At 55.7% G+C, this 461,373-nt stretch carries 396 protein-coding genes, 4 tRNA genes, 5 pseudogenes and 3 riboswitches (2 of these 408 only partly in view); of the genes and pseudogenes, 191 read left to right on the top strand and 214 right to left on the bottom strand.

The features are described from left to right. The 6 genes from H6F59_RS11615 to H6F59_RS11590 form a co-directional block, all read right to left on the bottom strand. Positions 1-643, bottom strand: partial view of an ArsB/NhaD family transporter gene (locus H6F59_RS11615; protein ID WP_190699254.1) — the beginning only. The gene continues 695 nt to the left of window position 1, outside the view; the window shows 643 of its 1,338 coding nt (coding positions 1-643); the start codon lies at positions 641-643; its stop codon lies off the left edge, out of view. Between the two features lie 106 nt (positions 644-749). Next, a riboswitch (cyclic di-AMP (ydaO/yuaA leader) is annotated at positions 750-903 on the bottom strand. Positions 904-955: 52 nt separating this feature from the next. Continuing rightward, on the bottom strand, positions 956-2,002 hold the full coding sequence (locus tag H6F59_RS11610) for a glycosyltransferase family 2 protein (protein WP_190699249.1): 1,047 nt from the start codon (positions 2,000-2,002) through the stop codon (positions 956-958). A gap of 67 nt (positions 2,003-2,069) precedes the next feature. Next, positions 2,070-3,164: a UPF0104 family protein gene (locus H6F59_RS11605; RefSeq protein WP_190699246.1), complete on the bottom strand. Its 1,095-nt coding sequence runs from the start codon at positions 3,162-3,164 to the stop codon at positions 2,070-2,072. A gap of 33 nt (positions 3,165-3,197) precedes the next feature. After that, positions 3,198-3,914: a C40 family peptidase gene (locus H6F59_RS11600; protein ID WP_190699243.1), complete on the bottom strand. Its 717-nt coding sequence runs from the start codon at positions 3,912-3,914 to the stop codon at positions 3,198-3,200. Between the two features lie 47 nt (positions 3,915-3,961). Then, positions 3,962-5,431, bottom strand: a complete 1,470-nt coding sequence (locus H6F59_RS11595) for a hypothetical protein (RefSeq protein ID WP_190699240.1) — start codon at positions 5,429-5,431, stop codon at positions 3,962-3,964. Between the two features lie 268 nt (positions 5,432-5,699). Next, positions 5,700-6,104, bottom strand: a complete 405-nt coding sequence (locus tag H6F59_RS11590) for an AbrB family transcriptional regulator (protein WP_190523623.1) — start codon at positions 6,102-6,104, stop codon at positions 5,700-5,702. A gap of 234 nt (positions 6,105-6,338) precedes the next feature. On the opposite strand from H6F59_RS11590, the gene H6F59_RS11585 reads away from it, so the two are divergent. The 3 genes from H6F59_RS11585 to H6F59_RS11575 are packed head-to-tail and all read left to right on the top strand — an operon-like array spanning position 6,339 to position 9,549. After that, positions 6,339-6,782, top strand: coding sequence for an Rrf2 family transcriptional regulator (locus H6F59_RS11585; RefSeq protein ID WP_190699235.1), 444 nt, complete (start codon positions 6,339-6,341; stop codon positions 6,780-6,782). Continuing rightward, complete coding sequence (cbiB, locus tag H6F59_RS11580) at positions 6,760-7,761, top strand: adenosylcobinamide-phosphate synthase CbiB (protein ID WP_279308350.1); 1,002 nt, start codon at positions 6,760-6,762, stop codon at positions 7,759-7,761. Before H6F59_RS11585 ends, cbiB begins: the two co-directional genes overlap by 23 nt. A 30-nt stretch (positions 7,762-7,791) precedes the next feature. Further along, entirely contained in the window at positions 7,792-9,549 is a 1,758-nt protein-coding gene (locus H6F59_RS11575; protein ID WP_242021391.1) for a CHASE domain-containing protein, read from the top strand. A 116-nt stretch (positions 9,550-9,665) separates the two neighbouring features. Here the strand turns inward: H6F59_RS11575 and H6F59_RS11570 are convergent, their stop codons facing one another. The 6 genes from H6F59_RS11570 to H6F59_RS11545 all read right to left on the bottom strand — a co-directional run bounded on the left by H6F59_RS11570 (position 9,666) and on the right by H6F59_RS11545 (position 15,526). Then, positions 9,666-10,472 (bottom strand): ABC transporter permease, encoded by an 807-nt coding sequence (locus H6F59_RS11570; protein WP_190699232.1) that lies wholly within the window; start codon positions 10,470-10,472, stop codon positions 9,666-9,668. Continuing rightward, complete coding sequence (locus tag H6F59_RS11565) at positions 10,469-11,263, bottom strand: ABC transporter ATP-binding protein (protein WP_190699228.1); 795 nt, start codon at positions 11,261-11,263, stop codon at positions 10,469-10,471. The genes H6F59_RS11570 and H6F59_RS11565 overlap by 4 nt, the downstream gene beginning before the upstream one ends. A gap of 61 nt (positions 11,264-11,324) precedes the next feature. Beyond that, the gene (locus tag H6F59_RS11560) at positions 11,325-12,341 is read right to left on the bottom strand and encodes an ABC transporter substrate-binding protein (protein WP_190699882.1); all 1,017 of its coding nucleotides are present in this window, start codon (positions 12,339-12,341) and stop codon (positions 11,325-11,327) included. Between the two features lie 384 nt (positions 12,342-12,725). Continuing rightward, positions 12,726-13,403 carry a response regulator transcription factor gene (locus tag H6F59_RS11555; RefSeq protein WP_190699879.1) on the bottom strand — a complete coding sequence of 226 codons (678 nt, stop codon included), beginning with the start codon at positions 13,401-13,403 and terminating at the stop codon, positions 12,726-12,728. Positions 13,404-13,643: 240 nt separating this feature from the next. Beyond that, positions 13,644-14,729 carry a D-alanine--D-alanine ligase family protein gene (locus tag H6F59_RS11550; protein WP_190699225.1) on the bottom strand — a complete coding sequence of 362 codons (1,086 nt, stop codon included), beginning with the start codon at positions 14,727-14,729 and terminating at the stop codon, positions 13,644-13,646. Positions 14,730-15,139: 410 nt separating this feature from the next. Further along, complete coding sequence (locus H6F59_RS11545) at positions 15,140-15,526, bottom strand: VOC family protein (protein ID WP_348251252.1); 387 nt, start codon at positions 15,524-15,526, stop codon at positions 15,140-15,142. Positions 15,527-15,635: 109 nt separating this feature from the next. On the opposite strand from H6F59_RS11545, the gene H6F59_RS11540 reads away from it, so the two are divergent. Further along, positions 15,636-15,938, top strand: a complete 303-nt coding sequence (locus H6F59_RS11540) for a hypothetical protein (protein ID WP_190699219.1) — start codon at positions 15,636-15,638, stop codon at positions 15,936-15,938. Positions 15,939-16,115: 177 nt separating this feature from the next. Continuing rightward, a complete protein-coding gene (gene plsY / locus H6F59_RS11535; RefSeq protein ID WP_190699216.1) occupies positions 16,116-16,766 on the top strand; it encodes a glycerol-3-phosphate 1-O-acyltransferase PlsY in 651 nt (216 codons plus the stop codon). A gap of 126 nt (positions 16,767-16,892) precedes the next feature. On the opposite strand, the gene H6F59_RS11530 is transcribed toward plsY, so the two are convergent. Then, a complete protein-coding gene (locus tag H6F59_RS11530; RefSeq protein WP_190523612.1) occupies positions 16,893-17,507 on the bottom strand; it encodes a fasciclin domain-containing protein in 615 nt (204 codons plus the stop codon). A gap of 226 nt (positions 17,508-17,733) precedes the next feature. Further along, a complete protein-coding gene (locus tag H6F59_RS11525) occupies positions 17,734-19,161 on the bottom strand; it encodes an MFS transporter (protein ID WP_190699212.1) in 1,428 nt (475 codons plus the stop codon). Between the two features lie 133 nt (positions 19,162-19,294). Here H6F59_RS11525 and H6F59_RS11520 point away from each other — a divergent pair, with 133 nt between their 5' ends. The 4 genes from H6F59_RS11520 to H6F59_RS11505 all read left to right on the top strand — a co-directional run bounded on the left by H6F59_RS11520 (position 19,295) and on the right by H6F59_RS11505 (position 21,798). After that, on the top strand, positions 19,295-19,981 hold the full coding sequence (locus tag H6F59_RS11520; protein WP_190699209.1) for a hypothetical protein: 687 nt from the start codon (positions 19,295-19,297) through the stop codon (positions 19,979-19,981). 124 nt (positions 19,982-20,105) lie between these two features. Further along, entirely contained in the window at positions 20,106-20,441 is a 336-nt protein-coding gene (psb28, locus tag H6F59_RS11515) for a photosystem II reaction center protein Psb28 (RefSeq protein ID WP_190523606.1), read from the top strand. A 14-nt stretch (positions 20,442-20,455) separates the two neighbouring features. Then, positions 20,456-20,944, top strand: coding sequence for a molybdenum cofactor biosynthesis protein B (locus tag H6F59_RS11510; RefSeq protein ID WP_190699206.1), 489 nt, complete (start codon positions 20,456-20,458; stop codon positions 20,942-20,944). Between the two features lie 23 nt (positions 20,945-20,967). Beyond that, positions 20,968-21,798 carry a DUF3598 family protein gene (locus H6F59_RS11505; protein ID WP_190699203.1) on the top strand — a complete coding sequence of 277 codons (831 nt, stop codon included), beginning with the start codon at positions 20,968-20,970 and terminating at the stop codon, positions 21,796-21,798. A 197-nt stretch (positions 21,799-21,995) separates the two neighbouring features. On the opposite strand, the gene purD is transcribed toward H6F59_RS11505, so the two are convergent. From purD to H6F59_RS11470, 7 genes are all read right to left on the bottom strand, one after another. Beyond that, a complete protein-coding gene (purD, locus tag H6F59_RS11500; protein WP_190699199.1) occupies positions 21,996-23,279 on the bottom strand; it encodes a phosphoribosylamine--glycine ligase in 1,284 nt (427 codons plus the stop codon). 152 nt (positions 23,280-23,431) lie between these two features. Next, positions 23,432-24,769 carry an ATP-binding protein gene (locus tag H6F59_RS11495; RefSeq protein ID WP_313887190.1) on the bottom strand — a complete coding sequence of 446 codons (1,338 nt, stop codon included), beginning with the start codon at positions 24,767-24,769 and terminating at the stop codon, positions 23,432-23,434. Next, the gene (locus tag H6F59_RS11490; RefSeq protein WP_190699872.1) at positions 24,756-25,187 is read right to left on the bottom strand and encodes a response regulator; all 432 of its coding nucleotides are present in this window, start codon (positions 25,185-25,187) and stop codon (positions 24,756-24,758) included. Before H6F59_RS11490 ends, H6F59_RS11495 begins: the two co-directional genes overlap by 14 nt. A gap of 134 nt (positions 25,188-25,321) precedes the next feature. Further along, positions 25,322-26,467 carry a DUF3326 domain-containing protein gene (locus tag H6F59_RS11485; protein WP_242021390.1) on the bottom strand — a complete coding sequence of 382 codons (1,146 nt, stop codon included), beginning with the start codon at positions 26,465-26,467 and terminating at the stop codon, positions 25,322-25,324. Between the two features lie 11 nt (positions 26,468-26,478). Next, the gene (locus H6F59_RS11480; protein WP_206755209.1) at positions 26,479-26,661 is read right to left on the bottom strand and encodes a hypothetical protein; all 183 of its coding nucleotides are present in this window, start codon (positions 26,659-26,661) and stop codon (positions 26,479-26,481) included. Positions 26,662-26,809: 148 nt separating this feature from the next. Next, on the bottom strand, positions 26,810-27,127 hold the full coding sequence (locus tag H6F59_RS11475) for a 2Fe-2S iron-sulfur cluster-binding protein (RefSeq protein ID WP_190699196.1): 318 nt from the start codon (positions 27,125-27,127) through the stop codon (positions 26,810-26,812). A gap of 134 nt (positions 27,128-27,261) precedes the next feature. Next, complete coding sequence (locus H6F59_RS11470; protein ID WP_190629736.1) at positions 27,262-27,435, bottom strand: hypothetical protein; 174 nt, start codon at positions 27,433-27,435, stop codon at positions 27,262-27,264. Positions 27,436-27,691: 256 nt separating this feature from the next. Between H6F59_RS11470 and H6F59_RS11465 the strand changes: the two genes are divergently transcribed. The 12 genes from H6F59_RS11465 to H6F59_RS11410 all read left to right on the top strand — a co-directional run bounded on the left by H6F59_RS11465 (position 27,692) and on the right by H6F59_RS11410 (position 42,700). Beyond that, entirely contained in the window at positions 27,692-28,279 is a 588-nt protein-coding gene (locus H6F59_RS11465; RefSeq protein ID WP_190699192.1) for a DUF2854 domain-containing protein, read from the top strand. 108 nt (positions 28,280-28,387) lie between these two features. After that, positions 28,388-29,110: a methyltransferase domain-containing protein gene (locus tag H6F59_RS11460; RefSeq protein WP_190699869.1), complete on the top strand. Its 723-nt coding sequence runs from the start codon at positions 28,388-28,390 to the stop codon at positions 29,108-29,110. 58 nt (positions 29,111-29,168) lie between these two features. Beyond that, positions 29,169-29,711 carry a photosystem II reaction center PsbP gene (psbP, locus tag H6F59_RS11455; RefSeq protein ID WP_190699189.1) on the top strand — a complete coding sequence of 181 codons (543 nt, stop codon included), beginning with the start codon at positions 29,169-29,171 and terminating at the stop codon, positions 29,709-29,711. A gap of 242 nt (positions 29,712-29,953) precedes the next feature. Next, positions 29,954-30,550 carry a nucleoside triphosphate pyrophosphatase gene (locus tag H6F59_RS11450; RefSeq protein WP_190699186.1) on the top strand — a complete coding sequence of 199 codons (597 nt, stop codon included), beginning with the start codon at positions 29,954-29,956 and terminating at the stop codon, positions 30,548-30,550. Positions 30,551-30,786: 236 nt separating this feature from the next. Further along, positions 30,787-31,026, top strand: a complete 240-nt coding sequence (gene acpP, locus H6F59_RS11445; protein ID WP_073608383.1) for an acyl carrier protein — start codon at positions 30,787-30,789, stop codon at positions 31,024-31,026. A gap of 152 nt (positions 31,027-31,178) precedes the next feature. Beyond that, positions 31,179-32,432, top strand: coding sequence for a beta-ketoacyl-ACP synthase II (gene fabF, locus H6F59_RS11440; RefSeq protein ID WP_190523583.1), 1,254 nt, complete (start codon positions 31,179-31,181; stop codon positions 32,430-32,432). Between the two features lie 239 nt (positions 32,433-32,671). Continuing rightward, positions 32,672-34,678 (top strand): transketolase, encoded by a 2,007-nt coding sequence (gene tkt, locus H6F59_RS11435; RefSeq protein WP_190699183.1) that lies wholly within the window; start codon positions 32,672-32,674, stop codon positions 34,676-34,678. 143 nt (positions 34,679-34,821) lie between these two features. Beyond that, positions 34,822-38,481: a response regulator gene (locus tag H6F59_RS11430; protein WP_190699180.1), complete on the top strand. Its 3,660-nt coding sequence runs from the start codon at positions 34,822-34,824 to the stop codon at positions 38,479-38,481. Positions 38,482-38,652: 171 nt separating this feature from the next. Beyond that, entirely contained in the window at positions 38,653-39,468 is an 816-nt protein-coding gene (locus tag H6F59_RS11425; RefSeq protein ID WP_190699177.1) for a protein-glutamate O-methyltransferase CheR, read from the top strand. Beyond that, complete coding sequence (locus H6F59_RS11420; protein ID WP_190699174.1) at positions 39,468-40,040, top strand: chemotaxis protein CheB; 573 nt, start codon at positions 39,468-39,470, stop codon at positions 40,038-40,040. The genes H6F59_RS11425 and H6F59_RS11420 overlap by 1 nt, the downstream gene beginning before the upstream one ends. Before the next feature lie 2 nt (positions 40,041-40,042). Continuing rightward, positions 40,043-42,115 carry a response regulator gene (locus H6F59_RS11415; RefSeq protein WP_190699171.1) on the top strand — a complete coding sequence of 691 codons (2,073 nt, stop codon included), beginning with the start codon at positions 40,043-40,045 and terminating at the stop codon, positions 42,113-42,115. A gap of 57 nt (positions 42,116-42,172) precedes the next feature. Next, on the top strand, positions 42,173-42,700 hold the full coding sequence (locus H6F59_RS11410; protein ID WP_190699167.1) for a metal-binding protein: 528 nt from the start codon (positions 42,173-42,175) through the stop codon (positions 42,698-42,700). 125 nt (positions 42,701-42,825) lie between these two features. On the opposite strand, the gene nadB is transcribed toward H6F59_RS11410, so the two are convergent. The 3 genes from nadB to H6F59_RS11395 form a co-directional block, all read right to left on the bottom strand. After that, entirely contained in the window at positions 42,826-44,517 is a 1,692-nt protein-coding gene (gene nadB, locus H6F59_RS11405; RefSeq protein ID WP_190699164.1) for an L-aspartate oxidase, read from the bottom strand. Positions 44,518-44,650: 133 nt separating this feature from the next. Further along, a complete protein-coding gene (psbU, locus tag H6F59_RS11400; RefSeq protein WP_073608376.1) occupies positions 44,651-45,079 on the bottom strand; it encodes a photosystem II complex extrinsic protein PsbU in 429 nt (142 codons plus the stop codon). A gap of 113 nt (positions 45,080-45,192) precedes the next feature. Next, entirely contained in the window at positions 45,193-45,621 is a 429-nt protein-coding gene (locus H6F59_RS11395; RefSeq protein WP_190699161.1) for a hypothetical protein, read from the bottom strand. A gap of 152 nt (positions 45,622-45,773) precedes the next feature. Between H6F59_RS11395 and folD the strand changes: the two genes are divergently transcribed. The 3 genes from folD to H6F59_RS11380 are packed head-to-tail and all read left to right on the top strand — an operon-like array spanning position 45,774 to position 48,090. After that, positions 45,774-46,634: a bifunctional methylenetetrahydrofolate dehydrogenase/methenyltetrahydrofolate cyclohydrolase FolD gene (gene folD, locus H6F59_RS11390; RefSeq protein WP_190699158.1), complete on the top strand. Its 861-nt coding sequence runs from the start codon at positions 45,774-45,776 to the stop codon at positions 46,632-46,634. Between the two features lie 56 nt (positions 46,635-46,690). Continuing rightward, the gene (gene crtE, locus H6F59_RS11385) at positions 46,691-47,620 is read left to right on the top strand and encodes a geranylgeranyl diphosphate synthase CrtE (protein ID WP_190523565.1); all 930 of its coding nucleotides are present in this window, start codon (positions 46,691-46,693) and stop codon (positions 47,618-47,620) included. Positions 47,621-47,634: 14 nt separating this feature from the next. Next, on the top strand, positions 47,635-48,090 hold the full coding sequence (locus H6F59_RS11380) for a divergent PAP2 family protein (RefSeq protein ID WP_190523563.1): 456 nt from the start codon (positions 47,635-47,637) through the stop codon (positions 48,088-48,090). 85 nt (positions 48,091-48,175) lie between these two features. On the opposite strand, the gene H6F59_RS11375 is transcribed toward H6F59_RS11380, so the two are convergent. From H6F59_RS11375 to H6F59_RS11355, 5 genes are all read right to left on the bottom strand, one after another. Next, positions 48,176-48,880, bottom strand: coding sequence for a hypothetical protein (locus H6F59_RS11375; RefSeq protein WP_190523561.1), 705 nt, complete (start codon positions 48,878-48,880; stop codon positions 48,176-48,178). Positions 48,881-49,067: 187 nt separating this feature from the next. Beyond that, the gene (locus tag H6F59_RS11370; protein WP_190523560.1) at positions 49,068-49,400 is read right to left on the bottom strand and encodes an MgPME-cyclase complex family protein; all 333 of its coding nucleotides are present in this window, start codon (positions 49,398-49,400) and stop codon (positions 49,068-49,070) included. A 166-nt stretch (positions 49,401-49,566) separates the two neighbouring features. Next, complete coding sequence (locus H6F59_RS11365) at positions 49,567-50,277, bottom strand: pyridoxine 5'-phosphate synthase (RefSeq protein WP_190699155.1); 711 nt, start codon at positions 50,275-50,277, stop codon at positions 49,567-49,569. A gap of 76 nt (positions 50,278-50,353) precedes the next feature. After that, positions 50,354-52,531, bottom strand: coding sequence for a polysaccharide biosynthesis tyrosine autokinase (locus H6F59_RS11360; RefSeq protein ID WP_190699152.1), 2,178 nt, complete (start codon positions 52,529-52,531; stop codon positions 50,354-50,356). A 23-nt stretch (positions 52,532-52,554) separates the two neighbouring features. Further along, positions 52,555-53,703, bottom strand: coding sequence for a polysaccharide biosynthesis/export family protein (locus tag H6F59_RS11355; RefSeq protein WP_242021389.1), 1,149 nt, complete (start codon positions 53,701-53,703; stop codon positions 52,555-52,557). Between the two features lie 413 nt (positions 53,704-54,116). Here H6F59_RS11355 and H6F59_RS11350 point away from each other — a divergent pair, with 413 nt between their 5' ends. The 3 genes from H6F59_RS11350 (at position 54,117) to cofH (ending at position 57,584) form a co-directional block, all read left to right on the top strand. Next, positions 54,117-55,175 (top strand): Gfo/Idh/MocA family protein, encoded by a 1,059-nt coding sequence (locus tag H6F59_RS11350; RefSeq protein ID WP_190699148.1) that lies wholly within the window; start codon positions 54,117-54,119, stop codon positions 55,173-55,175. Beyond that, a complete protein-coding gene (locus H6F59_RS11345) occupies positions 55,172-56,230 on the top strand; it encodes an NAD(P)-dependent oxidoreductase (RefSeq protein ID WP_190699146.1) in 1,059 nt (352 codons plus the stop codon). The genes H6F59_RS11350 and H6F59_RS11345 overlap by 4 nt, the downstream gene beginning before the upstream one ends. 142 nt (positions 56,231-56,372) lie before the next feature. Beyond that, a complete protein-coding gene (gene cofH / locus H6F59_RS11340; protein ID WP_199325728.1) occupies positions 56,373-57,584 on the top strand; it encodes a 7,8-didemethyl-8-hydroxy-5-deazariboflavin synthase subunit CofH in 1,212 nt (403 codons plus the stop codon). On the opposite strand, the gene H6F59_RS11335 is transcribed toward cofH, so the two are convergent. The 4 genes from H6F59_RS11335 to efp form a co-directional block, all read right to left on the bottom strand. Then, positions 57,482-58,147, bottom strand: coding sequence for a hypothetical protein (locus H6F59_RS11335; protein ID WP_190699139.1), 666 nt, complete (start codon positions 58,145-58,147; stop codon positions 57,482-57,484). The two genes, cofH and H6F59_RS11335, sit on opposite strands and share 103 nt — an antisense overlap. Further along, positions 58,123-58,848, bottom strand: coding sequence for an orotidine-5'-phosphate decarboxylase (gene pyrF / locus H6F59_RS11330; RefSeq protein ID WP_190699861.1), 726 nt, complete (start codon positions 58,846-58,848; stop codon positions 58,123-58,125). Before pyrF ends, H6F59_RS11335 begins: the two co-directional genes overlap by 25 nt. A gap of 34 nt (positions 58,849-58,882) precedes the next feature. Then, positions 58,883-59,374 (bottom strand): acetyl-CoA carboxylase biotin carboxyl carrier protein, encoded by a 492-nt coding sequence (gene accB, locus H6F59_RS11325; protein WP_190699135.1) that lies wholly within the window; start codon positions 59,372-59,374, stop codon positions 58,883-58,885. A gap of 88 nt (positions 59,375-59,462) precedes the next feature. After that, positions 59,463-60,020, bottom strand: coding sequence for an elongation factor P (gene efp / locus H6F59_RS11320; protein WP_190524486.1), 558 nt, complete (start codon positions 60,018-60,020; stop codon positions 59,463-59,465). Positions 60,021-60,272: 252 nt separating this feature from the next. Between efp and H6F59_RS11315 the strand changes: the two genes are divergently transcribed. The 7 genes from H6F59_RS11315 to H6F59_RS11285 all read left to right on the top strand — a co-directional run bounded on the left by H6F59_RS11315 (position 60,273) and on the right by H6F59_RS11285 (position 67,419). Next, positions 60,273-61,394: a peptidylprolyl isomerase gene (locus H6F59_RS11315; protein ID WP_242021388.1), complete on the top strand. Its 1,122-nt coding sequence runs from the start codon at positions 60,273-60,275 to the stop codon at positions 61,392-61,394. 119 nt (positions 61,395-61,513) lie between these two features. Continuing rightward, a complete protein-coding gene (gene thiL / locus H6F59_RS11310) occupies positions 61,514-62,524 on the top strand; it encodes a thiamine-phosphate kinase (protein WP_190699130.1) in 1,011 nt (336 codons plus the stop codon). 85 nt (positions 62,525-62,609) lie between these two features. Next, a complete protein-coding gene (locus tag H6F59_RS11305) occupies positions 62,610-63,953 on the top strand; it encodes a HAMP domain-containing sensor histidine kinase (RefSeq protein ID WP_190699127.1) in 1,344 nt (447 codons plus the stop codon). A gap of 300 nt (positions 63,954-64,253) precedes the next feature. Beyond that, on the top strand, positions 64,254-64,571 hold the full coding sequence (gene clpS / locus H6F59_RS11300; protein WP_190523537.1) for an ATP-dependent Clp protease adapter ClpS: 318 nt from the start codon (positions 64,254-64,256) through the stop codon (positions 64,569-64,571). A gap of 39 nt (positions 64,572-64,610) precedes the next feature. Further along, entirely contained in the window at positions 64,611-64,910 is a 300-nt protein-coding gene (locus H6F59_RS11295; RefSeq protein WP_190523534.1) for a DUF2103 domain-containing protein, read from the top strand. Next, complete coding sequence (locus H6F59_RS11290) at positions 64,907-66,028, top strand: tRNA (guanine-N1)-methyltransferase (protein WP_190699124.1); 1,122 nt, start codon at positions 64,907-64,909, stop codon at positions 66,026-66,028. The genes H6F59_RS11295 and H6F59_RS11290 overlap by 4 nt, the downstream gene beginning before the upstream one ends. A 113-nt stretch (positions 66,029-66,141) precedes the next feature. Further along, positions 66,142-67,419, top strand: a complete 1,278-nt coding sequence (locus tag H6F59_RS11285) for a serpin family protein (RefSeq protein ID WP_199325727.1) — start codon at positions 66,142-66,144, stop codon at positions 67,417-67,419. 102 nt (positions 67,420-67,521) lie between these two features. Here H6F59_RS11285 and H6F59_RS11280 read toward each other — a convergent pair whose 3' ends face one another. Beyond that, positions 67,522-68,826: a hypothetical protein gene (locus tag H6F59_RS11280; RefSeq protein ID WP_190699119.1), complete on the bottom strand. Its 1,305-nt coding sequence runs from the start codon at positions 68,824-68,826 to the stop codon at positions 67,522-67,524. Between the two features lie 181 nt (positions 68,827-69,007). Further along, positions 69,008-69,448, bottom strand: coding sequence for a CAAD domain-containing protein (locus H6F59_RS11275; protein ID WP_190523529.1), 441 nt, complete (start codon positions 69,446-69,448; stop codon positions 69,008-69,010). Between the two features lie 777 nt (positions 69,449-70,225). Between H6F59_RS11275 and H6F59_RS11270 the strand changes: the two genes are divergently transcribed. From H6F59_RS11270 to H6F59_RS11255, 4 genes are all read left to right on the top strand, one after another. Beyond that, on the top strand, positions 70,226-70,426 hold the full coding sequence (locus H6F59_RS11270; RefSeq protein ID WP_190523527.1) for a chlorophyll a/b-binding protein: 201 nt from the start codon (positions 70,226-70,228) through the stop codon (positions 70,424-70,426). A gap of 416 nt (positions 70,427-70,842) precedes the next feature. Further along, a complete protein-coding gene (hflX, locus tag H6F59_RS11265) occupies positions 70,843-72,528 on the top strand; it encodes a GTPase HflX (RefSeq protein ID WP_190699854.1) in 1,686 nt (561 codons plus the stop codon). Between the two features lie 32 nt (positions 72,529-72,560). Next, positions 72,561-73,190: a Uma2 family endonuclease gene (locus H6F59_RS11260; protein WP_190699115.1), complete on the top strand. Its 630-nt coding sequence runs from the start codon at positions 72,561-72,563 to the stop codon at positions 73,188-73,190. A 152-nt stretch (positions 73,191-73,342) separates the two neighbouring features. Next, positions 73,343-74,350, top strand: coding sequence for a bestrophin family protein (locus tag H6F59_RS11255; protein WP_190699113.1), 1,008 nt, complete (start codon positions 73,343-73,345; stop codon positions 74,348-74,350). 174 nt (positions 74,351-74,524) lie between these two features. Here the strand turns inward: H6F59_RS11255 and H6F59_RS11250 are convergent, their stop codons facing one another. The 31 genes from H6F59_RS11250 to H6F59_RS11110 form a co-directional block, all read right to left on the bottom strand. Beyond that, positions 74,525-76,354, bottom strand: a complete 1,830-nt coding sequence (locus H6F59_RS11250) for an ABC transporter ATP-binding protein (protein ID WP_190699110.1) — start codon at positions 76,352-76,354, stop codon at positions 74,525-74,527. Positions 76,355-76,399: 45 nt separating this feature from the next. After that, positions 76,400-77,524, bottom strand: coding sequence for a 50S ribosomal protein L11 methyltransferase (locus tag H6F59_RS11245; protein WP_190699107.1), 1,125 nt, complete (start codon positions 77,522-77,524; stop codon positions 76,400-76,402). Between the two features lie 73 nt (positions 77,525-77,597). Continuing rightward, on the bottom strand, positions 77,598-78,485 hold the full coding sequence (locus tag H6F59_RS11240) for a hypothetical protein (RefSeq protein WP_190699103.1): 888 nt from the start codon (positions 78,483-78,485) through the stop codon (positions 77,598-77,600). A gap of 254 nt (positions 78,486-78,739) precedes the next feature. After that, positions 78,740-78,874 carry a hypothetical protein gene (locus H6F59_RS26740; RefSeq protein WP_277882412.1) on the bottom strand — a complete coding sequence of 45 codons (135 nt, stop codon included), beginning with the start codon at positions 78,872-78,874 and terminating at the stop codon, positions 78,740-78,742. Positions 78,875-78,960: 86 nt separating this feature from the next. Beyond that, positions 78,961-80,823: an asparagine synthase-related protein gene (locus H6F59_RS11235; protein ID WP_190699101.1), complete on the bottom strand. Its 1,863-nt coding sequence runs from the start codon at positions 80,821-80,823 to the stop codon at positions 78,961-78,963. A 12-nt stretch (positions 80,824-80,835) separates the two neighbouring features. Further along, complete coding sequence (locus tag H6F59_RS11230) at positions 80,836-81,150, bottom strand: PqqD family protein (protein WP_190699098.1); 315 nt, start codon at positions 81,148-81,150, stop codon at positions 80,836-80,838. A gap of 41 nt (positions 81,151-81,191) precedes the next feature. After that, the gene (locus tag H6F59_RS11225) at positions 81,192-81,608 is read right to left on the bottom strand and encodes a lasso peptide biosynthesis B2 protein (RefSeq protein WP_190699095.1); all 417 of its coding nucleotides are present in this window, start codon (positions 81,606-81,608) and stop codon (positions 81,192-81,194) included. Between the two features lie 196 nt (positions 81,609-81,804). Continuing rightward, complete coding sequence (locus tag H6F59_RS11220; protein ID WP_190699092.1) at positions 81,805-82,923, bottom strand: nucleotidyltransferase family protein; 1,119 nt, start codon at positions 82,921-82,923, stop codon at positions 81,805-81,807. A 211-nt stretch (positions 82,924-83,134) separates the two neighbouring features. Next, positions 83,135-83,770 (bottom strand): HpsJ family protein, encoded by a 636-nt coding sequence (locus tag H6F59_RS11215; protein ID WP_190699088.1) that lies wholly within the window; start codon positions 83,768-83,770, stop codon positions 83,135-83,137. Positions 83,771-83,983: 213 nt separating this feature from the next. Next, positions 83,984-86,557 carry a DUF4347 domain-containing protein gene (locus H6F59_RS11210; RefSeq protein ID WP_190699085.1) on the bottom strand — a complete coding sequence of 858 codons (2,574 nt, stop codon included), beginning with the start codon at positions 86,555-86,557 and terminating at the stop codon, positions 83,984-83,986. A gap of 509 nt (positions 86,558-87,066) precedes the next feature. Continuing rightward, a complete protein-coding gene (locus tag H6F59_RS11205; protein ID WP_190699082.1) occupies positions 87,067-87,849 on the bottom strand; it encodes a cistern family PEP-CTERM protein in 783 nt (260 codons plus the stop codon). A 367-nt stretch (positions 87,850-88,216) separates the two neighbouring features. Then, positions 88,217-89,179, bottom strand: coding sequence for a cyanoexosortase C (gene crtC / locus H6F59_RS11200; protein ID WP_242021387.1), 963 nt, complete (start codon positions 89,177-89,179; stop codon positions 88,217-88,219). A gap of 45 nt (positions 89,180-89,224) precedes the next feature. Then, positions 89,225-89,719 (bottom strand): hypothetical protein, encoded by a 495-nt coding sequence (locus H6F59_RS11195; RefSeq protein WP_190699078.1) that lies wholly within the window; start codon positions 89,717-89,719, stop codon positions 89,225-89,227. Between the two features lie 251 nt (positions 89,720-89,970). Continuing rightward, positions 89,971-91,389 carry a hypothetical protein gene (locus H6F59_RS11190; RefSeq protein WP_190699076.1) on the bottom strand — a complete coding sequence of 473 codons (1,419 nt, stop codon included), beginning with the start codon at positions 91,387-91,389 and terminating at the stop codon, positions 89,971-89,973. A gap of 38 nt (positions 91,390-91,427) precedes the next feature. Further along, positions 91,428-92,555 (bottom strand): glycosyltransferase family 1 protein, encoded by a 1,128-nt coding sequence (locus H6F59_RS11185; RefSeq protein ID WP_190699072.1) that lies wholly within the window; start codon positions 92,553-92,555, stop codon positions 91,428-91,430. A 4-nt stretch (positions 92,556-92,559) separates the two neighbouring features. After that, on the bottom strand, positions 92,560-93,801 hold the full coding sequence (locus H6F59_RS11180) for a glycosyltransferase family 4 protein (RefSeq protein ID WP_190699069.1): 1,242 nt from the start codon (positions 93,799-93,801) through the stop codon (positions 92,560-92,562). Between the two features lie 45 nt (positions 93,802-93,846). After that, positions 93,847-95,040 (bottom strand): glycosyltransferase, encoded by a 1,194-nt coding sequence (locus H6F59_RS11175; protein ID WP_190699065.1) that lies wholly within the window; start codon positions 95,038-95,040, stop codon positions 93,847-93,849. A gap of 26 nt (positions 95,041-95,066) precedes the next feature. After that, complete coding sequence (locus H6F59_RS11170) at positions 95,067-96,140, bottom strand: glycosyltransferase family 1 protein (RefSeq protein WP_242021386.1); 1,074 nt, start codon at positions 96,138-96,140, stop codon at positions 95,067-95,069. A gap of 61 nt (positions 96,141-96,201) precedes the next feature. After that, positions 96,202-97,296, bottom strand: a complete 1,095-nt coding sequence (locus H6F59_RS11165) for a glycosyltransferase (protein ID WP_190699058.1) — start codon at positions 97,294-97,296, stop codon at positions 96,202-96,204. 50 nt (positions 97,297-97,346) lie between these two features. Next, the gene (locus tag H6F59_RS11160) at positions 97,347-98,036 is read right to left on the bottom strand and encodes an acyltransferase (protein ID WP_190699055.1); all 690 of its coding nucleotides are present in this window, start codon (positions 98,034-98,036) and stop codon (positions 97,347-97,349) included. A gap of 740 nt (positions 98,037-98,776) precedes the next feature. Then, positions 98,777-98,857 (bottom strand): glycosyltransferase, encoded by an 81-nt coding sequence (locus tag H6F59_RS27615; RefSeq protein WP_397193545.1) that lies wholly within the window; start codon positions 98,855-98,857, stop codon positions 98,777-98,779. Positions 98,858-98,977: 120 nt separating this feature from the next. Beyond that, positions 98,978-99,865: a glycosyltransferase gene (locus tag H6F59_RS11155; protein WP_313887185.1), complete on the bottom strand. Its 888-nt coding sequence runs from the start codon at positions 99,863-99,865 to the stop codon at positions 98,978-98,980. 72 nt (positions 99,866-99,937) lie between these two features. Beyond that, positions 99,938-100,924: a glycosyltransferase family 2 protein gene (locus tag H6F59_RS11150; protein WP_206755201.1), complete on the bottom strand. Its 987-nt coding sequence runs from the start codon at positions 100,922-100,924 to the stop codon at positions 99,938-99,940. A gap of 43 nt (positions 100,925-100,967) precedes the next feature. Further along, positions 100,968-102,113, bottom strand: coding sequence for a polysaccharide pyruvyl transferase family protein (locus H6F59_RS11145; RefSeq protein WP_190699044.1), 1,146 nt, complete (start codon positions 102,111-102,113; stop codon positions 100,968-100,970). Between the two features lie 88 nt (positions 102,114-102,201). Beyond that, positions 102,202-103,242: a nitroreductase family protein gene (locus H6F59_RS11140; protein ID WP_190699041.1), complete on the bottom strand. Its 1,041-nt coding sequence runs from the start codon at positions 103,240-103,242 to the stop codon at positions 102,202-102,204. A 115-nt stretch (positions 103,243-103,357) separates the two neighbouring features. After that, complete coding sequence (locus H6F59_RS11135; protein ID WP_190699038.1) at positions 103,358-104,815, bottom strand: MOP flippase family protein; 1,458 nt, start codon at positions 104,813-104,815, stop codon at positions 103,358-103,360. Positions 104,816-105,089: 274 nt separating this feature from the next. Continuing rightward, the gene (locus tag H6F59_RS11130) at positions 105,090-105,392 is read right to left on the bottom strand and encodes a hypothetical protein (RefSeq protein WP_199325725.1); all 303 of its coding nucleotides are present in this window, start codon (positions 105,390-105,392) and stop codon (positions 105,090-105,092) included. 768 nt (positions 105,393-106,160) lie between these two features. Then, complete coding sequence (locus H6F59_RS11125; RefSeq protein WP_190699031.1) at positions 106,161-106,856, bottom strand: sugar transferase; 696 nt, start codon at positions 106,854-106,856, stop codon at positions 106,161-106,163. A 112-nt stretch (positions 106,857-106,968) separates the two neighbouring features. Continuing rightward, on the bottom strand, positions 106,969-108,048 hold the full coding sequence (gene gmd, locus H6F59_RS11120; RefSeq protein WP_190699028.1) for a GDP-mannose 4,6-dehydratase: 1,080 nt from the start codon (positions 108,046-108,048) through the stop codon (positions 106,969-106,971). 163 nt (positions 108,049-108,211) lie between these two features. Then, positions 108,212-108,640 (bottom strand): hypothetical protein, encoded by a 429-nt coding sequence (locus H6F59_RS11115; protein WP_190699024.1) that lies wholly within the window; start codon positions 108,638-108,640, stop codon positions 108,212-108,214. 203 nt (positions 108,641-108,843) lie between these two features. Beyond that, on the bottom strand, positions 108,844-109,554 hold the full coding sequence (locus tag H6F59_RS11110; RefSeq protein WP_242021385.1) for a WecB/TagA/CpsF family glycosyltransferase: 711 nt from the start codon (positions 109,552-109,554) through the stop codon (positions 108,844-108,846). Positions 109,555-110,315: 761 nt separating this feature from the next. Here H6F59_RS11110 and H6F59_RS11105 point away from each other — a divergent pair. The 3 genes from H6F59_RS11105 (at position 110,316) to H6F59_RS11095 (ending at position 115,104) form a co-directional block, all read left to right on the top strand. After that, positions 110,316-111,833 carry an SLBB domain-containing protein gene (locus H6F59_RS11105; RefSeq protein WP_190699017.1) on the top strand — a complete coding sequence of 506 codons (1,518 nt, stop codon included), beginning with the start codon at positions 110,316-110,318 and terminating at the stop codon, positions 111,831-111,833. Between the two features lie 108 nt (positions 111,834-111,941). Then, positions 111,942-114,125: a tyrosine-protein kinase domain-containing protein gene (locus tag H6F59_RS11100; protein WP_190699013.1), complete on the top strand. Its 2,184-nt coding sequence runs from the start codon at positions 111,942-111,944 to the stop codon at positions 114,123-114,125. 346 nt (positions 114,126-114,471) lie between these two features. Further along, complete coding sequence (locus H6F59_RS11095; RefSeq protein ID WP_190699008.1) at positions 114,472-115,104, top strand: PTPA-CTERM sorting domain-containing protein; 633 nt, start codon at positions 114,472-114,474, stop codon at positions 115,102-115,104. A gap of 194 nt (positions 115,105-115,298) precedes the next feature. Here H6F59_RS11095 and H6F59_RS11090 read toward each other — a convergent pair. From H6F59_RS11090 to H6F59_RS11055, 8 genes and pseudogenes are all read right to left on the bottom strand, one after another. Continuing rightward, a pseudogene (locus H6F59_RS11090) lies at positions 115,299-116,011 on the bottom strand (IS630 family transposase). Positions 116,012-116,269: 258 nt separating this feature from the next. Continuing rightward, entirely contained in the window at positions 116,270-116,902 is a 633-nt protein-coding gene (locus H6F59_RS11085; RefSeq protein WP_190699005.1) for a PTPA-CTERM sorting domain-containing protein, read from the bottom strand. 388 nt (positions 116,903-117,290) lie between these two features. Next, complete coding sequence (locus tag H6F59_RS11080) at positions 117,291-119,888, bottom strand: chloride channel protein (RefSeq protein WP_190699002.1); 2,598 nt, start codon at positions 119,886-119,888, stop codon at positions 117,291-117,293. 115 nt (positions 119,889-120,003) lie between these two features. Continuing rightward, a complete protein-coding gene (locus H6F59_RS11075; RefSeq protein ID WP_190523459.1) occupies positions 120,004-120,225 on the bottom strand; it encodes a hypothetical protein in 222 nt (73 codons plus the stop codon). A gap of 227 nt (positions 120,226-120,452) precedes the next feature. Next, on the bottom strand, positions 120,453-122,003 hold the full coding sequence (locus H6F59_RS11070) for a TolC family protein (RefSeq protein WP_190698998.1): 1,551 nt from the start codon (positions 122,001-122,003) through the stop codon (positions 120,453-120,455). A gap of 199 nt (positions 122,004-122,202) precedes the next feature. Next, on the bottom strand, positions 122,203-123,399 hold the full coding sequence (locus tag H6F59_RS11065) for an ABC transporter permease (RefSeq protein WP_190698995.1): 1,197 nt from the start codon (positions 123,397-123,399) through the stop codon (positions 122,203-122,205). A 42-nt stretch (positions 123,400-123,441) separates the two neighbouring features. Further along, entirely contained in the window at positions 123,442-124,836 is a 1,395-nt protein-coding gene (locus H6F59_RS11060; protein ID WP_190698991.1) for an efflux RND transporter periplasmic adaptor subunit, read from the bottom strand. A gap of 31 nt (positions 124,837-124,867) precedes the next feature. Continuing rightward, positions 124,868-125,605 (bottom strand): ABC transporter ATP-binding protein, encoded by a 738-nt coding sequence (locus H6F59_RS11055; RefSeq protein ID WP_190698988.1) that lies wholly within the window; start codon positions 125,603-125,605, stop codon positions 124,868-124,870. 193 nt (positions 125,606-125,798) lie between these two features. Here H6F59_RS11055 and H6F59_RS11050 point away from each other — a divergent pair, with 193 nt between their 5' ends. Further along, on the top strand, positions 125,799-126,056 hold the full coding sequence (locus H6F59_RS11050; protein ID WP_199325724.1) for a DUF2584 family protein: 258 nt from the start codon (positions 125,799-125,801) through the stop codon (positions 126,054-126,056). 17 nt (positions 126,057-126,073) lie between these two features. Here the strand turns inward: H6F59_RS11050 and H6F59_RS11045 are convergent, their stop codons facing one another. Then, complete coding sequence (locus H6F59_RS11045; protein WP_190698980.1) at positions 126,074-128,353, bottom strand: hypothetical protein; 2,280 nt, start codon at positions 128,351-128,353, stop codon at positions 126,074-126,076. A 316-nt stretch (positions 128,354-128,669) separates the two neighbouring features. On the opposite strand from H6F59_RS11045, the gene H6F59_RS11040 reads away from it, so the two are divergent. Together H6F59_RS11040 and ilvA are read left to right on the top strand one after the other, a co-directional pair. Next, complete coding sequence (locus tag H6F59_RS11040) at positions 128,670-130,181, top strand: methyl-accepting chemotaxis protein (RefSeq protein WP_190698975.1); 1,512 nt, start codon at positions 128,670-128,672, stop codon at positions 130,179-130,181. Between the two features lie 170 nt (positions 130,182-130,351). Then, positions 130,352-131,863, top strand: coding sequence for a threonine ammonia-lyase, biosynthetic (gene ilvA, locus H6F59_RS11035; protein ID WP_190698972.1), 1,512 nt, complete (start codon positions 130,352-130,354; stop codon positions 131,861-131,863). On the opposite strand, the gene moaA is transcribed toward ilvA, so the two are convergent. Continuing rightward, positions 131,860-132,846, bottom strand: a complete 987-nt coding sequence (gene moaA, locus H6F59_RS11030) for a GTP 3',8-cyclase MoaA (protein ID WP_190699849.1) — start codon at positions 132,844-132,846, stop codon at positions 131,860-131,862. The two genes, ilvA and moaA, sit on opposite strands and share 4 nt — an antisense overlap. A gap of 105 nt (positions 132,847-132,951) precedes the next feature. On the opposite strand from moaA, the gene H6F59_RS11025 reads away from it, so the two are divergent. After that, the gene (locus H6F59_RS11025) at positions 132,952-133,305 is read left to right on the top strand and encodes a hypothetical protein (protein WP_190698968.1); all 354 of its coding nucleotides are present in this window, start codon (positions 132,952-132,954) and stop codon (positions 133,303-133,305) included. Positions 133,306-133,480: 175 nt separating this feature from the next. Here H6F59_RS11025 and H6F59_RS11020 read toward each other — a convergent pair whose 3' ends face one another. The 3 genes from H6F59_RS11020 to modA form a co-directional block, all read right to left on the bottom strand. Further along, on the bottom strand, positions 133,481-136,183 hold the full coding sequence (locus H6F59_RS11020) for a bifunctional acetate--CoA ligase family protein/GNAT family N-acetyltransferase (RefSeq protein WP_190698965.1): 2,703 nt from the start codon (positions 136,181-136,183) through the stop codon (positions 133,481-133,483). A gap of 297 nt (positions 136,184-136,480) precedes the next feature. Continuing rightward, complete coding sequence (modB, locus tag H6F59_RS11015) at positions 136,481-138,322, bottom strand: molybdate ABC transporter permease subunit (RefSeq protein ID WP_190698960.1); 1,842 nt, start codon at positions 138,320-138,322, stop codon at positions 136,481-136,483. Positions 138,323-138,354: 32 nt separating this feature from the next. Then, positions 138,355-139,176 carry a molybdate ABC transporter substrate-binding protein gene (gene modA / locus H6F59_RS11010; RefSeq protein ID WP_190698949.1) on the bottom strand — a complete coding sequence of 274 codons (822 nt, stop codon included), beginning with the start codon at positions 139,174-139,176 and terminating at the stop codon, positions 138,355-138,357. Positions 139,177-139,421: 245 nt separating this feature from the next. On the opposite strand from modA, the gene H6F59_RS11005 reads away from it, so the two are divergent. Together H6F59_RS11005 and H6F59_RS11000 are read left to right on the top strand one after the other, a co-directional pair. Further along, positions 139,422-140,258, top strand: coding sequence for an SDR family oxidoreductase (locus H6F59_RS11005; protein ID WP_190698946.1), 837 nt, complete (start codon positions 139,422-139,424; stop codon positions 140,256-140,258). A gap of 230 nt (positions 140,259-140,488) precedes the next feature. Further along, entirely contained in the window at positions 140,489-141,238 is a 750-nt protein-coding gene (locus H6F59_RS11000; protein ID WP_190698943.1) for a Mut7-C RNAse domain-containing protein, read from the top strand. Positions 141,239-141,575: 337 nt separating this feature from the next. Here the strand turns inward: H6F59_RS11000 and H6F59_RS10995 are convergent, their stop codons facing one another. From H6F59_RS10995 to H6F59_RS10985, 3 genes are all read right to left on the bottom strand, one after another. Beyond that, positions 141,576-142,901: an LLM class flavin-dependent oxidoreductase gene (locus H6F59_RS10995; RefSeq protein WP_190698941.1), complete on the bottom strand. Its 1,326-nt coding sequence runs from the start codon at positions 142,899-142,901 to the stop codon at positions 141,576-141,578. Between the two features lie 280 nt (positions 142,902-143,181). Then, positions 143,182-143,640: a hypothetical protein gene (locus tag H6F59_RS10990; protein ID WP_190698938.1), complete on the bottom strand. Its 459-nt coding sequence runs from the start codon at positions 143,638-143,640 to the stop codon at positions 143,182-143,184. 49 nt (positions 143,641-143,689) lie between these two features. Continuing rightward, complete coding sequence (locus tag H6F59_RS10985) at positions 143,690-145,204, bottom strand: sodium:solute symporter family transporter (protein WP_190698935.1); 1,515 nt, start codon at positions 145,202-145,204, stop codon at positions 143,690-143,692. A 610-nt stretch (positions 145,205-145,814) separates the two neighbouring features. On the opposite strand from H6F59_RS10985, the gene H6F59_RS10980 reads away from it, so the two are divergent. Further along, positions 145,815-147,074, top strand: coding sequence for a tetratricopeptide repeat protein (locus H6F59_RS10980; protein WP_190698932.1), 1,260 nt, complete (start codon positions 145,815-145,817; stop codon positions 147,072-147,074). Between the two features lie 250 nt (positions 147,075-147,324). Then, entirely contained in the window at positions 147,325-147,519 is a 195-nt protein-coding gene (locus H6F59_RS10975) for a hypothetical protein (protein WP_199325723.1), read from the top strand. Positions 147,520-147,557: 38 nt separating this feature from the next. Here H6F59_RS10975 and H6F59_RS10970 read toward each other — a convergent pair whose 3' ends face one another. From H6F59_RS10970 to H6F59_RS10955, 4 genes are all read right to left on the bottom strand, one after another. Then, positions 147,558-148,346, bottom strand: coding sequence for a phosphate/phosphite/phosphonate ABC transporter substrate-binding protein (locus H6F59_RS10970; RefSeq protein ID WP_190698926.1), 789 nt, complete (start codon positions 148,344-148,346; stop codon positions 147,558-147,560). A 121-nt stretch (positions 148,347-148,467) separates the two neighbouring features. Continuing rightward, positions 148,468-149,178: a methionine ABC transporter permease gene (locus H6F59_RS10965; protein ID WP_190698923.1), complete on the bottom strand. Its 711-nt coding sequence runs from the start codon at positions 149,176-149,178 to the stop codon at positions 148,468-148,470. Next, positions 149,135-150,142 (bottom strand): methionine ABC transporter ATP-binding protein, encoded by a 1,008-nt coding sequence (locus H6F59_RS10960; protein WP_190698920.1) that lies wholly within the window; start codon positions 150,140-150,142, stop codon positions 149,135-149,137. Before H6F59_RS10960 ends, H6F59_RS10965 begins: the two co-directional genes overlap by 44 nt. A gap of 19 nt (positions 150,143-150,161) precedes the next feature. Further along, positions 150,162-150,986, bottom strand: a complete 825-nt coding sequence (locus tag H6F59_RS10955; RefSeq protein ID WP_190698906.1) for a MetQ/NlpA family ABC transporter substrate-binding protein — start codon at positions 150,984-150,986, stop codon at positions 150,162-150,164. Between the two features lie 365 nt (positions 150,987-151,351). On the opposite strand from H6F59_RS10955, the gene H6F59_RS27030 reads away from it, so the two are divergent. Both H6F59_RS27030 and H6F59_RS10945 read left to right on the top strand, forming a co-directional pair. Then, entirely contained in the window at positions 151,352-152,341 is a 990-nt protein-coding gene (locus tag H6F59_RS27030; RefSeq protein ID WP_190698904.1) for an isopenicillin N synthase family oxygenase, read from the top strand. Positions 152,342-152,462: 121 nt separating this feature from the next. After that, a complete protein-coding gene (locus tag H6F59_RS10945) occupies positions 152,463-152,936 on the top strand; it encodes an OsmC family protein (protein ID WP_190698901.1) in 474 nt (157 codons plus the stop codon). A 292-nt stretch (positions 152,937-153,228) separates the two neighbouring features. Here the strand turns inward: H6F59_RS10945 and H6F59_RS10940 are convergent, their stop codons facing one another. The 7 genes from H6F59_RS10940 to H6F59_RS10910 form a co-directional block, all read right to left on the bottom strand. Continuing rightward, on the bottom strand, positions 153,229-153,840 hold the full coding sequence (locus H6F59_RS10940) for a TetR/AcrR family transcriptional regulator (protein WP_190698898.1): 612 nt from the start codon (positions 153,838-153,840) through the stop codon (positions 153,229-153,231). A gap of 53 nt (positions 153,841-153,893) precedes the next feature. Then, a complete protein-coding gene (locus H6F59_RS10935; protein WP_190698895.1) occupies positions 153,894-154,673 on the bottom strand; it encodes an ABC transporter permease in 780 nt (259 codons plus the stop codon). Between the two features lie 81 nt (positions 154,674-154,754). Then, positions 154,755-156,035, bottom strand: coding sequence for an ABC transporter substrate-binding protein (locus H6F59_RS10930; RefSeq protein WP_190698893.1), 1,281 nt, complete (start codon positions 156,033-156,035; stop codon positions 154,755-154,757). Between the two features lie 29 nt (positions 156,036-156,064). After that, complete coding sequence (locus H6F59_RS10925) at positions 156,065-156,895, bottom strand: ABC transporter ATP-binding protein (RefSeq protein ID WP_190698890.1); 831 nt, start codon at positions 156,893-156,895, stop codon at positions 156,065-156,067. A gap of 19 nt (positions 156,896-156,914) precedes the next feature. After that, positions 156,915-158,144 (bottom strand): acyl-CoA dehydrogenase family protein, encoded by a 1,230-nt coding sequence (locus tag H6F59_RS10920; RefSeq protein ID WP_313887183.1) that lies wholly within the window; start codon positions 158,142-158,144, stop codon positions 156,915-156,917. 3 nt (positions 158,145-158,147) lie between these two features. Next, positions 158,148-158,684 carry an OsmC family protein gene (locus H6F59_RS10915; RefSeq protein ID WP_190523393.1) on the bottom strand — a complete coding sequence of 179 codons (537 nt, stop codon included), beginning with the start codon at positions 158,682-158,684 and terminating at the stop codon, positions 158,148-158,150. Positions 158,685-158,973: 289 nt separating this feature from the next. Further along, the gene (locus tag H6F59_RS10910; RefSeq protein ID WP_190698888.1) at positions 158,974-159,471 is read right to left on the bottom strand and encodes a beta-lactamase hydrolase domain-containing protein; all 498 of its coding nucleotides are present in this window, start codon (positions 159,469-159,471) and stop codon (positions 158,974-158,976) included. 908 nt (positions 159,472-160,379) lie between these two features. Here H6F59_RS10910 and H6F59_RS10905 point away from each other — a divergent pair. Next, a complete protein-coding gene (locus H6F59_RS10905; protein WP_190698885.1) occupies positions 160,380-161,342 on the top strand; it encodes a TauD/TfdA family dioxygenase in 963 nt (320 codons plus the stop codon). A 39-nt stretch (positions 161,343-161,381) separates the two neighbouring features. Here the strand turns inward: H6F59_RS10905 and H6F59_RS10900 are convergent, their stop codons facing one another. The 7 genes from H6F59_RS10900 to H6F59_RS10870 all read right to left on the bottom strand — a co-directional run bounded on the left by H6F59_RS10900 (position 161,382) and on the right by H6F59_RS10870 (position 167,505). Next, positions 161,382-162,071 (bottom strand): iron-siderophore ABC transporter substrate-binding protein, encoded by a 690-nt coding sequence (locus H6F59_RS10900; protein WP_313887182.1) that lies wholly within the window; start codon positions 162,069-162,071, stop codon positions 161,382-161,384. A gap of 77 nt (positions 162,072-162,148) precedes the next feature. Further along, a complete protein-coding gene (locus H6F59_RS10895) occupies positions 162,149-162,877 on the bottom strand; it encodes a penicillin acylase family protein (protein WP_199325722.1) in 729 nt (242 codons plus the stop codon). Positions 162,878-162,880: 3 nt separating this feature from the next. Further along, entirely contained in the window at positions 162,881-163,684 is an 804-nt protein-coding gene (locus H6F59_RS10890) for a 4'-phosphopantetheinyl transferase superfamily protein (protein WP_190698880.1), read from the bottom strand. 453 nt (positions 163,685-164,137) lie between these two features. Beyond that, positions 164,138-164,887, bottom strand: coding sequence for a response regulator (locus tag H6F59_RS10885; RefSeq protein ID WP_190698877.1), 750 nt, complete (start codon positions 164,885-164,887; stop codon positions 164,138-164,140). Beyond that, complete coding sequence (locus H6F59_RS10880; RefSeq protein ID WP_190698874.1) at positions 164,887-166,665, bottom strand: PAS domain S-box protein; 1,779 nt, start codon at positions 166,663-166,665, stop codon at positions 164,887-164,889. The genes H6F59_RS10885 and H6F59_RS10880 overlap by 1 nt, the downstream gene beginning before the upstream one ends. Positions 166,666-167,082: 417 nt before the next feature. After that, positions 167,083-167,155, bottom strand: a tRNA-Ala gene (locus H6F59_RS10875). Positions 167,156-167,223: 68 nt separating this feature from the next. Then, a complete protein-coding gene (locus H6F59_RS10870; protein WP_190523380.1) occupies positions 167,224-167,505 on the bottom strand; it encodes a Precorrin-3B methylase in 282 nt (93 codons plus the stop codon). A gap of 75 nt (positions 167,506-167,580) precedes the next feature. Between H6F59_RS10870 and xth the strand changes: the two genes are divergently transcribed. The 12 genes from xth (at position 167,581) to H6F59_RS10810 (ending at position 178,623) form a co-directional block, all read left to right on the top strand. Next, positions 167,581-168,369 carry an exodeoxyribonuclease III gene (xth, locus tag H6F59_RS10865; protein ID WP_190698871.1) on the top strand — a complete coding sequence of 263 codons (789 nt, stop codon included), beginning with the start codon at positions 167,581-167,583 and terminating at the stop codon, positions 168,367-168,369. A gap of 221 nt (positions 168,370-168,590) precedes the next feature. After that, the gene (locus tag H6F59_RS10860) at positions 168,591-171,884 is read left to right on the top strand and encodes a DEAD/DEAH box helicase (protein ID WP_190698867.1); all 3,294 of its coding nucleotides are present in this window, start codon (positions 168,591-168,593) and stop codon (positions 171,882-171,884) included. A gap of 214 nt (positions 171,885-172,098) precedes the next feature. Beyond that, positions 172,099-172,674: a DUF2808 domain-containing protein gene (locus tag H6F59_RS10855; RefSeq protein WP_190698862.1), complete on the top strand. Its 576-nt coding sequence runs from the start codon at positions 172,099-172,101 to the stop codon at positions 172,672-172,674. A gap of 62 nt (positions 172,675-172,736) precedes the next feature. Next, entirely contained in the window at positions 172,737-172,874 is a 138-nt protein-coding gene (gene rpmH, locus H6F59_RS10850) for a 50S ribosomal protein L34 (protein WP_190523372.1), read from the top strand. Between the two features lie 99 nt (positions 172,875-172,973). Then, positions 172,974-173,351 carry a ribonuclease P protein component gene (gene rnpA / locus H6F59_RS10845; protein ID WP_190698859.1) on the top strand — a complete coding sequence of 126 codons (378 nt, stop codon included), beginning with the start codon at positions 172,974-172,976 and terminating at the stop codon, positions 173,349-173,351. Continuing rightward, positions 173,338-173,733 carry a PH domain-containing protein gene (locus tag H6F59_RS10840; protein WP_190523368.1) on the top strand — a complete coding sequence of 132 codons (396 nt, stop codon included), beginning with the start codon at positions 173,338-173,340 and terminating at the stop codon, positions 173,731-173,733. Before rnpA ends, H6F59_RS10840 begins: the two co-directional genes overlap by 14 nt. Positions 173,734-173,840: 107 nt before the next feature. Next, positions 173,841-174,989, top strand: coding sequence for a membrane protein insertase YidC (gene yidC, locus H6F59_RS10835; RefSeq protein ID WP_190698856.1), 1,149 nt, complete (start codon positions 173,841-173,843; stop codon positions 174,987-174,989). Between the two features lie 3 nt (positions 174,990-174,992). Beyond that, positions 174,993-175,508 carry a R3H domain-containing nucleic acid-binding protein gene (locus H6F59_RS10830; RefSeq protein ID WP_190698853.1) on the top strand — a complete coding sequence of 172 codons (516 nt, stop codon included), beginning with the start codon at positions 174,993-174,995 and terminating at the stop codon, positions 175,506-175,508. A gap of 39 nt (positions 175,509-175,547) precedes the next feature. Beyond that, positions 175,548-176,063, top strand: a complete 516-nt coding sequence (locus tag H6F59_RS10825) for a DUF177 domain-containing protein (RefSeq protein WP_190698850.1) — start codon at positions 175,548-175,550, stop codon at positions 176,061-176,063. 108 nt (positions 176,064-176,171) lie between these two features. After that, on the top strand, positions 176,172-177,692 hold the full coding sequence (locus H6F59_RS10820; RefSeq protein ID WP_190698847.1) for an AAA family ATPase: 1,521 nt from the start codon (positions 176,172-176,174) through the stop codon (positions 177,690-177,692). Positions 177,693-177,766: 74 nt separating this feature from the next. Then, positions 177,767-178,228, top strand: a complete 462-nt coding sequence (locus tag H6F59_RS10815) for an SH3 domain-containing protein (RefSeq protein ID WP_190698845.1) — start codon at positions 177,767-177,769, stop codon at positions 178,226-178,228. A gap of 230 nt (positions 178,229-178,458) precedes the next feature. Continuing rightward, positions 178,459-178,623, top strand: a complete 165-nt coding sequence (locus tag H6F59_RS10810) for a hypothetical protein (RefSeq protein ID WP_190698842.1) — start codon at positions 178,459-178,461, stop codon at positions 178,621-178,623. 142 nt (positions 178,624-178,765) lie between these two features. On the opposite strand, the gene H6F59_RS10805 is transcribed toward H6F59_RS10810, so the two are convergent. After that, positions 178,766-179,416, bottom strand: coding sequence for a TraX family protein (locus H6F59_RS10805; RefSeq protein WP_242021384.1), 651 nt, complete (start codon positions 179,414-179,416; stop codon positions 178,766-178,768). Between the two features lie 119 nt (positions 179,417-179,535). Between H6F59_RS10805 and H6F59_RS10800 the strand changes: the two genes are divergently transcribed. After that, complete coding sequence (locus H6F59_RS10800; RefSeq protein WP_190524465.1) at positions 179,536-180,198, top strand: MarC family protein; 663 nt, start codon at positions 179,536-179,538, stop codon at positions 180,196-180,198. Between the two features lie 61 nt (positions 180,199-180,259). On the opposite strand, the gene H6F59_RS10795 is transcribed toward H6F59_RS10800, so the two are convergent. The 4 genes from H6F59_RS10795 to H6F59_RS10780 form a co-directional block, all read right to left on the bottom strand. Further along, complete coding sequence (locus H6F59_RS10795) at positions 180,260-181,393, bottom strand: S-layer homology domain-containing protein (protein ID WP_190698839.1); 1,134 nt, start codon at positions 181,391-181,393, stop codon at positions 180,260-180,262. A gap of 382 nt (positions 181,394-181,775) precedes the next feature. Beyond that, positions 181,776-182,858, bottom strand: a complete 1,083-nt coding sequence (locus H6F59_RS10790; RefSeq protein ID WP_190698835.1) for an anthranilate phosphoribosyltransferase family protein — start codon at positions 182,856-182,858, stop codon at positions 181,776-181,778. Between the two features lie 46 nt (positions 182,859-182,904). Next, complete coding sequence (locus H6F59_RS10785) at positions 182,905-183,831, bottom strand: LysR family transcriptional regulator (protein WP_190698832.1); 927 nt, start codon at positions 183,829-183,831, stop codon at positions 182,905-182,907. Between the two features lie 238 nt (positions 183,832-184,069). Then, positions 184,070-185,182 carry a HEAT repeat domain-containing protein gene (locus H6F59_RS10780; protein WP_190698829.1) on the bottom strand — a complete coding sequence of 371 codons (1,113 nt, stop codon included), beginning with the start codon at positions 185,180-185,182 and terminating at the stop codon, positions 184,070-184,072. A gap of 324 nt (positions 185,183-185,506) precedes the next feature. Here H6F59_RS10780 and H6F59_RS10775 point away from each other — a divergent pair, with 324 nt between their 5' ends. From H6F59_RS10775 to H6F59_RS10765, 3 genes are all read left to right on the top strand, one after another. Continuing rightward, the gene (locus tag H6F59_RS10775) at positions 185,507-187,102 is read left to right on the top strand and encodes a ferredoxin--nitrite reductase (protein ID WP_190698826.1); all 1,596 of its coding nucleotides are present in this window, start codon (positions 185,507-185,509) and stop codon (positions 187,100-187,102) included. Positions 187,103-187,393: 291 nt separating this feature from the next. Beyond that, positions 187,394-189,628, top strand: a complete 2,235-nt coding sequence (locus H6F59_RS10770) for a molybdopterin oxidoreductase family protein (protein ID WP_190698823.1) — start codon at positions 187,394-187,396, stop codon at positions 189,626-189,628. 13 nt (positions 189,629-189,641) lie between these two features. Further along, positions 189,642-190,091 (top strand): phosphate-starvation-inducible PsiE family protein, encoded by a 450-nt coding sequence (locus tag H6F59_RS10765; protein WP_190698820.1) that lies wholly within the window; start codon positions 189,642-189,644, stop codon positions 190,089-190,091. A gap of 69 nt (positions 190,092-190,160) precedes the next feature. On the opposite strand, the gene H6F59_RS10760 is transcribed toward H6F59_RS10765, so the two are convergent. From H6F59_RS10760 to H6F59_RS27610, 5 genes are all read right to left on the bottom strand, one after another. Then, positions 190,161-191,234, bottom strand: coding sequence for a glycosyltransferase family 1 protein (locus tag H6F59_RS10760; RefSeq protein WP_190698817.1), 1,074 nt, complete (start codon positions 191,232-191,234; stop codon positions 190,161-190,163). A gap of 49 nt (positions 191,235-191,283) precedes the next feature. Continuing rightward, entirely contained in the window at positions 191,284-192,246 is a 963-nt protein-coding gene (locus H6F59_RS10755; protein WP_190698814.1) for a GDP-mannose 4,6-dehydratase, read from the bottom strand. Between the two features lie 35 nt (positions 192,247-192,281). Further along, the gene (locus tag H6F59_RS10750) at positions 192,282-193,430 is read right to left on the bottom strand and encodes a glycosyltransferase family 1 protein (protein WP_190698810.1); all 1,149 of its coding nucleotides are present in this window, start codon (positions 193,428-193,430) and stop codon (positions 192,282-192,284) included. 2 nt (positions 193,431-193,432) lie between these two features. Continuing rightward, positions 193,433-194,347 (bottom strand): glycosyltransferase family 2 protein, encoded by a 915-nt coding sequence (locus tag H6F59_RS10745; protein ID WP_190698807.1) that lies wholly within the window; start codon positions 194,345-194,347, stop codon positions 193,433-193,435. 165 nt (positions 194,348-194,512) lie between these two features. Then, a complete protein-coding gene (locus H6F59_RS27610; RefSeq protein WP_397193542.1) occupies positions 194,513-194,737 on the bottom strand; it encodes a glycosyltransferase in 225 nt (74 codons plus the stop codon). A gap of 39 nt (positions 194,738-194,776) precedes the next feature. On the opposite strand from H6F59_RS27610, the gene H6F59_RS26405 reads away from it, so the two are divergent. The 6 genes and pseudogenes from H6F59_RS26405 (at position 194,777) to H6F59_RS10715 (ending at position 204,091) form a co-directional block, all read left to right on the top strand. Beyond that, positions 194,777-194,953, top strand: a complete 177-nt coding sequence (locus H6F59_RS26405; protein ID WP_242021383.1) for a hypothetical protein — start codon at positions 194,777-194,779, stop codon at positions 194,951-194,953. A gap of 704 nt (positions 194,954-195,657) precedes the next feature. Further along, a complete protein-coding gene (locus H6F59_RS26400; protein ID WP_242021382.1) occupies positions 195,658-197,415 on the top strand; it encodes a glycosyltransferase family 2 protein in 1,758 nt (585 codons plus the stop codon). A gap of 14 nt (positions 197,416-197,429) precedes the next feature. Continuing rightward, positions 197,430-198,767, top strand: coding sequence for a glycosyltransferase (locus tag H6F59_RS10730; RefSeq protein ID WP_190698801.1), 1,338 nt, complete (start codon positions 197,430-197,432; stop codon positions 198,765-198,767). Positions 198,768-198,823: 56 nt separating this feature from the next. Beyond that, positions 198,824-199,735 carry a class I SAM-dependent methyltransferase gene (locus H6F59_RS10725; RefSeq protein WP_190698798.1) on the top strand — a complete coding sequence of 304 codons (912 nt, stop codon included), beginning with the start codon at positions 198,824-198,826 and terminating at the stop codon, positions 199,733-199,735. Positions 199,736-201,019: 1,284 nt separating this feature from the next. Further along, positions 201,020-201,890 (top strand): annotated as a pseudogene (locus H6F59_RS10720) (IS630 family transposase). Positions 201,891-202,609: 719 nt separating this feature from the next. Further along, the gene (locus tag H6F59_RS10715; RefSeq protein ID WP_190698794.1) at positions 202,610-204,091 is read left to right on the top strand and encodes a VCBS repeat-containing protein; all 1,482 of its coding nucleotides are present in this window, start codon (positions 202,610-202,612) and stop codon (positions 204,089-204,091) included. Between the two features lie 135 nt (positions 204,092-204,226). On the opposite strand, the gene H6F59_RS10710 is transcribed toward H6F59_RS10715, so the two are convergent. The 7 genes from H6F59_RS10710 to H6F59_RS10680 all read right to left on the bottom strand — a co-directional run bounded on the left by H6F59_RS10710 (position 204,227) and on the right by H6F59_RS10680 (position 213,347). After that, positions 204,227-206,725, bottom strand: coding sequence for a glycosyltransferase (locus tag H6F59_RS10710; protein WP_190698791.1), 2,499 nt, complete (start codon positions 206,723-206,725; stop codon positions 204,227-204,229). After that, entirely contained in the window at positions 206,722-207,594 is an 873-nt protein-coding gene (locus tag H6F59_RS10705) for a methyltransferase domain-containing protein (RefSeq protein WP_190698788.1), read from the bottom strand. The genes H6F59_RS10710 and H6F59_RS10705 overlap by 4 nt, the downstream gene beginning before the upstream one ends. Positions 207,595-207,702: 108 nt before the next feature. Beyond that, positions 207,703-209,688, bottom strand: coding sequence for a TylF/MycF/NovP-related O-methyltransferase (locus H6F59_RS27320; protein WP_190698785.1), 1,986 nt, complete (start codon positions 209,686-209,688; stop codon positions 207,703-207,705). 259 nt (positions 209,689-209,947) lie between these two features. Then, positions 209,948-210,817, bottom strand: coding sequence for an ABC transporter permease (locus H6F59_RS10695; RefSeq protein WP_313887181.1), 870 nt, complete (start codon positions 210,815-210,817; stop codon positions 209,948-209,950). Between the two features lie 96 nt (positions 210,818-210,913). Continuing rightward, positions 210,914-211,771 carry a metal ABC transporter permease gene (locus H6F59_RS10690; RefSeq protein WP_190698783.1) on the bottom strand — a complete coding sequence of 286 codons (858 nt, stop codon included), beginning with the start codon at positions 211,769-211,771 and terminating at the stop codon, positions 210,914-210,916. Further along, positions 211,771-212,058 (bottom strand): YkvA family protein, encoded by a 288-nt coding sequence (locus H6F59_RS10685; protein WP_190523317.1) that lies wholly within the window; start codon positions 212,056-212,058, stop codon positions 211,771-211,773. Before H6F59_RS10685 ends, H6F59_RS10690 begins: the two co-directional genes overlap by 1 nt. A gap of 326 nt (positions 212,059-212,384) precedes the next feature. After that, on the bottom strand, positions 212,385-213,347 hold the full coding sequence (locus H6F59_RS10680) for an aldo/keto reductase (RefSeq protein WP_190698780.1): 963 nt from the start codon (positions 213,345-213,347) through the stop codon (positions 212,385-212,387). Between the two features lie 215 nt (positions 213,348-213,562). On the opposite strand from H6F59_RS10680, the gene H6F59_RS10675 reads away from it, so the two are divergent. After that, on the top strand, positions 213,563-215,137 hold the full coding sequence (locus tag H6F59_RS10675; protein ID WP_190698777.1) for a DEAD/DEAH box helicase: 1,575 nt from the start codon (positions 213,563-213,565) through the stop codon (positions 215,135-215,137). A 224-nt stretch (positions 215,138-215,361) separates the two neighbouring features. Here H6F59_RS10675 and H6F59_RS10670 read toward each other — a convergent pair whose 3' ends face one another. Further along, on the bottom strand, positions 215,362-216,510 hold the full coding sequence (locus H6F59_RS10670; RefSeq protein WP_190698774.1) for an alanine--glyoxylate aminotransferase family protein: 1,149 nt from the start codon (positions 216,508-216,510) through the stop codon (positions 215,362-215,364). Between the two features lie 225 nt (positions 216,511-216,735). On the opposite strand from H6F59_RS10670, the gene H6F59_RS26395 reads away from it, so the two are divergent. From H6F59_RS26395 to H6F59_RS10665, 3 genes are read left to right on the top strand one after another with little or no spacing between them, the layout of a single operon-like run. Next, positions 216,736-216,831, top strand: coding sequence for a toll/interleukin-1 receptor domain-containing protein (locus H6F59_RS26395; RefSeq protein WP_242021381.1), 96 nt, complete (start codon positions 216,736-216,738; stop codon positions 216,829-216,831). Next, entirely contained in the window at positions 216,832-216,948 is a 117-nt protein-coding gene (locus H6F59_RS26390) for a toll/interleukin-1 receptor domain-containing protein (protein ID WP_242021380.1), read from the top strand. It abuts the gene before it with no gap. Continuing rightward, positions 216,949-218,160 carry a hypothetical protein gene (locus H6F59_RS10665; RefSeq protein ID WP_190698771.1) on the top strand — a complete coding sequence of 404 codons (1,212 nt, stop codon included), beginning with the start codon at positions 216,949-216,951 and terminating at the stop codon, positions 218,158-218,160. A 165-nt stretch (positions 218,161-218,325) separates the two neighbouring features. On the opposite strand, the gene H6F59_RS10660 is transcribed toward H6F59_RS10665, so the two are convergent. Continuing rightward, the gene (locus H6F59_RS10660; RefSeq protein ID WP_190698768.1) at positions 218,326-218,649 is read right to left on the bottom strand and encodes a hypothetical protein; all 324 of its coding nucleotides are present in this window, start codon (positions 218,647-218,649) and stop codon (positions 218,326-218,328) included. A 172-nt stretch (positions 218,650-218,821) separates the two neighbouring features. On the opposite strand from H6F59_RS10660, the gene H6F59_RS10655 reads away from it, so the two are divergent. Continuing rightward, positions 218,822-219,322, top strand: a complete 501-nt coding sequence (locus H6F59_RS10655; RefSeq protein ID WP_190698765.1) for an ureidoglycolate lyase — start codon at positions 218,822-218,824, stop codon at positions 219,320-219,322. A gap of 21 nt (positions 219,323-219,343) precedes the next feature. On the opposite strand, the gene H6F59_RS10650 is transcribed toward H6F59_RS10655, so the two are convergent. The 3 genes from H6F59_RS10650 to H6F59_RS10640 form a co-directional block, all read right to left on the bottom strand. Continuing rightward, on the bottom strand, positions 219,344-219,772 hold the full coding sequence (locus tag H6F59_RS10650; protein WP_242021379.1) for a DUF1636 domain-containing protein: 429 nt from the start codon (positions 219,770-219,772) through the stop codon (positions 219,344-219,346). Between the two features lie 73 nt (positions 219,773-219,845). Further along, positions 219,846-220,304, bottom strand: a complete 459-nt coding sequence (locus H6F59_RS10645; protein WP_190698761.1) for a hypothetical protein — start codon at positions 220,302-220,304, stop codon at positions 219,846-219,848. A 118-nt stretch (positions 220,305-220,422) separates the two neighbouring features. Further along, positions 220,423-220,613, bottom strand: a riboswitch (cobalamin riboswitch). A gap of 78 nt (positions 220,614-220,691) precedes the next feature. Continuing rightward, on the bottom strand, positions 220,692-221,000 hold the full coding sequence (locus tag H6F59_RS10640; protein ID WP_190699933.1) for a hypothetical protein: 309 nt from the start codon (positions 220,998-221,000) through the stop codon (positions 220,692-220,694). A gap of 241 nt (positions 221,001-221,241) precedes the next feature. Between H6F59_RS10640 and H6F59_RS10635 the strand changes: the two genes are divergently transcribed. The 4 genes from H6F59_RS10635 (at position 221,242) to H6F59_RS10620 (ending at position 225,141) form a co-directional block, all read left to right on the top strand. After that, the gene (locus H6F59_RS10635) at positions 221,242-222,570 is read left to right on the top strand and encodes an aminopeptidase P family protein (protein ID WP_190698758.1); all 1,329 of its coding nucleotides are present in this window, start codon (positions 221,242-221,244) and stop codon (positions 222,568-222,570) included. Between the two features lie 113 nt (positions 222,571-222,683). Continuing rightward, the gene (locus H6F59_RS10630) at positions 222,684-223,445 is read left to right on the top strand and encodes a response regulator transcription factor (protein ID WP_190523301.1); all 762 of its coding nucleotides are present in this window, start codon (positions 222,684-222,686) and stop codon (positions 223,443-223,445) included. A 212-nt stretch (positions 223,446-223,657) separates the two neighbouring features. Next, positions 223,658-224,344 carry a response regulator transcription factor gene (locus H6F59_RS10625; RefSeq protein WP_190698755.1) on the top strand — a complete coding sequence of 229 codons (687 nt, stop codon included), beginning with the start codon at positions 223,658-223,660 and terminating at the stop codon, positions 224,342-224,344. A 110-nt stretch (positions 224,345-224,454) separates the two neighbouring features. Further along, the gene (locus tag H6F59_RS10620) at positions 224,455-225,141 is read left to right on the top strand and encodes a hypothetical protein (protein WP_190698752.1); all 687 of its coding nucleotides are present in this window, start codon (positions 224,455-224,457) and stop codon (positions 225,139-225,141) included. Here the strand turns inward: H6F59_RS10620 and H6F59_RS10615 are convergent. Both H6F59_RS10615 and H6F59_RS10610 read right to left on the bottom strand, forming a co-directional pair. Beyond that, positions 225,138-225,941: a peptidoglycan recognition family protein gene (locus H6F59_RS10615; protein ID WP_313887180.1), complete on the bottom strand. Its 804-nt coding sequence runs from the start codon at positions 225,939-225,941 to the stop codon at positions 225,138-225,140. The two genes, H6F59_RS10620 and H6F59_RS10615, sit on opposite strands and share 4 nt — an antisense overlap. Positions 225,942-226,038: 97 nt before the next feature. After that, positions 226,039-226,485, bottom strand: a complete 447-nt coding sequence (locus H6F59_RS10610) for a T3SS (YopN, CesT) and YbjN peptide-binding chaperone 1 (RefSeq protein WP_190523293.1) — start codon at positions 226,483-226,485, stop codon at positions 226,039-226,041. A 386-nt stretch (positions 226,486-226,871) separates the two neighbouring features. Between H6F59_RS10610 and H6F59_RS10605 the strand changes: the two genes are divergently transcribed. The 3 genes from H6F59_RS10605 (at position 226,872) to H6F59_RS10595 (ending at position 231,111) form a co-directional block, all read left to right on the top strand. Continuing rightward, positions 226,872-227,693: a mannosyl-3-phosphoglycerate phosphatase gene (locus tag H6F59_RS10605; RefSeq protein ID WP_190698749.1), complete on the top strand. Its 822-nt coding sequence runs from the start codon at positions 226,872-226,874 to the stop codon at positions 227,691-227,693. Between the two features lie 186 nt (positions 227,694-227,879). Next, positions 227,880-229,082: a glycosyltransferase family 2 protein gene (locus H6F59_RS10600; protein ID WP_190698746.1), complete on the top strand. Its 1,203-nt coding sequence runs from the start codon at positions 227,880-227,882 to the stop codon at positions 229,080-229,082. A 271-nt stretch (positions 229,083-229,353) separates the two neighbouring features. Continuing rightward, entirely contained in the window at positions 229,354-231,111 is a 1,758-nt protein-coding gene (locus H6F59_RS10595) for an adenylate/guanylate cyclase domain-containing protein (RefSeq protein ID WP_242021378.1), read from the top strand. 431 nt (positions 231,112-231,542) lie between these two features. Here the strand turns inward: H6F59_RS10595 and H6F59_RS10590 are convergent. The 3 genes from H6F59_RS10590 to psbZ all read right to left on the bottom strand — a co-directional run bounded on the left by H6F59_RS10590 (position 231,543) and on the right by psbZ (position 232,505). Further along, positions 231,543-231,614 (bottom strand) — tRNA-Gly (locus H6F59_RS10590). A 115-nt stretch (positions 231,615-231,729) separates the two neighbouring features. After that, the gene (ribH, locus tag H6F59_RS10585) at positions 231,730-232,305 is read right to left on the bottom strand and encodes a 6,7-dimethyl-8-ribityllumazine synthase (protein WP_190698742.1); all 576 of its coding nucleotides are present in this window, start codon (positions 232,303-232,305) and stop codon (positions 231,730-231,732) included. Between the two features lie 11 nt (positions 232,306-232,316). Next, on the bottom strand, positions 232,317-232,505 hold the full coding sequence (gene psbZ / locus H6F59_RS10580; RefSeq protein ID WP_017301429.1) for a photosystem II reaction center protein PsbZ: 189 nt from the start codon (positions 232,503-232,505) through the stop codon (positions 232,317-232,319). A 148-nt stretch (positions 232,506-232,653) separates the two neighbouring features. Between psbZ and H6F59_RS10575 the strand changes: the two genes are divergently transcribed. The 7 genes from H6F59_RS10575 to H6F59_RS10545 all read left to right on the top strand — a co-directional run bounded on the left by H6F59_RS10575 (position 232,654) and on the right by H6F59_RS10545 (position 242,453). Continuing rightward, positions 232,654-235,428, top strand: a complete 2,775-nt coding sequence (locus H6F59_RS10575) for a CBS domain-containing protein (RefSeq protein WP_190698738.1) — start codon at positions 232,654-232,656, stop codon at positions 235,426-235,428. Positions 235,429-235,511: 83 nt separating this feature from the next. Continuing rightward, on the top strand, positions 235,512-237,035 hold the full coding sequence (locus tag H6F59_RS10570; protein ID WP_190698722.1) for a hypothetical protein: 1,524 nt from the start codon (positions 235,512-235,514) through the stop codon (positions 237,033-237,035). Between the two features lie 124 nt (positions 237,036-237,159). Further along, positions 237,160-237,489, top strand: a complete 330-nt coding sequence (locus tag H6F59_RS10565; RefSeq protein WP_190523265.1) for a DUF6825 family protein — start codon at positions 237,160-237,162, stop codon at positions 237,487-237,489. 197 nt (positions 237,490-237,686) lie between these two features. Then, positions 237,687-239,483, top strand: a complete 1,797-nt coding sequence (locus tag H6F59_RS10560) for an AarF/ABC1/UbiB kinase family protein (protein ID WP_242021425.1) — start codon at positions 237,687-237,689, stop codon at positions 239,481-239,483. Between the two features lie 20 nt (positions 239,484-239,503). Beyond that, positions 239,504-240,256: a PP2C family serine/threonine-protein phosphatase gene (locus tag H6F59_RS10555; protein ID WP_190698719.1), complete on the top strand. Its 753-nt coding sequence runs from the start codon at positions 239,504-239,506 to the stop codon at positions 240,254-240,256. Between the two features lie 526 nt (positions 240,257-240,782). Further along, entirely contained in the window at positions 240,783-240,977 is a 195-nt protein-coding gene (locus H6F59_RS10550) for an NblA/ycf18 family protein (protein WP_190523260.1), read from the top strand. Between the two features lie 603 nt (positions 240,978-241,580). Continuing rightward, positions 241,581-242,453: a universal stress protein gene (locus H6F59_RS10545; protein ID WP_190523259.1), complete on the top strand. Its 873-nt coding sequence runs from the start codon at positions 241,581-241,583 to the stop codon at positions 242,451-242,453. A 137-nt stretch (positions 242,454-242,590) separates the two neighbouring features. Here the strand turns inward: H6F59_RS10545 and H6F59_RS10540 are convergent, their stop codons facing one another. The 4 genes from H6F59_RS10540 to H6F59_RS10525 all read right to left on the bottom strand — a co-directional run bounded on the left by H6F59_RS10540 (position 242,591) and on the right by H6F59_RS10525 (position 246,999). After that, positions 242,591-244,132 carry a serine/threonine-protein kinase gene (locus H6F59_RS10540; protein ID WP_190698716.1) on the bottom strand — a complete coding sequence of 514 codons (1,542 nt, stop codon included), beginning with the start codon at positions 244,130-244,132 and terminating at the stop codon, positions 242,591-242,593. A gap of 378 nt (positions 244,133-244,510) precedes the next feature. Beyond that, positions 244,511-244,972, bottom strand: a complete 462-nt coding sequence (locus tag H6F59_RS10535) for a hypothetical protein (RefSeq protein WP_190698713.1) — start codon at positions 244,970-244,972, stop codon at positions 244,511-244,513. Between the two features lie 146 nt (positions 244,973-245,118). After that, positions 245,119-246,291, bottom strand: a complete 1,173-nt coding sequence (locus H6F59_RS10530) for an anhydro-N-acetylmuramic acid kinase (RefSeq protein WP_190698710.1) — start codon at positions 246,289-246,291, stop codon at positions 245,119-245,121. 3 nt (positions 246,292-246,294) lie between these two features. Beyond that, positions 246,295-246,999, bottom strand: a complete 705-nt coding sequence (locus H6F59_RS10525; protein ID WP_190698707.1) for an NAD-binding protein — start codon at positions 246,997-246,999, stop codon at positions 246,295-246,297. Between the two features lie 168 nt (positions 247,000-247,167). Here H6F59_RS10525 and H6F59_RS10520 point away from each other — a divergent pair, with 168 nt between their 5' ends. Then, the gene (locus H6F59_RS10520; protein WP_190698702.1) at positions 247,168-248,331 is read left to right on the top strand and encodes a GuaB3 family IMP dehydrogenase-related protein; all 1,164 of its coding nucleotides are present in this window, start codon (positions 247,168-247,170) and stop codon (positions 248,329-248,331) included. 326 nt (positions 248,332-248,657) lie between these two features. On the opposite strand, the gene chlP is transcribed toward H6F59_RS10520, so the two are convergent. From chlP to def, 3 genes are all read right to left on the bottom strand, one after another. Next, positions 248,658-249,893, bottom strand: coding sequence for a geranylgeranyl reductase (gene chlP, locus H6F59_RS10515; RefSeq protein WP_190523245.1), 1,236 nt, complete (start codon positions 249,891-249,893; stop codon positions 248,658-248,660). 196 nt (positions 249,894-250,089) lie between these two features. After that, positions 250,090-250,470: a hypothetical protein gene (locus tag H6F59_RS10510; protein ID WP_313887178.1), complete on the bottom strand. Its 381-nt coding sequence runs from the start codon at positions 250,468-250,470 to the stop codon at positions 250,090-250,092. Positions 250,471-250,682: 212 nt separating this feature from the next. Further along, the gene (def, locus tag H6F59_RS10505; protein WP_190698699.1) at positions 250,683-251,234 is read right to left on the bottom strand and encodes a peptide deformylase; all 552 of its coding nucleotides are present in this window, start codon (positions 251,232-251,234) and stop codon (positions 250,683-250,685) included. A gap of 408 nt (positions 251,235-251,642) precedes the next feature. On the opposite strand from def, the gene dnaA reads away from it, so the two are divergent. Together dnaA and H6F59_RS10495 are read left to right on the top strand one after the other, a co-directional pair. Beyond that, positions 251,643-253,064, top strand: a complete 1,422-nt coding sequence (gene dnaA / locus H6F59_RS10500) for a chromosomal replication initiator protein DnaA (RefSeq protein ID WP_190698696.1) — start codon at positions 251,643-251,645, stop codon at positions 253,062-253,064. Between the two features lie 118 nt (positions 253,065-253,182). Then, on the top strand, positions 253,183-253,779 hold the full coding sequence (locus H6F59_RS10495; RefSeq protein WP_190698692.1) for a YdeI family protein: 597 nt from the start codon (positions 253,183-253,185) through the stop codon (positions 253,777-253,779). Between the two features lie 3 nt (positions 253,780-253,782). Here H6F59_RS10495 and H6F59_RS10490 read toward each other — a convergent pair whose 3' ends face one another. Both H6F59_RS10490 and H6F59_RS10485 read right to left on the bottom strand, forming a co-directional pair. Next, complete coding sequence (locus tag H6F59_RS10490; protein ID WP_190698689.1) at positions 253,783-255,987, bottom strand: EAL domain-containing protein; 2,205 nt, start codon at positions 255,985-255,987, stop codon at positions 253,783-253,785. Further along, a complete protein-coding gene (locus H6F59_RS10485) occupies positions 255,971-259,024 on the bottom strand; it encodes an ATP-binding protein (protein ID WP_190698685.1) in 3,054 nt (1,017 codons plus the stop codon). The genes H6F59_RS10490 and H6F59_RS10485 overlap by 17 nt, the downstream gene beginning before the upstream one ends. A gap of 1,090 nt (positions 259,025-260,114) precedes the next feature. Between H6F59_RS10485 and htpG the strand changes: the two genes are divergently transcribed. From htpG to H6F59_RS10465, 5 genes are all read left to right on the top strand, one after another. Beyond that, positions 260,115-262,088, top strand: a complete 1,974-nt coding sequence (htpG, locus tag H6F59_RS10480) for a molecular chaperone HtpG (RefSeq protein WP_190698682.1) — start codon at positions 260,115-260,117, stop codon at positions 262,086-262,088. 427 nt (positions 262,089-262,515) lie between these two features. Next, on the top strand, positions 262,516-262,809 hold the full coding sequence (locus H6F59_RS27605; RefSeq protein WP_348251233.1) for a transcriptional regulator: 294 nt from the start codon (positions 262,516-262,518) through the stop codon (positions 262,807-262,809). A gap of 222 nt (positions 262,810-263,031) precedes the next feature. Further along, positions 263,032-263,490 (top strand): hypothetical protein, encoded by a 459-nt coding sequence (locus H6F59_RS10475; RefSeq protein ID WP_190698678.1) that lies wholly within the window; start codon positions 263,032-263,034, stop codon positions 263,488-263,490. A 368-nt stretch (positions 263,491-263,858) separates the two neighbouring features. Further along, positions 263,859-264,317 (top strand): DUF4126 family protein, encoded by a 459-nt coding sequence (locus H6F59_RS10470; protein ID WP_190698675.1) that lies wholly within the window; start codon positions 263,859-263,861, stop codon positions 264,315-264,317. Then, complete coding sequence (locus H6F59_RS10465) at positions 264,317-265,702, top strand: FAD-containing oxidoreductase (RefSeq protein WP_190698671.1); 1,386 nt, start codon at positions 264,317-264,319, stop codon at positions 265,700-265,702. The genes H6F59_RS10470 and H6F59_RS10465 overlap by 1 nt, the downstream gene beginning before the upstream one ends. 15 nt (positions 265,703-265,717) lie before the next feature. On the opposite strand, the gene H6F59_RS10460 is transcribed toward H6F59_RS10465, so the two are convergent. The 3 genes from H6F59_RS10460 to H6F59_RS27600 form a co-directional block, all read right to left on the bottom strand. Continuing rightward, entirely contained in the window at positions 265,718-268,117 is a 2,400-nt protein-coding gene (locus H6F59_RS10460; RefSeq protein WP_190698668.1) for a phosphoketolase, read from the bottom strand. Positions 268,118-268,468: 351 nt separating this feature from the next. After that, entirely contained in the window at positions 268,469-268,996 is a 528-nt protein-coding gene (locus H6F59_RS10455) for a ComEA family DNA-binding protein (protein ID WP_313887177.1), read from the bottom strand. 10 nt (positions 268,997-269,006) lie between these two features. Further along, a complete protein-coding gene (locus H6F59_RS27600; RefSeq protein WP_190523220.1) occupies positions 269,007-269,378 on the bottom strand; it encodes an NINE protein in 372 nt (123 codons plus the stop codon). A 165-nt stretch (positions 269,379-269,543) separates the two neighbouring features. Between H6F59_RS27600 and H6F59_RS10445 the strand changes: the two genes are divergently transcribed. From H6F59_RS10445 to ileS, 5 genes are all read left to right on the top strand, one after another. Continuing rightward, positions 269,544-270,509, top strand: a complete 966-nt coding sequence (locus H6F59_RS10445) for a tetratricopeptide repeat protein (RefSeq protein WP_190698664.1) — start codon at positions 269,544-269,546, stop codon at positions 270,507-270,509. A gap of 151 nt (positions 270,510-270,660) precedes the next feature. Further along, entirely contained in the window at positions 270,661-273,342 is a 2,682-nt protein-coding gene (gene acnA / locus H6F59_RS10440; RefSeq protein ID WP_190698662.1) for an aconitate hydratase AcnA, read from the top strand. Between the two features lie 205 nt (positions 273,343-273,547). Then, positions 273,548-274,573 carry an anti-sigma factor antagonist gene (locus tag H6F59_RS10435; RefSeq protein WP_190698660.1) on the top strand — a complete coding sequence of 342 codons (1,026 nt, stop codon included), beginning with the start codon at positions 273,548-273,550 and terminating at the stop codon, positions 274,571-274,573. 190 nt (positions 274,574-274,763) lie between these two features. Further along, positions 274,764-275,891 (top strand): Ycf66 family protein, encoded by a 1,128-nt coding sequence (locus tag H6F59_RS10430; protein ID WP_190698648.1) that lies wholly within the window; start codon positions 274,764-274,766, stop codon positions 275,889-275,891. 162 nt (positions 275,892-276,053) lie between these two features. Continuing rightward, on the top strand, positions 276,054-278,936 hold the full coding sequence (gene ileS / locus H6F59_RS10425) for an isoleucine--tRNA ligase (protein ID WP_348251251.1): 2,883 nt from the start codon (positions 276,054-276,056) through the stop codon (positions 278,934-278,936). Between the two features lie 7 nt (positions 278,937-278,943). Here ileS and H6F59_RS26375 read toward each other — a convergent pair whose 3' ends face one another. The 7 genes from H6F59_RS26375 to H6F59_RS10395 form a co-directional block, all read right to left on the bottom strand. After that, positions 278,944-279,816 carry a response regulator gene (locus H6F59_RS26375; protein WP_242021377.1) on the bottom strand — a complete coding sequence of 291 codons (873 nt, stop codon included), beginning with the start codon at positions 279,814-279,816 and terminating at the stop codon, positions 278,944-278,946. Then, positions 279,792-280,982: a response regulator gene (locus H6F59_RS26370; RefSeq protein WP_242021376.1), complete on the bottom strand. Its 1,191-nt coding sequence runs from the start codon at positions 280,980-280,982 to the stop codon at positions 279,792-279,794. The genes H6F59_RS26375 and H6F59_RS26370 overlap by 25 nt, the downstream gene beginning before the upstream one ends. Continuing rightward, the gene (locus tag H6F59_RS10415; RefSeq protein ID WP_190523213.1) at positions 280,943-281,389 is read right to left on the bottom strand and encodes a response regulator; all 447 of its coding nucleotides are present in this window, start codon (positions 281,387-281,389) and stop codon (positions 280,943-280,945) included. The genes H6F59_RS26370 and H6F59_RS10415 overlap by 40 nt, the downstream gene beginning before the upstream one ends. After that, positions 281,343-283,652, bottom strand: a complete 2,310-nt coding sequence (locus H6F59_RS10410; RefSeq protein ID WP_190698636.1) for an ATP-binding protein — start codon at positions 283,650-283,652, stop codon at positions 281,343-281,345. The genes H6F59_RS10415 and H6F59_RS10410 overlap by 47 nt, the downstream gene beginning before the upstream one ends. A 591-nt stretch (positions 283,653-284,243) precedes the next feature. After that, positions 284,244-284,720, bottom strand: a complete 477-nt coding sequence (locus tag H6F59_RS10405; protein ID WP_190698609.1) for a response regulator — start codon at positions 284,718-284,720, stop codon at positions 284,244-284,246. Between the two features lie 200 nt (positions 284,721-284,920). Next, positions 284,921-285,994, bottom strand: coding sequence for an NAD-binding protein (locus H6F59_RS10400; protein WP_190698606.1), 1,074 nt, complete (start codon positions 285,992-285,994; stop codon positions 284,921-284,923). A 155-nt stretch (positions 285,995-286,149) separates the two neighbouring features. Next, positions 286,150-286,347 carry a hypothetical protein gene (locus H6F59_RS10395; RefSeq protein WP_190523206.1) on the bottom strand — a complete coding sequence of 66 codons (198 nt, stop codon included), beginning with the start codon at positions 286,345-286,347 and terminating at the stop codon, positions 286,150-286,152. A gap of 229 nt (positions 286,348-286,576) precedes the next feature. Between H6F59_RS10395 and gloB the strand changes: the two genes are divergently transcribed. Together gloB and H6F59_RS10385 are read left to right on the top strand one after the other, a co-directional pair. Next, positions 286,577-287,350 (top strand): hydroxyacylglutathione hydrolase, encoded by a 774-nt coding sequence (gene gloB / locus H6F59_RS10390; RefSeq protein ID WP_190698602.1) that lies wholly within the window; start codon positions 286,577-286,579, stop codon positions 287,348-287,350. 99 nt (positions 287,351-287,449) lie between these two features. Beyond that, complete coding sequence (locus H6F59_RS10385) at positions 287,450-287,797, top strand: NAD(P)H-quinone oxidoreductase subunit M (RefSeq protein WP_190523203.1); 348 nt, start codon at positions 287,450-287,452, stop codon at positions 287,795-287,797. Between the two features lie 1,055 nt (positions 287,798-288,852). Here H6F59_RS10385 and H6F59_RS27595 read toward each other — a convergent pair. Continuing rightward, positions 288,853-288,912: pseudogene (locus tag H6F59_RS27595) on the bottom strand (hypothetical protein); the annotation flags it as partial. Between H6F59_RS27595 and H6F59_RS27590 the strand changes: the two are divergent. From H6F59_RS27590 to H6F59_RS10365, 4 genes and pseudogenes are all read left to right on the top strand, one after another. After that, positions 288,890-290,347 (top strand): annotated as a pseudogene (locus H6F59_RS27590) (PP2C family protein-serine/threonine phosphatase); the annotation flags it as partial. The pseudogenes H6F59_RS27595 and H6F59_RS27590 overlap by 23 nt on opposite strands. Positions 290,348-290,389: 42 nt before the next feature. Beyond that, a complete protein-coding gene (locus H6F59_RS10375; protein ID WP_190698595.1) occupies positions 290,390-292,030 on the top strand; it encodes a CHAT domain-containing protein in 1,641 nt (546 codons plus the stop codon). A gap of 102 nt (positions 292,031-292,132) precedes the next feature. Continuing rightward, positions 292,133-292,753 (top strand): hypothetical protein, encoded by a 621-nt coding sequence (locus H6F59_RS10370; protein ID WP_190698591.1) that lies wholly within the window; start codon positions 292,133-292,135, stop codon positions 292,751-292,753. 186 nt (positions 292,754-292,939) lie between these two features. Then, positions 292,940-294,112 (top strand): tetratricopeptide repeat protein, encoded by a 1,173-nt coding sequence (locus H6F59_RS10365; protein WP_190698589.1) that lies wholly within the window; start codon positions 292,940-292,942, stop codon positions 294,110-294,112. Here H6F59_RS10365 and H6F59_RS10360 read toward each other — a convergent pair. Beyond that, a complete protein-coding gene (locus tag H6F59_RS10360) occupies positions 294,078-294,608 on the bottom strand; it encodes a phosphoribosyltransferase (RefSeq protein WP_190698586.1) in 531 nt (176 codons plus the stop codon). The genes H6F59_RS10365 and H6F59_RS10360 overlap by 35 nt on opposite strands. A gap of 237 nt (positions 294,609-294,845) precedes the next feature. Here H6F59_RS10360 and H6F59_RS10355 point away from each other — a divergent pair, with 237 nt between their 5' ends. Beyond that, positions 294,846-296,264 (top strand): MFS transporter, encoded by a 1,419-nt coding sequence (locus H6F59_RS10355; protein ID WP_190698583.1) that lies wholly within the window; start codon positions 294,846-294,848, stop codon positions 296,262-296,264. 233 nt (positions 296,265-296,497) lie between these two features. Here the strand turns inward: H6F59_RS10355 and H6F59_RS10350 are convergent, their stop codons facing one another. The 3 genes from H6F59_RS10350 to H6F59_RS10340 are packed head-to-tail and all read right to left on the bottom strand — an operon-like array spanning position 296,498 to position 301,100. After that, on the bottom strand, positions 296,498-297,634 hold the full coding sequence (locus H6F59_RS10350; RefSeq protein ID WP_190698580.1) for a CO2 hydration protein: 1,137 nt from the start codon (positions 297,632-297,634) through the stop codon (positions 296,498-296,500). Beyond that, positions 297,631-299,256: an NADH-quinone oxidoreductase subunit M gene (locus H6F59_RS10345; RefSeq protein ID WP_190698577.1), complete on the bottom strand. Its 1,626-nt coding sequence runs from the start codon at positions 299,254-299,256 to the stop codon at positions 297,631-297,633. Before H6F59_RS10345 ends, H6F59_RS10350 begins: the two co-directional genes overlap by 4 nt. An 8-nt stretch (positions 299,257-299,264) precedes the next feature. Beyond that, complete coding sequence (locus H6F59_RS10340; RefSeq protein WP_190699806.1) at positions 299,265-301,100, bottom strand: NAD(P)H-quinone oxidoreductase subunit F; 1,836 nt, start codon at positions 301,098-301,100, stop codon at positions 299,265-299,267. A gap of 857 nt (positions 301,101-301,957) precedes the next feature. Here H6F59_RS10340 and H6F59_RS10335 point away from each other — a divergent pair. The 6 genes from H6F59_RS10335 to H6F59_RS27585 all read left to right on the top strand — a co-directional run bounded on the left by H6F59_RS10335 (position 301,958) and on the right by H6F59_RS27585 (position 306,738). Then, complete coding sequence (locus H6F59_RS10335) at positions 301,958-302,266, top strand: carbon dioxide-concentrating mechanism protein CcmK (RefSeq protein WP_073608506.1); 309 nt, start codon at positions 301,958-301,960, stop codon at positions 302,264-302,266. 138 nt (positions 302,267-302,404) lie between these two features. Beyond that, the gene (locus H6F59_RS10330; RefSeq protein ID WP_017296879.1) at positions 302,405-302,743 is read left to right on the top strand and encodes a carbon dioxide-concentrating mechanism protein CcmK; all 339 of its coding nucleotides are present in this window, start codon (positions 302,405-302,407) and stop codon (positions 302,741-302,743) included. Between the two features lie 6 nt (positions 302,744-302,749). Then, positions 302,750-303,052 (top strand): EutN/CcmL family microcompartment protein, encoded by a 303-nt coding sequence (locus tag H6F59_RS10325; protein ID WP_073608507.1) that lies wholly within the window; start codon positions 302,750-302,752, stop codon positions 303,050-303,052. A 128-nt stretch (positions 303,053-303,180) separates the two neighbouring features. Beyond that, positions 303,181-305,139 (top strand): ribulose bisphosphate carboxylase small subunit, encoded by a 1,959-nt coding sequence (locus tag H6F59_RS10320; protein ID WP_199325718.1) that lies wholly within the window; start codon positions 303,181-303,183, stop codon positions 305,137-305,139. 24 nt (positions 305,140-305,163) lie between these two features. Then, on the top strand, positions 305,164-305,832 hold the full coding sequence (locus H6F59_RS10315) for a hypothetical protein (RefSeq protein WP_206755200.1): 669 nt from the start codon (positions 305,164-305,166) through the stop codon (positions 305,830-305,832). 36 nt (positions 305,833-305,868) lie between these two features. After that, positions 305,869-306,738, top strand: coding sequence for a BMC domain-containing protein (locus tag H6F59_RS27585; protein ID WP_190698571.1), 870 nt, complete (start codon positions 305,869-305,871; stop codon positions 306,736-306,738). Between the two features lie 76 nt (positions 306,739-306,814). Here the strand turns inward: H6F59_RS27585 and miaA are convergent, their stop codons facing one another. Beyond that, positions 306,815-307,801 (bottom strand): tRNA (adenosine(37)-N6)-dimethylallyltransferase MiaA, encoded by a 987-nt coding sequence (gene miaA, locus H6F59_RS10305; RefSeq protein WP_190698568.1) that lies wholly within the window; start codon positions 307,799-307,801, stop codon positions 306,815-306,817. Between the two features lie 125 nt (positions 307,802-307,926). Between miaA and gyrB the strand changes: the two genes are divergently transcribed. Both gyrB and H6F59_RS10295 read left to right on the top strand, forming a co-directional pair. Next, positions 307,927-309,867: a DNA topoisomerase (ATP-hydrolyzing) subunit B gene (gene gyrB / locus H6F59_RS10300; RefSeq protein WP_190698565.1), complete on the top strand. Its 1,941-nt coding sequence runs from the start codon at positions 307,927-307,929 to the stop codon at positions 309,865-309,867. A 199-nt stretch (positions 309,868-310,066) separates the two neighbouring features. Continuing rightward, positions 310,067-310,498 carry a CU044_2847 family protein gene (locus tag H6F59_RS10295; protein WP_190698562.1) on the top strand — a complete coding sequence of 144 codons (432 nt, stop codon included), beginning with the start codon at positions 310,067-310,069 and terminating at the stop codon, positions 310,496-310,498. Positions 310,499-310,732: 234 nt separating this feature from the next. Here the strand turns inward: H6F59_RS10295 and H6F59_RS10290 are convergent, their stop codons facing one another. Continuing rightward, positions 310,733-311,554, bottom strand: a complete 822-nt coding sequence (locus H6F59_RS10290; protein WP_190698558.1) for a fatty acid desaturase — start codon at positions 311,552-311,554, stop codon at positions 310,733-310,735. 139 nt (positions 311,555-311,693) lie between these two features. Between H6F59_RS10290 and H6F59_RS10285 the strand changes: the two genes are divergently transcribed. Then, on the top strand, positions 311,694-312,905 hold the full coding sequence (locus H6F59_RS10285; RefSeq protein ID WP_190698556.1) for a methionine gamma-lyase family protein: 1,212 nt from the start codon (positions 311,694-311,696) through the stop codon (positions 312,903-312,905). A gap of 207 nt (positions 312,906-313,112) precedes the next feature. On the opposite strand, the gene H6F59_RS10280 is transcribed toward H6F59_RS10285, so the two are convergent. The 3 genes from H6F59_RS10280 to H6F59_RS10270 form a co-directional block, all read right to left on the bottom strand. Beyond that, positions 313,113-313,595 carry a photosystem I reaction center subunit XI gene (locus tag H6F59_RS10280; protein ID WP_190523169.1) on the bottom strand — a complete coding sequence of 161 codons (483 nt, stop codon included), beginning with the start codon at positions 313,593-313,595 and terminating at the stop codon, positions 313,113-313,115. Between the two features lie 125 nt (positions 313,596-313,720). Next, the gene (gene psaJ / locus H6F59_RS10275) at positions 313,721-313,846 is read right to left on the bottom strand and encodes a photosystem I reaction center subunit IX (RefSeq protein ID WP_190523167.1); all 126 of its coding nucleotides are present in this window, start codon (positions 313,844-313,846) and stop codon (positions 313,721-313,723) included. Between the two features lie 63 nt (positions 313,847-313,909). Beyond that, entirely contained in the window at positions 313,910-314,410 is a 501-nt protein-coding gene (locus H6F59_RS10270) for a Photosystem I reaction center subunit III (protein ID WP_190698553.1), read from the bottom strand. A gap of 218 nt (positions 314,411-314,628) precedes the next feature. Here H6F59_RS10270 and tsaD point away from each other — a divergent pair, with 218 nt between their 5' ends. The 3 genes from tsaD (at position 314,629) to H6F59_RS10255 (ending at position 316,597) form a co-directional block, all read left to right on the top strand. After that, positions 314,629-315,687 (top strand): tRNA (adenosine(37)-N6)-threonylcarbamoyltransferase complex transferase subunit TsaD, encoded by a 1,059-nt coding sequence (gene tsaD / locus H6F59_RS10265; RefSeq protein WP_190698550.1) that lies wholly within the window; start codon positions 314,629-314,631, stop codon positions 315,685-315,687. A 72-nt stretch (positions 315,688-315,759) separates the two neighbouring features. Continuing rightward, the gene (locus H6F59_RS10260; protein ID WP_190698547.1) at positions 315,760-316,179 is read left to right on the top strand and encodes a hypothetical protein; all 420 of its coding nucleotides are present in this window, start codon (positions 315,760-315,762) and stop codon (positions 316,177-316,179) included. 103 nt (positions 316,180-316,282) lie between these two features. Beyond that, positions 316,283-316,597: a metal-sensitive transcriptional regulator gene (locus H6F59_RS10255; RefSeq protein WP_190524444.1), complete on the top strand. Its 315-nt coding sequence runs from the start codon at positions 316,283-316,285 to the stop codon at positions 316,595-316,597. 93 nt (positions 316,598-316,690) lie between these two features. Here the strand turns inward: H6F59_RS10255 and H6F59_RS10250 are convergent, their stop codons facing one another. Continuing rightward, entirely contained in the window at positions 316,691-317,104 is a 414-nt protein-coding gene (locus tag H6F59_RS10250; protein ID WP_242021375.1) for a hypothetical protein, read from the bottom strand. Positions 317,105-317,888: 784 nt separating this feature from the next. On the opposite strand from H6F59_RS10250, the gene H6F59_RS27295 reads away from it, so the two are divergent. The 6 genes from H6F59_RS27295 (at position 317,889) to H6F59_RS10220 (ending at position 325,073) form a co-directional block, all read left to right on the top strand. Next, a complete protein-coding gene (locus H6F59_RS27295; RefSeq protein ID WP_313887174.1) occupies positions 317,889-318,323 on the top strand; it encodes a L,D-transpeptidase in 435 nt (144 codons plus the stop codon). Between the two features lie 193 nt (positions 318,324-318,516). Further along, positions 318,517-319,278, top strand: a complete 762-nt coding sequence (locus tag H6F59_RS10240; RefSeq protein WP_242021374.1) for a ferritin-like domain-containing protein — start codon at positions 318,517-318,519, stop codon at positions 319,276-319,278. A 10-nt stretch (positions 319,279-319,288) separates the two neighbouring features. Then, positions 319,289-320,245 (top strand): ferritin-like domain-containing protein, encoded by a 957-nt coding sequence (locus tag H6F59_RS10235; protein WP_313887173.1) that lies wholly within the window; start codon positions 319,289-319,291, stop codon positions 320,243-320,245. Positions 320,246-320,568: 323 nt separating this feature from the next. After that, entirely contained in the window at positions 320,569-322,536 is a 1,968-nt protein-coding gene (gene acs / locus H6F59_RS10230) for an acetate--CoA ligase (protein ID WP_190698541.1), read from the top strand. Between the two features lie 1,269 nt (positions 322,537-323,805). Further along, positions 323,806-324,186 (top strand): AbrB family transcriptional regulator, encoded by a 381-nt coding sequence (locus tag H6F59_RS10225; RefSeq protein WP_190698537.1) that lies wholly within the window; start codon positions 323,806-323,808, stop codon positions 324,184-324,186. Positions 324,187-324,308: 122 nt separating this feature from the next. Continuing rightward, positions 324,309-325,073 (top strand): CPBP family intramembrane glutamic endopeptidase, encoded by a 765-nt coding sequence (locus H6F59_RS10220; protein WP_190698533.1) that lies wholly within the window; start codon positions 324,309-324,311, stop codon positions 325,071-325,073. A 29-nt stretch (positions 325,074-325,102) separates the two neighbouring features. Here H6F59_RS10220 and cbiE read toward each other — a convergent pair whose 3' ends face one another. Together cbiE and H6F59_RS10210 are read right to left on the bottom strand one after the other, a co-directional pair. Beyond that, the gene (gene cbiE, locus H6F59_RS10215) at positions 325,103-326,359 is read right to left on the bottom strand and encodes a precorrin-6y C5,15-methyltransferase (decarboxylating) subunit CbiE (protein ID WP_190698530.1); all 1,257 of its coding nucleotides are present in this window, start codon (positions 326,357-326,359) and stop codon (positions 325,103-325,105) included. After that, a complete protein-coding gene (locus tag H6F59_RS10210) occupies positions 326,356-326,973 on the bottom strand; it encodes a precorrin-8X methylmutase (protein ID WP_190698527.1) in 618 nt (205 codons plus the stop codon). Before H6F59_RS10210 ends, cbiE begins: the two co-directional genes overlap by 4 nt. Before the next feature lie 147 nt (positions 326,974-327,120). On the opposite strand from H6F59_RS10210, the gene holA reads away from it, so the two are divergent. The 6 genes from holA (at position 327,121) to H6F59_RS10180 (ending at position 332,999) form a co-directional block, all read left to right on the top strand. Further along, positions 327,121-328,107 carry a DNA polymerase III subunit delta gene (gene holA / locus H6F59_RS10205; protein WP_190698524.1) on the top strand — a complete coding sequence of 329 codons (987 nt, stop codon included), beginning with the start codon at positions 327,121-327,123 and terminating at the stop codon, positions 328,105-328,107. Between the two features lie 166 nt (positions 328,108-328,273). Continuing rightward, entirely contained in the window at positions 328,274-328,801 is a 528-nt protein-coding gene (locus H6F59_RS10200; protein ID WP_190698521.1) for a DUF4168 domain-containing protein, read from the top strand. Next, positions 328,801-329,844 carry a GTPase ObgE gene (gene obgE, locus H6F59_RS10195; RefSeq protein ID WP_190698518.1) on the top strand — a complete coding sequence of 348 codons (1,044 nt, stop codon included), beginning with the start codon at positions 328,801-328,803 and terminating at the stop codon, positions 329,842-329,844. The genes H6F59_RS10200 and obgE overlap by 1 nt, the downstream gene beginning before the upstream one ends. Further along, on the top strand, positions 329,780-331,381 hold the full coding sequence (locus H6F59_RS10190; protein ID WP_190698511.1) for a HAMP domain-containing sensor histidine kinase: 1,602 nt from the start codon (positions 329,780-329,782) through the stop codon (positions 331,379-331,381). Before obgE ends, H6F59_RS10190 begins: the two co-directional genes overlap by 65 nt. 223 nt (positions 331,382-331,604) lie before the next feature. Beyond that, complete coding sequence (locus H6F59_RS10185; protein ID WP_190523140.1) at positions 331,605-332,354, top strand: winged helix-turn-helix domain-containing protein; 750 nt, start codon at positions 331,605-331,607, stop codon at positions 332,352-332,354. Positions 332,355-332,438: 84 nt separating this feature from the next. After that, positions 332,439-332,999: an FKBP-type peptidyl-prolyl cis-trans isomerase gene (locus tag H6F59_RS10180; protein WP_190523138.1), complete on the top strand. Its 561-nt coding sequence runs from the start codon at positions 332,439-332,441 to the stop codon at positions 332,997-332,999. Positions 333,000-333,029: 30 nt separating this feature from the next. On the opposite strand, the gene H6F59_RS10175 is transcribed toward H6F59_RS10180, so the two are convergent. From H6F59_RS10175 to hemF, 6 genes are all read right to left on the bottom strand, one after another. Next, a complete protein-coding gene (locus H6F59_RS10175; protein WP_190698508.1) occupies positions 333,030-333,899 on the bottom strand; it encodes an arylamine N-acetyltransferase in 870 nt (289 codons plus the stop codon). A gap of 127 nt (positions 333,900-334,026) precedes the next feature. Beyond that, positions 334,027-334,509 (bottom strand): peptidoglycan-binding protein, encoded by a 483-nt coding sequence (locus H6F59_RS10170; protein ID WP_190698504.1) that lies wholly within the window; start codon positions 334,507-334,509, stop codon positions 334,027-334,029. 110 nt (positions 334,510-334,619) lie between these two features. Further along, entirely contained in the window at positions 334,620-336,164 is a 1,545-nt protein-coding gene (locus H6F59_RS10165) for an ABC transporter ATP-binding protein (protein ID WP_190698500.1), read from the bottom strand. A 94-nt stretch (positions 336,165-336,258) separates the two neighbouring features. Further along, entirely contained in the window at positions 336,259-337,374 is a 1,116-nt protein-coding gene (cobD, locus tag H6F59_RS10160; RefSeq protein WP_199325716.1) for a threonine-phosphate decarboxylase CobD, read from the bottom strand. Between the two features lie 8 nt (positions 337,375-337,382). After that, positions 337,383-337,673 (bottom strand): HU family DNA-binding protein, encoded by a 291-nt coding sequence (locus tag H6F59_RS10155; protein WP_073609394.1) that lies wholly within the window; start codon positions 337,671-337,673, stop codon positions 337,383-337,385. A gap of 298 nt (positions 337,674-337,971) precedes the next feature. Beyond that, positions 337,972-339,012, bottom strand: coding sequence for an oxygen-dependent coproporphyrinogen oxidase (hemF, locus tag H6F59_RS10150; RefSeq protein WP_190698497.1), 1,041 nt, complete (start codon positions 339,010-339,012; stop codon positions 337,972-337,974). Positions 339,013-339,339: 327 nt separating this feature from the next. Here hemF and H6F59_RS10145 point away from each other — a divergent pair, with 327 nt between their 5' ends. The 3 genes from H6F59_RS10145 to rodA all read left to right on the top strand — a co-directional run bounded on the left by H6F59_RS10145 (position 339,340) and on the right by rodA (position 342,570). After that, entirely contained in the window at positions 339,340-339,918 is a 579-nt protein-coding gene (locus tag H6F59_RS10145; RefSeq protein WP_242021373.1) for an SRPBCC family protein, read from the top strand. Between the two features lie 211 nt (positions 339,919-340,129). Continuing rightward, positions 340,130-341,194 carry an Mrp/NBP35 family ATP-binding protein gene (locus H6F59_RS10140; protein WP_190523129.1) on the top strand — a complete coding sequence of 355 codons (1,065 nt, stop codon included), beginning with the start codon at positions 340,130-340,132 and terminating at the stop codon, positions 341,192-341,194. A 116-nt stretch (positions 341,195-341,310) separates the two neighbouring features. Further along, a complete protein-coding gene (gene rodA / locus H6F59_RS10135; RefSeq protein WP_190698492.1) occupies positions 341,311-342,570 on the top strand; it encodes a rod shape-determining protein RodA in 1,260 nt (419 codons plus the stop codon). A 155-nt stretch (positions 342,571-342,725) separates the two neighbouring features. On the opposite strand, the gene H6F59_RS10130 is transcribed toward rodA, so the two are convergent. From H6F59_RS10130 to H6F59_RS10120, 3 genes are read right to left on the bottom strand one after another with little or no spacing between them, the layout of a single operon-like run. Then, positions 342,726-343,604, bottom strand: a complete 879-nt coding sequence (locus H6F59_RS10130; protein WP_190698489.1) for a hypothetical protein — start codon at positions 343,602-343,604, stop codon at positions 342,726-342,728. A 56-nt stretch (positions 343,605-343,660) separates the two neighbouring features. Beyond that, complete coding sequence (locus H6F59_RS10125; RefSeq protein ID WP_190698487.1) at positions 343,661-344,221, bottom strand: hypothetical protein; 561 nt, start codon at positions 344,219-344,221, stop codon at positions 343,661-343,663. Beyond that, entirely contained in the window at positions 344,221-345,303 is a 1,083-nt protein-coding gene (locus H6F59_RS10120) for a hypothetical protein (protein WP_190698484.1), read from the bottom strand. Before H6F59_RS10120 ends, H6F59_RS10125 begins: the two co-directional genes overlap by 1 nt. 335 nt (positions 345,304-345,638) lie before the next feature. Between H6F59_RS10120 and H6F59_RS27580 the strand changes: the two are divergent. Further along, positions 345,639-345,765 (top strand): annotated as a pseudogene (locus tag H6F59_RS27580) (FtsW/RodA/SpoVE family cell cycle protein); the annotation flags it as partial. On the opposite strand, the gene H6F59_RS10115 reads toward H6F59_RS27580, so the two are convergent. Next, complete coding sequence (locus tag H6F59_RS10115) at positions 345,762-346,034, bottom strand: acylphosphatase (protein ID WP_190698481.1); 273 nt, start codon at positions 346,032-346,034, stop codon at positions 345,762-345,764. The pseudogene H6F59_RS27580 and the gene H6F59_RS10115 sit on opposite strands and share 4 nt — an antisense overlap. A gap of 338 nt (positions 346,035-346,372) precedes the next feature. Here H6F59_RS10115 and alaS point away from each other — a divergent pair, with 338 nt between their 5' ends. Together alaS and ppk2 are read left to right on the top strand one after the other, a co-directional pair. Continuing rightward, the gene (gene alaS, locus H6F59_RS10110; RefSeq protein ID WP_190698479.1) at positions 346,373-349,024 is read left to right on the top strand and encodes an alanine--tRNA ligase; all 2,652 of its coding nucleotides are present in this window, start codon (positions 346,373-346,375) and stop codon (positions 349,022-349,024) included. A gap of 38 nt (positions 349,025-349,062) precedes the next feature. Then, entirely contained in the window at positions 349,063-350,007 is a 945-nt protein-coding gene (gene ppk2 / locus H6F59_RS10105) for a polyphosphate kinase 2 (RefSeq protein ID WP_190698476.1), read from the top strand. Positions 350,008-350,032: 25 nt separating this feature from the next. On the opposite strand, the gene H6F59_RS10100 is transcribed toward ppk2, so the two are convergent. Together H6F59_RS10100 and queG are read right to left on the bottom strand one after the other, a co-directional pair. Further along, positions 350,033-350,914: a tetratricopeptide repeat protein gene (locus tag H6F59_RS10100; RefSeq protein ID WP_313887172.1), complete on the bottom strand. Its 882-nt coding sequence runs from the start codon at positions 350,912-350,914 to the stop codon at positions 350,033-350,035. Between the two features lie 46 nt (positions 350,915-350,960). Further along, on the bottom strand, positions 350,961-351,941 hold the full coding sequence (gene queG / locus H6F59_RS10095) for a tRNA epoxyqueuosine(34) reductase QueG (protein ID WP_190698473.1): 981 nt from the start codon (positions 351,939-351,941) through the stop codon (positions 350,961-350,963). A 262-nt stretch (positions 351,942-352,203) separates the two neighbouring features. Here queG and H6F59_RS10090 point away from each other — a divergent pair, with 262 nt between their 5' ends. After that, on the top strand, positions 352,204-353,106 hold the full coding sequence (locus tag H6F59_RS10090) for an ABC transporter permease (protein ID WP_190698470.1): 903 nt from the start codon (positions 352,204-352,206) through the stop codon (positions 353,104-353,106). A 118-nt stretch (positions 353,107-353,224) separates the two neighbouring features. Next, positions 353,225-353,587 carry a response regulator transcription factor gene (locus tag H6F59_RS10085; protein ID WP_190698467.1) on the top strand — a complete coding sequence of 121 codons (363 nt, stop codon included), beginning with the start codon at positions 353,225-353,227 and terminating at the stop codon, positions 353,585-353,587. A 7-nt stretch (positions 353,588-353,594) separates the two neighbouring features. Here the strand turns inward: H6F59_RS10085 and H6F59_RS10080 are convergent, their stop codons facing one another. Then, positions 353,595-354,227, bottom strand: coding sequence for a DUF1003 domain-containing protein (locus tag H6F59_RS10080; RefSeq protein ID WP_190698464.1), 633 nt, complete (start codon positions 354,225-354,227; stop codon positions 353,595-353,597). 394 nt (positions 354,228-354,621) lie between these two features. Between H6F59_RS10080 and H6F59_RS10075 the strand changes: the two genes are divergently transcribed. After that, entirely contained in the window at positions 354,622-355,263 is a 642-nt protein-coding gene (locus H6F59_RS10075) for a ParA family protein (protein ID WP_190523108.1), read from the top strand. After that, positions 355,260-356,003: a hypothetical protein gene (locus tag H6F59_RS10070; protein WP_190698461.1), complete on the top strand. Its 744-nt coding sequence runs from the start codon at positions 355,260-355,262 to the stop codon at positions 356,001-356,003. The genes H6F59_RS10075 and H6F59_RS10070 overlap by 4 nt, the downstream gene beginning before the upstream one ends. 230 nt (positions 356,004-356,233) lie before the next feature. Here H6F59_RS10070 and H6F59_RS10065 read toward each other — a convergent pair whose 3' ends face one another. The 3 genes from H6F59_RS10065 to H6F59_RS10055 all read right to left on the bottom strand — a co-directional run bounded on the left by H6F59_RS10065 (position 356,234) and on the right by H6F59_RS10055 (position 357,677). Beyond that, on the bottom strand, positions 356,234-356,476 hold the full coding sequence (locus H6F59_RS10065) for a DUF2811 domain-containing protein (protein WP_190523104.1): 243 nt from the start codon (positions 356,474-356,476) through the stop codon (positions 356,234-356,236). Beyond that, the gene (locus tag H6F59_RS10060) at positions 356,473-356,610 is read right to left on the bottom strand and encodes a hypothetical protein (RefSeq protein ID WP_190698458.1); all 138 of its coding nucleotides are present in this window, start codon (positions 356,608-356,610) and stop codon (positions 356,473-356,475) included. The genes H6F59_RS10065 and H6F59_RS10060 overlap by 4 nt, the downstream gene beginning before the upstream one ends. 512 nt (positions 356,611-357,122) lie before the next feature. After that, a complete protein-coding gene (locus tag H6F59_RS10055; RefSeq protein ID WP_190698455.1) occupies positions 357,123-357,677 on the bottom strand; it encodes a hypothetical protein in 555 nt (184 codons plus the stop codon). 160 nt (positions 357,678-357,837) lie between these two features. Here H6F59_RS10055 and H6F59_RS10050 point away from each other — a divergent pair, with 160 nt between their 5' ends. Further along, complete coding sequence (locus tag H6F59_RS10050) at positions 357,838-358,521, top strand: SDR family oxidoreductase (RefSeq protein WP_190698452.1); 684 nt, start codon at positions 357,838-357,840, stop codon at positions 358,519-358,521. A 92-nt stretch (positions 358,522-358,613) separates the two neighbouring features. On the opposite strand, the gene H6F59_RS10045 is transcribed toward H6F59_RS10050, so the two are convergent. The 5 genes from H6F59_RS10045 to H6F59_RS10025 form a co-directional block, all read right to left on the bottom strand. Then, complete coding sequence (locus H6F59_RS10045; protein ID WP_190698449.1) at positions 358,614-360,575, bottom strand: response regulator; 1,962 nt, start codon at positions 360,573-360,575, stop codon at positions 358,614-358,616. A 3-nt stretch (positions 360,576-360,578) separates the two neighbouring features. Beyond that, complete coding sequence (locus tag H6F59_RS10040) at positions 360,579-361,028, bottom strand: response regulator (RefSeq protein ID WP_190699785.1); 450 nt, start codon at positions 361,026-361,028, stop codon at positions 360,579-360,581. Beyond that, positions 361,028-362,719, bottom strand: coding sequence for a response regulator (locus H6F59_RS10035; RefSeq protein ID WP_190698446.1), 1,692 nt, complete (start codon positions 362,717-362,719; stop codon positions 361,028-361,030). The genes H6F59_RS10040 and H6F59_RS10035 overlap by 1 nt, the downstream gene beginning before the upstream one ends. Then, positions 362,716-368,823: a hybrid sensor histidine kinase/response regulator gene (locus H6F59_RS10030; RefSeq protein ID WP_190698443.1), complete on the bottom strand. Its 6,108-nt coding sequence runs from the start codon at positions 368,821-368,823 to the stop codon at positions 362,716-362,718. The genes H6F59_RS10035 and H6F59_RS10030 overlap by 4 nt, the downstream gene beginning before the upstream one ends. Before the next feature lie 289 nt (positions 368,824-369,112). Beyond that, complete coding sequence (locus tag H6F59_RS10025; RefSeq protein ID WP_190698439.1) at positions 369,113-369,583, bottom strand: molybdenum cofactor biosynthesis protein MoaE; 471 nt, start codon at positions 369,581-369,583, stop codon at positions 369,113-369,115. Between the two features lie 207 nt (positions 369,584-369,790). On the opposite strand from H6F59_RS10025, the gene H6F59_RS10020 reads away from it, so the two are divergent. Next, positions 369,791-370,543: a YdcF family protein gene (locus tag H6F59_RS10020; RefSeq protein WP_190698436.1), complete on the top strand. Its 753-nt coding sequence runs from the start codon at positions 369,791-369,793 to the stop codon at positions 370,541-370,543. A 119-nt stretch (positions 370,544-370,662) separates the two neighbouring features. Here the strand turns inward: H6F59_RS10020 and H6F59_RS10015 are convergent, their stop codons facing one another. Then, positions 370,663-371,679: an aspartate carbamoyltransferase catalytic subunit gene (locus tag H6F59_RS10015; RefSeq protein WP_190698433.1), complete on the bottom strand. Its 1,017-nt coding sequence runs from the start codon at positions 371,677-371,679 to the stop codon at positions 370,663-370,665. Between H6F59_RS10015 and H6F59_RS10010 the strand changes: the two genes are divergently transcribed. After that, a complete protein-coding gene (locus tag H6F59_RS10010) occupies positions 371,678-372,334 on the top strand; it encodes a hypothetical protein (RefSeq protein WP_190698430.1) in 657 nt (218 codons plus the stop codon). The genes H6F59_RS10015 and H6F59_RS10010 overlap by 2 nt on opposite strands. Before the next feature lie 189 nt (positions 372,335-372,523). Here the strand turns inward: H6F59_RS10010 and H6F59_RS10005 are convergent, their stop codons facing one another. From H6F59_RS10005 to H6F59_RS09995, 3 genes are all read right to left on the bottom strand, one after another. Beyond that, positions 372,524-373,045, bottom strand: coding sequence for a universal stress protein (locus tag H6F59_RS10005; RefSeq protein ID WP_190698427.1), 522 nt, complete (start codon positions 373,043-373,045; stop codon positions 372,524-372,526). A 229-nt stretch (positions 373,046-373,274) separates the two neighbouring features. Next, complete coding sequence (locus tag H6F59_RS10000) at positions 373,275-373,850, bottom strand: universal stress protein (RefSeq protein WP_242021372.1); 576 nt, start codon at positions 373,848-373,850, stop codon at positions 373,275-373,277. Positions 373,851-373,948: 98 nt separating this feature from the next. Then, positions 373,949-374,108, bottom strand: a riboswitch (cyclic di-AMP (ydaO/yuaA leader). 325 nt (positions 374,109-374,433) lie between these two features. After that, positions 374,434-375,399: an aldo/keto reductase gene (locus H6F59_RS09995; RefSeq protein WP_190698424.1), complete on the bottom strand. Its 966-nt coding sequence runs from the start codon at positions 375,397-375,399 to the stop codon at positions 374,434-374,436. Positions 375,400-375,562: 163 nt separating this feature from the next. Between H6F59_RS09995 and H6F59_RS09990 the strand changes: the two genes are divergently transcribed. The 8 genes from H6F59_RS09990 (at position 375,563) to H6F59_RS09955 (ending at position 381,301) form a co-directional block, all read left to right on the top strand. Then, complete coding sequence (locus H6F59_RS09990; protein ID WP_190698421.1) at positions 375,563-376,114, top strand: peroxiredoxin; 552 nt, start codon at positions 375,563-375,565, stop codon at positions 376,112-376,114. 305 nt (positions 376,115-376,419) lie between these two features. After that, positions 376,420-377,703, top strand: a complete 1,284-nt coding sequence (speE, locus tag H6F59_RS09985) for a polyamine aminopropyltransferase (protein ID WP_190698418.1) — start codon at positions 376,420-376,422, stop codon at positions 377,701-377,703. Positions 377,704-377,798: 95 nt separating this feature from the next. Continuing rightward, positions 377,799-378,131, top strand: coding sequence for a nucleotidyltransferase family protein (locus H6F59_RS09980; protein WP_190698415.1), 333 nt, complete (start codon positions 377,799-377,801; stop codon positions 378,129-378,131). Beyond that, entirely contained in the window at positions 378,103-378,441 is a 339-nt protein-coding gene (locus H6F59_RS09975) for a DUF86 domain-containing protein (protein ID WP_190698412.1), read from the top strand. The genes H6F59_RS09980 and H6F59_RS09975 overlap by 29 nt, the downstream gene beginning before the upstream one ends. 16 nt (positions 378,442-378,457) lie before the next feature. Further along, the gene (locus H6F59_RS09970; RefSeq protein ID WP_190698409.1) at positions 378,458-379,495 is read left to right on the top strand and encodes an agmatinase family protein; all 1,038 of its coding nucleotides are present in this window, start codon (positions 378,458-378,460) and stop codon (positions 379,493-379,495) included. Between the two features lie 114 nt (positions 379,496-379,609). Next, a complete protein-coding gene (gene petN / locus H6F59_RS26725; RefSeq protein ID WP_190523072.1) occupies positions 379,610-379,699 on the top strand; it encodes a cytochrome b6-f complex subunit PetN in 90 nt (29 codons plus the stop codon). A 17-nt stretch (positions 379,700-379,716) separates the two neighbouring features. Next, on the top strand, positions 379,717-379,905 hold the full coding sequence (locus H6F59_RS09960; protein ID WP_190523070.1) for a hypothetical protein: 189 nt from the start codon (positions 379,717-379,719) through the stop codon (positions 379,903-379,905). Between the two features lie 13 nt (positions 379,906-379,918). Next, positions 379,919-381,301 (top strand): 16S rRNA (cytosine(967)-C(5))-methyltransferase, encoded by a 1,383-nt coding sequence (locus tag H6F59_RS09955; RefSeq protein WP_190698407.1) that lies wholly within the window; start codon positions 379,919-379,921, stop codon positions 381,299-381,301. A gap of 19 nt (positions 381,302-381,320) precedes the next feature. Here H6F59_RS09955 and H6F59_RS09950 read toward each other — a convergent pair whose 3' ends face one another. After that, positions 381,321-381,566, bottom strand: a complete 246-nt coding sequence (locus tag H6F59_RS09950; RefSeq protein ID WP_190523066.1) for a hypothetical protein — start codon at positions 381,564-381,566, stop codon at positions 381,321-381,323. 165 nt (positions 381,567-381,731) lie between these two features. Further along, positions 381,732-383,018: a D-Ala-D-Ala carboxypeptidase family metallohydrolase gene (locus H6F59_RS09945; protein ID WP_190698404.1), complete on the bottom strand. Its 1,287-nt coding sequence runs from the start codon at positions 383,016-383,018 to the stop codon at positions 381,732-381,734. Between the two features lie 316 nt (positions 383,019-383,334). Here H6F59_RS09945 and H6F59_RS09940 point away from each other — a divergent pair, with 316 nt between their 5' ends. After that, positions 383,335-384,204, top strand: a complete 870-nt coding sequence (locus H6F59_RS09940; protein ID WP_190698401.1) for a Tab2/Atab2 family RNA-binding protein — start codon at positions 383,335-383,337, stop codon at positions 384,202-384,204. A 5-nt stretch (positions 384,205-384,209) separates the two neighbouring features. After that, a complete protein-coding gene (locus H6F59_RS09935) occupies positions 384,210-385,091 on the top strand; it encodes an S-methyl-5'-thioadenosine phosphorylase (protein WP_190698398.1) in 882 nt (293 codons plus the stop codon). A 107-nt stretch (positions 385,092-385,198) separates the two neighbouring features. On the opposite strand, the gene H6F59_RS09930 is transcribed toward H6F59_RS09935, so the two are convergent. Further along, positions 385,199-386,911: an SUMF1/EgtB/PvdO family nonheme iron enzyme gene (locus tag H6F59_RS09930; RefSeq protein ID WP_190698395.1), complete on the bottom strand. Its 1,713-nt coding sequence runs from the start codon at positions 386,909-386,911 to the stop codon at positions 385,199-385,201. Between the two features lie 234 nt (positions 386,912-387,145). Next, entirely contained in the window at positions 387,146-387,592 is a 447-nt protein-coding gene (locus H6F59_RS09925; RefSeq protein WP_190698390.1) for a hypothetical protein, read from the bottom strand. Positions 387,593-387,789: 197 nt separating this feature from the next. Here H6F59_RS09925 and H6F59_RS09920 point away from each other — a divergent pair, with 197 nt between their 5' ends. Beyond that, positions 387,790-390,318, top strand: a complete 2,529-nt coding sequence (locus H6F59_RS09920) for a ligase-associated DNA damage response DEXH box helicase (protein WP_190698387.1) — start codon at positions 387,790-387,792, stop codon at positions 390,316-390,318. 105 nt (positions 390,319-390,423) lie between these two features. Here H6F59_RS09920 and H6F59_RS09915 read toward each other — a convergent pair whose 3' ends face one another. The 4 genes from H6F59_RS09915 to H6F59_RS09900 all read right to left on the bottom strand — a co-directional run bounded on the left by H6F59_RS09915 (position 390,424) and on the right by H6F59_RS09900 (position 394,526). Then, positions 390,424-390,942, bottom strand: coding sequence for an NADPH-dependent FMN reductase (locus H6F59_RS09915; RefSeq protein ID WP_190698384.1), 519 nt, complete (start codon positions 390,940-390,942; stop codon positions 390,424-390,426). A 97-nt stretch (positions 390,943-391,039) separates the two neighbouring features. Further along, on the bottom strand, positions 391,040-392,935 hold the full coding sequence (locus H6F59_RS09910; RefSeq protein WP_190698381.1) for a GTPase family protein: 1,896 nt from the start codon (positions 392,933-392,935) through the stop codon (positions 391,040-391,042). A gap of 166 nt (positions 392,936-393,101) precedes the next feature. Continuing rightward, the gene (locus H6F59_RS09905) at positions 393,102-393,635 is read right to left on the bottom strand and encodes a GNAT family N-acetyltransferase (protein WP_190698378.1); all 534 of its coding nucleotides are present in this window, start codon (positions 393,633-393,635) and stop codon (positions 393,102-393,104) included. Between the two features lie 21 nt (positions 393,636-393,656). Next, positions 393,657-394,526, bottom strand: a complete 870-nt coding sequence (locus tag H6F59_RS09900) for a class I SAM-dependent methyltransferase (RefSeq protein WP_190698376.1) — start codon at positions 394,524-394,526, stop codon at positions 393,657-393,659. 126 nt (positions 394,527-394,652) lie between these two features. Between H6F59_RS09900 and H6F59_RS09895 the strand changes: the two genes are divergently transcribed. After that, on the top strand, positions 394,653-395,159 hold the full coding sequence (locus tag H6F59_RS09895; protein WP_190698373.1) for an N-acetyltransferase: 507 nt from the start codon (positions 394,653-394,655) through the stop codon (positions 395,157-395,159). Between the two features lie 49 nt (positions 395,160-395,208). Here H6F59_RS09895 and ruvC read toward each other — a convergent pair whose 3' ends face one another. Then, positions 395,209-395,709 carry a crossover junction endodeoxyribonuclease RuvC gene (ruvC, locus tag H6F59_RS09890; protein ID WP_190698370.1) on the bottom strand — a complete coding sequence of 167 codons (501 nt, stop codon included), beginning with the start codon at positions 395,707-395,709 and terminating at the stop codon, positions 395,209-395,211. Positions 395,710-395,717: 8 nt separating this feature from the next. Continuing rightward, positions 395,718-396,824, bottom strand: coding sequence for a magnesium chelatase ATPase subunit I (gene bchI / locus H6F59_RS09885; RefSeq protein WP_190523043.1), 1,107 nt, complete (start codon positions 396,822-396,824; stop codon positions 395,718-395,720). A 359-nt stretch (positions 396,825-397,183) separates the two neighbouring features. On the opposite strand from bchI, the gene H6F59_RS09880 reads away from it, so the two are divergent. Further along, entirely contained in the window at positions 397,184-398,626 is a 1,443-nt protein-coding gene (locus H6F59_RS09880; protein ID WP_190698367.1) for an HNH endonuclease, read from the top strand. Positions 398,627-398,938: 312 nt separating this feature from the next. Here the strand turns inward: H6F59_RS09880 and H6F59_RS09875 are convergent, their stop codons facing one another. After that, complete coding sequence (locus H6F59_RS09875) at positions 398,939-399,277, bottom strand: hypothetical protein (protein ID WP_190698364.1); 339 nt, start codon at positions 399,275-399,277, stop codon at positions 398,939-398,941. After that, positions 399,259-400,317 (bottom strand): ParM/StbA family protein, encoded by a 1,059-nt coding sequence (locus tag H6F59_RS09870; RefSeq protein WP_190698361.1) that lies wholly within the window; start codon positions 400,315-400,317, stop codon positions 399,259-399,261. The genes H6F59_RS09875 and H6F59_RS09870 overlap by 19 nt, the downstream gene beginning before the upstream one ends. A gap of 246 nt (positions 400,318-400,563) precedes the next feature. Here H6F59_RS09870 and H6F59_RS09865 point away from each other — a divergent pair, with 246 nt between their 5' ends. The 13 genes from H6F59_RS09865 to cysC all read left to right on the top strand — a co-directional run bounded on the left by H6F59_RS09865 (position 400,564) and on the right by cysC (position 413,174). Further along, positions 400,564-400,950 (top strand): hypothetical protein, encoded by a 387-nt coding sequence (locus H6F59_RS09865; RefSeq protein WP_242021371.1) that lies wholly within the window; start codon positions 400,564-400,566, stop codon positions 400,948-400,950. 22 nt (positions 400,951-400,972) lie between these two features. Continuing rightward, positions 400,973-402,658, top strand: a complete 1,686-nt coding sequence (locus H6F59_RS09860; RefSeq protein ID WP_190698358.1) for a substrate-binding domain-containing protein — start codon at positions 400,973-400,975, stop codon at positions 402,656-402,658. A 276-nt stretch (positions 402,659-402,934) separates the two neighbouring features. Continuing rightward, positions 402,935-404,224: a glucose-1-phosphate adenylyltransferase gene (locus tag H6F59_RS09855; RefSeq protein ID WP_190523035.1), complete on the top strand. Its 1,290-nt coding sequence runs from the start codon at positions 402,935-402,937 to the stop codon at positions 404,222-404,224. Between the two features lie 13 nt (positions 404,225-404,237). After that, positions 404,238-404,777, top strand: coding sequence for an AAA family ATPase (locus H6F59_RS09850; RefSeq protein WP_313887170.1), 540 nt, complete (start codon positions 404,238-404,240; stop codon positions 404,775-404,777). A gap of 116 nt (positions 404,778-404,893) precedes the next feature. After that, positions 404,894-406,615 (top strand): peptide ABC transporter substrate-binding protein, encoded by a 1,722-nt coding sequence (locus tag H6F59_RS09845; protein ID WP_190698356.1) that lies wholly within the window; start codon positions 404,894-404,896, stop codon positions 406,613-406,615. Between the two features lie 182 nt (positions 406,616-406,797). Further along, the gene (locus H6F59_RS09840) at positions 406,798-407,085 is read left to right on the top strand and encodes an MSMEG_0570 family nitrogen starvation response protein (RefSeq protein WP_190698354.1); all 288 of its coding nucleotides are present in this window, start codon (positions 406,798-406,800) and stop codon (positions 407,083-407,085) included. 86 nt (positions 407,086-407,171) lie between these two features. After that, positions 407,172-407,245, top strand: a tRNA-Asp gene (locus tag H6F59_RS09835). Between the two features lie 163 nt (positions 407,246-407,408). Continuing rightward, positions 407,409-409,319, top strand: coding sequence for an ATP-dependent zinc metalloprotease FtsH (ftsH, locus tag H6F59_RS09830; protein ID WP_190523028.1), 1,911 nt, complete (start codon positions 407,409-407,411; stop codon positions 409,317-409,319). 195 nt (positions 409,320-409,514) lie between these two features. Beyond that, positions 409,515-409,862, top strand: a complete 348-nt coding sequence (locus H6F59_RS09825) for a hypothetical protein (protein ID WP_190698351.1) — start codon at positions 409,515-409,517, stop codon at positions 409,860-409,862. A 103-nt stretch (positions 409,863-409,965) separates the two neighbouring features. Beyond that, the gene (locus tag H6F59_RS09820; RefSeq protein ID WP_190698348.1) at positions 409,966-410,778 is read left to right on the top strand and encodes a Nif3-like dinuclear metal center hexameric protein; all 813 of its coding nucleotides are present in this window, start codon (positions 409,966-409,968) and stop codon (positions 410,776-410,778) included. A 214-nt stretch (positions 410,779-410,992) separates the two neighbouring features. After that, positions 410,993-411,220 (top strand): hypothetical protein, encoded by a 228-nt coding sequence (locus H6F59_RS09815; RefSeq protein WP_190698345.1) that lies wholly within the window; start codon positions 410,993-410,995, stop codon positions 411,218-411,220. A gap of 420 nt (positions 411,221-411,640) precedes the next feature. After that, positions 411,641-412,585 carry a YihY/virulence factor BrkB family protein gene (locus tag H6F59_RS09810; RefSeq protein ID WP_242021370.1) on the top strand — a complete coding sequence of 315 codons (945 nt, stop codon included), beginning with the start codon at positions 411,641-411,643 and terminating at the stop codon, positions 412,583-412,585. A 37-nt stretch (positions 412,586-412,622) separates the two neighbouring features. Then, positions 412,623-413,174, top strand: coding sequence for an adenylyl-sulfate kinase (cysC, locus tag H6F59_RS09805; protein ID WP_190523019.1), 552 nt, complete (start codon positions 412,623-412,625; stop codon positions 413,172-413,174). 201 nt (positions 413,175-413,375) lie between these two features. Here the strand turns inward: cysC and H6F59_RS09800 are convergent, their stop codons facing one another. The 4 genes from H6F59_RS09800 to H6F59_RS09785 all read right to left on the bottom strand — a co-directional run bounded on the left by H6F59_RS09800 (position 413,376) and on the right by H6F59_RS09785 (position 418,593). After that, the gene (locus tag H6F59_RS09800; protein ID WP_190698342.1) at positions 413,376-413,657 is read right to left on the bottom strand and encodes a hypothetical protein; all 282 of its coding nucleotides are present in this window, start codon (positions 413,655-413,657) and stop codon (positions 413,376-413,378) included. A 178-nt stretch (positions 413,658-413,835) separates the two neighbouring features. Beyond that, positions 413,836-416,568 (bottom strand): ATP-binding protein, encoded by a 2,733-nt coding sequence (locus tag H6F59_RS09795; protein WP_190698339.1) that lies wholly within the window; start codon positions 416,566-416,568, stop codon positions 413,836-413,838. Beyond that, a complete protein-coding gene (locus H6F59_RS09790; protein WP_190698336.1) occupies positions 416,565-417,872 on the bottom strand; it encodes an AAA family ATPase in 1,308 nt (435 codons plus the stop codon). Before H6F59_RS09790 ends, H6F59_RS09795 begins: the two co-directional genes overlap by 4 nt. Positions 417,873-417,963: 91 nt before the next feature. Continuing rightward, a complete protein-coding gene (locus tag H6F59_RS09785) occupies positions 417,964-418,593 on the bottom strand; it encodes a DUF1176 domain-containing protein (protein WP_190698333.1) in 630 nt (209 codons plus the stop codon). Between the two features lie 229 nt (positions 418,594-418,822). Here H6F59_RS09785 and H6F59_RS09780 point away from each other — a divergent pair, with 229 nt between their 5' ends. The 3 genes from H6F59_RS09780 to H6F59_RS09770 all read left to right on the top strand — a co-directional run bounded on the left by H6F59_RS09780 (position 418,823) and on the right by H6F59_RS09770 (position 424,572). Continuing rightward, entirely contained in the window at positions 418,823-418,987 is a 165-nt protein-coding gene (locus tag H6F59_RS09780) for a hypothetical protein (protein ID WP_190698330.1), read from the top strand. Further along, positions 418,987-423,000, top strand: a complete 4,014-nt coding sequence (locus H6F59_RS09775) for a PAS domain S-box protein (RefSeq protein WP_190698327.1) — start codon at positions 418,987-418,989, stop codon at positions 422,998-423,000. Before H6F59_RS09780 ends, H6F59_RS09775 begins: the two co-directional genes overlap by 1 nt. A gap of 177 nt (positions 423,001-423,177) precedes the next feature. Further along, positions 423,178-424,572 (top strand): Na+/H+ antiporter NhaC family protein, encoded by a 1,395-nt coding sequence (locus H6F59_RS09770; RefSeq protein WP_190698325.1) that lies wholly within the window; start codon positions 423,178-423,180, stop codon positions 424,570-424,572. A gap of 240 nt (positions 424,573-424,812) precedes the next feature. Here the strand turns inward: H6F59_RS09770 and H6F59_RS09765 are convergent, their stop codons facing one another. Continuing rightward, entirely contained in the window at positions 424,813-430,041 is a 5,229-nt protein-coding gene (locus H6F59_RS09765; protein ID WP_190698322.1) for a DUF4347 domain-containing protein, read from the bottom strand. An 18-nt stretch (positions 430,042-430,059) separates the two neighbouring features. On the opposite strand from H6F59_RS09765, the gene H6F59_RS09760 reads away from it, so the two are divergent. Next, positions 430,060-430,230: a hypothetical protein gene (locus tag H6F59_RS09760; protein WP_190698316.1), complete on the top strand. Its 171-nt coding sequence runs from the start codon at positions 430,060-430,062 to the stop codon at positions 430,228-430,230. A 1,047-nt stretch (positions 430,231-431,277) separates the two neighbouring features. On the opposite strand, the gene H6F59_RS09755 is transcribed toward H6F59_RS09760, so the two are convergent. From H6F59_RS09755 to H6F59_RS09725, 7 genes are all read right to left on the bottom strand, one after another. Next, positions 431,278-432,561: a flotillin family protein gene (locus tag H6F59_RS09755; RefSeq protein WP_190698313.1), complete on the bottom strand. Its 1,284-nt coding sequence runs from the start codon at positions 432,559-432,561 to the stop codon at positions 431,278-431,280. Beyond that, entirely contained in the window at positions 432,558-433,883 is a 1,326-nt protein-coding gene (locus H6F59_RS09750) for an SPFH domain-containing protein (RefSeq protein WP_190699770.1), read from the bottom strand. Before H6F59_RS09750 ends, H6F59_RS09755 begins: the two co-directional genes overlap by 4 nt. Positions 433,884-434,077: 194 nt before the next feature. Continuing rightward, positions 434,078-434,680 carry an NfeD family protein gene (locus tag H6F59_RS09745; RefSeq protein ID WP_190698310.1) on the bottom strand — a complete coding sequence of 201 codons (603 nt, stop codon included), beginning with the start codon at positions 434,678-434,680 and terminating at the stop codon, positions 434,078-434,080. A gap of 113 nt (positions 434,681-434,793) precedes the next feature. After that, positions 434,794-435,399: a cupredoxin domain-containing protein gene (locus H6F59_RS09740; RefSeq protein ID WP_190698307.1), complete on the bottom strand. Its 606-nt coding sequence runs from the start codon at positions 435,397-435,399 to the stop codon at positions 434,794-434,796. Positions 435,400-435,525: 126 nt separating this feature from the next. Next, complete coding sequence (locus H6F59_RS09735; protein ID WP_190698304.1) at positions 435,526-437,775, bottom strand: heavy metal translocating P-type ATPase; 2,250 nt, start codon at positions 437,773-437,775, stop codon at positions 435,526-435,528. 35 nt (positions 437,776-437,810) lie between these two features. After that, complete coding sequence (locus H6F59_RS09730; RefSeq protein WP_190698302.1) at positions 437,811-438,005, bottom strand: heavy-metal-associated domain-containing protein; 195 nt, start codon at positions 438,003-438,005, stop codon at positions 437,811-437,813. A 538-nt stretch (positions 438,006-438,543) separates the two neighbouring features. After that, a tRNA-Gly gene (locus H6F59_RS09725) sits at positions 438,544-438,614 on the bottom strand. A 320-nt stretch (positions 438,615-438,934) separates the two neighbouring features. On the opposite strand from H6F59_RS09725, the gene H6F59_RS09720 reads away from it, so the two are divergent. The 4 genes from H6F59_RS09720 to H6F59_RS09705 all read left to right on the top strand — a co-directional run bounded on the left by H6F59_RS09720 (position 438,935) and on the right by H6F59_RS09705 (position 444,305). After that, complete coding sequence (locus H6F59_RS09720; RefSeq protein WP_190698298.1) at positions 438,935-439,882, top strand: sirohydrochlorin chelatase; 948 nt, start codon at positions 438,935-438,937, stop codon at positions 439,880-439,882. Between the two features lie 100 nt (positions 439,883-439,982). Beyond that, positions 439,983-440,795, top strand: a complete 813-nt coding sequence (gene cobA / locus H6F59_RS09715) for a uroporphyrinogen-III C-methyltransferase (RefSeq protein ID WP_190698295.1) — start codon at positions 439,983-439,985, stop codon at positions 440,793-440,795. Positions 440,796-440,877: 82 nt separating this feature from the next. After that, the gene (locus tag H6F59_RS09710; protein ID WP_190698292.1) at positions 440,878-442,191 is read left to right on the top strand and encodes a peptidoglycan-binding protein; all 1,314 of its coding nucleotides are present in this window, start codon (positions 440,878-440,880) and stop codon (positions 442,189-442,191) included. 746 nt (positions 442,192-442,937) lie between these two features. After that, entirely contained in the window at positions 442,938-444,305 is a 1,368-nt protein-coding gene (locus H6F59_RS09705) for an SGNH/GDSL hydrolase family protein (protein ID WP_206755198.1), read from the top strand. A gap of 383 nt (positions 444,306-444,688) precedes the next feature. On the opposite strand, the gene H6F59_RS09700 is transcribed toward H6F59_RS09705, so the two are convergent. Then, positions 444,689-445,519 carry an alpha/beta fold hydrolase gene (locus H6F59_RS09700; protein ID WP_190698287.1) on the bottom strand — a complete coding sequence of 277 codons (831 nt, stop codon included), beginning with the start codon at positions 445,517-445,519 and terminating at the stop codon, positions 444,689-444,691. Between the two features lie 581 nt (positions 445,520-446,100). Between H6F59_RS09700 and H6F59_RS09695 the strand changes: the two genes are divergently transcribed. Further along, the gene (locus H6F59_RS09695; protein ID WP_190698284.1) at positions 446,101-446,880 is read left to right on the top strand and encodes a hypothetical protein; all 780 of its coding nucleotides are present in this window, start codon (positions 446,101-446,103) and stop codon (positions 446,878-446,880) included. 19 nt (positions 446,881-446,899) lie between these two features. On the opposite strand, the gene H6F59_RS09690 is transcribed toward H6F59_RS09695, so the two are convergent. Further along, the gene (locus H6F59_RS09690) at positions 446,900-450,304 is read right to left on the bottom strand and encodes a PAS domain S-box protein (RefSeq protein ID WP_190698281.1); all 3,405 of its coding nucleotides are present in this window, start codon (positions 450,302-450,304) and stop codon (positions 446,900-446,902) included. A gap of 211 nt (positions 450,305-450,515) precedes the next feature. Between H6F59_RS09690 and H6F59_RS09685 the strand changes: the two genes are divergently transcribed. Both H6F59_RS09685 and H6F59_RS09680 read left to right on the top strand, forming a co-directional pair. Further along, positions 450,516-451,157 carry a DUF2726 domain-containing protein gene (locus tag H6F59_RS09685; protein ID WP_190698278.1) on the top strand — a complete coding sequence of 214 codons (642 nt, stop codon included), beginning with the start codon at positions 450,516-450,518 and terminating at the stop codon, positions 451,155-451,157. Positions 451,158-451,286: 129 nt separating this feature from the next. After that, complete coding sequence (locus tag H6F59_RS09680; RefSeq protein WP_190698275.1) at positions 451,287-452,546, top strand: lipid-A-disaccharide synthase-related protein; 1,260 nt, start codon at positions 451,287-451,289, stop codon at positions 452,544-452,546. Here H6F59_RS09680 and H6F59_RS09675 read toward each other — a convergent pair. Then, entirely contained in the window at positions 452,516-453,862 is a 1,347-nt protein-coding gene (locus H6F59_RS09675; protein WP_313887169.1) for a D-alanyl-D-alanine carboxypeptidase, read from the bottom strand. The two genes, H6F59_RS09680 and H6F59_RS09675, sit on opposite strands and share 31 nt — an antisense overlap. A gap of 209 nt (positions 453,863-454,071) precedes the next feature. Here H6F59_RS09675 and H6F59_RS09670 point away from each other — a divergent pair, with 209 nt between their 5' ends. Further along, positions 454,072-454,737: a Fe2+-dependent dioxygenase gene (locus tag H6F59_RS09670; protein ID WP_190698271.1), complete on the top strand. Its 666-nt coding sequence runs from the start codon at positions 454,072-454,074 to the stop codon at positions 454,735-454,737. A gap of 21 nt (positions 454,738-454,758) precedes the next feature. Here the strand turns inward: H6F59_RS09670 and H6F59_RS09665 are convergent, their stop codons facing one another. Then, positions 454,759-455,493 carry a GAF domain-containing protein gene (locus H6F59_RS09665; RefSeq protein ID WP_190698268.1) on the bottom strand — a complete coding sequence of 245 codons (735 nt, stop codon included), beginning with the start codon at positions 455,491-455,493 and terminating at the stop codon, positions 454,759-454,761. 290 nt (positions 455,494-455,783) lie between these two features. Here H6F59_RS09665 and H6F59_RS09660 point away from each other — a divergent pair, with 290 nt between their 5' ends. Further along, positions 455,784-456,002, top strand: coding sequence for an NblA/ycf18 family protein (locus H6F59_RS09660; protein WP_190698265.1), 219 nt, complete (start codon positions 455,784-455,786; stop codon positions 456,000-456,002). A 240-nt stretch (positions 456,003-456,242) separates the two neighbouring features. On the opposite strand, the gene H6F59_RS09655 is transcribed toward H6F59_RS09660, so the two are convergent. After that, positions 456,243-457,022: a hypothetical protein gene (locus H6F59_RS09655; protein WP_190698262.1), complete on the bottom strand. Its 780-nt coding sequence runs from the start codon at positions 457,020-457,022 to the stop codon at positions 456,243-456,245. Between the two features lie 305 nt (positions 457,023-457,327). Between H6F59_RS09655 and H6F59_RS09650 the strand changes: the two genes are divergently transcribed. Next, positions 457,328-458,401, top strand: coding sequence for a Fe(3+) ABC transporter substrate-binding protein (locus tag H6F59_RS09650; RefSeq protein WP_190698259.1), 1,074 nt, complete (start codon positions 457,328-457,330; stop codon positions 458,399-458,401). A gap of 300 nt (positions 458,402-458,701) precedes the next feature. Here the strand turns inward: H6F59_RS09650 and H6F59_RS09645 are convergent, their stop codons facing one another. Beyond that, positions 458,702-460,363, bottom strand: coding sequence for an iron ABC transporter permease (locus tag H6F59_RS09645; RefSeq protein ID WP_190698256.1), 1,662 nt, complete (start codon positions 460,361-460,363; stop codon positions 458,702-458,704). Positions 460,364-460,626: 263 nt separating this feature from the next. Between H6F59_RS09645 and H6F59_RS09640 the strand changes: the two genes are divergently transcribed. Then, positions 460,627-461,373, top strand: partial view of a YdcF family protein gene (locus H6F59_RS09640; RefSeq protein WP_190698253.1) — the 5' portion only. 378 nt of this gene lie beyond the right edge of the window; the window shows 747 of its 1,125 coding nt (coding positions 1-747); the start codon lies at positions 460,627-460,629; its stop codon lies beyond the right edge, outside the window.

Here is a 461,373-nt window from a genome sequence, read left to right as displayed (position 1 = left end):
GATGAGGCAGGTGGTCGAGGTCATCGAGCTTTTTATTCCAGGTGTTGGGAAAGAGGATAGGCAGCATGAAGACGATAGTGGCGATCGCCACTACGCCCCCCAGACTGAGCTTGGTGAGATATTCCAAAAAGCTCATGTTAATCGCGTCGCCCACAATGAAGGTGGCCGGGTCGCCCACTAGGGTGAGCAGGCCGGCGCTGTTGGCCACAAATACCATCAAGATCAGCAGGGGTACGAAGTTGATGTTGAGCTCTGCCGCCATGGGTGGAATCAGCGGCGCCAGCAGCATGACGGTGGTGGCATTGGGCAGCATGGCGCAGATCGGAGTGGTAATAGCCACAATGCCCAGCAGCAGCCGCTTGCCCTCCCCGCGGGCCATAATCACCATTTGGGTAGCTAAATATTCAAAAATTTTGGTGGGTTCAAAGGCCCGCACCATCACCATCACCCCAAAAAACAGCGCCAGGGTGGCGTGGCTGTTGCCGATGTAGCCAATGGCTTGCTCAAGAGTCAGCACATGAAAAAATATCAGCAGCATTGCGCCCAAGAGGGCCGCAACGGTGAGGTGCATGCGCTCGGTGGCGATCAGGGCCAATACCCCAAAAAAGACCACCGATGCGGTGATCTCAGACCAGGTTTCCATAGCCTGTCTCCTGTTGTGGTGCTAAACGAAACCCTTAGACAAAACCTTTATCGAGGGTGTTAACTATCCTAGGAGAACTATGGATAGCGTTAGAAAAAGCTTCCAGATGTTCTCTCCCAAGGCCGACGGAGTTAGCTGACGGGCGAGAGGTGAGAGAGCCCCTTCTCTGGCGATGCGTTTCGCCCTGAGATAAGCCCCAAAAGTTGGTTCCTCCGCATCAGTCAACTCTCAACGAGCGCTGACTTAGGCCGCGTAACCATTGAATTGACTGCGAATTTGGCAAATCTGCCCGAAATCAACAATTTGTAAGGCTTAGGGGCCGCTAGTTCCAGGGTTGACGGGAAGGGCCAACCCCGGGGATGAAGCCTTGCTGACCACCTCACGCACCCGGTAAATGGGGCGCTGCTGCGATTCGTGGTAGGTGCGCATGAGCAGTTCGGCCAGCAGGCCAAAGCTAAACAGCTGAATGCCCGCCAGCACCAGCACGACAACGAGAACCAGCAGGGGGCGATCGCCAATATCCTGACCGGCCAAAATCTTCACCAGGGTGAGATAAATTCCCAAGGCAACGCCCAACGCCATCGACGCCAGCCCCAAGCTGCCAAAGACGTGCATGGGCCGGGTGAGAAACTTCTTCATAAAGTAGACGGTAAGCATGTCCATCACCACGCGCAGGGTGCGGCCCAGACCGTATTTGCTGGTGCCAAAGCGGCGGGCGTGGTGGGTGACGGGCATCTCGGTAATGCGGGCCCCTTCGATAAAGGCCAGAGCGGGCAAAAAGCGGTGCAGCTCGCCGTAGAGGTTGAGGTCGCGGATCAGCTCGGCTCGGTAGGCCTTGAGGGAGCAGCCGTAGTCGTGCAGCTCAACCCCGGTGACCCCAGCAATCAGCCAGTTGGCAATTTTGGAGGGAATTAGCCGGGTAAAGGTGTTGTCTTGGCGGTTTTTGCGCCAGCCGCTGACCAGGTCGTAGCCCTCGTTGAGGCGATCGAGCAGGCGGGGAATGTCGGCGGGGTCGTTTTGCAGATCGCCATCCATGGTGATGACGATTTGGCCACGGGAATGGTCAAACCCGGCAGCCATGGCGGCGGTTTGGCCGTAGTTGCGGCGCAAGATCACGGCGCGCAGCTGGGGATATTGCTGGGCCAACTCGCGTAGGCGATCGCTCGATCCGTCGCTGGAGCCGTCGTCTACCCCCAAAATTTCGTAGGTGTAGCCCAGCCCGTCAAGCGCTCCGGCGATCGCTGCCACTAAGGCAGGTAAGCTCTCGTACTCGTTGTAGACTGGCACCACCACCGAGATGTCGATGGGGGGCGTAAAGGTCGGCAGTGCAGAAAGCGAGGGGGAATGGGTAAATGTCATGGCAGCTTCAGCACAACGGGTGAGACCGGCAAAGTCGATAATCTGTGCCGTCTAGGCAGACAACAATTTATTTGAGTGTACTGGAAAGGCCCTGCCCAAAAGTGGCTAATGCAGCACCCAGAACCTCGGCCAGGGTGCTGACCACCCGATACAGCACCACAGCGCTGAGCACCACGGCAGCAGAGAATTGTCCTTGAAGCAGACTGAGGGCGATCGCCTCAAACACGCCCAGGCCACCCGGTGCGCCCGGCACCACTAGCCCCCCCAGCCAGGCCAAACTAAAGGCGCTGATGGTGCTGGGCCAGTCGCTCGCCGCCAACGGTGTCACGGCCCTGAGCACCAGGCAAAAGCCAAGGCCGCGTAGGGCTACGTAGCCGAGCTGGCCGAGCAGGGGTTTGAAAGGGTAGTGGCGAAGGCCGGGAGTGGAGGGAGATGAGGGAGAATTTTCGGCGTTGCTTAACGCAGGTATGATTTGCCCCCCCGCCCCCCCCAAATTAGGGGGAGGCAGAGTCTCAAAGTCCCCCAGAATTGGGGAATTTAGGGGGCCATGCAGAGTCTGGAGGTTTTGCCGGTTCATGCCTCGATTCAGCAACGCCGAATCTTCGGTAGGTGGGTGGGCAGCTTTGGAGCGGCTGAGGCGATTGACTAGAGAATTGAGCCAGCGGGGGGAAAGGGTGGCGAGGACAATGCCCAGGCCCAGAAGCTGAAAGGGCCAGTAGTGAGTGGGAGTGGCAATGCCCACGACTAAGGCGGCGGCGGCCATGAGGAGGGGTTCTAGAGCGGTGCCGATGATGGCGGGGCCGTTGTCGACCCCTGCATGGCGCAGGGCACGCACTCGGCCAAAGAAGTGCCAGACGTTGCCGGGCAAGTATTTCAGCAGGTTGGTTTGCAGGTAAACGAGAACGCTCCAGCTGCCGGTAATGGGCTGTTGCAGAGCTTGCAGGGTCCAGCTCCACACCCAGCCAGCCCAAATGTGGGCCAGCAGCGTCATGCCGAGGGCCACTAGCAACAAGCTCCAACCCTGGACGCCAATGCGCAGGGCGCTAATCTCAGCCCAGTGACGCACCAGGGTGTGGAGTAAGAAGGCGATCGCCGCACCCACCACTACCCAGCGAGCTAAGGGCTTTAGGCGCGTTAGCCAAGCAGCATGCAAAAACGACAAGGGCACCCCTCAAACAGGCAAACGCTGCTTGGACTATAGCGCGCCCCCTGGGCAGTAACTGGTCATCACCCGCCCCGCCCGGCGCAGCTGCCGATGGTAAGACGCGCTCACGGGGTGCGACAGATCGGTTAACGAGTCGATGCCAATGCCGTTGCGGCCCTGGTCAACCCCTGAACTGTGAATATAGTCGCCCTGACCCAGGTAGAGGGCCACATGCTTAGTGCGTTCTGGGGTGCCAAAAAAGATTAAGTCACCCGGCAGTAGCTCATCCCAGCCGATGGGCTGGGTAAAGGCCTCCTGCTGGTATGAGTCGCGGGGCAGACGAATGCCCACCGAGGCAAAGGCTGCCTGCATTAACCCTGAGCAATCGTAGTTGGGGCCAACAGTGCCGCCCCAGAGGTAAGTGTTGGGTGTGGCCATCGCCCGCTGCGTAAAAGCGATCGCCTCCGGCAGGCGAGGCTCAATGGCGCTGCGATCGAGGGAGACAGGTTGGTAGGACTGTTCAGCGGGCTTGAGCGCATCCCCATCAGCAGCGCTGATCCAACCGGGATAGTCGTCTTCGCAAAGGATCACCGCGTAAGCCTGGGGGGATGCTTGCATCAGCCGCAGATGCCGCCCCACGGCTGCCTGGGTCACCAACCCCTCCAACGCGTCAGTTTTGTAGAGGTTGAGGGCCTGATCACAGATATATTCCTGCCCAAAGGATGCAAATAACCCTTCTTGACTAGAGAATGCCGCACTCGAATCCATAGTCACCCCCACTTCCCCATCTCCCTCACCTTCCCTATCTCCCTCACCTACTTCCCCCTATCTCCCGTATTCCGTACATTCACCACCTTCTTCAGCACGTTAAACCAAAAGGTCGACCCCATAGAAATGGCGAAACCGCTGACCAGCCAGCCCAGCAAACGGCGCGGCACAAAGGGAACCGGCCACGACTGCTCGGCCACTAGCTGCTGCTGCACCACCACCTCGTTGTAGCCCAGCGGGAAAGGAATCTCGTCGAGGGCCTGGTTGACGGCGGTCTGCACCTGTTTAATGTCTTGGTCAAAATTGCCGGTCGATCCAGCTGCTAGCTGGTCGGCAGTTTGGGTAATCGAGTTGCGCAGAATCGGGTCTACGGCCAGGCGAGTGGCAATGTGAAACGAGTCGGCGTTGATAGAGACCGCTGTGGCAATGCCGATCAGCAGCGCGACCGCCTTAGCGTTGCGCTTGTAGACGCCGGTGGCCCGCTCCATGCCGCGATCGAACCACTTTTCAAGTTCGAGGCCAAACAGCTTTACGTCATCGCGGGCGGTGTCGGCGGTGACTTCGACCTTGTGGGCGATCGCTGCCAAACTGCTGCGCAAGGCCGGGGTGATGGGGGCCTGGGCTAAGCGATCGATTAAAGCTTGGGCATCGAGGTTACCGCCCTGAGCCAGACGTCTCAACTCGCTATAGGCAGGGCTGTTGTCATCAAAAATGTCGAGCAGCTGCGCCACATTGGGCCGCAGCTTGCTGAGCATCGCCGCCCGCTCGGTGGGGGTACTGGCCAGCCCGCGCTTGATGTACTCTAGGCGGCGCAAAAAGGTTTCGGTGAGGGGATGGCCGTCGGGTAGCACATCCGCCGCCATCAGCCCAAACTCATTTAGGCGGTTGACGACGCGATCGAGGCTCTCAGGCAGCGAGACAATGCCCGCTCGAAAGTCATCAATTATGGTGTGAATGCCCTGCTCCAGCTGCTGAAGCTCGGTGTTGAGCAAAAACTCGTTGCCGGTACTGGCCTTGAGGTCGCTGAGAATATTGGTTACAGGACCCAGCACGCGATCGCGGGCAAAACTGTGGATGCGATCGTTAGCCAACACCTGCCACAGATTGCCCAGCTGCATGCGCTCTAGCAGACTGTTTGCAAAAGCCTCGGGCGGAATGTAGCTAGGGCCGCTGGTTTTGCCTGCCCCAAACACATTGCGCTGGCCGGTAAGGGTGCGGTAGACGCGGCCAAGAAAGTGTGAAATGCGCCGGAACGATCGCGCGATCGACCCCTTTGCCTCCTGATTTAAACTGCGAATCCAAGGGCTTTCGTAAAGGGCATCGGCTAAGGCCTGGGCCGACGCTTCTCTATCTCTGTCATTACCCGCTAGCAGCACCTCAATGGACTGCTTTAGATGCTCGGCCCGCCACTGCAAAAGCGTGCCAATAATTTCTTGAACCTCGCTGGCCAGCAGGCTCAGCACAAAAAAGATAAAGACTAGCCCTAGGGCAATGTCTAAAACTATAGGAAAGTTCATGGACTAACCGTACAATTCTGCATCTCTAAACCTCAACCTACCCGATGCTGGCGACCTCTCATGTGCTAGACCTCAACAGCAAAAAATAGCCGTCCATGCTGTTTAAACTCTGCGAAAGAGAGCAAATAGTAAACTTGTTCGGTGGCTAGAGAGCACTAAAAAAGAGCGAACCAACCTATCGCAGACTTGGTTCGCCCATTGTACTCAAGCGACCTAAAAACGGATCACAATTGTTCGAAAGATGGGGGAGTACTTACCACCAGTACTTTTATTCGTCTTCGTCGTCAATCAGAAGACCGTTTTCCCCCAACTGCTTGAGACGAATGTGCTTGCGCCCTAAGGTAATTTCAAACTCGTCACCGGGTCTAAGCCCCATTTGCTTGGTGTAAGTTGAGCCAATTAGCAAGTTGCCGTTAGACTGGACCGTGATACGAAAACTGGCGCTTCGTCCGCCGCGCCCGTTGCCATTCTGAGCGCTGTCAAGCTGAATGCCCTCCGCCTCAATCAAGGCGTTGAGGAATTTCATCATGTTGACCCGAGGGTTGCCCGCCTTGGTCAATGTGTAATAGCCGCAGGCTTTAGCCTTCTCTTCTTTGCTGAGCTCATCAAGATCTTTGACCTTTTGCAGTAATTCTTTGCCGACCAGTGGTTCTATCTGAGTTGCTTTAACCATTAACTGTATTCTCGTTCACAACGGTTTGCTCCAGACATTGGGGCAGAAACAGCAAAACTGTTCTACCTGGCTCTACTTTAATGTCAACATGCAAAATGATACTACAGCGAAATAGTTTTTTGCATTCTCTTTTTTTGCCTCCCTAATTGTGTAGCACTACGGCACAAAAAAGCCGTATTTTTGTCCTCTGTGAACACCGTAAAATAGTAATAACCGACGGGTGATTTAACTTAGATGAAATTAACAACTCGCGGACATTACAGTGTTAAAGCACTGCTCGACCTGACGTTACATCCCTCCCGCCACCCGATCTCAGTGCACACTATTGCAACGCGCCAGGGGCTCCCACCGCCTTACTTAGAAAAGCTCTTGATTGAACTGCGGCGAGCGGGCATTGTGGAATCGGTGCGCGGTCCCCAGGGTGGTTACCGATTAGCTAAGCCCGCTGACCAAATTTTTTTGGGGCAAATATTAGCAGCCGTCGGCGAACAGGTTGACCCGTTACCTCGCCACAGCCCCCAAGCCGACCAAGCCGAAGATTGGGTTACCTTCGCCGTGTGGAACCGGCTATCCCAAAAGCTGAAGGAAGCCCTTTATAGTATTTCCCTGGAAGACTTGTATTTTGATGCCCGCAGTTGGCAGGCGGCCCAGGGGGATGATGTCAGCTTTATGGTTTAACTGGGCCGAGCAGGTAACGGTGGTGGTGCTGGCGGCTGCGCTCGATCGCATCGTTGGCGACCCCTGGGGCTGGCCTCACCCGGTGCAGGCGATCGGCCAGGCGATTACCTGGGGCTCGCAGAGCATTTTTCGCCTCAAGCTGCCGCCGGGTGGGGAGCGATCGCTGGGCGTCATGCTGGGGCTAAGCGTCATTCTCGGCAGTGGAGTGGTCGGGTGGAGCATAGTGCGACTGAGCGGGATGGTTCATCCTGTTGTTGGGATGGGCTGCGAAGTTGTGCTCTTGGCTAGCTGCTTTGCCGGACGCAGCCTGCGGCGGGCGGCGGAAGATGTGCTGGCCCCGCTGGAGTCGGGCGATATCTCCCTGGCGCGGGAGCGTCTCTCCCTCTATGTAGGCCGCGACACCGCAGATCTGGACGAGCCTGAAATATTGCGAGCCGTGCTGGAAACCGTGAGCGAAAACGCCACAGATGGGGTGATGGCGCCGCTGTTTTATGCCCTGGTGGGGGCCTTGCTGCCGCTGGGCAGCGTGTCCGTGGCCCTGGCCTATAAAGGGGCCAGCACGCTGGATTCGATGGTTGGCTACCGAGAAGCGCCCTACACCCACCTGGGCTGGTTTAGCGCCCGCTTTGAAGATGCTTTGACCTGGCTACCCTGCCGCCTGACGGTGTTCACCATTGCCCTGCTCTCGGGTCGGCCCCGGCAAGTTTGGGCGCTCTGCCGCCGCGATGCCCCAGCAGACCCCAGTCCCAACGCGGGGTGGAGCGAGTGCGCCTACGCTGCCGCCCTGGGGGTGCAGTTGGGCGGACGGAACGTGTATAGGGGGCAGGTGAAGGAGAAGCCGCTGCTGGGGGATACGGTGGTGCCGATTACAGGCGATCGCATCCTCTCTGCCCTTGCCCTCACCCGCTATGCCTTCCTGCTGTGGACTGGCCTAGGCGTATCCGTCGTAGCAGGCCTGGGAGGGCTCAGCCAGGGATAATGGGGCATTACCCTGCGGTTGAATGCAGCTTTGAAAGACGTTTTTCCTAATTCTTCGGTGCGCTACCCAGTGATGATGGGACTCACCCTAGGCCTGGGCATCGGGCTATCGGTGGGAGCGGCTTGGTTGGTCAGCCAATGGGAGGCCTCGCGGCGACAGGCGCAGTTTCAGCAGCAGATCGAGAATCTATCCACGGCGCTACAGCGCAGTCTCAACCGCTACACCGACGTACTGACCTTTTTGTACGACTACTACCAGGTGACCGAGGAACCCGTATCTCGCCAAGACTTCGCTAGGTTTGTGGCGCGATCGCTCTCCACCTACCCTGGCATTCAAGCGTTAGAGTGGGCTCCGCTCGTGCGCCAGGGCGATCGTGCCACCTTTGAGGCAAAGGTGCAGGCCGAGGGCTATCCCAACTTTGAAATTACTGAATTATCGACAGAAAATCGGCTACAGCGAGCAAAAGAGCGGGCAGAATACATTCCTGTCACCTACGTCGCGCCATTTCTCAACAATGAGGCGGCCCTGGGCTACGATCTCAGCTCCGGCGCTACGCGGGCCGCCGCCATTGCCCCGGCTCGGGCCAGCGGCAAAATCATGGCCACCGAGCGCATTCGCCTGGTGCAAGAGCCGCGCGACCAGTTTGGCTTTTTAGTGGTGCTGCCGCTCTACTCCAACGGGGTCGTGCCCCCCGATCAGCCAACTCGCGAGGCCGAGTTTGCCGGCATTTTGCTGGGGGTGTTTCGCGTGGCAGATGTGGTTGAGGAGGTGCTGCAGCCGCTGAGCTATGAGATTGATTTTGCCCTCTATGACCAAAATGCTTCATCAAAACGGCAGTTTTTGGGTCAGTACGAGGCGGCGGGCAAAAGCGTAGTAGCTGGGCCGACCAGTTTGGTGCAACCACACCCAGCGGTGTGCCCTCGCCCAGCCGACTGCACCCGCCTGCTGACCCTGGGCCAGCGCCAGTGGCAGGTGGTATTTGCCCCCGCTGCCGCCTACGGCTTGCGCCGCAGCTACGGCGCACCCCTTACTCTGCTGACCGGGCTATTGCTAACCGGCAGTTTGGCTCTATTTCTGCACAACCTGCAGGCCGAACTGGTTCGCACTCGGCAGCTTGGAGAGTTAAAACTGCGGTTCTTTTCCATGGCTTCCCATGAGCTGCGCACGCCCTTGAGCACCATTTTGCTGTCGGCAGAGTCGCTGCGAGAAGATATGGCGCGATCGCAGACCGGCCCAGCCCAGACCAAACTCGATCGCATTTTGCTCACGGCTCGGCACATGGGGCAGCAGATCGCCGACCTGCTCACCCTCACCCGAGCCGAGGCGGGCAAGCTGGAATTTAACCCGGTACTGCTAGACGCGGTCCAATTTTGCCAGCAGGTAATCGATGAGGTGCAGCCCCAGGTGAGTCAGCCCCTCAGCTTTAGCCACCCACCTGAGCCAATCAAAGCCTTTTGGGATCGACGGCTGGGGCGATCGCTGCTCACCAATCTGCTGCTCAACGCCGCCAACTATTCCTCTAGTGACAGTTCCATTCAAGTCTCGCTCAGCAGCGATAGAGAGGTAGCGACGCTGACGGTACAGGATTTTGGCAGAGGCATTCCCACCGCTGACCTCGCCTCCATTCGCGAGGCTTTTCAGCGGGGCAGCAACGTGGGCGACAGGCCTGGCAGCGGATTGGGATTGGCGATCGTTCACACGGCTGTCACCCTACACCGAGGCACCTGGCACATCGACAGCGTCGAGGGCGAGGGCACCGGCGTAACGGTGCAGCTACCCCTAGAGTAAATCCACAAAAAAAGGCCAGGGTTGTCCTGGCCTCTCAAACCTCTTTCCATGTCACCGCTAGTATCCCCAGATGGACCTGCTCACAAACACTAGCCGCGATCGCCCATCCAGTCTTTCTACTTGCCGCTCCAGTGAATCACGCGCTTTTCGCCTAGCAAAAACAGCACGTTCAGCGCGTAGCCCAGCAGCCCAGTAATCAAAATCGATGCGTACATATCCTGCACATTCAGCACTTGCTGAGCGTCGATAATCCGTTTACCCAACCCCAGTTCTGTACCGATAAACATCTCCGCCACGATCACAATCACCAGGGCGATGCTGATGCCGCTGCGCAGGCCGATAAAGGTCTGCGGCAGGCTCTCCATCACCAGCACGTCTTTGAATACCTGCCAACGGTTGGCCCCCATCACCTTGGCCGCCAAAATGCGCGACTGACGGGCATTGAGCACCCCGTAGGCACTGTTAAACACAATCAGCAGCAGGGCGCTAAAGGCAGCAATAATCACCTTCGAAAAATCGCTCACCCCAAAGAAGAGGATGAACATGGGAATTAAGGCGCTGGCCGGGGTCGAGCGAAAGAAGTCGATCAAAAATTCGACGCTGCGATAGAGCTTTTCCGAACTGCCCAGCAGCACCCCCAGGGGTACGCCCACTACCGCCGCCAGCGCAAAGGCGCTAAAGGTGCGCACCACGCTGGCAAAAAAGTCGGTGAACATATCCCCGGTGGTCATGGCGGTGACGAGGGTGCCGAGGGTGGCCCAGGGGGTGGGCAGCAGCACCGGGTTGACCCAGCCCGACACAGCGATTAGCCACCAGAGGCCAAACATCACCCCCACCCCCACCAGGGGCAACAATCGATCCAGGTTTTGCAGAAATGGGCGGCCCGCAGCACGGCGCTGGGGCTTTGAGAGGGTAGCAGTCATTTGCGCATCTCCTGGCGAAAGATATCTAAACAGTGGCGGCTGGTCTCAATGAACTCTGGCGACGATAGGGTGTCGAGGGTGCGGGGGCGCGGAGCGGTGAACGAGACCATTTCTACCAGACGGGTGGGGCGCTTGCTGAGCAGCAGCACCGTATCGGCTAAAAACACCGCCTCTTCTAGGTTGTGCACCACCATAAACATGGGAATTTTGGTGGTCTCAAAAATTTCCTGGAGTTTGTCGCGCACAAACAGCGTGGTTTCAAAATCCAGCGCCGAGAAGGGCTCGTCTAGAAACAACACCTCCGGGTCGGCGACTAGCGCCCGCATGATCGAAATTAGCTGTTGTTGCCCCCCCGAAAAGCTGTAGGGATAGCGCTTCAAATCGAGCTGAATGTTGAAGGTTTGAATCAGGGTTTCGACGCGATCGCGACATTCCGCCTCGGGCACCCCCTTCACCCGCAGCGGATAGGCAATGTTGTCAAAAGCGCTAAGCCAGGGCAGCATCGCCTCCCGGTAGTTCTGAAACACGTAGCCAATCCGGGCGCGGCGAATCGGCTTGTCGTGGATCAAAATTTCCCCTGAGTCGAAGGGGGTGAGGCCGCTGATCATGTTGATTAGCGTCGATTTGCCGCAGCCGTTGGGTCCAAAGACCGACACCAGCTGGTTGCTGGCCAGATCGAGATTAAAGTTGTCGTATAGAACGGCGTTGCCGAAGGATTTGCACAGCCCTTTGACTGAGACAAAGTGCTCGGGGGGTGCGATCGCTGGATTGGGTTGAGTATCGAGCATCATGGGTGGTCTTCCCGGTTGCTGAAGAGTTTGAGTTGCTCTAAATCTGCTGTAGGTTGTTGGCCTAAGCGGGTTTGTACATCAGCGCGGCCACATCAATGGGGCGCGAGAAGATCCCTTTATCAGTCATGAAGTCGAAGTATTTTTGGAAGTAGGCGATGTCTTCCGGAGTGAATTCGTCGTACATGGTGTAGCCCACCAGGGGCACCTTTTCTACCAGCTCGCCTTCAATGGCGGTGTAGCCCGTGAGGTATTGACGCACCTCAGTGGGGTTGTCGCGAATGTCTTGCACCGCGCGGCGGTAGGCCTCGGCATAGGCTGCCGTAGTCTCGGGATACTGCTCTACAAACTTACTGCTGAGGGCGGCGGAACCTCCAAACCAAGGTGCTTTGGCATCGCCAAGGATGTACTTCGACACGACGCCGTTTTCGAGCACGCGGGTAATGCCCTTGACGACCCCCACGGTGCCGGTAGGCTCTAGGGTGTAGGCGGCGTCAATTTGTCCCGATTCAATGGCCGCTACGTGCTGGCTGATTTCGAGCTGCTGCACCTTGGGATCGGCTACGCCAGCAGCGCTAAGGATGGCTTCTGCGATCGCCAAATTCTGCGCCCCTGGCCCGGTAGCAAAGGCTTTGCCGTTGAGATCTTGAATCGATTTAATATCGCTATTTTGCCCCACAATCACCTGATCGAGAACGTAATTAACGTTGCTAGGATTAGAGGTCAGAATCTTAAATAGCCCCGGCGAGGTAATTTCTGCCAAGCCTAATGCCCCACTGGCGACACCATTGCCCGTGCCCTGCAACCGTCCAGCAATTAGTGCCTCAGCCACCTGGTTGGGGTTAGCAAATTTGACTGCTTCCACCTCTAAGCCCGCCGCTTGAAAGTAGCCTTTTTCTACCGCTACAAACAGCGGCAAACCCGATGCCACTGGCCAAAATCCAACAGCAATTTTACCCGGAGATTCGCTGCCGTCCCCCTGGGCAATCTTTGACTGAGGCTGGCTACAGGCATGGGCGGCCACGGCCAACCCTGCCCCTACGCTAAGCTGAAGAAAATGCCGCCTGCGAATATTCACCATGGTTTTCAAAAATTCCCAAAATTGCGATAGGATTGCATCAATGGATACAGAATTAAGCAAAATTTCTTAGTTCGGAAAATAACTTGATGCCTAAACCGTTAGAACTTGGAAACTGAATTTACAGGCCTAATAGGGAGGTTTTAAGGATTAATTGGTGAAGGAATCGGGGAGAATATGATCGATTTCTTACAACAATAATTCTTGTTAAAAAACCTGGGGGTTTTGAAAACATTTGAGTCTAGCTATGGTGAATTCTTGAGTCGGGGCCAGTTCCCGCTGTGCACGCTATAGATCTGGCTTCGGGCGATCGCCGTTTGCTCCTACCAGAGATGCTTTGTAGGGGTGTTGGCGTAGCCAAGCCAAAAGCTTTATGGCGACCGCTCTCTACTCGATCGCCCTCAGTCGATACCCCAACCCGTGCACCGTTTCAATCACATCCTTAGGGGCTCCAGCGGCCCTGAGCTTGGCGCGTAGATTTTTGATGTAGGTCTTGATCGTGTCTTCGCTGGGAGCCTCTTGCCAGGTCCAAATGTGCTCCAAGATCGCACTGCGGCTCAGCACTCGTCGCCCGTAGCGCAGCAGCGCCTCCATCAGGGCAAATTCCTTGGGGGTCAGGTGAATGGGGGTGTAGCTGTAGCTGACTTCGTAGCTGCTGGGGTCGAGGCTGAGGGCACCCCAAATCAGCACTGGGGTAAAACTGGTCTGGCCCCGTCGCAGCAGGGCGCGCACCTGAGCCATCAGTTCCTCTAGGTGAAAAGGTTTGACCATGTAGGCATCGGCCCCGGCATCAAGGCCCATGACCTTGTCGGAGCTGGTGTCGCGGGCGGTGAGCATGAGCACAGGGGTGGTGAGGCCGCGATCGCGCATTCGCCGACACAGCCCCATGCCGTCGAGCTTCGGCAGGGTGACATCTAGCAAAATCAGGTCGTAGGCGATCGCGCTGATCTGGTTCCACCCAGCTTCGCCATCGCGGGCAAAGTCAACGATGTAGCGCTGGGCCAGCAAGATCTCGGCCAGGGAGTCGGCTAGGCGTCCGTCATCTTCTACCAGCAAAACACGCATGAGGTTAGCCCCGGTGCCCATTTTGAGCACCCCCAAGGGTATGCTGCCCCAGGCCTTCCCCCTTTATTGTTGTTTTTGATACAAAAATTTCTGCTGTCGGTATCACTCCTAGGGTGCAGGTCGCTCATCCTCGACCGCTGTGACGTTGCAGGGTTTAGGGTGCAAGGCCTGAGAGTACCTGAACCCTAAACCCTAAACCCTAAACCCTAAACCCTGAACGTTACCCCAAGCCGTAACCGCCTAGGTCTGAGCTGGGCTGCTGCCGGTGCGCTCAAACCCCAGCTGAATCAGGGTGTCTACCAACTCCTCGAAGTCTACGCCGCTGGCCTCCCACATCATGGGGTACATGCTGGTAGCGGTGAACCCAGGCAGGGTGTTGATCTCGTTGATCAGCACCTCCCCCGTGGCCTCTACGTAAAAGAAATCGACCCGCGAGATGCCGGCGGCATCCACCGCCTGAAACGCAGTAATTGCCATCTCCTGAATGCGGCGGGCGATCGCTTCGGGTACCTGGGCCGGAATGGTGTGCTGCGACTGGCCGCTGGTGTATTTAGTCTCGTAGTCGTAAAAATCGCTTTGAAAGGTGATCTCGCCCAGCACCGAGGCCCTGGGATTGTCGTTGCCCAGCACGGCGCACTCTACCTCGCGGGCGACCACGCCGGTTTCGACGATGATGCGGCGATCGTAGCTGGCGGCATTGTCGAGGGCGGCCTCTAGTTCCTTACGGCTGGTGGCCTTGGCAATACCCACCGACGAGCCCAGGTTGGCGGGTTTGACAAAGCAGGGGTAGCCCAGCTCGGCTTCGATGCGATCGCACAGCTTCGGAAACACGCAGGGGTTAGACCACACCTCCGCCCGATTCACCGCCAGGTACTTCACCTGGGGCAGCCCGGCCTGGGCAAAGGCCATTTTCATAGCAATCTTATCCATGCCCACTGCCGAGCCCAGCACCCCAGCGCCGACGTAGGGCTGCTGCATCAGGGTCAAGAGGCCCTGCACTGTGCCGTCTTCGCCGTTGGGACCGTGCAGCACCGGGAACCAAATATCAATGTCGGCGATCTGATCAAACTGAGGCAGGCGATCGCGGGCGGTGGCGGCTGGCGCATCGGACGTTTCCTGGGGGGGTACCCCAGCGGTCAAGACCGACTCAGCGGTGGCACCCGCCAGCCAAACGCCGTCTTTGCGAATGTAGACCGGCAGCACGGTGTACTTTTGGGCATTGCTGCCGCTGTCCAGGGCGCGGGCGATCGCCTGGGCCGAGCGAATCGATACCTCGTGCTCCCCTGAGCAGCCGCCAAATACAAGCCCTACCGTTACCGTTGCCATGGGGAGTTCCTCACTGTCGCGCCAATTGCGGATAGGGTATCACAGCAGCGAGGCCACATAACTTGCCTATGGTTTCAGGCAAAAATCAGGCAAAAAAAAGCCCTAGGATCCCTCCAGGTATCCCAGGGCTTAACAATCAGGGTGCATCTACCTTTCTCTAATACGAATGAGGTAGCCTCCATCCGGAAAATTGCCAAAAATTTTGGGCCAGTCGGACGAGCTGTCCACCTAGGACCTAGGCTCTGTAGATCACAAACACGCTTTGTTGCACGTAATCCAGCCCTCTCCCCCAGCCCCTCTCCCAGGGAGGAGAGGGGAGCTGGAGAACTTTCAAAGTCCCTCTCCCAGCTTGGGAGAGGGATTTAGGGCGAGGGCTGCGGGGACTTTATGATCTACTGAGGCTATTCTGACTAAGCATCTGCCAGCGCGCTCAGCTCAATTAAGTTGCCGTCAGGGTCGCGAATGTAGATCGACAGCAACATTCCTGCGGCCCCGGTACGCTGCACTGGCCCAGCGATAACAGGCACTCCGCAATTCCGGAGGTGGGCCAGGGCGGCGTCTAAGGAGCCGGTGATGAGAAAGCACAAATCTGCCGAGCCGGGCGTGGGTGACTGGGCGTGGGGGGCAAAGGCCGCACCCGCCTGGTGGAGATTGATTTTTTGTTGGCCATAGCGAAGAGCATGGCGATCGCGACCAAAAGTCACCGCCGCCATGCCCAGCACAGTCTGGTAAAACTCACGGGTGCGGGAAATATCAGCCACGGTGAGCACCAGGTGGTCGAGCGCTGCAATCTGAATCATGGGTCGGCCGATTTAACTATCATTGACGTTTAAATAGGCGAGGCCTGCGGCCAGTGGGTCGTCACGGTGCATAATGCCATTGATATATGGTGTGGCAGAGTGAGCGGTGAAATACTTTTTTCTTTCGGATGGTTGGGTAACAGGCCGGGTATGGGAGTTTGGTGGCCTGTGGAATGAGTTGGGTTGGCAGCGCAAGCCCCATATACGCCGCCTCAATTTGTCAATTCAAGAACAGGGGGAAACCCTGTGGCTTTACCAAGTTGAAGAGACAGTGCTGATGATCGAGGTCAAGCCCGAGGGCGTCACTAGCGAACCGATTGGGCAAGTGGTGCTGAAGCGATTAATTACGGCTGAGCAGGTGATCGAGCGCCTGTGCGCCCCCGCTGGCCAAGCACCGGACATTCCCTAGACGTTTGTCTGGCTGGCCGGGCTAGTCCTTAGACTTTTCTTGCCGTCCCCCAATGTCGTGCCCAATCCCCCTAGACTGGATTGGTGAACGGTATCAACGGCTTTTTGGGGCAGGCCCAAGGGCAGATGCTCCGAGTCACAGGTTTTAGACTACACCGCGTTTTAAGGACATAGGGCATTGGCGGTTCTAGCAATTGTGCTGCTGTTAGTGGCAGCGTATCTCTTAGGCTCGATTCCCACTGGCTACCTGGTGGCCAAGGGAGTCAAGGGCATTGATATTCGGCAGCATGGCTCGGGGGGGACTGGGGCCACCAACGTGCTGCGAACCGTGGGTAAAGGGGCTGCGATCGCCGTCCTAGCGATCGATCTGCTCAAGGGGCTGCTGGCGGTGCTGCTGGTGGCGGCGGTCTGGCCCCAAGTGGCGGCTCTGACGGCCCTAGATGCCCTCTGGCAGCCGTGGGTGGCGGTTGGGGCTGGGCTGTTGGCCCTGGTGGGCCACAGCAAGTCGGTGTGGATTAATTTTACCGGCGGCAAGTCGGTGGCTTCGGGGTTGGGCGTGCTAATTGGCCTGGCCTGGCCCGTGGCCCTGGGGGCAGCGATCGCCTTTGGCCTCTCCCTGGCCCTCAGCCGCATTGTGTCGCTAAGCTCGATAGTGGCGGCGATCGCTGCTGGCATTCTCATGGTTGTCACTGGCCAGCCCCTACCCTATGCAGTGCTAGGAGCGCTGGGAGCGTTCTACGTGATTTTGCGCCACCGCAGCAATATCGATCGCCTTCTAGCTGGTACCGAACCGCGGCTAGGGCAGCAGTCTCCCGACCAAGGCAGCTAGCCCAACAGAGAAAATCCCTAGGAGATAACTCGGTTAAAAGTTGCTCCTAGGGATTGTTTAGGGAGTCAGAGAGTTGACAAGGTTGGGTCAGACACTACGCGCTAGCATCTGACCAATAAATTGACTCTAGAGAGTCAGACCGGGGGGCAGAATGACCTGGTCGATGGCGTGGATGACGCCGTTGCTGGCCTGGATGTCGGGGGTAACCACCATGGCTTCGTTGACCATAACTTCGCCGGTAGTGTCATCCACCTGAATGGAAACCGGAGTACCAGCGGCGGTAGGAACTTCGCCCGTGGTAACTTCAGCAGCGGGGACTGCATCTTCCAGCACGTGGTAGGTCAAGACCTGACGCAGCACGTCCTGGTTTTCGGGCAGCAGCAGCTTGTCTAGGGTACCTTCGGGCAGAGCTTCAAAAGCTTCGTTGGTGGGGGCAAACACCGTCACAGGGCCAGAAGCACTGAGAGTCTCGGTGAGGTCAGCAGCCTCTATAGCTTCCGCAAGAATGCTGAAATCTTCGTCGCTGGCGGCTACGTCCACTACGGTGTCGCCTTCGGCAGTGGTGCTTTCAGCCGTGGGGTCGGTTGCAGTAGTGGGCTCTTCGGTGGTCGTGGGGGCTTGCCCAACTTCTGTCTCAGCTGTAGGCTCAGAAGCGCCACAGGCAGCTAGCAGAGCCGCAGCACCCACGCTGGCAAGACCAACCATCCACCGCTTTGTCTGAGAGGAACGCAAAATAGCCATCAAAAACAATCCTTACACTCAAAACTGCATGCACAAAAGTGCGAAATCGGGGGCGAGGGCAGCGCCTTCAAGCAGCGCCCAAAGCACTTTACATACCTTAACGGCGCCTCTAAGGCTCTCCCTCCCCCAATAGGTAGAAACGAACTCTGGCAGCGGCAGCCAACAATCTACCTTAGGGAAGATGACGTCATGCGAAAAATTCTTGGTTTTAGGGCCAGCGATGCGGTTAAGCTCCAGGGGCAGAGGGGTCTGAGCTAGGGTTAGCCTCGTTATCGAACCGCTGCTGGCGCTGCTGCTGTAGGGCCAATAAAATTTGCTGATGGCGATCGCGATTGATTGGGTAGCGGTAGCAAAACCATAGCCCCACTATCAGTAGCAGCGCCGGTAAAGGACCAATCAGCAGACGGATGGCGTTGAGAGCAGCGACGGGCTGGGTGTCGGTATTAGCCACGTAGCCGGTCAAGCTCAACAGCTGACCAGAGATAAACAGCGCCATGGCTAGCCCCAGCTTTTGCAGAAATACTAAGGCGCTGAAGTACAGCCCTTCCCGGCGTAGGCCGGTGTTGAGTTCATCGAGGTCAATCACGTCGGGTAGCATCGCAAAGGGCACCATGTAGAGAGTGGCCACCCCCATGCCCGCGATTACCCCCAAGGTATACATCCAAACCACCTGGCCAGGCTGCACCGTGGCCAGACCAGCAAGGGCGATCGCCGCCAGGGGTGCCCCCGTTAAAAACACCGTGCGCTTGCCCGTGCGTTTAGCCACCCAGTCCCACACCCAGAGCATAGCGATCGCGGTTCCCTGCACCGCCAGGGCCATTTGGGCAAAGTGAGTCGCAGGCAAGCCCATCCAGGCACCAACAAAGTAAGGCAGCATAGCGGCGGTTACCTGCACGCTCATCCAGCCGCAGAGGTAGAGACCTAACACTTCTCGAAAGGCCGCGTTACTAAACACGCTGCGCAACTGGGGCAGCAGCGCTGGAGAGTGGTGGCCCCCTGTTAGCGGCGGGCGACTTTGCTGCACCTGCCAATAGCGGCGGTAGGTGCCCGCTACGCATAGGCCAATAATCACCACCGCCAAACTGGCTGAGAGTAATCCCAAAATGAAGAACTGCCGAGCCGGGTCGGCCACCCGGGCAAACACCACCTGGGCCATGACCAAGGCTAAAATGCTGGCCCCAATGCTAAAGGCCGATTTCATACCGATCAAGTCGGTGCGTTCGTCGTAGTCGTCAGACAGTTCGGCAGCCAAAGCCGTGTAGGGCAACTGCACGGCGGTAAAAGCAGCAAAGGCAAAGAGCGACAGCACAATGTAATAGGCAAACACCCCCCACTGACTCGCAAAAGGGGGCACCATCCACAGCAGCACCGAACAGATTGCCATGGGAATTACCCCGCCCAGCATCCAGGGGTAGCGCCGGCCGGCTGGCGACACGGTGCGATCGCTCAGCCAACCGATCAGCGGGTCGTCAATGGCATCCCACGTGCGGCCAAACAGCAGCACCGAGCCTGCTAGAGCCGGGCTCAGCCCCGCCACGGTGGTAAAAAAATACAGCACAAAAAACGCTGACAGGCTGGCGGGCACCGATGCCGCTAACTCCCCCACGCCGTAGAACACTTTTACCGAAATAGGCAGGGGCGGTAGCTTAGCCAACGAGCAGGACTCCAGGTCAACAGGGGATTATCATGCCATAGGTTTAACTGGGATAGCGGTTTTTCGGTGGTTGGGGCGATCGGGCAACGCGATAAGATAGCGGCGACATTGTTTAGCGGGTGATAGAGCCACCATGACAACCCAAACAAAGGTTGCGACGGCGCTGCTGCTAGTCATGGGGCTGGTCAGTGCCTGCGATCGCCAACCTCCGACCGCCACCTCTGCCCCCCTCGCTACCCCTGTCGCTGAAGGGCCACCGCCGCCCCCCGAAGGCGCTTTTTTGGCCCAAATGTCGCCCACCCAAACCAGCCAGCTCACCAGTTTAGGGATTGAGGTAGTGGTGCCAGGGCAGGTGCCGCCATCCTTTGCGATCGTGGAAATGCGGGTTGACTCCAGCGACTCTGGCCCTGGGTACCTGGTGGTCTACCAAAGCAATGCCTCAGAAGCGGAGGCCTCTGGCCAAGGTAGTCAGTGCTTTGCCGTCGAGTTTGCCGCCCAGGGCATTGGCAGCTCCCCCGCCACCGAAAACCGCTTGCCTATTCAGCCGCCGTTGTTTGACGACCAGGGCTACGGCCTCAACTATGGCCCCTATACCGATGCCAATCTGCGGGCCGAGTTCCCTGACTCAAACCTGTTCACCGACTGGATGATAGGGCTTTCTGGCGCTTACCGACTGGTGGGGGCAACCTACATTGGCGATCTGTTTGAGTCGCTCCAGGCCTGCGAAGATGTCAGCCCCGAGGAAGCCGTGGCCCTGGCCGAATCGTTCACTGTGCTGACCGCCGATCCGATGGCTGAGCCCTCCGACAGCACCCCTTGAAGCTACTGGGTAGGGCGGCCTGATCCTGCGACTGCGGCAGAGTTGATCCCCGCGTCAGATCCAGTTCCGGTATCGTGCGAGAATGAATTTTTATAAATGGCAATCTTAGATTAGGACGTTTGGCATGGCCGAGATTCAATTTGCCCGTGGCGTTGCAGAACCAGTGATTCCTGATGTGCGGCTCACCCGCGCCAAGGATGGCTCCGACGGTACGGCCACCTTCTACTTTGACCATCCCCAGGCGCTCTCCCAGCAGGAAGGGGTAGAAATCACCGGTATGTACCTAGTCGACGAAGAGGGCGAACTGGTCAGCCGTGAGGTCAATGGCCGGTTTGTTAACGGCGAACCAGCCGGCATTGAAGCCACCTACATTATGAGAAGCGAAGCCGAGTGGGATCGCTTTATGCGGTTTATGAACCGCTACGCCGAGCAAAACGGGCTGGGCTTTACCAAAAGCTAGGTGCGACCCCTACCATGGCCCATCCCCCGACGTTAGGCAGACCGGTGCACTGCGCGGTTGTTACCGTGAGCGACACCCGCACCGTCGAGAGCGATCGCAGCGGGCAACTCCTGCAAACCCTGCTGGCCGAAGCGGGCCACCAGGTGAGCGACTATCGCATCGTCCCCGACGAGCCGCAGAAGATTCGCCCGCTGTGCCAGACCTTGGCCGCGCAGGTCGACTGCATCATTCTCACTGGGGGAACGGGGATTGCTCCCCGCGACACCACCTACGATGCGATCGCCGCCCTGCTAGAAAAAACCCTACCGGGGTTTGGGGAAATCTTTCGCCATCTCAGCTTTCGGGAGATTGGCTCCCGCGCCATGGCCTCTCGCGCTGTAGCTGGGGTTTATCAATCCACCTTGATTTTCTCGCTGCCGGGGTCTAGCAAAGCGGTAACCCTAGCTATGGAGACGCTGATTTTGCCGGAGTTGCCCCACCTAGTCAGCCTGATGCAAGCCTGACGCTACTGTTTATTCACCGCACTATGACCTCGGCTTCGACTCAGTGGGCGCGTTTACTCAAAAACCAGGGCACCTGGGTAGGGTCATTTACCCAAGTGTCGCCGACTGGGGAAATTTTGCAGGATACGCCCTCGGAGGTAGCGCTGATCCCCCTTAACGAGGGCAACACCATGCGCCAGGAGATTCGCAAGCGCCCTCCCGGCCAGCCTCCCAGCGAAACGGTGTTGGAATACAGTTCCCTAGGGCGGGGAGTGCTGTTTTGCGAGACCGGTGCTTTTTCCCAAGGGTCAATTCAGCGCAGCCCGGTGAGTGAGTTTGGGGCCGAGTTGGGCCTGATTCACGGCAGCGATCGCCTGCGTGTAGCCCAGGTGTTTCCTCGGCAGCCCACCCTCGGCAGCCTGACACTAATCCGAGAACATTTGGCCGGCACAGAGCCCACTCCGCGCCCCATGCTCACGGTGGATCAGCTAATCGGCACCTGGGTAGGAGAGGCAACCACGGTATTTCCTGACTGGCAGCCCCAGCGATCGATGGCGACTCGGCTAGAGATTCAGCCGGGGAGCGATCGCGCCATCACCCAAACCCTCACCTTTGGCAACAGCCCCAGCATCCAATCTCAGGGCCAGCTAGTAGGCTCAACGCTGAGGTTTGAGCAGGGCAGCCAGCCCGTTACCGTCTTACTGTTGCCAGGGGGAGCTTCGACTACCTTTCCCACCGAGATTCAGTCGGGACAGCCGCTGTTTTTAGAGGCCGGCTGGCTAATTACACCCACCCTGCGGCAGCGACTGATTCGCACCTACAACGCCCAGGGCACTTGGGAAAGCCTAACCCTGGTAACGGAGCAAAAAGTATAGTCTTCAGTCCTCCCCGCAGGGATTGCTCCTGGTAGCTTTCCATTCATAGATGCATGGAAAAGGTCCTGCTCAGCCGAAACCCTACAACAGCTAAAGTTCGGGTCAGGACAGTCCAAAATGCATGAACTCAAGCCTGGCGGAACTTTTTAGTTTTCGCTCTTCTATTTTCGCTCTTTTGCTATAGCCAAACCCGGCTTCTAGTCCGAAGAAAGCCCCTTTACACGGTAGCCGATGTCGCGGCGGTAATACATGCCCTCAAAGCAAATTTTATCGATCGCCTCGTAGGCATTGGCGATCGCTGCCTCAAAGGTTTCGCCCAGACCCGTCACTCCCAGCACGCGGCCGCCATCGGCGACAATGCTGTTGCCTCGGCGACGAGTACCGGCATGGAACACTAGCGCTCCGGTAGCAGCGGCTTCTTCAAAGCCAACGATTTCCATGCCCTTGGGATAGTTGTCGGGGTAGCCCTCAGCAGCCACCACCACGCAGGCGGCGGCTTCCGGCTTCCATTTCAACTCTAGGGTGTCGAGCCGTCCTTCAATACAAGCGAGCATCACCTGCTCTAGTGGGGTTTCGAGCAGGGGAAGCACCGCCTGGGTCTCGGGATCGCCTAGGCGACAGTTAAACTCCACCACTTTGGGCTCGCCCTCGGGGGTAATCATCAGCCCAGCGTAGAGAATGCCGCGATAGTCGATGCCGCGGCGGCGTAGGGTAGCGATCGCCGGCTCTAGCACCTCCTTTTGCACCCGCTCCATAATGGCAGGGGTGACTACCGGGGTTGGGGCATAGGCTCCCATACCGCCCGTGTTGGGGCCGGTGTCCCCCTCGCCAATGGCCTTGTGGTCTTGGGCAGGCACCAGGGGGCGAATGGTTTGCCCATCGGTGATGGCTAACACCGAAGCCTCTTGGCCGGTCATAAATTCTTCGATCACCACCTGGTGGCCGGCGGCCCCAAACTTGCCGCTAAACGCATCTTTGACGGCTTGAATAGCCTCGTCTAGGGTGTGGGCCACGGTGACGCCCTTGCCCGCCGCTAGCCCGTCAGCCTTCACCACGATCGGGGCACCCTGCTGCTCTAGGTAGGCCAGGGCGGCCGCTTCTTTTTCAAAAGCCTCGGCTTTGGCGGTGGGAATGCCCGCCTCAACCATCAGCGCCTTGGCCCAGGCCTTGCTGGCCTCAATCTGCGCCCCGGCCTGGCAGGGGCCAAATACCTTGAGCCCCTGCTCTTGCAGATAGTCGGTAATCCCCTCGGCCAGAGGCTGTTCGGGGCCAACCACAACCAGCTCTAGATTGTTGACCAGGGCAAAGCGAGCAATGCCCTCAAAGTCAGTGGCGGCCATGGCCAGGTTGCGGCAGTGGGGCAGGGTAGCGGTGCCGCCATTGCCCGGCACGCAGACCACCTCGGTGATTTTGGGCGATCGCAGCAGCGACCAGGCCAGGGTATGTTCACGGCCACCGCTGCCGACCACAAGAGCTTTCACAGGCAATTTTCCAAAAATGCAAACCTTATTTTCCCACGTTGCCACCGTAAATGGATGGCGGCTTTACTCAGGGTGGATAGATGCTCTAAATCCCAAACCGCTGGGGTGTTCGTCCATGCTTTGAACCCCTCTTTGGCAGACCTGGCCCCATCTTACTCCGTGTGTAAACTCAGGGTCAGCGGTTGAGCAGCTAGATCAGTATCCAGGCTAAAGGTTTCTGGCGGCAGTGAAATTTGCCGAGGCAGCGTGACAACAAAGGTCGTTCCCTGCCCCTGCTTGCTGCTGACGACAATGGTGCCGCCCATGATGCCGACTAACGACTGAACGATGGCCAATCCCAGCCCGGTGCCGGGGCGCTGGCGACGAATGGTCTGGTCAACCTGGCGAAACGCTTCAAAAATGTGGGGCAACTGCTCCTCGGCAATGCCAATGCCAGTGTCGGCCACGGTGAGAGAGATCTGATCAGAGGCTGTCTCTGTGAGGGTGATATGCACCTGGCCTCGATCGGTAAACTTGATAGCGTTGGATACCAGGTTGGTGAGCACCTGGCGCAGCCGGTGTTCGTCGTTCACCACCACGGGGTTGGTGAGCTGGAGGGTGCTTTTCAGGGTGAGGGCTTTGCCGTCAGCCAGCGATCGCAGATCTAACAACGTCGTCTGCACCAGGTTGTGGAGATTCACCTGGGTCAAGTTCAGCGTCAGCCGCTGGGCCTCTAGCCTAGACAGGTCAAGAATGTCGTTCACCAAGTTGAGCAAGTTCTTGCCGTTGGTGAAAATGCGCTTAATCATCTCGGCCTGGTGAGAGGTAAGAGGCCCCTTCGACTGGCTGTCGAGAATCTGCGAAAATCCCAAAATCGCGTTCAGCGGCGTGCGCAGTTCGTGGGACATAGTGGCCAAAAACTCAGACTTAACTCGGTAAGCCTCTAGCAGCTTGAGGTTTTGGTCTTCGATGTAGCGACGCTGGCGCTCTAACTCTTCGTTTTGCTGGGTGAGCAGCTTGTTGGTTTGCTGAAGCTGGGCCATGACTTTGGCCTCTCGCCGCTCCGCTTCGTACATGCGCAGGGCATTGCGCAACAGCAGGGCCAGGCGATCGGGCGACACGCGGGTCTTAACAAGGTAATCGCTAGCGCCAGCCTTCATGAGGTCGACGGCAATTTGCTCATCGCCCTGGCCAGTCAGCACCACCAGCGGAATGCTCACACCCTCGGCCCGCCACTGACGGATCAGCGACAAGCCGTCTTGCTCGGGCAGGCGGTAGTCTAGAAAAACGCAGTCGTAGGTACGGCTTTTGAGGTTGGCGATCGCCTGCTCAGCACTTGTTACCTCAGTGACCTCAACTGGTAAGTCGGCGCGAGCTAGAGCGCGGCAGATGGCCATGCGATCGACGGCATCGTCATCCACTAACAAAATTTCTAGCACTTCGCCCATCCGCTCAGTACCTGCTTCTGCTACCCACGGCGGATTCCAGTGGGTCTGGTTATGGAATCTCACACAACGCCCAGTACTGGTTGAGAGCCGCCACTACATCTGCAAAGGTAGCAAAAGTGACTGGCTTTAGAATATAGCCTGCTACGTTTAATCGGTAGGCCTCAAGCCGATCTTGGTCGGCATCAGAGGTAGTCAATACGACGACTGGCGTAGACTTCAGCGATTCATCCTGACGCAGCTCTTGCAGGAACTCTAGCCCGTTCATCTTGGGCATGTTGATATCGAGCAGCACCAGACGGCGATGCTCTGGCACCGACGGTGGATCAGAGTCGCTACCGCGCAGCATGTTGAGCGCTGCTAACCCGTTGTTGGCGACATACAGAGGATTCTCAATGCGGTTGCGCTTGAAGGCCCGCTGAACGTTCATTACATCCACCTCATCGTCTTCGACGAGTAGAACGTTGACGGTACGCTTTGTCATGACATGCTCCTGCGACGATAGCGGAGGCTCGATCGCATTAGCGGTGACACCAAGGCGCGCCCCTAGGGGGTTGTTACCATGGGCGATCGGCAGCCTTTTTTCCACAATAAGTTGACAGTAGGATGTTGGCCCGCTCAGCCTCCTCCAGGTGCAATTGTAGAAACTGGGGAGATGTTTTCTATCCGCCCAAAGGAAGAACCAGCTTGGGGAGAGCCCAAAGCTTGAATTCGCGGCACCTGGGCGGTCAGCGCTTGGGGATGTACGCCCGCCCGATGGGCCGCCAGTAGCCCCACCGCCTCTAGGTAAGACGACACCCGCACCGCCGGTATGCCGAGAGCTTCGGGGCTGACATCGAGGGCGGTGGAGTTGGCCTCGACGGCGATCGCCAGCGATCGCCGCCCCAGGCTCAGCAGGGCACTGCCCCCACAAGCGCTGGCAGGCACCACAATGGCGTCAACTTGGTCCGCCCAAAGGGTGGAGCCAGACTGTCTCAAGGTTGGCCCGGTCACGAATTGTGGCGCTCGGCTCAGCCCCGCCAGCACACACGGCAAAAACGTGTAGCCCAGTTCCTCGGCCGCAGACTTCGGCGAAATCGACGGATCTAGCGGCAGCGGGCTCAGGGCTGGGGCGTGGGCGCAAGGCACTTGCAGGGTGCGCACCACCAGATGGCTAATCACCGCCTCAGCTCCTGCCAAGGGGTCTACGCCGTGGCCCTGGCGATAGTCTTGCAGGGTCTCAGCATCGGTGTCTTCAGGGAAGCGGGCTACTACGGCGATCGCATTGGCTCCAGCGGCGATCGCTCGCTCTGCCGCCCGCAGCAAACTGTCGGGCCGCCCAATTGTGCCCCAGGTTGCCCCCGATGCCGCCCTTCGCAGCTCCACCCCCAAGGGTGCATGGGTAACAACATAATCGGTCAAATCTAAGCCCAGAGTGGCCCGAGCTGCATCCGCCGCTTGCAGATGTCGCCAGCGCAAGTCATCTTCAATCGCCGCATCTAGCACTAGGCCGATGCGGTTGCGATGCACCGGGCGCAACCCCCAGCGCCCGGAGGCGAACTGGTCTAGACCATAGCCCTCTACATAGCAGGCGTTGGGCAGCGGCCAGTAGAGCTGCGCCCCATTCATCACGTTGGGGTGGGTAATTAAGGTATCGACTACTGAGGCGATCGCCCGCGCCACCGGCAGCGCATCTCCTGCATAGCCGCCCACCGCTGCCCCAATACCAGTGGGCACCACCAGCACCGCAGTATACGGACGACGACTAGGATTGGGCGAGTTCATAGCAGCTCAGACTAGGCTTGCGTGGTGACTACCGCTTCCACCGTAGCGGTTTGAGTAGCTGGGTTTACCTGAGTGATTGCCCAGCGCAGGGGTTCACCCCGTTTAGCCAGGGCCGCTTCAATCATCCCCACTAGGTCTTCCTGAGCATCTCCCAGATGGATGTCCAGAGTAATAAAGTGAGTGGCCAACGCCATCATTTACCCAACAAAAAGAGCAATTTTGCCTTGTGTAGGGTGGATAGTGCCCACCGCTAAAACATTGCGAAGACAGGAGAATCCTAGGTAAGAGGGGATAGCTGCTTTCAGAAGTCAGCTTAATGGTGGGCAATGCCCACCCTACGGTCTAACCCTGGCCAAACTGCTTTTGGTAGACAATATCTTCCTTCTCGGTCTCTAGCTTGATGTCTGAGCGCGGGAAGGCTACGCACAACAGCGCGTAGCCATCGGCTTGCAGTTCGGTGCTCACCCCCATGCCTTCACTCTGATCGACCTCGCCCTCCAGCACTAGAGCAGCGCAGGTCGTGCACACCCCCGCCCCACAGGAGGTCGGCAGGTCTAGCCCCACCGCGTGGGCCGCCGCCAGAATAGTTTGGTCTTCCGGAACGGTAATGGTTTGAGTGGTGCCCTGGTGATGAATTTCGACAGAGTAGCTGGTGGCCATAGCAAGTTGACGGAAGTTTAGGTGAGTAGTTGAAAGAACAGTCGCCAGTCCAGGTCAGACCCTTGAGCTTTCCTACCAGCAAAACTCAGTCTCTAAACCGGGATAGGGCGAATTGCAATCCAAATCTCAACCTATCATCCCACCGGAAAGGTACGGTCAAATTCTTCTAGCAGATCGTCCATTTCCTCGATCGCCTGGTTGACATCGATGCGCAGGGTGCCGAGATCAGGCTGCTCCAGCAACTGAATTAGCGCCTCTCGCTTAGAGCGAATGGTGGCAATGCGATCGCGAATCATCTGCAGTTCCATAGCGTCCCCCTGAAGATTGTGGCCTAGGTTATCCTTCGACAGCATAAACAACTTTGTAGCGGGATGGGGATGGGTAGGTGGGTAGGCGGGTGAATGGGTAGGCGGGTGGATGGGTAGGTGCCCAACTCATCCACACATCCACCATCCACTCGCCCACTCGCCTACTTGCCCACCTGCCCACTCATCCACCCCTCCCTACCTTTCTCACCCACAAGGCGGCATGATAGTCAGAAGTAATCTTTCCACCGAGGGTTGTATGCTGGGGCGAATTAAGTTGGGGCGAATTAACCTGAGTCTGGTGCTGCTGGCAGTGGGCGGGGTGCTCACCATTGTCGGGTTTGTAGCCTACTTTCAAGACAACTCCACCCTCAACCTGGTCGGTTTCTTCTACGGCATTCCTGTATTGCTGGGCGGGTTAGCGCTGCGGGCCGCTGAGCTAGAGCCTGTGCCCTACACCCAGCCCACCTCGCCGGAGGTGACAAAGCTGCGCGAAGAGCAGGCCACCTCTACCCAAAATCAGGTGCGCCTTGACGTGACTCGCTACCGCTACGGCCAGGAAGCCCACCTCGATGTCGCGCTACAAAAGCTGGGGCTGAGCCCCTCAGGGCAGGAGTGTCCTGAACTCAGCGGGCTGCATGAGACCGAGATCGACGGCAACTATGCCCTGGTGCTGGAGTTTGACTCGTCCATGGTGCCCTTTTCCACCTGGGTGGAGAAGAAAGCCAAAATTGAGTCGTTCTTTGGCCCTAATATACGCGCCGAACTCAGCCAGCCTACTGAAGATCAGGTGAATTTGGCACTGGTGACTCTGCTAGAGCCGGCTCCCGCTCCAGTAGAGGCCTAGTCATTGATTGGTGAATGTTCGGGTGGGTAAGTTTTGTCGTTCAGTAGCTGTTTTGTGATGAGTCGCCTTTCTCTAGCCCAGCCCACCGGGCGTAAGCTTCTTAGCCAAATGGCATTCACCCTGCGCTGCCTGGTGCTGGTCGCTGTGCTGTGGGGGCTAACCGCCTGCGGAACGGCGACGCTCCAGGCTAGTACCGAGTATCAAACGGTGACTCCTAGTGCCGACGGTATTGGCCGGGTTTACCTAGGCCGAGAAATTGCCCAGACCATGGGCCACCAGGGGGCTGGCTGGCTCGATCGCCCTAGTCGAGTGCTGCAAGAACGACCCCAGGCAGCGATCGCCGCCCTAGATCTCTCCCCCACCGATATCGTGGCCGATGTGGGCGCGGGTACTGGCTATTTCGCCCGTCGCATTGCCCTCCTGGTACCCCAAGGGAAGGTGCTGGCCGTGGATATTCAGCCCGAAATGCTGGCCATGCTCCAGGTCGAGCTAGAGGCTAAGGGCATCGAAAATGTGGAGCCGGTGCTGGGCCAGTCCGACAATCCCAATCTGCCGCCTAGCTCTATTGACCTGGCGCTAATGGTTGATGCTTACCACGAGTTTGCCAGCCCTCGCGAGGTCATGGAGGGCGTTGTAAACGCCCTCAAGCCCGGCGGACGGGTCGTGCTAGCGGAGTACAAAGCCGAAAACCCCATGGTTATGATCAAGCGGCTACACAAGATGAGCGTTGCCCAGGTGCGCCGCGAAATGGCCGCCGTCGGTCTGAACTGGGTTAAGACCGATGACCGCCTACCCGAGCAGCACCTGCTGTTTTTTCAGAAGCCGGCTTAAGCAGCCCGTGTGAGACAATTAATTATTATTGATAATCAAGATCCGAGGATATTGACCCATGCTGAAGCGGCTGGCCACAGTGCTTTTGATTGTTTTTGCTGTCACCCTCCAGGGCTGTGTGGGTGGCGGCGGTGGTCTTCAGGCCTACGCCGACCAATATTCGGGCTACGAGTTTATGTACCCCACCGGCTGGGTTGAGGTCAAAGTGCCCGGTGCCGCCGAAATCGTCTTTCATGACATCATTCACGAAACCGAGAATATCAGCGTGGTGATCAGCGAAGTGCCCGAGGGCAAAGACCTCGATGCGCTCGGCACTCCCACCGAAGTGGGCTATAAACTCTCTAAAAGCTTCAGCGCCCTAGCAGGGGATGATAGCAACGTCGATTTGCTCAGCGCCCAGCGCATCGACACTGCCGATGACAAGACCTACTACATTCTGGAGTACCTGGCCGATCTGCCAGCTGGGCCGCGCCACAACCTGGCCAGCGCCATTGTGCGCCGAGGTAAACTTTATACCTTCAACGCCTCTACCGATGAAGGCCGCTGGGATAAAGTTCGCGACCTGATGAAGCAGTCGGTGGCCTCGTTTAAGGTGTCTTAGACCTATCCCCCTGTCAACTGGGCAGCAAGGGCGCGGTTGACAGGGGGATACTTCAATTGGTCGACACAGCAGATACACAGTGCGCCAACCTTTCCCACGCCCCTGCTGTAGAAGCTGTGCTTTTGTTTCCTCCCTTTGTTTGGCGGGTAGGAAAAATCTCAACGGCAAACGCTCTGTAGCATGAAAGCCCTGCGTGGTCTCTATCCTGAAATAACTCCCTTCAATCGCCGTCACAGTTAGCCATGCCTACTTCCCCTCGCCCCCAGTTTGTTCTTGCTTCAGCCTCAAAGGGCCGTCGCCTGCTGCTGGTCGGGGCGGGCATTCACCCCTTTGTCTGCCCCAGCAACTTTGACGAAGATCAAGTTGCTGTCACTGACCCGCCCAAATATGTGGCCACTCTGGCCCGGTGCAAGGCTGAATCGGTTGCGCCTCAGTTTCCCAGCGCCCTGGTGCTGGGGTGCGACTCGGTGATGGCCTTTCGGGGCAAAATCTACGGCAAGCCCAAAGATCGAGAGGATGCGATCGCCCGGTGGCAAGCGATGCGGGGCCAGTCCTGCGAGATTCACACGGGCCACGCCCTAATCGCCCCCGGTGGCTCAATTCTGGTGCGCAGCGCCGCCACCCGCGTTTACTTTTCTGAGGTTGACGATGCCACGATTGTAGCCTACGTCAATTCGGGGGAGCCCTTAGCCTGCGCTGGAGCCTTTTCCATCGACGGCAAAGGGGGGCTGCTAATCGAAAAAATTGAGGGCTGCCACACCAACGTCATTGGTCTCAGCCTGCCGCTGCTGCGCTCTATGCTAGAGGAACTCGGCTACCGGGCGACAGATTTTTGGTAGGGTTCTTTTTCCGATATTATGGAGGGATGCTCAAAATTGGTAACTGTAGCTGGCCAAGCACTGTCGAAGTCAGAAATTCTGTAACATTTCCCTTCCGGCTTTGCTCGAGGGACGATGGCCAAAATTGAGCGACCTTATGCTGGGGCTTGACGTCAGATATTCGTCTCGATGGGGTCGCAGGGTGATAAGGTTTTTTGTTGTCGATTAATTCCATACTTAACGAGGCGTTGGAGATCATGAGCGCAGAGACTTTTGAAAAGGTCAAAAAGATTGTCAGCGAGCAGCTAGGGGTTGAAGAGGCTGACGTGAAGCCCGAAGCTAGCTTCGCCAACGACCTGGGCGCCGATTCTCTCGATACCGTAGAGCTGGTGATGGCTCTGGAAGAAGAATTTGGCATCGAAATTCCTGACGAAGCGGCAGAGGGCATTGCTACTGTGCAAGATGCCGTCAATTTCATCGAAGACAAAGCCGCCTAGGCCATTCCCAATCCCAGTAGTTAGCCTGGGAATAGGGTAGTGCCTGTACTGATAGCCATTGGGGGGGCCGAGGGGTGCCCCCCATGCGATCGGTTTTACAGTTGTCCGGCCCGGCCCCCTTAACCTCGACCTGGTTTACCTGAAATTTGGCTATGGCAAACTCTGACTCAAAGCGCGTTGTAGTGACTGGCATGGATGCCATTACCCCCATTGGTAACAACCTGGAGGAGTACTGGGCTGGGCTAGTGGCTGGACGCAGCGGCACGGCGCGCATTACCCACTTCGACCCTTCTCAGCATGCGTCGCAAATTGCGGCGGAGGTTAAGGGGTTCGACCCTGGCGACTTTCTCGACAAGAAAGAAGTCAGGCGTATGGATCGCTTCTCCCAGTTTGCGGTGATTGCTGGTCAACGCGCCCTTGAGCACTCGGGGCTCACCATTACTGATCTCAATGCTGAACAGATTGGCACCTGTATTGGTTCTGGCATCGGTGGCCTCAAGGTCTTAGAAGACCAGCAGGAAATTTATCTCGACCGGGGCCCTAGCCGCTGTAGCCCTTTCATGATTCCGATGATGATCGCCAATATGGCGGCGGGGCTAACCGCCATCCATACCGGTGCCAAGGGGCCGAGTACCTGTGCTGTCACCGCCTGTGCCGCTGGGTCTAACGCCATTGGCGACGCCTTTCGGCTGATTCAGCACGGCTACGCCCAGGCAATGATCTGCGGTGGCACCGAGGCAGCGGTCACGCCCCTGTCGGTGGCAGGCTTTGCCTCGGCCCGCGCCCTCTCGACTCGCAATGACGACCCCACCACCGCGAGCCGCCCCTTCGATAAAACCCGCGACGGCTTTGTGATCGGCGAAGGCTGCGGCATTCTAATTCTCGAAGAGCTAGAGCACGCCCTGAGCCGGGGAGCGACTATTTATGGTGAAATCGTCGGCTATGGCATGACCTGCGACGCCTACCACATGACGTCGCCAGTACCTGGTGGGATAGGGGCAGCTCGCTGTATTCAGCTAGCCTTGAAGGACGCGGGCATTTCGCCAAGCGACATTAGCTATATCAACGCCCATGGCACCAGTACGGGGGCCAATGACCCCACCGAAACCCAGGCGATCAAAACTGCCCTGGGAGATGTGGCTTATAAGGTAGCGGTGAGCTCGACCAAGTCGATGACTGGGCACCTGCTGGGAGGCTCCGGGGGGATTGAGGCGGTGGCAACCTGTCTGGCGATCGCTAACGATATCGCCCCCCCCACCATCAACCTCCACGACCCCGACCCCGACTGCGACCTCGACTATATTCCCAATCAGAGTCGCCCCATGCCCATTGATGTGGCGATCTCCAACTCCTTTGGCTTTGGAGGCCATAACGTTACCCTAGTGTTTAAAAAATACCGTAGCTAGAGCTACGGATTGAATCAATTGATAGGTATAATGACCTAAAATCTGTGCCATTTGGCACTTGAGCTTTGTGCCTTGCCTAGCCAGAGGGTATTGACAATCGTCTGGTTGCGGGGTCTGCTGAAAGGCAAGGCTGTGTGTGGGGTCTTGATCGATTTAAGCCGATAACTTTGTTAGCCCTTGGGCTAGTCCTAGTGCTGCGTGCTGCTGCTCCAAAAAACCGTCGTTAAGCTGTTGAACCTATGGCTGTTGCAACCCAATCCCTGGAAGAACTCTGTATTAATTCCATTCGCTTCTTAGCGATTGATGCGGTGGAAAAGGCCAAGTCTGGTCACCCCGGTCTGCCCATGGGGGCTGCGCCCATGGCCTACGTGCTATGGGATAAGTTTCTGCGGGTCAACCCCAAGAACCCCCAATGGTTTAACCGCGATCGCTTTGTGCTGTCGGCGGGTCACGGCTGCATGCTGCAATATGCCCTGCTTTACCTGAGCGGCTTTGACAGTGTGACGCTGGATGACATTAAGCAGTTCCGCCAGTGGGGCGCTCGCACCCCCGGCCACCCCGAGAACTTTGAAACCCCTGGCATTGAAGTCACCACCGGTCCTCTGGGCCAGGGCATTGCCAACGCCGTGGGTTTGGCGATGGCCGAGGCTCACCTAGCTGCCAAGTTCAATAAGCCCGATGCCACCCTAGTGGATCACTACACCTATGTGATCTTGGGCGACGGCTGCAACATGGAAGGGGTTTCTGGCGAAGCTTGCTCCTTAGCGGGTCACCTGGGATTGGGCAAGCTGATCGCCCTCTATGATGACAACCACATCTCCATCGACGGCTCCACTGATATCTCCTTCACCGAAGACGTGGGCAAGCGCTTTGAGGCCTACGGCTGGCACGTGGTGCACGTGGAGAACGGCAACACCGATCTAGACGCCATCGCTAAGGCGATCGAAGAAGCTAAATTCGTTAGCGATCGCCCCTCGATGATCAAAGTCACCACCACCATCGGCTACGGTTCTCCCAACAAGCAAAACACCGCTGGGGTCCACGGTGCGGCCCTGGGCGGCGACGAGATCAAGCTCACCCGCGAAAACCTGGGCTGGAGCTACGGCGACTTTGAAGTGCCCGAAGATGCCCTCAACCACATGCGCAAAGCGGTTGAGCGCGGCGCTAGTCTGCAGGCCGAGTGGGAAGAAACCCTCGCCACCTACCGCACCAAGTACGCCGCCGAGGCCGCCGAGTTTGAGCGCATGCTCTCCGGCCAGCTGCCCGACGGCTGGGCTGACGCTCTGCCCACCTACACCCCCGAAGACAAGGCTCTGGCCACTCGGAAGAACTCCGAAGTTACCCTCAACGCCCTGGCTCCAGCCATCCCTGAGCTGATCGGGGGCTCCGCTGACCTCACCCACTCAAACCTGACCGAGCTGAAAATCTCCGGCAGCTTTCAGAAGGGGGCCTACGAAAACCGCAACTTGCGCTTCGGCGTGCGCGAGCACGGCATGGGTGCGATCTGCAACGGCATCGCCCTGCACAACTCGGGGCTGATTCCCTACTGCGCCACCTTCCTGGTGTTTGCCGACTACATGCGGGCGGCGATTCGCCTGTCGGCCCTCTCCCAGGCGGGGGTGATTTATGTCATGACCCACGACTCCATCGGTCTGGGCGAAGACGGCCCCACCCACCAGCCGGTGGAGACCATCGCCTCCCTGCGGGCCATTCCCAACCTGATCGTGATTCGCCCCGCCGATGGCACCGAAACCTCCGGAGCCTACAAGATCGCCGTGGAGCATCGTAAGACCCCAACGCTGATGGCCTTTAGCCGTCAAAACCTGCCCAACCTACCTGGTGCCTCCATCGAAGGCGTGGCTAAGGGAGCCTACGCTGTCGATGACTGCGATGGCACCCCCGACCTGATCCTGATTGGCACGGGCAGCGAGGTTAGCCTCTGCGTAGAGGCCGCTAAAGAACTGCGGACCGCGGGTACCAAGGTGCGTGTCGTGTCTATGCCCTCTTGGGAACTGTTTGACGCCCAGGATGCCGCCTACCAGGAGTCGGTACTGCCCAAGGCGGTTACTAAGCGCCTGGCAGTAGAAGCGGGCATCACCATGGGCTGGTGCCGCTACGTGGGTGCTGAAGGCGATGTGATTGGCGTCGATCGCTTTGGGGCCTCTGCTCCTGGCGACCTGGTGATGGAGAAGTTTGGCTTCACCGTCGAGAACGTAGTCAGCCGGGCCAAGGCGCTACTGGGTTAGACCTGCCTCTGCGATCGCTGTCAATGAACCACTCAAAGGCCCTGGGAGTTTAGCCAAAACCCTGGGGCCTTTGTTGTATATTCGCCAGATCGAACACCCCTCCCGCATCCTGAAACAACGCCTTCGCGCAGTGATGACGCACTATGGTAAACCGCTTCAAAATTGGCACACGCATTGGGGCCGGGTTTGCCCTAGGGTTGACGCTCTTGGCTGTGTTGGGTGCCGTTGCCTTCCGCACCACCACCAGCCTGATTCGCAATGCCGAGCGAGAAAAGCAGGCCTACCAGATTTTGGCCCATCTCAACGAGCTAGAAACCGAGCTGATCAACGCCGAAACCGGCCAGCGGGGCTACCTGATTACCGGCCAACCTCGGTATTTAGACCCCTACACCAGTGCTCTGACGGAGATTGACGATCAGTACGAGATCCTGCGTCAGCTCACCGCCGATGATCCGTTTCTCCAGAGTCGCCTAGCTAACCTTCAGCCCCTGATTGACGCCAGACTGGCGAGGCTGGCGGAGGGCATTGAACTGCGCAACACGGGAGGGTTCGCAGCAGCGCAAGCCTTTATCCTGACCGATCGCGGCAAGCAGATCATGGATCAGATCCGCGTCCTGATTGCAGAACTGATTCAGCAAGAGGAGAGCATGCTTGAGGAGCGGGCCACCCAGGCCCAGATCGCTTCGCAGCAGACACTCTACACGATCGCCCTTGGTATTCCGGTCTCATTTCTTATGCTGTCGCTGGTGGGATGGGCCCTGGCGCGCAATATCTCTGCTCCCCTGCGCAAACTGTCTGAGACCGCAGAACAGCTTGCCGACGGCGATCTATCCGTCACCCTGCCGGACAGCACCTCTCAGGATGAGACCGGCATTCTAACCCGCACCTTTCGTCAGATGGTGACCAATCTGCGGGAGACAATTCGCGCCAATGAAGAGCAGCGCTGGCTGAAGTCTAACTTGGCCGATCTGTCGCAGCAGTTGCAGGGGCAGCGCAGTCTCGAAACTCTAGCAGAGCTGATGTTGACCTACGTGGCTCCCCTGGTGGACGCGCAGCAGGGGGTGCTTTACTTAATGGACTCTACCAGCGAACCACATCGGCTCAAGCTGCTGAGCAGCTATGCCTACCAGGAGCGCAAGCACCTGTCGAACGAGTTTGCCTTGGGAGAGGGGTTGGTGGGGCAGTGCGCCTTAGAAAAGCGACGCATCGTGCTAACTCAGGTGCCAGAGAACTACATCCAGATTCGCTCGGGTCTAGGCTCTGCACCGCCCCTCACCATTGTGGTGCTGCCCCTGATGTTTGAGAACGCGGTGAAGGGGGTGCTAGAACTGGCGTCTTTTCACCGTTTTGATGACCTACAGCTGGCCTTTTTGGAGGAGGCTAGCGACTTGACGGGGGTGATGATCAACGCGATCGCCGCCTACATGCAAACCCAGGGACTGCTAGAGCGATCGCAGGTGCTGACCGAAGAACTGCGCCAGCAGCAGGAAGAGCTGTTACAGAGCAATCAGCTGCTCGAAGAGCGCACCCAGTCGCTGCAGGAGTCAGAGCTGGAGATGCAGCAGCAGCAGGAGGAATTGCAGCAGTCGAACGAAGAGCTGCAGCAGCTCAACGAGGAGCTGGAGGAAAAAGCAGAGCTGCTAGAAACCCAGAAGCAGCAGGTAGAGCGCAAAAACCAAGAAATCGAGCTGGCCCGCCAGGAGCTGGAGGATCAGGCCAGTCAGCTAGCCCAGTCGTCGCGCTACAAGTCAGAGTTTTTGGCCAACATGTCCCACGAGCTGCGGACACCCCTGAACAGTCTGCTGATTTTGGCCAAGATGCTCAGCGACAACAACGACGGCAACCTAACCGAGAAGCAGGTTGACTATAGCCGCACAATCCATTCTGCTGGCGCAGACCTGCTCTCGCTAATCAACGACATTCTCGACATGGCCAAAATTGAGTCGGGAACCATGGAGGTGGTGATTGAATCGCTGGCTTTTACGGCAATTCAGTTTGAGCTAGAGCGTACATTTCAGCCCACCGCCGCCAGCAAGGGGCTACGGTTTGAGGTTGTCGTGGATGAGAACTTACCCACTACCCTGGGCACCGACCCCCGGCGGCTACAGCAGGTGCTCAAGAACCTAATCTCCAACGCCATCAAGTTTACAGAACAGGGCCAGGTCACGGTGGATATCTTTCCAGTAGCCGAGGAGCGGGTGGCCTTTGCAGTTACCGATACCGGCATTGGCATTGCGCCCCAAAAGCAGTACACCGTTTTTGGGGCGTTTCAGCAGGCCGATGGCACCACCAGCCGCCGCTACGGCGGTACCGGGCTAGGGCTATCGATCAGCTTACAGCTAGCTCAGCTGCTGGGGGGTACTCTGGAGCTGCAAAGTGAGCCTGACCAGGGCAGCACCTTCACCCTATACCTGCCCCTACGCTACGTCGCCCCCTCGATCGATGGGGAAGTGCTTCAGATCAAAGCCCAGCCTGAGGGAACAGGACTAGCTTCCCGAGATCGCCGCTCTGCCACCCCTGAGCTAGTCCCGGCCGTAGCCCCGGCCCCAAGTGGGGACGCACTGCCGCCCCTACCGGCCAACCTAGAGGATGATCGATCGCGGCTATCCCCAGGGGGGCAAGACGCAGCCGAGCGAGTGCTGCTAGTGATTGAAGATGACCCCAACTTTGCCCGCATTCTATTAGATATGGCGCGGGGGCAGGGATTTAAAGTGTTGATTGCGCTCCAGGGCCAGACCGGCCTAGCCCTGGCCCAGCGGTTTGTGCCCAATGCTATCACCCTTGATCTGCACCTACCCGATATGGATGGTCTGACGGTGCTTGAACAGCTGAAGCACAATCCCACCACTCGCCACATTCCGGTCCACATTCTGACGATCAACGATGAGCAACAGCAGGAATTTCAGATGGGGGCGATCGCCCATATTCAAAAGCCTGTAGCCCCCGAAATTTTGACCCAGACCCTGATCGACATCAAACAGTTTGTGGAGCGCCGGGTGCGCTACCTGCTGGTGATTGAAGATGACCCGGTGCAGGCCCAGAGCATTATTGAGCTGATTGGCGGTGGCGATGTCACCAGCACCGCCGTGCACACCGGTGCCGCCGCCCTAGAGACCCTGCGCACCCAGCCCTGCGACTGCATCGTGCTCGACCTAGGCCTGCCCGACATGAACGGGTTTGACCTACTGGAGCAGATTAAGCAAGACCCGGCCCTGGTGAGGCTGCCGATTATTGTCTATACCGGCAAAGACCTAACTGAGGCAGAGGAGACCCAGTTGCGCCGCCTGGCCGAGACCATCATCGTCAAAGACGTGCGATCGCCCGAGCGGCTGCTCGATGAAACGGCCCTATTTCTGCACCGGGTACAGGCCAATCTGCCGCCGGGGCAGCAGCAAATGCTAGAGCGATTGCAGCACAGTGACCCAGCCCTGGCGGGCAAAAAAGTGCTGATCATCGACGATGACGTGCGCAACATTTTTGCTCTCACCAGCCTGCTGGAGCAGTACGAGATGGAAGTGGTGTTTGCCGAGAACGGGCGCGAAGGCATTGAGACCCTACGCGCCAATGCCGATGTCGCTCTCGTGCTGATGGATGTGATGATGCCAGAGCTAGACGGGTATGAAACCACCCGGCTGATTCGCAAACAGGAGCAGTTTAGATCGCTGCCGATCATTGCCCTGACCGCCAAGGCTATGCAGGGCGATCGCGAGAAGTGCATCGAAGCCGGAGCCTCCGACTACATCACCAAGCCCGTCGACACCGAGCAGCTGTTGACGCTGCTGCGCCTGTGGCTGTACCAGTAATGGCGAGCGCGGCCAAGATCTCCCCTTTGGCATAGCTTTTAGGGGAAAAATTGAGTGACAATAAGCAAGCTTTAGCCAGCCTAAAAGAGCGATTTGGGTTGAAATTGGCGCACTTTTGACAACGGCTTTGGTTAGGTGGTTTGAACGGGCGATGGGGTGCTGGCGACGATTTTGAAACCAGACGATTTGGACGTTCACTTGCTGATTGAAGGGCTATATCATCGGTATGGCTACGATTTTCGCAACTATGCTGCCGCCTCCCTCAAGCGCCGCATTCAAAGCTTTCTCAAAACTGAAAAAATCGCCACCGTAGCCGAGTTGCAGGCCCAGGTGCTGACCGATCGCGCCTGTGCCGAGCGGCTGCTGCTCGGTCTAACGGTGAACACCACGGCCATGTTTCGGGACCCAAGTTTCTACGTGGCTTTTCGGCAGCAGGTGGTGCCGCTACTGCGCACCTATCCCTTTCTTCGCATCTGGCACGCGGGCTGCTCCACTGGGCAGGAGGTCTACTCGATGGCAATTCTGCTGCAGGAGGAAGGGCTTTACCACCGCTGCCGCATCTACGCCACCGATGCCAATGACCGGGTTTTGCAAATTGCTCGGCAAGGCATCTATCCCTCCAAGCAAATGCAGGACTATACTCAGCTGTATTTAAAGGCCGGCGGCCTTCGCACTTTTTCGGAATACTATACGGCCAAATACAACAACGTTATTTTGCGGCCTGCCCTACGAGAGCGGGTGGTTTTTGGCGAGCACAATTTGGTAACCGATGGCTCGTTCAATGAGTTTAATGTGATCATCTGTCGCAATGTGTTGATTTACTTCAATCAAACCCTGCAAAACCAAGTTCATGGACTGTTTTATAACAGCCTGTGTAAGTTTGGCATTCTTGGTTTGGGCAAGCAGGAAACTATTCGATTCACTAAGTATGAAGCCGCCTACGATGATTTGGCAAAAGCCGAAAAACTGTATAGGAGACGCAATTAGTGGCCTATGAACTGATTGTAATTGGCACTTCCCTAGGCGGATTGTCGGCCTTAAAAACTCTGCTTGGTGCCCTTCCCCAAGATTTTTCTGCGGCGCTGGCCGTTGTGCAGCATCGCCACCGCGAGTCTGATCAAGGGTTAGGTAATTTTTTACAACAGTTTACGGTTCTGCCAGTGCACGAAGTTGAAGATAAAGAACGCATCCAGGCGGGGCAGGTTTATCTCGCCCCGGCCGACTATCATTTGCTGGTAGAATACGGATATTTTTCTCTGTCTGTTGATGAGCCGGTTTCCTATGCGCGTCCGTCAATTGATGTGCTGCTAGAGTCGGCCGCTGACAGCTATAACGAACGTGTGATTGGTGTGATTTTGACCGGAGCCAACCAGGATGGAGTAAAAGGGTTATCCACCCTGAAGGCGCGAGGCGGGGTCGCGATTGTGCAAGACCCAAACACGGCGGAGAGCCCAGTGCTACCGAAGGCGGCGATCGCCGCGATCGCCGTCGATGCCGTATTGCCCCTCTCGCAGATTGCGCCCCGCTTAATGCACCTCTGCGCGGCGAGAGGAGGTTAGGGATGCAAACCGAGGCAACCGTCAACATTCTCCTCGTCGATGATCAGCCCGAAAACCTAGTGGCCCTAGAGGCTATTTTGGGCGAACTGGGGGCCAACTTAGTTAAATCGACTTCGGGAGAGGAGGCGCTGCGCTGTTTACTGCAGGACGACTTTGCGGTGATTTTGCTGGATGTGCAAATGCCTCAGATGGACGGTTTTGAGGTGGCCACGCTCATTCGCCATCGCCAGCGATCGCGCGATACACCAATTATTTTTCTAACCGCCTTTAGCAGCAACGAACAGTTTATGTTTAAGGGCTATGCCCTGGGAGCGGTTGATTATTTAATCAAGCCAATTTCACCCAATATTTTGCTGTCAAAGGTAACCATTTTTATTGAGCTATTTAAAAAGACCGAAGCCCTGCGACAAAAGACCGAAATCTTGCAGCAGCAGGCCTCTCAATTAGAGGCAATTAATACTGAGCTACAGATGAGCGAAGAGCGGTTTCGTCTGCTCAGCACCTGTTCACCGCTGGGGGTGTTTGTCACCGATACTGAAGGTTGCTGCCTCTACACCAATCCCCGCTATCAATCTATTTGTGGCTCAGCCGACGCCGTCCCCGAGCAGAGCTGGTTGGGCTCTGTGCATCCCGACGACTCGGCGATCGCCCAATCGACCTGGCACGCTTTTATGGCCGACGGGCAGGAATATTCCCAGGAGTTCCGGGTTCAGGCTAGGGATGATGGCTCTCGCTGGGTTTCGGTGCGCTCGGCTCGCCTGGTGTCGGAGCAAAAGCAGTTTCTCGGTTACGTAGGCACCGTTGAGGACATTACCGAGCGCAAGCAGGCCGAAGCGGCCAACGCCCAGGTGATTCGCGAGCAGGCGGCCCGCCAAGAGGCGGAGACGGCCAACCGGATGAAGGACGAGTTTATCGCGGTCCTGTCCCACGAGCTGCGGACGCCGCTGAATTCGATTTTGGGCTGGTCGCACCTGCTGCGATCGCGCAACTTAGATCCGCAAAAGACGGAGTACGCGATCGCCACCATTGAGCGCAACGCCATTGCCCAAAAACAGCTGATTGAAGACATTCTCGACGTGTCCCAGATTGTGCGGGGCAAGCTACAGCTCCACTGCCGGCCGCTAGATCTGGCGGCGATCGCCCAGTCGGCGTTAGAAACGGTGCGGCCAGCGGCAGAGACCAAGGCGATCGCTTTGGTTGACAATGTTCAAGACACCGCCCGCCTAGAGATTGTGGGAGATGCTCTGCGGTTGCAGCAGGTAGTCTGGAATTTGCTCACCAACGCGATCAAATTTACCCCCCAGCAGGGGCGGGTAGAGGTGCATCTCTCAATGGTGACCGACCTGCCCAAAACCCTAGTAACTCCCCCAGATGCCTATACGCCGGGCTATGCTCAACTGCGCATCACCGATACCGGCATGGGCATCGACATTGACTTTTTGCCCCACATTTTTGACCGGTTTCGCCAGGCCGACAGCAGTACCACCCGCGCCCAGGGAGGGTTGGGGCTGGGGCTGGCGATCGTTTACTACCTAGTAGAGCAGCACCAGGGCTACGTCTGGGCCGAAAGCCCTGGTGTAAATCAAGGCACCACCTTTACCGTGGCCCTACCACTGGTGCCCTCCCCATTTGCCCCCACGCCCCCCACGCCGCCAGAAAACAAGCTTGCCGAGGCTGGTCCCCATGCCCTGGCGAATATGGCAATTTTGATCGTTGACGATGATACCGACACCCGCGATTATCTAACCTTTCTGCTAGCTTCTCAGGGGGCGGTTGTCACGGCGGCAGCCACCGCGCAGGAGGGCTTTCACCTGCTGAGTACAACCCAGCCGGCGCTGCTGCTGTGCGACATCAGCATGCCCGATATGGATGGCTACACCCTGATGCAGAAAATTAGAACGCAGCTGCCTGCATCCCAGGCACAGATTCCGGCGATCGCCATTACCGCCCACGCCCGCATTTCTGACCAGGCCCAAGCCCTATCCACCGGATTTCAGCAGCATTTGCCCAAGCCGGTGGAGGCAGAAGTGCTCATCCACACGATTCTCCAGGTAACTGGGGCAACCGCGTCCTAGCGAAGCGGCTGAGCTTTACCCCTTGCCAGAAGGGCCAAATCTTGGTACATCTGTGCCATGTCCTCAGGCCGCACTCACGATCGCATTACTCTCTGGGCCTTACCCTTGGTGGTGTTGGCTGCCTTTCGCGTCACCCTCAGCGGCCAGCTGACTGCAGTGGTCTGTCTAGGTTTTTTGCTGGGCGGCTGGATGCTGGGCCCCGATCTCGATATTCACTCGGTGCAATACAAACGCTGGGGCTGGCTGCGGTGGATCTGGCTTCCCTATCGGAGCCGCATTCGCCACCGATCGCACTGGTCCCACGGGCCGATTATCGGCACCGTGGTGCGGGTGCTCTACCTGTCGCTATGGGTGAGCATTGGGGGGCTGCTGATCGTCAATCTGCTGAACAGCGCCCAGCGCACCGCCCTTTCCTGGGAGGACCTGATCAACGGGCTAAGCTGGGGATTGGTCACCTACTGGCCCTGGTGGCTGGCCCTAGTGGTGGGGTTAGAACTGGGGGCTCTGAGCCACTATGTAGCCGACTGGATATCCTCAGCATATAAGGGCAAGCGGAAGCGATCCAAAAAGCGGAAGCGGCGGTAGTGGAGCGGTGGGTAAATGACAAAATACCCAGCTAGTTTTGAATTTTAAGTTTTGGGTTTTGAATGTTTTCCCTCCACCAGAAATTCAAAACTAAGCACTCAAAACTGGCTCCCCCACTTACCCATCTATTGCTCCACAGGGGAAGACGTATACCAGCGATCGCCCTCAACTACTGTATGCACCTGCCATTGAGGGCTAGGTTGAGGGTAGTCTTGGCGAAAGTGGCCGCCCCGGCTTTCAGTGCGGAAGGCGGCGCTGTTGAGGATCAGCCAGGCGATGTCGTAGAGGTTGCCCAGTTCGCCCCAGGCTCGCACCAACGGCCAGTCGATGTCAGGCAGGGGGTAAGTCTGGCCGGGCGACAGCTGGTGCAGAGACTGCCACGGGTGCTGTTGCCACTCGGTGCGCCACTGGCTCAGAGCGGCGATCGCCCCCTCCAGCCGTGTCTGCTCGCGGCTGATGGCGGCCGCATCCCACATTAGCTGAGTTAGCTGCTCGCGCTGTTGATGAAGCGTTGCCAGGGCGTCTTTGGCGGTGTTCTGGGACCATAGGGCGGCCTCATCCAGGGGTGATACTGCTGAGGCCACTTCTTTGGGATCGAAATCACTGTTCGCCTGCAGGGGCAGGTTGGCCAGTTCAGCGCCGTAGACTAGGCATTCCAGCAGAGAGTTGCTGGCTAGACGGTTGGCGCCGTGAACTCCGGTGCTGGCGTTTTCGCCCACGGCATAAAGGCCTGGAATAGTGGTTTGGCTGCGAAGATCCGTCGTGATGCCGCCCATCCAGTAGTGAGCAGCGGGAGAGACTGGCACCGGGTCGGTGAGGGGGTCGATGCCCCAAGTGCGGCACACCTGCAAAATGTTCGGAAAGCGGTACTGCAAGCGATCGCGGGGAATGGGCCGCATGTCGAGCCAGACGCGGCTGTCGCCGGTCTTTTGCAGGTGGTGAAAAATGGCGCGGCTGACCACATCGCGCGGAGCCAGCTCACCGTCGGGATGATAGTCGAAGACAAAGCGATAACCCTGACGATCAACTAAATGCGCGCCCTCTCCCCGCACCGCTTCGCTAATTAAAAAGGGCGGTGCCCCCGGTTCCGCTAAGGATGTGGGGTGAAACTGGACAAATTCTAAATCGCGCAGCTGGGCTCCAGCCCGCCAGGCCATAGCCACGCCATCCCCCGTACTGGCGGTAGGATTAGTCGTTTGGGCATAGACCTGGCCACCGCCGCCCGTGGCCAGCACCGTAGCTTGAGCCGACAGCCACTGAAGCTGTTGACTGTGGGCCACCAGTGCGCCACGGCAGCGGCCCTCGACCATCCATAGGTCGAGGGCGAAGGCACTTTCAAAGACTGTAATGTTGGGCCGCTGGAGCACCGCCTCGGCCAGAATCGATACGATCGCCCGCCCGGTAGTATCGGCGGCGTGAAGCACGCGGCGGCGCGAGTGGGCGGCCTCTAGGGTCATGGCCAGCTGACCTTCGGTGCGATCGAAGGCGACCCCCAGATCCACCAGGCGCTGAATACAGGGAGCAGCCTTACTGGCCAGGTGCTCTACAGATTGGGGATCGCACAGTCCGGCTCCGGCTACCAAGGTGTCAGCTACGTGAAGCGAGACGGCATCGTCTACGCCAATGGCGGCGGCAATGCCCCCCTGGGCCCAATCGCTGGCGGAAATTGACAGCGTATCCTTGGTCACCAGGCCAATGTGCCACTGGGGCGGAATCGATAGCGCCGAGTAAAGCCCGGCGGCACCTCCCCCAATCACCAGCACGTCGAAGTGGTGGCCCTGAGGCGGCGCAAGCGGCGATAAATCAGGCTGGGTCAAAGACGACTCCCAAGAATGATTCAAATAGTAAGGTGCTAAAAACCCTGGCTAACCAGCGTTGACCTTGGGCCAACCTGACCAACCAGGGCTACTAAGGGCGGCAGCTAAGCCAAACAGAGGGATGGCCCGCTGTCTACTTGTAAACGCCGTTGTTGAAGCGATCGCCACCTTCTACAAACGCAGAGTCAGGCACAGTAACCGTGAAGTTATCCAGGTTCTTGCGCAGAATCTCAAGCTGAGGCTCGCTCAGACCCGGCAAGTCGAGCACGTCATCAACGCTCTCGTAGGGAGCGTTGAGTAGAATCTTGCGCGCCAGGGTGGGGTACAGTCCAGGAAACTTTCTAAAGCCCTGTACGTTGGCGTTGTTGAGGTCTAATTTAGCCCCGTACTCTGTCTTAAGCTTGGCGTCTACCGCGTTTTGCGGTGATTCTGCCAGCCAGGCCGTGGCCTCAAAGGGGGCGCTCAGAAGGTCTGCCCCAGAGATGGGCTGCGCTACAGCGGGGCTGCTTACCCAACCAAACAGCACTGCCAGCGCAACGAGTAGGCCAACCAGTTGTTTCATTTACCCTAATCCTCTCCTACCAGTGTGAATGACTATACACAGCATTTCTAAGAGACTACCATTTTCCAGGCCCCACAACGGAGAAGAACGCTATCGGGCCGTTACTGTAGTTTTTATCGAGATTCCTGGGGTAGGCGCTCTAACTCTTCAGCGTAGTACTCGCCTATATCTTGCCCGCGCAGCAAAACTTGCTCATACCGAATGGTGGCCCTCAGGGTGACGGGCTCTCCCTGAGGCGGCGCTGCTGTAGCGCTGAGTACCCAAATGGAGCCCGAGTCATCCACCAGCTCGTACAGTCCCTGGCCCACCAGGGGCAGATGACGGCCGACGGTGCCAGCTAAATAAACCGTATCGCTTTGGCTCTGGCTGGCTTCGCCAATGGGGGTAACGGGGTCAAGCCAAGCGAGGCCGGGCCAGGTGCTGAGGCGATCGCGCAGGGAATAGCCCACCCCGGCATCGACGCTGGCCCCGCAGCTGGTGACGACCACCAGGGCCAACCCAATCGCTCCATAGTAGGTAAACTGACGCTTTAAGTAGTTCATAGAAGCTTTTTAAGGCGCTGAGCGGCGATCGCAGGCGTTTAGAGGATCAAAATCTGAGACACTGAGAAGGCGTCGAATCCTCAACCTGGGCAAAGTTTGCCTTAGGGTTTCAACTGCGATCGTTCCCGAGATACAGGTTAGCGCACCCGGCCATGACCCAACTGCTCGACGGCAAAGCCCTAGCGGCCCAAATTCAAACCGATCTGGCTGCCGATGTTCAGGCGTTCATCGCCCAGGGGCACCGTCCCCCAGGGCTAGCGGTGATTATGGTGGGTGACAATCCCGCCAGCGCCGCCTACGTGCGCAACAAAGAGCGGGCCTGTAGTCGGGTAGGCATTGCCTCCTACGGTAAGCATCTGCCCACCACCGTCTCCCAGCAGGAGGTGGCCGACCTGATTCAGCAGCTCAACGCCGACCCCAACGTAGACGGCATTTTGGTGCAGCTGCCCCTGCCTGACCACCTCGATGCCGTAGCTCTGCTCCACACCATCGACCCCGATAAAGATGCCGACGGGCTGCACCCCATCAATTTAGGACGGCTGGTGCGCGGCGAACCTGGCCTGCGCAGCTGCACTCCCTACGGCGTGATGCGACTGCTAGAGGCCGCTAAAATTGACCCCGCTGGGGCCACGGCCGTGGTAGTGGGACGCAGCATTCTCGTAGGTAAGCCCATGGCCCTGATGCTACTAGAGGCCAACGCCACCGTGACTATGGCTCACTCGCGCACCCCCGATTTAGCCGCGGTGATGCGGCAAGCTGATATTCTAGTGGCGGCGGTAGGCCGTCCCGGTATGATTACAGCGGCTGACGTTAAGCCCGGCGCCGTTGTCATCGACGTGGGCATTAACCGGGTTGAGCAGCCCGACGGCTCAGCTCGGCTGGTGGGAGATGTCGATTTTGCCTCGGTGGAGCCGGTGGCTTCGGCGATTACTCCGGTGCCGGGGGGCATTGGCCCAATGACGGTAGCCATGCTGCTTGAGAACACCGTAACTAGCTACCGCAACCGCCTGTAGACGCGGATTCATCCAGTTTCAAACTTGTTTTGTCGCCTTTCAACCTGCCTGCCGCCATGGTGCCAACCAACTCCCTCGATTCTAGACCCGCTGCTGCTGGCCCCTTTGACCTCGAAGCCTACCTAAAAGAGCGTCGCCCGCAGGTAGAAGCCGCCCTCGACCAGGCCCTGGCCTTGCGCTATCCCGAAACCCTCTACGAATCCATGCGCTATTCGCTGCTGGCTGGAGGTAAGCGCCTGCGCCCCATTCTTTGCCTGGCCACCTGTGAACTGGTGGGCGGCACTATAGCAATGGCCATGCCTACGGCCTGTGCCCTGGAGATGATCCACACCATGTCGCTGATCCATGACGACCTGCCGTCGATGGATAACGATGATTATCGTCGGGGCCGGCTCACCAACCACAAGGTCTACGGCGACGACGTGGCGATTCTAGCAGGCGATGCGCTGCTAACCTACGCCTTTGAACATGTGGCGACCCAAACCCAGGGGGCTTCTCCTGAGCGAGTGCTGCGGGTGGTTGCCGGGCTGGGTAAAGCGGTAGGGGGTGAAGGTCTGGTGGGCGGTCAAGTTGTGGATTTGGCCAGCGAGGGCAACCCCAACGTGACCTTGGAAACCCTCAATTACATTCACAATCACAAAACGGCGGCTCTGCTTGAAATTTCGGTGACCTCTGGGGCCATACTGGCAGGGGCTGACGAAGAGGCGATTGACAATCTGCGCCAGTACGCCCAGCGCATTGGTCTGGCCTTTCAAATCGTGGACGATATTCTTGATATCACCTCGACGTCTGAAACCCTGGGTAAGTCGGTCGGCAAAGACATTACTGCCCAGAAGGTGACCTACCCCAGCCTCTGGGGCATTGAAGAATCGCGTCGCCAGGCCAACCAGCTGATTGAGGCGGCGAAGGAGAGTTTGGCCGGCTTTGGGGAGCTGAACCGACCTCTGCTGGCGATCGCCGATTATATTGTTGCCCGTACCTACTAGGTTTGCCTGCGCCGATGGACAGTTTTAGCGACATCTTCAACAACCATGTGCTCGTGGTGGCGTTAATTGCCTGCTTTACAGCCCAGGGGCTCAAGGCTGTCATTGAGCTGGTGCGCCATCGCAAGCTCAATCTGCGGGTGATGGTAGAAACCGGTGGCATGCCCAGCGCCCACTCGGCTCTAGTTACGGCCCTAGCCGGCGGCATTGGCCAGACTCTGGGCTGGGCAAGCCCAATATTTGCTGCCACCGCCGTGTTTTCGGTGATTGTCATGTATGACGCGGCGGGAGTGCGTCAGGCGGCAGGCAAGCAGGCCAAAGTGCTCAATCAAATCATTGACGAGCTGTTTCAAGAAAAGCCCGAGATTAGAGAAGATCGGCTGAAGGAACTGCTAGGACACACGCCTTTTCAGGTGATTGCCGGGTCAATTTTGGGAGCGATGATCTCTTGTCTGGCCGCGCCTGCCTACTGATGCCGAATCTCATTCGGTTGCACCCGATCTGTAGGGGCATTGCAGTGCAATGCCCCTACAAGATTTCCGTCTTGAAAAGGAAGCCTCAAGGAGCGGTGAGAGCCACCGCTGGAGTCAGCATTACCACTTCCTGGCTATCGACGATAAAACCGGCGATGTTGAGACTGGTGAGCACGGACAGGGTAGAGGCGGCTCCGGCCACATCTGGGCTATGGGCGATGAGTAGATAGGAGCGCTGGCGATGCACCGCTAGGCCCACAGCCTGACCCACCTGACGCTGAATGGCGATCGCCGACTCAGGCTGGTATTGGTAGTCCACTAGCACCGCGAAGCCCGTTCCCAAGGGCTGAGGGGCGTAGGCGGTTGGCGCTGACTGCGTCGTCGCTGGAGGAGTAGCCGTGGCCGGAGTGCCACCGCTGGGTGGGGTATTGTTGGCGGGCGGAGTCTCACTGTTCGCAGGCGGAGTTGTGCCACCCGTGGGAGGTGCAGGCTGGGCCGCGGTGGTGGCCGGACGGGCTACAAAGGCCTGGAAGCCCTCTACCTCCGTCATGTACTGGGCCCACGCATTAGCATTTTCTAGGTTGGTAAACCCCCCGGCCCGCACAACGGTGTCGTTGAGGTAATCACAAACTAGGACGGTGCTGTTGGAGGGCAGCAGGTCTTGTACCCGCGTGCGCTCGGCCTCGGTGTTGCTGCGGACTAGCAGCAGATACTCGTTGGCAGACGGGGGCGGGCAGGGCGGAAACTGGGCCTGGGCAGCGGTCCACACTCCCGCAAGCGGTGCCAGCAATAACCCTAGGGCAATGCTTCCCGCTCGGGGCAGTGTTATCCAACTAAGCGATATCTGTGCGCTGCTCCGTTTCAAACCCTTTACCATTGCTCTTTGTTACCGCCGTAATCTGCCAGCGATTCTAGCCTAAAGCAGCGATCGCGGGCAGAGATTCTAGGTTTTGATCGCAATCGCGCCTGCCCTCAGCTTAAGACGCTATGGCATCTAGAGATGCAAGGGGATCGGGAATGGTAGCGGAGGGGGCCTCAAACTCACCAATGCCTACATAATCAAACCGCAGCTTGACCCAGGTAATGAACTGCTTGCTGGTGGAAACTAGAGCTACAGAGGGCTGGGGGCAGCGGGCTTTAATGCTGGCCAGTTCGGGAGCATCTAAAAAAGCGGGGGACTTGACCAGCCAAAAATTCACCTCCTGCTCTTGCTCCTGATAGTAGCGGCGGCGCTCCTTGAGAACTTCATCCAGGGGCTCTTCTTCGAGCAGAAACTTTTGGCTGGCAACGGCGTAGTAGTAGGTGGTCATGGGGAATCTCCTTTGTGAGTAGGTGGGTAAGGGGTGGGCGGGTAGGGGGTGGATGGGTAGGGGAGAGTTTTGAGTGTTTAATGTTGAGTTTTGAGTTGACGGTGAAGGCATAAACTCAGAATTCAAAACTCAACACTCAAAATTTTCCTTCAGCCTCCTTTCCACTCTAAATCAGCGCTTTCATCTCGCGGACGGCGCGCTCTAGGCCCACCAGTACAGCGCGGCTGACGATGCTGTGGCCGATATTGAGCTCTTCCATGCCGGGAATGCGGGCGACTGGGGTGGTGTTCCAGTAGGTGAGGCCATGGCCAGCGTTGACCCGCAGGCCTAGAGCGATCGCCTGGGCGGTGCCCTGGGCCAGAATGTCGAGTTCGCGGTGGCAGTCGGCTTCGGCCTTGACCTCGGCGTAGGGGCCGGTGTGCAGCTCGATGAACTGGGCACCGACCTGGGCTGAAGCCTCAATTTGGTCGCTGGCAGCGTCGATAAACAGGCTGACCGGAATGCCGGCGCTCTGAAGGGTGTTGACTACAGATTTCATCCGATCGGTTTGACCGGCAATATCTAGCCCGCCTTCAGTGGTGACTTCCTCGCGCCGCTCGGGCACCAGGGTGACGTAGTCGGGTTTGACATCGAGGGCGATCGCTACCATTTCGTCGGTGGCAGCCATCTCCAAATTCAGATGGGTGCGCACCATCTGCCGCAGCAGGCGCACGTCGCGGTCTTGCATGTGGCGACGGTCTTCGCGCAGGTGCACGGTGATGCCGTCGGCCCCGGCTAGCTCGGCCAGCACGGCTGCGGCCACAGGGTCGGGCTCAACGGTGCGGCGGGCCTGGCGAATCGTGGCAATGTGGTCGATGTTGACTCCCAGGGTAGGCAAGCGATCGCTCCTTAACGTTCCTAGACGCTACAGCCTACGATCCTACCCTATTGGCTTACCCTGCTAAAAGTCGCTGCTAAAAGTCGATGGAGCGAACCAGGGGCTGGGGGCCGGGGGTGACAGCGGCACTGTCGGCCGGAGGAGGGGTGGCAGAGGCGGCGGTGCGATCGGCGGCATTGACGATCGCACCCAGCAGCGGCAGGTCTTCGTTTTCTAACAGCTGTTCTAACAGAGCCTCTAGCACCGCTTTGTCGGTGTAGCCGGGGCGGGTCACCAGCAGTAGCCCATCGCTGGCGGCCCCAAGCAGCAGGGCGTCGTTGCTGTTGCCCAGAGGCGGCGCGTCAATCAGTACCAGGTCAAACCGAGCGCGAGCGTCGGTTAAAAATTGCCCCATCTCGCTCGACTCCAGGATGGCGGCCGGGTGGGGTTGGGGGCCGGGGCTGGGAGCTAGGTACAGGTTTTCGACCCAGGGCGCGAGCTGAATTGGCTCCTGCTGCCGCCCGGCGTAGTAGTGCAGCGGTGCAGAGATGGCAGCTGGGTTGAGCTTGACCCCTAGCCGGTGACCGCAGGAGGGCTGGCGCAGGTCGGCTTCAACAATTAGGGTTCGGCGTCCGGCGCGAGCAGCGGCAATGCCCAGGTTAAAGGCGCTGGTAGTTTTACCTTCTCCCGACCGGCTGCTGACGACTAGCACCACCCACGGGGGTGTCCCAGCCTCAGACAAGCTGCCCGCCCGCCGCAGGCTGCTGCGCAGTCGCTCATAAATCTCCAGGTCGGCAGTCTGGGGCTGGTAGAGAATCGGCCAACCTTGGGAAGACGTGGCAGCTAAAGCCGGGACTAGCCCCAACACCGGCACATCCTGATCGCTCAAAATGTTTTGGAGATCTTCGGGGGTGCGGGCAGTACTGTCGAGCAGATCGAGCAAAAAGACCACGGCCCCGGCGGCAACAATTCCCAGTAGTCCGCCGACGGCCATAACCACGACGGGGCTGGTGGGCGGGTCGGCCTGGAGGGTGGTGGTGGGCGGTTGAGCGACAGTGAGGCTGCTGGCGGTCTCGGCCTCAGCGGCTTGGGCATCAATGCGTTTGGCCTGAATTTGGTCGTAGAGAGCCTGGTTGAGGGCCACCTGCTGGGCGAGGCGGTTGCGCTCCAGCTGCTTGTTGGGCAGGCTGGAGTACTGCTGACGCAGTTGGCCATCGCTTTGGCGGAGCACCTGCTGCTGGCTGGCCAGGGCGGCCCGCTGGGCGCTGAGGGTGACCAGCTGGTTGGCCAGGGCGGCGCGGGCCGGGTCGAGGGTGCTGTTTTGGCGCACTTCGCTAACGCTGGGCAGGGCGGCTAGGTCTTGCCCCCCAATCACCTCCTGGGCACGCTCGGCCAGCAGGGCATTGTAGGCGGCCAGGTTTTGGCGCAGGTCTTGAATGGTGGGGTGCGACTCGCGCAGGGTGGCCGACAGCAGCTTGAGCTGGGTCTCGCTCTCTAAAATCTGCGATCGCAGCTGGGCAATAATCGGGTCAGCGCTCAAGGCCGAAGCGGTGAAGGCCTCCCCCGGCGTCAGCCCCAGCTGCTGCTGGAGGCTTTGAATCTGGGAATCTAGCCCCGCCAACGTGATTTGGTTCTGGCGCTGCTGCTGCTGCCCACCCGAGATCGCCCCTAGCAGGCTGCCGTCGAGGGCTGCTTGAATGGCCGGGCCTTCGGTGCGATCGTAGACTTCGAGGGCCTGCTCGGCGGCTCGCAGATCAGCTTCTACGGCTGGCAGACGCTCGTCTAACGCAGTCACAATGGCTCCAATTCTGGCCCGGTTGGTGACTCGGCTCAGCTCCACCATGGCCTCGAATAGCAGGCTGAGGGTGAGCTGGGTCTGCTCTTCGTCGGCCCCGCGAAAGGTGACTGTGACCCGCTGCACCACATTTTCTTCCCCCTCTAGCTTGACCGTGGTGCGGTATCGCAAGGTTTCAGGATCCATTGAAATCCCTCGCCGCTCTAGCTCCTGGGACACCTGCTGCAGCAGCACGTCAGCCAGCAGAAACTCCTCTGAAATAATGCCCTGACCCCGCTGCTGCACCTCGGTACCGGTGGTGGTCAGGGCAACGACTGGCGCATTTTGCACCAGCACCCCCTCGGCCCGGTATTGCGGGGGCGGCGGGGGCTGCACGGCCACCACTGCTGAAATGCCCAAAATGCCCAGCAGGGTTGCCAAGCTAGGCCACTTGTAGCGGTCTAGGGCCAGCAGATAGCGCTTAATAAAAGGAGAAACCATCGCCGTTCTCAGGGTCTAAAACCCTAGGGTCTAAATAACGAGTCTGCTGAATCGGTCAGGGAGTCAAAAAAGAGCAAAAAGCCCAACACATCGCGAAAGGGCTGAGTAAAGGTATTGAGAGCATAGCTGACCCGCGCCAGCAGGTTGCGGTCAACCACCAGGATGTCGTTTTCCTGAAGGGGAATGTTCTGGCTCAAGTCACCGTTTACCGCCGCCGTCGCATTCACCGTGATCGTGTCGGCCGAACCGGTTTCGGGGTTAAATCGCAGCACCGCAATGCGGTTATAGGCGGCCACATCGGGGTTGACCCCTGCCACGGCCAGGGCATCTAAAAAGCGGCTGCCGTTGCGCAGATTAATCGCTCCAAAGCGAGCTTCTCCGCCCCGCGCCCCGGCCGCTCGGTTAAGGATACGGATGGTAATTTCGGGCCGAGCCAGGGTTGAACTGGCCACTAGGGCGCGATCGTAGCTCTCTACATCCTCTGGAGATAGGCGGGGCACCGTGACCACATCGCCGTCCTGTAACCTCACCTGGGGAATGGGTTCACCCTGGAGGAGTGGGGTGAACAAATCTATGGTGCGCGACAGTATATCGCCGCTCTCCAGGGGCCGATCCACTTGCACCAGACGCAAATCCGCCAGGGTGGTAGAGCCTCCGGCTGTCAGCAGCGCCACCGATAGCTGCGGCGCCTGCAAGGGGTAAAACCCTGGACGGGGTACCTCGCCCACCACCGTCACTTCTACTGGGCGCTGGGTGGTGAGAATCACTGACACATCAGGATTGACCACGTACTGGTTGTAGCGGTCGAAAATTGTTTCGCGAGCCTCTTCTAGGGTGAGCCCAGTGAGGTTAAGGGTGCCGGCTAGGGGTAGCACCACGTTGCCTTGAATATCTAAAGTGGCCGGAAAGCTCAGGTCGGGAAACCGCTGCACTCCGACAAAAATGCCGTCTCCAGGCCCCAAACGGTAGTCATCAAAGACATCGTCCAGGCTCTCGGATTCTAGCCTCAAGCTAGAACCTGGGAGGCGATCGGGTAATGCCGCTGGGGGTGTTTGGGCGATCGCCGGGGCGATCGCAGTTACCAACCAAAGGCCCGTCAGACCACCCCAGCGCCCTAGCCTCTGAGCTGCCGCCCCAGACCTATAGCCTTTGGCCAAACCACAAAAAACCATAGCCTTAACCGTAGGGACGCGATCGCAGTGGAGAATACCCAATATTGACCCATTTTTCTAGCAGTGGGACAGAGTTCGGCGCAGCCTTGTGGGAAGAAAGTCGCTAATTTTGAATGTGCCTCTGCTGCACCTTCCAGAGCAGGTTGCCGATAACCAGATGCATCGCCAGTTTCTCTCTTGGGGGTGTGGCAACCGAGCTTCAGTTTGTATGTACGGCAGTTTGCAAAAACTTTACGGTGTAACTACAGATTTGAATTTCTTGGCAATATTTCTTGCTTTTCCCACGTTGTTGGTTCAGCCGTATAGCCTGTACACCAGTTAGGGGTGGGTAAAACTCAGCCTTACGTAGCTCAATTGTCCGTCTAGATACATCTCTATGATTAGTTTTAGCTGGCTTGCTACAGGTATCTTCAATGGGTAAATCTCTAAAGGCTGCGGTCATTGGTACCGGCGTTATTTCCAAACAACATTTGAGCTTTTTAGATAGTTCTGACCACAGCGAGCTAGTTGGGGTGTGCGATCTGTCTGCCGCCGCCGCTAAGTACGCCGCTGAGACATTTCATGCTGGCCAAGCCTTCACCGATTACCAGGCCATGCTGGCGGAAACCAAGCCCGACGTGGTTCACATCTTGACCCCGCCGAACACTCACCAAAAGTTGGTCACCGACTGCCTCAATGCCCAAGCTCACGTGATCTGCGAAAAGCCAATTACGCCCACCTATGAGGATTTCAAAACCCTCTGGCATTTGGCTCAAGAGAAAAACCTGCACCTGATCGAAAACCACAACTACCGGTTTAACGAAGCCATTCTCAAAATTGAAGAGATGGTCAAAGACGGCACTCTAGGCGAGGTGCAAGAGGTTGAAGTGCGTGTCGCCCTAGGCTACCGCGAGGCAGGTGGGCGCTTTGCCGATCGCAACTTGCCCAACCCTGTACACAAGCTGCCCGCTGGAGTCGTGCACGACGTCATTACCCACATGGCCTATCTGCTGCTGCGGTTTATGCCCGAGGTAGACCGGGTCGCAGCAGCTTGGAGCAACCACGGCGGCGGAGATCTATTTAAGTACGACGACCTTGATGCCATTTTGCTCAACGGCCAGCAGCACGCACGCCTGCGGTTTACCTGCTACACCAAACCTGAGTGTTTTACTCTATTTGTCAGAGGTAGCCGAGGCTACGCCGAAACCGACCTGTTTCAGCCCTACCTACGGACCGTGATTCCTCGGGCCGGGGGTGAGCAACTGTCACCGCTGATCAACCACTTCGTCAACGGATGGGACTTGATGGGTTCCAGCGTCAAAAACTTCCGCAACAAAGTCATGCAGCGCACCCCCTATGAAGGCCTGCACCGCTTGCTCGACCAGACCTATGCCGCCATTCTTCACAATCGGCCCATGCCGGTGAGCTTTGAAGATATGGACAAAACCAACCGACTAATCGAAACCCTACTTGCAGAGGAGAACCGCGTATGAAGCTGTTTATTACTGGAGCATCGGGATTTTTAGGCAAGTACGTGGTGGCTGAGGCGGTACGACAGGGCTACACCGTTAAGGCAGTGGTGCGCCCCGCCACCGATGCCTCAAGTCTGGCCTGGGCTGACCACCCTGCGGTGGAGCTGGTGCGCCTCGACCTGCGCCAGGGCCGGGGCATTGCCGAAGCCCTCGGCGACGTTGACTGCGTCATTCACATGGCGGCGGTGAAGGGTGGCGATTTCTACGATCGCTTTGCGGGCACCGTGCTCACCACCGAAAACCTGCTGGGTGCCATGTCCACCGCCGCCGTCAAGAAGCTGGTGGCCACCAGCACCTTCTCGGTGTACGACTACTTCAATCCCGCGGTCAATCGGGTGATTGACGAAGCCTTTCCCATCGAGTCTGAACCCGAGTACCGTGACGCCTACGCCCAAACTAAGCTGATTCAAGAAGACCTGATGCGCGAGTGGGGCGACGCCAATGGGGCTACCGTTACCCTAATTCGTCCCGGCATGATCTACGGTCGCGAAGCGCTATGGAACGCCTGTCACGGGGCCGATTTTGGCTCCAAATGGCTGCTCATTGGCCCTAATGCCCTGATTCCTGTCACCTATGTCGAAAACTGCGCCGAGGCCATTGTGCTGTCAGTGGGCAGTGCCGCTGCCGCTGGCGAAGTGATCAACGTGGTAGACGACAATTTGCCCACCCGCCGTCAATTCACTACGGCTCTGGTGAAGCGTACCGAGAACCCGCCCCAGGTCATTCCCATGCCCTGGGGTATGATGCGCAGCGTTTCCAGTTTGGCCTGGTTTGTGAATCAGCAATTGCTCAAGGGCAAGGCGCGCCTGCCGGGTCTACTGATTCCTGCCAGCCTAGATGCGCGGCTGAAGCCCTTTCGTTACAACAACGCTAAGGCCAAAAAAACGCTGAACTGGACTCCCCGCTACACCTTAGAGGCGGCTCTCGACCGCAGCGTCAGCGACCAGTGCCTACTGAGCGACATGCTGGCCAAGGCCCCTGCCACCCCCACCCTAGAGACTGTTGCCCAGGGTTAGTAGTTGTCAGGCTTAGGCAAAAAGCCCGTGTTTTCAGCTTTGAAAACACGGGCTTTTTGATGACGAAATAAATTTGCCTGCTAGAAACTCAGTCCATCGCCACAATAAAGAAGTGATTTTGTAACGGTGGATGCTGGCAGCTATGGAAATTGAGCAGATTCTCGCTAAGGCATTGGCTGGTGGCGATATTACCCCGACTGAGGGGGTAGCGCTTTTGCAGCCGCAGGATTCTGCGGCCCTGGCAGCGATTCGCGACACGGCTGACACCCTACGCCAGCAGCAGGTGGGAGAGACCGTCACCTATGTGGTCAACCGCAACATCAACTTCACCAATATCTGTGAGCAGCACTGTAGCTTCTGTGCCTTTCGTCGCGATGCCGAAGCGGAGGGGGCCTACTGGCTCGACGTTGCTCCCATGCTCGAAAAAACTACCGAAGCCGTTGCTGTAGGAGCTACAGAAATCTGCATGCAGGGAGGGTTGAACCCTGACGCCAAAATCAACGGCCGTTCCCTGAACTACTACCTGAAGCTGGTGGACACCATCAAGGGCTCGTTCCCGGCCCTGCACCTGCACGCCTTCTCGCCCCAGGAGGTGCAGTTCATCGCCCGGCAGGACGGGCTGAGCTATCGCGACGTGCTGCTGGCCTTTAGGGATGCTGGCGTAGGGTCACTGCCGGGAACGGCAGCGGAGGTGCTCGACGACGAGGTGCGGCGAGTACTGTGCCCTGAGAAAATCGACAGCGCCACGTGGCTGGAGATTGTGGGGCTGGCCCATGAGATTGGTTTGCCTACCACCAGCACCATGCTGTCGGGCCATATTGAAACGCCCGCTCAGCAAATTACCCACCTAGAAAAGCTGCGTCAGCTCCAGCGTCAGTCCCTAGAGGCCGGCCACTTGGCGGCGATAACTGAATTTATTGTGCTGCCCTTTGTTGGGCAGGAAGCACCCAAACCTCTGCGCCGCCGTGTGGGACGCGACCAGCCGGTGCTGGCCGATGCACTGCTGCTGATAGCAGTAGCCCGCATTTACCTAGGTAACTGGATTGTCAACCACCAGCCTAGCTGGGTGAAACTGGGGCTGAGCGGCGCTGCCGAGGCGCTGACCTGGGGCTGCAACGACATCGGCGGCACCCTGATGGAAGAGCACATTACCACCATGGCCGGAGCCCAGGGGGGAACCTGCATGACGGTGGCGGAACTGCGGGGGGCGATCGCCGCCTGTAACCGCCCCGCCCGCCAGCGCGACACCCTCTACGGATTTGTCGATGGGTCTGGAGAAACTCTTTCGACCTCAGCATCGGCTGGAAACACTGCCTCAAACCGACAGTCGCGCAGCCAAAGCCTCACCGCCTGACCCACAATACCGTCGCTGCTCTCCTGGGGTGGGGTGGGAGGGCGACTGCTAGAGCCTAAGGGCCCACTATTTGAATAGGGGCCTAGGCTAGAAAACAGCAGGGCCATGTGCCAACCGTCCTGAGTTGGGGCGAGAAACAGCCAGTGATAATGTTGCAGGGATGTCGGTCGCCCTTGCCAGTACTGCCGCTCTAGGGTGGTAAAAAACACCTGCTGCAGGTCTGTGTCAGCTTCACCTTCGCTCGTCGCCCCTGTGGGCAATAGCTGGGACAGATCTAGGGGGGTGAAGTCAGGGGCACTGGCCACCAAGATAGTGGTTACAGGTTGGATGGGGTTAGTAGATAGATCTAGGTTGCGGCTAGACACCCGGTTAGCGTAGCTGGGCAGGTCGGCCAAAAGTTGGGTGGCGAGCACTTGGGGGTCGCTTGGGCAGGGTTCAGCGGGTCGCAAATAGTTGGGCTCAGGCGGCTCCTGAGCTTGAAGATCTCCACCCAACACCAGCAGCATTACAGTGCCCGCCGCTAGAGCCGCTTGGCGGACTAGGGAGCGATCGCAGTGGAACATTCTTCGCAGATGCGCGCAAAGGCGGCGGCAGGGTCGGGATCGGCGGTAACCGGGCGGCCAATCACCAGGTAGGTAGCCCCGGCATTGAAAGCTTGCACTGGGGTCATGGTGCGGCGCTGGTCTTGGCTGCTGGCCCAGGTGGGGCGTACCCCAGGGCACACCAGGGCAAAGTCGGCGGGCAAAAACCGCCGCAGCTGGCTGGCCTCCTGGGGTGAGCAGACTACGCCTTTCAGGCCACTGTCTCTAGCGAGTAGAGCCATTTGTAGCGCATAGCTATTCGAGTCAAGGGGAATTTTTAGCTCAACGGCCAGAGTTTGAGGGTCAATGCTCGTCAGTAGGGTAACAGCCAGCACCAGAGGTGGCTCTACGCCGACGGCCTTGGCTCCAGCGATCGCGGCCTGCTGAGCGGCCTCCATCGCCTCCTGGCCCGCCGCCGCGTGAATGGTTAGCAGGTCAACCCCGTAGCGCCCCGCTGCCATACAGGCTCCGGCCATGGTGTTGGGAATATCGTGGAACTTGAGGTCGAGAAAAATACGCTTTTGCCGCGCCTTAAGCTCCTGAATCAGGCCCGGCCCGGTGCTGACAAACAGCTCCAGACCCACCTTCCAAAAGCTCACCTGGGGCAGGGCATCCACCAAGTCCAGGGCGGCTGAGGCTGAGGACACGTCCAGGGGCACAATGATGCGCTGGTCAACGGTCATAGACATAGAGGCCTGGGCTTAAGGGGGCAAAGATTTAGACAGGGCGTACCAGCATCAGGGTTTGACCAAATTCCACGGGCTGGGCATTTTCTACCAAAATCTCGACGATTTCGCCGCTGATCTCGGCCTCCAGCTCATTCATCAGCTTCATGGCTTCGATGATGCAGACGGTTTGCCCGCTGGTGATGCGATCGCCCACGCCTACAAAAGCTGGTTCCTCGGGGGCTGGCGATCGGTAGAAGGTACCCACCATGGGGGAACTGATAGGCAGCAGATCGCTGCCCTTGCCCGGTGGGGCAGCAGGGACGACGGCGGGCGCTGCCGACACCGGCTCGGTTACCGGGGGGGCAGCAGGGGCGACGGTGTCTACACGGGGAGCGACAGGGGCCGGTGCAACCGCCGACACCATGGCGCCCGGCTTGCGGAGGGTGAGCTCAAAATCTGAACTTTTGAGGGTGAGCTCCACGATGTCGCTCTGGCTCAGGGCGGTGACTAACTCTCTTAGATCGGTGACGCTTAGTTCCACGGCGTAAGTCTCATACGGTCTTATAGGGGTAATGGGCCAGGCTTAGTCAGCGGCATGGGCCGCAGGCGTCAAAGAGCCAGCAAAAACCTTACTCGCGACCCAGGTAGGCGTCGGTGCGGGTGTCTACTTTAATACGCTCGCCGATAGAAATAAACAGCGGCACCATCACCTGAGCGCCGGTTTCGAGAATAGCGGGCTTGGTACCCCCGGTGGCGGTATCGCCCTTGACGCCAGGGTCGGTTTGGGTGACCTCAAGCACGATGGAGTTGGGCAGCTCAACCTCTAAAATTTGCCCGTTCCAGCTGACGACGCTGACGCTCATCTCTTCCTTGAGGTACTTAACCTGAGGACCGATTTCATTGGTGGTGAGGCGGACCTCTTCGTAGGTCTCCATATCCATGAACACCAGGTCTTCGCCCTCCCGGTAGGTGTGCTGCATATCTCTCTTCTCGATTACTGCCTGGGGTACGGTTTCACCAGCCCGAAAGGTCTTGTCAACGGTGTTGCCGGTTTTGACGTTTTTAAGCTTGGTGCGCACGAAGGCAGAGCCCTTGCCGGGTTTGACGTGGAGAAACTCGACTACACGCCAGACGGAACCGTCTAGCTCAATGGAGGTACCGGTGCGAAAATCGTTGCTGGAGATCATGGCGCTGGCTACGGGGACAGTCGTTAAGTTTGGCAATTCATTTTACCCCCCTGCGGCCATTTCCCGAAGGATTTAGCCTTAACCAGCAAAGACTCAGCGTTGCTGCTGCGGCTGTTTGGACTGGGGAGTGGGGGCTTGAGTTGCAGCCTAGGGGCCGCCAGAGTATGACAAGATTGTTAGGGGCGCAGTGCGCTACGTGGTGAACGGCCGCCTGGGGCGGAGCAAGGAGTTATGGCCAAGGATATGCACGCAATGAATCAACAGCAGAGTTTAGGCTGGGCCACCTTGGTGCGGCTGGGATGGGGATTAGCTGTAGTGGTGGGGGTGTGGTTAGGCTCTCTGTCTCCAGCCCTGGCATTACCTGCCGGGCCACTGGTGGCCTACCTGCCGCCGGGCAATGCCATTACCGACGGTCGTGCCCTGCTGCGCTACTCACTGCCCATCGACAACTCTGACATTCGCACGGTGCAGGTTAACTTGGAGGGCCTGTCAGAGTGGCTGCGGAGCAAGCGTTGGGGGCCTATGGCCAAAGACCTGACCAAGCTAGAGCGGGTGTTGGTGCGCAGCCGCGAAGCGATGCTGGCGGCAGTGCCCGACGGCAAGCGGGCGGCGGCGATTTCCTACCTCGACGATATCCAGGCTCAGCTGGTGCCCCTCAAGGAGGCGGTGGAGCAGCGCGATCGCGCCACCGTGCAGGACAAGCGGTCGGCCATGCTCGACGACGTCAGCCGTATTGAAGAGCTGATGGTGAAAGCCTTTCCCTTTGAGGTGCCGGAGAAGTACAGCAACCTGCCCCAGCTCAAGGGGCGAGCCACGGTAGAAATCACCACCAACAAAGGCACCATGCAGGCGGTGATCGACGGCTACAGCGCTCCAGTGACCGGCGGCAACTTTGTCGATCTGGTGCAGCGGGGCTTCTATGACGGCATGGAGTTTACCCGTGCCGAAGATAACTATGTGCTGCAAACCGGCGATCCAGATGGCTCTGAGGATGGCTTTATTGACCCCAAAACCAAGGCCTACCGGGCAATCCCGCTAGAAATTTTGGTGAAGGGCGACGACGAGCCGATCTACGGCAACACCCTAGAAGAGCTGGGCCGCTTTCTAGACGCACCAGTACTGCCTTTCTCAGCCTTTGGCACCCTAGGTATGGCCCGCCCCAACGATGACCCCAACGGCGCGTCATCGCAGTTTTTCTTCTTTTTGTTTGAGCCGGAGATGACCCCAGCGGGCCTCAACCTGCTCGATGGTCGCTACTCGGTGTTTGGCTACGTGGTGGAGAACAAAGAGGCGCTTGACCAGATGACCCAAGGCGATCGCATTGAGTCGATTCGGGTGGTGTCTGGGGCAGAGAATCTAGTCCAGCCTTCCTAGGGTTTTTAGGGTTCAAGGTCCCAGGTTTATGGTCTAAAGCCAAACCCTTGAACCCTAAACCTCAAGCCCTATACCTTGAACCCTGGCTTTAATCTCGGTGGCAATGGTCTGGGCTCACTATGGAAAATCCGCAAACCATTGCTGAATTGGGAGAGCTGGGGCTGCTGAAGCGGCTATTTCGCTACTGCCCTGGGGACGTGATTGGCGATGACGGGGCGGTAGTGGCTCTGCCTGCGGGGCGGCACCTAGTGGTGACCACCGATGTGCTGGTGGAGGGGGTGCACTTTAGCGATCGCACCACCGCCCCCGCCGATGTAGGCTGGCGAGCCGTGGCCGCCAATCTGTCAGATCTGGCGGCGATGGGCGCAGACCCCGAGGGCATTACCGTGGGCCTCAGCCTGCCGGGGCATACGCCCCTAGCGTGGGTAGAAGGGCTTTATCAGGGGATGGCAGACTGCCTCAACCGCTGGGGTGGGGTGGTGCTCGGTGGCGATCTGTGCCGGGCCGACGCCGTCAGCGTGGCCATTACCGCCCTAGGCAGCGTTGCCCCCCAGCGGGCGCTGTACCGCAGCAAGGCCCGGCCAGGGCAGGCGATTGTGGTAACGGGCTACCACGGCCTGTCGCGGGCGGGGCTAGAGCTATTGCTGCATCCCGATCGGGGAACTGAGGTGGCTCAGGCCGATTGCGATCGCTGGATTGCCGCCCACCAAAGACCCCAGCCCCGACTGGATGCGATCGCCGCCCTCTGGCAAGTGTTGGGGGCAGACGCAGATGCCGGAGCGATCGCCGTCATGGACTCCAGCGATGGCTTGGCCAACGCGGTGCTGCACCTGTGTCAGAGCAGCGGGGTCGGGGCTATTCTGCGAGAGGGCGATCTTCCCTTGGATGGGACTCTGGTCGATTGGGTGGGGCGATCGCAGGCCCTTGACTGGTGCCTCTACGGCGGCGAAGACTTTGAGCTGGTGCTGTGTTTGCCCTGGCCCCAAGCTGAATCCTTGCAGGTAGCCCTAGGGAATAGCTGTGCGATCGTGGGTGAGACGACGGGAGCGGCTGAGGTTGAGCTGTGGCCCAGCGACGGGGCTACCCCAAAGGTGCTCAGCTTTAATCAGGGATTTCAGCACTTCGGCTAACTGCTTCTCCCCAGCTCTGCGCCCAACCTGTGGCGCTCTAAATAATGATTTCAGGCTGTTGTGGCCTCAGCCAGGTGGGGTTTAATTGGGAAGTATCTGGCTACAGGCCGGATTCACCGCCATCCACGCCTCTGCTTGCCTGCCCTACCATGACCCTATGACCGCTAACGACCTAGAAGACCTGCGGCCCTTTTGCCGAGATGACGCTGCCTTTGAGCAGCTGAAGCAGGTGCTAAAGCAGCGAGACACCAGCCGCGAGCAGGGCAGGCTCGATATGGCTCGCCAGACCCATCGCACTCAGGCCCTAGAGGCCCAGCGTCGAGCGGCAGAGGCTGCTAGCCAGGCTAAAAGCCGTTTTTTGGCGATGATTAGCCATGAGCTGCGCACTCCGCTCAATTCAATTTTAGGACTGTCGGCGCTGCTGTCTCGGCAAGTGGTGGGCTCGCTCAACCCTAAACAGTCGGAATACCTGGACTATATTCACGGCAGCGGCGAACACTTACTGGCAATCATCAGCGACATTCTCGATCTCTCTAAGGTGGAGGCCGGCCAAGAGCACCTGCGATTGTCGCAAGTATCGCTGACAGAACTCTGTCAAGCCTGCCTGGCAATGATGCAGCCTCGTGCTGCTGAAAAGGGGCTGGTGCTGACCTACCAGGTGGCGGATCTAGGGCCAACGACCTGCATTGCCGACGAGCGTCGCCTGCGGCAGATGCTGCTCAACCTGCTCACTAATGCCATTAAGTTTACGGCCCAGGGTCAGGTCACTCTGACGGTGCACAGCCGCGAGGCCCTAGTGGAATTTGAAGTTGAGGACACGGGCATTGGTATCCCGGCGGACCAGCTGGAGCAGATTTTTCAGCCGTTCACTCAGATCGATCGCGGCCTAGATCGGCAGTACGAGGGCGCTGGCCTGGGGCTAGCGCTAACTCGACAGCTGGCCCAGCTCCACGGTGGCCATCTGCGAGTGACATCATCGGTCGGTCAGGGCAGCTGCTTTGTGATCTCTCTGCCACTGCATGGGCCAGAGGGTAGTTCGCTTGCCGATGTGCGGGCGGTGAGACCAGTGCCGGTGGGCACGGGCGGCCAGCGCCTAGTGGTAGTAGACACTGACCTTGACCACCATCGGGCGTTGATGGCCTACGTTAGAGCCTGCGGCTGGCAGGTCAGCGGCTGTCGCAGTTGGGCTGAGGTACACCAGCACCTCAAAGAGCACCAGCCCCACCTGCTGCTCGTAGGCGATCGCGAAGCCTGCAACCCAGCCCTGGAAAATCACTTGCAGCAGTTGAAGCCGCCGCTAGTGCCCCAGCCGATCAAGGTGGTTATTCTGCTCCCAGAGGATGGGGCGGCTGGTGGCTTAGCCAGCGCCGATGCCTATATCGACCTGCCCTTAACTATTCCTAAACTCGAGCGCATGCTCTCGCTTTAGCGGTGAAACGAGGAGGCCACGACGGCTCTAGAACCGAGTTAAGGCGAGTCCGCGCCTGGAGCAATGGCTGGGCGCGGGTTGGGGCGACCAGAATTCGATACACTAAGGGGAGAAAATTTGCTTAGAAGTTGTTTGAGAACCCTGGACGGGCTCATGGCTGGTACCAGCTAGCTATGAGCTAGATTTTGGGATTGATTGGTCGTGCAAAGGCCAATCGCATCAGCGATCGCTGCTTTTAAACGGCCTTCTAGCAACTGTATGCAGGACAATTAGGTTTAGGTTCAGCTAGGTTCACTTCCTATGACTCCGGTTTTGCCCCAAGCAGTTTCCTCAGCCCCCGCCGCTGCCCCCGCAAAGACTCGCCAAACCACACGCGAGACGTATCCCAACTACAAAATCATCGTGCTCAACGACGATTTCAATACGTTTCAGCATGTGGCGGAGTGCTTAATGAAATATATTCCGGGCATAGATGGCGATCGCGCTTGGGAGCTGACTAACCAGGTGCACCACGACGGTCAGGCAGTTGTGTGGGTTGGCCCCCTAGAGCAAGCAGAGCTGTATCATACCCAGCTCACCCGCGCTGGCTTGACGATGGCCCCCCTCGAAAAAGCATAATCAAGTAGTCTTTCTTAAATCTTTCTTAAAACTACCCCAATGACACAAGCCTCGGACGGTCGCCTAGTCTGGAACCACTCCACCCACTTGCCCGGGCTGATTCCTATTCTCGAACGGCTTTTAGAGCAGCCTGGCATTGGCACCGTCACCCCGGGGGTAATTGCAAACGTTAGAGCCCACTCCCCAGAGATGCGGGTAAAAGTGTCGGTGCCTATCCGCGGTGGGTTCAAGCTAATTGCCCGCAAGGGTAAGACAGTACAAGAGGTGTTTGTGCTGACCGAACTGGAGAAGCTGGCGTTAGAGGGCGCGATCGCCAAGGCCGTTGAGGCGGCTCGGTGACCCTAGGGTTGCCCCCAGCCGTAGTGCAGGAAGGTAAAGCCACTTTTACTGTAGGGTCTGCTTTTTATCGACCCCAAAGCGCGATCGCCCGTGACCTGGCGGTGTTGGCGGCAGCTATTTATCGCCAGCACTACGGTCGTTTGCGGGTGCTGGATGCCATGACCGGCTGCGGGGTGCGGCCCCTGCGCTACGGGCTAGAGGCCGGAGCTGACTGGGTGTGGGCCAACGAGGGTAATCCTGAGCTGGCGGGCGTTTTGGAGCAAAACCTGGCGACTCTGCCCGCCGATGCCTGCCGCATCACCTATCAGGATGCCAATCAGGTATTTTTCACCTGCTACCAGCAGCGCGACTTTTACGACCTAGTGGATATCGACAACTTTGGTAGTCCCGCCCCCTACGTGAGCACGGGGTTGTGGGCCACACGCTTAGGAGGACTGCTGTATCTAACCAGCACCGATGGCCGAGCCACCAGCGGCCATGACCCAGAGCGATGTTTGAGAACCTACGGCGCCTGCGGGCGATCGCACCCTGCCGCCCATGAGCAAGGGTTGCGGCTGATTATCGGCCATGCGGCCCAGACCGCAGCGGCTCGGGGAATGGGCATAGAGCCAGTCTTTTCGCTGTTCACAGGCCAGGTGCATCGAGTCATGGTGCGCCTGGTTAGCAAACCAACGCTGGCGGGGGAAAACTATGGCTTCGTGGCCTACTGTCACCACTGTGGCCACTTTCAAACCGCAGATTGGCGACACCTGGGCCGGGTGAATTGCCTTTGCGGTGCGCAAGACACCCCCGTGGTGAGCGGGCCGATGTGGCTAGGACCGCTGCACGATGGGGCCATGCTAGCGGAGATGCAGGGTTTAGCAGATCGCTGGAACTGGCGCTCTCAGGCGAAGCTTTTGACCATCATGACCCAAGAAATTGACCTGCCCCCCTACTACTATCCCCTTGGCGAAATTGGCCGACGCGGACAAATGGATATTCCCAACCGCGATCACTTAATTGCGGCGTTACGGACAAAGGGCTACCAGGCGGCAATTCCGTCGATGGATTGGCAGGGGGTGAAAACCAGTGCGGCGTTTAGGGATTGTGTGGCGATCGCCAAAGCAATTCAGCCCTAGAATTTAGGTCGGGTAGGGCCTGAGCCTTTGACCATCAGTTTCCATTCCTGCAACCACTGCCCCTCTCCCCCTGTCGCCATGACAAGGTAAGAACGGCGTTAACTAATATTCCTATGGACCACCGATGGATTGGTCGGGCTGTGCTTTTAAGCGGGCTAGCCGCCCTAACTTTAGGCTGCGCTCAGCTACAGGCTCAGCCCCCTACTGCCCCCGCACCAACTCCCGACCACAACTCGGGTGCCCCCCGTTTAGCCCAGGCCCCTACTGTGGATAAAGAATTAACCCAGGCCCACTTAGACTTCGGCTTTGCTCTGTTTGAGCAGCTGCGCCAAGCAACACCCAATGAGAATGTGCTGGTGTCACCGACCAGCGTGGCTCTAGCCTTGGCCATGGCCTACAACGGTGCCAGCGGAGAAACTCAGGCGGCGATCGCCAACACGCTCAAGGTGCAGGGTCTAGACATCGAGCAGCTCAACGCAGGCAACCAGGCTCTAACCGAGTATTTGACGCAGCTCGACCCCGAGATAGCGCTCGAAATCGCCAATTCCCTATGGGTAAATGAAAGCCTGCCAGTGCGGCCCGACTACGTAGAGCGCATGCAAACGGCCTATGCCGCCGAAGTGGCAACCCTCGATTTTAGCCAGCCCGCCGCCACCGATCGCATCAACCGCTGGGTCAAAGAGCACACCCGCGATCGCATCCCCAACATCATCGATCAGTTGCCGCCCGACCAGCTTTTAGTGCTAGTCAACGCTGTCTACTTTAAAGGAGCCTGGAGCGAAGCTTTTGACCGCGCCCGCACAACGGAGCGCCCCTTCACCCTAGCCAGCGGCGAAACCATCCAGCACCCTCTGATGGCCCAGCAGGACGACTATTTATATTTGGAAACTGACCAGTTTCAGGCAGTGAGTCTGCCCTACGGCAATGGCTCGCTCAGCTTTGAGGTAATCTTGCCCACCCCCGGCACCGACCTGGCTACCCTATCAGCGCAGCTCACCCCCGCCACCTGGGAGAGCTGGATGAGCCAGATGCAATCGCGCCCCGGCGAAATTCAGCTACCCAAATTTCAGTTTGAGTACGAAGCCGACCTGATCCCCACCCTGCGAACCTTGGGCATGGGTATCGCCTTTGAGGCAGGCCAGGCCGACTTCTCGGGCCTCACCGAGCTGGACGCTTTCATTAACCAGGTGCGTCACAAAACCTTTATTGAAGTCAACGAATCCGGCACCGAAGCCGCCGCCAGCACCGCGATCGGCGTCGCGCCTACCTCTGCTGCCCTGCCGCCCGATTCGCCCTTTGAAATGGTGGTCGATCGGCCCTTCTTAGCCGCCATTCGCGATCGCAACACAGGCACGCTGCTGTTTCTCGGAGCGATCGTCGATCCGCGTTAGAAGGTAGATGAGTAGGCGGGTAGGCGGGTGGATGGGTAGGCGGGTAGGTGGATCAACTTTAACCCATCCACTCATACACTCATCCGCTCGCCCACTCCCTACCTACCCCTTTCCCCCTCGTTGCTCCAATAACCGCTGCCACTCGGAATCGATCTTGTCCTTCTGAGCAATTTCCTGCTCGGTCAGATCGCTCTCTGTGGTATAGGCCAGGTTGTCAGTTCCCACCACCGTTTGGATGGTGAGGGTTTGGGCAAAAGCCAGCTTTTCGCGCTGGTCGTCGGTGAGCTGGCTCAAGACTTCGGCCCGCTGCTCGCGCTCAGCATTGCGGGCGGCAATGCGGCTGTTTTGCTGCTGCACCCAGAAATAACGCACTAGGGGCAAGCCCAAAAAGGCCGTTCCATAGCCCAAAAGCAGCCAGTAGAGCGAGTTGACCAGAGCGACGACACCGCCAAGCTCAGCGACCAAACTTGAGTTGTCTTGCAGCATGCTGCCCAGGACCAGGGCTCCAATTAAGTTCGCACCGCCCAAAGCAATGGCCCCAATAATCTGCCCAGAGGTCGCCTGGCTAAACTTGCGAGGTGACTCTCGTAGGAATGGGGGTGGATTGATGGTGCGTTGCGCCTTGGCCGTCACCTGTAGCTCAGGGAACTGGTACACAATACCGCCCTGGGGGCTGACCTGGGGCAACCCGTTAAACCGGCTGAGCACGGGCACCATAAAGTCTTCCAAATCCTTGTCCCAGCCTTTGCCCAGGTCGCCTAGGAATGGGGTGATTTGCTCGGCCACCACAGCCCCACCGTTAGCCTGAATCACCTGGGCAACGCTTTGCCAGCGGCGCTCGTCAAGGTCAGCATTGGGGTTGCCGTCACCAAACAAAAAGGAGAACACCGCCTCAAGAAAGTTCATCTCTGACTTGGTACGGGGTCGCCGACGGCGATCGCTCCTAGGGTCAAACATCCAAAAAATGTCTGGTCCCAGCCAAATCCGGGGCAAAAACACCATGCCCCCACCGCCACCGCCGCTGTCGTTGTCCTCACGGCCGGCGCTACTCGCTGCGATCGCGATAATCGTAATCGCTATCACAATCAGCACCAGCGACAAGATCAGCACTACCCCAAAGGAAACGCGGATCAGGTAAAACAGCACCCGCCACACTTTTTCCCAAGCTGACTGCCACCGCAGCCGCCAGGATTTGCTCCAGAGGACCGCCTGAATATTTTTGGGAAAGACGTAAGCAATCTCGCCCGACTCAGCTACTTGGAGATGGGCTTGCACCTCAGAAGCCAAGGCCAACACCCCCTGCTGGGCCTCCATCAGGGGCAAACCGGCTTCAGCGGCCACATCCCCCACCGTGACTCGGTAGCCCAACCGCTCTACCGCCTGGGTAATTGTTTTTGTCTGCGTCATAAATAAAACGAACCCCTGGGTTTTAACGATCGCACAACCACCAGTTGCGTCTACAACCAGTATAGAAAGCGCGATCGCAAATCACAGGGGAAGTTAACCGAAAGGGGTTTGAGGATTACGAGGGTAAACCGTGGCCTTATATAGGTTTTTACTATATGAGCCGCTACCCCTTACTCCTTATTTATGACCGAGACCCATTACCGAGTACCTGGTCGCGAATGGCAGCAATATCGCCTAGCAGCTCTTGCCTGTTAGAAGCCTTGAGCAGGTAGCGGTAGAGAAACCAACCGCTGTAGATGAGGCCAACTAGCTCAAAGGTGGGGGCCAACAAAGGAACGTCGTTCACGGCTCCCAACAGCGCTAGCACCAGCTTGACTGCGATAAACGCCGCGACAATCAGGCCAACGGTGACAATCGGTCGCCGATATCGCTGAATGAACTCAGTCACATAGTCAGGGAGATTGCCCAACAGTGCAGAAACCTTATCCCACACCTGCTGAATTTGACGAGAGGCTTCGTCACCCAGCGCCGAGGCACTAGAGTCTGAATTGTCAATAATAACCGTGGGGTCTTCCGGTTCCGTAAACTCTGTGTAAGTGGTGTCTGACTGAAAATCGCTCATAGCTAATAGTCCCGGGGGCTTAGGTAGCAGTAGAAGTCAAGAATGACGAAACAAGAATACACTAATTCGCTTAACTTGCTTTGCTTCTTGAAAGTGTTATAAGCCGGATCCTGCCAATTTTCATGTTCCTTAGGGCGTAAGTGTCCCAACCACTTGATTGGACGCCCCAAAGGTCATAGCATCACTCCCCCGACAAGCCCTCGAGGGAATCTAAATAGCTGTAAAGCCGCCGCCGGTCAACGATCAGATCTAAATCGGACGACAGCCTAGAACGAGAATTTGAAGACTTGGATGTTGAAGGCCACCGAATAAAGCTCTGCCCATCCTCACGGTCTGCCCGATGTCGTCTGGCCATGTATGCCCTCAAAATCAGCCTTAGTACTATACCGAATCCTGTATATCCCAGAAGGTGAGGGAATCACGTAACCCAATTTCCGTGGTTAGGTGGGTTAAAGCTAGATTAGCAAGTCGGGCCTGCAGAGAGTGCTCGGTTGTGGGCTATAGCCCTCCTAAACCTTGCTACTAGAACCCTACATTGGTCTATTAACTACCGACAAACAGCCAAGCATGGTCGTGACAAACCAATAATTTACTAAGTCTTCTATCCAACTACAGATAGCCGGCTCCGGCCAGGATCGTTAAGTTGAGTAACAACACACCACAAGCTCGTGGTCAATGCAATAGATGCATCTGAGAGCGAGCCATTGGGTTTAACCCCTTGTGGTTTAGGTGTGGCAACTGCTCAGCTGTAACGTAATTATTTAGAGGCATTTCACGATGGCTAACCCCCAAGACAAAACTACCTACGACGGTCAATTTACCCGCAAGTATGGCGAATTCGGGACCAAGTTTGAATTTGGGTCTAACCCCAGTGCTGAACTGTGGAACGGTCGTCTCGCCATGATCGGTTTCCTTGGCGCTCTGCTAGTCGAACTGACCACTGGCCAAGGCTTCTTCCATTGGCTGGGTCTGTTCTAAGCAAAACGGTTCTACCGTATATTGCTGCTCAAAAGGCAAAGCTTAAAAGCGGACACTACGTTAGTGTCCGCTTTTGAGCTTTAGCTAGTTCTAGCTGGCAAGAGATGGCTGTATACCAGTTCAACATCCTAATTCTTGCCATTGATGGTTGTCCATGCCCCAATCTAGCCGATTGCGCCGCAAGGTTGAACAGCTACCTCAAAGGACTGTTGACTGAGCAACTAGCTACGACTTTTAAATTACATAAGGACAAGAAATTTTGAATCTCGCCACGCGTCCCTAAGTTAGAAGCCAAAGTTAAAAGCTATATAATTTATATCCTCAGCCTAGATGGGGAGAGGTTAGTTTCCTAGAGGCAAGACTGCACCTCCTCAGCAGGGCTGAAGATATCTTTGGCTTAGGAGCAGGTTGACCTTATCGAAACCATCTATGGCAATCTAAAGGGGCTCAAGCCCAGCCAGCTCAAGCAGCTGCAGCGCATCTACCACCAGCGACTGCCGGGGGATTGTGTGGTGACTCCTGAGTTTGCCCAGCGGCTAGCAGCAGTGAGCACCGACATCGATAGCCCCCTATGCGCTTACGTCAACCGTCGTGGTCAGGTAATTCGGGTGGGGGTGGGCACTCTGCGGCAGACCCAAATTCCACCTTCGGAGCTGCCCCGCTACGGTGCCGAGCGCCTCAGCGGTATTCGCTGTATTGCCACCCAGTTTGAACCCGGCTCACCCAGCGACGCCATTCTTACCACCATGGCCCTACAGCGGCTAGACGTGTTGGCGGTACTGGCGTTGACGGGCACTGGTTTTACCCGTCGCGGTGGCGGTGCTACGGGCTACATCCAGAGCACTTATTTGGCCCACCTGGTGCCTCATCCTGAGCAGCGCTGGCTGGTCTCGGCCCCCATCGATTTAGACGATCTGGCCCAGCAAGACTTTCTCGCCCTGGCCGAAGGGCTAGAGGCCGAGTTCAGCCACGCCTTTACTGCCCTGCAGGTAGAAGATGAGCGCGATCGCGTCCTAGTCGTCGGCCTGTTCACCAATAACCAAACCCCTGAGCACTTTGAGCAGCGTCTCGAAGAGCTAGAGCGCCTGGTCGACAGCGCTGGCGGCGAAGTGATGGAAACTATGTTTCAAAAGCGCCCTCGTCCCCACCCTCAGACCGTGCTAGGGGCTGGTAAGGTGCAGGAAGTAGCCCTGGCGGCCCAAACCGTGGGCGCTAATCTAATCGTGTTCGATCGCGACCTCTCCCCTATGCAGGTGCGCAACCTGGAAGACATGGTGGGCCTGCGCGTGGTCGATCGCACCGAGCTAATTCTCGATATCTTTGCCCAGCGGGCAAAGAGCGGCGCGGGCAAGCTCCAGGTCGAGCTGGCCCAGCTTGAGTACCAAATGCCCCGGCTGAAGGGGCGTGGTCAGTCCCTATCGCGGCAGGGAGGCGGCATCGGCACCCGAGGCCCAGGGGAAACGAAATTGGAGACTGAGCGCCGGGCAATCCAGCGGCGCATTCAGCGGCTCCAGCAGGAGGTGAACCAGCTTCAAGCCCACCGCGCCCGCCTGCGCCACCGCCGTCAGGATGACAACCTACCCTCGATCGCCGTAGTGGGCTACACCAACGCGGGCAAGTCGACCCTGGTTAACACTCTAACCAACTCAGAGGTCTACGCCGCCGATCAGCTGTTTGCTACCCTCGACCCCACTACCCGCCGTCTAGCAATCACCGACCCCGCCACCAACGACACCACTCAGCTGGTGGTCACCGATACGGTGGGCTTTATCGAAGAGCTGCCCGCCTCGCTGATGGATGCCTTTCGCGCCACCCTCGAAGAGGTCACCGAGGCCGACGCCCTGCTCCATGTGGTGGATGTGTCGCACCCCGCCTGGCAAGACCAGATTCACTGGGTAATGCGCATCCTCAAGGATATGCCGATTGTGCCGGGGCCGATGCTGCTGGTGTTTAACAAGGCCGACCGGGTAAGTAGCGAAGAGCTGGCGATTGCCCAGGAGGAGTACCCCCAGGCTCTGTTTATCTCTGCCACCGAGCGACTAGGACTGGAGACGCTGCGATCGCGTCTGCTGCAACTGATCGATTATGCTGTCACGGTATAGCGTAAAGAAAACCAGAAATCGGTGAGGCCACCATGGTTCAAGCTGCCTCTCAACCCCTCACATTTGAACAGTTTTTAGAGCGGTACCCTGAAGACGGTGGCCGCTACGAGCTGCGCCATGGAGTCATCTTAGAAATGCGCCCTATCGGTGCTCATGAAGAAGTAATTAGCCTAGTGCGGAGAAAGCTCGATTTCGAAATTGAGCGCTTGGGTTTGCCCTACTTCATTCCTCAGTCCTGTTTGGTCAAGCCGTTGCGGGAAGGAGAGGGCTACCTGCCCGACATCATTGTGCTCGATCAGGCCAAGGTCAAAACCGACCCCTACTGGAAGAGGCATTCCAGTATTTCGACCGAGGATTCTGTGCGGTTGGTGGTAGAAGTTGTGAGCACAAATTGGCAGGATGATTACCTGACGAAACTAGCCGAATATGAAAAGCTGGGCATTCCCGAGTACTGGATTGTGGACTACCGTGCCCTGGGCGGCGTGCGGTTTATTGGCTCTCCTAAGGTGCCAACGGTGTGGATGTATCGACGCCTAGGGGAGGAATATGAAGCGGGCCAGGCTTTTCGTCCCGGTCAGACGCTGACCTCTCCAACATTTTCAGAACTGGCGCTGACCGTAGATCAAATTGTTGAGGTGGGTCAAGCCGCAGACTTAGCCTAGACCGTCTCCGATGCCGGCAGCCTGCTACGCTAGCCAGATAGCCCAGAATATGGGAATTCAACAAAGCCAAAAACTGACACGCTATTTGGCTCGCCATCGCTACCCCAGAATTGCTATCTTCAGCTTGGCCTAATCACCGTGACGATGGCGGTATGGCTAGGCCAATTGAGATCGTGCAGGGGAATGAGCCGGTGCCAAACCAAACTATCAAACGCAGCATTCGCCGCTACGAATCCGAACAAGACTGGTTTAAGCTGCTGTTTCGCGTGCGGGGGTCGGTGATACCGGCGGTGATGCCCCGAGTGCTGCTGTGCGCAGCTTTTGCCCTGGGGATTTTGTTGCTATACAGCCGGGGCTGGCCGGTAGCATCGCCCATTCTGGGGTCGCTGGTGCCCAGCTTGGTGCTGGGTCTGCTGCTGGTGTTTCGCACTAACACCTCCTACGAGCGGTTTTGGGAGGGGCGCAAGCTCTGGGGCAGCGTGGTGAACCTCACCCGCAACCTGGCCCGGCAGCTGTGGGTGGCAATCGAGACGCCCCAGCCAGGAGATTACGAGGCCAAAATGGCCGCTGTGCGCCAGCTGCCTGCTTTTGCGATCGCCATGAAACTGCACCTGCGCAGCGAACTCCCCAATGCTGAGCTGGCTAACCTGCTCACCGCCGACCAGTTCGCCAAACTGCGGCAGATGAACAACCCGCCACTGGAGATCGCCTTTTGGATAGCCGACTACCTGCAAACTCAGCAGACCCGGGGCACCCTCAACACCCACCAGCTCACCCACTGCCTAGAAACCCTAGACGACCTGGTAGATGCCCTAGGAGGGTGTGAGCGCATTCTCAAGACGCCCATGCCGGTGGCCTACAGCATTCACCTGAAGCAGTTGCTAATGCTGTATTGCCTGGCTCTGCCCTTTCAAATGGTGGATTCGGTGGGCTGGGCTACACCTTTTTTAGTGGGGCTGATCAGCTTTGCAGTATTTGGTATTGAAGAAATTGGTATCGAAATTGAAAACCCCTTTGGCCACGACCCCAACGATCTACCCCTCGACACCATCTGCCACACCATGCAGCAAAATATCGAAGATCTGATATCGTTGGTGCCGGGAGCGGGGCGATCGCAAAGCGCCCGTGTTGAGGAATCGCCCACCAAGGCCGGTCTTTGACCATTGCAACGCGTCTCCTTGGGGAAGGCTCCCACTTAGACGTGCCCCATCAACCTAATTAGGATGCCTAACGTTGCTGGCACAATAAAAGACCGGCGAAGCAGTTATAGTGACGTCACTTGGTGAAGGTAGGCTAGCCAGCGCTATGACTTGAATGCTGCTAATTAGAATGCCTTAGACCTTAACTTTAAGTTCGCCCGTTTGGGCTAGCCACGACTGAGCATATAGACCCCGCTGACGCAGTAACTCATCATGGTTTCCCGACTCAACAATCTTTCCCGCTTTCATGACGTAGATTAAGTCAGCCTGGCGTGCCAGGGTAAAGCGGTGGGTAATGACTAGCGCTGTGCGCCTGTAGGCCATTTTGCGGAACCGCGATAGCCACTCGTGCTCAGCCCATGGATCCATGGCACTAGTGGGCTCATCTAGGATAATGAACTGAGCCTGACGGATAAACGCGCGCGCTAGGGAGAGTTTCTGCCACTCTCCACCGCTGAGATCAGTGCCGCCAGAAAACCATTTGCCCAGTTGCGACTCATACTCCTGAGGGAGTCCCATGATTTTCGGATGTATTCCAGCCCCTTGTGCTGCTTTAACCAACTCTTGTTGACTAAAAGTAGTGTTGCTGTCGCCCAAGGCAATGTTTTCTCCGGCGGTGACGTAGTAGGCCATAGGTGATTGAAATAAGACCGTAATAGCCCGCCGTAATTCTGATGTTGAAAACTGTCTTAAATCAATGCCATCCAGCTGAATGCTACCCTGGGTAGGATCGTAAAAGCGACATAAAAGCTTAATAAGAGTGCTTTTCCCCGCTCCATTATCGCCGACGATCGCCGTAATTTTTCCAGCTGGAATCATCAAACTAAAGTTACTCAAGGTTTTCTGATCGCTGCCGGGATATGCAAAACTAACCTGATTAAATTCAATGGCATGCTGCAGAGGTGATGGTAGCGCTTTAGGATTGGGCGGATCAATTACCTCGGGTTTTAGAGCCAAAAACTCGAGCAAATTGCTAATAAATAGACTATTTCTATAAATTTCTTCAAGATTACTGAGAAAGGATTTAATAATACTTTGCCCTCGACTAAAAGCTTGATAGAAAAGTGCTAGATCGCCAATGGTCAACAACCCGAGTAGCAGTTGCTGAGCCATCCACACCACGGCTAAACCAGAGAGGAGCAGAGCAATTGCACTAGCCAACAATCGGCTAAGAGTTTGCCTGCGAATCAGCTGCATATGCTCTCGGCGCAGTCTGCGGCGCAGCCGTTGGTAGGCGCTAGCAAAATGCTCGCCCCAGCTAAATAGCCGTAGTTCGGCGGCGGTCCAGTTGCTGGTGAGCAAATATTCGTAATAGGACAGGCGCCTTCGATCAGAGGTTGTGCGCTGCGACCATTGGTACTGCTCCATGTTTAGCTGTAAACCAATAGCTAGAGCAGGCAGGGCGCTGATTACCAAAAGTAAGGGTAGCCAAGGGCCATAGGTTAGTAAGATAGCTGCGATCGCTCCTAGGGTGATAGTGCTTTGCAGTAAGCTACCCAGACTTTCTAGCAGTGATAGCGACTGTCGACTAGCACCTTCCCTAGCCCGCTCTAGGCGATCGCTATACTCCGGTGACTCATAGCAGGCAAAATCGATTACGATCGACTGTTGGTGTACCAGACCACTAATGTAGTCTTGCACCAATTCGGCCTGAGACGTACGTACCCAAGTGGTAAGACTACCCAACAGTTCTCCAGCTAATAAGACGCCAACCATAGCAATACCGGGAATCATGACTGGGCGCAGAGATTCCCAGGCCATCCCTTGACCGGCAGCGCTGACTAAACTATCGACTAAAGCGCGAGACAAGAAAATGGAAGCCGCAGGCAGGAGGCCTTGGATAATGAGCAAAATGCACCAACCAGCCATCCAATAGTGGGCTGCTTGCCAAATCAGCTCTAAAACCTGGGGAATATAGATTAAATACTGCTTAAATCTTTTGAGCCTTTCTAAAAGAAATGCCATAGCTTCTGCCGAAATTTGCCAAGCTCAACCCTAAGTCAATTGTCTTCAGTGTGAAAAGGAGCCAATCAAACCCTGCACAAAGTTCATCGCCTTGCGCAGGTCGGGGAATTGTTGAGAATATGCTATTACTAGTTGTTCTGCCATCGCCTTGGTTGAAAGACTGCGATTGCTGTGGGACAGAACAAAAAGAGCCGCCGCACCTTTATCGTTAAGGCTGGGTTGATAGTCTGGCGACTGCTGCCTTAGGGTCTTCATAGTCATAGGCGTAGCGAAAAATGTAGATCGCTGCTGGCGCTGATCGTTAAGGGCTACTTGCCACGTCCAGTCTCCATAGGTAGGGCGGGTCAGCCTAAACGTTAAGTCGTCACCCTGGGTAACTTCCAGCGGTGGATCGAGAGGCAAATAGGCTACAGACCAGTGGAGTGGAGGCTCATGGGGAGCCGTTGACAGCCAGCTATCCCCCAGCTGCATCTTGAACCAGCCTGCAAAGCCGTGGCAACAACCAGCGTCTTTAATGGCATAGCTAATTTGGGTCTGGCAGTGAGTTTGAGTCGCGGTGTAAAAATCAAGCTCCATCAGAGGCTCGGGTATTGCCAGGTATTGAGCTTTTTTCAGTTCTTTGCCGTACCAGTAGATTTGTTGGTTTGCATAGGTTCGGGCCGGGCTCTGATCAATGCCCAGCTGTGGTGTCGACCAAACATCAATCACCTCTTTGAAAGTCTCTGGAGCACTAACCGGTGCAGCTTCCATAATCGCTGCATTTGGAATGAGAACGCCTCCTGGTTTTAGGTAGCGATCGCGGGCAAAGAATAGTGATGGTAACAAGTCTTCTCCCAGCAAAAAGTTGCCGGTAAAGACAGAGATAATGACATCTACAGGCTCTGGAATGTCAACTTTTTCAATTTTTCCTTGAAGACATACAACGCGATCGTCAAAGCCATTGACCTTGACGATCTCACGGGTGACGCTAATAACGTCTTCGGGCTCAACTAAGTAAACCCTTTTGGCCCCCAGCTTAGCAGCCTGAAGACCTAACATGCCTAGACCAGCACCGAGATCTAAAACTACGCTGTCTGGAGTAACTACTTGTTTTAGGGCCTTGAGATAGGCTGAGTTTCGACGTTCATCGAAGGTCATTGAGCGATGGGAACCGATAGAATAATAGCTCATATATTATTTGCTCCAAAAATAAGTTGCTTGTGCCCAAACAAACAGCGCTTGGATAAAAGAATTTATTGAATGGCTATGACTTTAGATCTTCAGTCAAAAAACGATAGACATTAGGCAGTCGATCAAAGTTATGGGGGTATATAAGGCGTTTGACTGGCACTTGGCGGATGAGCTGCTGGTAGCGATCCAGCAGCTTTCCATAAACTTCTGGAAACTCTTGAACAGCGTAGCTGTTTTTCAACAAATTGAATATGGCCTGTGTTGGTGGCACAGAGCTGGCTGTGATGGTATCAACCTCAGCCGCGTCAAGCAAATAAATAGCGTGCAACGGTGCTGGCTCAGTAGGAATGGGCGATCCTAGTGTTTCTGAACTGTAAAAGATCTTATAAAAATAATCGTCAGGTACTTCGAGGTTAAGCGCTGTGCCAGTGTGGGGAAACAGTTTAATGCGAGGATTACCCAGTAAGACTCGGTCACATTCATCGACAACAAGCACGTCGTCGGTGAGCAACTCCATACCCTGCTGTACACAATACATGCTCAGGGTAGACTTTCCTGCCCCTGAAGGACCAACAAAGGCGATCGCTCGACCGTTTAAGGCGACTGCGTTAGCATGAATAGCAACCTGTCCCTGGAGATTTAGGCAGGCCCCCATTAAAGCGCTAGTAAAGCCTAGAGTTAGATTGCTAAGGTTAGATTCTTTTTCACCCTCATGAACCAATAATTCAATTTCTTTGCCCGATGAGCTAATCCATGCTCCTACGGAATCTGACCATGACATCCAGTATTGATTCTCAGCTTGAGCAGCACGAAGAATTTCTGATACTTCTAACGCTGGCAAACAAGAAACATAAAAAGCAGTCAGCTGAGCAAACTTCGTTAGATCGACGATATCTTTGCAACCTGAAAAGTTTATTTTTTCGACGTATTTATCGACTTGCCTTATAACAGAATGAGACATTTTTGATGACGCTGCTATCTTTTGAGAAATCTCTGGTTATCAGCTTCTTTAAATCGCCCCTGCCTTCTCCATTCCATAAAACAAAGAAGGGAAATCTGCCTAGATGTACAGATCTAGTCTTTAGTCGCTGACTATTAATTAAAATATTTAGATAAGGGGAATGATTCCTATGACGATAAAAATCATTCCCCTCCCTGATGGCTTAGCTAGCTTCTAGCAGTGGCAATAGAGTTATTAACTCATTACCCTAAAAGCTAATCATTGCCCATATCAACTACCATTCCCATGCCGCTGTCGCCGTCATTATAAAGCGCAAACATCCCCTGAGTCAGGGAGGCAAGGCTACCCAGCTCTTGTACCTGCATGGGTTGGTAAGGTTTCAAATTCATGATCATATTCTCCAAAAAAAAGTGTTTTAAGTAGATACATCCATACATAATATTACATAGGAAATTTTGATTGAGAGACCTAAATGTCAAGGTTTACCGTATTTTCTTATATAGTTTAACCAATTTGAGAAAACCAATATTGCAAAAATATTACTTATTTCTCGATGTGGAAATTCTTTTTTGAATTTTTTTTGCCTATAGGCCTCCTGAAACTTGAGTAGCCATTCGTAGATTTTTTGATGATTGATTACGGCTGCCAATTCTGACAGTTCAGGGAGAATATCGATAAAGAATTTGTTCTCTTTGCCTAGCGCCACACCTGCATACATTAAAGGTGAAAAGTGATTTATCTTATGGCGCCACACAATTTTTTCAGGCATATGGGCCTGGACGGCACACCTGAGAAAAATTTTGTTGTAGTGAACATCATTTTGAAGAGTGGGATGCAGACCAATAGAAAAATCAATTAACCGCCTATCACCTAGGGGAGAGACTGACTCGACGCCACAAAAGGCTTGATAGAGCTTATAGGTTTGATTGGGGCCAACTATAGCCGTGCTTTCATTGAGTTGCGCCATCCACTGACTGCGACCTGATGACAGTTTGAACTCATGGTCTTGCTGGATAGCTGTTTTGTAATCAGGTTGCTGAAGATAGTCAGATTTAAACCAGGGGTACAGCAACGATCGCTTCTGTCTAATGTCTTTATATTGCAACCACCTTTGTCGCAATGGAGCAGCCAAGTGCGGCAGTACCCATTCATTCCAGAGAAAATTTGGCCAGTGGGGCTGCTGTTTAAGCTGGGCTACAGCGGCAGAAAAACATCGAGCTGCCATTAAATCATAGAAGTTGGCATCAAACAATTCATCACCCCAGGCTCCATCAAATACAGTGCCAAAACCTAATTGCTGTATCTGCTGCATTAGCTGTACATTCATAGGCATGGTGCAAGCAATTAGCGGATCGTCTGTTAGAGGAAGACTACTCCAACTAGACCCAAAGGGCCAGGCACTATCTCCATTAACGGGGTGCCAGTTAACTTGAGGATAAGCCGATAAAAAAGCTTGAATTGGCTGTCGTTCATCAAACTCCTTAAAGGTTGTAGTGATGTTAGAAAAAGCGTCGATTGTTGGCACTTGCTGAAGCAGGCCGACAGTGACCGTTGTAGAGTCAAGGCCACCGCTTAGGGTCGTACAAATAGGTCGATAGCTGCGCCGTCGGTCTTTGATAGCCAAATGTAACAGATGCCAAAACTTTTCCTGGGCTTCGGCCTGCGATCGCATTGGCTGTAGCTCAGAGGCGTGAGGAAACTGGGCGACTGGTTTAACCGTTAATTGTCCTTCCTTGAGCACTAAAGCCCAGCCTGGGCGGAGCCGCTTAATCTCGGCAAAGGCTGTTAGCCCAGGCGGATGTGCCCACCGATCGCATAGAGTATGAGCCAGGTATAGGTCGTCTAAGCGCCGACTCACCTGAGGGTGCCAAAGTAGCGACAGCACCCGAGATGAGATTGAGAGAGACTGCCCATTCCAGAAATAGGCTAGGCTGCGCCCCCCTACAGAGTCGCAACCTGCTACCAGCTGCTGATTAGGGATATCCCAAAGGATAAAGCTGTAGTCACCGATGAGGTGTTTGAGGCAGTTGAGCCCCCAGCGGCGGTAGCTTTCGATAATAAGTTGGGCATCCGTAACCTGAGACCGTCCTGCCAAAAGGGCATCGCGGTCGTCGAGCCTGCCGTCCCACACTAATACGCACGCTTCAGCCGCAAAAACAGGCGGCTCTAAGGCCGCTTCTGGGGTGTTGAAACGCTGGATGCGTCCCAGACTCAACCCCGCCTCGGCGTCGTGCCAGTCTCCTTGACCATCGCGCCCAAAGACTTCTGCCAGATCGGCCATCATAGCCTGCCAAGCGTTGGTGTCAGAATTGTTCCAGCTAGCTAGTATGCCGCTCATGGGTATACCCTGCTAGGCTATTTGGGTAATCAGGTTGTAACTCAGCAGATGTGTTAGAAACGTTTGCAGGTCGGCTAATACTTGATCTCGCTCAACCGCGTAGCTGTCGGTAATTTGATCAATGGCTGTAGTTAGGGGTTGCTGGTTTTGTAGGGCTTCCCAAAAGGGCAGGCTAGTCTCGTTGAGGCTGTAGTAGTTACCGTTAGTGACATGCAGTAAGACTGCCTCCTCTTCAATCTGTCGGAACAGCACCTCTTCTGTCGCCTGAAAAGCAACTGTGCTGAGGATGGTGTCGTTGAGGGTGAGTTGGGATTGATGGGTTGGCATAAATTACTCCGTATCTTTAAAGGCTAGAGTTTTACAGTGGGTTAAAAGTTAGGTTCAAACGGTTTTTCAAAGGCCGCAAACTGTTGGTGAATAGCGGGGTGATCGTTGATCACATGGCCGCCATACTTAACCCAGGCGTGGGCTTTGAACTGGCTTTGCTGCAGCTGCACGCCAATGCACAGGTCGCTCGCTACACCCTGACGCCGTAGTAAAAACCAGAGGGTGAGCGATCGCTTCAGGCAGTTTCCCCACAGCGGGCTATTGTCAGCGGCTCGGTTGACAGAGCGAGCCAGCCTCATAGCCTCTACGATCGGCATTTCGCTGGTAGCCTTTGCCCTTGAAGACAGGCGGGCGAGGTATTTCTGAGTGGTAGGTAAACCGACTAGCGCCAGAGATAGGGCGATCGCAGGCAGCAGCACCAGAGACTGGGCAACGACCCAGCGATCGCCCCAGGACATGCGCCAAACAGTGCATAACTTTCGAAGTAACCCCAGTAAAACCATGTGTACCTTTTGCAGACGCAGAAAGGCGAACTTTCATCAGTCTTCAGACAGCAACGGCTCAATCAGTACAAACTTGGGGGGCTTCACAAAAACCTCATAGAGATAAGTTTATGTATTAGTCAGTGTTATGGGGTCGTGCTATCGAGGGGGCTCATGTTCGAACTGACAAACGCCCTTTCAGTAGCCAGTACACAACAGATTCTAGGTACATAGCTTTATCCTGTAGGCGTTCTCTAACTTGAAGCTGATATTGCGTTGTAGTACCCATAGTGCGGTGCGAATGGGGTGCTAGCCCAAAAATTCGGTGATCAACTTGCGCAGCAAGCTTGGCAATAGTTGCATCCGCTTCAACTGTGTGAAGAATGACAGCTGGTAAGCTAGCTCCTAACCAGTGGTGAGCTAGGTAAAGACCCAGGTGCAGCATGCGTTTGCAGCCCCATCCCTCTGCCTGAACCAAAAGTTTGGGCCAATCAAGGTCAGGGCATCGATAGAGCAGCATGGCAATATCACACAGCCACGACAGCCTGCACCATAAATGTCGGGAGCCATGCATACAGAGCACTAATAAGTAATCGTCTATTGCGATGGTTGGTACAGACAGTCCGTTTAGGTTTAAAGATTCTCGACGGTGCCAGATCTCACTAGGGTTAATGGAGGAGAAATAAACTGGCCAGAACCGCCAGTGAATCTCTACCAAAATACCCTTGCCCTCATGATAGAAATCGTAGGTATGTTCAGCCTTGGCTTTCATATAGGTTTGTAGTTCGGCAGTTGTCTTCTCACCGAAGTAGGGACGATACCCCTGGGCGACGAGCAGTTTTTCTACCGCTGGCATATGTTGTGGCTGAATAATAATGTCTAAGTCGCCAAACTGCCTCAGATTCATGGTTCCGTAGAGGGGGTGAGCTAAGGCTGGTCCTTTGTAGGGCATAGCATCGATCCCCTGGTGGACCATGGCCTTGAGCAGGCTAATCATCTCTGCAGTGAGGAGCAAATTTTTCGCCACCAGCTGTTGATAGCGATGCCGCATCGTATTCAAGATGCGGGGAGGCACCTGGTGCTGGCAAACTTGGTTGAGTCGGCTGTAAAGGAGCGCTAGCACGTGGTGAATGTTGGCTAGTTCTATCAACTCGTCCCAGTCCACCTCGAGCCGCGCGGCTGATTGAATCTGCTGCTTTATCTCGTCATCTATTGAGGGCGAAAGACAAAGCAGCAACAGCTTAACTGTGGCAGCACTGTCAAAAGACCAGGAGGGAGCAGCAATTTGCAACTGCCTTTTCGTTGGGTACATTGAGGTTCTACGACCATAGAGTAAAGATGGATTGAGAAGAATCTGCGCCCACTTTGGCTGGGGGCCCTACTTAGGTGGCCCCACAATCTGCATTGACTCATGCCGCTGGGACGCCGTACCGGCGGGACACTTGCCCTACGGATTTTCACAATTCACGCAGGCTCGCTATGTGCCACTGTTGCAAAAAGCGCTACGCGGTTTTTCTCATCTTTTTGGTGCTGCGTCCCGCAATTCGACCCTTAGAGCCCATTGCCAAGCGACCTAGGCTGAGTAAACCAATGCCCACTACGGCAAAATTGCTCGTACTGGCTATACCGCTTTTGGTAATGGTAGTCTTTGCGTTTTGCTTTAAAGTTTCAGCTTGGGTATCGATCGCCCGCAGGGCATTGGCAAAGTCGTCTTCGGTGGCGTTGGCTATAACTTCAGGGTTAGAGCGACTGGCTTCTACCTGAGTTTGCAGTTGTGTAGCCTGGTTGCCAATGTTGTCAATTGCTTGGGAATGCAGCGAAAAACTGTCGCGCACCACCAGCATGCAAATTAGCAAAAAGAGCGTTCCAAGCCCCAAAGCCAGAAAGCCGAGAGGCTTGCGCAAATTTTGATTTTCCCAGGCGCTATAGATGAGCAGGGCAATACCAATTAGCAGCACAATGCTGCGATCGCCCATCTGTTGCATCAGCCCCACCCGCCAGGCTGTACCCGACCCCAATGGGAAGGTGAGGGCCGTCATGTCGACAATAAAACCAAACGCACAGGTTAGACCCACCACACGGGCGATCGCCTGTCCGCTGAGAGAGGGAGAAGAAAGCGGATTTGAAGCACCAACCATAGATAAAACTCCAGATCTATAAATGCTTAGTTCTAGGGTGGGGCGATCGCACACCACCACTAGGGCACGGGCTTACTCCAACCCTATTCAGGAGATGGCGACGGTTTCCGCTCAGGTTGATCTAACTTCACTGGATGTTTACAGGTAACCACAAACCGCCCAGCCCCGGCAAAATGACCAGGGCTGGGCGGTTTGTGGCTAAAGATCGTCGATCTATGCGAAGTAATTGGTTACCGTTAGTGTCCCGGCGGTAGCGTCACTGCCGGCCATCTTGATACCTGTAACTTCGGCCACCAGGTCGGTGTCTTTAGAAAAGGCAGCGGTACCATTATTGGCTGAGAGAAACGTGCGGGTTCCCCATCGGAAAAACACCGCTTCGTTCGCCGCCATAACTTGTGCTCCACTAGAGGCTTGATTTTTATCTTGGTAAGCTGCCAAAGCAGCCTGCTCCAAAGTTGTACCAGTCTTCAATCCAGCATTAAACAGACTCGATGGTTGCTCAGAGGTAAGCAGATTGTTGTTGTAGTCAAGCTGGATACGATCGCCCAGGGTGGCATCAAACCCCACAATACGATCAAGCGCCGCCAGGGTTGACTGGCCCAAGGCCTCGACCTGCGATCGCCCGGTGTAGACGATGCGATCGGCTCCAGTACCGCCAGTTAGACTGTCAGCTCCGCCTAGACCCAAAAGAGTGTCATTACCACTGCTGCCAGCAAAGCTATTGCTTGCCGCAGTACCCAACAAGGTGTCGTTGCCAGTGCCGCCAGTCGTCAGTAACCCGCCGCGCTCAAAGGCCCCGACATCGGGCAAAAAGTCACGGGTAAACTGGCGCTGATCTTGGGTGGGCACGCCCGTGACCTTCACGCCGGTATTGATAGCTGGGCTACCCGACAGCAGCGGATGCACCAAGTCATCGCCAATTTTCAGCAGCGGCCCCAGCAGTGGATCGACGATGCGACTGTTGGCAGCCACCCGCGGTCCAGAGTTTACCGGAGCCGGAAACTCAATATTGCCGCCGCCATCGCGGGGGGTGTAGCCCACCTGGTTCTGCCGCGTATCGACTGCCCTGTTAAAGGCGACAATCGAATTGCGCAGAGTAATTGAGTCTTTATTGCCGCTGTTCATCCATAGCGCACCATTGGCCCGCCCGGCATAGTTGTTAACAATGGTGGAGTTCACAATGTTGACTGGGGCTGTTGCGTCGGTATTGAGGAACATCGCACCACCCGCATCACGGGTTACTCGATTACTCGAAAAAGTCGAGTTGGTAATGTTGACGGGTAGCTTAGTTTGTACCCACAAACCACCTCCCTGGCCATCAGCCAGGTTATTCGCCACCGAAATGTTTTGCAGCGTAATACTACCGCCATTGGCTTCAATGCCTCCACCACGAGCCAAGTTTCTGGAGCTGAGGCTAACCGAATTATTGAGCAGGGTGCTATCTTTTACAATCAGCTTTTCGTTACCGTAGCTCCAGGCATAAATTGCCCCACCACCACCTTTAGCTTTGTTGGATTCAAAGAGGCTGTCTTGAATTAACAGCGGGGTTCCTTGGGTAGTACTGGTGCCACCGGGGCCAGTACCATCACCAAAGATAGCGCCTCCTCCATCGCCAATAGCTGTGTTGTTGAGGAAGGTAGATCTCGTAACGGTTGTAGGGCTAGAGAAGTTGTAAATAGCGCCGCCGTTAAAGCCCTTGTTATTGGTGAAGCGAGAGTTTTCAACAATTAAAAACGATGCTTCTCCGACTCCTCCTGAACCATTGGTAGAAATTGCTCCACCGCTGAAGCCATTGTTGGTACGACTGCCATCATTACCAGTAAAGCTACAGTCAATCACTCTGGCTTCAACCCCTGCCCAAAGCATTAGACCGCCGCTGCGATCGGCTTTATTGTTGTTGAGTTGGCAACCCATAAGGGTAATGCCACCATAGTTAGCCACACTCACCCCGCCCCCTGCGCCTCCAGTGGGTGCGTTGCCATTGGCAATGATCAAGTTTTTGAAGGTGGCCGTTACTGGGTTGTTTGAGCCTCCTACCTGAAACACTCGGCTGCGGTTGTTGCCGCTAATGGTGAGATTTGCAACCTCAGTGGCATCGATAGTGAGGTTGCGGCTCAGGTACAGCTCACCACTGGTGAGGGCAATAGTTTTGTTGGCCAAGGTCGAGGCAAACTTGATTACGCTGCCCGCCGGGGCTGAAGCAATGGCAGCCCGTAGAGATCCCGCACCATTGTCGGCGGTACTGGTGACTGTGATGATATTGAGGTTACCAGCATAGCTAGCCTGGGCTTCGGTGCTCAGGGCTATGGCTGTCTCAATAGAGCCGGTGACTAGCTCAAAGTCCCAGTCGCCCAAGCTGCCAGTGATATTGTCAGAGGCGGCAACATCAGCTCCGGTGATCTGGCTAAGGCGATCAACAAAGTCGAACCCGCTAAGGCCAAACCCCACATTACAGCCGTAGAGCAGCAAATCGGCCCCATCGCTGAGCGATCGCCCCCACTGGTTGAGTTGCGAGCCATAGCTATCGAGGGTGTTGGCGTTAAGCGCCGTTGCCCCTAAGGTTAGCCCACCCGCTTCGCCATGGGAGAGCAGGTGGATGCTATCTAGGCCAGAGTACGATCGCAGCGCTTCTGTAATTTGGTCAATACCATCCCGAGCCGAGTCAAGAAACACCACATCCAGGCTAGGGTTGAGGCCTTTGAGCAGAACATCGGCATTGGCGATCGAGTCATCTACAAAGACAATGCCTTTAATCAAGCTAGGAACACTTTGAGTTTGAGTCGTCATTTTTTCTCCAACCTACAGGGGATAAATGCCGTCTCAATGCCTTTACTAGAGCCTCAGACTACGATCTAAGGCTCGTACATTTAGTGTGTCTCCGTTATTAGGTGTGTGATGACTCGCGTGGCTACAATCCAAAGCTTTAGGTGAGGATCAGCTGGCACTGAATAGCTGGATCCGTAGAGACAAATTGATGTCAGTAAAAGGCAAAGACGACAAACAAAACTGGTAGGTAAATGCCCTGAAGTAATGCACGATTGAGGATGTGATTTAGCGGGTCTAACTTTACAATCACTCACATTCCTCAACTACCTTACACTAACTTTATGAATCCTCATTGCCTTCCGTATACTTACCCGACATTTTTCGTAAACGGATGCTCAAAGGCGGGCAAAATACCACCTAGACTTCGCCACAGCTTAATGTTAGCTAAACCTAAAGGTTAAAAAAAGCGCTTTCTCGTAGCCGAGATAGCGCTCTCAACAATCAATCAGGCAAAACAACTAAAAGATGCCCTAAGCAACTTCGCTTTCTTCTTGCTGGCGCCTACGCAAGGCCGCTACACCCATGCCGATGAGGCCAGGAAGTAACGCAGGAGTTGGTACTAACCCTACACCAGTGCCGCTGCCGTCATTGATGCCAGGGGCAGTAATAGACTGATAACGGACACCAAAGTTGTCAAGAGTGAATGAGCTTACAGAACCATTAGCAGGATTATTAAAAGCTAGCACTGGATTAAATTCACCGGTGCCTCCTTTGGTAACCCCACCATTGCTGCCACCTTGGCAGTTGTTACCGTCGGTGAAGCAAACTTCAATAGCACCGAACTGATTAGGGAAAGCACCAGAGCGATCATTGTTGAAAACAGAAGTTGGAAGGTTACCACCGCTATCAACTCTTGTGTTTCCATTGCCGCTATTGGCCAGGCCACCACCCACGCCACGTAAGTTTGGTGAAGTGTTAAATCCTATAGCAGAAATTCTACTCCCTGCAACAGTAGAATTATTTGTGATGGAAACGTTAAAGAAAGCTTGAGTTACATCAGGCAAGGAGTCAACTATGTCAAACCCTAAGAAGGTAAACACAGCTTTAGCGGTAAGCCCAGGGATAGGAGTTGTATCAACATTCCCGTCAAAATCAACGGTGAAGAATTTACCTGCATCCGCACTAGTAACGGTTACAGCCTTTTTGTCTGAAGTGAAAGTGAACGCCTGAGCTGGTTGAGAAGCAATTAAGCTACTGGCAACCAGAACGCCTGCTGTCAGAGCAGAAGCAGTGAGTCGGTTTAATGTGGTCATTTATAGTCCTAATTGAAAGAGGGCTAGTTGAATGAGTTTTGAGATCAATCGCCAGGTTATAAAGCCCTAGGCATTGATCATTTAAGTTGCAAAAAACCGAGGCAAGTTTGTCTAAATACAAACAATTTGGTTAAGACTAAATTGTCATAGATTTCTGGCAACCTGGTAGCGCATCTCCCCTGTAGAACCAGTGGCCTATAAACATATGGTAGCGAATTAGTTGAGATTAAACCCAAAATCTCAATAACCCTTCAATATTGAGTATAGAATGTTCTATGTACAAATGTCAGCCATAATTTTAGCTTTTATAAAAATCCTACAAAAAAGCTGTTGCGAAAAATACTGACTAAAAAATATTTGGTGAAATTTATGCTTTTGCTTGTTTTTTTGATCGCTCAATCAGTACCATCATGACGTAGTAATACACCGTAAGCAGTGCACCCACAAAAATTTGGCCACCCCAAAAGCCGTGCCAAAAATCAAACCACCAAGGCCCCCAATACACATGAGCAATTGTCACTAACATCAACCGAGGGATGTTGAATAGCAGCGAAATAATCATCGCGATGCTAATTAGCATTGCCATCTGCCGCGGCTTTTGCTTGTAGAGGATTCCCATGAAAAAACCAGTAGCGGCAACAGAAAGGGCCATGTCTAACCCATTGCAACCCCATCCTACTTGCACCGCACCTTTGGGGAAGGTGATAAAAACGCCCTCCTGCACTGCTGGGAAGCCAACAGCCCGCATGGCTGCGCTACTCACCTCAGCCATTTTGATTTCAAGAAACTGGTAGGGAGTAAAAAAATCCCAAATGAAGCGGGAAGTATACCCTATACGGGGATAGGTGGTTAAGCCGATTAAAGCGGTAGGCACCATAAACCGGCCAAAAAAGCTGGTTCCCCATGTACTGCAAGCAATACCCGCCAAAACCACCAGCCATAAAAATGCCTGAGGCCAAATCGCAAAGCGACAAAATGGAAATAGCACCGCTGCTCCCACAATCAGCAATTGCCCAAGCAGGCGATCCTCTTCAGACGCTTGCAGGGTTTTAAGTACAGAGCGACGGTTCCATAGCTCTGCAGCAGCTAATCCCAGCATGCACAGCACTAAAAACCAGCCCACCTTGCCTTTAAAGGCTCTTGGTACTAAGTATCCTAGCCACACCGGCAGATAAACTAGCCCAACGGTAAGCCCCAGCAACACAATGCGCCCGTGGGAGTCCTTGGTTAAAGTAGCTACCCAACCCCAGACAGTTTGTAGGTGAGATTTAAGGTATAAGGTAGGGGCTGCCATGATTAAACAGAATAATGGGACGTAGCTGTAAAGCAACTGAGCTAAAGCATTAGCTGCTTTGTTTTTTAGTGAACTATGGTCCTAGCGGTTGTGCTTAATGCCAGTTCTGCCCAGTGCTAATAGCCCTAGCCCGATAACGACCTGAGTACTGAGCATTGACATCATGGCCTGAGTGGTGCTGTTGCGAGCGTTTTGGCTGAGTGCTTCGGCTTGAACATCAAGTTGGCTTAGAGCTTCTTCAATACGCTGAGGAGTAACATCGGAGGATAAGTTGGGATTCACCTGTGCGGTTTGTAGTTGAGAGCGTATCTCTGTTGCTTCGCTCTTAATAGTGCTAAGCGCCTGATCTTGCAGCACCAACCCATCGCGAATGACAATCACTCCCGACAGTAAGAACAAAATGCCCCCTACCAAGCAGGCCAACGCCAAATAGCGAGACAGTGATCGCTGCCCAATGCTGCTATAGACCACCATGGCCACACCGAGAAACAGCAAAATGCTACGGCCACTCACCTGCTGCATTAAGCTAATCCGCCATTCCAGCGCCATTGGATCTGGGGGAATAGCCGCAGTCAAAAGATTTATAGCAAAGCCAACAATGCAGGCTATGCCTACCACCCAAAAGATGTTCTCTACGGAAAAGGAGCGGTTACCAGACGCAAAGAGAGCAGACGGAGTTGGAGTGCTAGTCATGGCTACTGCGGATTAACTGTAAACAACAGGTCTCAAAGAGCACAGTTCTAGACCTGTGCCTTAAGTAGGTTTTCTAGGTTAAGCAGCCAGAAACAGGACAATATTGGTGAGTTCAGAAAAATCACACAGAAATCTCATAATCGCATTACCTTGAACGGATTGGTAATTTCAACCTTTGGGTGTGGTATTAGGCTGGCGATCGCCTGCCGTTCAACTTGGGTCTCATGCCAGCGCAGGCCAAGCAGTACGGCGACAGTTACCACTTGGCCTGGTTCTTCCATTTGAGTCAGAATGAAGCCGAAGGCAGCAGTGCTTAAGACAAAAAATTTACACATGTCGTCTACGCAAAACCAGCGCCAAGCGATAAAAGCTAGAAATAGATAGCTAAACAGACCTAAAAAGCCTAAATCGCCCCAAAGACCTGCCCAGGTAAATAATGGAAAGTACATCGTAGACTGTTGGGGCAACCAACTTTCGTAGACAAGGTTAAAAACCTCAGCAGAAGCAGGATGCACAGTTGCTCCAAGAGGAACGAGTAATCGCGCATAGTCTCTCAGTATCCAACCACCTAAACGACTAACGCTATGTCCAGGACCAAGGCCGAATAGCCAGTTGACTAACGATGTAAAATGAGTAGGAATAATTCTAAACGCAGCTGTTTTGATCAGCGTTGCTTCTCCATTTGGCCCGTAGAGACCTTCGCGACCTAACCAGTTTCGGTAAGGGCTAAGAAACTCATAGTCTAGGTTAAAAATAGCCCATTGTCCTGCGGCTATGACTGCAATAAGAAGAATAGCATATAGGACTAATTTGCCTAAATTTTTGTATTTGGTAAGAACAAGTAAAATACCACCACCTAGTAAGCCCACAAATACCTGTTTTGAGTCGGATATTTGAGTTTGAAATACCCCTCCAAGTAGCAAGGAGCTACGAAGCCATAAAGGCCAGTTTTTATATCGATTAAAAACATAAAGACCGACATAAACTGTCACCGTGCAAGATATATAGTTGCCAGCACTGCCACCACCGCCGCCAAAAACACCAGTAATGTTATCTTCGAGAGTTCCACCCTGTGGTTTAGGAATAATGCCTGCAGGTATCAATATCCACTGAGCTAGAGCAATGCCTAGATTAGAAAGCGTAAAAATAATGATCCACCTGCGAAATTTAATTAATTGCTGGCCTAACAGCGGTGAGACTGCTAACGCTACCAAGAATATGTAGGGCTCAGCCAATAGCATGAAATAGATAAATACGTTGACTAGCCCCGCTTGGTTGAGCAGAGCACTGGCCATCATAATAATTAGTAAGCCTCCAATAGCAAAGCTGAGACTGGTCATAATTTTTCTTTGTGCTCGCTCCTTTAGAGGAGAATTTAACAAGACAATGATTGTAATTGCTGGAATAATAATAAAGTGGGCAAAGTTTAAAGGCGACGGAAATCCTAAATTGGTAAAGAAACGAGGATAGAAAACTGTAGCGAAACCAACCACAATTAAAGCCAAGCTACTTATTTCACCTGCTTTTTTTGCGTATGTATAAGGGGTATTCATAGGCTGGACTTTGCCAACTGTTATTGACTCGTCTGAAATTAATTAAGTAGACAGCGATAAAAATCTAAGTATTGTTGTGAGGTGATCTCTTGTTTGAATGCTGTGTTAATAAAGGGTTTCCGAGATTCTGGATAGACTAATGCCTCAGCTATTGCCGTAATAAGGTTTTCTAAAGGGCTGTCGTTCAAATCAAAGTAGTGGCACTGGGGTGACGCAATTTCATGAAAAATGGGAATATCAGAACAAACCACTGGGCAACCAGCTGCTTGAGCCTCTATTAGCGGTAAGCAAAATCCTTCCGTAGAGGAAGGCATTACGAAAAGGGTCGCTTGCTCGTAGAGCCAGTTTAACTTGCTATCGTCTAACCCAGAGAGAAACGTTATCTGGTCTTGTAGATCGAGGCTATTAACTAACTGGTGCAAGCTTGAGGTTTCAGGGCCGGGGCTACCTACTAAAATTAGCTGAGTCTCAGAGTCAATTTTGTTGTTTTTTAAAAGGGCGTTATAGGCTCGAATTAGTAAATCTAGATTTTTGTTTTTACGATGCTGGGCTACACCTAAAATAAAGAGTCTATGTTGTTGGTCTTTTAGCACCTGAGGTGGGTTCGATTGACCGCTGTTGTTTTCAACTGAGTTATAGATAACCCTAAGAGGTTTACGCTGATCCATCTTGGGAAAGTGGGTTTTGAGCGCTTCTAATGTGGTTTTAGAGACGCAGGATAGACCATCACTTTGATTAATACACTGATTTAGAAACCACTGGTTAAACCACACCTGAGGAAAACCAAAGTTTTGGGGATACTCGTAGGGATATAAATCGTGAATAGTTGCAACCACAGGACAGTTAAACCATTGCCGCACGAATGGTAGGGGAAAGGACAGATGGACAATGTCAGGGCAAAGTCGGTTGGCTAATTTAGGTAAATCGGTTAAGAACCACTGATTACGACCTATTGAGCTGTTTTTAATATCTACATCGACTAGCCGAATTTTAGATGAAGTAAGGCCAAAGCCATGGGCAAAATAATGAGTCTGCCAAGCCCCAATAATGACAGTGACTTTGCTTACCTCATCACACTCAGCCAGGCCCTGAGCCAAATTGGCTCCATGGCGACACACTCCAGTTGGTCGATCAGGCCGATGCAAGACAGGAATAAGCACATGCATAGAGCTATACCTCTACTGGTAGGTGCTGCACAGTCTTCTGATAAAGCGTGTCTAATCGCTCACCAACAACATTCCAGCCGTAGTTATCGCTGACAAGTCTTTTGCCGGCGGCGCCCATCTTTTCTCGTAGAGACGAGTCCTGGGCCAAGCAAACCATTGCCTCAGCCATAGTTTGCATAGTTTGATTAGGGGTATTGGCTAAAACCTTAAATCCTGTTTCTTTCGTAACTTGCACGGCTGGCCCACCTAAATCTAAACAAATTACGGGACGCCCGGCAGCCATACCCTCAATGCACACCCAACCACCCGAATCGTGCAGACTAGGATGCACCAGTATGTGACATTCTGCTAGCTTAGCCAAAGTATCTTCACGGGTGAGCCGACCCCAAAACTTAACTTGGTGGGCTACTCCCAGATCGGCAGCTATTTGCTGTAGCTTTGTCAATTCTGGGCCTTCGCCTACAAGCCAGTATTCAGCATTAGGTAGCTTAGCTTGGGCAAAGGCGCGTATGCCAAGATGATAGCCTTTCCAGTGGAGTAGGCGACCCATACTAATAAATCGTAGAGGCTGGGCAGGAGGTAAAACATACTGCTTTAGAAAAGTGAGCTCTTCTTCAAGAAGCCCTACTTCAGGCACAATTTCGATCGTAGAGGCTCCCATTTTGCGTAGACGCTCAGCGGTATCAGCGGTGGTCGCTCTAACCACGGTGCTCTTTTTAGCCGTAAGGCGAGCAAAGGGGTCATACTCACCAATTTTACGCACTAGGTCTCGGCTGATTTCATAGACTTTAGCTCGCAAGCCAAAGTCTCGCCAGAAAGAGGCTGGTGCGGTTTCGCCGCCGCCCACTGGCCCCCAAATAAAGGGGATGGGCAAGAAAGCCAAAAAGCTAGGGCTAGAGTATTTAACAAAGGTAACGTGGTGAGCTAGGTCAAACCCAATTTTCTGATGAAGCTCTTTAGCGACAAAGTAAGCCTGAATTTGCCAGAGATAATAGTGAATCTGCATGGCTCCAGACTGGCCCCAGCGCAGGCTATCTTGCCAGAAGGGTAGGGTGAAGTAGACAAAGTGCAAATTGGGGACGGGGTGACGGGCTAACTCTGCTTCGATCGCATCTTTACTTTCATCAGGCCGAGTTAACACCCAAACCTCGTGGCGTTTGGCTACCTCTCGGGCGACGTTCCAACCGACACCACGTTCTGAGCCTCGGCCCGGCTCACAAGAATAGGCAGAAATAAGAATTTTCATAGTTAATGTTAGGTTTAATCGGCTTTGCCCTAGTGCAATTTACGACTACGCTGGCGAAAATCCGGAGATTGCCCGCCGCCATAGACTAATCAGTCGGTCAGCAATGCCGTTGTGGCTATAGTTTTGGTGTACCCGCTGCACAAAGTAGGTTTTGGTCTCTTGGTACCAGACGGGGTCAGACAGCAGCCTGTCTAAGATATTGGCTAAACTCTCCGCATCGTCTTCTGCAAACACCAGATCGGGACGACCAATAACATTAGGGATCTCACCACATGTAGAGCCAACCACCGGGATTTCTGTAGCCATAGCCTCGATTAAGACATGGCCAAACTGTTCTTTCCAGGTATCAACTGTACGAGAAGGCAAAACTAAAGCATCGAACTGCTGCATTTCTTGAGGTACTTCGTCGTGCCGTACCAGCCCCCGCCAGTCGATTTGGTCTTGTACTCCTTCGGTGACAGCAAGCTGATGTAGAGCTTCTTCTTCAGGGCCAGAGCCACAAATTGCAAGCTGAATATATTTGCCCCTATCCTTCAGCAAGCGTGTTGCCTGAATTAGAGTATCTACCCCCTTTGAGACAGATAGGCGACCTACAAACCCTACAGTGAAGTTTGTTCTGGAGCGGGGTTGAGTTGGAGGAGTAAAAATTTGGGTATCTACCCCCATCTGGGGCATCACTTCGATTAGGCCCTCAAACCCCCATTGCTGAGTCAATGCTGCCCCCTCGCCGTTGCCTGCAATGACACCGTTGGCGGTGCTTAAAATAAATCTGCGTATCCACCGACGAAAGCTTGAAAGCTGCCGATCCATGTTCTCCCAGCCAAAGAACACGATTGGAATGTTAGCGAGCCTAGCCACAATCGCCATTTCGAAAGCAGCCAGAGAGAACACCTCGTGCTCTACCTGAAGAATATCTGGCTGAAAGGTGGATATGGCTTGCCAAATGGCTAAGGGCGAGTACAGTACTGCCCCTACGCGCCCAGAGAACAAGATTTTAGCCGGAAATAGCTGTATCTCAGGAAAGGGAGCTTCGAGGGTAAGCACCTTGTTCCACTCGTGGGCTTTCCAATGTTGAGGGGCGAGGAGGGCAACCTCTACATCGTCTTTTGCCGCGATCGCCGCTAGTTTGCCCTGGTTCAAACCAACTACGTAGGCGTGGCTGACAAAAAGTACCTTGAGTGGGGCTGATGCCGTGACGGATGCAGCATTAGCCCCAATGGGTTTTTCTAGTATTTCCATCGGTTTAATGTGTTATTGGGTTGGCGTTAGATTAAAGCTTCGTAGACCTGTGCAACCTGTTCACCAACCTGTGGCCAGCGAAAGCGCTGTACTCGCTCAAGCCCTTTTTGAACCAAATGTTGGCGCAGAGCTGGATTAATATGCAGGTTGAAAATGGCCTTGGCAATACATTCTGGGGAGTTAGGGTCAACCAGCACAGCACTATCCCCAGCGACCTCTGGCAGCGAGGAGGTTGTAGAGGTAATGACCGGCAAACCGCAGGCCATGGCCTCAAGGACAGTTAACCCAAAGCCCTCATATAGAGAGGGTGCCAGTAGGCAATCGGCTGAATTATAAATTTCAATGAGCTGCTGGCGATTGGGTTTGCCTAGGTCGTAAATTAGGCTACTTAAGCCTTGAGTCTCAACAAATTGCTGGTGTTCGGGGGTAAAGGCATCACCCACCCGCCAGAGACAGGCATCTACACCTTGGGTCGTCAAAATATGCAGAGCGTTGAGAATACCCAGGATATTTTTACGCTGGTGGGTAGAGCCAACGTTGAGCAGGCATATACTTTTGGGCGATTTGCGGTATCGATCTTGGGGAAATAGGTTAGGTGTTTGGTCTAATACCTGGAACTCAGCACTGACGCCATTGGGTATGACCTCAACTTTCTGCTCCGCAATAGGGAGATGACTAACGATATCTCGCTTTGTGTTTTCAGAAACAGAGATCACCGCATCGGCTTTTGCTAAACCACCAACGGAATACTTCCAAGTGGCCATGCTGAGGGCTGGTAGACGGGCCTGGTCTTTTAGAATCTCAGGCTGAATGAGCTGAACCAGGTCATGGCAGGTAACCACGGTGCGCTTTTGTTTTTTTTTAAGCCAGTAGGCTACATGACCACTGGTGTGATCAATAATATGGAACACGTCTGCATCGAGCTGGCTGACAGTTTTGGGGTGGTGCCAAAATCGCTCGTAGTATTTTTTTAGGCCTGTACCAGACTTCCACGCGTCTTCGCCGTCTTGCCACCAGGGTCTCGGGGCGACTTCGGTTATTTTCCAAGTAGGTCGGGCCTGCTTGAGACCGGCCACCAAATTATCTGCATAGACATCCATGCTAAAGGCGATTTTAGGCGCTCTTCGGACTATAACGACGTGCATAATAAATGTCTCAGAGTTAGTGGAGGTTTGATACTGGAGCCTTAGCCTTGGAAGCAGGAGTCATCAGGCTACGCAAACCGCCTAAGACCCGTTGAATCAGTTGAGGGCGTTCGTGGGGGGCGAATAGCCAGACGATGGCGGGTTTCGCAAGGGCACTTGGCATAAGTCCTACCCAAAGAAACCAGAGGCTGAAAACTAGTCGCTTGGGCAAGTTGTAGTCGGAATATTGCCATAACGCGCGAATGCCCAACCCGGTTAGCTGCCAACGAGTATCGGTTGGCACTGGGTGTTGATCTGGGTCAAGTCGTAGCGAAGCTAAGCGTGACCAAACTCGGCCAAAAGAACGCATATAAAGGTCGCTAGGCACCTCGTAACCTAGTTGAGGCGCCCAAGTTTGTAATAGCTGGCAGCGTTGTAAGTCATGGCGAATGAAGCGATGAAACCGGCTGCTGGTAACCGTAGTCATTGCCCATTGGTTGCTGTCGTGAATACGGTAAGCCCCCAATGGCTCATCGATGGCAACTACATCACCGTATAGCGGAATCAGTACTGATAAGTAATCGTCAGAAGTCGTAGCGTATTCAGCCGCAATAGGCATTACCTTAGCAAGTGCTGCTCGGGCTATAGCGTTGCCACTTGTAGCTACCCCATTGTAGGTACCTTGATTAACTAAAATTTGCCATACTTTACCAGTGTCAAGAGGTAGGGTGGCAGGGGGCATGGCATAGTCACGTGAAGCCCCTTCGCTATCTACTACCTCCAGGCGATAATGCACTTTTGAAATGCCAGGTCGCCAAGCTGAAACTACTTTTTCTACAGCATTGGGATAGAGATAGTCATCAGAATCTAGAAAGATGATGATGTCACCTTTGCTGTGGGCAAAGCCGTTGTTAAAAGCAGCACCCTGTTTACCATTAGCCTGAAAAATAGGAACAATTCGATCATTGTAGCTCTCGATAATTTGTCGAGAACCATCGGTAGAGCCATCGTCTACAACAATAACTTCGACGTGAGCATAGGTTTGCGTCAGGGCGCTGTCGATAGCTTGGGAAAGAAAGTGATCATAATTATAATTATTAATGATAATGCTTGAAAGAAAATTTTTGTTCATAACTTGAACCCAGGATAGTAAAAGACAAACTCTAATGTATTGTCCTGTCTTTATTGCCAAGAAATATTTCTCTTGATGATTTGCGCTGGATTACCTGCTATTAAACAGTTCTCTTCATCAAAAGCTTTACTTACCACAGATCTAGCTGCGACCACACATCCATCCGGAATAACTGAGCCGTTTAAGACCAAAACGCCACAGCCAATCCAAACGTGGTTTCCTATTTTAATGCCGTTGTTTTTTTGTTTTCGATCAAGGTAAGTGATTTCATGAAAGTTTTCATCCATGAGCTGGCAATCCCAAGAGACTATCGAATGATGTCCAATCTCAAGTTTATGCGCAATTAAAAACGAAGTTCCTGAGTTTACATATACTCCATCCCCAAATTTTGCGCGGCCAGTTTTCTCTATATTAATCTTGCTTCCAACACCTAGCGAGAAATCACCAAGAAACAAAGTTTCCCCTTCGTTATGCAAAACAGTTTCACTTCTATTGGGCAAGATCAGTGTTGTTTTATAATGAATCCCAATTCTGATAGTTTTATTTGTTTCTATTCCTTCTAATCCAATAATTTTAGCTCTTTTGTAAGCTAAGATTTTTCTACCCAAAATTCGAAAAAATAAATATCGAGCAATGACAGCTATGGGAAAAGTTTTTTGCTGAGAACAGTCTCGAAAAAACTTTCTTAACTTATTCCCAAGCTTTTGAGCATTAATTAGAAAAAAAATGTAGCAAACCAAGATAAGGTTTCCTCCAAGCTATATATCCTTAACAAAACAATAACAATTGTGCGTGCGGATTTTTGTAAAAAAAAATTTTCTATATTTCCGTTAAAAATTTTATTTCAGGCTAAGTATTGAAGGTTTGCCTTCCCCAATGCCAACGCTAAGGTGCTTTCGATAGCTTGGGCGATGAGACGGTCGTAGCTATAGCTGTGATGACAATACTAACCATAAATTATAAATTCACAAAAGATCTCACAACAAGTGAATGATGTCTACCACTTTTTAATTCAAACTCTAACTAATTAGCTCATGCACACTTAAACCAACCTTTGATAAATTAATCTCAGTCTGTAATACAAAATTATTAAGTTTATTTCATTTTTTTGAGAAAATAGCTATTAGCCGAATAGTCCTTTATCATTTCTTCCGGATTAGCATCTAAGCTTTTTTCCTCAGGTAAGATGTGCTCAAGTAAGTGAAAAGTCTTTTCGGATAAAAACTTTTTCTCATTTTTATGAACTCTGGAAGATGAGTAGTCATTCAACAACCTGAAGTAGTATAAGTCTCTGCAAAAATTCTCCTTTTCTTATTCAATCTGAAGTTTTGTATAGATAGATATTATGGATCTATATATACCTACTGCTAAATGAACACAGGGCCAACGCCCAAAACTAGAGCGAGCAGTTTGATATAGAAGCTTGTCCACCATTATCTTTTAGAACAGCAACGATGCGATTGCCATGGCTAGCAACAATTTATAGAGAACTGTCAGTTGAGCAGTCCTCTACAACAATTACTTCAACATGAGAGTATGTTTGAGTAAGAGCGCTATCAATGGCTTAAGGCAGAAAGCGTTCATGAATATAATTCTTAACGACAATGGTAAACAGAAACCTATCTTGCATAATTAGATCTTTGAATATTTAAAAACCTATACCTTTGTGTTATGAATCAGCCTAATCTCGCTCAGATGTACCATTGCAGAACTGTAGCCGAAACCTTTCTTTGATTGCTATCCAGCGAAGCCGAAACATGACCATTGTAAACTGAATTTTTTGCCATGAGTTTTCAAAACGCTCATCCTTCCACACGCGCCAGAAGAATCTAAAAGGAGGTTTTAGGAATAGAACAAAATCTGTAAAAAGGCCAAAACCAGATTTGCTATTCAACTTAAGCAAGTCATATTTTCCTCCTATAATTCTGACAGAACGCTTACGCAATGATTCCCATGTGTTACGAGCGGGATGCTTTACACAAGCTTTTGGCCCATAGAGCTGGCCATATCCAGCCGAGTAAACCCGCTGTCCCCATTCTCTATCACCACCAGACTTCAACGATTCATCAAATAAACCAACTGAGTCAATTACATCTTTGAATGTAAACAAATTTGCTGTAACCCCGAAGTGATCATTTTCGACAAATTGATCTTGAGGAAATGCAAGAGCAATAGTCTCATAAAGCTCAAAAGCATTAGGCTTACTACTATCTTTAGCGAAAAGATCAATGTGTCCAGCTATCAAGCCAACATGCTTTTGGCTACATAATGTAGCGACTCCTTCCTCTATCCAGTTTGGTGCAGGAATACAATCTGCGTCTGTAAAAGCAATCACTGAGCCTTTTGCTTGTTTTATCCCAAGATTTCTAGCAATATATGAACCAGGGGTAGGTTCGTGTAAGAGAGTAACAGATTTAAACTTGGCGGTGACAACACTAACATCCTCTTTTGAGTTGTTGTCGATCACTAATACTTCATAACGGTTTGATGGATAAGATTGCTGCTCCAGAGCCGTTAAACAGATCTCAAGGTGATCATTATCATTAAAAACTGGAATAACAACAGACACAAAAGGAAAATTCTGTGGCTTCATAGTAGTTCAAACACACAACACTCTTTGAAATCTACCGCTTCAACTAATTCAAACAAAGTCTTTAAAGGCAAGGCGGCTTCTGTAGTAAGATAAAAATAAAAGCGACTGAAGTTTCTCAGGAAGAGACAAAGATCTCATATAAGACTCAAACATCAGAGGACAGTCAGCATCAGTCGGATTGCTCGAAACATATTTGCTGCTCAAGTACGTTGCAAACCCTTTGGTTACAATCCTTTGGCTAATGGACTTAAACTCTGGAAATCTTTTTTGAATCCAGTATCCTGTTGTGGTATAGATTTCGCCAAACATTTTCCGCTTCTTGTCAATATCTAAGTTACTATAGTAGTTATCATGGAATCTATAAATTCCTAAGTTTTCTTTAGTAACACAACCAGGGCTGAGGCCGATTGCAAGATTTTTTATATATAGATCGGTAATCGCCATCCCTGAAAGCCCCTTTATTTCTGGTAGAGGAAATATTTTTTCAAGAATTTTTCGAGAAAAGCACAAATTTGAAGTGGAGGGCAAAAAATCAGCAAACTTTCCCTTTAGAAGGTCAGTTCTAAAGTCAATTCTAGCTAGTGTTTTAGCGTCTGAATCTTTTCTGATTGAGTCAAATAAAGAATTTAAAGTACCTTTCTCAATCTTGGAAGTTTCAACTGGCATTGATTCAGTAAACACCCAATCAATATTAGATGTAGTCTGAAATATATCAACTACTCGAGTTAATCTTTCTGGTAGGAATAGGTCATCAGCATCTAAAAAACATACAATTTCACCTTTGCTGACAGCAAAACCTGCGTTCATAGCTGATGCTTGACCACCATTTGCTTTCAATACGGAAGTTATTTTTCCCTTGTAGGGCTCCAAGAGATCTTTAGAATTGTCCGTTGAACCATCGTCTACAACAATCACCTCAACATTGCCATAATTCTGTGCCAATGCACTATTAATTGCATCAGTTAACAAATGCCCGTAGTTATAGTTGTTGATTAAGATGCTAACTAACGGCTGAGAAGAAATTAAAGAGTCCATAGGTTTAGAAAACATACCAATATCAACGCTTAGACTATAGATCTCAGTAAAGAACTTTTCTTACCTCATCCCACATTGATACAGCTGCCTTCTTCTGTATAATTGATGCCTCCTGGATCTTATTTCTCAAACTATCTCTATTCTCTAAACTAGTAATGATGTCAATTTTTTGGAGGATCTTTTCTTCAGATCCTATATCTTCTAAAAGGCACTCAGGGCAATTGTAATCCTTCATTAACATACGATACTTATGGCTCCAACCTGTAGCGATACAAGGCACGCCTTGAGATAAAGAGTTTATCAAACCGTGAAATCTTGATCCGATTACCGCATAAGATTTACCTATTAATCCTTTCAGTCGAAGAGGGTTTTCTTCAATAATTAACTCTACTGAATTACCAAATTTATCCTTTAAAGCTTCAGCCAGCCCAATGTCACAATTTTCATGCACCACGATCAATGGTTCAAATCCTTTCGATTGCACACCTTTTATGCTGGACTCTAGAAAATGAAAATAAGAGTTGCTTACATCCTTAGATGTTTTATCTGTCATTCGAACGTTCGGTATAATACAGATTGTATTTTGAATGTTTTCAGGTATATATTTCGGCGTAATACCTGTAAGCAAATTGGTAAAGTCAGGACCAAGTTTTATTTTCGAATTATCTTCTGCTAAATCAATCAAGTACTTGTAAGAGATATCATCTCTTGCAAATACAAGATCACTAAGAGACAAAATCTTTGAGAATTTGTCTCGAATCTCCCTATTCTTAAAAGGTCCAAATGCTTGTGGTAGCAGAACAACTTTTTTTCCTGCTTTTTTACATCTCTCTGCGAGTTCAAGCATTGCAGCTGTCTTTTCTAAACCCCATTGGTCAGAGTAGTTAAATCCAGATGCATCAAGTACCGCATTTATTTGAGGATACGTTATCAGCCCTAATCTATCTTTTGTATTTTTAGGAATCAAATTTAATGCAAGATTAGCTGATGAACCTAGAATGGGAATTTTTTTGTCCGACCAAAGAAGTTGGTGGACACCTACTTGCGATCTTTGACTATAACTACCAATCTTTACCCTCATGGCGACAATGTTATTCTCATCCCATTCTTTTAACTGCTGAACCACTGCATACAGCATTAGCTCAGCACCTTTATTCTCAAATTGAACGCCTCGAATTTCAGTAATCATTTTGTTCTCGCAATAATTTTTGTTGAGTATCCAAAGATCTAGTCTTGATTACAGACTGAATTCAATAAATCCAGTTTAAAGAGATTGACTAGTTAAATTTTCTGATTTGGCTTAAAGATTTTTTCTGTGAATAAGCTATCATCCCTGTAGGGTCTGGATATCCTAATGAAATTAACATAACAGGTCTCTCGTCAAGTTGTAGGTTCAGCAAATCTGCCATTTGTTCTTCTTTCGATTCAATGTCTGGCCAGTTGATAGGGCAGGAACTTAAGCCTAAAGTTTCGAATGCATACATTAAGGCCATAGATGCTAGAGACGCATCTATGTAAATAATGTGGCGATCTCTTTCACTAAAATAGGCTCTGAGTTTTCCAACGACAACAATAACGGCTGGAAAATTTTCGTGAAATCCTTTGGTTCCCATAGGAATAGATGAAATTTGCCGCACCAAGTCAGGATCGTCAAAAACTCTAAACTCAAACGGCTGTCGGTTACAAGCGCTTGGAGCAAGAGCAGCAACTGTAATTGCCTGATCGATTAGATCCCTTGGGACTGGTTTTTGCAAGTACCATCTAACAGACCTTCGCTGTATTGATAGATCTAAAAGAGCTTTGTAATCAACTGAAAATTGATCTAAATTTCCCCGCTTGTAAGGAATCTTAGGCGGATTAATAACTTTTAATGACTCTAATTTCAAAAACTCCTGGCGGCATTTATCAATATTTACTTCTGTCCCAGTAATTGAGAAGTATTCCGACAACACATCATGAGCCCACCCCAGTTCTTCGCAGTCCTTGTTATTTAACAAGGACTTTTTGTAAGCTTGAAACGTTTCTTCAATGTAATCTGATGCAAAGATGCTTCTTCTAGGACGCATCAAAATACCTTTCTCAATCCGATGAATATTTCTTCTTAAGAGATAGCTGTTGTGATCTTTAGAATTAAGGCTTTCTTGGTATAAGATTTTTCCATAGATACAAGCTTGATTTTCTCTGCCAAATGCCTCTGAAAAGACCGTGTAGTATAGAGAACTCAAAAAGCGTGAGCGAACTGCCACCCTCAATATATACTTCTCAGAAGTATTCTTTATAGCTGATTTGACAGAATTCTTGCTTAGGTTGATTGACATATTTCTGGAGATAAATGCGATCATCTAACACAACCATGTATAAGAAACTAGCTGAAAACTCGAGATTAAGTTTTAGCATCCAAAGAAATTGTCTAAGTTTATATTCAACTTTTCTCTAGACTTGAGTTTTTTTTGGAACTGCTGAATTTAGCATCAGGAATATTTTTTGCAGGAGACTGGGTGAAAACAAATAAATTAATCCAATATATGAAAGTGAACCAACTGCAATACAGATGCAAAGCAACACTCTTGCCGGGACGATATCGTCAGCTAAAGCTTTAATTGCAAGAATGATTAAAGTCATCGTCAACGAGGAAAAGAATGTACATCTCAGGTTTTTGAAGTAAGTTAAGAATTCAATATTAATCAGCTTTTTAATCATGATCAACGGAATCGGCGAGAACAAATACGCTCTAGCAACATATGCAGAAGCAATGGCTAAAATACCCCACTTTACTGCCAATAGATAAGCGAGTATGTTTGCTATGCCGCTAGCGCTCATAAACCCTAGTCTCCAGTAGGGTTTTCCTAAAGCTAAAAGCACTGAGTTATTAAAGTAAGATACGGACTGCAAGACTCCTACTAAAGCTAAAACACTCATAACTGGAGCACTTGGCAACCATTGGCTTCCGAAAACTACTTCAATTAGATCTTTCGAAAGTACCGATACGGCTAAAAAAGCTGGGATGGCCACTAGGCTAGTTATTTGAGTTGCGGTGTAAAATGACTTTCTTAATCGTTCTTTATCATCTTGAATTTTAGAAAAGGCAGGCAAGGCTATTTTGCTTGTAACGGTTATCAGTGTTTCAGTCATTACCAGTAATATTTTATAGGCTATTGTGTAATAGCCTAGAGCCGTGGCTCCCAAAAAATAACCTATGATTAAATCATCGCCACGTCGACTTAAGTAGTCAAATAACTTAAACCCGGTTTCCCCTAAGCCAAATGTGATTAGCATATTAGAGTTCTTTAGAGAAAGCTTTAAGCCAGGCTTCCAGTCGCTTAGAAACCAAAGAACTATCACTTGGAATAAGCTGTTTGTAAGTTGTTGGCCTACTAGGCTCCAAACTCCATATCCCCCAAAAGCCATTGTTATACCAACTAGGCCACCAAGGAAAATGGCCACTATTGATCGGATTGCAAGAGCTCTAAACTGCAGCTCCTTTTCTAAAAGTGCTTGTTGAACATTCCCAAAAGCACTGAGTACAAATGTTAAAGATAGCCCTTGTATGATAGGTGTTAATGCTGGTTCATCAAAAAACTTTGCAGCAAAGCTGGCAGTTGAGATGCCAATGATAGTTATAATTCCATTTAGGGAAATGTTAGCCCAGAACGCAGTATTTAGATCTGCTTCGTCTAAATTGTTAGATTGAACAATAGCTTGGCCTATGCCCTGATTTAGAAATAGTTGTAAAAAGCCCAGAAAAACGCTTGCTAGAGCCACAATGCCAAATGCATCTGGTTCTAAAAGTCTAGCTAGTAATGCAAATACAATAAATGAAAATAGTTGTCTTCCCCAACTTTCTACAGCAGACCAAAAAACACCCTTTACAACCTTGTTCTGCAAGCTCATTTCGCGCCTTTGTCTTTGAGTAAACAGAAAACAATGAGTCTCTAAATGCTGTACTAAGCCTAGATATAAATTACTTAGGCCAATATAAGCTGTGGATTAGAATATTGCTTTATCAGTAACCACAAGACCTATGACTCTCTTGGAAAACTATTAGAAGTATCACCGAAACAAGCTTCCTAGCACCGCCTTACTGTTTTTGCAGCTGGAAGTCATAAAACAGCGCGGTCGCATCCTAAGATACGACCGCGCCTTCAATATTTGTTTTTTGTCGGTATTAAGCTGTGGGCAGCACTACCGCTTTCCGCTGGGGTCGCTTGCGCTCAGACCGCCGTACCCCACCCGCCATCTCATACTCATAGCTATCGCGGCCAAACTTCACCTTGACCCCGCTCAGCATATGCTCCGACATCTCCCCCAGCGCCCGCTCATCCGCTAGCAACTCGCTGTATAGGCTATCAACACGCGACAGCAGCGCATTATACTGCTGCTGCTTGGCCCGCATCCCGTTAATTGCCTCCCAATACATCTCTAGCGTTTGTCCATTACCCAAATCTAGGTTCTGGCCAATCGAATCCATCGACGCAGCCCGTAGCTCAGCTTTTTCTAACTTTGCAGATAACCTTTTTCGCCTCATGTACTGTAAATGCTCCCTGGCATTAATAAACAACGGTGTTGGTAAGAGTTCCAACCTCCACACTGTAGCTAAACCTCCAAGCCCACCATCACCGTACAAATTGGGATCCTGCTAGGGTTATTTTTTAGTTAAATTTTCAAAAAGATCCGAAAATTCTCTCAAGGCATCAAGCCCTTGCTAAAAAGCATTAAAGCTTTCCTTGCACGGCTTTGGCCTTTCTTTGAAACGCTTATAGCTTTATTTGCAACCTATAAGGCTTCCTCTAAAGCATTTATAACTTCTTTTGAAAGGTTTAAGCTCTCCTTTGCAGTGTTTAAGCCATTTCAAGAAGTGCTTATAGCCTGCGACGCATTCTATAAACCATGCAAACAACAGTTCAAACCATCCTTTGCATCTATTTGGTCTTTCGCTGAACTATTTAAGCGACGCAAGCGCTACCTCTAACGAGAGCAATGCCTAGGCACACCTGTTCTACACTCTGCCCGATCGCCCAAGGAGCGCTCTAGCACAGGGCAAAGAGACTGAGATCTAAGACGACCATCAAAGCCCCTTTGCAATCAAGGTGTGACTTAAGTTGTTATTTTCCTTTACAAGGCTAACCAACCGATTCCGGAAAGCGAGCCTAACCTCTGCATACTTTCCTGAGGGTTTAGCACTTAGTAAAACGTCATTGAGAAATGCAAAACTTTCCGGATTTAGCGCAGTAGCTAATTAGTAAGCTCCCCGGCTCAGCATCACCGCACCTAGAGTTTGCACAATCAGCTGCACATCGTGCCCCAAAGACCACTGAGTCTGGTAGTCAATATCCATCTTGACGATCGCCTCAAAATCTTTGATACTCGATCGCCCCTGGGCCTGCCATTTGCCCGTTAGCCCCGGCTTAACGTTGAGCCGCTGCCAGTGGTGAGGCTTGTACTGCTGTACCTCACTCAGGGTCGGCGGGCGAGTGCCCACCAAGCTCATATCGCCCCACAGCACATTCCAAAACTGAGGGAACTCATCTAGGCTAGTGCGGCGTAAAAACTTGCCCACTCGGGTAATACGAGGGTCATTTTCGTTTTTAAAGATCAGGCCTTGAGCCTGGTTTTCTACCAAATGTTTAAGCTCATCGGCATTGGCCACCATCGAGCGAAATTTCCAAATTCGGAAGGGTTGTCCCTGGTACCCACAGCGCAATTGGCTAAAAAAGACTGGGCCAGGGTTGTCGAGCTGAATAGCAACGGCAATGGGAACCAGCAAGAACAGAGTAATTAAAACTCCTAGCAAACCGCCAACCACATCTAAGCATCGCTTCAAGGCCGAGTTAACCGATGGATGCGTGGGTGCCAACTGCACAGTATCTGGAATAACAAGAATTTCGTTCAGGGTCGCTTGGTATGCCTTAGGAGCGAAAAAGAACTGAAACATAGGTCTACCAAAGGGTTGAACAACACGTACGGCGGGCTCCAAAGGGTTACGTGGCTCTGCACCTGTTGTCTGGTCAGTGGGGTTTCGCTCAAGCAAAACCCCACTGAAAGTTCTACCCGACTGTTACGCCCCCAGCAGCCCGTAGGGTGGCTCGGTCTAGCACGCTGGTGGCCGCACTGCCGTTGAGGGTCACTAGGCCTAGCGCTTGCAGATCAGCTTCGACCATCAGGTGCACCAGCTCTTCAAAGGTCACTGAGGGTTCCCAGCCCAGCTTGGTCTTGGCCTTGGTGGGGTCACCAATCAGCAGTTCTACCTCGGCGGGGCGTAGGTAGCGCTCATCAAAGGCCACATAGTCTTGCCAATCGAGGTTGACGCGGCCAAAGGCAATGTCTAGAAACTCGCGCACTGAGTATGTTTCGCCTGTGGCTACCACATAGTCGTCAGGCTCGTCTTGTTGCAGCATGAGCCACATGGCTTTGACGTAGTCTTTGGCGTAACCCCAATCGCGCTTGGCGTCGAGGTTGCCCATGTAGATCTTGCTCTGCTGCCCAGCGACAATGCGGGCCACAGCGCGAGTAATTTTGCGGGTGACAAAGGTTTCGCCGCGGCGGGGTGACTCGTGGTTAAACAAAATGCCGTTGCAGGCAAACATGCCGTACGATTCACGGTAGTTAATTGTTTGCCAGTGAGCATAGACCTTGGCACAGGCGTAGGGGCTGCGGGGGTAGAACGGGGTGATTTCGCTCTGGGGCACATCCTGCACTTTGCCGTACATTTCTGAAGAGCCCGCCTGGTAGTAGCGTACCTCAATGCCAGTGCGCTGGCGGTAGTCGCGAATGGCTTCGAGCAGGCGCAATGTGCCCATGCCCACTGCATCAACGGTGTATTCAGGTGAGTCAAAGCTCACCCGCACGTGAGACTGTGCCCCCAGGTTGTAAATTTCAATGGGCTGCACTTCTTCGAGGATGCGCCGCAGGGTAGTGCCATCGGTGAGGTCGCCGTAGTGCAAAAACAGCCGGGCCGAATCGCTGTGGGGATCTTCGTAAAGGTGATCAATGCGATCGGTATTAATAGTAGAGGTGCGGCGAATAATGCCGTGGACTTCGTAGCCTTTTTCTAATAGCAGTTCGCTTAGATAAGAGCCATCTTGACCGGTAATGCCGGTAACAAGAGCTTTTTTAGGATTAGTCATAGGGTTTAGATAGTGAATGAACAACAATAGTGACGATTAGGAAAGGTGAGGAAGATAGGGGAGGTGAGGAAGATAGGGGAGATGAGGAAGATAGGGAAAGTAGGGAGGGTTGAAGATAGGGCTCGTCAATAACCATCCCCCTCACCTCCCTCATCCTCATCCGTCATCCCATCCGGTGAAAATCCTTCACGCCGCCGTAGGTCGTCTGCCGTGCCTGTCGGCGAGTGAACTCACCCACGGTAGGGTTGCCGGTGGGTAAAATTACTCCAGCGGTCTGCATCCATAGCGCCGCCGGTACAGTACAAAGGGTGTACTGGTTGGCTCCGGTCTTGCGCACGTGATACCACTGGGTGGCTTGACAGCGATCGCACCAAAAGGCCTCTAGCCATTCCCCTGTTAGAGGAACCGTGCCCAAGCCAGCGACCAGGGTAAGGGCTGCCCGGCGGCTAAGCCCACTCTGTTGCAAATGCTCAGGCTTGGTGGCAAAGAGAGGATATTTTTGGCTAACGCTGTCGAGATACTCGTTATGAATAGGACAAAAGATGCTTCGTCGTTTAGACCGGTTGCGATTGCGTGCTCGGGGCTGAGTCATTATGTCTTAAGGTAGATACGGTTATACACTATTTCTGCCTGTGACAATAAAATCAGGAAGAATATTAAGATAAAGGCGAAATTTCATCGGGTTTGCAGATTTTCTGCCGCATGTAAAAAACGTTCACCCCATTTCTATATGAGAGATGGGGTGAACGTTAGGGGTATGAGTATCTCAGCATTAATGGCCGACGTTGGCGCGCCCTAAAACGCCCTCCGCATACGATCAATTCGGCGGTGCAGTCGGGTAGCAACCACCTGCTTGACCGATAGATAAACAAAGGGTGGAATGGTTTTAAAGTACCGCTGCCACAGCCGACCCGGCTCTTGGGTAAGCCGATAGAGCCACTCCAACCCTGAGTCTTGTACCCAAGCGGGGGCGTGCTTTTTGATGCCGGCATAGATGGGAAAGACTCCACCAATGCCCACCATCGCCGCTTTAATTTTAGAGCGGTGTTGATACATCCAAATTTCTTGCTTGGGGCAGCCCAAGGCAACAAACACAATTCCGGCCCGGCTGGCATTGATATCTTTTACAACCTGGGCGTCTTCTTCAGGAGTTAGGGGCCGAAAAGGCAGCGGTTCCATGCCCGCAATAATGAGGTTTGGATACTCCTTTTGGAGGCGCTGCCGCATTTTGCCCAGGGTCAACTCATCGGTGCCTAAAAAATAAACTGGCAACCCCGATGCTGAAGCCCGCTCGCACACTTCGCGCAGAATATACATGCCCGCAACGCGATCGTGGGTACTCTTGCGCAGCAGATTTAGAGTCCACACTAGGGGCATGCCGTCTGGGGTGAGCAGATCGGCTTGGCTTAGCACCTTAGCAAAGGTCTCGTTCCACCGCGCTTCCATCAGCATGTGCACATTGGCTACACAAACTACTCGGCTCAGCCGCTGTTGACCCCAGTGCATAATTAAATCAATTTGCTCTGCAAAAGGGTTAGCCGCAACCGAAAATCCAATCACGGACTCACTAATGAGATTCTTGGAGATTGACATGATCCTAAGGAGCTTAAAGGACAATCAGTGGTAGACGCCCCGATAGGATTTGTCAGTTTAAAGTTAAAGACTACTGGTTTACATCTGGCAAACGCATAGGCAATGGCTAGCTAAGCCATAATCCTGTTGAAGCACTTGAGACGCGCACCATCTAAAAAAGTTCACCATTTAAGAAAAAATATTGATCCAACCTTCACAATTCGGTTTGCAAAAGATACAACATTAGGCTTGCTTAGAGTGCTCGAAAACAGATTTAGAAGCGTGACTTGGTAGGCACACTTTTACTAGGCCGCCTTGGTGATTTAGCTGAGCTAGGTTACTCCGGAGAGCTGCCTACTGGCAGTACTCAACAATCATCTGGTTGCCGATGCTAAACCCTAGGCGTGAACCGGCTATGCCCTGAACCATGACTGGAGGGAATGGTTAAAGACACTGGATAGCGATGCACCGCTAAACATTAGCATGTACGTAACTTAATGTGACACACTTTTGCCCGGCCGGTGAAAATACGTAGTTTCCTTTAGCTTATCTTGGCGGTTAGTGCCTATTTACGAGACTTATGTGAAGGGTTCAGGAAAACTACGGTCTGAGGCCAAAACCTTTCGGATTCATGGCTAGACCTACGGATATTGAATAGACGCAGGGCCTACTTTACCCGAAAAGGGAGTCTACTCATGTCTAATTTAGCTATATTTAGGGTGCTGCTAAGCCAGCGTTTGGGCTTAGCCCTCACAACGGGCCTTCTGCTCATCGGCATCGATGGCCTCTACCCCAGCGTTGCCCCAGCCCAACGAATGCCGGGCGGCAGCACGACCGCGGTGCCTTTAGTCGAGGCTCAAAAACCTCCAACAACGACTGCTGCACCTCGGCTGTCACCGCAGGTGTCCAACGAACCTTACACGCTGGGGGCCGGCGATCGCGTGCAGCTAACGCTGTTTCAGCTGCCTCAGTACAGCGGCGAGTTTGAAGTGCAGGTCGACGGCACCTTGACGCTGCCGGTCGTAGGCAATGTCAACGTGCAGGGGCTCACCCTAGACACCGCCACTGAACGAATTACGGCCCGCTACAGTCAATTTCTGCGCCGTCCAGGGGTAACGCTCAACTTGCTCACTCGCCGTCCGCTGGTGATTGGAGTTGCCGGAGAAATTAACCGGCCTGGGTCTTACACCCTTGCCAACAACGGCACAGCCTTTCCCACAATTACGCAGTTGTTGACCCAGGCCGGGGGTGTCACCGGCAGCGCCAACGTTCGCGAGGTGCAGGTACGGCGGCTGCGCAACGGTCAAACTCAGCTATTTGCCGTCAACCTATGGGATCTGGTCAGCGGCGGCGACCTGGGCCAAGACATTACGCTGCGCGATGGCGACAGCATTTTTATTCCCTCTACTCTGGTGCCCCTTGAAGAAGCCCAGCTTTTGGCCGAGGCGGCGATCGCACCGACCAACACCTCACCCATCAATATTGCCGTGGTGGGCGAAGTCTTTCGCCCTGGCCCCTATACCCTTAGAGGTGGCAGCACTCGCACTGGTGATGCCGGCCTGCCCGGCGGTGAAGGCGGCGGGTCAGCCCGGCCTCCCAAAATTACTGATGCTATTCAACTTGCAGGGGGCATCAAGCCCATGGCCAATATTCGCCAGGTGCAGGTGCGGCGTCTGACTCGCACCAGCGGCGAGCAAGTCTTTACCGTAGATCTGTGGAGCTTGCTAGAGGCAGGCGCCACCCAGCAAAACGCGCTGCTTCAGGAAGGCGATACGGTGTTTATCCCCACTGCAACGACAGCGTTGGGGCCAGCGGAGGCTTCGAGCTTGGCGTCCGCCAGTTTTGCGCCCGACACCATTCGCATCAATGTCGTAGGTGAGGTGCGCAATGCTGGGCTAGTTGAGGTGCCACCCAACACACCCCTCAACCAAGGAATTTTGGCGGCTGGTGGTTTTAACACTCGCGCTAGAGAAACCACTGTGGGGCTGGTGCGTCTTAACCCAGATGGAACTGTTACCCAGCGAGAGATCAACATCGACTTTGCCCAGGGCATCAGCGACGCTGACAATCCGGCGCTGCAAAACAACGACATCATTATTGTCGGGCGATCGGGCCTAGCCAGTTTTTCAGACACATTGGGCGGCATAGCCAACCCCCTCGCCAATTTCCTGAATATTTTGTCTGCACCCTTCCGCATCTTCAACTTATTTTGATCGGGGCCTTAGGACGCGGCTTATCGCGTGCTTGCCTCTGCTGGAGCGCACATTTTGTGATTGGAGCACCTCTTCACCGCCACAACCCCATTTATTTAGGAATCAGGGATGAAAGCTCACACTCTCCAACCTTCGCCCACGCTCCCCATGGCTGCGGGGGCCGACTCTGGCTCAGAAGGCGGGCTAGATCTGGGCAGCTTGCTATCTACTCTCAGGCGCAGACTGTTCTTAATTGCTAGCATAACCACCGCTCTGACCGGGGCCGCAGGTCTGCGGGCCTACCTCAGCCCACCGTCTTACTCCGCCGCCTTTGAAATTTTGATTCAGCCCCAGAGCGCTGAAACTGAGGTGATCTCTTCGCTGTCTGAGGTGCCTGTGAATCAGCAGGAGACAGAACTAACCCTGGGGGACCAAACCAGAATCTTAACCAGCCCTGGAGTGCTGCAACCGGTAGTAGCCGATCTGCGCGCCAAGGGTATAGAGGGCTGTGTGCCTCCGGCCCAAGCGGCCTCAACTGGCTTATCTGAAGAAGAGTTAAATAAAATTTGCTATAGCCAAGTTGAAAGTCGACTAGGTCTGCAACTAACTAAAGAATCAAGAATTATTCGGGCAACATACCGGGGAGCGTCGTCTCAAAATGTAGAGTATGTAGCCAATTTAATTGCCCGAACGTTTCTAGACTACGGGCTGGCTTCGCGCCAGCGCGACCTACAGCAGGGGCTTAAATTTTTGGACGACAAAATACCCGATGCTAGCAAAAGGGTAGATGAGCTCCAAGGCAATCTGCAAAATCTGCGCCAGGGCTCTAATTTAATCACCCCTGAGGCTGAAGGCAGCAAGCTATCTGGTCAAATTGCTGACTTTGAAAATGAGTATCGGGCCGTACTGATTGAGCTAGAAGAAAACCTGACTCGTTACGAAGAGCTAGAACGCCAGCTGAGCGATCGCCCCCAAGACGTTTCAGTATCGTCGGTGCTTAGCAGCAATAGCCGCTATCAGACTCTAGTCGAGCAACTACTGACCTTAGATAGCCAAATTGCCCAGGCTTCTACAATTTTTCTCAGCACCAGCGACGACATGCAGGTGCTGCAAGAACAGCGCCAAAATTTGTTGGCGCTTATGGCTCGCGAAGGGGCCAACGCCCAGCAGGAGTTGATGGGCCAGATTGAAGTGCTGGCGGCGCGAGAGGCGGCCCTTTCGTCTACGCTGGCCAGCCTCAATGTAGACGTGGGCCAGCTGGCTGGGGTAACCCGTGAGTTTACCGATCTAGATCGAGAGTTGACCATTGCTAACACCAACTTGAGCCAGCTGCTACAGCGCCGCGAAACTCTACAGATTGAAGCGGCCCAGCGAGAGCTACCCTGGGAGCTGATTACTCCTACTACAGTGGCAACCGATGTTGCCAATCTGTCAAATAACCTGGTACTGGGGGGGCTACTCGGGCTGCTGCTCGGAGTAGGCTTGGCCCTCGCCCTCGATTCTCAAAAGGACGTGCTCTACACCGCCCGCGATCTCAAGCGGGTGACGCCAGTACCGATTTTGGGGTTGATTCCCCACAATGGGGCGGTTGAACGGGGTTATGACGAGCAGCATTTGCTGTCGCTATATCAGGTCGTCGATGAGATGTTGAATGGCCAAGGGCCTAAAAAGGGAGATTTGCCCATTGATGATCTCTACGCCTATCGCGAGGCGTTTCGATCGCTGGTGGCCAATCTGCAGCGGCTCGACGCCGATCGCCCGCTCAGATCACTGGTGATTAGCTCTGCCGACAACCAGTTGGCTGACTCAACCACCGCCGCTTATTTGGCCTGGGCCGCCGCTGAACTGGGCAACCGAGTGCTGCTGATCGATGCTGATTTTCGCTTTCCACACCTGCATAACTTTTTAGAGTTACCCAATCAGCAGGGCTTTGCCAACATTTTGGCTGGCGAGCTTGACCTTAAGAATGTAATTAAGCGATCGCCCACCGAACCCAACCTGTTTGTATTAACTACTGGCACCACAGATGTTGATCCAGCTCGATTATTGTCATCGACAAAGATGAAGCAGTTTGTAACCAAAACCGAGTCTTACTTTGACCTAGTAATTTACGATTCGCCACCGTTTGCAGAATATGCTGATGCTGCCCTTCTATCGGCAGAGAGCAGCGGTATGGTGCTGGTATCGCACCTGGGTACGGTGAAGTCCGCCCAGCTCGAGCAGGCGCTCGAAAAACTTTGGATCTCTAAAATTCCGCTGATTGGTCTGATCGCTAAAGAAGCTTCATCTAAGCTAGCTTTGTTAACAGCTTAAATCTTTACTTGTAGACTGAGCCATATCCCTCACAACACACGACCTTCATCTACTCCTGTAATTTTTGAAGAGATCTGTTTGATGGTAAGTGATAGGTTGTTCTAATAAATTTGCGGATTAAAATAGATACAGAAATGCGCACGACAGGGTGAATGTGCAGACCCAGGGAAATCTACCGAATTTCAATTGTATTACTACCTATTCTCTTGGTTATGTCTGCCAACATAAGTGCTCTAGACTTACGTCTGATGTTTCCAATGCTGGAAGCAATGGCCGTAGGTACAGCATTCAAATAGGTAGATAGCAGTGTCCCTTCAAAGTACAAGATTTTTCGGAGAAGATTTCCATGAACCTCAAAGCAGTTTCAGTGATGAGCGCTACCGTGGTGCTCAGCACTGTGGTAGGAATTACAGCCTTTTCTTCCTCAGCTCAAGCATTTACTCTAACCGGAGAGAATACCTTAGCTTTATCTGGAAGAGCCAAATTTGATACTAAGACTGGTAAGCTTGATTTCCGAGATCTTACGACTAATGGAAATAAGGGATACGGTACACCTACTGGTTTAGCTAGTATAACAACGTCTAGCAGCGGTAGGTTTGAGAATTTGATTAATCGTGTGGCGACGCTAAAGGATATTACTCTAACTAGCCAGGGTGGTGATGTTTGGGAATATACAGGGTCAACCTTACCCAACTTCATTACTGTCGACACATTAGGCTTCAGCTTATCTGTCTTTAGGCTAGTCAAAACAAATAGTGACTGGATGGCTAATGTTGAGGGTCAATTCCAAGATACAGCCTTACCCGCTTTTGGTGAATTTGACCCTCTTAATGACGTTGACTTTGTCAAGGCATCAAATGGTTCGAGCTACTCATTTGATATTGAGGAAGTTCCTACCCCCGCTCTTCTGCCTGGCCTAATTGGTCTAGGCGTAGCAGCGCTGCGTCGTAAAAATGAAGAAGCTGAAGAAAACGCCTAGTTTTTAAGGCTAGCGCACTGGCTGTCGGCCAAAAGCATCAGCTGGTGCACTAGCCCTTTAGCCTTTAATAGGCCGCTTGCAATATAAGTCGCCTATAAAGGCGGCTTTTTATTGATTGTAGCTGTTTGCATCTTGCAGACTATTCTCTTGCGTTGAGTTTGATCAATTCGCATTTATAGCTATAGCCAACTGAGTTAGGACGCTGCCTGCTTCAGCACCGTTTCTATAGCAGCCCGCAAACCATCGGCATTGGGTAAGCTTTTGCGAATCCGGCTTTTTAACCAACCCCAGCACTTCTCAATTCGGTTGAGGTCAGGGGAGTAGGGCGGCAGGTAAAGCACCCGACAGCCTGCCGCCTCCAGCAACTGAGCAATCCGTTCTCCGTGGTGAAAGGTGGCGTTATCGAGCACAATCCAATCCCCAGGCTGTAACGCTGGGATTAAGTAGGTTTCCAACCACATCTCAAAAACGGTCCGGTTACACGGCCCTTCTACTGTGAACGGGGCGATGAGTTGATGCCCTCAATATCCGGCAATCATATTGACGTGCCCTTGCCGCCGTCCCGATTTGAGGTCATAGCACCGGTTTCCAGCAGGCGCATAGCCATAACCGTAGGTCACGCTCATCCATCCCCGACTCATCAACGTAGACCAAGTGTGAGGCCCGAGGCTCTGGAGCTTGAGCTATGAAGGCGTGTCGTTTTTCGTCATCCCGCTGGGTGTAGCCATAGGTCTTTTTTACGCGTCCAGTTAACTAGGCTGCCCGTGGCGGCTTTGCGCTTTAGTCACAAGTCGATAGTGTTACGGCTGACCTGAAACACGAGGCTGGTCTCACACTTCTTCATCCCGTCGAGTTCGATGGCATCAATGACCTTTTGGCGCAAATCATGGCTGTAGGGCTTAGGCATGGTACTGAGGTTCAGAGGGCAATGCTCCTAGTCTATGCTTTAACCCTCATGGCTATAGCTATACTTGTAGTGCTGACGATTAGTCAAAATTCCTCCGTTTTGCTACCCCCTACTTTACAAAAGGCTAAAGGCATCTATAAAAAGTGGCACGGTCCTGGAGCCGAATTTTCACTCTGCTTATTCATAATAAAGCTCTGGAATTAAATCCAGAGCTTTATCAATTAGCTTCTTAGGCGTGAAGCAAGAGAATCACTGACATTAAGCTTCTTCCTCAAAACTGTCTTGCGATCGCTTACGGAGCGCCATAGCACCCAGACCAACTAACCCAGGCAACAACGCCGGAGTTGGTACTGCGGTAATGTCAGCTGAGAACGACGAACCACTATTAAACACCAGGCTGCCTTGGGCGGTTAGTGCACCACTGCCAGCCAGGCCAGACGGCGTAAAGAAGCCCGAAACAAAGGCTACGTAAAGGGGTATGGTAGCAGGCCCAGCAGTTACAGAGACTTGCTCGAGTATAAACTGCTCAAGGGTAAACCCAATGCCGTCGGCCAACCCTGTTAGCCAACTGTTGGTGGACCCAGGCGTCAACTCCCAAGTGGTGGCGTTGGTTTTTGTTAGCGATAGGTCGCCTAGGCTGAAAGATGAACCTGCAGCACCAAAAACATCAGCACTGGCGTCTGCGAGAGTTACAGTTCCCGCGGTTGTATTGTCATAGCTTGAGAAGTTTAGTAGGCTAGTAACAGCATCTGGGGTTTCTAGGCGGGCTGAGCCGGTAAAGCTCAGGGTTTGGTTTGTAATGCTTGCTGCCTGAACTGGAGCCTCTAAAACAGCTACTGCGGAAAAGGCAGCAGCGGCACTTAGGCCTAAGCCAAAAGTTCTAAAACTCATAATCTGGATCTACCTTGTAGGTGTGGATGAATACCAACTTGTGTAAGGCTTAAAAACAAAATTTGCGGTTAAGCCAGTAGTTAGTAGTGCACTTGCGGTAGAAGTTATCCCTGCTTCCTTAATCGCGATCGCCTGATGACGTGCGAGCCGCGCATAAACTCGGTAGATGTATTCTGCAAAACAGGCTTAGGCACAGGGTGCAATTCTAAACGTGTTTTTGCTTTACCTAGAGATATAGAGTTGCGTTAAGCCTAAATAGCTCCCCAACCAGTGCTGATTTATCTCAGCTTTAAGCATGGTTATTGATTAGGGCGATTTACCTAGAATTTTCTCTGGTCAAGAAACTTAAATTTCTCTTTTGCGTCTAAGCTGGGTCGTAGGGAACTCGCTAGCCTTCGACTTGACGCAATAGGATGACGGTGATTTGAGTATTTTGAGCAATTTCTAACGGCACATTGCCCTTAATGACCTGGCTTAGCAAGTTTTCGCGGGAAGCGCCGAGTAAAATGGCGTCGCTGTGACATAGATTTGCCATATCAACGATCGCCTCCGAGACTGAAGGATGGGTCAGCACCTGGGTATACACTGGGCGGCGCAAGGTTTCTTTTAGCCCGTCAGCCATCTCAGAGAGATGCTGGAGGGTGAGGCATTCGCCCTTTTCAGGGTGGCAGATTGTGCAAAGCTGAACCTCGGGGGAGTGGCCTAAGGTGAGCAGGCCAGGCAGCAGGGCCTGAGCACTCTGCGCATTGGGGCCGCCCGCAGTGGGTATCAGCCAATGGTTAAAGGTGAGATTGCGGCCGGGGCGCACTACTACTACCTGGCAGGGGGCCTGGCGAATTAGGGTGTCGACGACGCCGCTGATCACCCGACCGGGGGTGAGGCTAGGGTGGTGCCAGCCCATCAGCACCAGGTCAATATGGCGCTCTTTGATCACTTCGAGCAGGGTGCGGCCAATTTCGTGGGCAGCCCGTACCTGAAAATGCACCGACAACCCACTGTTTTCGGCGTAGGAGAGGGCAAGCTGGCGCAGGGGCTCTACCCCTTGTAGGTCAACCTTGGCTTCAGCCGGGGCAACGCTGCGGGGCACAGGCACGACGTGGATACACTCCAGTTCGTAGTGCAAGCCATGGGCGATCGCCGCCGCAATCTTGATCAAATCGGGCGCGGTGCGCGGGTCGGCCAGGGGCAGCAACAGTCGTCCCTGGCCGGTGGCGGGGGCCTGCTGCTGAAACACTACATAGGAGGGCTCAGCCTGGGGGCCGAGTTTGAGCTGATCGCCACTGACCTGGTCACACTCGGCGCGAATGATGTCGGCGCGGGTGATGATGCCTACTAGCTTATTGCCCTGGGTGACGGGTAGGCGGCTGAGCTTGAGCCGGTTGAGCAGATGCAGCACTCGGGGCAGGGGGGCATCGGGGGCCACAGTGACCGGGTGGGGGGTCATAATATTGGCCAGGGCAGCGTCGTCATCGAGCCCCTGGGTAGTGGAGTCGCTCAGGTCACTCTGGGTGACGATGCCTACCAAGCGACCGTCTTCGAGCACCGGAAAGCCGCGATGGTGCGATCGCGAAAAGGCTTGCACCACCTCGGGTAAGCTCATCTGGCTAGAGAGGGTTTCGACCCGCCGCTGCATTAGATCTGCCGCCTTGAGGTGGCCCCAGGGGTTGTTAGCTTGGGGCACCGGCTCTAGGTGAATGCCCTGGAGAGCGAGCAGGCGGTTATAGATCGAGCCGTCGTTGGCGCGATCGGCAATCAGGTAGGCGACCCCTGAGCCGATCATCAGAGGCAGCACCAGGTTGAAGTTGGCGGTCATCTCAAACACGATCACGATGGCCGTTATTGGCACCCCCGTCACTGCGCTAAAGAAAGCGCCCATGCCCGTCAGTGCGTAGGTAGTGGTGGTAGCTAAATCAGCTGGTGGGGGCCAGGCCCCAAAGCCGGTGTAGACGCCCTGGGCAAAGAAGCTCACCAAACATCCCAACGCTGCGCCCAGCACTAGCGAGGGAGCAAAAATGCCCCCTGGTGCCCCTGACCCATAGGCCAGTAGCGTTAGCAAAAACTTCGCGACGAAGGCGATCGCAATCATCTGCCACCCAGCCGAGCCGGTCACCAAAAACTCTTGCAGCCCAGTATTGTCAATCGACGCCACCGGCACGAATACCCCCACCAGCCCCGTAATCAGTCCCGCTAGGCCAATGCGCCCCGGCAATCCCAAACCCTTAAATTGGCGAAAAAACGCCAAACTGCCAAAAATGCCCCGCCGGAACAGTGACCCCAGCAACCCAGCCATCAAGCCCAAAATGATGAGAAAGGGCAGATCGTGCATCGACAGGCTGATCTGCCGGGCATCCATGGTTAGATTGAGCCCCTGCCCCCCCAGCAGCCGCGACACTACCGCCCCAATAAATGACGCCAAAATAGCGCTGCCCAAGGTGAGGTCAGAAAAATCTTGTAGCAGCTCTTCAACTACGAACAGCACCCCAGCAATGGGGGCATTGAAGCCTGCCGCCAGACCGGCAGCCGCGCCAGCGGAGATTAACTGTCGCCGATATTCAGGGGATGTAGGCACCCAACGGCTCAGCTGCGCCGCTAGGCCGGCGCCAATTTGCACCGTTGGTCCCTGCCGCCCTAGAGAAAGACCTGACCCCAGCGCCAAGAGAGTGCTGACCAGCTTCACCAACGCCACGCGCAGGTTTAGCGGAATTTTGGCGAAGCCAAGCGCTGCTTTAACTTGAGGAATACCACTGCCCGACGCCTCCGGAGCCAGCCGTTCAACCAACCAGCCTGACAGACAGCCGCCCACCAAACCAATCGTGGGTAGCGCCAGCCACAACGGTAGGGTGCTGGAGGTGCGCCAGAAGGTAAGCAGCTCGACCCCCTGCTTGAGCAGCACCGCTGCTAGCCCCGACACCAGCCCAATAACACACGCCTCAACAATGGCTACCCGCTTGCGGCTCAGCAAGGGTTCCAGGCGCTTTAACAACATCACAGGGGCGGCATCATTCCAGGGATACGGTAGACCATGGCCAGAGAAAGGGGCAACGCCCGACTCAGTGCAGTCTTCCCTTAACTATCCCAAAGTGTAGCCTGTAATCGGACTGCTACGGATGTAGCTCGCAGTCAGGAAAACGACCCAACCCGTTGGCCTCCACAATGGCGTTGCGACATTTGAGGGGCGTTTTGCCAGTCAGCTCTGATAAACGCTTGAGGCTAATGGCGGGTGAGCCACCGTGAGGAGCCGTCATATAAAGTCGGTAAGCCACCTCCAGCACTTGATCATCCAACAGCAGCGGTCGAACTGTGGAACTTATGACATCTAGCATGGCGGTAGGAGAACTCGTTATTTCTGTATATTCACGGATGTCTCTTCCTTGGCCGTCTATCTCGCGATGGGTTTGCAGGGCAGAAATCGAGCTGCCACAGTTCGCTCAAAAGGAGCGCTCTTGATGTGTCAGGCTCAGTCAAGTGAGTTCACACAGGCCTTTGAATTGAGCTGACCGGGAGCGATACAACGAGAGGTACCTGCCGTCTGCGCCTATCCCCTCGCTTACTACCCCTGTAGCTCAGGGGCAATCTCTAGCTCCGCCGCCCAGCGCTCGAACGTAATGCCCACGGTCTGCTCTAGCTGGGCAACGCTGTTGAGGAAGTCAATGCGGGCCTCCAGCTCATTGGTTTCGGCCGTCACGAGAGCTTCTTCCTGACTAATCAGCTGAAACAACGTGATATTGCCCCGCCCTAGGCGAAATTGCTCCTGGTCTGCTTCAAGCTGACGGCGAGCATTGAGGGTAGCTCGCTCTGCAGCGACCACCTGGCTCAGGCTAGCCCGAGCTGAGCTGAGCCCGGCGACGACATCGTTGCGAATCTGGTCTTGCAATTGGGCTAAAGTGTTGTCTTGCTGTTGCAGAGTGATGTCGCTGGTCAAACGGTCGGTTGCGGGTTGGGGATCGCCAAAGGTGCGGGTAGCCACTAGCCCCATAGCGCTGCGGGAGCCATCGCCCAGGGTGCCATCGGCGACGGCGTCGAGCTGCCAGCGCAGGTTATCTTGGGCCACCAGCAGGTCAAGTTCCTGCTGCTGCCGCTGAAGCTGGGCCTGCTGGTAATCGGTGCGTTGGGTTAGAGCGAGGTCTACCAAGGCGTCGGGCTGGTAGGTGGCCAACTGGTCGGCGGCGGCAGCAAACAGCTCGGCAATGGTCTCAACAGACGCCACAAAGCGCAGGTTGCGATCGGTACCAATTAAGTTGAGTAGGGTGCTATTGGCCTGGTCGAGCTGATTTTGGGCATCGACGAGGCTGCGCTGGGCATCGGCTAGCGATCGCTCCGGGTCAAACAGGTCAATAGGAGCCCGCCGCCCCGCTTCTACCAGGGCCTGCAAAATGTCGAGCTGCTGCTGCCGCCGCTCTAAAGCTTGGGTCTGAATGTCGACCTGGGCTTGGGCACTAACTAGATTGTTGTAGCTGAGAATGGCGGTAGTAAGGGTGTCGATGACGGTGCTGCGCAGAGCCAGCTGATTGCGGGTTTCGCCTAGGCGGGCCTGGTTAAGCGGGGCCTCATTGACAGCGGTGCCGAAGCCCCGCAGCAGGGGTTGTCTGACTCCAAACTGTACCAACTGTCCCCCCTCAAAGGGCGTTAGCCCCAGCTCAAAGCGGGTGCCCAGGCGGGTGGTGAGGGTGGTGTCGAGCCGTACCTGCTGGTCAAGGTCAGTGTCACTGCCCTCCAGCAGCACTGAGCCTGGATTTGACTCCACGTCACCGCCATTGCCAAAGCGACTGCGGGTGGCATCAACCCGCAGGGTGGGCGTTAGACGCGGGTTAAAAATTTGCTCGGCGGCAGCGAGTTGCTGCCGCTGCACAATACATCCCAGAGCCTGGTTACGCAGCTCGCGGTTGCCCTCCAACGTCAGGTTGAGCAAGTCGGTGAGCGTGAGTGTCACAATCTCGGCAGCCGCCGCTGTCGGCAGGGTTGGTTCGAGGGATGGTGTGTCAGGGGCAGGCTCCACGAGGGGGATAGTCTCGGCTAGAGCGGGAAGGGCGATCGCGCTATAAAGCCCTAGAGCCCAACCGGCTCTTAGCGCCCAACGCGCTGAAGCGGCCAAAATTTCCATGGATTCCTGTCACCCCTTATAACCACCACCTGGCCTACTCGGCAGCATCAAATTACCGCCTCGTCCTGTTTGCCCTGACAATTTATCACGCTGGCTTTCTCGTCCAGAGACACTGAATGCAAGCAAGGTATCTCGTTCCCTGAAGGAAGCTGTTGGCGTAGCCTCCCCCAAGAGGAAAAGGAAATTGTCGAGAGCTTCGCTACTCTCCTCGCAGTGCCTGCACGACATCGATCTGTGTCACCCGCAGGGCGGGCAGGAAACTAGCACCAACGCCGACACCAAAGGCGGCTCCCATCGACAGGGCCGCATCGCGCCAGTTGAACTCGTAGGGGGCCTCAAATACAGTGGTAGTCGCCACTTTCGTCAACCCGTGGACGGTGGCCACCGCCGTGGTACCGCCAATTAGGCTGAGCAAGGCAGCTTCGGCGATAAACTGGGCCATGATTTCTAAATCGGTGGCCCCAATGGCGCGACGCAGACCAATCTCGCGGGTGCGTTCCATAATGGCGGCGATGGTGATGTTGGCGATGCCGACGCCGCCAATCACCAGGGCCAGCAGACCCACGGCCTTGAGCACGCGAATGGAAGCCCGCTGGCGCTGCTCTTCTTCGTAGAGATCTGCGACATTGCCATCGATATACAGTTCGTAGCCTGGAAACATCTGCTGAAGCTGGGCTTCAACACTGTCGCGGGTAGTCTCAAAATCGTCGAGGCTTTGCAAGGCAATTTGAATTTGTCCCCCGAAGCGAAAGCCTCCCTGGAGCAAGTTACCGTAGGGTTCGGGCACCCAGAGAGTGCCGGTGGGTTCTCCCTCCTCGCTGCCGTAGAGGTTTTTGTTTTCAATTAAACCGATCACGGTGAAGCGGGTGCCGTTGATAAAAATACCTTCACCCAGGGGCGTAGCCTCTTGAAAGAGCTGCTGAGCTAGTACGGTATCGATAACGGTGACGGGACGAAAGGCGTTAAAGTCTTCGGGGTCAAAAAATCGGCCGTCGAGGACCTGCCGCCCAGTGGTGCGCTGGTAGTTCTCTGACACGCTCAGGGCATCAACGCTGTCGGTAATGGTGCCCTGGTACTGCACCTCTGTTCCCCATAGTTGAGTCACCCGACTAATGCTGAGAATGCCGGGGACGGCCGCTTGAATTTCTGCGATCGCCGCCTGATCAAATTCCACTGGGGGGAGGCTGCGCCCGTAGACAAAAGGGGTGATGTTGGGGTTATCCCTGGCCGCCAGCTGCTCTTGCAGCACCCGGTTGGCAATGGTGTCGATATTGAGGGTGGCGTTGACAGCGGCAACCCCCATGAAAATACCCAGGGCGGTGAGGCCCGATCGCACCCAGTTGCCGGTTAGATCCCTCAGGGTGGTGAGGCTGAGGTCGAGGGGGGAGAGGGGCATTGGGGAGGTGGGGAGTGATGGAGTAGGGGGTAAGGGGGTGAGTTAGAGGGTGGGGCGGGGGCTGCCGGCGGGGAAGCCAGAGGGGGTTGTTTCTACGGTCATGCCGGGTTCGAGGGGTTGGTCGGGTGGGGGGATGAGAATGACGGTGTCGGTGTCTTGTAGGCCAGAGACAATTTCAACCGCCTCTAGGGTGTCGAGGCCGGTGGTGACGGGGCGCTTTTGGGCGCGGCTGTCGGCATCGACGACCCAGACAAAGGTTTCGCCGTCTGCTTGCTGAATCGCGTTGGTCGGCAGGGCTAGGGCATTCTCTCGCTGCACCAGAATGACCTCGACGCTGACGGAGCTACCGGGGATGAGTACATCGCTGGGGCGATCGAGCTGGGCGATCGCCTTGACCATGGCCTGGGAGCCACCGCCGCCGTCGCTGTCGCTGTCGGTAATCGCCTGGGGGGCAATGCTGACCACCCGACCTAAATATTTTTCTGGGTTGGGGCCGATGATGCTGACCCGCACGGGCATGTTGACCAACACCTTGTTGGCGTCGAGGGTCATGAGGTCAAATAGCACCACCTCTTGGTTGGGGTCACCGATGGTGAGCAGGGTGCCTTCGCTCTGCACGCCGTCGCCGGGTTGCACGTCGATATTGAGCACTACGGCGTCAAAGGGGGCGACGATGGCGTTGTCGGCAATGCGGGCGCGAACGTTAGTTAGTTTAGCCTGATTTTGACGAATCTCTAACTCGGAGCGCTGTAGCTCAACCTCAGCCCCCCGCAGCTCAGCCTGGGCCGCCTCTAAAGCGTTGCGATCGTCGTTGTAGTCATCCTCGGAGATAAACCCCTGATCAACTAGCGATCGCGATTCACTCAGCCGCTCTTCAGCCCTCTGCACTGTGCGCCGGTGGTCTTGCAGCACCTCGGCGTTGCGCTGCCGCTGCAGCCTGAGAATTTCGGTCTCAATTTGGGCCTCGTCCAGCTCTTGCTCTAGGCTGCGATCGCGCAGCCGCAGCAGCACTGTGCCCCGCTCTACCCGCTGGCGCTCTTCTACCAGCACCGCCTCCACAGTGACATCCCCCGGTGCTTTAAGAATTTGCTGGTTGCCCAGGCTCATGGTGCCGGAGGCATCAACCCGGTTTTCTAGGGTGTCGCGGCTGGGGGTACCCGTAGTCACCACCACGGGGTCAACGCTGCGGCGCTGCCAGGCGTGGTAGCCCAGCCAACCTCCCACGCCCAGCACCAGCACCAGCCCCGACGCCACGATCCACCTCAGTCCAGGGCGAGAGTTGGCCCGATCGCCATCGTCGAGCAGGTCGTCATCGAATAGGCCAGGACTGAGGGGTCTGGCGGTTTCCACCGAAGCTAAAGGATCTGGCGAGAGCGGGTCAGCATCTGCCGAGACATTGGCACGGGTGGAGGTGTCGGGGTGGGGTTCGGGCGGCACGGAGCATTACCAAACAAAGGGCAGTCGGCTGCTACAGGGGGGCCAGGTGGCCCAGTTCAGCGGGGCTGAGGTGAGCGTCGGTTACCCTGCCATCGCTCATCATAATAATGCGCTGACTGTGGCGGGCCACCTCGTGGGAGTGGGTCACCATGACGATAGTAATGCCCCGCTGATGCAGGGCCTCAAAAATGCCCAGCACCTCGGTGGCCGACTGCGAATCGAGTGCCCCGGTAGGCTCATCGGCCAGCAAGAGCACCGGCTGGTTGACGATGGCGCGGGCAATGGCGACCCGCTGCTGCTGCCCACCCGACAGTTGAGAGGGGCGTTTATCCATGCGGTTGGCCAGGCCCATGTGGGTGAGGGCCGCAGCGGCTCGGCGCTGCCGCACCGATCGCCCTAAACCGGCATACATCATCGGCAAAATCACGTTTTCTAACGCCGTCAGGTTGGGCAGTAGCTCGTAGCGCTGAAAAATAAAGCCAATTTTGCGGTTGCGAATGCGGGTTAGCCGGGTTTTGTCGACTGTTGAGACATCGGTGCCGTCGAGTAAGTAGCGCCCGCGGGTAGGGCGATCGAGGCAGCCAATGATGTTCATCAGCGTCGATTTACCCGAGCCCGACTGGCCCATAATGGCGCAGTACTCGCCGGAGTGAATGGTGATATTGATGCGATCGCAGGCCCGCACCGCCGCCTCGCCGCTGCCAAACACCCGCGACACATTCTCCATGGTGATGACGGCGGCGGGTGAGGGATGGGGCGTTGGAGACATGGGGCGATCGCGTGAACGCTAAAGTGGCAAAAGTTTCATATCGAGATGAAACCCACAGACTTAGGATAATTCCTTTACCTAATCTATTTGTGAGCCGCAGAGGGTCAAAGCTAGACGCAGCGGCCCAGGAGACGCTAATCTCTATCTCCCTGCTAGATTATCCTCCTTAAAAACCGAGATATCGCCGATGGGAATGCCCTGTGAAATTAACAGTTTGCTCAAACTTAAGCCCAGTCAGGGCTACCCCGCTGTTCTCGAAGTCGGAGCTCGCCACCAGGTGCAAAAAGGCGGCTATCGCATTTTTCCCATCGATGTGCCGCTGAGTTTAGTCGATGAAAACTGGCTTGCCCACAGCGACATCGTCATCGAAAAACTCACCTGGGAGCACCAGACCACCGCTTTAGAGTTTCGGATTCACCGCGTCTACACAACCCCGTTCGCTGTTCAGTAGACAGGGCTAGTTCAGCCTTATTCAAACTGCTGGCTGGCCGCCTGCCACGATAGCAGCTCATATCTCCCCACCTGGTGCACCAGCAATCCGACTGGTCCATCCAGGGCCGGGTTGGTGAGCGCTACTACGGTTTGGGGCGCAAACATGTCGCTGTAGAGCACTCGATCGTCAGCGCTGAGGATGATAGTTTTGACGACAGTTGGCTCTACTTGAACGCGCCAGTTTTTCAGCTGGGTCAGCGCCGTTTCATCCCAGGTCAGCACTCGCTCTGGCTGGCCATCGCCGGTCAGGTCAATGCTGTGCTGGGTGAGACTGGCCAGAGCAGATGCAAAGTCTGCCGGTAACGGCTGATCGCCAAAGATTGCGGTGGCCGTGGCGGCGATCGCCCCCGGTTCTGCGGTTTGACCCTGGTTAGCATCGAGCCACATTAGTGCTCCCTGGGAAAAGACCAGCGGCGGCAGAGCAGAGGCATTGGTGGCAGGGCCAGTGGCCAGTAGCGTCACGGGGCCATTGGTCAAGCTAAAGCCGCGCACGGTCAGAGGCGCTGAAACGCCGGTAGTAGGGCTCACCCAGCGCAGCAGCTGAGGCGATGCCTGGGCTGCCGGCTGCACCACCGGCCAGACCGCCGCTGGGGCTGCCCCAGCGGAAACTGACCCAGTCCCCCGCTGCCAGGCTTGACTCTGATTCACGGCTTGCACATCAATGGCATACCACTGGCCTAGGGCGGCATCGAGAGACTGACCAGGGGCAGCATAGCCAGACTGGGGTGCAGAAATGGGGCGGGCTTGGCCAATGAAGGCAGTGATGGGCGGCAGAGCAATATTCTCTGTTGCTTGGGCACTAGGGGGCTGGGCGGCGATCGCGGCGGTTGCACCCGCCTTAGCGCTGGCAACCGCTTGTGCCTGGGTGGTGGTCAGAGTAGCCAAGACCTTGGCCAACCGCTGGCGGGCGGCGGCGGGCACCGACTGGCGGTTGAGCCAGTCTGGGGTAGCCCCATCTCGATTGGTGGGTTGGTTTTGCTGGGCCTTGATAGCCAGACCGCCCCACACATACACAGCTGCTGGCGGATCGGGCAAGGCGGCGGCGGCGCTGATGCGGTTCCACAGGCGGCCTTGGTCAACGCCGAGGCGATTTAGCAGGGTGGGCAGTAGTTCAGGGTTGGCCTCTAGTCGGGTCAGGGCTGGCTCCCATCGCCCGTCGATTAGCAGAGCGAGAATGTGCTGGGTTGGCGTTGACCAATCTTGTTCAGCCTGCTGACGGGTGATCGCCCGATGGCGCTCCATCAGGCGCAGCTGGGCCTCCGCTGCTGGGTTCCAGGCTTGGGCTAAACCTGCTTTGAGGGTGGCCAACTGGCCCTGGGCGGGATGCCAGAGTCCGCCGCGAGCCAGGCGCAGGGCCTGCTGGTAGTCGCCGGCCTGGGCACCGGCATCCACAGGCACCCGCACCCACGACACCGACTGCAGGCGCGGCCCGGGTATTACCTGTAACCCGCGCAGGGCCGGCTCCAGCCCCACGGTTTCGTCAATGACTAAATCGCTAGGGCCGTCACCATCCAGGTCGGCCCACTGGGGCGGGCGGTTGGCCGGGCTGCTCCAGGGGGTGAGCAGCTCTAGCCGCTGGGCCTGGGAGTCAACATGCAGCAACTGACCATAGCGCAGGGTGAGGCCCTGCTGCTGCCAGCTGCCCTCTAGGGTAAACCAAAGCCCATCGGTGGCAACGGGGGGAGCCGGCAGCGCCACAACCCGAGTGAAGTCAAAATTTGCCGGAGCGGCCGTAGGTGCTTGGGGGCTGCTAAGCCAGGGCGCCAGCACGGTGTCTTTGGGCAGGGCCGCAGTGGGCAGGGTAGCGATCGCCCTCAGCTCTCCCCCCTTGTCCTCGCTGGCAAACAGGTGAAGGGCAGCGATCGCCCCCGTCGCCTCTAGCACCGGCACAATCAGCACCTCCCGGTCCTTAGCCCCAGACAGCTCTAACCGCAGCGGCTCTCCTACCTGCTGCTGGCTCGCCTCCGCCTGCTGGCGCAGCTCTTCTAGGCTAATAGCGGGGGGCAGGGCCTCCGGCTGCGATCGCGTTAAGCGAGCTAGGGTTTGGGGTAACGCCTCGGGGTCAAGCATTAGCCGCAGCCCCAGGCGAAAACTCAGCCCCAGCAGCAGCAGTCCGCCGCTGAGCCCAGCGGCAACCAGCACCAGCACCAGCGGCCTGCGCCAGAGCCGACGAGAGCGAGTACCGACCCAAATCTGCACGGCACCCGGAGCGCTGGCGGTTGAAACCTTAGGACGAGGAGCTAAACGAAAGGGCATAGGAACTGCGCCAATTTCCTCTGCAACTCTATCGCAGGATAACCAAGGGCAGATCCTCTAGCGAGGCCTTTTCCCAGCGGTTGACGAAGTTCAAGCCCCGCCTGCGGCTAGCAAGCACCCCCAAAGCCGAAATTCTTTAGCTAGAGAGACGTTGGGTAACACTTTATAACGGGAAGAATTGTGTAGCGTTCTTTGCTCAGACCAGGAGCATTTCAGCTAGTGGGGAGATCTTCTCTCAGAACAGAACATTAGGACGGTCTGTTACTGATACCACTGCCGCCGCCCAACCACATCTACAGCAAACAGGGAAAACGTGATGATGTTTCTATTTAAGAGATTGGCCTCTAGCAAAATTCGCACGCGGATTTTTGTGGGTTATCTCTTCGGTGCACTCACGCTCACCGCTATCGGTACCGTGACTTACTCCGCCATCGAGCAAATTCGCGCCAGGCTGGTTTCTGTCAGCGCATCACAACAACAACTCTCCCGCGCTCAGCAGATCATGTGGTTAGACGAAGTGCTCACTCAGTCGATGCGCAACTATGTATTGACCCAAGACAGCCGCTGGCAAGAACGCTACGATTTCTATTTCACCCCGCTAGAAGACCTAATTATTGCGGCCCAGGCCGATGCTGCTGACCCTAAAATTCAGGCGCTTTTTGATCAGCAAAAGGGGCTCAACGACACACTGGCTGAGTTAGAGACAGAATCCCTTAAGCTGCTAGAGGCGGGGCAACCTAAACAAGCCCTGGCTGTACTAGATGGTGCTGAGTACCAACAGGCTAAAGATGCCTATACCGAAACTATCGAGAGTTTTCTGAACGATTCTCAAAACGGGCTCGCCGCCCTTGAAAGTGATCTCAATAGCACCCTTGATTTTTCATCCCAGCTAGCGTTAGGCATCCTGTGGGGCAGCATTCTAGTTGGCCTCGGGGTGATCGTCTTGGCCTACTATCTGGCGGGTCGCATTACGCAGCCGATTCTCGCTACAGCGGCGATCGTGCAGCGCATTGCCGACGGAGATCTGCATGTTGAAATCCCGGCCGGCAGAGACGACGAAATTGGCCGCATGCTGGAGGCCCTGAGGATGATGACAACGCGTCTGTCCACCATTATTCAAGATGAACAGGTGGCGGCCAAACAGATGCTGGAGATTTCCGCCCATCTCAACGATGCCGCCCAGGGGCTTTCCTTCGGCAATTCTAAGCAAGCAGCTGGGGTGGCGCAAACGACAGTGTCGATTGAGCAAATGAATGTCGTCATTAACAGCAATGCCGAAAAAGCCAAGCACACCTACCAATCGGCAGTTCAGTCGGCAACCATGGTGAATGAGGGCGAAAAAGCCGTCACTGAAACAGTGCAAGTGATGCGAGAAATTATTGCCAAAATCCACGTCATCGAAGACATTGCCGAACAGACTAACATGCTGGCCCTAAATGCCACTATGGAGGCCGCCCGGGCCGGCGAACATGGCAGAGGGTTTGCCGTAGTCGCCAAGGAAGTGCGTAAGCTGGCCGAACACAGTCGCACTGCCGCTGAGGAAATTACGGCCCTAGCCGACCGCAGCATGGTAGTGAGCAAACGCACCGGCGATCTCTTCAAGCAAATTGTCCCCAGCATTCATCAAACCTCGGGGCTAATGGCCGACATCACCCGCGCCAGCCTAGAGCAAAACAACGGCATTGCCCAAATCAACAGCGCTATGGGGCAGCTAGACGAAGTCACTCAGCACAATGCGGTAGCGGCAGAGCAACTGGCAACCTCTAGCCACGCCATGGCGTCCCACGCGGCCCACCTCCAGCGGGCTATGGCTTACTTTAAGCTCTAGAGCTGGAGTTGATGGGACAAGACTGGGGAAGGGTATAGGGTTTCGGGTGCAAGGTTTGGGGGAGCCCCTTGAACCTTGTACCCAAAACCCTATACCCCAAAAATTGTTGATGACGACTAAACCCGCCGCCCCTCTAAAATGAGGGTTTATCCCTTCGCCTCTTCCCTGCAATGCCTACCGACTACCTCGAACGCATTCTCACCGCCCGGGTTTACGACGTAGCGCAGGAAACGCCTCTGGATATTGCCCCCAGCTTATCGGCGCGGCTGCACAATCGGCTGCTGCTGAAGCGGGAAGATATGCAGTCGGTGTTTTCATTCAAGCTGCGGGGAGCCTACAACAAAATGGCCCACCTATCGCCGGAGCAGCTGGCGGCGGGGGTGATTGCCTCATCGGCAGGCAACCATGCCCAGGGGGTAGCACTAGGGGCCAAGCAGCTAGGCACCCGCGCCATCATTGTCATGCCTACCACCACCCCAATGATGAAGGTGAACGCGGTGAGGGCGCGGGGCGGCGAAGTGGTGCTCTACGGCGAAACCTACGACGATGCCTACGCCTACGCCCGTCAGCTCTCCGACGAAAAGGGCCTGACCTTTGTGCACCCCTTCGATGACCCGGACGTGATTGCGGGCCAGGGCACCATCGGCATGGAGATTTTGCGGCAGCATCCCCAGCCCATTCACGCTATGTTTGTGGCGATCGGCGGTGGCGGGTTGATCTCGGGCATTGCCGCCTACGTGAAACGGCTGCGGCCTGAGATCAAGATCATTGGCGTGGAGCCGATCGAGGCCGATGCCATGTCGCGATCGCTGAAAGCTGGAGAGCGAGTGCGGTTGAGCACCGTGGGTCTGTTTGCCGATGGCGTGGCGGTGCGCCAAGTCGGGGAAGAAACCTTTCGCCTCTGTCAGCAGTATGTGGACGACGTTATTTTGGTGAGCACCGACGACATCTGCGCCGCCATTAAGGATGTTTTTGAAGACACGCGATCGATTTTGGAACCGGCGGGGGCGCTGGCGATCGCCGGAGCCAAAGCCTATGTCGAAAGCACAGGCATCACCGACCAAACCTTGGTGGCGGTGGCCTGCGGGGCCAACATGAACTTCGATCGCCTGCGGTTTGTTGCTGAGCGAGCCGAGATTGGCGAACACCGTGAGGCGATCTTTGCCGTCACCATTCCCGAAACGCCGGGCAGCCTCAAAGCCTTTTGCGAATGCCTGGGCACCCGTAACCTGACCGAGTTTAACTACCGTATTGCCGACAACCACGAGGCCCACATTTTTGTTGGGCTAGAAGTCCAGGGCCGGGCCGATGCCGCCGCCATGGCCCAAGTATTTGAATCCAAAGGTTTAAAGACGCTGGATCTCACCGACGATGAGTTGTCGAAAATGCACCTGCGCCACATGGTCGGCGGCAAGTCATCCCTGGCCCACGACGAGCTGCTCTACCGCTTTGAGTTCCCCGAGCGCCCCGGCGCGCTAATGAAGTTTGTCAGCGCCATGAGCCCCGACTGGAATATCAGCCTGTTTCACTACCGCAACAACGGCTCCGACTATGGCCGCATCGTCACCGGCATTCAAGTGCCGCCCCAGGAAATGCCCCAGTGGCAGAGCTTCCTCGACACCCTTGGCTATCAGTATTGGGATGAGAACCAGAACCCCGCCTACAAGCTGTTTTTAGGCTAGCCCCCAATCTGCGACATGGTGCGACCGTAGGCTCCGGTAGTGCCCGACTGGCGCATTTTGTAGTTGATCTCGGGCTTATCGGCTAGCAGGGCCGCCACTTGGTGCTTGAGTTCAGCGGTAGAAACGCCCTGGCGCAAGGGGGTTTTGAGGTCGAGCTGCCCAGTTTCGTTGAGCAGGCAGGGGCGCAGCCAGCCGTCGGCCGACAAGCGCATGCGGTTGCAGCGATCGCAAAAGCACTCCGACATCTGGCTAATGAATCCCACGGTGCCCTTCGCGCCCGGAATCTGGAACACATCTGCCGGACCGTGGCCGAGCACGTCGCCGCCAGTAAGGCCCCAGCGCTGGCGAATGCGATCGCGCAGCGTCTCCGAATCAACCCAGCCCTTGGCCTCAAACAGGCTGTCGTTGCCGATGGGCATGAACTCAATAAAGCGCACGTGCCACTCGCGATCGAGGGTTAGGGCCGCCAAATCCAACACTTCGTGGTCGTTGACGCCCGGAATCACCACCACATTGAGCTTGAGCGGCGAGAATCCGACTTGGTGAGCGGTCTGAATGCCGTCCCAAACCTGGGGCCAGCGGGATTTTCCTCGCCCCCCCACGATTTGATCAAAAATCACGGGATCTAGCGAATCGAGGCTAATGTTGACGCGCCGCAGCCCGGCGTCCCAAAGATCCTGCGCCAAGCCGCTGAGTAAGAACGCGTTGGTGGTCAGGGATAAATCCTTTGTCCCCGACAATGCGGCTATATCGCGCACGATATCTACAATGCCGGGTCTCACCAGCGGCTCGCCCCCGGTGAGCCGAAAGTTTGAGAACCCTAGGGGCATGAAGACCTCCTCTAGGAGCTGCCGCAGTTCGGCGCGGGTCAGCCACGCTTGCTGGGGTAGGTACTGCAAGTCGGCCCCCTCCGGCATGCAGTACTGACACTGAAAGTTGCAGCGATCCACAAGGCTAATGCGCAGGTAGTCAATGGCGGGCATAGGGGGTGGAACCACAGGGTGCATGCTTCCGATTATGGCACCCTCACCAAAACCAGGGGGTGGTTGGCTTAAACTGGCGGCATCTGCTGATTGGGGAGATAGTCCATGCCGCAAGGGTTTTTCAAGGGCATGCTAGTCGGTGCAGTTGTCAGTGCGATCGCCTGCCTGGGCCTGGTGAAAGCATTAGCGCAGCCAACGGATGTCTTGCTGTCGGGGCGATTGGCCGTCGATAGCGCCACCCACCCCGACAGCCGGATGAACAATCGTCTCTATCTGGTAGACCCTAAGCTGGAACCGGTTTACTTAAGGTCTAAGGCTACCGATACAGAAGCTCTCTACCGACTACTCGACAAATCAATTCAGTTGCGGGGGGAGTTTAGACAGCTGACCCTCACCACAGGCGAATCAGTTTTAGAAGTAGAGGTTAAGGAGGTATTGAACACCAATCCATCCAAGTAATTCAAACGCGGCTTGTTGGATGGACTGGGGGAGGGCAAGGTCGATCGAGCGACGGCTGCTTGGGGTGCTAACAAAGGCAATCCAAGCCACAGACACTCTGGCTAGGAGTTAGCGACTGCAACTCACCCGTGCGGCTTTCAGTAACCCTAGGCAGGTGACCGTTGTTTCTTTAACCTCAAACGGTCAGGTCTAATATTGCGGATAAAATGCCGGGTTCCGCCGTCGGTTTGAGCTGAAACCCGACCCGCTTGCACAGGCGCTGCATGCCATGGTTCTCAGCCAAAATTTCCCCCGTCAAGCGGTGCAGCCCTTCTGCGCGGGCTACCTCGATCAGGCGGTTCAGCAGTTCGGTGCCAAAGCCCTGGCCCTGGTAGGGGTCGGCTATCAGCATGGCAAACTCGGCCTCGGGCAGTGCGTACTTTTGGGTGAGCCGACAGACGCCGATAATTTTGGGATCGGGGCTGCTCATTTCGGCCACCAGAGCGATCTCACGATCGTAGTCGTTAAAGCAGATGCGGGTGAGGCGATCATGAGCGATGCGGGTGCTGTGCTTGATGGCGTGGAAGTAGCGCAGGTAAACGCTCTGCTCAGACACCATGTCGTGGAAGGCGGTGATCAGCGGCTCGTCTTCGGGGCGGATGGGGCGAATGGTGACACCGTCGCGCCCCGGCCAAACATATTGGGTGGGGTAGGGGCGAATGGCTAGGCGGGCTGGCGGTGAGTCTGGAGCACGCAGTATCACCCGAGCATCTAAGGCCAGCAGTCTGTCAAACGAGGCAATTAGAGGGTTGATATCAATAGAGGCAATATCGGGCTGCTCTGCCACTAGCTGGCTAAAGCGCACTAAAAGCTGCTCTAGGGCATCCAAGTCCACAGCCTCTCGACCCCGCACTCCCTGGAGAGCTTTGTAGATTAGGGTTTGCTCCATTAGGCGACGGGCCAGGGTGCTGTTGAGGGGAGGCAGGGCGATCGCGCTATCCTGAAACACCTCGACTAGCTGGCCGCCGGTGCCAAACAGCAGCACCGGGCCAAACTGCGGGTCTTGGCTGCTGCCCAAAATCAGCTCATAGCCATCGACGCGAATCATCGGCTGCACAGTAACGCCCTGGAAGTGCTCGGCTCCGGCTTTTTCGGTCACGCCAGTGCGGATGCGTTCAAAGGCCCGAGCGACGGCATGGCTGTCGTCGAGGTTGAGCTGCACACCGCCCACGTCGGTTTTGTGGGTGAGGGTGAGGCTGTAGAGTTTGAGGACTACCGGGTAGCCAATTTGGTTGGCAGCGGCGATCGCTTCCTCCACTGTCGCCACCACCTGCGTCGGCACCACCGGAATGCCGTAGGCCGCCAGCAACGCCTTTGACTCAGTCTCGGTGAGAAGCGAGCGGGCTTCAGCCTGGGCCGTTTGCAGAAGGGTGGCAACAGAGGCGCGATCGATGCCGTGGTTGGTGGTTAGGGTCGGGGTTTCGTAGAGCCCCTTGAGGGCGTAGCTGTGCCGCCACAGCAGCCCAAACAGCCGCGCCGCCAAATCGGGGTAGCGATAGGTGGGTATCCCCGCCCGATTGAGAATGTCTTCGCCGGCATCAACCTCAGCTCCTCCCATCCAGCTGGCTAGAATAGGCTGGCTCGATTCGCTGCTGCGCCAGGTTTCGACTACCGCCTGGGCGGTTTTGGTCGGGTCGGTCATAGCCTGGGGGGTGAGCACCACCAAGCAGCCGTCGCTGTCGGGGTCGGCCAGGGTGGTCTTGAGCGCCTCGGCAAATCGGGCCGGTTCCGCGTCCCCCAAAATGTCGATGGGGTTGCCGTGGCTCCAGTGGGAGGGCAGCGCCCCATTTAAAGCCTCCACGCTAGCGACAGAAAGCTTCGCTAGGGTGCCCCCAGCGCGAATTAACGCGTCTGTTGCCAGCACCCCGGGACCGCCTGCGTTGGTGATAATGCTCAGGCGCGGGCCCCGAGGGCGCGGCTGCTTAGCGAGCACTTCGGCGGTATCAAATAACTCGTCGATGTGGTCAACCCGCAGCACGCCGCAGCGACGAAAAGCCGCATCCAACACCGCATCGCTGCCCGTCAGCGCCCCAGTGTGGGAGGCCGCCGCCTGAGCCGCCGCCTGGGTGCGCCCCGCTTTAATCACAATGATTGGCTTGCTCAGGGCCACCTCCCGCGCCGCCGACAAAAACGACCTGGCATCCCCAATCGATTCCATATAGATGACGATGCTATGGGTGTGAGGGTCGTCGCCCAGGTAGTCGATCAGGTCGCCCCAGCCCACGTCGAGCATGGAACCCAAGGAGATGAAGGCGCTGAAGCCCACGTTCTCCCGCAGGCTCCAGTCGAGAATGGAGGTGCACAGCGCCCCGCTCTGGCTGATAAAGCCAACGTTGCCTTGCCTCGCCAGGTGGCTGGCAAAGGTCGCATTGAGACCGGTCAGTGGATTTTGAATGCCCAGGCAGTTGGGGCCAATCAGCCGCATACGACCCGCAGCGATCGCCTTAATCTGCCGCTCTAGCTCAACGCCCTCGGCACCAATTTCCTTAAACCCCGCCGAGAGAATGATCGCGCCTCTGACCCCGGCATCCACACAATCCTGCACCACGGCAGGCACCCCAGGGGCAGGAATAGCAATGAGCGCCAAATCCACCACTTCGGGGAGAGACTGGATGCGATCGAACGCCTGAACGCCCAGCACATTGCGCCGCTTGGGATTAATTGGGTACACCGTGCCGCCAAAGGGGTGGCGAATCAAATTCCACAGCACCGTGCGGCCCACGCTGCCAGGGCGCTCGGTGGCCCCGATCACCGCCACCGACCGGGGAGCAAAGATGGGGTCGAGGGGATGGCTCCCGGTTTTCCAAAGATCCATGACTGGGTCGGGGCGGGTCAGCATGGTCAAAATCCTCACGTGGTTAATACACGACCTTGGGGTTCTCTCCCAGAGAAGGACAGAAACGAACCAGCGTCATCCCCTCCAGGGAGGGGTGAGCTAGCCCAAAGCCCAAAAAGCGTTGCAAAGGCCATGTCGGCGATCGCGGCGGCATAGGGGACTTTCTTAGTGACGGTGAACAGGCCACCAGTAGTCTGCTAAGCCAAAGATGACAGGTTATTGGGATTTCAGGGTCAAGATTTGCCTCAAACCGTATACCTCAAACCCTAAACCCTAAACCGCAATCCCTAGGGCAATCCCCTAACTCCCCAGTAAAAGTAGCTGGCCTGGATCAAGGTGCACATACCAAGGAAAAGGCCGCTCCTTCAATTCAGCCCATCTGTCTTTGAAGACCTCTGCTTGAAGGTAATAATCGTCGAGGCCAGATGGGGGGCTGCCCAGCTTGAGATAGAGGCTAATGCGGTGGGGCGTTTCGCTGGTCCAGGCAATCCAGCCGGGAAAGGTGTTGGGCTGGGTAGGCTGCTCTGGGAAAGTCAGGCGATGGGCGCGAATGCCCACATGGGTGTGGGCGGGCAGCACCGGCTCCAGAGTTTGCAGGGTGCAGCACCAGTCCAGCGCGGTTAGGGTGTGATCGCCCTGGCGTTGCAGAGCTGAGACGTTTTTGCAGCCGGTAAGCTGAGCCACGGTCACGCTGCCGGGGCGGTCAAAAATGGCTTGTTTTGGCCCCTCGGCTTCGATGCTGCCCTCCGAGAGCACTAGCAAGCGCTGACACACCCGGTAGGCTTCTTCCAAATTGTGGCTGACAAATAGAGTGAGGCCTTGGTAGCTAGTCAGGGTCTTGAGCAGCTGCTTTTCAAGTTCGCTACGCAGGTGGGCATCGAGTGCCGAAAAGGGCTCATCGAGCAGCAGAATTTCGGGGTTGGGAGCCAGAGCGCGAGCCAAGGCCACCCGCTGTTGCTGACCGCCAGAGAGCTGGTGGGGATAGCGATCGCCAAACCCAACCAGCTGCACCTGCTGAAGCTGCTCAGCTACCTTACGGGCGATCGTCACTTTCGACTCGCCCCGCAGTCCGTAGGCAATATTTTGGGCCACCGTCAGATGGGGAAACAGAGCGTAATGTTGGAAGAGATAGCCGACTCTGCGATCGCGGCTGGGTAGATTAATGCTCAACGCTGAGTCGAACAGCACCCGCCCGTTCATCACAATGCGCCCACTGTGGGGCGTCTCTAGCCCCGCTAGACATCTCAAAATTAGGCTTTTGCCTGCCCCCGAGGCCCCCAGTAGCCCCAGGGGATGGCGATCGGTGGAAAAGGCTACATCTAGGTTAAACCTGGGCAGGTGGTGGGTGAGGTTAACGGAGAGGTGAGGGGGTTGAGGGGTCGGGTGTAATGGGTGGGGCGTAAGGGGTAGACGTTGACGGTTGAATGGCTTGTGCAAGGTACGGCGAACTATGGCCCAGCCTCGATCGAGCCACCGCAGGGCTGGCCGCCTAGCGCCTTGGGATTGCCAGCGGTTCATCAACACCAGTCCGCCTAGGGAAATAGCCAAAATTACCCCAGTCCACAGGGCGGCTTCGTGAAAGGCCCCAGCTTCCACAGCGAAGAAAATTGCCATGGGCAGGGTCTGGGTTTTGCCCGGAATATTGCCCGCCAGCATGAGGGTAGCCCCAAACTCACCCAGAGCACGGGTAAAGGCCAGGGCGGTGCCGGCCCCAATGCCGGGCAGGGCCAGGGGCAGCGTAATGCCCAAAAACAGCTGCCACTCCGTTGCACCCAAAGTGCGGGCGGCCTGCTGCACGGAGCGATCGATCTGCTCTAGGCTACCCAATACGGTTTTGTACATCAGCGGAAACGCCACTACCGTCGCGGTGATCACCGCTGCATACCAGGTAAACACGACGTTGATGCCGGCTGTCCCCATTAGAACCCCAAGGGGGCCATACCGACCCAGCAGCAGCAGCAGTAGAAAGCCCAGCACCGTAGGGGGCAGCACCATCGGGGCCAAAAACAAGCTGTCTAAGAGCGATCGCCAGCGACCCCGATAGCCCTGCATAAACTGCGCGGCAGCGATACCTAAGACAAACGCTAGCAGAGTAGCGATCGCAGCAATCCGAAGGGAGATCCACAGGGGAGAGAAAGTCATGGCAGATTTTGCAGCCGTAGGATGGCAGGCCGTTACGGAGCGACAACCCCAAAGCCAAATTCCTTAAACTTGTTTTGGGCGGCAGGGGTCTGCAAAAACGCGATCAATGTCTTCGCGGCGTCGGGGTTAGGGCTATTGCTGACGACTGCGATCGGGTAAACAATCGGCTGATGAGTCGCCGCGGTCGCCGTAGCCAACACCTTAACTCGCTCCGAGAGGGTCGCATCGGTGGCATAGACCATGCCCACGTCGGCGTTGCCGCTTTCTACAGCGGCCAACACCCCCCGCACGCTGTTACTAAACACCAGCTTGGACTGCAAGGCCTCCAGCAAATTTAGCTTGGTAAACACTTGCTCTGCGTACTGCCCTGCCGGCACGCTGCGAAACTCGCCCACCGCAACAACGCCCACCTCAGCATCTTTAAGTTGGGCAATATCTGTAACCGCAAGTTGCGACTGAGCTGGGGCAATCAGCACCAGGCTATTCGTCAGCAGATTTTGCCGAGAATCCTTTAGGACTAATCCCTTCTCTGCTAGCGCATCCATCTGTTTAGCAGCGGCAGAAAAAAAGATATCGGCTGGGGCACCCTGTTCAATTTGCTGCTGTAGGGCACCCGAGGCACCAAAGTTATAGCTAATTTTAATCGTGGGGTAGGCCGCATGAAATTGCGGGGTAATGGCCTCTAGGACATCTTGCAAGCTAGCCGCCGCCGATACGGTGAGTTCGACCGGCTGCGCTGGGGTTTCGGAACGCTGAGGTGTCGAAGCAGAAGGACCGCAGCCGGCGGCAAATAAAGCGATCGCTAGACCCCCACAAACCCGAAGCAAAAATCTACGGTCCTTGATTGAAGACATAAAAATCCCCCTCCTCCAGTGGTGACGTTGTTGAGCATAGGTCAGCGGTTCAAAGAACACATATTGTCTTCAGGCTAGCCCCTGCGGTGCAATAGACTACGAGGTGGCGATCGCCGGAAAATCTACCTGCAAGAGCTTCACCTATCTGACCATTTGCCATCAGTTTTTTCGATCCCACTGACCCCATCATTGCTTAGGATTCTCTAGAGACTTCGCCAAAGCTGTCGCCTACCCGTTCTATTCCTATGGCCTCTCCCGTCGTCATCGTTACCGGCTGTTCGTCGGGCATTGGCAAAGCGCTATGTCAGGCGTTTCATCGACAGGGCTGCCGGGTTGTGGCCACAGCCAGACGCCTAGAGGCAATAGATGACTTAAAAGCCCAAGGCATTCTTACCCTGCCGCTCGATGTCACCGATTCGGTGGCCATGAATTCGGTCATTGACACCGTTTTAGCCCAGATCGGTCGAATCGATATTTTGGTCAACAACGCGGGCTTTGGCCAGTTTGGTCCGCTGATGGATCTCAGTCCGGCGCAGATTCATGCTCAGTTTCAGACCAATGTGCTAGCCCCATTTGAGCTGATGCAGCAGGTAGCTCCGGTGATGAAGGAGCAGCGATCGGGCACCATCGTCAACATCGGCAGCATCTCGGGGATAGTTACAACGCCGTTTTCTGGAGCTTATAGCGCGTCAAAAGCAGCCTTGCACAGCCTGTCGGAGGCGCTGCGGATGGAGCTGGCTCCGTTTGGCATCCACGTGGTCACCGTGCAGCCCGGTGCCATCCAGTCGAACTTTGGCCAGGCTGCGGATCAGGGATTGACCGGGGTGCTCTCGCCAGACTCGTGGTATGCGCCCCTGGAGTCGAAGATTCGCGCCAGGGCGGTGCTGTCTCAAGCCAATGCTACGCCTGTCCACGACTTTGCCGAGCAGCTAGTGGCACTGGTGATGAAGCCTCATCCACCTACGACAATTCGACTAGGGAGAAAAAGCAGGTGGTTGCCGTTGCTCAAGCGGCTGTTGCCGCCCAAATTAATGGATTTTCTGCTCAAGCGACAGTTTGGGCTCACACAAATGCCCCGATGAGGGAATGCCAAGCAGCTTCAAAGCTTCTCACTTCAACAAAGAGGCTTCGGTATCTTTAGCAATATTCGTCTACAAACCTCGCTGTCAGCTTAGCCATGCGGGCCGCTGTCGTTACGGCTATTTAGCTCTCAGCCCTCATACCTAAATTATCTACCGCCAAAGTTATTGAAGAATACTCTGTCAAGATCAAGGGGATAGACTTCTGGTCTTGGATTGTCCTGTAGGCGTTGATGTTGCAGCTCATTTTCCGGTTCTATTCTGAGTTAAACGATTTTCTGCCTGCCGATCGCAAGCAAGTAGAGTTTGCCCACGAGATTAACGAGCCCGCTGCTATTAAGGACGTAATCGAGTCCTTGGGCATCCCTCACCCAGAAGTGGATTTAATTTTGGTCAACAGAGAGTCTGTTGGCTTTGGCTACTTGGCTCAGGATGGCGATCGCATCGCTGTCTACCCCTACTTTAAGCAGCTTGATGTCGGCCCGATTTCGCTGGTGCGTCCTCACCCGCTGGCCACTACGCGGTTTGTGCTGGACGTGCATCTGGGCAAGCTAGCCACCTACCTACGGCTGTTAGGGTTCGATGCGCTTTACCGCAACGACTATGAGGATGGTGACCTAGCCCACCTTGCAAACCGAGAACAGCGCATTCTGCTCACCCAAGATCGGGGTCTCTTGAAGCGCAGTATTGTCACCCACGGGTACATTGTTCGCTCCCACGTACCAGAAACCCAGACCCGAGAGGTGCTAGAGCGGTTCTGTTTACAGAATGCCATTGCGCCCCTAGAGCGCTGCCCCCGCTGCAATGACACCCTGCTGCCGGTCGAAAAAGCCGAGATAGCGGCTCAACTTCCGCCACTCACCCGCCTGCATTACGACGAGTTTGCTCGTTGCCAGGGCTGTGATCAGGTCTATTGGAAGGGGGCTCACCACGATCGCATTCAGCAGCTAATCAACCGCGTGACCCAACCAACGCCCCCATAAGCTTTATTTCGATAGAGTTTTAGATTTTAGAGAAAGATCTTCGCTCTAATGTCAATCTCACAGCCGCTCAATGCTGGCCAAAAATCACCCCTGAAAATCAGGTATTAAAATCGATGCTCTCTTCTATTGGATTCATGTCTCGCATTGGAAGTAATCTCGTCAGTTTGACTGTTTTATCGCGATCGTGCTTATCGCCGTTCGCGAGCGATCAGGACACCGCATTAGCCAGGAGACAATCACTACCCACGTTCTACCTATCATCCGTTAGAAAACCAGTGCTACCAGATCTAGGCATACTTACAGACAATGGCTGGTTAGGAACGAAGCCTATCCCCAATCAATCAGCGAGTAGGTTTTCGCGCAAGGTTGTACCAGGGTAAGTGGTGCGGTAGCGTCCGCGCCGCTGGAGTTCTGGCACCACTAAATCAACAAATTCTTCAAAACAGCCAGGGGTGTAGGTGGCCACCAGCATGAACCCGTCAGCACCGCCTTCGTCCATGTAATATTCCAAAGTGTCGGCAATATCAGAAGCGGTGCCCACAGTAATAGGCATACCCATGCCCATAGCGTAGTAGAGGGCAGCTTCTTTCACGGTAATCGGGTCGCCACCCTTGGCGTAGATAATGCTCTCAAACAAGCCCTGGATGCCGGGGATTTCGATGTTCTGCACGTACTCGTCGAGATCGTAGGTGGAGAAGTCGGGGCCAAAGTGACCTGAGATCCAGGCGAGGGCACCTTCGAGGGGAATATTGGCGCGAATTTGCTCGTACTTTTCTTGGGCGTGGGCGCGGGATTCGCCGACGATGCACTGCAAGCCGTAAATCAGTTTGACGCTACCGGGGGGACGGTTGAACGTTTTCACCAGTCGCTGATTCAGGTCATCGCTGTACTGCCGCATGCGATCGACGTTGGGATGGACGGCAAAAATAGCTTCGGCATGTTTGGCGGCAAAATCTCGCCCGCGATCTGAGGAGCCAGCCTGCCAGAGTACTGGACGACCCTGGGGCGATCGGTAGCAGAAGGATCGCCCTTTGCTGCGGAAAAACTCGCCCTCAAAGTTGATCTCCTTTACCTTGGCTGGGTCGGCAAAAATACCGCTGTCCTTGTCGGCAATGATGGCGTCGGGTGCCCACGAATCCCACAGCTGATAGCAAAGTTCCATATACTCTTCCATGCGCTCGTAGCGGTGGCCGCGATCGCTCATTTCGGCCCCGTAGGCATCCCACTCGCTTTTGGAATAGGAGCTGACAATGTTCCAGGCGATGCGCCCATCGGAAAGATGGTCGAGGCTAGAGAGCCGCCGGACCATGGAGTAAGGATGCTCGAAGGCAGTGGACAGCGTCACCCCGACCCCCAGGTGTTTAGTCGCCGTCGTGATGATGGGCACCAGAGTAGATGGCTCATGGGTAGGGCACTGCACCGCATATTTCACGCAAGCATCGGAGCTTTTTTCATAGTTGTTGTAGGGGGCTAGCTCATCGGCAATAAACATGGCATCAAATAGCCCCCGCTCCATGGTGCGGGCCATATGTTGCCAGTAGGGTGGGCGGCTCCAGTCCCAATTAACTTTGTCTTTAGGATGTCGCCACATACCGGTGGCGTGACTATTTACTCCATGTTGAATGAAGCCTAAAAGATGGGCCTGCTTTTTCTGAGATGCCATAGAACCTGCTGTGTACTCAAAGAATAAATTCGATTAAAGATTTGACAGTGTAGTGATGAAAACCTGCATCACCAATGACGACCTCACCACCAATAGAGCATTTTTTCTCAGCACCTTATGGTGAGTTGTCGAAACCCAGACCTCTTCAAGCATCGTTTTTATGTTTGACAAGGTTATGTTTTGAGATGCTTATAGGAGCTGATTTTGAACACCATGTCCAAGGAAATCTCTACAAGCTCTTACAGAATTGGCTTGTGCTGTCCCTAAAAAATATTTCAAACTACTTGGGACTTGAGGTCTCTTTGTATCGCTGAATGTCGAGAGCCATAAAGTAGATGATGCCGATGGGGCTAAGCAAACTAAGCACTGGTCCAACATAAAGAAAATAGGCACCAAGCCCATAGGACCAGATCACAACGGCAGAGGCGATCGCCGCTAGAATAGCTCCGACGAAACCCTGGGTGAAAGTGTCACGAGTGTCTTCCTCCTCTGAGGAGTAAGTTCTAACCGCATCACGTAAAACCTCAGCCATCCCTTTAATATAAAAAAAGGAGATGACAAGGCCAATAAAGAAGAAGATCGCCGTCTCGGTAGAAACAAAGAAGCTGGGTTCGGTAGAGCTAGCTGAGCCTGTTGTAGCGAGCGATCGCCCCTGAGCGGCGAGAATGCTAGTAGCGATCGCAATCAAGAGATGCCTATTTGATTTTCCAAGAAACTTCAGATTAAACGAGGGCTGCATGGACTTCTCCGCAAGGTAAGAGGATAGAAATCAGTTTGATGAGGTATCGCTAATTGTTAACCGGAATGATTGGGTTGACGGGAGCAGAGTCATCCGAAATATCTGCAACCTCTTTGAGGCGATCGTAGTCGAATCGATTTTGATTTTGGAATCCTAGAACTAATGGGATAATTGCGCTAATGACCAAAATGGCAATGCTGCCTGGCAATTCACCATAGGCAAAGTGAATGGGCATCCCGATCGCGATCGCCGCAACGGTTCCCCAGAAAAAACCAGCCGCTGTCATTCGATCCCAAAAGACCGCCAGCATAAACGGAATTAACACAGCGGTACGAATCGCGTAGGTTGTCAAAACAATGGTGACGAAGTCAACACCGCTTAACACAACTAGCGTCGCAATCAGGGCGGCAATTACCATCGATAGCCTGGTGTAAGAAAACAGTTTGTGCTCAGAAATATTGGGAGAAAAAGGCTTAATCACATCAACAGCTGCAATGGACGAAATTGCCGAAAGAGAACCATCAATGGTCGAATAACAGGCCGACAAAATCACGAATACATAGCTTAGAATCAGCCAGGTAGGCAATCCGATGTGAGAGATAACAAACGGTCCAACAGCGGCAGCATCGCCGTTTAGATGGGTTGCCAGATCCACATTAAGAGCAATACCCACAAGTCCTAAGATTCCGAGACAAATAGGAATAGGGTAGAATAACGCGCCAGCCCAAAAGAAGGTACGGCTTACTTCTCTCTCCCTCAAACCCCAAACAACTTGCCAAAAATCCTGCCCAACGACGGTAGCCGTGATCAGGCCAAGCGCCAGGGTGATACCAAAGCCAACTGCGGCCTCTGGACGAGCCACTGACAGAAAGTCAGTGCTTTTGCTAGCAACTGTTTGCCAAACAAACTCAGCTCCACCAACCTGGCTTAATACGGCAGTAACGACAAAAGCTGTCGGCACGGTAATAAACAGTGTTGTCAAAGTAGAGGTTGAAATAGAAGCCCACAGCCCGCCCAAAACTGTATAGGCTAAAACAATGATTGCCGTAATGATAGCTACTGTACCCTGGTCAACCCCAAATACAGTTGAAATTACGAGCGAAGTGCCCTTCAAGTTAATGATGATGGCTAGCAAAGCGCCAAACAACAAACCCGCTGTCATCACAACACGTGCTAAACCTGCTCCATCAAAGCGGGAACTGATAAATTCTCCAATCGTATAGCCGTGCGGCATTTTAGCTCTCAATCGTCTAGCAAATGGAATTATAAGTATTACCGCTAGACCGTTGGGAACAGTAAACCACCAAAGCCCAGAAGTGCCATAGGTGTATGTCATTGCAGAGGACATCATCACGGCCATCGCCCATGTCCAAATTGAAATGATGCCTGCCACTCCAAATCCAAAACCCAATCTTCGACCAGCAATCACAAAGTCGTGGGTGTTTTTGACAAGGGTGACTCGCACATAGTTCGCTAGGGCAAGCAAGATAAGCCCTAATGCAATTAAGGTAAAAATCCCTTGTGCTGGCGTTAGTGACGCCTTCACAAACTCAAACTCCTGCATAAATTCTTTCCTTCACTTAGCTTTAGACAAAAAATGACTGCAATAGAATATAGATCCGCTGCGCTAACAGTGTCGCCTCGGTCTAACTCCTAATGCTTATTATGACGAATTTGCAACGGATAAAGACTTTCAAGGCCTCAGCTTAAATCTGCCCTCTAACACATTTCAAAGTGGACAAGAGCTGCTCTAAGCAAACTAAAACCTATTTTATCAGAAGACACAAAACTCCTGAATACCAAGCTTTTGGCACCATGCGGCTTTCTCCGAGTCATCAGCCTGGGCGATATTAACATTCTGCTTTTGTGCAAAAAAGCATCTGGGGTTACAATTGCCTGCCATTCAGAATCAGAGGATCAATCTTCACCTTAAATCTAACTAGTCATCTTCACCCGTCAGTAAGATCCATAGCTCTTGCAACAGGGGAATTATAGAAATATTGAATATTTGATTACTCAAGGTTTTTGCCTAAGGATAGTTACAACATTTCAGCTTGGATTATTCACTAAAGTTAAAATATATTACAAATGTATCTCAATTTATTTCTAATTTAAGTCTAATCGCTGATTGTCTTAAAGCTCAGGTCAAAGGTTTAATCTCAACCTTATAAGTAATGCTTCAAGACGCTCAAGGCTTGTTGGTCACCACTGATTCTGTTCAAGCGGTGACTGCTATTGACCAATTTATCGACCAGGCGCTGACCTACGGCGACCAGGCAGAGACAACGATTCTCAAGGCGGTTGAGGCAGACGGCAACTGTGCGATCGCCCATGCCTACGCGGCCGCCTACTACCTCAGCCAAGAAAACCGCACCGATCGCCTGCGCGCCAGACCTTACCTCAACCGAGCGCTAGCCAGGTTAGCGTCAGTCTCGCCGCGAGAGCAGGGCTATATTCACGGTATTGCGGCTTGGGCTAAGGGCCACATCCAGCAAGCGATCGCTTATCAAACTGCTCTGGTACAAGCCTTTCCGCAGGATTTGCTGGCGGTGCAGCAGGCCCAGTACCACTACTTTTATCAGGGAGAGAGCCAGGGGTTGTTAGAAGTCGCCCTAGCAGCTCTCTCGGCACATCCCGAACACCCGTTGCTCTACAGCATGGTGGCCTTTGGCTTGGAGCAGTGCCACCAGTATGACCAGGCCGAAGCGCTGGGCCGACGGGCGACAGAGCTGCGCCGCCACAACCCCTGGGCGCACCACGCCGTGGCCCACGTGCTTGACGTCCAGGGTCGCCACCGCGAAAACATTGACTGGATGGAGGCTAACGCCGATACCTGGCGCGGCTGTAACTCGATGCTTTACACCCACAATTGGTGGCACGTGGCCCTGGCTTACCTGGCCCAGGGCGACACCGCCACGGTGCTCAGGCTCTATGACCAGCACGTGTGGGGACTGGCCCGCAGGCACACCCCCAAAGACCAGGTGGGGGCAATTTCGCTGCTGCTGCGGCTAGAGCTAGCGGGGGTATCCGTGGGTAATCGCTGGCGATCGCTGGCCAAACCGCTGCGATCGCGCCTACAAGAGCATGCCCTGCCTTTTCAAGACCTGCACTATGTCTATGGCCTGGCCCGAGGCGATCGCAATGACTACGCCGCCACCATGATCGACGACATGGCCCGCTACGCTCATCGCCAGGATGAACTCACCAAAGCACGCTGGCTCAAGCTGGCTGTTCCCGCAGCTCAGGGGTTAGTGGCCCACGCTAATGGGGATTGGGCGAGGGCGATCGCCCACCTGCGCCCCGTGCTGCCACACCTCTACCGCCTGGGAGGCAGCCACACGCAACAGACCTTGTTTAAGCAAGTCTATCGTCACGCTGTAGAGCAGCAGGCCCAGGCTCCGCAGCAGTTTGCCCTACGGCAGGCGCTGGCATAGCGCAAAGGTTTGAGGTTTCGGTTCCCGAGGCCGAGCAGAACCTCAACATTCAAACCGTTTTTCCTAGCTCTGCCTTTTCCATCAACAAAATCTATTAATTTCACAAAAAAGACTATTTGCTCTTATCAAACCACCTTCGTAGGATCAACTCATAGGGTTAAAACCCTGGCCATTACTGCAAACCGGTTTGCTGCTGTTCTATCAACACGGCATGGCGAGGGTGCATTTTGGTTGAATCCTGGAGGTTGTGATGAAAAGCCGTCGAGAAGAATTTTTTCAGCGGGGGTGCCGCGATCGCGATGCGGGTCTACTGCCCAAAAGCACCGATGCCGCCTATTGGGATGGCTACCGCTCGGGTAGACCGACAGGCCTCGATGAGGTAATTCGCTACTTTCCAACGCTGGAGGCTTTTTTGGCTTGGCGGGGACAGGGTGTAGAGGGCTAAAAAGATAGGGAATAAGGTGTAGGGGGTCAATTTACTCTCTACACCTCACCCCCAACTCCTTTACTCCCCTCATACATCGCCAAAACCGGCTCATAGGTGCCATAGTCCACTGCCGCAAAGCGCTGGATTCCAGCCTGGGCAAGCTGCTGCTGCAACGTGGCGTCGGGCTGAAGGAGTGCTGCTTGCCAGGTTTGCATCATGTCCTGACCCAACCGTTGAGCGATCGCAATGGACGGCATGGGAGAGGGGCCGAGGCTAGTAATAATGCGGATTTTTTGGCTGAGGACGGGGTCGTCTCTCAGAGCTTGGTCGAGCACGGTGCTGTCGATCGCAGCGCAATCAGCCTGGCCTGTGAGAATGGCGTCGAGCGATCGCAAATGACTCCCCGATTCCAGCTTCTGCTTAAAGAATCCCCAGTCCAATGCTCTCTGGTGCAGCTCGTAGCCCATTCGGCTGTAGCCGCTGTGAGAGCCGCGATCGTTGTAGCAAAATACCGTCTGAGCCAGGTCGTCCCAAGTATGCAGGGGGCGATCTCTCCGCACCACCACATCCGAAAAGTACACCGGCTGTCCGCCATAGCGAGCCTGCCCCATCACCGGAGCCACCAGGGGCCGCAGCTGATGGGGCACCCGCTGAGCATAGCGCATCAGGGGTAGGCCGCAGAGAAAGAGCAAATCCCAGCGATCGCCCACCAGCTCTGAATCGGTCAGAGGATCATCGGCTCCCTGCACCACATCCACCGAGCAGCCCAGGCGACGACCGAGGTAGTCACCCACGGCTCGATACAGCCAGAGCAGATTGGGGGAGAGGTAGGAAACACCGCGCATGCTAAAACAACCTCGGTCGATAGCGAATCAAACTCAAAAGCTCCTTCTTGAGGGTAGTTGTCATAGAGATTTAAAGAGTAGAGAAATTCCACCAGGGCGCTAGGTTCGATACAGGCACAGCCTAGGTCTTTCGTAGCCGCACCAAGGGATTGGTCCAACCGGGGGAGGGCGCTACATTGCCGGTACGGCGCAGCCCGTAAGCCACGCCGTCGCCAAACCACTGAATCAGCTGCACCAAGGCAATCAAAATGACCACCGTGTACACCATCACCCGCGTGTCAAAGCGCTGGAAGCCGTAGCGAATTGCTAGATCGCCTAAACCGCCACCGCCTACAACCCCAGCCATCGCCGAGTTGCCCACCAGACTGATCACCATCAGGGTCAGGCCCAACACCAGAGCGGGCCGCGACTCGGGAATCAACACCTTACGAACGATATCCCAGTGGCTACAGCCCATAGCTTCGGCGGCTTCCACCAGGCCTGGGTCAACTTCGAGGAGGGCAGTTTCAGCCACGCGGGCAAAAAAAGGAATGGCTGAGAGGGTAAGAGGTACTAAGGCGGCGGTGCTGCCAATGGTTGTGCCAACGATTAAGCGGGTGAGGGGCAAGATCGCCACCAGCAAGATGATGAAGGGTAGCGATCGCACCCCATTGATCACCCAACCCAGCCCCTGGTTTACCAGTGGGTTCGGCAAAAATTCCCTGGCCCCCGTAATCACCAGCAGCAGCCCCAGGGGTAAGCCAAACACCGCCGCCAGCAGCGACGAAACGCTCACCATATAGAGCGTTTCAAGGGTTGCTGTCCACAAATTGCTCAGCAGCTGTGCGTCCATCCTGTACCTCCACGGCAAGATTGAGCTGAGTCAAATAGTCGAGGGCAAGGTACCGCTCTGGCCCCGCCAGTTCGATCTGAAACTGCCCCACCGGCTGACCCCCAATGGTTTCAATGGCCCCATTAAGAATGTTGGCCCCTACGTTGAACCGCTGCGCCAGGGTAGCCATAAACGGCTCGTTGGCCACCTCACCCCGGAAGGCAACGGTAACCAGCAGCGCGTCAGGTCGCGGTTGGTAGCCCGTCAGCCGAGGAAAAAAGTCCTGCGCTAGGCGGGAGTGAGGCTGGGCCGCCAAGTCAACCACCCTGCCGCGCTCAATGACTTTACCCTGCTCTAAAATGGCGACGCGATCGCAGATCCGCTTCACTACTCCCATATCGTGGGTAATCAGCAAAATGGTGAGACCAATTTGCTGGTTCAACTTCTTCAGCAGCGACAGAATAGATTGAGTAGTCTGGGGGTCTAGGGCCGAGGTTGCTTCGTCCGACAACAGCACCTTGGGGTCGGCGGCTAAGGCCCGAGCAATGCCCACCCGCTGTTTCTGCCCTCCAGACAGCTGGGCGGGGTAGCTATCGCCCTTGCCCTCTAGCTCCACCAGCGACAGCAGTTCTGCCACCCGCGCCTTGATGCGCAAACGGCTATAGCCCATCACCTCCAGGGGCATGGCAATGTTTTCAGCAGCAGTGCGCGAGCTCAGCAAGTTAAAGTGCTGAAAAATCATGCCCATCTGCTGCCGCGCCCGACGCAGGTCGCTACCCGACAGGGCGGTAATGTCTTGGCCAGCCACAATCACACGGCCAGAGGTAGGCGTTTCTAACCGGTTAATGCAGCGAATTAGGGTGCTTTTGCCAGCCCCGCTCTGACCGATCACCCCAAAAATTTCTCCGGCGTTAATCTCTTCGTTAAAGGTGTCGAGAGCCACAAACGACCCGTACACCTTCCGCAAGTCTCGAATCGTAATCATGACCCTACCTCAGGGAGCATTAAAAAACCGGGATCACTGCCCCCTGGTACTTATCGTTAATAAACGTTCTGACCTGATCAGAGTTCAGCAGCTGAGCCAGTTTTTGAATATTTGAATCATTTTCCTGCCCACTCAGCACCACCAGTCCATTAGCGTAGGGGTTGCCGTCAGATTTTTCCAGCGCCAGAGCATCTTTAGCGGGGTTTAACCCTACTTCAAGGGCATAGTTGCCGTTAACTACGCCAATATCTACATCGTCTAGGGCGCGGGGCAACTGTGCCGCCTCTAACTCCACCAAGCTGAGATTTTTAGGATTGGCCTCAATGTCTTGCTTGGTGGCACTGACCCCCGCTCCGCCTTTGAGAGTGAGCAATCCGTTGTCCTCTAGCAGTTTGAGGGCGCGCCCCAGATTCGTTGCATCGTTGGGCACCGAGACCTGCGCCCCCTCTGGCACTTCGCTTAAAACCGTCACTTTCTTTGAATAGAGCCCTAGGGGTTCTAAATGAACCCCTTTTACAAATACCAAATCTAGCCCCCGCTGCTTAGCAAAGTCTTCCATGTAGGGCACGTGTTGAAAGTAGTTGGCCTCCAGTTGCCCATCGTTGAGGGCGGTGTTGGGCAGCACGTAGTCAGAGAACTCGACAACTTCAATGGTCAGACCTTCGCTAGCGGCCAGGTTATCTCGCACGTAGGCTAAGATTTCGCCGTGGGGCACAGGGTTTACCCCCACTCTGAGGGTGTTACCGCTAACATTGCCACCGCCCGATCGAGTAGCACCGCAGCCTGCGACCATTGTGGTGGCGGCAAAGGAGCCGGCCATAAGCAGAAAAAATCGACGATTCATTTGATTGGACAAGGGGCACCATCCATACATTTAGAATCTAGCTCTCCAGTCTATAACCCTAATTCACTAGCGTCAGTTGCCCGAGCTACAACTAAGACCTTGAGCATTTTTATGCGGAATAACGATTTTTTGTAGAAGAAGGAAGAAACCCTGCCTGCGATAGGCGTAGAGATTTAACCCGACCTTTACTACTAAGTCTCCACCGAGCCCGTGGTTGGCACAGACAGCTCCTTGCAATTTGACCGTAATTGTAGTTTTAGCTACAAATAAGCCGCTCAAAATTCACCGCTCATTTAGAGTGAAGTAATCCCATTGGCTGTTCACAGCCGAGCCAATTTTTCTAACCTAGAAAACGACGATTAACTGTGTTAGAGACTATCCCCATCATCGACATCACGTTGTTGCGTACCTCCTCAGGGTCATCTACCGTGGTGGCCGAACAGTTGGGGCAAGCCTGTCGCCAGTATGGGTTCTTTTATATCACCGGCCACGGCGTTGACCAGAGCTTGCAGCAGCGGCTCGAAACCCTCAGTCGTCAGTTTTTTGCCCAAGATGCAGCTGTCAAGCTGCAAATTGCCATGGTCAAAGGTGGGCGGGCCTGGCGGGGTTACTTTCCAGTCGGGGGAGAGTTGACGTCAGGCAAGCCTGACTTAAAGGAAGGGCTTTACCTAGGGGCCGAGCTAGACAACAGCCATCCTTTGGTGAAGGCGGGCACCCCCTTGCACGGGCAGAACCTCTTCCCCGCAACACTGCCTGAACTGCGCCAGACAGTGTTGGACTACATGGCGGCGATGACGAAGTTGGGCCATGTCTTGATGCGAGGGATTGCGCTTAGTCTGGGTCTGGAGGCAGATTATTTCGAGGAGCGCTACACCCACGACCCGCTGACTTTATTTCGCATTTTTAACTATCCTGCGGCGGCCACTGATAGCGACCAGTGGGGAGTTGGCGAGCACACCGACTACGGTCTGTTGACTATTCTCAAGCAGGACAACTTGGGAGGTTTACAGGTAAAGTCTCAAGGCCGTTGGATTGAAGCTCTGCCGGTTCCCAATACCTTGATTTGCAACATCGGCGACATGCTCGATCGCATCACTGGCGGCCTATACCGCTCTACGCCCCACCGAGTAAAGAATCCATCGGGCCACGACCGGCTCTCGTTTCCGTTTTTCTTTGACCCCAATTTTGAGGCCAAGATTCAGCCCATCCCCACGCTAGTTGAATCGCAGCCGGACAACTGGCAGGAGCGTTGGGATGGGGCTAGCCTGAGCCTGTTTGAGGGTACCTATGGCGACTATGTGCTGGGGAAGGTGGGGAAGGTGTTTCCGCAACTGAGGCGGGAGGTGATTGAGTGAGGGGTGGGGAGCAGAGGATAGAATTCGATTCATTTGCAAATGTATCTCGATTCACATCAATTTCAAGTGAGGTGTGGAAGGATGATCCCAGTCGCAGCTAACATTCACACCGGAACAATCTATGACCGCAGCTATTCGCGTCAAGCCAACGGCCGCCACATTTAAACTGCGTTCCCAGGGCAAGGGGGTGGCTCAAGCTATTGAAATCGATGGCTCCCAGCACACCATTCAGGTTGATGCAGCGCCGGTGTTTGGCGGGCACGACGAGCACCCTAGCCCCATTGCCTATGCCCTGAGTTCGCTGATCTCTTGCTCCCAGGTCACGGCTCAGCTGGTTGCGAAGGATCTGGGTATTCAGCTCAATGGCTTTGAGTTTGACATTAGTGCAGACCTCGACACCGCTGTGCTGGTGAACGGCTCGCGAAACGGCAACCCTAACTTTGAACAGGTTGCCATTCGCGCCGTGGTGAATACCAGTGCATCGGCCACAGATTTTCAAATCCTACAGGCTGAAACCGAGCGCCGATGTCCTATTTTTCAGCTGTTTCAGCGCAGCGGCATCCCAATTAGCAACCACTGGTCGATTCGAGCCTAGGGCGTAGCGGGCGATGGTTAACGATCGGTCGTTGTGACCCCTCCATTGCCTCTGCCCTCAATCTTTGCGATCGCCATAGCGGTCGATCGCAACCAACGCTGAGTTGCTGCCTGGACCGAGTTCACTCGGTTTGGGCTTTTGTATTTCGCCCTGGTGTGGGACGGACATCGGGCTACAGTCTGGGTGACGCACGATGTATTTACCTCGATCGCATTGCCGAAACCTGCGCCGTCACCGACAACCCCACAGAAATCTGAATACTCCCCCTACTCATCCACCCTGCCCGTCAAATTCACCCCAACCCAGTGCCAGATTCTTCTATCAAAGCCTCGCGCAGGTGGCGGCGCACCTGGTCAAATCCAGCCTTTAATCGCTGAGGCTGCTGGTAAAGCCGCCCCAGCAGCAGCACCCCCTGAATCAACGTCAAGAGTTCTTCCGCCAGGGCTTGGGGCTCAACCCCTGGCTTGAGCTTGGCCGTAGCCAAGACCAGTCGATTGGCAAACGCCTGCTGCCACTGCTTAAACACCTCGATCAAATGGCTGCGATAGGCCGGGTCGTACTCAGCTAAATCCACCACTAGGTTGCCGAGGAAGCAGCCAAAGCAGTCGCCGCCGTTGAGGTGCTTGGCTTCCAACGCATCAATCATCCAGAAAATCTGGGCGATGGGATCATCAGTTTGGGTAGCAGCCGGGTCGATCAGGTGGGTCTTGAGCCGCTGCCAGTCAAAATCAATTAGCGCGTGGCCCAGCTCATCTTTAGAGGCAAAATAATTGTAAAAGCTGCCCGAGGAGGCCCCACTCACCTTGAACAGCTCATTGAGCCCGATGCCATTGAGCCCCTTGCGGTGCACCCTGCCAAGCATGGCCTCAAGGATGTCTTCACGGGTGCGTTTGCGATGAACCATCCCTGGCGTTTCCCCAATGCGATCAGCCTAAAGTTAATCAGGTCTGAGTAAGATTATGACCGATGCTGCCAGACCTGATTCGCCCAGCGAAAGGTGGCGTCAAGCAGGTAGCCGATCGCACCAATGATTAAGATGCCGGCCAGCAGCTCTGAATAGGCCAGGCGATCGCGGGTATCCAAAATAAAATAGCCTAGCCCCGCTCTCACCCCTAGCATTTCTGCCGGCACCAGCACAATCCAAATAATCCCCACTGCCAACCGTAGCCCCGTCAGCAAGTGGGGAATGGTCGCGGGCATAATCACCTTCGCCACGGTTTCCCATCGGGTGGCGCAGAGACTGCGCGATAGCAGTAACCAGCGGCGATCGACCGCTGCCACCCCCGCCGCCGCATTCAATATCAGCGGCCAAACGGCGGCCACCGTCAGCAAAAAGTAGACTGGCCAGTCGCCAATACCAAACACCATCACCGCCACCGGCATCCACGACACCGGTGAAATCATCCTCACGAACTGAAACAGCACCGATGTTGCCTGCTCCAGCACCCGCGACAGGCCAATCAACAACCCCAGGGGAATGCCAATCAGCGTAGCGGCGAACAGGCCCACAACTACCCGCCGCAGGCTGGCCCAAATGTGCGGGAAGATCGCCCCCGAAACCACGAGCTGCCCGATCGCCGCAAAGGCTCGCTCCGGTGAAAAATCGCCAATCACACCGCTGTGCCACAGGGGCGTGGTAGCCAGCCACCAGAGCAGCAGCGTCCCAAGCAATCCCCAGAGGGAGATGGGAAGGGCGGGGCGAAGGTGACGGCGGGGTGGAGCGGCGGTGAGGGACATGGGTGAGGGGTAGGGGTAGGGGGTGGATGGGTGGCGGGTGGATGGGTGGGGGGAGTGTTCAGAACTCCGACCGCTGACAACCTAGGCCTGCGATGAATGCTCCAGACGGGCGACTTGGAGGGTTTCTTCGCGCAATAGGGAGCCGGGTAGGCCAAAGACTTGGGGGCCGCCTACCGCCTGCAAGGCCTGCTTCACGAAGGAGTCATCCACCAGATCGCGGGCTACCTCGGCGGGCTGTAGCCCCTGTAGAAAGCCGTTGTCGCCCTCCACCTGGGTTTGCTGAAGCAACCGCACCAGCTCCTCGGTGTAGGAAGGGAAGGGGTATGGCTGGAAGTCGATGCGTTGGGCGGCCCAGTCGGGGTGTTGAATTGCTCCCTGTTTGGCATAGGCGGCAGCATCGAAGCCAGTGAGCACTTTTTGCAGCACCGCCTCGGGGTGGGGAGTGTAGCTACCCCCTTCTTTCGAGAGCAGTTTGGCCGCCTCGGCGCGATGATCGCGAATCCAGACTTGGCTCTTGACAACGGCATTCACCACGCCCTGGGCCCACTCCGGGCGCTGGGTAAGGTCGTCTTCGTGCAAAAAGACGACGCAGCAGGCGTGGTTTTTCCACACGTCGCCGGTAAACCGCAGTATCTTGCCGTTGCCGGAGGTTTCACCAGCAGCGTTGAAGGGTTCGGCCACGATGTAGCCGGCAATGCTTTTGTTGGCCAGGGCCGACACCATCTCGGGGGGCGGCATGACGACCAGGTTGACTTCATTGGGCTGAACCGGCTCGGTGCCAGCTTTAGTCACCACTGTGAGACCCGCCTTTCCCAGCAGCTGTTGCAGCACCACATTGTGAATGGAGTACCAAAAGGGTACGGCAATCACCTTGCCGCCCAGGTCTTTCACATCATTAATGTCGGGCTGCACCGTGAGAGCTGAACCGTCGGTGTGGTTCCAGGCGACGATCTTACCGGGTACGTTTTGAGCACCGTAGCGCAGCCATACGGTAATGGGGCTGAGCAAGTGCACCACATTAACCTGTCGAGCCAAAAAGGCTTCGACAATGTCAGCCCAGGAGCGAAACAGAATGGGCTGCTCGGTAGTGAGTCCTTCGGCTTCGTAGAGCTGATTGGCGTGGGCAATCAGCAGGGGGGAGGCGTCGAGAATGGGCAGATAGCCAATTTTGACAGGCTGATCGAGATTGCCAGCGGCGGTATTCGGTGCTGGCGTATTTTCAGAAGCGGTGTTCTCAGCGGTAGTGGACTGGGTGCCACAGCCCCCGGCAATTACGCTGAGGGCCGCAGAGCCCGAGAAGAGGGAGGCAAGTTTGAGAAAGTTGCGGCGGTTGAGGCCGCAGCAGGCACAGAGAGAGTTCATAGGGGGTTAGGGAGTGGATGGGTGGGGAGCTATGGGGTGGAGCGAGCCATTACTTCAGATAAAGCGGTGAAGATCTCAGCGCGTAGGGACATCAGGTCTTCGGTGTGGCGCACTCGCGGCTGGGGAGTGGTGACGACCCATTCGCGATAGATGCGCCCAGGGTTGCGGCTCATCAGCAAAATGCGATCGCCCAGCAGCAGCGCCTCGTCGATGTCGTGGGTAACCAGCAGGGCAGCACAACGCTGCTGAGCGATAATCCCCAGCAGGAGCTGCTGCATCTCTAGCCGGGTAATGGCGTCGAAGGCGCTGAAGGGTTCATCCATCAGCAGTAGTTGCGGATCGCGGGCAATCGTGCGGGCGATCGCGACCCGCTGGGCCATCCCCCCCGAGAGCTGGCGGGGATAGGTGCGGTGGAATTTTTCTAGCCCTACACTGAGCAAGGCCTGATCAATGCGGCTGCGCAGTGCCGGACGCGAGAGGCGCGGCATGTGGCTGAGCTGTAGGCCCAGGGCAACGTTGTGCTGCACCGTCAGCCAGGGCAACAGGGCGGCCTCCTGAAAGATCAGCCCAATGCGGGGATCGGGAGCCTGAATGCGATCGCCCTGAAGGTAAATATGCCCCCAGTCTGCCGGTTGCAGCCCGCCAATGGTGGAGAGCAAAGAGGACTTACCGCAGCCGCTAGCCCCCAGCAAGCAGACAATTTCACCGGACTGCACTGTCAGGTGAATGCCGTCGAAGACCGTGAACGGTCCCTGAGGGGTGGCGTACTGCTTGGCCAGATCGTCCACCACTAGGGCAGCACGGTCAGTCGAGTTTCCCTGGACAACCGGGGACGAAGACGGATGCAATCGAGCATTCATAGGACTGATGCGCTCCGGATTATGGGGTAGCAGGTAGAGTCTGCAAGACTTTTTTCAAATGCTTGAGAGCCGGGGTGACCATGGCCACAAAGTAGGCTTCGCGCAGACGGCGCTCGATCGCCCCTCCTTGTAAGTAGCTTCTGGCCCCGGCGTGGAGCATATCGGCCTGGGAGGCTCGCAGCGACAGCTCGGAGGCGTCGGCCCGGGCCTGCACCACCCGACGAAAGAAGCCAGGTTCACAGTAGGGGGGCTGCGCATTGAGGGTGTCAGCTAGGGCGTAGGTCTGCGATCGCAACCGCCCTAAATCGGCCTCAATGCGATCTACCGAATCGTCTAGGAAGTTGTTTACATGGTCATAGCGCTGATTCGACCGCTTCATGCTGTCAACGCAGGCCTGGATAACCCCCAGCCCCATGCCTACCTGGGCCAGCACAAAGCCTGGCTTGATGCGATCGATATAGTCGGCGCAGGGGGCTGCCAAAATCCATTCGTCGGATACAAATACCTGGCGCAGTTGGCAGCTAAAAGTGTTGCTGCCCTCCAGGGCGATGAAGTGAGCCGTCGATTTGAGGGTCAGTCCCGGCAGGCGGTCGGAAACAATCGCCATCAGGTAGTCATCGCTGCCGACAATTTTGGCCACCACCGCAAAGTAGTGCCCCGGCCCCAGGTTCGATACCCAAGGTAGTAGTCCGTCGATTACGTAGCCCCCCTCTCGCCGCTCGGCTACCAAAGCAATTTTTTCGATCGCCGCAAAGTGCTTCATCGGGTTCGACAGCCCCGTCCCCGCCAGCACCTCACCGTTGGCAATCTGGGGCAGCAAGTGCTCCTTTAAGGCGACGTTGTCAGCGTTTTGGGCATACCAGACGCAGGCTATGTGGCACCAGGTAATAAACCCCGTGCACAGGCAGGTTTGAGACACCGCCTCAATTACCTGCACCGCCGCGCGAAACCCCTGACCCCGGCTACCAAAGTCAGGGCTGACGGTCTGACCAAAGCCACCTAGAGTACCCAGGCGGTGCATGAACTGGCGAGGATAAACCCCCTCTTGGTCAATAGTGGGCACTAGGGGGGCCAGATGCTGGTCGATCGCGCTTTGAATCTCTGCCAAGTCAAAGGGAACCACCGCTGGCGGGAAAGGTTTCGAGGCGCGATCGAGTAGGGCGTTGGGGAGCATGGGGGTGAGGGGGTAAGGAGTAAGGGGTCGGGGAGTGATGGAGTAGGGGTGCTGGGCCGTTCCCCCAATCCTCACTTCTTACTGGGCCAGGGCAACCTCGACGTTCACCGGCAGCCGTAGGGTATTGGCCACAGGCGACCAATCGTTGGCGTGGGCCACCAAGTTGTCCAGCTCTTCGCGGCTGGCATTGCCCTCAATATTGACTTTGACGCGAATGTCGCTAAAGCCCAGGCGCTTTTCCGAAAGGTCGCCAATGCCCCAAACGCCCGTAATGTTGATGTCGCCCTCCAACTCCAGTTCCAGCTTGGTGAGCTGAATGCCGCGCCCGATGGCGTTGGCATGAATACCCACAGACAGGCAAGAACCCAACGCCGCTAGCACGGCCTCCGAGGGGTTAGGCGCGGTGTCCTGCCCCAACAACGTGGGAGGCTCGTCGATCACGTGAGCAGGCAGATCGCGCACGTAGGTGAGATTGCGAAACTGACCTTCACAAATAGTTTTGGCCTTGACGGTAGCGATCGCATTGGGGTTGTTGCGCGCCTTTTCGGCTAGTCCCTTCAGACCCTCTGGGCTCACAGGGCGCAGTCCTTGGCTTTTAGCAGTTAGTTGAGTCATTGCATGCATTCAAATAGAACGTTCTACACAATTCAGTCAGAAGAAAGCCTGAGGCATTCTCTTAGGGCTACTTCTACACTCGAGAATTCGGCCTGGCTAGAAGCCGAATCGTGTCAACCTGTCGGAGGAAATTGCTATTGTTGAAACTGAAGATTGCCATAACTTGGCTTGAAATGCAAGTTGATTGAATTTCAATTGGGATTTAATTTGAATTGATATTCGTCGATACTCGGGCCCAGGATGGGCAGGAAATATCTTCCGCCCACCCCCTCCCATCCATACCTTTTACTCAAGCTGCCTGGGCCTCAGTGTGCCGCTCCGCAGGGCGCTTCGCCCTAGAATGCTGGGCCACGTAGTCGAAAAAACGCTCCTTAAGCTGGGGACTAACCAGGGTATTGTCGATGTAATGAAAGCCAATTGCGTAGGCTTTTTCGACGGTTTGCTCGGGGGTGAGTCGCTCGGCGATCGCAGTGCTCAACAGAGCAATAGCGGTCGATCGCATTCCAGCCGCACAGTGCACTAGCACCGGCTTAGGTAACTGATCGAGCTGCCGCAAAATTTGGGCAATCACCGCTTCTTCCAAATGCTCTAGCCGAAGGGGAATGTGGGCATAGCACAGCCCCAAAGACTCTGCGACCTGCTGCTCCCCGGCCCAAAACCCCAGCTCATTAGGCACTCTCAGGTTCAACACCGAGCTAAATCCTTCCTGCACCGCTTCTTGCAGCTGTTCGACTCGCACCTGCCCCATGGTGGTCAAGGTATCGGTCACCTTTGTTCCGTATTCCATCGTTCATCCTTCAGCAAAAACTAGGGTTAGTGACTGCCATTGCCAAACCGTCATCCATCTAGGTCTGCTACAGATAGCGCGCTTGCAAAGACAAACCGCGCTACCGCAAGATGCATCACCGAGATGAGCCGGAACATTGCCAGCAAAAAGAGTATGGGTCGGAGCATCTTCCAACCCTATTGACACTTAATAGACCCTTGCAAAAAAAATCTGGCTTAGCAGCTATCTAAAACTTTATTTAATCAAATTGCCACATAAAGAACGGTTTGTCGATAGGTTTACAGTAGATTAAATAAAAATGATTAAAAATCTCGGCTTATTCTGCTGAACTTATTGGCAGCTGCCTTACCTATTGCAAGTGTCGGCAAGGATATTTGTTGCCCAGAAAACAATGTTTTGTATTAAGTATTTCTCAAAAGTAATTGAGACAACATTTTTTGAATAAACACTCAAGGCACTGAATAATTTGAGAGCAATGCATAAAAAAGTACTTTAAATAGAGAATCAAGTAAAAAATTTAGTAGATCAGATAATTTTTAGCTCCCACAAAGTCTGTTTTTATTAAAAACTGTAGCGTCAGAAACATTTGAATTAGCGGTAAACTCTTTAAGAAACTAGATTAAAAAAACGCAGATAAGCACTAGCAACCAAAGAAAAAACCATGCTACTCTGTACAAAATTAATTACCCCGGCAAGCCGACCGGATTACAGTAGATTTGATTTTTGTAAGCTGAATCTCAAAATTAACTTGGCTTATTGCTTTTTCAGGCTGAGTGTTTGACGGCCACGATCAATCAACCGGTTGGTCGAGAATCACTCAAAATTTCGGACTTTTCTACTCTTGCCCTGTCGTGAGCTATGCGAGGGCGGGGAGACATCCCACCACACTAATGTTTGGAATGATAACGATGAGCTCAGTTAGCCTTCGCCCAGTGGCCCTTGACTTTGATATTCAACCCCTCAGCGGACGCATTGGGGCCGAAATTCGAGGGGTAAATTTGCGGAAGCTGCTAGGCGATCGCCCATCTGGGCCGGTTCTTGACCATGGCACCGTCGCTGCAATTCGTCAGGCCTTGCTGAAGTACAAAGTGATCTTTTTTCGCAACCAATCGCTAGATGACCCTAGTCAAGTAGCCTTTGCCCGTTGCTTTGGCGACATTACCGGCGCTCACCCCACCGTGGCCCCGCCCACCGACCACCCCGCCGTTCTCGATATCGACTATGGCCGCACCCCGTCGCGCACCAACTTTTGGCACACCGACGTCACCTTTGTCGATCGGCCGCCGCTAGGTTCAGTGTTGCGTGTTTTAGAATTGCCCCCTGCGGGTGGCGACACCCTCTGGGCCAACACCATCACCGCCTACCAAGACCTGCCCCCCTGCCTAAAAACCCTGGCCGACAGTGCTTGGGCCATCCACAGCAATGCCTACGACTACGCTGCCGCACCCCAATCTCTCTCAGCCGAAGCCAGAGCATTTCAAGAAAAATTCTCAGCCACTGTCTACGAAACCCTGCACCCAGTGGTGCGTGTTCACCCCGAAACTCAAGAGCGCTGCCTTTTTCTCGGTGGCTTTGTGCGTCACCTTCGCGGCCTTTCGACCTTTGAGTCGGCGGATGTGCTGCGCATGCTGCAAAGCTACGTCACCCGCCCCGAAAACACCGTGCGCTGGCGCTGGCAGCTGGGCGACGTAGCCTTTTGGGATAACCGGGCCACCCAGCACTACGGGGTCTACGACTATGACGGCCAACCCCGACGCGTGCGTCGGGTCACGGTAGCAGGCGATCTGCCCATCAACGCCAATGGCGAAACCAGCTTAGCCCTGAAAGGTGATTCTGCCGCGTATAACGGGCTGTCGGCGGTTGCGTCTTGACAGGGATGAAGGCGCTCTAGATTTCTTCTATTTCCCTGGCTAGGTGGCGGGTTTGATCAGATATTGCTCAATATCGGCTAGCGCCCACTCCGCCGCTAGGGGACTGTTGCCCGAGCCCCAATAGTGCCCCACGCTGTAGACCTGGTTTTGCTGCACGGCCCTCAGCGACTGCCAAAGGGGGTCGGTTCGCAGGCGCTCTAACTCAGCTTCGGCTTCGGCGGCAACCTCTGGAGTCGCGCCAAAGGTGAAGAGCAAAATCACGTCGCCATCGGCCTCGGGCAGAGCCTCGCGGTCAATTTGCTTGGTAAAAGGCGGCTCAGGGGTGCCGTTATTTTGGGCGGGGGGCCGGTCAAAGCCGATATCGGCCAAAATAGAGCCGCCAAAGCAGTTTTTTAGGTACAAACTAACCTGGCCCGACTGCGCCATCACCCGCACCAGAGAGACCTGCATAGGCGATGCGCTCAGTTGACTTTTCAAGGCCTCTACTCGCTGTTGATATTGACCCAGCACTGCCTCGGCTTGGACCTCCATACCCAGAACCTGACCGTGGAAGCGAAAGGGCTGCTGCCAATCGGCGGTGGTCTGCATCTCAAACGTAACGGTAGGGGCGATCGCCGACAGCTTGTTGTAGGTGCCCTCTAGATCCGAGGTAAACCCAATAATCAAATCAGTCTGTAGAACCGCCAACGCCTCTAGATTGAGCTGCTCGCTCTGCCCCAGGCGTGGCACCCCCCTGCAATCGCTCAGCCAGCTGGGGCAGCAAGTTGCTGGCCACCCCAATAGGCGTTATCTCCAACGACAGCAAATTACCAGCAGTGGTGTGATTGAGGGCGACCACTCGACTTGGCTGCATGGGCACACAGGTCTCCCCTAGAGGATGCTGCACCATGCGGCAGTCGGAGGAAGCCGGGTGGAGGGAGAGGTCTGACAGGCGAGCGTGCCGACTCGTCACCAGCCTCTAGGGCTAAATCGGCAACTTCTTCCGGATTCACGACAAAGGTGAAATGCAGCACTCGCTGCTGATGGGCCAAAACATCGATAGCCGTCACGGGCAAAATCTGAGCAAAAGCCTGATCAATGCGATCGCCATGGGTCTGAGCATAGGCATTGACGCCTGCGGCAAAGGCCTCTAGATCGGCGCGAAAATCGGGGTTTTGAGCGGTGTACCACTCTGCTGCTCGCTCAGGAATGCCCATCGTGCGCACCCACACATCCGAGTCGCGATAGTCTTCTCCCCAGTACTCCGCCGCCCGCCCGCGCGCCTGACCATACAGCCGCAGCAGCAAATCAGCGTGGCTCTGCATCTGCGCCCAGCCAAAGGCGTAAAACAGCCCTTGGGTATCTCGGCTGTGTATGTGCGGTACCCCATAGGTGTCCCAGAGAATTTCAGGGGAGCTTTGGGCCGAGCTCGGGCTGCAAAAGCCAATCGTCACCATCATCACGACCCCTAGCAGCAGGGCTACACCCCGGCATAACCCCCAGCGCAGACCGAGCCAGGGGTGACCAACCATCGCCAGTTTTTGCGTCAGCATCATTATCTAATTAGTTGCCCTTAGGCTAAAAAGTTCAGCGTGCCATTGCCAGCAGCTCAGGGCGACAGGCCCTAGAACCGCCAAGGTGGCAACATAATTTGACACGGGGTGGAGCAGATACAAACACCAGGGTTGATTCCTTTCAGGGACTTCGAGGTCGGGCAAGTGCACTGCTGTAGCAACCAAATCTTCCCCAATCTCTAGCCGATCAAATTCCCAAACCTCTAGCTGAGCAAAGGGCCTTGACAGCCCTTCTCCCGTCGCTTTGACATAGGCTTCCTTACCCGTCCAAAGCTTAAAAAAGACAGCACTTTGGGCCTCCAGTGGCAGCGCTGCTAACATCGCCCGTTCCCTCGACGAGAGCGCCAAACCACTGACCTCTTGCCAAGCATAATTAGGCTGAACACATTCCAGATCGACACCCACAGGTTGCCCTTGGCCAATGGCGATCAGAGCCCAATCGCCAGCATGCGAGACATTAAACGAGAGCGCCGTTGCAAACGGTAACTGGAGAGCAGGCTTGCCTTTGGGGCCGTAGCAAAATTGCACAGTTTCCGGTTTTACCCCTAGATAATGACCCAGCAGCAGCCGTAAACACCCCCGAGTAGCCGTAAAGCGATCGCGATCCCTCTGAAATCGAAATTTACCCGCCCGCGTTCGTTCATCAGCAGAAAGCAGTAACTGAAGCCGCTCCAGACAAGCTGGAGCTAACGACAAATCTATGCGCCAAACATGCACTTCATCCCCCCCGCCAAATAGCGGGACAGTGGCCGGAAACAGCCAGTTTTGGCTCAGCCGAGTGGTTACCATAGGCTCTCAGATGTAGGTGGCAGCGCTTTGGTATTGCTACCAAAACGCTACTAGGGTTTAGCCTGCCTCGTCGCTACCCAGCAGTCTCTATAGCCCCAAACGCCAGTACCAAGTATGAACAGAAATTAAAGGCTTACAGCCCATGGACCCCCACAGACAAATGAAAACTAATCCTAATAAGGATTAAGCCTTACTGAAGTAGAAATGTCAAGATTTCTTCAGTCAATCTTCCAAATGCTCGCCAGAACTCAGCAGGCAAACATTTAAATACCAAGCCTTCTTGATAATCAACAGCAGAAAGAAAGGTCCAAGTTTTCCAACACGTCTCAACAGACTCACCATAGTCCTCGGAACCGTCAAAACCAACAGAGTGGGTGAGCTGGTCGCTAACGCTTAGCCATAACAAACGATGGACGGGTTCGAGCGGCTCGTCGAAGTCAAAGCGAAAGAGGGTTAACGCAGCAGGTCGGCTATGGTCTTGAGCAGATCGCGAAAATCGTAGGGCTTGGGCAAAAAAGTCTTGGCTCCAGCGGCGATCGCAGCCGCTTGGTAGGTAGCTAGACCACTGGTAGCAATGATCAAAAGGTCGGGCTGGCGGTGCTTGAGGCGCTGAATCAGGGTGAAGCCATCCATGCCGGGCATCATGATGTCGAGCACTACTAGGGTGGGCTGGTGCTGGGCACAGAGATCGATCGCCCCTAGGCCGTCGCTGGCGATCAGGGGGCTGTAGTTGTAGTTTTCCAGCAGCGATCGCACGGCCTGCTGCACCGAGTCGTCGTCATCGACCAGTAAAATCATCTCTCCCTGGCCCGACGAGGGAGTCTCTGGTCCGGCAGCCTGGGGGCTGTCGCCCTGGGTGGTAGATAGGGCAGGCAGATAGACCTGCATTTGGGTGCCTTGCCCCACCGCACTCTCGACCCGCACAAAGCCCCCGCTGCTTCTAACGATGCCCATCACCGTGGCCAACCCCAGCCCGGTGCCCTGATCCTGGCCCTTGGTGGTGAAGAAGGGGTCAAAGATGCGATCGCGCACCGCCGGGTCAATGCCCGTACCCGTGTCGGCCACGGTCAGCCGCAGATACTGGCCCACCTGGGCATCGGGGTGAATGGTCACGGTGGCAGCATCGATCGCCACTGGCTCGGCGGCAATGGTGAGCGTGCCCCCATCGGGCATGGCGTCGCGGGCGTTGACGCAGAGATTCATCAGCACCTGGTGCAGGTGGGTGGGGTTTGAGCCTGGGGCAACGCTGCCCCAGGCTCAAACCCCACCTGTCGCAACGTGATCTGCCGGGGCAAACTCTGCTCCAGCATGCGGCTGAGGTCTTGCAGCAGCGGCGACAGGTCAACCTCGGTGTGTACCCCACTACTGGAGCGGGTGATCGACAAGATTTGCTGCACCATGCTGATGCCCCGTTTGGCGCTGTCTTCGAGCAGGCGCAGCTGCTCTTGGGCATTGCCGCTGAGGCCCTTTTGGCTATAGCGCAGCATCTGGGTCATGGTCAAAATGGGGGTAAACACATTGTTGAGGTCGTGGGCAATGCCGCTGGAGAGGCGACCCAGGCTCTCTAGCCGCTGGGCCTGATAAAACTGGGCTTCGAGCGCTTTTTTCTCGGTGATGTCAGTCTCCACCGAGAGAATGAAGCGGGGCTGACCCGCCTCATCGGGCACCAAGGTCCAGCGGGCCGATACGATCACTGACTGGCCGGTTTTAGTGACCTCATGCAGCTCGCCACGCCACTCGCCCTCGATATAGAGGGTTTGCATAATGCTGTTTAGCTGGGGCAGATCGCCGTCCAGCAGATCGTGCACCGGGCGATCGAGGGCCTCGTCAGTACTCCAGCCGTAGAGACGTTCGGCCCCGTGGTTCCAGTAGAGCAGGCGGTGGTCGAGGTCGCGCACAAAAATGGCGTCAGAGGCGATGTCGAGCAGGGCCGCCAGCTGCCGCAGCTGGCGCTCGGCCTCTTTGCGCTGGGTAATGTCTTCGACCGTGCTGACGTAGCTGCTGATGTCGCCCGTGGCGGTATGGATGGGGGCGATCGCCCCCTCGACCCAGCGCAGGTCACCCTGGAGGGTGAGCAGGCGAGACTCGGGCAGGCGCGGGCGACGACCGGCCAGATATTCTTCCCAGACGAGGGCCAGGTGGGGCTGATCCTCGGGATGCACCACCTGCAGCCAGCCCTTTCCCAAAGAGGCTTCGGCGCTCAGCCCCGCGATCGCCTGCCAGCGGGCGTTGGTGTAGACGCAGCGCCCCTGATTGTCGATCTGGCCAATGCCAATGGGGGCGCTGAGGGTGCGAAATCGGGTCTCGCTCTCCTGCAGCACCTGCTGCATCCGTTCACGCTCCTGGAGTTCTTGCAGCACCTGGCCATAGAGCTCTGACTGCTGAATGGCAACGCTGGTTTGGCTGGCAATGCGCTTGAGCAGAGCCTTTTCGGCGGGCTGCCACTGGCGGGGAGCGGCGCACTGATGGGCAATCAGCAGACCCCAGAGATCGGTGTTCTGGTGGTCGCCATCCGGCCCGGCCTCACTACGCAAAATCGGCACCACCAGGTTGGCCCTGACCTGAAACTGCCGCAGCAAGTTGGCGTGGCAGGGCTCGATATCGGCCTGCTCTAAGTCATCAATCGACCCTACTCGGCCCTGGCGATAGACCTCAATATAGCGATCGCTAAAGCAGGGGTCGTGAATGGTGCTGCCGAGAATTGGCGCAAACTCGCTACCCACCGATTCGGTAATCACCTGGCCCTCCTCACTGCCTACCAACCGAAACACAACCACCCGATCGCTTTCTAGCACCACCCGGCTGCGCTCCACTGCCCGTGCCAGTACCGCCTCTAGATCGAGAGATTGGCGAATATCCTCGTTGATGTCGTTGAGCAGATATTCTTGCTGAATCTGGCGCTGAAGGGCGAGGGCCGCCTGCTTGCGATCGCTGATGTCGTTAAACAAGATGCCGATCTGGCGCCGGGCCGGGTCTCCCACTCGAAAGACATAGACTTCGTACCAGCGCCCGCCATCGTCTACCTTTTGCTCAAAGCGGGTAGGGGTGCCGGTGGGTGATGAACTTGGGCAACTTCACAACACTTTCTTGTTCGATCCGTCAACTCGCCATCGCAGGATTAGCGGTCTCTTCTGACTAAAACCGAACCTGTGCTCTTATTAAGTTTTTGGAATCTACTTATTACGATAGGAGCCTGACCGCAGTGTCTAGCACCTCTGAGCATAGTACTAATGCATCAAAAAGGCCTTCAAAACACTTAACCATAAGGGTTTCCGAGAGTGCCCAAGAGTTCCCAAAGTGCCTAAAACGGCCTAAATCGATCTAAAAGTAGCCAAAATATAAAAACGCAACAAAGGATGTATTCCTTGTTGCGTAATGGTTTGAGGTGTTTTCAAAGATGGAGAATAGGAGATTCGAACTCCTGACCTCTGCGGTGCGATCGCAGCGCTCTACCAGCTGAGCTAATTCCCCTTGTTGTGCGATGCACCTTTACTGAGCTAACTTCCCTGAACTTGCCAGTATTCTACCAAAACCCCTGTCTACTTCTTACCTCGGCCCTTAGCAGATCGCCCCTTATTCCCTGGCTGCGTTTGATGCGCGCCAAAATATTTCTCGCTGCGGTAGCGCAGCCACACTCGCAGGGTTTGAGGAATCTCGTCTTTTTGCTCCTTGGTCAGCGTGTTATAGAGGGCTAGCGCCTTTTCTCGCTCACCCCGGCAGGCCGCGTTGTTGTGAGCATCCCAATAGCTGCGAGCTAGCCGAATGCGGCGACACACTTCCTTAACTAAAGCTTTTCCCTCAAGGGGAGATTCTGGCGGCACGGGCGCGATCCTTTTGGGCAGTCAAGCCCTTAAGCTAGAACACTGTGACTATCTCTTTTCACCTTACCGCCCTCTATGAAAGTTGCCACCTGGAACGTTAACTCCATTCGATCGCGCCTCGACCATGCGACCCAGTGGCTGCAAACCAATCCGGTGGACGTGCTGTGCCTGCAAGAGACCAAGGTGGTCAACGAGACGTTTCCGACCGCCGCATTTTCCGAGCTGGGGTACATCGCCTATATCCACGGCCAAAAGTCCTATAACGGAGTAGCCTTGCTCAGTCGTCAGCCCCTAGATAAGGTGCAATACGGCTTTGCTCCCGTGCTGGGGGAAGATCGGGTCGGCGACTTAGATGACCAAAAGCGGGTGATCGCCGGGCTGTGGGACGACATCTATATAGTGAACCTCTACGTGCCCAACGGCAGTTCTGTTGGCAGCGAAAAGTACGAGTACAAGCTGCGCTGGCTAGCCTGCTTAAAAGAATATTTGGCTGCCCTACTCACCGAGCATCCCAACTTGAACGTCTGCGGTGACTTCAACATCGCCCTTGAAGACAAAGATATCTACAACTCCGAAGGCAAGGAGAAACACATTATGTCTTCGCCCACCGAGCGAGAGGCGCTCAAGGAGGTAATGGCGGTAGGGCTCAAGGATGGCTTTCGCCTATTTAACGATGAGGGGGGTCACTTTAGCTGGTGGGACTATAGAACCGCCGCTTTTCAGCGGAATATGGGCTGGCGCATTGACCATCATTATCTGTCGGCGGGGTTGAGCGATCGCGCCCTCAGCTGCACCATTGACCTCGAACCTCGCCGCTGGGAGAAACCCAGCGACCACACCCCGGTCATTATGGAATATGCCTAAAGGTTCAAGGGGATACCCAGTTAGGGCCAGCCGGAGAGGGTAAGATAGGCGAACTAAGCAGGTTTTCTGCACACCAGGTGTAACCGAGGACGGGGCATTGGAAATGGGCTTACCCGCCGGAGTATTTACTGGCGTTTGACCCGAAATTGGGGGGCAACTGGCCCTATCTACCTGCTCCCAACCCATGCCAAACTTTTGAGCGAGTCGTAGATACAGGGCTAATGGCAATACTACACGTCAGTTGGGTTCCCCAGGCGCAGCAGTTCTTTCTCTGGGCCGAAGCCTGGCAGCCCCTGCCACCGGATGGGCTCGCCCCCTGGGACGGCCTGCACCTCCATCCCTACTCCCTGGCTCAAACCGACCTAGCTCAGGTGCTCACCGCCATGCAAAAGCAGCTGGTAGGCCGCTCTGCGACTGGGGAGCTATTTCCAGAGGCGTTAACCAAGGCGGCGGGCACTGGCAAAAGCGCCAAAAAAGCACCGGAAAGCAGCGGTAGGCGAGGGGCATCACGTGGGCCAAAAGCAGCGACGCGCGCCATCGGCCCGATTTGGGGAGAGCTGGCCCTGCCGCTGCCCGCCCAGATTACGCCATCGGCCCTCGTGCCAGTCCATTCAGCCCGAGTCGATGCCCAGACTGACGATTCGGCTCAGGCCAATACGGTGCTTCACCCCTGGCAAGTGCAGGGATGGCACCTGGGAATAGCCGACTTTTTGCCGATGCTGCTGGCTTTGCCCCTGGGACAGCAAACTCTCACTGGCCCCGGCGAAATCGGAGCTGACCTGCGCTACTGGGGCCACATTGCTCGCTGGGGGCTCAATCTTCTGGCTCGGGGCAAGTTTTTGCCGGGCCTAGAGCTTACTAGTCAAACCCTGGCGGCGGGCTGGCACCCCCTGCTTGATAGCGCCCCCGACCAGGAGCGACTGCGCAATTTCGCGCGAGCCATGCCTCTGATTTCTCGCACTCATTTGCCGCCCATTGCCAAGGGCGAGCTTCCCCTAGGCTGTGGGGTTCCCCTCCTCGACCCTCAGCCTCAGCTACTCACCTTTTTAGCTGCCCTGGTCGACCACCAAGTGCGCCAAGTTGCCCAGGCACAGTCCCCCAGCGGTCTGGCCAATCTCAGCAAAGAGCTACCACTACAGCCGTGGCTTCAGGCCCTAAGCCAGCCAGAAGGTACCCTAGAGGCCCCCGCCGCCGCCGCCGCTCGTCTGCAAGAGGCCCTCACCACCTGGACCACGCCGCTACAGACCCTGGCGGAAGATCCCGCTACCCAGTTTCGCCTGCGTTTAGTGCTACAGCCACCCCCACAGCTCGAGCAGCCCTGGCAGCTTCTGTACCAGATTCAGTCAGCTGCTAACCCCGACTGGCAGATAGGGGCAGATTTGATCTGGCAGCATCCCGTAGACGAGCTGCATCACCAGGGGGCAACCCTCAAATCACCTCAAGAAACCCTACTAGGAGCCTTGGGGCGAGCCGCCCGGCTGTACGAACCGATTCGCGAGAGTCTGCGTCAGCAGCATCCGGCCCACTGCAATCTCGATCCGATCCAGGCGTACCAGTTTATTAAGGCCTCGGCCTGGCAGCTGCAAGACAACGGCGTCGAGGTACAACTTCCCCCTGGTCTGGCCCAAACGGCCGAAGACGGAGCCGGACGATTGGGCCTCAAGGTGCAGGCGGAGGTGCCGCCCCAAAACCAGCGGCAGAGGCTCGGCCTCAAGAGCCTGCTCAACTTTCGCTGGGAGCTGTCGATCGCCGGGGAAACCCTCTCCGCCGCCGAGTTCGAGCAGTTGATCAACCAGGGCTCACCGCTGGTCGAAATCAACGGGCGCTGGGTCGAGCTGAAGCCTCAGGATGTGAAGGCGGCCCGGCAATTCTTAGCGGGGCAAAAGACCGCCACGCCTCTTTCGGTGGAAGACGCCCTGCGAATTAGCACCGGCGACACCCAGCTAATCGACCGGCTGCCGGTAGTCAGCTTTGAGGCCACCGGGGCGCTGCAAACCCTGATTGAAACCCTCACCACTGGCAACCAAACCCTTGAAGAAATGGAGGCCCCCAGTGGCTTCAAAGGCAAGCTGCGGCCGTACCAAGCGCGCGGGGTGTCGTGGCTGGCGTTTTTAGAACAGTGGGGCCTAGGGGCATGTCTGGCCGACGACATGGGCCTGGGCAAGACCATTCAGCTGATTGCTTTTTTGCTCTACCTGCAAGACAACGGCTGGCTTGAGACTCCAGTACTGCTGGTGTGCCCCACCTCAGTGCTAGGCAACTGGGAAAAGGAGGTCAAACGGTTTGCCCCTAAGCTTAAAACCCTGGTGCACCACGGCGATCGCCGCCCCAAGGGGGCCAGCTTTGCCAAAGCCGTGCAGGGCAAGCACCTAGTGATCACCAGCTACGCGTTAATTTACCGAGATCTCAAACCCCTCCAGTCGGTGAGCTGGCCCTGCCTGGTGCTCGACGAAGCTCAAAACATCAAAAACTCGGACGCCAAGCAGTCCAAGGCGGCCCGCCAGATCGAGGCTCAGTTCCGCGTTGCCCTGACCGGCACCCCAGTAGAAAACCGCCTAGGTGAGCTGTGGTCGATTATGGACTTTCTCAATCCCGGCTACCTAGGGCCAAAGAATTTCTTCCAACGGCGCTTTGCCACACCCATCGAGCGCTATGGCGATGTGGCCTCCCTTAAGGCGCTGAAGGGTCTGGTGCAGCCGTTTATTTTACGCCGCCTTAAAACCGATCGCAGCATCATTCAAGACCTGCCCGAAAAGCAGGAGATGAGCGTCTACTGCGGGCTCTCGGCCGAGCAGGCCAACCTCTACCAGCAGACCGTCGATGCGGCGTTAGAAACCCTTGATGACGCCACCGGAGTGCAGCGCAAGGGGCAAATTCTCGCTCTTTTGACCCGGCTGAAGCAGATCTGCAACCACCCGGCTCAGTTTTTGCAGGAGTCAAGCTTGGGGTTAAAGGGGCGATCGGGCAAGCTCCAGCGGCTCGATGAAATGCTGGAGGAAGTGATTGCCGAGGGCGATCGCGCCCTGATCTTCACTCAGTTTGCCGAGTGGGGCAAGCTGCTCCAACGCCATCTGCAGTCCTATCTGGGCCAAGAGGCGCTGTTTCTTTACGGCAGCACTACCAAAAATCAGCGCGAGGCCATGGTCGAGCGCTTCCAGAACGACCCCGCCGCACCGCGACTATTTATTCTGTCGTTGAAGGCAGGGGGAGTAGGCCTCAACCTCACTCGCGCCAACCACGTGTTCCACTACGATCGCTGGTGGAACCCGGCGATCGAGAATCAGGCTACCGACCGCGCCTTCCGCATTGGCCAGACCCGCAACGTGCAGGTGCACAAATTCGTCACCACCGGCACCCTCGAAGAGCGCATCCACGAGATGATCGAAAGCAAAAAAGCCCTCTCCGAGCAGGTAGTTAGTGCAGGCGAAGGCTGGCTCACCGAGTTCGACACTGACCAGTTGCGCAACCTGCTGCTGCTCGATCGCAACGCCATCATCGACGACGACGGCGAGTAGCCGCGACGACCAGTCTTAAGCAACAAAGGCTGAATGGTAGGATTAGGAGCGGGTTTAAGAGCTAATTCCCCGGGAATTCCCCGATATTAGGAGCCCGGTTGCACCACTGGCACAGACGGAGTGTGCCTTTAGGCTCCATAGAGCTATTGTGATGGGTGGCCTAGATTGGTTGCCCCAAGCTACCTGGCCAGACAGTTTTCATTGGAGGTACACCATGATATCCCTTAAGAAATTTTTTAAATTGGCCGCCCTGGGGTTGGTCGCTGTGGCCACAGCGGTCGGCCTCAGCACTGCGCTGATCCAACCTACTCAGGCCCAGAACGGGCTGACCATCTTTGGCGGCGTTGAGGTTGAATATCGCCTCAGATACATGATCGATTTCAACTATCCCTTCAGCACCAACTCCCGCTACTACCTCAACATCATGCGCACCAAGCTGCCGCGCGATGTCATCTCCCTAGAAATTGACTACCCCGATGCCTTTACCGAAGTAGGCGGTCGGTTTGACCCCAACGCCATCGAGTTACGCAAGGGCGACTGGCGTGGTGGCGAAGTCATTCCGCTCAAAGCTGCCGACTGGATTCAGGACGAAAACCGTATTGAAATCATCCCTGAGCAGCCGATCGAGGCCAACACTGACCTGGTGGTGGTGCTCTCCGACGTGCGCAACCCCCGGCGCTACGGCTACCACTATTTCAATTTGAGAATGATGTACCAGGGCGACGTGGTCAACCAGTACGTTGGCACCTGGCCTATGGAAATTGCTTCTGACAGCGACCACAGCCGCTAGGAGCCAGCGGGTGCTATTATATGAGACCGTGACTTTTTAGCAGAACAGGCAGAGACTAAGCCATGAGCAAGCGCACCCTAGAGGGCACCAACCGAAAGCAAAAGCGAACCTCCGGATTTCGCGCTCGTATGCGCTCCCACACCGGCCAGGAGGTGATTAAAGCTCGCCGCCGCAAGGGTCGGGCCAAGCTCGCAGTCTAGCGCTGGCTGGGGTTTACCTCATTCATCGTTCGTAGATCATTGCATAGCCCTGGGGCTACCTTAAGCTCTAGGGCTATTGTTGCGCGTTGAGGATCGGTAGTGCTGCCCAAACACCATCGGCTGCGGCGATCGCGAGATTTTTCCCAGGTCTATCGGCAGGGCAGAAAAGCGGTCTCTGCTCACCTGTTGTTGCGCGTGTGGTCAGTCCCCCCTGCGGCCAAGGCCGGGGTACCCAACGACCCTGCGCCGCGAATCGGCATTGTTGTGAGCCTCAAGGTGCACAAGCGAGCCGTGGTGCGCAACCGCCTCAAGCGGCGAGTGCGCGCCGCTCTCCGCACCCTACTGCCCCGCCTGCATCCCGCTCAGTGGATCGTCATCAGCCTCAAGCCCGAGGCGGCCGAGTGCGAATATGGCGAATTTTTGCGAGAATTGGAGCAGTTGTTTACCAAGCTAGAGGTATTCCATGGGCATTCGTGAGGATGTGTTCTATGAGGGCGGCCCCCACATTGGCGATTTGATTTTCAATATTTTGCTGGGTTTCACGATTATCTGCCTTCCCCTCACGGTTGGAGCCATTACCCGCGCCCTCTGGCTGCGCTACCGCATCACTAGCCGGCGGCTGTCGGTAACCGGCGGTTGGATGGGGCGCGAGCGCACCGACTTGATTTACAACGAAATTAGTAAAATTGTCACGGTGCCTCGCGGGCTGGGCCTCTGGGGCGATATGGTCGTCACCCTCAAAGATGGCAGCCGCCTAGAACTGCGCTCTATGCCCCGTTTTCGCGAGGTGTACGAATATATGAACGAGCGCATCTCTCCAGCAGCTGAAGCCGTCAGCGGCACCTCTAGCAAGAGCTAACTTACGGCAATCCCAACCCGTTGGGGCGGCTTGCCTCCCCAACGATGGGGTAGATTAGGTAACTGAGCAGTTAACGTCGTATCCCCTGTAGCAGGGTTCAGGTGCCCATGGATTTTGGAATTGGATTTCTGACTAACAACATCATGTTGCCGATCCTAGATTTTTTCTATGGAATCGTGCCCAGCTACGGGTTAGCCATTGTGGCCCTCACCCTGGTAATTCGCTTTGCCCTGTATCCCCTCAACGCGGGCTCCATTCGCAACATGCGCCGCATGAAGGTAGCCCAGCCCTTGATGCAAAAGCGCGTTAAAGAGATCCAAGAGCGCTACAAAGACAACCCCACCAAACTGCAAGAGGAGATGAGCGGGGTTTACAAAGAGTTTGGCAACCCTTTGGCGGGCTGCTTCCCGGTGCTGCTACAAATGCCCATTCTCTTTGCCCTGTTTGCCACCCTGCGGGGGTCGCCGTTCTCTGACATCAACTACGACGTCAACGTTCAGGTCTTTCCCCAAGAAAAAATTGAGCAGATTCAGCCCCAGGTGTTTACTACACCCCCCAAGGCCATCTACGTGTCTGACGGCTCTCACTTCCCCATCTCGGCGGTGATGCCCGGTGGCAACAAGCTCGTGGTGGGCGAAAAAACCGATGTGCGCCTGCAAACCGCCGACGGCGAAACCATTGAAGCTCTGGCTTCCCAGTACAACGAAGACGTAGACAGCTTCCAGCCCAAATGGGAAATCACCAAGGGTGAGGATGTCGTCGCGGTCGATGCTGAAGGTCACATCACCGCGTTGGCTCCTGGTGAGGCGACCGTGCGGGTGCAGGCTCCCGGTCTGGCCGCCAATAAAGGGTTCTTGTTTATCAAAGCCCTGGGTCGGATTGGTGTAACCGGTGAAGACGGTGCTATTCACTGGGATATTTTGATTATGATTCTGGGCTTTGGAGCCAGCCTGTACCTCAACCAGGTGCTCTCGGGCCAGGGCTCTACCACTAGCGACAACCCTCAACAGGCGGCTGTTAACAAGTTCACGCCGATCATCTTCTCCGGCATGTTTCTGTTCTTTCCTCTACCAGCTGGGGTGCTGATGTACATGCTGATTGCAAACATCTTCCAGACCCTGCAGACGTTCATTCTTTCGCGGGAGCCCCTGCCTGAGAATCTGCAAAAAATCGTCGATGCCGAAACTGTCAAGACCGAGGACAATCGGCAGACCCTGCCCTTTGAGCCCGGACGTAGCAAGAAGAAAAAGGCGTAACTTATGGTCACCGATGCTGCTACCGCTGGCATAAACTGGTTGACGACTCTGCTCACCATGCAGGGGCTAACCAGCACTGTCACCGCCCACCCGGTCGAAGACGAGTCTGGGGAGAGCTGCTGGCTCACCATTGCTGAAGACACGTTGTCGCCCGAGCAGGTGCAGGCGTTGATCGGCGACGGCGGCACGGTGCTTGACTCAATTCAATATTTGGCCAACACCACGCTCAATTTGGGCAAAGGGCAGGAAGAGCAGCAAGCCTTTACTATCGAGCTAGCGGGCTACCGAGCCAAGCGGCTCGAAGAACTCAAGACCATGGCTGCCGAGGCCGCAGAGCGTGTGCTGGCTAGCGGTGAGGAGTATGAAATTCAGGGGCTCTCGTCCGCGGAGCGGCGGCAAATGCACCACTTCATGTCGGCCCACGAGGGATTGGCCACCTTCAGCCGGGGCCGCGAGCCCGATCGCCGCCTGGTGGTCTGCTTAGCTGGGCAGCAGGACAACGAGGCTACGGACGGCTAGGTCGCACAGAGATAGCGCGAGCCATGGGAGGCAAAAACAATGGAGAAAGTTTATATCCCCCACTTGCTACAGCGGCCTGAGAAGACTCTCACCGTTGAGCTTGACCAGCACCTGGCGGAGCTGGAGACTTTAACCCCCGTGCGGGGCGAGATGACGATTACCCACCAGGGTACCTATCTGGAGGTCAAAGCCAGAGCCGACACGATTGTGACGCTGACCTGCGATCGCTGCCTGCAGGCCTACAACCACCGCGTAGCGCTGTCGGCTCAGGAGCTGATTTGGCTTGAGAATGAGCCCGACCCTGCCACCCTGCCGCTAGAACGGGAGGTGGCGGTGGAGGACCTGTTCGAAACCCTGCCCCCCAACGGTCACTTCTACCCTGAAACCTGGGTCTACGAACAGATCTGTCTGTCGCTACCTATGCCTCAGATCTGCGACGAAGACTGCCCCGGTATTGAGCTGCGAGGGCAGGGGACAGCCGCCGCCCAACCCGTAGACCACCGCTGGGCCGCCCTGACTCAGCTTCAGCAGCAGCTCAACCAGCCCGATTGCTAAAGAGCAGAAGTCTACAGCTTCATGCTCACGAGAGAATCAGAGACTCCTTAAAATCCGATAGGCTGGAGACATCAACCGAGCATTATGGGATAACTGAGTCGCGCTGACATGGGTTTTACCGACGAACTGGGCTTACTGATTCGCGCCCGCTACCCGATTATCTACATCGCCACCGCCGAGGAAGAGCGGGCTGAGGCCGATATCGCGGCCTGCGCCACCCAGCAGGGCAACCGTGCCCTCTACACCTGGGACTTTGTGGATGGCTACCAGGGCAACCTCAACGACGCCGGCTTTGGCAAGCGCAACCCCCTGCAAGCGCTAGAACTGGTGGAAAAGCTGCCCGCCACGGCTCCAGCCATCTTTGTGCTGCGCGACTTTCACCGTTTTCTAGATGACGTTGCCATCTCTCGTAAACTGCGCAACCTGGCCCGCCGGCTCAAGGCCCAACCCAAGACGCTGGTCATTCTCTCCGCCCAGCTCACCATTCCCGACGAGCTGAGCGAGACCGTGACGGTGCTGGAGTTTACCCTGCCCGATGCCGCCGCCATTCGGCACGAGGTGCAGCAGCTCTTGGGCTCGACCGGCACGAACCTGCCGCCAGCGATGTTAGAGGAGGTTGTGCGCACCTGCCAGGGGCTGTCGCTAGAGCGCATTCGGCGGGTGTTGTCTCGGGCGATCGCTGCCCATGGAGCCTTTGACCCCAACGATCTCGACCTGATTCTCGACGAAAAGCGCCAAAGCATTCGCCAGACCCAAATTCTTGACTACTACCCGGCCAGGGAGCAGATCTCTGACATCGGTGGCCTCGACAACCTCAAAGACTGGCTGCTCAAGCGAGGTACCGCCTTCTCCGAAAAAGCGCGCCAGTACGGCCTGCCCCATCCGCGCGGGCTGCTGCTGCTGGGCATTCAGGGCACGGGCAAATCGCTGACTGCCAAGGCGATCGCCCACCACTGGCACCTGCCCCTGCTACGCCTCGACGTGGGCCGGCTGTTTGGCGGCCTGGTGGGTGAGTCAGAGGCCCGCACCCGCCAAATGATTCAGCTGGCGGAAGCCTTGGCCCCCTGCGTGCTATGGATTGACGAAATCGACAAAGCCTTTGCGGGCATGGATGGCCGGGGCGACTCGGGCACCGCTAGCCGGGTCTTTGGTACCTTCATCACCTGGATGGCGGAGAAAACCTCCCCAGTATTTGTGGTGGCCACCGCCAACAACATTCAGGCTCTGCCGCCAGAGATGCTGCGCCGGGGTCGTTTCGACGAAATTTTCTTTGTCGGGCTGCCCAGCCAGAGCGATCGCCAGGCCATTTTTGAGGTCCATCTCTCACGCCTGCGGCCCCACACCCTCAAAACCTTTGACACCACCCGGCTGGCCTACGAAACCCCCGACTTCTCAGGGGCTGAGATCGAACAGGCGATCGTCGAAGCTATGCACCTGGGCTTTAGCCAAAACCGCGACTTCACCACCGACGACATTCTCACCGCCGCCAGCGAAATGGTGCCTCTAGCCCGCACTGCCCAAGAGCAAATTGAGGCGCTGCAAGCCTGGGCAGCGGCCGGTAAAGCCCGCATGGCCTCCCGCAGCGGCATCGACCCTCGATTTCGCCCCACTCTTCCCAGTAGCGATTAGCTTCCCGATGCCGATTGCCAAGAGGTGCTGTACCATTAGCAACCTGTAGACCTTATCTCCGGCCCGCTGCCTCCATGAAAGGATTTTTCATTGGCCTATCCAAATTAATCTTGGGCATGGCGATCGCCCTCATTCTGCTGTCAATGGCGGGGGTGGCCACCGCCCGTTACTTCATGGGTCGCCTGTCGGTGCTGCCGCCCAAACCATTGTATGGCGATGAAATGCCGACCCCAGCCCCAGAGGCTGCTCCAGAAGCACCTGCCGAGCCTGTAGTCGAAGCCCCGCCGGCCCCAGCGGAACCGCCGGCAGAGCCCGCCCTCGAGCCTGGTGACTACAACGCCACGGTGGTGCAGCCCATTGGCCTAGTCATGCGCGAAGGTCCCGGTGTCGAGTTTCCCCAAGTGGGGGGCGTGGATGTCAACGAAGCGGTGGTGGTGCTTGAAGAACCCGCCGACAAGTCGTGGGTCAAGGTGCGGGTGGTGTCTAACGGTCAGGAAGGCTGGGTCAAGGCAGGCAATACCCGCCGTGTCGAATAGCCCAACCCCTCTCCTAAGACTGATTTTGCCGTTGAGCCTGCTCCTTCTATGGGAGGAATGTTAATTAATCTAACCAAGCCTTAAGCTTGGTATCAGTTCCTCGCTGCGGTTTCGTTTGGACTCGGCCAGGGTGATAGCGTGAGGTCTGAACAGCCCTAGGGTTGGGTGCGCAGTTTCTACACACAACGGCTGCTCAATTCTTGTGCGTTATACCCCACTTTTGAGAACCCATGCATAACCTACAAAAAGACTGGATTGGCTCCGTTGCGATCGCGGCTCTAGGGGCTGGCGTGATTACTAGCTTTGCGGTTGCCCAGGGGCAAAATCCGTTTGTGGGCCTAGGAATCACCGTATTTGCGGCCGTTTCAGCAGTAGCGATCGACCACTTTTTGTAGAACCCGGCTTAAACCGCCTCTATCCTGAATCAGTACCCCTGCCGGGCGGCAAAGCAACTGCTGATGGTGGGGGTTATTGCTAGGCGGTGCCGCAGACGTGAATTCCCCTGGCCCTCAGAGCGTAAGAGGTTGTCCCCTGCCGTTAGTGCAAACTCTGCTGAATGAGCCACAGTAGAGCTAAATGGCCAGGATAGAAGGCGTAGAACCATCGCGCCTTGGGTCCTCGCTCCCCATTGGCCAGCCAGAAGATTAGGGGGACTGCGATCGCCGGCAGTTGAAACGGCCCTTCTATCCAGGCCCAAAGCAGATGAAAACCAATCCAAGCCAACCACCACAGCACCGTGGGGCGGTAGTAGCGGGTGAGGGCAATTAGCCCAATGCCGTAGCTGCTATAACCCATAGCCAGCAGTTCACTCAAACCCGCCCCCCCAATCCAGATGGGCAGCTGAAGTTTGGGAAACCCCCGAGCTAACCGCAGACAGATCAGCCCCAAAAGCAGCTCAAACAGAATATTGGGCCGGGCCTCATCAAAGGTGACTTGGTAGATAGGCTGAGACACCACGCCTAGCAACGCCAACCGCAGACCGTAGCGCCCCACATGCTTGGTGTGGGCCTCACCCTGTACCAGCAGCCAGATAAACAGCGGAAAGCTGATCCGCCCAATAATTCGAAATGCGATCGCCTCAGGAAAAAACACCACGCCGATGTGATCCACCAGCATGGTTACCGCTGCTAGAACCTTGATCTGGTAGCTAGTTAACCCCTTGGGGAAATCGCTGGGTCTTGACTGCAATAGCTCAAACCTGTTTGGACCGGTGATCTATACCCTTGATCTAACACAAGGGAGAGCGACCGTTTACCCCGAACAGCGGTAGATTTGAGGCAGTCTTCTGAGCGCTCCCCATGCCGATCATTTTGCCGCTGTTTGCCAAAGCCTTTCTAACTCTGTTTGTGGTGATCGACCCGGTGGGGCTAGCGCCCTTGTACCTGGCTTTGGTGAGCGATCGCACCGAGACCGAGCAAACCCAGATCGCCACCCGAGCAGTGGCGGTGTCGGCAGGCATTCTTTTAGCCTTTGGGTTGACGGGGGCCTACGTGCTGCACAACCTGGGCATCAGCCTGCAAGCCTTTCAAATTGCGGCGGGGTTTTTGTTGTTTAAGATCGCCCTCGACATGATCTTTGTGCACCAGGAGCGCGAAACCGAAGCCGAAGCACAGGAAGCGGGTACCAAGCAGGATGTCAGCGTGTTTCCGTTGGCAATTCCGTTGATTGCCGGACCGGGCAGCTTAGCCAGCATATTGGTGCTGTCGCGGGAGTCAACTAACTATTACCTGGGCCTGAGTGTGGTGTTAGCGGCAGCGGCGGTGGTGTTGCTGCTGTGTTATCTGTTTTTGCTGCTGTCGCGGCCGCTGGCCAAGGTGCTGGGCCAAATTGGCATTAACGTTGTGACCCGAGTGCTGGGGGTGCTGCTGGCAGCCTTGGCTGTGCAGTACATGCTAGATGGCTTGCTCAGTCTGCTACAGCTGCCCCCTGCCCAAGCCTTTGGCATTGATACCCCCACCCCTGATTCTTAAACGCAAAAAAAAGACGCCCCGCAGGGCGTCTTGTAACACTTATAAGGACAGAGAACGTAGACTAGCGGTTGCCGGGGGTGCGACCACCCTCGTCATTGCTGCCGCCGTGGGGGCGAGAGTTGCCGGGGTCACAGCCCTCTGCACCATTGCCGATGCCCTGGTTGCAGTTCTGTCTGCGATCATCATCATCGTCGTCATCATCATCGTCGTCGTCATCACCCATATCCACCTCACCAGTTTCGGTGGTAGTCTCGGTGGTTTCGGTAGTGGTTTCGGTGGTGTTGGTGATGGTTTCAGTCAGATTGGAAAAGTTGCTGCTGTTGACGATGTAGGCCGACTCAACGGTTTCGACCTTGCCCATGTAGGCCAGGGCCTGATAGACAAAGCTACAGGCTTCAGCGCGAGAAACCACCCCAAACAGGTTTAGCTGGGTGATGGTGGGATAGTTCACCAAAATGCCGCGCTCTACCAGAGCCGCGATAATGACGCGATACTCGCTAGGGATCTGGTTGGCATCGCTGAAGATGCTCAACAGGCTATCGACCGACTGCCCAGAGGTGACTTGGGTAATGTTAAGCCCTCGGGCCAGCATCACCAACATGTCGAGACGGGTCATGGTGCCGTTGGTGTCAAACGTCCCATTGGAGACCTCTAAAAAGCCCATGGAGTAGGCTTTTTGGATGGCGCTGTAGGCCCAGTAGCTGCGGTTGACGTTGCGCAGGGTGACAGTTTGACGCGAAGCAGGCATATCAAAGGCCTGAGCAATCATCGCCGCATACTGGGCTTTGGTGAGATTGTTGCTCGGCAGAAAATTTCCGCTGGGAAATCCGCTGACGACTTTGATGGCCGAGAGGCGATAGACAAAGTTGCTGGCCCAGTAGTTGGTGGAAATATCGCTAAAGCTGACCTGGTTGACGGTGGTGGTCGTCGTGGTCGTGGTGCGCTGCTGCTGGTAGATGACTTCGCCCGATTCGACGTCATCACCGTCATCGTCATCATCGTCGTCGTCATCGTCTTTGGTGTGGGCTGCATCGAGAGCCTGGTCGAGCAGGGCTTCATCTTTGAGCCAGTTGAAATTTTGAATAGGCCCTTCGGCGGCTAGGGCGATCGCTGCCGCACTGCCGACGGTCAAGGTAGCCAAAAGCGCCGAAAGCGGTGCTACCCGCAGTAGCTTAGCCCAGTTAGTTTGAGTCATTCTCGTTCATTCCCCGTAGAGTCTTTGGAGTGTAATAGTGATGCGGTAGACAGACACTCTTGTAGCACCATGTACATGTGCAACATCCGCAGTCTGCCCATCTCATCGATCGAAATCGCAATGCTCCTCATTGCTGAACTTCCATGACGCGCCCAAAACCCAGGTGTTGCAGGGCCAGAGGCACTTTATAGAAATCCTATGCAACCTTCACGATTCTTTGATAAGCAGCGGAATTTTGTTTCTATCAGAGACTTTTCCGCTACTTGATCAAGAATACTCCTGTCAACTGAGTTTTCCCTTGATTTATGGCGGCAAATGCCGGCTTGATCTTTAATTAATGTCGAAAACGCCAACAGACAGTATTGGTTCACTCTGCGGTAATTTAACTGTGGCTGTAGATGAGAGGCTGGGTCAAATCGGCAGATTGCTGGCGGAATTCCTCTAGTTTAGCCAGTGCTTTACCGGTAGCCAGTAGCGTTTGGGCCTCGGCCAAGCCCCCTGCGAGAGAATCGGCCACGCCGCCCTGCCACAGGTAAAACCCGGCATTCCACAGAGCAGTCTTGGCAAGTTCTGTGGTACCGCCCGCCAGAACGTCTAGCAGGCGATCGCCCAGCGTCAGCTCATCGCCCAGCTCCACATCGTCGCCCTCTAGACCATAGTCGCGGGGGTGCAGCAGCAGGCGATCGGTCTGGCCAGGGTGGTTGACCCCAACGATCGCCGTTCTGCCCCGCGCCAAGTCGCAGCTACCCTCTAGCCCCTTAACGGTAATCCAGTCGGTTTGGCCGCGCAGGGCAAAGGTGCCCTTGGCAAACTCCTCAGTGGGCGGGTGCACGAAGCCCATCGCCAGGGTGTGTGGGCCAGCGTAGGGCGACCACAGCAGCTCTACTGTGGCAAAGGGGGGGCGTTTGCCGATCTGCTCGCGGTAGAGCACCAGCCCATGGGCCAGCGGAAAGTGCTGGGGCAGGTAGACAAAACCCAGGCCGGTGCGGTTGAGTAGGGTGTGGGCCTGCTCTAGGCTGTGGGGGCACAGGTCAACGCCCAACTGTTGCCACAATTCAATCAGTGGAATGCCTTCTTTAGTGGGCATGCGATCGCCCCCGTGCATCACCACCGGTACCCCGGCTGCCGCTACTACCAGCGCCGTGATCGGGGTGACAGGGGCAGTGCGCGATCGCCCGTCGTAGGGGCAGCTCAGCACCAGAGCGTGGCGGCTGTAGGCGCTGTCGGGGGCGATCGCGGGCAGGGTAGGCCCCAGCGCTTCGTAGGCATCCAGGGTGCCCGCCAGCTCATCAACAGTGGGGCGCTTGATGCGGTGGGCAATCATAAATGCACCGATCTGGGCTGGGGTAGCGGTTTGGGTCAGCATCATGCGGGTGGCGGCAGCGGCTTCGGCGCGGGTCAGCGCCTTGGAGGTGTGGCTGCCGCTGCCAACTTGCTTGAGCAAATCCCGAAACTCATGGCTCATAGAGACTGCTGACCCTGGGAACAAGGGGTTCGTAAAGGATGATTACCTAACTGTAAGACACCGCTGCGGGTCTAGGGCGAATGGGGGTGGCCAGGCTCTGCACCAGGTCGTGAAACCGCTGGATCGGGGGAATCACTAGGCGATCGCGGGTAGTCACTAGCACCACTGAGCGGGTCAGCACCGGCGCTTCGGTGGGGCGCACCGCTAGGGTGGGGTCATCGTGGCAGTCGGCTAGAGCCGACTGGGGCAGCAGCGCGACAAAATTACCCTGGCGAATCACCGCCCGAAAGGCGTCGAGGGTATTAAGCTCCATCGCTGGGTTAAACTCTTCGCCCCGGTCTTGAAACTGCTGCTGCACCAGCCGCGCCATGCCGTAGCCATCTTTAAAGACAATCTGCGGAAACCGGGCCAGCATCTCCCAGGAAATGACTGGCTGGCGAGCCAGGTCGTGGTGGCCTGCCATCAGCACCTCAACTGACTCCTCAAAGAGCGGCGTGACAACCATTTCGGGCTGAGTGGTAAGGCGGGGGTTATCCATCACGATGGCCAAATCAACCAGGCCGTCGCGCAGCACCTTGAGGGAGCGATCGCTGCCCAGAGCCGTCACCCGCAGCTGCACCTGGGGATACTCTGAGCAAAACTGCTGGAGCACCGGTGGCAGCACCGTGGCGCACACCGACTGAATCGCCGCCACGCAGAGTTCGGGCTGCTTACCGGCCATCAGATCGGCGATATCTTTAGAAACCTGCATCCAGTCTTGGTAGATGCGTCGGGCCTTGGGCAGCAGACGCTCTCCGGCCACCGTGAGTTTGGCCTGGGCGCCCCGGTGAAACAACGGCGCATCGAGCTCGGCCTCCAGGGCCTGCACCTGGCGACTGACGGTGGACTGCGTCACCGCGCACTGCTGCGCCGCCGACTGAAAGCTGCCGGTTTCAGCCACCGATAGAAACGCCTGGAGCTGTTCTATGCGCATTTTTGACAGGTATCCACACGGCTGCTAGCAAAACGGCCCAACGGGGTTTCGTTGGACCGCCCTTGTCTTGATTAGCAGATCGCACTCCCGCACTTGGTATCAAAAGTAGCGATACCCGGTTTAGGCCGCCGTGGTTCTTGGCGAAAAGCGGCGAGCCGCAAGCCAGGCCAGTTTACTCTAGCCATTGCCTGGCCAGTGCTTCGTCCTTAAGTCTTCCCCAGCAGCAGGCTAAAAGCGATTAGACAGATTGGGTCTGGAGCTGACGCAGGGCCGCCTCAGCGTGGAGCTGCACCCCAGGGTCTGGGTCGTGCAGCAGCGATCGCAGCTCTGACTCCAGCACGGAGTCGCCGACCTGCCCTAGGGCCAGCACCAGGTGGCGACGCAGGGTGCTGTTTTCAGCGGTAGGCGGCAACAGCTGTAGCCAGTTCGCCAGGGCTGCTGTGGCCCGCGACCGCTGGTCGGAGGCCACAGCAGCTAGCCCCTGCACCAGGGCCAACCGAGCGGGAAGCTCCAACCAGTCCCAGGCTTGGATCAGGCCTTCTAAAGCCGTGGCGGTATTCTGCCAGCTCAGGGCCTGCACAGCAAAAATCTGTAGGGCTTCAGGGGTGCCGGGGGCTTGCAGTAGCTGTAGCAGAGGCGCTGCCGCCGCCGCACTTGACAACCGCCCTAGAGCATAGGCGGCCTGCTGGGCAACCCGTTCATCTGCGTCTCCGAGCAGCGGCGTGAGAGCGTCGATTAGCTGTTGAGCAGGCAGGCCCAATCGCAGTCCCAGCAGCCCCCGTATCGCCGCCGCCCGCACCGCTGCCGCCGGATCTGCTAGGCCTTGCTGCACTATGGGCAGCAGAGTGAGGTCGGCAAAGGCGCTGAGAGCATCGAGAGCAGTAGCTCGCACGGGCGATCGCGCATCAGCCATCGCCAGCTTTAGCCAAGGAATCGTGGCGGGATGGTGAATGCGGGCTAGGGCCTGCACCGCCGCAGGTCGTAGCTCGGGTTGAGCGAGTTGCTCACCTAAGGCGGCGATCGCCCCAGGGCCAATCTGAGTTAGGGCCGCTGCCATCGCCTGGCGCAGGTCTTCATCGGTCGTAGTGGCAAAGGTGTTGACCAGGGCGGCAATTACCTCGGGGCGATCGAACTCTCCCAAAGCGCGGGCTGCAAACCAGCGGGCTTCCCAATCGCACTCACTGTCTTGAAGCATAGCCAGCAGATCGTCTAAGGCCGCATCGCCCAGATCGGCGACCTGGCGCGACTGCTCCCAGCGATCGTGGAAGTCTCCGGCGCCCAACTTTGCTACCGTAGTTCGGGCCGCCTCCGATGGAGATGATGAAACCGCAAACTGATCAAAAGAGGACACAGGGCGCTCCTAGTTGGCTCTGGGTTAGCTCTGGAACTGGCATCGGCGGGAACCGGCCTTCTACACCATAGGACCTAAACCTGGGTTTCCCGAGGTTTGACTATGCAGTTCGCGCAGCCGCCTCTTGCGGAGCCTGCATGGTGCTTCAAAAAACGTATGAGTCTATACAAAAGCCTCCCTAGAGCGGTTCTAGGCTAGCCACACCTAACCCTAGGCTGATCTCGATCGTTCTGTAGCGATTGAGGCAGTAGCGTCTAGGGGAGACTGGGAGACTTTCACCAGTTAGGGATGCGTCGGTAAACGTCTTGCTACAACGGTGTACCAGTGACCACTTCTATAAACACGGCCAGCACAGCGGCCACCGCCAAACTCAACAAGTTTGAACAGTTTAAGGCCGACAAAGACGGTCTGCTAGTCAAGCATGAGCTGGAGCAGTTTGCTCAGCTAGGGTGGGAAGCCGTAGACGACACCGACCTCACCCATCGGCTCAAATGGCTGGGCATCTTCTTTCGCCCGGTGACGCCCGGCAAGTTTATGCTGCGGCTGCGGCTGCCCAACGGGTTGCTCAACGGCTACAAGGCCCGCACCCTGGCAGAGATCATCCAGCGCTACGGCGAAGATGGCAGTGCCGACATTACCACCCGACAAAATCTTCAGCTGCGCGGCATTTTACTCGAAGACATTCCCGATATTTTTCGGCGCATGCACGCGGCAGGTCTGACCTCTATTCAGTCGGGCATGGACAACGTGCGCAACATCACCGGGTCGCCCGTAGCGGGCCTTGACGCCGACGAGCTGATAGACACCCAGGGGCTGGTGCGCAAAGTTCAAGACATGATCACCGCCAATGGCGAAGGTAATGCGGCCTTTAGCAATCTGCCCCGCAAATTCAATATCGCTATTGAGGGCGGGCGCGACAATTCCATCCACGCGGAAATCAACGACATTGCCTTCGTGCCTGCTTACCGAGAAGGCGTGCTGGGTTTTAACGTCGTGGTAGGGGGCTTTTTCTCTGCCCGCCGCTGTGAGGCCGCCATTCCGCTCAACGCCTGGGTGCCCTCCGACGACGACAGCGTCGTGGAGCTGTGCCGCGCCATTCTCGAGGTGTACCGCGACCATGGCCCGCGGGTAAATCGGCAAAAGGCCCGTCTGATGTGGCTGATTGACGAATGGGGCATGGATCAATTTCGGGCGGCGGTGGAGACTGCCTACGGTCAACCGCTGCTGTCGGCTGCGCCCAAGGATGAAATGGACTGGGATAAGCGCGACCACATTGGCATCTATGCCCAAAAGCAGGTGGGGCTCAACTACGTGGGGCTGCACATTCCGGTGGGGCGATTGCAGGCCAGCGATCTGTTTGACTTGGCCCGCTTGGCGGAGGTCTACGGTAGCGGCGAACTGCGCCTGACGGTCGAGCAAAATGTGATTATTCCCAACGTGCCCGACTCGCGGCTGGCGGTGCTGCGGCAAGAGCCGCTGCTGGAGAAATTTTCGATCGCCCCCTCGGCGCTGACGCGATCGCTGGTCTCCTGCACCGGGTCACAGTTCTGCAACTTTGCCCTAGTGGAGACCAAGCAGCGCGCCGTGGCTTTGGCCGAAGCCCTAGACGCAGAACTCGCCCTATCGCAGCCGGTGCGCATTCACTGGACGGGCTGCCCCAACTCCTGCGGTCAGCCCCAGGTGGCCGACATTGGCCTGATGGGCACCAAGGTGCGCAAGGACGGCAAAACCGTAGAAGGGGTGGATATTTTCATGGGCGGCAAGGTGGGTAAGGAGGCTCACCTGGGCGAAAAGGTGCAGCAGGGTATTCCCTGTGATGAGCTGCACGGGGTGCTGCGATCGCTGCTGATCGAAAACTTCGGTGCCCAGCCCAGGAGCACCGCTGCCAACCTCAATGGCGTGATGGTGACGGTGGACTAAAAAAATGTCCTGCTGGCCAACGGCCCCAGGACACACAGTTTGCATTTGAGGCAAACGTAGCACAGTCCATAACCTGGTGGCGAGGCCAAATATTAGGTTTTCACAACCTTGTGTTTTTGCATGTTCCTGGAGTGAGGCGTTCTTAGATCCAAACCGATTTCCCCAGTTCTCTGCTGTAGGAGATTCCCTCGGAAGCCCCTTAGAAAGTAAAGCAGGGAGGATTTCCACCCAGAACTTCCCTGCTGTGAACTGCTACCCCCGACCCATCCACCCCCTACCCATCCACCCTCTATGACCGATCCGGCTAAAACCTTGTGTCCTTACTGCGGCGTGGGTTGCGGCCTGGAAGTCTTACCTCCGGCCCAGCCCAACAAGCCCACTAACCGCGACGCAGCAGGCAATCCGCTGTGGCAAATACGGGGCGATCGCGCCCACCCCTCCAGCCAGGGCATGGTGTGCGTCAAGGGAGCCACCGTGGCTGAGTCCCTCGATCGCGATCGGCTCAAGTACCCGATGATGCGGGCCTCCCTCGACGATCCCTTCCGGCGGGTGTCGTGGGAGGTGGCGCTGGATGCGATCGTCAGCCGCATTCAAACTGTGCGCCAGGAGATGGGACCGGACGGCATCTGCGTCTACGGCTCAGGGCAATTCCAAACCGAAGACTATTACGTGGCCCAAAAGTTGGTGAAGGGCTGCCTGGGCACCAACAACTTCGACGCCAACTCGCGGCTGTGCATGTCATCGGCGGTAGCGGGTTACATCCAGAGCTTTGGCAGCGACGGTCCGCCCTGCTGCTATGCCGATCTGGAGGCCACCGACTGCGCTTTTTTGATCGGCACCAACGCCGCCGAGTGCCACCCCATTGTCTTTAACCGCCTGCGCAAGCACCACAAGCGCCACGGCCACGTCAAGCTGATCGTGGTTGACCCTCGCCGCACCGACACTGCTAAGGCTGCCGACCTGCACCTGGCAATTCGGCCCGGCAGCGACATCACCCTGCTCAACGGCATTGGCCACCTGCTGCTGCGCTGGGGCAGCCTCGACCCCGAGTTTATCGACGGCTGCACCCAAGGCTTTGCCGCCTACACCGAGGTGCTACGCCACTACGAGCCGACCATTGTGGCCGAGCGCTGCGGCATTTCTGTCGCCGATTTAGAAACCGCCGCCCGTGCCTGGGCCGATGCCAAGGCGGTGCTGTCGCTGTGGTCGATGGGGCTCAACCAGTCGTCGGAGGGAACGGCGAAGGTCAGGTCGCTGATCAACCTCCACCTGATGACCGGCAATATTGGCCGACCGGGGGCGGGGCCATTTTCCCTCACCGGGCAGCCCAACGCCATGGGCGGGCGCGAAGCCGGCGGGCTATCCCACATTTTGCCGGGCTATCGTCTGGTGAAAAACGCTGACCACCGCCGCCAGGTGGAAGAGTTCTGGGGATTGCCCGCTGGGCAGATTTCTGCAACACCGGGCCTGGCCGTGGGCGAAATGATGCTGGCCCTAGAGCACCATCAGGTGGGCCTGCTGTGGATCGCCGCCACCAACCCAGCGGTTAGCCTGCCCGACCTCAACCGCACCAAGGCCGCACTGCGCCAGTCTCCCTTTACCGTCTACCAAGACACCTACTACCCCACCGAAACCGCCGAGTTTGCCCATCTGCTGCTGCCCGCCGCCCAGTGGGGGGAAAAAACCGGCACCATGACCAACTCTGAGCGGGTAGTGACCCTCTGCTCCGCCTTTCGCTCGCCCCCCGGCGAGGCCCGCCCCGACTGGGAAATTTTTGCCGAGGTGGGACGCCGCCTGGGCTTCGCCCACCAGTTTGACTTCGCCACCAGTGCCGAGGTCTATCGCGAGTTTGCCCAGATCACCCGGGGGCAGCCCTGCGACATTACCGGTCTCAGCCACGATCGCCTGCGAGAGCTTGGCCCTATTCAGTGGCCCTGCCCTGACCCCGAGACCGCCACCACCGCCGCCACCCGCCACGACAAGCGCCTCTACACCCGAGGTATTTTTAACACCGCCGATCGCCGGGCTCGCTTCGCCGCGTTCCACTCCAATGGTCTGGCGGAGCCGCCCGACGACCAGTTTCCCTTTGTGCTTACTACCGGCCGGCTCTACGGCCACTGGCACACCCAAACCCGCACCGGGCGCATCGAAAAGATTCAGAAAATGCACCCGGCTCCGTTTTTGGAGATCAACCCCCGCGATGCTCAGCAGCTCCAGGTGCAGGGGGGTGAATGGGTGGAGGTGCGATCGCCCCGCGGCATCGTCCGGCTGCCCCTGCTGGTCACTCAAAATATTCGCCGAGGCACCCTGTTTGTGCCCATGCACTGGGGCAGCCTGTGGGCCGAGAATGCCGAGTGCAACGCCCTCACCCACCCGGTCGCCTGCCCAGTCTCAGGCCAGCCCGAGCTGAAGGCTTGCGCGGTGCAGGTCGTGCCGCTGAAACATCCAGAAGCAGCCATTGTCGCCGCTGAAACTTTACCCGAGGCTGCAGAATCGTCTATTCTCTCAGCAGCACCCACCTCCTGAGCAGTCAGCATCAATGGCGAACCGGTCTAGACAGTTGATGAAGCAGTTCAAAGACGACGTTTTCTTGAGTCGCCTGCACCAGTTTGAAGGCACCATCTCTAAGGTGCTTTCTATAGGAATGATCGTGGTAATTCTGGCCATGGTGATTGATTTAGCCGTGGTTTTAGGGACCACCATCTTCACCAACAGTCCGGGAGACTTTCTAGGCCAGCCGGTAATTGACCTCTTTGGTCTCTTTTTGGGCGTGCTGATCGCCCTAGAGATCATGGAAAATATCACCGCCTATATTCAAAACCACGTGGTGCAGGTGGAGTTAGTGCTTGCCACTGCCCTCACCGCCGTCGGCCGAAAAATTATTATTTTGGATCTCAGCACCATTTCGGGCACTACGCTGATTGGCCTAGCGATCGCTATTTTTGCCTTGGCCATCAGCTATTGGATCGTCCGGGTCAGCCATCGTTGATTAGTTTTGAATGTTGAGTTTTGAGGGTTGGGTTGGCTAAGAACTCAACCCTCAAAACTCAACATTTACTCATAAATAACGCTGAAGGATGTGGCTAGTCTGACGTCCAGTTCGTTCCCAGCTAAAGGCCTTCACCCGCGCTAGTCCAGACCGGTGAAGCGTCATCCAAAGGCTAGAGTCGCTGACGACGGCAGTCATCGCCTCGGCTAGTTCACCGACGTTGTAGGGGTCAATTGACAGCGCCGCTTCCCCAGCCACCTCGGGTAGCGAAGATAGGTTAGACGTAATCACCGGCGTGCCGCAGGCCATCGCCTCTAGGACAGGTAGGCCAAACCCTTCCCATAGACTGGGAAATACCAGCGCGATCGCCTGGTTGATCAATCGGGGCAGCTGGTCGTAGGGGACGTAGGCCAAAAACTGAACGCGATTGCTCAGCCCCATCTCCTCCACCTGAGCTTGCAGCGCTGGCGTATAGCGAGGGTCGGGCACTCCTGCGATCAATAGCTTAAAGTCGGGCAGCGCAGTCTGGGCAAAGGCTTCTATCAGACGGCCTAGGTTCTTGTAGGTATAGTGGCTGCCTACGTAGAGGAGATAGGGCTGACGTGGCAGGTCTAGCCAGCGATAGTGCTCAGCATCGTAGGCTAGAGGCACGACCGTTGCTGCTTTGGGTAGTGGACCAAAAAAATGTTGGATATCGCGCAGGGTTGACTCCGAGTCGCAAATAATGTGCTCAGCCTGGCGAATGACCTGGGGCAAATAGTGTCGAAAGTACAGCGTCAGCGGCGACCCCTTTTGGGGAAAGTGCAGGGGAATTAGGTCGTGCACTGTCACCACCGTTCGGCACGATGACCAGAGCGGTGTTTCGGGAATGGGCGAAAACAGCAGTTTTGCCCCAAGCTGCCGATACAGCTTCGGCACCTGAAACTGTGTCCACCACAGTCGCCGAGCATGGCCCTGCTTGCCTGAATCAGTAGTCGCCCCCATGGGTGAAGGGAGATGGCGATGCCCGGCGATGGGGCGATCGCTGAGCAAATAACTATTCTCCCGCGACAAATGCTGAATTAAATTAAGCGCATAGACCCCCAGTCCCGTCGGCTTAGTGGGGACAAACGCCAGGTTAATCAGCAGTGAGGCCTCAGTCATTCAAGAGTCGTTTAAGATGTGTTCCGTGCCTGCGATCGGTTAGCTATGCTTACCCATTCAACGTTTTCAAGTCGTGATCAACCATCGATTCGACCAGGCGCTGAAACGAATACTGGGGCTGCCAATTCAGCTCGGTTTTAATCTTGTCAATCGACCCTACCAGCTGCACCTCCTCATCGGGGCGGTAAAATGTTGGATCAACGCTGACGTACTGCTGGTAGTCCAAACCCAGATAGCTAAACGCACAATCCACTAGCTCGCGCACCGAGTGGGTCTCACCGCTGGCAATAATGTAGTCGTCAGGGCTCTCCTGCTGCAGCATTAGCCACATTGCCGTCACCACATCTTGGGCATGACACCAATCTCGTCGGGCGTCCAGATTGCCCAGCCGCAGCTCCTGAGCTTGGCCGAGTTTAATCTGCACTGCCCCCCGGGTAATTTTACGAAAGACAAACTCTGCCCCCCGCCGCGGCGACTCGTGGGTGTAGGTAATGCCGCAGCAGGCATACAGATCATACTTTTGCCGGTAGTTCACCGTCATCCAGTGGGCATAGGCCTTGGCCACGCCGTAGGGGTTGCGGGGCCTAAAGGCCGTGCGCTCGGTCTGAGGAGACTCATCGGGTTCGCCAAACACCTCACTGCTCGACGCCTGATAAAAGCGGGTGCTGGGCTTACAGCGCCGAATCGCTTCCAGCAAGCGAGACACTCCTAGGGCTGTGTACTCAGCAGTTAGGGCTGGCTGGGTCCAAGACAGGGGCACGTAGCTTTGGGAGGCCAAGTTGTAAATTTCATCAGGCTGCGTCTGATCAATGGCGTCAATCAGCGAGAACTGGTCGAGCAGATCGCCCGATATGACTTCAATTTGATTCGAAAAATGGCTGATGCGCTCAAAACTGCTGGAACTAGAACGCCTGACCATGCCGCAGACCTCATACCCCTGTGACAGCAAAAGCTCAGCCAGGTACGAGCCGTCTTGGCCAGTTAAGCCCGTAATCAATGCTTTTTTGGCCATTGAAAATACTCTATAGGTCAAAGAGTTCAGCTTACCTATAGTAGTGAACGATAGGCCGCCAGGGTCGATTTAGCCGTACGAGTCCAGGAAAACTGAGCCGCCTGCTGGTAGCCCTTGGCGATCATGGTCTGGCGCAAGGGGCGATCGCCAACCACCCGCTCCAGCGCCTCAGCCAAGTCTTCTACGCTGGTAGGGTCTATCAACAGCGCCGCATCACCGGCCACCTCGGGTAGAGACGACGTATTAGCCGTGACCACCGGACAGCCTAGGGTCATGGCCTCCAGCACCGGCAGGCCGAACCCCTCATAGAGCGAAGGGTAGGCAAACACATCAGCATTTTGGTAGCAGTAGGCCACCTCAGCATCGGAGAGATAGTCGAGATGACGAATGTGGTGCCGCCAGGGTGAGGCGGCGATCGCTTCAAAAATCGGCTCAAACTGCCATCCTTTTTGACCTACTAGCACCAGTTGATGGTCAATTTGGTGCTGAGTCTTCAGCCGATCAAAAGCTTGAATCAAACGAACCACATTCTTGCGAGGTTCTAGGGTGCTGACAAAAAGAATATAGGGGCGATCGCCCAAATCAACCGCTTTTACAACATCGCTACTTGCCTGAGCATCATCGGCGTAGCGGCTAGCTAAAGGTGTCACCCACACCAGCTCCGGCGGCACCCCTAACAGCTCCACAATGTCGCGCTTCGAGCTTTCCGAAATTGTCACCACTAGGTCAGTCCAATCCAGGCACTGCCGCACCCGCTGGCTATAGGTGCGCACCACGGCAGTCACATATTCGGGATAGCGCAGGAATGACAAGTCGTAAATCGTCATCACTCGCTGGCTATACCGACAAGGATAAACCGCATAGTTAGTGCCGTGGTAGACATCGGGCTGACCAAAACGATGCTCTAGCTGCCCCAAAATCGGATTTTTAGGTGCCTGGGCCAGCAGGTTAAGCAAGCGCACCGGCAGGGGTAAGACAGCCACATCGTCATGGACTGCAATCGCCTCAGGCAGAGCCAGATTCCCTCGTAGCCAGTTCTTCAGACTGGGTTGATAAGCAACGCCGAGGCTAAAGTTTTCAGTTGATTGCAGCGATCGCAGCGCCCACAGCAGATTTAGTACGTATAGCCCCACCCCGCTAGGCTTAGGCAAAACAGGGGTAGCATCTACTACAACTCTGACCATATCTAGACCAGCGCCAAAATGTCTTCACGCCTAAACCAGGCTCGGTCAGGAACCAGAAACCAAAAGATCATCTTGGGAGCGATTTTGAAGAAAGCCAGCGGATTGTGTGCCATTAGCTCCTGGCAAGAAAACTGCACTAGTAGGCGCACAAAGCGGTGGGTTTGGTTACGGTCGTAACGGCTAATACCATAGGTCTTTTCTACCTTGACTAAAGCATAGCCCAGCAGCCAGTTAGCTGGAATCACCCCCAGCTTAGCCTCAAGCATATGGTTGATCTCGCCATGGGCCACTAGGGCTTGGCCCATAGTTTTGTTCGAGGCGTACATTCTGGAGCCTGCAAGCTTTTCGGGTAAAAAATAAAAGTCTGTGTGCTGCCCAAAGCGAAGCCACAGTTCATAATCCATACAGTACTGTAGAGTCTTGTCTAGCCCACCGTAGCGATCTACCACAGAGCGCTTAAAAAACACCGCCGGTTGGCAAAGGAAGCAGGCCTCCTTGAGGCGGTTGTACCGCCACGGCTCTGTGGGAAATGCCTTTAAAACCTCATCATTTTTTCCAATCCAGTCGGCCTCACCGTAGACGATATCCAGAGCGGGGTTTGCCTCAAATACCGTCGCCACCTTCGCCAGAGCATTGGGGTAATAGATATCATCAGAGTTTAACCAGGCAATAATATCGCCATGAGTCATGGCCACCCCTTTATTAACCGCATCGGCTTGGCCATCATCTGGCTCGCTAACCCACCTCAGTCGGTCTTTGTAACGCTTCAGGATATTGACAGTTTCATCAGTGCTACCACCATCGCAAATCGTGTACTCAATCGCCACCCCAGATTGCGTCAGCACGCTCTGAATCGTTCTTTCAATAAATTGCCCTTGATTATAGGAGGGAGTAACGACACTAAACGTAAGCGACATAATGACTTAAAGTAAATAACTCGACGGGGTCTTCTAAAGTTAAGAGCTACTGCTACTGGGTGATTCATTTAGGCATACTGGTCATAACATCAAGCCACTGATCAATACCTTGCAAGCTTATATCCCAAGAGTAGTGCTGGGATACAAGCGCTCTCCCTTAATGGACTAGAAAGCCCGCAAGGCCGTATTATTCATAAGCCGCAAGAGAGCTGATGCTACGTCTTGAGCAGTGTCTGACCTCGATAGATGAACCCCAGGAGTTGAATTTGGCCCCTTCAGAGGCAAACTGGAGAAGACAACAGGTACTCCAGCACTTGACGCCTCTAAAGGCTTGTAATTGGTACCACTGCCCGACGACAGCGGTGCACATATGGCTACTGATTGTGCCAGGTAGGGTCTAACGTTCTCTACTTTACCTGTAACAACTACGTGCTCGCTGTTGCTGTAGCTGAGACAGACATGGGCAAAACCAAACTTTTGACGGCCACCGTAGAGATTTTTGGAGCATATGAACGAATTATTGTCACTCTTGAGGAAGAGTTTTTGAATAAGAACGCCGATGCCCCGCTTATTATTAATTTCACAATGAGTCGCAATAATACCTAGTATCGCTTGGCCAAGGATAAACTTTAGTAAGTTAAATTTTCTTGAGATTCTCTTACTAAGTCTTCTATGGTTTGCTCCGAGGAAATTTATTGTATCTGAGAGCTTAATCCTCAGCTTTAATCGCTTTGTTATTATGCTATCCATAAAGTCTGTCTATAGTGCGTCGAGAAGGAAAAGCTAGTCACAAAGTTAGGTCGACAACATTTAGGGTGAGCGGTATGATCAGTCATCTCCTAGGGAGTAAAGGCGTGCTATCACCATTTGATACTTCGCTGAACAGGCAATGTCCTAACAAAATTCATCATGAGAATAATTCTTGTTCAAAGAACTAACTTCAGTTACTCCAAATGGCTAGGAGCCGCATTATGACGTTGAGATAGTCCATCATAGAAGCCCTAGAAAGGCTTCAACTTAGTAAGATTATTTTAAGGTAAGAAATTCTGGCAATGTTCGCCTTGCTTTACCAACTCCATATACCTAAACTCATTTTGGCTTCGAATCTATGACTTTAGAAAAGGTATGACAAAAAACTCAAATCCGTATAACTCCTGCGAATCTAGTCAGATAGCTCTTTAGCGTTACCTTGAGATGAACGAATCTTAGGCAGACTCGATACCACTTGGCTCAATAGGGATGATACCATTCTTATTGACTCAAGCCTCTATGCGCGAGTCACTCTCCATCCAGCGAAACTAACATTCAACATGCTGCCGAGTCAAAGTCAATCCAAACCAGATGACATCAAACAACTGCAAAACCAATTGCAAGAAAAAGAAGCGACTATCATTCACCTACAACAAGCACTTGCATCTGTTCAGTTGTCTCGTTCAGCTTTGACCCATGAGACCCGTACCCTACAACAGGAGCTAGCTTATCTTTCAACAACTAAAGCCTCTATTCGCAAACTATTCAAGGCAACTTTACAGAGAATTAAGGCCTATGACTTGGTTTATAGAAACTATAAAATATTTGTTCCCCTTTACAACTTTTTCTTCCGCGATCAATGGCGGCCAGCCACCCTTACTAGCGCTCTTCAAGATGCTTCATTAGGGCAGGAGAGCCCTCCCGACACCCAATCTAACGCTCAGCCAACATTGCAGAAATTGACATTTCCCAGCAAGGGAATCGGCTCTAACATTGACACAGAAACACTGTTGGTCAGAACAACAGTCGTAGCTAGGGCTTTGGGCATTAAAATCAACGGTGAGTCCGATCTACCAAAACTGGAGTACTTATCCGCACTAATTGCCAAAACACAGCACGCTCTCTGCATAAAGCCCAATCAACAGATTTTGCCACTCTTGCAAGCAATCACCCAAGCTGGAGGTCAGGTTACCTGTTTTGACTGTAGCTTCCCGGAAATTGCAAATTTCGCCAACTACAACATACGTGCAATTGCAGACACCTTAGAAAGTTGGTTGGTAAACTCCTATACTTATACCCTTAAGAACTGTGATTTGCTCTGCCTTAGCAGTGACACCTCATCAAACAGTCTTCTATTTCTAAAAGGACACCTTACGTCTCAGACTCGGATCATTACCTTTCCTGCCATGATTAACTCAGAATTTGATTGGGTCCCTGGTGAAAAACTACCTTCAACTTTAAACTTCTACGAAGCTCCAGCTGAGAGTTGGATTGATCCGTTTGCGAATCAGGCCCTCAACAAAAATTATGCTTGGCCTTGGAACTATCCCACTGCCCAGATTCCTGAAGGGTTGCCATCAGGGTACAAATTTCCCAAAATTTCCATCATTACAGTGACCTTCAACCAAGGAGCATTCTTGGAAGAAACAATCCGTTCGGTATTGATGCAAGGATACCCCAATTTGGAGTACATCGTGATCGATGGAGGATCTACAGACAATACCCCAGTCATTCTCGATCGATATAGACATGAACTCACTTATTGCGTCAGCGAGCCAGATCAGGGACAGGCCAACGCGCTGAATAAAGGATTTAGTCATGCCACTGGAGATATTTTGGCATGGCTCAATAGTGATGATTACTATCTACCCGGCACCTTAATGCGGGTAGCACAAGCTTTTAAAATTTACGAGAGTGATATTGTGACTGGAGGTTGTCGCCTATACCATGATTATAATCCTGAGCTTTCTACAATTCATCACGATCAAATGCCAATCGGCCAGGTTGTTCCTTTATCGCTAGAGAAACTACTAGATATTGATAATTGTTGGTTAAAGGGATATTTCTTCTATCAGCCTGAAGTTTTTTGGACTCGCGATATTTGGGAACGCTCAGGCGCTCGTCTCAAAGAAGACCTTTTTTACAGCATGGATTATGAAATGTGGCTTCGAATGGCTCGTGCAGGAGCAAAGGTTATCCACATTCCTGATGTACTTGTGAACTATCGGGTTCACAAGGCCCAAAAAACCTATGGTGAAGTCCTTCCCTACCTCCCCGAATTGCGGGAAGTCAGCAAGCAGTTTAGTCAACATCTCTAGTTGTACACCCAGGCATGAATATTTCCTCAACAGATTGCCGCTATCCTTTCATTCAGGATAAGCTCGATAGTCAGCAACCGCTTCGTATTCTCTACATCAATGATCTAGGTTTTCAATACGGAGCTGGCATTGCCGCTCTACGGCAGATTCAGTCTTTTTTGCTTATGGGGCATGCTGTCAAAGCCATTTCTTGTACCCAAGGGGAAACGGAAAAGACTATTCCGTTAGAGACGCAAAACTCTTCGGGGCGTTGGTTTGGGTTAACAGAACTGCCCCATTTGAATGGTTACTTTGGTTTGAGGTCAAACTATATCATAGAGCAGTTGATTCTCGAAGTGAGTCGATGGAGCCCTGATGTAATTATCGTAGGCAACTTACATAGTGCCATGTGGCCCCTAGATTTACTGAAAACCTTACAATCACTAAAATGTCTAGTGATTGCTTATATGCATGACTGTTACCTGATCTCAGGACGTTGTGCCTACACTGGCAATTGCACTTTATATCAAACCGGCTGTAATGAAACCTGTCCCACGTGGCAGGAGTATCCTATCTTAGAGCCTAAGAAAATCTTTGACCAATGGCAACTACGTCGAGAAATTTTTTGTGGTGCTAACGCTATTCCTCTGGCTACAAATAGTCGGTGGACAGCCGATATGGCAAACAAAGCTTTTCATGGAGAGGCTCAGGTTGACTGTCTCTATTATGGGGTAGACGAACAACTGTTTCAGCCAATAAATCAAACCTTGGCCCGCAAGATTCTTGGTATTCCCCAAAATAAGTTTGTGATTTTAGGGGGTTCGGTTAATGTCACCGAATATCGTAAGGGAGGGCACATTTTCAAAGAAGTTGTTCAGCGACTGAAAGGCAGAGCCCACTTTGTTGTGTTTGGTATGGCATCCACACAAGTTCCTGGTGTGTGTGGCACAGGGTTAATTCGGGACTATCGCCGAATGCCTTTGATTTACAGTGCAGTAGACTTGTTCGTAGGAACCTCTTTGGAAGAAGCCTTTGGCCAAACCTTTTGTGAAGCCTCAGCCTGTGCCGTGCCCATTGTTGCTTTTAAGAGAGATGGCATTCCAGAAATAGCCCGCCATGATCTCAATGCCCGTCTGGCCAATGAGGCAACAGCTGAAGCGTTGATTGACGAGATTGAGTTTTTTATGGGAACATCAAATGCATGTCGAACCTATGGAGAGGCAGGAAGAAAGTTAGTTGAGAAAGAATTTTCCCTTAAGTGTCAAGGCGATCGATGGATGAACTACCTTAGAAAGCTATCAATGCAGCCAGCAGGGAACTGTGAAGAAACAAGTTCACGTTTGGATACCCAAAGTCCTTCCCCTCTGGGATAGAGGCATCCCAGAACCATGAGCTTAATTTTTTATAGGTCCTAAACCAGAGCAGACATATGACTACTTGGACTGAACAACAGCACTTTCTCAACGAAGATCACCATAGCATTTTTGAGAAGACAAAAGATATTCCAGGCTGGCAGGAGCCTGGAGATTCCTATAAGCTCTACGAAATGGGTTACAGGAATGGGGATGTAATTTTGGAGATTGGGACTTACAGTGGTCGATCTGCGGTTGTGGAGTTGGAAGGTGCCCTAGCAAATCCAGATCGCTCTATCAAGCCCCAATATTTTGGTATTGACTTAGATATCGATGGTGTTTTGAGAACAGCTGATACCCTCGAAAAATTTAATTTGGCGGATTATTGCCTTTTATTCCATGGAACGCTCAATAGTTTTGTTAAAAAATTTTCCATTCAACCCACAATGGTTTTTGTGGACGCTGATCATCGATATGAAGGTGTTAAAAGCGACTTACTATTGCTCAAAGATTATCTAGTGGCTGGAACACCAGTTCTGTGTCATGACTACGCCAACCCTGAAAATGAAACAGGTGAAATGGGAGTCAGGCAGGCCGTCAATGAGTTTATTCGAGAAGGCTATGCTGAGTTTGTTGGAACGTTTGGTTGTTCCGCTTTCTTACTAACAACAAATCAATGTGGTGGAGTAGCTAGGCCAAGACTAAGCGCACAGGAATTTTCAGGATGTAAAGCTGATGCAGCTATAGGCCAGGATTTACACCAAGTTAAGATTGAACTTGAGCAAGCTCAATTTCGTATTCAGCAAGTTAAGACTGAACTCGAGCAAGCTCAATCTCGTATTCAGCAAGTTAAGACTGAACTCGAGCAAGCTCAATCTCGTATTCAAGCAATGGAGTCTAGTAAGTTTTGGAAGATGAGATTAGCTTGGTTAAAAGTAAAGAAAATATTTGGAGTTTTGGAGAAAAATAAGAATGGATTTATCGAATAGTCTACGCAAGACTTTAAGTTCGAAAAAGTTAATCTTGGGGCCTACACTCATCGGAAAGGAGCAATGATACTGACGATGATCCTTTTCGAGAAAGTCCAGTCATGCGCTGCTCAGTGAGGATTTTTTCGATCAAGCAATAATCAAATTAAAGAGCAGTAATCGAATCAAGGAAGATGTTAGCACAAGATAAATATTCTGAAACTCAATCGCTTTGACAAAAGAGATTGCTCAAAAAATTGAGTCCTTTTATCCTCATTGATTTCAAAGAGTTGATTATTCCAATCATCATTTCACTTCTACACCAAATCATTCAATAGCATATATTGATGAAGGAGGCTTGAATACCTTGGGCAAGAGATTAACTAGCAAGGAAGCATCAATTTTACACCTTTGGCCGTCAGAGAGCGTTTGAAAAGGGGTAGGGGAGTAGCGAATTAGGCCAATTGCCAGCGCTTGACTGCCTGACAGAAGTGAGCGAGAGGCTTGAAACCTCGTGAAGCGAGGGAGAAAAGGCGACCTGACATAAGACGCTGAAATTTGCGTCATTTCAGGGTCTATACCATGTCAGCGACCACCTGTCTTTATGATAAGTGGTGCCACTGCTGCGTCAATATAGTCACCGCCGCGATCTGCGACACCTCAAAGCGCTGGCGTGGATGGTGACGGCGCTAGTGTGCAGTGGTCGGTTAAGTCTGCCGGAATGGGAATTGTATGTGCCGAGTTGCGCCCGCCAAGCGCAAAGTACCGAACGACGATGGCAACGCTATGGGCAATCGACAAGTACACGTGAAAAGCTTATACGTACCCTTGGTGCTCGCGGCGATTCATCACTGGAAAAGGCGTCGGTCCTACCTAACTCTCGATACCACGGTGGAATCGCTACTGCATGATTCACCTGTCAGTGGCCTGTTGTGAACAAGCGGTGCCCTTGCTGTGGCGAGTTTTGGAGCATCCCAGTGCCACCGTCAGTACTCATCGGTATGTGCCCATGCTGCGATTGGCCCATCAGCTGTTGCAGTCCTATCCCAATATGATGGTCTTAGAGGACATTTGGAAACGCAGAGCATGTATCAAAGGCATCAGAGGGCGTTTGAAAAGTGATTTGCTGTAGCTTTAGTCACCTGCTGCTCCCCCTTGCCCCTCTTAGGGGGGTAAGGGTCCCCCTTCTTAAGGGGGATTTAGGGGGATCCCCACTTCCGCTACAAGAAATAAGACTTATTGCAGTCGAAGGTGTAGTTAGGACAATATAGATGGGAAAGTGTGTTTGCCGTACCACTACTCCTAATGCCAGCCGCTTATAGTGATGACCTGCGTGAGAAAGTGCTTGCTGCCGTTGACCGAGGCGAGAAGAAAAGCCAGGTCAGTCGGATATTTAACATCAGCCGAAACACTCTTGACCTATGGCTTAAACGCCGTGATGCTACTGGCAGTGCCTCGCCAGTGCGGGGGTATCACCGGGGGCCCCACCCCAAGGTCAACGATTTAGAGGCCTTCCGGGCCTTTGCTCAAACTCATGGTCATCTTACCCAGCAACAGATGGCCGAGCGTTGGCTTGAGCCGATTAGCGATGTCACTATAGGCAAAGCGCTTCGCCGCATTGGGTTTACGCGTAAAAAAAGACCTATGGCTACCGCGAGCGCAATGAGGCCAAACGCCGAGTCTTTCTAAGCAACTAGCGCAGGTTGACCCGACTCAGGTAGTGTATCTCGACGAAGCAGGGGTCGATGATACCGAAGACTATCCCTACGGCTACTGCCCTCGCTCAGAGCGCTTTCATGCCCTCAAATTGGGTCACAGAACCCAGCACATCAGCATGGTGGCAGGCTGGTGCAATCGAGCGGTTCTCGCCCCGATGACCTATTCAGGACACTGCGACACACGCCTGTTCGAGGCATGGGTTGAGCGTTACCTCGTTCCTGAACTGAGCCCGGGTCAGGTTGTCGTGATGGACAACGCTAGCTTCCACAAATCTCAGCACACGCAGAACTTGATTGAGCAAGTTGGCTGCACCGTCTTGTTCCTACCACCCTATTCTCCAGACCTCAACAAGATTGAAAAATTTTGGGCACGGTTAAAACGCCATCTTCGCAAGACGCTCAGCGCCTTTGACACCCTCTGGGATGCCGTCGATGATGCCTTCAGAAAACTGTCCTAACTACCTCATTGTTGGCAATAGCAAACATCCTCTCAAGCTAACTGCGTAGCATGACGCTTTCGATACCCCAGCTCTGTGTTTTCAAATATCCTCTGACATGATGATTGACGAAATAGAGTTTTTCATGAAGGATTCTGATGTTGGTCAAATCTACGGGGGGCCAAGAAAAAGCTGATTGAGAAGAATGCACACTTAAGTGTCAAGGTGATCGCTGGACAAGCTATCTTAGAAACTTGTTAATGTAAAAGGCACCTCGATTAATTGCATTATTGCGAATTCTTGGAGCCCAAAACTATTGAAGTCTTGTTTTATTCCTAGTAAGAATTATATTTTTCGAGGTGCCCTAAAAGAATTCGGCTATCTAGTGCCTAACACGTATGCGAGCGCTCTTCTATATAACATGTACTTAAGTAAGGCAATGAAAAGATTGTTTTACTTTTTTAGATATAAAAACCTAGCGCATCAGTAGAGTAGTACAGTGTCATAGTGTGTTCTCTAAAGATTTTTATTGCATGCTTTCACCGGGTTCGCTCCACCGAGTGATGCGATCGAGGGCACGGCGACGTCTACAGCATAACAAGCTTAGGGCTTATCATGTAGCGTTTGACGTTACCAAAATTGCCTAGATCTTACTGAAAGCGCATTTAGAAAATTCAAAGGCATATTGTCATTTCTGACAACATTTGATGTGTGTAGATGCTTGATTTTGGAGAAAACCCATGCCAAATACATCCTACGGCGTACAGGACGGCCCCACCGACTGGCGACAGATTACTGAGAACGATCAGTTCTTCAGCGACACTGCCTCATCCGACTTTAACGGAGATGGTATTAATGATATTCTTTGGCGAAGATTAGAAACCTCGACCTCAAATGCCGGTCAGGTAGCCATCTGGATTTTTAATGGCGTCAACGTTGTTGGGGGTGGGTTTCTGCCAGCTTCCCCTAGAGGTACAGATTCTCCCACCGCTTGGGATATCGAGTTTTCCTACGGTGACTGGTCAAGCTATACCCCTTTTGGAGATTATGGTTGGCTCTTCACAGAGGGTTATCCAGCTCCTAAGCTCGATTTTGATGGCAATGGCACCAGCGATATTTTCTGGCGTAGAGAGGATGGTACTGAAATTGCCATCTGGAACATGCAGGGTACCAGCATCATCAATGGGGCTTTTTTACAGGGCGCACCTAGAACGGGAGTAGGCCAAAATCCCTTAGAGTGGGATTTTTCTACAGGAGTAGATTTCAACGGCGATGGTAGAAGCGACTTTCTATGGCGCAAGAGTACAACGTCTATCACTAATGCTGGGGAAGTCGCTATTTGGATAATGGATGGTCCTAATATCGTCAATGGGGGCTTTTTACAGGCGAGTCCTAGGCCAGAACAACTTGCTGCACAATGGTCTTTTGACTTTGCCGACTTTAATGGCGACAGCAAAACTGACTTTTTCTGGCAGAATAATATCACTGGAGAAAAAGCGACCTGGATCATGGATGGCCCCAACATCGTCAATGGGGGCTTTTTACAGACAAGTCCTAGGCCAGAACAACTTGCTACACAATGGTCTTTTGACTTCGCCGACTTTAATGGCGACAGCAAAACTGACTTTTTCTGGCAGAATAATACCACTGGAGAAAAAGCGACCTGGATCATGGATGGCCCCAACATCGTCAATGGCGGCTTTTTGCCATCAACACCGATTTCTGGCAGCAACCCCAACGATTGGGATACTGCCTTTGGCGATTTTAATGGCGATAGCAAAACCGACATTCTGTGGGAAAACTCTGTTAACGGCACCAAAGCAGTTTGGATAATGGACGGTCCCGCCATTGTCAATGGCGGCTTTCTACCCACATCGCCTAAAACCGGCACCAGTGGCGAAGATTGGGATTCATTCTTTGCCGACTTCAACGGCGACGGCAAGACTGATATCTTATGGAACAACACCCCTGATGACCAGTTCGCCATCTGGCTCATGGATGGGTCAACTATTATCGATGGTGGCTTCTTGCCTGATGCCCCAATTGCAGGCCAGAATGGTTGGCAATTTGAATTCCGGGAGCTAAACGGGGATAGCAACACTGATATCTATTGGACATCAAGTACTGGAACAAAGGCTGCTTGGCTTATGGATGGCCCCGATATTATTGGCGGTGGATTCTTTGCACAGCCTAACCCAACTGGAGAATCTATTCCCGTCTAACGGGCACATAGAAACACAATTCAGGCATGATAAGGGTTATTGCAACCCGTGTTAGTGAATTAGGAAATTTAAGATGCCTAGTTAGGATACGCACTTAGCGTATCCTAACTAGGCGTCTTAAATAGCAACTATCACCTAATCAGACTTAAAGAACTTTTCATGTATTGAGGTTTTCACTAAAATCCAAATTTTTCGTATTTGCCAAAACTTGCTCATCTCCATATTTAATATGGCAGCCTGAGTTTGCTGGAGATCAGCCTGAGTTTGCTGGAGATCAGCCTGAGTTTGCTGGAGATCAGCCTGAGTTTGCTGGAGATCAGCCTGAGTTTGTTGCAGGTCAATTTGAGTTTGCTGAAAAGTCTCTTTAGCTTGCTGAAGATTAATTTGGGCATCTATAACTTCTTGTCGGAGATCATGAGTAAGTTGACGCTCTTTCAATAAAGCGATGCGTCCCGACTCAATAGCGACATCACGTAGGCCCGATCTTTCACTATAAATAGATCTCTCAGATTCTTGTTTTTTATGAACGTCTGATTTTTGATAATTATTTAACAAGTCTAGATAAAGATCCGTATATAGATTTGCTTGGTGTTTTAAGGAATTATTTTCCTCAATTTCCGAACGCGCTTTCGAACCCATCCATAAATATTTTTCAGGATCAAGCAAGATGTCTAAAATTGCTTCGGAGAAACCGAGAATATCTTCAGGAGATACTAGAACTCCTGTCTTTTTATCTTTTATAAAGCTTTTCATTCCACCTGTCGAAAATGCAAAAACAGGTGTTCCACAGCTCATAGACTCTAACATAAGATTCGGCAAATTGTCCTCTAGAGAAGGAAGTAGTAAAACGTTTGATGCAGAATAAATATAGCTTAGTTCTTCGTCTGAAGTTATGTGGCCAAGAGACGTAATAGGAAATCCTAGGCTGTCTAAACTAGAACAACCATGGCCAAAATTTAAGATCCTGATTTGACCTTCTTGTAGCTTTTGCTGAACTAGAGAGTTCTCAAAGCATTGACATAGTGCTTCAAGTAGAAGCTCAAATCCCTTTCGTTTTTCCCCATTGGAGTCAGCACCGAAAAGCAATACTACTGAATCCTTGGGTAAGCCTAAGTGACGTTTAGCTATTTCTTTAGGAATGGGTTTGAATACTTCAATGTCTAAACCATAAGGTATCACTTCAATACGATTATTCCGAAACAAGGAGCTTTTGCGAGCGCACTCTGCTAACCATTTACTAGGTGTCACAATAGTCAGATTTGAATAAGGCAATAGATGTTGAAGCTTATCTTCTAAAATTAAAGCAGGTAAATTATACTTATCTGCTTTTAATTGAGGACATTCACTACAATCAGCTTGATATTGATCGCATCTAGCAGAATAATGGCAGCCACCTGTAAAGGCAGCCATATCGTGCAGGGTCCACACAATAGGTTTACCTAAAGCTAAAAGTGAAGCGATAGTTTTAGCAGATTGAAACCAAGCAACCCAGTGTAAATTTAAAATGTCAGCCTGTTTAACCTGCTCAACATTCGCTAGGTCAATAGCTGGATAAGGATACGAAAATAAAGTGTTTGAAAGGTCAGTACGATTATTATCTATGTAGTTAAGCTGAATTTCTGCGTAGAGACTGTATTCGTCTGGGAGAACGCTTGCTAGACTCAAGTCTGATGCTGAGCATACAAACTGATCTTCTGACTTTCGATATCTGGTTAACATCAAGGAGTCTTGACCAATCAAGCGTAGTCCTTGATGTAGTCGATACGCAGACCGAGCTGCTCCTCCTTGTATGTCGTAAGTCACGATCTGTATTGTTTTTAGTATTTCTTGAGAGTTCTCAGTCCCAAAAGTCCAGGAGTCTACAACATCATTGGGTTTACTAGCTTCCACAAATAAAGAGTCAGGTTTTCTAACCTGACCATTCTCTAGAACATCTAAATAATAGTTAGAGAAGTTTGGAATTTGTGATTCTGATGGATCATAAACATCAACATCGTTGAATCCAGACTCTCTTAATAACCGTCGTAGAGAATAGCCATCGTACATCCATTGATGAACTTCGCCACCTAAACGAAAATGTCCGATTGCCAATGCAGCTTCATTAGTATTTTCTGAAATCGCTTGGTTTTGAGAATCTTCTAAATTTTTGCCTTTTAAGTTTTCTATAAGCGTCTGCCCTTCATAGCCAAAACGCTTGATGACGTAATCTTCGTTAGGAATCTGGTTTTTCGAGAGATACTTGGCCATGTCACCTCCAGGTTGATGACGAACAGCCTGGTCATACATTTCTAACAAAATCCAGTCATAGTCATGGGCGGTCTTCTCAAAACCATTTTCTGTTTCTTCCAAGATTCGCAAATATTCGCGGGCTATTTGTTCTAAATCTGGTACAACAATCCTAAGCACACCACCTGGACGAAGAACTCGTAAGCACTCCTGCAGAAAAGGCTTAGCTTCGGATCGAGAAAAGTGTTCTAGAAGATGAGAATGGTAAACGGCATCAAAAGTATTGTCTGCAAAAGGGATTGGCTTACGCAGATCATGAGTAATAACATCAGTTCCAGTTGACTGGAAGTCTATGTTAACCCAGTCTGGATGAAAGTGATTGCCACATCCTAAATTTAGGTATCTCATTTCCGCTTCCGAAGTTTAACGTACAGACTTTGCCCTCTTGTATATCTATTTAGTCCCCTTCTTAAGGCTTTCTCGTAGTTATTTATCATCGAAGTAGCTAAGGAACTTGGTAATCGAGATAAAACACTCTTAAACTCATTTTCTTTCGCCTGGACGTAGCCAGCAATGTGATAGTCAGCTAAGGGTTCGAAACGAGTAGCTTCAAGTCTCAGCGGCAAAAGTTTTTCTAAAGCGCGGAAAGTCTTGACGGACCACTGAGCCATGTGGTGAGGAGGCATATCAAGTAAATTATATTGGTACTTTAGAAAGCTCTTCGCATTAGGTACGCTCAACAATAATAAGCCATTTGATTTCAGAAGGTCGATACAATCTGTAAGAAATTTTAATGGATTGGGTAAGTGTTCTAAAACCTGGAAGGCACAAAGGCAATCGTATTGAAATTTTCCTTTGGCCAAAATATCTGCGATTGATGACTGATGAATATTAAGGCCACTTATCTGAGCATCAAGCACAGCCTTCTCGTTATAATCAATTCCTTCAATTTGAAAGCCCATATTTTTTACCTGACGTACAAAATGACCATGACCACAACCTATTTCTAGGATTCTGCTGTTCTCTTGTAAGTCCTGAAGCGCGACCTGGTACTCCCACTTTTCAGCCATGTAGTACCACTCAAATTTCATAAGATTTTCGTATAACTGAGCTGAACCAAAAATATCCAAAGGGTAGAAAAAACGTAGGTCGGTGATATTACATCGATATAGTTGAAAGGTTGGATAAGCTTTGAGATCCGCACTAACATCTATTTGAAAGGAATCTTGCCAGTCGCTGATAATCTTTTCCCTTGAAAATTTGTTCAAGAGAGTCACATTATCGCAATTAGTTAGGGGGCTCTTAACTACCATTGACTTGCACTAAGTAACAGTTTCAAGAATATGATGAGGAGAGTCTCAGTATGGTACTTAACGATCGCGTAATTAAGTTTTAATCCAGTATGCTTGAGTTGAGCCAACACGCTCTAACAAGGGTTTCTCATCCCGCTGCTTGCAAAAATCATAGAAGGCTTCCCGGCATCCCTGCCAATAGCCAAAGTCATCGAGAATAATGCATCCGCCTCTTGGAATGCGATCATAGAATGTGTTCAAAACAAGAATAACCGATTCATACCAATCTGCATCGCAGTGTAACAGTGCAACCTGTTTCGGCAAAGGCTGGTGGAAAGTTGCTTGAAACCAACCCGGTTTGATATGACATTTTTCTACGGGTGCTGAGACGTAGCCTAAGATTTCTCTGACGTCACTGATTTCAGCCACACATTTTCCGACCCAATTGGCGGCATCTTTTCCATCTTTGGCAGAGGTAGGCGGCATTCCTTGAAAGCTGTCGTATAACCAAAGCTGCCGCTCCAAATTTAAAAATCTCGAAAGTAGAGCCGCAGAACCACCTTTATACGTTCCACATTCAACAAAGTCGCCGGGTATATTTTGGTTGTTGAGCTGCGCGGAAAGTCGGGCTATATTTTCAAGGCGACCACGGCTACACAGCGTGTATGGCTGAAGTAAGGCAAACAGCTGATCGTCTACATAAGCCTTAGCTGGCGGCAATGGGGTAATTATTTCTAGCGATGGAATCTCATTCGAATGAGAAATTGTTGATTGGCTTCGCTTTACCGTCAACTTTGGTTGTAGGCTTGCAATTCCAAACCATACTGGTTTCTCAGGGTTTCGTAGCACTTTAAAGGATAAGGCGTTGTGTGCATAAATAAGAATCGTGCGAAATGAGCCTTCACCGTAACCACTATCAGCTACGCCAATGGTTACTGTATAAGCACCTTCACCTATGGAGATAGAAAAGCTAAAGCCTACTTCTATAATTTCACCAGCTGTAACTGCCCCTAATGATTTGTTCATGATGTAGGTGTTCGTCATAAACAAGTCTAAGCCTGTGCGATCGCGAACTTTAAATCCTACGTGCGGATCTTCAAAGGCTTTGTGAAACTGTATATTTATCACCAGCCTAACAGGCTGGTCAATAGCAGGGGTTCGAATAGTTTTCCCTTCACCATTCAAAAGCTGAACCGAGCGGATAGTAACGTCTGATCGATGAAGTTTTATCTCTTCTACGTTCTCTGGCATTCCTTCAATTACATCCTGTAGGTCAGGATTATCTTTGGGTTGACTAGTCTCAAAAATCATGTTGACGCCTAGAGAGTCAGAGTCTTGGTCTGCTTCTTTCAAGACTTTGGCTTCGTATAAATCGATCACCTGCCTCGGCTGACTATCTAGAATTAAGTGCCCATTTTCTAAAAGTACTGCCCGACTGCAGAGTTTGTAGATTGCCGAGGAATCATGGGAAACAAATAGTAAATTGCTACCCGATGCCTTTAGCTGCCGCATTTTGCCAAAGCACTTTTGCTGAAAAAAAACATCTCCAACGGCTAGAGCTTCGTCTACAATCAGGATCTGAGGATCAACGTTAACCGCTACCGAGAAGGCCAAGCGGATAAACATACCACTAGAGTAAGTTTTGACTGGCTGATCAAGAAAATCACCGATGTCAGCAAAGGCAGCAATTTCATCAAACTTACCCTCAACTTCTTCCTGGGTTAATCCTAAAAGGCGACCATTAAAAAATACGTTTTGCCGTCCTGTGAACTCTGGATTAAATCCACTACCTAGCTCTAGTAGCGCTGACATTCGTCCGTTGACCTTTACCTCTCCCGTCGTTGGGGTGAGGGTGCCTGCAATAATTTGCAGCAGAGTACTTTTACCCGATCCATTTCGGCCAATGATGCCCAACGACTCGCCCTGAGCAATTTCCATGTTGACATTTTGCAGTGCCCAAAACTCTTCTGCTCTAGGTTTTCCAGGCAGCAAAATTTCCTTCAAACGATCTACGGGCTGGTAATATCGCTTATACACCTTAGATACATTTTGTAGCGAAATCACAATCTCCTTAGTCATCACTCTCCAAGATCCTTCCTGTTTGGTCAATTACCGCTAACGCATACCTTATTCGTGCCCTGAACATTCAGTGGTGACTTTAGTTCTTTAGCCGAGGCTCTGTTATGCCAGTTTTTCTGCCCTTGGTTGTTTTATCCTAGTCGGAGGTAGGATCAGCCAAACCTCAATGTTGAAGTTGTCACGCTCTGGCAAGACCACAGACCACAATGCTCACAAAAAGCACGGCTAATTCTTCCAGAGCGTGATTTTTGCGATCGCGCTACAGCACGTCAGCGAAGGCAGGCCGTAGTTTGCGGTAACACCAGAAGCCACCCAGCAAAATCAGTAGGGATACAATCGTTGCCACGGCCCACTCGCTCCAGTGAGTCACGGTGCCCGTTAAAATCATATCTCGATATAGCTCGCCTATGGCTGCCATAGGATTGAGCCAAAACACCCAGCTTTGAAACGGCTGAGGAATCATGTTAGCTGGATAAATAAGCGGTGTGGCATAAAACCACAGGTTGAGAATAACCCCTAGGGTTTGGGGAATATCGCGCAAAAATACCGACAGACCAGCAGTTAAAAACCCTAGACCAGCAGTTAAACAGAGCTGGGGTAACCATACCAGAGGCAGCAATAGTAGGGTCGGATGCAGCTTTTGAGTGGCCAGCACCACAAAGGTAATCAGCGCCATGAGACCAAAGGTGCTTTCAATAAAGCTAGAGAGAATGGGCACTAGGGGCAGCAGAGTAAGCGGAAAGACAACCTTCTTGACCAGGTTGGACTGAGTGATAACCGACGTGGCAGCTTGGGACAGTCCGCCGCTGAAGGCCAGCCAGGGAAGTAAACCAGCAAACAGCCACAGCCCAAAGATAAAGGAATTGTCTTCTGGTAGCCCAGCTAAACTGAGCCTAAGCTGGAGCACAACCCCAAACACGTAAGTGTAGATCAGCAGCTGCGACACCTGGTGGAGCAGGGGCCAAAGCTTGCCTAAAATAGAGCCTTTATAGCGCGCCTCTAAGTCTCGCTGAACTAAAGTTTTGAGTAGATTCAGCTTTGCCCATTGGGCATCGTCCAGGGGTAGCCAGCGCTTAATTAGGGTTTTCTTGCGCCATAGGGCTTTTAGGGGGGTCAGGACAATCGCCACCGTAGCTAACCTTAACGATAAGACTTAAACCACAGACACCATACCGCAACTTGACCCTTGTCCAGCTGGCAGGTGTGGACACCAACTTGGTGTGGTTTAGGTACCCGGTGACTGCCTGGGTATTGCCGCAACCCATCGCCCTACAATTCCCTGGCGGGGGCTAAACAGCAGAGCCAACAAAAATCCTGCAAACACTGTCAGACCGATCGCAGGCCCCGACGGAATATCTAAATAGTAGCTGCTGTACATGCCCACGACCCCAAAAAGCACTCCCAGGGCTGCGCCTAAAAGCATCATCCAGTGAAGTTCTTTGACCAGCAGATAGGCGGTGGCAGCAGGGCCAACCATAAGGGCCACAACCAAAATTACGCCTACAGTTTTCATACCGGCGATGATGGCTAGGGTTATACCGGCCATCAGGCCAAGGTTGATGGTATTGACGGGCAATCCTAGGGCTTCAGCGCCAAGCGGGTCGAAGGTGAAGAACAGCAGTTCTTTGTAAAACAGGGCTACGCCTACCAGCACTAGTCCGGCGATCGCAGCAATTTGCCAGACATCACTAGGGCTAATGCTCAGGATATCGCCAAACAACAGCTGTTCTAGGGAAACACGGCTGCGAAACACCGTCAGCAGGGTGATGCCCAGGGAAAAGAAGGTAGAAAAGGTAATGGCCATAGCCGTATCGACTTTGATGCGGGACTGGGTGCGAATCCAGGTAATAACGGCGGTGCTAAACAGACCCATGGAGAAGGCCCCCAGCAGAATTGGAAGGTTGAAAAAGCTGGCGATCGCTAGACCCGGCAGCACCCCATGGGCTACCACATCCCCAAGCATGGCCATGCGCTGCACGATCAGATAGGTGCCAACCACTGGGCACAAGATACCCACCAGCAGACTGGCCAGCAGCGCCTGACGCATAAAGTCGTAGCTGAGCGGGTCAAGCAACCAGTCCATCAGGAATTCTTGGGGTCGGTAGGCAGAGATGTCACTCTGGTAGCATTGTCGGCCAGGGTTTTCTGAGCTTTTAGGGTCTGGCGGCGATCGAGCAAGACCTGGGTAATGCCAGTAGCTAGCAAGGTGGCCACTACGCCGTCGTCAATCCAGCCCGCTACGGGAATGAAGTCGGGAGAAATGTCGATAGGGCTCAGCAGGTAAATGAGCGACGCACCCATGACGACCCAGCGGTAGCGGGGATGCTTCAATAGGCCACTGTAGAGACGACTAAAGAACGGAATTTTCATGGGGAGACGAAGAGAAGGGCCGGGACTCGTCACCGACTACTTTAATACAATCTCTTGGGCGATCGCCTAGGTGCTTTCTGCGGACAACCTCGCAGCGAAACTACTGTGGATTTCTGTTTCCTCTAGAGAGCGCAAAGCCTGCGCCTTTTGAATCGCCACCACTACCACCACCGTCAAACTCAGCGATCGCGGTGGCCCCCCAACGCTGCAACGCCTGCACCGCAAAGGCGAAGCAGAGCAAGCCGCTCGAATGTTCCTGCGCGAAGGCGTTGGCGAATCATCTTCAGGGAAATGGGCACATCGAGGGCCAAGATAGAGACAGTCCTTTAACCAAAGGCCCACATTACTGGGTCAGTGGGTAGGTCGTCAGTCACGGTGCGGCTGATGGCGTCGATCGCTGCCAAGTCTTCCACAGAGAGCGCAATCGCTGCTGCCTTGGCATTTTCCACGGCCTGCTCCGTGTTGCGCGCTCCGACGATCGCTGTGGTCTGAGGTTGAACAATCAGCCAAGCTAGGGCCAAATTTCCCAGAGTGGTGTTGTAGCGATCGGCAATGGGGCGCAGATTCTCTAAGGCAGCCTGAGCTTTGTCGTAAATCGGCGGCTGAAACAGCTTGTTTTTGCTGCGAATGTCTTCTTTGGGAAACTGTTGGTCGGGGCCAAACTTGCCGGTGAGCAACCCCTGAGCCAGGGATGAGTAGGAGAGGATCGTCAGGTTATGCTCCACGCAGTAGGGCAACAGCTCGGTTTCCACCCCACGCCAAAAGAGCGAGTAGGGCGGCTGGAGGCTGTCAATGCGCCCGTGCTGCATGGCCTCTTCGATCTGCGCCTTAGAAAAATTCGACACCCCAATCGCGCGAATCTTGCCCTGTTCCTTCAGCTGGTTCAGCGCTCCCATGGTTTCACCAATGGGCACCACCTCGCTTTTAAACGCCCCCGACGGCCAGTGGATCTGGTACAGGTCGATCACGTCGGTCTGCATGCGCTGGAGAGACTTCTCGCAAGCCTCGATCACCTGGTCAGCTTTGAGGTGGTTGGCAAAGACCTTGGTAGCTAGCACAACCTGGTCGCGCCGATCCACCAGCGCCTTGCCCACCAGCTCCTCAGAATAGCCGTTGCCGTAGACCTCCGCCGTGTCAAAGGTGGTTATCCCCTCATCCAGCGCCGCCTGCATCGCGTCAATCACATCCTGGTCTTCTATGCCGACCCAGCCGCTCTTACCCGCCTGCCAAGTACCAAAAATCAGCGGTGTGATCTCAATATCAGTGTTGCCCAACTTGCGAGTTTCCATGCTCAAGCGCTCGTCCCTGGATTTGGCTACCTGCATGATAGCGCCGTTGCCACTGGCGCTCTTGATCAAGAGGGCAAAAGGTAGTACCCGTTTATTATTGAGGGGATGTTGGGTGACAGGTAGGTGACAGTTATCGAATATCTTGTGAACGCTCGAAACCAAAAAGCCAATCATTCACCCATCCACCCAGTTACCCGCCCACCCATCCACTCCTCATGCCTCCCCAACTGCGCCCCTATCAAGTTGACCTCATCAACGACCTCTACCGCAAGCTCAACGAAGGGCACAAGCGGGTAGCGATCATCGCCGGTACTGGGGCGGGCAAAACCGTGATTAGTGGACAAATCTGCGCCCATGCCGAGCGGGCAGGGAAGCGGCTAATGTTTTTGGTGCATCTCGATGTGCTGGTGGGCCAGACCTACGAAAAGATGGAATCCTTTGGGCTCAACTGCGGTTTCATTAAAGCGGGTTGGGAAGAGAACCGAGATGCTCCCATTCAGATCGCCAGCATTCAAACCATGTCAAAGCGGCAATGGTGGAAGCAGTGGGTGCCCGATGTGGTGTTCTACGACGAGGGCCACATTACCCTGTTTAGCCAGGTGGGTAAAAAAGTGCTCAAAACCTTTCCCAACGCCGTACACCTGGTGATGACCGCGACCCCCAAGCGCCTGGGCAAAGAGCAGCTGGGCGACGTTATGGATACCCTGGTAGCCTCGCCCGTGCCCAGCGACCTGCAACAGCGGGGCTTTTTGGCCCCAATGAAGTATTACAGCATGCCTCCCGACGGGGTCGTCAACCTGAAGGAAGTCAAGACCGTGCGGGGCGACTACGACGAGGTCGGGTTGAAGAATGCCTGCGATCGCCCCGAGCTAATCGAAAAAATCGTCCGCGAGTGGCAGCGCCTCTGCCCCGGCAAGCGCACGATCGCCTTTTGTGTGGATCTCGAGCACGCCCGCCATGTGGCCGATGCCTTTCGCGCGGCGGGCATCACTGCTGATACGGTAGAAGGCGGCACCCCGATCAAAGACCGCAAACGCATGTACAGCGAGCTGCGGGAAGAAAAGATCCTGGTGCTCACCTCCTGCAATGTGATCAGCATCGGCTTTGACGAACCCAGCGTGGAGGTAGGGCTAATGCTGCGGCCCACCCAGTCGAGCGCCCTGCACCTGCAACAAATTGGCCGAGTGATGCGGATTTCACCCCAGACGGGCAAGCAGTACGGCATCATCCTCGACCAAGCAGGCAACTTAGAGCGCTTGGGCTTTCCCGAAGACATTAAGGACTACCACCTGCCCGTCCAGGAGCAAAAAAACAGCGAGGGGGGCAATCCACCACCGACGAAACCCTGCCCTCAGTGCGGGCGCATTGTGCTGTCGTTCATTGCCAAATGCCCCGACTGCGGCCACCAGTGGATTAGTGAGCGCCCGCTCAATCTGGAGGATATGGTGGAGATTTACTCCGCCGACCAGGCTCACCAGATTAACGACATTCCTACCCTGGTAGAGCTGTTTCACAGCCACCGCCGCCGCGCCTATATGCGTGGCAACGCGCCAACCTGGGCGGAGCGATCGTTTTGGGAGCACTGCGGTCGCCGACCCAAGGATACCTGGTGCTTGGGTTCGATCCTTGGCCCTCGGCCCACCCCCACACAGATGCTGGAGTACTTTGAATACCTGCAAAAAAGCGCCAAGCGCATCGGCAAACGCCAGGACTGGATTGTGCAAGAGTTTGAGAAAGAGTGCGGCTCCGGCAGCTTCCAGCGAATGGCGAATCTACGCCAGACTATTTAACGACGAACGTAGGGTGCATTGCTGCGCGAATGCACCACCTCTCGACATAACCCCTTTAGGTGCATTGTGCTTTGCACGAATGCACCCTACCAAAAAGCGCAAAGCGCATTGGCAAACGCCAGGACTGAATTGTGCAGGAGTTTGGGAAAGAGGGCGGCCCTGGCAGCTTTCAACGAATGGCAAATCTGCGTTAAGCGATTTAGCCAGGGCCTTTGAGGGTAAGTCTAAGCCAACAGAATTTGACCAGCGGCGTTGACCCCAGCCCCAGGGGTAAACTGATCGTAGCCCAGCTTGGTCAGGGTGGCTTCTAGGGATGCGACGGCAGTGAGAATGTCGCGATCGCTCACAAAGCCCAGGTGCCCAATCCGAAAGATCTTGCCTTTCAGGTGGTCTTGGCCCCCAGCTAAGACGATGTCAAACTGCTTCTTCATCACCGAGCGAATTTGCTCGGCATCGACTCCCTGGGGCATGACGGCGGTGATCGCTGGGCTAGCGCAGTCGTCGGCGCCAAACAGCGGCAGGTTTAGGGCGGCCATGGCGGCACGGGTGGCTCGCTTTTGGCGATCGTGGCGAGCAAAGATCGCCTCTAGCCCCTCTTTCTGCATCATTTGCAGAGCCGCGTGCAGGGCAAAAAATAGGTTGACCGGGGGGGTAAATGGAGTCGTATTCTTGGCTGCCCCTTTGCTGTAGGGCTTGAGGTCGAGGTAGAACTTGGGCAATGTAGCCGATTCGTAGGCTTCCCAAGCCTTGGCGCTGACGCTGACAAAGGCCAGCCCCGGCGGAATCATGTACCCCTTTTGGGAACCCGAGGCCACCACATCTAGACCCCACTCGTCCACCGGTACCGAGATCGCTCCCAGGCTAGTCACCGCATCCAGCATGATTAGCGCGCCGTGGGCTTTGACATGGCGGTTGATGGTTTCTACATCGTTGAGCACCCCGGTAGAGGTCTCGCTGTGGGTAATAATCACCGCTTTGATGTCTTTAGCGGTGTCAGCCTCTAGGGCTGCCTTGAAGTCGTGAGGGTTGAGGGGTTTGCCCCACTCAGCGGTAATTTCGTGGGTGTCGAGGCCGTAGGCGCGGGCTACTTCGCCCCAGCGTTCGCCAAACTTGCCGTTGTTGCCCACCAGCACCTTGTCGCCCGCGCTGAGAAAGTTGATGATACCGGCTTCCATGGCCCCGGTGCCGCTGGAGCAGAGCACTAGCACATCGTTTTTGGTTTGGTGCAGCCACTTGAGGTTTTCAGTCACCTCGCCCATCAGGGCGCTAAACTCGCCGCTACGGTGGCCCATGGGGTGCTTGGCCATGGCCAACAGCACCTGCTCGGGTACCGGGGTCGGCCCCGGAATCATCAGCATCAACTTGTTATCCATGCCTTACTGCCCCAACTCTGCGATCGAAGAACAAACCTCCAGCTTACCAACAAGGGTTAGAGGGTGAGAATTTTCTTTTAGGTGTTGTAAGAAGTAGCCAACGTAGTTTGAATCAGCCGCTGGTTAGGGTAGCAAAACCTGGGCTTTCCGGAAAAAGGGCGGCTATCTTAGTGGTGTAAAAGGTAGTCAGCATCCACGGACCACCTCGTAAGGCCAAACCAGGGCATGGGCGACCATATCTTTATCTCCCACTCCAGCAAAGACGACCCCACCGTGAAGCGACTGCGGGAAACGCTTGAGTTGCACAGCCAAACTACCTAGGTGGATTCCCGAGAACTGGCCGGTGGGGATGTGCTCACCTCCAGCATTGAAAATGCCATCCGCACCGCCCGCCGTTTTTTGGTGGTGGTCAGCCTGGATGCCCTGGGCTCGGCCTAGGTGCAAAAGGAAATTCGCCTGGCATCGGAGGTGGCTCAGACCCACACCGATGGCTACAAGGTGATTCCTGTGGTGCTGCCGGGGGTACAACGGGGCATCCTCAAGCCCTTCTTCTCCAGCGAACCGATCCACATTTTCGTCAAAGACAGCTCCAACGGCCTCACCGAGGCCATGCAGCAAATCTCGGCGGCCTTGAGGTTAGAGCTGCCTGCGGATTTGGTCACTGGCGAACCCGTTGCGGTTGAACCCGTGGAGGAATTGCTGCTGACGCTCAGCGATCCCATTATTACCGAGCAGGATGGCATTCGCCGCGCCACCACCACCGCCGAACTCACCTACATTTCTACCGATTGCAACCGTGACCATAGCCGCCGCATTACCAGCCGCTGCGACCACTTTACCGCGCCCCCGGGGCCGGTGGAACTGGAAGAAATTCGCTGGTATGTGGAGCGCTACTACCCTTGCCCGTGGGTTTTGGGGTTTCGCATTACGCTATGGGCTCAGGAGGCAAGGGTATGCTATTGGCAGGGCAGGCAGGTGGAGTCGCCACCGATGGTATCATCCCTGGTCCAACGTTACGTCAACGACATTCCTATGAATTTTTCTGCCTTTAACCGTCCCCTATTCTTGGCCGCCAATTATCCCCCTCATAGGGCCTGGAAGTTCTGCTTCCTCTGGGTTGGCTTGACGGTTTTAGGCTGCGGATTAGCCGTAATCAGCGTCCCTGCTGAGCAAAACCTAATCATTCCCTATGTTCTAGGAGCTGTAGTCGGTCTCTTGCAGGGTTCAATGCTGCGTTTGGGGGCTTCGGGAACAGTGCGATGGACTCTGGCCACGATGTTAGGGGTGGTCCTGAGCAGAATGGTGCGGCCTTATGTTGCCTTTCACAGCAGTTTAATCATGAGTGGAGCCGTTGGGGGCCTGATAATCGGTGGTATTCAGGGGCTGGTGTTTTATACCCAGATTCCTGGTATGGCCTGGTGGATTTTAATTCAAGTCATTAGCGGTGCGGTTAGTTGGGGGCTGGGCTGGTTTATTTTGGGTTCTGTTACCCGAGCTATCGGCCATACAACTACCGGGTTGATTTTGACGAGCTCTGTTGCGATCGCCACGATGTGGGGTATTTCTGCCACCATGACAGCTATGGTGATGTATCGGTTGCTGGCTCTACGCCATGGCCGCCGTACGCCGTTGCCACCTCCTGAATCATGATGGGTTTCAGAGCTTCTTCCAACTAGTTAGTTAGTTCTGGGGATTGCAAAAACATACAGCTACTCTGGGTCCAGTCTTTCCTGAATTATTTGCAGGAGACGTCGTAATGGGCTGCCCAACGCCGGGCCGGTGAATCCATTCACGCCTGACCCACAATCGCATCAGTTAACCGCTCCAATTCTTCCTCCAGCGTATTGGCGGGCATGGTTTCCCCAGCCTGCCGATACCAGTAACGGGCGTTGCCTCGGACTGAGGTTCGTTATCTAGATCAATGGGCACCGTGGGTTCAATGCCTGAGCGAGTGCCGGAGGTAAAGGCCACATAGGTGCTCAGCCAAGTATCTAATCGGCTGTGAGGCTCGGCGTGCTGTTGAAACCGCAGGGGCGAGGCCACATAGACGACTCCTTCGACCAGCTCGGCTTTGGTAACGGCAGCGGCGGCATGGCGACGCTCAAACTCAGGGCGGATGAGGCGGTCGCCACTTTCCAATGGCAGTACCCAATACGCTGAAGCCTGGGGAGAGCTAAGCTAAGAAGCTATCATGGCAATAGCCTTGAGCCAGTGGGTCTTATGATAGTCTCCTCCTACAAGACATCGAGCAACCACCGTAGGTAAGCATGAGCTAGCGATCGCCACAGTTGCAAAAACTCAGTACCGATGGATGACTCTCCCCCTCACCCCTCAGCGACTAACGGCGCAGCCGATCACCCCAGAGAGCTTCGCTCCCTTTGGCCAGGTAATCTTCCCCAGTGCCGACGGTGCTGTCTTTGGCCCTAGCGATGCCCAACTCAAGCTCGATCGCGGCATTCCCCGCTTTTACATCATGACTCTAGAGGCTAAGGGCACCCGGTTTCGCACTATTACTCGGCACCAGCGCTGCACCCAGTGCCTGGGAGCACTAGAAGGCAAAGACTGGTTCATTGCAGTCGCTCCACCAGGGGAGGCTGAGCAGCCCGAGCCAAGTAAAATTCGCGCCTTTCACATTCCCGGCAACTGCTTTATCAAGCTAGAGGTGGGCACTTGGCATGCGGGGCCATACTTTACCGATGCCGTCATCAGCTTCTACAACTTAGAGCTGAGCGATACCAACATTACCGACCACCAGACCTGTAGTTTGGCCCAAGATTTTGGGCTGGAGTTTGAGATTGTCGGTGGAGAGTAGACGATTAGATGAGTGCATGGGTTAATAGGCAACTCGCGAAGCGCTCCGTTCCGGAGTTGCAGCCTCTACCGCCTCGGCTAATAGCGGCGGCAGCACATAGGCTGTGGCCTGCTTAATAGCGGGCGATCGCAGCCCGTAGGGCACCTTGCCGTTGGCGGCAGCGGCGTACTGGCGGCAAAACTCAGCTAGGTCGGGGGCTGACTGGCTGGGCGAAAGGTCATTGAAGATAAAGGTCAGCTTGCCCGGGGCGCTGAGGGCGGCATTGCAGGCGCGATCGCAGGCAGCCATGCAGCGCACCGGCTGAAGGGTGATTTCGCCTCTGCTGGTTTCGGCATTCAGGCAGTCGGTCAGCTGGTCGAGCAGATGCTGCCCCCCAGAGATATCGCCCGCGCCAGATTCAGCGGTGGGGAATTTGCACAGGGCACAGACAAATAAAGTGGGTTGGGTCATTGGGTTCAAACAGATAGGTGAATAGGATTTGCCAGCCAGCCTCGAAACTTGGGAGACCGACAAAACTGAGAAATTAGGATTTGGGAGTGATGGTAAACTCGGCCTGGCGATTCCGGGACGGATCGCTTCGCGAGTCGCCCATTTGGCGGGAGCACTCCGGCGGTGGCACCGCCCAGCCTTTTAGGCAGCTCACGTAGGGGCGCGAGTCGCCAATCAAGAGCAAGATCGCATCCTGGGTGGGGTCGTAGGTTGCTATGGCCTCGGCTACAGCAGGCAATTGATCAACTGGCAGGCCGAGGTCGTGACAGCAGGCAGCTACGGCACCTGCGGCCACAAAGCGGGCAGTGTAGGGCACCGCTGTGCGTCTCCAGTCCACCGTGGCGGTGCTAGCGTGAACCTCGCACAGCACTATGCCTCGGCCCTGCTGCAAAAACCCTTGCCAGGCGAGGTGACCTATGGGCAGCCAATATTCGCGAATAAACAGCGGCTGCCAATCGCTACAGCCCTGCCACACGCTGTCATCTATGCGCACAGCCACCACCGGCGATCGCTTGGGACCTGGTGCAGCAGCAAAAAATATTGTCCAGAGCTACAGCGCCCTAGAGCAAACCAAAAACTATTCATAGTCATCTGTACCTCGCAGATGGAAATAACGGTGGGCGTCCATCGGCGGGCATTCTGACTTGGAGAATTTTAAAGTCTAGACGTTGGAGAAGTGTCAATCCAAAATCCGAACTCTAAAATCGCCTCACAGCTGCGGGACAGTGGCAGATTTTCGCTGCGCTTTCCCCGTTTCCTTCAGCGGCTGACCCCCGCTAAAACCGACAGAGCTGCATCCTAACACCTTAAGGGCGAAGCGATCCGCAACAAATCGTTGCGACTTGCAGATCAAAGTTATTACCCATCAGCGCTACCGCTTCTAAGGGGCAGGGCGACGGCGGTAGGCGTCCATATAAACTACGTTCTCTCCCGCGCGGTGGTCACCGTGGCCGGCCAACAATCCTGATGCTTTGACCTGCTGAGCCAGGTCTACTGTCAGAGTTGAGCCTGCCTCAGGAGGCACGAGAATCTGCTTGAAACTGACTTTGATTTCGGTACCAGGAGCCCAGTCTTGCTGGCGCACCCAGCAGCGATCGCGCTCGCACCGCACTACTACAAAATCGGGTACGTGGTCGTCTTGACCCTTAAGGCGAACCCGTGATCCTAGACAAATCGTTAAGGAAGCCATAGCGCTGCACCTGAGATAGGCTAGCCGTTATAGATTCAACAGTAGTTCATTTGAACTGAGCTTTGAATGGAGAATTCACAAAAAATTAATTTTATTGGTTTCATTTTAAGGGATGTTTCTCTTCTTTGGGGTTAACGACTGGCAATCGAGGTTTAAAGCTAGATCTAGCCTGTCAAGTTTGTTACATCTTTAGGACTGTTGTGCTGTGGCAGACTAAAGAGGTCGTCGGCTTTGGTTGTCTATGCCCCCTCAGACCACCTCTTTATCGCTGGCTGCGGTACTACAGCAGCGCCGCGATCGCCTGGCTGAGCTTCATCCTGAGCCAGTGGTGCTGTGGTCGGGGCAGGCAGTGTCGCGCAACTTTCCGGCCAACACCTATCCCTTTCGGGCCAACAGCCATTTTTTGTACTTTGCGGGCCTGCCCCTGGCCAATGCTGCCCTTCATCTCGAAGGGGGCCGGCTGACACTATTTATGGATGAGACCTCCGCCGAAGCAGCTCTGTGGCACGGGCCAAGCCCTAGTCGAGACGCGATCGCCGCTGATATCGGAGCCGACGCCGCCTATCCTTATCAAGACCTAGACTCCTATCTAGGCGAAGCGGCAACCCTTTCTGCCCAAACCACTGCTGCAGAACGTCGCAAAGCCTTAGTCAAAGCCGTGGTGGCCCTACGATTGCACCACGATGATTACGCCCTCGACCAAATCAAACGAGCGGCGGCGGTCTCAGTCACCGCCCATAAAGCCGGTATGGTTGCCACTCCGGGGGCAACCACTGAAGCCCAGGTGCGAGCCGCCATGGAGCAGGTGATTATGGGCCAGGGCATGACCTGCGCTTACAACAGCATTGTCACTGTCCACGGCGAAGTGCTCCACAATGAGCAGTACCACCATGCCCTGGCTCCGGGCGATCTGCTGCTGGCCGACGTAGGGGCCGAGGCTCCTAGTGGTTGGGCCTCAGATATTACTCGCACCTGGCCTGTATCTGGCCAATTCACCGCCCCCCAGCGGGATCTGTACAATCTGGTGCTGGCCGCCCACGACGCCTGTATTGCCGCCGCTCGCCCTGGGATTGAGTACCGAGATCTACACCTGCTAGCCTGCCGCACCCTGGCGGCGGGGTTAGTCGATCTGGGGATTCTAAGGGGAGACCCCGATACCTTAGTTGAGCGAGATGTGCACGCCCTATTCTTCCCCCACGGGGTGGGGCATCTGCTGGGGCTAGATGTGCACGACATGGAAGATTTAGGGGATATAGCAGGCTATGAGCCAGGCCGCTCGCGCAGCGATCGCTTTGGGCTCCAATTTCTTCGCCTAGACCGACCCTTAGCGGCCAACATGGTAGTCACCATCGAACCCGGCTTTTACCAAGTACCAGGCATTCTTGGTCCAGCGCGACAGTCGGGCCAGTATGACAACGCCATTAACTGGGACCGTCTTAAGGCCTTTGATGGGGTACGCGGCATCCGCATCGAAAATGACGTGCAAATTAACTCAACGGGTTGCACTGTTTTAACCGCCATCCTCCCTACCCGCGCTGATGCTGTAGAAGATCTGGTTAGCGGAGCCTAAGGAGCTTTCTCCACCCGCTATAAGTTGGAGTTTACAAAGTCTTAGCTTTTGCTAGACCGCTCATCCCTCTGCGGGCTGATATGATCTCAGTGAGCAGTTTTTAACCATTTCTTATGGATTCTGTAGACCTCGCGCCCCAGGCTCAGCCAAACCTACGGGTTGGCCTAGGGCGGGTACTCATCGTCGAAGATGAAGAATTGATTCGAGAAACATTGGCCTTTGGGTTGGCCGAGGAAGGGTTTGATGTTCTCGTTGCCGAAGATGGTTTGACTGCTCTCGACATGCTGGGCGGCACATCGGTGTCGAGCCGCACCGACCGGCCCGAAGTCAACCTGGTAGTACTCGACCTCATGCTGCCCGGCATGAATGGACTTGACCTCTGCCGTCTGCTGCGTCACCAGGGTATCGACGTGCCAATTTTAGTGCTCAGCGCTAAGGGCACCGAAACCGATCGCGTGGTGGGGCTCGAAATAGGTGCCGACGACTATTTGAGCAAGCCTTTTGGCATGCGGGAACTGGTTGCCCGGTGCCGGGCGCTGCTGCGCCGACAGCGGGGTAAAGCTAGCGTTGAGAAAGATAACGTACTCCGGTTTGAAGACATCATGCTCCATCCCCAGGAGTGCCGTGTCTTTTTGAAGGGCGAAGAAGTTAATCTTTCCCCCAAAGAATTTCGAATTCTGGAACTGTTTATGAGCCAACCCCGGCGAGTATGGTCGCGGGATCAGATTATCGACCAGGTTTGGGGGCACGATTTTATGGGCGACAACAAAACCGTAGACGTGCACATTCGCTGGATTCGTGAAAAGTTGGAAGTTGACCCTAGCCACCCACAGTACCTGAAAACCGTGCGTGGCTTCGGTTATCGCCTAGGCTAGGGGCTATCAAAACTCGTCGCCAGAGGCTATGTTAATCCCTGCGGAGTGCCCACTTCACAAGACTTTAACTTCAGCAACAAATAAACCGAGTCCTTAAATTGTCGTTTAGGCTTAAGGGGCAGGAGCGAAAGTCGGCTGCGTGCCAAGGCTGAGAGCGTGGCCGTAGGCTGTGATGTTTGACCTGTCAGCCGCTCTAATCCTGGTAGAACGCTATGCCGCTCACCATCTTAATTGCCGAAGACGACGAGGGCACTCGCCTTGCGTTGTGCGATTATTTAGAGCTTGAAGGCTATTCTGTACTGATGGCCAGCCACGGCGAGATGGCGCTGAGTCAAGTGTTTAGCCACCAGCCCCAGCTCATCATTACCGACATCGGCATGCCCGGTCTCGATGGATTTACATTGGTGCAAAAGGTGCGGCAATATCCGGCCTTTCGGCTGCTGCCAGTGATTTTCCTCACCGCCCACAATCAGACGCAAGACCGAATTCGAGGCTACCAACTTGGCTGTGACCTCTACTTGCCCAAACCCTTCGAGCTGAAAGAAATCGGGGCGATCGTGCGCAATTTGTTGGAGCGATCGCAGCTAATCCAGTCAGCATGGATTCAGCAGGTGGCTCTCAATACTGCTCAGCAGCGTGCCCTTCAGTCGAGCGAAGTCAGCGAAGCGATTGTGCCTTGGGCCCCTGACCCGATCGACATGGTGGCTGAATTTACTGCTCGGGAACAGGATGTGCTGACGCTGCTATCGGACGGGCTATCAAATGCTCAGATAGGCGATCGCCTATTTTTAAGCCCCCGCACCGTTGAGAAGTATGTCAGCAGTTTGCTGCGCAAAACCGAGACCAGCAACCGTTCTGAGCTGCTGCGGTTTGCCATTAGCCACCACCTGGTGCCTTAGCCATCAACCGTTCAGAACGACTGCGCCTGGTCTTAATTAAAGCAATAGCCCGGCTACCTGACTTGGGCCCAAGCCGCTTGACTCGGTGAATCACCATGGCGCGATTGTGGATGACAGTAGTTTTTGGTCTGGCGTTGGTGTCCCTAACCGCTTGCCAACTTCAGGAGGCGCTGCCTGAGGCACAGCCGTCGGAGCCCAGCACTGCCGCTGAAACACCGGCTACCGCAGCGCCCGATGCGCCCGGCGAGGATTTTGACAAGCTGGTGATTCCGGGCGAGCGAGTGGGGCCGGTTACGGCCCAAACGAGCCGCGCCGATTTAGCTAGTTTCTATGGTGAGACTGCCCTGAGCGATCGCCCCATTTCCCTAGGAGAAGGCACCACAGAGCTGGGCACAGTGGTCAACGTTGGTACTGACCAGCAGTTCGCCGTGGTGTGGGCTGACGACGCCCAAAGTCGGCCCCGGCTCATCAAAGATTTTGGCCAAGCCTGGCAAACCCCAGAGGGGTTAGGGGTGGGTGCGCCCTACGCTGAGGTTCAAGCGGTGCTGGGCGACTTCGACCTCTACGGCTTTGCCTGGGACTACGGCGGCACAATTGTGCTGGAGGACACGGCCCTAGCCCAGTACGACGATATCCTGTGGCTGCGCCTAGCCCCTTCAGACGCAGCTATAGCAGCACATCTGGAAGCCTACGAGGCCACGATGGGTGACGAAATATTTGCTAGCAGTGACCCGAACTTAACGGTGCTCGAGCCGTCGGTGTACGAAATGGTCGTGTCGTTCGACGTCGCCCCCTAACCTGTCAGGCTGCTGCGGGTGGGGTAGCGGCGCAGCTGGCTAAAAAAGCTGGAGGAATTAAAGCTACGCGGATCCATTCGGTTGCCGGAGCGATCGACCGCTTGGTGGGTGGTAATCCGGCTGTCGGGAATGGTGGTCTGAGCCAGCAGCCAAGCTAAGGAATCGTACTGGGCTTGGGTATAGCCGCTGTGGCTCCGGCGGTTGTTGAAGCCATCGCCAGGCGTCTCCAAAGACACATGGTAGGCAAAATTGTTCACCGAGGGGGGAAATGCCGCATTAGTGCGCACCGCCTCTGGGCCATTGGGGCCATTGAACACGGAGTTGCCAGCTCCAAAAGCCCGTTTTTCAGGCGGCACGATGTAGTAGACCGTGCCGTCGCGGCCAATTAGGGCATGGTAGCTGACCTGGTCTTGGTCGCGCGGGTGCCGCGTCCGGAATAGGTTGAGGGCACTTTGAGCCGAGCCCACGGTTTCGTGCAGCACGGCAATGAAGTCGTTGTGCACGACTTGGCCATTGATGTCGGTGAGAAAGCGATCGCCGTAGTTAGTAGGGTCGGCCAGGGCTGTCACCTGGCGGGGCGGGGCCGCTTGGGCCAGCTTTGGGGCCGCAAAATCAGTTGGCCCCGGCTGAGCGGCCTTGAGCGGCTGAAGCGTGGCCGCCGCCGTGGTTTGCATTGGCGGCAGACCGCTTACAGTGAGCATAGGTTCTAGGGGGCCTGCCGCGCGGGCTGAACTAAACCCTAGGCTCAGCAGCACTACCAGCACCCCCCCTAACCCTATCCAAATCCAGCGACGAGCCACGGCAACCTCCGGGTGCATTGTCAGACTATTTTGTAGCGCGAAATGGGTTCAATGAACCCTCATCCTGCGATGAAACCCCTGAACTGACGTGAAATCGTCAAGAAGCCCAGCGATCGAGGGCCCGCTGCCCACCCCAGCGAGCGACGATTTCGTCGTCGTAGCTGTCGGCGATGCGAATCACGGTGGCAACGGAGTGATTTAGATCGAGGCGATCGCAGGTTTCACCCACCAGACTGTGCTCAAACACAATGTCATCCTCAGCATCGTAGGCAAAGCGGCCAAAGTAGATGCCGTTGTTTTCCCTCAGCAGGTAGTAGCTCAGTTCGGGGGTGAGGTCAATCGCAGTTACTACGTAGGCTCGCGTAGTAATCAGCGTTTCATAGTCGTGCCAGGGCACCACTCGAGTCGAGGCCACCGCCGACCCCAAATTCACAATGAAGAGGGGTTCATCCTCAAATACCACCAGCGCTTCGCCAAACAGCTCATGCATCCAGGGCAAAATTCGATGGTAAACCGCCTCCTGGCCAGGGGTTTTAAACTCCATACAACACTCTTAGAGGAACGAACAGCAGAACCTTAGCCGTCAACTAAAGCCCTAACAGATTAGCCCTAGAACGAACCCAAGGAAAAGCCGCATTCCAATTGTCTCACTCTTGCTTTAACGTCAGCTCGCGTTCGCTGCCTATCCGCAGTTCAGCCGTTTGGCAACACCGTTAGCGCGCTACGACCCTAGCAGATTCAAATCTATCCATTTACTCAGCAGCCTCGTGCTCTCTGCCAGTCGGGAATTCCAGCCGTTCTAAGCCAAAGCCCATCGCAGACCACAGCGTCCTATACTCCGAATCCGAAACGTCAGAATTAAGGGTGACCCTTGCAGTAGGCTTTGGATAGGTCCTCTGTCCTTATCTATAGCGCCCCCTTGTTATTTCTATGGCCTGCATTATCTTCACCGACCTCGACGGCACCCTGCTCAATGGCGAAACCTACGCCTACCAGGCGGCCTTACCTACCCTAGCCAAGCTTGCTGACCAAGGCATTCCGGTGATACCAGTCACGAGCAAAACCCGTCAAGAGGTCGCCCAACTGCGGCAGGATGTCGGCCTGCGCGATCCCTTCGTGGTGGAAAACGGCAGCGCCATCTACATTCCCACCGACCACATAGGCTTTGCCTTACCGCCAGGCGACGATGTTGATGGCTACCGGATACTGCAACTGGGCTGCAACTACGTCACCGCTCGCGCTGGTTTGAAGGCGATCGCCCAAGATCTCGGCCGCCCCCTCAAAGGCTTCGGCGACTGGACTGTAGACCAGGTGGTGCAGCTCACTGGGCTATCCCTTGAAGAGGCCAAGCAAGCCAAGGCCAGGGAGTTTACGGAACCCTTTATGACCCCTAAGAATGTGCCCACCGACCAGCTGCGTGAGGCGGTAGAAGCTATGGGGTTTCGGGTTGTGATTGGCGATCGCTTCTCACATTTGATTGGCAGCGAAGCAGGCAAAGGTCGGGCCGTACATCAGCTGGTGAAGCTCTACCAAGCCAGCAGTTCCGAGGCCCTGCCTATTACCACTATTGGGCTAGGCAACAGCCCCAACGACCTCGACATGTTAGAAAACGTTGACTATCCGGTTGTGCTGCCCAGCGCTCACGGTCCCCATCCTCAGCTAGCGAACCGCGGTTGGCAGATCGCGCCAGCGCCAGCGCCTGAGGGGTGGGCGATCGCCGTAGAAACCGCTCTAGCAGCGGTCATGGCCTAGCCGTGGGCCAGTCGTGGCGCTGACACCACAGGTTTTTGAAGCTCTTGTAAATCTGATGGGGCGAAGTCAATGGACCTGGTTAGAGTTCGCTAAGGTACCTACTGCGGGCGTTGGCCCCGACGGCAGGACGACCTGGCGATCTGGGCAATCTAGCAGCACCGATTAAGTCAAACACGTTGGGTAGTTATGAACGTAAGTCTAGGCGACCTGATCACGGTCATGCTCGCGGTTTTGCCGCTGCTGCTGCTGACCACCTCAGCCTTTTTTGCCCTCGAGTGCCTAATGGCCTTGGGCAAGGCCCAGTCGGCCACCAACCTCTCTACCCTGCCTGCCGACCTTTCCCTAGCGGTGCTGGTGCCCGCCCACAACGAGGCTGAAGGCATTGCCACTACCCTAGCCACCATTCTTCCCCAGCTGCGTCCTAGCGATCGCCTGCTGGTTATTGCCGACAACTGCACCGACGCTACCGCTGAGGCAGCCCGTCAAGCGGGAGCCACCATAATCGAGCGCCACAACGTTACTCAGCGCGGCAAGGGTTATGCCCTCGACTTTGGCATCAACCATCTCATGGCCAATCCACCCGACATCGTTGTTTTTGTCGATGCCGACTGCGACTTACAGCCCCACAGCTTAGCCGCCTTGGCTATCCAAGCTCAGCACAGCCAGCGCCCGGTTCAAGCTGTCTATTTAATGGAAAAGCCCCCCAGCCCTGGGATTAAAGACGGCATTTCAGCCTTTGCCTTTAAGGTCAAAAATTGGGTGCGTCCCCTCGGGCTATACCGACTGGGGCAGCCCTGCCTGCTGACCGGTACCGGTATCGCCATGCCCTGGGATGCCGCCATTGCCGTCAATATTGCCAGTGGTCACATCGTCGAAGATATGAAGCTTGGCCTCGATTTGGCGCTGGCTGGCTATGGACCTCAGTTTTGCCAAAGCGCCTGGGTGACCAGCCGTCTACCCAGCGGCAATCAAGCCGCCACGACCCAACGCACCCGTTGGGAGCATGGTCATTTGCAGATGTTGAGCGAGTACGTGCCCAAGTTGCTAGGTCAGGCCCTGCGCCAGGGGCGCGTTGACCTCCTCGCTCTGGCCCTAGAGCTGGCGGTACTGCCGATTTCTCTACAGGTCATGGTCACCTTGGCGATCGCAGCCCTCTGCCTAGTAGCGGCCCTAGCTGGGTTGAGCTGGCTGCCCGCCTACATAGCCTTAGGGGCAGTACTCGCCCTTAGCGCCGGGGTCAGCCTGGCCTGGGCGGGTTATGGACGCAGCGATCTCTCCCTTAAGGATCTGCTAACGGTACCGCTCTACGTGCTCAACAAAATTCCTCTGTACTTCAAATTTCTGGTCAAGCCTGAAAAAACCTGGGTACGCACCGAGCGCGACGGGTAGCGTTTTACCGTTGCAGTAGTCTTCCTCAGCCGTCAAAACCAATGCGGTTTTGGACAAGCTTTAGCTGTCATTGATGGCACGGGGTAACACTGCTAATAAGACTGCGAATCTTTTAAGTTTAATAACTCCCCTCCTAACGACTCCTTACAAAAGTGCCGAAAAACGACGCTTTAATTCAAAGCAATGGTGAGGGACATCGCTGGAGTGGTATGTCTTGGGTACTCTACAGGTACTTTTGAGGGGTGTCACCCCCCACAGTGCCCCTAACCTTATGAAACTGCGCCACAAAACTCTACTGCTGACCACGCTGCCTCTGCTGGGGCTAATGGCAATTCTCTACGGCAGTTTTTCCGTGATCTTACAGCGCAGCTACAGTCGCCTTGAGCAGCAGGATGCCCAGCGCAACCTACAACGGGTTGATGGAGTGCTAGCGGGTGACTTGGCCCAACTCCAGAGCCTTACCGAAGACTGGGCCGCTTGGAACGACACCTATACTTTTATCCAAGACGGCAACGCTGACTATCTCGAGTCAAATCTCAGCAAGTACGCCTTAGAAAGGCTACAACTCAACGCTATAGCCTTCGTCAACCCTGAGGGCGAGATAGTCTATGGCACAGGCTATGACTTAGATAACAGAATCTTTCTACCCCTACCACCCAATCTGGCCCAGCAGCTCACTCCTACCAGCCCGCTGATGGAGTTTGAGCACCTGGCCTCCCATCACCAAGGGTTAGTGATGGTGGATGGGCAGCTTATGCTGGTAGTGGTGGAGCCTATTCTGCGCAGCGATTCCACAGGTCCCTCTAGAGGGGCGTTGCTCATGGGGCGAACCCTGAGTGCTAGCGTCGTTGAATCCCTAGCGCAGCGCACGCGGCTAGATCTACAGCTCTATTCCCTAGGTCAAAACGAATTGTCGGAGTCGCTGCGCCCTATCCTCACGACCCTTGGCGATCGCACCGACTCAGCTACCCTAGTACGGCCTCAAAATGCCGAGACCCTAACGGGCTATACTCTCTGGCCTGACATCTACGGCGCTCCCCAGGCACTGCTGGAGGTCAAGCTGCCCCGCGATATCTACCGGCAAGGGCTGATTAGTCGCCATTATCTTGGCTGGTCGCTGCTTGGATCCTGTCTTGTGTTTACCAGCGGCATGCTGCTGCTGCTCGATCGAGTAATTTTGCTGCGGCTGCTGGGGCTCAGCCAGCAGGTGCAGCACATCGGGCGCTCTAACGATCTCACCCAGCGAGTGTCAGTGCAGGGAAACGATGAGCTGAGTTCCCTGGGCCAGCAGATCAACGACATGCTGGGTGAGCTGCAAATCAGCAATAAAAAACTAGCCCAGGAGCAGCAAAAGGCTGAGCAGCTCTTGCTCAATATTCTTCCAGCGCCGATCGCGGGCGAGCTGATGCAGACCAAGGCATCTATCCCCCAGCACTTTGACGAGGTGACAATTCTATTTGCTGATATTGTGGGGTTTACAAGCCTGTCGCACCATCTGTCACCCATTAAGCTGGTAGACCTGCTCAACCAAATCTTCTCGGCTTTCGACAGCCTAGCTGAACAGCTGGATCTAGAGAAAATCAAAACCATTGGCGATGCCTACATGGTGGCGGCCGGGCTACCTATGCCGCGAGACGACCATGCGGAGGCGATCGCCGAAATGGCCCTGGCAATGCAGCAGGTCACCGCTTCCTTCCAGGCCGAGTCGGGGGAACCACTGGAGATCCGCATCGGCATCAACACCGGGGTAGTGGTAGCCGGAGTAATTGGCACGAAAAAATTTATTTACGATCTTTGGGGCGATGCCGTCAATGTGGCCAGCCGCATGGAGGCCTCTAGCGAACCTGGTCAGATTCAGGTTACGGCTGCGACCTATGAGCGCCTCAAGGACAGATACCGGTTCGAACGTCGCGGCTGCATCGCTATTAAAGGGCGTGGCGAAATGGAAACCTACTGGCTGCGTGGCCACCGGCCTGAGGCACTGTTCTGCGCCCTTCGTAGGGAAAGCACTCAGCCCACAACTCCCTAGGGTTTTCAAGCAGCTTACTTCGCGGTCTGGGTTCCACTAGTAGTCTGCCAAGCCGAAGATAAACGGTGGGGGGCGGGTATACGGTTTAAGGTTCATGGTTCACGGCTTACCTTAGACCGTACACCTTGAACCCTAGATCTCAGTCGTTAGGCTTGTCGCAATCAGCCAATTAAGCACCAGTACCAGAGCCGGGTTACAAGACCCCTAGCTTTTGTGCCCAATCCTGCTGAATTGTCCCTAAAGGCGCTGAGGGAATTCCCCGAGCTTTTGAATTGATCTAGCAACAGCTTTGTAAGGTATCCCTGCCAAATCGAGGGTATGTACTTCAAGGCTAACTTGAACCTACGAAGCATTTGCCTAGTAGCCGTGAGCAGTTAGTTCTAAAAACTAGCAAGGTCTAGATACTTAGGAAACTGCACAACAACTTAGTAAGCGGGTAACGCGATTCGAACGCGCGACATTCACCTTGGCAAGGTGACGCTCTACCACTGAGCTATACCCGCATTAAAAACCAGTGTCGGAAGCAACTTCGTTTCGCTGGTTTTGACTTTATCTAGAATCTCAAAAAAGTGTGACTATGTCAACATTTTTTTGGATTTTCTTAGGCAGTCTTTGGTCCTAAATGGAATCCGCGTCGGGAACCACGACGGCTTGAGCTGTCACCGGCATTCCAGGCGCTAAACGGGCTGAGCCGTTGCCCATACCACTGCCCATAGCCGAGTGAATCACTCCCATTAGACTGGCCATTTCCAGAGCGCTCATGGCATAGTCCCAACCGTGGTTGGCCTTAATACCCGCCCGCTCTAGGGCCTGCTGCAGCGTATCAGTGGTGAGTACGCCAAAGATAACCGGCACACCGGTTTGGAAACCCGCTGCTGCCACACCCTTGGCGACCTCCGCCGCCACATAGTCAAAGTGGGGCGTCGAGCCACGGATAACGGCTCCCAAGCAAATGATCGCATTGTAGCGGCCGCTAAGGGCCAGCTGCCGAGCCACCAGCGGAATTTCAAAACTGCCGGGCACCCAAGCGTAGTCGACCTGGGTGCCTTCGGGGTTAACGTCTATACCATGGCGCTTCAAGCAATCTTGGCAACCCTCCAGCAGCTTACCCGTAACTAAATCGTTGAATCGGCCTAGCACAATGGCAAACCGGGGAGACCCTGTGGAGACTAACGTGCCTTCAAAAACCGCCATAAATATTCTTTTTACACCACAAAGTAGTTGAGGCCGCCGACGACGACCACCAGAGCGCCCCAAATCACAGAGCCAAACAGGATGAGTCGTTTTGACTGATCCCAATCTTGGGGAGAGGCGTAGGCTACGGGCACATACACCACTAGCACAAATGACATCAGAACCAGGGCAAACAGCGCGAGTTGAAACAGAATTACCATGGGTTTATATTTGCTCTCTCAAACACAGCAGCGGAGACGGCGGTGAACAACCTGATGAGCCCAGGCTAACAGCCACACTACCCTAACCAGTACGCTATCAGAAAGAGGCCCCGCCGGAAAGTATGGCTATCAAAAAGGCCTGAAACTTATGGACCTAGTCCTTTGTCACACCACCGCTGATTTTGACACCCTGGGGGCTGCCGTGGGGCTGGCGCGCTTGCGGCCAGGGTGCCGCATTGTACTGACTGGAGGCTGCCATCCCACGGTGCAGCGATTTTTGGCCCTTCACCGTGACGAATACCCGCTAATTGAGCGGCGATCGGTGGATCCTAGCCAGATTGAACGCCTCACCCTGGTCGATGCTCAGCAGCGCGATCGCTTTGGCCCAGCAGCCGAGTGGATCACTCAGGCCGAACACAACCAGGTGCCCATCGAGATCTACGATCACCATCCCAGCAGTGCCGAAACAGTGCAGGCTCTGAAGACGACGCTCGAGGCCGTGGGAGCAGCCACCACCCTAGTGGTGGAGTTCTTGCAAAACGAACAGATCGAGCCGAGCGTCGCGGAAGCCACGGTCATGGCCCTGGGGATTCACGTCGATACAGGTTCGCTGCTGTACGACGGGGCGACGGCGCGGGATGCTTCTGCCCTGGCTTGGCTGATGGCCCATGGAGCCAGTCTGTCGGTCATTGCCGACTTTGTAGAACCGGGCCTGAGCCCCGCTCTGCAGGAGTTGTTGACAGAGGCTATGGCCGCCCTCCAGGTGGAGACCGTAGGAGGCCACACGTTGGCCTGGGTGTTACTACAGGTTGATGGATACGTGCCAGGTCTATCGGGGTTGGCAGAGCAACTGATAGCTCTAGCCGACGCCGACGCGCTGCTATTTGGGGCCTACTACGCCGCCAAAGAAGAAGCGGAATCCGCCAGTTTTCCAAACCAGAATCTGTCCCGTTCATCGCTGGGGCTGCAAAAACTCACGTTAATTGGCCGTGCCCGAGGCCGGGTTAGCGATCGCCTCGACTGGGGCAAGGTGCTGACGGCCCAGGGCGGCGGCGGACATCCTGCAGCGGCCTCGGCCAGCCTCACGACGGAGGATCCGTTAGAAACGGTGCAGGAGGTCATGGCGGTGGTGCGATCGCAGCTCCCCCGCCAGCCCACCGCCCGCGATCTGATGTCGTCGCCAGTGCGCACTATTCGCCCCGACACCACAATTCATGAGGCTCAGCGGATTTTGCTGCGCTACGGTCACTCGGGTCTGTCGGTGGTCGATGAGGGCGATTGCCTAGTCGGGGTCATCTCCCGCCGCGATCTGGATCTGGCATTTCACCACGGTTTTAGCCATGCTCCAGTCAAGGGCTACATGGCCACCAACCTCAAAACCATTACCCCCAACACCCCTCTCACCGATATTGAGCAGCTGATGGTGACCTACGACATCGGCCGCCTACCGGTGCTGCATCAAGGAGCGCTGTTGGGCATAGTCACCCGCACCGATCTGCTGCGTCACCTGCACCAGGGGCAGCCCTCTCCTCTGACCCAACCCGCTCTCCCAGGCCCACCTACTGCCATTGCCCTACAGCAGGCTCTAGGGGCTAGTTTGTCGCCCGTATTGCAAAGCATCTTGCAGCAAATCACCGCTGCGGCCGAGGAGCGGGGCTGGCACCTCTACCTGGTGGGCGGCGCGGTGCGCGATCTGCTGATCTGCACCGACTCCATTTCAGCAGCTCTACCAGACCTCGATCTAGTGGTGGATGGGTTCTTTGGTACGGCGCAGGCGGGGGCTGGCGTTGATCTAGCGACTGTGATCAAAGAACGATTTCCAGAGGTCGATTTGCAGGTACATGGGCGGTTTCAAACGGCGTCGCTAGTCTGGCGCAAAGAGTTAGACCATCCCCTGGCCGGTCTGATGATTGACATCGCCACCGCCCGCACGGAGTTTTACCCTTACCCCGCCGCCAATCCCGAAGTTGAAGCTAGCTCCATTCAGCAAGACCTTTACCGTCGCGACTTCACGATTAATGCTCTAGCGTTGCGGCTCACTAATCCTGGGGCGGGGCAGCTGCTTGACTACTTTGGCGGACTTATTGACCTGCGCCAGGGCACCATTCGAGTGCTGCATGCCAACAGCTTTATTGAAGACCCGACACGCATCTACCGAGCGGTGCGGTTTGCGGTGCGGCTGGGATTTAGCCTTGACGCCCAGACTGAAGGCTACATTCACCACGCCATTGCGAGCGGGGTTTACAGCCAAATGCAACACCAGATGCGGCGGGCCCCGGCCTTGCAGGTGCGGCTCAAAAACGAGCTGAAATACATCCTGGAGGCACCCTACTGGCAGTCAGCGCTAACTTTACTAGACCAGCTTGGAGCACTGCGCTGTCTCCACAGTGAGCTGACCATGACTCCAGCCCTATGGCAGCAGCTGCGACGCCTCAGCCGCTGGGCAAAGCGCTTTAGCTGGCCTGAGTTGGGGCCGCCCTGGCTGCTGCGGCTCCAAGGGCTGCTGGCGGCCGTGCCGGCTGAAGCGCGATCGCCCCTGGCCACCCATCTACAACTGCCCGATCGCGCCATTGAGCGCCTAGCTAACCTTAATCAATGGGAACACCAGTGGCAGGCCCTCGTGGCAACTGAGCCCGCACCTAGTAAGCTATATGCCGCCTTTAATCAGGCTGATATTCCCACTCACCTACTTATTAGCGCTCGCCATCCTCGGCAGCTGGGCCCTACCCTGTGGCGTTACCTCATGCAGTGGGCTCCTACGTCGCCCCTGATCGACGGTGATCAACTCAAAACCCTGGGCTATCGCCCTGGCCCCAGTTTTAGACCGATGCTAGAGACCCTATTTGCCGCCCAGCTTGACGGTGCGATCGCAACCCAGGCCGACGCGATCGCCTTCTTAAAGCAGCACTATCCTCAACCCTAAGGAGGAACAAGATACTGGTACGTCTCCCCCACTAGGTGAAGAACGGGGTAGAGTGGCAAAGATCATCGACCCCATCTGCTTTTATGACCCTAGCCGTGGGCACCGCCCTTCAAAACGGCACCTACGTAATTGATGCGTGGGTGGCCGAAGATGCCGTTGGCCCCGTCTATCTAGCGATGGATGTGTCTAAGGGGCAGTGGATTCAGCTGCGCATACTGGGCAGTCGCAGTCCAGCAACCTTGCCCGATGTCTCACAGCGCCAGGTGTTTTATCGGTACCTCGACCAAGTCAACAGCCTCAAGCAGGCAGCATTTCCAGCCCGCTTAGGGGGGTTTGAAGAAGAGGGCGTCTGCTATCAAACCCTAGCCAGTCCCCCCGGCACCCCCCTCGATCGTCTAGTAACGGAAGCCAACTCCCTAGCGCCTCGCTCTAGCATGGCTATTGTTCAGCGCCTTACAGAAGCCTTCGAGGCTCTCCACCCCCTAGGCTGGGCCGGGTTGCGATTGACCCCTGATCAAGTGTGGTACGAGCCCCAGGAGCAGACCATCACGTTCACAGGATTTGACCTGCCGCCATCCACCCCCGTCATCCCACAACCTATCGACAAAAATGTCTCCCCAGAAGAGTCAGCCCTGGTGCGCGGACTTACTCACCTGCTGTATTTTTTGCTAACCGGTCAGCGGGCGGAGGCTACCAACGCTCCCCTAACAGTGGAAGTTCGTCGTCGACACCCCGAGCTACCCACCGTTGTTAATACGGCCTTAGCCCTCGGTAGCCCCAGGCCTTTAAACGGGGCTACACCAACTCTGCAAGAACCAACACCCACCGTTACTTTGGCGGAGTGGAAAGCCCTTTTGCCACCCCCTGAGCAGCTACCCGCGACACCAGCACCCAGTGCAGTATCCAGTGCAGCACCCCAGCGCTTTACCGGCCCCCCGACCAGGGTAGTATTCGGCCAATCTGACCCCGGAGCCCAACCCCAAACAAAAGTTGACTATCCTGCGCAGGTCAACACCCTAGTTAGCTCAACCCAACGCCAGAATCGTTCCCTACCAATGCTGGCTCTAGTCGTGACTGGGCTGATGGCTACAATCAGCGGCCTAGGGTTTGGCTTCTATGCTCGGCTCCAGCCGGCCAGCTCTGCTAGTCAAGAGCGCCTCAATCCCAATCAATCGTTTCCTCCGCTCCCTGACTGGAATGGTGACGACCTCTTGCAGCCCTGGGCCGATGCCCCAGCCCGGCGCGATCGCCCCGACTACAGCAACACGCCACCCCCGGGTTCGGCGCCAGTACCCGACTTTACCCCCAACCCTCAAGAACCTGCTGCCCCACCCCCAGCGGTGCCCCAACCTGAAATTGTCCCTGAACCCATCCCTGAACCCGTAGAAGACTGGGAAACTCCCGTGCCCACCCAACCCGAGCCCATACCTGAGTTTGAACCCATATTCCCCAGCGACCCCGCGCCACTGCCTGTGGAGCCCGCTCCAGCACCGCAGCCGCTGCCCGCACCAGTCCTCGTGGAGCCCGTTCCGACGGAAGAAGCAGCTCCAGCGCCCCTAGCCCCCGCCCCCCTAGCCCCACCGGCCCCAACGCCGTCATCTAGCTAGACGGTTTTACTGAGTAAACCAAAACTTAACCCAATATCCGCCCGGTGCTAGAGGAATAAGGACGTTATAATTCTCTACAGTTAAGCGAGTTCCGCTACATCATCCGTTCTTCCTGAGGTTTGCCATGAGTAGCCCCGTGCTGCATGCGTTTTATGTTGGCCGCGCCCTAGCCGATGCGGTTAATGAGCGCGCCGAGCGGTTGTTGACCGATGGGTTGAGCCTGGTGGGTAAGTTTGACGCCGAGCAGCGGGAATACTTTCGCCAGTTTACGGAAGAAGTAATGGCTCGAGCTCAGCAGGTAGAAGCAGAAGCTGGAGAACCCTCCATGGGAAATACAGCATCGGCTTCAACGGGCTCAGTCACCGATCTACAGGCCACTATTGATAACCTGCGAGCCGAAATTGCCCAGGTACGCGTTGCCTTACAGCAGTATCGGGCTACTTCCCAGATCTAAAAGCCAAAAAATCGGCTTGGCTTCATGCTAAGTCTAAACCTGTCGGGGCTGCTGCCCGGAACTATATCGGTTTGTAAGTTGCTGCCATCCCTTCTGTCTTAGGAACTTGAGTGTCTGCTGTTTCTGATTCCTCCGCATCGGCCAAGCTGCCTTCCCCTCTCGACAACGGCGAGGGTGACTTTAGCTATGTTGAAGGCATGAATGGCAGCCCAAATGATTCACATTTCGAAGACCCCCTAGACGGAACTGCTCCCATTCCATTGGGCCTAGCCGGCACGGCGAGCCTTGCCTCTGCTGCCGGTGAAAAGTCGCCGCCTTTCCGTCAAGACTCCTACCGCTGGAACCAGGGTCGATATTCCCGCCAGCGTCGCTTTGTCGACATTTGGGGTTTTGTGCTGCGGCTGCTGTGGGCTCGATGGCTCTACGGCAAAGCCTGGAGCTACGGTGGCACCATCACGGCTGAAGCCCAGACTGCCCGACGGCGAGAGCTGGCCGTATGGATCCGCGAAACCCTACTCGATTTGGGTCCTACCTTTATTAAGGTAGGGCAGCTCTTTTCAACCCGTGCCGATATTTTCCCCATTGAATTTGTGGAGGAATTGTCGAAGCTTCAAGATCGGGTGCCGGCCTTCAGCTATGAGCAGGCCCGCGACATTATTGAGGCTGACTTGGGCAAGCCTATCCACACCCTTTACCGCACCTTTGATCCGATTCCATTGGCGGCGGCTAGCCTAGGGCAGGTACACCGGGCTCAGACGCACAGCGGCGATGAGGTGGTGGTGAAGGTGCAGCGTCCAGGGCTGCGATCGCTCTTCACCATCGACCTATCTATTCTCAAGGGCATCGCTCGCTACTTTCAGAGCCATCCCAGCTGGGGTAAAGGCCGCGACTGGTTAGGCATCTACGAAGAGTGCTGCCGCATTTTATGGGAAGAGATCGACTACCTCAACGAAGGCCGCAATGCTGACACCTTTCGTCGCAACTTCCGCGGCGAAGACTGGGTCAACGTGCCTCGCGTCTTCTGGCGGTTGACCTCCTCTCGCGTGGTCACCCTGGAGTACATGCCCGGCATTAAAATTAGTCACTACGATGCCCTTGAAGCCGCTGGGTTGGACCGTAAGCGCCTGGCTCGGTTGGGAGCTCAAGCCTACCTACACCAGTTGTTGAACAATGGCTTTTTTCATGCTGACCCCCACCCGGGCAACGTTGCCGTTAGCCTTGATGGCTCGTTAATCTTCTACGATTTCGGCATGATGGGCCAGGTACAGCCTATGACTCGCCAGCGGCTGATGAGCACGTTCATGGGAGTAGCCCGGCGTGATGCTGGGCAGGTAATGGACTCCCTGGTGGAGTTGGGGGCACTGGCACAAATCGATGACATGAGCCCAGTGCGTCGCTCAATCCAGTATATTTTGGATAACTTTATGGACCGCCCCTTTGAGGAGCAGTCTATCAATGCCATCAGCGACGACCTTTACGCCGTTGCCTACGATCAGCCCTTTCGCTTTCCGGCCACGTTTACCTTTGTGATGCGGGCGTTCTCTACCTTGGAAGGGGTAGGTAAAGGGCTCGACCCCGAGTTTAACTTTATGGAAGCGGCTAGGCCGTTTGCTGCACAGCTTATGTCCAATGGCAATCCGACCGATGGAGCTAACAGTCTGCTGGGTGAACTCAGCCGCCAGGCTGCCCAAGTCAGTACCTCTGCCCTGGGTCTTCCCCGGCGCATCGAAGACACCCTCGACAAACTAGAGCGCGGTGACATTCGGGTACGAGTGCGCTCGATTGAGACCGATCGCGCCCTGCGCCGCATTAGTGGGGTCACGATGGCCAACAACTATGCCATTTTGGTGGGGGCGTTTACCCTTTCGGCAACGGTACTGGTACTATCTGAATTCGTTTGGCTGGCCCTAGTACCTGGAGTACTGGCGGCGGGCACTGGGATCGCGTTTTTGCGAGCGGTGCTTCAAGTCAACCGGGCCGATCGATTGCCTTAATGGTTTAGCTCAAGTTTGCTATGGTGGATTGTGTTTTTTCAGGGTTATCTGATCCGGGCCTGCTGCGCACCAGCAACCAGGATGATTACTACATCGACCCTGAGGGACGATTTTTCATTGTGGCAGACGGCATGGGTGGCCATGCTGGGGGACAGGAAGCGAGCCGCTTAGCCACCGCCGCCATTAAGACCTTTTTACATCAGCACTGGCACGGCGAAATAGCCACGGCTCAGCTTCTAGAGCAAGCCTTGCGCCAGGCCAACAATGCCATTCTCGACGACCAGAGGCGTCACCCCGAACGGGCAGACATGGGCACTACCGTGGTGTTAGTCACCTTCCGTGACAGCGATCCGCAGCCCTGGTGCGCCCATGTCGGCGACTCTCGCCTCTATCGTCTGCGGGGCCACCACCTCGAGCAGATCACCGAAGACCACACCTGGATCGCCAAAGCCATTCGAGCGGGTGAGGTCAGCTCAGCTCAATCGCGCAGCCATCCGTGGCGCCACGTGCTGTCGCAGTGTCTGGGACGCGATGACCTTGCCGAAATTGATATTCAACCCATTGAGGTGCATAGTGGCGATCGCCTACTGCTGTGCAGCGATGGTCTCACCGAAGAACTATCGGATCATCTCATTGCCTCTCACCTAAAGTCGATTCGCGCCTGTGAGGCGGCGGCCACAGCCCTGGTCAATTCTGCTAAACAGCGGGGGGGCCGCGACAACATCACGGTGGTAGTCGTAAATCTATCAGCACCCTCTGGCATAGACAGCTAGTTTGGGCGACTACCTACCCGCTGAGAGGCAGGTATTTCATTTGCACCAAGTCAGTCTTTTGAGCGATGCAATCGCATTGAAGATAGCTCCTACAACCTTCATTCGAGGCGGCTGGAGATGCTGTGACCACGCAATAATGCGGGTAACGCACCCCTGTACCAGTGCTGTCTGGGCCTGAGTAACCGAATACATCAAGAAGTTTGCTCTGAGCATTTTTACTTAGCAGACATTGCTAAAAGTTGTAAATTCTCTGCCGACAGATGACGGTTTGGGAATGGCTTGTTATATTCGCTTACAACACCAGTAAGTGGATCTTTGTCAAATGATCGTTATAATTTGTAAACCATTACGTATTGGCCTAGGCCGGTACTGTGGCTACAACTTATTCCGGTAGCGAAACCAGATGTGCTGGGATTGGTTTTTCCTTAGGGAGGCTAACCCGTGCAGCTAGGCATAACTCAGGCTCAGCTTGGTCGTTATAGCCATTACTGGGGTGTTGTTCTCTCTCTCTCACAGGAGCAAATCCATGAACGAACCGATGCAACTCTCTTTGGAGCAGCAGTTTAGTTTGAGGTCCTTTGAGACCCAAGTTGACAAAATGAGCCGGGAGCAGGCTCAGCAGTTCCTAGTCAAGATGTATGAGCAGATGATGATGCGAGAAACGATGTACAAGCACTTTCTCAAGCACGAATGGGGGATTGGGCCAACTCCCCAAGTCTAGGTTCTCGCGTTGCCTAAACAGCATGAAGACGGCGACCTCCCTCTCTTGCACGATTCTCTTGAATCAGGCCGGGGATGCCGGGGCGTCACCTTCGATGCTAGAAAACGTTTTCATCAACTGTAGAATCGAAGCTCACGTTAGTTCCGTTAGTCAAAGTCCACCTGCTTCAACCCACTCGTTTTTTGTAGTCGCTTTTTACAGCCATAGTTGTGTTAAGGGTTCAAATCAACCGCTTGCAATGCGTCTCTGCCCCTTGGCCCACAGCTAAAGTAGCTATCTTTAATAGACCCAATGCCCCTGTGCAGCGAGAGCATAGGAAGTCGGTCAATCTAACCTTGTTTAGATCTCAGTTCTGCCCAATTTCTGATTTTTGGTACGTCGACATCGCTACCGTCGATATCTAAGCAGTTTAGCTTGACCTATAGAACCTCCGAGCAGAGGGGAGTTGCGACCTTTCAGGGGTTAAAACGGCCCTATCTAACGCTATGGTAGGGAGAAGGGCTTCCCCGACGGCTGCCAATAGTCTGTAGGGACATGCCGCACGATTGCCAGATTGAGCGATCGCAGATTTTGTACGCTTTGTTGCACCTGAACGGGGGACCTATGTTTCAGCGCGCGCTCATTTGTACCGACTTCAACGATGGTATCTACCGTCTTGCCCAGTTTGTGCCGAGCCTCGTCGCTGGAGGGTTTAAGTCCCTCGTATTTTTTCACAACGTTTCGGTAGACGGAGAGCGGGAAATTCCGCGAGATAGCCCAGAGCTGCTAGAAAAACCCCGCCAACGCTTGCAGACCCTGCTGCGCGATGTACCCAGCGACATCGATGTGACCGTTGAAGTACAGATGGGACGCGCCAGCGAAAGCATCTTGCGCCTAGCCAAAAAGCACCAGAGCGACGTGATTTTTTTGGGCAGCCCAACCCGCACCCTGCTGGAAGAAAAACTCTTTGGCAGCACTACCGCTAATCTGGCCGAAAAGACAACGATTCCCATCGTTATTTTGCGGCCCCAGCTCGTGTCGACCTACACTACCGCTGAGCTAAAACTGCGCTGTGCTCACCTGTTCCGCTACCTGCTAGTTCCCTACAACGGCACCCAGGGTGGCAAAAGTTTGCTCAAAAAAATTCATCAGCAGGTGAAAAACAACCCCAACTCGGTGCTAGAGCGGGTGCGGCTGCTATGGGTTGTTGATGAAAGCGTGCGCCGGGAGTTGAGAGGCAATAATCCCCTGAAGCAAGCTGAACAGGAACTCGACCAGCTTCAGTCAGAGTTAGCTGCCCTCAATTTAGTCGTCAACACCACCGTCGTCGAGGGCAACCCCTTGACAGAAATTTTGAAAACGGCAGAAACGCACGATATAGGGGCGATCGCCGCCTGCTCTAGCAACCTTGGCGGCGTTCTCAAGTGGTCAGCCCCCAGCCTTACCCGCGAGATCTTGCGCAGCAGCTGGCATCCAGTGCTGTTTTTCCCGGCTTAGATATACAACGTTGCCACTGCACTTGGACACAAGTTATTACCACCAGCAAAAACTAGGGCGGAGCAATAGCATACAGCCATCGATCCAAGGACTATGCAGGATGTCCTAACCGATCTGACGAGGCTATATCTGGTGCTCTAGTCAGAGAGGCTAGAGCCTGTATCGACGTAGATCGACTCTAGCTTTTGCAGCACCTTGGGTTTGAGCTTAGTTTGTAGTTCGTTGCGCAACAGGTCGCGGCTGGTGGCGATCGCCCCGGTGGAGGGGCGGCTGCGAGCAGTCAGCGCCCACTCTTGAAGCAGACTGCGCTGAAGGTCGGAGACATTACAGCTCAACACATGGGCACAAGGACGCGGGTTCTCTAGGGCAAAGAGCAGCAGCTTATAGCTACCGGTTTTACCCAGCAGCCCAGCCATGTCTTGGCCTAAAGCCGTTTTGAGATCCAGGTAGCAGGGCAGCCAGCGTGCGCCATGGGAACTGCTGTAGAGCACCGTCAGCCAGAGCATCATGGGGTGGGGAGCCATGGTGCAAATAAAGGTGTTGTAGCGGGTGCTGACCAGCCGCCGGTTGATTTCGGCCTCGGGCATCATCGCCCACAGGGTGGCCAAAGGCCCCTGGCTGGTGGGCAGCGAGTGGGGAAAGACAATCTCGGCTACAGGCTTAGCCGTAGGCCACACAGTTAACTTACAGACCTGGTCGTCCTGGAGCGACTCGGTGGCTGTTGGCTGGCGAGTGACCGGCACTCGGCTGAGGGTGGTGCTGATTCGCTGGCTAATGCGAAAGCCGTTAACGTAGCGAGACTGAAGCGGCTCTAGAATTTTCAAAATTTCCTGGGTGCTCTGGGGGCGCTCATCGGCGAGCTTAGCCATACAGCCCATGACCAGGTCTTCGAGCAGCTTAGGAATTTTAATGCCACTGGCCACCTCACTCATGAGCTTGGGCGACTGGGTCTGGTGCACCTTGTACCAGCCCCCAAAGGTATGACTGCTGGCCCGCAGGGGTAAATGGCCGGTCAGCATTTGAAACATCATCACCCCGAGGCTGTAGATGTCGGAGCGACCGTCGAGCTCGCGGCCTTCCATTTGCTCAGGGGAAGCGTAGGCCAGAGTCCCCATAAAGCAATTGGTCTGATCGCTATCGACCTGCATGAGTTTGGCAATGCCAAAGTCTAATATCTTCGCCAGCTCCCCTAGGGTAGGGTCTTGCACAATCATGATGTTGCTGGGCTTGATGTCGCGGTGAATAATGGGCACCGGCTGAGGCTGGGTCTTGAGAATAATGCCTTCGTGGGCAGCCTGAAGACCGAGACAAATTTGCCGAATCAGGCCCAAAAATCGAGGCATAGGCAGGGGCTGAAGATTGAGCAGATGGCTGAGGCTTTGCCCCTGCAAATATTCCATCACATAGAAAGGTACCCCTTCGTCGCTGACGCCGTAGTCAGTGACACGCACGACATGAATGCTTTTTTGGCCCAGCTGAGCACAGGTCATGGCCTCCTGCATGAAGCGATCGCGCAGTTTTTCGCCAGGTAGGGTCTGGGAAAGCAGCTTGATCGCCACCTTCACGCTGCCCAGCAGCAGGTCTTCGGCTAGATACACCCGACCCATCGAACCCTGGCCAATAGGTTCTAGTAATTCGTAGCGATTGGCCAGTTTACAGCCCAGGTTTGAGTCAGCCATAGAACGGTATTAGCCAAAAGGCAGGGAGGGGCAGGCAAGTCAGAGGGTGTGTAGCGAAGCAGAATATAAACTAGGGGCGGCAACGGATCTGAGGCCCAAAACCTAACCGCTTTACTCAACTCAGTGAGCCGTCCATTGCCAAGCGGATCAACGAACCGAAGCTAGACCAATCGTAGAGCCCGTAGTTGTTAACCTAGGAAATGATGGTGCCCGCTGCCGCCCTGCTGACTAACATTCATCTCAATTGTGCACCCCGCAATATCTCAGGTTGGGCTCCGCCCACGGCTAGGGACCATAGAGTTAATATGCCCAGCTGCGTCTAAAAGGTGTTGTTTTTACTGTAGTACATTCTCCTGAAAGCACTTATAGAGAGGCCGTTTACATCCCTGGCGCTGAGGTCCCCTGCAGATGAAGGGTTGCTTCCATGGCGCTGGTCAGGTAGTGGCCGGTCATAATGCCGCTAGAAAGGTGGTAGCGATCGTGGTCGAGGCGATATAGGGTCTCAAAGCCCGTGCGGCGCTGGCGATCGCCCAAAGCCCAATAGCGCTGAATGATTGAGTCAGGGGCCACCCAGCCCTCTCCTTCTACCCGACCTAGCAGGCTGTGCTGCAGCACAAACGTGTACTGACAGTCGCCGCTGGTCAACCGGCCCCGGTACTGAAGCGCCATCTCGTTGGGCTGAGTATCGGGCAAAACCAGCTTCATCACCATCGTGAACCAGTCGTCGCGACTCCAGGCGACTAGGATTTTTCCCTTCACTGGCGTAGGCAGCCGATCGCGCTCCATCCAGTTGCCCTGGAGCGTCCACCGGCCAGGCTCAATTAAAAAGCTATGGTCCACACAATGCTCCCTCAGCTTTGACATGGCCTGCGACATCGGTTGTGTCGCTGCTGATGTCCGGCATAGCCCGCTGTCCTCTGTCCCGTGCCTCTCAAGCATACGCCCTATTGCTCAGACTGGGGTATGGGCCTCGTCAACCCTTTAATCTAGCGGGGCAGGGCAATATCATTACCGTGCCCAAGCACAACAGGGCAGATGGCTCCAGTCACTGCGGGCAAGTTACCGGGGAAGCCCTGGCGATACCAGTAGCCGAGCACCGCAAAGGCGATCGCTTCCTTATAGCTGGCTGACACTCCCACTGCATCGGTGGTCTGCACCACTGTCTCGGGCAGCCGCGCCTGGAGACGCGCCATCAGCACTGGGTTTTGGCTGCCGCCGCCGCACACTAGCAGGCGATCGGGTAGGGCGGGCAAAAAGGTGCGGTACTCCTGGGCCACTGAGGCCGCTGTGAACTCGGTCAGGGTCGCCACCAAATCCTGCGGCGCTAACCCCTCCCTCTGAGCATCTTGACGGCACTGCTCAAAGAATTCCCAACCAAACAGCTCGCGCCCGGTGGATTTTGGCGGCGGCTGAGTGAAGTAGGGGTGCGCCAACCACTGACTGATCAGGGGCAGACAGGGAGTGCCCTGGGCAGCCCAAGCGCCGTCAACGTCGTAGGTAAGCGCCCCCGCCGACAAGGTATGCACTGCTATGTCAATGAGGGAATTGGCCGGCCCTGTATCCCAGCCCAGCACCTTGGGCGCACTGTCCTGACGGTTCCAGGCGGGGAGGTAGGCAACATTGCCAATGCCGCCTAAATTCTGCACGCAGCGCCGCTCGATGGGGTGGCTGAGTAAGCAGAGATCGACGATCGGCGCCAGCGGTGCCCCTTCACCCCCCGCTTCAATATCAGCTTGACGAAAGTTGCTGACGGTGGGTAAGCCGGTCTGCTGGGCGATTGCCACCCCGCGCCCCAGCTGCAGCGAGTAGGCCAGCCGCGTTGGTCCCTGGTCAGGCAGTGCCGGTCTACCCACTGGCCGGTGAAATACCGTCTGCCCATGGGAGGCAATCAGTTCGGCGGGGCCAGCCTGGGCGATTAGCGCCTGGGCTGCTGCTGCGAAAGTCTCGGCCACAGCATCGTCGAGGGCGGCCAGTTGGTCGAGGGCGATCGCCTCCCCCGCACACAGCGCCAAAATCTGCCGACGCAGCTCGTCGGGGTAAGGATAGGCTAGCCCCTCGACCAACGACACCGTCAGGTCGTAGCCCTGCCCCTCCAAATCAACCAGGGCGGCATCAATGCCGTCAACAGAGGTGCCGCTAATTAGTCCAATCACGCGCATGGGCTATACCGGTAGACGCTCTAAGCCTTTATTGCTGCCGATGACCACCATCAGCCCCCCCGCTTTGAGCCGAGTGACGGGGCTGGGGTTGATCTCAAACTGCTCGGGTTCGTTGTCTTGACTCACCGCCAGCAGGGTTAGTTCGTAGCGGTTGCGCAGGTCAAGGTCGACAATGGTTTTTTGGTCAAAGGCCTGAGGCACAATGATCTCGGCAATGCAGTGGTTGGGGTCGATTTCGAAGCGATCGAGAATGCCGGGGGAGGTTAGCGATCGCGCCAGATCGCAGCCCATCTCGTGCTCTGGAAACACGACGTGATCGGCACCAACGCGATCGAGCAGCTTGCCGTGGATCTCTGACGACGCCTTGGCCACCACGTTTTTAACCCCCGCTTCTTTTAAGTTGAGGGTGGTAATGATACTTTCTTCGACATAGTTGCCGATCGCCACAATCACCGTATCAAAATCAGTGATGCCCGCTTCGCGGAGAGCCGAAGGTTGGGTGCTATCGAGCTGGAGGGCATGGGCGGCAATTTGGTCGGTCATTGCCTGGCTAACATGGATCTCGTTGGTATCGACAGCCAGCACTTCATAACCCAGGTTGTTGAGGGTGGCGCATACCGCTCGACCAAACCGCCCTAAACCAATCACGGCAAACTGGCGATTGGGCGATCGCATTTTGCGCAAAAACGTCAGCGACGACAGATTCACAACCGTTTTCCCCGTTAAAAATACTGCTCTAGCTCGAGCCTGACCAATATTATCACCCACCATCGGTATCCCTGTTGACAACGGGGTTTCAGCCCAATGGCTATACGGCGAGAATTCTTTTTTGCTAGGCTAGCCTAATGGTTTTGGCCCAGAGGGTAAAGTAAGGACGTGAATATACAACTTGGTCGCGGCAAAGTAGTCCGCAGAGCGTACGGCATTGACGAAATTGCCCTAGTGCCTGGGCCTCGCACCCTAGACCCAAGCCTGGCCGACACCCGTTGGCAAATTGGTGGCGTTGAGCGTGAGATTCCTATCATCGCTAGCGCTATGGATGGCGTCGTCGATGTGGGCATGGCAATTCGGCTCTCGGAACTGGGAGCTCTGGGCGTGCTCAACCTAGAGGGCATTCAAACCCGCTACGACGACCCCAACCCCATCCTCGACAAAATTGCCTCGGTGGGCAAAGAGGAATTTGTCGGCCTGATGCAGGCTCTCTATGCTGAACCGATTAAGCCCGAGCTGATCACTAAACGCATTCAAGCCATTAAGGCTGGGGGTGGGGTAGCGGCAGTGAGCGTCACTCCCGCTGGAGCTTCCCGGTTTGGGGCCACCATTGCTGAAGCCGGCGCTGACCTGGTGTTTGTACAAGCCACGGTGGTTTCCACTGCCCACCTATCCCCGGCAGACATTAGCCCGCTCGATCTCGCCGCTTTCTGCGCTGAGATGCCCATGCCGGTAATTTTGGGCAACTGCGTCACCTACGAAGTCGCTCTCAATCTAATGAAAGCTGGGGCTGCTGCCGTCATGGTGGGCATTGGCCCCGGTGCCGCCTGCACTTCGCGTGGAGTGCTAGGCATTGGCATTCCTCAGGCGACCGCCGTGGCCGACTGCGCTGCCGCCCGCGACGACTTCTTCGCCGAAACTGGGCGCTATGTGGCGATCGTCGCCGATGGCGGCTTGGTCACCGGCGGCGACATCTGCAAGTGCATCGCCTGCGGAGCCGACGGGGTCATGATTGGCTCACCCTTTGCCCGCGCCGCCGAAGCTCCAGGTCGCGGCTTCCACTGGGGGATGGCTACCCCTAGCCCGGTGCTGCCCCGAGGCACCCGTATCAAAGTGGGTACTACCGGCAGTCTGGAGCAAATTCTGCGCGGCCCCGCCGGGCTAGACGACGGCACCCACAACTTCTTAGGGGCGCTGCAAACTAGCATGGGCACCCTGGGGGCTAAAGACCTGAAGGAGATGCAGCAGGTAGAGGTAGTAATTGCTCCCTCGCTGCTGACGGAGGGTAAGGTTTACCAGAAAGCTCAGCAGCTCGGCATGGGTAAATAAGCCAGACTATCAAAGACTCACTTGCTTAAGAAAAGGCTGTTGGAAATCTAGATTTCCAACAGCCTTTTTTTGTAGGAGTTCTAGGAATTCTCTATTGAAGTAGGCTGCCTGGGATTTTGACCATCAGGAAGGTGCCAAAGCAACGTCTGGGCTTCGTGCCAACAAAGCGGTGGAAGCAAAGCTTAGGCTAGAGCCAAAGAGTTGAGCGTTGGGTCAGGTTATCAATAGGAACTCTGGGTTCACCAAGTATAAAAAACTGGCTTTGACAAAGTATTGTCAAAGCCAGTCAGCTTAGGGGGTTAGAAAGAAACTGAACGATCGCCCTACTACCAGCTCCGGGTTGGAGCTAGCGCATGGCCACGAATCAAGCTGCCCATTGTCTTGGCGGTGATTTTCATCTGCACCAGGGGGTTGGCAGGCACCACGGTTTTGTAGAGGTAGCTGTCGAAGGTGAGCTTCTGCACGTCGATGTCAGAGCACATTTCGACAAAGGCCTCGCGGGTGGCGTCGGAACGGTAGAACACCGTTTGCAGCAGGTCCAGCACTTTGTAGGTCATGCCGTACTGCCTGTCCCAGCGCTTCAGATAGACCTTGAGGTCGGCTTCGGTGGGAATGCGCTGGCCATTGTTGGAAAATTCCACAATGGTTTCGGCGCACATGCGGGCCGACTTAGCGGCGAAGTAGATGCCCTCACCGGAGGACTTGGTGACGGTACCGGCGGCATCGCCGACTAGAGCCACGCGGCCGACAACGCGGCGAGGTCTGGGGTGCTCAGGAATGGGGTGGGCTTCTACTTTGATGATTTCGCCACCTTCTAGACGCTTGGCGGCGCGGGCGCGAATACCGGCTTGAAGACCCTTGATCTTGGCCTGGTTGACCCGCATGGTGCCGGTGCCTACGGCAACGTGGTCATACTTAGGGAATACCCAGGCGTAGAAGTCGGGGGAAACGTCGTTGCCCACGTACATCTCGGCCAGGTCTTCGTAGTAAGCCATCTTGTCTTCGGGCAGGCGAATGCGCTCCTGGAAGGCGATCGCATAGTTGTAATCCCCAGCCTTGATCGCCTTGGCGACGCGGGAGTTAGCTCCATCAGCCCCGATCACCAGATCGACCTGAAGCGACTTGTTGTCACCCACTAGACCATCTTCGCGGTGCTCGGTGTAGTGGAGGGTATAGGCCCCCGTCTCGGTCGTGGGAATTTCGAGGGTGTGAACGGTACCGTTAATCAGCTTAGCGCCGTGCTGGGCAGCACGATCGCGCAAAAAGCCATCCATCACTTCGCGACGGCACATGCCGATGTACTCGTCCTCTTTGAGGGTGCTGCCGATGTTGACCTCAACATTGGAGGGGGAGATCATCTTCATCTTGCGCACGCGGCGATCGATGATCTCCGGCGGCAAATCAAATTCTTCGACCATGCACAGGGGAATCGCCCCACCGCAGGGCTTGGCGTTGTCGAGCTTGCGCTCGAATAGGTACGTTTCAATACCGGCTCTAACTAGTGTCTCAGCAGCCGAGGAGCCTGCTGGACCTGATCCTACTACTGCTACCCGAAGTACCAAGGGTGCTTACTCCACTATTGCGAAAAGCTACGAGGGCATCGTATCACGGGATTTTTGGCATTTTGGGCCACTCTCAAGGGTTGTAACTCGATTGAAACACTCGTTTACATTGAGATACCGGGAACGGGCCAGATTTTATTCGTTAGCCAGAGATAAATCTATAGCGAATGAAATGTTCACAGATGGAGCTTTATATCTACTCACCCTGAGAGTTCAGTTCTTCAGTCAACTCGATGCCCAACTCGTCCACTAGCCAGTTGATTACCTGCTGACGCTCGCCAGGGGTGAGGTAAAAGCGGCCGGTCTGACGGAGACGATCGTTCATGTCCTCAACATCGGCTAGGGTAAATAGCCCAGCGGTAGTGCCCAGGGTGCAGAGAATGTCGTCTTGCCCCTGTTCGTCAAGCCCACCGTAGCGGTAGCGGGCAATGTGCTGCCCTAGGCGGGTAAAGTCATAGCTGTCTTGGGAGAGCCGCTGCTTTTTGGCGTCGGGGATGGGCTCTCCCGCCGCTATTTTGGCGTAGTCGGTGTCGAGCATGTCGAGGCGAACAATGCGGGGCTGCGGGTGAGAACTCACGCTGTTTCCTTTGGCCTTAGCCAGCCAGATAGTCTGGTCAGAAATTATCCGGCCAGAGGTATCAGGGTAACTGAGTGACCTGGGGCGGCTCTGATTCTGCTGAATGTTTTTCAAAACCGGGCTAGGGCCGTTGCATTCTGAAATACAGTCCGTCAAGAATTAATTGGCTAGCGCCAAGAAACTGATGCGGTCAGGCAAAGCTTGGACAACCCTTAGCCAAGATTGGCGATTTCCATAGCCTGGTAGGCGTCTTCAGTCAGCAGGTCAGCCTCAGACTGCACTCGGTCGAGAAACACCTTGCCGTCTAGATGGTCGACTTCGTGCTGAAAAATACGGGCGACGAAGCCCTGCCAAATTTGACGGTAGGCTTGTCCGTGGCGATCGCAGTATTCCACCTCTACGGTTTGATGGCGCGGCACCTGGCCCCGCACCCCTGGCACGCTGAGACAGCCCTCCCAGCCCAGCTCTAGCTCATCGCTAGCCGAGACTAGACGAGGATTAATCAGCACCGTCGGCTCCATCAGAGGGGCGTGGGGGTAGCGCAGGTTGGGGCGCGAGGCGATCACCAGTATCCGTAGCGAGTGGCCCAGCTGGGGGGCGGCAATGCCGACGCCGTTGGCGGTGCGCACTGTGGTCAATAGCTGATCAATCAGCTGTTGTACCGATCCATCTAACGCGGTCACGGGCTGGGCGACCTGGCGCAGCACCGGATGGCCCAGGGTCAGTAGCGAAGGCGATGGCGACGAAGACTCTGGGGTGGTCATAGATAGGCCTTAGGTGTCAAAGGATGAGCCAGGGGCGGGGTTAGGTGAGCAATATTGTAGCCATTGTATATATCTTTCCCAGAGGCTAGGGTCCTATGGTTCAATAGACCAGCGGGACGCCTCTAGTGCCTCGCTTAATTGGAGCATCACTGGATCCAAATTTTGCTAAAACGCTATATGTAGAATTAGGGACATTTTTTATCTGTATATCTAGTACCCTATAGATCTTCCAATAGCTGTTGGACTGGGCTGCCCCGGTCTACAGCTAAGGTTCGGGACAAACGGTTCCACGGCCCTGGAAAGCCCCAGTTCTGGCATCAGAATGCTAGCGGGCTAGGGAGTGGTAGCCCGATCAGTTAATCATGCGCGATGTCTGCCTTCGGGCAGCGGTTATTTACGAGGTAAACCGTGGACCAGGCCCTGGATCGGTTGTGGGAAGAGGTTTTGAATCAGCTTCAGGTGGAGCTGAGCCGACCCACCTTTGAAACCTGGATTAAGCCTGCTCAGGCGCAAACCCTGAGCGATCGCGCCCTGGTGATATCGACCCCCAACCCTTTTTCCCGCAACTGGGTGCAGAAGCACTATGCAGGCACCATCACTCAGGTCGTCAACAATATTTTGGGCAAGGCTATTGAGCTTCAGGTAACGGTGGTACCCGACGGGGATGACACCTCGGCGGCGCTGCGGCCCATGGCTGAGGTCAACTGGCCAACCTCGGCCCCGACCCTACCCGCTCGCTCGACCCCAGGGTTGCCCACCCGGGCAATGCCGGCGGACTCGCCCGCCCCGACTCGGGAAAATTACAACGACCTCAACCACAAAGCGGTGTTTTCGCGCTTTGTGGTGGGGGCCAACAACCGCATGGCCCATGCGGCGGCTCTGGCGGTAGCCGAGTCACCAGGGCGTGAGTTTAACCCGCTGTTTTTGTGCGGCGGAGTGGGCCTGGGCAAGACCCATCTGATGCAGTCCATCGGCCACTACCGGCAGGAAGTTGCCCCCCAGGCGCGGGTGGCCTACGTCAGCACAGAACAGTTCACCAACGACCTGATCACCGCCATTCGCCGCGACAGCATGCAGCACTTTCGCTCCCACTACCGGGATGTGGATATTTTGCTGGTAGATGACATTCAGTTTATTGAGGGCAAGGAGTACACCCAGGAAGAGTTCTTCCACACCTTCAACACGCTCCACGAGGCGGGCAAGCAGATTGTGCTGGCCTCAGACCGGCCCCCCAACCAGATTATGCGGCTACAAGACCGGCTGATCTCGCGGTTTTCCATGGGCCTGATTGCCGACATTCAAACCCCCGACTACGAGACCCGAATCGCTATTCTGCAAAAGAAGGCGGAGTACGAGCAGGTGGAGCTGCCTCGAGAGGCGCTTGAGTATATTGCAGCCAGCTACACCTCGAATGTTCGCGAGCTGGAGGGGGCGCTGATTCGCGCCCTCGCCTACACCTCGATCTCGGGTCTGCCCATGACCGTCGAACACTTGACGGCGGTGCTGAACCCTCCAGCAGATAAAGTCGAAGCCTCGCCTAGCTCGGTGCTGGCGGTGGTGGCGGAAAAGTTTGGCGTCTCGGTGGAAGATTTAAAGGGATCCTCACGACGGCGGGAAATCAGCCAGGCCCGTCAGGTGGGCATGTATCTAATGCGCCGCCACACCGATCTCAGCCTGCCCAAAATTGGCGATGCCTTTGGCGGCAAAGACCACACCACGGTGCTTTACAGCTATACCAAAATCGAGAAACTCTTGAAGCGCGATTTAGATCTGGCCCAGACCATTCGGCAACTGGGCGATCGCCTGAGTATGTCCGAGCGGGGACGGTGAAGGGTGGGTGGGTAGGAGGGTGGATAGGTGGATGGGTGGATGAGTTGGGATGTTGCTGAAGCAGAACGAGGCGTGGATTGAGTATGCTGAGGCTTGAGGATGACTTGTCCTGACTGCCATGGCGACTGAAGCGCCCAACAACTCTGTTCAAGTTGAAAGCCGCGCTGAGTGGCGCGAGTGGTTGGCGACAAATCACTCGCGGACTGAAGGGTTATGGCTGATCACCTATAAGAAACGGCCGGGTAAGCCCCACGTTTCCTACGATGAGGTGGTGGAAGAAGCGCTGTGCTTTGGCTGGATCGACAGCAAGGGCAACAAGCTCGACGACGAGCGCACCATGCTGTGGATGGCCCCGCGCCAGCCGGGTACCGGCTGGTCGGCGCTTAACAAAAAGCGGATTGCTGCCCTAAGCGAGGCGGGGCTAATGATGCCGCCAGGGCTGGCAAAAATTGAGGCGGCGAAACAGGATGGGTCGTGGGAGTTGCTGGATGCGATCGAGCGCCTGGAGGTGCCGACGGATCTGGCAACGGCCTTAGCCGAGAATGAGTTGGCCAGAGCAAATTTTGAGGCTTTTCCGCGTTCGGCAAAGCGGGGCATTTTGGAATGGATTGCCAGCGCCAAACGGGCCGAAACCCGCACGCGCCGCATTGCCGAAACCGTAGAGCTGGCCGCCCAAAACCTTCGCGCTAATAGCTGGCCCAAACGCCCCGGCTAGGGGCTAGGGCAACCGGCGATCGCCCTCAAGCATCTGAGTCGCCGCCTCCACAGGCAGGGGGCGAGCGAAAAAATACCCCTGGGCCGCCTCACACCCCAGGCTGAGCAGTTGGTTAAGCTGCAGTTCGGTTTCGACCCCTTCGGCAATACAGGTCATCTCCAGGTTGTGGGCCAAATCGACAATGGCCTGCACAATGCCCTGGCGAGTGGGCTGCATTTGGTTGACAAAGGAGCGATCAATTTTGAGGGTTTGCACCGAAAACTGACTGAGGTAGCGCAGGGACGAGTAGCCGGTGCCAAAGTCGTCAATGCTGAGCTCAATGCCGCGACTGCGAATCGCCGCTAGGGTGCTGGCAATGCTCTCTGATTGCTCTAGCAAAATGCGCTCGGTGATCTCAAACTTAAGCCAGCGACCCGCCACCCCGGTGTCGACCAAAATCCGGTCGACGGTGTGGATAAAGGCCGGGTCGCGAAACTGCTGGCCCGACACATTGACGCTGACTTGAAAACCATTGCCTAGGGAATAGGAAGCGCTCCACTGGCTCAGGGTTTCGCACACCTGACGCAAAATTTGCCCGCCGAGGGGCTTAATCAGCCCAGTATCTTCGGCTAGGTCGATGAACTCGCCGGGCATAATCAGCCCTTGGGTGGGGTGCTGCCACCGGGCCAAGGCCTCGAACCCCAGCAGCGATCGCGTTTTGAGCGACACAATCGGCTGGTAGTGCACCACAAAGTGCTGCTGCTGGATGGCTAAACGCAGTTCGTTTTCGAGGTTGAGCCGGGCGATCGCCTGCTGGTACATTTCTAGACTAAAAATTTCGTAGCGGTTGCGCCCCATCTCCTTAGCCCGGTAAAGGGCAATATCCACATCCCTAAAAATGTCGTTGCTGTTGGCGTAGGCACCATCGCCAATCAAAATGCCAATGCTGACGGAGGTAAAAATAATTTTGCCGTCGAGGGCGATCGGGTTTTCGAGCGTGGCTTGAATGCGATTAGCGACCTGAATGACTTCGTTGGCGTCAGTAATTCTCTCTAGGAAAATCACAAACTCGTCGCCGCCCCAGCGCGACACCATATCGATATCGCGAACGCAGCCCTTGAGCAAGTTGGCCACGGCCACCAGCAGTTTGTCGCCGAGCAAGTGACCCAGGCTATCGTTCACCGCCTTGAAGCGATCGAGGTCAACCATCAGCAGGCCAAAGCGATGACCGCCATACCAGCTGCACTGCATCAGCTCTAGCTCCAGGCGTTTGGCCAACCAGTCACGGTTGGGCAGTTGGGTAAGGGCATCGTGCAGGGCATCGTGGCGCAACCGATGTTCGACTTCAACCCGGCGGCTCACATCCCGCGAGCTGGTGACAATGCCGGTGATCGCCCCTGCGTCATCGAGCACTGGCTTAGCCAGGGTTTCAAGCCAGATGTGGTGGCCCGACTGACACCGAAACCGATAGCAGCTGGTGCTCGATTCGCCTTGCTCCGGCAAGGGTTGAAACTGGAGCTGAATGCAGTGACTATCGGCCGGATGGCAAAAATCCTGGAGGCGCTTGCCGAGCAGGTCGGTGGCGGCGTAGCCCAGCAGGGTTTGAACTGACGGGCTGACGTATAAAAATTCTCCCTCGGTGTTGTGCAGACAGACCAGATCGCTCATGTTGTCGGCGATGAGGCGATAGCGAATTTCGCTATTGCGCAGATCTTGCTCCGCTTGCTGCCGCACCTGAATTTCAGACAGCAGCGATTTGTTGACCTCCCCCAGCTCATAGGTGCGCTGCTGCACCTGCTGCTCTAGCGCCTGGTTAAACTGCTGCAGCTGACGCTGGGCCTGGCGGAGACTGAGTTGAGTGTTAACCCGAGCTATCACTTCTGCGGTTCTGAAGGGCTTAGAAATATAGTCTACGCCCCCCACCGCAAAGGCTTTGACCTTGTCGAGGGCTTCGTCGAGGGCGCTAATAAAAATAACCGGAATATCGCGGGTGGCAGGGTCAGCCTTGAGGGTTTCACACACGCTGTAGCCGTCGGTATCGGGCAGCATGATGTCGAGCAAAATCAAGTCGATAGGGGTTGAGCGAGCCACCGTGAGGGCCATAGCCCCTGTTAAGACGCCCCGCGTTTCGTAGGCCTGCTCCCCCAGCTCCCGAATCAGCAGATGCAGATTGTCGGGAACGTCATCGACGATCAGAATGGTGGGCTTGGGGTTAGGGCGTTCGCTCATCTTCGCGCCGGCAGAGGGACATCAGCTTGTCAAATTGGAAGTTGGCTACCCAGCTTTGCAAAACTTGACGGTGGGACTCCTGCTCATCCGGCAGGGCCTCGAGCAGGTGAAACAGAGCTTTCTGGTCGGCCTGGGTAGCGGCGTGGTAAAGGCGATCGCACCAGTCCTGGGGCATCATAGCTAGGCTACCCGCTGGACAGGGAGCCGTCTCAGCAGCGGGGGCCAGGGCCGGGGGCTCGGTATAGACAAACTGCACCCCCAGGTGCTGCTCCAGCTTGTCGACAATCACCGTCGGCTCAAACGGCTTGCGGACAAAGTCGTCGCAGCCCGCTGACAGCACCAGCGATTTTTCTTCGTCAAAGACGCTGGCAGTGAGAGCAATGATGGCGGTGGCCTGCCCCTGCACTTGGGCCTTGATCTGGCGGGTAGCCTCGTAGCCATCCATCACCGGCATGCGCATATCCATCCAGATCAGGTGGGGCTGCCAGTCTTGCCACTGGGCGATCGCCTCTCGACCATGGCAGGCCTCGCGCACCTCAAACCCCAGGTCGCTTAATAACTGCATCAGCAACCGGCGATTGCTGAACTGGTCATCGACCACCAGCAGCCGATAGGGCAGCTGGTCAGGGGCTAGCCCCGTGGCCTGACGGGTTGAGGAGAGCGTCGTCAGCTGAGCGGCGATCGCCCCCGCTACCGGCACCTGCACCGTAAACTGCGACCCCTGGCCAGGCTGGCTTTGCACCTCAATCATGCCTCCCATGAGCTGAATCAGCTGATCGCAAATACGCAGCCCCAGACCAGTGCCTTCGTTGCTACTCCGCCCAGACTCGGTTTGCGAGAACGATCGGAACAGTAGATTCATCTCCTCAGGGGCAACGCCGAAGCCAGAATCGATTACCTCAAACCGCAGCCAGCCCTCCCGCTGCGGCGACCACAGAACCCGCAGCGTCACTTTCCCCGCCTCGGTAAATTTAATCGCATTGTTGAGCAGGTTCATGATCACCTGGCGCAGCTTGCGCTCATCAGCCTGGACAAACTGCGGCAGCTCAGCACCGCGCTCAACGGCGAAGCCAATAGACTTAGCCTGGGCTCGCAACGAAAACATACTCTCTAGGTTGGCGATAAAGTCGAGCAAGTTAAAGGCAGCGGCCTTGAGGGTCATGCGCCCAGCCTCAATCTTGGCCAGATCAAGCACATCGTTAATTAGGTCAAGCAGGTGCTCGCCGCTAGATTTGATTAAGTCGAGCTCCGGCCGGTGGGAGGCTAGGGCGGGCTGGCGATGCAGCAGGTTAGTAAAACCCAAAATAGCGTTGAGGGGGGTACGCAGCTCGTGGCTCATATTGGCCAAAAACTCGCTTTTGGCCTGGTTTGCCACCTCTGCGGTTTGCTTAGCCTGCTGCAATTCCTGGAATTTTTGGGTCAGGGTGACGGCCATCTGCTGGAAGTTTTGCACCAGCGATCGCAGCTCTATCAACGGGCTGGTGGGCCACTGAATCGTTCGGCGCTCCTGCACCTGGGTCGGCAGGTTAGTAGTCACCTGGGCCAGTTCAAACAGCGGCTTCACAAACCGCCGACTGAGCCAGTGCGCAATGGCTAGGGTCAGCGCCGTGACCACCAGCAAAATGAATAAACTTCTGGTGTGCTGTTGCTGCACCGGTTGAACGTGGGGCTGGGCCGGAGACTCGACAATCAGCTTCCACCCGGCAATAGCCGGCAGGGACAGTTCTTCTACAAACCACGAGTTGCGCCAGCGGGTGACGTACAGGGGGCTACCGTCGGTCGGCAACCAGTGATAAATTCCATCGCTGAGAGTTACGACTTCGCCTGTTTGGCGCAGGTCGAAGGTGCTACTCCAGCCCCGCTCAGGGTTTGTGCTCAGCAGCACCTGCTGGTTTTGATCGACCAACGTCACCTGAAAATGCAGCTCAGCGGCAGTTTCTGCCAGCATGTCTTTCATTGGAGACAGATCAATCTCGCCCCAGACGCGGCCCTGCACCTGGCCCTGATTGAGCACGGGCTGGCTGAGCAGCACGGTACTGTTTTGAGCGGAGTGGTCTCCCATGCGATCGCGGGATAGGAGAGGCAGGCCGTTGGCGGCCTGGCCCAGCGTAGGCAGCCTGAGCGCATGGATAGGGCCATGGTCACTACTTGCCTCAGCCACAATCTCGTTGGCACCGTTGGTAACTACCAAATGACGAAAATCTGGAGTTAGCGCTTGAATAGTTTTGGTCTGGGCTTGCAGAATCTCCTGGTTCTGCGGAGATAGAGCAGACCCCACCCCTTGAGCAGCAATGTTGGCCAGAGCTGTGGTCGCCCGCACATGGAGGTTGTACCAAGCCTTAATGCGAGCTGCCAAGGGCTGGGAAACCAAATTGAGGTGAATTTGCTCCTCAGTCACTACCTGGGCTACAACCCCGTGACTATCTTGCGCCATCAAAATCAGCGTCGGGAGGAAGGCAGCGGCCACTAGTAGGTTAAACAGAGTTTGCTGAAGCGATAGCGCGCTAGCCGCCTGGGGCCGTCCTATCCACTGATGGATGGGGGTGTAGGACAGCAGCAGACTAGCCACCAAGGCATTAAAAATGCCGTTGACCCCCTGCTTGAGCATAATGATTTGGGTTTGGTTGGTGTCTACCCTTAAAACCAGGTAGTAAAACAACCACACCAGCGGCATGCCAATGAGTACCCAGTAAATGGCGTTGACCAGCACCAAATTACGCCGAGAGTGGCGCGCATAAAAAAACGCAACAAACAAAAATTCAGCGGCAAAAATAACAATGGCGTAGGGGTGATTCCAGAGAAAGTATGTGATGCTGGAGGCCACTATCGCCGCCACTGCGCCCCAGCGAACGCCATAATAGCTGAGCACAAGCCACACGGCAATTGTGCCAAAGAGAAAGTCAATATGAAAAAAGAATGACCAGCGAAAATAGTTTCCCAGGGCCCCTAAAATCAACAGAATAATGAACCCGAAAGAGCTCCGCCGAGCCGCTCTCCGCTGCTGCTGCGCCGACAAGTCTCCTACAACGTTGTTCATAATTCCTAATTGCTGCGTTGTCCATGCCAATAGGGCCTGCATCCATAGTCACGCTTTAGGCACTTAGCGTTTTGTAATGCTTACCTTTGGCCTATTAGCGCCGCCACCTCTGCTTATAGGGTTCCCAGCCCCCAATAAAACCGACTCAGCAACCAAAGTTAACCAGCCGAGAACCAGTTAGAGTGACCGAATATTCTTAAGTGAACGCTGTTTGGGCTTAAATTCGATACACATCCTTACTTTTCTTAACCTGCTGGTTCAGCGTCTATACTGTTGAATCAAGTTTTTAAAGTTCGTTTTTCAGTAACTTCTGCTTCCATGGAAGAAAATTTCGGTCGGGAATTTTCCTCGCTTTACTAAGCACAAGATTGGCAACCTAGAAGCGATAGGGTAGGCTATGGTGCAGAAAATGCACCCTCAAGATTAGTTTGAGGGACTACGCTAAGCCATTACTCAGGTAAAGATCACCATTCTTCAATCGCTCAAAAGAGATATATTTGATAGGGTCTATTTGGGTTGATTAGCTCAGAACAAATTTAGGAAAATGAATCATTATTAAGACAGATCTTCTGATTGTTTTCACAGCTTCCAGAATTAGTCGGTGAACCGAAATACATAATATGGGTTAACGGCGAGACTCACTCTAGATTATGAGTATCAGCGATCGCCCCTCTTGAGCAAAATCAAGCGCATGCGATCGCCGCTAAATAGCAAAGGTCGCGGGCCTCATCTGCCGGTAAATGGTCGAAGAGTATGCCACGAGGCTTAAGCGGGAGGGTGCTTTGGGCTGACAAAGGCTATAGCAGCGATGCTTTGCCCTCGCCGTGTGGCTGATGATTGGGACTAAGCTAAGGTCATTAGCTCCTTAGCAAAGCATTTGAGCCCTTGCCCAAACGCTGGAAGGTGGAACGTCCATTAAGCGGGCTGAACTGGCATCGACGTGGGCCTCAACTGTCGCTTCGGGCACTCTCTACCTTAGTGAGTAGGGTCAACCGAACCTCTTAGTACAGAGATCGCCGCTTGTGGAATTCGTCGTCTCGGTCAAAAATTGCCTTTAAGTAACCCATAGTTGAACCACCACCGAACCGCCATGACGACGATTCTGGAACAGGGTAATATCTCGATCCATACCGAGAATATTTTTCCGATCATCAAAAAAGCGCTCTACTCCGAGCACGAGATCTTTCTTCGGGAGCTGGTTTCTAACGCCGTCGACGCCATCAAAAAGCTCTCCATGGTGGCGCGATCGGGCGAGTACTCCGGCGATATCAGTGCCCCCGAGATTGAAATTAAGTTTGACAAAGACAAGAAGACCCTCAGCATCTCCGACACCGGCATCGGTATGACCGCTGAGGAGATCAAAAAGTACATCAACCAGGTAGCCTTCTCCAGCGCCGAAGAGTTCATCACCAAGTACAAAGACAGTGCTGCCGAAGACCCAATCATTGGTCACTTTGGCCTCGGCTTTTACTCATCGTTCATGGTGGCCTCCACCGTTGAGATTGACACCTTCTCCTATAAAGAAGGGTCCGAAGCTGTGCACTGGAGCTGCGACGGCTCGACCCAGTTTGAGCTGAGCGCCTCCGATCGCACCACTGTCGGCACCACCATCACCCTTACCCTGATGGAGGGCGAAGAAGAATATCTGGAGCCCGCCCGCATTCGGCAGTTGATTAAGACCTACTGCGACTTCATGCCAGTGCCGATCAAGATTGACGGCGAGGTCGTTAACAAGCACGAAGCCCCCTGGAAGCAATCGCCCAGTAGCCTCACCGACGAAGACTACCTGGAGTTCTACCGCTACCTGTATCCTTTCCAGGAAGACCCGCTGCTGTGGATTCACCTCAACACTGACTACCCCTTCGTGGTCAACGGCATTCTCTACTTTCCGAAGCTCAAGCCCGACATCGACATCACCAAGAGCAGCATTAAGCTCTACTGCAACCAGGTCTTCGTCACCGACAATTGCGAAGAAGTGGTGCCCCGCTTCCTACTGCCCCTACGCGGCGTGATCGACAGCACCGACATTCCGCTGAACGTGAGCCGGAGCTTCTTGCAGGGCGATCGCACCGTGCGCCGCATCGCCGACTACATCGCCAAGAAAGTGGGCGACAGCCTCAAAGCTCTGTACCGCGACGACCCCGCCAAGTACATTGCCAGTTGGCAAGACCTGGGCAACTTCGTCAAATTTGGCTCCCTCAACGACGACAAGTTCAAAGAGCAAGTCAAAGACATTCTCATCTTCCGCACCACCGCCAAACTGGGTGATACCGAGGCCGCTAAGGTCGAAGTGCAGACCGATGAGGGCGACGCCTGGTCAGAAGTGTCGGACAATAAGCCCGCCACCGATGCCAAGGGCAACTTCTACACCACCCTGCAAGAGTACCTAGAGCGCAACAAAGACAAGCACGAAAATCGCGTCTTCTACGCCACCGACGAAGTCTCCCAGGCCACTTACATTGAGCTATTCAGGAGCCAGGGCCTTGAGCTGCTGTTCATGGATTCGTTCATCGACACCCACTTTATTCCGACCCTGGAGCGCGAATACTCCGACGTGAAATTCGTCCGCGTCGATGCGGATCTGGATGACACCCTGCTCGATAAAGAGAAGCAGAGCGAAATTGTAGACCCAGCCACCAACAAAACCCGCGACGACCAGATCAAAGAGATGTTTGAGCAGGCGATCAATCGCCCTCGCGTGAACGTCAAACCCCAGGCGCTGAAAGGCGAAGGCGCACCCCCGGCCATGGTGCTGCTGCCTGAAGAAGCCCGCCGCATGCAGGAAACCATGGCAATGATTCAGCAGCAGGAGATGCAGTTCCCCGACGACCACGTGCTGATGGTGAACACGGCTCACCCGCTGATTCAAAACCTGCTAGGTCTGAGCCAGAGCACGATTATTGGGGCCGACGGGGGTAGCTCTCCGGCGGGTGATATGGCGACGATGATCTGCAACCAAATCTACGACACGGCGCTAATGGCTCAAAAGGGCTTTGATGCCAACGGCATGAAGACCTTTGTGGAGCGATCGAACACACTGCTGACCAAGCTCACCGAGCGATAGAGCGGTAAGAAAGTTACTCTATTGATAGATCCCCGGTTTCTTAAAGAAATCGGGGATTTTGGGTTTTTAACAGAACTAAGGCAGCGATGAGTCAGGAGTATTGGGAACTTCAAAAATACACGACATCACAGGGGGCTTGCCCCTTTGATGAGTGGTTTGCGAACCTAGATGCTCAAACCCAGGCCCGAATTGATGTTCGGCTTGACCGAGTCAGTCTAGGAAATTTTGGCGATCGCAAGAGCGTTGGCGAAGGGGTTTATGAGCTACGGTTCTTTTTTGCCCCGGCTATCGGGTCTACTATGGTTTAGCAGGCAGGCGAGTTGTACTGTTGTTGGTCGGCGGCGATAAGAAAGGTCAGAATAAAGATGTTCAGACAGCGCAACGGCTCTGGGCAATGTATCAGGATGAACAGCGGGAGGGTTGAATAATGCCAGTGAAAGATTATCGAACTGACTTGCTGGTGAGGTTAGCTAACCCAGACTATGCAGCTCTGTACCTAAAAACTGCTTTGGATGAGGCATTGAAGGATGGCAACAGGGAAGCTTTTGTGTTGGCCTTAAGAAATGTAGTTGAAGCTAGGCAGATCACGCAAGAGAGCAATACTGATGGCCATAGTAAGCCTCTACAAAGGGTCTTAGCAGAGGGAGAAAACCCAACTCTTGAAACCTTTGTGGCTGTGCTCAACGCTGTGGGTCTCACCATCGATTTGAAGCCCGCTTGAGCGTGTTATTAATAGAAAGATAGGCGAAAGAATAGCAATTCCTTTGACAGGTTGCCATGGTAATTAACTTTGAATTAGCTTCAATTTGAGTAAATAAATTCAGAAAGCAACTACTATTAATTAAACAGATTTTATCGAGAAATGAGTTGTAAATAGGCTTGCTTTTAGTTAGATGAGAATTAAGCTTTCTATAAGATATCCATCACAGTCAAGTATTTCTGGATGACTCATAGACATTGGCAAACTGTTACAGGAATTGTAGAGCATGGCCACCAAGTAGCTTCCGGCTCTGCTGCAAATTGTCCCTATCCTAGCGGGACAATTGAAATGCAAATGCCGTTTTTTGCAGCTTTAGGGTTAGATCTAACAGAATACTTTAAAGGAACACTCAATATTTCGATTAATCCCAGAACCTTTCAGCTCACCGATCCTGAACTCACATTTCGCCAGGTCGAGTGGACCGATCGCCATCCTCCCGAAGACTTTTCCTTCTCTCGCTGTCGGGTTTTGTTCCAAACCTCAACTTATAACAGCTGGATCTACTACCCTCACCCAGAGACCAAAAAGCGCAACTTTCAGAATCCTTCCATCATTGAAATAATTGCGCCACCCATACCAAATATCAAATACGGAGACAGGGTCAAGATCGAGTACAACCCGCTAGAAGTTTCTGCAAATTAGCAATTCAACGAGTTAGATGAATCCTTTAGAAGCGTTCTTTGACCAAGCTGCCAGAGCGTAGTTATTTATCAAACTTACCATCCCAACAGGCTATCTCTATCTCTTAAACAGCTAAAGGTAACGATATTTGCACAGGTCAAGGCTCTCTTTATAGAAGTCGTTGACTCTATTAATTATGTATGCCATGATTTCGCCATCGCAGTGCCCGAGACGATAAATCGGTTCTTAACCTTCGTTTATTGAAGTTCTCACAAGCCGGATTGTAGACAGTCGCTATATCAATTAGCGCTGGTCTATTTGTGAGTTTTGGGCGAAATAGAACACAGACTAGGCGACCGTGATTGAATGCAAACCGTTGAGGCTGCCCTATGGTTTACTTGCTGGCGCTGCTGATAGGCATCATTGCCGGTCTACGCACCATGACCGCGATCGCCGCTGTCAGCTGGGCCGCCTACCTGGGCTACCTTAACCTTGACGGCAGTTGGCTCGCTTTCCTGGGCTACCGTTTCACCCCCTGGATCTTATCGGCGCTGGCACTGGGCGAATTCGTCACCGATCAACTTCCCTTTACGCCTAGTCGCAAGGTTCCGGTCCAGTTTGGCGCTCGCATTGTCAGTGGAGCCCTCTCAGGGGCAGCGATCGCCCTACCCAGCGGCACGTGGGTAGGCGGACTAATTGCCGGTATTGTTGGTGCGGTAATTGGCACACTGGGCGGCGCGGCAGCCCGGTCTCGGCTCGCTAAAGCCCTAGGCCGCGACCTACCGGCGGCGCTGATCGAAGATGCGATCGCCATAGTTGGCGCAGTTTTAGTCGTGGGGTTGCTGTAATGACTCAATCCTTTGATGCGCTGATCATTGGGGCTGGTCAAGCGGGGCCACCGCTGGCTGGACGGCTGACTGCGGCGGGCATGACCGTAGCGCTGATTGAGCGACATCTGTTTGGCGGCACCTGCGTCAACACCGGCTGCACGCCGACCAAAACGCTGGTTGCCAGCGCCTACGCGGCGCACTTAGCCCACCGCGCCGCCGACTATGGCGTGGTGATCTCGGGCGCGATCGCGGTCGATATGGCCCAGGTCAAGGCGCGGGTTAACGCCGTGGTCGCCAACTCCCGCAGTGGGCAGGAAGCTTGGCTCGGCAGCATGGAGCGCTTGACCGTATTCCGTGGTCAGGCTCGCTTTGAAAGCGCAAACACCCTGCGGGTCGGCGACGAACTCCTGACCGCGCCGCAAATTTTCATCAATGTGGGCGGGCGGGCGCGGGTGCCCAAAATGCCCGGCATCGAGAAGATCGACTATCTGACCAATACCTCCATGCTGGCGCTCGACAGTCTGCCCCGTCATTTGGTGATAGTGGGCGGCAGCTACATCGGCCTAGAGTTTGCCCAGATTTACCGTCGCTTCGGAGCAGCGGTAACGGTGGTTGAAAAAGGCCCGCGCCTGGTTTCTCGGGAGGATGAAGACATATCCACCGCAATTCGAGACGTGCTCGAAGCCGAGGGTGTGCAGGTGCGCACGGGGGCCGAATGCATTGCCTTTGCCCCCCATGCTGACGGCGCGTCGGTACACCTTGACTGCACCGACGGTGAACCCGAGGTGATTGGCAGCCACGTCCTGCTGGCGGTAGGGCGCCAGCCCAACACCGACGATCTGGGCCTCGATCGCGCCGGTATCGCCATAGACGAGCACGGCTACATCACCGTCGATGACCAACTCCGCACCAGCGTGCCGGGCATTTGGGCCTTGGGCGACTGCAATGGCCGAGGTGCCTTCACCCATACCGCCTACAACGATTTTGAGATTGTCGCCGCCAATCTGCTCGATGGTGAGGCTAGGCGGGTGAGCGATCGCATTCCCGCCTACGCTCTCTACACCGACCCTCCCCTGGGGCGCGTCGGCATGACCGAGGCCCAGGCGCGAGCCACTGGCCGCCCCCTGCTGATGGGCACTAGACCGATGACAAGAGTGGGGCGCGCCATTGAGAAGGGCGAGAGCCAGGGCTTAATCAAAATTGTGGCCGATGCCGGGACCCAACGCATTTTCGGAGCGGCAATTTTGGGCGTTGGCGGCGATGAGGCCATTCACGGACTGATCGACATCATGACTGCCGACCAGCCCTACACCACCCTGCAAAGGGCAGTGCCCATTCACCCCACGGTGTCTGAGCTGCTCCCCACAGTGGTGGGCGAAATGCAGCCGCTTTCGCCCACCTGAAGACACCGCCCCCGCCTAATAGGGCCACTGCCAGTTGACGATTTCATCCTGATCTTTGCCCTCGGTGTGGGCATAGGTAAGGCACTCAATGATCTTGTTCTTCATCTTCTCCTTCACGTGGGCCGCCGCCGAACCCAGCTTGGGCACCCGGTCGATCACGTCGATCACCAAGTTGAAGCGATCGATCTCGTTGTTAATCGCCAGCTCTAGCGGGGTGTTGATGTTGCCCTGCTCTTTATAGCCCCGCACGTGGATGCGGTCTTGGTTTGAGCGGCGATACACCAGCTTGTGAATCAGCCAGGGATAACCGTGGAAGTTGAAGACAATCGGCTTGTCCGGAGTAAATAGTGAGTCGAAGTTGCGATCGCTGAGCCCGTGGGGGTGCTCCCCAGACGAAATTAAGGTAAATAGGTCAACCACGTTGACAAACCGCACCTTCAAGTGGGGAAACTCTTCTCGCAGAATAGCGGTCGCCGCCAGCGATTCTTTGGTAACGATGTCGCCGCAGCAGGCCATCACCACGTCAGGATTATCCGGCTCGGTGCCGCAGTCGTCGTTGCTGGCCCAGTCCCAAATGCCCAATCCCTTAGTACAGTGGGTCACCGCCTGCTCCATATTGAGGTACTGGAGGTGGCTCTGCTTGTCGGAGACAATCACGTTGATGTAGTCGATGCTGCGGAAGCAGTGGTCGGCCACCGACAGCAGGCAATTGGCATCGGGCGGAAAGTAAACCCGCACCACGTCAGGGCTTTTGTTGGTCACCAAGTCGACATAGCCGGGGTCTTGGTGGCTAAAGCCGTTGTGGTCTTGTCGCCACACCAGCGACGACAGCAAAATATTCAGTGACGACACCGATCGCCGCCAGGGCACGTGGTTTTTGCAGATATCCAGCCACTTGGCATGCTGGTTAAACATCGAGCTGACCACATGGGCAAAGGCTTCATAGCTGTGAAACATGCCGTGGCGACCCGTGAGCAAATAGCCCTCCAGCCAGCCCTGAAGGGTGTGCTCGCTAAGCATCTCCATCACTCGGCCGTCCTGCGACAGTTCGCCACCATCGAGGTCTTCGGGCAAAAAGTCAGCCATCCAAGCCTTTTGGGAGACCTCGTATACCGGGTTCAGCCGGTTAGAGGCCGTTTCATCCGGTCCCATCAAGCGGAAGTTGTTGGGGTTGTCGCGCATAATCTCGCGCATCAGAATGCCCAGGGCCTTGGTATTCTCAAACTCCACGCTGCCGGGCTTGGGCACGTCGATCGCATACTCGCGGAAGTCAGGCATCTTCAGCGCCTTCCGCAGCATACCGCCGTTGGCGTTTGGGTTATCGCCCATGCGGCGGTGGCCCACCGGGGACAAATCCTTCAGCTCAGGAATTAGGCTACCGTTTTCGTCGAACAGTTCCTCAGGGTCGTAGCTGCGCATCCACTCTTCGAGCAGGCGCAGGTGTTCGGGGTTACTGTGCATGCCGCCCATCGGCACTTGGTGGGCCCGCCAAAACCCCTCTACTTTGTGGCCATCCACCTCTTTAGGTCCCGTCCAGCCTTTGGGGGTGCGCAGCACAATCATTGGCCAGCGAGGGCGCTCCTGGTTGCCGTTGACGCGAGCGTTTTGCTGAATGTCTTTGATCTTGAGAATGCACTCTTCCATGACCGCAGCCATTTGCTGATGCACCTCGGCCGGGTCGCTGCCCTCGACAAAATAGGGCGTGTAGCCATAGCCCACAAACAGCGCCTCCAGCTCTTCGTGGGAAACCCGCGAGAGGATAGACGGATTGGCAATCTTGTATCCGTTCAGGTTGAGAATGGGCAGCACCGCACCGTCGCGGGCCGGGTTGATAAATTTGTTGGAGTGCCAGGAGGTGGCTAGAGCCCCCGTTTCTGCCTCTCCGTCTCCCACAACGCAGGCGACGATTAGCTCGGGGTTGTCGAGGGCGGCCCCAAAGGAGTGCGAGAGGCTATAGCCCAGTTCGCCCCCCTCGTGAATCGAGCCAGGGGTTTCGGGGGTAACGTGGCTGCCAATGTGGCCAGGGAACGAAAACTGTTTGAAGAAGCGGCGCATGCCGTCTTCATCCATGCTCTTATCGGGATAGATCTCAGAGTAGGTGCCTTCTAAATAGACCGGCCCCAGTACCCCTGGCGCACCGTGGCCTGGCCCAGCCACAAAGATCATATTGAGGTCGTACTTTTTGATCAGCCGGTTGCAGTGGATGTAGGTAAAGCTCAGGGCGGGCGAAGCTCCCCAGTGGCCCAGCAGGCGGTGCTTGACGTGCTCAGCCTTGAGGGGTTCCTTTAGCAGAGGGTTACTGCGCAGGTAGATCATGCCTACGGCGAGGTAGTTGCAGGCTCGCCAATAGGCGTGCGTTTTGCGCAATTCCTCATCGGTGAGGGGCTTGGTTTGGGGCGGGGAGGCTACTACCATGGCGTTAATTCCAGCAAAAGTGCTCGCTATCTCTGAAGCATTAAAAACAGGGTTTTCGTGCCTAGGTAACGTTCTAGAGCATTTTCTATTGTCTAGACAATACTTTCTTGAAACTAAGTTTTGATTAAGATAGCCAAAAAGTCTACGAACTTTACCAGGCAAGCCTTTGAAGCTTGTCAGCGATCGCAATTCATAGTTTTATTTCTATGCCTCTAAAGAATTATTTACGCCTCAAAACTGACCCTAAGATAGGTGCGATCGCTCCTTGGTCAACTCCACAAAACGAGTTGAACCAGCTACTTTTTGTAGGCATTGCTACAGCTATTTCGTAATGCTGATTGGGCGCTATAGCTAGGGCCGTAGATAATACATTAGGGTCTGCACCAGCTCTGGGGCTAGACCCAGACGACGCTGGAGATCGGCTAGATCTTGGTAGGGGCCGCGCTGCGATCGCTCCTGCACTACCGCTTGGGCCAGCGCGAGAGGCATACCTGGCAGGCCACACAGTTGCGAGAGGGTGGCCTGGTTTAAACTCACCGTGGGCAGAGTACCGCAGTGCTCCTCGTAGTAGCAAAACGACAGTACCGCAGCCAGGGGGGTCAGCTGGGACGGGGCCGTTCCCAAGGCCGCCGCCAGATCTTCTAGGCAATGAAACTGCACTCCAGCCTGGCGCAGGCGCACCAACCCTTGGGCTTGGCGAATCGACAGCCCAGGCAACCGCAGCCAGTCATCAACCGTCGCCCGGTTTACATCCAGAGTGAACCCCAGCTTGGCTGCCACCTCAACCTCCTGGTAAGACTGGAGCCGATAGTTCGGTTGGCTCAGGCGAGCCGCCAGGGGATGTAACTGTGCCTTCAGGCCTTGCCAACGTTTTAGCACTGTCGCATCCCTAGGCCACTTGATCTAAAAGCTGACGTCGCTTCTGCTCAAACTCCAGCTCCGAAATCAGCCCCTCCTGGCGCAGGGTGTCTAGCTCCCGCAGGGCCACCCCAAGGGCGCTAATCTGGGCTGGGTCAAGGCCCCCCTTAGCTTGACTGGTGGAAGACTCTGATGGGGCAAAGGCACTAAGAGGTTGGGCCATTAGCATAAGACCTTCAACGGCACAGGCAACTCGAGGAAGGGGAGTCCAGCTCAGGAGCAGATAGAGAGTGCCCCAAAAGGGCTGGCCTAGGTAAAACTTGTGGAATCCTGACACTGGGGCTAATACCCCCAGCCACGCTAGAATGACGGCTGTTCGACGGGAACGCTCTGCCAACATCATTGCCCTTCGCTATCGTATGGAGCCCATAGAGGCTAAAGCTTTGCACTAGCTTGTGAATTCAGTATAAGACGGGCGTAAAGAATCGACATTGCCCTCCGGATTCTGATCCGCCGTTCTCACGAGTTCCGCAACAATAGAATAAACTCCTCTAGTTCTGCCCCCTGAATGCCCCACGCTGCCTTCTCCCCCGAATGGCTCAACCGTTTCACCGATCCCTATGCGCTACTGGGTGTGTCAGTAGCAGCCGATGAGCGTCGCATTCTCAAGCGCTACCGGGTGGTAGCCAAACAGCTGCACCCCGATGCCTTAGTCGATGTGCCGGCCGAGCTGCGCCAGCTGGCCGACCAGGTGCTGCCCAAGCTAGTCAACCCCGCCTACCAGCGCCTCAAGCAAGACAAGGGCCGCAACGAGGTACTGGCGGCTCTCCGCTTCAAGGTGCGCCGCCTCAGCCGCGATCAGCAGCTCCAGCCCACCAGCAAACCCGGCAAGTATCTGCTAGATGTGGCCGAGGCCGAGGTAGACGTGTTTTACGAGCAGGCGGTCGATCAGCTCTGCGATCGCCAATATGCGTCTCTAGCCGAGTTTGAAGCTTGCACCCAGCAGCTCAGCGAACTCAACCTGGTGTACCTGCGCCGCAAGATGGGTGAGCCAGTGATTCGCGAAAAGCGTAGTGGGCTTGTAGCTGCCACCGCGATCGCATCTGATTCCCTAGCAGACCACCCTGCTAACAACGGCAAGTCATCGGGGCAGGCCTATGCCGATCGCCACTACGGCCGAGCCCAAGAATATCTCAAGGGTAAAAACGTTCAGGCCGCTATTCAAGAACTCAAGGATGCCCTGAAAATTGACCCTCAAAACAGCAGCTACCACTGCCTAATGGGCCAGGCCTATCTGATGCAAAAGCTGCCCGGCATGGCCAAGGTGCACTTTAAACAGGCGCTGCGCCTCAACCCCAACAACGCTGTGGCCCTGAAATATGCCCGGCAGCTCAACCTCACCATGACGGATCCCCCGCCTCGTCCTGCTGCCACACCCACGCAGGACAACCCTAAGCAGCCGGATAGCAAACCATCAGACAGCCCTAAGCGATCGCTGTTTGGCAAGCTATTTTCTAAAGGTCCTAGCCGTTAAGCACGAGGCAATCCCCAGACACTCCTTGGGTTTAGGGAATGATTGGCAACAAAGCCTACAGCACAGCGGTACAACCCATGTAATAAAATCGCAACGCTATCTATGATCGAATATAGATAGATCCCCGTCGCGATCGGAGAGCCCAAGCCCTGTGAACAGCTTTAATGCCAAGACCCACCTCACCGTAGGCGATACCACCTACACCATTTACAGCCTGCCCGCTGCGGCAGCAGCCCTAGGCGATATCAGCCGCCTGCCCTTCAGCCTCAAGGTGCTGCTCGAAAACCTGCTCCGCCACGAAGACGGGCGATCGGTCACGGCGACAGATGTGCAGGCGGTAGCCGACTGGCTAACGGAGAAAACCTCCAACCGCGAGATTGCCTACCGTCCGGCACGCGTACTGATGCAAGACTTTACCGGCGTGCCCGCTGTGGTCGACCTGGCCGCCATGCGCGACGCCATGGTTAACCTGGGCGGCGACCCCGACAAAATCAACCCCCTCTCTCCGGTCGATCTGGTCATTGACCACTCGGTGATGGTCGACTCCTTCGGCAGTGCCGATGCCTTTGGCCAAAACGTCGAGAAAGAATTTCAGCGCAACTTTGAGCGCTATGCTTTTCTGCGCTGGGGCCAGAGCGCCTTCGACAACTTCCGCGTGGTGCCACCGGGCACCGGCATTTGCCACCAGGTCAATCTGGAATACCTGGCCCAGGTAGTGTGGACTAAATCCGAAAATGGCGAAACCATTGCCTACCCCGACACCTTGGTGGGCACCGACAGCCACACCACCATGATCAACGGCCTCTCGGTATTGGGCTGGGGCGTAGGCGGCATTGAAGCCGAGGCCGCTATGCTGGGTCAGCCGATCTCGATGCTGATTCCTGGGGTGGTGGGCTTTAAGCTCACCGGGCAGCTACCTGAGGGAGCTACCGCCACCGACCTGGTGCTCACTGTGGTGCAGATGCTGCGGGCCAAGGGCGTCGTTGGCAAATTTGTCGAATTTTATGGCGATGGCCTCGACCACCTCACCCTGGCCGATCGCGCCACCATTGCCAACATGGCTCCCGAGTATGGGGCCACCTGCGGCTTCTTCCCCATCGATGGCGAAACCATCCGCTACCTAGAGTTCTCGGGCCGCGACCCCGAGCGCGTCGCCCTAGTCGAAGCTTACGCCAAAGCCCAAGGTCTCTGGCGCGATGCTGCCGCCCCCGAACCCGTCTTCACCGACTTCCTGGGGTTAGACTTGGCCACCGTAGAACCATCCCTGGCTGGGCCAAAGCGGCCTCAAGATCGCGTCACCTTGGCGGCCCTGGCTCAGCAGTTCAAAGAAAGCGACTTCCCCGGCTTTAGCGGCAAGCCCTACGCCGAGAAGCAATCCGTCCCTGTGGCTGGTACCAACTACTCACTGACCGACGGTGACGTAGTGATCGCCGCCATCACCAGCTGCACCAACACCTCCAACCCCTCGGTGATGATTGGGGCCGGGCTAGTGGCTCGCAAAGCTCGGGCCAAGGGCCTCACCGTCAAACCGTGGGTTAAAACCTCCCTCGCCCCCGGCAGTCAGGTGGTGAGCGACTACCTCGAAAAGGCCAACCTTCAGGAAGACCTGGATGCCCTGGGCTTTAACCTAGTGGGCTATGGCTGCACCACCTGCATCGGCAATTCTGGCCCTCTGTCTGGCCCCATTGCTAGCGCCATTGATGGCAACGACCTGGTGGTGGGTGCAGTGCTGTCGGGCAACCGCAACTTTGAGGGGCGTGTGAGTCCTCACACCAAGGCTAACTATCTGGCCTCGCCGCCGCTGGTGGTGGCCTATGCGATCGCAGGCAACCTCGCCATCGACCTCAAAACCGACCCCATCGGCCAAGATCCCGAAGGTCGTCCCGTCTACCTTAAAGACATCTGGCCCACTAGCGCCGAAATCTTTGAGGTGATGACCGCAGCCCTCACCCCCGACATGTTCCGCAGCCGCTACAGCAACGTGTTCACCGGTACTGCCGACTGGCAGCAGATCGCCACTCCTGAAAGCCAGACCTACACTTGGAGCGGCGACAGCACCTACGTGCAAAATCCGCCCTACTTCACCGATATGGCCCCCAGCGTCAACGGTCAGGCTTTTGCTGACATCATTGGTGCCCGGCCTTTGGCGATTTTGGGTGACAGCATCACCACCGACCACATCTCCCCCGCTGGGGCAATCAAGACTGACAGCCCCGCCGGCAGCTACCTGGTGGGCAACCACGTCACCGCTGCCGACTTCAACTCCTACGGGTCGCGCCGGGGCAACCACGAGGTGATGATGCGCGGCACCTTCGCCAACATTCGCCTCAAGAATGAAATGGTGCCCGGTTCCTCTGGCGGCGTGACCAAATACATGCCCGACGGTACCGACATGTCCATTTATGATGCCGCCATGAAGTACCAGGCCAGCGGTACCCCCCTCGTGGTAATCGCGGGCAAAGAGTACGGCACCGGGTCCTCCCGCGATTGGGCGGCCAAGGGTACCCGACTGCTGGGGGTTAAAGCCGTGGTAGCCGAGAGCTTCGAGCGTATTCACCGCTCTAACCTAGTCGGCATGGGGGTGCTGCCTTTGCAGTTTAAAGACGGTTTGCACCGAGGCATGCTGCACCTCGACGGCAGCGAAACCTTTGACCTTACGGGGCTCAGCGGTGGCATTCAGCCCGGCATGACCGTCAACCTAGTGATTCACCGGAGCGGCAACGACAGCACCACCGTACCGCTGCTGTGCCGCATCGACACCCTAGATGAAGTGGAGTACTTCCGTCACGGCGGCATCTTGCCCTACGTGCTGCGGCAGCTATTAGCCGCTTAAGGAGGCTCTGGAACCCTGACATTCTGTATCCGTCAAGGGCAGAAATACGCAGGTTCTCCTAATCAACTCATCAACGACTCGTTAAGACTCGTTGAAGATAGAGGCGTGGTCAAGTCAACCCCAGACCGCGCCTCCTATAGTTTGGACATTGTCAAGGGAATTCTGACAGTACCTATTGCCACTAACCATTACCAGGGATGCCGGTATGACCTCATCCATTGCCCCAGATCAGGATCCACAAGTAGTCGCAGAGCAGCTCTCTAATGAGGCGATAGACACCGCTCGGGTTGTTAGCGTGCCGTCTACTTTAACCGTTGTTGAGGCGGTCGAGTTTGAGCAACAGGTGAAGCACCACAGCCTAAGCCAACCAACCCCTGAAACTATCATTATTGACCTAAGCCAGACTCAGTTTATTGACAGTAGTGGCTTAGGGGCCCTAGTGATCTGCTATCGCACCTGCCAGACCAAGGGCATTGCCATGGTGCTGCGGGGAGTGCAAGAGCAGGTACGCATGGTGCTAGCCCTAACCGACCTCGAGCAGCTATTTACCTTTGAACCGGTTGCCGGTGAGCCCGAGACCCCTGTCCTCAAGCCCGAAATGAGATTTGTAGCGCTGACCACCCATCCCTCGGTGGCCTCGAAGGGCAAGCGCCTGCTGGATATCGTTGGAGCGTTAGTGGGTTTGGTGCTGACCGCAGTGTTGTCAGTGCCCATTGTGATTGCTATTAAGCTCGAAGATGGCGGCCCGATTTTCTTTAGACAAGTGCGCTGCTCGTGGATGGGCAAACGCTTCCACATTTGGAAGTTTCGCTCCATGGTGACCGATGCCGAAGCGCTCAAGGCCCAGGTCGAGAATGAAGTAGAAGGGCCGCTGTTTAAGAATGAAAACGACCCCCGCATTACTAAAGTGGGCCGTTTTCTGCGCCGCACCAGCCTCGATGAACTGCCTCAATTTTGGAACGTGCTGCGAGGCGATATGAGCTTGGTCGGCACCCGCCCGCCTACCCCCGACGAAATTGAGCAGTACAAAGTGCCTGAGTGGCAGCGCCTCGACGTAAAACCTGGCATGACCGGCGAGTGGCAGGTCAACGGCCGCTCTACGGTGAAAAAGTTTGAAGACGTGATTCGCATGGATCTCGATTACCAGAAGAACTGGAGCCTGGCCTACGACATCCAGCTAATCGTTAAGACAGTTTTGGTACTGTTTTCGAAGAAGGCTGGGGCATCGTAAAGCACCGTGGGAAAAAGTGGATAGGTGAGTGAGGTAGGCGGGCGGATAGCTGACCTGCCGAGAGACTCCTGAAAATCTTTATTCTCCTTGAGAATAAAGATTTTCCACTTTAGGGAAGCCGTCCGATCGCACCTGGGCTAGCAAGCCGCGATAGAGTAGTGGTGTTGAGGTAGCGGGCACGGTGGGCGGCATGGGGGTTCACGTTCTAGCGATCGCGGTTTGGTTGGGCAGCATCTCGCTGTATGGGGCCGCCTTCTTTTTCCCTGAGGTGCATCGTCGCCACGACTTTTTTTGGAGCGGGGTAGGGGCATTTTACGGCCTGGTGCTGTGGTTTAGCGCCGTTCAAACCTCGCCCACTGAGTTGCTCGGCCATTTGGCTAGCGTGGTGCTGTTAGGCTGGTTCGGTTGGCAAACTCTAACTCTGCGCCGCAAGCGCACGCCGCTAGATTTGCAGACGCCCGTTACCCGAGATTCCTGGGCGACCTTTGGGCGACAGCTGAAGCAGTGGACAGTCGATCTGCTGCGGGGCACTCCCCTGGGGCGCTGGCTGCCTCAGGCAGAGGACAGTAGAGTGCCGGGCAATCCGGCGATCGCTACCAGCGAAATTCGAGCGTCGTCCCTTAAGGATGTGGATTACGAATTTGTCGATGAGCTAGCGCCTAGCTCTCGTCGACCATCGTCCCCTAGGGCCATCTCGTCTGAACCTGTAGGCCACATTTCAGAACCCGTAGTTTTAGAGCCTGCCAAATCTCCGCCGTCACCACCGGTTAAAGCAGCGCGATCGCCGCAACCCCGCGCCTCGCAGGCTACGCCAATCGCTAAAAATTCTCAAACTTCCCCTAAAACTCCCCAGGCCAAGACCAAACAGAAGCCCTCTCCGATTGGGGGCAGGTTGGCCGGGTTAAAGGCATGGGTGGGAGACATTGTTAAAGCCAAAACCAGCCCTAAACCCAAACGAGCGGTAATCGAAATTCCGCCCCGGCCCTCGCCATTGGCCAAACCTAAGCGTCCACCTGCTGCTAACCCCGATCCCACTGCCAAAGGCAAATCAGACGTAGATTCATCCTCGACGGTGACTATCGTTGATACCGAGGCCACTGAGAGTTTTGACGGGTTTGAGGAAGGCGATCGCCGCCAGGATACTCGTTCCGAGTCGGTTCCCGTACCTGGGATACCACAGGATACAAGCTCGAGCCGCAACAGTTCGAGCATTCCAGAACCCGATGCCGTTAAAGAGACTAGCCCATACCCTCGAGCCCGCGAGGTCTCCAGCATTCCCGAAGCCGAGGAAGAGGAAAATTGGCCCAGCGACCTATAGGCTGCTCTCCCTGCCACTGAACGCCGAGATTAGCCCGACAATTGCCCTCAACCTGGCCTAATGTATAGAGATGGCTCACCAGAGATGGCCCCTAGCGATTGTCAGCGGGCCGAATCTGCCATAATGGCGCGAGCATCCTTCACCTTTAGTCAACCTCCGGCTGTGACAGACCCTAAAAGCTACAAAGACACCGTTCTGCTCCCCCAGACCAGTTTTGATATGCGGGCCAACGCCACCCAGCGCGAGCCTGAGATTCAAGCGTTTTGGGCCGAAAACCAGGTCTACGAAACTCTGTCGACCAGCAACCCCGGCGAGATTTTTGTGCTGCACGACGGGCCGCCCTACGCCAACGGCGATCTGCACATTGGCCACGCCCTCAATAAAATTCTCAAAGACACAATCAACAAATACCAGCTGCTCAATGGCCGCAAGGCGCGCTACATCCCAGGCTGGGACTGCCACGGCCTGCCGATTGAGCTGAAGGTGCTCCAAGCTATGGACCCGGAGGCGCGGGCCAACCTGACGCCGATCAAGCTGCGCTATAAAGCCAAAGCTTTTGCCCTTAAAGCGATCGATCGCCAGCGAGATAGCTTCAAGCGCTATGGCGTCTGGGGCGACTGGGATCACCCCTACCTGACCCTCACACCGGAGTACGAAGCGGCTCAAATTGAGGTGTTTGGGCAGATGTACCTAAAGGGCTACATTTACCGTGGCCTCAAGTCTGTTCACTGGAGTCCGACCTCCCAGACGGCCCTGGCAGAAGCCGAGCTGGAATATCCCGAAGGTCACACCTCCCCCAGTATCTACGCAGCATTTCCTATGGTGAGTGCGTCCCCCGACGCCAAGGCGGCATTGGAGCCGTACCTGGGCGAGCTGGGCGTAGCGATCTGGACGACGACTCCCTGGACAATTCCGGCCAACTTGGGGGTAGCGGTGAATGGGGAGCTGACCTACGCCGTAGTTGAGGTAGCGTCTGGGAAGCCGTTTAAGTACTTGATTATCGCCAAGGATCTGTGCGATCGCATGGCCCAGGTGCTCGGCTCCGAGCTCACCCTCAAGGCCGAAATCAAAGGCGCGGCCCTAGAGTACTCCACCTACCGCCACCCGCTGTTCGATCGCACCAGCCCCATTCTGATTGGCGGCGACTATGTCACCACCGAGTCGGGCACGGGCCTGGTGCACACCGCTCCTGGCCACGGCGACGAAGACTTCAAGGTGGGTCAGCGCTACGGCCTGCCCGTGCTTTGCCCCGTGGATGAAAAGGGCGACATGACCGAGGAAGCCGGTCCTTTCGCGGGGCTCAACGTGCTCACCAACGCCAACCCAGCGGTGATTGAAGCCCTGGAGAAAGCGGGTTCTTTGCTCAAGCACGAGCCCTACGTCCACAAGTATCCCTACGATTGGCGCACCAAGCAGCCCACAATTTATCGCGCCACCGAGCAGTGGTTTGCTTCCGTCGAGGGCTTCCGCGACGAGGCGTTAAAGGCGATCCAGTCGGTACAGTGGATTCCGGCCACGGGCGAAAACCGGATTACGGCCATGGTGGGCGATCGCTCCGACTGGTGCATCTCGCGCCAGCGCACCTGGGGTATGCCCATTCCCGTGTTCTACGACGAAGCCACGGGCGAACCCCTGCTCAACGAGACAACCTTGGCCCACATCAAGGCGATCTTTGCCGAAAAAGGCTCCGATGCCTGGTGGGAGCTGACCGAAGCGGAACTCTTGCCAGAACAGTACCGCAATAACGGGCACACCTACCGCAAGGGCACCGACACCATGGATGTGTGGTTCGACTCGGGCTCTTCCTGGGCAGCGGTGGCCCAGCAGCGCGGCGAGTTGGAATACCCAGTGGATATGTACCTGGAGGGTTCTGACCAGCACCGGGGCTGGTTCCAATCGAGCCTGCTGACTAGCGTGGCGGTGAACGGCTGCGCCCCCTACAGAACGGTGCTCACCCACGGCTTTGCCCTCGACGAGCAGGGCCGCAAGATGAGCAAATCCATCGGCAACGTGGTGGATCCGGCAATTGTGATCAACGGCGGCAAAAACCAGAAACAGGACCCGCCCTATGGGGCCGACGTGCTGCGCCTGTGGGTGTCGTCGGTCGACTATTCCTCTGACGTGCCCCTGGGAGGCAACATCCTCAAGCAGATGTCGGATGTGTACCGCAAGATTCGCAACACAGCCCGGTTTTTGCTGGGCAACCTGCACGACTTTGACCCAGCGAAGGACGCCGTGCCCTACGACCAGCTGCCCGAGCTCGATCGCTACATGCTGCACCGCATGACCGAGGTGTTTACCGACATCACCGACGCTTTCGAGACCTACCAGTTCTTCCGGTTCTTCCAAACCGTGCAGAATTTCTGCGCGGTCGATCTGTCGAACTTTTACCTGGATGCTGCCAAGGATCGGCTGTACATCAGTGCGGCAGATTCCTTCCGGCGGCGCAGCTGTCAGACGGTGCTGGCGATCGCGATCGAAAACCTGGCCCGCTCCATTGCCCCGGTGCTCTCCCACATGGCCGAAGACATTTGGCAAAACTTGCCCTACCCCACCGTCCACAAATCGGTGTTTCAAGCGGGTTGGGTGCAAATGGACGACCAATGGCAGCAGCCGGATCTGGCCAGTCTGTGGAGCCAGATTCGCACCGTGCGCCAGGACGTGAACCGAGTGCTAGAGCAGGCCCGTACAGCCAAGGATATTGGCTCATCCTTGGAAGCTAAAGCGCTGCTATATGTAGCCGATCCAGAACTGCGGGCGAAGCTGGCAGCGATGAATCCTACGGATGCAGTTGCCCCCGCCTCCAACCACGTGGACGAACTGCGCTACCTGTTCCTGGTTTCCCAGGTGGAGGTGCTGGATACTCCTGAAGCCCTAGCGAGCGTTAAGTGCAGTAGCGAGTCTGATTCCCTGGGCATTGGTGTAGTGGATGCCGAGGGTGAGAAGTGCGATCGCTGCTGGAACTACTCCATCCACGTGGGCGAGAGCAGCGATGACCCGACGATCTGCGATCGCTGCGTTGAAGCTCTAGCGGGCTCCTTTTAGCCGCTGGTCAATCTACAGGCTGCATGCGCTGGAGCAAATCCTGGCGGGTGAAGGGCTTTGGTAAGAAGCCCTGGAACCCCTGCTGTTCGGCTTTGGCGACGGCATCGACGGAGTTGAGGCCGCTCATGGCAACCACCCGCAGGTCTGGATTGATATGCTTCAGCAGCGGAATCGTTGCGAAACCATCCATCGTCGGCATCATTAGATCCATCAGTACGGTGTGGATGGTATCCACGTGCTCGCTCAGCAGGGCGATTGCGTCCTGCCCGCCGTGGGCCACCATCACCCGATAGTTGTGCAGTTCTAACACCGTGCGCACCGCGGCACAGACCGCGGGTTCGTCGTCTACTACCAGCACCGTTGACTGGCTACCATCAAGCAGGTTGGGGAGGGTAACAGCGGCAGGATTGGGCTCAAAGGTGGCCGGCAGATAGACCTGAAACTGGCTACCCTGGCCCACCTGGCTTTGCACGTCGATAAAGCCACCGTGACTTTCGACAATGCCCAGCACCGCCGATAGCCCCAGCCCCGTACCCTGGCCTAGGGCTTTGGTGGTGAAAAAGGGGTCAAAAATTTGATTGAGCACCGCTGGTCCCATGCCAGTGCCGGTATCGGCAACGGTAACTATAACGTAAGGGCCAGGCTGGGCCTGAAAATGCCGCTGGGCTGAGTCATGGTCTAGGGTCAGGTTCTTGGCAGTGATATGCAGGGTGCCGCCGGCTGGCATGGCGTCGCGGGCGTTGACACAGAGGTTCATAAACACCTGGTGCAGCTGGGTAGCGTCACCCCAAACCGGCCACAGACTATCTGGCACGTCGGCATAGACATCGATGGATCTGGGCAGGGTCTGCTGAACTAGCTTGCGGATGTCAGCCAGCAAATGGTGAACCTGGAGGGCAAAGCGCTTGCCCTCAACCCCTCGTGTGAAAGCGAGAATTTGCTTGACCAAGTCGGCCCCCGCTGGGCGCTGGCCTCTAAAATATCAAGCTTCCCCAGAATCCAGGAATCCATGTTCTTGAGCTTCAGCGGCAAGAGCTGCACCACCAGCAAAATCGGCGTCAGAATGTTGTTAAGGTCGTGGGCAATGCCACCGGCCAGAGTACCCAGACTTTCGAGCCGCTGCGATCGCAGGAACTGAGCCTCTAGCTGTTTTTTGTCGGTGATGTCCATATGAATGCCTAGCAGGCGTTCGCTGTGGGTCTCCACATCGCAAATCAGGCTGCTGTTGATCGTCAGCCAGTGCACTCGATCGCCGACCAAAATGCGAAACTCGGTTTTGAGCCCCTGCCCCTGCTGCAGCGCCCGCCTTAGCTCCTGAGTGACCCGCTCGGTGTCATCGGGGTGAATGGGCCAGGGCCAGCTGTCGCTAAAGCTGGCCATCATATCGGCTATGGGCCAGGGTACATCTGCGACCGGGTTTGAGGGGTCGCGATCGGGTGCGTCGACGCACCACTCGAAGGTGCCAATGCTGGCGGCGTTTTGAGCCAGGGTGAGGCGTTCTTGAATGCGCTGGCGCTGCTCAATCTCCTGGCGCAGGTTTCGGTTGGCCGCCTCTAGCTCGGCGGTGCGGGCCTGCACGCGGTCTTCCAAAATCTCGTTGGCATTGCGCAGGGCGTCTTCAGCCCGCTGCCGCTCGATCGCATAGAACAGCGATCGCACCAGCACCTCCTGCTGGAGCGATCGCTTCATCAAATAGTCTTGGGCACCGTGGCGCACGGCGGCCACCGCCAGAGCGTCATCGTTGGTGTTGGTCAGCACTACCACCGGCAGGCTTGGGGCTTCTTGTAGCAGCACATCCAATGAGTCGAGGCCGCTACTGTCGGGCAGGGTGAGATCGAGCAGGGCCACATCAAAGCCGTCTTGCCTTAGCCAGGCGATCGCTTCCCCCAGACACTTGGCGTGGCTGAGCTGAAAACGACTGCGGGGTGACCCTTTCAGCACCTCCTGCAAAAACCGGGCCTCGGCCAGATCATCCTCAATTAGCAGAACTCGCACCGCCGCCGGGTTTAGGGGGTACTCGAGGGTAGCGTCGCTGTTTCTAGCCAAAATGCCTCAATTCCTTGCACAATTTTGAACAACTGGGTCAAGTTGCGCGATTTTGAGATGTAGCAGTTGACGTGCAAGTCGTAGCTCTTGCAAATGTCCTCCTCGTTCCGCGAGGTGGTCAACACAATAATCGGAATGTGCTTGAGGGCGTCGCTGGCCTTGATGTCGGCCAGCACCTCCCGCCCGTCTTTCTTGGGCAAGTTGAGATCGAGCAAAATCAGGTCAGGGGTAGTGGCCTCAGCAAACTCCCCCTGACGGTGCAGGTAAGCCATCGCCTCCATGCCGTCCCGGGCGATCACAATCTCGCACGGGGCGGCGGTGCTCTTGAGGGCCTCCTGAATCAGGCGAATGTCGCCGCGATTATCCTCGACTAAAAAGATAGTTTTTGGCCTTGCGTCCGTTGCCATGGTTGCGATCGCGTCCTTCAACGGGGATGGTGAAATAGAAGGTTGCCCCCTGGTCAGGGACGGCCTCAACCCAGATGCGGCCTCGGTGGCACTCGACAATCTTCTTGCAAATGGCCAGCCCCATGCCCGAGCCAGCGTACTCGTCGCGGGTGTGCAGCCGCTGGAAGATGACAAAGATGCGCTCGGCAAACTGGGGGTCAAAGCCAATGCCGTTGTCTGCCACCGAGAACAGCCAGTGCTCCTCCTGGCGCTGCACCCCAACGTGAATCCGGGGCGTTTCACCAGGCTGGCGAAACTTGATCGCGTTGCCAATTAGGTTTTGGAACAGCTGCATCAGCTGGGTGCTGTCGGCGACGATGGTGGGCAGCGGGTCGACGGTAATGATCGCGCCGGTTTCGGCCACTCGCCCGCGCAGGTTGCCGAGGGCCTGGTCGAGGGCCTGCTGCACCTCCGTCAGCTGCCACTCGATGCCCTGGAGATCTACCTTACTGTAGGCCAGCACGTCGTCGATCAGGGTTTGCATCAGGCTCACCCCTTCTACCGCAAAGCCAATAAACTCTTTGCCGTCTTCGTCGAGCTTGGCATCATAGCGCATCTCTAAGAGCTGCACAAAGTTAGCTACCTGGTTGAGCGGCTCTTGCAGGTCATGGGAGGCTATGTAGGCAAACTTCTTCAGTTCGGCGTTCGATCGCTCCAGGTCGTTGGCCAGCAGGGCCAGTTCCTCCGCCTGGCGCAGCACGATGTTGACGATCGCCTTGCGCAGCTCCAGGGCCGCTTTAATTTCTACCGGCTGCCAGGGCAGCGATCGCAGGCTCACCGTCTCCTTCCACAGCTCAAACGACTGGCGCGGGCACAGCCATTGCTCCTCGCCCTCGCCCACCAGGGTATAGGCCTCGTTGGGGTTGCCGCCCCAGTTCACCGTCTGAATCACCTCCGGGCGGAACCACAGCACGTAGCTGCGCTTGGAGATAGCGATCGCCAGCAGACCGCTGGCCATATCCTTAAACCGCTGAGCTTCGGTGTAGTCCAGCGGCAGGGCGTTGGTCACCATAACATCCTGTTCGGTCGAGGTGCTCAGCCACTGCACCAGATAGTTCAGCTCCTCCTCGGGCGGAGTGCGGCCCAGGGTGGTCCACTGACCACCAAAGCAAATCGCCGCCCCCTTAGCTCCCACCAGATCCAGCAGGCTGGGGTCGTGGCGCACCAGCCCGTCAACAAAGTAATCTTCTCGCGCCATTTGATCAATTAGCGCTGACTGCACCGCGGCCAGCTTCAGGCGATAGCTTTGGTCAGCTTCTTCTTCTAGGGTCGAAATTTCAGCAAAAATCACCCGGCCCAAAAATTCACAGGCCTTGCGCAGCTCGTAGGGCACGTACTTGGGTGTCTTGTGGTGACAGGCAATCAGCCCCCACAGTTTCTGATCCTTCATCAGCGAAATGGTCAGAGAGGCCTCGACATTCATGTGGTGCAGATACTCGGTGTGGCAGCGGTAGGGCTGCCGCAAAATCGACATCACCAGGTCGGTGCCGTGCTGGGTGACGGGGTTGAGAGCGGGCACCAGTTCCACCGGCTCGGCGCTGGCGTTTGGAATTACCCGAATCCAGTTGGACAAAAACATCTTGCGGGCCGGCTTGGGCACGTCAGACTCAGGGAAGTGCAGGCCCAGGTAAACCTCCATGTCGTCAAGTTTTTCTTCGGCCAGCACTTCGCCGTGACCGTCATCATCAAACTTGTAGAGCATCACTCGATCAAAGCCCGTCACCTGCCGCACCTCGTGGACGATGATGCGGCAAAAATCCGCCAGGCTGGCCGTCCTCGCCTCCAGCTGCCCAATTGAGGCCCGCGCCAAGTGGTAAAAGCTCAGAAACGGGATGGCCTCGTTGGTTAGCGCTGGCTCCAGCTCTAGAATCAAAAAGCCTTCGCTATTGCGGTGGAAGATGGCGTCGTACACGGCGTAGTCATCGCCGCGACGGCGCACCCACACCTTGGTGGGGTTCAAGATGTCCAAATTTTCCTGGCGCAGGCCCGCTCGAATCTGATCCACCTGGTAGGCGTCGAACAGGTCATCTAGGGTTTGGCCCAGCACGTCCTCCGCCGCCAGGCCAAAGGCATCACGGGTGTTGCGACTCACCTGCACAATCGACAGGTCTGCCTCCCGCAGCACCAGCAACACCCCGTGGGGCTGCACCTGAGTCAGGGTGTGAATCTCGGGTTGTTTGAGATTCACCAGCTGGGCGTCGAGGTTCAGATTTCGAAGGGTCATAGCGATCGCTCTCCTAGGGAAAGTTGTGAGTGGGCTAGTCGGCAGTGTTCAGGCAAGTAAGTTTTAACCGTCTAGGGCAATGTTTAGTCCCGAAAAGGCCCTGCAATGCCGCGCCAAATAGAGCCTTAGAATGGCTCGACCAAATCAAGCATTAATGTCTCGCGTCAAGGTCTCAAGCAGTCTTAAGAACTAGGAAAAACAGCTTTCGGCTCGATCTCATCGATCGCAGTACAAACGTTAGCCTAGGTCCAATTGCTTAAATTTAGGACCCATTGAAAATCGAACGTTTGGCCTGGGAAAATCTCTGTGGTTGGGCAAGGAGGCTAGAAGGAACAGGGTTTCATGTATTGGCGCTGGCCAAAATCCTAGCCCAACCATCCGCTGCAAGTTAGAGCATCGTGCTCTGAAGTGGCTCTATTCAGCAGCATATCTTAGATAAATTGAGGCTTCAGAATAAGGTTATTAAGAAAATAGGAAATTTGCTTTTTAGGTAAATTTAGATTTCAATCACTCTCTCAAAGCAGACTTTCAACGAGGAAGAATACTAAATAGTTTTTGTTTATTTACCAAACGTATTGAAGCAGGAGAGACTCACCGCAGCGGCAGCGTTACAATCCCAAGCCAAAACGCCTCGATCTGCTTCACCGTGTGAGACAGCTGCTCTAAATCAGCCATCTTCACTACATAACAGTTGCTTTGGCTGGCATAGCTCCGCAAAATATCCTCGCTGCGGTCAGACTCCGTAAACACAATCACCGGAATCTGCCTGAGGTGAGGCGTCGTCTTGATGGTGGTGAGAATGTTGTAGCCGTCGTTTTCCGACAGTTCCAGCTTTGGCAGCTCGAGATCCAGCAGAACTAAATCGGGGCGGGGAGCTTGGGCGTACTCACCCTGCTGCAGCAGGTAGTCGATCGCCGCCTCCCCGCTCACGACAATTTCGAGGTGATTCTGGGGCAGATCGCTTTGCGAATCGCAGCCTGATCCCTCGATCAGAACCCGCTGAACCACCTGGGCATGGACCGGGTTGGGATCAATGACCAAAATGAAGCGTTCTTGCAGGTCTTGCATAGGGTCATCGCCAAGGGCGGGTTTAGGTTCGGCTAAGATCCATCAACGCATCCCGGATCAAGCACTGGGTGGGCCGCGCATCAAACCTTAATACTGAACGCTAGCGATAAATGGCAGAAAATGACTACCGTGTGGAAAATTGTAAGATTTAAAGCTTTAGCGACCGCTGCTCTGGGTCGAGGTGGACATCAGGGCCAAAATCACGCCTTTCTGCCCTGTTCGATCGGGCTAAGAATTTGGCTCAGCAGCCGCAGCTGATCGGTATTGCCCATGCTGATCACCATGTCGCCGGGATAGAGGCGAGTATCGGCGGTGGGGCCAAAAAGCAGCACCCCACCGTCGCGACGAATAGCCAAAATCAGTGCCCCAGACTGACGACCCAGCTGCGCCTCAGCCAGGGTTTTGCCAATGATCGGACAGCTCTCGGGCAGCAGCAAAAACTCTTCCACATAGACCGTGCGCTCGGCCCCGGTAAGAATGCCATCTAAAAAATCCACCACCTGGGGCCGCAGGGCTGCCGCCGCCATGCGTTTGCCACCGGTGATGTAGGGCGACACTACCACATCGGCCCCACCCCGCTGAAGTTTGAGGATGGCCTCTTCGCTGCTGGCGCGGGCAATGGTGCGAATATTGGGCGACAGAGTTTTGGCCGAGAGCACGATGTAGAGGTTTTCGGCATCGGAGGGCAGGGCCGCCACCAGACAGCGGGCCCGCTCTACCCCAGCCTGGAGCAACACCTGATCTTGGGTAGCGTCACCTTGAAGCGTGATGTATCCCAACTGTTGGGCTCTCTGCACTGCGCTATCTTCAGAGTCGACTACCACGAAAGGGATATTCTCTGCAAAGAACTCTGTGGCAACCTGGCGACCCGTACGGCCGAGGCCACAGATGATGTAGTGACCCTGCATGGATTCCATAAATCTGCGCCGCTTAAGTGAGCGAAACCCGGCCTGAAAGTGACCCTGCACGATCGCCTCGGTGAGATTGTTGAGAATATAGGCAATTACGCCTACCCCGGTCATGATCAGCAGGATGGTAAAGAGGCGACCCTCGGGGCTCAGCGGGTTTGTCTCCCCAAAGCCCACGGTCGACAGGGTAATCACCGCCATGTAGACCGAGTCTAGCCAGCTCCACCCCTCTATAAAGTGATACCAGCACACCCCCGACACCATCACACAGCCAAGGGCGATCGCCCCGCGAATCAGGTGTTGCCGAGTGTGCCGATAGCTTTCTTCAACAGTCGTTTCGCCATAGCGAGGGCGGTTTTGACGCACAGGTGTTGACCGCTGAATCTCTAGATCTGAACTTGGCCCCAGAGCACGGCCACCCCGTAGCTTACCGCAGCCCTAGCTGCCCTAAATTGTAAAAGCAAAACGCCCTGGGGTTAGCCAGGGCGCAACGGTGTCTGTATAGAAAAATAAGGAAAGTTCTAATCAGCCAGGCGCACTCGTCCAGAGCGAATATTGTCAAACACCTGGTTGATGTACTGGCGATCGCGGGCGGTCAACAGGGGATTGCTCAACATCGCCGTCGATAGGCTCAGATGGTCGCGGCGGCTCAAAGTCCCTTGCTCTATGGCAACGCTAACAAGCAACTGAATATCTGGGGCGGGCAGAGACGACACCATGATTGCAAATCCTCGATTCAGGAGTGACGATAGTAGAAGTTCGCAAGGCCGTACCGCAGCCTGCGGTGTAGCCCTTGCTACATTTTCATGCTTCCTTCAGCATGCCCAATCTCTAAACACTACGGTTGAGCGGCTGGTGAAGATTCAGTAAACCTGTATTAAAGCTTGGTCAACGGCAGGTTTTCCACGGAAAAGCTACGGAAAAACAGCACGGAACAAGGAGCACTACATGGAAATTTATCGGGTAGCGGCCTTTCGCGACAACTACATCTTTGTGCTCCACGATGCCGTTCAGGGACAGGCTGCCGTGGTTGACCCCGGCGATGCCGAGCCGGTGCTCCACACCCTAAAGGAGCTGGGCGCAACGCTAACCGCCATTTTTAACACCCACCACCACAGCGACCACGTGGGCGGTAACCGCCAGCTGCTAGAGCAATTTCCCCAGGCTCAGGTCTACGGCGGCACCGAGGATCGGGGCCGCATTCCTGGGCAGACCCATTTTTTGCAGGAGGGGGATCGGGTGCAGATCTGCGATCGCCAAGCCGAGGTGATTTTCGTGCCCGGCCACACCTACGCCCACATTGCCTACTACCTAGCTCCGGCCACAGCCAAGGACTGGGGAGAACTCTTCTGCGGCGACACCCTGTTTGCCGGAGGCTGCGGTCGCCTATTTGAGGGCACTCCCCAGCAGATGGTCGAGTCGCTGGGCAAGCTGCGTCAGCTGCCCGACACCACCCGGGTGTGGTGCGCCCACGAGTACACGCTGAGCAACCTCAAGTTTGCCGTCATCGTGGATGGCACCAATGCTGCCCTGCAACAGCGGTTAAAACAGGTAGAGGCGGCCCGCGCCCAAGACCAACCCACGGTGCCCACCGAGCTAGGGCTCGAAAAGCAAACCAATCCCTTCCTCCGGTGGGATGAAGCTAGCCTACAGCAGGCCATGAACAGCACCTCAACAGTGCAGACCTTTGCCCGGCTGAGGGGCAAAAAAGACCTGTTCTAGGCTCTAGCCAGGGAACGGTTGTTATACAATCACAACAGCAGCACATCCTGGGGTTAAACCACCCTAGACCACAACTATTCAGAAGGGCGACACCTGGCTATGATGCTCAAATCGACCACTCGGCACGTTCATATTTACACCGCTGTTGTTGCCAACAACGAGCTGGTGCCCAGCGAAGATAAGCTCACCCTAGACATTGACCCCGACAACGAGTTCAACTGGTCTGACGATGCCATCAAGGCTGTCTATGCCGAGTTTGATCGACTGGTCGATGCCGCCGCCGGAGAAGATTTGACCGACTATAACCTGCGCCGCATTGGCTCCGATTTGGAGCACTTTATTCGGCAGCTCCTGCAGCAGGGAGCTATTAGCTATAACCTCAAGAGCCGTGCCCTCAACTACAGCATGGGGCTACCTCGAGTTGAGGCCGATAAATCAGCTAGCTAGGGCTGTCTTTAGCACCCCTGGCACAACCGCCGTGAAATAGGTAAGGTATTGCCCCAGACCTAGCGCTAGTCGATGTCAGCTAGGTTGGGGCTAAAGATTCTGGCATTGAATCGGCTGGGGTTAGATACCATGAAAGATTAAGAGCTGTTTACCTGCCCCAAACGGATCGTGCTCCAGTGCTCTAACCCCTCTTGTCGGTCGGTTTCGACCCCACCTGCCAGCCACTGCAAGGTTTGCCAAACTCCCCTGCTGTATCGCTTTTTGCTGGCGGTTGGCGATGGGCCGCTCACCGGGCGCTCTGGCACGCTGATTGCCGGGCGTTTTTTGGTCTGGGGCGAGGGTCAAAAACAGACCCAGGGGAAGCATCAACTCTGGCTCGACACCCGGCCCGACACTCCTCCCCCTACCCTAGAAAGAATTCCGGCCCCGGTAATGGCTTACCTAAAGCTGTTTCACCTGGCCCAGCAGGTTCCTCGCCCCTATGCCTACCTAACGTCAGAGCAAACTGGGCTATCGGCCACGGTGTTGCTCTTGGACAACGCTCCCATTGCTATGCGGCTGCATTCCCAGGGCGTTGACGAGAAAGGAGCTCCTCCTGGGCAGGGAAAAATTGAAGCCGCTGTCCTACCTTCGCTGGCTCAACGGTGGCCAGAGGGGTCGCCTTTGCAGCAGCTCAACTGGCTACGGCAGGTAGCAGCCCTGTGGCCAGCGCTGCTGGAAGAGCAGTTGGCTACTACCCTTCTAGAACTCGACAACCTGCGGGTAGATGGTGCTCTACTGCGGCTCACCACACTGGTGGCCGACGATTCTAGCCCTACCCTGGCTCAGCTGAGCCAGCAGTGGCAGTCGCTGGTGGCCACGGCTCAACCCGAGGTGCGCCCCTACCTCAGTTGGCTGTGTAAAACCCTCAAGGAGGGGAAATTAGCTTCTGAGCAAGAGCTGGTAGCCGAACTGGAGGGAGCCATTCATACCCTAGCCCAGGGGTTGCTAGTGACGGTAGATTGGGCGGCAGATACTGATCAGGGGCCAAGCCGCGATCGCAACGAAGATGCCTGCTATCCCGAGAAAGACTCGCGCCAGCAGCGCCTACCGGTCTCAGCGGACAGCGTTGAGACCCTGCCGTTGCTGCTGGTGTGCGACGGTATTGGCGGTCATGAGCAGGGCAATGTGGCCTCCCAAACGGCCATCAAGCTGCTTCAGCAGGAGCTAGAGCCCCTCACTCAGCAGGCTTACCCATCTCCAGGGGCGATCGCCCAGCGCCTCAAGCAGGCCCTGATCTTGGCCAACGACGCCATTTCTGCCCGCAATAACGACGAGAATCGTTCAGCCCGCGCCCGCATGGGCACCACCGTAGTAGTGGCCCTGGTGCATTTTCCCTACGTTTCCATCGCCCACATTGGCGACAGTCGCGCTTACCGAGTCAGCCCTTACACCTGCTACCAAATCACAGTAGACGACGACGTTGCGTCCCGAGAAGCCCAAATGGGCTATGCCCTCTACTCAGAGGCCGTCCAGCTGCCTAGCGGAGGGGCGCTCATTCAGGCGTTAGGCATCAGCGACTCGGGCATGCTATATCCCTCCGTACAGCATCATCTGCTCGACGACTCGATGGTGCTACTGCTCTGCTCTGACGGTCTCAGCGACTACGATCGCGTCGAAATCCTTGCGCCCCACTTGGTAGCGCCTATAACGACCGCCCCCAGTCCTCTCAGCCCGGTTGTAGCTGCCCTAATTCAGCAGGCGAATCGGCTCAATGGCCACGATAATGTCACCGTTGGGCTAATGCGGTTTATGCCCCAGCTTGGCCCTCTGCCAATCCTACCCGCGGGCTCCCTACGGCAGGCAGAGAATACTCCCCCCAGCGTGCTTGGGTCTCTGCCCTTGAACAATAGTTCAACCGCAACGCCGTCAACCCGGCTCGTGGCCCCAGTCTCACCGGCCGATTCGACCCCAGTTCCCAGACGATCAGGCTTTCCTTGGGTGCCCTTCTTAGGAGGTGTGGGCGTGGTGCTCGCCGCGCTAGCGGGTGTGGGCTTTGCCTTGAGCCGCAATTCCTCCGAGCCTGTTGCTTTCCGGCCAATGGCCTCGTCAGGGTTGGTACCTGCTCTGGCGGGGCGACCGCTACCGGAAGCCGCCTTGGCCGCCATTGTTGAGGTCGCTGTTGGCTCGTTTTGGCAGTCTGCACCGCCTTTGAGTGCAACAGGTAACAGTGAACTGCTACAGCTAGGCCCACAGCCTGCCTTGAGTGCAGCGGAAGAGACTCGAGCCGTAGCCACAGGTAGCGTACTCAGGGTTGTCAGTCGCCAAACCACGGCGGACAATGTCGAGTGGGTGCGGTTACGGGTCTGCTCAATTCCCTCGGGCGAGTCCCTTGACCAACAACCTCAGGAAACCAATCAACCCCCTTCTGCCTTGCCTACTGCCCCTAATCTAGGTCAACGCCTGTTAGCTCCGGGGGAAGAGGGCTGGGTGCAAACTCGCCAGATCTATGGGGCAGGCACGGTGCTAAAGCTAGTCACCCCAGCCCAAGCGGGTCGCTGCACGCCCTAGCCGTCTCCCCTGATTTACCGGCCCTATGCCTTAGGCCTGCCTATGCCGTCATTCGATGACCTTACCCTGTGCCTTGCCATTGATCGCCTCACCCAGGCCGACTCTACCCACTACGCTATTTGGGTATTAGAGAGTCCGTTTCCGGGCGGCTATGCCCACCACGATCGCCTCTGGGATAGCCAAATGGCCCAAATATGGGAGAGCTGGCAGCAGTTTTTTTCGCTGCGGGGGCTGCCCCAGGTGCCCCACGTGCCCTCGGCCTACGTGCCCCAGTTTCATCTCGACGATCTGCTCGACCGGGTAGCTCCGGCGGCAGAAGCCGGCGGCTACACCGGGCGACTGATGCAGGGGCTTGGGGTGAGCCTGTGGGAGTGGCTGTTTGACGGCCCCATTCGTCAGACCTTAGAGCGCAGTCTGGGCATGGCGATCGGTCAAAATCGCCCGCTTAAGCTGCGGTTAGAGGTGCGCCCGCCTGAGTTAATCAGCCTGCCTTGGGAAATTATGCAGCCCCAGCCCGGCTGTCCAGCGCTGTCGCTGGGCCCCCAAGTTTTGTTTAGCCGCACTGCCAGCACCGTTGAGCCGCTGCCTGAGGCGGAGCTCGATATCTCGCTGCGAATTCTGCTGGTGCTGGGTCAAGACGACCCCGGCATCACCGCTGGAGACACCGAGCAGGTTTTACAACTGCCCCAAGAAGCGGAGGCCCTGAAGCAGCTGCTGGAGCTGAGCGCCTCTCGCCTGAGCTACCAGGGGGCGAGCCCCGTGGTTTGCCAGGTGCAAACCCTGCTAGAACCCGATGCCAAAACCCTGCTCAAGGCCTTGGAGACCGGCTACTTTAACGTGTTCTTCTATGCGGGTCACGGGGTGCCCGCCCCCGACGGCGGAATGCTGTTTCTGCGCCAGGGGGGCAACCTCACCGGCACGGAGCTGGCCCAGGGGCTGGCTCACAACGGCATTCGGCTGGCGGTGTTTAACACCTGCTGGGGAGCCCAGCCCGACCTGCAACAGCAGGAGGTCATCCCCCGCAGCAGTCTGGCGGAGGTGCTACTACACCACGGGGTGCCGGCGGTGCTGGCCATGCGCGACTCCATTGCCGACGAGGAGGCGCTGAGTTTTATTCAGGTGCTGGCTCGGGGGCTGGCCGAGCGGCAGCCGGTCGCTCAGGCGGTGGCCCTGGCCCGCCAACATCTGCTGACGGCCTACCGCTTTAACCACCCGGCCTGGACGCTGCCGGTGCTATACCAGCACCCTCAGTTTGAAGGGCATCTGCTGCGCGAGGCGGCCCTGGCTGTGACCCAGCTGCCGGGACAAGACCTGCGCATGACCCAATCGGTAGTGCTGCGCTGCTTGGCCACCCCGACCCGCCTGTGGCGCCTCTACGACGGCTATCTGCGGGTGGGGCGACTGCCCGACAACGACTTGGTCATCCTAGAACCATGGGTCTCGGGGCAGCATGCGGAAATATTTTGCCGCACCCAGTTTGAGAACGGCACGCAGGAGACCCACTATTACTTGCGCGATCGCTCCCGCTATGGGTCGTACTACTTTGACAACCACGGCTGGCACCACGTCCACCGGGCCGAGGTGCCCCTCGCCCTGGGCACGGCCATTCGGTTTGGCAGTCCGGAAGGCGAACTGATGGAATTTACCCTTGAGGGTAGCCCCAAATCATCCCCGCCCTGCTAGGGAAATCAGGAAATTGTTCGCTCCGTACGGAATCCCTCAGCAGTGCGGTGTATCCACAGTCATCAGGCTTTGTTACCCTCTTGTGCATCTGTAGATAACGCTATGAATCAGTCTTCCCTGTCTTCCAACTCCGCCTCTGAGCCCGCCATGGCCACTGAACACGATTTGCTTGCCAGTATTCTCGACCCCGAAACTGGGTATCCTTGGCAACCGCTGGCCCCTGAGTCTGAGGCCTACCTAGCTAGCCTAGAGACAGAGTTTGACGCCCTCGACGGCGGAGAGACGGATGCTGCGATCGCAGCGGGATGGCAAGTATTATCTGCTCAGATGGCAACCCAGATGGGTGACCCCGAGGATCAGACAGTCAATCCGGTGCTTGAGCAGCTGCGACAGTTTCAGAGTCGCGTGCCCAGCGGGCTGCTGCACCGTCTGGCGAACTCTGCCACTGCCCTGGCCCGCAGTGGTCAACCCCTGATCGAGCAGCTGGTACAGTGCGTGGATGACATTCTGCCCGACTGGGATGCTGACGACCTGGCGGTGCTGGCTCGCCCCTTGGCCTACTCTCTACGCGACGGCCGGGGCGAGATTTTAGAGCTTAACCTGCGGGCAATTCCGGCGACTGACTGGGACTCGTTATCTAATCTAGAGCAAGCGCGGCTCACCTTGACTGTAGCCTCAGTGGCTCTCAAGGCGGCCCAGAACGAGGGTAGCGAGCCTCTATAGGTGATTTTTCTACAAATCCTTCTACCGAGGGGGGCGATCGCGGCAATTAGTTAGCGATTCTGTATGACAGCGACTACCAAGCCCTAATGCTCCGTTACGTTTTCGTAACGCTTCACTGACACGGCCTAATTTCCGAGGAAATCATGGGGGTGGTTGCTTCTCCTCCTCCACACTATTTTCAAGGTTATGGGACTCTACCTCACCCCCTGGTTACGTCGTCAGCAGGCTCGCTACCGTCATCGGCAGGCTTTGACCCAAATGCGGAAGGGCAACATTGAGGTAGCGCTGACGGTTTTGCCCCAGGCCCTAGACCATTCGCCCTGTCCGGCCGATATCCACATTGAGCTGGGCAAGGCATACTGGCAGATTGAGGACACAGGGGCGGCGCTGGAGCATTTTTCGGCGGCGATCGCCCTTGATCCTGCCAACGTGCGCGCCTACGGCAATCGCGGCCTGCTCCACTGCCAGCAGGGGCGAGATGACCTGGCCCTGGCCGACTGGCAACAGGCGCTGCAGCACCAGCCCGGCCATGCTCTAATTCACTACAACCGGGGGCTGCTGTACTTTCGACAGCAGGACTATGTCGCCGCCCTAGCCGATTTTGATGCCGCCATTGCCGCCAATCCCAACCTGGCTGAGGCCTACCTGCACCGAGGCCACGTTCACGAGCAGCTCGGGCAAACCATCGCCGCTGCCCACGACTGGGAGCTGGCCCTCTGCAACGATCTCAACCTCGATCAGGCGCGGCTAAAGCTGCACCACCTGCAGCAGGTTCACCGCGATCGCGCCCTCTCCCAGCGCCTACAGGCGGAGTTGGGACTTAAGCAAGTCGTCGTCGAGGCCGAGTACTTAGACGACCGTTTCCGCATTCAAATCCACCGCCCGGTGGGGGTAGGGCTAAACTATTTCACCCTGCCCGATCAGATTCGCGCCCTGCTCATCAGCTGGCAAATGGATGACATTCACAGCTTCGACCTCACAGGCCAAGTGCAAGGTCAGCCGGTAGTTGAGTGGCGGGGCCATTACAAGGTGTTTCAGGGGCAACCCTGCCCCCCCGCCCGGTGGCATCGAGTCTTGCTCACCGCCTTTGTGATTTTTCCACCCCTGGGCATTCCGGCCCTAGCCTGCGCTATGAATCTGCGTCAGGCCTACCAGCAGGGCGACTATCTCAGTGCCTTGCGAGCCTCTAAGACAATTCAGGGGCTGTGCCGAGCCGGAAGCGTTATTTCCCTGACCCTAGTGACGATGCTGATGGGCTACTGGAGCTACCAGCACCTCTACAGCCCGCCTGAAGCTTCTGCCGCCCCGGCGGAGCTAACTTCCCCTAAGTCGCCGGCTCCGGCTGAAGCTGATAACTAGCCGCCAGCTCGGCCGGGCTCATAGTTTCGTAGCGTTCAAAGGGCTGATGAATCCACGGGTTATCGGGTAGATAGACCACGTGATAGTCAGGCTTGATGATCGATTCAGCTTTGTACCAAAGTACAGCTGTGCGCACATCTTCGATGTAGAAACCATATTTGTGGTGCAGCCAGGCCATGGATTTCTTGAGGCTGTAGCCTGAATCGACTAGGTCGTCGACGATCAGTACCTGGCTACCCAGACTGGGGGTAGTCATGCTCAGATCGCGGGAGAAAGTGATCGACCCTCGGGTGCGGCCATCGGCCCCACCGTAGGAGGCGGTGGACAAAATTGCCAGGGGCACATCGAACAGCCGACAGAGGGTGTCACCGATGCGTAAGCCCCCCTTGGCCAGGCAAACGATTTGGTTAAAGTCCCAGCCTGACTCGTAGATCTGTATGGCGAGCTTTTCAATATCCCGGTGATAGTCGTCCCAGCTCACATAAAAATCAGCCATATCCATCCTCCTTTGAAGCAGCCCCCAGCAGGCCGCTGTGCTCAGCCCGTTTTAGCCCAGGTGATTTAAGCCCAAGTGTAGAGTTTTGCCTAGGGAAGCGCTACAGTTCCTAAGCTGGACTCGGTATAGAGCATTGTGCAATGGGGAAATAATACACTGAGGACGCTTTTTGAATTGTCGTCCCCCAAGCTGTTGCCTTGTCATCGATCGAGTGTGGATTCACTAAACAGGTAATCTATGGCTTCTAACCCACCTTCTTCCACCGCTGCCCCTGCTAAGTTTTCCCTTTGGGGCAAGCTGGCTTTTGGGGCTGGAGACATTGGGCCAGGGATGACCGCCAACCTGCTGTCGTTTTCATTTTTGATTTTTTTGACGACAGCGGCAGGTCTGAGCCCAGTAGCGGCGGGGTCGGTGCTGGCGATCGGGCGCATTTGGGACGCGTTTAATGACCCGTTCATTGGCTATCTGAGCGATAAGACCCGTACCCGCTGGGGCCGCCGCTACCCCTGGATTGTGCTGGGAGCCATTCCCTTTGGGGTGACCTTCTTTCTCACCTGGGTGGTGCCAGACTGGGGCGATGCCGCCCGATTTTGGTACTACGTGGTGATGTCGCTGTTGTTTCAGGTGTTTTATACGGTAGTGAACCTGCCCTACACCACCCTCACCGCCGAACTGACCAAGGACTATGACGAACGCACTGAGCTGACCGCCTTTCGGCTGGGGTCGTCGCTATTTGGGGCGATCGCCGCCCTCGGCCTCGGTCTAGTGATCGCTCAGGTAATTGCTGACCAGCGCCAGCAGTATTTAGTCTTAGGTGGCATTTGCGCAGTACTGTCGGTGCTGCCATTACTGTGGTGCGTTTGGGGCACCTATCCCTATGCAGTGCAGCGCAATGCCCTCCAGCCCGCCGACACTGACGAAGCCGCGTTGCCCTTTCTCCAGCAGATCAGGGTCGTCTTTTCCAACCGAGCTTTTGTGTTTGTGGTGGGCATCTATTTGTTTGCCTGGCTGGCCCTACAGATGACCGCCAGTATCATTCCCTTTTACGCCACCTTTTGGATGGGGCTTGACTCCTACTTTTTAGCGGCGCTGCTGGTGCAGGGCACCGCCATTTTGATGATGGTGGTCGTCAACTACCTCAGCCGTCGTTTGGGCAAGCAAGAGGTGTTTTACATCGGCATTGGCACCTGGATCATTGCCCAGATTGCGCTGTTCTTTGTGCAGCCGGGGCAGGTGGCGGCGCTCTACCTGCTGTGCATTGTGATTAGCTTTGGGGTGGCCACCGCCTATGTGGTGCCCTGGGCCATGCTGCCCGACGTGATCGAGCTAGACGAGATCAAAACTGGCCAGCGCCGCGAGGGCATTTTCTACGCCTTTATGACGCTGCTGCAAAAGGTGGGCCTGGCTCTGGGGCTATTTTTGGTGGGCCTGGCGCTACAGTCTTCAGGGTTTGTTAGCGAGGCTGCTCAGCAGTCTGACTCGGCCCTGCTAGCCATTCGCGTTTTTATTGGCCCTGTACCCATGGTGCTGCTAGCGATGTCAGTGTTGTTGACCCGCTTTTACCCTATCACTCGTCAGATGCACGAAGAAATGCTGCTACAACTGGCTGAGCGCGATCGCGTTCAGAAACAAGACGATATAGATGGAGTGAGGTGATCAAAGTAGTCGTCTATGGATGATGACATCTCACTCAACACCGATAGCCTATCTACAGCCGATACACCGCCCTGTTTTCCGGTTCGCAGTACAGCCGAGTATTGAAAGTTTATCGCTACGATCAAGGGCACGAAGATGATGATCTTCGTGCCCTTTAAAGGCCTCTCTCTCCGAGTGGTATAGCTCGTAAATCACCTAAATGAGCTTCATGAAAAGCTAGCTTAAAATCTTTGTCAAAGCTGCACCACATCCAGCCGAGAAGTCGCCAAGCGATCCATCCACCCAGCGAGGAATGCGTGGTTAGTGGCTTGCTCACGGGGATCTTGGGTATCCGCAGGGTGGGGCAGCAGCCCTTGCAGCGAGGCACTGGTGACGCAAAACATCGACTTTTGGAAGCTCTGACAAATCTTGACCCGGACATCGTCAAGCCCGCGCCCGTTGGATTGGTAGAACGCCGTCAGATAGTCGGGCAGATAGTGACGCATATCCTGCATTAGCAGCGTGGGAGGAATGCCTGCTCCACCAATGGGCAAGGGGTCGGCATAGAGAGCACCATACTCAAAGCGACCCTGGTCGGCGGAAATTTGGTCGGCTTGAGCATTGTAGGAAACTGTGCCCAAAAATGGCGTGCCGCGAAAGAAAACTGCCTCCACGTAGGGAACCGCCACATCCATCAAAAACGTCAGTCCGGCAGATTTGGGCAGCAGTTCGTAGCTGGTTCCATTGATCCCGACTGCATAGCTAATAGGAATTGCTGCCGCCGCCACCAATCCCGCCTTGATGAAGGCTACCACCTGGGGAATAGTCTGTACCTTGCCCGCATCGTAGGCGTCGGACAGGTCAATAAACAGATCGCTCATCACCCGCCAAAACTGCCCCAGGGCGCTGTAGTAGGCCAGCTGGCGCACCTGCTCAGGCAGAAAATCGGGGAATAGACCGTTCAACGCCCGAATCGGTAGGTTGGTTTTGATCTTGGCAGCAACGGCAGCCTGACAGTGCTGCAAAAAGTCATCGCTGTCGAGGTATTCATCCATTTTGCCGCCGCCGTGCCAGAGCATGGTTTTCATGCAGTATTCGGCGTACTCAAAGTTGATGCGATCGTGCCACCAGTGACGCAGTAGCTGAGGCAGAGTTACCTTGCCGTTGAAATACTTGAAAAACGGAAACAATACCAAGAACTGATGATCGGCAATGTAAATCAGATTTTTGGAATAAGCATCGAGCACGACCCCATAGCTCTTGAGAATACCCACCACCTCAATCACGTTGCTCTCAGAGTCGGGCAGCAACGCCTCGGCTCCTAGTAGCTTTTGAATAAAGGGCTCTAGGGGGTGGAGGTTGGATTTGGCCAGAGATAGGGTTTTGGTCATGGCAGGGAGATCTCAGCACTGGGGTCGGCAAAGACAGGGGAAACAGGAGTTGGCAGAGTTAGGGCCGGGTCAACGAAAAGGGTATCGGCAACGGCGGGTACGGCCGTGGGGGCAAATTGGGTTCTAGCCTGCACAAAGCCTTGGTAGGGCTGGTGCAGTGCCAAGGTAATATTCTCACTCCAGCGGGCTAGCCAGTTAGGCTGAAGCCCGAAAGCGATGATCAGCATGGCCAGACCAAAAGCGGGGACGCGATCGCGCCAAGTTACCGGGGGCAGATCAATATCGAGCTGAGGTGCAACGGTAGGGGGTGCGATCGCCAGTCGGCCAAAAAAGACCCGGTTCACCAGCAGCAAAAAGTACACTGCCGTCAGACCTGAACCCACCATGCAAAGCAGCGTCTGCACCGGGAAGATTAGAAAGCTGCCGCGAAACACCAGAAATTCAGAAATAAACCCCACCATACCGGGAATGCCGGCACTGGCCATCACCCCTAGGATCATCATCGACCCCACAAAGGGCAGACCCCGCTCGGGGTTGAGCAGACCGCGTAGCACCGTCATGTCGCGGGTGCCTGTGGCCTTATACACCACCCCCACCAGCAAGAACAGCAGCGCCGAAATCAGCCCGTGGCTAATCATTTGAAATACCGTCGCCACAATGCTCACTGGGGTGGAGGCTGCCGCCGCCAGCAGCACGTAGCCCATGTGGCCAATGGAGCTATAGGCCACCATTTTTTTCATGTCCGTCTGGGCGATCGCCGCCAGCGACCCGTAGAGCACACTGATCACAGCCCAGGTTGCCATCCAGGGCGCCAGAGCCATCCAAGCATCGGGCAGCAGGCCCAGGCCAAAGCGCACCACGCCGTAGGTGCCCAACTTCAGTAGCACTCCAGCCAGCAGCACCGACACCGGCGTTGACGCCTCCACGTGGGCATCGGGCAGCCAGGTGTGGAATGGAAACAGCGGCACCTTGATGCCAAAGCCGATCAGCAGCGCTACCAGCAGGGAGACTTGTTGGGCCAGGGGCAGGGCCGCGGCCAGACCGCTGTCGTAGTCAAAACTGGTATTGCCCGACAGCCATACCAAGCCCAAAAAGGCTCCCAAGATCAGCACCCCCGACAAGGCGGTGTAGATCAAGAACTTAGTGGCGGCGTAGCCCCGCCGCGATCCGCCCCAGATGGCAATCAGCAGGTACAGCGGAATTAGTTCTAACTCGTAAAAGATAAAAAACAGCAGCAGGTTAGCAGCCAAAAACGCCCCAGCCACGGCGCTGTTAATTACCAGCAGCAGCACATAGTAGAGCCGAGTGCGGTGCAGAGTGGGTTCGCTGATATAGATTGCCACCAGGCCCAGCAGGCTATTCACTACCAGCAGCGGCAGCGACAATCCGTCGAGGCCAAGGCGATAGCTCAGCCCCAAGGGCTCAACCCAGGGCAGCAGTTCCTCAAACTGAAATCCCGGAGTTGTCAGCTCAAATTGAGTCGCCAAAAAGCCGAGCAAAACCAGGGTTAGGGCCAACCCAATGCCGCTTACGACTTTAGCCGTTTGCGCCTCTAGCTTGCCGGGCCATAGGATCAACACCAGGGCCGCCACCAGCGGAATTAAAATCAGTGCACTCAGCATCGCCAACCTTACCAAAGCGTCCAGGTCATGAAAATTCCGATCAGCCCCACCCCGGCAAAGATGGTCAATAGGTAGAGCTGCGACTGGCCTGAGGCGCTGTATTTAAGCCCCTCACCACCAAACAGCGAGGCCAAACCCACCCCGTTTACCAAGCCATCGACCACGTATTGGTCAAACCAGCTGCTAAACCGAGCCAGGGTTGACACCGCCGCCACTACGGTTTTGTCGTAGAGGCGTTCGGTGTAGAAGTCGTAGGCCAGCAGATCTTGGGCAATGCGCAGGGGGCGGTTGAGCGATCGCGCCAGCGACTTTGACAGGGGCACCGTCGCCCCCACCGCGACGCCTATCCAACCCGAAGCCAGCGTCAGCGCCGCGATCGGCAGGTTGATGTATTGCCAAGGGGGCAGCACCAGCAGCTTGCCCATGATCAGCGGCAGTAGCAGTGTAATAATTGACAAGGTAACCATCGGTACCGCCATCTGCCACGGCACCTCTGGAGCGCGACGGGTTTTGGGCTGAGGTGTCCCCAAGAATACCTGACGAAAGACACGCGTCAGATTCAATGCGGTGAGCCCGTTGACCAACAGAAACACCAGCGTCAGCAGCGGATAGTCACGGCTGAGAAAATCCGCTCCCATCCGCAACCCCCAAAAACAGCCTAGGGGCACCACACCGACCATCCCTAGAGCACCGGTCACAAAAGCCAGGCTAGTCGCCGGCATTTTTCTTCCCAGACCACCCAGCTCGGTGATATTTTGGCAGTTGGTGGTCATAATCACTGACCCCACCGCCATAAAAATTAGCGCCTTGGCTACGGCGTGGGTCAGCAGCAGCAGCAGCGCTACCCCTGGCCAGGTCGTGCCGACGGCAATAAACACCAGCCCCAGGTAAGCACTCGTAGAGTAAGAGAACGTACGCTTTAGGTCGACTTGGGCTAAGGCAACTAAAGATCCACCCAGGGCCGTTATTGTGCCAATCACCACTAGCGTACCTAGGGCTACCGGTGACAGCACAACAATCGGCTGCAAGCGAATCAATATGTAGGCACCGCAGGTCACCACCACCGAGTTCCGCAAAATCGAGGCGGGGTTTGGGCCTTCCATAGCTTCGTCGAGCCACAGGTGGAGCGGGAACTGCGCACATTTACCAATCGGCCCGGCGATCAGCGCCAACCCCAGGAGAGTGGCCATAGTAGGGGATAGATGCTCTATCTTGACCCATTCGTACAAATCGTTGAAGTCGAGGCTGCCTGCCAGACAAGCCAAGGAAACTACTCCCATCAGCAGCAGCACGTCACCAATACGCTTAGTTAAGAAAGCGTCGCGGGCGGCGGTTACCACCAGGGGCTGGGCATACCAAAAACCCACCAGCAGGTAGGTCGACAGCGTCAGCATCTCCAGCAGCGAATAGGAGACAAACAACGACCCGCTTAACACCAGCCCGCTCATGGCAGATTCAAAAACTCCCATCAGGGAATAAAAGCGAGCTAGGGCCCAATCTTTTTCCAAATAGCCTAGAGCAAAGACTTGGGCCAGCAGACTGAGGCCTGTAATCAGCTCTAGGGCACCGAGGTTGAGCACCGAGATGTCGAGGGCTAGAGTGAGGTGTAGATCGGCAAAGTCAAACCAGGAAAACAGCAGTTCCTGAGGTCCCTGATTCCAAATGCCGCGAAAGGCCATGAGCCCATGAACAAAGGACACCAGAGTCATCACAATGTTGAGATAGGCCGATGGTCGAGGGCCGGTGCGGCGAATCAACCCCGTGGACCAGGGCAACGATAGCAGCGCCCCAATGAGGCCATACATCGGCAGCAGCCAGCTGGTCTCAACAAAAAATTGGGTTATCCCGACGTTCTCTGACAACACCTTAAATGCTTATCTCCAACGGCGATGGTTCAGCAAATAATAAGGCCACGGCGGCCTAAATTCAGCAGTTCTGGCTCGACAGATTGGCGGCGCGATCGCACCTCGTGCCGTCACAGCTAGTTACCTATAGCCGCAGCAACTTGCTGACAGCTGAGCTAAATCAAAGCGCAGCCTGCGGCATCAGACCTGAAGCCGACGGTCAACCCATCAGCCCCAACCGGTTAGAAAATCACCAAGTTGAGCACGGCCCTACCCAAAGCTGGCGGGGCAAAACTCTAAGCCTCGTTGCCTCTATATTCAAAGCGTTTTGCTATTCTACCTGATTCCCTGAGGGGGTCGGCCCAAAAGCCATGATTTTGAGGGGCTAACCTAATAAAGACTTCTGAAGCGATCGATTAGAAATCACAACCCAATCTAGGGCATTCGTACTGAGGATCAATAAATTTAGAGATTTGGGCAGCCTACCCAGCTTAGGCACACGCTAGAACAACCTACACTTTCTACCACCCACCGATCTAGTAGAGCCCCAAGACCAAGCCGTAAGTGAGCAAGCACTACTGCTAACCTATGGATTGATTACGAGAAAAAAACCTTTGCCTCATTAGCTTTAATAATATTCAACATTAGCAACAATCATTGGGGCTTATATTGCAAAAGTGACTACGGACACCTATGCTTAATCTGTCATCAAGAATTTTTGGGCAATCTGAAGTTTTTGCTTCCCCAACGGTGATTCCCGGCTTGTCATCTTTTGGGACGCTTTTTTGCGCCTGAACAGCAGGCAAAGTGCGTTAGGTAAACCCAGGGTTGTCTAAATTTATAAGGAGATTTCGACTATGCCGATTGCTGTGGGAATGATTGAGACGCTGGGTTTTCCGGCTGTGGTAGAAGCCGCTGACGCAATGGTAAAAGCGGCCCGGGTTACCCTGGTGGGCTACGAAAAAATTGGTAGCGGCCGTGTCACTGTGATTGTGCGGGGCGACGTGTCTGAGGTACAGGCCTCGGTAGCCGCTGGTGTTGAAAATGTGAAGCGAGTCAATGGCGGCGAAGTTCTATCGACTCACATCATTGCTCGGCCCCACGAAAACCTGGAATTCGTTCTGCCCATTCGCTACACCGAAGCGGTAGAGCAGTTTCGCAGCTAGGCCTTAGACGTACGGTTTTTTGAGACCTATTCGTTCTAAGGTTTAAGGATCTGCTGGGCTGGTGGGCCTGGCTTGGGGTAAGGCTAATTCAGCACTCGTTTGAACTCCTGTATTCTCTGAAAAAAGGCGTATAAAAGCATGGCAATTGCAGTTGGTATGGTCGAGACGTTGGGCTTCCCCGCTGTGGTGGAAGCTGCCGACGCGATGGTAAAGGCGGCCCGGGTTACCCTAGTGGGCTATGAGAAAATTGGCAGCGGCCGCGTTACCGTGATCATTCGCGGCGACGTGTCTGAGGTACAGGCCTCGGTCGCCGCTGGTATTGAGAACGTGAAGCGGGTCAATGGCGGCCAGGTGCTGTCTACTCACATCATCGCTCGTCCCCACGAAAACCTGGAATTCGTTCTGCCCATTCGCTACACCGAAGCGGTAGAGCAGTTTAGAGAGAGCGTCAGCGGCATTCGCCCCTACGGCAGATAAGTCACTATGCTCTTGGCTAAGGTTCGTGGCACGGTAGTTAGCACCTGCAAGGAGCCTAGCTTGAGTGGCACAAAGTTTTTACTAGTGCAACTCATTAGCGAAACCGGCGACTTACTGCCTGACTATACAGTGGCCGCCGATGTGGTAGGGGCTGGCCCCGGCGAATGGGTGTTGATTACCCAGGGCAGCGGGGCCCGCCAGCAGCGCGGCTACGAAAATCGTCCTGTGGATGCGGCGGTGGTTGCCATTGTTGATACTGTAAGTCTCGACAGCGGCAATCTCTACAACAAGCGAGATGATTTTAGCTAGCTAGGTTTCTTCCACACTGGGCGATCCAGTTCAGCTAGCGCGGGCAAAGACTACACTCTCCCTACAACTAGCTCATTTCTGTGGTTGAGCAGCTAGTTAGTTGGGGTTTTTTGGGAGGACGTACGGCAATGGCGATCCGCACACCAGCGGCATCTCCGACTCAGGCATGGGGTTCGCAGCAGTCATCTGGGTCGTCGGCTCGGGTGCATGGGTTAGCCCAGGTGCAGGGCCAGGTTCTTGTCGAGCCTGGAGCAGTTTTGGCTGCTGGCTCGGTAGTTCGGGCCGACCCTGGTGCCGCCGTGCGGCTCGGTGCCGCTAGCACCCTGCAGGAGGGAGCCACAGTATATGGTCGTGCCCAGGGACAGGTGCTGGGGGACGATCGCAGCCCCTGGGCGGTCTGGGTAGGCGATCGCGCTATCCTCACCCACAAAGTGCTGGTGCAGAGTCCGGTCTACATTGGTGCCGACTGCTTTATTGGCTTTCGCTCAACTCTTTTCAATGCTCGATTGGGAGCCGGGTGCGTCGTTATGATGCACGCCCTGGTGCAGGACGTGGACGTGCCGCCCGGCAAGCTGATTCCTTCGGGGTCAGTAATTACCCAGCAGCAGCAGGCCGATGCCCTCCGCGACGTTGGCCCCATTGATATTGCCCTAATTAGGGAACTTGCAGGAACGCCCGGCCATGCGCCCCCCCTGGGTGGGTCAGCTAGCACAGCGTCTCTACATACCACAGCACACTCAAACGAACGCGATGGATTAGGCACTATGAATTCTCAACTGCTACCCCCCGACGTTGTCCAGCAGGTTCGTCAGTACCTGGCCCAGGGCTTCACCATTGGTACCGAGCACGCCGACTCTCGCCGCTATCGCAGTGGCGTTTGGCAGACCTGCAGCCCAGTTCAGTCCCAGCGAGAGTCTGAGGTACTGGCTGCGATCGAAAACTGTCTGTCCCAGCACCCAGGCGAGTACGTGCGCATGTTCGGGATCGATCCGAGGGCAAAGCAGCGGGTCGCCCCCATCACCATTCAGCGAGCCGATGGCAAATCTGTCGCCAACAGCGGCTCAGCGCCTTCTCATTCGAGTTATTCCAGCCCTTCCAACAACGGTGGCCATCGTCCGGCCCCAGCCGCGGCCAGCGGCCCCCTGTCGCCTGAGGTGGTGCAGCAGGTGCGTCAGTACCTCAGTCAGGGCTACCGGATTGGCACCGAGCATGCCGACTCTCGCCGCTACAGCAGCAACGTGTGGCAGACCTGCTCTCCCATTCAGTCATCCCGCGAGGGTGAGGTTTTTGGTGCCCTCGAGCGCTGTTTGGCTGAGCATTCGGGCGAATATGTGCGCCTGTTTGGCATTGACCCCAAGGCGAAGAGCCGCGTTGCCCCCATCACCATCCAGCGCCCCGACGGCAAATCCGCGGCGGCTAGTTCGCGATCGGGTGGTTCTTCCAGCAGCTCCTATGCCTCGGCCCCTAGCCCCAGCGGCGGTTCTCAAGTTGGCGGTGATGTCGCTCAGCAGGTGCGCCAGTGGCTCAGCCAGGGCTACCACGTGGGGGCGGAGCATGCAGATGCGCGCCACTACAACAGCAATGTTTGGCATTCCTGCAAGACCATTACTAGCAACCGCGAGGGAGAAGTCCTGGGCGCTATCAATGCCTGTGTAGCTGAGCACCCCAACGAGTACGTGCGGGTATTTGGCATTGACCCCAGAGCCAAGCGGCGGGTGGCCGCGGTTACTGTGCAGCGTCCGGGCTCGAAGTCGGCCCCATCGGCCCCATCGCCCTCCTACTCAAGTTCCAGTGCTCCGACCAGCAATGGAGCAGCTCCCATGGGCGGTCTTCCCCAGGAGGTTGTGCAGCAGGTGCAGCGGCTCTTCAACCAGGGCTATCGCCTCAGCGTTGAGCATGCTGATGTGCGCCGCTACCGCAGCGGTGCTTGGCAAAACGCCGGCATTCTAGAGGGAAGTCGGGCCTCGGATGTACTCAACGCCCTAGAGTCGCAATTGCGCAACCACTCTGGCCAATACGTACGCCTGGTGGGCATCGATCCGAAGGTGAAAAAACGAGTGCATGAAGCCACTATCCAGCGACCCTAGAGACCTCTCATCCAACCTTTGACCGTGGCAGTACCCGCCCAGGTGATCACCCAGCCTACCAATGGCTACATCCAGGGAGATGTGGATATAGCGCCTGGAGTGGCGATCGCACCTGGGGTACTGCTGGGGGCAGCCTCCGGTTGCCGTCTGGTGATCTCCGCAGGTGTCTGTTTGGGGGTCGATGTGGTGATACAGGTCCACCATGGCGACCTGGTGATTGAGCCGGGGGTGAGCTTAGGCAGCGGTGTGTTGGTAGTGGGTCACGGCTCCATTGGCCAGCACACCTGTATTGGAGCCAATAGCACCCTCATCAACCCAACAATTGGGGCCTCCCAGGCGATCGCACCGGGGTCTTTGCTGGGCGATCCAACGCAGGCCTCTTCTGACCAGGAGCCTGCATCTAACGGGGCTGCCCCTAGCACTAGTAGCTACGTCTACGGGTCTGCTGGCAACCTAGGCACTACGGGGAATGCCCTCAACGGATCGGGCCACACTACTGTTGGAGCCGCTCAGAATGGCAATATCCCCAACGGTATTGCCCAAAACGCCAGTGCTCAAAACAGTGTTGGGCAAAACGTTGCTGGGCAAAACGGATCCTCCGTCTACGGCAAAACCCAGGTCAATCGCCTACTAGCTACGCTATTTCCCCAGCGTCATTCGCTCAATGGCGCTAGCTCAGAGGACAGGCCCTAGAATGGAGAGGCAGACACCCCTGTGTAGAGGCACCCTATGCAACCCGACGGCAAACTAGCCTCGCCCCTTGACCTCAAGTCTGGCACGCCCAAGCGGTTGACCCTGGCGACCCCTGCGCCAGGTCAAAAAGAAGCCCAGCAGCGCGACAAGTATCGCGGCGCGGCCTTGGGTATGGTGTCAACGGAGAGCTTCCCGGCGGTGGTTGGTACAGCCGACGCCATGCTAAAGGCCGCCGATGTTCTGCTGGTGGGCTATGAAAAGACCGGCGGTGGGCACTGCACTGCGATCGTGCGGGGGGGCATTTCCGACGTGCGCATGGCGGTAGAGGCTGGGATTAAAACCGCCCAAGATTTTGGTCAGTTTGTCTCTTCAACGCTGATTCCGCGCCCGTTACCCAACCTGGAAGCAGTGTTGCCTATCTGCGCCCGTTGGGACGAGTTGCGGGGCGAGAGCGGCGGCAAGATGGGCAGTCAGGCTATTGGCCTGCTGGAGACCCGTGGCTTTCCGGCAATGGTGGGAGCCGCTGATGCTATGACCAAGTCTGCCGATGTGCAGCTGATGTCCCACGAGACGATTGGCGAAGGCCTTTGCACCATTTTGATTCGGGGGTCGCTGCCCAACGTGGCGATCGCGATCGAAGCCGGCATGCACGAAGCCGAGCGCATCGGCGAACTCCACGCCGTCATGGTCATTCCCCGCCCCCTCGATGATCTGGTTGAATCGCTGCCCGTCATGGAAATGGAGCAGGAGCAGCCCGAACCCCTTCGCATTCCCCTTAACCTGGAGGTTAAACAGGAGGAGACCGAAGCCGAGCCTGTGCTGATTGAAGCGGTGACGGAAGAGGTCACACCCATTGCCCTAGAACTGACCGTAGACGAGCAAGAGCTAGCCGATGAAGAGCTTTAGCAAGTTGGCAGAGTATTTGAACTAGGGACGCTGTCTAGCGTGCTATTGCCGCTCTAGGAGCGTCGTCTTTGCCTGACTAATTCAAGGGCAACGGATAGCTATCCCTGCGCTCTTTGAACCAATCCCACACTTGCTCTACCAAATCTTTGGCATCGGCATCAAACCACTGCACTGTGGCTCGGTTGCGAAACCAGGTGCGCTGGCGTTTGGCGAACTGACGGGTGTGCTGCACGATGTCGGCCTGGGCGATCGCCAAAGAAACATCCCCTTGCACGTAGCGCAGCATTTCGCCGTAGCCCAGGGTTTGCAGCAGGGGCAGCTCCGGGCCGTATTTTTCCAGCAGATGTGTCACCTCATCCACAAATCCCGCCTCAATCATTGCCTGGGTGCGCTGAGCAATGCGGCGTTCCAACGAGAGGGAATCACAGTCGAGGGCCAGGTAAAGCACCGGATACGCCGGAGGCGCTTCTCCTTGAAGAGTCGACATAGGCTGGCCAGTGACATAGAACACCTCCAGAGCGCGCACCGTACGCACCGGATCGTTGGGATGAATGCGTTGGGCCGCAGCTGCATCCAGGCTTTTGAGTAGGGCATAGCAGTGGGGCTGCCCCAGGGCCTCTAACTGCTGGCGCAGGGCGGGTTGGGGAGCCACGGGCGGAATATGTAATCCTTTCACCACCGCATCTATGTAAAGCCCTGTACCACCCACCAGCATGGGCACAGCACCCGTCTGGTGAAAGGTGTGAATTAAATCTTGAGCCTGGCGCTGGTACTGGGCTAGGGTGAGGGTTTCGGTCGGGTCACAGATGTCCATCAGGTAGTGGGGAATTTGCCGCCGATCGAATGCCGAAGGTTTTGCCGTCCCAATATCAAACTCTCGATATACTTGTCGGGAGTCGGCGCTGAGAATGCACCCTTGAAGGCGCTGGGCTAGGGCGATTGCTAAAGACGATTTGCCCGTTGCCGTAGCGCCGCCAATCACCCATAAAAATGGTACAATTGAACTATTATTCTCCGTCTCCTGGAACGACGATTCTAGCTGGGGAAATTTAGGTGATTGCATCCCTAGTTTATTCTTGAGCTGACGTTGCCTTAGAGCCCGCTGTGGCTGCTTTGTGCTATAATTTCTAGGTGTTTTGACCTGGCGAGCATTCGGGTGGCTTAGAGCCCATTTTTGGAGCGTACAGTATGACAACTGACTACGGTGCCGATCAGATTCAGGTTCTAGAGGGGCTTGAGCCTGTTCGCAAACGTCCAGGCATGTACATCGGCAGCACTGGCCCCCGTGGACTCCACCACCTAGTGTACGAGGTTGTTGATAACTCCGTAGACGAAGCGCTGGCGGGCCACTGCGATCGCATCGATATTTCCCTCAATGCCGACGGCTCGGTCTCCGTCACCGACAATGGGCGCGGCATTCCTACCGACATTCACCCCCGCACCGGCAAGTCAGCCCTCGAAACGGTGATGACTGTGCTTCACGCCGGGGGCAAGTTTGGCGGTGGCGGCTACAAGGTGTCTGGAGGCCTTCACGGCGTGGGCATCTCGGTGGTCAACGCCCTGTCAGCGTGGGTTGAAGTTACCGTCTGGCGCCAAGGGAAGGAGCACAAGCAGCGATTTGAGCGCGGTGTGCCTATCGGTGAGCTGTCGGCAGAGAAAATTGCCGAAAAGCGCCAGGGCACCTCGGTCACCTTCTTGCCCGACACCGAGATTTTTCACAACGGCACTGAGTTTGACTACGACACCCTGTGCGGCCGCCTGCGTGAGCTGGCCTACCTGAATGCAGGCATTCAGGTGATTTTCACCGACTACCGCCTAGACGTGATTAAGTCGGACCAGCCCAAGGTTTCGACCTACCACTACGCGGGCGGCATCATTGAGTACGTCAAGTACATCAACAACGACAAGCAGCCCATCCACGATGAGATCATTCACATCTCCTCCGAGCGCGATGGGGTGCAGGTAGAGGCCGCGCTGCAGTGGTGTATCGACGCCTATTCTGACAACCTGCTGGGCTTTGCCAACAACATTCGCACCATCGACGGCGGTACCCACCTGGAGGGACTGAAGGCGGTGCTGACCCGCACTCTCAACAACTTCAGCCGCAAGCGCAACAAGCGCAAAGATGCTGACTCGAACCTGGCAGGGGAAAATATCCGCGAGGGGCTGACGGCCATTATTTCGGTGAAGGTGCCCGACCCCGAATTTGAGGGTCAGACTAAAACGAAGCTAGGCAACACCGAGGTGCGGGGCATTGTCGATTCTCTAGTGGGTGAAGCCCTAACTGAGTATCTCGACTTCCATCCCAATGTGGCCGACGCCATCTTAGAGAAGGCCATTCAAGCCTTTAATGCCGCCGAGGCCGCTCGCCGAGCCAGGGAACTGGTGCGCCGTAAGTCGGTGCTAGAGTCGTCTACTCTACCGGGCAAACTGGCCGACTGTAGTAGCCGTGACCCCAGCGAGTCGGAAATCTTTATTGTGGAAGGCGACTCAGCCGGTGGTAGTGCAAAGCAGGGACGCGATCGCCGCTTCCAGGCCATTCTGCCGCTGCGGGGCAAAATTCTCAACATTGAGAAAACCGAAGACTCTAAGATTTACAAAAATACTGAAATCCAGGCGCTGATTACCGCCTTGGGCATGGGCATTCGCGGCGAGGAGTTTGACTCATCGCAGCTGCGCTATCACCGCATCTGCCTGATGACCGACGCCGACGTGGATGGAGCCCACATTCGCACCCTGCTGCTAACGTTCTTTTACCGCTACCAGCGCGACCTGGTCGACCAGGGTTACATTTACATCGCCTGCCCACCCCTTTACAAGGTGGAGCGGGGTCGCAACCACTGGTACTGCTATAACGAGCGCGAGCTGCAGAACTTAATTACCAACGAGTTTCCGGCCAACGCCAACTACACGGTGCAGCGGTTCAAGGGTTTGGGAGAAATGATGCCCCAGCAGCTGTGGGAAACCACCATGGACCCTACCACCCGCACTATGAAGCGGGTGGAGATCGAAGACGCCGCCGAGGCCGATCGCATCTTTACGATCCTGATGGGCGATCGCGTCGCTCCCCGTCGCGAGTTCATTGAAACCTATGGCTCCCGCATGAAGCTAGAAGACCTGGATATCTAGAGTAAATAGCCAGTATCAAGCTTGGGATAGGGCATGCTGACTATGTGCCCTCGGCGGGCATGGATTGAACTAGCGTAAACAACGTGACGGAGCGCTTCTAAGAAACCTCGGTGTCGTTGAGATGCAGCAATTCCCTAATTAACGGGATAGTTATCCCTGAGCGAATGTATCCTGTGGATCATGGGTCTAGGGGCAATCTATGACGACGATTCAACCGATTGTGCTTGAAGATGATGACGGAACCAGCTACACCATCTACGTAGAAACCGATGTTGTAGAAACCAACAGCAGGACTGCAACTCCCCCTGCCGTTCCACCTTCTCCGCCACCTTCACCCCGCTCCTACGACCCCAACGCAACTCGTGAGACCTATAGTTGGCCACCCAGCGAACCAACCCGGGGTCTGTCGGCGCCTATTAATGCCCAGCTTCAAACGGTTCACCAAACCATTCGCGCTTACACGGTGTACGCCTTGGGGGCATTCAAAAACCTAGCCGGGGCTGAGGTCGAAGACCTCAAACTCAGCTTTGGCATCAAAATCAACGCCGATACCGGCATTCCCATGCTGGCCAAGGGTTCCATTGACGGTGACTTCAAAATCGAGGTCACCTGTAAGTTTCCTAAAAACTAAGCGAGTTAGACCAGCTAGCCGTCAAAATTTGCGTAGGTAATTTGAAACTGCGATTTTTTCTTAAACTCAGACAACTGACTTTAGGTTCAGTTATTTATTAAGTCGTTTAGCCGTTCAAAGAAGCATTGAGGAGTTTGATGCCAGCGAAATACTGAAGAATTCTGCTGGCACCGCAATAAAAAGCAGGGTCAGCACTTGCACTAACCCTGCTTTTATTGGTTTAGAACCGATTATCTAGCTTTCAGTAGAGCCAGCTAGCTTGACTTTCTTGGCCAGACCGACTGTTTCGAGCAGGCGAATAGTCATCCAGGTCATGTCAACTTCCCACCATTTCAGGCCGTGGCGGGCCGAGTACTGATAGGCATGGTGGTTGTTGTGCCAGCCTTCACCGTAAGTGAGCACGGCTACCCACCAGCAGTTGGTCGATTTGTCTTCGGTTTCATGGCTGCGGTAGCCAAACTTGTGGGTGGCGCTGTTCACCAACCAGGTGCAGTGGTAAACCGCCACCAGCCGCACAAAGATGCCCCACAGCACAAAGGGCCAGCCGCCCAGGGCGTAGAGCACTACGCCGAGGCCAACTTGAAGCAGCAGGAAATACTTTTCGCAGAACAGGTAGAAGCGATCGTCTTTGATATCGCGGATGAAACGGTCAACCTCGTGGCGGGCCGGCACGTCGCGCAGCATCCAGCCCATGTGGCTCCACCAAAAACCCTTGTTAGAGTCGTGGTGGTCGAGGCTCTGGTCAGAGTAAGCATGGTGGTGGCGGTGTAGGCCGACCCACATAATTGGGCCGTGCTGGCAAGCCAGGGTACCGCAAAAAACGAAAAAGTACTCTAGCCACTTGGGCACCGTAAAGCTACGGTGAGACACCAGTCGGTGCCAACCCAGGGTAATACCCAGGCAGCCGGTGAACCAGTGGAGCAGCAGTGCTACCCCGATCGCCGCCCAGGAAAAGTTAGCGGGCAGAAACGCCAGGGCCGCCATGCTGTGGACAAAAATCATGAAGCCAAGGGTGACCCAATCGCGGGACAAACGCTCGGTAGTTACAGCAGTCATGCAAAAATCTCAGAATTTTGGACAAGCGCCCCAGCAGGAATCCTCAGTAAGAATTTTGCTCAGGCAGAGTAAATGTAGGGGACAATAGTTACCCCTGTTTCTTAACGAAAAAATTTAACCATTGCAACAATCAAACCTGATGATGCCCTCTGACTCGACCCTTCTTCCAATATTTTATGGAATTGACGCTCAGGTCAAGCAAAATCTAGCGCGAGTATTAGAGGCATTTCGACAGCATCGGGTGGGAAGTCACCACTTTAACAGCGTGTCGGGCTACGGACACGACGATCTGGGACGTGACACCCTCGATCGCGTCTTTGCCGACATAGTGCAGGCGGAGGCCGCCCTGGTGCGATCGCAGTTTGTCTCAGGCACCCACGCGATCGCCTGCGCCCTGTACGGCGTGCTGCGCCCTGGGGATGAAATGCTAGCCGTAGCAGGCACTCCCTACGACACCCTTGAAGAGGTAATTGGCTTACGGAGCAAAGGCCAGGGATCCTTGGCCGAGTTTGGAGTGTCCTATCGAGAGTTACCATTGACCGCTGACCACACCCTCGACTGGGATGCCCTAGCAACAGCAGTGGGGCCAAAAACCCGACTGGTGCACATCCAGCGATCGTGCGGCTACAGCTGGCGGTCATCCCTCACCATAGCCGAAATCGAAAAGATCGTGGCTACGGTAAAAGACCAGAATTCCACCGTTGTCTGTTTTGTCGATAACTGCTACGGCGAATTTTTAGAAGACCGTGAGCCTACTGCCGTTGGCGCCGATCTTATGGCCGGATCGCTGATCAAAAACCCCGGTGGTACCATTGCCCCCACCGGTGGCTACATCGCGGGTCGGGCCGACCTAGTTGCGGCGGCCGCCTGCCGTCTTACCGCCCCTGGCATTGGGGCCAGCGGTGGTTCTAGCCTCAACCTCAACCGCCTGCTTTATCAGGGACTATTCTTAGCTCCCCAAATGGTTGGTGAAGCCATGAAGGGCAATTATCTTCTAGCGGCCACCTTTGCTGCCCTAGGGTACCCCGTCAATCCAGACCCCAGTGCATCCCAGCGCGACGTGATCCAGGCCATTCGCCTGGGGTCGCCCGAGAAACTAATCGCCTTTTGTAAGGCTGTACAACAGCGTTCACCTATCGACGCCTACGTAGAACCCGTACCTGGTGCCATGCCTGGCTACGAGAGCGAGCTGGTGATGGCTGGGGGCACCTTTATCGACGGCAGCACCTCAGAACTGTCGGCTGATGGTCCCTTGAGGGAGCCCTACATCGTCTACTGCCAGGGTGGCACCCACTGGACACACGTGGCTCTAGCGGTGGAGGCAGCAGTAGAGGCGATCGGACCGTTGTAGAACAGCATTTAGCAGTAGCTCGAGCATGGTTCCCTTAGCTCGACTCCAGAACTTTAGCCCACAAAGCTCTATCGAGAGAGTGATTTTTCCCGCTCTACATATCATCCCTGGCCGTCTATTTTGAAAGGCTCCTTTAAAAAGGCCAGGGGCGACGGATTGTAGTCCATCGCCCCTAGCGCTTACAGAATAGAGATTACAGAGGCAAGCTTAGCTGTGGCCGCCGCTGACTAGGGTGGTCAGAATAGGCAAGTTAGCCGCTAGCAGGTAGGCGAAGGTAGCCCCACCAATGCCGCCGATTAAAAAGCTACCGGCAAACTCGCTCCAGCCTTCATCGGTTTCGAGGCTAGCGGGAGGGGTGAACGGGGTGGTGGCTCTAGTAACGGAGTGGTTAAGGCCAGAACCCGAGTAAATCGACAGGCAAGCGGTCAAAATCACCACTAGTCCCGCCGCGCTCAGCAACCCAGCTAGGCCAGGAATTTCAGAATCGCGCAGGGGGCCAAGTAGAGCAAAGGGGCCGTAGAGGAAATAGCCGTGGGCCATACCAATTTCTAAACCGCGCCGCTGGGGGGAAAGCCCTTTGCGGTAAGCGGGTAGATTGCCAATAAAAGCCTTTGAAAACGCAGAGGAATTAATCGGCGTTTCTAGGTTGCCGATTTGCGGATCCCCAGCGGGCTGAATGAGGTCTGTCATGGGGGAAGTTTCTCCAACTCAAACAAGATCACAGCAATTAGATAAAGACGGTTTCTAGACGCCGTTAAGTCTCCAGAAACCATCTCTCCATCAAGTTCGCAAGGTCAGCCTCGCGAGGTCTTTCCTTAGGGGTGCAGCAGCAAGTCAGGAAAGAAGCGATTGAACTCAATCAAAATACCGGCGTGAATCAACATCCACACGGTAATCAGCACCGGGGCAGTTGACAAATACCGAGGCAGGCCGTTGTTCATGGTCTAATTCTCCTGGGTCGTTATTCTGGGGAGTCGTTTTTCTGGGGGTCAGCGGAGATTTACCTAGCGAGGAGATACGGTGATCTCTTCGTTTTTAGCAAACATAGCTCCGCTAGCAATGTCTTTGAAGGCAAGTAGCGGCCAGGCAAACCCAGTTAACATGGTCTTGATGGCCAGGGGCACCTCAATAATGACTTCCTTTTCTTCGGGATTCTTGTCACCACGTACCGTGATTAGGTAGGCGCGGCCTACCCAGCCAATCCACCCAGCGATGTAGAGAAACAACAGGCTAGGAATTAGAAACTCACCAGCATGGGCCAGGTCACCGTCTACCACCAAGTGGGGTAGGCCATCGCTGCCACACAGCAGGGTAGAGCTACCATAAAAATCGAACCGAGCTTTGGCCGATTCGGTCTTGGCACCAGCGGCTCGCTTCAGAAATGCCTCGTTTTGACCACAGGGGGTAAGGCCTGCTACGTTGTCGCCAGCCAGGCTAGCAGAAGCCGGGGCAGCAAACCCAAACCAGAGAAACACTACAAGTGCTACAGCAAAAAACCGTCGCATAAACTGTTCCTTTTAATTACCGAAGAAACTAGGGCGATTTGAACGTAAAGTTAAGTTTTTTGAACAAAAATTCACCCAACTTGGTCGCCATAATACCTCGCGGCCGAACCCCCGTAAAGCTAAGATCGGTGGGGTGTTTACATCTCTACAAATTACGGCGTGCCTTACTCTGATTCGCTTTCGCGACTTACTCTAGTTCTCTTCCAACCACAACCCCCATGGCGACGATTTTAGCAATAGAAACTAGCTGTGATGAAACAGCGGCGGCGGTGGTGCGCGATCGCACCGTCCTCAGCAACGTCGTTGCTTCGCAGATTGCCATTCACCAACCCTACGGTGGCATTGTGCCCGAGGTAGCCTCGCGACACCATGTCGCCACGCTGGGGGACAGTATCAGTGCGGCCCTAGACCAAGCTGGACTGGGCTGGACCGCCATTGATGGGGTCGCTGCCACCTGCACCCCAGGCCTAGTAGGCGCCCTACTGGTAGGGCTAACAGCGGGCAAAACCCTGGCCATGGTGCACCGCAAGCCCTTCCTAGGGATTCACCATCTGGAGGGGCATATCTACGCCAACTATCTGGCCAGCCCTGATCTGGAGCCCCCTTACCTGTGCCTGCTGGTGTCGGGGGGGCACACCAGCCTGATCTATGTTAAAGGCTGTGGCCAGTACCAGACCCTAGGCCAAACCCGTGACGACGCTGCTGGGGAAGCCTTTGATAAGGTAGCCCGCCTCATGGGACTGGACTATCCCGGCGGCCCCATCATCGACCGGCTAGCCCAGACTGGCAACCCTCAAGCGTTCCCGCTGCCTGAGGGCAATATTTCGCTGCCCGAGGGGGGCTTCCACCCCTACGACTCTAGCTTTAGCGGGCTGAAGACAGCGGTGCTGCGACTAGTGGACAAATTAAAGGTGGATGGGGTTGATCCCCTACCGGTAGCCGACTTAGCCGCCAGCTTTCAGGCCACGGTAGCCCGCAGTCTGACCCGCCGGGTAGTGGCCTGTGCCCAGGCCTACGGCCTTACCACTGTGGCTGTAGGGGGTGGGGTCGCCGCCAACAGCGGTCTGCGCCAGCACCTTCAGCAGGCAGCCGTCGATCATGGCCTGCGGGTGCTGTTTCCGCCCCTTAGCCTCTGTACCGATAATGCCGCGATGATTGGCTGTGCTGCTGCCGACCACCTAAATCAGGGGCATTGCTCAGGCTTCGCCCTGGGAGCCCAGTCGCGTCTCGACCTGGCACGGGTCATGGAGCTTTACACGCCTATCGCCGTGGCTTGACGCTACACTGGGTTTCAGCGGTGGATGGGCGATCGCCCATCCACCGCTTAAGGGTTGTGTTGGTTAAGCGCTATGGTTTCACTGCACCGCGTTCGTTCTTGGCCTCAGCCCCCGCTGAACTTTTCCTGGCTGGGAGGGTTGGTGCTGGGTGCCCTGCTGCTAACGGGGTGTGGGCCAGATCAGGCCCAAATAGTTACCGACGCGACCAGCTACGAGGCCCAGCTGGCCCAGCACCTAGCCGATACCGGCAGCGTGATGTACGGGACTTACTGGTGCCCCCACTGCGCTGATCAAAAGGCGATGTTTGGTGAGGCTGCGGATCGGGTGCCCTACGTGGAGTGTGCCGCCGATGGCGATAACCCCCAGCCAGAGCTGTGTGAGCAAAAGGGCATTCAAGGATATCCCACCTGGGAAATCGATGGTCAGCTCTCCCCAGGGGTTAAGTCTTTAGACGATTTGGCCGATCTGTCAGGGTTTTTACCGCCCCAATAGGGTGGCGTTGAGCAAGCTCTACTGTTGAGCCAGCCGCCTCTGTCCGTCTGTTATTCATTCTCAAATTCCATTGCATAACCCTAGCCCTAGCCCCCATTCTCACCTGCACGAGGTCGAGCCTACCGGCGACACCCGGGCACATCCCCACGTCCATGACCCGGAATCGCTGCGGCGGATTGTCAATCGGCTGGCCCGCATTGAGGGTCACATTCGCGGCATTAAGACTATGGTGCAAGAGAGCCGACCCTGCCCGGATGTGCTGGTACAGGTAGCGGCGGTGCGCGGTGCGCTTGATCGCGTCGCCCGCATCATTCTCGATGAGCACCTGACTGAGTGCATTGGTCGCGCTGCCGAAGACGGCAACATTGAAGAAGAAATCGCCGAGCTCAAAGCTGCACTGGATCGGTTTTTGCCTTAGCTTCGGGGTATAGGGCACAAAGGTCAGGGTTTAGGCTCAAAATCGCAAGTATTTAGCCAATCCTTTCACCCTATACCCTGCACCCTGCACCCTCTAGGCTGGGATAAACCGACTGTGCTCGCGCAGCAGAAGCCGCTCAAACTGGCGGACCCAATGGCTAAAGCGATCGCTCTCCTGAGCCGTAGCAAACACCAGCGGTTTACGCGTTAGCAGGGCCACGTACTCCTCTTTGGTGCGCACCACAAAGGCGGTTTGCTGGTCTAGCTCAATGCAGATGTGAGAAAACCCCTCTAGCTTCAGCGAAGACATCAGCAGCGATTTGAGCCCTAGGGCCTGAAAGACGACCTGCACCCAGCTCGTACTTTCATTGTCGGCGGTGATGAAATACTCACGGGGCAGACCGCTGAAGTCGAAGATGGCAACTCCGATAATATTCTCCAGCATTGCGTCTTGGGCAGAGAGCGGGGGCGCGGGCTGCGCCGGTACAGATGCCTTAACCGTAGTCATAGACCCATCACGTGGTGGCACAGGATACTGAAGAAGCAAGCCATAGACACGAGATGTATCGCCGGCTACCTAGAAGAACTCCCTTCGCTTAGCATACCCGGCCGGCCACCACAAATCATGGTTGAGTTAGCCAGTGCTTAGAGTGGCCTAGCCGCGATCGCCAGGCCTTTTTGCCCCAGAAAGTAGGTGCGCATACGCTCCTTACCCTCGACTTCGCCTCCACCCCAAACAGCACCGTGGCCTCGCGTAATGATCGGTGGCTGAAAGCCAGATCGGCGATATAACCATCCAGCTTCCCACGATATGAAAACTGAGCTTGGCTACGACAATGTCGTCAATGGCCACGGCTAAAAGATCAAGTTACTGTCGTCCCAGACGTTTAACCGACAATAAAACAAGCGAAAATCCCAGCCGCTTTACATTGAAATGTCGAAAGGGCTTAAGTAGCTGTCTAGAGATCGCAATTGAGGCAGATAACCGTGCTCACTAGCTTAGGCTAAAGTTGTCGTAACCCTGCTGAGATTTTTCTCTAAATCCACCGTTGCCCATGAACTCTGCTCTGCTACGATCCAAAACACTGGTCTACAAGTCAATAATTGTTTGTTTGAGTAGCTTACTGCTGAGTGATTTGGGGGCAGCAAAGGCTTCTAATAAGCAGGAAGCTGAGCTATTACCAAAAACGCCTCAGTTGCAGCCAACCGAGCAGGTAGAGCCTAGCTTACGCACGCCAGAGCCTATACTGATTCGTCCAACGATGGCTTTGCCCTCGACTGGTTCATTTGCCGTGGCTGCTCCGCTAGGGGCAGATCTCTTGCCCGAGGTTGTAGAGCAACCGGTGCATCTGCGGCTGAGCTTGAGCGATCGCCGAGTATACGTACACAGAGGCAACGCTGTAGAGGCGAGTTTTCCGGTTGCCATTGGCAAGCCAGGGTGGGAAACACCTACCGGAGAGTTTGAGGTATTCTCACAAATTAGTCAGCCGGGATGGACAAATCCTTTTACCAATGAAGTGATGCCGCCTGGTTCAGAAAATCCGCTGGGCGATCGCTGGATTGGTTTTTGGAGTGATGGCAACAACGTTATCGGCTTTCACGGCACCCCCAACCGGGATTCTGTAGGGCAGGCAGCTTCCCACGGCTGTGTTCGTATGTACAACGAAGATATTCGCCAGCTCTTCGGCATGGTGCAACTGGGAACCCCAGTCATCGTTGAGCCATAGCGTTTTTTAAGTTTATGCTTATCCTGCTGAGCTGGGCCAAATATTCTGCGTAAATTACAGCTCTAAAAAAAGTCCTATCTCCTTCGAAGGAGGGCCTGAGGGCTCTTTTATACCAAACGGCATACATCCAAGAACACAGTCTGTTCGTTATGTATGTAGAGTCTGTCGTAAAAAATTTTGCGATGGCATCCATATGACTATTGATAACTACGAACGATTCTCAGGAGATGCCGATATGAAGCAACAGAGATCACTGTTTGCCTCGCGCCGAAGTTTGATGAAGTGGGGGGCTTTAGGCTTTGGAGGGTTGATGATTGCGGCTCTTCCTAAGGCGGTCAGCGCCCAGTCTGGCGGCAGTACCCTCACCTTTGCTGCCGATGACGAAGGCATTCTTAATTTTGCCCTGCTGCTAGAAGAACTCGAGGCTGCTTTTTACGCCGCTGTCGTTGACTCTGGCCAAATTTCCGACAGCACAGAACTGGACTACATGCAAGTTTTAGGTGCTCAAGAAGCGGCTCACGTCACATTTTTGCGGAGTGTATTGGGCGACCAGGTACTGTTTGAAACCACCGATCTCAGCTTCAATTCCTCTGGATTGAATGCTCTTTTAAGCGATCGCAGCACCATTCTCAACACAGCGGTCGCCTTAGAAGACGTAGGCGTCCATGCCTACAACGGGGCTGGCCCTAGCCTCACCAACCCCACCTACCTGCTGGCCGCAGGCTCGATTGTTTCGGTCGAAGCCCGCCATGCTGGCGGCGTACGAGCGCTGCTGGGGAAACCCACCACTGAGCCAGACAGCGATCGCTTAGTGAGTGATGACGACTTAGTCGCTAGCCTCAACCCGTTCAAGGGCCCAGCTTACGACGAGCTGTACAGTCCCAGACAAATCGTGGACATCGTCGGTTCCCTCGGCATTCTCAACAATCCCATCAATGGCGCGCTCGTTGCATAAGGAGACATCAGTGAAAACACGTTCTAATTCAATTCCCCAACCGATAAACCAGATCCTGCTGCCCTTGTTCGACGGGCTGACAGCTTTACGCGATCGCTGTGGTCAGCAGATTGAGCAGATGCAGCGCCTAGGGCGCACCGTAGGCCTTGCCCTGCCGTTGGCAATGCTGTTGTTCTTCTGTGTTGGCCCGACCGCTGCTGCCCAAGCCCAGGGAACGGTCTTGTCCCCTCGACAGGTGACTGAATATGCCCTCACCTTGGAAAAATTAGAAGCTGACTTTTATCGCCGGGCGGTCACGGCTGCTCAAAGCGGTGGTCTGTCTGGCATTCCTCAGGCAGCGAAAGATATCATTGTTTCCTACGGTCAAGACGAAGCTCAGCACGTAGCCGATCTCTCAGCCGTCCTGCCTTCGTTGGGCGGTAATCCAAATGCGGTGGTGATTCCAGCTAACCCCAACTATGCGGCTATTCTAGGCCGCGACCCGTTTGCTAACCCGGCTGACTTTTTGCTAGTGGGTCAGTACGTCGAAGATTTGGGTGTTGCCGCTTACAAAGGGCAAGTACAAAACCTGTTGGCCGCAGGTGAAGCCGGTAAAACCGTACTGGCGGCAGCGCTAGAAATCCACAGTGTAGAAGCTCGCCATGCCGCTGGGGTCAGGTTCCTGCGGCAGACTCTGCTAGGCGCTGATGTCAATCCCTGGATTTCAGAGAATGCCAGGACTAAACAGAACGCTAACAGTGTTGAGGTGATTTACAACGAAAATCGATCGGGTTCGCCTATTCCCTTTAGCTCTGACGCATTCGACGGTTATGCAACTCAGAGTGAAGTCTTGGCACTTGTCGGCCCGATTTTGACTGAAGCTCCTCAAACTAACCAACCCAGGCCCCAAACACCAAACAACCCAAGCCCAACGCCAAACAACCAGGGCGGATCTACACAAAATAACGCTCCTCGCGCATTGTGGTAAACCCACTTTGGTGCCAACCGTTGCGGAGCTAGCCAGAGCCGTTTACAAACCTCTGCTTTAACTCAGCAAAAGCCGTTGCTTTATCGTGAGCAGCGGCTTTTGTCTAGTTTTAGGGAGTCAAGAGCGGGGCTTTCTGACTGGTCTGGCCTCTCGTACCTCAGAAACAGCTATCTTTAAAGCTGAGCATACTTTTTAGAAAACATTACGGAAACCATAGACGCTGTTTAAAGGGCCACTAAAAATCGTATGGTTTTTAAGGGACGCCGTTCCTCTACAGCGGCCTTCTAATATTATTTGTGTTTGCAAGAGACTTAGCATTGTCTATGGCTTCCCCCACCATCGAATCAATTCTCCACGAAAACCGCCTGTTTTCACCGGCTGATGAGTTCGTTCAAAACGCATCCATCAAGAGCTTAGAGGAGTATCGTGCCCTAGCCGAACGGGCAGCGGCAGACCCAGCTCAGTTTTGGGCAGAACTCGCCAGTCAGGAGCTGCACTGGTTTAAGTCTTGGGATACAGTGCTTGACTGGCAGCCGCCCTTTGCGAAGTGGTTTGTGGGGGGCAAAATTAACATTTCCTACAACTGTTTAGATCGCCACCTCACCACCTGGCGACGCAATAAAGCCGCCCTGATTTGGGAAGGCGAGCCGGGGGATAGCCGCACCCTGACCTACGCCCAGCTGCACCGTGAGGTGTGCCAGGTAGCCAACGTGCTCAAGGGGTTGGGGGTACAAAAGGGCGATCGCGTCGGCATTTATATGCCCATGGTGCCTGAGGCGGCGATCGCCATGCTCGCCTGCGCCCGCATTGGTGCCCCACACACGGTCATCTTTGGCGGCTTTAGCGCTGAAGCGTTGAAAGATCGCCTCAACGATGCTGAGGCCAAGGTCGTGATTACCGCCGACGGTGGCTTTCGCAAAGACAAGATTGTGCCGCTCAAAGCTGCGGTAGATCAAGCTTTGGCCGACGGTGGTGTGCCCAGTGTTGCCAGCGTGCTGGTGGTGCAGCGCACCAAGGCCGAGATCACCATGGTCGAAGGCCGCGACCACTGGTGGCACGAGCTCCAGGCCACAGCCTCGGCCCACTGCCCCGCCGAGGAAATGGACGCCGAAGACCTGCTGTTCATCCTCTACACCAGCGGCACCACGGGCAAACCCAAGGGTGTGGTGCACACTACCGGGGGCTACAACCTCTACACCCACACCACCTTTAAATGGACCTTTGACATCAAAGATACCGATGTTTATTGGTGTACCGCCGACGTGGGTTGGATTACGGGACACAGCTACATTGTCTACGGCCCGCTGTCAAACGGAGCGACTACGGTGATGTATGAGGGGGTGCCCCGACCCTCAAACCCTGGCTGCTTTTGGGATGTAATTGAAAAGTACGGTGTCACCATTTTCTACACCGCTCCCACCGCCATTCGCGCTTTTATCAAAATGGGCGACGAGCTGCCTAAAGCGCGAGATCTGTCGTCGCTACGGCTGCTGGGCACGGTGGGCGAACCCATCAACCCAGAAGCCTGGATGTGGTACCACCAGGTGATTGGTGGCGAGCGCTGCCCAATTGTCGATACCTGGTGGCAAACGGAAACCGGCGGCTTTATGATTACGCCCCTGCCGGGGGCGATCGCCACCAAGCCCGGTTCCGCGACCCTTCCTTTCCCCGGCATTTTGGCCGATGTGGTCGATCTTGACGGCAACCCAGTGCCCCCGGGTGAAGGCGGCTACCTGGTGATCAAACATCCCTGGCCCAGCATGATGCGCACGGTCTACGGCGACGACGATCGCTACCGCCGCACCTACTGGGAACACATTGCCCCAATCAACGGCCAATATCTGTACTTTGCAGGCGACGGCGCTCGCAAGGATGCTGACGGTTACTTTTGGGTAATGGGTCGGGTGGATGATGTGATCAATGTGTCGGGCCATCGCCTAGGCACCATGGAGGTCGAGTCAGCGCTGGTTTCCCACCCGGCGGTAGCCGAAGCTGCCGTGGTGGGTCGAAAAGATGACCTCAAGGGCGAAGATATCTTTGCCTTTGTGATTTTGGAGGGTCACTATAGCGCCAGCGACGAGCTCAAGCAGGAACTTAAACAGCACGTGGTGAACGAAATTGGCGCGATCGCCCGACCCGGCGAAATTAGATTCGCCGACGCGTTACCTAAGACGCGATCGGGCAAAATCATCCGTCGCTTTTTGCGCAACTTGGCCAGTGGCGAGGCGATCGCAGGTGATGCTTCCACAATGGAAGATCAAAGTGTGCTTGATCAACTTCGTCAGGGCTAACGCCTAGCCTCGGTTCCTTTGAGCAAACCCAGCATTTCCTTGAGCAAAGGCGCACTACTGCCATGGCTTCTGCCAGCATAGTGCGCCTTTCTCGCGCCGGTTTGTTTAGACAACTGATTGAATAACCAGTGCTTGACTAAGACACCTTCCCTGGGAAAGAAGTGCAGTGTTTACCCCAACTAAACGATTCTAAGCCAGGGCGTAATGACCTCTATCTTGAGATAGATTTGTAGAAAATCTATGCTAATTTTGAACCGTTCTTGAGGAAGTTTTGTTCTTCAATCAGGTTTAGAAGCAGGGAGAGATGGTTGTGAGCGATCGCGACACCGTAATTCTACGGGCATCATCCGTAGCAAACTGCTCACAAGTTAGGGTGGCAAGCCCAATCAGGTTTTTTGCCCATCCAACATATCTGTAACCGCTGAAGGAAAACCTATAGTGGATAAAAGTTTGGTTAGGGCGATCGCCTTCCCTTAATATGGTGCTTGCATCATTCCTAGCCCCCAGCCCTGCGGGAGTCGGCGCTTATAAATCCCTCAGAATTGGAGAATTTACGGGGCTAAATGGTTCTAGCGATCGATGTGGGTCGAGCGGACTGAGCAAGGTTTTAGGGGTGTGTTTTAAAGGTCTTACCCTGGCTAGCAAAGGTTGAGATCCCCTTAATTTTCTCCTTCTAGTGGGAACGTGGAGACCAAAAACCCAAGAGGGTTAGGGAAACCAGCAGGGGACAGCATTACGACCAATCCTTTTCTCAACAGCCTCTCAATACTCTGCGCCTTCGCTTAGTTGACTATCCCTAGCGCCATTCCTGCCTTTTTCCAATCAGCAAAGCCGCAGACTGAGAGTCTTGGCCCGGGCGTTAAGCACACCGAATTTTGATAAAAACGGGGAAGCTGGGTAGCAAGGAGAAGTAGGGAATGTCATCGAGCGAGTAATTAAAAGCAACTCAGACAATCTAAATAAGCGCTTTCAAAGTCGAACATTCTGACGCTGGACCATGGCAGAATCGTAGAGCCTGGCTTTTCTGAAGCTATCCTGCTCCTATAGTAGAAATGAGCGGAGAAATAAAATCAGTCAAAGCTGATCTAAATCGTTTATTTTTTAGGTGACAGCCTCTAATGCCTTGACTATAATTAGTTGTGCGAATGGGCAGATTTATTTGCTATTATTCTTCTGCTATTCCGCAATGGTCGCCACCCTCATTACCAGGATCGACCTGCCGTTTTTTAGCATTCGGCTTCACGTCTTACACAAGGATTTTCCCTGACAATGGCAGAAAAACCCACTCCCCTGACCGGCAAAGCATTGCTCCAAAAGGTTAAAGACTTATCTAACCTAACCAAACGCGAAACCGCTAAAGAATGCGGCTACTATACCCTAACCAAAGACAATCAGGTACGGGTCAATTTGTCTGGCTTTTACGATGCGTTGCTAGAGGCTAAAGGCATCAACCTTGATCCTGAAAACAGTAAAGATGGCCGCGGTCGCGAACCTACTTATCGGGTTAGCGTCCACAAAAATGGCCAGATTGTTATTGGTGCCACTTACACCCAAGAAATGGGCCTTAAGTCTGGCGACGAGTTTGAGATTAAGCTGGGCTACAAGCACATTCATCTGAAGCAGCTCGATGCCGACTCTGACGAAGAATAGTACTGGTTTACTATGGCAATCCTGTCTGTGAATATGTCAGCGATCGCGCATCTAACTGTTTTTTTTTAAGCTGGATTGCCCTAGGGGTTCCAGTTTGCTTATTAGTTGCGCGGATCGCTCGCGTGCCGCTCACCTACCCCGTTGCCCCACAGCATAAGCTGCCCCTGCTGCTGCCTTTATATTTGCTGGCTCCTGTAGCGGTGGAGGTGCATCGTCACCTCGCCAATAGCACTTGGTCAGCCTACGGCATCGCTTGGGATTGGCCCTTTGCCAGAGCTACCGCTGCCGGGTTTGGGGTAGCCGCCGGAGGTGTAGCCCTGCTAGTAGCATTGCAGGTGGGGCTGGGCTGGCGGCGGTGGCAGTCGATTAGTCAACCCGTTGCCTCGGAAGGGGCTGAGCTTTCCCCAACGGGCCATACTAATGCTCAGACAATATCTAGTCCTTCGCCAGGGGTAGTGCTGCTTGCGGTACTGCCCCTGGCGCTGTTTGTAGGCTGGATTGAAGAGCTGGTATTTCGCGGCGTCTTGGTGAACGGGCTGGGGCAGGTGTTGCCGGTAGGGCTGATGGCGATCGCCGTCTGCCTCATTTTTGCCTTTTCTCACCTACTGTGGGATGGCCCCGCTGGAATGCTCCAGGTGCCAGGTCTGGCGGTGATGGGGGCGGTGCTGTTGCTAGCTCGCTGGGCCGTGGGCGGTAGCCTGGGCTTGGCCTGGGGTCTCCATGCTGGCTGGGTCTTTGCGATCGCCGCCATCGATGCCCTTGCCCTGCTGAAGCCCGGCAAAGATGGCCCAGTTTGGCTAGTGGGGCTGCCCGATCAGCCGCTCACAGGTCTGCTGCCCCTAGGGTTGCTGGTGCTTACAGGGGTAGGGGTGTGGGCTTTGGGATAAACGGACGATGGCTATATTACCTAAGAGAATTAGGGATAGTTCAGGGTGATGATGGTAATGGGGGTGAGTGGTTGCCAGCGGGTCAGTGCTCCGACTTGAACCCCTTGCTGTACCTGAATTTGACGCAGCTCTACCGGCCAAGCAGAGCGACCGTCTGCGGTTCCGCTGGCCCAGGCCAGCGCCGTGCTGGTGTGCTCTATGGTTGCAAGGGCTAGGACAATTCGGCCCTGGGGTCGGAGGCGCTGAGCGCATCGATCGAGAATTTCAGCCAGGTGGCCGCCGCTGCCGCCAATAAAGATGCGATCGGGGTCGGGCAGGGCTTCTAAGGCTTCAGGGGCAGCCCCATAGATCGGGTGTAGGTTGGTGTTACCCAGGCGGCGCTGGTTTTGCTGAATTAAGCCGTAGCCAGCAGCGGTTTTCTCAATGGCGTAGACCTGGGCAGTGGGGCAGAGGCGGTTGATTTCAACGCTGACGGAGCCGGTACCGGCCCCAACATCCCAAATAGTCTGCCCTGGCCTCGGGTCTAGGTCGGCCAAGATTTGAATGCGAATGTCGCGCTTGGTAATTAAGCCGGGGCGATCGCTAAAGGTAGCAAAGGCGCGATCGGGTAGGCCAATCAGCGGCAGATTTTCGGCATCGAGCCCTGCCTCATGCTGCCGCTGGAGCACCACCACGTTGAGGGCCGCAAAGGTTTTGCCCATCGTAGTTTCAGGCGTCAAATGATAAATGGTTTCGGTGTCATCCCCCAAATTTTCACAGATCGTTAGCCGATAGCTATAGGGCAGCCCCAGCGTGAGAATCAGCTGTCCTAGGGCAGCTGGATTGTGAGTCGGGTCGGTGAGTACCGCAATCAGTGTATCCCCGCGCCGCAGGGCAGTAGTGAGTTCTTCGGTGGATCGACCGTGGGCACTGATTAGCGTCGCCCCCTGCCAGGGGAGCTTTAGCCGACTGAAGGCCAACTGCACCGCACTCAGGTGGGGATGAAAGGTTAGGTTCTCGGCGGGCAGGTGGTCGAGCAGCAACCGCCCTAGGCCAAAAAAGAGTGGGTCGCCAGAGGCCAAAACCACGGCAGTACCGGGTTTAGTAGTGTCTAACCACTGACGGAGGCGATCGAGGGTTGCTTTTAGATCTCCTAAGACCCAGGTTTCTGCCGTCGCGTCAGGAAAGTAACTGAGATGTCGGGGACTGCCTACCAGCACCACTGCTTGGTCAATAATTTGCAGCAGTTTGGGCGATAGCCCCTCTCGCCCATCCAACCCAATTCCCACCACTTGAATTGGGGTCATACCTGCTGCTCCCAAGCCAGCACCAGCAGAGCGTTGAGAATGGCCGCAGCGACAGGCGACCCGCCCTTGCGCCCCTCCACCCGAATCTGGGGCACAGAAGTCTGAGCCAAACGCTGCTTAGAGTCCTCTACCGCTATGAAGCCGACCGGAGCACCGATGACTAAAGCGGGGTGGGCCTGATCTGAGACGATGCGATCGCACAGTGCCATCAGCGCCGTCGGCGCATTGCCAATGGCCACCAGCGCCTTGGGATGCTCCTCCAAACACCGCAGCAGTCCGGCCTCCGTACGGGTGCGCCCATTCTCTGGCGAATCGCCCAAGGTTACAGCTGTCAGCAGAGGATTTTGGAATGTGCGCTCTATCATGCCCGCCACCCCTTGGCGCACCATCGTCACATCTACAATAATGGGGCCACCATTTGAGAGATGATGGGTCGCCGTGGCGATCGCCCCCTCGCTAAACCTCACCAACTCCTTAAAGTCAAAATCGGCAGTACTGTGAATAACGCGCCGCACCACCGCATACTCCGCCGGAGTAAAGCCATGCTCGCCCACTTCCCGGTCAATCAGCGCAAAACTTTCTTCTAAAATAGGGCTCTGCCACAGCTGCGCCATAAAATTCCTAAATAACCCCTAGCCTCAACTAACCATCCCAATCTCAGACGCCATCATCCCACACCCCCCACTCCCCCACCGTCCCCATCTCCCTCCACTTACTCATCCACCCATCCACTCTCCTACTCATCCACTCCCTCACCTCCCATGCCCGCCTACTACTTCTGGGGCGACGACGACTTTGCTCTCCAAAAGGCCGTCCAAACCCTACGCCAGCGCACCTTAAACGAGGCCTGGGCCAGCTTTAATTACGATGTGGTGCCAGCAGAGGCCGCCAACGGTCCGTCCCAGGCCCTCAACCAGGCCATGACGCCTCCCTTTGGCGAGGGCCAGCGGCTAGTGTGGCTAATGAATACCAACCTGGGGCAACGCTGCCCAGACCCTGTTCTGGCCGAGTTTGAGCGCACCCTACCCCAGCTGCCCGACACCTCGGTGCTGTTGCTCACCAGCACTGCTAAGCCCGATGGCCGGGCCAAGTTCACGAAATTCTTTAAAACCTGGGGTGAGGTGCGCGAGTTTGCCACCATTCCCCCCTGGAAAACTGATCAGATTCACCAGCAGGTCGCCGCCGTAGCCAAGGAACGGGGCATGAACCTGGAGTCTGGCACCCTCGATCTGCTGACAGAAGCAGTGGGCAACGACACCCGCCAGCTCCACTTAGAGCTGGAGAAGTTGGCCCTGTATTGGGGGGCAAACCCGCAGCCTATTCCCCCCGCCGTGGCCGCAGAGCTGGTGACGGTATCGACCCAGACCAGCCTCAAGCTAGCCCAGGTCCTCAAGCAGGGCGATACCCCCACCGCCCTGGGGTTAGTCAACGACCTGCTCGATCGCAACGAGCCCGCCCTGCGCATTGTGGCCACTCTAGTTAGCCAGTTTCGGCTGTGGCTGTGGCTTAAGGCCCTAGTTGGGGTAGCCAGCGACGCCGAGGTGGCGGCGGCAGCAGAGATCGCTAATCCCAAGCGAATTTACTTCTTAAAACAAGAGGTGCGATCGCTGAGTCTCACCCAATTGCAACGGAGTTTGCCTTTGCTACTAGAATTAGAGTCTGATCTAAAGCAGGGCCGGGATGAACGCGCTACTCTACACACAAAAGTGATAGAACTTTGTCGGTTGTTTAGGCCCGGTAGTGCCTAGCCTCACCGCTGGAACTCACAGGGACGCTATCCCGTCTGGGCTGTGAGATTCGAGCGATCGCGCCGAGGGTGGCGTTTACCCAAAAAGAGTTTTGCTTTGAGAGCCTTCTTTTTTGTTGGAGCACAGGGCCATTCTGGTTGATACCAGCACAGGAGATATGAACATAATGATTCACTTATTGACTTACCCTTTATCTGCTCACCGTCGCACCCTGGTCTTGGCCACTGCGATCGCCAGCTTGACCATGCTAGCCGGTGGCGCGGGCGTTTCTATTCCCACAGCCACGGGCAACGTCACCTTGGGAGCCGCAGCCCAAGCCCAAAACAGTTCGGTCTCGTCTGAGGAAGTAACGGCCTACGCCGCCTCAATTCTTGAGATGGAAGCCCCACGCAACGAGGCCTTGAGCCAAATCAAGACCCTGCTAACCGGCACCAGCCATGACATCAGTAGCATTGATATGTCCTGCACTGGTACCGCCAACCTCAACCAGCTGCCCCGCAACCTGCGCGGCGACATCCGCACGATCATCGTCAACTACTGCAACCGGGCCAGCGAAATTGTGCAGTCCCACGGGCTGCCAGGGCGACTGTTCAACCGGATCACGGCCACCTATCCCCAAGATCAGGCTTTGGCTGAGCAAATTCGGGCAGCAATGATCCAGCTTCAGCAACAATCTGTCAACGGCGCTGAATAATGCAGTTTATCGACCAAGCTGAAGTTGAGGTCATTGCCGGCGACGGCGGTGATGGCGCTGTCGCCTTTCGGCGTGAAAAGTACGTTCCCGCTGGCGGGCCAGCGGGGGGCAACGGCGGCCCTGGTGGGTCAATCTATCTGCGGGCTACCCAGCAGCTCCAAACCCTGCTTGATTTTCGCTACGCCCACCGATTTAAGGCCGACAACGGTCAGCGGGGCGGCACCAAAAACATGACTGGTGCCGCCGGAGTCGATCTATATCTCGATGTTCCCTGCGGCACCGCCATCTACGATGTCGCCACCGATCAGTTGATGGGCGATTTAGTCGAGCCTGGCCAGTTGCTCTGTGTGGCCCAGGGGGGCAAGGGAGGACTGGGCAACCGCCATTTTCTCAGTAACCGCAACCGCGCCCCAGAGCACGCCCTGCCTGGGCTGCCTGGCGAAGAGCGGCGGCTGCGCTTAGAACTTAAGCTGCTGGCCGAGGTCGGTATCGTCGGCCTGCCCAATGCCGGCAAATCAACCCTAATTTCAGCCCTGTCAGCGGCACGGCCCAAAATTGCCGACTACCCGTTTACAACTCTAATTCCCAATTTGGGGGTGGTGCGCCGTCCTTCGGGCGACGGCACCGTGTTCGCCGACATTCCTGGCCTAATTGAAGGGGCGCACCAGGGGTTAGGGCTAGGCCACGAGTTTTTGCGCCACATTGAGCGCACTCGACTGCTGCTGCACGTGGTCGATGCCACTGCCGAGCAGCCGGTAGAGAACTTCCAAACCATCCAGCAGGAGCTAGCAGCCTACGGACGCGACTTAAGCGATCGCCCCCAGGTTTTGGCCCTCAACAAAGTCGATGCCCTCACCCCTGAAGCCCTAGCCGAGCTTATCCACCAGTTCGAAACGCTGGTGCCGGGGCCAGTGTATGGCATTTCAGCCGTGGCCGGTACGGGCTTAGGCCCCATGCTTCAGCAGATTTGGGATCTGCTTGACCAGGCCAAAGCAGCAGCGGCAGCGGCAGAAGCGACGGTCTTTGCTATACCCCAAGACTGAGCGCGATCGCAACCTCAGCACCAGCGCCTATACCCAGAACCCACAGACGGTACGTAAAGATACCGTCTGCCCCCATCTACCGTTACTTCAGCCATCCCCGTCGGGCATGCTAAGCCTGTGTTTCATCAGGGATTGGGCTTTGGCCATGAGCGTTTCCGTGTTTCCAGTGGTGCCCGAAGGTAAAGCGGCAAATGAAGCGGCAGTTCACCCGCAAATCTGGCCCTGTTGTTCCCTCCAAGGTCTGTCCTGGGCTGAGCGTCAGCAGCGGCGCAGCCAGGCGATCGCTACCCTTGAGCTCAGCTCCCCCAGCAGCATCCCCGCCTGGGAAGAGGCCGTCCAGATGGCGGCTCGCTTCCTCGGCGTCCCCATCGCCGTGGTTACCTTGGCCGACAGCCAGACCGAGTACGTGCGAGCGGCCCACGGATTGTCCTCCCTAGGAGTAGGCAACCCCCTATCGCAGCAGCGCCAGCTTCCTCTCTTGGAGGGGTTTGGAGTCCACATTCTCGACAGCGAGCAGCCTCTGCTGGTGACCGACACGCTTGAGAACCCAGTTTTGGCCCAAAACAATTTAGTCGTGGCCTATGGCATTAGAGCCTATGGCGGAGTGCCGCTTATGACTGGCCAGGGCACCTGCATTGGCACCCTGGCTGTAATGGATGTGCAGCCGAGAGCGTTCACCGCCCAAGAGCTAGGGTTTCTAGCAATGGCAGCTCGTTGGGGCATGAGCGAGTATGAATGCCATCGGGCCACCTGCCTAATTCCTACCCCTCAGGCTCCCTTAGAGTCTCTGGTAGATCAAGTGCGCCTCAACCTAATTAGTCAGCTCACCCAGGATCTGCGTAGCCCCCTGACCACGGTGCTCGGCATGACCACCATGCTCAGCCGGGAGATCTACGGCCCCCTCACCCCCAAACAGCGCGAATACACCGACATTGTGCACCGCAGCAGCCAGATTTTGATGGCTTTGGTAGAAGAAATCATCGATCTCAACCCCCTGGAGACCGAACGCTTTGACCTGGTGGCTACCGCTGTCGATATTGAATCCCTAGGTCAGCAGGTGCTAGCCACCCTTGCTCCCCTGGCCGAAGCCAGCGCCCAAACCCTCCACCTCTCTGTAGAACCCGGCGAAAACCACTGGATCTTAGACCAGCGCGTGGTGAAGCAAATCTTGTATCACCTGATCTTCAGCATCATGCAAGTGGCCGGGGAAAACGGTGCTCTACGCGTCCATGCCTGTCGGCGGGGCAAGACCCTGGCCCTGGCCCTGTGGCTGTCTAACCCTTGGCTAGGGGAGGGGCTACCCCAGGAGGTAGTGACCGTTCTTCAGGCTTCTCCAGTGCCTCGTCAACCCCCTCGCTCTCTGCTCGGCATCTTGCTGGGTCAGCACCTGGTGCAGCGTCACGGCGGGCAGCTGCTCATCCAGGGAAGTGGGGATAGTGACTGTCGGCTGATGGTGCTGCTGCCGGGGTTGGAGACCACCAAAGCGCAGTCAGAGTTGGGTTACCCAGCTGCGGCTGAGAGCGTCTGTCAACGGTAGACAGGGGCAAGTTTACGTAAGCTTAACCAGAACCCGATGTTTCCTTAAGCTAAGTCCGACACGATAGCGGAGTGGTGCAGACGCCGAGCCGCCAACTGGGCGGCGGGCAAACGCCACGGTTGACGAGCACTCCCTGGGTTACAAGCTAGTCTCTACGGGAAGCGATCGACCGTGGTGCGCAGTCTGCCTGCGTCTGTTCACGCTCCGTTAGGCTGGCTGTGCTGTGCAAAAAATTTCTCCCGGTCGATCGTCGTTGTCGACAGTGCAAGAGCGTATTTTAATCATTGACGACGAAGACCTAATTCGCGAAACCGTAGCTCTGGCGCTGACGGAGCAGGGCTATCAAGTGGTCACTGCCGAGTCAGGCCATCGCGCCCTGGAGCTGATGTTTCCAGCGGCTGGGGATAATTTTGCCGGCTTGGACATTGATTTAGCCATTGTTGACCTCATGCTGCCCGGCGTTAACGGGCTCGACATCTGTCGGATGATGCGCCACCACAATCTGGACATGCCGATTCTGATTTTGAGCGCTAAGGGAACTGAGATGGATCGGGTAGTGGGTTTGGAGGTGGGCGCCGACGACTACTTGCCCAAGCCCTTTGGCATGCGCGAACTGATTGCTCGCTGTCGTGCCCTACTGCGGCGATACCAGTGGTCAGCGACGCAGCCCGATAAAGCCATTCTGACCTACCGCGACATCGTGCTCCACGCCACAGAGTTTAGGGTGCTGGTGGCGGGGCAAGAGGTGAATCTATCGCCTAAGGAGTTTCGCATTCTGGAACTGTTTATGCAGAGCCCTAACCGGGTTTGGTCGCGGGAAGAGCTGATTCAGACGGTGTGGGGAGCCGATTTTGTGGGCGATCGCAAAACCGTAGACGTGCACATTCGCTGGCTGCGCGAAAAGATTGAGCACGACCCAGCCCACCCGCAGTACGTGACGACGCTGCGAGGATTTGGGTATCGGTTTGGGTAAGGGAGCAAGGAGGTAGATGGTTTCCCTTAGGGCCGCTAGAGGCGATATGATCGGTAAAACTCAAGCTGCAATGGGAGATACGCCGTGCGAGAAATTTTGATTAGCCTGGGAGTTTTGGCAGCCTGCTGCGTAGTGCTGCTGGTAGCTCAATTTACCAGCCCCCAACCCGAGGCCATGGCCGCAAGTTTAGACAATCTCCAGGTTGCCGAAGAGGTCATAGCTGCGCCCGTTGCTCAACTTGCCCAGGCTGCTGCTGACCTAGTTCCCGCCGATGAGGATGCCTCGACCATGATGCCCGAAGAGAATTTGGTGACCACCGACTCTGGCCTACAGTACGTTGACGTTGTTGAAGGTACAGGGGCCATGCCTCAGCCGGGGCAGCGGGTTACGGTGCACTACACCGGCACCCTTGAAAACGGAACTAAATTTGACAGTTCCCGCGATCGCGGTCGCCCCTTCACCTTTCAAATTGGGGTGGGCCAGGTGATCAAAGGCTGGGATGAAGGAGTTGGCACCATGCGGGTAGGTGGTCAGCGTAAGCTGGTAATTCCCTCGGAACTGGGTTATGGCAGCCGTGGCGCTGGGGGTGTGATTCCCCCCAACGCCACCCTGCTCTTTGATGTGGAACTGCTGCGTATCGGTTAACCTTCCAGCACAAATTCCCCTAAGCAAGCCCTAGGATGCCGCGAAGCGTTCTAGGGCTTGCTGTAGATCTAGGGTCTCGGGCACCCGCAGCCCAAACTGATCGCTCAACACGTCGTGCAATTCGGTGGCGGTGGTCAACAGACGCTGCTCAGAGCGGCCGTCGAGATAGCGCGTGGTCAACTGGTTGTTGAGCAGGGCATAGCGGCAGCCATCCCCAGGTCGAGCCGCAATCAGCGCATTGACAAACAGCGATTGAGGATAGGTGGATACGTACCAATTGCTCACTTCGTAGTCGCAGCGCTGCTGTGCTTGCAGGTCAAAGCAGTACAGCGGTTTCCACACCTGGTTGAGTTGGGCTTCTAAGCAGTAGGTCTGGCCAGCTACCGTCAGGCGGTAGGGCTCATGGGGGGTAGATTGTGGCCGCTCTGGCACTAGGGTGAGCGGTTCTGTCATCGTTAGACCGCCAAAGCCCACGTCGACAATGTACGAAGTTTCATCAATATCTACTTTCAGCAGCATGTGGCTGCGGGGCGTGATGATGTCCTCTGGCAGATTCCACCGCACGCGGGCGGCCAAGTTTGTAACTTGAAAGCCTAGAGCCACAAGCACCGATCGCAGCAGCAGATTTTGCTCAAAACAGTAGCCGCCTCGCTGGTCATGGATGAGTTTCTGCTGCAGGGCATCCAGGTCGAGGGACACGGGCTGGTGGAAAAATGAGCTGAGATTCTCAAAGGCAATGGTGCTGGTATGGCCTTGGTGAATGGTTTTAAGGGTATCTAAGGTAGGCGCAAGCGTTCCATTCTGGAAGGCTTGGCCCAAAGCACCACAGTCAATGCGATCAAAATAAGCCTTTAGATCGAGAGTCGCCGACTCTGCGTTGTTGAGGGAATCTTGTGCCATAGCTGTCGCTCCCAAACTAGCTCAAAAATCCTGTTGCCCCGACAACCCACGACTTGGCAGTGTCAGCGTCAGGCGATCGCCTAGTGGCTCCGAAAAAGCATCAGGTCAACGGATGACTGGGCTAACCTCAGCGGCTAGAGTCTTTAGACCGCTGGAAGTCTCGCAGAGCGCGCTGGGTTTTAGGCCCCGCCACCCCATCTACCGGGCCAGGGTCATAGCCGCGCTTGGCCAGCTGCTGCTGCACCTGGCGAGCGCCCTCGGCCAGACTTTCATCTAGCTCTTCAAGCAGCTCTAGGGCTTTATCGCCGGGGTTAGCCGTCTGGGTGAGGTCGAGCAGTTCGCGCAGCCGCGCCTTGAGATTTTCGTTCACCGAGGCGTAGACCCGCGTGGCGCTGCCCAGACCAATAGCGTGGTCGATGAAGTGGTCGGCTTCGTTAATCCAAAAGTCGAGGCGGCCATCGTCTTCGGCGAGGGCAAGCAGCTCGTCAAGGCGCTGGCCTTCGGTATCGCTAAGGCTGGGGCGAACCGCCAATCGGCAGTATTCTTGCACCAGAGCCAAACAGTCGGCGTCGGCAATGCCTGGAATTTGCTGCGTTAACGATTCACCCATAGTCTGACTCGCCTGTGTTGGTACGGTATCAACAAAGCATGCAACAAAGCTAGATCTGTAGTTTACCCGCTGCTAGACCGGCTCCACGAGGGGGAAAACCCCCAAAGGCATTAGTGACCAGCCATTTTGTGGCCAATGTCGGCGATGTCGGCCTGCTCAACGGGGCTCTCGTAGACAAACTGGCCGTCGCTAATCACCAGAATGCGATCGCTCAAGGCCAGCAGTTCGTCGAGATCTTCGCTCACCAGCAGCACTGCTACTCCGCGGTTGCGGGCTTCCACTAAGGCATTGTGGATCTGCTCTACAGCCTGAAAATCGAGGCCGACGCAGGGGTTGGCGGCAATCAGCAGATTGACGTCGGGGGACGACAGCTCCCGCGCCAGCACCGCCCGCTGCACGTTGCCCCCCGACAGGTTTTGAATCGGGGTATCGGGGGAGGGGGTCTTGACAGAGAATGCCGCAATTAATCCCTCAGCCGCCTTGCGGATAGCCCCGAGCATTAGCCACAGGCGAGCGCGGGCTTGGGGAGGGCGATCGAAGGTGCGCAGGGCCATGTTTTCGGCTACGGACATACCGGGCACGCAGGCGTTGCGCAGGGGCTCCTCGGGCAGAGTGCAGACGCCGTGGCTAAACATTTCGCTCCGGGTGGCGCGGTAGGGGTCACCGTTGACCTCGATGTGGCCATGGGTGGGCGATCGCTGCCCTGCCAGCACCTCCACCAGCTCCCGCTGGCCGTTGCCCGAAACCCCGGCAATGCCGACAATTTCGCCGCTGTGCACCGTCAGGTCGAGGGGGCCAAAGGCGGGTAGGCCGTTGTCTTTGAGCGCCTCTAAGCCATGCACCGTCAGCACGGGATGGCGCTTTGCAACTGGGGCTTTATCGACTGTCTTGGTCACCCGCTCGGCTCCCAGCATCATGCGGGCCATATCGGCCACGGTCAGGTCGGCCACGGTCCCGTGGCCCGCCAGATGGCCCTTGCGCAGCACCGTCACCTCATCGGTAAAGGCCAGCACTTCGCGAAACTTGTGGGTGATCAGCAGCACGCTGAGGTGGCCCAACCGCACCTCCTGGCGCAGCAGCCCCAGCACCTCGTCGGCCTCGTCGGGGGTGAGCACTGAGGTGGGTTCGTCTAAAATGAGAATGCGGCTTTGCAGGTAGAGCTGCTTGAGAATTTCGAGCTTTTGCTTTTGCCCCGCCGCCAACTGACCTACAGGCGTGTCGAGGTCGACCTGAAAGGGCGATCGCTCCATAAAGGTGCGCAGGGCAGCGTACTCGCGGTTCCAGTTGATTACCTGGGTGCGATCGTAGCGGCTAAGCACCAGGTTTTCGGCCACCGTCATGGCGGGCACCGAGGTAAAGTGCTGGTACACCATGCCAATGCCGCAGCCGTGGGCATCCTTAGGGCTTTTGATCGGGTAAACCTGATCATTGACCAGGATTTGTCCAGCAGTAGGTGAGTAAAAGCCCATAATGCACTTCACTAGGGTGCTTTTACCGGCCCCGTTTTCCCCCAGCAGCCCGTGAAAGGTGCCGGGTTTGAGGGTGAGGGTGACGTCGTTGAGGGCCACTAGGCTACCAAACCGCTTGGTCATGTTCACCACCTTGAGTTCGGGGGGTGAACTAAGGTGCAGCAGAGGCAGAGCAACGGTGGTCATAGGTAGCTCAAAAATCTCGACGGGAATCGCTACAGGGCAACTATCCAAGACTCCCAGACCGGTTGGCCTAGGCCCGATGCCAAGATTGAGGGCATCATACAGCCACAGCCTGGCCCAGAGCTGTTAGCAAACGCTCATTTTCATCAGCGGTGCGCACCGCCACCCGAAAGTAGTCTGCCCCTAGCTCAGGGAAACTTAAACAGTCGCGAATCAGCACGTGATGGCTGCGCAGAAGTTTTTCTTGCAGTATCGGGGCAGGAATCGTGGTTTTAACCAATAGGAAGTTGGCGGCTCCTACCAAGGGCCGTAGCTCAGGAATGGCCTGCAAACCTTCGAGCAGTGCGGTACGGACGGGGGGCAACCAATCCCAAGTGCGGGTTTGAAAGGACTTATCCTGCACCGCTGCGATCGCCGCCGCCGCCGCCAGGGCATTCACCGGCCAGGGGTCGCGCCAGCGCTGCCAGCGGCGCAGGCGGTCGGGGTGGCCCAAGGCGTAGCCAATGCGCAGACCCGGCAGGGTATAAAACTTGGTCAGTGACCTGAGCACCACCAGATTCGAGTAGCGATCAAGTTCACCGACTAACGACTGCTGCTCGTCCGGCGGCAAAAAATCCATAAAGGCTTCATCCACAATCACGGCGCCAGCGCGATCGAGCAGAGGCTTAAGGCTATCTATGCTGAATAAACGGCCAGTGGGGTTGTGGGGATTGTTGATTAAGATGCCGGCTGACTCGGCATTAGGCCAGGAGATGGCGCTTTGAACGGTACCATGCTCCGCAATCTCTTCTAGAGAAAGCGGCCAGGGCTGAATAGGAACCCCAAAGGCTGATAAGGCGCGTCCATAGTCACCAAAGGCCGGAGTCAATAGGTGGCAACCCACCGCAGCAGGCCCTTCAGCTAGATCTCGGGCGGCCCAGGTGAGCAGTTCAGCCGCACCGTTACCAGGCAGCACCCAGTCGGCAGGCACCTGGTGGTAGCTGGCCAGGGCACGGCGCAACGCAACGTAGTCGGGGTCGGGATAGTGGCGCAGCTGCCCCAGGGCCTCGGCCATAGCTAGGACTACCGACTCGGGCGGCCCTAGGGGATTAATGCTGGCCGAAAAGTCTATAAGAGAATCGGGGGAACAGTTGGCGATCGCAGCCGCCCAGACCAGGTTTCCCCCGTGAACGGGTCGAATTGAAGCTGTGGGAGCAGACGGGATGAAAGTCAAGGGGGCGGTTACTTGGCCACTTTTTCTTTAAACAGTTTGCCAGCGGAAAATGCAGGTACCTTGGTTGCTGGAATTACCATGGTGTCGCCGGTTTTAGGGTTGCGCCCTTCCCGCTCTTTGCGTTCGCGGCGCTCAAAGGAGCCAAACCCTACTAGGGTGACTTTTTCGCCTGTAGCAACAGCTTCCATAATGGCGTCAATGGTGGCCGTAATCACCGAGTCAACGTCTTTTTTGGTCATAGACTTATCGCCGGCAGAGGCTTTCTCAGCCACCTTATCAACGAGTTCAGCTTTGTTCATAACTGTCTCCTATGGGCAAAGAACACTGGGATAGCAGCCGCAATTTGACGATAGACCCAGAGCACGTACAACGGCCCCGGCAGCCAAAACGGCTGAAACCCCTGTCAATTCAGAATTTCACTGCCCCATTCTAAGGGCATCCCTAGAAAAGTGGATCGCCAAAACCTTTAATTTATGTGGATTCCGGGGTTTTTTAAGAAATCTAAACAACTAAAAGCCCTAGACCACTGCTGCTAAGCGGTCTAGGGCAATGTTCCAAGCCCTTGCCTATTAAGGGATACAGAGGTTTGATGTCAGTCTAGCTAGCAGGGCTACCCGACCAGTTAACCCAATCCTGGGGCTTAAGAAATACGTCGTATAGCCGAGCTTCAGGGCTCTCAGGCTCGGGGGTATAGCCGTATTCCCAGCGCACCAGCGGGGGCAGCGACATCAGAATCGACTCGGTGCGCCCATTGGTTTGCAGACCAAAGATCGTGCCCCGGTCATACACCAGGTTGAACTCGACGTAGCGACCCCGGCGGTAGAGCTGAAACTGCCGCTGGTGCTCGCTGTACTCCGTAGCGTGGCGACGCTCCACAATGGGTACGTAGGCCGGTAGGAAGGCGTTGCCGCAGTCGCGGGCAAAGGTAAACAGGTCGTCCCAACTGCGGGGGGGAAGCTCGCCAATGCCCTGGCTGGTTTGATCAGCGGCTTTGTCCGCATCGGGACCTCGGTAGAGCATCCCCTGACCGTCCTGGTAGTCAAAGAAAATACCGCCCACGCCCCGGGTCTCGCCGCGGTGCTTGAGGTAGAAGTACTCGTCGCACCAGGGTTTGAAGACCTTGTAGTAGTTGGGATTGTGGCGATCGCAGGTATCCTTCAGCGTCTGGTGAAAATGCACCACGTCTTCGTCGAAGGGGTAGTAGGGGGTGAGGTCGATGCCGCCGCCAAACCACCACACTGGGCCAGCCTCAAAGTAGCGATAGTTGAGGTGTACCGTCGGGATGAACGGGTTGCGGGGGTGCAGCACCATGGAGGTGCCGGTGGCATAGAAACGGTGGCCTGCCGCTTCGGGGCGCTGTACCAAAATCGACGGCGGCAGGTGGTCGCCCCACACTTCAGAAAAGTTAACGCCGCCCTGCTCAAAGATATTGCCCTGCTTGATCACGCGCGATCGCCCGCCGCCGCCCTCGGGCCGCTCCCAGGCGTCTTGCTGAAATTGGGCACCGCCATCGAGGGTCTCTAGCTTTTGACAAATGCTGTCTTGCAGCTGCTTCAGCATAGCGCTGACGCGATCGCGAGAATCCGTTGGAGGTGCGGTATTGGTAGCAGCGGGCTTAGAAACAGGGGTGGTGGTCATGGGCGTGGAGAAAACAATATGTTATGTCGGCACCGGGTCGAATATGTCACACTGTGGAATGGCCTAAACAGGGTTTGCGGATCCAATTTTTCCCGCTGCCTGTATTTGCCCGATGGCCGTCTAGGCAGTTTGGCCTTAGGCAACACCATGTCACGGTACCCAGTTTTCACACGCTACCGTGAAACCCGACCCAACACCAACCTCATCCGCCAGGTTGAGAAAAATGTTTAGAAACGCAACGTTCTGTAACGACAATTCGGCCTAGCCCAGCTTTTTTTGCCCCCGTAACGCCCGCCATGATCGTCTTGCCAGCCCCCTCAACTTGTTATGGCCGCCAAGCTCCAGCCTGGCGGGTCAGCGATGGAGGGCGTCGCCATGTTTAGCGTCGGGCGTTTTCCACGCCCGTTTTTGACCCTCCTGCACCTGATCCATCGCTGGGTGCAGGTGCAGCAGCAGCTGGAAAAGTCTTATCTAATCGTCAGCACTGCCTCGGTTGAGACTCTCTGGCAGACGATCATGAACCTAGCTGATGTTTCCTGGCACCCGTTGCTGACCAGCACCAATGCGCCCCAGGGGCTAAAACCTAAGCCGGGGCTAATCTACCGAGCATTCACCAGAATTTGTCCCATTCCTGTCAAGATTTTTGTAGAACGGGTGCAGCCCCATGAACTGATGAGCGTGCGGGTATTACCTATTCCCGGCCTGGAAGAGCGGGTCACCTACCACCTCAAATCCACCGTGCGGGGCACTCAGATTTCTTACTCAGTCACCCTACGGGGGTGGCTGTCGCCCCTGGCCTGGTCGCTGCTGCGTCCCTACGCCGCCAAGGTGGCCTCGGCCTTGGCCGAAGCCGCTGAGCACCCCAATCTGCTCAACGGCCCCAACTCTCGCTTTCAAGTTTGGTAGCACCGCTTGCCCTAAGCACTTGTGCTCAAGGGGCGACCGGGCAGCTTAAGATAGGGGATGGTTTGCTTAATCTCGTGACGTGCGAGATGAGCAGCGTTGGGCAATGCCCACTCTACCGATCGCCAACAATTGTTTACTAGGGTTGGTGATTCAAAGCCGTCTACTGTCGATGTCGTCCATTCTTTAACTTGCTGGCCACTCCCTCAACTCCATGAGCCCAACCCTCTCCGAAGCTTCTGTTTTAGACGTGCTGCGCCCGGTGCAAGACCCGGAGCTGCAAAAAAGCCTGGTAGATCTCAATATGATCCGCAATGTGGCGATTGCAGACGGCACTGTCAGCTTCACCCTGGTGCTGACTACCCCCGCCTGCCCCCTGCGCGAGTTCATCGTTGAAGACTGTCAGAAAGCCGTGCGATCGCTGCCGGGGGTGGAAACAGTCAAGGTAGACGTCACCGCCGAGACGCCCCAGCAAAAGGCCCTGCCCGATCGCACCGGCATTGGCGGCGTCAAAAATATCATTGCGGTTTCTAGCGGCAAGGGCGGCGTGGGCAAGAGTACCGTAGCTGTGAACTTGGCCGTTTCCCTGGCGCAAATGGGCTCAAAGGTCGGCCTGATCGACGCCGATATCTATGGCCCCAACGCGCCGATCATGATGGGTCTGACCGAGGCTCAGGTGGTGGTCAAGCAGGGAGAAGTGCTAGAGCCCGCCTTCAACCACGGCGTCAAAATGGTGTCGATGGGCTTCTTAATCGATCGCGACCAGCCGGTGATCTGGCGCGGCCCCATGCTCAACGGCATTATTCGCCAGTTTCTCTACCAGGTGGAGTGGGGCGAGTTGGACTATTTAATTGTGGATTTGCCCCCCGGCACGGGCGACGCCCAGCTCACCCTGGCCCAGGCAGTGCCCATGGCCGGAGCGGTGATCGTCTCTACCCCTCAGTCGGTGGCTATTTCTGACGCTCGTCGAGGGCTGAAGATGTTCCAGCAGCTCCAGGTGCCGGTGCTGGGCATTGTCGAAAACATGAGCGTGTTTATTCCCCCCGACGCGCCCGACAAGCGCTACGACATCTTTGGCTCTGGCGGCGGCGAGCTGCTGTCTAAAGAGCTAGACCTGCCGGTGCTGGGCTGCATTCCGCTGGAGATGGCGGTGCGCGAGGGCGGCGACCAGGGCATACCCATTGTGGTGCAGCACCCTGAGTCCGAGAGCGCTAAGGCGCTGCGAGCTATGGCCCAGCAGGTGGCGGCTCGGGTGTCTGTGGCGGCGTTGGCGTCTTAGGTTGGGGTTTAGGGTGCAAGGTATAGGGTTTAAGGTCGTCCCTTGAACCCTACGCCTTGCACCTTCTGCCGCTTGTTCTTGGCATAATCAATTGGGCGAACTGGTAGGCAACGGCAATGTTTTTAACCGATGCGCAAAAGCAGTGGCGATCGCTGGCGGTAGGCTGGCAGGGCATCGATTGGGTGCTGGTGGCGCTGCCCGTGGCGCTCACGGCTTTTGGGGCGGTTGTCATTCATAGCATTCAGCGCAACACAGTTGACGGCAACTATGGATTGAACCATGGCGTGCTGGGACTGATTGGCCTGAGCATTGCCCTGTGGGTGTCCCGCAGTCGCTACGAGCACCTGCTCAACTGGCAGTGGATTATCTACGGCATCGTCAATCTGCTGCTGGTGGCGGTGATGTTTATCGGCACCGTGGGCGGCGGTGCCCAGAGCTGGATTGCCCTGGGCGGCTTCTACGTGCAGCCTTCAGAGTTTGCCAAGCTGAGCATCATTATTACCCTGGCGGCAATGCTCAGCCGCCGCGACGCCTCCACGCTTTGGGGAGTTGGCAGTGCGATCGCCGTCATTGTGCTGCCGTGGGTACTTGTCTTCGTTCAACCTGACCTAGGGACTTCGCTGGTGTTTGGGGCGATTACCCTAGGCATGCTCTACTGGGCCAACTGCAACCCCGGCTGGTTGGTGCTATTTGTGTCGCCCTTAGTGGCGGCGATTATGTTTCACCTGGTGCTACCTGGCTGGCTGGTGTGGAGTTTGGCTATGGGGCTGACTGCTTGGTTTACGCTGCCCTGGCGCTGGTTTAGCACCGTGGTCGCCACGGCGGTGAACCTGATTGCAGGCAAACTGGGCGACGTGCTGTGGGGCCTGTTGCAGGACTACCAGAAAGATCGTCTGGTGTTATTTCTCGACCCGCACAAAGATCCGCTGGGGGGTGGCTACCACCTGATTCAGTCGCGCATTGCCATTGGGGCGGGTAAGCTCTGGGGCCAGGGTTTGGGCAACGGCACCCAAACTCAGCTCAACTTTATTCCTGAGCAGCACACCGACTTTATCTTTTCGGCGGTGGGCGAAGAGTGGGGTTTTGTGGGGTCGATGGTGGTAATTCTCACCTACTGGCTAGTTTGCTATCGCTTGGTGATTATTGCCCAAAACGCTAAAGACGACTTTGGTTCACTCCTAGCAATTGGGGTGTTGTCAATGATTACGTTTCAGGTGGTGGTCAACATTGGTATGACCATTGGTCTGGCGCCCATTACCGGCATTCCGCTGCCCTGGCTGAGCTACGGGCGATCGGCACTTCTGACAAACTTTATTGCCCTAGGCATGGTGGAGTCAGTGGCAAACTTTCGCCATCGCCTGAAGTTTACAGATTAGGGCGATCGCCTAAATTCTCCACCTTCACCCTTGCCAGACGAACCCTATCAGCGCTGAACCTAGCGACCGAGGGACCGCTCAGTTCTGTAAGAAGCGGCAGATTGTGGAACCGTCTCTATGGGGCTCTCAAGCATGAGTTGGTCTAGCTGGTTTACCTACAGTCCTTTTTGGCCACCGTTCCCGTTTCCGATTGAAACTGAGTTGCTCTCAACCTGCTTAAGGTAATTTTGCAGGGTAGTAATGGAGCGGTGGTTGCTCTCTACGAACTTAGGCACCAGTCTCAATTGAGTGACTACTTTCTCCAAATAGGAAACACGCCCTTCAAGAGCCGTTGTTTGTTGGATGGTAGGTTGAATTACCTGAAAGATTTTATGCAGATTGGCGCGGTGCTGCTCCTCGGTTGTTTCAGCAGCGGTTTCGATGGTGTCTAAGCGAACGCTAAATTCAGCCATTTGCTGGGTCGAGGTTTGGGCCCACTGCTGAAGGTGGGACTCGTTTTCTAGAGAGATTGCTAAAGTCTCTGAAATCGTGCCCAGGTCAACCTGTTGCAATATCTTCTCGACTTGGCTGAGGCGGCCATCAAGTTTGACCACCGCCTGATTGAGAAGTTGAATAGAGTCTTGCCAATCTGGAGTGCCTTGCCGAGCAGATTCAAGCTCCTGAAGGCGGCTTTCAAGCAGGGCAATTGACTGGGTGCGATCGCAAGCTTCCTCAATCAAAACGCTAAATTTTGCCAGCAGCTGGTCTACCACACTCGCTTGGTTGGTCTCTTCCAGTGGTGGAGCCTCGGCATTGGCCACCTGCTCCTCAGCTGGGTCGGCCGGCGGGGGAGGCTCTGGTTTTGGCGAGGTTGCTTGCGTTTCGAAGGTGCGATTTGCCAGGCTGATCAACCATTTCGCCACCGCCATAATGGTTTCCTCAACCACCACCTGAGCCATCGACTCCGGTGGTGGGCTTGGGGAAACCGGCGAGGCTGTCGTCGGCTGACAGATTGGCACTTTTTTTCTGATCAACAGTCGAGATAGCCAGCTCATAATCGACGTCCTGCCGTGCCGATAGGGTTCATTGGGGTGCCCTTTGTTGCTCGAAGTTAGGCATTGGGTTTATTGCCAGTAACAGGAACTAGCTTATAGAGCGTCGCTTGCTCGGCCTCCGGTGCCAGATTGGCAGACGCAGTGGTTTCCTCCACTACGCTCTTAACGGTGTTCACCGTACTGCCAACCGTCTCCTGAACCTCATCAGCGGTGTTTTGCACAGTATGAACGGTACTTTTTACAGTTCCGCTAATACCCTCAGCTGTTTCTCGCACCGCTTCGTTGATCTCCTTGGCGGTCGTATTGACCCCAACCGCAACACTTTGGACCGCATCGCCCACGCCTTTAACGGTTTCGTCAATTCCAGCAGTCGTTTTTCTAACGGTATTGCCAACTCCCCGCACAGAGGTGTTAATGCGATCGACAACGCTTCTGTTGGTCAAGGCGCCGGCAATACCCCCTAGGGTGGCCCCTATCAAAGCCCCAATGGCCACCTTAGTAAACGCCTGACTGTTAGGACCGACATTTCGCTCAGAGGAATCAGACTCATCCTCGACCGTTGGAGAAATTTGATTCCCGTTCCTGGTAGTGACGGTTTCATCGTTAGGTGTAGACATTATTTTCTCCTTGGCTTCTCATTGGGGCGAGTGGCCTCAAACCCTAGAGAGGCAGAGGGCTGGGGAGAAATCGTAATTTCTTCTTGAACAAATTTGTTGGCTGAGGTGGAATCGTCTACACCGCTTTGAATTTCAGCCTCTGATTTCCAGTCGTCAAGATTGACAGTCTCTGCCTCAATGACATCTAATACATCACTCATTTCTGAAGCAGGTTCATCAACCGCTAAAATATCAGCCATCTCTGAGGTAGAACCCATGACGGCTTGATTACCCACTAAAACGGGTTGTTCAACCGTTGAATCATTAGACATCGGGCGCTGAGTGCCCTGAGCAATGTCCTTAACGGTTTGGTTAATCTGCTCGGTCGTAGGTTGAACGGCTTCAGCCGCAGTGGTCTTTGCTTGTTGAGCCCCTTCAGTGATGCCCTCAGCAATGTCCTTAACAGTGTGGTTGATCTGCTCAGTCGTAGAGTGAACAGCTTCAGCCGCGGTGGTCTTTACTTGTTGAGCCGCTTCAGTGATGCCCGCTGTTGCGCCTTTAACCGTTTGGTTCACCTTCTCAGTCGTGGTATGCACCACGTCGGCAGTGGTCGATTTCACCTGTTGGGTGCCTGTCGTGATGCTCTGGGCGGCATCTTGGGCCGAGCCCACTACGGCGTAAGTTGCACCCTCACCCACGCTCCTGGCGGCGTCACCGACTCCTTGGGCAGCCTGGCTCAGGCCTTGACCAATGGTTTTAAAGGCGCGGCTTACCCCTTGGGCACTGTGGTCAAAGCCCTTAGAGGTTTTGCGATTGGCCAAAGCAGCAGCCAGTGTGCCTAGGGTTCCGCCTACTAGGCCACCAACCAATAACCGGGTCAGCGTTGGGTTAGACTGACTCTCCTGGGTTGGTTGGGGTGGGCTCTGCTCTGGTTTCACTTCGGTTTTGACTTCGGCGTCGATCGCGGGTTTAGCCTCTACCTCATAGACGTTGGTTGGGGGCACTTCACCGTGAACCTTGACGGTGGGTGAAAAACTTGTTGCAGGGCTGACGGACTCAGCATCAGTCTGATTTTGGATTGTGACTTGTCGATCGCTATTCATAGAGACTCCTGATTTTGTTGATGATTTTTGAGTAATGCTTTTGATTGATGATGGTGTCAGTAATTGTTATGAATTCGAAACAAAACTAACTTCTTCTCACCTCAAGAGCGAAACGATACAGAGGTCTAGGAAAGGGGTTTCTAGCTGCTCTTTGCTACCGTTTGAATTCACTGTCACCCTATCAAGCTCAGCGACGACCTTGATGAAACTATGGAGGTAGATAAAAGAATCTATAGGGGTAGATCGCACGGGTGGAGAGGCGGCGATCGCTTTGACGCAGGTTTAGAGAGCAACCCGTAGCTGACAGACGTCAACTACTGCCATCAGCTACACAGTTTCAGGTGATGATCAACATTGGTATGACCATTGGCCTGGCTTACATTACAGGCATTCCGCTGCTGGGGCTGGAGCTACGGGCGCTCGGCGCTGCTTTTGATTCATTACATTAGACACAGCGGCTAGCGCTCAATGGTGAAGCTATCAAAATGAGCTGATCCTGTATAAGGTTCAGTCTCTACCCCAGTAACTCGGGCACCCACTGGTCCTTGATGAGCCCAGTGCAGTAGAGCCTTGAGCTGGTCGCTGGTACCCATTGCCACAATTTCAACGGTGCCATCTGGCTGGTTGCGTACAAAGCCCTTAACCTTTAGCTGTTGGGCTGTCTGGCAGGTGTGATAGCGAAACCCAACTCCCTGCACAGTCCCACGAATCACCGCTCGAATTTGTTCCATAATCCCTGGTCTATAGGTTGATCACGCCAAGATTTTCGCATAGGGCGTTTGCTCTACCCCGTACCCCTCACGCCCTGGCGATCGCAACCGCTGCCCAGGAATGCGCCCTCAGTCCACTCGACTGAGGGCCACCGATACCGAGATTGATGCGATCGCGCCCTTCTGCACAAATATCTGACCCAGTTAGCTTCGCAATCTGCAATCATCGGTCAAAATAGAAGTTTGGGATATTTATAAGCTCCCAGGGCCGTGCATCGCGTTGCGGATGCACCCTACGGTTGCTTCCCTGACTCGCCTACCCATCCACCCCCTTACCCATCCACCCCTTCCCCCGTTCCATGGCAAAGTCCCCCACCTCTTCCACTACGATGACCGGCGCAGAGATTCGCCAGACGTTTCTGGAGTTTTATGCGGCGCGGGGGCACGCCATTAAACCGAGCGCATCCCTGGTGCCCGAAGACCCCACGGTGCTGCTCACCATTGCCGGCATGCTGCCCTTCAAGCCGATCTTCCTCGGTCAGCGCCCGGCGGATGTCGATCGCGCCACCACCTCACAAAAGTGCATTCGCACCAACGACATTGAGAACGTGGGCCGCACGGCGCGCCATCACACCTTCTTTGAGATGCTGGGCAACTTTAGCTTTGGCGACTACTTCAAGGAGCAGGCGATCGCCTGGGCGTGGGAGCTTTCTACCAAAGTGTTCAACCTTCCCGCCGAGCGTCTGGTGGTAAGCGTCTTTCGCGAAGACGACGACGCCTTTGCCATCTGGCGCGACCAGATCGGCATTCCTGCCCACCGCATTCAGCGAATGGATGAGGCTGACAACTTCTGGACCTCTGGCCCCACCGGCCCCTGCGGCCCCTGCTCGGAGATCTACTACGACTTCCACCCCGAGCTGGGCGACGATCACATCGACCTGGAAGACGACTCGCGGTTCATCGAGTTCTACAACCTGGTGTTTATGCAGTACAACCGGGATGCCGAGGGCAACCTGACTCCGCTGCAAAACCAGAACATTGACACCGGCCTGGGCCTAGAGCGCATGGCCCAAATTTTGCAGCAGGTGCCCAACAATTACGAGACCGACCTGATTTTGCCCATCATCAAGACAGCGGCAGAATTAGCGGGGCTTGATTACAGCAAATCTGACGAGAAAACCAAGGTTTCGCTGAAGGTGATTGGTGACCACGTGCGAGCTGTCGTCCACATGATTGCCGATGGCATTACCGCCTCTAACGTAGGGCGGGGCTACATTCTGCGGCGGCTGATTCGTCGGGTGGTGCGCCACGGGCGGCTGATTGGCATTGAGGGGGCGTTTATTAGCAAGGTAGCTGAGAGTGCCATTCAGCTAGCGGAGGAACCCTTCCCTAATACTCGGCAGCGCGAGACGGTGATCAAAGCCGAACTCGATCGCGAAGAAGCCCGCTTTCTGGAAACCCTAGAGCGGGGCGAAAAGCTGCTGACCGACCTGCTCAACCGAGAAAGTCAGTCTGAAACCAAGCAAATTGCTGGTACCGATGCCTTCGTGCTCTACGACACCTACGGCTTCCCCCTAGAGCTGACCCAGGAAATCGCTGAGGAACAGGGGCTATCGGTGGATGTGGCCGGGTTTGAAACGGCGATGGAAGAACAGCGCCAGCGCTCGAAGGACGCCCACGAAACCATCGACCTGACGGTGCAGGGTAGCCTCGATTCCTTAGCCGAGCACATTCACTCCACTGAGTTTTTGGGCTACAAAGACACCACCAGCGCCAGCAAAGTTGAAGCGCTGTTAGTCGGCGGAAAGTCGGTGGAGCAGATTGAGGCGGGGCAGGAAGCCCAAGTGGTGCTCAACCAGACCCCGTTCTACGCCGAGTCGGGCGGTCAGGTGGGCGATCGCGGCTACCTGTCGGGCGATGATCTGCTGATCCGCGTCCACGATGTTAAAAAAGACGGCGATTTCTTCGTCCACTTCGGCCGGGTCGAGCGGGGTTCGCTAAGCGTTGGCGATCAGGTCACCGCGCAAATCGATCGCGCCTGCCGTCGCCGCGCCCAAGCCAACCACACCGCCACCCACCTGCTGCAAGCGGCGCTGAAAAAGCTGGTAGACCCCGATATTTCCCAGGCCGGTTCTCTGGTCGCCTTCGATCGCCTGCGGTTTGACTTCAACTGCCCCCGTGCGCTGACGGCTGACGAGGTGCAGCAGGTCGAAGAACAGGTGAACAGCTGGATCGCCGAGGGGCACCAGGGGGAGATCACTGTGATGGCGCTGGAAGAAGCGAAGGCTAAGGGCGCGATCGCCATGTTTGGCGAAAAGTACAGCGCCGAGGTGCGCGTCATCGACTTCCCCGGCGTGTCGATGGAGCTGTGCGGCGGCACCCACGTCAGCAACACCGCTGAAATTGGTCTGTTCAAAATCATCTCCGAGGCCGGGGTGGCCTCAGGCACCCGCCGCATTGAGGCCGTCGCTGGCCCCGCTGTGCTGGAGTACCTGAACGTGCGCGACGCCGTGGTGCGGGATCTGAGCGATCGCTTTAAAGCCAAGCCCGAGGAGCTGAGCGATCGCGTCACCACCCTGCAAACCGACCTCAAGACCGCCCAAAAAGAGCTAGAGGCACTGAAGTCTGAACTGGCGGTGCTGAAGTCTGACCAGCTGCTCGATAGTGCCGAAGCCGTGGGCTCTCTCAAAGTCATCGTGGCTGAGCTTGAAGGGGTCAGCGCCGAAGCCCTCAAAACCGCCGCCGAGCGCCTGCTGCAAAAGCTGGGAGCTGGGGCTGTGGTGCTGGGCTCCGTGCCCGAACCCGAGAAAGTTAGCCTGGTTGCCGCTTTCAGCTCAGAAGTGATTGAGCAAAAGCTCCAAGCGGGCAAGTTCATCGGCGGCATCGCCAAGCTCACTGGCGGCGGCGGTGGCGGGCGGCCCAATCTGGCCCAAGCGGGCGGGCGCGATGCCAGCAAGCTGCCGGAGGCGTTGGCAAGTGCTAAGGCACAGCTGCTAGAGACGTTGGTCTAACGTTAAGCTCATAGCGACAGTCTATTAGGGCAACACCCATGGGCGATCGCAAAGCCTCAGCCGACCTCGGAACCACCGAGGACTCTAACTCCTCCAAAAAGACGAAAAAAGCCAAAAAGAAGGCCAAGCAGCAGCGCAAAAAAGATCGTGCCAAAGGCTTGGAGCCACCTGTCTTTCACTTCATCTCTGAGTCGGAAGGCAGCTCGAAGCTAACCAGCAAATTCTATGAGAAAGAGCTGGCTCACCTTCAAGTGGAGCTGGTGAAAATGCAGTACTGGGTCAAGCACACCGGCACCCGCATCGTCATTTTGTTTGAGGGGCGCGATGCGGCGGGCAAGGGTGGCACCATTAAGCGTCTCACCGAGCCGCTCAACCCACGCGGCTGCCGGGTGGTGGCCCTGGGAACACCGAGCGATCGCGAAAAAACCGAGTGGTACTTTCAGCGCTACGTGGCTCACCTGCCCGCCGCCGGCGAAATTGTCTGCTTTGACCGCAGCTGGTACAACCGGGCCGGGGTTGAGCATGTGATGGGCTTCTGCACCGCCGCCCAGTACGACGAGTTTCTGCACACCTGCCCTGAGTTCGAGCGCATGCTAGTGCGATCGGGCATCATTCTGCTGAAGTATTGGTTTTCGGTCAGCGATGACGAGCAAGAGCGGCGATTTCAGTCGCGCATTACTGACCCGGCCCGCCGCTGGAAGCTTAGCCCAATGGATCTGGAGTCGCGCGATCGCTGGGTGGAGTATTCCCAGGCTAAAGACGCCATGTTTGCCCACACCAACATTCCTGAAGCGCCCTGGTTTACGGTCGAAGCCGACGACAAAAAGCGGGCCCGGCTCAACTGCATCAGCCACATTCTCAGCAAGATCGACTACGTCGATATGACCCCTGAGCCCCTGGAGCTAACCCCGCGCCGCAGCGCGCCGGATGACTACGAGCGCCCCCCGATCAACGAGCAGTTTTTTGTGCCCCAGCGCTACTGATCGGTCGGCAACCTGCCATCAGTAGCTACAGTTCGGCAATCAGGGCTTTGATGTCAGGCACCTCAAAGAACGCGCTGGTAGAGGTTAGCAAGCGATCGCCCCAGAGGTTGGTCTTCAAAAATTCGATGTCGGCGTAGCGGCTGTCTTGCTCCAGGGCTTCGGTGCCCAGGCGTAGCGCCTCTTGGCAGGCGGCGCTGCTAGCTCTAAGGACTGCTACCCCGCAGTTTTCCTGGGCGTGCAGGGCCGCTGCGATCGCCAGCTTGGGCTCGGGCTCATTGCCCGCTAGCTCCAGGCTGGAGCGCCAGTACTCCACGGCCCGTTGCGCCTCGCCCTGCTCGTAGAGCACCAGACCAATGTTGTTCACTGAGGGCCAAAAGTCGGGTTCTGCCGCCACCGACTGCTCAAACTGGGCGATCGCCTGGGGATACTGACCCAGCTTAAAGTAAGTGTTGCCCAGGTCAAACAGAGCGCTGGGGTTGTTGGGCTCAATCTGCAAACCCTGCTCTAGATAGCTGGAGGCCAACTGAGGGTTGTCTTGCTGCAGGTAGGCCGAGCCTAGGGCAAACAGCACCCGGGCGTTCTCGGGCAGTAGAGTGCGGGCCTCTTCTAGCAGCGGTAGCGCCTTATCGACCTCGCTGTTTTGCAGATAGAGACCGCCCAGCAGGGCCAAGACCTGACCATCGTTGGGAGCCAGTTGCGCCGCCAGCTGTGCCAGGGCGAGCGCTCGCCCAAACTGCTGAAACTCTGCCAGCTGCTGGGCCTCGTTAGCGAGAAACTGCCCCTGCTCAGTCATCAGGTCGTAGTCGAGGGGCAGCACATAGGGGGTCAAAGCCTGGGAGTGGGCCGGCAGGGTAGCGCCAAGCAATCCACAAAGGGTGAGCAGGGGCAGGAGAGAGCGTTTTAGCACGGCGTTCGCAGGTTAGACAGCAGAATTATATAAGAGTGTACTTTGGTTACGGGTCAGCGTTAGGGTCACTCGACCACTTCTGAGCGGTTTGGGCATTGCGTCGCCACATGGCCGGTTTAATGCGCCGCAGGGCCGAAGCCCGAAATCGGCTGTCCCAATCCGCTTCTGATAGATTAGCTAAGTCATCTAAATTTGGGGCCAGGTTCTCGGGCCGAGGCTGAAATTCGTCGACAGTGGTGGGCTGGGCAAAGCGCTGGTTCCAGGGGCAGACATCTTGGCAAATGTCGCAGCCCGCCACCCAGTTTTGCAGGTGAGGTGCGATCGCCTCCGGCAGCGCTTCGTCCCGATTCTCAATGGTGTGGTAAGCAATGCAGCGGTTGGCGTCAACCACATAGGGCTGGGTAATCGCTCCGGTGGGGCAGGCCTCTAAGCATCGGGTGCAGGTGCCGCAGTGGGCAGTGTGGGGCTGGTCTGGAGCCAGGGGTAGGGTCGTCACCAGCTCCCCCAAAAACACCCAAGAACCGTACTGGCGGGTGATCAGGTTACCGTTTTTGGCCACCCAACCCAGGCCCGCCTGCTGCGCCCAAGCCTTGTCTTGCACCGGGCCAGTGTCGGCGTAGTAGCGCACCTGAACCGTCCCCTCCCCAGCGGTCGTCAGCCAGTCGGCCAGAGCTTTGAGGCGCTTGTGCAGCACCCGGTGATAATCGCGACCCCAGGCGTAGCGCGAGATTTTGCCGTGGCTCGGATTTTGGGAATGGCGATGGGGAGTGTAGTAGTTGAGGGCTAAGCAAATCAGCGATCGCGCCCCCGGCAGTACCTGACGAATGTCCTGCCGTCGGGGGTTTGCCATCCAGTCCATATCGGCTTGGTGGCCCTGGTTGAGCCAGGTTTGCAGGTGACCCACGGCGGCGGTTTCAGCGGGGCTCGGCTCAGGGCCCACCGCCACAATGCCCACCAGGTGAAACCCCAGGGCTAGAGCCTGGTCAATCACCGCCTGGCGATCGGGCAAGCCAGCCGCTTCAGACATTGACAGGTCCATCCTCAAAATACTTAGATTCCTTCTAAATATTAACTACTGCCTAGTCCTACTTAAGGGGGGCCTGGGGCTCGGTTCAGAGTAGCCGACCCAAGCCACCTCAGTTGCGAATCACGAATGCCCCTTGACAAGGTTAGGAACAGAGCATAGTTTGTACCATGCTGTAGTTAGCGTTGGCATCGGGTGCTGCCCCCCATATCTGTTATTGTCGGTTCAATTACCGTCAGCCCAACTCACCCAGGCAAGGGCACTTATGTTTAAGCTTTTCACCAAGTTCGACTACCTGCTGCGCGAAACCTTTTTGGGGCTGCGACGCGGCGGCTGGATGAACTGGGCGGCCATCAGCACCATCACCGTGCTGCTGTTCTTATTTGGCATTAGCCTGCAATCGACCTGGCAGCTAGAGCGACTGCTGAACCAGTTTGGTAGCCAGCTGGAGGTATCGGCCTATTTAGAAAGCGGCTTTCAGGCCAGCGATCTACAGCCGGTAGTCGAGGGCTTTCCCAACGTAGTGGCGGTGACCCCGGTGACCAAGGAGGCAGCCTGGGCGTCTCTGGTGACCGACCTGGGTCTGTCTGACATTGCCGGGGCCACCGATCAGCTCAAGGGCAACCCCTTAGTCGACGAGCTCAAGGTCAAAGCGAAAGATTCTGAGTCGGTGCCGGCGATCGCCAGTCAGCTCCAAAGCCTCGACGGCATTGACGAGGTGCGCTACGTCGATGAAGCCGTCACCCGCCTGGCCCAGCTCAATGACGGGCTCAAGTGGACGAGCCTGTTTGTCATCACTATTCTCACCCTCACCGCCACCGCCGTCATCACCACCACCATTCGCCTGATTGTGCTGGCCCGCAAGCGCGAGATCGAGGTCATGCAGCTAGTCGGGGCCACCCGCATTTGGATCTACTTGCCCTTTATTTTGCAGGGGGCGACTTTTGGTCTGGCTGGGGCCACCGTAGCTTGGGGGCTGTTGTTTGCCATTCAGCGCTTTTTAACCGAGCTAGCTACCCAGCAAGCCGACTTCATTCAGTTTGTGGTGCAGGGGTTGAGGCTAACGCCCCAACAGCTGATTTTGCTGCCTGCGGCACTGCTGGGACTGGGTACCCTAGTGGGGTTGATTGGCAGCTTGCTGGCAGTTCGCAAGTTTTCGCTGCGCTAGCTATTCCTCCATCCCCTCTTGCAATGCCGTCCTCAAATAAAGTGTTAGAGTCTGCCCAAATTGGCCATAATAGCTACGGAGCAATGGGCGGTCTGCATACCGTCAGCGAGGCATCGGTATGAGTACAGTGCTAATTGTGGATGACAGTTCAACCCTGCGAGAAATGATTGCCGGGCTGCTGATTAAGGCGGGCCTGACCGTAGTAGAAGCTAAAGACGGCGTAGAAGCCCAGGAGATGATTCAGGCGACGCCTCCCGATCTGGTGGTGCTCGACATTGTCATGCCCAACATGAATGGCTACGAGCTCTGCCGCTGGATCAAAAACTCCGCCGCCACCCAAAATATTCCCGTCATTATTTGCTCTAGCAAGGCCGAAGAGTTTGACCGCTACTGGGGCATGAAGCAGGGGGCCGATGCCTACATCACCAAGCCCTTTCGCCCTGCCGATATGATCAGCACCGTCAAGCAGCTGCTGCGCTAGCTCTCGGTTAGATACCCTCTACAGATTCTTTAGATTCTTTTTCTACCAATACTTCTTCTTCCAGGTTTTCTTTTAGCGCCTCTAGCACCGCCAGGGGATCGGTGGAGATTTGCATGAGAGCGGCCTCGTGGTCGTAGCGCTGCACGATATCGGGCAGGTCTTCCCGCAGCTCCTCTATCAGCGCAATGATTTTGGCAATTTTCTTCTCTGACAGCAGGTTGAGCTGAAGCATCAGCTGGGTGCGTTGTTCGGCAAAGCTTTCCTGGCGGTTTTGGCGAATCAGCACCCCGGTCGAGATCAGCAGCGACGCTGCATCTAGTCCCTGGTCCGCCCAGCCGAAGGTGGGTAGTTCGAAGGGCAGCAGACCGGCGTGGTTAAGCGCATCGCCACCCAGCCACAGGCCTAGACTCAGCAGCAGCAGGTACAAGAACCCAGGTCGACTAAACCACGAGGCCACCACCTCCAAAATTTGCTCGGTGGTCGAGGCCTTCTCGGCCTCCTGGCGGTGAATGGCAATAATTGCTTCAATGTTTTCGGCAATGGGGGCAGGCAGCGGAGCCGTCAAAATGCGCTGCTTAGGACGACGGCTAAACCAGGTCCTTGACGACGTAGTGGCAGGTGACTCGGTGGAATTAGCCATGGGAGATTGGGTAAGCGGTTAGGAGTAATAAGCTTTCGATATCGATAGGGCGCTTTTGGAGATCCAAAAGCGATCGCCTCAAATAGCCCCAGGAGGCAGCCACAGCCAGTTACGGCATGATGCTGCGCCCTGGGCCTGATCTCGACTAGGGTGGCTGTATTTTATCAAGGGGGCAGGGGGATGGGTGGGGGTTAGACGACGAGGTTTTTAGGGAATAGGGCAAATCTGGATATGCTGTTCGAGCAAGCTTGCAGTACTATTCCGTAGGTTGAGGCGTTGGCGTGGCTCTAAGAAACGAGCAATGCAGCGCTTGCTCTAGCTGATCTGTCCTCGAAAAATCCTGGTAGTCAGCTTGCTAGAGGCTTTGGCCACATCTCCTGAGGAGGAACTTTAATTGGCTAGCCCGATTGTGTTAGCGGTGTTTAACGGTAAGGGAGGGGTGGGCAAAACCACGACCGCCGTTAACTTAGCAGCGGTGTTTGCGGAGACGCGATCAGTGCTGCTAGTCGATGCTGACCCCCAGGGGTCGGCCCTGTGGTGGACGGGGCGCAGCCCGGTTGAGCTGGGGTTTGAGGTAAAAGCAGAATTTAACCCAGCTCGGCTGAAACGACTCAGGCAGGAGCATACCCATGACCTGATCGTAGTGGATACTCCGCCGGCGCTGGGGTCAGCGACCCTGGCGGCGGTGATTCCAGCGGCGGATTATTTGCTGTTGCCTACACCACCGGCCCCCATGGATTTGGCCGTGCTGATTACTACAGTGAATGAAGCGGTATCGCCCAGCGGGGTATCCCATCGAGTATTGTTGACGAAGGTGGATTCCCGCAGCGTCGGCGAAGCCATTGAAGCCCAGAACACCCTACTGGAGCTAAAAATTCCCGCCTGTAATGCGTTTATTCGTGCCTACAAAGCTCACGAGCGGGCCGCATTAGAGGGGCTGCCGGTGCTCAAGTGGCGCGGCAAAAACAGCCAGGAGGCCCGTTCTGACTACTGCCGAGTTGCCGAAGAACTACAGCGAGACTGGACCCAGCCATGACGAAAAAAAGCCTCTCCGATCTACTTAAAGAAGAAGTGAACAAGGCTGACGCCCCAGACCCTGCGATCGCCCCTCAAACTGAGGCTGACGAAGCGCCTGTAGCCCCTAAGGCTACGGCCAGCCGCCGCGCTTCCCGGTCTGGGTCTTCTCGCCGCACCGCTACCAGCCGCCAGGCGGCTAAGCTCGAGGATAAAGCAACGCCTGCCCCTAAGGCAAAGGCGGATGTTGCTGCGGCTAAGCCCCAGGCCGAGGCCGAGGTCACGACGGCTAAGCCCGAGGACAAAGCAGAGGCTCCGATCGCCCCCGATGTTGACCTAGCCCAGCGGGTGAGTGCTTTAGAAAAAGACCTGGCCACTGCTGAGAAAGACAAGGCTCAGCTCGAGAAAATCATTGCCGGGCTGCAGAAAGATCTCGAAACCCAACAGGGCCGTTTATTTGAGCTCAAGGACAGCCTCGATCAGGCAGAGGCAGCAACCAAGACTAAGGCCGAGGCGTTGACCAAAACCCAGGCCGAGCTGGATGAGGCCAAGAAAACCATTCTGAAGCTAGCCGATACCCCGGCCTCCCCTGCGGCTCCGGCTCCGGCAACGCGTCGCACCTCTGGGGCAGACATCACGCCCCGCCGCCCCATGGAAGCTAAGGATAGACCTACCTACCATCGGGGGGTGCCGGAGTACGCCATCCAAAAAGGGCAGCCCAACCCGATGTTGACCGATTCCGATATTGGCTGGGTTGATTAAGGACAGAAGACTCGGGGTTTGAGGTATGACGTTTAGAGTTGCACCTCAAACCCAGATCACGGGCGATCGCAATCTAGCAATCTCTCAAGCCAAAAGTGACCGGTTACTAAGGGTTCAAGGTTTAGGGTTCACGACCCGCCCTAAACCTTGAACCCTAAACCCTGGCCGTCAGAGCTTGTCACAATTAGCCTGGTCAAGTACTAGCCCGTGGTCGGCTAGCCTACTTGCCGCTAGATAGTGTAGTCAAACAGGGCATCGAGGTAGATGCGGTTGACATCACGACGGCCTTTAGCGGCCGCTCGTTGACTATCGCCCTGGTTACTCTGCATCAAAAACAGCGATAGGGCGGCGCAGAATACGCGGTGCTGGCTCCAGGCGGGGTTGGCATCTAGGTAGACCTGAAGCGCGTTATAGAGGTCTTCCGGCACTTCTGCCATGAGGCTAACTTTGGGAGTGCTCACGTTGAGGGTCATAGGGCGCTGCCTTGGTAGGGGGAGATGAACTGTAGCGATCGCGGCGGGACGAAATCCAGCGGACCGGCGTTGAAGCCAGCCGTTGGGATGGGCAGCATAAAGCCGCCCACAGCAACCAGGCGTGAAAGATTCAACGCCTGCCGATGCAACACTCTGTCTGCTAAAAGAACATGGGGATTTATCTGGACTAACTTTGCCCAGGGCGAAACCGGAGTGCTATAAGCCAGCCTATAAGAACCCAGAGACGGGCCTTTCGGACCGGGGAGCGCGGTACTCGGCTCTGCCAGTCGCATCATTTTGCCGAACTCCTCGGATACTGTCAATCTTGCCTTACAGGCCTGTTTGAGCTAGCAGCCTAGGGTTCCAACGACGGAGTAGGGGTTCTAGCGATCCCCAGCAGCAGGCGGGCAGGCAGGCTGCCGACTAGGCGATCGCTGCTGAAGAAAATACCGTTTTCCACAGGGCTGCCCAAGCCCGTGCTCTAACGTGAACTCCTGGGGAAAACTTGGGGAAAAGTCGGTTGAACCTGGGGAAAACCTGGGGAAAAGCCTTTTTAGATATTTTGTTTTGTAACGTTTTGTCGGCATATCCCTTGACAAGAGTCTCGGGCATTGCTCTAGCTGATGGTTAGGCCCTTTGGGCGATATTAATCCTTTGTATCAATTGCGCGACGGGCGGGCACTGCGCCATCGAGGGCTAAGGGAGAGGGAGCCATGGGTGGCCAGCGCACATCCCACAGAGCCCAGCTAGCCGCCACCAGCAGTAGCACAATCACCAGGGTGCGCCAGGGCACGCCGCTGCCAGGGCTAGACCAGCTCAGGTGGGGGCTGCCCTCACCGGCGACAAACTGGCGCAGTTGCTCCCTTAGGGCCGCCGCCGATAGCGGCGTACGCACCTCTGGCAGAGTGATCTGATGATCTGCTCCCAGCAGCGTCAGCCGGTGGCAAAAGCGCACACCGCCGTGGGGGTTGTTGTCGCACAGCTCTGAGGTCATCGCCACATCGTCGAGCAAAAAGCTCTGACTCGGCAGCCAGGCCCAGGGGAGCGGTGGGGTAGCCCGGCAGTAGACTTGACCAGGGGCGGCGCGATCGCACACCACGGCGCTAGGGGCGGGCCGACTCGCGCCCCACAGCCCTAGCAGCACCAGGCAGAGCACCACCACTACCGGTATCTGCCGTAGTCTCAATCTCCAGTTGCCCATTACGATGCTTCCGTATCCACGTTCCAGGGTTTGTCTATACCCCGTGTTCATTTCATCCTGACATAGCCCGCCCCTTGCGCCCACGGCCAGATTAAGGCATGCTCAGCCATAGTCTGGGGCGGAATCGTCCGATCGCACTATCCCTGAGCGCACCTACACCATGGGCAAACACATCGTCATCACTGGAGTAAGCCAAGGGTTGGGTCGAGCCATGGTCGATGGCTTTGTGGCAGCAGGCCATCGGGTATCAGGCTGTGCTCGCCGGACCGAGGCCATCACCGACCTGACGACGCAGTACCCTGCCCCCCATCAATTCACGGCGGTCGACATTCGCGATGACGCAGCGGTGGCAGCCTGGGCTAGGGAGGCGATCGCCGCTAATGGCCTGCCCGATTTGGTGATCAACAATGCGGGCCTGGTCAACCATCCGGCCCCCCTGTGGAGCGTACCCGTTGAAGAGTTTGACGCGGTGGTTGCAGTCAACCTCAACGGCACCGTCAATGTCATTCGCCACTTTGCACCGCCCATGGTCGAGCAGCGATCGGGCATTTTCGTCAACTTTAGCTCCGGCTGGGGGCGGTCGACCTCACCAGAATTTGCCCCCTACTGTGCCACCAAATGGGGAATAGAAGGGCTGACCCAAGCCTTCTCTCAGGAGCTACCGGCGGGGATGGCGGCAGTAGCCCTCAACCCCGGCATTATTCACACCGCCATGCTCGAAACCTGCTATGGCGACGATGCTGCGGCCTATACGCCTATCGCTACCTGGGCAAAGGCGGCGGTACCCTATATTCTCAACCTTCAACCCTCGGATAATGGGCGCGCGTTGACGGTGCCGGGGTAGGGAATAGGGGATGAGAGAAGGAAAGGATTCGGGGAGAGCGGCAGTTTTTAGTCGTGCCCTTCTTTCCTCCCTGCCTCGCTTGCCCTCCCAGCTCACTCGCTTTCACCGCAGCCAATGCTAACCTGGCGGGCAAAACCTGCTTGCCGATATCCCTTAGGCTTCAGCGCTTCACCTACGACTTGAAGTAACTCGTCAATGGTGTAGGGCTTGGGTAAAAAACTTTCAATTTCGACAGCAATGGAGGTCGGCTCAGCATTTTGCTGCGGCAGCCCACTGACAGCAACTATATGCACCTGGGGGTTGAGTTTGTGTAGAACTCGGCAGGTGGTAGCCCCATCCAAAGCGGGCATCATTAAGTCCATGATCACCAGGCGAATGTCGTGTTGATGTTGAACGTAGAGAGCAATCGCATCAAGACCATCACAGGCCGTTATCACGCGATAGTTGTAAGCCTCTAGGGTGGCTTGAGTCACCTCCCGAATGGGGGCTTCATCATCGACGACCAAAATCAGCTCTTGATTGCCGAGCCAGACCTCGGCAGGATTCCGCGCTGGGGGGTCAGCTACCCTAACCGCAGGTAGGAAAACCTTGAACTCAGTGCCTTGATTGGGTAGGCTGGAGACGGTAATAAAGCCGTGATGACTCCTCACAATTCCTAGCACCGTTGACAGCCCCAGCCCGGTGCCTTTGCCAATTTCTTTAGACGTGAAGAACGGTTCAAAAATGCGATCGAGAAGCTCAGGCGCAATGCCGCTGCCGCTATCGGCAACGGTGATTGCAATATAGCTTCCGGCTTTAGCATCGAGATTTGTGCGGGTACAAGCTTCGTCTAAGGTGAGGTTTTCTGTCGAGATTTTTAGGGTTCCCCCTTGGGGCATGGCATCGCGGGCGTTAACGCACAAATTCATCAGCACTTGGTGGAGCTGGGTGGCGTTGCCCACAACGGGCCAAAGGTCCATAGAGGTATCTACTCGCAGCTCGATAGATTTAGGAAAAGTGCCGCGAATAATCTGTTGAATTTCACGAACCACATGTCCAGCTTGCAAAATCACATTTTTGCCTTCACCCCCCCGAGCAAAGGACAACACTTGCTTGATAATATCGCCGCCGCGTCGAGCATTTATCTCTAGAAGCTGGAGCAGTTCTAGGCTGCGCTCATCTTGATGGAATGACTCCATTTGTAGAAGCTGAGAGGTGGCTAAGACGGGGGTTAAAATGTTGTTGAGATCGTGGGCAATACCGCTGGCCAAGGTGCCGATGCTCTCTAAGCGCTGGGCGCGAAAAAATTGTGCCTCTAGCTGTTTTTTGCTAGTGATATCGGTGTTCACCACCAGAATGAATTGGGGTTGACCATCGTCGTCACGCACCAGAGTCCACCGACTTTCAACGGTGATAACTTGTCCGGTTTTAGTGATTTGATTGAGTTCCCCGTGCCATTCATTGTCGAGCAGTAACTGCTGCTGAATCTGCTGCATTTGCACTGAATTGTCGTCGGCATAGAGCAGCTCGGTGGCTTTCTGCCCCAGGGCCTCTGTCGCCGTCCACCCGTACAGCCGCTCCGCGCCCCGATTCCAAAATAGAATTTGGTTTTGCCCGTCGCGAACGAGAATGGCATCGGTGGCAATATCGAGCAGCGCCGCTTGCTCGCGGATCTTTTGCTCCGCCCGCTTGCGTTCAATGGCATAGCGAATTGAGCGCACTAGCAGCTCGCCAGTGATCTGGCCTTTTACGAGATAATCTTGGGCCCCAGCCTGCACGGCGTTGAGCGCCAGGGTTTCATCGTTTAGGCCGGTAGTGACAATAATCGGTGTTTTGCGCTCCTGCTGGTGCAGCTGGGTGAAGGTGGCAAACCCCTGACTGTCGGGCAGAAAAAGGTCTAGCAGCACGACGTCGAAGGGACTCTGCTTGAGGTACTGCATGCCCTGACCCAAGCTATCGGCGTAGTCGAGCTGGATGGCAACTGAGGTCACCTCCCGCAGCAGTTCCTGCATCAGCCGTCGATCGCCGGGGTTATCCTCAATCAGCAAAACATGGATAGGGGCTTGGGGAACCATGGGTTACTCCGACGGCAGTTCAACGGCAGACAACCAGAAGTCTTCAATGGATTTGATACTTCGACTAAACTGCTCGAGATCAAGGGGTTTGGTGATGTAGCAGTTGGCGTGGAGGTCGTAGGCGCGATTGATATCGTCCTCAGCCTGGGAGCTGGTAAAGACAATCACCGGAATGTGCCTGAGCACAGCGCTGGTTTTAATCATCCTCAGCACCTCTAAACCACTGCGGCGGGGTAGGTTTAGATCCAGCAGCACCAAATTGGGATTGGGCGCGTGGCGATAGGGAGCGATGCGGTTCAAGAAGGCGATCGCCTTCTCGCCGTCATCCACCACGTTTAGGTGATTGCGAACCGAGCCTTCCTTCAGCACTTCCTGAGTCAGCCGGATATCGCCAGGGTTATCTTCCACGAGCAAAATTTCGATGGGATGTACCACGCTTCTGGACGGCACCATCATGTCATGCCTCCCTGGGGAATAGTGAAGTAGAAGGTTGATCCTTGGTCCAACTCAGCCTCCACCCAAATTTTACCGCCGTGCCGCTCCACAATTTTTTTACATACCGCCAGCCCAATGCCCGTGCCCGGATAGTGAGTGCGGTTATTGAGCCGTTGAAAGATGACAAAGACCTGGTCAGCGTACTGTGGGTCTAGGCCAATGCCATTATCCTGGACAGAAAACAGCCAGGCATCTTCCATTTGGTTGACAGCAATCGCAATGTGAACCGGAGCCTCACCGTGAAATTTAATGGCATTGCTGATCAGATTTTGGAACAGCTGGATTAGCTGGGTAGGGTCAGCTTGGACAAGGGGTAAGTCTGGGTAGGTGACGACGGCTTCACTTTCTTCGATCGCGAGCTTGAGATTGGCGATCGCCTGCTCAACGGCGGCGGTACAGCTGGTGAGCTCAAAGGCGTGGCCCCGGGTGCCAATGCGCGAATAGGTCAGCAGGTCGTTGATCAGGGTGCGCATGCGCAGGGCCCCGTCGACGGCAAACTGAATAAAGTCGTCGGCGTCGGCGTCGAGTTGGCCTTTGTAGCGGCGCTCCAGCAGTTGCAGGTAGCTGGTGACCATGCGCAGCGGCTCTTGCAGATCGTGGGAGGCAATGTAGGCAAACTGCTGAAGTTCGGCATTGGAGCGAGCGAGCTCCTGGCGCTGTAGGGTCTCCTGTTCTAGAAGCTGGGCCTGGGTAAGGGCGATCGCAATTTGGTCGGCGAGCTGCTGAAGCAACTCGGTTTCAAAGACTGTCCACTGCCGGGGGCCAGCACATTGGTGGGCAATCAGCAGGCCCCACAGGTCGCCCTGGGTGAGAATGGGCACCACCAGCTTGGCCTGCACCTCCAACTGCTGCAAAAACTCTACCAGGCAGGGCGCGACGTGATCTTGAGCCACATCGATTAAGCTGCGGACCCGCCCCCGGCGGTACAGTTCCTTAGATTCGATCGGGAACACCTCCTCGGGAAACACCATGCCTAGAACCTGAGGAAATCCAGGCTGCACCGCCTCAGCCACCCCACTACCGGTGCCATCGGGCCAGAGGCGATAGATCAGCACCCGGTCGGCCTGGAGAATAGTTTTCACCTCGGTGACCGCCGTTTGCAGAATGTCATCGATCTGCAAGGACTGGCGGATCTTGAGGGTGACATCGGCAAACAGGTGCGATCGCTGATTTTGGCGTTGTAGAGCAGCTTCGGCCTCGGTGCGCTCCTGCACTTCGCGCTCTAGCAACAGGTTTTGAGCTTGCAGCTGTTGAGTTAGGCTCTGGAGGCGCAAGTGGGTTTTCACCCGGGCCAGCACCTCTTCGTACTGCAACGGTTTAGTGATGAAATCCACTGCCCCCAGCGCCAAGCCTTTTACTTTGTCCGTGGTTTCCGTGAGGGCGGTTAGAAAAATCACCGGAATGGCGGCGGTGGTTTCCTGCTGCTTCAGGCGACGACAGGTTTCAAAGCCATCCATACCCGGCATAAGAATGTCGAGCAAAATCAAATCTGGGTTGGCGTAGCGCGCCTTTTCCAGGGCGCTTTCGCCATCCTCGGCAAACAAGACTTTGAACCCGGCATTGTTCAGAAAATCGAACAACACATCTAGGTTGGTCGGGGTGTCATCTACTACCAGAATGCTTGCAGTCTTCGCGGCGTCCTCGCTCATACCGGTGGTTGATAGCGTTTAATCAGGTCGATAGCCTGTCTTCCCTTATAGCTTAGGGCTAACTGCCTGAGCTGGGTGGTAAAAGGGGCCCACTGCGGCTGTTGCTGTTCGATCCGCTCAGCATGGACCACGACGCCTTTGAGGTCTCCCATCAGAGCGAGGTTGAGCAGAGTGTCGAGTTCCGACGCGGGAGGAATAGCGGTGGGGGAGAGGGGGAAAGTGGAGAACTGGGTTGGGGCAGATGGCAGGGGAGTGGGAGCGATGGGGTCGTACAGCCATTCCAGCCCTAGGTGGAGCTGGAGCTTTTCTAGCAGGGCCGGTTCGTGGATGGGCTTGGGCAGAAAATCGTCGCAGCAGGCAGCCTGACTCTGGTGATAGTCAAATTCCATCACGCTGGCGGAAATGGCAATTACAACAGTGGTTTGCAAAGCCGGGATTTGTTTTAACCGCCGGGTCATTTCAAAGCCATCCATCAGCGGCATCACTAAGTCTACCAGCACGACATCGGGCTGATGCTGCACCGCTTGGGCCAGCCCCTCCTGGCCATTGGTCGCCTCCAGCAGCTGAAAGCCGAGGGGAGCTAAAAAATCAATAATTACAGCCCGGTTATATTCCTTGTCGTCTACCACCAGAACGGTGCGGCGATCGCCCCCATAGCCGACGATCACCTGCCCGGTGGTCAGGCTACTTGTCTCGCCCGGCTGGGTTGTCGACAGATCGAGGTCAAACCAAAATCGGCTGCCCTGGCCCAGATTGCTGCTGACGCAAATGTCGCTGTCCATTAACTGCACCAGCTGGCGACTAATCGCTAGCCCCAACCCTGTGCCCTCGGTGTGCTGTCCCGCCTCTGGGGTGCGGTGAAACGGGTCAAAGATCTGCGCCAGTTGCTCAGGGGCAATGCCCACCCCCGTATCGACAATTTCAAAGCGAATCAGGTCGGCAGAATCGGCCGCTCCCTCCCGATCGGCTTCCGGATCGCGTCTCGGGAGCCAGGCTTGGGCAGGGCCGACCTTGAGTGAGACCTGACCCGCCTCGGTAAATTTGACGGCGTTGCCCAGTAAGTTCAGCAGCACCTGCTGGAGCCGCTTTTCATCGGCATAGACGTACTCGGGCAAGGACGAGATCATTTCGTAGGTCAACGAAATTTGCTTCTGGCTGGCCCGAATGCGGCAGATTTCCACCACATTTTCGAGGAAACGGGGCAAGTGAAAGACTTCTGGGTGCAGCTCCATTCTGCGCGCTTCGATTTTCGACAAATCGAGCACGTCGTTGATCAGCGTCAGCAGGTACTCACCGCACCGATGAATGACATTGATGCCCTGCCGCTGCGGCTCGGTGAGGGTCTGGTGCTTTTTCAGCACCTGGCTATAGCCCAAAATGCCGTTCAGGGGCGTGCGCAGCTCATGGCTCATGTTGGCCAGAAACTCACTCTTAGCGCGATTGGCGACCATGGCCGCCGCTTCGGCCCGCTGCCGTTCCTGAATCTCCTGCTGCAGCAGGACGTTCTTCTCTCGCAGTTCTAGGGTGCGATCGCCCACTTTGGCTTCCAGGGTGCGGTTGGCCTCCTCCAGATCAGCATAGAGGCGGGCATTTTCAATCGAAATGGCGGCTTGTGCTGCCAGCAGCTGCAAGACCTCCAAACGATCTGGGGTAAAGGCACCGGGGGTGAGGTTGTTCTCTAGGTACAGCAGCCCGGTCAGCTTTCCCTGGTGCAGGAGGGGAGCACACAGAACAGATTTGGGTTGCTGAGCGAGGATGTAGGGATCCGTCGCAAATAGGTCTTCGGCAGTGGCATCGCTGAGTACTAGGGCGGTTCGGGTTCTGGCGACATAGTTGACCACCGACAGGGGTAGGGGCGACGGAGCAACCTCGTCTCGATCGCTCCCGAGCTTGAGATCACCCTGCTGCACGGCAACCTGATCATCGCCCACCGTTCCTGAAACTGCGCCCGAGACTGCGATCGCCAGCTGCCCATTGGTGTCCAGCAGCAAAGCCCCCTGCTCCGCCCCGGCATTTTCCAGCACGATCTGCATCAGCTTGGTGAGCAGATCGCTCAGCACGATTTCCCCAGACAGGGCTTGTGAGGCCTTGATGACAGTGGCGAGATCAAAGCCTTTGAGCCCGCCCGTGGATACCGAGCTGCTGGTGAGCGAGGCTGTCGACGGGCCAGGCTCTTGCCTGGGTGCCTGGGTGCCCAGGGAGGGATATTGGGCCTTTAGCGCCTGGGCCTTGGCGATCGCACCCCAGCGCAGGTAGCCGTAGTAGGCCTCGGCCCGGTAGACCTGGGCCACTTTGTCGCGGCCCTGAGCCTGGTAAAACTCGGCAGCCCGCTCATTGGCGATCGCCTCTTCTTGCACATAGCCCTGCTCTCGGGCGCCGGCAATGGCGCGATCGTAGTGCTCCATGGCCAGCCAGGGTTGCCCCAGCAGGCGGGCTGTCTCCGCCTCCACCAGATCCAGCTTGTGCTGAAAGTTCATTGGCGCAAACTGGGCCGATCGCCGCAGAGCCGCCTGGTTCTGCTCGACTTGGCTGAGCACCGAGTCGAGGGGCAGGGCTCCCGCCACGCCCAGGGCCAGGCGGGTCAGCACATCATAGAACTGGAACACCGGCACCACTAAAAAGCCCTTCACCCCGTCCAGGTACTGTTCAGCCAGGTCCGCATCCTCCAGGGCTTGGTCGTACTGGCCAAACAGGTAGCTGAGGATTAGTTTGTTGAGGTAGAAGTAGTGCAGGCCAGTGCGATCGTTGCCGGCCTTGAGCAGGGGCAGGGCCTCTGCTTCCTGGTATATGGCTCCCTGGAGGCGGCTCGGGTGCTCTAGCGAGTCGATCAAATTCAGCACCGATTGCTGCACAATTTGATTCCAGCCCAGGGCGTTGTCCTGCTTGAGCTGGGCCAGAGTGGTGCTAATCGTCGCCATTTCAGCCGCGAGTTTGGGCAGTTCCTGCCCCATCAGGTAGGCATGGTGGCAGCGCTGAATCGCTGCGTAGCCCCCGTATTCAAGCTGACCGTTTTCCAGACCGCTTTGGTAGCCCTCCCATAGCAGGGGCAGGGTTTCGCGAACGTGAATTTTGCCGTGCAGCGTGCAGGCTCCGGCAATAAAGCTAACGCTGGCTTTTAGATCTACTGCGTTAAACTTTTCGACCACCTGGAGGGCGAGCTGGCCAAACCGATAGGCCGCTTCACTATCTTGCAAAATGCCGTTGAGAATCACCCCGTAACACACGTAGCTGTAGGCGGCGAAGGGCGAATTGCCATAGCGGAGGGAAAGGTTGATCTGCTCGCAGATCACCAGCGGAAACAGCATCGGTGCCGCCTGGTAGCAGGGCGATCCGAGGCTGGTGAGCATGCGAATGGTGGCGAGTTTCTCGGCGTCGGTAATAGGAGGGAGGTTGAGCAGGTCGGCGGAACTTTTGCCCTCCAGATAGCCAGCGGTTTGGGTCAGCACCTGCTGAATGTCAGCTAAGGTAGGCGACGACGTCAGGCTCACCCCCAGCCGTTCCAGCGCCTGCAGCCCCAGGTGTACGGCTTCTAGCTGTTTTATCTGGGCCATGCAGGCCTGAATTTTGACCTCGTAGACGGTCATGGTGTCTAGGGGCGATCGCCCCTGCCGCAAAACCATTGCGGCCCAGGCCTCCATCTGGTCAAAATCACCGTTTAGGTAGGCCGTCTCAACGGCGGCATTGTGCAGGGCCAGGGTCAGGTCGTACTGCTGCCGCCAACTGGTTGCTGACAACAGGTCTAGGCCCACCGACAGGTAGCGCAGGGCCGAGTCGTAGGCGGCAGCGGCTTTGGCCTTTTGGCCAGCCACCCAGTTGATCTCAGCGATTTGGTAGGCTTCGGCCTCTGAGGCCAGTAAACCGACGCCGTAGTTGAGCTGGTTGGCGATCGCAAAAATGTTGTCATTGCGCTCTGCCGCTGGAATGTTTTGCAGCAGTAGCTGACCAATCTTGAGATGGGTTGACCGCCGTTGCGACTCTGGAATTAACGAGTAAGCCGCTTGCTGCACTCGGTCGTGCAGAAACCTGTAGGCAATCTGAGCGGTGGTATTTTCTGCCGCTAGCTCAGCCAACCCTTCGCTGGGAGTATTGTCTAAATCCATCACTAGGGGAATTTTGTAGGCCTGGGTGAGGGGCACCACAAATTCGGCTTGCAGAGCTTCCCACAGATCGATGGCCGTTGCTGTTTGAGACGCTTCATTCACGATCGCCAGTACATCCAGGGAAAATTTATCCCCAATACAGGCTGCTAGCTTTAACACCTGCTGGGTCTTGGCAGAGAGTTTCTGGATCTGATTCACCATCAGTTCCACCACGTTCTCGGTTATTTCAATACCCTGCAACACCGTCCCATCCCAGCACCACTGGCCCTGGTCAAAGTCAAACCAGATTAGCCCGTCCTGGTGCAGCGATTTCAAAATCTGGGTGACAAAGAAGGGGTTGCCCTGGGTTTTCTTAAAGATTAGCTGGGCCAGAAATTGGGCTGAGGCGGCGTCATTGTGTAGCGTGTCGGCCACTAGCTGAGTGACCTGGGGCAGCCCCAGCGGTTGCAGCACCAGATTTCGAACCGTTGCCCCAGCGGATTGGATCTGCTCCAGGGTATGCATTAAGGGATGGGCCAGGCTGACCTCGTTGTCGCGGTAGGCCCCCAGCAGCAGCAAATACTGGCTCTCGGGATTCGTCACCAGCAGCTCGATCAGCTTTAGGGAAGGCAGATCGGCCCACTGCAAGTCATCCAAAAAAATCACCAGGGGATGCTCCGGCTGGCTGAACACCCCAATGAACTGCTGAAAAACCCGATTAAACCGATTCTGCGCTTCCGAGGCCCCCAGCGGGGGAACCGCTGGCTGAGGCCCAATGATCCGCTCAACCTCCGGAATCATCTCCACTACGATCTGACCGTTAGTACCTAGGGCCGCCAGCAGCTTGGCTTTCCACTGAGCGACCCGGTCGTCACTTTCGGTCAGCAGCTGCCGCATCAGCTCTTGAAAGGCCTGGGTCAGCGACGCGTAGGGGCTGTTGCGCTTGAACTGGTCAAACTTACCGGCAATAAAATATCCCCGCTGCCGAGCAATGGGCTTATGAACCTCCTGCACCAGAGAGGTTTTGCCAATGCCCGAATATCCGCTCACCAGCATCAGTTCCGCCGCTCCGGCGTTGACCTGCTCAAACGCGGCCAGCAGGGTGGCGACTTCGTTTTCCCGACCGTAGAGAGTTTGGGGAATGAGAAACTGGCTGAAGCAGTCGAGTTGACCAATCGCAAAGGGGGCGATGATGCCCATCTCTTGCAGCTGTTGCTGACAGCGCACCAGATCGGCCTTCAGCCCCAGCGCACTCTGGTAGCGATCTTCCGCTGTTTTCTCCAGCAGTTTCATCACTAGGTCAGCCAGGGCGACGGGCAGATCGGGGCGGAGCTGATCGGGAGCCACGGGGGTTTTGGCGATGTGGCAGTGCACTAACTCCAGCGGGTCATTGGCCTGAAAAGGCAGCTGCCCGGTTAACATTTCGTAGAAAGTCACGCCCAGGGAGTAAAAATCGGCGCGATAGTCGATCGTCCGATTCATGCGCCCGGTTTGTTCCGGCGAGAGGTAGGCCAGGGTTCCTTCCAGCAGCGTGGGATGACTTGCGGTCAGATTTTCCCGAGACAGGCGCGAGGCAATGCCAAAGTCGATCAGTTTGACCTGTCCGCTGGTCGGATGGATCAGGATGTTGCGGGGGTTAATGTCTTTGTGAACAATCTGGCTCTGGTGCAGTGCGGCCAGAGCAGCGGTGAGCTGCAGGGCAATGGCGAGAAATTCCTCGCTGCTTAGCAGATGTTGCCCCAGATAGTCGCTTAAAGCAATACCGCCAAAATCTTCTAGCACCAGCGCTAGCCCGTTTTGGTAGGGCGCTAGCGCCAGCGCCTTGATAATCTCTGGGCTATTCAAGCCATCCAAAATGCTAAATTCGTGCTTAAGACGCGTGATCTCTTCTAGAGAGGGATATTCCGCTCTTAGCAGCTTAACCACGACAGGCTGCTCACCTGGCTGAGTCACCCCAGCATAGACTCGGGTGTGCGCTCCCTCATAAACGGCTCGTTGGAGGGTATAGCCTGTGATGTCCTGCAAAACCGTTGAAGAATCCCTAGCGATCGCTCAAAAATGCCGCTGCCGATGGGTGCAAATAGTTACAAACTCAGCACCGCGATTTTATACATTCTCCCTAAACAAGGACGGACAGTGCTCCCGGCTCGATCCTTTGATAGAAGCTCCTGGCGATCATGGTATCACCGGAACAAAGGGAGCCGCAGAAAGGCAAGCAACCTACACATTCCGCTTCAAAATGCCTGTCTGGATTCAAACTCAATGGGCGCTCTATTGACAATTATTGGTACGACAACAGTCAAAAATCGACGATCTACTCCTCCTCACAGGCACCGATGCTCACCCAGCTGGTCGAGCCGTCTTCCCAGTGCTCTTTTTTCCAGATCGGGGCATTGTGCTTGAGGGTGTCGATCGCATACTGACAGGCGGCAAACGCCTCAGCCCGGTGAGGACAGCCCACAGCCACCAACACGCTAATGTCGCCCACGGCCAGCTTGCCAGTGCGGTGGTGAATCACCACGCGGGTGGCCTCCGTCCAGGTAGCACGAATCTGGGCGGCGATCTGCTTAAACACCTCCAGAGCCATGGGTTCGTAGGCCTGGTACTCCAACGCCACTACGGCTTTGCCCTCGCTGTTATTACGCACCATGCCGCTCATCATTACCACGGCGCCGTTGGCGGGGTCATCAGCCAAGCCATAGACCTCGTCGAGCGATAGCGGGGCAAAAGTCACCCGCAAGCTGTCAGCAGGTGCTACCACAGATTTTGGTGTAGCAAGCGTCATAAAGAACTCATAAATAACGACAGAGGCGGCACTGGCTTCACAAAAATTCGTCTATCGTAACTGGCGGTTACGTCGTGTAGCCATCCCTTAGCAAGGCAACCGAGCGGGGTGGAGGTATCCCGTATTGGGGCCGACAGCCCCCATGGCCAATGCCTTGCATTATAGGGTGGGCATCCTTGCATCTAAAGTCTAAGCCGGAGGTATACCGTGGTTGATCTATCAGCCTGTCAAATTACAGCAGCGGGCGACCTGACGCGATCGCTCTGGCGACTGCTCAATCTGCTCCTACAACCAACCTTCATCCTGCCAGTTCTGGCCGTGATGATTGCCGCTCCCTGGATTGTGCGCCCCCGCCGGTGGAAGCGTCGGATTAGTTTGGCTGGAGTGCTGCTGGTGCTGCTTTATAGTCTGGGCCTATCTCCCTTAGGGATCCAAATGGGTGGAAAAGGACTGGCGCTGCTGATTCCTCGCGATGGCGGCCAGCCTGCCGATGCCATTGTGGTGCTGGGTCGTGGGGGAGACTTTCGGCCCAGCCGAGTACAGGTGGCCGCCGAGTTGTGGCAGCAGCAGCGAGCACCCCTCGTCTTTGCCAGCGGGCGCAGCGATGCCAAAGAAATTGGCCAAATGCTAGAGGCCACCGGGCTGCCAGCAGAGGCGATCGACGGCGAACCCTGCTCGGCCACCACTAACGAAAACGCCCTATTTACAGCGGCACTGCTGCAACCTCGGGGAATTCGACGGCTGATTTTGGTCACCGATCCGCCCCATATGGCGCGATCGCTCCTCACCTTCCGCAGCCTAGGATTTGAGGTCATCCCCCACCCCAGCCCCGTCCCGAAAAGTCTAGACAATCGCAAACGCCAATTTTTGGTACTACGAGAATGGGCCGGACTAATTGGCTATGGCATGATGGGCCGCTATTTGGCGCGAGAAACGGGGGAACCGGGGTTTGGGGCGTAGGGGATGATGGAGTGATGGGGTTAAGGGGTGATGGGGTTAAGGGGTGATGGAGTGATGAGGTTACGGGGTGATGGGGTTTTGAATTAAATGTCTTAACGCAAAACCAATCCCCTACTCCCTCACTCCTCAGTCCCTTTCTTCCCCACTCCCATCAGGTACAGCAGCGCCATCCGCACGGCGACGCCGCTGGTTACCTGGTCACTGATTAGGCTCAGAGCGGGGTCATCCATTAGGTCAGAGCTGATTTCGACGCCGCGGTTGACGGGGCCAGGGTGTAGCACTTTGACGGTGGGTTGGCAGGATTGGATGCGATCGCGCGTTACCCCAAACCCTTGATGATATTCTCGCAGGCTGGGCAGCAGGTGCTGGGCCATGCGCTCCTTTTGTAGGCGCAGGGTCATAACAAAGTCAGCCCCTTCTAAGGCTGGGGCTAGGGTGCTGTGTTGCACAATGGCGCGGGGAATATCAATGGGCGATTGGGTAATAAAGGCGTCAGCAAAACCGGGGGGCAGCAGGGTGGGTGGAGCCGCCAGGTGAACCTCAGCGCCACAGGCCGTCAAGCACCAGAGGTTGGACCGGGCGACACGGGAATGGAGAATATCGCCGACCAAGGCAATTTTCTTGCCCGCCAGCAGCGATGCCGTGGGTTGTTCCGGATCAAGGGTCAGACCCAGTGTGAATAGATCGAGCAGGGCCTGGGAGGGGTGGGCGTGGAGCCCGTCGCCCCCGTTGAGCACGCCGACGCCAGTGTTTAGCCGGTCCATTTCGGCGGCGATCGCCCCCGGTACCCCCGCTTCCTGGTGGCGAATCACCATTAAGTTGGTGCCCATAGCAAGGTAGGTCTTGGCGGTATCTAGAATGGTTTCACCCTTGGTGAGCGACGAGGTACCGGGGGCAAAGTTGAGCACATCCGCCGACAGGCGCTTGGCGGCTAGCTCAAAGCTGCTGCGGGTGCGAGTGGAGGGTTCAAAAAACATGTTGGTAACCACCAACCCCTGTAGGGCGGGCACCTTACGGGTGCGGCGCGACAGCACCTGCCAAAAGCTCACAGCCGTCTCCATCACCGTTTCAAACTCCGCCGCCGTAAAATCAGCCAGCGACAGCACGTGTCGTCGATTCCAGGAAGCACTTGCCATGGTCCGTTGTCCCAACCCCGTTCAATACCGTCCCCACCATACCCGGCCCGGGGCCTCAGGGATGATCTCTGGGGTGATTTCTCTAGCGCTGCTGGGTTTGCTGGGGGGGTGCGTGGAAAATGAGGCCGAGTCAGGAGTAACCACGTCAACCCCTACCCAATCGACTGCCAGCCCTAGCCCCAGTGAACCACTGGGCGAAGAGAGCTCAGGCCCCATAGCAACCTTGCATGACCCCACTAATGAGCTGGTCGCTGCCAACCGCCTGATGCAGGCCAAGGCCCGACGGTTGGTGGTGCCCGCTGACCCAGTCGCCGTGGACCTCTACACCCTCGACGATCGCTGCGAAGGCTACCAAACTGAGCCCATTCAAGTGCCCCGCCAGCAGAGCATGGAGAACACCGTTGCCCTAATCATGGCGGAACAGGTAACTCCAGAGCTGACCCTCTCGGGCTACCGCACTAGCTTCGACCCAGAAACCAACACCGTTACCATCGACCTGCGAGTGGCCCGCGATTCGCGCCGAGTGCTGCAATCGCTATCGGTGTGTGAGCAAAAGGCCCTGCTAGGCAGCCTACGAGAAACCTTGATCAACCAGCCCGACTGGAAAATCGAAGCGGTGACATTTACCAACCGGGGCAACCCTCTAGTGCTGTGAATCTCCAGCTTTAAACAACAGCACAACCGTCCAGCAGATTCGGATAAGGCAAGCAGCCTTAACTTGAACTGAAGCTTTTATTAGCTACAAAATTTCAACTTCCCAACACCTACACCAATTTGGGTACCCGCCTTGTTTTCCCAATAATAATTATTTGAAAGTATTGTATTGGCAGCTAAAAAATCCGGCTTAGGCAGGTTCAGAGGCTTTAGAGAAAAGTTCAACTTCTTGACTGCTGTCGTTGGGCACCACTAGGGTTGGACAAGAAGCATGCTTTGACACATAGTCACTCGTGCTGCCCATTACGAGTTTTTTCAAGCCCTTTTTGCCGCTGCTGCCCATTACAATTACGTCGGCGCCCCAGGTTTTAGCGAGCTGACAGATAAACGAGCCAGGCTCGGACATTTCACAAATAAAATCTGCTGAGATATCTCGTTTTAGAGCCTCAGCGCGCAACTGTTCTAGCCATTGTTTGGTCTCTTGAGCTCGCTGTAGCCGGGCAGCCTCCTCTTCGTGCTGCACATTAGTAGGGCTTTGCAGGCCTACTCCAGCATCAATTAGCTTCCCCAGGTTGTCGTGGGAGGCAATATTGAGACTGTGAACCAGTTGTAGCTGCCCTTGGGAAGACTGGGCCAACCCCAGGGCATAGTCAAAAACGCGATCGGAGGCGGCAGTGCGATCGAGGGCCACCAGAATCTTTTGATAGCTCACAGTTTCTTCCTCAAGAATATAGGTGGCGAAGTTGCTTAGAACGTCTAATGGAGCTGCTCAAGTGAGGGCAGACGATCGCCCCACCGTTCCCCAAAAACAAACCGTGGCTGCGATACCTAGACCAGCAGCATAGGTTTCTGGGGGCACCGCGGACCTTAACCAAATAAGACGGCTCCACGGTCCGAAGGTCCAATGCTTAATGCCGATCTACGTCGACGAGGTGCTCAATTTACTTGGGTAGCCCCAGCACAGAGCATGGGGTCTGAGAATCTAGCTGTTGCACCAGGCGGTGCTTAGTGTTGTGACATCCCACCAGCAACACTTCAGCCCCGATCTCCTTGGCTACCTGGCTAAGCTCGGTCGCCACCTGACCTACCCGCAGGTGGGCGTTGAGTGAGCCGCGCCATTCGCTAGCTAAGCAGCGCGCCTGCCACAGAATGCGATCGGCATTGGCAATGGTTTTAGGGCGAGTTTTATCGACCACATAAACCACATGCACTAGCACAGGGTTAGGCTTAGCCAAACGGGTTTGATGAGCCACGCATAGGGCCAGGTCGAGGGCTGCCTGGCTATGGGCTGAGCCACTATATCCGACCACAAAATTGATCGTTTGCTCGTCTGTATTGGGACCTGTAGCAGGCGGCTTCGGACGCAGCAGTAAAACAATATTCTTTGCGAGATCGCGACGACCTAGGGCCGCCTCTAAACGCATAATCATGGGCTTGATTGCCGCCTCGGGAGAGACCTGAGGTGCATTCAGAAATGGCTGCCTTAATGGGGCAGTGGTGCGCGATTTGAGCTGCATGAGACCCTCCTGGAGCCTAGTCATGAACAGCGAACAAGCCGTGTTAACACGACTTAGGACACTGAAACAATCAACGCATTAGCGTAAATGGTGATAGTTCAGTCTCCCTCAACGCCGACGAGGTTAGCTGACGGGCTAGGGTTGAGAGATACCCTTTTCCGATTACCCTTCATGGGGGTTTGAGAACTCGGAAACACGCCCCTTTACTGGTTCCCCCGCTCTAGCCATTGGGCCGACTAGATTAGGCTGACTTGTTCGACTTCTAAATTGTAGAAGGGAAAAATGAAAACCGTCAACACAATCCTTGCGTTATGTGACTATTTGTATCTCGCGATACACCTGGACATTAAAACAATAGTTTTTTATTTTTTGGGTGAATTTACTGACACAAAATAAAGCGCAAATCAAGCTAAAAAATATTCTTAAGAAAACCGTTTCTTTTTAATTAAACATCTTCCGTTAGAAGGATTCTTTGGCTTTGAAGCGGTAGAGGATAGGCCGCGATCGCAACCTATCCTCCCCTCCAGGCCTAGCGATATCCCCGGGCCTACTGACCCAATCGCAGCCTATCCCCCCTGCAAGCCTAGCGATAGTCCTGAGTCAACTGACCTAACTGGTCGCGTTCATCCACGGTCAGTTGCCAACCTAAAGCCCCAGCGTTTTGGGCAACCTGGCGAGCGTTTTTAGCGCCAGGGATGGGCAGCACATTGCCCTGGGCCACTAGCCAGTTGAGGGCTACTTGGGCGGAGGTGCGTTCATGCTTCTCCCCAATTTCTTTTAGCGCCTGAATCACGGGCTTGAGCTTGGTTAAGTTCCCCTGGCTAAAGCTAGGGCTAATGCGTCTAGCGCCAGTGGGTTTGAGGTCGGTCTCAGGGGTGTATTTGCCCGTGAGCAACCCCTGAGCCAGGGGGCTATAGGCGAGAATGGTGACGCCCAGTTCCCGCGCCGTTTCCATCACGCCACTGGTTTCAATTTTGCGGTTGAGTAGAGAGTATGGCACCTGGTTAACAGCGAGGGGAATGCCGTACTCAGCTAAATAGCCGTGGGCCTCGCGCATTTGGCTGGCCGGGTAGTTGCTCACCCCAATGGCACCGATGCGGCCCTGCTTAACCTCCGCCGCTAGGGCCTGCATGAGGTCTTTTTGGCTGAGCAAGAAACTCACCGGTTGGTGCACCTGGTAAAGCGCTACCGAGGGTACCTGGAGGCGATCGAGGCTGGCGGCTAGCGCATCTACTACCGACTGCTGAGAAAATCGCCAGGGCAGCGGGAAGTACTTGGTAGCAATCACGGCCTGCTGAGGACGCTGCTGCATAAACTGACCCAGTAGCCGCTCTGACTTGCCGAAACCGTAAATTTCAGCAGTGTCAAACAGAGTCAGGCCGGCGTCGAGACAAGCCTCAAAGGCGGCGTGCAGGTCGCTGTCGCTATAGGCTTTACCGTAATCCCAAAACAGGGAGTCGCCCCAGGCCCAGGTACCTACCCCCAACGCCGGTACAGTGGGGCCGTTGGGGCCAAGGGTAATGGTTTGTAGGTCAGTAGTTAGAGGCATCGTAAAAGTTCCTTGAAGGGAGCGGCAGCGGGCATAAAATGAAGACAGCAATATTGTAAACTTTGGTTAAAAAGCCTTCAGAAATCTCTAGCGATCGGATGATTTGGAGCTTGATTAGTTCCGTTTTTTCCATTAATTTTCTATTCCCCAGGACTGGATTTTTATGAATCGCCGTCGCTTACTTCAGGCCGTTTTATGTCTTTGTCTGGCCTGGCTGAGCTGGGTCATATCTCCCGCTCCGGCTCTAGCCCTGGGGGGTGCCCAAATTCCTTTAGGAGAGCCAGCTCCAGAATTTACCCTGCCAACCAACGCTGGCGATGGGGAGATGTCACTGGCTGACTTTCGCGACCAGTGGGTAGTGCTGTATTTTTACCCCCGCGACTTTACCTCCGGCTGCACCATTGAAGCCCAGCGCTTTGAGCGCGACATTGCTGAGTACAAAGCCCGCAATGCTCAGGTAATTGGCATTAGTGCCGACAGTGTTGAGTCCCACGCCGAGTTTTGCGATTCGGAGGGGTTAGAGTTTCCGCTGCTGTCTGACCCAAAAGGAACGGTGAGTAAAGCCTATGGCTCATGGCTGGGAGCAATGTCGCTGCGGCACACCTATATCATTGGCCCCGACGGCACAATGCGAGCCCGCTTTTTGGGGGTGCAGCCAGTGATTCACAGCCAAGAGGTGCTGGCAGCACTAGATGAGTTGCAGCAGGGGGTGTAGGGAAATAGGTGGCCTAGCCTGGTTGGTTAGGCCGGGGTAGAACCACTCCCCACAATTCTTTGCGGTCTATGAACCTGAAGGTACAGGTGGCGCGGAGGAAGGCCTCATCTTTTGAGCGCGATCGCCCCCCAACCTGCCCCCCCGACAACTTGTGATCTGCCCGACAGGCAAAAACACCCCTGGGGGTCTACACCATTACAAGATCCCTAAGGCAGCGCCTCGCACTGCCTTGGGGAAATAGACTCTGAAACAGTGATACAGTAGTCGATCTTTGTTTTGGGCCAACTCTAAGGGGGAAAGGGCGCATGAATTCGCTCGGACGACATATTTTGGTTGAGTTCTTTGGCTGCTCGTCAGACATTCTCAACGACGTACCGCTGATTGAAAGCAGCATGGTAGGGGCTGCCGCCGACGCCGGAGCCACGGTAATTAGCTCGGTGTTTCACCATTTTTCGCCCTTTGGGGTGTCAGGGGTAGTGGTGATTCAAGAAAGTCACTTGGCCATCCACACCTGGCCTGAGTACCGCTACGCGGCGGTTGATCTGTTTACCTGCGGCGACACTGTCAATCCCTGGATCTCCTTCGACAAGCTCAAGGTCGCTTTCAAGGCCGACTACGGCTCGGCTCTAGAGATGAACCGCGGCCAGCTCGAACTGCTGGAGCGCATCGACGTTGACCTGGGTGAGCTGCGCGACGAGATCACCAATAAACTGGTGACCCCAAAACAGAGCCGCAGCGTCTGGTTTACCGACAAGAACGACGATATTGCGCTGTCGATTCGCCACAAGGGAGATCGCATTTTCCGCGAAAAATCGCCCTACCAAACCGTCGAAATTTTTGACACCTTTGCCTACGGCAAAATGCTCACCATCGACAACATGGTGATGTGCAGCGAAAAGGATGAAAATGCTTATCACGAGATGATCATCCACGTGCCCATGCTGCTAAACCCCACCTTTAAAGATGTGTTGGTGATCGGCGGCGGCGACGGTGGCAGCGTGCGCGAAATTTTGCGTCATCCCCAGGTCGAGAAAGTCACCATGGTCGAAATCGATGAAGCTGTGGTGCGAGCTTCGAAGGAATTTTTGCCCTCGCTGTCGGGGGCGCTCGAAGACTCTAAGCTCGACCTGCGCATCGAAGACGGCATCGCCTTTGTGGCCAACGCCCCCGATGCCAGCTACGACCTGATTGTGATTGACTCCTCCGACCCGGTAGGGCCTTCGGAGGGGCTGTTTAGCACGGCGTTTTATCAGCAAGTGCATCGTATTCTTAAGCCTGGTGGGGCGATCACGGCCCAAAGTGAGTCACCTCGGTTTAACCAGCATGCCTTTGTGGACATTCACTACTGTTTGAAGGGCATTTTTGGCGACGATAACGTGTACTGCTATTTGGCGTTTATTCCCACCTACCCAACGGGCATGTGGAGCTTTAACTACGCCACCAAGGGCGCGGCTCACCCCATTCAGGGCATGGATGCGGCGAAGTCTGAAGTCTTTGCCGCCGAGCACAGCCTGCAATACTACAACGTGGGCATGCACCAAGCCGCCTTTGCGCTGCCCACCTTTGTGCAGAACATGCTGAGGGCTTAACGCAATAAACTAGGAGATAGGAGAAGCATTCTTTGCCAATCTCCTATCTCCTTTCTACAGAGCAGTGTAGGTTGCCGTTCCCAGGTTAAGCTAGCGTGGTTGTTGCTCAGATCGAAGTACCAATAGAACAAATTGCTGAATTTTGCGATCGCTGGCAAGTTAGTGAGTTTTCCTTGTTTGGCTCTGTTCTCCGCGATGACTTTCACGGTGGCAGCGATGTCGATGTGATGGTGCAATTTCGCCCAGCGGCTCATCCAACCTTTTGCACCCTCGACCAGATGGAAGCAGAACTGACGGTTCTATTCTCTAGAAGAGTTGATCTGATTACGCGTCAAGGGATAGAAACTAGTCGCAATTACCTACGGCGCCAAGCTATTCTCTCCTCCGCCCAAGTAATTTATGCAACGGGATCTTCAATTCCTGCTTGACATGCTTCAGTCAGCGGAGCTGATAGTGGCTTACATCGGTCGATATTCAAAGACCGATTTTGTGGCGGATATTCAACTCCAAGATGCGGTCATTCGCAGGATTTTAGTAATTGCTGAAGCGGCAAGACGTGTCTCAGAGACAACTCGACAAAACTTGCCCAATATTTCTTGGCAAGAAATCAACGGTATGCGAAATCGCTTAGTTCATGGTTACGATGATATTAACCTCGATATTGTTTGGGAAGTAGTTCAATCAGAAATTCCTCCCTTAATTGAAGAATTAAAGGTACATATCCCTCCCGAAAAGTGAGAAGAATCACGTTGCGATGACTACCTCAACTGCCAATTTGCAAACCTTCGACCCCAGTGGTGTCGGCCTCGACAACGGCAACCTCTACGGCCTGCCCTGCGACTACGACACAGCGGGCATTATCATCTTCGGCGTGCCCTGGGAAGCAACGGTGTCGTACCACCAAGGCACCGCTCAGGGTCCCCAGCGGGTGCTAGAAGCGTCTCCCCAGCTCGATCTATACGATCGCGACAATCCCGAGGGCTGGCGCCAAGGCATCTTCATGCCGCCGATTCCCCAGCATTTGTACGAGCTCAATCAGCAGGTGCGAGAAGCGGCAAATCGCGTCATTCAAGCGACGGAGGAGGGCGTGGCGATCGCTACCCAGCCCCTGCTTCAAACCGATTTAGACAACGTCAACTACGCCTGCGAACAGATGACCGGCTGGCTTTACGCCCAGACCGCCGCCGCTCTCGACCAGGGCAAGCGGGTAGGAGTGATTGGTGGCGACCACAGCGTGCCCCTGGGTTACCTACAGGCTCTGGCCGAGCGCCACCCTGACTTTGGCGTGCTGCACATCGACGCCCACGCCGACCTGCGCCACGGCTACCAGGGCTTTCGCTACTCCCACGCGTCAATTATGTACAACCTGCTGAAGCTGCCCCAGGTGAGCAAGCTGGTGCAGGTGGGTATTCGCGACCTGTGCCACGACGAGGTGGCGCTGATCAAACAGTCTGAGGGGCGCGTTGTCACCCACTACGACTCGGTGGTGAAGGAAAATACCTATCGGGGCATCCCCTGGATGCAGCAGTGCGAGGCGATCGTGGCGGCTCTGCCCGAGAAAGTCTACGTCAGCTTCGACGCCGATGGTCTCGACCCCAAGCTCTGCCCCAGCACCGGTACCCCTGTTCCTGGCGGGCTAGAGCTGGAAGAGGTATTTTGTCTGCTGCGCCAGGTGGTGCGCAGCGGGCGGCAGATCGTCGGCTTTGACCTCTGTGAAGTGGGCGACGGCGAGTGGGACGGCAATGTGGGCGCTAGGGCCGTCTACAAGCTGTGCTGTTTGATGGGGCTATAGACGGGTTTCCAGCAGAAATCTTGGCTTCCCAGAGCAGCAAGATGTTTAAGCGAGGAAACGCCGTGGCATTATGATAAAAGTAGCTGTGTTGTTTTGAGTCTTAAGAAAGCACCTATGGACATTCTGTCGTTCGGCTGGGTTTCACTACTGGTCGTCTTTACCTTTTCTTTGTCGATGGTGGTCTGGGGTCGCAACGGTTTCTAAACCCAGCGTCTATAGCTATGGAAGCAACTGTACAAGCTCAAGCTTTTAGCATTTTGGCCACCATTGCCCTGGTGCTAATGGTCGTCGTAACCGGCGGCGTGGCCTATCTAACCGCCGCCGACTGGCGCGATCGCCGCCGCCGCAAAAACGACGAGCAGACCGCCAAGCGCGATCGGCAGACCTCCAAACGGCGCGCAAAATCTTAGCTTGGCTAAAATCGTGACTACTCGGGCTGCTGCACCTTCTGGGGCACGGCAACTGGCCTTAAACGTGCTGCTTCAGGTGCAAGCTGGGGCCTACGCCGATGTAGCCCTACACCGCACATTGGGTCAGGCCAAGTTGAGCGAAAGTGATTCCCCAGGGGAACGCTCCGCCGAACGCGCCTTTGCCACTGAGCTGGTCTATGGCATCGTTCGCCGCCAGCGAACCCTAGACGCTCTCATCGATCAGCTGGGCAGTCGCCCAGCGGACAAACAGCCCCCAGTGCTGCGCCTTGTGCTGCATCTGGGGCTTTATCAATTGCGCTATCTAACCGCCGTGCCCAACTCGGCGGCGGTGAATACCAGCGTTGATCTAGCCAAGGCGAACGGGTTAGGTAAGCTTTCTGGGGTAGTAAATGGCCTGCTGCGCCAGTACCTGCGCCAGTCGGAAGGCGGCACCGACCCCCTAGCCCTGCCCGATGACTCGGCGATCGCCCTGGGCATTTGTCACAGCTACCCCGACTGGCTCATCGCTCTATGGCTCGACCAACTTGGCGCGGAAGAAACCGATCAGCTCTGCCAGTGGTTTAACCAGGTGCCCTCCATCGACCTGCGGGTCAACCGCCAGCAGGCCACGGTCGAAGCAGTGAAAACTGCCTTTGCCGCCGCAGATATTGCAGTAGAACCTATCCCCGGTGTTCCCTGGGGGCTGCGCCTGGTGAACCACCAGGGAGCCCTCACCAACCTGCCCGGCTATGAAGCCGGCTGGTGGAGCGTGCAGGATGCCAGTGCCCAGCTAGTGGGGCTACTGCTCGATCCGCAACCCGGAGAGACGGTACTGGATGTGTGTGCAGCACCGGGGGGTAAGGCGACCCAGATGGCAGAGATAGTGGGGGAAGGTGGCAAGGTGTGGGCCTGCGATCGCGCCCCCTCCCGCCTCAAAAAGATTACCGCCAATGCCACCCGTTTGAGCCTTACCAACCTGCACACCCACGCGGGCGACAGCACTGACTTAGCTCAGTTTCACGGTCAGGCCGACCGAGTCTTGGTCGATGCCCCCTGCTCGGGGCTGGGCACCCTGCACCGCCACGCCGACGCTCGCTGGCGACAAAATTCAGACAGCATAGCGACGCTAGCCGAACTGCAAAGCGCTCTGCTATCCGAAGCTGCCTACTGCGTCAAACCCGGCGGCACTCTGGTTTATGCCACCTGCACGCTACACCCCGCCGAAAATGAGGCGGTGATTGAATCATTTTGCCGCGCCTATCCCACCTGGCAGGTGCAGCCGCCAGCACCCGACTTTGGGGACGAGCTAGAGGTTGCCTCCGCTGGTTGGGTGCGCGTCTGGCCCCACCGCCAAAACATGGATGGGTTCTTTATGGTGAAGCTCCAGCAGGCTTAATATGCCCTTCAAAAAACCGTTATTCTGACGCCTCAAGCTTTTCGCGCGAATCGCCCCAGTAGGCGCTCACAGTAATCACTTCTTGGCTGCCCTTAATCTCCGAAGTCCAGCGATAGACAGTATTTTTTGGGTTCACCCCCACCTCTAGCAGCTTCGCACCCATGTAGTACTCCATCGAATCACGGGTGCGCTTTTTGAAGAATTCAGACTGGTCTTTGGGCACCGTGCGCGACAGGTGGGCCTGGGTATGTTTGGGCTGAGGCATAGCAATCTAGCAAACATCAATTTAATCGCTTTTATCATAACCAGCGATCGCAATCCGTTGCAGGCACCGGTCCATTTCAACCGTGGCTCTGAGCAATATGGACTGCAGATATAGCTCCCTTGGGAGGTCAGTATGGCACGTTGTATTCTCAGTCAAGCACTAGCTCTAAAATCCCCAGGTGCGTTTGGGGCCGGTATCGAGGTGAATGATGTTGGGGATATTGCCGTAGATACCCATACCCCCAGGCCAGCTCAGCATCAGCGCGTTGGCTACTTGGCGACCGCTGAGCCCCTGCACCTGAATATCGGCGGCGCGGCCGAAAAGATGCTGGCTTCGAGTCGCTCCACCCACCGCCGCGTTCACCGCTGGGGGACGATACCAGGAGGTGATTTGAAAGGGGCGGTTGAGGCGATCGCGTGCTGTCTCGAGTGCCCGAGCTAGGCCGATAATGTTGTCAACGATCGCCTGGGTTTCAGGAATGCGCGTGGCCTCCCGCGTGGCTTCTCCCCAGGTAAAGCTGCCTCCGGGAATAATAGGCTGGTCGGTGTAGAACGTCGACGTATTGCCCGGTAGGCGAAAGGGACGGCCCACATACTGGGGCGGCGCCGGTGCCGTCGGAGGTGGATACACAACCACTCCGGCCCGCTCGACCCGCGCATGGCCCTGGAACACATACCAGGTATTCAACCCATTGATGTCGTCTTTGACATACTTAATCGCAAAGCGAATGTGGCCGTTAAACGACCCCTGGGCATCGGCAAAAGCGTAGCTGCTGAGCACGATAGTTGTGCCTGGCGAGGCGGTGGCTCGCTCGTTAGGAGCCAGTTGGCTATTGTCGACCGGGCGACGCTTAAACAGAGTGTTAGCAGTCACGCGCAGGACAAAGGCGTTGGAGTCTGGGCGCGGAAACACCACATCGTTGTCGAGGGTGACAAAGGCGTGGGGAGTATACACAAACCAGGTGCTCAGCCCATTGACAAAGTCTTCGGGGTTGCGAATGGCAATTTTGATGTGATTGTTAAAGTTGCCCTGGCTATCGGCAAAGGCGTAGGAGTGCAGGTTGTAGGATTGGCCCCGATCCACGGCTACAGTTTCGCTGGGGTTGAGCAGAGCCGAGTCGAGGGGGCGGCGCTTTAGCAGGGTGCTGGTGTTAATCCACAGCACGGGCATGCCCTCCTGGTCTTCCTGGGGGTAGACCACAACGCCATCCGACTCTACCTGGGTATTGCGACTGGGCACAAACCAGGTGTTAAACCCACCGGGGGCGCTGTCGCGAAAGGCCACTTTGATGTGGCCGTTAAACCCGCCGTCAACGTCGGCATAGGCGTAAGATTGCAGCGGATAGACGCTGCCAGCGGCGATCGCTACCTGCTCATTAGCAGCCAACTGCCCTGGCGGCTCCGGCCTCAGCACCAGCGCCGTAGCTCGGTTGACGCGTAAGACTTGATTCACCCTGCATTCCCCACTCTCGCCACGGCTCAATCATATAGCACCATTTTTTAACCCCAGGCCATCTGCCCAGGGAAGGGTGCGAGTCGATGGTCTCTACAGACTGAGCCTACTAACCTCCAGTTTCAGGTTGAGCGCGGCACCTTTGCCGGTTCAACCATTCATCAACGAGTCACCCACCCAATTTAGGTAAGGTAAAGTTAGCCTTCTCCCCTATGCTGAGACTGCCGCTGGTTGTTTCAACCCTGCTGCCTGACTTCAGTCCCACGCCTTAAAATGTAAGCCCCTGCGCTGAGCCCGTAGCGGCCAGATACCCACCATGACTGTCTGGCAAGCCGATCTCCACCGCCCGCCCCTGACCAGCCCCAGCGGCGAACCCCTTTGGGAAATTCTGCTGTGCAGCGACGATTTTGTTTTCAGCTACGGGGCTATGACTGCTCAATCGGCGGTGAACAAGGCCTGGGTGAGTGAGCAAATAGGCATTGCGTTAGAAAAAGCCGGTAGCCACCCCGAGAAAATTCAGGTGTTTCGGCCCCAGGCGCTGTCGCTGCTAACCGTGAGCTGTGAGTCGCTGGGAATTGCGGTCGAATCGACCCGCCACACCGCTACCCTGCACCAGTGGCTTCAGCAGCGGGCCAAATGGTATTCCACCCAACCCAATGCCGTCCCCATTCCCTACAACCCGCTGCACATCGAGTCGCCACCCCCTGTGCCGCTGCCGGAAAATCTATGGGGCGATCGCTGGGGTTTCACGGCGCTATCCGCCTACGACTTTGAGCAAACCCTGCCCTACGAACCTATTCCCCTACGCCACCTGCCGCCGAGCTTAATGCCCTCCGGTTTGGGCTTAGCTAGCACTACGCCAATTCCTGGGATTGTAGTGGATGCCGGACGACAAGCGATGGCCCTGGCCCAGTGGATTCAGGCTAACAATCCCGCCTGGCTGAGTTACGTGCGGGGAGAACCGGATGGACTGATTTTGGATGCAGGGTTGTGCGATCGCTGGGTCTTCACCACCTTCAGCGACCCTGACGTTACCGCCGCAGGTCAACGCTTTGAGCAGCGCAAACGCGAGAGCCAAGGTCTCCACTTTCTGCTAGTGCGCCCGGACGACTCAGGCATGACCAGCACCGGCCTCTGGCTCTTGCAACAGCCGGGTATGATAATGCAGTCCAGCACTAGACAGTAACTACCATGGCGGCACAGGCACAGATTGGCATCATCGGCGGCAGCGGCCTCTACCAAATGGAAGCCCTCACCGACATCGAAGAAGTTCTCGTTGACACCCCCTTTGGCAGCCCCTCCGACGCCATCATTCTGGGCACATTGGATGGCACTCGCGTGGCGTTTTTGGCTCGCCACGGGCGCGGCCACACCCTCATGCCCACTGAGCTACCCTTTCGCGCCAACATCTACGCGATGAAATCCCTTGGGGTGGAGTACCTCATCTCCGCCTCCGCCGTCGGTTCGCTCAAAGAAGCTGCCAAGCCGCTGGATATGGTAGTGCCCGACCAATTTATCGATCGCACCCGCAACCGAGTCAACACCTTTTTTGGCGAGGGGCTAGTGGGCCACATTACCTTTGGTGACCCAGTATGCCCAGCCCTGGCAAAGGTGCTGGCCGATGCTGTAGAAAGCCTAGAGCTGCCCGATGTTGATCTGCACCGAGGCGGCACCTACGTCTGCATGGAGGGGCCTGCCTTCTCCACCAAGGCCGAGTCAGAGCTGTACCGCAGCTGGGGCGCGACCATCATCGGCATGACCAACCTACCCGAGGCCAAACTGGCCCGCGAGGCCGAGATCGCCTACGCCACCCTGGCCCTAGTCACCGACTACGATTGCTGGCACCCTGACCACGACAGCGTCACCGTTGAGATGGTAATCGGCAATCTGCAAAAGAACGCCGTCAACGCCCAGCGGGTAATTCGCGAAGTGGTAAATCGCATTGCCGCCAATCCACCCGAGTCGGAAGCCCACTCAGCGCTGAAGTACGCCATCATCACCCCCTTCGACAAGGCCCCTGCCGCAACCCTTGACAAACTTAGCCTGCTGCTGAAGAAGTACTTGCCTCAGTAGATTTAGGGGAATAGGCAAAGGGTGCAGGGTGTAGGGTCTACGGCAAGCCTTAGGCCCTACACCTTGTACCGTAAACCTGCTTTTCCATCCCTTACATTGAATGCCCCTCACCCTTCACCCACAATGCGAAAGCCGACCTCATTGCTGCGGGTATCGGCCTTAAGGCCCGCTCGATGGGCTGAGCGGCACTGCTGCGGTGGGCTTTGCCATGAGCCACCACGCACCACTCGCCAGGCATCATTGGAGGATGCGTCCCGGTTGGGGGAGCACCATTCCAGCACGTTGCCGTGCATGTCGTAGAGGCCAAAGTCGTTGGCTTTACCAAAGGCCCCAACGGCTGTAGTGGTGCCGCGAAACTGACCGACTGGTTCTTGGCAGTAGGGTTTGGTGCCGTTGTAGTTGGCCAAGTCGGTGGTGAGGGTTTGACCTGTGTGGAAGGGAGTGGTGGTTTTGGCGCGGCAGGCGTATTCCCACTCGGTCTCGGTGGGCAGGCGGTAGCGCCGCAGACCGGGCTGATCGGGATGAGTTTCGATCAGCTGGTTGAGCCGATCGCAAAACTCTACCGCATCCTGCCAGGACACCTGCTCTACCGGGCGATCGTTGCCGGTGAAGTAGGCCGGGTTAGGGTCGAGTTCTCGGTTGACAGTGGGCAGCAGCGCCACCGCCCGCCACTGCCCTTGGGTGATGGGGTGCACACTCATCCAAAACGAATCTACGGCGGCAATGGTTTGGGGCGGCTGCGAGGGGTCGTGGCCCAGCTCGGTGTCGGGGGCACCCAGCACAAACTGGCCCCCTACAATTGACACCAGCCGCAGGGTTACCGGGCCAATCGGAGTTTCTAACCGCAGGGCTTTGTGGGATGGGGTGGAAAATTTAATCTGCGATCGCCCCATGCCAAACTCGTCGACACTCACCGATTCATAGCTGTACAGCTCACCCGAATCCGCTACCTCAAGGGTAGGCACCTCTGGGTCAGGAGTCGCGACCTCGGAAGGTTCCAGAGGAGGCTCCACACCAGAGGGTTCTAAGTCTGGTGGCTCCGCAGTAGGGCCTTCCCCTTGCTCTAGGGCTTGTTGAAGGCGATCGGGTAGAGTGGCCAGGCTGGGCATGGCCTGGGAAATATCCCCAGGGGCTAGGGTCTGTAGGGCTGGCACCTGCTGACGCACCGCCATCGCCGTGCCGCCGCCTAGTAGCCCTAGACCCGCCATGCGTAGCCAACGTCTTCGCCCCATGGGCCGAGCGCTAGACACTTGAGCGGGTTTATTAGCGGTGGCCAGGGCAGCAGTCTGCTGATTGATCGGGCTGGAAAGCGGCGGCGGCGAGGACGGGGAACTAATCACAGCCAAACTATTAAATACGCCTTCAATGCGATGAATCAGCCGATCCAGATCGCGGTGAAAGTCGGGGTCGCAGCGCACCACCGCGCTCTGGCGATGCACTAAACCCCTTAGCCCCTCGGGCAGGGCAGCATCTTCGGGAAGCGTGGCCCCGTTTACCAGCACCGGAATGACGAGGCGATCGCGTCGCAGAGCCGCCTCAATTTCCACCCGTACCCAGTCGGAGGGGTTCGCCAATTTAGGCTTACCGTGGGCATCGGCAACCCTTAACCACTGGGGGTCAATGATTGCTAGCAGCACGGGGCAATGGCTAACCTCTTGCTCTAAATAGTGACGGAAATTCACCCCAAAAGGAATTGAATCGATATCCTTAAAGACGCTGTTTTCGCCAAAATGAGCTACTAAACGGTCATATATTCGCCCTGTGATGTCGATGCTAGTTAGCCGACGATAAGAGATGAAAATAGACTTGGCATTAGTCATAGGAGTTAGCTGCCAAAAGTAGAATGCACACCTGGTAGCTAGGATGATAGACGGCAACCAAAAGATTCCAGTTCCAGCAGCGTTATTCAATTCATTACACAGTAGGCCTTACAACATGAATCTTTAACAGTTAGATAAGGGGTGAGACCCCTTATCTAACATCTGGGACACCACTTCAGAGATTAGATACATTCAGAAATCAACTGTTGCCAACAAAAATCTCTCTTCTTAGACTTAATCAATAGATTCTTTAATTAATTCATTAAGTGCATTAATACAGTTTTCTATATCGGCAATCCGAGAAGAATTGCGTTGTTGGTTGATGCCATCAATGCCGTGGGAAACTGTTTCACCTAATGCCTCAACATTCTGCTCTACGCCGCCTACAACTAAGCCAGCAAGAGCAGTAAGAGGATTAGCTTTCAGCCCTTTTGCAGTAGCATCCAATACTTTAACCGTTCCGTCAAAGGCAATTTCCGTAATTCTTGACCCAGTCTCTGTATTTCGATAGCGTTTAGCATATTTAGCCTTTTGCGTCTCCAAGGCCCTGACTACAGCCCCAGCTTCTTCCACCGTCATAAATATACCTTTCCAAAATATAGGGGGTTTACCTGGCGCAGAATTCGATTCTTTTTGCATAGATCTGATAGCATTTTCTGCAATCTTTATATAGTCAAACATGCTTTATTTTCTCCCCTTAAAACGATTGAGGCTTGTCTTATTGAATAATCATTATTCCCTTTGGTTGATGGCTGATCTCTCAAGAATTCAAAGAACCTTATGAAGTAAGGTCAAAGTTGATACATTAAACATTCCTGAGTGCTAAGGCAATTGTTCCTGCAATAGTCTGAGCAGCTATCCCCCTTTACACTGGGATGATGCCAATATCTCCACTCAATAGCCCTGTGACATCTGACCCACGCCTTGTCCCTATTGCCCAGTACTTCGCCACCCGTGACTGGCAACCCCTCACCTTTCAAGCTGAAACCTGGGCAGCTTATCTCGATGGACGTAGCGGGCTAGTGCAGGTACCCACCGGGTCGGGTAAAACCTATGCAGCGGTAATGGGAGCGATCGCTGAAATGATCGCCACCCCCACCACAGGCTTACAACTGCTCTACATCACCCCTCTGCGCGCCCTATCGCGGGACATTGAGCAGGCAATCAAAGCCCCGATCGAGGCCATGGGCTGGGGCATTACCGTCGAGTCGCGCACGGGGGATACCAGTTCCGCGCGCAAGACCAAGCAGCTCAAGAACATGCCCAATATCCTGATCACCACGCCGGAATCGCTGGCGGTGATGCTGTCGTACAAAGACGGGGCTAAGCGGTTTAGCAATTTGCAGGCGGTGGTGTTGGACGAGTGGCACGAGCTGATGAGTTCGAAGCGGGGCACTCAGGCAGAGCTGTGTTTGGGGTATCTGCGATCGCTCCAACCTACCCTGCGCACCTGGGCGATCTCGGCCACCTTAGGAAATTTAGAAGAAGCGGCTCAAACCGCTGTGGGTCTTAGCACAGAGCCCGTAATCATTCGCTCAAATCTGAAGCGCGACACGGTAATCAAAAGCATTCGCCCTGAGTCGGTGGATACGTTTCCCTGGGCAGGACACCTAGGCCTGCGCATGTTTGAAACTCTGGTGGAGGCGTTGGATATTGAGAAATCTACCCTGATTTTTACTAATACCCGCAACCAGTCAGAGCGGTGGTACCAGGCGTTGAACTTTGCCCTGCCAGAGGAGGCCGGTCGCATTGCTCTGCACCACGGCTCGATCAATGTAAAAGAGCGGGAGGCGATCGAGGCGGGGGTCAAGTCTGGCGATATCAAGTGGGTAGTGTGTACGTCATCGCTGGATCTGGGCGTCGATTTTCAGCCGGTGGAGCGGGTCGTGCAAATCGGTAGCGCGAAGAATCTGGCACGGCTGTTGCAGCGAGCGGGGCGCAGCGCCCACGTGCCGGAAGGTACTTCGGAGGTGTTCTTTTTGCCGACTAATGCTTTGGAATTGCTCGAAATCTCGGCCTTTCGCCGGGGGCTAGAGATGGGCGACATGGAAACCCGCCGCCCCCAGTACAAGCCCTACGACGTGCTGGTGCAGCATCTCGTCACCCTCGCCTGTGGCGATGGCTTTGAGCCGCAAAAGACCCTGGAAAATTTGCGCCAAACCGTTGCCTATGCTGACCTCACTGACGAAGAATACCAGTGGATTTTGGATTTTATTGAAAACGGTGGTCAGTGTCTGGGGGCCTATCCTCGATACAAAAAAGTGGTGCGAGAAGATAGGCTTTTCAAAGTAAGCGATGCGAAACTGGCTCGCATTCACCGCATGGGCATTGGCACTATTACCTCCAACACGCCGGTCAAGATTGTTTACACCAACCGCAAAGAGATTGGCACCGTCGAAGAATCTTTTGTATCCCGGCTGAAGCAGGGGGATGTGTTCTTTTTCGGCGGGCGGCAGCTGGAATACTTTCAAATGAAAGACATGGTGCTCTACGTCAAAGGCACCCGCAAAAAATCGACGGTGACGCCCACGTGGGGCGGTGGCCAGCTGGCGATTTCGGACACACTCAGCCACCATTTGCGCCGCGAGGTGGAGCGGGTGCGATCCTTTCTCGCCGACAACGATGATAATCGTAGGGTGCATTCGCACAGCAATGCACCATCCGTAACCGTTGACCACGACATTGCCCTCGCCAACGACGAAATTCTCACCATTACCCCCATTCTCGAAGCTCAGCAGCGTCTTTCTACGCTGCCAACCGCCGATGAATTGTTAGTAGAAAGCTGCAAAACACGGGAGGGACAACACCTCTATGTGTTCCCCTTTGAGGGCCGTTTCGTCCATGAGGGACTAGGGTTTCTCTGGGGCTATCGATTCGCCAAGCAAAAAACGGCAACCTTTACGATTTCGGTCAACGACTACGGCTTTGAAATTCTTGGCCCCAAAGGGTATCCCTACCAAGATTTGTTCTCTAGCGACTTCTTTAGCCTAGAGAATTTGGAGGACGATATTCGCGCCAGTCTCAATATTTCAGAGCTGACCCAGCGCAAGTTTCGCGGTGTGGCCCAGGTGGCAGGGCTAGTGTTTAAGGGCTATCCGGGGTCGCGCAAAACGTCGAGCCAGCTTCAGGTGAGCACATCGCTGCTCTATGAGGTGTTCACCAAATACGAGCCAGACAATCTGCTGCTCAAGCAGGCGGAGCGGGAGGTGCTGCAAGACCAGCTAGAGACGCACCGGTTGGCAAAAACGCTCAGTCGGCTAGACCAGCGATCGGTCGTGTGGAAAGACACCAAACGCCCCTCACCCTTAGCCTTTCCGCTGCTGGTGGAGCGGCTAAATTCACGCATGTCAAACGAGACGCTGCTGGAGCGCATTCAGCGAATGAAAGAGCAGTGGGATAGGAAGTGAGGGGATAGTAAAAGAACGAGAAAGCCAAGATCAAAGAACGTATCATTCGCTTTTTGTGCTGAACTCTCGTTCTTTTGCCATCCGTGACGTTTCGCCTGAATGCGCTTAGCCTTGTGCTGGGATGCCTTCATAGGCGGATTCGAGGGCGGCGAGCTGGCTGACGAGGGCGGCGATCGCCTCGGGGTTAGCCGCCTTTTGGGAAGTACTCAACACCTCTCGTCCCAGCACCGTGCAGCCCAGGTGCGAAAGCTGCTGCCGAATGGCCAGCATGACCTTTTGCCCACCGCCGCCGCTGTGGGTAGCCAGGGCCACAGGCCGCGAGTTGAACAATGCCCGAAAGTCGTCGGTGCTGACCGAGAGCCAGGCGATCGCGTTGGTCAGCACCGGGGGAATGGAGCCGTTGTACTCGGGCGCGCAAATGACTAGGCTCTTGTGCTGCCGCATGGCTTGGGCCAGCTTGCTCAGGCCCTCCTCAGCACTGCTGCCCCCAAGGGAGTCATAGAGCGGCAGGTGTAGATCGGGGAGGCTAATTATCTCTACGGATAGGCCCCTGGTAGTTGCTTCAGATTCAAAGGCGCGGGCTAGTTCGAGATTGGTGCCGTTGGTGGCAGATAAGATCAGCATTGTTCTCGGAGGATGATGGGGGCAGGACCGATGGCTTCACCGATGCTAAAGACAACCGGCGCGTTTTAAGCCCATCGGCAGGAGGATTAGAGGGGTTTCAACGACTATCATATTGCCCCAGGTAATGTTCAACTCGCTGGCGGGTGTCAGCGATCGCCAGCCCCTGGCTCCAATATTCAACCATGGCGTGGCCGAAGGCCCAGGCGGCGCGATCGGGCTGGTCGTTGTGGTCGAGCAGCAGCGGCCAGAGGGTGAGTAGGTCTAACTGGACCTTGTCAGGGCCAATCACCTTAAACAGGTCGTAGGCGAGCTGGAGCTTGCCTAGCACCACAGGCAGCTGCTCGACTGGAATTTGCTCGGCTAGTAGGTAGGCCAGAGCCGGGGAGCCGGTGGTGAGGGTGGCGAGAAACTTTAGCACCGGGCTTTTGAGAAAGGCGGTCACCCCTTGGGTGGTGCTCATTTGCAGGCGGTAGCGATTGATCAAACGGGCCGAAGCCGTGATCTTGGTTTCGCGATCGCGCAAAAACCGGGCCAGCCGCAGTTCTTTGGCGGGGTCAATCAGCTCAACTAATGCGGTGGATAGGGCCTCGACATTCCACCCGGAGCGCTCAGCATTGCGAGTGACCAAAGGCATGATGCGATCGCACAATTCCCCTAGCTGCTCTTGCCGGTAGCGAGTAGCTTCGCGGATAGAGACTTCCTTAGGGCGACTGCCCCACTGCCAGTCGTAGGGGGGCTGCCACTCCCGTAGGGGTCGCAGCCGATCCACCTGGGTTAGGGCCGTAATGGCGGGCAGATCGGGCACCTCCTCGCGCATATCGCGCAGCAGATCGGCATCCATTTGCAGGGCCGGGTCAAGGGCGGGGGTGACCAGCAGCAGCAGGTCGGCCTCGCGGGCGCAGTCGAGCAGCTGGTCGCGGTAGTCGGTGCGATTCACCTGCTCGTAGCCCGGAGAATCCCATAGAGTGAGAGTTTCGCCCGCGTCGCCCTGCCAGCGGTAGGTGCTGATGGTATCGGTGCTGGGCAGCACATCAACCTCGGCGCGATCGCTGTTAAACAGCGTGTTGATCACGCTGCTCTTGCCCGCCCCGGTACGCCCCACCAGCAAAATGTTGACGGGCTTTTCGGCCACCTGCTCCATTGACTCGGCCTGGTCAAGAATCTCTCGCAGGGTCTGAGTCTGGGCCGTAGGCAGCGGCTTTTGAGGGCCAGGCAGGGTCGGCAGTTCACCGCTGTAGAGCGCTACCGACTGGCGGTACAGGTTCCGCAGGGTGGCTTCTCGCAACAGCGCATTTAAATTGCCCAAAAGCTGCTGGTTGGCCAGGGCGTTGGTGGGCTCGCTCAGGGTGCGAGCGGCAGCGGCGGCGGGGTTGATCAACCACTGCGCCCAGTTCCAGGCTTGCCACAGCTTGCGGGCCGAGGGTTCGACCTGGCGGTAGACCTCGTAGCCCTGCACCGCTTGACCCACGGTCACCTGGCCCAGTACCGGAGTTAGAGTATCAATCCAGCGATCGACGTCGTCTACGGTGCCCCGCAGCAGGCCATAAGCATCGGGCAGATAGATGTTGAGCAGGGGATATTTCACGCCAGGATGGTGGGCCTGGGCCACTGCCGTCACCACCTCGCGGCAGCGCTCCCAAAAGGGGTTCCAGTCTTCCCACAGGGGTGGGTCTTGCTGGGCGGCAACGAGAATATCCTCCAGTGCCGCAGCAGCGGAGCCGACGTTAGGAATACCGACTGGGGTTTCTGATTCGGTCACCTCATCCAGCTCCTGCTGAACCTGCTCTAGGGCTTCTTCTACCTGCTTAAAGACGGGCTTAGTCCAGCGGGCCAGCAATCCCCGCCATAGCACCAGCATGAGAACGATCACGCCCCAGATCCAGTTCAGCTTCCAGGCGTGAATTTGCGCGCCTGCTGCGGTTAGAATGAATCCCGCGATCGCCACTAAAGGCAGCGCCAGCACCGCCCACTGCCAGGGTTGAAGTCGCACCATTGCCCTATGCCTACCTATCCAACGTCTTTAGTGTAAGCAGGGTGGGCTAAAACCCAGGTCACAAATCACTAAACGTTAGTTAGAGCGTAGGGATTCCCACCTGGCTTTTCTAATAGTTCAGGATAGAACCGGAGGCTAAAGGCTATCTCAAATCAACATCTGGAGATTATTGGGTAGGTTGCAGAGTGTAGTAGAGCAGAGGGCGGTCATTCACTATCGCTCGCCTCGTCTGCACCATTCCCAGACGCTCTAGCACACGGATGGATGCCGTATTTGGCTCATCCACATCAGCCACCACTTGTTCCAGCCCCAGCTCATCAAAGACGTAGCGCAAAACTGCCGCCGTTGATTCCGTGGCGTAGCCTCGGCCCCAAAGCTGAGGTCGGGTGCCAAAGACCAGGCTGGGTGGCTCATCGGGAACGGCGATTAGCCCAGAGAACCCGGCAATAGTTAGGGATGGGTCTGAGGGAGCGGTTGCCTCTCCCAATCGCTCAAACAACAGCCACAGCCCGTAGCCCTGCTGGGTAAAACTCTCATCGCTGGCCGCCAAAAAGTCGCTGGCCTCCTGCCGGGAAAGGGTGCGATCGTCAAAGAGAAATCGCTGTATGTCTGGCTCAGTCCACAACGCATGCACCACGTCAAGGTCGGCCATAGTGCTGGGCCGCAGCATCAGGCGCTCAGTGTGCAGAACCTGGGTCATGGTTTCAGCGGGCTGAATGAGCTAAGCGGGCTGAGGCAGGGGAAGGTCATCGGACTGGCGATCGCCCTCTGGTTGCTCTATGCGCTCCGCTACCGGCAGCGGCTTGCGGCCACAGCTCAGCTGGTTGAGCCAAAACACATCCTCCGTGCGCACCTGCTCGAAACCGGCGTAGCCCAACCAGGCATCGACATTGCCCTGGCCATAGTCGCGAATAAAGGGTTCCTCAAAAATGGTGCTGAGCCAGTCGCTGGCCCGCAGGGTGCGCTGGTTGCCGTCGAGCACCAGCATTTGCCCACCGGGCGTCAGCAGTCGAAACGCTTCTGAGAGGATGGTTTTAGCCACCGCCGGGGGCGTCTCGTGGAACAGCAGCGTGGCGCACACCATATCAAAGGATGCGGCGGGTAGCCCCGTGGCCATGGCGTTGCCGTGGCGAAATGTCACATCCACTGCCGCCGCTTTAGCCTTGTAGTCGGCCATCACCAGCATTTGAGGCGACAGGTCGAGGCCCATCACCTCGGCATTGGGAAAGCGGCGCTTCAGCATCAGCGTGGTAGTGCCCGTGCCACAGCCCAGGTCTAAAATCCGCCGAGGCTCGCCCCCAACGGCTTTGACCAGGCTCTCTCGCACCCAATTTTCGCCAGGGGGCAGCACGTATTGGGTAATGGGGTCGTAGGTGAGGGCGGCATCGACATTCAGGTAGCCGTTCTTAATGCCGTGAAAGTTGCTGACCTTGTAGTAGTTGGGGTACACCACCTGGGGATTGGTGAACTGGTTCACCCCGGTTTCCCAATCAATGCTGTCGCGCAGCCGCAGCAGGGCATCGCGATCGACCAGGTGCGAAAAGATCGGCGCGAAGAACTGCTCAAACAGGGTTTTAGACTGAGTTGCCATAGGTCAATATCAACGCCGCGCAAACTTCCCCTCAGCCTAGCAAGTTCGTTTCTCTCTGGCCAGAAAAAAGTAGGATGAGCCAGGTGTATTCGCGTTGCGTCGTTTGCATTGCACCAATGGAGGGACATGACAGCTGAGCAATTCTTTGTGTTACCGGGTTACAGCCTGCGGGTAGGCTCTACCCACGATCGCGCCACCGTGGTCAAATTCATGAAGCGCACCTACAGCGAGTTTGACCCCCACCAGCCTACGGGCCACATTGCCGCCACAGTCGATCGCTACCTCGGTCGAGACACGCCCCTCTGGTGGGTAGATGTGGAGTCTACCGCTGGTTCTCCCGCTGCCCCGGTAGGGGCGATCTGGCTAGGGCAAGCGACCGATCAGCGCAGCGGCGTTCTGCATCCCTACGTGCTGATGCTCTACGTCGCCCGCGAGCATCGGCGGCGCGGCATCGCCACGGCTCTACTCGCGGTGGCTCACCAGTGGGCGCAGCAGCAGGGGCACAGGCAGATTAGCTTGCAAGTGTTTAGCGACAATCAGGTAGCGCAGGCGCTATATCAATCTCTCGGCTATTACCCTGAGGCCATTCTGCTGAAGAAGGAGTTAGGCTCAGCCGCTAGCGAGATTCCTTAATGCTGCCAACCGCTGGCCAGTTACGAGAAGCGAAGAATTTAGATACGTCTTAACGCTGATACCAAGCCGCTAGCGCCAACGCCAGCCCATCTGCCGCATCGTCAGGACGGGGGATGCGCTCTAGGTTCAGTTCTCGGGCCACTGCCTGCTGCACCTCAGACTTATCGGCATTGCCGTAGCCCGTCAGCGCCTGCTTCACCTGGGCCGGGGTGAACTCCACAAAGGGCATGCTGTGCTGAGCTAGCACCAGCATCACCACCCCCCGCGCCTGGGCGACCAAAATGGTGTTGCCCATGCGGTAAAAAAAGAACTTCTCGATCGCCACCAAATCCGGCTTGTACAGCTCTAGCAGACTGTGCAGATCGGTGTAGATGGTGCAAAGGCGATCGCCCACCGGAGTTTTAGCCGGGGTTTCAATCACGCCAAAATCGACCACTGCTGCCTCGGCATGGGTGCCAGAGGCAGCGGGGGCCGAGAGATCGGCCCCGTCGATTACCCCAAACCCCAGAATGGCTAACCCTGGGTCAAGCCCGAGAATGCGCTGACCCACAGTAATGCTTACCGCGCCCCCACGGGCTGGCGACCGTTGACTGCTGCTTCATCGGGGTCGGCCAGACCAAACACTTTGCAGAACACCTTCTCGACCTTATAGCCCGAGTCGATGCTCTCTAGAGGATCTTTGCGCAGACGGTGGCGCAGGCAGAGCACAATCACCCGCTTGATGTCATCGAGGGTGACTTCAGTACGGCCCTCGTAGGCGGCGATCGCCTTAGCCGCCCGGTTAGTAACGATGTCGCCCCGCAGCCCGTCCACATCTAGCTCTGAGCACACTTCGGAAATGCGCACCCGGTCTTCGTAGTCGAGGTTGACCGAGGCCAGCCGCTGCTGCGCCTCCACCAATTTGACCTGGAGCGCTTCCTGCTCGGCCTGATGCTTGGTCAGGTAGGCAGCGGGATCTTGGTCAAACTCAGAGCGCTGCTCCACAATCTGCACCCGCAGCTCGGGGTCGCGCACAGTGCGAATTTCGGCGTGCATGCCAAAGCGATCGAGCAGCTGGGGCCGCAGTTCGCCTTCTTCGGGGTTGCCGGAGCCCACCAGCACAAATTGGGCCGGGTGGCGAATGGAAATGCCTTCGCGCTCTACAGTGTTCCAGCCCGAGGCGGCGGAGTCGAGCAGCACGTCGACGAGGTGGTCGTCGAGTAGGTTGACCTCGTCTACATAGAGAATGCCGCGATTGGCCTTGGCCAGCAAACCCGGCTCAAAAGCTTTGACGCCCTCAGACAATGCTTTTTCGATGTCGATGGTGCCGCAAACTCGGTCTTCGGTCGCTCCCAGGGGCAGGTCAACCATGGGCACTTTCTTGTGCGCCACGGGCAGGTCATCGGTACCGCGCTCGGCCCACACGTCGCGATCCTGGGGCGAACGGCTGAAGGGGTCGTCAGCCACGACCTCGATCTCGGGCAGCAGGTCAGCCAGGGCGCGAATGGTGGTGGATTTGCCGGTGCCACGATCGCCCATGATCATCACCCCGCCAATTTTGGGGTCGATGACGTTGAGCAGCAGGGCCAGCTTCATGTCGTCTTGGCCAATCACGGCGGTGAAGGGAAATACCGCGCGGCGAGCGGGGGCAAAGGTGGCCGAGGGGGTCGCAACAGTAGAATTCACAGGCGTTTCAAAAGATGACGGCAAAATTTAAGAGTGTCTTCCATTGTGCCACAGTACCTGCGCTCCTTTGGCTGAGCACGATGTAAAAGAGCGATCCTCACCATCTACTGGCTACGGTATGACCGCGATGGCTGGTGTAGATGCTAACTCATCAGCTCTGTAGAGGAGGCTGGAGCTAAAGAGAATTTGAGCGCTTGGGGCCAAAGGTAAGAGATAGTTATACTGATTTCCTGCCCCTGATAACTTTGTAGCAGTGGATTAGGTAAAAAACTTCCCTATAAATTATCGGTTAGCTTTACCAAGCATAAGTGTGGGAGTTGCTAGAGTTTGCTTTCAAAGATAATCATCATCTAGACACTATGCCTAGTTCACACCAAGCTTGGGAATGTGTAGCTGAGTTAAGAGGTCATTCCAGTTGGATTTACGAAGTTCCGATTACTTCTGACGGAATGATAGCTAGTGTTAGTGGTCACAAAATTCTTTTCTGGAACTTGGATACTCAAGAACTAGAATCCGTTCTTGAAGGACACACAGAAACCATCCTTTCTCTTAGCCTCAGCCCTGACAATAAAACGTTAGCTAGTGGCAGTTTTGATAAAACTGTTGGCTTATGGGATCTAGAAACAAAAAACTTAATTTGCACGCTTGCCAAACGCAAAGATCCAATTCATTCAGTTGCATTTAGTCCTGATAGCAAGTTTCTTGCAAGTGGTGGAGAAAGCAAATACAAAACTGCTGACGGACAAAAAACAACAATCTATCTTTGGAGTATTGATAACAGGGAATTAATTCGAACGTTTGTAGGACATGATCTTAGAGTAAATACCCTTGCCTTCAGTCCTGATGGTCAAATCCTAGCTAGTGGAAGTAATGACCGCACTGTTAGATTGTGGAATGTTAAATCAGGTAAACAGTTACATGTATTAGAAGGACACTCCAGCAATGTTGGCACAGTCGCCTTCACTCCAACTGGTGACAGTCTAGTTAGTAGTGGTGGCGGTGGCATTAAATTCTGGAGTGTACGGACTGGTGAATTACAGAAAAGTTTTGCTGAGCAATCTGAATATATTAGATGTTTTTCAATCAACCCTACTGGTCAACTTCTAGCTTTTGAAATGCATAGTGGAATAGAAATCTGGGACCTAAGAAGCCATAAAAAGTTGCAATACTTAGATTTCATGTGGCCGACCAGCATGAATTTTAGTCCCGATGGAAAATTACTGGTTAGTGGTGATGCAACTGCGTTTACTGAAGATGGTGGCTTAGTTAAAGTATGGAGTGTTCCAACGTCAGAATCTTTTGTGAATTCAGTCAACCAAAACCTCGATCAACCTGAACTGGCTGCTGAGCGTCAGAGAATTGAGGCTCTAGGATATTTTGATGTTGGAACTGTTGAAGATGCCAGGCAGCGAATAACTGCTTCCATTGTACAAAGACAAGGGCAATCTAAATTTCGGCGTGAGTTATTAAAAAACTACGGTGGCCGGTGCCCAATAACCAACTGTGATGCAGAGCCAGCTATTGAAGCGGCACATATAATTCCATATTTAGGGCCTGAAACTAATCACCCAACAAATGGGTTACCGCTCAGGGCTGACATACATACTCTGTTTGATCTGCATCTAATATCGATTCAACCAGACACCTACAATGTAGTGATTTCCCCCGAGCTTATCAGTACCTGTTATCGAGACTTAGCCAATCAAAAGCTGACTTTACCTCAGAATCAAAATGCAGTACCAGACCGAAGCGCTCTCAGCAAGCATTATGAAATCTTTTGTAGTAAGTGCAAGAACATGTAACCACAAGCAAACTAATATTCTTACCCACTATGTACAAATTTGCTGCAACCAGTCAGCGGTGAGAAAAAATAATTGGCAGACCTTAATTGTGAAGATTGATGAGCGCAAGATGCGCTACAAATTTTAAGTTTTGCTCATACTATCTTCTCAAAGCCCTGTTAGGACATCTACTCCCATCTGCCTAGCACAACTTACCAGGGCACCAACGGAGACATTGCGGCAGACCATTACACTAAACAGAAAAAGGTGCGTCATGTAGACCATTGACGCACCCGATGAGTGAACTAAGTTTTTGCCAGCGTTCCAATAACTTTAAAGTGCCAAGAGCTGATCTAATGCATCTAGCGCTTCACACTTAGGTGGAGCTGGAAGCGATCGCCTGGTCGGAGCAGGTTGTGCTTCACCATAGTTGGGCAGAGCAGTTTCCCGAGCGGCAGAACGGTCTCCCGCTTCAGAAGGGCGACCGTAGAGGTAGTCGTCGCAATAGCGGCGAAACACCGCCTCTACAGCAGCGCGGGCGTTCTTAAGCCCCCACTCAGCAGCAATAAGCTCGGCTTTTTCGAGCACATCCTGACTGAGGCGAACCTTATTGTCGGGGCGGGTTGGGCGACCCGAGTTGGGGACGGGCTGGGTTATTTGGTGGTCATGCATAGTTGGGTATCCCCGGTCATCAAGAACAAGCCGCGAACGTTAGCAAATTGAGGATCGCCCATGACGGCGAACAGATCGTGCCCTTGCAGGCGATCGGCAATTAGGTGGGAGCCACCACCGGTCACCAAAAAGCGCGTCACCCTGGGCATATAGGGGGTGTATTGGGCTTTCACGGTTTGAAAGATGCCCTTAAACCACGGGTCTAAATACTCATCGAGCCAGTCAGCCCAGGCTAAGCCTGTATCGGCGTAGACATGGTCCGTGCGAAAGCCATCCATAACGATGCAGGGGTCGGCGCTGCTGCCCAAGAGGTCGGTGAGGCGGTGGTCAAAGCTGATGGCGGTGGCCAATTCGTAGGTGCCGCCGCGATCCATGATGTTTTCGTCAATGACTTCGCCGTCGGCATCGACCAGGCGGGTGAGCCAGGTGCCGCCGCCAATATCGACCACAATGGTGTAGCCCTGGCCGGGGATAATGCCCTGGGCCTTAGCATAGTGGTAGGACCCCATGCCCTCACGGCCCACCTCCACCGATTCGACCTTGACGCGAAACTCAACGTCGTTGCGAATGAACTCGTGGACACCGAGCAGCTGAGCCTGAATATCTTCCCCATTGCGGGCCGGATCCGGGGTAGAGACATGGAGGTTGAGGTTGTAGTCGGCTACGTTGCCGGCTAGGGGCTCAAGGCAGGCATAGAGATGTAGTTTGGCCAGTTCCACCTTATTTTCGATGACGGTTTGCTGCTGGCGGCGATATTTGTAGGCCTGGGCTCCAAAGTGGTAGCGGCGACCATCGGGCAGCTCGATCAGGGGAGAGGCTTCTGAGAAACTGACAGCATCGCGCCCCAGGGGCAGCTGGTAGCGCACCGAGCGAATGGCCTTGGGGTGGCCACTGCCGGCAAAAAATTTGAGGTCGTAGTTGCCGGCATCGAGGGCAAGCACCGGGGTGGTGGCGCTGGCCGCCTGGGTGCCGCGAGCCTTGGCCGAAGACCGAGACGCACCAGCGGCGGAGCGGCTGCGGGGGGCGGTAGTCGTGGTCATAGGAAACTCTCGTGGGGGATATCAGGGCAGCGGTGCGTTAGGCTACCGTCACAATAAAGTTGGGAACGGTTGTACCCATAAGTACGCATGAACTAACAATAGTTCACTTGTACTGTTTTGACAAGGGCAAATTCAGGAGTCTAGGCGGGTAGGCATTCCTTAAAATTTGTGGGATCTTTGTTTGGGCTCAGGGCGATCGCCCTACAGTCTCTAAGTAGCAAACTCGTTGGATGGAGACCCGGGTTTATGGATGGGTGCACAGTCACAGACCTAACGGTCCACAGTCAGCGCAACTGCTTTCAGTTCGGCCCTGAGCAAATGGAGGCGCTGCAGCGAACCGGAGTCTCGGTACAACTAGAGCCGGGCACTAATATTGTCAAAATTCGCTCGGGCTCTGGCTATGGAGCCGATACTCTGCGCAATGAGCCGGTAGTGCTGCTGTGGATCTACGGCGGTCGGGTAATCAACCAAAAAACCAACGTGCTGGTGAATGCCACCTGGGTATCGCTCAACGGCTATGACGACGCCTTGGTTATGGAGGTGGTGGAGACCGCTACCCTTTGCGCCTTTTTCTTTGACACCTATTTAGAAGACAACGACGAAGAACTGACCCTCTCGATCGTGCGAATTTAGCGGAGCGGTTAGGGATACTACCATGGCAACTCAATCACCTTCTCTGGCTCGGGCCGTGGCGCTGTTGCTGGCCACAGCCGCGGTTTCTCCGATCGCCGCCGATCGCCTTTTAGCCCAAGCTCCAAGCACCCTCCCCGACAAAAGCTCGATTCCCACTGAGCTACCGGCAGATGCGGTGCTGCGTCTCGACGGCTCCAGCAGTATGGTGCTAGTTAACGAAGGCCTGCGCGATCGCTTCCTCCAACGCTTCCCCAATGCCTCCGTGGAAATGGGAGCCAGCCGCACCGACGCAGCGCTGAGGGCATTAATCGATGGCGAGCTAGATATTGTGGCCGCCGGGCGACCTTTGACTGCCGTCGAACGCAGTCAAGGTCTAGTAGAAGTGCCTATTGAGCGCGAAAAAATTGCCGTGATTGTCGGTACCGAGAACTCCTTTGACGGTAGCCTCAGCTTCGATCAGTTTGCTCAAATGTTTCGCGGCGAAATTAGGAACTGGGCAGAGGTCGGTGGTGCCCCTGCCCGCATTCGCGTGGTCGATCGCCCCAACTACAGCGATACCCGCATTGCCTTGAGCCGCTACGCTGCCTTTGACGGGGCATTCTTTGGCACCGGCTCCACTGCCGACCCCATCGATGACGATGACACCGAGGCCGTAATCGATGCCCTCGGTGCTGACGGCATTGGCTACGCGGTGGCATCCCAGGTGCTGGGCCGCAGCGATGTCCGGGTTTTAGCCATGCACCAAACGCTGCCCAACGACCCACGCTACCCCTACTCCCAGCATCGGGCCTACGTCTACAACGCCGAAGACCCAACCCCCGCCGCCCTGGCCTTACTCGGCTTTTTTATGAAGGTGCCCGGGCCGACTAGCACTGCCGCTGCCGCAACTAAGGCAACAGCACCGGCAGCAACACCCTCGCCTAAAGCTACTCCTGCGATCGCTACTCCAGCCCCAACTGCAACCCCTGAATCCACCGCTACCTCTGAACAGGACACCGCTTTAGCCCCCCCCGCTGACACCACAACAGAGACAGCTTCATCAGAGCGTTTTCCCTGGTGGCTGTTGGGCATTCCTGTTTTGGGCGGGCTACTGTGGTGGCTGCTCAAGGGTAAGAGCAGACCAATAGCGCCCCATGCAGCCTCGGTAGGCAGTGCAGCCCCACCCCCTGTGCTAAATCCAGAAGCCGAGCTACCCCCCGTTCGAGATGTAGCTAGTAATGCGGTCCTAGAAGTCAAGCCAGCTCCTGTCCGAGATATGGCTGGTGATGCGGTCCTAAAAGCCGGACCAGCTACCGTCCGAAATGTGGCTGTTGTCTCTAAGTCCTGCGCAATTCAAACCATAAACGTGCACAGTCGCCACAACGCCGTCTTGCTCAGAGGCGACCAGATGCAGTACCTACAGGACCGGGTAGCCACCACCTGCAGCCTTGAGCCCGGCTCCTACATCCTTCGCATTAAAGCAGGCACCTTTAACTACGGCGACGACACCCAATCCGGCGAGCCCTGGGTACTGCTGTGGATCTACGGCGGCCGGGTCTCAAATTTGAAAACTGGCGTCTGGGTCAACGGCACCTGGTCCACCCTCAATGGCTATGCCGATACCCTCTCCCTAGAGGTCGATGAACCTGCCCAGCTTTGTAGCTTTTTTATCGACACCTTTCCCGAAAACAACACCAGCGCTATAACGCTGTCTGTGATCCGACTTTAAGAGTTGGATCCTAGTAAAAGGTCAGACAATTTCAACGTTGGCAAGTTCACCGGTAGGCCTATAATCTGCCCGCCCCGCTGCTCCTCAGCCGACACCTCCTATCCGAGGCTAAGGCCTACCCTATAGGGATCATTAAAAACCGCTGGCGTGTCCCAGGTCACATTCCGCCACAATATTTTCGTAAACCCCTTGTCAAGCGGTACCCTCAGGCTCACACTGGAAATGTGAAACAGACGGTGAAAACGAGCCAGTTTGTGGGCTTATTGAGGGAATCTTGTGAAATCAGTTCTGGCCATAATTCTAGGGGGCGGTGCCGGCACTCGCCTTTATCCATTAACTAAATTTCGGGCTAAGCCAGCGGTTTCTTTGGCCGGTAAATATCGTTTGATTGATATTCCCGTAAGTAACTGCATCAACTCCGAAATCCACAAAATTTACGTATTAACCCAGTTCAACTCCGCTTCGTTGAACCGACACATTGGCCGTGCCTACCAGTTTTCGCAGTTTACTGAAGGCTTTGTTGAAGTGCTGGCGGCCCAGCAAACCCCTGAGAGCCCCAGCTGGTTTCAGGGCACCGCCGACGCCGTGCGCAAATATCTGTGGCTGTTCGACTCCTGGAATGTAGAGGACTTCATCATCCTCTCTGGGGATCACCTCTACCGCATGGACTACAGCCTGTTTGTCCAGCGCCACCGAGCCACCAACGCCGACATTACTCTGTCGGTAGTGCCCATTGGCTACAAGCAAGCCTCCGACTTTGGCCTGATGAAGGTCGATAGCACCGGCCGCGTGGTCGACTTCAGCGAAAAGCCCAAGGGTGAAGCCCTAGAGCAGATGAAGGTCGACACCACCTCCCTGGGTCTCAGCGCTGAGCAGGCGGTCGAGAAGCCCTTTATTGCGTCAATGGGCATCTACGTGTTCAAAAAGCAGGTGCTGATCGACCTGCTGCGTAAGAACCTTGACCAAACGGATTTCGGCAAAGAAATTATTCCGGCCTCGTCGCGCGATTACAACGTGCAGGCCTACCTTTTCGACGGCTATTGGGAAGACATCGGTACCATCGAAGCCTTTTACGAAGCGAATCTGGCGCTGACTCGGCAGCCCTATCCCGACTTCAGCTTTTATCACGAAGACGCACCCATCTACACCCGCGCCCGCTACCTGCCACCCAACAAGCTGCAAGACTGCCAAATCACCCAGTCGAGCATCACTGAGGGCTGCATTCTTAAAAACTGCCGCATTCACCACTCGGTGGTGGGGCTGCGCCAGCGCATCAACGCCGACTGCGTGATCGAAGACTCACTGCTGATGGGGGCCGACTACTACGAGCCGCTATCAGAGAGCAGCCAGCACCTCACCCGAGGCAAAATTCCCATGGGCATTGGCGAAGGCTCGGTGATTCGCCGTGCCATTATCGACAAGAATGCCCGCATTGGCCGCAATGTGCAGATTGTCAACAAAGACAATGTGCAGGAGGCTGAGCGTGAAGACCTGGGCTTCTACATCCGCAGCGGTATTGTTGTGGTGCTGAAGAACGCGGTGATTCCCGACGGCATGATCATCTAAGGCCGGGTACCCGGTGACGCGAGATCAGATCCCTGTGCCCCTGTTGATGCTGGTGGGTATTCCCGGCAGCGGTAAATCGACCTGGGCCAGGGATTTTGTCTTGGCAAATCCTCGCTACCGCACTGTAGCCACCGATGCCCTTCGGGCCCAGATCTACGGCGACGAAGCTATTCAGGGCGACTGGCTGCGGATCTGGCAGCAAGTGATGACTCAATGGCGGCAAGCGATCGCGGCCATTCACCAAGGCGAGCTAGAGGGCGTGATCTACGACGCCACCAACGCCCGGCGGCGGCATCGGCGCGAGGCGATCGCAACCGCTCGCCAAGCTGGCTTTACCTCCATCACCCTAGTCTGGTTTGATTTGCCCCTGAGCCTGGCGATCGAGCAAAACCGGGGGCGATCGCGCCAGGTGCCCGCCGACATCATTGCCACCATGCACCGCCAGCTTCAGGGAGCGCCGCCATCCCTGCAGGAGGGGGTGAATCGGGTGCTGGTTTTAAAGACAGATTTGTATTTTGTACTACCATCTCAATCTGCTGACCCGCTACGCTAATGCCTGGGGATCGTGGAACCGCTAAGGCTTAAGCCATCTTGGTGCAACCCTGTCCGTCAGCCTCGCTTCATGTCTGAACCCCTGCTGCCAATCTTCAAGATTCAATTGAGTTGCCCATGAACGTTCGTGCGATCGCTGCCGCTAGTCTCTGTTTGCTGCTGTTTAGCGGGTGTCGGGCGCCGGAGAGTTCTCAAACTGAAACCAGCACTGACACAGCCGCTGCTGACGACACCCTAAGGCTGCTCTACTGGCAGGCCCCCACCATTCTCAACCCCCACTTTTCCAGCGGGTTTAAAGACTCCGAGGCCAGCCGCATCACCCTCGAACCTCTGGCCAGCTTTGACGCCGAGGGCAACATGGTGCTGTTTTTAGCTGCCGAAGAGCCCACCCTCGACAACGGCGGCGTGGCTGCAGATGGCACCTCCGTCACCTGGAAACTAAAGGAAGGCATTACCTGGTCAGACGGTACCCCCTTCACCGCCGAGGATGTAGCGTTTACCTATGAATTCCTCGTCAACCCTGAGGTGGCTACGGTCAACGCCGGCACCTACGAGCTGGTGGAACGAGTAGAAGCGATTGACGACACCACCGTGCAGATCACCTTTAAAGAGCCCAACCCCGCCTGGTACTTAGTATTTACCGGCACCGAGGGCATGGTGCTGCCCAAGCACGTGTTCGAAGACTACAACGGCCCCAATGGTCGTGAGGCTCCCGCCAACACCATGCCCGTGGGCACTGGCCCCTACCGCGTCACCAGCTTTACCCCCGGCGACGTGATTGTCTTTGAGGCCAACCCCAACTACCGCGACGCTGACCAGCTCGCCTTTAGCCGCGTAGAGTTGAAGGGCGGTGGCGATGCCACCTCGGCAGCGCGAGCGGTGCTACAGACAGGCGATGTCGACTACGCCAACAACCTCCAGGTCGAGGCCGCCATTCTTGAACAGCTAGAGGCGGCGGGCCAGGGCAAAGTGGTGACTAACTTTGGCTCGCTACTCGAGCGCATCGTCATCAACTTCACCGACCCTAACCAGGCCACTGCGGACGGCGAAACCTCCAGCACCGAGTTTCCGCACCCCTTTTTTAGCGATCGCCTGGTGCGCCAGGCCATAAATCTGGCCCTCGATCGCGACACCATTGCCACCCAGATCTACGGCCCCACTGGCCAAGCCACCACCAATTTTCTAGTCGCCCCTGACCCCTTTGCCTCGGGCAACACTAGCTACGACTACGATCCCGAAGCCGCTGCTGCCCTGCTCGACGCCGCAGGCTGGGTCGACAGCAACAACAACGGCACCCGCGACAAAGACGGGCAAGAAATGCAGGTGGTCTTTCAAAGCTCGGTAAACCCCGTGCGCCAGAAAACCCAGGAGATTGTCAAACAATCCTTGGAGCAGATCGGCATTGGGGTAGAGCTGAAAAGCATCGACGCCAGCGTCTACTTCTCAGGCGACCCGGCCAGCCGCGAAACCCTCGAGCGCTTCTCCGCTGACCTGCAAATGTTTGCCACCGGCAACACCAACCCCGACCCCGGCTCCTACATGCAGACCTACACCTGCGCCGAAGTTGCCCAAAAGGCCAACAACTGGTCGGGCAGCAACTACGCCCGCTACTGCAACCCCGAGTACGATGCCCTCTGGCAGCAAGCCGCCGCCACCCTCGACCCCAAAGAGCGCCAGGATCTCTTCATTCAAATGAACGACTTGTTGATCGAAGATGCCGCCGTCATGCCCATCATCCACCGCGCCGATGTCTCCGGCGTCAGCAACCGCCTCACCGGCATCAACCTCACCCCCTGGGATCTCAGCACCTGGAATATCGCAGAGTGGCGACGCCCTTAGAGGGGTAGATGGGTGGATGGGTAGGGGGTGGATAGGTGAGTTTTGCGTTTGATGCCTAAGCTCAGATTCAAAACTCAAATTGCTTCTTCCTTCACCCACCCTCTATTCGCCTACCCCCTTACCCATCCACCCCCTTACCCATCCACCCCCTTACCCATCCACCCCCTACCCATCCACCTGCCATGCCCGAAATTCGCTTCCAAATCCAGTGGCCCGACGGCAACCAAGACACCTGCTACTCCCCATCGCTGGTGGTGAAGGACTACTTCACCCCTGCAACCAGTTACCCGCTGACGGATTTTGTGGAGCGATCGCGCACTGCCTTGACCATCGCCAGCGATCGCGTGCAGGCTAAATACGGCATGCCCTGTAGTTTGGCCCTGGGTCAGCTGCGCCAAATCGAGGCCACCGCCAGCCGCTACGACTACCTGCCTACCCCCACGGTGACGGTGATCCAGTTCTTGGAATAGCTGGGTTCAAAGAAAATTTTAGAAATTCTCGCCAGTCGTTTGACAAAAGCCCCACTAGGCCGCACTATAGAAATTGCCTAAGTCATGGGCCTGTAGTTCAACTGGTTAGAGCACCGCCCTGTCACGGCGGAAGTTGCGGGTTCGAATCCCGTCAGGCCCGTTCTACACAAATCCTTCTTTTGCCCCGCGAATGTTTAATTTGCGGGGCAAAAGGTATATGGGCTAGGCGGTCATTTCAGGACGAGAGGGTTAGACTAGTGAACAGCCCATCCGGTATCTGGCGATACTAGCGTCGGGTAAAGTTTCGCTGAGTTAAACCGTCTATGACCCTACGTTTCCCTGGCAAGCAGGCTGCCCTCCGCCCCCGCACTGGCGCAACCGCCACGGGTGTCATGACTATTGGCTGGTTTTTGCTGCAAACCCTGATGCCGCTGCCTCCGGCCCTTGCCCAGGCTGAGGGTGAGCCTGAAGGGCTGACCTATGGGCAATTTTTAGAAAAAATTGAGCAGGGCCAGGTCGAACAGGTTGATTTAGACGAAACCCGAGGCATTGCCTACGTCACCCTAGAGGATGCCGCCGAAGACGCCCAACCAGAACAGGTGGCGCTGTTTGCCGGAGAGCGCAACGCGGAGTTGATTCGCCGCCTGCGCGCCAACGATGTCGATGTGGAAATTCGCGACTCGTCGAGCAGCGGTGCCCTGGCCTGGCTGGCTACCAATTCGCTGCTGGCGCTGATTCTAATTTTTGGTCTGCTGCTGCTACTGCGGCGATCGGCGGCAGGGGCAGGCAACGCCATGAGTTTTGGCAAGTCAAAGGCCCGCTTTCAGATGGAGGCCAAAACCGGCGTCGTGTTTGACGATGTAGCTGGTATCGAAGAGGCCAAGGAAGAGTTGCAAGAGGTGGTTACCTTCCTCAAGAGCCCGGAGAAATTTACCGCCATCGGGGCGCGCATTCCCAAGGGGGTGCTGCTGATTGGTCAGCCCGGTACGGGTAAGACGCTGCTGGCCAAGGCGATCGCGGGCGAGGCTGCCGTACCCTTCTTCAGCATCTCCGGTTCTGAGTTTGTCGAAATGTTCGTGGGCGTAGGCGCATCACGGGTGCGCGACCTGTTCCGCAAGGCCAAAGAGAATGCCCCATGCATCGTATTCATCGACGAGATTGATGCCGTGGGTCGCCAGCGGGGCGCGGGCATCGGCGGCGGCAACGACGAGCGTGAGCAAACCCTCAACCAGCTGCTCACCGAGATGGATGGCTTTGAGGGCAACAGCGGCATCATCGTGATTGCCGCCACCAACCGGGTAGATGTACTCGACCTGGCGCTGCTGCGTCCGGGCCGCTTTGACCGTCAGGTGGTGGTCGATCTGCCCACCTACAAGGGGCGGCTGTCCATTTTGGAAGTGCACGCTCGCAACAAAAAGATTGAGCCCGAGGTTTCTCTGGAGGCCGTAGCGCGGCGCACCCCCGGTTTTTCTGGAGCTGAGCTGGCCAACCTGCTCAATGAAGCGGCTATTCTCACCGCCCGCCGTCGCAAAGAGTCGATGGGCATGACCGAGATCGAAGATGCGATCGATCGCATCACCATTGGCCTCAGCCTCACCCCCCTGCTCGACAGCAGCCGCAAGCGCATGACTGCCTACCACGAGGTTGGCCACGCCCTGCTCACCACCCTGCTGACCCACTCCGACGAGTTGAACAAGGTGACGATTATTCCGCGATCGGGTGGCATTGAGGGCTTTACCCAGTCGCTGCCCAACGAAGACATCATCGATAGTGGCCTCTACACCCGCAACTGGCTGATCGATCGCATCACTGTTGCCCTGGGGGGCTTTGCTGCCGAGGCCGAGGTGTTTGGCGACGACGAAACCACCACCGGAGCCAGCGGCGACATTCAGCAGGTGAGCAATCTGGCCCGCCAGATGGTGACTCTCTACGGCATGTCTGAGCTTGGTCCCGTAGCTTTAGAAAGCATGGACAACCAGGTGTTCCTGGGTCGTAACCTGATGCCCCGCAGCGAGGTGTCAGAGGAAATGGCCAGCAAGATCGACGCTCAGGTGCGCGGCATTGCCTTAACCTGCCTCGATCGCGCCCGCAGCCTGCTGCGCGAGCACCGCGTATTGATGGACCACTTAGTAGACGTACTGCTAGAGCGCGAAACCGTGGACGGCGAAGAATTTCGCCAGATTGTCAGCGAATACACTCAAATTCCTGAGAAATTCTTGGTCAAAGCTGGTTAGAGCGGCTTGCGGCGCCTTGTCTCTGCCTAAAGATAGAGTGCTAACGCTTTCTATCCTGACCTCCTACCTATGTCTGTGGGAGGATTCAATGGGGGTGGATGAATCGCTAGAACTGGGGAGCTTTGGCAGGTGGTGATGAGACAGAACCACCAAATCGCCGAAATAAGTTTTCCTATCCGATTCTGGAGACCGACTATGAATACCTTTTTTGCTTCAGCGATGGCCTGGGCACGCAATGTTGCGATCGCTCTTTCCTGCATGCTGGTGCTGCTGACCGCTACCCCTGCTCTGGCCAACAGCAGTACCCCTAGCAGCCCCACCCAAGGCACAGCCCCCCTCAATGGTGTATACAACGAAGCTGAAAAATCGGTGCAGCCTGAGAATGCCCTCAACGGCGACAAGGTAATCGACCGAGCCAACCAAGGGCTGAACGAAGTGCAGAAAAACGCCGATACCAACCAGATGAACACCCCCGCTAACTCTGGCCAGGCCACTTCGCCTATCGATAAGATCAAAGCCGCTCTGAGCAATTTGACCAAGTAAGCACAATCAACAGCCCTTTCTGATGCCGTTGGCCAGGGAGTAGCGCGGTAAACTAGGAGGGTTTTCTCCTGGAGCTGGCTACCCCGGTCAGCGGTATTTTTTTATGGCCCTTGCGATCGCAGATCTGATCTCTAAACTCGAAGCCTGGGCCAACCCCGCCTGGCAAGAAGACTGGGACAACTGTGGTTGGCAAGTGCAGCCCGGGCTGCTCGACGAACCGGCCCACGTGCTGGTGTGCCTCACTCCCACTCTGGCGGTGATGGCCGAAGCCCTCAAACTCCGTCAGCAAGGCGTGGGTGTGAACCTAATTCTGGCCCACCATCCGCTGATTTTTAGCCCGCTGAAGCGCGTCATCCAGGGCGACCCAGTGGGGGATATGGTGCGACAGGCGATCGCCCACAACATTGGCATCTACACCGCCCACACTAACTTTGACCAGGTGCAAGACGGCACCGCCGACTTGCTAGCCCAGGTACTGCACCTGCAAAACTCTCAGCCCGTGGTGCCCACCCAACCCGGCATTGGCTATGGGCGCGTAGGCGATTTTAGCCCCACCCTCAGTCTGCAAGAGCTGCTCAATCTAATTCAAGCCAAGCTCTCGCCGCCTCGCCTGATCTACTCTCCCGCCGCCGATCTAACCCAAACTATTAGCCGGGTGGCGGTGCTAGGGGGCAGCGGGGCCAGTTTTATGGGAGCAGTTGCAAAGACTGGGGCGCAGGCCTATCTGACCTCAGACTGCAAGTTTCACCAGTTTCAGGAAGGGCGCGATCGCAACCTCGTGCTGATCGATGCGGGCCACTATGCTACCGAACGGCCGGCCTGCGCCCGTTTAGCGGAGATTATACGGCAGTGGGGTGTCCCCTGGGCACAGCTCAGCGACCAAGACGAAGATTTTCGCCAATTTTGGGGCAACTGAAGCATCTGTTTCCTCTCAAGGGCTATATGAAGTCACTTCGGTGACCTCTTAACAGCAGCTCTGCACTTCTAGCGAATTTTCTTTATCAAAATCTGCCCACTACCTGTCCACTGGCCAGGGCTTTTAGGTAGAGCCATTACTTTGCCCCCTTGGAACCCTGATAAAGGATGGGGTAGTATCAGCAATAACCTTATGCGCTAGGAGGGCTAGGCTCATGTTTCATCTGTACTTTGGAGCGTTTGATATTGTGCTTTATTTGGCGGGCATCTACTCCGCTATGGCCCTATCTAAAGCCCTCTGCGACCAAATGGATGAAGCTGAAGTCGCCCAGAACGTGACCACTACGGCTCCTCAGGTTGCCCCTATGCAGCCTATTGCCCCCCACCTAGTAGCTCCCGCCCCTAAGCGTGAGAAAGTCAGCGTCAAAGTACCAGCGAACTGACGCCAGTCAAAGCTATTCATGAAAGCAAATACGTCTTTGTAGCTCGCCTGGCAGCTGAGTGCGGCGGGGCTAGATTTTGCAGCTCATTTTTGTCAACGGTAGATGCCCTGAGCTACTGGTAAAAACTGCCACAGTAGATCGTCCTTCCCGGCAGGGATTTGACAGTATGGAGCTGTGAGAGCTGAGAGCTACACCCTAGTGGTTTTGGGGCTTGGCGACGCCTCTCTAAAAGAGAATTGCCCTAAAACCGAGCAATTTTGTCCTTTGGTGCTCTACTTTTTGTGTTTTGTGCCACTGTAGGTAGCTGGCACAACCCTCTAGCGAACAAATAGGGTCAGTAGAATGAGGAGACAACTGGCGCGGTTAGAGCATTGGCGACGCGCATGGTCACTGGCACACCAATGGATCAACAACGCGGCTATGCTCGATTTTTTTAAGTATCGAGTGGGGCAGTCAGCGTGGACCAAGCTGATCGGCCGCACCCTGATGAAGTGGCAGCAAGACGACTGCCTTGAGATGGGTGCCGCTCTCGCCTACTACGCCCTGTTTTCGATGTTCCCGATGATTTTGGTGTCGTTGAGCATTGTGGGTTTTCTCATTGGCCCCAGCACCGATGCCTACAACGCCGTGCTCCATTTCGCCCAAGAGGCCTTGCCCCCCGACGCCTTTCCCCTAGTGCAGGCCACCCTCATAGAGTTTCACAACGGCAGCACTAGCGCCAGCATTGTCGGTTTTGGCATTTTGTTGTTTACCTCCAGCGGTTTTTTTGGGGCCCTCAGCCGCTCCTTTGACAAAATTTGGCACACCAAGCCCAGCCACCACCGCTTTGACGGTATGGGAGAAGTGGCGTTTATCTTTTTATGGCGGCGATTTCTGGCGTTTTTGCTGGTGATTGGGGCCACCAGCCTCATCTTTGTGTCGCTGCTTTCCAACATTGCTATCGGCACTATCACCAAGATTTTGGAAGGGGTGAACGAGTGGGTGACGGTGCTGGCAATCGATCAGGTACAGCTGCTATCGTGGCTGCGGCTAGGCATCTCTTTCGTGACGCTGACGCTGGTGGTCATGGTGCTCTATAAAACTCTGCCTAGCACCCGTGTAGCTTGGCGAGATGTGTGGCTGGGGGCACTGCTCACTTCCATTCTGTGGCTAATTTTGCAGCAGCTGATCAGTAACAGTGTAATTAGCCTGGGCAGTCAGTTTCGCTCCTACGGGGTCGTAGGTGGGGTCATGGTGCTCATGCTGTGGATTTACCTCACCAGCCAAATTTTCTTTTTGGGTGGCGAGTTTACCTACGTCTACGCTCACCAATTCGGCAGCCGCAAGGGGCAGAAAAAGCTCACGGCCAAGGTAGGGGGCCAGTAAGTGGTTTAATTTATAGAGCAGTTTACGGAATGGGCCAATGGCGACAGCGCAGCGTGGAGTAACGATCTGGTTTACGGGGTTGAGCGGGTCGGGCAAATCGACCATCGCTCGGGCTCTGGAGGCCGAACTGCGCCAGCGGGGTTGCCAGCTGGAGGTGCTCGACGGCGATGTTGTGCGCACTAACCTCACCAAGGGCCTGGGCTTTAGCAAAGAAGACCGCGATGAAAACATTCGCCGCATTGGCTTTGTGTCGCACCTACTGACCCGCAACGGCGTGGTGGTGCTGGTGTCGGCAATTTCGCCCTACCGCGAGGCACGGGATACGGTGCGCGATCGCATCGGTGACTTTGTCGAAGTGTTTGTCGATGCCCCCCTCAGCGTCTGCGAAGACCGCGACGTCAAAGGCCTCTACAAAAAAGCCCGCGCTGGCGAAATCAAGCAATTTACTGGCATTGACGACCCCTACGAAGCGCCCCTCAACCCCGAGGTGCACTGCCACACCGATCAACAATCCGTCGAAGAGAGCGTGGCCCAGGTGATCGACAAGCTCGAAGCCATGGGCTACCTGGCGGCAGCGGCGGTGGCCTAGCCAACGCTATCAGTGACGGCATCCTAGCCTGCCATCAGATTAGGCAATTCGATGGTAGGCGCTCTCTCAGACTGTATGCGCCGGTTACTCTACCGCTGTAGCAGTGATGCCCACTATTCTTTACAGAACAATGGGCATCGGGGATTAACTAGTGCGAAACAAGATTTTTGAGGAAATTTTGCTTCCTAGCAGAGGTTTGATTTACTCTACCTCAGAGACCTTTTCCACGGCGTCTTTGCGGGTGACGGACCAGAAGATACCGGCACTGCCAGGGGCTCTGAGCTTACAGGCCGGGCACTCGCAGGTCGCGCCACCGGCAACCAGGCTGAGATATTTGATTTCGGCTTGGATAGAGACTTCGCTAATGGGCAGCCCCAGCATCTTTTTAATGTGGGATTCTAGGGGGCGACAGGCTCGTCGGGCGTAGCCTTGTCCTGCTCGTTCTGAGTAGATAACGTAATCTGAAAGCCAGGTGTCATTCATACGGTAACTCTATCGGGCGACTTTGCATCCCTCTTAAGGAATAGATTTAGAGTACGCCTTAAGGTAGATGCAAATCAATGATTCCCCAAAAAAGAGCGATATTTTCATTGGGCAGGTGACTTTAAACACATTCAGGCTTCCCCTTACTGCTTACTAGGGATAAGCTAAGCACCCAGCGTTACCCCAGAGCTCGGCTGCGCCGCAGCTTGCTGAGCAAACGCGCAGGCGGTTCTCGGCGAGCGTAGCTGACCAGATAGTCATGCACCAGCTGGTAGCGATCGATGGGGATGTCGGGCAGCAAAAACACCAGACCCGAGCCCACTAGAATATCTAGCACCAGGTCGAGCTGGTCGGCCTGGTAGACGGCACCGCGCAGTTTGATCTCTTCTTCGATGTCTTCTCGACTGCGTTGGGGGCGATAGGGGCGACTGTCGCGATCGATATCGGTGAGCAGGTAGAGCACCAGGCGAGCCAGATCGGCATTTTCAGCGCCGCAATCGTCAACGACGGTGCCCAAAAAATTTTGCACCAGGGTTTCTTTGGGAGAGTTGCCCAGGTCGAGATATTCCGCCAAGGTATTAATCTCCTGGCGCTGGAGCTGAGCCCCCACCACCTGAAGTTCGATCGGGCGCACCTCGCCGATGGGGGTCGACAGGTCAGCCACCAGCTGGTCGATCAGGGCGGTTTCGAGGTAGAAGTGGGCGTCATCAGTGAGGCGGCGAATTAAAAATTTGGCGTCGGTGGCCTTAAAATTGCCCAAGTAGTAGCGGTATTCGCGGCTGAGAATGTCGTTGTTGAGAATATCGAGGTCAAAGCCGCGCTCAATTTCGAGTAGGTGGTGAAGGTAGTCTTCGCGCAGGGACAGCACCACCTTGATGTAGGGCGTGTTGAGGCAGTCGAGCAAGAAGGCGTAGAAGTCGCGGCGCTGGGTCAGCTCTACGGCATCGACGAAAAATTCTTCGAACTGATCAAAAATCAGCACGATTTGCCGATAGCTCTGCTCGGTGAAGCGTTTGAGGCGATCGCTCAGGTCAATGGGGTCAATGGGGGCCGCCGGGGGAATGCCGTCGGTCTCGCTGACCTGCTGTAAGGCGCGGGCCAGAGCTTGGTTGACCTCGTCGGGCCAGTCGCGGTAGCCCTTGACCAGCACTGCCAAAGTCGATCGCCCCTCAGGAAACGACTTGGCCAACGCGGGCATTAGCCCAGCGTAGAGAATCGAGCTTTTGCCTACTCCCGATGGCCCGTGGATAATCACCAGCGGGTAGCGGGCCTGTTCCAGGCGATCGGTGAGGGCATCGACATCGGCCTGGCGACCCGAGGACTGAATTTCGGTGGCCAATAGCGCCTGGGAAGAGCCCTCGCCGCTCCCCCGCAGGGGCTCCTGGGGCTGAATTTCGCTCGCCCCAATGAAGGCGCGCAGCTTAAAGCGGGTGTCGACCTGGCGCTGCTTGAGCTTGACCCCAAAGGCGGCGCGGTATTTTTTTTGCTGGTAGTACTGCTGCTGCAGCGTTTGCAGAATGCTGCGGTAGAGGGGCAGATCGGTGTTGGGGTCGGTGTAGGTGTAGGCCGCTTCGAGCAGGGTAGTGGCCGCCTCGGGCTGCACCTGGGCAATGTAGACCCGCCCTAGCAGAAAGAGGTACCAACCCCGCTGATACTGATTAGCCATCGCTAGGGCAGAGCGAGACGAATCGGTATCGGGTTCGCTGGCGGAACCGATGGTGACGGCCCCTGCGATCGCCAGGATATTCAGCGCCCGCTCGGCGTTGGTTTTGGCAGTGGCGGCATCGCCCTGGGCCAGGGCCACCTCCGCCAGGTAGCCGTGGTTGCGCGCCAAGCGAATGGGGTCTTGGCGGTGCAGGGTCAGCCCCTCTTGGGCAGTGCGGGCCAGGGCGGTCCAGGCCCCCAGTTTTTGCTGCACCTCTGCCAGAGCGTGAATAAATTTGCCCACCAGGTCGGGCTCCCCCAGGTCGCGAAAAATGCGCAGGCAGGCGGTGAAGTAGCTCTCGGCCTTGTGCAGCATGCGATCGTAGACCACTCGCTGCAAGATCGCCTGACTGCGACAGGTCGCTCCCAGATAGAAGAGGAGGACGGCTTGTTTTTGGCGGGGAGTAGGGGGTGGCGGAGTTAGGGGTGGGGAGGTAGGGGGGTGGGCACGAGTGGATTTTTGCCAGTAGTTCAAGCTTTGCTCGAAGTGGTAGCGGGCCACGTCGAGGTCGCTGCGGCTAAAGGCGTCGCGGCCCTTGAGAAAGTCGAGGCTGGCCTTGAGCTCACTGCCAAGGGTGGCGTGGGTTTGGGCAATGTCAGCCAGGGCAAACTCTAGCTCTGTGCGCAAGGTCGACCCCGGTTGAAAGTCAGTAGCTTCGGCGGGGTGGGGGCTGCTATCCCCCAATGAGAGCATGGTGGCGAATAGGTCGTTAGCGCTGGCGTGGAGTGAGTCGATCAGCTCACCGGGGGGATATTCAAAGGGGATAGGGGCAGCGGCAAAGCTCTTAAAGTCGGGAGCATGGCGGTTGAGAACGGCCAGAGTGCGATCGCTCACCCACAGCACCACCGGAAACGGCAGCGCCTGCGGAAAGGCGTTGCGTCCCAGGTTAGCGGCTTTAAACACCGCCGCAGCATTTTCCAGCTGCTCTAGGCCGGTCACCATCAGCGCCGAAGGTAATGGGGAATCGAGGGGCAGGGTCAAGGCCTGGAGCAGAGTAGTGACGTGGGTAGGCAGCGATCGCTCCACCAAAGGCGTATAGGTCTGCAAATGATCGACCATCAGCCGCTGCAAGCGCGAGTAGTTACACCGAGCCAGCACCAGCGAAAAGCGATTGGGCCTGAGGGTGATTGCCCGCTTAAGCTCAGCCAGAGCTGCCCGGTTGTGGGCCACAATGTCACTGGTGCCCAGGCGCTGAAGCCCGCTCATGGTCGACTCTGCTGGGCCAGCCAGCTGCGGTAGCGATCGGTCTCGGCCAGCAGGGGGTTAGGGCCAAACCAGCGGCCCTGGGCGTCACGGTACTCGTATAAAAACAGGCTGCGCACCAAAATGTTGTAGTCTTCATCGCCCTGCACATCCTGCCGGGAGACGGCTTGGAGCAGCAGATCCCACTCGTGGTCGCTGACTAGACCCATCAGGCTGTCGCGCTCGTTGCGAATCACCGCCTCTAGGGTGTCGCGCAAAAAGGGTGGGTCCTGCTTGCGCAGGCAGCCATCTAGCAGGCGAATTAGGTTGCGCATGTGGCCGCCGCTCACTTGGCAGAGGCGATCGAGAGTGGCCATCTCGTCAAAGACTTCGCCCACCGCGTCGATGCGCTGGTTCACGTTGAAATCAGGGAAGGCGCGAATCAGCACCATCTGCCGCAGCAGCGCCATGCCCGCCTCGTCGGTGTTGCCCTTGCGGTCTTGCATTGGCACCATGGGCAGCACCATGGGGTTGGTGCCAAAGCGATTCGATAGCCGCACCAGGTCATTCGAAAACATCAGCTCTAGGGGAATGGTGTAGACCATGTGGCAGTCGAGCTGCCTGAGCTGCTCACCCCGATCCACAAAAATGTATTCTGACTGAAGCCGTCCCTGGGAGCGGGGGGCGCTGTCGATGCGATCGAGATTATCCATAATCACCACCAGGCGATTTTTGCCCTGCTCTTGGAGGCGATCGTTGGCGGGGGTGAGCAGCTCGTCGTTGATGGCGGTAATAATGCTGCGGGTGCGCGGCTCCAGATACTGTCTGAGCTGGCTACGCATGTCGGGGCTCTGCTTGGCCGAGGCCGTAATGCTGGCAATGCCTGCCGAAAAGCTCACATCGGAGATTTCCATCGGGGTGCGCAGGGTGTCGGCCAGGTTTTGAAACAGGCCTTGCAGGTAGGTGGGCCGGGTAGCAATGCCAAGTTTGTCGAGGTGCTCGCTGATGTTGTGGGCAATGCTAAGCAGAATGTCGGAGATTTCGACATCGGCCATCTCTAAGTCGCGGTCTGACTCAAAGTAGACCACCTCGTAGCTGCGCCGCACCAGAGCGTCTTGAAGGCGAAAGAGTTCTGTCGACTTGCCGCAGCCGATGTGGCCGGTAAATAGCTGGGTAGTGGGACGGTTGCGAGCCAAGCGGGCAATTTTGCGCTCTAGCTCTTGAACAATGTCGCCGCCGCGCACGGTGGAGAAGTCGATGTAGTAGCGCTTGCCCCGCAGCGGTTGGGTGGGGTCGCAGGCATCATAAAACTGCTGTAGATCCAGCATAGGCAACGGCTGTAAGGTTGCCCTCAGGGTAGCGCAAGGGCAGGCAGGCGAAGGTAAAGCTTTAGCGACCCTATGCTAGTGCCGAATGGGTTTAGGGATAAATCTGGGGATAGTCAGCGGGCTCGACAACCTCCCCGGGCGAGTTGCTGCATTCCTGGTAGCGGAAGGTTTCTAGCTCTAGCTCACCCCCCGACCAGCGGTAGTCGGCTAGCGAGCCGCAGTCACCAATGCCCCGCGCCTTGCTAAATACCGTCAGTAGCTCTTGATCAGGGTCAAAGGTGGTCAGGCCGCCTACAGTGCCCTCGCTAGCGCGCACAAACTGCCCGGTTTCATCGGGATAAAACACGTCGAGCGACAGCGGCTGCCACGAGCCATCGGGCTGGTAGGCCACGTAGGCGTAGACCGACTGGTAGGCGGCGTTGGCACAGACCAGCTCCACTAGGGCACGGTCATCTACCCGATAGACCCGCGACTCTGCCTGGGCAACCTCGGGCTGATAAAACCCGTTGCAGAGGTCGAGGCTTTCGACTTGGTCGTAAACGGTTTGCAGAATCACCTCGTCTGCAGGCAGGTTGCTCTCACTATTAGGGTCAGCGGCAGCGCCCGACTCGGCTGGGGTCGGAGATGATGCTTCGGGGGTAGGGGTTGGCGGCGTATTGCAACTGGCGATCGCAATTATCACCAAAGCTGCCATTATGCTTTGGGCGTTAAGTTGTCTCACTCGGTGCTCCTCAGCGCGATCGCCGGTTAGGTTGCCATGATCCTATTTTGCTAGCATTCCCGTCCTGGTAGTAGCTAACTTCAATAGCAACGCACCTCCCGATCCCAGCCCAATCCTTCTTTAGCGGTAAGCAAAGGCTCTAAAGTACCGTCTGCGGGTGGATTAACGCGATCGGGAAAAGCCGATAAGATTTGAACAAAACTACCTAGCCCCCCAAATTCTGAAGTCTATGCTGTCAACGCGGACACCCTCTTCCCCTTCTCAATTGCAGCCGGAAGCGGGCTACCTCGTTTACACCCTAGGGCAGCTTACAGAGCGTATTCAGAAGCCGTTTGCCGTCGATTTAGGAGTAGACCTTCACACCTTAGAGCGGCGGGGGCATCACTCCCTATAATGGCAAACCTCAATGGCTCTACGAGGCCAACCTGCAACCAGCGCACCGTTCTCGTTCTAGATCGGGTTTACGGCAGAGCCGATATCTATCAGCAGCTCTTGCAGCAGCATGGCGAACTGTCGTATCAGGTTGTAGCTCAGCTGTATGACGGCCCGATCTTAGACCTGTGTCAGACTCAGCAAGTCGATGGCATTCTTCTAGAGTCTCACCATCCCGACAGTCGCAGTTTTGAGCTAGTGCAACACCTCAGGGCTCAGCTGCACCACCAATGCCCACCGATTATTGTGATTGGCGAGAACGATGCCAATGTGGCCATACATGCGATGAAACTGGGGGCGATCGACTATCTGTGCCGCAGCGAGTTTACCGTCGATCAGCTTCAGCGGGCTCTCGATGCGGTGATGCCCTGCACCCACCCAGTCACCTACCCCAGACTGCAGGATCGAGAGCGGTTTCTTGCCGTGGGGTCAGATTTGCAGGCGATCGCCGGCTATGACGGCTATTTTCGCTGGGTGAGCCCCACCTTTGAACAGGTGCTGGGCTGGACGACCGCCGAAATGACCGCCCGCCCCTGGCTTGACTTTATCCATCCAGACGATGTCGCCCCCTCGATCGCAGCGGCAGACACCCTGCTCTCTGGCGGCGAAATTTTGGCATTTGAAAACCGCTATCGCCATCGCGATGGCACCTATCGTTGGCTGCGCTGGCGCTGTCAGCTGGACGCTGAGCAGCAGGTGAGCTACGGCACCGCCGTTGACATCAGCGCGCTCAAACAGTCTGAGGCTGCTCTCGACAACAGCAACGACGATCTAGTTGAGCAATCGCACGTTTTCGACGCCATGCTGTCGGCCATCAGCGATTTTGTCTATCTCTTCGATCGCCAGGGCCGCTTTGTGTTTGCCAACCAACCCCTGCTCGACCTGTGGGGATTGTCATTAGAAGATGTTGTCGGGAAAAACTTCTTTGACCTCAACTACCCCAAAACGTTAGCGGCCAAACTTCAGCGACAGGTTGAGCAAGTGTTCACCACCGCCCAACCCGTCAGAGATGAGGCTTCATACACCAGTCCAACCGGCATCAGTGGCATCTACGAGCACATCTTCACCCCGCTGTCTGACCCAGACGGCTCAGTGCAAGCGGTGGTGGGCTCGACCCGCAACATTACCGAACGCCAGCGCACCGCCACTGCCCTGCAAGAAAGCGAAGAACGGTTTCGTCTGATGGCCAATACGGTGCCGGAAGTAATCTGGATTACCGACGCCGCCGGTCGAGTCGAGTTTGTTAACCAGCAGTGGAGGAACTATACGGGGGCCGATCGCGAGCCAACCACAGCGGTCGAGGCTCTGATCAGCTGCGTCCATCCCGATGACGTGACCATGACGCTGAACACGTTCAACCGAGCGCTAGGGAGCGGCAGTTTGTTCAAAACTGAGCACCGCATTCGCTCAGCAGCCGGTTTCTACCACTGGTTTTTGATTCAGGCCGAACCCTACCGCGATCCGCAGACTGGCCGAATTGTGCGCTGGTTTGGCACCCTAGTTGACATCCACGATCGCAAGTTAGCCGAAGCCGCCCTAAGCGCCTCGGAGACCAAATATCGATCACTGTTCAACTCCATGGACGAAGGCTTTTGCATTTTGCAGATGATCTTCGACGAGCAAGAGCGGCCCATCGACTACCGCTACATCGAGACCAATCCCGTCTTTGAGCGGCAGTCGGGGCTAGCCAATGCCCTCGGCAAGACCATTCGCGAGCTAGTGCCCAATATTGAGCCCTTTTGGTTTGACATCTTCGGCCGAGTTGCCCTCACCGGCGAACCTATGCGCTTTGAAGACCAGGCCCAGTCAATGGGTCGATGGTTTGACGTCAACGCCTTTCGCGTCGGTGCCCCCCACGAGCGCAAAGTGGCCGTGCTCTTCCAAGACATCACCGGAGCCAAAGAGGCTGAGGCCCGACTGCATCGAGCCGCCAAACTAGACGCGTTTCGAGTCACCCTAGCCGATGCGCTGCGAGTGCTGAGCGACCCCCTTGAGGTGCAAGCCACCGCCTGCCACCTGATTGGCGAAGAGCTAAACGCCAGCCGAGTCTATTACTACGAATACAACGAAGCTACCCTCATGGGTACCGTTCACAATGACTATAGGCAAGCCGGTGAGCCCAGCCTAGTAGGGGTTTACCATTTTGAAGATTTCTCAACTGTGCATACGCTGCTGCGCACGGGGCATCCGCTGCTGCTGGCCGACGTGGCCAACACCACGATGCTTACCCCAGCAGAACAGGCTCAGTTTAAAGAGTTAGGCATGGCGGCAGTGGTCTCCATTCCCCTGGTCAAAGACTACCAGTTGGTCGCGGTGTTTAGCGTCGGTCAGTCGGTTCCCCGAGACTGGACGGCCCTTGAAATTTCGCTGATTCACGAGACCGCCGAGCGCACTTGGGCAGCCGTCGAGCGCGCCCAGGCCGAAGCGCGGTTGAGCCAAAGCGAAGCCCAGTTTCGCCTACTCGTCACCGCTAGCTCAGATACGCTCTATAAAATGAGCGCTGACTGGAGCGAGATGTACAGCATTGATGGTCAGGCTTTGCTGACTGGCACCGATCGCCCCAATGGCTCGTGGCTAGACACCTACATTCCCCAGGGCGATCGCCCGCGAGTGCAGGAGGCCATTCAGCAGGCCATTGGCGACAAGCGCCCCTTTGAGCTAGAACACCAGGTGTTGCGACCAGACGGTACCGTGGGCTGGACCGTGTCGCGGGCGGTGCCGCTACTCAACGAGCACAATGAAATCGTTGAATGGTTTGGAGCGGCCAGCGATGTCACCGAGCGCAAGCAGCTGCTAGAGCGAGAGCAGACAGCGCGAGAAAATGCGGAGCGGGCCAACCGCACCAAAGACGAGTTTTTGGCGATTCTCTCCCATGAACTCAGGTCGCCCCTCAACCCCATCTTGGGCTGGGCTAAACTGCTTCAGACTAATCAGCTCGATGCCGAAAAGACTCGTCGCGCCTTATCGACTATCGAGCGCAACGCCAAGCTGCAAACCCAGCTGATCGACGACCTGCTCGATGTAGCTAAAATTCTGCAGGGCAAGCTTGAGATTAGCGATATTGCGATCAATTTAGCCTCGGTAATTGAGGCCTCTACAGATGTGGTGAGAACCGCCGTGCAGGCCAAAGCGATCGTGCTGCACACTACCCTAGCCGACGATTGCTTAGTCAGAGGAGATAGCGCCCGCCTCCAGCAGGTGATCTGGAATCTTTTGTCTAACGCTGTCAAATTTACGCCTCAGGGCGGGCAGATCGAGCTGTGCCTCGAAGCGGTGAACGGTTGCGCCCAGGTGACCATCACCGATACCGGCAAGGGCATTAGCCGCGAGTTTTTGCCGCAGCTCTTTGACTCGTTTCGACAGGAAGATGTGTCGATTACTCGCCAGTACGGCGGGCTGGGGCTGGGGCTGTCGATCGTTAAGTACTTGGTCGAAGCCCACGGTGGCAGCATTATCGCCGATAGCCCAGGCGAGGGGCAGGGGTCAACCTTTACCCTGCGGCTGCCGCTGATGACTGATGCCGCCGTTCCGCCCCTTGAGGACGCCCCTCTGCCCACCGTTATTGACCTAACGGGGGTTAGAGTGCTGGCCGTTGACGACAGCCAAGACAGCCTTGATTTAATTACTACGGTGCTGAGTCAGTATGGGGCCGAGGTGCGAGGCGTCGCTTCGGCCCATGAGGTGTTGCCCCATTTGACCAATTTTGAGCCCGATGTCTTGGTATGTGACATCGCCATGCCCGACATGGATGGCTACACCCTGCTGCAACAGATTCGCCACTTGCCGGCCGAATATGGCAGCCGAGTACCGGCGATCGCCGTCACCGCCTTTGCCCGCGAAGAAGATCGCCACCGTGCCTTGGCCAACGGCTTTCAACAACATATGACTAAACCTATCGAGCCCGAAAGACTGCTGCTGGTGGTGACAGAACTAGCTATGGCCAGCCGTGCCGCTCACAGTGGGCTTTTAGAGTGAGGCGTTATCTCTACTTGACTCAAAAGCTGACAGCTGACGGGTCAGAGCAGAGGTTTTAGCAGCGGCGATCGCTATCGCCCATCGACAGCATCGATAGCCAGGATAGATGGAGGGTTTTGCTGAGGCGATCGCCCTTCGCTAGGGTAAACGCAGGCTGTTTTCGGTAAATCCCTTGCTATGGATATTGGACTGGCCTTTGGGCTGTCGTTTGGGTTGCTGCTGGTGGGTGCGGTGCAGGGCATATTTATCGCCTATCCGCTGCTGCTGGCCATGGCCTTATTTGTGGGAGTGCTGCGCCGACGAGGCTTTTCGCTACAGGCGCTGGCGGCTATGGGGTGGACCGGCAGCCAAAAAGCCTTGCCCGTAATTGGGGTGCTGCTCATTATTGGTGCCGTCACCGCCAGTTGGATGGCGGCGGGCACGGTGCCAACGCTGGTGTACTACGGCCTCCAAGTGGTGACGCCCCACAGCTTTGTGTTGGTGGCCTTTGGCTTAGCTAGCGCTGTGTCACTGCTGCTGGGCACCTCCTTTGGCACTGTGGGCACTGTCGGGGTGGCGCTGATGATCATGGTGGCGGGGGGCGAAAATAGCGGGTTTGATCGCCACCTGATTGCCGGAGCAATTATTGCTGGAGCCTACGTGGGCGATCGCGCCTCACCCATGTCCTCTAGCGCGCTGCTGATCGCCGCCATCACTCGCACCGACCTCTACGACAACATTCGCCGCATGTGGCGCACCTCGCTGTTGCCCCTGGGGCTGGCGATCGCAATTTATGCTGGCTTTGCCGGGTTCGCCCCAGTGCCCTTGGCCGAGTCGAGCCTGATAGCCGACTTAGCGACTGAGTTTCGACTGGGGCCGGTGACGCTGCTGCCGGCGGGGGTCATGGTGGTGCTGTCATTGCTGCGGGTACCGGTGCAAAGGGCCATGGTGGCCAGCACCACCACGGCGATCGCCGTGGCGGTGGCCTATCAGCACTACAGCGGGTGGCAGGTGCTGCAATATCTGCTCACCGGGTTTCACCTAGAGGCTGACTCGCCGCTCAACGCTATTGTGCTGGGTGGCGGCGTGGCAGCGATGCTACGGGTGTCGCTGGTGGTAGTGATCTCGACCGCCTTTGTGGGCATTTTTGCCGAAACGCGGCTGCTACACCGGCTGGAGCGATCGCTAGAGCGGGTCAAAACACCGGGCGATCGCATCTGGGCCACCACCCTCCTTGGTACCCTCTCCGCCGCCTTTGGCTGCACCCAAACCATCGCCATTTTGCTGACCCAGCAGCTGCTCGGCCCTACCTACCACCGCACCTCTGCCCCGCCTCCTGCCCTAGCCCTCGACCTAGAAAACACCGTCGTGGTGATCTCCCCGTTAATTCCTTGGAACATCGCTGGGCTGGTTCCAGCCACTATTCTGGGGGTAAATGCGGGGTTTATTCCCTTTGCCTGCTATCTCTACCTGGTACCGCTAGTGGGTTTGGTCTGTGCTAAGGGGCGATCGTCGCCGGGTGAGGTCCTAAGCAGCTTGCCTCCAAGCAAAGGACCCACTGCTAAGTTTGATCGCTTTAAGAAGGACATTTAGCCTTGCCACCCCTTGCCGTTGCCCAGTCAAAGCTGTCTTTGCACCCATCGGGTCAGGCCCCGTAGAAGTTTGCCAGAATTATAGAGCAACTCGGTACTATGGTCGGCACGGTGGTTTCAATGCCTTAGAAAAGCGAAAAACCCATAACCTTGGTTAAGGCTATGAGTTCAGAATTGCTTGGGTCTGAAGACGATTGCCAGAGTAGTCGGCCACTCCGGCTTAGCAACCTACCACTTGCCGCTACACGACAGGGTTCCAGCTAACGTCCGTAGTGGGTAGTGTAGTAACGCCCTCTACTAGATTTGTGCCATTCATCAACCACAGCGCATTTTCCCCAGTTCCTGGGTTGTGCCACAGTAGGTCTAGGTTGCCATCCTGGTTAAAGTCAGCGGCTCCCTTCGCCTTCCATTCAGCGGCAGCGGCAGTGGTTTGGTGACTTTTAACGAAGGTAGCACCATCCATTTCCCAGAATACGTTGGCACCGGTAATGCGGTTTTCCCAGAAGATGTCTGTCTTGCCATCCTTGGTAAAGTCGCCTACGGCCCCCACCTCCCAATCGAGACCTGCATTAACGGTAATAAACTCTCCAGAGACAAAGTTAGTGCCATTCATGAACCAAACAGCAAGCTCACCGGTGTTGGCGTTACGCCAGAGAAGGTCGTCTTTTTTGTCGACATTGGTGTCTTTGTTGAAGTTGCCAGATTCAACTACCTTCCAGCCAGAGGCAGCATCATTAGGAAGAAGAGCACCGGACGTAAGATTAACCCCATCCATGAGCCAAACAGCAGCCTGATTAGTGGCTTTGTTTTGCCAGACTAGGTCAGCTTTGCCGTCGCCATTGAGATCACCCAAAGCTTTGATGTCCCAGTTCACGTCTTTTACTTCTATAGTCGGTGAGAGAAAATCACCCCCGGCAAAGTTGATATTATCCATTAGCCAGAATACTGTCTGACCAGCGCTTTGATGCCGCCAGAAGATGTCAACAGAACCGTCATTGTTAAAGTCAGAGGTGGCGTTGAACTTCGCGACGCTTCCGCTGGTGGGCGCACTCGTCAGCGACTCTGAAGTGCCCTGTCCATCCACATAGCTCACCGCTACCTGCAAGAACTGGCTTACCTGAGCGTTGCGGGGGCTAAAGGTGTTGCCAGTCGCGCCGGCAATGTTGCTCCAGGTAATGCCATCGCTAGATTGTTTCCACTGGTAGCTCAGAGTACCTAAGCCATCAGCATCGGCCAGGGTAGAGGTATTTGCAGTCAGAATTTGACCCTGGGCGACGGTGCCGTTGACGGTGACGCTGCCCGTAGGTGCGTCGTTAACATTGGCTACTTTAGCTGCCGTAGCATTGCTGTTAACGGTTTCGAGGCTGCCACCGCCGTCGGTGTAGCTTACCTGCGATCGCACGAACTGGTTGACCTGTGCTTGGGTGAGGGTAAAGGTATTAGCCGTAGCCCCAGCAATGGTCGTCCAGGTGTTGCCATCGGTAGACTGCTGCCACTGGTAGTTCAGGGTACCGAGGCCATCGGCATCAGACAGGTTTGAGGTATTTGCCGTCAGAGTTTGACCTTGGGTACCGGTGCCGTTAAGGGTGACACCGCCCGTGGGTGCGTCGTTAACGTTGGCTACTTTGGCTGCTGTAGCATTGCTGTTAACGGTTTCGAGGCTGCCGCCGCCGTCGGTGAAGCTGACCTGCGACCGCACAAACTGACCGACCTGTGCTTGGGTGAGGGTAAAGGTACTGGCTGTAGCCCCAGCAATGGTCGTCCAGGTGGTGCCATCGCTAGACTGCTGCCACTGGTAGTTCAAGGTACCCAAGCCATCGAGATCGCCAAAATCGGGGGTGGGAGTGGCAGTGAGCAGTGAGCCTTGCTCTGCATTACCGGTGAGGGTCACGCCACCTGTAGGTAGGTCGTTAACGTTGGCGATTTTGCTAGCTGTAGGAGCGCTAAAGACCTCCTCAGCAGCGCCAAAGCCATCAACGTAGCTCACCCGTGCCCGCACAAACTGACCTACGCGCTCTTGGGTGAGAGTGAACGTACTTGCCGTAGCTCCAGCGATCGCCGTCCAGGTGATGCCATCGCTAGACTGCTGCCACTGGTAGTTGAGCACACCCAACCCATCTAGGTCTACTAAATTGGATGTGTTTGCGGTGAGTACGCTGTTTTGTTGGGGAGCACCACTGAGGGTAACAGGAGCACCAACCGACGTAGCAGCTAGAGTATTGTGGCCGCTTGCCGTTAACGCTGGGGCCAGGGCGACAAAGGTATTGGTCACAGGGTCCCAACTAGAGAAGTTGGTACTATTAAATCCATTTAGATAAAATAGCCCCTCGCCTGCATCTACTGCCGCTGATAGCCAGTTGCCTACAGAGTTGTAAGCAGGGCTAACCTGCTGAAGCGCCAGCGTGTTGTTGGCCAAGTCGTAGGCGTAAATTGGGTAGTTATAACCCTGCGAATAGTAGCGCCCGTCGTAAATTTCGCCGAATCGTCGGGTTTCACCGCTGTCAATCTGACCACCAACACTAAACGTCGTGATGGTACCAGTAGCTAGGTTTACTTCCCAAGCACCATACTGAGAAAATTGGCCAACTACAAACTTACCTGTTACTGGGTCATAGTCTGCCGCTGTAGACGCTCCTCCAGGCAACGCCAAAGAATTCCAAGTACCACCTTGAGTGTAGTAGAGAGTAGTTTGTCCCTGGGCTGTAAGGATAAACTCATTATTGTTAGTAACCTCTAAGTTGCCATAGTCCCAATTGACATTTGGCCCGGCCTGTACATCGACCCAAGTATCAGTGTCAGGGTTATAGCGCTGAATAATATTGGTATTATCGTTCAGCATGTACAGCTCGTTATTGCTCGAGACTGCTAGCTGAGTAGACGTGGCGATGGGGTTTAGGGTCTTCCAAACGTTGGTTGTTGGGTTGTAAACCTCGAAATTATCGATATAACCATCGATAGAAGTTCGATAGACCTTTGCAAGGCTCAAACCACCAGGAGCATCGTTGACGTTGGCGATTGTGGTGGCTGTTGCATTGCTAAAAACCGTTTCGAGGGTGCCGCCACCGTCGGTGTAGCTCACCTGCGATCGCACAAACTGACCAACCTGGGCTTGGGTCAGCGTAAACGTACTCGCTGTTGCCCCAGTGATGGCAGTCCAGGTGGTGCCATCGGTAGATTGTTGCCACTGGTAGTTTAGAGCGCCCAGACCATCGGCATCGGACAGGGCAGAGGTATCGACGGTGAGAACAGCATTTTGTGTAGCAGTGCCGCTAGCAGCAATGCCACCCATGGGTGCGTCGTTAACGTTAGCAACTTTGGTTGCTGTGGCATTGCTATTAACGGTTTCGAGGTTGCCACCGCCATCGGTGTAGCTAACCTGGGATCTTACAAACTGGCCAACTTGGGCTTGGGTCAGCGTAAACGTGCTCGCCGTGGCCCCAGAGATAGTCGTCCAGGTCATGCCATCGGTAGACTGCTGCCACTGGTAGTTTAAGGTACCTAGGCCATTGGGGTCTCCCAGAGTGGATGTGGCGGTGAGCAGCGAACCCTGCTCTACTGTACCGGCAACAGTGACGCCGCCTGTAGGTGCGCCGTTGACTTTGGCTGCCGTAGCATTGCTATTAACGGTTTCGAGGCTGCCGTCGCCGTCGGTATAGCTGACCTGCGAGCGCACGAATTGGTTGACCTGCGCTTGGGTGAGAGTAAAAGTATTGGCCGTAGCCCCAGCAATCGTTGCCCAAGTGATGCCATCGGTGGACTGCTGCCACTGGTAGTTCAGAGTACCTAGGCCATCGGCATCGGCCAGGGTAGAAGTGTTTGCTGTTAGGGTTTGGCCTTGAGCGAGGGTGCCATTGATGGTGACGGTGCCAGTGGGCAAGTCGTTGACGGGGGTAATCGTGATTGTGGCCGTGCCACTAGCAGTCTCACCAAGATTATTCTTGGCTGAGACGGTCAGCGTTTTCGATGTTTCAGGGGCATCAGACGTGTTGTTGTACTGAACCCTTTGAGCGATCGCAGACAATATGCTGTCATTGGGGTTAACTGGTGGTACGGCCTGGGTCACGACCACATCGTCAATAAAGAGCTGTGCCCCTGCCGCTCGACCACCTGTAAAGTCGAACGTACCTGCAACGAAAACGAACCGATATTCCCCTGATTGAGTAATGTTGACGGTTTGTTTTGCCCACGTCGTCGAGGCAGTGTCACTATTCCCCGTCTGGTTAAGGATCGTGACTATGTTGTTAGTGTTGACGTCGACAAGATAACCGTAAACATCATAGGCATCACCGCCACCCTGCGCCTGCCATTCAAAAGAGACCTGGTCGCCGACTGACAGTTGCACCGTGCCGTTGCTGTAAATAGACGGGCCACGCACGATATCATAGCCAGTCTTAGTCGTGATGCCAGTACTTCTTAACTGAACAGAATTGCCACCCCCATCATTCTGGGTACTACTGAGTACTGTGCTAAATGTTCCTGGGTTCTGGGGTATATTTTGCCCTCGATCAACGTTATTACCTGGAAAGGTGGTATCCACGGGAGTGGGCAACCCGGCAATCGTGTCGATGCCGAACCTTACCTGCTGGTTGACACCAGTCCAACCTGTGATCGTTGTGCTTCCACTTGTTCCCAAATTGAAATTGCCATTCTCAAAGCCTGCGGAGAAGTTAATACGCAGTTTTTGGCCGTTTTGGCCATCAAATGTAGAGTCAACATTGCCGATGACCGAGGCGGCACTGCCATTCCCTACGTAGACGGCATTGCCAACAATCGAGATCTGACCGTTGCCGATGGCTGGACTGCCGTCCGTTGCTAAAGTTAAAAAGTCAAACGAGGTGGCTGTCCCAAGGCTGAACTCGATGTAACCATTTTTGTAATTTGTGCCTCCGGAGAAGGTAATGTCGTTATCTAAGATATAGGCAGGACCTTGCTCGCTATAAGATGAATTGCTGAGATTATTAATGATAGGAGCCAATTTGCCGGCCCAAGAGGCGAGTACGGGAGTGCTAAAGGGGGCGAGGGCAGTAGTCTGAGTCGGGCTAACCTCTAGCGACCAGTACCCTTGACCAATCACTTGACGAGAAGCAGCAATATCGGCACCAGTGAGTTGGTGCAACTTCTCAATCAACTCTTCGCCCGCATCTCCGGCAGCCACATTGCAGCCATAGAGCAGCAGGGTAGGGTTTGAAGCTTGAGGAGAGAACCACGACCGTAGCGCTTGAGCGTAGTTCTCTAGATTAGTCAGATTGAGCTGAGTGTTACCCAAATACAAAACACCAGGAGCACCGTGGGAGACAATATGCACAGTGCTGGCAGGGTAAGCCTCAAGGTAGTTGGTAATCTGAGCAACACCATCCACATCGGCAGCTAACACCTTGACAGCAACCCCAGGCAACACCCCACTTACGAGGTGCGGAACGTCGCTAACACTGGCATCAATAAAAACAACGGACTGGGCATGCTGAAACATTAGTGTACTCCTAGTGGAATGAGCGAGACTTTGAGTTTCGCTGGTGTTTCAAAAGCGATCAAGGCACTGAAAAACCAGCAGCCAACGATGCCAAAAAGCAACACTACAATCTCAAAGACAATGGCGAACGAACAAGACTTTAAGAGGAAGTTTGGTTTCCCTCAAAAAGTATTAAACGGCTACATCTGAATTAGTTAGCAGGCTTGCTTCGTTTGCGATACGCCAAGGCTACTAATAAATTGAGGTGAATTGAGCCAATCTGGTGTAAGCCTAGATTTTTCAGATTACTACAAAGCAACTTAATTATTGGTGAAGTTATTGTTGCTTGAGCAATCAAATTAAAAAATTTATAACTTAGGGAATCCATAGCGTAGAGTGTGCCAACAGATTCAAATTGAGAAGTTAAACGAAGACAGGAGGGACTTAAAGCATAGATGGATCCGTTCCAAAAGTGAACTAGGTAGCAAGAGAGGGAATGGCTGTTGAAAGTTATTCGCCATCGAAAACATATCCCTCTAGTGAATATGCCCAGTTCTCTTCAAAAAACCCCAAACACCTTCTGGCATTACAAACCGTAACTCAAGCCCTGCTAGCAACCCACTCTTTACGCTCCTTTTGTTATCTCTGTCTCTAAAAGGAAAGTCGTAAAGTTTAGCTATCCAATTTAGTTCCTTACTTGCTCTTACTGGTGCCGTTCTCTAGCGCAAAGTTCAGCAATTTCCCTGAGGCGAGAACAAATTCTCTCGATAGAGGTAGTGTTGATTGGGTACAAAATAATTTGAGCAGGCGATCGCGATGGTCTGCCCGCCAACCTAATTTACTCCCTTAAGCTACTAGTTGAAAATACGGTTATTTCTCCCCAGACTAGGATTACTGGCAGCCCGCGTTAAGAGAAAACCCCTATTTTTGGGACAACAGGAGCCGCGATCACCTTGTGCTTTTGCACCACCACTTTGTCCTTGAGTCTGCCGCCGCTAACGCAGGCCGCATTTCAACAGTGCTTAACCCACCTGGCTCTACTAGGCCAAGCGGATGGAGGCAGCTCGCCGCAATTGCCGCCTACCAGCAGCCCTTCATCCTGCCAGTTTGAGCCAAGGCCTAGTATTGCGGCTTAGTAAACTCAGCCGCGGGCTACAAAGATTCTCCTGTTTCATGCCCAAACGTCTTAGCGCTTTAATTCTTGCTCGGCGTAGTGGGTTAAGTAGTGATCCATAGGACTAACCAGTAACAAACGCCTTAGTCCTGATTTGTATCAGCATCTAGTTTGGTGGCTAGTGCCCCCTGCGAAACGCTGCCGCCACCTAAATTCTGCAACGTCTGGGCTAAATCTAGCCCCGTGGTCTGCTTCATCTGCTCCATGAACGAGGCCAGCTTGGTGGCATTGCCGCCCCGCCCCGGATCGATCACGGTGATGCTTTCGACCTGCACGTCGGGCACGGTGTCGACCAAATTCGCCAGCAGTGACTCCAGTTTTTGAAAGAGAAAGATTTCTCGGGCGTGGTCGCCTGCGGCCTTCCAAGTGGTAGCCAGTTCGCGAATGCCTTCGGCGCGGGCGCGACCATCTTCGACAATGCTGGCGGCGTCGCCTTTGGCGCGGGCCTGGGCCTGCTGGCAAGAGGCAGCGGCGGGGGCAATCACATCGGCCTGGAGCTGCTGCTCGACCTGGTTGCGGCGTTCGCGCTGGACGGCGAGTTCGGCTTCGGTGCGGGCGACTTCGGCAGCGATCTCAGACTCGGCTTCGGAGATGGCGGCCTGGCGCTGGCTGAGGGCGTTTTGCAGGCGGCGATCGGCATCGGCGCGGGTGATCTCTATTTTGGCCTCAATCTGGCGCAGGGAGGTGCGTTTGAGGTTCTCGGCGGCTTGCAGGGCCGATTGGGTCTTGGCCTCGGCTTCAGCAATGCGGGCGTCGCGCAGCAGATCGGCCCGCTGTTTGCGACCGATCGAGTTGAGGTAGCCAACGTCGTCGGAGATATTTTGAATTTGCAGGTTGTCGAGGATGAGGCCGAGCTGGGCTAAGTCGTCGTCGGCTTCGTCGAGCAGGTTGCGGACAAAGGCCATTTTGTCTTCGTTCACCTGTTCAGGGGTAAGGGTGGCCAGCACGCCTCGCAGATTGCCCTCTAAGGTTTCGCGGGCAATTTTTTCGATCTCTTCGCGGCTCTTGCCCAGCAGGCGCTCGATCGCATTGTGAATCGCCGGTTCTTCACCCGCAATTTTGATGTTAGCCACGCCATCCACGTTGAGGGGGATGCCGCCCTTGGAGTAGGCGCTGGCTACCTTCAGCTCGATGATCATGTTGGTGAGTTCCATACGGAACGTCTTTTCGAGCAGGGGTTTGCGAATGCTGCTGCCACCCTTGACTAGGCGATAGCCGACGCTGTGCCCATCGCCGACGGTGCGGCGATCGCCTGCAAAGATCAGCACTTCGCTGGGCTGGCAGATGTAGTAGAGGTTTTTGATGATCAGCAGCAGGCTGCCGGTGGCCCCAAACATGACCACCAGGAGGGTGAAGATGAGGCTCATGGAGTTTGCTCCGAGGGTAGGGATGGGGGAGTGGGGGGTGGAGGGGTGAGGGGGGAGATGGCGGCGAGAGGAATGCCGAGGATATCTTCGGACTGGCGCAAAAACTGCTTCACCATTTCGGGATAGGCGTTGAGGAGCGATGCGATCGCCTTGCCGTCGCCGTTGTCGATCACGTTCACCTGTCCCAGGTGCAGCCGACCGGGAATTCGCCCTGCCTCTTTGAGCACCATTTCGAGCTGCTGCACCAAAAAGATTTGGGAGGCATCCACCCCGGTTTCTTGCCAGACCTGAACCAGCATTTGGCTGGCCTGGGCCGAAGCCTTAGCGTTTTCTTCAAGGGTGGCGGCGGCCCCTCGGGCCTGAAACTCTTGGGCGCGCTGCTGGGCCTTGGCGGGCAGCACCTTTTCCACCTCGAGGCGGGCCTGTTCCAGGTGGGCGCGAATCGCTTGGAGTTCTCGCTGGGCGCGGGCGCGGGCCTCTTCGGCGGCGGTCAGGGTGCGCTCTTCTTCAATGCGGGCCTGCTTTTCGACCTCGGCAGTGATGCGGCGCAGCTCGTTTTCTTTTTCTTGAATTACGGTGCGAGCCTGGGTTTTGGCCACTTCGGCCTCGCGGCTGCTGTCGGCCTCAATTTGCTCGGCTTCGGCAACGGCGTTAGATTCAGCAATTTCGGCATCGCGCACCACGTTGGCGATCTGCCGCCGCCCAATGGAGTTGAGGTAGTCAACCTGGTCGGCGACGCTCTGAATCTTGAGGGTGTCGAGCTGCAACCCCAGTTTGACTAGGTCGTTGCGCACATCGCTGGCAATGCGCTCGGCGAACTGGAGCCGGTCTTCGTTCAGCTGTTCGGGGGTGAGGGTGGCTACCACACCGCGCAGGTTGCCCTCCAGGGTTTCGCGCGCCACCCGAGAAATTTCTTCGCGACCTCGGCCCAAAAAGCGCTCGATCGCATTACCGACCAGCACCTCATCGCGGGCAATCTTGACGTTGGCGATCGCCTGAATATCCAGCGGCGTGCCCCCCTTCGAGTAGGCATTGGTGACCTCAATCGGCACTGGCATGGTGGTCAAATCCATGGTTTTGACCGTTTCGAGAATGGGAATGCGAAAGGTGCGCCCGCCGTAGATCACCCGGTAACCCAAGGTCTGACCATCGGCGCGGCGGTACTTGCGCCCGGAGATAATCAAGATTTTGTTAGGGTCGCAGATCTGCACCAAGGCATTGACGCCCCAGATGGTGAGCAGCACCACAAAGATCAGGACGGCGATCGCCCCACCTCCTAAGGCCCGCCCCCCGCTCTGCCCAATCACCGGCACCGCTGGCATCACCTCCGCGATCGCCACCGTATCAGCCTTAGTCATTCCATCCGCCATACATAACCTCTTCCTTGAGTCGTCACCGCTAGCACCAAGCCGTATTGAAAATGTGGGTGATCGAGTGATGGAGTTACGGGGTGATGGGTTAATGGAGTGTCTTGCTCCAACTCCCCCACGCCATCACTCCCCTACCCCATCACTCCCTACTCCCTCAACCCCTCCGCCGCTGCCACCCATAGCTTGTTATGCTCCATCCCCACCACCAGCACCGTTTCGCCGACGTGAAACTCGCGTTCTTCCTGGGTAATGGCAAAAAAGCTGACGGTCGAGCCGGCAATGCTGAGGCTGACTTTGCCTCGGCTGTTGGTATCAAAGGGAATTTCCACTATGGCGATCTGGCCTGTCAGGGTTTCGGGACGAATCAGGCTACTGACCGACTGCCGACCGAGCGATCGCAGCACCAGCGCCGCCACCAGGCCACAAAACAGACCCATCAGCAGTGCAATTAGCGCACCTAGCCACCCCACCAAGTTGGGCTGTACCAGGTTGATCAATAGCCCTGTCAGACCAAAAAAGCAGAGGGCAAAGGTCCAAAACCGCAGGCTGAGAAAGGGCAGCCACCAGCGATCGCGCAGAGCCGTCAGCGTTTGGTCAATCTGGGTGCCCGCGTCAATGTCGTCAACACTGGCAGATGCTTCAACATCGAAGTCAAAATTGGTGTCGATGTCTATGCCATCCAACCCGCCGACGGCAGCCAGCAAGACAAAAATGCCCCCGACGACAAAACACAGACCGTAGATCAGCATAGTTGGCGGCACCTCACGGGGTTGGCCAGGTTAATCCCCGTTGCCAGGGTACTCGCGCCGACCCAGTCTACGCCCGTGTTCTTCACTAATTGGAACGTGGAAGCAGATGCGAGTCAGACTACATCGGCGGCAGCATCTACAGCATGGGATGGGGAATGGGCAAACTTCACGGCGGTTAGAGGTTCAGGCAGGGCGGCTTGACCACCATTGGCCACCACTTCGACGGTGCCGCGAAACATGTTCATGCCGCAGGCAAACTCGTAGCGACCGGGCTGGGTTGGGGTGAACTCGATTGCCGTAGTCTGATTTACCGGCAGCACCTGGGCAATGCGAAAATCAGGGAAGCGCACTTCTTCTAAGCAACTGCTGGGATCTTTGCGGTAAAAATTCAGCCGCACTGGCTGCCCCGCCTGCACTACGATGTGGCTGGGATCGTAGCCCCCATCGACGGTAACGGTGACTTCCTGCACACCGTCCGTAGCCGTAGCTTGGCGAGACTTAGGTTTGCTGAATAAGAACCACCAGAGTTCGAGGCCGATCAGCCCTAGCCCAGCACTGGTAACGGCAACTCTAGACCATAGGGGTTGTTCGATGCGCTGAAACTGCCCAGTGGACTCAGCCATGCCCGTATGATCCATTTGGGCTAGGGTACTGCTGGCAAGGGTGGTGGTGAGGATCAAACTGGCGAAACCGCTGAGGGTAAGGTGTTTGAGTTTCATGGGAAAGAATCTGGGAATGGGGGGTGAGGGAGTAGGGAGTGGGGGAGTAATGGGGTAGGGGAGTTGGGGAGTAATTGAGGGTTCAACACTTAAATCACCTAATCACTCCATCACCCCGTACCCCTATCACCCTCGCAACCTGGGCCGAAAGTTCCGCAACCGCAGCGCATTCGTCACCACTGACACGGAGCTGAAGGCCATCGCGGCTCCGGCAATAATCGGGCTGAGCAGCCAGCCAAAGATGGGGTAGAGGATGCCCGCCGCGATCGGGATGCCTGCGACGTTGTAGATGAAGGCGAAGAACAGGTTTTGGCGAATATTGGCCATAGTGGCGCGGGAGAGCTGAATGGCGGTGACGATGCCGTGCAGGTCGCCGGAGATCAGGGTGATGTCGCTGGCGGCGATCGCCACATCTGTGCCCGTGCCGATCGCCATACCGACATCCGCTTGAGCGAGGGCAGGGGCGTCGTTGATGCCGTCGCCCACCATGGCCACGATCTTGCCTTCCCATTGCAGACTTTCGACTTGGGCGGCTTTTTGGCCGGGGCGCACCTCGGCAAAGACGCGGGTAACACCGACTTCGCGGGCAATCACCTCGGCGGTGCGGCGGTTGTCGCCGGTTAGCATCACCACCTCCAGCCCCATGCGTTGCAGGGTGCGAATAGCGGCAGCAGAGGAGGGTTTAACCGCATCGGCGATGCCCAGAATGGCTTCTACCCGACCATCAACGGCCAGCCACACCACGGTACGACCCAAATATTCGGTGCGCTCCCACTGCTGCTGTAGGCGATCGGTGGCGATGCCAAGTTCTTGCATCCAGCGGTGGGTGCCAATCTGGACGCGTTGACCCGCCACAGTGCCCTGAACACCGCTTCCGGCAACGGCCTCAAAGCTTTGAGCCTCCTCTAGGGTCACCCCTTGAGATTGGGCATAGTTGACCACAGCTTCGGCTAAGGGATGCTCGGAGTTGCGTTCTAGAGAGCCCGCCAGCTTCAGTAAGTGCAGTTCAGTCGCTGTGCCGTTGATAGTCAAGTAATCCGTGACAGTCGGCTTGCCTTGGGTAATGGTGCCCGTCTTATCGAGCACGATGGTTTGAATTTTGTGGGCTAGCTCCAGACTGTCAGCTCCTTTAATGAGGATGCCGTTCTCAGCGCCTTTGCCCGTGCCCACCATAATCGAGGTCGGCGTCGCCAGGCCCAAAGCACAGGGACAGGCAATAATCAGCACGCCCACGGTGGTAACCAGCGCCATGGTGACGTTGCCCATGACGTTGTACCAAACAATAAAGGTAAGAATCGCGATCGCCATCACCATCGGCACAAACCAGGCTGTCACGCGATCGGCCATCTTCTGAATCGGGGCCTTTGACCCCTGGGCCTGCTGCACCAGCTTGACGATCTGCGCCAAAAACGTGTCTTTGCCCACGCGGGTAGCGCGAAACTTGAAGCTGCCGGTTTTATTTAGCGTTGCCCCAATCACCTCGTCACCGACCGTCTTCTGCACGGGCACGCTTTCCCCCGTCACCATCGCCTCATCCAGGGTAGAAGCGCCTTCGACGATTTCGCCATCCACCGGAATTTTCTCGCCAGGACGCACCAGAATGATGTCGCCCGGCACCACCTCAGCGATGGGAATATCAACTTCTTGACCCCGGCGAATCACCCGCGCGGTTTTGGCCTGCAAGCCCATCAGTTTGCGGATGGCTTCGGAGGTTTGGCCCTTGGCCCGGTTCTCCAACAGTCGTCCCAGCAAAATCAGGGCGATAATCACCGCAGCAGCTTCAAAGTACACGTCAGGGTTGAGCCCTTGGTCAATGAACCACTGGGGGTAGAGGGTAGGGAACAGCGAATAGAGAAACGCGGTGCCGGTGCCCACGGCCACCAGCGTATCCATGCTAGCCGAGTGGCGCTTGAGAGCTTTCCAGGCGTTGATGTAGAAGGAATTGCCCGCCCAGAACAGCACAGGCGTGGTCGGCACCAGCTGAACCCAGGGGTTGTGTAGCCACATGGGAATGAACGGAATCGGCAGTCCCGTCATCATCGGCAACGAGCCGAGCACTAAAATGGCGGCGATCGCTAGGCTAAACACAGCTTTGCGAGTGAGTTTGCGGTTTTCAGCTTCTCGCTCTCGCCGCTCGACATCGTCTTCTAGGGCCATAACATCATCCAGGGGCTGGGCTTTGTAGCCCGCCTCATCCACCGCCGCCTGAATCTCGGCTGGATTCGTTTGCCGAGGGTTGTAGGTGACAGCCGCTTGCTCAGCCCCAAAATTGACGTTACAGACATCGACACCGGGCACCGAGCGAATGGCGGCTTCGACATTGCTAGCGCAGGCGGCACAACTCATGCCCCGCAGCTTAAAGGTTTGGTTTTCCATCGCTTTGATCCTCAAATTTTGAGTAGGCTACGGGCTCAGGCAACGGTGTAGCCGGCAGTGGCGATCGCCTGCTTAATCTCGCTTTCCGATGCTGCGGTAGTAACGTTGACCTGCTTCGTTTTGGGGTCAGCATTCACCTGGGCCGTGGCATCGATCGCTTGAATTGCCTGGGTGACGGTATCGACACAGGCAGAACAAGCCAGGTTAGGAACAGTCAGCTGAATCGTCATGGCTAAGCCTTTGAACTCGTATGGCTCTATGGTGAAGCTTCCAGTGAGCTAGAGAGTCAAGGGGTAAGTGTACATTTATTTTGCTCGGCTAGCCCGGCAGGTCACATGAGGCTAAATAGGGCGATCGCACCCTACAGCTACACAACGTCAATGGTTATCCCTTGTGGATGCAGCAAGGTGTCCTTCCCGCTAGCTATTCCATTCATCGTTCAACGCTCACCCTTTGCCCTAAACTCGCCTCAGAAGGCATTGTTTATTTAAGCTGCCGTCCCAATCAACCACCCTGAACAGGGGAGGTTGAAAGGCCTGCAACCTTGCCACTTCGGCAAATTCTAGAGATTATGGCTTAAAAAGCAGCGCCGACAAGGCCTTAAGCAATTTGAAAGGTAAAGCCTTAGCCTTCTAAAGGCTTCCTAGAAAACAAACAATGTGTCACCAGCGGTTTGACGACACAATTATGTCTCAATGACATTAAATCTGGCCTCAACGACACTGATACGTCACCGATGACAAATAGTGAGTCACTGTACACTATTTAAGCGGGTGGGGGGAATCGAACCCCCATCATTAGCTTGGAAGGCTAAGGTTTTACCACTAAACTACACCCGCAAACCAGTTTTTACTTTACCACAATGGGTCTGGGAGCTGAGCTACTTGGGGCCGCCAAATATCGAGCTAACTAACCCTCATACCTTTTGATGGATACGATACCAGACGCCTTGAACTAAATCTTTATAATGAGGGGCCAGCACTACCTGTTGTAAGGCGGCAAGATTTCCCTCTGTAGTGCGCTAGCCCCAGGGTTGAGCGGTGTGTGGATGACCTGCTGCTGTTGTTTAGAGAGTTAGAGTTTGCCTGTGTCTGCATCTGCATCGACAGCTTATCTATTAGTATCTCACGGTAGCCGCGACCCACGACCCGGGCAAGGCATGGAGCGGTTGGCTCACTTCGTGCGATCGCAGGAACCTGGCCTGTGGGGGAATCAGCCAAGCCCTCCAGACTGTTCAGATAGCCGTATGGAGCTTGGTGAACGGGCGGCAATGGAGCGATCGGCGACTAGTCAGGCGGCATCATTTCTGCGGCGGGCTCCAGCGTTAGACTGGCTGCGCCCCAGCACGACTAGCCCTCTTGGGGAAGAAGCCGGTATTTTTCGCAGCCGAGTCTCTCAGCCCGAGACGGTGAATGGTCCGCTGGTGGGCACCGCCTGCCTTGAAGTTGGAGCCGTGCCGCTGCATCAGCAAATTGTCGCCTTTAGCCAGCGGGCCCAGGCCGCAGGAGTACATCGAGTGCGGGTACTCCCCTTGTTCTTGCTGGCTGGCGTCCACGTGATGGAAGACATTCCAGCGGAGGTCGAGTTGGCCCGTCACGAGCTGCCGGGCTTAAGCCTAGAGATCTGCCCGCACTTGGGCAGCCATCCCGGTCTTATAGGTCTCTTGCGCCACAAGCTAAGCACCACCGCCACCGAAGCGCTAATTGTGTTGTCCCACGGCAGCCGCCGACCCGGGGGCAATGCTCCTATTTACGCCCTGGCTCAGGGGCTGGGGGGCACTGCCGCCTTTTGGGCAGTTGCCCCCAGCCTAGATACCCAAGTGATTCACTATATGCAGAGTGGGGTGCAACGGGTAGCAATTTTGCCCTATTTCTTGTTCGCGGGCAGCACCACCGACGCCATTACCCACCACACCGAAGAGCTGGCCGAGCGCTTTCCTCGAATGGGGTTTCATCTGCTGCCGCCGCTGGGGCCTTCGCCCGAGCTGGCCAATCTGGTGATTGACCTTGCCCTCCATCGCATACCGACCAAGCCTCAGGAGGCGCTGGTACCGATGCAGCGGGTGGCCTTTCGCCACGCGGTTCACCCGTCGTCGCTCGTGTCTTAGGCACAGCGATCGCTACCTTGGGTCGGCAACGGTCTACCCTAGAGAATGGCCAATTTCCTCAGCCAGCCTTTTTGTTTTTTATTTGGATTTGATCACGCCTATGGTGTCGGCAGCTTCTCGGCCTACAGTCCAGCCCCAGGGGGGCCAACCCTACGGCATGGTTTACCTGGTCGGCGCGGGGCCGGGCGATCCGGGTCTGTTTACGCTGCGGGGCAAGGGGCTGTTGGAGTGCGCTGATGTAGTCATCCATGACGCCTTGGTAAGCGCTCCTATCTTGGCCATGATTAACCCCCAGGCCACAGTGATCAACGCGGGCAAGCGGCGCGGTCGCCATTCCTTAGGGCAAGAGGAAATCAATCAGCTGATCATCGATCAGGCCAAAGCCCACGCTGTAGTAGTGCGCCTCAAAGGGGGTGACCCCTTTGTGTTTGGGCGCGGCGGCGAAGAAATGGCGGCCTTAGTAGAAGCCGGCATTCGGGTAGAAGTAGTGCCGGGCATTACGGCTGGAGTCGCGGTACCAGCCTATGCGGGCATTCCGGTTACCCACCGCAGCCAAAGTTCGTCAGTGACCTTTGTGACCGGCCATGAGTCGGCCGGCAAGTATCGACCGAGGGTAAACTGGCGCGCCCTGGCCCAGGGGTCTGAAACCATTGTGGTGTACATGGGCATTCACAACCTGGGGACGATTACCGCCGAGCTGCTCGCGGCCGACCTTAGCGCCGACACCCCTGTAGCGCTGATTCGTTGGGGCACCTACCCGCAGCAAGAAACGCTGATTGGCACGCTGACCACTATCGTGGCCCAGGTGGCAGAGACGGGGTTTGAAGCTCCGGCGATCGCCGTGATCGGCTCGGTAGTGAACTGGCACAAGGTCTTTAGCCACTGCCGCCCCACCGGCACCCTTTGGCCTTAGCCCTACCGTAGAGAGGCTATAGGACACCCAGAGTCTAGATACACTTGCGGTAAGTTCTAACGTTTTCCGCGAGGTAATTGCTATGGCTGGGGTGCCCACGCCAGGTCTAGACCTGATCAAAACCTTTGAGGGCTTGAGTCTACAAGCCTACCCAGACCCCAAGACCGGGAATTTGCCCATCACTATTGGCTGGGGTTCGACCCGCGATAAGGATGGTCAACCCTTCAAGCTGGGCGATCGCATCACCCGAGAGGAGGCCGACGAGCTACTAATGCGGCAAGTCGCCAACAATTACCTACCGCCGCAGGAGCGCATTCCCACCTGGTCAACGATGAATGACAACCAGCGGGGGGCGATTCTCAGCTTTGCCTACAATCTGGGTGCCTACTTTTACGGGTCCAGCGGCTTTGAAACCATCTCGCGGGTGCTGCGCAATCAGGAGTGGCAGAACCTTGAGGCGGCCCTAATTCTTTACCGTAACCCCGGCACCAATGTGGAGGAAGGGCTGCTGCGCCGCCGCTTGTCAGAGGCCAATGTGTTTCTAGCAGGCACACCGGGGGTAGCCCTCAGCACCGCCGGACAGCGTTATCTGGCGGGCGGTCGCACCCCCAGCGGCAATCGCTATCTGAGCCAAGAGGCCCAGGCCTATCTGGCCAATCGACCCGCAGTATCGGGCAGCGGCGGCGGGGTACCGACAGCCTCGGGGCCGCGACTGCTATCTCTCACCAACCCCTACACCAATGGTCAGGATGTGCAGCAGGTGCAGCAGGCGCTGGTGCGCTGGGGGGCAAATCTAGTTGCGGACGGATATTTTGGTCCGGCGACGGCGATCGCCGTCGAGCAGTTTCAGCGATCGCAGGGCCTTCCGGCTGATGGTGTTGTTGGCCCCCAAACTTGGGCGCGGCTGCAACAGTCGCCTCCCGCCCCGTCCCTCGCCCAGAACCGGCTGCTGCGGCTCACCAACCCGCTCACCTCGGGCAGCGACGTGCTGACGCTGCAGCAGGCTCTCAGCCGCCAGGGCATTGCCGTCACCGCCGACGGCATCTTTGGCCCTGGCACCGATCGCGCCGTGCGCCAGTTCCAAGCCAGCCGAGGACTGACCGCCGATGGCGTCGTCGGCCCCGAAACCTGGACAAGGCTACAACAGCAGACCACCACCCCGCCCACCCCGACCTCGCCCTCCTTTATACGAGTGCTGCGGTTGGCCAACCCCTATACCCGAGGCAACGATGTGCGGGCTGTGCAGCAGGCGATCGCCCGTGCCGGATTTTCGGTAGTAGCCGACGGAGTGTTTGGCCCCGGCACCGATCGCGCTGTACGCCAGTATCAGGCCAGCCGAGGCTTAACCGCCGATGGTGTTGTCGGCTCCCGTACCCGCGCCAGTTTAGGGGTCTAATGAGCAAAACCGCCATGTTCGCCTAGACGCTTTGCAGATCACCCTATCTATGTCCCCCCAGCACCCTAAAGCTGGGGGAAATGAAATCAATTATTTTGCTTTTTACAAGTCGCGAGATCGTGGTGCTTGAAAGTTGTTTTTTACAGCTCTAGAGATATTTGATTACCCGATCTACTGATTGTTGAAAATTTTATAAATTGGGCTGTTCATCTCACTCGAGGAAATCTTACAATCTTCTGTCTGGAGCGATAGGTTCCAATAAGACATTCTCATACCGAATCCTATTGGGTTACACCCGGTTTGTAGGGGCATTGCAGTGCAATGCCCCTACGAGATCTCTGTTGTGAACCGGGGTTTCTCAAGGTAGATTTTGTATCAGAAGACAATTGTTGGGAAGTCCTGTTTCTTGCAGCAGAAGTGAAATCTTCTTGAATTCTACTCTCTAAAAAGGGCCAGTGGGATCAACAGATAACTAAAAGCTACAGCGCACCGCCTTTAAAGCGCCCGCTCAGGTAGGCTAACTGCACCTAATTTATGTGAATTCTGAGTAATTTAACGCGTTGCGGAACATAAGCTGGCCTTTTGGCTTCTACGTTAAGGGGTTAAACTCGTGGCCTGGCTTCTTCTAACGGACTATGCCAGGTTTGACTAAAATTTGGGGCCATTCGGGCAAAGGGGCGGCGATCGCCTACAATCGATCTGCTAATTTGCCTATTGATGTGTAGGACTTGAGAGTGGCGGAATTTATGTACAGCAGTTACCAATACAAAAGGAAGAAGCCGCGTCGCCGTTTACGGTTGGCGCTGTTTCTGCTGCTGCTGATTGGCATTCCTGTTGGTATTGAGTTGCTAACGCGATTGGTGGCCCACGCCACGGGCACCAGCGATCGCTTCACCGCTAATCCGGCCTCTGACGTCATTGATTCTTACCATCTGCGGTTTGTCAGTCGGAATGGACAGCCCTACGCAGGTCTGCCCAGCGACGGCAAATTGAACGCTCTGCGCGACCCCCTACTGGGCTATCGGCTGGCGGGCAACCAGCAGAGCAATTTTTGGCAGATCAACGACAGCGGCTTTCGAGACGAAGAAGCCGTGCCTAGCGCCAAGGCAGCGGGGGAGATTAGAATTTTTGTCCTCGGTGGTTCGACAGCTTTTGGGCAGCTTAGCTCCAACAACCAAACCACCTTTGCCAGCAAGCTAGAAACCCGGCTCAACGATCAAGTTGCCCAGCAGCGGGCTAACCCCGGGCAGTTTCAACCCAGTGCGCTGCCCTTCCGGGCTGACCAGGTGCAAAAAGCCCTAGCGCTGCCACCGCGCATTCGCGATGGGCAATATCGAGTTGTGAATGCAGCCGTACCCGGTTACGCGTCGGGTAATGCGCTAGCCATGCTGACCCAACGAGTAGCCGCTTACAATCCAGACTTTGTAGTGGTGATGGGGGGTTACGCCGACCTGATGTTGCCTAGCGCCGACCGGGGCAGCGATGTGCCGGGGCTAGAGCAATATTTGACCGGGGAAAGCCAGTCGTTTGGCGCTCAGCTGAGTAAGCAGACGCGGGCTTGGTTTGACCAGCTCTATGTGGTGCAGGGCATCAAACGCTACGGTATGCAACGCCAGCAAGCAGAGCCGCGCCTGGCAGAACCGCTCAATCTCTACTCACCCACTTTGGATGCCACCCTTAGCGATCGCCTGCCCGCCGACCAAGCCGAACTCGAACAGCGCATCGATCGCTACGGTCGCCACATGCGGCAGATGGTGAGCTGGGCCGCAGCCAATAAAAAGCGCCTCATCATCGCCATTGAGCCAGAGATCTCTAGTCGCAAGCCAGAGTCTCTGACTCCTGAAGAATCGGCGATTTTGGGCGAGTTAGACAATGTTTACCTAGAGCAAATGCGCGCTGGATTTGCAGGTTTAGCTGCTGTTGCTAACCAGGCCAAGACCCAGTCAGCCAATGCTCAGGTGTTGAATTTTTACCCGCTCTATGAAGACTTTGCGGGGCAGGCGTTTCAAAGCCCAGCAGGGTTAACCGATGAGGCCTACACGCTCATATCAGACCGGCTCTATGAGGCGATCGCCAACCAAGTGGCCCTTCAACCCGAGCCCTACGGGCTATAAATACAAAAGCATCGGGTAGACACGCAAAATCTACCTAACGCTAAAAGGATATGGAATGGACGTCGTTGAAAATGTCTGAATTTTCGCTGTTGAACCCATTTACGTCCCTCATGCAGAGAAAGTCTTTGATGGGAGCTAACTCCTCAAGAGAAAAGGACACTAGCCGATTAACCGCATACACTTCCGGTGACTCACACAATGAATCAACCAGGCGTGGACAATAAAAATGAACCCCAATATTCCTCTTTGTTGAAAGGTCTACAAAAAAGTCAACGGCATCTTCATAGGAGTGGGGTAAATCACACAGATCTCTGATAAATGCTGAGGATTACAGCGGCCCTAAAGCTGACAAAGCACCTTACGTTTGCCGATCGCTCCCCAATTCAAGCAAGGCCTGTCGTAACTGCGTTAGTACACTCGACTTGATGAATAAAGTCAAGCATGAGAGATGTGGATTTCTCGGGATACCAGAGTCCCCATTCGTGCCAACCTTCCTCTACGGTAACTAGTCTGGAATCTGGAATTATTGCAGCCATCTCTCGTGCGACACTTATTGGTTCAGTCAGGTCTTTTTCTGACCATAGCAACAGGCAAGGAGCTTCAATTTTTGGCAGTAAATGTTTCAGATTTACCTGTAAGGAAAGTAGTAACGCTTGAATAGCGTTTCCTGTGTTGAACAAAAGGTTATGGGAGAAGACTCGGGGAATATCAACCAATTTTAATCTTAGCCTTGGAAGAAGCAATTGGGCTGTCATTTCAATTGCCCTTCTTGGTATTATCTCTGGGATAGATACAGTCGGAATGCCGGTACTATCTACTAGAATCAAACTTTTTATTCTGTCTGGAGCAAGAGCAGATAAAGCAATTGAAATTCCTCCTCCAAACGAGTGCCCTACGAGGTGTACTTGTTGAAGATTTAAGGCATCCAGAAACGAAAGTAAAAATTTAGCGTAGCCGTCGTAGTCGGGAATGAGGTTCGAGTAGGGCGAGCGGGCAAAACTGGGCAAATCAGGAGCAATTACAGGATGGTGCTGTGCTAGGAGGGTTAGGACTTCATGATAAGGCACAGCAGAAATCCCCCAACCATGCAGAAGCACAATAGGAGCTGAATCTAACTTCAGCCCGCCCTGGGTATAAAAAATCTTGCAATCCCCCAGATCGACAGAATGCTCATGCAACTGGGATTGCGATGTAGAAGCTTGGCTGAAAAACATGCACTTGCCATTCTTACTATCTCTGTGACTGTAACAAGCCCTGATACTTTATGGGGCTCTCTCAAGAGGGATAAGCGCTACTGCTGACTGCAAACGGTTCTTGTAATCCTCTCTATCTAGCGATCGCCATCAGCGACAGCCTACACTCTTATACCTACGGCAATAATTGTTGCTTGCCCGTTCCATAGCACTTGTTAGTAAATCACCCTACAAAGAAATGGTTCGTTGCGGTCAGAAGAAAAGCTGAGGATTGCAATAACTCTAAAGCCGACAACGCATCCTACGTTTTCTAAGACACGCGTGTTTGCTTATCAAGCTACACGCTCAAATGGATTCATTCTCCACCAGCTGGGCACAAATTTTGATCGATTATATTACAGCAGAGTCGCAGCCTTGGTTAGGTCAAGCACCTCGCAATCAAACTATCTTACCTATACTCTATGTTAAATCAGTTTTTTGATGGTAGGTCGTCCTATTTGATTATCTCTATTAAGAACCGCATAGGAATGCTTTTAGCGAATCAGAGTGATGTTTAATTGGGGATGTCTACTTGTCAATAACCATTCTACGTCTACCAAACTATGCTACATAAAAAAACAAACTTCTTGCTCTCAATCGCACTATTAGCGCTGGGCTTACCCCTACTATCAATACAGCCCAGCAAGGCTCAGCAGCCTGCTATAGGCACTGTTCAAAGCTTAAATGTGGGCGATCGCGCCTGTTATGTCGAAGTGGTAAATGACGAGGGAGAAACGTTTACAGAATTTGCCGACTTTGAGATTTGTGAGCAAAATCTCGTTGGCGAGCAGGTACGATTTACCTATGAAATGGGCGACATCCAAGCGGCTTCGTGTCAAGGCGATCCCGAATGCGCTGACACAGAAACGGTGATGCTGATTACCCAAGCCCAAGTTATATCAGAACCTAACCCAGAACCACGGCCCGCCCTCAGCCGAGTGCAAGATTTGCCAGACGGTACCTACCGCTACTGGAACGGTACCCCTAGCAGCAGTGTTGTCTCCGATGCGGCACTACTTGAAAACGGCGGCGTCACTTTCACTTTCAGCAAGCGGGGCAGCGCTATTACAGGGGTCTTTGGCTATGTTGATGGGGAAGCAATTTGTGTGCAAGGCCAGGTGAGTGGCAATACGATATCGGGTTTTGCAGTTCAAAATTTGCAGGGGGCTAAAGTCCTCAGCACCGGAGAAACATTTCAAAGTTTTGGCCCCAGCGGCTATTTGCAAGTGCGTCGAGGTCGCCAGGTTAGCCCCAGCGTAGTGCGCTACGGCAGCGCCTTACTAAACCTCAACAACCTTAACCGCATTAATGCGGGTAGCCGAGTACCGCCACGGGGCTGTTAAATGCGATTCCCTCAGCGGGCTAACGCAGCAGCAGGGCGATCGCGTCGAGTAGGTCGCTGAGGTCGTAGGGCTTGAGCAAAAAGGCGCTGGCTCCAGCAGCTAGCGCCTTCTCCTGATAGGTGGGCAAGCCACTGGTGCCAATAATCTTAACGCTGGGCTGCATAGCTTTAAGCCGCTGAATCAGGGTAATGCCATCCATGCCCGGCATCATCATATCGACCACCACCAGGGAGGTCGGCTGCTGAACAAAGCAGTCTAGCGCCTCAAAGCCATTGCTGGCCATCACAATGCGGTAGTTGTAGCTGAGCAGCAGCGATCGCACCGAATCTTGCACCGAGGCATCGTCCTCTACCACCAGCAGCAGTTCCCCCCGGCCTTGCTGGGGAGCGTCGGGCCCGTCGGCCTCGGGGGCATCGCTGACCGAGGGCTGGGTGAGAGCCGGCAGATAGACCTGCATCTGGGTGCCTTGACCCACCTCGCTAACCACTTGCACAAAGCCATCGCTCGCCTTAACAATGCCCAACACCGTGGCCAGCCCCAGCCCGGTGCCCTGGCCCGGTGCTTTGGTGGTAAAGAAAGGGTCAAAGATGCGATCGCACAGCTCCGGATCAATACCCGTGCCCGTGTCGGCCACTGTCAGCCGCACATACTGGCCCGCATGAGCATCGAGGTGGGCTTGAGCCAAGGCCGCATCTACCGTTACCAGCTCCGCCGCCAGGGTCAACCTACCGCCCTCGTGCATAGCGTCGCGGGCGTTGACGCACAGGTTCATCAGCACCTGATGCAGGTGGGTTGGGTCAACGCTGACCCAAAGTTCCTGGCCATTGGCCGTGGCTAACTCCGGCAGTTGTAGGTCTATGTGCTTGGGCAAACTCTGCTGCAAAATATGCCCCAGATCTTGCAGCAGCGGCCCCAAGTTGACCTCCGTGCGTGTGCCGCTGCTGCTGCGGGTAATCGATAAAATTTGCTGCACCATGCTGGCCCCGCGCTTGGCGCTCTCTTCCAGCAGTCGCAGATGATCTTGAGCTTTGTCGCTGAGGTGACGCTGGGTAAGGCGCAGCAGTTGGGCAATGGTGACAATGGGGGTAAACACGTTGTTGAGGTCGTGGGCAATGCCGCTGGCCAGCCGCCCCAGGCTCTCGACCCGCTGGGCCTGGTAAAACTGCGCCTCCAGAGACTTTTTGGCGGTGATGTCGGTCTCAACGGTGAGAATAAATTTGGGCTGCCCGACCTCGTCGCGCACCAGGGTCCAGCGGGCGGCGACGCTCACCGCTTGATCGGTTTTAGTAAACCGGTCGAGTTCGCCGCGCCACTCGCCGCGCTCTAGCAGGGCGGGCATCATCTCGCCGTGCTGGGCGGTTTCGCTGCGTAGCAGGTCGTAGGCCACCTGGCCCACCACCTCCTCGGCGGCAAAGCCGTAGAGGCGCTCGGCCCCCCGGTTCCAGTAGAGCAGGTGATGGTCGAGGTCGCGCACGGTGATAGCGTCGGAGGCGATGTCGAGCAGGGCTGCCTGTTCGCGAATTTTGCGCTCGGCGGTTTTGCGCCCGGTAATGTCGCGCCCCTCGGGCACCAGCATAATCACCTGACCCTGCTCATCTAAGACCGGCTTAATCGAGAAGTCAACCCAGGCGGCGGAGCCGTCGGCCCAGATGTGCTGATTTTCCATGCGCACGGTCTCACCCTGAGCGGCGCGGCCGATCGCCTGCCGCAGACGCTCCCGCTGCTCAGGGAAGTGATCCCACCAGGGGGTGAGCCAGAAGGGCTGGCCAATCACCGCCTCGGCTTCAACCGCAATCACGCTCAGGGCCGTGCGGTTGACGTCGAGCACGGTGCCGTCGGTTTTGAGCAGGCCAATAAACTCAAAAGTGCTGTCAAAGATGGCCCGCAGCTTGCGTTCGCTCTCCTTAAGGGCGGCGTCGGCCTGCCGCCGCTCGGTGACATTGCGAAACAGCACCGCCACCTGACGCAGTTCCGGTGCGCCGAAGCGAAAGCCAAAGACGTCAAACCAGCGCTCCATTTCTTCGGCGTGATCTTCAAAGCGCACGGGCTCACCGGTGAGCGCCACTCGGCCCAGCTTTTCAAACCAGTGGGTTTCGAGGTTAGGCAACATTTCGCGGGCGCGTTTGCCCTTGGCATCGATCAGGCCCGTCTGCTGCGCAAAGGTGGGGTTGATGTCGAGGAAACGATAGTCGATGGGGCGATCGCCCTCGTCAAAGAGCATCTCGATGACGCAAAACCCCTCGTCCATGGAGTTGAACAGCAGGCGATACTTTTCTTCTGAGTCGCGCAGGGCGGCCTCGGAGCGTTTGCGCTCGGTAATGTCGATCGCGCCGCCATAGATCCGATCGTCGTCGGCATGAAGCCGCGCCTTCCACAGCAGCCAGCGGTAGGAGCCGTCTTTGTGGCGGTAGCGATTCTCAAAGGCCAAGGTGTTGCGCCCTTCGAAGATCGCGGTAGTTTCGTTGACAGAGGCTGCCAAATCGTCGGGGTGGACAAAGTCACGCCAGGGAACAGCGGTCATTTCGGCGGCGGTCCAGCCCAGGGCCTTCTCAAAGGTAGGGCTGACCCAGCGAAAGTAGCCGCTGCGATCGCTAATCGTGCGCAGATCAAACCCCACCGCTAAGAACCGATCGCGATCGCGCTCTAGCTGCTTGCGCTCGGTGATGTCGTAGTTGACGGAGGTCACCACCCAGCAGCCCTCAGCAATTTCGCGCGAGGCAAAGTCACTGCGAAACCAGCGCATCGTGCCATCTTGATGGCGAAATCGGTACTCAGCGGTAGTCTGGCCGCCGGCAAAAAAGTCGTTAAAGAGGGGCATAATCACCCGATCGCGATCGTCGGGGTGCACCTGGGCCAGCCAAAACTGTTTGTCGTCATAGACGCTGCGGGGGTAGCCAAACAGCTGTTCGCACCCGGCAGACCAATATACATACTCGAAGCTGCCGTCGGCGTAGACTTGAAAGCTGTCGATTGCGGCGATCGCGCTGTCTAAAATACCGCTGAGCTTCGCCTCCGACGCCTTGAGGGAAAGCTCTAGCCGTTTGCAGCGGCTCAGCTCAGCCACGGGGCTAATTAAGGCAGTGGGCTTACCGATTAGAGCACTCACCCGAGCAACGAGATCTACCGCTTCAACGGGTTTTCTCAAGGTTTCTGTGGCCCAGAGTGGGGTGTCTAGGGCCTCACTCGTCAACAGCAGTAGGGGGCTTTTGGGCAGATGGGCGCGCAACTCTGGCCCCAGACTCAACCCCACAGCCCCATCGAGAATGACTAAGTCATATGGTCCCTTGACGATTAGGCTAGCGATATCGCTGCGGGTGACGCGGGGGTCAAGACAAGCCACCTCCACCGAGTACGCTACGCTGTCCAGCAGCAGCTTCAGAGCCTGGGCAACCAGCGGTTCGGGTTCTATCACCAGCAGTTTCATTGGGCGTTCCAGCGGCAAACGGTCTAAACCCAGATCCTAAGGAAATCAAAGGGTGGTGTAGGGGAAACAAGGCCGTTTCGCAACGAAATCCGGTTCCTTCACAAAGAAACATTGAGGGGTTTTTCGTTCTAGCAATAATTTAATGACCCTGCGCCTAGGAGGGTTGAGTCGGGCATGCTGGGCTCAGCATCCGTCAAGGGTCGTTAAAAACGTGTCATCGCTGATTGTTCTGTTGCTAATTTGCGCTGGGGTTGGGGTAGGAGCGATCGCCCTCCTCAGCCGCCAGGCTAACTCCACCTCGCCTAAGCCGACCCAAGCGCACGGGACTGACACTGCTCAGTCCTACTCCTACAGCTGTCAGAAGTATCTGTTCACCCAAGCAGAGACTACTTTTTACCACGCGTTGCAGAATGCTACCCAGGGTCAGTATCTAGTCTTTGGCAAAGTGCGCGTTGCCGATGTGCTCAAACCCCAAACCGACAACCGAGGCGATTGGCAGCGGGCCTTCAACAAGATATCGGCTAAGCATTTTGATTTTGTGCTCTGCGATCGCACCAGCCTCAAAGTTCTGGCCGCCGTTGAACTCGACGACAGCAGCCACCAGCGTGTAGACCGGATCAAACGGGACGATTTTCTCAACCAGGCCGTCAAGAGCGCTGGGCTACCCCTAAGTCGCTTTCCGGTGCAGACCGCCTACGATCGCGAAGACATTCAGCACCACATTACCCAAACACTGGGACTGCCTCAGTCCGAGAAAGCCAAGCCAGAGATCAAGTCAAAGGCCAAACTAGTCGAGCCCAGCGCCAAACCAAAGCCAAAGCCCAAACCTAAAGTGCCTCCCACCAAACCATAGGCGACAGTGCCTTCCGCTGCGGCCCCATTCCTCCAGGTGTGCTTCATGCATTTTCTGTTAGGGTTGGCAGTGGTGTTGAGTTTTCAACATTGGGGTTGAATCCTCACCGATAGCATTGAATCCGCAACGATGAAGCTACTCTGCATTAGTAACGGCCACGGCGAAGACGGCATTGCGGTTCGCATTCTCAAGCAGCTGCGCCAACTGCCCGGTGCGCCGACCCTGGCCGCGCTGCCGATCGTGGGTGAGGGTCGCGCCTATGAGAAAGCGGGTATTGCCATCCAGGGGCCGACCCAAGCGATGCCCTCTGGCGGCTTTATCTACATGGATCGCTATCAGCTGTGGCGCGATTTGCAGGGGGGGTTGGTGGGGTTAACCTTAGCCCAGCTTAAAACTGCCCGTCAGTGGGCCAAAAGCGGTGGCAAAATTTTGGCGGTGGGGGATATCGTGCCCCTAGCGATCGCCTGGCAGAGCGGCGCTGAATATTTTTTCACTGGCACCGCCAAGTCAGAATACTATTTGCGTAACGAAACGGGGCGCTTGCCTGGTCGCCCTCCCCTGGAAGGCTGGTCGGGCTCGGTCTACGTGCCGTGGGAGCGCTGGCTGATGGCTCGCCCCCGCTGCCAAGGGGCTTTTGTGCGCGATCAGCTCACCGCTGACCTGCTGCAAAAGCGCGGGGTACCGGCCCTCTACCCCGGCAACCCCATGATGGACGACCTGGACACCAGCGCCGACAAGCTAGCCCAGCTGACGGCCACCTTTGCCCCAGCCCCAGCTCAACTCACGCTGGCCCTGCTGCCCGGCTCGCGCGCGCCCGAAGCTTTTGACAACTGGCAGCGAATGGTGAGCGCGATCGCAGCGGTAATGGAGACCTTCAGCGACCGCCAAGTGCGTCTGCTTGCTGCCCTCGCCCCCTCCCTCAACTTGGCTGCATTTAAAGATGTCCTGCTAGACGCTGGGTGGCAGCCGGTTGCTGAAAAATACCCCACCTTCCAGCGAAACAATGGTGTGCTGGTGTTGACCACCAATGCCTTTGCCGAATGCCTGCACCTGGCCGACGCGGCGATCGCGACCGCTGGCACCGCCACCGAGCAGGCGGTTGGCCTGGGCAAGCCCGTCTTCACCTTCCCTGGACCTGGGCCGCAGTTCACCTACGCCTTTGCCGAGTCTCAATCAAGGTTGCTGGGGCAATCGATCATTTTGCTTAGCCAGCCCAGTGAAACGGGGGCGGCGCTGCAAGCCTGCCTGGCCGATGGCTCCCGGCTTCAGAGCATTGCCGAGAACGGTCGCCGCCGCATGGGTTTGCCCGGGGCGGCCAAGGCGATCGCCAAAACCCTGCACCAGCACTACACCGTGCCCTACTCCGACGCCACCTCTTCAGCCACCTGATTGCGGCTGGGGTCGCCATAGCGAAACGGCCCTGTCTGCATGACCACCTTCGTCCTCAGGTCGGCAGGCGCTTCCGCCGCGCCCCAGTGGGCCTGAATCGCCTGCAACAGCTGATCTTGCTGCACCCTCAGGTCGGGGATGTCCCAGCCCTTGTTGATAATGGCAAACCACACCGGCCCCTTTTCGGCCGTGGGCACCATTCCCGCCAGGGCGCTGACCTCCGCTAGGCTGCCGGTCTTGACTGCAGCCGTGGCAGGAATGCGGCGATCGATGAGGGTGCCCATGTCCTCTCCAGAGACTGGCAATACGTCGGCCACCGAAAAACCCTGGCCGCTCAGCTCTCGCTGAATGGCCACCGTCATAGCCACTGCCGCCCGCGCCGACATCTGGTTGTCTACCCCTAGGCCCGACCCGTTGACCAAGCTGAGTTCACCCGGCGGTAATTCTGCTGCCGCTGTCGCTTTGGTCATCACTGGCCCCGGTCCGCCCGCCAAGCTAGCCACCATTTCCGCCATGACATTGTTGCTGTAAATGTTCATCGCCTTGAGCAGGGCCACCAGCGGCAGCGACTGATGCTGCACTACCCACTCCACATCGCTGGTCTCTAGCTCCGCCGCCGGCACCCAGCGGGCCGTACCGACAATCTCTAGGCTGGGCTGCGGCGTGCCGGGCGGCAGGTTGGCGTAGGCCTGGCGGGCCTCCCAGGTCCAGGTTGAAGCCGACATCACCTGCTGCAAATCCGCCAGAGAATCCGTCGGCTCCTCCCCAAAATTCATGGTGAAGGAGCCGCTCACCAAAATCTCCCCGGTCACTCGCTGAATGCCCAACTCTTGCAGGCGGTTGGCCAGCACTATGCCTTCTTCCCACACAAACAGCGGATCGCCGCTGCCCTGAATCACCAGGTCGCCGTCGAGTACGCCATCGGCTTGGAGAGTGCCGCGCATGCCCACCCGAGTCTCGAAATGGTGGTCGAGAGGCCAGGTTTTAAGGGCGGCTAGGGTGGTCGCCAGCTTAGTTAGCGAGGCAGCGGGCATCAGCACGTCGCCCCGATGCTCGGCGATCGCGCTCTGGCCCACCTGAATCCAAACGCCCTGGTCGGGTACTGACCAGCCCTGCCGCTGCAGCCCCGCCACATAGTCAGCCACGATTGCCTCTACTACTGGGTCGCGGGCCAGCTCCGCAATCCACGGCGACTGCCACTCAATTTGCAACGCGGCGGGGTTGAGCCCAGACGGCTGCAGGGGCTTGGGTTCTCCCATGCCTAACAGGATTGAGAACAGGCCCAGGGGCAGGGCCATTAGCGATAGGGAAGTCACCGATTGCGAATCCTCCACGCGGTGTAGCCCAATCTCGGGCGATACCCGACTAAGATACACCAGATGGCTGGCAGTGAGCGGAGAGATGGACTTGGAGCGAGGGGAATACCAAGAGCGAACTCACCCCTGATTCAAACCGGCAACTCCAAGGTCAGTTCCCGAGCCTTTACCCTGTACCTTGAACCCTATACCCTCCCTAGTTCACGCCGATGATTGTCTGCATTGCTGACCTGCTGACCCCGGATGAAGTCGCCCAAATCAAAGAGGGCTTAGCCCAGGCCGCGTTTGTGCCGGGGGAGACGACGGCGGGCTGGCACGCCAAGCTAGTTAAGCAGAACGAGCAGGCAGCTAAGCAGGCGGCCGTTGAGCCGTTGAAGGTGGTGGTGCAAAAGGCTCTGGCGCGAAATGCGCTGTTTCAGGCGATCGCATGCCCGCGCATCGTCCATTCCCTGCTGTTTAGCCGCTACGGGGTGGGGATGAGTTACGGGCGGCACACCGACAATGCCCTGATGGGAGGCGCTAACTTCTATCGCTCAGATGTGTCGCTGACGGTGTTTCTGAGCGGGCCCGACGATTATGACGGCGGCGAACTGGTGATTGAGGGGGCTGACAGCGAGCAGCCCTACAAACTGGCGGCGGGGAGCGCTATTGTCTACCCATCCACTACGCTGCATCGGGTGGAGCCGGTGGTGAGGGGCGATCGCATTGTGGTCGTGGGCTGGGTGCAAAGCCTGGTGCGTGATGCCGCCCGCCGCGAAATTCTCTTTGACCTCGAAACTGTAAAGCGCACCCTGTTTGCCCAAACCGGCAAAACCCCAGAGTTTGACCTGCTGACCAAAACCACCGCCAACCTGCTGCGCCAATGGGCTGAGTAGGGGCACAGGGCTGTGCATGACCTATTCTTCTGGAATAATCCCTCTTGTCCCCAGGTTTGGGAGCAAAATGTCTGCTACCTCTGGAAAATGTCGTTTCATACAGTTGTCGCACACCCCATGGGTGAAGCCGACATCTGAATATTGCTGAATAAACGACTCCACGGTTGACCAGTAGCCCTCATCGTTGCGAATGCCCTTGCAATAAGAGCAAATGGGAATTAACCCAGCCATCAGCTCCATTTTTTCTAGCGCCTCAGCCAATTGCGAAGACACCCGCTGTAGCTCTAACTGCATCACTACCTGGCGCGCCAGAGCTTCTAAAGTCCTGATTTGGCAGACTTCTAAAGTCCTAGGTTTTCTGTCAATCACACACAGCGTTCCGAGCGGCTGACCACCAGGAGAAATTAAAGGCACTCCAGCATAGAATCGAATGCCTAGCTCGCCGGTTACCAGCGGGTTGTTAGCAAACCGCTCGTCCTCGGCAGCATCATTCACAATCATGATCGCTGGGCTCAAGATGGCGTGGGCGCAGAATGAAACATCTCGGCCGGTCTCTTGCGCCACAACACCCACCTTAGATTTAAACCACTGCCGCTCTGCGTCAACCAAGCTGATGAGCGCAATGGGCACATCGCAGATGAAGGCGGCAAGCGAAGTGATGTCGTCGTAGGAACGCTCGGCGGGTGTATCTAAAACCTTGTATTGCCTGAGCGCTTCAAGTCGATCAGCTTCTTGGGTAGGTATGTTGGCTTGCATCAGATTGCGGCGATGCCTCAGTCAATTGCATAAATCATTCTAAAAAGCTGGTCAAAGAGCATGTAACTTACGAGCGAAGACTTGACAGTGCTTAACGTGTACCTTGTAAAAACTTGGCCCTATAGAGCTATGCGCCTAGAGAGCTGGTCACGGGGCGACGTTTGCCGACTCGAAGGCCCTGCATAGGAAGCGCCAGTCAAGCTGGCTACCACGCAAGGCAGAGATATCCACACAGTCTTTAACAAAGTGTTACATTTATAAACATGAAGTCATATTAGAGAGACGTCATCATGGATATCCGTCAAGAGTTACCCCTTGAGCAACAGTTTGAGCTTCGGGTGTTTGAAGAGCAAGTGCAATCGCTTTCCCCAGAAGATGCTCAAACCCTACTCGTGCAGCTCAAAGAAGCAATGCTGTACCAAACCACCACGTTTCGGGAAATTTTGAAGAACACTTGGGAAATTGGTAAAGGCCCTGACTCCCTGCGCCAAGCACTATCAGAAGGATAATTTCCTTTGCCAGAAACGCCAATGACCTCAAGACAGTTCACGCTTAGCGTTTACACCGACAATTAGCCCGGCTTTTTCCAAGCACTTTAATGAAGGGAAAAGCCGGGCTAACGTTTTATTGGGCGTCCACGGTCTGTAGCTATCTCACATTGGTGTGAGAAGTTCCGCAACGGCAGTTGGAAGAGATCACTGTTGAACTGCCCGCCCGAATTTTGACTAACCAGATAATTTCAAGACTGCCTACGATCGCTGCAAGGCCAGCACTTGGTCAGAGGTCATGGGTTCGGCGGTCATGGTGTAGAGCACGCCCTCCCGCACCGAGACCAAGTTTAAGTAATAGTTGCGCTCGCCGGGCTTGCTGACGGCGTATACCCGCACCCCAGAGTCTATAGACAAGACTTCGCCAGTGATGTTGCTCACGGTGTAGCCTTGGGATTCTAGCCGCGCTTGCAAATCGCCTGCGGCACTGCGCCAGCTGCTGCTCACCGGGCTGCGCCAGCAGTCGGCTAACCCTTCGCAAGCGGCCTGGGCGCCCTCTAAATGGGGAAAGTTGGCGTAAAGCCCTGGCGGGCTAGGCGGTTCTGAGGTGGGCGCAGCGGGAGGGGTTAAGGCCGGTTCTGGAGCCGCCGCTGTGGGCTGCGGCGATGGTTTGGGCTGAGCGGCGGGAACTGGCGCGGTTGAAGCTTGGGGTTTGGCCTGAGGAGGTGCAGCGGTAGTAGCCACCCCAGGCTGCGGCGAGGCTAAAGCTGGCGGTGCTTTAACTGGGGCTACGGCTGGCGGTGTTTCTACGGCGGGCGGCAGCACGGTCAGCGCCACATCCTCTAAGGGTGCAGGTTCCGCTAGGTCTTCTGCCAGCGGGGAAGGCTGATTTGATTCGGGAATGACCAGGGCTAGTAAGACTCCGTGGGCAGCGAGGGAGGCGATCGCACACCCCATCCCCAGCCACGATCGCGATCGCCCTTTGGTCTTTGATGCAGAGCGGCGCAGGGAGAACGGTGGGGTAGTTAGTCTGGGAGTCATTGTCGAAAGGTTGCGCTCGCAGATGCGGTTAAGCTAACAAGACTTATTCTTCATTGGCCATTCTAAAGCTATTCTTCTCTGGTCTCAAGCCCTTGCCTACAGGGTGCTGACTCCATAGCAGAGACATCGGCGAAGCGCAAGGGTATTGCGATTATCCGCCACAGGGCTAAGCTTTAATGCGGCATTATCAAGAGAAGGTCGCATTAAGAGATACAATTCAACTTGATATCTCAATGATCTGGGGCCGTCCGGTTGGAGTTGCCTAGAGATTTAGTTGAGGTTTAATTTTTGGAGGTAAAAACCCTATGAGATTAGGAAGACGCGCATTTTTAGGGGCCGGTGCTGCCGCAACCGCCGTAGCCGCAGGCTACCTGCGCCAGCGCCCCGCCACAGCTCAGTTTGGCCTTCGCCGTGGCCCGGTGGTCAATCTCTACTCTGCTCGCCACTACGACACTGACGACCAACTTTACGAGGGCTTCCGGGAAGCCACGGGCATTCGCGTCAACGTGGTTGAGGCCGAGGCCGACCAGCTGATCGAGCGTATCAAGAGCGAAGGCGCAAACAGCCCCGCCGACATTCTCATGACTGTGGATGCTGGTCGCCTCTGGCGCGCCGAGCAAGAAGATATGTTCCAGCCGGTCACCTCATCGGTGCTGAGCGAGGCGATTCCCGAAAATCTGCGCCACCCCGACGGGCTGTGGTTTGGCCTGACCAAGCGGGCGCGGGTGCTGGTGTACAACAAAGACACCGTTGACCCCTCCGAACTATCAACCTACGAAGATCTGGCCGACCCCAAGTGGCGCGGACGCATTCTCGTTCGCAGCTCGACCAATATTTATAACCAGTCTTTGGTTGGGTCGATGATCGCTGCCCATGGGGCCGAAGAAACTGAAGCGTGGGCGCGGGGCCTGGTGGCCAACTTTGCCCGCGACCCCGAGGGGGGTGATAGCGACCAGATCAAGGCCGCTGCTGCTGGGCTAGGCGATATTGCCATCTCCAACACCTACTACCTTGCTCGTCTGGCCAAGTCTGATAAGGCCGAGGAGCAGGCGATCGCTGAGAAAATGGGCGTGTTCTTCCCTAACCAGGGTAATGGCCCCGACGGGCGCGGCACCCACGTCAACATCAGCGGAGCCGGGGTGGTCAAGACCGCGCCCAATGCTGAGGCTGCTGTGAAGTTCCTGGAGTATTTGGCGAACCCTGAGGCCCAGCGCATTTTTGCCGAGAGCAACAACGAGTACCCCGTGGTGCAAGGCGTTGAGATCGACTCTGTAGTGGCAGGCTTTGGCGAATTTAAAGAAGACTCGCTGAATGCCTCGGTGTTTGGCAGCAACAACCCCGAAGCTCTGCGCATTACCGATCGCGCCGGCTGGAAGTAGGTCTAGGGTTAGCTAGCCCTATCTGCTGACTGATGAATGCCCTCTCAGTTTTGAGAGGGCATTCATCGTTTAAAGCCCTTGTAGGTTAGGTGCAGCGGAGCGAAACCCATTACTGTTTACCGCTGTTGAGTTCTGCGATCGCGCCACCCAACCTACAAGTTCAGGCTGGACAAACTGAATGGTTCGATTTCTCGTAGGTTGGGTGAAACGGAGCAAAACCCGATAGCATCATAGGCTTGCTGGGTTCCGCTTCACTCCACCCAGCTTCCAGAGTGACCGAACAGTAGAATTCCTGTCTGCTCACTTCCCCTCATTGGCAATCTGCTTGCTCAGCCACAGCACTGGCAGCAGCCCCACCACAATGATCGCCAGCGCTGGGGCCGAGGCCTCAATCAACCGCTCATCAGCGGCATACTGATAAACCCGCACCGCCAGCGTGTCGAAATTAAACGGGCGAATAATCAGCGTAGCGGGCAGCTCCTTCATCACATCCACAAACACCAGCATGGTGGCCGTGAGCAAACTACTACCCAGCAGCGGACGATGAATTTTCATCAGCGTTTGGTTGGGGCTCTGGCCCAGGCTGCGGGCCGCATCATCCAGCGAGGGCTTAATTTTGCCCAACCCCGCCTCGATCGCCCCAAAGCTCACCGCCAAAAACCGCACCAAATAGGCAAACAGCAGCGCAATAATCGTGCCGCTCAGCAGCAGCCCGGTCGAAACTCCAAATGTCTGCCGCATCCAGGCATCGATCGCATTGTCGAACTGCGCCAGGGGAATCAGCGTGCCCACCGCAATCACCGCCCCCGGTACGGCGTAGCCCAAGTTAGCCCCCTGCACCGAGAGCTTGAGAAACGACGTGCCGTTGAGCCGCAGACCATAGGCCATCACCAGCGCTAGCAACACCGCCAGCACCGCCGCCAGCACCGCCAGCACCAGACTGTTAATCCCCAGCACCACAAAGTCGCCGTTGAGAGTGTCTTCGGCATTGCGTACCGTCATCCCCAGCAGCAGCCCGGTGGGAATGATCAGCCCCAGCAGCACGGGGGCGGCGCAGACCAGCCAGGCCCCCACCGCCCGCAGCCCGCCCAGCCCGTAGCGCGACTGCGAAATCGTGCGGGCCATGCCCTGGTAATAGCGAGCCCGACGGCGCGATCGCTGCTCGAGCACCACCAGCGCAAAGATAAACAGCAGCAGCACCGCCGACAGCTGCACCGCCGCCGGGCGATCGCCCATGCCAAACCAGGTGCGATAGATGCCCGTGGTAAAGGTCGGCACGCTGAAGTAAGCCACAGTGCCAAAGTCGTTCAGGGTTTCCATTAGGGCCAGGGCGGTGCCAGCGGCGATCGCCGGTCGAGCCAGGGGTAGCGCCACTGTCCTAAAGCTGCTCCAGGGGCCGCAGCCCAAACAGCGGCTCGCCTCCAGCGTCGCGGTTGACTGTTCTAAAAACGCCACCCGCGCCAGCAGATACACGTAAGGGTAGAGCGTCAGGCTAAACAGCAGAATCGCCCCCTCAATCGAGCGAATGTTGGGAAACCAGTAGTCGGTCGCCTGCTGCCAGCCAAACAGACCGCGCAGGGCCGTCTGCACCGGGCCAAAATACTCCAGCGTGTCGGTATAGACGTAGGCGAGGATGTAGGTGGGGGCGGCCAACGGCAGCAGCAGCAGCCACTCAAACCAGCGCCGGCCCCAAAATTGGCAGGTGCTCACCAGCCAGGCAGTGCTCACTCCGATCGCCAGCACCCCCAGCCCCACCCCCACCATCAGCACCAGCGAGTTGCGAATGTACTCAGGCAGCACCGTCACGGCCAGGTGCCCCCAGGCGTTGCTGGAGTTAGTAAACAGGCTGGCGAGAATGATTGCCACCGGCAGCAGCATTACCAGGGCGATCAGCCCCACGCTCAGCGTCCAGCTGTCGGGCCGTGGCAGAGAGGCTTTCCAGGGGGCACCGAGGGATTTCATAACCGGCAATTATTGCTACCCATTCCTTTTAGCACAGAACGAAACCCCGCCCGTCAGCCGTTTCAGCATTAGAGAAGCCTTCTATAGCAAAAGAAGGACTTTGAGCTGATTAGGACCGCACATAGCCCGAGTTTTCGTTACTGAAGTATGCTTTGCAGAGAGTTCCTGCGGGGCCAGGTTAGCCCCCGCCAAGCCATCCCAAGCCAGGGTGCGAATTTCGCCCCTCGCCCGACAGCACCCAACTGCCCGTTGCCAATCTGACTATGGATATTCTCAATCTATTAACCCGTCTGCTGCTGTGGCTTGGCATCGGCTACTTTCTGTGGTGGGTGCTCAAAAAATTCATTCCCGCCAACTTTTTGACCTGGTTCGGCGGAGCCATGATCTTGGCGCTGATTGCGGGGGCGTTTTTATTCCCCGACGACAGCACCATTGGGGTGTTTTGGCAGTTTTTGGTGTTTCCGCTCACCCCTCTGGGCGGGGCAATTACGCTGCTGGCGTTGTCCCTCAGCAACGGCATGAACAAGGTGAATGGGCGCATGGTGACCGTGGCGCTGCTGATCCTATTTTTTGCCAGCATGCCACTGATTGCGCGGGCCTTGGTCAACCATTCTGAACAGTCGGTGCAGCGGGCCTACGCCAGCCAGCAGCGGCTGTGTAGCGACATTTGCCCCGCGATCGACCAGGTGCCCGTCGACCGAGCCGTATCGATTGTAGTGATTGGCGAAAACGCTGACGCCTACCGCCTGACCAACGCCCTCAACAGCCGCATCGACGCCGACAACCCCCTCGACCCAGCGCTGGTGGCCCAGCTCAACAGCGCCGCTAATGTCTACAACCGCATTAGTGCGGCCCGCCCCTTTGTGACCGTCACCGCCGGGCCTCGGTTTGGCACGGGCGAAGAGCAAGAACCCCTCAGGCAGGCGATTCGTCAGCAGCTGGTGGGTCGGGGCGTGCCCTCAGAGAGCATTCGAGTTGAGGCCACGGGCACCGACATCCGCAACACGGTG

Origin of the sequence: Nodosilinea sp. FACHB-141 (assembly GCF_014696135.1) — a bacterium.
GTDB lineage: Bacteria > Cyanobacteriota > Cyanobacteriia > Phormidesmidales > Phormidesmidaceae > Nodosilinea.
Note: the sequence above shows the minus strand (reverse complement) of the source record. Positions and strands in the feature narration are given on the sequence as shown.

What these genes read in the sequence shown, in the direction of transcription:
- H6F59_RS09775 (WP_190698327.1), top strand. Translation starts at nt 418,987, where the DNA reads ATGGCAAACCTCAATGGCTCTACGAGGCCAACCTGCAACCAGCGCACC.
- H6F59_RS11275 (WP_190523529.1), bottom strand. Translation starts at nt 69,448, where the DNA reads ATGAGCGATTTTCAGTCAGACACCACTTACACAGAGTTTACGGAACCG.
- H6F59_RS09770 (WP_190698325.1), top strand. Translation starts at nt 423,178, where the DNA reads ATGGATATTGGACTGGCCTTTGGGCTGTCGTTTGGGTTGCTGCTGGTG.
- H6F59_RS26395 (WP_242021381.1), top strand. Translation starts at nt 216,736, where the DNA reads ATGGGCGACCATATCTTTATCTCCCACTCCAGCAAAGACGACCCCACC.
- H6F59_RS10085 (WP_190698467.1), top strand. Translation starts at nt 353,225, where the DNA reads ATGAGTACAGTGCTAATTGTGGATGACAGTTCAACCCTGCGAGAAATG.
- H6F59_RS10555 (WP_190698719.1), top strand. Translation starts at nt 239,504, where the DNA reads ATGGTGGATTGTGTTTTTTCAGGGTTATCTGATCCGGGCCTGCTGCGC.
- H6F59_RS10640 (WP_190699933.1), bottom strand. Translation starts at nt 221,000, where the DNA reads ATGGCTTCCTTAACGATTTGTCTAGGATCACGGGTTCGCCTTAAGGGT.
- H6F59_RS10070 (WP_190698461.1), top strand. Translation starts at nt 355,260, where the DNA reads ATGACGAAAAAAAGCCTCTCCGATCTACTTAAAGAAGAAGTGAACAAG.
- H6F59_RS10765 (WP_190698820.1), top strand. Translation starts at nt 189,642, where the DNA reads ATGGCGAACCGGTCTAGACAGTTGATGAAGCAGTTCAAAGACGACGTT.
- H6F59_RS10560 (WP_242021425.1), top strand. Translation starts at nt 237,687, where the DNA reads ATGAATGGCAGCCCAAATGATTCACATTTCGAAGACCCCCTAGACGGA.
- H6F59_RS09655 (WP_190698262.1), bottom strand. Translation starts at nt 457,022, where the DNA reads ATGACTCCCAGACTAACTACCCCACCGTTCTCCCTGCGCCGCTCTGCA.
- H6F59_RS11585 (WP_190699235.1), top strand. Translation starts at nt 6,339, where the DNA reads ATGAAATTAACAACTCGCGGACATTACAGTGTTAAAGCACTGCTCGAC.
- H6F59_RS10445 (WP_190698664.1), top strand. Translation starts at nt 269,544, where the DNA reads ATGCCCCACGCTGCCTTCTCCCCCGAATGGCTCAACCGTTTCACCGAT.
- H6F59_RS09935 (WP_190698398.1), top strand. Translation starts at nt 384,210, where the DNA reads ATGGCGGCACAGGCACAGATTGGCATCATCGGCGGCAGCGGCCTCTAC.
- H6F59_RS09970 (WP_190698409.1), top strand. Translation starts at nt 378,458, where the DNA reads ATGACTACCTCAACTGCCAATTTGCAAACCTTCGACCCCAGTGGTGTC.
- psbP (WP_190699189.1), top strand. Translation starts at nt 29,169, where the DNA reads ATGCTGAAGCGGCTGGCCACAGTGCTTTTGATTGTTTTTGCTGTCACC.
- H6F59_RS10840 (WP_190523368.1), top strand. Translation starts at nt 173,338, where the DNA reads ATGGGCATTCGTGAGGATGTGTTCTATGAGGGCGGCCCCCACATTGGC.
- H6F59_RS10910 (WP_190698888.1), bottom strand. Translation starts at nt 159,471, where the DNA reads ATGGAATACGGAACAAAGGTGACCGATACCTTGACCACCATGGGGCAG.
- holA (WP_190698524.1), top strand. Translation starts at nt 327,121, where the DNA reads ATGCCCGCCTACTACTTCTGGGGCGACGACGACTTTGCTCTCCAAAAG.
- H6F59_RS10785 (WP_190698832.1), bottom strand. Translation starts at nt 183,831, where the DNA reads ATGCGCATAGAACAGCTCCAGGCGTTTCTATCGGTGGCTGAAACCGGC.
- modA (WP_190698949.1), bottom strand. Translation starts at nt 139,176, where the DNA reads ATGTCTTCAATCAAGGACCGTAGATTTTTGCTTCGGGTTTGTGGGGGT.
- H6F59_RS11280 (WP_190699119.1), bottom strand. Translation starts at nt 68,826, where the DNA reads ATGACGCAGACAAAAACAATTACCCAGGCGGTAGAGCGGTTGGGCTAC.
- H6F59_RS10985 (WP_190698935.1), bottom strand. Translation starts at nt 145,204, where the DNA reads ATGCAGGAGTTTGAGTTTGTGAAGGCGTCACTAACGCCAGCACAAGGG.
- H6F59_RS11335 (WP_190699139.1), bottom strand. Translation starts at nt 58,147, where the DNA reads ATGTTCCACTGCGATCGCTCCCTAGTCCGCCAAGCGGCTCTAGCGGCG.
- H6F59_RS11510 (WP_190699206.1), top strand. Translation starts at nt 20,456, where the DNA reads ATGGCCCATCCCCCGACGTTAGGCAGACCGGTGCACTGCGCGGTTGTT.
- H6F59_RS10355 (WP_190698583.1), top strand. Translation starts at nt 294,846, where the DNA reads ATGGCTTCTAACCCACCTTCTTCCACCGCTGCCCCTGCTAAGTTTTCC.
- H6F59_RS10475 (WP_190698678.1), top strand. Translation starts at nt 263,032, where the DNA reads ATGACTCATAGACATTGGCAAACTGTTACAGGAATTGTAGAGCATGGC.
- H6F59_RS11210 (WP_190699085.1), bottom strand. Translation starts at nt 86,557, where the DNA reads ATGACGACTCAAACTCAAAGTGTTCCTAGCTTGATTAAAGGCATTGTC.
- H6F59_RS10995 (WP_190698941.1), bottom strand. Translation starts at nt 142,901, where the DNA reads ATGGCATCTCAGAAAAAGCAGGCCCATCTTTTAGGCTTCATTCAACAT.
- H6F59_RS11485 (WP_242021390.1), bottom strand. Translation starts at nt 26,467, where the DNA reads ATGAACTCGCCCAATCCTAGTCGTCGTCCGTATACTGCGGTGCTGGTG.
- H6F59_RS11100 (WP_190699013.1), top strand. Translation starts at nt 111,942, where the DNA reads ATGAAAGCTCACACTCTCCAACCTTCGCCCACGCTCCCCATGGCTGCG.
- H6F59_RS10280 (WP_190523169.1), bottom strand. Translation starts at nt 313,595, where the DNA reads ATGACAGACCTCATTCAGCCCGCTGGGGATCCGCAAATCGGCAACCTA.
- H6F59_RS10990 (WP_190698938.1), bottom strand. Translation starts at nt 143,640, where the DNA reads ATGCAGCCCTCGTTTAATCTGAAGTTTCTTGGAAAATCAAATAGGCAT.
- efp (WP_190524486.1), bottom strand. Translation starts at nt 60,020, where the DNA reads ATGATCTCCAGCAACGATTTTCGCACCGGTACCTCCATTGAGCTAGAC.
- H6F59_RS09730 (WP_190698302.1), bottom strand. Translation starts at nt 438,005, where the DNA reads ATGACGATTCAGCTGACTGTTCCTAACCTGGCTTGTTCTGCCTGTGTC.
- H6F59_RS11020 (WP_190698965.1), bottom strand. Translation starts at nt 136,183, where the DNA reads ATGCTGACCCGCCCCGACCCAGTCATGGATCTTTGGAAAACCGGGAGC.
- H6F59_RS09750 (WP_190699770.1), bottom strand. Translation starts at nt 433,883, where the DNA reads ATGCCAGCGGTGCCGGTGATTGGGCAGAGCGGGGGGCGGGCCTTAGGA.
- H6F59_RS10035 (WP_190698446.1), bottom strand. Translation starts at nt 362,719, where the DNA reads ATGAGCGAGGACGCCGCGAAGACTGCAAGCATTCTGGTAGTAGATGAC.
- H6F59_RS11180 (WP_190699069.1), bottom strand. Translation starts at nt 93,801, where the DNA reads ATGAAAATTCTTATTTCTGCCTATTCTTGTGAGCCGGGCCGAGGCTCA.
- H6F59_RS10360 (WP_190698586.1), bottom strand. Translation starts at nt 294,608, where the DNA reads ATGGCTGATTTTTATGTGAGCTGGGACGACTATCACCGGGATATTGAA.
- H6F59_RS11115 (WP_190699024.1), bottom strand. Translation starts at nt 108,640, where the DNA reads ATGACTCAGCCCCGAGCACGCAATCGCAACCGGTCTAAACGACGAAGC.
- H6F59_RS10930 (WP_190698893.1), bottom strand. Translation starts at nt 156,035, where the DNA reads ATGAACTCTCTCTGTGCCTGCTGCGGCCTCAACCGCCGCAACTTTCTC.
- H6F59_RS11480 (WP_206755209.1), bottom strand. Translation starts at nt 26,661, where the DNA reads ATGGCGTTGGCCACTCACTTTATTACTCTGGACATCCATCTGGGAGAT.
- tsaD (WP_190698550.1), top strand. Translation starts at nt 314,629, where the DNA reads ATGGCGACGATTTTAGCAATAGAAACTAGCTGTGATGAAACAGCGGCG.
- H6F59_RS09810 (WP_242021370.1), top strand. Translation starts at nt 411,641, where the DNA reads ATGCTCGATTTTTTTAAGTATCGAGTGGGGCAGTCAGCGTGGACCAAG.
- H6F59_RS11380 (WP_190523563.1), top strand. Translation starts at nt 47,635, where the DNA reads ATGGACAGTTTTAGCGACATCTTCAACAACCATGTGCTCGTGGTGGCG.
- H6F59_RS11395 (WP_190699161.1), bottom strand. Translation starts at nt 45,621, where the DNA reads ATGAACTACTTAAAGCGTCAGTTTACCTACTATGGAGCGATTGGGTTG.
- H6F59_RS10745 (WP_190698807.1), bottom strand. Translation starts at nt 194,347, where the DNA reads ATGTCGCTTACGTTTAGTGTCGTTACTCCCTCCTATAATCAAGGGCAA.
- modB (WP_190698960.1), bottom strand. Translation starts at nt 138,322, where the DNA reads ATGACTTTCTCTCCCCTGTGGATCTCCCTTCGGATTGCTGCGATCGCT.
- H6F59_RS10165 (WP_190698500.1), bottom strand. Translation starts at nt 336,164, where the DNA reads ATGACCACCGTTGCTCTGCCTCTGCTGCACCTTAGTTCACCCCCCGAA.
- H6F59_RS10635 (WP_190698758.1), top strand. Translation starts at nt 221,242, where the DNA reads ATGCCCCCTCAGACCACCTCTTTATCGCTGGCTGCGGTACTACAGCAG.
- H6F59_RS11555 (WP_190699879.1), bottom strand. Translation starts at nt 13,403, where the DNA reads ATGCGTGTTTTGCTGGTAGAAGATGACGGACGCCTAGCCGACTCCCTG.
- H6F59_RS11190 (WP_190699076.1), bottom strand. Translation starts at nt 91,389, where the DNA reads ATGAATACCCCTTATACATACGCAAAAAAAGCAGGTGAAATAAGTAGC.
- H6F59_RS11345 (WP_190699146.1), top strand. Translation starts at nt 55,172, where the DNA reads ATGAAGCTGTTTATTACTGGAGCATCGGGATTTTTAGGCAAGTACGTG.
- H6F59_RS10925 (WP_190698890.1), bottom strand. Translation starts at nt 156,895, where the DNA reads ATGAATGCTCGATTGCATCCGTCTTCGTCCCCGGTTGTCCAGGGAAAC.
- H6F59_RS09840 (WP_190698354.1), top strand. Translation starts at nt 406,798, where the DNA reads ATGCCCGAAATTCGCTTCCAAATCCAGTGGCCCGACGGCAACCAAGAC.
- H6F59_RS27320 (WP_190698785.1), bottom strand. Translation starts at nt 209,688, where the DNA reads ATGACTAAGGAGATTGTGATTTCGCTACAAAATGTATCTAAGGTGTAT.
- H6F59_RS10895 (WP_199325722.1), bottom strand. Translation starts at nt 162,877, where the DNA reads ATGATGCTGACGCAAAAACTGGCGATGGTTGGTCACCCCTGGCTCGGT.
- H6F59_RS10795 (WP_190698839.1), bottom strand. Translation starts at nt 181,393, where the DNA reads ATGACTCAAACTAACTGGGCTAAGCTACTGCGGGTAGCACCGCTTTCG.
- H6F59_RS11175 (WP_190699065.1), bottom strand. Translation starts at nt 95,040, where the DNA reads ATGGAAATACTAGAAAAACCCATTGGGGCTAATGCTGCATCCGTCACG.
- H6F59_RS11125 (WP_190699031.1), bottom strand. Translation starts at nt 106,856, where the DNA reads ATGTTTCAGTTCTTTTTCGCTCCTAAGGCATACCAAGCGACCCTGAAC.
- acpP (WP_073608383.1), top strand. Translation starts at nt 30,787, where the DNA reads ATGAGCGCAGAGACTTTTGAAAAGGTCAAAAAGATTGTCAGCGAGCAG.
- H6F59_RS11080 (WP_190699002.1), bottom strand. Translation starts at nt 119,888, where the DNA reads ATGTTGTTAAAGCGCCTGGAACCCTTGCTGAGCCGCAAGCGGGTAGCC.
- ilvA (WP_190698972.1), top strand. Translation starts at nt 130,352, where the DNA reads ATGCCTACCGACTACCTCGAACGCATTCTCACCGCCCGGGTTTACGAC.
- H6F59_RS10495 (WP_190698692.1), top strand. Translation starts at nt 253,183, where the DNA reads ATGGCGACTGAAGCGCCCAACAACTCTGTTCAAGTTGAAAGCCGCGCT.
- H6F59_RS11415 (WP_190699171.1), top strand. Translation starts at nt 40,043, where the DNA reads ATGCAAACCGAGGCAACCGTCAACATTCTCCTCGTCGATGATCAGCCC.
- H6F59_RS11230 (WP_190699098.1), bottom strand. Translation starts at nt 81,150, where the DNA reads ATGCCAACCCATCAATCCCAACTCACCCTCAACGACACCATCCTCAGC.
- H6F59_RS09975 (WP_190698412.1), top strand. Translation starts at nt 378,103, where the DNA reads ATGCAACGGGATCTTCAATTCCTGCTTGACATGCTTCAGTCAGCGGAG.
- psb28 (WP_190523606.1), top strand. Translation starts at nt 20,106, where the DNA reads ATGGCCGAGATTCAATTTGCCCGTGGCGTTGCAGAACCAGTGATTCCT.
- H6F59_RS10045 (WP_190698449.1), bottom strand. Translation starts at nt 360,575, where the DNA reads ATGGTTCCCCAAGCCCCTATCCATGTTTTGCTGATTGAGGATAACCCC.
- H6F59_RS10945 (WP_190698901.1), top strand. Translation starts at nt 152,463, where the DNA reads ATGACCGCAGCTATTCGCGTCAAGCCAACGGCCGCCACATTTAAACTG.
- H6F59_RS11520 (WP_190699209.1), top strand. Translation starts at nt 19,295, where the DNA reads ATGACAACCCAAACAAAGGTTGCGACGGCGCTGCTGCTAGTCATGGGG.
- cbiE (WP_190698530.1), bottom strand. Translation starts at nt 326,359, where the DNA reads ATGACCCCAATTCAAGTGGTGGGAATTGGGTTGGATGGGCGAGAGGGG.
- crtE (WP_190523565.1), top strand. Translation starts at nt 46,691, where the DNA reads ATGGTGCCAACCAACTCCCTCGATTCTAGACCCGCTGCTGCTGGCCCC.
- H6F59_RS11600 (WP_190699243.1), bottom strand. Translation starts at nt 3,914, where the DNA reads ATGGATTCGAGTGCGGCATTCTCTAGTCAAGAAGGGTTATTTGCATCC.
- H6F59_RS09880 (WP_190698367.1), top strand. Translation starts at nt 397,184, where the DNA reads ATGCCTAGTTCACACCAAGCTTGGGAATGTGTAGCTGAGTTAAGAGGT.
- H6F59_RS10260 (WP_190698547.1), top strand. Translation starts at nt 315,760, where the DNA reads ATGGTTTCACTGCACCGCGTTCGTTCTTGGCCTCAGCCCCCGCTGAAC.
- H6F59_RS09660 (WP_190698265.1), top strand. Translation starts at nt 455,784, where the DNA reads ATGGATATCCGTCAAGAGTTACCCCTTGAGCAACAGTTTGAGCTTCGG.
- ribH (WP_190698742.1), bottom strand. Translation starts at nt 232,305, where the DNA reads ATGGCGGTTTTTGAAGGCACGTTAGTCTCCACAGGGTCTCCCCGGTTT.
- gyrB (WP_190698565.1), top strand. Translation starts at nt 307,927, where the DNA reads ATGACAACTGACTACGGTGCCGATCAGATTCAGGTTCTAGAGGGGCTT.
- psaJ (WP_190523167.1), bottom strand. Translation starts at nt 313,846, where the DNA reads ATGAACAACGGCCTGCCTCGGTATTTGTCAACTGCCCCGGTGCTGATT.
- xth (WP_190698871.1), top strand. Translation starts at nt 167,581, where the DNA reads ATGAAAGTTGCCACCTGGAACGTTAACTCCATTCGATCGCGCCTCGAC.
- H6F59_RS10770 (WP_190698823.1), top strand. Translation starts at nt 187,394, where the DNA reads ATGACCGATCCGGCTAAAACCTTGTGTCCTTACTGCGGCGTGGGTTGC.
- H6F59_RS11150 (WP_206755201.1), bottom strand. Translation starts at nt 100,924, where the DNA reads ATGGACTCTTTAATTTCTTCTCAGCCGTTAGTTAGCATCTTAATCAAC.
- miaA (WP_190698568.1), bottom strand. Translation starts at nt 307,801, where the DNA reads ATGCAATCACCTAAATTTCCCCAGCTAGAATCGTCGTTCCAGGAGACG.
- H6F59_RS10755 (WP_190698814.1), bottom strand. Translation starts at nt 192,246, where the DNA reads ATGGCCAAAAAAGCATTGATTACGGGCTTAACTGGCCAAGACGGCTCG.
- H6F59_RS10335 (WP_073608506.1), top strand. Translation starts at nt 301,958, where the DNA reads ATGCCGATTGCTGTGGGAATGATTGAGACGCTGGGTTTTCCGGCTGTG.
- H6F59_RS10935 (WP_190698895.1), bottom strand. Translation starts at nt 154,673, where the DNA reads ATGTCCCTCACCGCCGCTCCACCCCGCCGTCACCTTCGCCCCGCCCTT.
- H6F59_RS10000 (WP_242021372.1), bottom strand. Translation starts at nt 373,850, where the DNA reads ATGCAGCTCAAATCGCGCACCACTGCCCCATTAAGGCAGCCATTTCTG.
- H6F59_RS09745 (WP_190698310.1), bottom strand. Translation starts at nt 434,680, where the DNA reads ATGCTGATCTACGGTCTGTGTTTTGTCGTCGGGGGCATTTTTGTCTTG.
- H6F59_RS10175 (WP_190698508.1), bottom strand. Translation starts at nt 333,899, where the DNA reads ATGGCACAAGATTCCCTCAACAACGCAGAGTCGGCGACTCTCGATCTA.
- H6F59_RS11140 (WP_190699041.1), bottom strand. Translation starts at nt 103,242, where the DNA reads ATGTCAATCAACCTAAGCAAGAATTCTGTCAAATCAGCTATAAAGAAT.
- fabF (WP_190523583.1), top strand. Translation starts at nt 31,179, where the DNA reads ATGGCAAACTCTGACTCAAAGCGCGTTGTAGTGACTGGCATGGATGCC.
- alaS (WP_190698479.1), top strand. Translation starts at nt 346,373, where the DNA reads ATGGCAAAGTCCCCCACCTCTTCCACTACGATGACCGGCGCAGAGATT.
- H6F59_RS10490 (WP_190698689.1), bottom strand. Translation starts at nt 255,987, where the DNA reads ATGAGCGAACGCCCTAACCCCAAGCCCACCATTCTGATCGTCGATGAC.
- H6F59_RS09765 (WP_190698322.1), bottom strand. Translation starts at nt 430,041, where the DNA reads ATGTTTCAGCATGCCCAGTCCGTTGTTTTTATTGATGCCAGTGTTAGC.
- H6F59_RS11430 (WP_190699180.1), top strand. Translation starts at nt 34,822, where the DNA reads ATGGTAAACCGCTTCAAAATTGGCACACGCATTGGGGCCGGGTTTGCC.
- H6F59_RS09690 (WP_190698281.1), bottom strand. Translation starts at nt 450,304, where the DNA reads ATGAAACTGCTGGTGATAGAACCCGAACCGCTGGTTGCCCAGGCTCTG.
- clpS (WP_190523537.1), top strand. Translation starts at nt 64,254, where the DNA reads ATGACTCCGGTTTTGCCCCAAGCAGTTTCCTCAGCCCCCGCCGCTGCC.
- H6F59_RS26400 (WP_242021382.1), top strand. Translation starts at nt 195,658, where the DNA reads ATGCTGCCGAGTCAAAGTCAATCCAAACCAGATGACATCAAACAACTG.
- H6F59_RS09825 (WP_190698351.1), top strand. Translation starts at nt 409,515, where the DNA reads ATGAATACCTTTTTTGCTTCAGCGATGGCCTGGGCACGCAATGTTGCG.
- petN (WP_190523072.1), top strand. Translation starts at nt 379,610, where the DNA reads ATGGACATTCTGTCGTTCGGCTGGGTTTCACTACTGGTCGTCTTTACC.
- H6F59_RS10065 (WP_190523104.1), bottom strand. Translation starts at nt 356,476, where the DNA reads ATGACCCTCAACGTGAGCACTCCCAAAGTTAGCCTCATGGCAGAAGTG.
- H6F59_RS09740 (WP_190698307.1), bottom strand. Translation starts at nt 435,399, where the DNA reads ATGAAACTCAAACACCTTACCCTCAGCGGTTTCGCCAGTTTGATCCTC.
- H6F59_RS11105 (WP_190699017.1), top strand. Translation starts at nt 110,316, where the DNA reads ATGTCTAATTTAGCTATATTTAGGGTGCTGCTAAGCCAGCGTTTGGGC.
- H6F59_RS10860 (WP_190698867.1), top strand. Translation starts at nt 168,591, where the DNA reads ATGGCAATACTACACGTCAGTTGGGTTCCCCAGGCGCAGCAGTTCTTT.
- H6F59_RS11255 (WP_190699113.1), top strand. Translation starts at nt 73,343, where the DNA reads ATGGCTAGGCCAATTGAGATCGTGCAGGGGAATGAGCCGGTGCCAAAC.
- obgE (WP_190698518.1), top strand. Translation starts at nt 328,801, where the DNA reads ATGCAGTTTATCGACCAAGCTGAAGTTGAGGTCATTGCCGGCGACGGC.
- H6F59_RS10460 (WP_190698668.1), bottom strand. Translation starts at nt 268,117, where the DNA reads ATGGTAGTAGCCTCCCCGCCCCAAACCAAGCCCCTCACCGATGAGGAA.
- H6F59_RS11110 (WP_242021385.1), bottom strand. Translation starts at nt 109,554, where the DNA reads ATGCACTGGGGTCAACAGCGGCTGAGCCGAGTAGTTTGTGTAGCCAAT.
- H6F59_RS11040 (WP_190698975.1), top strand. Translation starts at nt 128,670, where the DNA reads ATGATGTTTCTATTTAAGAGATTGGCCTCTAGCAAAATTCGCACGCGG.
- H6F59_RS11505 (WP_190699203.1), top strand. Translation starts at nt 20,968, where the DNA reads ATGACCTCGGCTTCGACTCAGTGGGCGCGTTTACTCAAAAACCAGGGC.
- H6F59_RS10430 (WP_190698648.1), top strand. Translation starts at nt 274,764, where the DNA reads ATGGGGGTTCACGTTCTAGCGATCGCGGTTTGGTTGGGCAGCATCTCG.
- H6F59_RS10570 (WP_190698722.1), top strand. Translation starts at nt 235,512, where the DNA reads ATGACCCTAGCCGTGGGCACCGCCCTTCAAAACGGCACCTACGTAATT.
- ppk2 (WP_190698476.1), top strand. Translation starts at nt 349,063, where the DNA reads ATGGGCGATCGCAAAGCCTCAGCCGACCTCGGAACCACCGAGGACTCT.
- H6F59_RS10015 (WP_190698433.1), bottom strand. Translation starts at nt 371,679, where the DNA reads ATGGCAAGTGCTTCCTGGAATCGACGACACGTGCTGTCGCTGGCTGAT.
- H6F59_RS10140 (WP_190523129.1), top strand. Translation starts at nt 340,130, where the DNA reads ATGAGCCCAACCCTCTCCGAAGCTTCTGTTTTAGACGTGCTGCGCCCG.
- H6F59_RS10620 (WP_190698752.1), top strand. Translation starts at nt 224,455, where the DNA reads ATGACAGTAGTTTTTGGTCTGGCGTTGGTGTCCCTAACCGCTTGCCAA.
- H6F59_RS09735 (WP_190698304.1), bottom strand. Translation starts at nt 437,775, where the DNA reads ATGGAAAACCAAACCTTTAAGCTGCGGGGCATGAGTTGTGCCGCCTGC.
- H6F59_RS27600 (WP_190523220.1), bottom strand. Translation starts at nt 269,378, where the DNA reads ATGATGTTGGCAGAGCGTTCCCGTCGAACAGCCGTCATTCTAGCGTGG.
- H6F59_RS10485 (WP_190698685.1), bottom strand. Translation starts at nt 259,024, where the DNA reads ATGAACAACGTTGTAGGAGACTTGTCGGCGCAGCAGCAGCGGAGAGCG.
- H6F59_RS09705 (WP_206755198.1), top strand. Translation starts at nt 442,938, where the DNA reads ATGTACAGCAGTTACCAATACAAAAGGAAGAAGCCGCGTCGCCGTTTA.
- queG (WP_190698473.1), bottom strand. Translation starts at nt 351,941, where the DNA reads ATGTCTGAAGCGGCTGGCTTGCCCGATCGCCAGGCGGTGATTGACCAG.
- H6F59_RS11245 (WP_190699107.1), bottom strand. Translation starts at nt 77,524, where the DNA reads ATGAGCTATTATTCTATCGGTTCCCATCGCTCAATGACCTTCGATGAA.
- H6F59_RS09995 (WP_190698424.1), bottom strand. Translation starts at nt 375,399, where the DNA reads ATGCCTCTAACTACTGACCTACAAACCATTACCCTTGGCCCCAACGGC.
- psbZ (WP_017301429.1), bottom strand. Translation starts at nt 232,505, where the DNA reads ATGGTAATTCTGTTTCAACTCGCGCTGTTTGCCCTGGTTCTGATGTCA.
- H6F59_RS09845 (WP_190698356.1), top strand. Translation starts at nt 404,894, where the DNA reads ATGAACGTTCGTGCGATCGCTGCCGCTAGTCTCTGTTTGCTGCTGTTT.
- H6F59_RS10815 (WP_190698845.1), top strand. Translation starts at nt 177,767, where the DNA reads ATGAAAGGATTTTTCATTGGCCTATCCAAATTAATCTTGGGCATGGCG.
- H6F59_RS11240 (WP_190699103.1), bottom strand. Translation starts at nt 78,485, where the DNA reads ATGTCTCATTCTGTTATAAGGCAAGTCGATAAATACGTCGAAAAAATA.
- H6F59_RS10435 (WP_190698660.1), top strand. Translation starts at nt 273,548, where the DNA reads ATGACCTCATCCATTGCCCCAGATCAGGATCCACAAGTAGTCGCAGAG.
- H6F59_RS11565 (WP_190699228.1), bottom strand. Translation starts at nt 11,263, where the DNA reads ATGATGCTCGATACTCAACCCAATCCAGCGATCGCACCCCCCGAGCAC.
- H6F59_RS11070 (WP_190698998.1), bottom strand. Translation starts at nt 122,003, where the DNA reads ATGGAAATTTTGGCCGCTTCAGCGCGTTGGGCGCTAAGAGCCGGTTGG.
- H6F59_RS11370 (WP_190523560.1), bottom strand. Translation starts at nt 49,400, where the DNA reads ATGACCACCTACTACTACGCCGTTGCCAGCCAAAAGTTTCTGCTCGAA.
- H6F59_RS10290 (WP_190698558.1), bottom strand. Translation starts at nt 311,554, where the DNA reads ATGACTGCTGTAACTACCGAGCGTTTGTCCCGCGATTGGGTCACCCTT.
- H6F59_RS10170 (WP_190698504.1), bottom strand. Translation starts at nt 334,509, where the DNA reads ATGGGTGAATCGTTAACGCAGCAAATTCCAGGCATTGCCGACGCCGAC.
- H6F59_RS10370 (WP_190698591.1), top strand. Translation starts at nt 292,133, where the DNA reads ATGAATCAGTCTTCCCTGTCTTCCAACTCCGCCTCTGAGCCCGCCATG.
- H6F59_RS10470 (WP_190698675.1), top strand. Translation starts at nt 263,859, where the DNA reads ATGGTTTACTTGCTGGCGCTGCTGATAGGCATCATTGCCGGTCTACGC.
- H6F59_RS10725 (WP_190698798.1), top strand. Translation starts at nt 198,824, where the DNA reads ATGACTACTTGGACTGAACAACAGCACTTTCTCAACGAAGATCACCAT.
- H6F59_RS11315 (WP_242021388.1), top strand. Translation starts at nt 60,273, where the DNA reads ATGAATCAACAGCAGAGTTTAGGCTGGGCCACCTTGGTGCGGCTGGGA.
- H6F59_RS09925 (WP_190698390.1), bottom strand. Translation starts at nt 387,592, where the DNA reads ATGTTTGACTATATAAAGATTGCAGAAAATGCTATCAGATCTATGCAA.
- H6F59_RS11475 (WP_190699196.1), bottom strand. Translation starts at nt 27,127, where the DNA reads ATGGCCACCAGCTACTCTGTCGAAATTCATCACCAGGGCACCACTCAA.
- folD (WP_190699158.1), top strand. Translation starts at nt 45,774, where the DNA reads ATGACCCAACTGCTCGACGGCAAAGCCCTAGCGGCCCAAATTCAAACC.
- H6F59_RS09940 (WP_190698401.1), top strand. Translation starts at nt 383,335, where the DNA reads ATGACTGTCTGGCAAGCCGATCTCCACCGCCCGCCCCTGACCAGCCCC.
- H6F59_RS09915 (WP_190698384.1), bottom strand. Translation starts at nt 390,942, where the DNA reads ATGCTGATCTTATCTGCCACCAACGGCACCAATCTCGAACTAGCCCGC.
- H6F59_RS10050 (WP_190698452.1), top strand. Translation starts at nt 357,838, where the DNA reads ATGGGCAAACACATCGTCATCACTGGAGTAAGCCAAGGGTTGGGTCGA.
- H6F59_RS10960 (WP_190698920.1), bottom strand. Translation starts at nt 150,142, where the DNA reads ATGATTACGATTCGAGACTTGCGGAAGGTGTACGGGTCGTTTGTGGCT.
- H6F59_RS10810 (WP_190698842.1), top strand. Translation starts at nt 178,459, where the DNA reads ATGCATAACCTACAAAAAGACTGGATTGGCTCCGTTGCGATCGCGGCT.
- H6F59_RS11225 (WP_190699095.1), bottom strand. Translation starts at nt 81,608, where the DNA reads ATGTCCTGGGGCGATCGCTGGGTCGTTGCCCAGTCTCTGGTGCTGCTG.
- H6F59_RS10605 (WP_190698749.1), top strand. Translation starts at nt 226,872, where the DNA reads ATGGCCTGCATTATCTTCACCGACCTCGACGGCACCCTGCTCAATGGC.
- H6F59_RS10890 (WP_190698880.1), bottom strand. Translation starts at nt 163,684, where the DNA reads ATGGTAACCACTCGGCTGAGCCAAAACTGGCTGTTTCCGGCCACTGTC.
- H6F59_RS11185 (WP_190699072.1), bottom strand. Translation starts at nt 92,555, where the DNA reads ATGCATGTGCTTATTCCTGTCTTGCATCGGCCTGATCGACCAACTGGA.
- H6F59_RS26740 (WP_277882412.1), bottom strand. Translation starts at nt 78,874, where the DNA reads ATGAATTTGAAACCTTACCAACCCATGCAGGTACAAGAGCTGGGTAGC.
- gmd (WP_190699028.1), bottom strand. Translation starts at nt 108,048, where the DNA reads ATGACTAATCCTAAAAAAGCTCTTGTTACCGGCATTACCGGTCAAGAT.
- H6F59_RS10540 (WP_190698716.1), bottom strand. Translation starts at nt 244,132, where the DNA reads ATGGCTGACTCAAACCTGGGCTGTAAACTGGCCAATCGCTACGAATTA.
- H6F59_RS10410 (WP_190698636.1), bottom strand. Translation starts at nt 283,652, where the DNA reads ATGACCCTTCGAAATCTGAACCTCGACGCCCAGCTGGTGAATCTCAAA.
- H6F59_RS11595 (WP_190699240.1), bottom strand. Translation starts at nt 5,431, where the DNA reads ATGAACTTTCCTATAGTTTTAGACATTGCCCTAGGGCTAGTCTTTATC.
- H6F59_RS10225 (WP_190698537.1), top strand. Translation starts at nt 323,806, where the DNA reads ATGGCAGAAAAACCCACTCCCCTGACCGGCAAAGCATTGCTCCAAAAG.
- H6F59_RS10270 (WP_190698553.1), bottom strand. Translation starts at nt 314,410, where the DNA reads ATGCGACGGTTTTTTGCTGTAGCACTTGTAGTGTTTCTCTGGTTTGGG.
- H6F59_RS09650 (WP_190698259.1), top strand. Translation starts at nt 457,328, where the DNA reads ATGAGATTAGGAAGACGCGCATTTTTAGGGGCCGGTGCTGCCGCAACC.
- H6F59_RS10750 (WP_190698810.1), bottom strand. Translation starts at nt 193,430, where the DNA reads ATGGTCAGAGTTGTAGTAGATGCTACCCCTGTTTTGCCTAAGCCTAGC.
- def (WP_190698699.1), bottom strand. Translation starts at nt 251,234, where the DNA reads ATGACCACCCCAGAGTCTTCGTCGCCATCGCCTTCGCTACTGACCCTG.
- psbU (WP_073608376.1), bottom strand. Translation starts at nt 45,079, where the DNA reads ATGAAACAACTGGTTGGCCTACTCGTTGCGCTGGCAGTGCTGTTTGGT.
- H6F59_RS09665 (WP_190698268.1), bottom strand. Translation starts at nt 455,493, where the DNA reads ATGCAAGCCAACATACCTACCCAAGAAGCTGATCGACTTGAAGCGCTC.
- H6F59_RS10940 (WP_190698898.1), bottom strand. Translation starts at nt 153,840, where the DNA reads ATGGTTCATCGCAAACGCACCCGTGAAGACATCCTTGAGGCCATGCTT.
- H6F59_RS10650 (WP_242021379.1), bottom strand. Translation starts at nt 219,772, where the DNA reads ATGACCCAACCCACTTTATTTGTCTGTGCCCTGTGCAAATTCCCCACC.
- H6F59_RS10120 (WP_190698484.1), bottom strand. Translation starts at nt 345,303, where the DNA reads ATGAATAGCGATCGACAAGTCACAATCCAAAATCAGACTGATGCTGAG.
- H6F59_RS10565 (WP_190523265.1), top strand. Translation starts at nt 237,160, where the DNA reads ATGAGTAGCCCCGTGCTGCATGCGTTTTATGTTGGCCGCGCCCTAGCC.
- H6F59_RS11470 (WP_190629736.1), bottom strand. Translation starts at nt 27,435, where the DNA reads ATGGAACTGCAGATGATTCGCGATCGCATTGCCACCATTCGCTCTAAG.
- tkt (WP_190699183.1), top strand. Translation starts at nt 32,672, where the DNA reads ATGGCTGTTGCAACCCAATCCCTGGAAGAACTCTGTATTAATTCCATT.
- H6F59_RS10680 (WP_190698780.1), bottom strand. Translation starts at nt 213,347, where the DNA reads ATGGAAACTCGCAAGTTGGGCAACACTGATATTGAGATCACACCGCTG.
- H6F59_RS09720 (WP_190698298.1), top strand. Translation starts at nt 438,935, where the DNA reads ATGGAGCGGTTGGCTCACTTCGTGCGATCGCAGGAACCTGGCCTGTGG.
- rpmH (WP_190523372.1), top strand. Translation starts at nt 172,737, where the DNA reads ATGAGCAAGCGCACCCTAGAGGGCACCAACCGAAAGCAAAAGCGAACC.
- H6F59_RS11045 (WP_190698980.1), bottom strand. Translation starts at nt 128,353, where the DNA reads ATGCCCTTTCGTTTAGCTCCTCGTCCTAAGGTTTCAACCGCCAGCGCT.
- H6F59_RS10010 (WP_190698430.1), top strand. Translation starts at nt 371,678, where the DNA reads ATGGTCCGTTGTCCCAACCCCGTTCAATACCGTCCCCACCATACCCGG.
- cobA (WP_190698295.1), top strand. Translation starts at nt 439,983, where the DNA reads ATGGTGTCGGCAGCTTCTCGGCCTACAGTCCAGCCCCAGGGGGGCCAA.
- H6F59_RS09905 (WP_190698378.1), bottom strand. Translation starts at nt 393,635, where the DNA reads ATGACCCAGGTTCTGCACACTGAGCGCCTGATGCTGCGGCCCAGCACT.
- H6F59_RS10025 (WP_190698439.1), bottom strand. Translation starts at nt 369,583, where the DNA reads ATGACGCTTGCTACACCAAAATCTGTGGTAGCACCTGCTGACAGCTTG.
- H6F59_RS27585 (WP_190698571.1), top strand. Translation starts at nt 305,869, where the DNA reads ATGCAACCCGACGGCAAACTAGCCTCGCCCCTTGACCTCAAGTCTGGC.
- H6F59_RS10375 (WP_190698595.1), top strand. Translation starts at nt 290,390, where the DNA reads ATGCCGTCATTCGATGACCTTACCCTGTGCCTTGCCATTGATCGCCTC.
- H6F59_RS11550 (WP_190699225.1), bottom strand. Translation starts at nt 14,729, where the DNA reads ATGGCAACGGTAACGGTAGGGCTTGTATTTGGCGGCTGCTCAGGGGAG.
- cysC (WP_190523019.1), top strand. Translation starts at nt 412,623, where the DNA reads ATGGCGACAGCGCAGCGTGGAGTAACGATCTGGTTTACGGGGTTGAGC.
- H6F59_RS09910 (WP_190698381.1), bottom strand. Translation starts at nt 392,935, where the DNA reads ATGGTGCGACTTCAACCCTGGCAGTGGGCGGTGCTGGCGCTGCCTTTA.
- H6F59_RS11095 (WP_190699008.1), top strand. Translation starts at nt 114,472, where the DNA reads ATGAACCTCAAAGCAGTTTCAGTGATGAGCGCTACCGTGGTGCTCAGC.
- H6F59_RS10415 (WP_190523213.1), bottom strand. Translation starts at nt 281,389, where the DNA reads ATGGCAACGGACGCAAGGCCAAAAACTATCTTTTTAGTCGAGGATAAT.
- H6F59_RS10240 (WP_242021374.1), top strand. Translation starts at nt 318,517, where the DNA reads ATGACTATTGATAACTACGAACGATTCTCAGGAGATGCCGATATGAAG.
- H6F59_RS09790 (WP_190698336.1), bottom strand. Translation starts at nt 417,872, where the DNA reads ATGCTGGATCTACAGCAGTTTTATGATGCCTGCGACCCCACCCAACCG.
- H6F59_RS09950 (WP_190523066.1), bottom strand. Translation starts at nt 381,566, where the DNA reads ATGCCTCAGCCCAAACATACCCAGGCCCACCTGTCGCGCACGGTGCCC.
- H6F59_RS09860 (WP_190698358.1), top strand. Translation starts at nt 400,973, where the DNA reads ATGGCAACTCAATCACCTTCTCTGGCTCGGGCCGTGGCGCTGTTGCTG.
- H6F59_RS09645 (WP_190698256.1), bottom strand. Translation starts at nt 460,363, where the DNA reads ATGAAATCCCTCGGTGCCCCCTGGAAAGCCTCTCTGCCACGGCCCGAC.
- H6F59_RS10055 (WP_190698455.1), bottom strand. Translation starts at nt 357,677, where the DNA reads ATGGGCAACTGGAGATTGAGACTACGGCAGATACCGGTAGTGGTGGTG.
- H6F59_RS09875 (WP_190698364.1), bottom strand. Translation starts at nt 399,277, where the DNA reads ATGCATGACCACCAAATAACCCAGCCCGTCCCCAACTCGGGTCGCCCA.
- H6F59_RS10250 (WP_242021375.1), bottom strand. Translation starts at nt 317,104, where the DNA reads ATGACTACGGTTAAGGCATCTGTACCGGCGCAGCCCGCGCCCCCGCTC.
- H6F59_RS11465 (WP_190699192.1), top strand. Translation starts at nt 27,692, where the DNA reads ATGCTGGGGCGAATTAAGTTGGGGCGAATTAACCTGAGTCTGGTGCTG.
- htpG (WP_190698682.1), top strand. Translation starts at nt 260,115, where the DNA reads ATGACGACGATTCTGGAACAGGGTAATATCTCGATCCATACCGAGAAT.
- H6F59_RS09920 (WP_190698387.1), top strand. Translation starts at nt 387,790, where the DNA reads ATGCCAATATCTCCACTCAATAGCCCTGTGACATCTGACCCACGCCTT.
- H6F59_RS09895 (WP_190698373.1), top strand. Translation starts at nt 394,653, where the DNA reads ATGACAGCTGAGCAATTCTTTGTGTTACCGGGTTACAGCCTGCGGGTA.
- H6F59_RS11285 (WP_199325727.1), top strand. Translation starts at nt 66,142, where the DNA reads ATGGACCACCGATGGATTGGTCGGGCTGTGCTTTTAAGCGGGCTAGCC.
- H6F59_RS10130 (WP_190698489.1), bottom strand. Translation starts at nt 343,604, where the DNA reads ATGAGCTGGCTATCTCGACTGTTGATCAGAAAAAAAGTGCCAATCTGT.
- H6F59_RS11260 (WP_190699115.1), top strand. Translation starts at nt 72,561, where the DNA reads ATGGTTCAAGCTGCCTCTCAACCCCTCACATTTGAACAGTTTTTAGAG.
- H6F59_RS11235 (WP_190699101.1), bottom strand. Translation starts at nt 80,823, where the DNA reads ATGAGCGGCATACTAGCTAGCTGGAACAATTCTGACACCAACGCTTGG.
- H6F59_RS09820 (WP_190698348.1), top strand. Translation starts at nt 409,966, where the DNA reads ATGGCCCTTGCGATCGCAGATCTGATCTCTAAACTCGAAGCCTGGGCC.
- H6F59_RS10210 (WP_190698527.1), bottom strand. Translation starts at nt 326,973, where the DNA reads ATGGCGCAGCTGTGGCAGAGCCCTATTTTAGAAGAAAGTTTTGCGCTG.
- H6F59_RS11055 (WP_190698988.1), bottom strand. Translation starts at nt 125,605, where the DNA reads ATGTCTCCAACGCCCCATCCCTCACCCGCCGCCGTCATCACCATGGAG.
- H6F59_RS11410 (WP_190699167.1), top strand. Translation starts at nt 42,173, where the DNA reads ATGTCCTCAGGCCGCACTCACGATCGCATTACTCTCTGGGCCTTACCC.
- yidC (WP_190698856.1), top strand. Translation starts at nt 173,841, where the DNA reads ATGGATTTTGGAATTGGATTTCTGACTAACAACATCATGTTGCCGATC.
- H6F59_RS11205 (WP_190699082.1), bottom strand. Translation starts at nt 87,849, where the DNA reads ATGACCACATTAAACCGACTCACTGCTTCTGCTCTGACAGCAGGCGTT.
- H6F59_RS09960 (WP_190523070.1), top strand. Translation starts at nt 379,717, where the DNA reads ATGGAAGCAACTGTACAAGCTCAAGCTTTTAGCATTTTGGCCACCATT.
- hemF (WP_190698497.1), bottom strand. Translation starts at nt 339,012, where the DNA reads ATGACCACCACCCCTGTTTCTAAGCCCGCTGCTACCAATACCGCACCT.
- H6F59_RS11610 (WP_190699249.1), bottom strand. Translation starts at nt 2,002, where the DNA reads ATGACATTTACCCATTCCCCCTCGCTTTCTGCACTGCCGACCTTTACG.
- H6F59_RS09930 (WP_190698395.1), bottom strand. Translation starts at nt 386,911, where the DNA reads ATGACTAATGCCAAGTCTATTTTCATCTCTTATCGTCGGCTAACTAGC.
- H6F59_RS10385 (WP_190523203.1), top strand. Translation starts at nt 287,450, where the DNA reads ATGATGCTCAAATCGACCACTCGGCACGTTCATATTTACACCGCTGTT.
- rodA (WP_190698492.1), top strand. Translation starts at nt 341,311, where the DNA reads ATGTTTTTAACCGATGCGCAAAAGCAGTGGCGATCGCTGGCGGTAGGC.
- H6F59_RS10610 (WP_190523293.1), bottom strand. Translation starts at nt 226,485, where the DNA reads ATGGAGTTTAAAACCCCTGGCCAGGAGGCGGTTTACCATCGAATTTTG.
- H6F59_RS11490 (WP_190699872.1), bottom strand. Translation starts at nt 25,187, where the DNA reads ATGACAAAGCGTACCGTCAACGTTCTACTCGTCGAAGACGATGAGGTG.
- H6F59_RS10685 (WP_190523317.1), bottom strand. Translation starts at nt 212,058, where the DNA reads ATGAAAATTCCGTTCTTTAGTCGTCTCTACAGTGGCCTATTGAAGCAT.
- H6F59_RS09990 (WP_190698421.1), top strand. Translation starts at nt 375,563, where the DNA reads ATGAATCGCCGTCGCTTACTTCAGGCCGTTTTATGTCTTTGTCTGGCC.
- H6F59_RS10955 (WP_190698906.1), bottom strand. Translation starts at nt 150,986, where the DNA reads ATGAATCGTCGATTTTTTCTGCTTATGGCCGGCTCCTTTGCCGCCACC.
- H6F59_RS09865 (WP_242021371.1), top strand. Translation starts at nt 400,564, where the DNA reads ATGGATGGGTGCACAGTCACAGACCTAACGGTCCACAGTCAGCGCAAC.
- H6F59_RS10595 (WP_242021378.1), top strand. Translation starts at nt 229,354, where the DNA reads ATGAAACTGCGCCACAAAACTCTACTGCTGACCACGCTGCCTCTGCTG.
- H6F59_RS10320 (WP_199325718.1), top strand. Translation starts at nt 303,181, where the DNA reads ATGGCGATCCGCACACCAGCGGCATCTCCGACTCAGGCATGGGGTTCG.
- H6F59_RS10980 (WP_190698932.1), top strand. Translation starts at nt 145,815, where the DNA reads ATGCTTCAAGACGCTCAAGGCTTGTTGGTCACCACTGATTCTGTTCAA.
- H6F59_RS11590 (WP_190523623.1), bottom strand. Translation starts at nt 6,104, where the DNA reads ATGGTTAAAGCAACTCAGATAGAACCACTGGTCGGCAAAGAATTACTG.
- H6F59_RS10575 (WP_190698738.1), top strand. Translation starts at nt 232,654, where the DNA reads ATGGACCTAGTCCTTTGTCACACCACCGCTGATTTTGACACCCTGGGG.
- H6F59_RS11295 (WP_190523534.1), top strand. Translation starts at nt 64,611, where the DNA reads ATGACACAAGCCTCGGACGGTCGCCTAGTCTGGAACCACTCCACCCAC.
- H6F59_RS09695 (WP_190698284.1), top strand. Translation starts at nt 446,101, where the DNA reads ATGCTACATAAAAAAACAAACTTCTTGCTCTCAATCGCACTATTAGCG.
- H6F59_RS09755 (WP_190698313.1), bottom strand. Translation starts at nt 432,561, where the DNA reads ATGAGCCTCATCTTCACCCTCCTGGTGGTCATGTTTGGGGCCACCGGC.
- H6F59_RS09870 (WP_190698361.1), bottom strand. Translation starts at nt 400,317, where the DNA reads ATGACCACGACTACCGCCCCCCGCAGCCGCTCCGCCGCTGGTGCGTCT.
- H6F59_RS11460 (WP_190699869.1), top strand. Translation starts at nt 28,388, where the DNA reads ATGGCATTCACCCTGCGCTGCCTGGTGCTGGTCGCTGTGCTGTGGGGG.
- H6F59_RS10965 (WP_190698923.1), bottom strand. Translation starts at nt 149,178, where the DNA reads ATGGACGCACAGCTGCTGAGCAATTTGTGGACAGCAACCCTTGAAACG.
- H6F59_RS10600 (WP_190698746.1), top strand. Translation starts at nt 227,880, where the DNA reads ATGAACGTAAGTCTAGGCGACCTGATCACGGTCATGCTCGCGGTTTTG.
- H6F59_RS10115 (WP_190698481.1), bottom strand. Translation starts at nt 346,034, where the DNA reads ATGGAACAAATTCGAGCGGTGATTCGTGGGACTGTGCAGGGAGTTGGG.
- H6F59_RS11135 (WP_190699038.1), bottom strand. Translation starts at nt 104,815, where the DNA reads ATGAGCTTGCAGAACAAGGTTGTAAAGGGTGTTTTTTGGTCTGCTGTA.
- H6F59_RS10080 (WP_190698464.1), bottom strand. Translation starts at nt 354,227, where the DNA reads ATGGCTAATTCCACCGAGTCACCTGCCACTACGTCGTCAAGGACCTGG.
- H6F59_RS09680 (WP_190698275.1), top strand. Translation starts at nt 451,287, where the DNA reads ATGAAGCTACTCTGCATTAGTAACGGCCACGGCGAAGACGGCATTGCG.
- H6F59_RS11075 (WP_190523459.1), bottom strand. Translation starts at nt 120,225, where the DNA reads ATGCTAGATGTCATAAGTTCCACAGTTCGACCGCTGCTGTTGGATGAT.
- H6F59_RS10655 (WP_190698765.1), top strand. Translation starts at nt 218,822, where the DNA reads ATGACTCTCCCCCTCACCCCTCAGCGACTAACGGCGCAGCCGATCACC.
- H6F59_RS10365 (WP_190698589.1), top strand. Translation starts at nt 292,940, where the DNA reads ATGGGACTCTACCTCACCCCCTGGTTACGTCGTCAGCAGGCTCGCTAC.
- H6F59_RS10405 (WP_190698609.1), bottom strand. Translation starts at nt 284,720, where the DNA reads ATGCAAGACCTGCAAGAACGCTTCATTTTGGTCATTGATCCCAACCCG.
- acs (WP_190698541.1), top strand. Translation starts at nt 320,569, where the DNA reads ATGGCTTCCCCCACCATCGAATCAATTCTCCACGAAAACCGCCTGTTT.
- H6F59_RS09710 (WP_190698292.1), top strand. Translation starts at nt 440,878, where the DNA reads ATGGCTGGGGTGCCCACGCCAGGTCTAGACCTGATCAAAACCTTTGAG.
- H6F59_RS10155 (WP_073609394.1), bottom strand. Translation starts at nt 337,673, where the DNA reads ATGAACAAAGCTGAACTCGTTGATAAGGTGGCTGAGAAAGCCTCTGCC.
- H6F59_RS11050 (WP_199325724.1), top strand. Translation starts at nt 125,799, where the DNA reads ATGCCCTGTGAAATTAACAGTTTGCTCAAACTTAAGCCCAGTCAGGGC.
- H6F59_RS10350 (WP_190698580.1), bottom strand. Translation starts at nt 297,634, where the DNA reads ATGACCAAAACCCTATCTCTGGCCAAATCCAACCTCCACCCCCTAGAG.
- H6F59_RS27605 (WP_348251233.1), top strand. Translation starts at nt 262,516, where the DNA reads ATGCCAGTGAAAGATTATCGAACTGACTTGCTGGTGAGGTTAGCTAAC.
- H6F59_RS11270 (WP_190523527.1), top strand. Translation starts at nt 70,226, where the DNA reads ATGGCTAACCCCCAAGACAAAACTACCTACGACGGTCAATTTACCCGC.
- H6F59_RS11085 (WP_190699005.1), bottom strand. Translation starts at nt 116,902, where the DNA reads ATGAGTTTTAGAACTTTTGGCTTAGGCCTAAGTGCCGCTGCTGCCTTT.
- H6F59_RS11170 (WP_242021386.1), bottom strand. Translation starts at nt 96,140, where the DNA reads ATGGATGTCTATGCAGATAATTTGGTGGCCGGTCTCAAGCAGGCCCGA.
- H6F59_RS09670 (WP_190698271.1), top strand. Translation starts at nt 454,072, where the DNA reads ATGATTGTCTGCATTGCTGACCTGCTGACCCCGGATGAAGTCGCCCAA.
- cofH (WP_199325728.1), top strand. Translation starts at nt 56,373, where the DNA reads ATGGAAATTGAGCAGATTCTCGCTAAGGCATTGGCTGGTGGCGATATT.
- H6F59_RS10285 (WP_190698556.1), top strand. Translation starts at nt 311,694, where the DNA reads ATGATGCCCTCTGACTCGACCCTTCTTCCAATATTTTATGGAATTGAC.
- H6F59_RS09815 (WP_190698345.1), top strand. Translation starts at nt 410,993, where the DNA reads ATGTTTCATCTGTACTTTGGAGCGTTTGATATTGTGCTTTATTTGGCG.
- H6F59_RS10545 (WP_190523259.1), top strand. Translation starts at nt 241,581, where the DNA reads ATGTTTCAGCGCGCGCTCATTTGTACCGACTTCAACGATGGTATCTAC.
- H6F59_RS11250 (WP_190699110.1), bottom strand. Translation starts at nt 76,354, where the DNA reads ATGGCATTTCTTTTAGAAAGGCTCAAAAGATTTAAGCAGTATTTAATC.
- H6F59_RS11005 (WP_190698946.1), top strand. Translation starts at nt 139,422, where the DNA reads ATGGCCTCTCCCGTCGTCATCGTTACCGGCTGTTCGTCGGGCATTGGC.
- H6F59_RS10675 (WP_190698777.1), top strand. Translation starts at nt 213,563, where the DNA reads ATGCCTCCCCAACTGCGCCCCTATCAAGTTGACCTCATCAACGACCTC.
- H6F59_RS10915 (WP_190523393.1), bottom strand. Translation starts at nt 158,684, where the DNA reads ATGACTCAACTAACTGCTAAAAGCCAAGGACTGCGCCCTGTGAGCCCA.
- H6F59_RS11165 (WP_190699058.1), bottom strand. Translation starts at nt 97,296, where the DNA reads ATGAACAAAAATTTTCTTTCAAGCATTATCATTAATAATTATAATTAT.
- H6F59_RS10345 (WP_190698577.1), bottom strand. Translation starts at nt 299,256, where the DNA reads ATGCTGAGTGCACTGATTTTAATTCCGCTGGTGGCGGCCCTGGTGTTG.
- H6F59_RS10715 (WP_190698794.1), top strand. Translation starts at nt 202,610, where the DNA reads ATGCCAAATACATCCTACGGCGTACAGGACGGCCCCACCGACTGGCGA.
- H6F59_RS10710 (WP_190698791.1), bottom strand. Translation starts at nt 206,725, where the DNA reads ATGAGATACCTAAATTTAGGATGTGGCAATCACTTTCATCCAGACTGG.
- H6F59_RS10040 (WP_190699785.1), bottom strand. Translation starts at nt 361,028, where the DNA reads ATGGTGCCGTCCAGAAGCGTGGTACATCCCATCGAAATTTTGCTCGTG.
- H6F59_RS10690 (WP_190698783.1), bottom strand. Translation starts at nt 211,771, where the DNA reads ATGGACTGGTTGCTTGACCCGCTCAGCTACGACTTTATGCGTCAGGCG.
- H6F59_RS10625 (WP_190698755.1), top strand. Translation starts at nt 223,658, where the DNA reads ATGCCGCTCACCATCTTAATTGCCGAAGACGACGAGGGCACTCGCCTT.
- H6F59_RS09900 (WP_190698376.1), bottom strand. Translation starts at nt 394,526, where the DNA reads ATGGCAACTCAGTCTAAAACCCTGTTTGAGCAGTTCTTCGCGCCGATC.
- H6F59_RS10885 (WP_190698877.1), bottom strand. Translation starts at nt 164,887, where the DNA reads ATGAATCTCTGCGTCAACGCCCGCGACGCCATGCCCGATGGGGGCACG.
- H6F59_RS10200 (WP_190698521.1), top strand. Translation starts at nt 328,274, where the DNA reads ATGATTCACTTATTGACTTACCCTTTATCTGCTCACCGTCGCACCCTG.
- H6F59_RS10145 (WP_242021373.1), top strand. Translation starts at nt 339,340, where the DNA reads ATGGCCGCCAAGCTCCAGCCTGGCGGGTCAGCGATGGAGGGCGTCGCC.
- H6F59_RS10090 (WP_190698470.1), top strand. Translation starts at nt 352,204, where the DNA reads ATGTTTAAGCTTTTCACCAAGTTCGACTACCTGCTGCGCGAAACCTTT.
- H6F59_RS10790 (WP_190698835.1), bottom strand. Translation starts at nt 182,858, where the DNA reads ATGAGCCATGAGTTTCGGGATTTGCTCAAGCAAGTTGGCAGCGGCAGC.
- H6F59_RS10550 (WP_190523260.1), top strand. Translation starts at nt 240,783, where the DNA reads ATGAACGAACCGATGCAACTCTCTTTGGAGCAGCAGTTTAGTTTGAGG.
- H6F59_RS11530 (WP_190523612.1), bottom strand. Translation starts at nt 17,507, where the DNA reads ATGGCTATTTTGCGTTCCTCTCAGACAAAGCGGTGGATGGTTGGTCTT.
- H6F59_RS10395 (WP_190523206.1), bottom strand. Translation starts at nt 286,347, where the DNA reads ATGGTGTCGTCTCTGCCCGCCCCAGATATTCAGTTGCTTGTTAGCGTT.
- H6F59_RS10825 (WP_190698850.1), top strand. Translation starts at nt 175,548, where the DNA reads ATGGAGAAAGTTTATATCCCCCACTTGCTACAGCGGCCTGAGAAGACT.
- H6F59_RS09795 (WP_190698339.1), bottom strand. Translation starts at nt 416,568, where the DNA reads ATGAGCGGGCTTCAGCGCCTGGGCACCAGTGACATTGTGGCCCACAAC.
- H6F59_RS11130 (WP_199325725.1), bottom strand. Translation starts at nt 105,392, where the DNA reads ATGGATTCGATTGGCCAGAACCTAGATTTGGGTAATGGACAAACGCTA.
- H6F59_RS10125 (WP_190698487.1), bottom strand. Translation starts at nt 344,221, where the DNA reads ATGTCTACACCTAACGATGAAACCGTCACTACCAGGAACGGGAATCAA.
- H6F59_RS09780 (WP_190698330.1), top strand. Translation starts at nt 418,823, where the DNA reads ATGCTGTCAACGCGGACACCCTCTTCCCCTTCTCAATTGCAGCCGGAA.
- gloB (WP_190698602.1), top strand. Translation starts at nt 286,577, where the DNA reads ATGGAAATTTATCGGGTAGCGGCCTTTCGCGACAACTACATCTTTGTG.
- H6F59_RS10970 (WP_190698926.1), bottom strand. Translation starts at nt 148,346, where the DNA reads ATGCGCGGTGTTTCCTACCTCTCCCCCAATCTGCTCTGGCTGTATCGA.
- H6F59_RS10830 (WP_190698853.1), top strand. Translation starts at nt 174,993, where the DNA reads ATGGTCACCGATGCTGCTACCGCTGGCATAAACTGGTTGACGACTCTG.
- H6F59_RS11570 (WP_190699232.1), bottom strand. Translation starts at nt 10,472, where the DNA reads ATGACTGCTACCCTCTCAAAGCCCCAGCGCCGTGCTGCGGGCCGCCCA.
- ftsH (WP_190523028.1), top strand. Translation starts at nt 407,409, where the DNA reads ATGACCCTACGTTTCCCTGGCAAGCAGGCTGCCCTCCGCCCCCGCACT.
- moaA (WP_190699849.1), bottom strand. Translation starts at nt 132,846, where the DNA reads ATGCCCGCCATTGACTACCTGCGCATTAGCCTTGTGGATCGCTGCAAC.
- cbiB (WP_279308350.1), top strand. Translation starts at nt 6,760, where the DNA reads ATGATGTCAGCTTTATGGTTTAACTGGGCCGAGCAGGTAACGGTGGTG.
- H6F59_RS09760 (WP_190698316.1), top strand. Translation starts at nt 430,060, where the DNA reads ATGAGCGAGACTTTGAGTTTCGCTGGTGTTTCAAAAGCGATCAAGGCA.
- H6F59_RS10330 (WP_017296879.1), top strand. Translation starts at nt 302,405, where the DNA reads ATGGCAATTGCAGTTGGTATGGTCGAGACGTTGGGCTTCCCCGCTGTG.
- H6F59_RS09700 (WP_190698287.1), bottom strand. Translation starts at nt 445,519, where the DNA reads ATGTTTTTCAGCCAAGCTTCTACATCGCAATCCCAGTTGCATGAGCAT.
- pyrF (WP_190699861.1), bottom strand. Translation starts at nt 58,848, where the DNA reads ATGACCGTTGACCAGCGCATCATTGTGCCCCTGGACGTGTCCTCAGCC.
- H6F59_RS11065 (WP_190698995.1), bottom strand. Translation starts at nt 123,399, where the DNA reads ATGCCCCTCTCCCCCCTCGACCTCAGCCTCACCACCCTGAGGGATCTA.
- thiL (WP_190699130.1), top strand. Translation starts at nt 61,514, where the DNA reads ATGGAAAATCCGCAAACCATTGCTGAATTGGGAGAGCTGGGGCTGCTG.
- H6F59_RS10670 (WP_190698774.1), bottom strand. Translation starts at nt 216,510, where the DNA reads ATGGATAACAAGTTGATGCTGATGATTCCGGGGCCGACCCCGGTACCC.
- H6F59_RS10855 (WP_190698862.1), top strand. Translation starts at nt 172,099, where the DNA reads ATGATATCCCTTAAGAAATTTTTTAAATTGGCCGCCCTGGGGTTGGTC.
- H6F59_RS10760 (WP_190698817.1), bottom strand. Translation starts at nt 191,234, where the DNA reads ATGACTGAGGCCTCACTGCTGATTAACCTGGCGTTTGTCCCCACTAAG.
- H6F59_RS11145 (WP_190699044.1), bottom strand. Translation starts at nt 102,113, where the DNA reads ATGATTACTGAAATTCGAGGCGTTCAATTTGAGAATAAAGGTGCTGAG.
- H6F59_RS10975 (WP_199325723.1), top strand. Translation starts at nt 147,325, where the DNA reads ATGAAAAGCCGTCGAGAAGAATTTTTTCAGCGGGGGTGCCGCGATCGC.
- H6F59_RS10820 (WP_190698847.1), top strand. Translation starts at nt 176,172, where the DNA reads ATGGGTTTTACCGACGAACTGGGCTTACTGATTCGCGCCCGCTACCCG.
- H6F59_RS11560 (WP_190699882.1), bottom strand. Translation starts at nt 12,341, where the DNA reads ATGGTGAATATTCGCAGGCGGCATTTTCTTCAGCTTAGCGTAGGGGCA.
- speE (WP_190698418.1), top strand. Translation starts at nt 376,420, where the DNA reads ATGAATTCGCTCGGACGACATATTTTGGTTGAGTTCTTTGGCTGCTCG.
- H6F59_RS11360 (WP_190699152.1), bottom strand. Translation starts at nt 52,531, where the DNA reads ATGGTTTCTCCTTTTATTAAGCGCTATCTGCTGGCCCTAGACCGCTAC.
- H6F59_RS11215 (WP_190699088.1), bottom strand. Translation starts at nt 83,770, where the DNA reads ATGGTTGGTGCTTCAAATCCGCTTTCTTCTCCCTCTCTCAGCGGACAG.
- H6F59_RS11000 (WP_190698943.1), top strand. Translation starts at nt 140,489, where the DNA reads ATGTTGCAGCTCATTTTCCGGTTCTATTCTGAGTTAAACGATTTTCTG.
- H6F59_RS09800 (WP_190698342.1), bottom strand. Translation starts at nt 413,657, where the DNA reads ATGAATGACACCTGGCTTTCAGATTACGTTATCTACTCAGAACGAGCA.
- H6F59_RS10730 (WP_190698801.1), top strand. Translation starts at nt 197,430, where the DNA reads ATGAATATTTCCTCAACAGATTGCCGCTATCCTTTCATTCAGGATAAG.
- H6F59_RS10630 (WP_190523301.1), top strand. Translation starts at nt 222,684, where the DNA reads ATGGATTCTGTAGACCTCGCGCCCCAGGCTCAGCCAAACCTACGGGTT.
- H6F59_RS11355 (WP_242021389.1), bottom strand. Translation starts at nt 53,703, where the DNA reads ATGGTTTTTTGTGGTTTGGCCAAAGGCTATAGGTCTGGGGCGGCAGCT.
- H6F59_RS11350 (WP_190699148.1), top strand. Translation starts at nt 54,117, where the DNA reads ATGGGTAAATCTCTAAAGGCTGCGGTCATTGGTACCGGCGTTATTTCC.
- H6F59_RS11450 (WP_190699186.1), top strand. Translation starts at nt 29,954, where the DNA reads ATGCCTACTTCCCCTCGCCCCCAGTTTGTTCTTGCTTCAGCCTCAAAG.
- H6F59_RS10295 (WP_190698562.1), top strand. Translation starts at nt 310,067, where the DNA reads ATGACGACGATTCAACCGATTGTGCTTGAAGATGATGACGGAACCAGC.
- H6F59_RS10530 (WP_190698710.1), bottom strand. Translation starts at nt 246,291, where the DNA reads ATGCGCGTGATTGGACTAATTAGCGGCACCTCTGTTGACGGCATTGAT.
- H6F59_RS10325 (WP_073608507.1), top strand. Translation starts at nt 302,750, where the DNA reads ATGCTCTTGGCTAAGGTTCGTGGCACGGTAGTTAGCACCTGCAAGGAG.
- H6F59_RS10465 (WP_190698671.1), top strand. Translation starts at nt 264,317, where the DNA reads ATGACTCAATCCTTTGATGCGCTGATCATTGGGGCTGGTCAAGCGGGG.
- H6F59_RS10905 (WP_190698885.1), top strand. Translation starts at nt 160,380, where the DNA reads ATGAGCTCAGTTAGCCTTCGCCCAGTGGCCCTTGACTTTGATATTCAA.
- H6F59_RS11025 (WP_190698968.1), top strand. Translation starts at nt 132,952, where the DNA reads ATGCCGCAAGGGTTTTTCAAGGGCATGCTAGTCGGTGCAGTTGTCAGT.